371 protein-coding genes, 5 tRNA genes, 1 other RNA gene and 9 pseudogenes (2 of these 386 running past the window's edge) are annotated in these 461373 nt (G+C 65.7%); 164 read left to right on the top strand and 222 right to left on the bottom strand.

All coding sequences use genetic code 11. From position 1 onward, the window contains the following. A protein-coding gene (locus FKV23_RS08395) for an RluA family pseudouridine synthase (protein WP_141623448.1) crosses the window boundary here: on the top strand, positions 1-542 show its 3' portion. The gene continues 457 nt to the left of window position 1, outside the view; 542 of the gene's 999 nt are visible here — the last part of the coding sequence; the start codon falls outside the window, past its left edge; the stop codon is at positions 540-542. Positions 543-606: 64 nt separating this feature from the next. Here the strand turns inward: FKV23_RS08395 and FKV23_RS08390 are convergent, their stop codons facing one another. Together FKV23_RS08390 and FKV23_RS08385 are read right to left on the bottom strand one after the other, a co-directional pair. Next, positions 607-1026 carry an energy transducer TonB gene (locus tag FKV23_RS08390; protein ID WP_141623447.1) on the bottom strand — a complete coding sequence of 140 codons (420 nt, stop codon included), beginning with the start codon at positions 1024-1026 and terminating at the stop codon, positions 607-609. Between the two features lie 41 nt (positions 1027-1067). Then, complete coding sequence (locus FKV23_RS08385) at positions 1068-1409, bottom strand: 4a-hydroxytetrahydrobiopterin dehydratase (RefSeq protein WP_141623446.1); 342 nt, start codon at positions 1407-1409, stop codon at positions 1068-1070. A 128-nt stretch (positions 1410-1537) separates the two neighbouring features. Here FKV23_RS08385 and FKV23_RS08380 point away from each other — a divergent pair, with 128 nt between their 5' ends. Both FKV23_RS08380 and FKV23_RS08375 read left to right on the top strand, forming a co-directional pair. After that, positions 1538-2122 (top strand): NfuA family Fe-S biogenesis protein, encoded by a 585-nt coding sequence (locus tag FKV23_RS08380; RefSeq protein WP_141623445.1) that lies wholly within the window; start codon positions 1538-1540, stop codon positions 2120-2122. 16 nt (positions 2123-2138) lie between these two features. After that, entirely contained in the window at positions 2139-3914 is a 1776-nt protein-coding gene (locus FKV23_RS08375) for a hypothetical protein (protein ID WP_141623444.1), read from the top strand. Between the two features lie 4 nt (positions 3915-3918). On the opposite strand, the gene FKV23_RS08370 is transcribed toward FKV23_RS08375, so the two are convergent. The 3 genes from FKV23_RS08370 to FKV23_RS08360 form a co-directional block, all read right to left on the bottom strand. Further along, positions 3919-4194 carry a DUF4242 domain-containing protein gene (locus FKV23_RS08370; protein ID WP_141623443.1) on the bottom strand — a complete coding sequence of 92 codons (276 nt, stop codon included), beginning with the start codon at positions 4192-4194 and terminating at the stop codon, positions 3919-3921. Positions 4195-4344: 150 nt separating this feature from the next. Continuing rightward, on the bottom strand, positions 4345-4791 hold the full coding sequence (locus FKV23_RS08365) for a c-type cytochrome (RefSeq protein ID WP_141623442.1): 447 nt from the start codon (positions 4789-4791) through the stop codon (positions 4345-4347). Between the two features lie 14 nt (positions 4792-4805). Next, positions 4806-5183, bottom strand: coding sequence for a c-type cytochrome (locus FKV23_RS08360; protein WP_141625117.1), 378 nt, complete (start codon positions 5181-5183; stop codon positions 4806-4808). Positions 5184-5698: 515 nt separating this feature from the next. Between FKV23_RS08360 and FKV23_RS08355 the strand changes: the two genes are divergently transcribed. From FKV23_RS08355 to FKV23_RS08345, 3 genes are read left to right on the top strand one after another with little or no spacing between them, the layout of a single operon-like run. Further along, positions 5699-6877: an efflux RND transporter periplasmic adaptor subunit gene (locus FKV23_RS08355; RefSeq protein ID WP_141623441.1), complete on the top strand. Its 1179-nt coding sequence runs from the start codon at positions 5699-5701 to the stop codon at positions 6875-6877. Between the two features lie 12 nt (positions 6878-6889). Next, positions 6890-10369: an efflux RND transporter permease subunit gene (locus tag FKV23_RS08350; RefSeq protein WP_141623440.1), complete on the top strand. Its 3480-nt coding sequence runs from the start codon at positions 6890-6892 to the stop codon at positions 10367-10369. Beyond that, positions 10366-13458 (top strand): efflux RND transporter permease subunit, encoded by a 3093-nt coding sequence (locus FKV23_RS08345; protein ID WP_141623439.1) that lies wholly within the window; start codon positions 10366-10368, stop codon positions 13456-13458. Before FKV23_RS08350 ends, FKV23_RS08345 begins: the two co-directional genes overlap by 4 nt. 237 nt (positions 13459-13695) lie before the next feature. Here FKV23_RS08345 and FKV23_RS08340 read toward each other — a convergent pair whose 3' ends face one another. The 8 genes from FKV23_RS08340 to ykgO form a co-directional block, all read right to left on the bottom strand. Beyond that, complete coding sequence (locus tag FKV23_RS08340) at positions 13696-14910, bottom strand: TraB/GumN family protein (protein WP_141623438.1); 1215 nt, start codon at positions 14908-14910, stop codon at positions 13696-13698. A 111-nt stretch (positions 14911-15021) separates the two neighbouring features. Then, positions 15022-15897, bottom strand: coding sequence for an alpha/beta hydrolase (locus tag FKV23_RS08335; protein ID WP_141623437.1), 876 nt, complete (start codon positions 15895-15897; stop codon positions 15022-15024). A 90-nt stretch (positions 15898-15987) separates the two neighbouring features. Continuing rightward, the gene (locus FKV23_RS08330; protein WP_141623436.1) at positions 15988-16599 is read right to left on the bottom strand and encodes a TetR/AcrR family transcriptional regulator; all 612 of its coding nucleotides are present in this window, start codon (positions 16597-16599) and stop codon (positions 15988-15990) included. Between the two features lie 62 nt (positions 16600-16661). After that, positions 16662-17216, bottom strand: coding sequence for a GNAT family N-acetyltransferase (locus FKV23_RS08325; RefSeq protein WP_141623435.1), 555 nt, complete (start codon positions 17214-17216; stop codon positions 16662-16664). Between the two features lie 3 nt (positions 17217-17219). Next, the gene (locus FKV23_RS08320; protein ID WP_141623434.1) at positions 17220-18104 is read right to left on the bottom strand and encodes a carbon-nitrogen hydrolase; all 885 of its coding nucleotides are present in this window, start codon (positions 18102-18104) and stop codon (positions 17220-17222) included. Positions 18105-18521: 417 nt separating this feature from the next. After that, on the bottom strand, positions 18522-19556 hold the full coding sequence (locus FKV23_RS08315; protein ID WP_141623433.1) for an agmatine deiminase family protein: 1035 nt from the start codon (positions 19554-19556) through the stop codon (positions 18522-18524). Between the two features lie 55 nt (positions 19557-19611). Beyond that, the gene (locus FKV23_RS08310; protein ID WP_141623432.1) at positions 19612-19944 is read right to left on the bottom strand and encodes a hypothetical protein; all 333 of its coding nucleotides are present in this window, start codon (positions 19942-19944) and stop codon (positions 19612-19614) included. A 168-nt stretch (positions 19945-20112) separates the two neighbouring features. Beyond that, positions 20113-20238, bottom strand: coding sequence for a type B 50S ribosomal protein L36 (gene ykgO, locus FKV23_RS08305; RefSeq protein ID WP_005913193.1), 126 nt, complete (start codon positions 20236-20238; stop codon positions 20113-20115). A 135-nt stretch (positions 20239-20373) separates the two neighbouring features. On the opposite strand from ykgO, the gene cmk reads away from it, so the two are divergent. The 11 genes from cmk to FKV23_RS08250 all read left to right on the top strand — a co-directional run bounded on the left by cmk (position 20374) and on the right by FKV23_RS08250 (position 31885). Then, positions 20374-21075, top strand: coding sequence for a (d)CMP kinase (cmk, locus tag FKV23_RS08300; protein WP_141623431.1), 702 nt, complete (start codon positions 20374-20376; stop codon positions 21073-21075). 269 nt (positions 21076-21344) lie between these two features. Next, positions 21345-23033, top strand: coding sequence for a 30S ribosomal protein S1 (gene rpsA / locus FKV23_RS08295; RefSeq protein ID WP_141623430.1), 1689 nt, complete (start codon positions 21345-21347; stop codon positions 23031-23033). A 173-nt stretch (positions 23034-23206) separates the two neighbouring features. Further along, on the top strand, positions 23207-23512 hold the full coding sequence (locus tag FKV23_RS08290) for an integration host factor subunit beta (protein WP_141623429.1): 306 nt from the start codon (positions 23207-23209) through the stop codon (positions 23510-23512). 114 nt (positions 23513-23626) lie between these two features. After that, complete coding sequence (locus FKV23_RS08285) at positions 23627-23935, top strand: lipopolysaccharide assembly protein LapA domain-containing protein (RefSeq protein WP_141623428.1); 309 nt, start codon at positions 23627-23629, stop codon at positions 23933-23935. Further along, positions 23935-25110, top strand: coding sequence for a lipopolysaccharide assembly protein LapB (gene lapB / locus FKV23_RS08280; protein WP_141625116.1), 1176 nt, complete (start codon positions 23935-23937; stop codon positions 25108-25110). The genes FKV23_RS08285 and lapB overlap by 1 nt, the downstream gene beginning before the upstream one ends. A gap of 7 nt (positions 25111-25117) precedes the next feature. Beyond that, positions 25118-26158 carry an MraY family glycosyltransferase gene (locus tag FKV23_RS08275; RefSeq protein ID WP_141623427.1) on the top strand — a complete coding sequence of 347 codons (1041 nt, stop codon included), beginning with the start codon at positions 25118-25120 and terminating at the stop codon, positions 26156-26158. A gap of 3 nt (positions 26159-26161) precedes the next feature. After that, positions 26162-28075, top strand: coding sequence for a polysaccharide biosynthesis protein (locus FKV23_RS08270; protein ID WP_141623426.1), 1914 nt, complete (start codon positions 26162-26164; stop codon positions 28073-28075). Further along, positions 28075-28989: a UTP--glucose-1-phosphate uridylyltransferase GalU gene (gene galU, locus FKV23_RS08265; RefSeq protein ID WP_141623425.1), complete on the top strand. Its 915-nt coding sequence runs from the start codon at positions 28075-28077 to the stop codon at positions 28987-28989. The genes FKV23_RS08270 and galU overlap by 1 nt, the downstream gene beginning before the upstream one ends. A 128-nt stretch (positions 28990-29117) precedes the next feature. Next, positions 29118-30227, top strand: coding sequence for a class I SAM-dependent methyltransferase (locus FKV23_RS08260; RefSeq protein WP_167285103.1), 1110 nt, complete (start codon positions 29118-29120; stop codon positions 30225-30227). Positions 30228-30284: 57 nt separating this feature from the next. Beyond that, a complete protein-coding gene (locus FKV23_RS08255; RefSeq protein WP_244244138.1) occupies positions 30285-31535 on the top strand; it encodes an NAD(P)/FAD-dependent oxidoreductase in 1251 nt (416 codons plus the stop codon). Further along, positions 31532-31885 (top strand): tRNA-binding protein, encoded by a 354-nt coding sequence (locus tag FKV23_RS08250; protein WP_208543259.1) that lies wholly within the window; start codon positions 31532-31534, stop codon positions 31883-31885. The genes FKV23_RS08255 and FKV23_RS08250 overlap by 4 nt, the downstream gene beginning before the upstream one ends. A 265-nt stretch (positions 31886-32150) precedes the next feature. Here the strand turns inward: FKV23_RS08250 and FKV23_RS08245 are convergent, their stop codons facing one another. From FKV23_RS08245 to FKV23_RS08235, 3 genes are read right to left on the bottom strand one after another with little or no spacing between them, the layout of a single operon-like run. Then, positions 32151-33359, bottom strand: a complete 1209-nt coding sequence (locus tag FKV23_RS08245) for an acetyl-CoA C-acyltransferase (protein ID WP_141623422.1) — start codon at positions 33357-33359, stop codon at positions 32151-32153. Between the two features lie 20 nt (positions 33360-33379). Continuing rightward, positions 33380-35755: a 3-hydroxyacyl-CoA dehydrogenase/enoyl-CoA hydratase family protein gene (locus FKV23_RS08240; protein ID WP_141623421.1), complete on the bottom strand. Its 2376-nt coding sequence runs from the start codon at positions 35753-35755 to the stop codon at positions 33380-33382. A 39-nt stretch (positions 35756-35794) separates the two neighbouring features. Next, positions 35795-36415 carry a TetR/AcrR family transcriptional regulator gene (locus FKV23_RS08235; protein ID WP_141623420.1) on the bottom strand — a complete coding sequence of 207 codons (621 nt, stop codon included), beginning with the start codon at positions 36413-36415 and terminating at the stop codon, positions 35795-35797. 454 nt (positions 36416-36869) lie between these two features. Between FKV23_RS08235 and ndk the strand changes: the two genes are divergently transcribed. From ndk to moeB, 11 genes are all read left to right on the top strand, one after another. Next, positions 36870-37295: a nucleoside-diphosphate kinase gene (gene ndk, locus FKV23_RS08230; protein WP_141623419.1), complete on the top strand. Its 426-nt coding sequence runs from the start codon at positions 36870-36872 to the stop codon at positions 37293-37295. Between the two features lie 41 nt (positions 37296-37336). Next, on the top strand, positions 37337-38599 hold the full coding sequence (gene rlmN / locus FKV23_RS08225) for a 23S rRNA (adenine(2503)-C(2))-methyltransferase RlmN (protein WP_141625114.1): 1263 nt from the start codon (positions 37337-37339) through the stop codon (positions 38597-38599). 61 nt (positions 38600-38660) lie between these two features. After that, positions 38661-39446: a tetratricopeptide repeat protein gene (locus FKV23_RS08220; RefSeq protein WP_141623418.1), complete on the top strand. Its 786-nt coding sequence runs from the start codon at positions 38661-38663 to the stop codon at positions 39444-39446. A gap of 3 nt (positions 39447-39449) precedes the next feature. Then, positions 39450-40127, top strand: coding sequence for a helix-turn-helix domain-containing protein (locus FKV23_RS08215; RefSeq protein WP_341867577.1), 678 nt, complete (start codon positions 39450-39452; stop codon positions 40125-40127). Beyond that, positions 40052-40309 (top strand): DUF4115 domain-containing protein, encoded by a 258-nt coding sequence (locus tag FKV23_RS17700; protein ID WP_341867586.1) that lies wholly within the window; start codon positions 40052-40054, stop codon positions 40307-40309. The genes FKV23_RS08215 and FKV23_RS17700 overlap by 76 nt, the downstream gene beginning before the upstream one ends. A 124-nt stretch (positions 40310-40433) precedes the next feature. After that, a complete protein-coding gene (locus FKV23_RS08210) occupies positions 40434-41063 on the top strand; it encodes a YfgM family protein (RefSeq protein WP_141623417.1) in 630 nt (209 codons plus the stop codon). Between the two features lie 65 nt (positions 41064-41128). Beyond that, a complete protein-coding gene (gene bamB, locus FKV23_RS08205; RefSeq protein ID WP_407067661.1) occupies positions 41129-42301 on the top strand; it encodes an outer membrane protein assembly factor BamB in 1173 nt (390 codons plus the stop codon). Between the two features lie 197 nt (positions 42302-42498). Continuing rightward, on the top strand, positions 42499-43899 hold the full coding sequence (gene der / locus FKV23_RS08200; protein ID WP_141623415.1) for a ribosome biogenesis GTPase Der: 1401 nt from the start codon (positions 42499-42501) through the stop codon (positions 43897-43899). A gap of 132 nt (positions 43900-44031) precedes the next feature. Beyond that, a complete protein-coding gene (gene mobA / locus FKV23_RS08195; RefSeq protein ID WP_244244137.1) occupies positions 44032-44742 on the top strand; it encodes a molybdenum cofactor guanylyltransferase in 711 nt (236 codons plus the stop codon). Then, positions 44735-45949 (top strand): molybdopterin molybdotransferase MoeA, encoded by a 1215-nt coding sequence (locus FKV23_RS08190; protein WP_141623413.1) that lies wholly within the window; start codon positions 44735-44737, stop codon positions 45947-45949. The genes mobA and FKV23_RS08190 overlap by 8 nt, the downstream gene beginning before the upstream one ends. Positions 45950-46062: 113 nt before the next feature. Then, on the top strand, positions 46063-47199 hold the full coding sequence (moeB, locus tag FKV23_RS08185) for a molybdopterin-synthase adenylyltransferase MoeB (protein ID WP_141623412.1): 1137 nt from the start codon (positions 46063-46065) through the stop codon (positions 47197-47199). On the opposite strand, the gene chrA is transcribed toward moeB, so the two are convergent. Next, positions 47184-48587, bottom strand: a complete 1404-nt coding sequence (gene chrA / locus FKV23_RS08180) for a chromate efflux transporter (RefSeq protein ID WP_141623411.1) — start codon at positions 48585-48587, stop codon at positions 47184-47186. The genes moeB and chrA overlap by 16 nt on opposite strands. 228 nt (positions 48588-48815) lie before the next feature. Between chrA and FKV23_RS08175 the strand changes: the two genes are divergently transcribed. Then, entirely contained in the window at positions 48816-49814 is a 999-nt protein-coding gene (locus tag FKV23_RS08175) for a DUF2272 domain-containing protein (protein ID WP_141623410.1), read from the top strand. Here FKV23_RS08175 and FKV23_RS08170 read toward each other — a convergent pair. Next, the gene (locus tag FKV23_RS08170; RefSeq protein ID WP_208543258.1) at positions 49751-50608 is read right to left on the bottom strand and encodes an alpha/beta hydrolase; all 858 of its coding nucleotides are present in this window, start codon (positions 50606-50608) and stop codon (positions 49751-49753) included. The genes FKV23_RS08175 and FKV23_RS08170 overlap by 64 nt on opposite strands. Positions 50609-50613: 5 nt before the next feature. Further along, the gene (locus FKV23_RS08165) at positions 50614-50922 is read right to left on the bottom strand and encodes a DUF1244 domain-containing protein (protein ID WP_141623409.1); all 309 of its coding nucleotides are present in this window, start codon (positions 50920-50922) and stop codon (positions 50614-50616) included. Positions 50923-51022: 100 nt separating this feature from the next. Between FKV23_RS08165 and folD the strand changes: the two genes are divergently transcribed. From folD to tadA, 6 genes are all read left to right on the top strand, one after another. Continuing rightward, positions 51023-51922 carry a bifunctional methylenetetrahydrofolate dehydrogenase/methenyltetrahydrofolate cyclohydrolase FolD gene (gene folD, locus FKV23_RS08160; RefSeq protein WP_141623408.1) on the top strand — a complete coding sequence of 300 codons (900 nt, stop codon included), beginning with the start codon at positions 51023-51025 and terminating at the stop codon, positions 51920-51922. Between the two features lie 114 nt (positions 51923-52036). Next, positions 52037-53494 carry an IMP dehydrogenase gene (gene guaB / locus FKV23_RS08155; protein ID WP_141623407.1) on the top strand — a complete coding sequence of 486 codons (1458 nt, stop codon included), beginning with the start codon at positions 52037-52039 and terminating at the stop codon, positions 53492-53494. Positions 53495-53592: 98 nt separating this feature from the next. After that, positions 53593-55158: a glutamine-hydrolyzing GMP synthase gene (gene guaA, locus FKV23_RS08150; RefSeq protein ID WP_141623406.1), complete on the top strand. Its 1566-nt coding sequence runs from the start codon at positions 53593-53595 to the stop codon at positions 55156-55158. Positions 55159-55290: 132 nt separating this feature from the next. Beyond that, the gene (locus tag FKV23_RS08145) at positions 55291-56307 is read left to right on the top strand and encodes a Vgb family protein (protein ID WP_208543257.1); all 1017 of its coding nucleotides are present in this window, start codon (positions 55291-55293) and stop codon (positions 56305-56307) included. Beyond that, positions 56304-56708 (top strand): c-type cytochrome, encoded by a 405-nt coding sequence (locus tag FKV23_RS08140; RefSeq protein WP_141623405.1) that lies wholly within the window; start codon positions 56304-56306, stop codon positions 56706-56708. The genes FKV23_RS08145 and FKV23_RS08140 overlap by 4 nt, the downstream gene beginning before the upstream one ends. Beyond that, entirely contained in the window at positions 56705-57199 is a 495-nt protein-coding gene (gene tadA / locus FKV23_RS08135; RefSeq protein ID WP_141623404.1) for a tRNA adenosine(34) deaminase TadA, read from the top strand. The genes FKV23_RS08140 and tadA overlap by 4 nt, the downstream gene beginning before the upstream one ends. A 28-nt stretch (positions 57200-57227) precedes the next feature. Here tadA and FKV23_RS08130 read toward each other — a convergent pair whose 3' ends face one another. After that, on the bottom strand, positions 57228-57707 hold the full coding sequence (locus tag FKV23_RS08130) for a DUF2721 domain-containing protein (protein ID WP_141623403.1): 480 nt from the start codon (positions 57705-57707) through the stop codon (positions 57228-57230). An 81-nt stretch (positions 57708-57788) separates the two neighbouring features. Between FKV23_RS08130 and orn the strand changes: the two genes are divergently transcribed. Then, positions 57789-58382 (top strand): oligoribonuclease, encoded by a 594-nt coding sequence (gene orn, locus FKV23_RS08125; RefSeq protein ID WP_141625112.1) that lies wholly within the window; start codon positions 57789-57791, stop codon positions 58380-58382. Between the two features lie 39 nt (positions 58383-58421). Here the strand turns inward: orn and FKV23_RS08120 are convergent, their stop codons facing one another. Together FKV23_RS08120 and ppsA are read right to left on the bottom strand one after the other, a co-directional pair. Continuing rightward, positions 58422-59348: a mechanosensitive ion channel family protein gene (locus FKV23_RS08120; protein ID WP_141623402.1), complete on the bottom strand. Its 927-nt coding sequence runs from the start codon at positions 59346-59348 to the stop codon at positions 58422-58424. A gap of 205 nt (positions 59349-59553) precedes the next feature. Further along, complete coding sequence (gene ppsA / locus FKV23_RS08115) at positions 59554-61926, bottom strand: phosphoenolpyruvate synthase (RefSeq protein WP_141623401.1); 2373 nt, start codon at positions 61924-61926, stop codon at positions 59554-59556. Positions 61927-62094: 168 nt separating this feature from the next. Here ppsA and ppsR point away from each other — a divergent pair, with 168 nt between their 5' ends. The 4 genes from ppsR to FKV23_RS08095 all read left to right on the top strand — a co-directional run bounded on the left by ppsR (position 62095) and on the right by FKV23_RS08095 (position 63803). Then, a complete protein-coding gene (gene ppsR, locus FKV23_RS08110; RefSeq protein WP_141623400.1) occupies positions 62095-62913 on the top strand; it encodes a posphoenolpyruvate synthetase regulatory kinase/phosphorylase PpsR in 819 nt (272 codons plus the stop codon). A 129-nt stretch (positions 62914-63042) separates the two neighbouring features. After that, positions 63043-63528, top strand: a complete 486-nt coding sequence (locus tag FKV23_RS08105; protein ID WP_141623399.1) for a DUF1249 domain-containing protein — start codon at positions 63043-63045, stop codon at positions 63526-63528. A gap of 88 nt (positions 63529-63616) precedes the next feature. Next, a tRNA-Ala gene (locus FKV23_RS08100) sits at positions 63617-63692 on the top strand. A 35-nt stretch (positions 63693-63727) separates the two neighbouring features. Next, positions 63728-63803, top strand: a tRNA-Glu gene (locus FKV23_RS08095). A 139-nt stretch (positions 63804-63942) separates the two neighbouring features. Here FKV23_RS08095 and FKV23_RS08090 read toward each other — a convergent pair. The 5 genes from FKV23_RS08090 to FKV23_RS08070 form a co-directional block, all read right to left on the bottom strand. Then, a complete protein-coding gene (locus FKV23_RS08090; RefSeq protein ID WP_244244136.1) occupies positions 63943-64470 on the bottom strand; it encodes a YybH family protein in 528 nt (175 codons plus the stop codon). Next, positions 64454-65248 (bottom strand): c-type cytochrome, encoded by a 795-nt coding sequence (locus tag FKV23_RS08085; RefSeq protein ID WP_141623398.1) that lies wholly within the window; start codon positions 65246-65248, stop codon positions 64454-64456. Before FKV23_RS08085 ends, FKV23_RS08090 begins: the two co-directional genes overlap by 17 nt. 11 nt (positions 65249-65259) lie before the next feature. Further along, a complete protein-coding gene (locus FKV23_RS08080; RefSeq protein ID WP_244244135.1) occupies positions 65260-66237 on the bottom strand; it encodes a copper resistance protein B in 978 nt (325 codons plus the stop codon). Then, positions 66234-68036: a copper resistance system multicopper oxidase gene (locus tag FKV23_RS08075; RefSeq protein WP_141623397.1), complete on the bottom strand. Its 1803-nt coding sequence runs from the start codon at positions 68034-68036 to the stop codon at positions 66234-66236. The genes FKV23_RS08080 and FKV23_RS08075 overlap by 4 nt, the downstream gene beginning before the upstream one ends. 113 nt (positions 68037-68149) lie before the next feature. Next, positions 68150-68596, bottom strand: a complete 447-nt coding sequence (locus FKV23_RS08070; protein WP_167285100.1) for a CopL family metal-binding regulatory protein — start codon at positions 68594-68596, stop codon at positions 68150-68152. A 91-nt stretch (positions 68597-68687) separates the two neighbouring features. Here FKV23_RS08070 and FKV23_RS08065 point away from each other — a divergent pair, with 91 nt between their 5' ends. Both FKV23_RS08065 and FKV23_RS08060 read left to right on the top strand, forming a co-directional pair. After that, positions 68688-69086 carry a heavy metal-responsive transcriptional regulator gene (locus FKV23_RS08065; protein ID WP_141623395.1) on the top strand — a complete coding sequence of 133 codons (399 nt, stop codon included), beginning with the start codon at positions 68688-68690 and terminating at the stop codon, positions 69084-69086. 155 nt (positions 69087-69241) lie between these two features. Then, positions 69242-71311, top strand: a complete 2070-nt coding sequence (locus tag FKV23_RS08060; RefSeq protein ID WP_141623394.1) for a copper-transporting P-type ATPase — start codon at positions 69242-69244, stop codon at positions 71309-71311. A gap of 16 nt (positions 71312-71327) precedes the next feature. On the opposite strand, the gene FKV23_RS08055 is transcribed toward FKV23_RS08060, so the two are convergent. The 13 genes from FKV23_RS08055 to FKV23_RS07995 form a co-directional block, all read right to left on the bottom strand. Then, complete coding sequence (locus FKV23_RS08055; RefSeq protein ID WP_167285098.1) at positions 71328-72443, bottom strand: Wadjet anti-phage system protein JetD domain-containing protein; 1116 nt, start codon at positions 72441-72443, stop codon at positions 71328-71330. 86 nt (positions 72444-72529) lie between these two features. Next, positions 72530-75949: an SbcC/MukB-like Walker B domain-containing protein gene (locus FKV23_RS08050; RefSeq protein ID WP_141623392.1), complete on the bottom strand. Its 3420-nt coding sequence runs from the start codon at positions 75947-75949 to the stop codon at positions 72530-72532. Beyond that, entirely contained in the window at positions 75936-76598 is a 663-nt protein-coding gene (locus tag FKV23_RS08045) for a DUF4194 domain-containing protein (RefSeq protein WP_141623391.1), read from the bottom strand. The genes FKV23_RS08050 and FKV23_RS08045 overlap by 14 nt, the downstream gene beginning before the upstream one ends. Continuing rightward, positions 76595-78034, bottom strand: a complete 1440-nt coding sequence (locus FKV23_RS08040) for a Wadjet anti-phage system protein JetA family protein (protein ID WP_244244134.1) — start codon at positions 78032-78034, stop codon at positions 76595-76597. The genes FKV23_RS08045 and FKV23_RS08040 overlap by 4 nt, the downstream gene beginning before the upstream one ends. Positions 78035-79091: 1057 nt before the next feature. After that, positions 79092-79865, bottom strand: a complete 774-nt coding sequence (locus FKV23_RS08035; RefSeq protein ID WP_141623390.1) for a hypothetical protein — start codon at positions 79863-79865, stop codon at positions 79092-79094. Between the two features lie 1269 nt (positions 79866-81134). Next, positions 81135-81662 (bottom strand): hypothetical protein, encoded by a 528-nt coding sequence (locus FKV23_RS08030; RefSeq protein WP_141623389.1) that lies wholly within the window; start codon positions 81660-81662, stop codon positions 81135-81137. 60 nt (positions 81663-81722) lie between these two features. Further along, positions 81723-82169 carry a DUF2628 domain-containing protein gene (locus FKV23_RS08025; RefSeq protein WP_141623388.1) on the bottom strand — a complete coding sequence of 149 codons (447 nt, stop codon included), beginning with the start codon at positions 82167-82169 and terminating at the stop codon, positions 81723-81725. Next, positions 82166-83254, bottom strand: a complete 1089-nt coding sequence (locus tag FKV23_RS08020) for a 2OG-Fe(II) oxygenase (protein ID WP_141623387.1) — start codon at positions 83252-83254, stop codon at positions 82166-82168. The genes FKV23_RS08025 and FKV23_RS08020 overlap by 4 nt, the downstream gene beginning before the upstream one ends. Positions 83255-83348: 94 nt before the next feature. Then, on the bottom strand, positions 83349-84770 hold the full coding sequence (locus tag FKV23_RS08015; RefSeq protein WP_141623386.1) for an HlyD family type I secretion periplasmic adaptor subunit: 1422 nt from the start codon (positions 84768-84770) through the stop codon (positions 83349-83351). Beyond that, entirely contained in the window at positions 84767-86929 is a 2163-nt protein-coding gene (locus tag FKV23_RS08010) for a type I secretion system permease/ATPase (RefSeq protein WP_141623385.1), read from the bottom strand. The genes FKV23_RS08015 and FKV23_RS08010 overlap by 4 nt, the downstream gene beginning before the upstream one ends. A 161-nt stretch (positions 86930-87090) precedes the next feature. Further along, positions 87091-89580, bottom strand: coding sequence for a cation-translocating P-type ATPase (locus FKV23_RS08005; RefSeq protein WP_141623384.1), 2490 nt, complete (start codon positions 89578-89580; stop codon positions 87091-87093). Between the two features lie 98 nt (positions 89581-89678). Then, a complete protein-coding gene (locus FKV23_RS08000) occupies positions 89679-91775 on the bottom strand; it encodes an MtrB/PioB family decaheme-associated outer membrane protein (RefSeq protein ID WP_167285095.1) in 2097 nt (698 codons plus the stop codon). Between the two features lie 162 nt (positions 91776-91937). Next, entirely contained in the window at positions 91938-92900 is a 963-nt protein-coding gene (locus FKV23_RS07995; RefSeq protein WP_141623382.1) for a DmsE family decaheme c-type cytochrome, read from the bottom strand. Positions 92901-93018: 118 nt separating this feature from the next. Between FKV23_RS07995 and FKV23_RS07990 the strand changes: the two genes are divergently transcribed. Next, a complete protein-coding gene (locus tag FKV23_RS07990) occupies positions 93019-94395 on the top strand; it encodes a ferredoxin reductase family protein (RefSeq protein WP_141623381.1) in 1377 nt (458 codons plus the stop codon). Between the two features lie 12 nt (positions 94396-94407). Beyond that, positions 94408-94812, top strand: coding sequence for a c-type cytochrome (locus FKV23_RS07985; RefSeq protein ID WP_141623380.1), 405 nt, complete (start codon positions 94408-94410; stop codon positions 94810-94812). A 62-nt stretch (positions 94813-94874) separates the two neighbouring features. Here the strand turns inward: FKV23_RS07985 and FKV23_RS07980 are convergent, their stop codons facing one another. Both FKV23_RS07980 and FKV23_RS07975 read right to left on the bottom strand, forming a co-directional pair. Next, positions 94875-95147 carry a DUF2933 domain-containing protein gene (locus FKV23_RS07980; protein WP_141623379.1) on the bottom strand — a complete coding sequence of 91 codons (273 nt, stop codon included), beginning with the start codon at positions 95145-95147 and terminating at the stop codon, positions 94875-94877. Between the two features lie 52 nt (positions 95148-95199). Further along, positions 95200-97506 carry a heavy metal translocating P-type ATPase gene (locus tag FKV23_RS07975; RefSeq protein WP_208543256.1) on the bottom strand — a complete coding sequence of 769 codons (2307 nt, stop codon included), beginning with the start codon at positions 97504-97506 and terminating at the stop codon, positions 95200-95202. A 322-nt stretch (positions 97507-97828) separates the two neighbouring features. Between FKV23_RS07975 and FKV23_RS07970 the strand changes: the two genes are divergently transcribed. Continuing rightward, complete coding sequence (locus FKV23_RS07970) at positions 97829-98206, top strand: hypothetical protein (RefSeq protein ID WP_141623378.1); 378 nt, start codon at positions 97829-97831, stop codon at positions 98204-98206. Positions 98207-98421: 215 nt separating this feature from the next. On the opposite strand, the gene FKV23_RS07965 is transcribed toward FKV23_RS07970, so the two are convergent. The 8 genes from FKV23_RS07965 to napE form a co-directional block, all read right to left on the bottom strand. Continuing rightward, a complete protein-coding gene (locus tag FKV23_RS07965; RefSeq protein WP_141623377.1) occupies positions 98422-98727 on the bottom strand; it encodes a DUF883 family protein in 306 nt (101 codons plus the stop codon). A 137-nt stretch (positions 98728-98864) separates the two neighbouring features. Next, complete coding sequence (locus FKV23_RS07960; RefSeq protein ID WP_167285093.1) at positions 98865-99713, bottom strand: universal stress protein; 849 nt, start codon at positions 99711-99713, stop codon at positions 98865-98867. 146 nt (positions 99714-99859) lie between these two features. Continuing rightward, positions 99860-100459 carry a cytochrome c3 family protein gene (locus FKV23_RS07955; RefSeq protein WP_141623375.1) on the bottom strand — a complete coding sequence of 200 codons (600 nt, stop codon included), beginning with the start codon at positions 100457-100459 and terminating at the stop codon, positions 99860-99862. Between the two features lies 1 nt (position 100460). Continuing rightward, positions 100461-101081: a nitrate reductase cytochrome c-type subunit gene (locus tag FKV23_RS07950; RefSeq protein WP_244244133.1), complete on the bottom strand. Its 621-nt coding sequence runs from the start codon at positions 101079-101081 to the stop codon at positions 100461-100463. Then, complete coding sequence (gene napA / locus FKV23_RS07945; protein WP_141623374.1) at positions 101078-103570, bottom strand: periplasmic nitrate reductase subunit alpha; 2493 nt, start codon at positions 103568-103570, stop codon at positions 101078-101080. Before napA ends, FKV23_RS07950 begins: the two co-directional genes overlap by 4 nt. Then, entirely contained in the window at positions 103567-103908 is a 342-nt protein-coding gene (locus tag FKV23_RS07940) for a chaperone NapD (protein ID WP_141623373.1), read from the bottom strand. The genes napA and FKV23_RS07940 overlap by 4 nt, the downstream gene beginning before the upstream one ends. Further along, a complete protein-coding gene (gene napF, locus FKV23_RS07935; RefSeq protein ID WP_141623372.1) occupies positions 103908-104408 on the bottom strand; it encodes a ferredoxin-type protein NapF in 501 nt (166 codons plus the stop codon). The genes FKV23_RS07940 and napF overlap by 1 nt, the downstream gene beginning before the upstream one ends. 3 nt (positions 104409-104411) lie before the next feature. Next, positions 104412-104582, bottom strand: a complete 171-nt coding sequence (gene napE, locus FKV23_RS07930; protein WP_141623371.1) for a periplasmic nitrate reductase, NapE protein — start codon at positions 104580-104582, stop codon at positions 104412-104414. A 299-nt stretch (positions 104583-104881) separates the two neighbouring features. On the opposite strand from napE, the gene FKV23_RS07925 reads away from it, so the two are divergent. Continuing rightward, positions 104882-105160, top strand: a complete 279-nt coding sequence (locus FKV23_RS07925) for a hypothetical protein (protein WP_141623370.1) — start codon at positions 104882-104884, stop codon at positions 105158-105160. 24 nt (positions 105161-105184) lie between these two features. On the opposite strand, the gene crcB is transcribed toward FKV23_RS07925, so the two are convergent. Then, the gene (gene crcB / locus FKV23_RS07920) at positions 105185-105583 is read right to left on the bottom strand and encodes a fluoride efflux transporter CrcB (RefSeq protein ID WP_141623369.1); all 399 of its coding nucleotides are present in this window, start codon (positions 105581-105583) and stop codon (positions 105185-105187) included. A gap of 71 nt (positions 105584-105654) precedes the next feature. Continuing rightward, positions 105655-107049 (bottom strand): replication-associated recombination protein A, encoded by a 1395-nt coding sequence (locus FKV23_RS07915; RefSeq protein ID WP_141623368.1) that lies wholly within the window; start codon positions 107047-107049, stop codon positions 105655-105657. A 408-nt stretch (positions 107050-107457) separates the two neighbouring features. On the opposite strand from FKV23_RS07915, the gene FKV23_RS07910 reads away from it, so the two are divergent. Then, complete coding sequence (locus FKV23_RS07910; RefSeq protein WP_141623367.1) at positions 107458-108495, top strand: hypothetical protein; 1038 nt, start codon at positions 107458-107460, stop codon at positions 108493-108495. A 77-nt stretch (positions 108496-108572) separates the two neighbouring features. Here the strand turns inward: FKV23_RS07910 and lolA are convergent, their stop codons facing one another. Beyond that, positions 108573-109193, bottom strand: coding sequence for an outer membrane lipoprotein chaperone LolA (gene lolA / locus FKV23_RS07905; RefSeq protein WP_141623366.1), 621 nt, complete (start codon positions 109191-109193; stop codon positions 108573-108575). An 89-nt stretch (positions 109194-109282) separates the two neighbouring features. Further along, positions 109283-111607 (bottom strand): DNA translocase FtsK, encoded by a 2325-nt coding sequence (locus tag FKV23_RS07900; RefSeq protein WP_244244163.1) that lies wholly within the window; start codon positions 111605-111607, stop codon positions 109283-109285. Between FKV23_RS07900 and FKV23_RS17170 the strand changes: the two genes are divergently transcribed. From FKV23_RS17170 to infA, 5 genes are all read left to right on the top strand, one after another. Further along, positions 111546-111707, top strand: a complete 162-nt coding sequence (locus FKV23_RS17170) for a hypothetical protein (RefSeq protein WP_167285090.1) — start codon at positions 111546-111548, stop codon at positions 111705-111707. The two genes, FKV23_RS07900 and FKV23_RS17170, sit on opposite strands and share 62 nt — an antisense overlap. Before the next feature lie 299 nt (positions 111708-112006). Further along, positions 112007-112960 carry a thioredoxin-disulfide reductase gene (trxB, locus tag FKV23_RS07895; RefSeq protein ID WP_141623364.1) on the top strand — a complete coding sequence of 318 codons (954 nt, stop codon included), beginning with the start codon at positions 112007-112009 and terminating at the stop codon, positions 112958-112960. Positions 112961-112973: 13 nt separating this feature from the next. After that, a complete protein-coding gene (locus tag FKV23_RS07890) occupies positions 112974-114173 on the top strand; it encodes a GNAT family N-acetyltransferase (RefSeq protein WP_141623363.1) in 1200 nt (399 codons plus the stop codon). A gap of 43 nt (positions 114174-114216) precedes the next feature. Beyond that, positions 114217-114981: a leucyl/phenylalanyl-tRNA--protein transferase gene (gene aat / locus FKV23_RS07885; protein ID WP_141623362.1), complete on the top strand. Its 765-nt coding sequence runs from the start codon at positions 114217-114219 to the stop codon at positions 114979-114981. A gap of 184 nt (positions 114982-115165) precedes the next feature. Then, positions 115166-115384, top strand: coding sequence for a translation initiation factor IF-1 (infA, locus tag FKV23_RS07880; RefSeq protein WP_027068842.1), 219 nt, complete (start codon positions 115166-115168; stop codon positions 115382-115384). 67 nt (positions 115385-115451) lie between these two features. Here the strand turns inward: infA and clpA are convergent, their stop codons facing one another. Both clpA and clpS read right to left on the bottom strand, forming a co-directional pair. Then, complete coding sequence (clpA, locus tag FKV23_RS07875) at positions 115452-117737, bottom strand: ATP-dependent Clp protease ATP-binding subunit ClpA (RefSeq protein WP_141623361.1); 2286 nt, start codon at positions 117735-117737, stop codon at positions 115452-115454. 269 nt (positions 117738-118006) lie between these two features. Further along, positions 118007-118327, bottom strand: a complete 321-nt coding sequence (gene clpS / locus FKV23_RS07870; RefSeq protein ID WP_141623360.1) for an ATP-dependent Clp protease adapter ClpS — start codon at positions 118325-118327, stop codon at positions 118007-118009. A gap of 113 nt (positions 118328-118440) precedes the next feature. On the opposite strand from clpS, the gene FKV23_RS07865 reads away from it, so the two are divergent. Genes FKV23_RS07865 through hflD form a run of 4 tightly spaced genes read left to right on the top strand, consistent with a single transcriptional unit; the run spans position 118441 to position 121244 of the window. Further along, the gene (locus FKV23_RS07865) at positions 118441-118902 is read left to right on the top strand and encodes a YbjN domain-containing protein (RefSeq protein WP_167285088.1); all 462 of its coding nucleotides are present in this window, start codon (positions 118441-118443) and stop codon (positions 118900-118902) included. Positions 118903-118945: 43 nt separating this feature from the next. After that, positions 118946-119425, top strand: coding sequence for an NUDIX hydrolase (locus FKV23_RS07860; RefSeq protein WP_141623358.1), 480 nt, complete (start codon positions 118946-118948; stop codon positions 119423-119425). Positions 119426-119463: 38 nt separating this feature from the next. After that, the gene (gene mnmA / locus FKV23_RS07855; protein WP_141623357.1) at positions 119464-120582 is read left to right on the top strand and encodes a tRNA 2-thiouridine(34) synthase MnmA; all 1119 of its coding nucleotides are present in this window, start codon (positions 119464-119466) and stop codon (positions 120580-120582) included. Between the two features lie 38 nt (positions 120583-120620). Beyond that, positions 120621-121244: a high frequency lysogenization protein HflD gene (hflD, locus tag FKV23_RS07850; RefSeq protein ID WP_141623356.1), complete on the top strand. Its 624-nt coding sequence runs from the start codon at positions 120621-120623 to the stop codon at positions 121242-121244. Here hflD and nadE read toward each other — a convergent pair. The 11 genes from nadE to FKV23_RS07795 all read right to left on the bottom strand — a co-directional run bounded on the left by nadE (position 121198) and on the right by FKV23_RS07795 (position 132695). After that, a complete protein-coding gene (gene nadE, locus FKV23_RS07845; protein WP_141623355.1) occupies positions 121198-122268 on the bottom strand; it encodes an NAD(+) synthase in 1071 nt (356 codons plus the stop codon). The two genes, hflD and nadE, sit on opposite strands and share 47 nt — an antisense overlap. 17 nt (positions 122269-122285) lie before the next feature. Then, positions 122286-122567, bottom strand: coding sequence for an acyl carrier protein (locus FKV23_RS07840; RefSeq protein ID WP_208543255.1), 282 nt, complete (start codon positions 122565-122567; stop codon positions 122286-122288). Then, positions 122564-124117, bottom strand: a complete 1554-nt coding sequence (locus FKV23_RS07835; RefSeq protein ID WP_141623354.1) for a class I adenylate-forming enzyme family protein — start codon at positions 124115-124117, stop codon at positions 122564-122566. The genes FKV23_RS07840 and FKV23_RS07835 overlap by 4 nt, the downstream gene beginning before the upstream one ends. Further along, positions 124114-126114: an asparagine synthase (glutamine-hydrolyzing) gene (gene asnB / locus FKV23_RS07830; protein WP_141623353.1), complete on the bottom strand. Its 2001-nt coding sequence runs from the start codon at positions 126112-126114 to the stop codon at positions 124114-124116. The genes FKV23_RS07835 and asnB overlap by 4 nt, the downstream gene beginning before the upstream one ends. A 36-nt stretch (positions 126115-126150) precedes the next feature. Beyond that, positions 126151-126966, bottom strand: a complete 816-nt coding sequence (locus FKV23_RS07825) for a GNAT family N-acetyltransferase (protein WP_141623352.1) — start codon at positions 126964-126966, stop codon at positions 126151-126153. After that, positions 126966-127292, bottom strand: coding sequence for a hypothetical protein (locus FKV23_RS07820; RefSeq protein ID WP_141623351.1), 327 nt, complete (start codon positions 127290-127292; stop codon positions 126966-126968). The genes FKV23_RS07825 and FKV23_RS07820 overlap by 1 nt, the downstream gene beginning before the upstream one ends. Next, positions 127285-127536 carry an acyl carrier protein gene (locus FKV23_RS07815; RefSeq protein WP_141623350.1) on the bottom strand — a complete coding sequence of 84 codons (252 nt, stop codon included), beginning with the start codon at positions 127534-127536 and terminating at the stop codon, positions 127285-127287. Before FKV23_RS07815 ends, FKV23_RS07820 begins: the two co-directional genes overlap by 8 nt. Continuing rightward, positions 127533-128567: a 3-oxoacyl-ACP synthase III family protein gene (locus FKV23_RS07810; protein WP_141623349.1), complete on the bottom strand. Its 1035-nt coding sequence runs from the start codon at positions 128565-128567 to the stop codon at positions 127533-127535. The genes FKV23_RS07815 and FKV23_RS07810 overlap by 4 nt, the downstream gene beginning before the upstream one ends. 772 nt (positions 128568-129339) lie before the next feature. Next, positions 129340-131946 carry a bifunctional aconitate hydratase 2/2-methylisocitrate dehydratase gene (acnB, locus tag FKV23_RS07805; protein ID WP_141623348.1) on the bottom strand — a complete coding sequence of 869 codons (2607 nt, stop codon included), beginning with the start codon at positions 131944-131946 and terminating at the stop codon, positions 129340-129342. Between the two features lie 61 nt (positions 131947-132007). Further along, entirely contained in the window at positions 132008-132433 is a 426-nt protein-coding gene (locus FKV23_RS07800) for a type II toxin-antitoxin system VapC family toxin (RefSeq protein ID WP_141623347.1), read from the bottom strand. A 16-nt stretch (positions 132434-132449) separates the two neighbouring features. Continuing rightward, on the bottom strand, positions 132450-132695 hold the full coding sequence (locus FKV23_RS07795) for an AbrB/MazE/SpoVT family DNA-binding domain-containing protein (protein WP_141623346.1): 246 nt from the start codon (positions 132693-132695) through the stop codon (positions 132450-132452). A gap of 189 nt (positions 132696-132884) precedes the next feature. Here FKV23_RS07795 and acnA point away from each other — a divergent pair, with 189 nt between their 5' ends. Next, entirely contained in the window at positions 132885-135659 is a 2775-nt protein-coding gene (gene acnA / locus FKV23_RS07790; protein WP_141623345.1) for an aconitate hydratase AcnA, read from the top strand. A gap of 90 nt (positions 135660-135749) precedes the next feature. On the opposite strand, the gene FKV23_RS07785 is transcribed toward acnA, so the two are convergent. Next, positions 135750-136196 (bottom strand): nuclear transport factor 2 family protein, encoded by a 447-nt coding sequence (locus FKV23_RS07785; protein ID WP_141623344.1) that lies wholly within the window; start codon positions 136194-136196, stop codon positions 135750-135752. A 207-nt stretch (positions 136197-136403) separates the two neighbouring features. Here FKV23_RS07785 and FKV23_RS07780 point away from each other — a divergent pair, with 207 nt between their 5' ends. Further along, complete coding sequence (locus FKV23_RS07780) at positions 136404-138083, top strand: long-chain fatty acid--CoA ligase (protein ID WP_141623343.1); 1680 nt, start codon at positions 136404-136406, stop codon at positions 138081-138083. A 243-nt stretch (positions 138084-138326) separates the two neighbouring features. Further along, entirely contained in the window at positions 138327-139202 is an 876-nt protein-coding gene (locus FKV23_RS07775; protein WP_141623342.1) for a crotonase/enoyl-CoA hydratase family protein, read from the top strand. Between the two features lie 93 nt (positions 139203-139295). On the opposite strand, the gene FKV23_RS07770 is transcribed toward FKV23_RS07775, so the two are convergent. The 5 genes from FKV23_RS07770 to FKV23_RS07750 all read right to left on the bottom strand — a co-directional run bounded on the left by FKV23_RS07770 (position 139296) and on the right by FKV23_RS07750 (position 146414). Further along, positions 139296-141467, bottom strand: coding sequence for an ATP-binding protein (locus FKV23_RS07770; RefSeq protein ID WP_141623341.1), 2172 nt, complete (start codon positions 141465-141467; stop codon positions 139296-139298). A gap of 17 nt (positions 141468-141484) precedes the next feature. Continuing rightward, positions 141485-142543 carry a two-component system response regulator gene (locus tag FKV23_RS07765; RefSeq protein WP_279633045.1) on the bottom strand — a complete coding sequence of 353 codons (1059 nt, stop codon included), beginning with the start codon at positions 142541-142543 and terminating at the stop codon, positions 141485-141487. 153 nt (positions 142544-142696) lie between these two features. After that, a complete protein-coding gene (gene lysS / locus FKV23_RS07760; protein ID WP_141623339.1) occupies positions 142697-144235 on the bottom strand; it encodes a lysine--tRNA ligase in 1539 nt (512 codons plus the stop codon). Between the two features lie 102 nt (positions 144236-144337). Further along, a protein-coding gene (gene prfB / locus FKV23_RS07755; protein WP_141623338.1) for a peptide chain release factor 2 occupies positions 144338-145466 on the bottom strand; the annotation gives its coding sequence in 2 pieces (ribosomal slippage) (positions 144338-145390 and positions 145392-145466; 1128 coding nt in all). 51 nt (positions 145467-145517) lie between these two features. Continuing rightward, entirely contained in the window at positions 145518-146414 is an 897-nt protein-coding gene (locus FKV23_RS07750) for a LytTR family DNA-binding domain-containing protein (protein ID WP_141623337.1), read from the bottom strand. Positions 146415-146570: 156 nt separating this feature from the next. Between FKV23_RS07750 and FKV23_RS07745 the strand changes: the two genes are divergently transcribed. Continuing rightward, positions 146571-147788 (top strand): acyltransferase family protein, encoded by a 1218-nt coding sequence (locus FKV23_RS07745; RefSeq protein ID WP_141623336.1) that lies wholly within the window; start codon positions 146571-146573, stop codon positions 147786-147788. Between the two features lie 14 nt (positions 147789-147802). Here the strand turns inward: FKV23_RS07745 and recJ are convergent. From recJ to FKV23_RS07715, 6 genes and pseudogenes are all read right to left on the bottom strand, one after another. Beyond that, positions 147803-149532, bottom strand: a pseudogene (gene recJ, locus FKV23_RS07740) (single-stranded-DNA-specific exonuclease RecJ). Then, a complete protein-coding gene (locus FKV23_RS07735; RefSeq protein WP_141625105.1) occupies positions 149529-150491 on the bottom strand; it encodes a phosphoglycerate mutase in 963 nt (320 codons plus the stop codon). The pseudogene recJ and the gene FKV23_RS07735 overlap by 4 nt, the downstream one beginning before the upstream one ends. Before the next feature lie 15 nt (positions 150492-150506). Continuing rightward, positions 150507-150983, bottom strand: a complete 477-nt coding sequence (gene greA / locus FKV23_RS07730) for a transcription elongation factor GreA (RefSeq protein WP_141623335.1) — start codon at positions 150981-150983, stop codon at positions 150507-150509. A 147-nt stretch (positions 150984-151130) separates the two neighbouring features. Next, positions 151131-154379 carry a carbamoyl-phosphate synthase large subunit gene (carB, locus tag FKV23_RS07725; protein ID WP_141623334.1) on the bottom strand — a complete coding sequence of 1083 codons (3249 nt, stop codon included), beginning with the start codon at positions 154377-154379 and terminating at the stop codon, positions 151131-151133. Beyond that, positions 154372-155505, bottom strand: coding sequence for a glutamine-hydrolyzing carbamoyl-phosphate synthase small subunit (gene carA, locus FKV23_RS07720; RefSeq protein ID WP_141623333.1), 1134 nt, complete (start codon positions 155503-155505; stop codon positions 154372-154374). Before carA ends, carB begins: the two co-directional genes overlap by 8 nt. Before the next feature lie 111 nt (positions 155506-155616). Then, positions 155617-156003 (bottom strand): hypothetical protein, encoded by a 387-nt coding sequence (locus tag FKV23_RS07715; protein WP_141623332.1) that lies wholly within the window; start codon positions 156001-156003, stop codon positions 155617-155619. Positions 156004-156116: 113 nt separating this feature from the next. Between FKV23_RS07715 and FKV23_RS17165 the strand changes: the two genes are divergently transcribed. Next, positions 156117-156269 carry a hypothetical protein gene (locus FKV23_RS17165; protein WP_167285085.1) on the top strand — a complete coding sequence of 51 codons (153 nt, stop codon included), beginning with the start codon at positions 156117-156119 and terminating at the stop codon, positions 156267-156269. Positions 156270-156321: 52 nt separating this feature from the next. On the opposite strand, the gene dapB is transcribed toward FKV23_RS17165, so the two are convergent. The 5 genes from dapB to hrcA all read right to left on the bottom strand — a co-directional run bounded on the left by dapB (position 156322) and on the right by hrcA (position 162187). Beyond that, positions 156322-157047, bottom strand: a complete 726-nt coding sequence (gene dapB, locus FKV23_RS07710) for a 4-hydroxy-tetrahydrodipicolinate reductase (protein ID WP_141623331.1) — start codon at positions 157045-157047, stop codon at positions 156322-156324. Between the two features lie 61 nt (positions 157048-157108). Then, positions 157109-158239 carry a molecular chaperone DnaJ gene (gene dnaJ, locus FKV23_RS07705; RefSeq protein WP_141623330.1) on the bottom strand — a complete coding sequence of 377 codons (1131 nt, stop codon included), beginning with the start codon at positions 158237-158239 and terminating at the stop codon, positions 157109-157111. 176 nt (positions 158240-158415) lie between these two features. Next, entirely contained in the window at positions 158416-160341 is a 1926-nt protein-coding gene (gene dnaK, locus FKV23_RS07700) for a molecular chaperone DnaK (RefSeq protein ID WP_141623329.1), read from the bottom strand. A gap of 113 nt (positions 160342-160454) precedes the next feature. Then, the gene (grpE, locus tag FKV23_RS07695) at positions 160455-160991 is read right to left on the bottom strand and encodes a nucleotide exchange factor GrpE (RefSeq protein WP_141623328.1); all 537 of its coding nucleotides are present in this window, start codon (positions 160989-160991) and stop codon (positions 160455-160457) included. 146 nt (positions 160992-161137) lie between these two features. Beyond that, positions 161138-162187, bottom strand: coding sequence for a heat-inducible transcriptional repressor HrcA (hrcA, locus tag FKV23_RS07690; RefSeq protein WP_141623327.1), 1050 nt, complete (start codon positions 162185-162187; stop codon positions 161138-161140). A gap of 129 nt (positions 162188-162316) precedes the next feature. On the opposite strand from hrcA, the gene recN reads away from it, so the two are divergent. Next, positions 162317-163990 carry a DNA repair protein RecN gene (gene recN / locus FKV23_RS07685; RefSeq protein ID WP_141623326.1) on the top strand — a complete coding sequence of 558 codons (1674 nt, stop codon included), beginning with the start codon at positions 162317-162319 and terminating at the stop codon, positions 163988-163990. A 55-nt stretch (positions 163991-164045) separates the two neighbouring features. Here recN and fur read toward each other — a convergent pair whose 3' ends face one another. Continuing rightward, entirely contained in the window at positions 164046-164447 is a 402-nt protein-coding gene (gene fur / locus FKV23_RS07680) for a ferric iron uptake transcriptional regulator (protein WP_141623325.1), read from the bottom strand. A 149-nt stretch (positions 164448-164596) separates the two neighbouring features. Between fur and FKV23_RS07675 the strand changes: the two genes are divergently transcribed. After that, a complete protein-coding gene (locus FKV23_RS07675) occupies positions 164597-165001 on the top strand; it encodes an outer membrane protein assembly factor BamE (RefSeq protein WP_407067660.1) in 405 nt (134 codons plus the stop codon). A 13-nt stretch (positions 165002-165014) separates the two neighbouring features. Here the strand turns inward: FKV23_RS07675 and FKV23_RS07670 are convergent, their stop codons facing one another. Both FKV23_RS07670 and FKV23_RS07665 read right to left on the bottom strand, forming a co-directional pair. Further along, positions 165015-165290, bottom strand: coding sequence for an RnfH family protein (locus tag FKV23_RS07670; protein WP_141623324.1), 276 nt, complete (start codon positions 165288-165290; stop codon positions 165015-165017). Continuing rightward, positions 165287-165715, bottom strand: coding sequence for a type II toxin-antitoxin system RatA family toxin (locus tag FKV23_RS07665; RefSeq protein ID WP_141623323.1), 429 nt, complete (start codon positions 165713-165715; stop codon positions 165287-165289). Before FKV23_RS07665 ends, FKV23_RS07670 begins: the two co-directional genes overlap by 4 nt. A gap of 50 nt (positions 165716-165765) precedes the next feature. Here FKV23_RS07665 and smpB point away from each other — a divergent pair, with 50 nt between their 5' ends. Then, entirely contained in the window at positions 165766-166278 is a 513-nt protein-coding gene (smpB, locus tag FKV23_RS07660; RefSeq protein ID WP_141623322.1) for an SsrA-binding protein SmpB, read from the top strand. Positions 166279-166284: 6 nt separating this feature from the next. On the opposite strand, the gene FKV23_RS07655 is transcribed toward smpB, so the two are convergent. Then, positions 166285-168489: a CHASE domain-containing protein gene (locus FKV23_RS07655; protein ID WP_167285082.1), complete on the bottom strand. Its 2205-nt coding sequence runs from the start codon at positions 168487-168489 to the stop codon at positions 166285-166287. 168 nt (positions 168490-168657) lie between these two features. On the opposite strand from FKV23_RS07655, the gene ssrA reads away from it, so the two are divergent. After that, positions 168658-169012: a transfer-messenger RNA gene (ssrA, locus tag FKV23_RS07650) on the top strand. A gap of 167 nt (positions 169013-169179) precedes the next feature. On the opposite strand, the gene FKV23_RS07645 is transcribed toward ssrA, so the two are convergent. The 5 genes from FKV23_RS07645 to FKV23_RS07625 form a co-directional block, all read right to left on the bottom strand. After that, on the bottom strand, positions 169180-172272 hold the full coding sequence (locus tag FKV23_RS07645; protein WP_208543288.1) for an error-prone DNA polymerase: 3093 nt from the start codon (positions 172270-172272) through the stop codon (positions 169180-169182). Further along, positions 172248-173681 carry a Y-family DNA polymerase gene (locus FKV23_RS07640; RefSeq protein WP_141623319.1) on the bottom strand — a complete coding sequence of 478 codons (1434 nt, stop codon included), beginning with the start codon at positions 173679-173681 and terminating at the stop codon, positions 172248-172250. Before FKV23_RS07640 ends, FKV23_RS07645 begins: the two co-directional genes overlap by 25 nt. 3 nt (positions 173682-173684) lie before the next feature. Further along, on the bottom strand, positions 173685-174299 hold the full coding sequence (imuA, locus tag FKV23_RS07635) for a translesion DNA synthesis-associated protein ImuA (RefSeq protein WP_141623318.1): 615 nt from the start codon (positions 174297-174299) through the stop codon (positions 173685-173687). Position 174300: 1 nt separating this feature from the next. Continuing rightward, on the bottom strand, positions 174301-174909 hold the full coding sequence (gene lexA, locus FKV23_RS07630) for a transcriptional repressor LexA (protein ID WP_208543254.1): 609 nt from the start codon (positions 174907-174909) through the stop codon (positions 174301-174303). Positions 174910-175134: 225 nt separating this feature from the next. Continuing rightward, positions 175135-176166, bottom strand: coding sequence for a glucokinase (locus FKV23_RS07625; protein ID WP_141623316.1), 1032 nt, complete (start codon positions 176164-176166; stop codon positions 175135-175137). Positions 176167-176364: 198 nt separating this feature from the next. Here FKV23_RS07625 and FKV23_RS07620 point away from each other — a divergent pair, with 198 nt between their 5' ends. Continuing rightward, positions 176365-176898, top strand: a complete 534-nt coding sequence (locus FKV23_RS07620) for an MgtC/SapB family protein (RefSeq protein WP_244244129.1) — start codon at positions 176365-176367, stop codon at positions 176896-176898. 98 nt (positions 176899-176996) lie between these two features. Here the strand turns inward: FKV23_RS07620 and FKV23_RS07615 are convergent, their stop codons facing one another. From FKV23_RS07615 to FKV23_RS07575, 9 genes are all read right to left on the bottom strand, one after another. Next, on the bottom strand, positions 176997-177692 hold the full coding sequence (locus FKV23_RS07615; protein WP_141623315.1) for an OmpA family protein: 696 nt from the start codon (positions 177690-177692) through the stop codon (positions 176997-176999). A gap of 187 nt (positions 177693-177879) precedes the next feature. Next, positions 177880-179652 (bottom strand): S8 family serine peptidase, encoded by a 1773-nt coding sequence (locus tag FKV23_RS07610; RefSeq protein ID WP_141623314.1) that lies wholly within the window; start codon positions 179650-179652, stop codon positions 177880-177882. A gap of 172 nt (positions 179653-179824) precedes the next feature. Then, positions 179825-180964 (bottom strand): alanine racemase, encoded by a 1140-nt coding sequence (gene alr, locus FKV23_RS07605; RefSeq protein WP_167285080.1) that lies wholly within the window; start codon positions 180962-180964, stop codon positions 179825-179827. Between the two features lie 75 nt (positions 180965-181039). Beyond that, positions 181040-182476, bottom strand: a complete 1437-nt coding sequence (locus tag FKV23_RS07600; protein ID WP_141623312.1) for a replicative DNA helicase — start codon at positions 182474-182476, stop codon at positions 181040-181042. A 358-nt stretch (positions 182477-182834) separates the two neighbouring features. Then, on the bottom strand, positions 182835-183287 hold the full coding sequence (rplI, locus tag FKV23_RS07595) for a 50S ribosomal protein L9 (protein ID WP_141623311.1): 453 nt from the start codon (positions 183285-183287) through the stop codon (positions 182835-182837). A gap of 154 nt (positions 183288-183441) precedes the next feature. After that, positions 183442-183672 carry a 30S ribosomal protein S18 gene (rpsR, locus tag FKV23_RS07590; protein WP_031372470.1) on the bottom strand — a complete coding sequence of 77 codons (231 nt, stop codon included), beginning with the start codon at positions 183670-183672 and terminating at the stop codon, positions 183442-183444. Between the two features lie 26 nt (positions 183673-183698). Next, positions 183699-184151 carry a 30S ribosomal protein S6 gene (rpsF, locus tag FKV23_RS07585; protein WP_141623310.1) on the bottom strand — a complete coding sequence of 151 codons (453 nt, stop codon included), beginning with the start codon at positions 184149-184151 and terminating at the stop codon, positions 183699-183701. 220 nt (positions 184152-184371) lie between these two features. Beyond that, positions 184372-186171 carry a DUF885 domain-containing protein gene (locus FKV23_RS07580; protein WP_208543253.1) on the bottom strand — a complete coding sequence of 600 codons (1800 nt, stop codon included), beginning with the start codon at positions 186169-186171 and terminating at the stop codon, positions 184372-184374. A 113-nt stretch (positions 186172-186284) separates the two neighbouring features. Continuing rightward, positions 186285-186623, bottom strand: a complete 339-nt coding sequence (locus FKV23_RS07575) for a HesB/IscA family protein (RefSeq protein ID WP_141623309.1) — start codon at positions 186621-186623, stop codon at positions 186285-186287. A 274-nt stretch (positions 186624-186897) separates the two neighbouring features. Between FKV23_RS07575 and asnS the strand changes: the two genes are divergently transcribed. The 15 genes and pseudogenes from asnS to FKV23_RS07500 all read left to right on the top strand — a co-directional run bounded on the left by asnS (position 186898) and on the right by FKV23_RS07500 (position 200415). Then, entirely contained in the window at positions 186898-188298 is a 1401-nt protein-coding gene (asnS, locus tag FKV23_RS07570; protein WP_141623308.1) for an asparagine--tRNA ligase, read from the top strand. A 3-nt stretch (positions 188299-188301) separates the two neighbouring features. Beyond that, complete coding sequence (locus FKV23_RS07565; RefSeq protein WP_141623307.1) at positions 188302-188607, top strand: hypothetical protein; 306 nt, start codon at positions 188302-188304, stop codon at positions 188605-188607. Further along, positions 188604-188909: a hypothetical protein gene (locus tag FKV23_RS07560; RefSeq protein ID WP_141623306.1), complete on the top strand. Its 306-nt coding sequence runs from the start codon at positions 188604-188606 to the stop codon at positions 188907-188909. Before FKV23_RS07565 ends, FKV23_RS07560 begins: the two co-directional genes overlap by 4 nt. Positions 188910-188927: 18 nt before the next feature. After that, positions 188928-189545: pseudogene (locus tag FKV23_RS07555) on the top strand (FMN-binding negative transcriptional regulator); the annotation flags it as partial. A gap of 2 nt (positions 189546-189547) precedes the next feature. Continuing rightward, the gene (locus tag FKV23_RS07550; protein WP_141623304.1) at positions 189548-190336 is read left to right on the top strand and encodes an SDR family oxidoreductase; all 789 of its coding nucleotides are present in this window, start codon (positions 189548-189550) and stop codon (positions 190334-190336) included. Positions 190337-190731: 395 nt separating this feature from the next. Then, the gene (locus FKV23_RS07545; protein ID WP_141623303.1) at positions 190732-192168 is read left to right on the top strand and encodes an aldehyde dehydrogenase; all 1437 of its coding nucleotides are present in this window, start codon (positions 190732-190734) and stop codon (positions 192166-192168) included. Further along, positions 192165-192827, top strand: a complete 663-nt coding sequence (gene can, locus FKV23_RS07540) for a carbonate dehydratase (protein WP_141623302.1) — start codon at positions 192165-192167, stop codon at positions 192825-192827. The genes FKV23_RS07545 and can overlap by 4 nt, the downstream gene beginning before the upstream one ends. Beyond that, positions 192827-193300 (top strand): RidA family protein, encoded by a 474-nt coding sequence (locus FKV23_RS07535; RefSeq protein ID WP_141623301.1) that lies wholly within the window; start codon positions 192827-192829, stop codon positions 193298-193300. The genes can and FKV23_RS07535 overlap by 1 nt, the downstream gene beginning before the upstream one ends. A 2-nt stretch (positions 193301-193302) precedes the next feature. Beyond that, positions 193303-193830 (top strand): 3-hydroxyanthranilate 3,4-dioxygenase, encoded by a 528-nt coding sequence (locus tag FKV23_RS07530; RefSeq protein WP_141623300.1) that lies wholly within the window; start codon positions 193303-193305, stop codon positions 193828-193830. Positions 193831-193844: 14 nt separating this feature from the next. Beyond that, on the top strand, positions 193845-194855 hold the full coding sequence (locus FKV23_RS07525; protein ID WP_141623299.1) for an amidohydrolase family protein: 1011 nt from the start codon (positions 193845-193847) through the stop codon (positions 194853-194855). 54 nt (positions 194856-194909) lie between these two features. Further along, complete coding sequence (gene kynU, locus FKV23_RS07520; RefSeq protein WP_141623298.1) at positions 194910-196187, top strand: kynureninase; 1278 nt, start codon at positions 194910-194912, stop codon at positions 196185-196187. Beyond that, positions 196177-197601 (top strand): FAD-dependent oxidoreductase, encoded by a 1425-nt coding sequence (locus FKV23_RS07515; RefSeq protein WP_141623297.1) that lies wholly within the window; start codon positions 196177-196179, stop codon positions 197599-197601. The genes kynU and FKV23_RS07515 overlap by 11 nt, the downstream gene beginning before the upstream one ends. Positions 197602-197695: 94 nt before the next feature. Further along, entirely contained in the window at positions 197696-199144 is a 1449-nt protein-coding gene (gene sbcB / locus FKV23_RS07510; protein WP_141623296.1) for an exodeoxyribonuclease I, read from the top strand. A gap of 25 nt (positions 199145-199169) precedes the next feature. Further along, positions 199170-199856, top strand: coding sequence for a DUF2461 domain-containing protein (locus FKV23_RS07505; protein ID WP_141623295.1), 687 nt, complete (start codon positions 199170-199172; stop codon positions 199854-199856). 1 nt (position 199857) lies between these two features. Beyond that, entirely contained in the window at positions 199858-200415 is a 558-nt protein-coding gene (locus FKV23_RS07500; protein ID WP_141623294.1) for a DUF2939 domain-containing protein, read from the top strand. A gap of 71 nt (positions 200416-200486) precedes the next feature. Here FKV23_RS07500 and FKV23_RS07495 read toward each other — a convergent pair whose 3' ends face one another. The 4 genes from FKV23_RS07495 to FKV23_RS07480 all read right to left on the bottom strand — a co-directional run bounded on the left by FKV23_RS07495 (position 200487) and on the right by FKV23_RS07480 (position 208945). Further along, on the bottom strand, positions 200487-201395 hold the full coding sequence (locus tag FKV23_RS07495; RefSeq protein WP_141623293.1) for a 5'-nucleotidase: 909 nt from the start codon (positions 201393-201395) through the stop codon (positions 200487-200489). Between the two features lie 141 nt (positions 201396-201536). Further along, positions 201537-202307 carry an NAD kinase gene (locus tag FKV23_RS07490; protein ID WP_141623292.1) on the bottom strand — a complete coding sequence of 257 codons (771 nt, stop codon included), beginning with the start codon at positions 202305-202307 and terminating at the stop codon, positions 201537-201539. A 124-nt stretch (positions 202308-202431) separates the two neighbouring features. Beyond that, complete coding sequence (locus FKV23_RS07485; RefSeq protein WP_141625101.1) at positions 202432-207450, bottom strand: NAD-glutamate dehydrogenase; 5019 nt, start codon at positions 207448-207450, stop codon at positions 202432-202434. A gap of 277 nt (positions 207451-207727) precedes the next feature. After that, complete coding sequence (locus FKV23_RS07480; protein WP_341867584.1) at positions 207728-208945, bottom strand: acyl-CoA dehydrogenase family protein; 1218 nt, start codon at positions 208943-208945, stop codon at positions 207728-207730. Positions 208946-209089: 144 nt separating this feature from the next. Between FKV23_RS07480 and FKV23_RS07475 the strand changes: the two are divergent. The 3 genes and pseudogenes from FKV23_RS07475 (at position 209090) to metH (ending at position 213839) form a co-directional block, all read left to right on the top strand. Beyond that, a pseudogene (locus FKV23_RS07475) lies at positions 209090-210021 on the top strand (ArsR/SmtB family transcription factor). A 4-nt stretch (positions 210022-210025) separates the two neighbouring features. Beyond that, positions 210026-211138 (top strand): homocysteine S-methyltransferase family protein, encoded by a 1113-nt coding sequence (locus tag FKV23_RS07470; protein ID WP_141623290.1) that lies wholly within the window; start codon positions 210026-210028, stop codon positions 211136-211138. A gap of 10 nt (positions 211139-211148) precedes the next feature. Next, entirely contained in the window at positions 211149-213839 is a 2691-nt protein-coding gene (metH, locus tag FKV23_RS07465) for a methionine synthase (protein ID WP_141623289.1), read from the top strand. 280 nt (positions 213840-214119) lie between these two features. On the opposite strand, the gene FKV23_RS07460 is transcribed toward metH, so the two are convergent. From FKV23_RS07460 to FKV23_RS07435, 6 genes are all read right to left on the bottom strand, one after another. After that, a complete protein-coding gene (locus FKV23_RS07460) occupies positions 214120-214728 on the bottom strand; it encodes a DUF2058 domain-containing protein (RefSeq protein ID WP_141623288.1) in 609 nt (202 codons plus the stop codon). A gap of 13 nt (positions 214729-214741) precedes the next feature. Next, positions 214742-214972: a SlyX family protein gene (locus FKV23_RS07455; protein WP_141623287.1), complete on the bottom strand. Its 231-nt coding sequence runs from the start codon at positions 214970-214972 to the stop codon at positions 214742-214744. 20 nt (positions 214973-214992) lie between these two features. Next, on the bottom strand, positions 214993-216339 hold the full coding sequence (locus FKV23_RS07450) for a UDP-glucose dehydrogenase family protein (protein WP_141623286.1): 1347 nt from the start codon (positions 216337-216339) through the stop codon (positions 214993-214995). Between the two features lie 76 nt (positions 216340-216415). Beyond that, entirely contained in the window at positions 216416-217180 is a 765-nt protein-coding gene (locus FKV23_RS07445; protein WP_167285078.1) for an FKBP-type peptidyl-prolyl cis-trans isomerase, read from the bottom strand. 224 nt (positions 217181-217404) lie between these two features. Further along, on the bottom strand, positions 217405-218322 hold the full coding sequence (locus tag FKV23_RS07440) for an FKBP-type peptidyl-prolyl cis-trans isomerase (RefSeq protein WP_141623284.1): 918 nt from the start codon (positions 218320-218322) through the stop codon (positions 217405-217407). Positions 218323-218466: 144 nt separating this feature from the next. Then, on the bottom strand, positions 218467-219018 hold the full coding sequence (locus FKV23_RS07435; RefSeq protein ID WP_407067659.1) for a glutathione peroxidase: 552 nt from the start codon (positions 219016-219018) through the stop codon (positions 218467-218469). Between the two features lie 172 nt (positions 219019-219190). Between FKV23_RS07435 and FKV23_RS07430 the strand changes: the two genes are divergently transcribed. The 6 genes from FKV23_RS07430 to FKV23_RS07405 are packed head-to-tail and all read left to right on the top strand — an operon-like array spanning position 219191 to position 223037. Next, complete coding sequence (locus FKV23_RS07430) at positions 219191-219460, top strand: hypothetical protein (protein WP_141623282.1); 270 nt, start codon at positions 219191-219193, stop codon at positions 219458-219460. Positions 219461-219464: 4 nt separating this feature from the next. After that, on the top strand, positions 219465-219836 hold the full coding sequence (locus FKV23_RS07425) for a GntR family transcriptional regulator (RefSeq protein WP_141623281.1): 372 nt from the start codon (positions 219465-219467) through the stop codon (positions 219834-219836). Continuing rightward, entirely contained in the window at positions 219833-220726 is an 894-nt protein-coding gene (locus tag FKV23_RS07420) for an ABC transporter ATP-binding protein (RefSeq protein ID WP_141623280.1), read from the top strand. The genes FKV23_RS07425 and FKV23_RS07420 overlap by 4 nt, the downstream gene beginning before the upstream one ends. Beyond that, positions 220723-221712, top strand: a complete 990-nt coding sequence (locus tag FKV23_RS07415) for an ABC transporter permease (RefSeq protein WP_141623279.1) — start codon at positions 220723-220725, stop codon at positions 221710-221712. Before FKV23_RS07420 ends, FKV23_RS07415 begins: the two co-directional genes overlap by 4 nt. Before the next feature lie 27 nt (positions 221713-221739). Continuing rightward, a complete protein-coding gene (locus tag FKV23_RS07410; protein WP_141623278.1) occupies positions 221740-222390 on the top strand; it encodes a hypothetical protein in 651 nt (216 codons plus the stop codon). A gap of 14 nt (positions 222391-222404) precedes the next feature. Further along, a complete protein-coding gene (locus FKV23_RS07405) occupies positions 222405-223037 on the top strand; it encodes a DUF2884 family protein (protein WP_167285076.1) in 633 nt (210 codons plus the stop codon). Between the two features lie 36 nt (positions 223038-223073). Here the strand turns inward: FKV23_RS07405 and FKV23_RS07400 are convergent, their stop codons facing one another. Beyond that, positions 223074-224480 (bottom strand): class II fumarate hydratase, encoded by a 1407-nt coding sequence (locus tag FKV23_RS07400; protein ID WP_141623276.1) that lies wholly within the window; start codon positions 224478-224480, stop codon positions 223074-223076. Positions 224481-224606: 126 nt separating this feature from the next. On the opposite strand from FKV23_RS07400, the gene purB reads away from it, so the two are divergent. The 10 genes from purB to FKV23_RS07350 all read left to right on the top strand — a co-directional run bounded on the left by purB (position 224607) and on the right by FKV23_RS07350 (position 236863). Further along, positions 224607-225986 carry an adenylosuccinate lyase gene (gene purB / locus FKV23_RS07395; RefSeq protein ID WP_407067658.1) on the top strand — a complete coding sequence of 460 codons (1380 nt, stop codon included), beginning with the start codon at positions 224607-224609 and terminating at the stop codon, positions 225984-225986. 36 nt (positions 225987-226022) lie between these two features. Next, positions 226023-226421 (top strand): VOC family protein, encoded by a 399-nt coding sequence (locus tag FKV23_RS07390; protein WP_141623275.1) that lies wholly within the window; start codon positions 226023-226025, stop codon positions 226419-226421. An 80-nt stretch (positions 226422-226501) separates the two neighbouring features. Then, positions 226502-227734, top strand: a complete 1233-nt coding sequence (locus FKV23_RS07385) for a cupin domain-containing protein (protein ID WP_141623274.1) — start codon at positions 226502-226504, stop codon at positions 227732-227734. Continuing rightward, positions 227731-228633, top strand: a complete 903-nt coding sequence (locus FKV23_RS07380; RefSeq protein ID WP_141623273.1) for a GNAT family N-acetyltransferase — start codon at positions 227731-227733, stop codon at positions 228631-228633. The genes FKV23_RS07385 and FKV23_RS07380 overlap by 4 nt, the downstream gene beginning before the upstream one ends. A gap of 172 nt (positions 228634-228805) precedes the next feature. Then, on the top strand, positions 228806-231631 hold the full coding sequence (locus FKV23_RS07375) for a 2-oxoglutarate dehydrogenase E1 component (RefSeq protein ID WP_141623272.1): 2826 nt from the start codon (positions 228806-228808) through the stop codon (positions 231629-231631). Beyond that, on the top strand, positions 231615-232910 hold the full coding sequence (gene sucB, locus FKV23_RS07370; RefSeq protein ID WP_407067657.1) for a dihydrolipoyllysine-residue succinyltransferase: 1296 nt from the start codon (positions 231615-231617) through the stop codon (positions 232908-232910). The genes FKV23_RS07375 and sucB overlap by 17 nt, the downstream gene beginning before the upstream one ends. A 145-nt stretch (positions 232911-233055) precedes the next feature. Further along, positions 233056-234498 carry a dihydrolipoyl dehydrogenase gene (lpdA, locus tag FKV23_RS07365; protein ID WP_141623270.1) on the top strand — a complete coding sequence of 481 codons (1443 nt, stop codon included), beginning with the start codon at positions 233056-233058 and terminating at the stop codon, positions 234496-234498. 203 nt (positions 234499-234701) lie between these two features. Further along, a complete protein-coding gene (locus tag FKV23_RS07360) occupies positions 234702-235295 on the top strand; it encodes an LOG family protein (RefSeq protein WP_141623269.1) in 594 nt (197 codons plus the stop codon). A 116-nt stretch (positions 235296-235411) separates the two neighbouring features. After that, entirely contained in the window at positions 235412-236410 is a 999-nt protein-coding gene (locus FKV23_RS07355; protein WP_141623268.1) for a YhdH/YhfP family quinone oxidoreductase, read from the top strand. Positions 236411-236497: 87 nt separating this feature from the next. Then, a complete protein-coding gene (locus tag FKV23_RS07350) occupies positions 236498-236863 on the top strand; it encodes a response regulator (protein WP_141623267.1) in 366 nt (121 codons plus the stop codon). Positions 236864-236959: 96 nt separating this feature from the next. Here FKV23_RS07350 and FKV23_RS07345 read toward each other — a convergent pair whose 3' ends face one another. Together FKV23_RS07345 and FKV23_RS07340 are read right to left on the bottom strand one after the other, a co-directional pair. Then, entirely contained in the window at positions 236960-237862 is a 903-nt protein-coding gene (locus tag FKV23_RS07345; RefSeq protein ID WP_141623266.1) for a DnaJ C-terminal domain-containing protein, read from the bottom strand. Between the two features lie 115 nt (positions 237863-237977). Beyond that, the gene (locus FKV23_RS07340) at positions 237978-238430 is read right to left on the bottom strand and encodes an Hsp20/alpha crystallin family protein (protein ID WP_141623265.1); all 453 of its coding nucleotides are present in this window, start codon (positions 238428-238430) and stop codon (positions 237978-237980) included. A 4152-nt stretch (positions 238431-242582) separates the two neighbouring features. Here FKV23_RS07340 and FKV23_RS07330 point away from each other — a divergent pair. The 14 genes from FKV23_RS07330 (at position 242583) to FKV23_RS07265 (ending at position 263383) form a co-directional block, all read left to right on the top strand. Then, entirely contained in the window at positions 242583-243380 is a 798-nt protein-coding gene (locus FKV23_RS07330; protein ID WP_141623263.1) for a hypothetical protein, read from the top strand. 74 nt (positions 243381-243454) lie between these two features. Beyond that, positions 243455-243778 carry a DUF3658 domain-containing protein gene (locus FKV23_RS07325; protein WP_141623262.1) on the top strand — a complete coding sequence of 108 codons (324 nt, stop codon included), beginning with the start codon at positions 243455-243457 and terminating at the stop codon, positions 243776-243778. Between the two features lie 2930 nt (positions 243779-246708). Continuing rightward, positions 246709-246849 (top strand): hypothetical protein, encoded by a 141-nt coding sequence (locus FKV23_RS17160; protein WP_167285074.1) that lies wholly within the window; start codon positions 246709-246711, stop codon positions 246847-246849. Positions 246850-247930: 1081 nt separating this feature from the next. Next, a complete protein-coding gene (locus FKV23_RS07315; protein ID WP_141623052.1) occupies positions 247931-248383 on the top strand; it encodes a DUF6714 family protein in 453 nt (150 codons plus the stop codon). Positions 248384-248860: 477 nt separating this feature from the next. Beyond that, positions 248861-249127, top strand: coding sequence for a hypothetical protein (locus tag FKV23_RS07310; RefSeq protein WP_141623260.1), 267 nt, complete (start codon positions 248861-248863; stop codon positions 249125-249127). A gap of 54 nt (positions 249128-249181) precedes the next feature. Then, positions 249182-249562, top strand: a complete 381-nt coding sequence (locus FKV23_RS17900) for a DUF7674 family protein (RefSeq protein ID WP_455429706.1) — start codon at positions 249182-249184, stop codon at positions 249560-249562. Positions 249563-251177: 1615 nt separating this feature from the next. Then, positions 251178-251501 (top strand): DUF3658 domain-containing protein, encoded by a 324-nt coding sequence (locus FKV23_RS17790; RefSeq protein ID WP_141623259.1) that lies wholly within the window; start codon positions 251178-251180, stop codon positions 251499-251501. Between the two features lie 71 nt (positions 251502-251572). After that, complete coding sequence (locus FKV23_RS07300; protein WP_141623258.1) at positions 251573-251989, top strand: hypothetical protein; 417 nt, start codon at positions 251573-251575, stop codon at positions 251987-251989. A 552-nt stretch (positions 251990-252541) separates the two neighbouring features. Continuing rightward, positions 252542-252985 (top strand): ankyrin repeat domain-containing protein, encoded by a 444-nt coding sequence (locus FKV23_RS07295; RefSeq protein ID WP_141623257.1) that lies wholly within the window; start codon positions 252542-252544, stop codon positions 252983-252985. 3406 nt (positions 252986-256391) lie between these two features. Then, positions 256392-256790, top strand: coding sequence for an Imm10 family immunity protein (locus FKV23_RS07285; RefSeq protein WP_141623255.1), 399 nt, complete (start codon positions 256392-256394; stop codon positions 256788-256790). 2823 nt (positions 256791-259613) lie between these two features. Then, positions 259614-259916 carry a hypothetical protein gene (locus FKV23_RS07280; protein WP_141623254.1) on the top strand — a complete coding sequence of 101 codons (303 nt, stop codon included), beginning with the start codon at positions 259614-259616 and terminating at the stop codon, positions 259914-259916. 1971 nt (positions 259917-261887) lie between these two features. Further along, positions 261888-262250 (top strand): DUF1801 domain-containing protein, encoded by a 363-nt coding sequence (locus FKV23_RS07275; protein WP_141623253.1) that lies wholly within the window; start codon positions 261888-261890, stop codon positions 262248-262250. 65 nt (positions 262251-262315) lie between these two features. Further along, on the top strand, positions 262316-262762 hold the full coding sequence (locus FKV23_RS07270; RefSeq protein ID WP_167285072.1) for a YfeK family protein: 447 nt from the start codon (positions 262316-262318) through the stop codon (positions 262760-262762). 138 nt (positions 262763-262900) lie between these two features. After that, a complete protein-coding gene (locus tag FKV23_RS07265; protein WP_141623252.1) occupies positions 262901-263383 on the top strand; it encodes a peroxiredoxin in 483 nt (160 codons plus the stop codon). 113 nt (positions 263384-263496) lie between these two features. On the opposite strand, the gene pbpC is transcribed toward FKV23_RS07265, so the two are convergent. From pbpC to FKV23_RS07210, 11 genes and pseudogenes are all read right to left on the bottom strand, one after another. Continuing rightward, the gene (gene pbpC, locus FKV23_RS07260; RefSeq protein ID WP_407067656.1) at positions 263497-265893 is read right to left on the bottom strand and encodes a penicillin-binding protein 1C; all 2397 of its coding nucleotides are present in this window, start codon (positions 265891-265893) and stop codon (positions 263497-263499) included. A gap of 120 nt (positions 265894-266013) precedes the next feature. Continuing rightward, positions 266014-270951: an alpha-2-macroglobulin family protein gene (locus FKV23_RS07255; protein ID WP_141623250.1), complete on the bottom strand. Its 4938-nt coding sequence runs from the start codon at positions 270949-270951 to the stop codon at positions 266014-266016. 165 nt (positions 270952-271116) lie between these two features. Then, positions 271117-273737: pseudogene (gene gyrA / locus FKV23_RS07250) on the bottom strand (DNA gyrase subunit A). A gap of 212 nt (positions 273738-273949) precedes the next feature. Next, positions 273950-275008 (bottom strand): S-methyl-5-thioribose-1-phosphate isomerase, encoded by a 1059-nt coding sequence (gene mtnA / locus FKV23_RS07245; protein ID WP_141623249.1) that lies wholly within the window; start codon positions 275006-275008, stop codon positions 273950-273952. 25 nt (positions 275009-275033) lie between these two features. Beyond that, positions 275034-275813: a DUF3011 domain-containing protein gene (locus FKV23_RS07240; RefSeq protein WP_167285070.1), complete on the bottom strand. Its 780-nt coding sequence runs from the start codon at positions 275811-275813 to the stop codon at positions 275034-275036. Between the two features lie 178 nt (positions 275814-275991). Further along, positions 275992-276960: an EF-P lysine aminoacylase EpmA gene (gene epmA, locus FKV23_RS07235; protein WP_141623247.1), complete on the bottom strand. Its 969-nt coding sequence runs from the start codon at positions 276958-276960 to the stop codon at positions 275992-275994. A gap of 34 nt (positions 276961-276994) precedes the next feature. After that, positions 276995-279358 carry an NAD-dependent DNA ligase LigA gene (gene ligA, locus FKV23_RS07230; RefSeq protein WP_141623246.1) on the bottom strand — a complete coding sequence of 788 codons (2364 nt, stop codon included), beginning with the start codon at positions 279356-279358 and terminating at the stop codon, positions 276995-276997. Positions 279359-279531: 173 nt separating this feature from the next. Beyond that, positions 279532-280269 carry a cell division protein ZipA gene (gene zipA, locus FKV23_RS07225; protein ID WP_141623245.1) on the bottom strand — a complete coding sequence of 246 codons (738 nt, stop codon included), beginning with the start codon at positions 280267-280269 and terminating at the stop codon, positions 279532-279534. 57 nt (positions 280270-280326) lie between these two features. Then, positions 280327-283830: a chromosome segregation protein SMC gene (gene smc / locus FKV23_RS07220; protein ID WP_141623244.1), complete on the bottom strand. Its 3504-nt coding sequence runs from the start codon at positions 283828-283830 to the stop codon at positions 280327-280329. Positions 283831-284042: 212 nt separating this feature from the next. Then, the gene (locus FKV23_RS07215; protein ID WP_244244127.1) at positions 284043-284363 is read right to left on the bottom strand and encodes a BolA family protein; all 321 of its coding nucleotides are present in this window, start codon (positions 284361-284363) and stop codon (positions 284043-284045) included. Continuing rightward, entirely contained in the window at positions 284360-284659 is a 300-nt protein-coding gene (locus FKV23_RS07210) for a YciI family protein (RefSeq protein WP_141623243.1), read from the bottom strand. The genes FKV23_RS07215 and FKV23_RS07210 overlap by 4 nt, the downstream gene beginning before the upstream one ends. A 540-nt stretch (positions 284660-285199) precedes the next feature. On the opposite strand from FKV23_RS07210, the pseudogene FKV23_RS07205 reads away from it, so the two are divergent. From FKV23_RS07205 to FKV23_RS07190, 4 genes and pseudogenes are all read left to right on the top strand, one after another. After that, positions 285200-286065: pseudogene (locus FKV23_RS07205) on the top strand (segregation and condensation protein A). A 52-nt stretch (positions 286066-286117) separates the two neighbouring features. Further along, the gene (gene scpB / locus FKV23_RS07200; protein WP_141623242.1) at positions 286118-287095 is read left to right on the top strand and encodes an SMC-Scp complex subunit ScpB; all 978 of its coding nucleotides are present in this window, start codon (positions 286118-286120) and stop codon (positions 287093-287095) included. After that, positions 287088-288545 (top strand): pseudouridine synthase, encoded by a 1458-nt coding sequence (locus FKV23_RS07195; RefSeq protein WP_141623241.1) that lies wholly within the window; start codon positions 287088-287090, stop codon positions 288543-288545. The genes scpB and FKV23_RS07195 overlap by 8 nt, the downstream gene beginning before the upstream one ends. Positions 288546-288713: 168 nt before the next feature. Then, positions 288714-289811: an NAD(P)/FAD-dependent oxidoreductase gene (locus FKV23_RS07190; protein WP_141623240.1), complete on the top strand. Its 1098-nt coding sequence runs from the start codon at positions 288714-288716 to the stop codon at positions 289809-289811. A gap of 54 nt (positions 289812-289865) precedes the next feature. Here FKV23_RS07190 and FKV23_RS07185 read toward each other — a convergent pair whose 3' ends face one another. The 5 genes from FKV23_RS07185 to FKV23_RS07165 all read right to left on the bottom strand — a co-directional run bounded on the left by FKV23_RS07185 (position 289866) and on the right by FKV23_RS07165 (position 295978). Continuing rightward, entirely contained in the window at positions 289866-290441 is a 576-nt protein-coding gene (locus tag FKV23_RS07185; protein ID WP_141623239.1) for an OmpA family protein, read from the bottom strand. Positions 290442-290688: 247 nt separating this feature from the next. Beyond that, positions 290689-291153, bottom strand: a complete 465-nt coding sequence (locus FKV23_RS07180) for an aminoacyl-tRNA deacylase (protein ID WP_141623238.1) — start codon at positions 291151-291153, stop codon at positions 290689-290691. A gap of 196 nt (positions 291154-291349) precedes the next feature. Then, the gene (locus FKV23_RS07175; protein WP_141623237.1) at positions 291350-292120 is read right to left on the bottom strand and encodes a slipin family protein; all 771 of its coding nucleotides are present in this window, start codon (positions 292118-292120) and stop codon (positions 291350-291352) included. Then, positions 292117-293571, bottom strand: a complete 1455-nt coding sequence (locus FKV23_RS07170; RefSeq protein WP_141623236.1) for an NfeD family protein — start codon at positions 293569-293571, stop codon at positions 292117-292119. Before FKV23_RS07170 ends, FKV23_RS07175 begins: the two co-directional genes overlap by 4 nt. A 118-nt stretch (positions 293572-293689) precedes the next feature. Further along, positions 293690-295978, bottom strand: a complete 2289-nt coding sequence (locus FKV23_RS07165; protein WP_167285067.1) for a hypothetical protein — start codon at positions 295976-295978, stop codon at positions 293690-293692. 175 nt (positions 295979-296153) lie between these two features. On the opposite strand from FKV23_RS07165, the gene FKV23_RS07160 reads away from it, so the two are divergent. Continuing rightward, positions 296154-298208 carry a TonB-dependent receptor gene (locus FKV23_RS07160; protein ID WP_141623234.1) on the top strand — a complete coding sequence of 685 codons (2055 nt, stop codon included), beginning with the start codon at positions 296154-296156 and terminating at the stop codon, positions 298206-298208. Between the two features lie 83 nt (positions 298209-298291). Here the strand turns inward: FKV23_RS07160 and FKV23_RS07155 are convergent, their stop codons facing one another. The 5 genes from FKV23_RS07155 to FKV23_RS07135 form a co-directional block, all read right to left on the bottom strand. Next, positions 298292-299650, bottom strand: a complete 1359-nt coding sequence (locus FKV23_RS07155) for an ABC transporter permease (RefSeq protein ID WP_141623233.1) — start codon at positions 299648-299650, stop codon at positions 298292-298294. 1 nt (position 299651) lies between these two features. After that, on the bottom strand, positions 299652-301073 hold the full coding sequence (locus tag FKV23_RS07150; protein ID WP_244244126.1) for an ABC transporter permease: 1422 nt from the start codon (positions 301071-301073) through the stop codon (positions 299652-299654). Next, positions 301070-301816 (bottom strand): ABC transporter ATP-binding protein, encoded by a 747-nt coding sequence (locus FKV23_RS07145; RefSeq protein ID WP_141623232.1) that lies wholly within the window; start codon positions 301814-301816, stop codon positions 301070-301072. The genes FKV23_RS07150 and FKV23_RS07145 overlap by 4 nt, the downstream gene beginning before the upstream one ends. Before the next feature lie 323 nt (positions 301817-302139). Continuing rightward, positions 302140-302937: an amidohydrolase gene (locus FKV23_RS07140; protein WP_141623231.1), complete on the bottom strand. Its 798-nt coding sequence runs from the start codon at positions 302935-302937 to the stop codon at positions 302140-302142. A gap of 63 nt (positions 302938-303000) precedes the next feature. Then, a complete protein-coding gene (locus tag FKV23_RS07135; protein WP_141623230.1) occupies positions 303001-304149 on the bottom strand; it encodes a pyridoxal phosphate-dependent aminotransferase in 1149 nt (382 codons plus the stop codon). Between the two features lie 116 nt (positions 304150-304265). Here FKV23_RS07135 and FKV23_RS07130 point away from each other — a divergent pair, with 116 nt between their 5' ends. Beyond that, positions 304266-304754 carry a DUF3293 domain-containing protein gene (locus tag FKV23_RS07130; RefSeq protein ID WP_141623229.1) on the top strand — a complete coding sequence of 163 codons (489 nt, stop codon included), beginning with the start codon at positions 304266-304268 and terminating at the stop codon, positions 304752-304754. 62 nt (positions 304755-304816) lie between these two features. Here the strand turns inward: FKV23_RS07130 and FKV23_RS07125 are convergent, their stop codons facing one another. The 9 genes from FKV23_RS07125 to FKV23_RS07085 all read right to left on the bottom strand — a co-directional run bounded on the left by FKV23_RS07125 (position 304817) and on the right by FKV23_RS07085 (position 317504). After that, positions 304817-307606 carry a TonB-dependent receptor plug domain-containing protein gene (locus FKV23_RS07125; protein WP_141623228.1) on the bottom strand — a complete coding sequence of 930 codons (2790 nt, stop codon included), beginning with the start codon at positions 307604-307606 and terminating at the stop codon, positions 304817-304819. 204 nt (positions 307607-307810) lie between these two features. Then, positions 307811-310156 carry a S9 family peptidase gene (locus tag FKV23_RS07120; protein ID WP_407067655.1) on the bottom strand — a complete coding sequence of 782 codons (2346 nt, stop codon included), beginning with the start codon at positions 310154-310156 and terminating at the stop codon, positions 307811-307813. Positions 310157-310164: 8 nt separating this feature from the next. Continuing rightward, positions 310165-311370 (bottom strand): M24 family metallopeptidase, encoded by a 1206-nt coding sequence (locus FKV23_RS07115; protein WP_141623226.1) that lies wholly within the window; start codon positions 311368-311370, stop codon positions 310165-310167. Then, positions 311367-312956, bottom strand: coding sequence for an aldehyde dehydrogenase (NADP(+)) (locus tag FKV23_RS07110; RefSeq protein WP_141623225.1), 1590 nt, complete (start codon positions 312954-312956; stop codon positions 311367-311369). Before FKV23_RS07110 ends, FKV23_RS07115 begins: the two co-directional genes overlap by 4 nt. 1 nt (position 312957) lies before the next feature. After that, positions 312958-313860 carry a dihydrodipicolinate synthase family protein gene (locus FKV23_RS07105; RefSeq protein WP_141623224.1) on the bottom strand — a complete coding sequence of 301 codons (903 nt, stop codon included), beginning with the start codon at positions 313858-313860 and terminating at the stop codon, positions 312958-312960. Then, positions 313860-315185: an NAD(P)/FAD-dependent oxidoreductase gene (locus FKV23_RS07100; protein ID WP_141625097.1), complete on the bottom strand. Its 1326-nt coding sequence runs from the start codon at positions 315183-315185 to the stop codon at positions 313860-313862. The genes FKV23_RS07105 and FKV23_RS07100 overlap by 1 nt, the downstream gene beginning before the upstream one ends. A gap of 11 nt (positions 315186-315196) precedes the next feature. Then, entirely contained in the window at positions 315197-315445 is a 249-nt protein-coding gene (locus FKV23_RS07095; RefSeq protein ID WP_141623223.1) for a 2Fe-2S iron-sulfur cluster-binding protein, read from the bottom strand. Beyond that, the gene (locus FKV23_RS07090) at positions 315442-316554 is read right to left on the bottom strand and encodes an NAD(P)/FAD-dependent oxidoreductase (protein WP_141623222.1); all 1113 of its coding nucleotides are present in this window, start codon (positions 316552-316554) and stop codon (positions 315442-315444) included. The genes FKV23_RS07095 and FKV23_RS07090 overlap by 4 nt, the downstream gene beginning before the upstream one ends. After that, positions 316554-317504 carry a proline racemase family protein gene (locus FKV23_RS07085; RefSeq protein ID WP_141625096.1) on the bottom strand — a complete coding sequence of 317 codons (951 nt, stop codon included), beginning with the start codon at positions 317502-317504 and terminating at the stop codon, positions 316554-316556. Before FKV23_RS07085 ends, FKV23_RS07090 begins: the two co-directional genes overlap by 1 nt. Before the next feature lie 151 nt (positions 317505-317655). On the opposite strand from FKV23_RS07085, the gene FKV23_RS07080 reads away from it, so the two are divergent. From FKV23_RS07080 to FKV23_RS07030, 11 genes and pseudogenes are all read left to right on the top strand, one after another. Continuing rightward, positions 317656-318363, top strand: a complete 708-nt coding sequence (locus FKV23_RS07080) for an AraC family transcriptional regulator (RefSeq protein WP_141623221.1) — start codon at positions 317656-317658, stop codon at positions 318361-318363. A gap of 109 nt (positions 318364-318472) precedes the next feature. Further along, on the top strand, positions 318473-319114 hold the full coding sequence (gene ccmA, locus FKV23_RS07075) for a heme ABC exporter ATP-binding protein CcmA (protein ID WP_141623220.1): 642 nt from the start codon (positions 318473-318475) through the stop codon (positions 319112-319114). Further along, positions 319111-319797 (top strand): heme exporter protein CcmB, encoded by a 687-nt coding sequence (ccmB, locus tag FKV23_RS07070; RefSeq protein WP_141623219.1) that lies wholly within the window; start codon positions 319111-319113, stop codon positions 319795-319797. The genes ccmA and ccmB overlap by 4 nt, the downstream gene beginning before the upstream one ends. A 46-nt stretch (positions 319798-319843) precedes the next feature. Then, a complete protein-coding gene (ccmC, locus tag FKV23_RS07065; protein WP_141623218.1) occupies positions 319844-320626 on the top strand; it encodes a heme ABC transporter permease CcmC in 783 nt (260 codons plus the stop codon). Further along, positions 320623-320808 carry a heme exporter protein CcmD gene (gene ccmD, locus FKV23_RS07060; RefSeq protein WP_141623217.1) on the top strand — a complete coding sequence of 62 codons (186 nt, stop codon included), beginning with the start codon at positions 320623-320625 and terminating at the stop codon, positions 320806-320808. Before ccmC ends, ccmD begins: the two co-directional genes overlap by 4 nt. 12 nt (positions 320809-320820) lie before the next feature. Further along, positions 320821-321303: a cytochrome c maturation protein CcmE gene (ccmE, locus tag FKV23_RS07055; RefSeq protein WP_141623216.1), complete on the top strand. Its 483-nt coding sequence runs from the start codon at positions 320821-320823 to the stop codon at positions 321301-321303. Positions 321304-321406: 103 nt separating this feature from the next. After that, positions 321407-323371: a heme lyase CcmF/NrfE family subunit gene (locus FKV23_RS07050; protein ID WP_141623215.1), complete on the top strand. Its 1965-nt coding sequence runs from the start codon at positions 321407-321409 to the stop codon at positions 323369-323371. After that, positions 323368-323937, top strand: coding sequence for a DsbE family thiol:disulfide interchange protein (locus FKV23_RS07045; protein ID WP_141623214.1), 570 nt, complete (start codon positions 323368-323370; stop codon positions 323935-323937). The genes FKV23_RS07050 and FKV23_RS07045 overlap by 4 nt, the downstream gene beginning before the upstream one ends. Next, positions 323934-324386 (top strand): cytochrome c-type biogenesis protein, encoded by a 453-nt coding sequence (locus FKV23_RS07040; RefSeq protein WP_141623213.1) that lies wholly within the window; start codon positions 323934-323936, stop codon positions 324384-324386. The genes FKV23_RS07045 and FKV23_RS07040 overlap by 4 nt, the downstream gene beginning before the upstream one ends. Further along, positions 324386-325411 (top strand): tetratricopeptide repeat protein, encoded by a 1026-nt coding sequence (locus tag FKV23_RS07035; RefSeq protein ID WP_141623212.1) that lies wholly within the window; start codon positions 324386-324388, stop codon positions 325409-325411. Before FKV23_RS07040 ends, FKV23_RS07035 begins: the two co-directional genes overlap by 1 nt. Before the next feature lie 39 nt (positions 325412-325450). Beyond that, positions 325451-325877, top strand: a pseudogene (locus FKV23_RS07030) (VOC family protein). Between the two features lie 115 nt (positions 325878-325992). Here the strand turns inward: FKV23_RS07030 and FKV23_RS07025 are convergent. Continuing rightward, a tRNA-Leu gene (locus FKV23_RS07025) sits at positions 325993-326079 on the bottom strand. A 290-nt stretch (positions 326080-326369) separates the two neighbouring features. On the opposite strand from FKV23_RS07025, the gene FKV23_RS07020 reads away from it, so the two are divergent. Then, entirely contained in the window at positions 326370-327455 is a 1086-nt protein-coding gene (locus tag FKV23_RS07020; RefSeq protein WP_244244125.1) for an aminopeptidase, read from the top strand. Then, the gene (locus FKV23_RS07015; protein ID WP_141623211.1) at positions 327446-328240 is read left to right on the top strand and encodes an NRDE family protein; all 795 of its coding nucleotides are present in this window, start codon (positions 327446-327448) and stop codon (positions 328238-328240) included. The genes FKV23_RS07020 and FKV23_RS07015 overlap by 10 nt, the downstream gene beginning before the upstream one ends. 71 nt (positions 328241-328311) lie before the next feature. Here the strand turns inward: FKV23_RS07015 and FKV23_RS07010 are convergent, their stop codons facing one another. The 6 genes from FKV23_RS07010 to FKV23_RS06985 all read right to left on the bottom strand — a co-directional run bounded on the left by FKV23_RS07010 (position 328312) and on the right by FKV23_RS06985 (position 334109). Further along, positions 328312-328779, bottom strand: a complete 468-nt coding sequence (locus FKV23_RS07010; RefSeq protein WP_407067654.1) for a hypothetical protein — start codon at positions 328777-328779, stop codon at positions 328312-328314. Beyond that, complete coding sequence (locus FKV23_RS07005; RefSeq protein ID WP_141623210.1) at positions 328749-328952, bottom strand: PspC domain-containing protein; 204 nt, start codon at positions 328950-328952, stop codon at positions 328749-328751. Before FKV23_RS07005 ends, FKV23_RS07010 begins: the two co-directional genes overlap by 31 nt. 90 nt (positions 328953-329042) lie before the next feature. Continuing rightward, entirely contained in the window at positions 329043-330107 is a 1065-nt protein-coding gene (locus tag FKV23_RS07000; protein WP_141625093.1) for a class III poly(R)-hydroxyalkanoic acid synthase subunit PhaC, read from the bottom strand. 16 nt (positions 330108-330123) lie between these two features. Continuing rightward, positions 330124-331176 carry a class III poly(R)-hydroxyalkanoic acid synthase subunit PhaE gene (gene phaE, locus FKV23_RS06995; protein WP_141623209.1) on the bottom strand — a complete coding sequence of 351 codons (1053 nt, stop codon included), beginning with the start codon at positions 331174-331176 and terminating at the stop codon, positions 330124-330126. Positions 331177-331227: 51 nt separating this feature from the next. Continuing rightward, positions 331228-331860, bottom strand: coding sequence for a CDP-alcohol phosphatidyltransferase family protein (locus tag FKV23_RS06990; RefSeq protein WP_141623208.1), 633 nt, complete (start codon positions 331858-331860; stop codon positions 331228-331230). A gap of 425 nt (positions 331861-332285) precedes the next feature. Further along, positions 332286-334109, bottom strand: a complete 1824-nt coding sequence (locus FKV23_RS06985) for a D-(-)-3-hydroxybutyrate oligomer hydrolase (protein ID WP_244244124.1) — start codon at positions 334107-334109, stop codon at positions 332286-332288. A 115-nt stretch (positions 334110-334224) separates the two neighbouring features. Between FKV23_RS06985 and FKV23_RS06980 the strand changes: the two genes are divergently transcribed. Then, positions 334225-334920 carry a response regulator transcription factor gene (locus tag FKV23_RS06980; protein ID WP_141623207.1) on the top strand — a complete coding sequence of 232 codons (696 nt, stop codon included), beginning with the start codon at positions 334225-334227 and terminating at the stop codon, positions 334918-334920. Positions 334921-334987: 67 nt separating this feature from the next. On the opposite strand, the gene FKV23_RS06975 is transcribed toward FKV23_RS06980, so the two are convergent. From FKV23_RS06975 to FKV23_RS06960, 5 genes and pseudogenes are all read right to left on the bottom strand, one after another. After that, positions 334988-347740 (bottom strand): autotransporter-associated beta strand repeat-containing protein, encoded by a 12753-nt coding sequence (locus FKV23_RS06975; protein ID WP_244244123.1) that lies wholly within the window; start codon positions 347738-347740, stop codon positions 334988-334990. Between the two features lie 23 nt (positions 347741-347763). Continuing rightward, positions 347764-347862 (bottom strand): annotated as a pseudogene (locus FKV23_RS17785) (ESPR domain-containing protein); the annotation flags it as partial. A 226-nt stretch (positions 347863-348088) separates the two neighbouring features. Further along, positions 348089-348421 (bottom strand): response regulator, encoded by a 333-nt coding sequence (locus FKV23_RS17495; protein ID WP_244244122.1) that lies wholly within the window; start codon positions 348419-348421, stop codon positions 348089-348091. A gap of 200 nt (positions 348422-348621) precedes the next feature. Further along, positions 348622-350367, bottom strand: a pseudogene (locus FKV23_RS17490) (PAS-domain containing protein); the annotation flags it as partial. A gap of 1298 nt (positions 350368-351665) precedes the next feature. Beyond that, complete coding sequence (locus FKV23_RS06960) at positions 351666-353888, bottom strand: TonB-dependent receptor (RefSeq protein ID WP_141623204.1); 2223 nt, start codon at positions 353886-353888, stop codon at positions 351666-351668. 313 nt (positions 353889-354201) lie between these two features. Between FKV23_RS06960 and FKV23_RS06955 the strand changes: the two genes are divergently transcribed. After that, positions 354202-355608 (top strand): GntP family permease, encoded by a 1407-nt coding sequence (locus FKV23_RS06955; RefSeq protein ID WP_141623203.1) that lies wholly within the window; start codon positions 354202-354204, stop codon positions 355606-355608. 156 nt (positions 355609-355764) lie between these two features. Here the strand turns inward: FKV23_RS06955 and FKV23_RS06950 are convergent, their stop codons facing one another. Continuing rightward, positions 355765-357870 (bottom strand): TonB-dependent receptor family protein, encoded by a 2106-nt coding sequence (locus FKV23_RS06950; protein WP_167285062.1) that lies wholly within the window; start codon positions 357868-357870, stop codon positions 355765-355767. A gap of 266 nt (positions 357871-358136) precedes the next feature. Between FKV23_RS06950 and dinB the strand changes: the two genes are divergently transcribed. Then, positions 358137-359207, top strand: coding sequence for a DNA polymerase IV (dinB, locus tag FKV23_RS06945; protein ID WP_244244160.1), 1071 nt, complete (start codon positions 358137-358139; stop codon positions 359205-359207). A 15-nt stretch (positions 359208-359222) separates the two neighbouring features. On the opposite strand, the gene FKV23_RS06940 is transcribed toward dinB, so the two are convergent. The 6 genes from FKV23_RS06940 to FKV23_RS06915 form a co-directional block, all read right to left on the bottom strand. Continuing rightward, the gene (locus FKV23_RS06940) at positions 359223-360311 is read right to left on the bottom strand and encodes a serine hydrolase domain-containing protein (protein ID WP_141623200.1); all 1089 of its coding nucleotides are present in this window, start codon (positions 360309-360311) and stop codon (positions 359223-359225) included. Between the two features lie 24 nt (positions 360312-360335). Next, positions 360336-361019, bottom strand: a complete 684-nt coding sequence (locus tag FKV23_RS06935) for a M15 family metallopeptidase (protein WP_141625091.1) — start codon at positions 361017-361019, stop codon at positions 360336-360338. Between the two features lie 55 nt (positions 361020-361074). Further along, entirely contained in the window at positions 361075-362655 is a 1581-nt protein-coding gene (locus tag FKV23_RS06930; protein ID WP_141623199.1) for a serine hydrolase, read from the bottom strand. 5 nt (positions 362656-362660) lie between these two features. Further along, complete coding sequence (locus tag FKV23_RS06925; protein WP_244244121.1) at positions 362661-363791, bottom strand: dipeptidase; 1131 nt, start codon at positions 363789-363791, stop codon at positions 362661-362663. 207 nt (positions 363792-363998) lie between these two features. After that, positions 363999-367019 (bottom strand): TonB-dependent receptor, encoded by a 3021-nt coding sequence (locus FKV23_RS06920; RefSeq protein ID WP_141623197.1) that lies wholly within the window; start codon positions 367017-367019, stop codon positions 363999-364001. 48 nt (positions 367020-367067) lie between these two features. Beyond that, a complete protein-coding gene (locus FKV23_RS06915) occupies positions 367068-368480 on the bottom strand; it encodes a transglutaminase-like domain-containing protein (RefSeq protein ID WP_141623196.1) in 1413 nt (470 codons plus the stop codon). Positions 368481-368803: 323 nt separating this feature from the next. Here FKV23_RS06915 and FKV23_RS06910 point away from each other — a divergent pair, with 323 nt between their 5' ends. From FKV23_RS06910 to FKV23_RS06870, 11 genes are all read left to right on the top strand, one after another. Further along, entirely contained in the window at positions 368804-370255 is a 1452-nt protein-coding gene (locus FKV23_RS06910; protein ID WP_141623195.1) for a C40 family peptidase, read from the top strand. Beyond that, positions 370252-371349, top strand: coding sequence for a dipeptide epimerase (locus tag FKV23_RS06905; protein ID WP_141623194.1), 1098 nt, complete (start codon positions 370252-370254; stop codon positions 371347-371349). The genes FKV23_RS06910 and FKV23_RS06905 overlap by 4 nt, the downstream gene beginning before the upstream one ends. Before the next feature lie 50 nt (positions 371350-371399). After that, positions 371400-372248 (top strand): MurR/RpiR family transcriptional regulator, encoded by an 849-nt coding sequence (locus tag FKV23_RS06900; RefSeq protein ID WP_141623193.1) that lies wholly within the window; start codon positions 371400-371402, stop codon positions 372246-372248. Between the two features lie 34 nt (positions 372249-372282). Further along, positions 372283-373113: a L,D-transpeptidase family protein gene (locus tag FKV23_RS06895; protein ID WP_167285059.1), complete on the top strand. Its 831-nt coding sequence runs from the start codon at positions 372283-372285 to the stop codon at positions 373111-373113. Positions 373114-373171: 58 nt separating this feature from the next. Continuing rightward, a complete protein-coding gene (locus FKV23_RS06890) occupies positions 373172-374431 on the top strand; it encodes an APC family permease (RefSeq protein WP_167285393.1) in 1260 nt (419 codons plus the stop codon). A gap of 288 nt (positions 374432-374719) precedes the next feature. Beyond that, positions 374720-375289 carry an HlyD family secretion protein gene (locus tag FKV23_RS06885; protein ID WP_141623190.1) on the top strand — a complete coding sequence of 190 codons (570 nt, stop codon included), beginning with the start codon at positions 374720-374722 and terminating at the stop codon, positions 375287-375289. Further along, a complete protein-coding gene (locus FKV23_RS06880) occupies positions 375286-376008 on the top strand; it encodes an HlyD family efflux transporter periplasmic adaptor subunit (protein ID WP_167285058.1) in 723 nt (240 codons plus the stop codon). Before FKV23_RS06885 ends, FKV23_RS06880 begins: the two co-directional genes overlap by 4 nt. Beyond that, a complete protein-coding gene (locus FKV23_RS06875; RefSeq protein WP_141623188.1) occupies positions 376005-378176 on the top strand; it encodes a peptidase domain-containing ABC transporter in 2172 nt (723 codons plus the stop codon). Before FKV23_RS06880 ends, FKV23_RS06875 begins: the two co-directional genes overlap by 4 nt. 88 nt (positions 378177-378264) lie before the next feature. Then, entirely contained in the window at positions 378265-378426 is a 162-nt protein-coding gene (locus tag FKV23_RS17155; RefSeq protein ID WP_167285055.1) for a hypothetical protein, read from the top strand. A 141-nt stretch (positions 378427-378567) separates the two neighbouring features. Then, entirely contained in the window at positions 378568-378744 is a 177-nt protein-coding gene (locus tag FKV23_RS17150; protein ID WP_167285053.1) for a hypothetical protein, read from the top strand. Positions 378745-378926: 182 nt separating this feature from the next. Next, positions 378927-380045, top strand: a complete 1119-nt coding sequence (locus FKV23_RS06870; RefSeq protein WP_141623187.1) for a hypothetical protein — start codon at positions 378927-378929, stop codon at positions 380043-380045. Positions 380046-380572: 527 nt separating this feature from the next. Here the strand turns inward: FKV23_RS06870 and pnp are convergent. The 7 genes and pseudogenes from pnp to rimP form a co-directional block, all read right to left on the bottom strand. Further along, positions 380573-382681, bottom strand: a complete 2109-nt coding sequence (gene pnp / locus FKV23_RS06865) for a polyribonucleotide nucleotidyltransferase (protein WP_141623186.1) — start codon at positions 382679-382681, stop codon at positions 380573-380575. A 149-nt stretch (positions 382682-382830) separates the two neighbouring features. Next, positions 382831-383091, bottom strand: a complete 261-nt coding sequence (gene rpsO / locus FKV23_RS06860) for a 30S ribosomal protein S15 (RefSeq protein WP_141623185.1) — start codon at positions 383089-383091, stop codon at positions 382831-382833. 287 nt (positions 383092-383378) lie between these two features. Then, the gene (gene truB / locus FKV23_RS06855; protein WP_141623184.1) at positions 383379-384317 is read right to left on the bottom strand and encodes a tRNA pseudouridine(55) synthase TruB; all 939 of its coding nucleotides are present in this window, start codon (positions 384315-384317) and stop codon (positions 383379-383381) included. Between the two features lie 503 nt (positions 384318-384820). Beyond that, complete coding sequence (gene rbfA, locus FKV23_RS06850) at positions 384821-385186, bottom strand: 30S ribosome-binding factor RbfA (RefSeq protein WP_141623183.1); 366 nt, start codon at positions 385184-385186, stop codon at positions 384821-384823. Further along, positions 385183-387800 (bottom strand): annotated as a pseudogene (infB, locus tag FKV23_RS06845) (translation initiation factor IF-2). The gene rbfA and the pseudogene infB overlap by 4 nt, the downstream one beginning before the upstream one ends. A 173-nt stretch (positions 387801-387973) precedes the next feature. Then, positions 387974-389461: a transcription termination factor NusA gene (gene nusA, locus FKV23_RS06840; RefSeq protein ID WP_141623182.1), complete on the bottom strand. Its 1488-nt coding sequence runs from the start codon at positions 389459-389461 to the stop codon at positions 387974-387976. A gap of 132 nt (positions 389462-389593) precedes the next feature. Then, a complete protein-coding gene (gene rimP / locus FKV23_RS06835) occupies positions 389594-390166 on the bottom strand; it encodes a ribosome maturation factor RimP (protein ID WP_141623181.1) in 573 nt (190 codons plus the stop codon). 388 nt (positions 390167-390554) lie between these two features. Here rimP and FKV23_RS06830 point away from each other — a divergent pair, with 388 nt between their 5' ends. After that, positions 390555-391319: a helix-turn-helix domain-containing protein gene (locus FKV23_RS06830; protein WP_167285051.1), complete on the top strand. Its 765-nt coding sequence runs from the start codon at positions 390555-390557 to the stop codon at positions 391317-391319. A gap of 19 nt (positions 391320-391338) precedes the next feature. On the opposite strand, the gene FKV23_RS06825 is transcribed toward FKV23_RS06830, so the two are convergent. The 28 genes from FKV23_RS06825 to tpiA all read right to left on the bottom strand — a co-directional run bounded on the left by FKV23_RS06825 (position 391339) and on the right by tpiA (position 417450). Continuing rightward, entirely contained in the window at positions 391339-392094 is a 756-nt protein-coding gene (locus FKV23_RS06825; protein ID WP_141623179.1) for a sulfite exporter TauE/SafE family protein, read from the bottom strand. Further along, complete coding sequence (ccoS, locus tag FKV23_RS06820; protein ID WP_141623178.1) at positions 392084-392272, bottom strand: cbb3-type cytochrome oxidase assembly protein CcoS; 189 nt, start codon at positions 392270-392272, stop codon at positions 392084-392086. The genes FKV23_RS06825 and ccoS overlap by 11 nt, the downstream gene beginning before the upstream one ends. After that, on the bottom strand, positions 392269-394749 hold the full coding sequence (locus tag FKV23_RS06815) for a heavy metal translocating P-type ATPase (RefSeq protein ID WP_141623177.1): 2481 nt from the start codon (positions 394747-394749) through the stop codon (positions 392269-392271). The genes ccoS and FKV23_RS06815 overlap by 4 nt, the downstream gene beginning before the upstream one ends. Beyond that, positions 394749-395324: a FixH family protein gene (locus FKV23_RS06810; protein ID WP_141623176.1), complete on the bottom strand. Its 576-nt coding sequence runs from the start codon at positions 395322-395324 to the stop codon at positions 394749-394751. Before FKV23_RS06810 ends, FKV23_RS06815 begins: the two co-directional genes overlap by 1 nt. Beyond that, positions 395321-396856 (bottom strand): 4Fe-4S dicluster domain-containing protein, encoded by a 1536-nt coding sequence (locus FKV23_RS06805; protein WP_141623175.1) that lies wholly within the window; start codon positions 396854-396856, stop codon positions 395321-395323. Before FKV23_RS06805 ends, FKV23_RS06810 begins: the two co-directional genes overlap by 4 nt. Before the next feature lie 58 nt (positions 396857-396914). Next, the gene (locus FKV23_RS06800) at positions 396915-397211 is read right to left on the bottom strand and encodes a hypothetical protein (protein WP_141623174.1); all 297 of its coding nucleotides are present in this window, start codon (positions 397209-397211) and stop codon (positions 396915-396917) included. A gap of 4 nt (positions 397212-397215) precedes the next feature. Beyond that, positions 397216-398142, bottom strand: a complete 927-nt coding sequence (gene ccoP / locus FKV23_RS06795) for a cytochrome-c oxidase, cbb3-type subunit III (RefSeq protein ID WP_141623173.1) — start codon at positions 398140-398142, stop codon at positions 397216-397218. Then, positions 398139-398309 (bottom strand): cbb3-type cytochrome oxidase subunit 3, encoded by a 171-nt coding sequence (locus FKV23_RS06790; RefSeq protein WP_141623172.1) that lies wholly within the window; start codon positions 398307-398309, stop codon positions 398139-398141. The genes ccoP and FKV23_RS06790 overlap by 4 nt, the downstream gene beginning before the upstream one ends. A gap of 1 nt (position 398310) precedes the next feature. Next, positions 398311-398928 (bottom strand): cytochrome-c oxidase, cbb3-type subunit II, encoded by a 618-nt coding sequence (gene ccoO, locus FKV23_RS06785; protein ID WP_141623171.1) that lies wholly within the window; start codon positions 398926-398928, stop codon positions 398311-398313. 10 nt (positions 398929-398938) lie between these two features. Then, positions 398939-400420 carry a cytochrome-c oxidase, cbb3-type subunit I gene (gene ccoN, locus FKV23_RS06780; protein WP_141623170.1) on the bottom strand — a complete coding sequence of 494 codons (1482 nt, stop codon included), beginning with the start codon at positions 400418-400420 and terminating at the stop codon, positions 398939-398941. A 250-nt stretch (positions 400421-400670) separates the two neighbouring features. Then, a tRNA-Met gene (locus FKV23_RS06775) sits at positions 400671-400747 on the bottom strand. 94 nt (positions 400748-400841) lie between these two features. Continuing rightward, positions 400842-402284, bottom strand: coding sequence for an NADH-quinone oxidoreductase subunit NuoN (gene nuoN, locus FKV23_RS06770; protein ID WP_407067653.1), 1443 nt, complete (start codon positions 402282-402284; stop codon positions 400842-400844). 32 nt (positions 402285-402316) lie between these two features. Continuing rightward, on the bottom strand, positions 402317-403831 hold the full coding sequence (locus tag FKV23_RS06765; RefSeq protein WP_141625090.1) for an NADH-quinone oxidoreductase subunit M: 1515 nt from the start codon (positions 403829-403831) through the stop codon (positions 402317-402319). A 43-nt stretch (positions 403832-403874) separates the two neighbouring features. Then, positions 403875-405998 carry an NADH-quinone oxidoreductase subunit L gene (nuoL, locus tag FKV23_RS06760; RefSeq protein WP_141623168.1) on the bottom strand — a complete coding sequence of 708 codons (2124 nt, stop codon included), beginning with the start codon at positions 405996-405998 and terminating at the stop codon, positions 403875-403877. A 4-nt stretch (positions 405999-406002) separates the two neighbouring features. Continuing rightward, a complete protein-coding gene (nuoK, locus tag FKV23_RS06755) occupies positions 406003-406335 on the bottom strand; it encodes an NADH-quinone oxidoreductase subunit NuoK (protein WP_141623167.1) in 333 nt (110 codons plus the stop codon). Next, positions 406332-406982, bottom strand: coding sequence for an NADH-quinone oxidoreductase subunit J (locus tag FKV23_RS06750; protein ID WP_141623166.1), 651 nt, complete (start codon positions 406980-406982; stop codon positions 406332-406334). The genes nuoK and FKV23_RS06750 overlap by 4 nt, the downstream gene beginning before the upstream one ends. Positions 406983-406991: 9 nt before the next feature. Beyond that, complete coding sequence (nuoI, locus tag FKV23_RS06745) at positions 406992-407480, bottom strand: NADH-quinone oxidoreductase subunit NuoI (protein ID WP_141623165.1); 489 nt, start codon at positions 407478-407480, stop codon at positions 406992-406994. Between the two features lie 9 nt (positions 407481-407489). Further along, on the bottom strand, positions 407490-408560 hold the full coding sequence (gene nuoH / locus FKV23_RS06740) for an NADH-quinone oxidoreductase subunit NuoH (protein ID WP_407067670.1): 1071 nt from the start codon (positions 408558-408560) through the stop codon (positions 407490-407492). A gap of 20 nt (positions 408561-408580) precedes the next feature. Next, positions 408581-410842 (bottom strand): NADH-quinone oxidoreductase subunit NuoG, encoded by a 2262-nt coding sequence (gene nuoG / locus FKV23_RS06735; protein WP_141623164.1) that lies wholly within the window; start codon positions 410840-410842, stop codon positions 408581-408583. Continuing rightward, on the bottom strand, positions 410839-412203 hold the full coding sequence (nuoF, locus tag FKV23_RS06730) for an NADH-quinone oxidoreductase subunit NuoF (protein ID WP_141623163.1): 1365 nt from the start codon (positions 412201-412203) through the stop codon (positions 410839-410841). Before nuoF ends, nuoG begins: the two co-directional genes overlap by 4 nt. A gap of 10 nt (positions 412204-412213) precedes the next feature. Further along, on the bottom strand, positions 412214-412741 hold the full coding sequence (gene nuoE, locus FKV23_RS06725; protein ID WP_141623162.1) for an NADH-quinone oxidoreductase subunit NuoE: 528 nt from the start codon (positions 412739-412741) through the stop codon (positions 412214-412216). Continuing rightward, complete coding sequence (locus FKV23_RS06720) at positions 412738-414042, bottom strand: NADH-quinone oxidoreductase subunit D (protein ID WP_141623161.1); 1305 nt, start codon at positions 414040-414042, stop codon at positions 412738-412740. The genes nuoE and FKV23_RS06720 overlap by 4 nt, the downstream gene beginning before the upstream one ends. A gap of 5 nt (positions 414043-414047) precedes the next feature. Beyond that, on the bottom strand, positions 414048-414806 hold the full coding sequence (locus FKV23_RS06715) for an NADH-quinone oxidoreductase subunit C (protein WP_141623160.1): 759 nt from the start codon (positions 414804-414806) through the stop codon (positions 414048-414050). Positions 414807-414917: 111 nt separating this feature from the next. Next, positions 414918-415547: a NuoB/complex I 20 kDa subunit family protein gene (locus FKV23_RS06710; protein WP_141623159.1), complete on the bottom strand. Its 630-nt coding sequence runs from the start codon at positions 415545-415547 to the stop codon at positions 414918-414920. Then, a complete protein-coding gene (locus FKV23_RS06705; protein WP_141623158.1) occupies positions 415538-415894 on the bottom strand; it encodes an NADH-quinone oxidoreductase subunit A in 357 nt (118 codons plus the stop codon). Before FKV23_RS06705 ends, FKV23_RS06710 begins: the two co-directional genes overlap by 10 nt. 110 nt (positions 415895-416004) lie before the next feature. Beyond that, positions 416005-416089, bottom strand: a tRNA-Leu gene (locus FKV23_RS06700). A gap of 136 nt (positions 416090-416225) precedes the next feature. Then, on the bottom strand, positions 416226-416648 hold the full coding sequence (gene secG / locus FKV23_RS06695; protein ID WP_141623157.1) for a preprotein translocase subunit SecG: 423 nt from the start codon (positions 416646-416648) through the stop codon (positions 416226-416228). A gap of 49 nt (positions 416649-416697) precedes the next feature. Next, positions 416698-417450 (bottom strand): triose-phosphate isomerase, encoded by a 753-nt coding sequence (tpiA, locus tag FKV23_RS06690; RefSeq protein ID WP_141623156.1) that lies wholly within the window; start codon positions 417448-417450, stop codon positions 416698-416700. 306 nt (positions 417451-417756) lie between these two features. On the opposite strand from tpiA, the gene FKV23_RS06685 reads away from it, so the two are divergent. Further along, on the top strand, positions 417757-418305 hold the full coding sequence (locus FKV23_RS06685; RefSeq protein WP_141623155.1) for a DNA-deoxyinosine glycosylase: 549 nt from the start codon (positions 417757-417759) through the stop codon (positions 418303-418305). Positions 418306-418376: 71 nt separating this feature from the next. Here FKV23_RS06685 and FKV23_RS06680 read toward each other — a convergent pair whose 3' ends face one another. The 12 genes from FKV23_RS06680 to prmB form a co-directional block, all read right to left on the bottom strand. Continuing rightward, positions 418377-419333 (bottom strand): isopenicillin N synthase family dioxygenase, encoded by a 957-nt coding sequence (locus FKV23_RS06680; RefSeq protein ID WP_141623154.1) that lies wholly within the window; start codon positions 419331-419333, stop codon positions 418377-418379. A gap of 125 nt (positions 419334-419458) precedes the next feature. Then, positions 419459-420805 carry a phosphoglucosamine mutase gene (gene glmM / locus FKV23_RS06675; protein ID WP_141623153.1) on the bottom strand — a complete coding sequence of 449 codons (1347 nt, stop codon included), beginning with the start codon at positions 420803-420805 and terminating at the stop codon, positions 419459-419461. A 166-nt stretch (positions 420806-420971) separates the two neighbouring features. After that, positions 420972-421862 carry an acetyl-CoA carboxylase, carboxyltransferase subunit beta gene (gene accD / locus FKV23_RS06670; RefSeq protein ID WP_141623152.1) on the bottom strand — a complete coding sequence of 297 codons (891 nt, stop codon included), beginning with the start codon at positions 421860-421862 and terminating at the stop codon, positions 420972-420974. 224 nt (positions 421863-422086) lie between these two features. Beyond that, complete coding sequence (trpA, locus tag FKV23_RS06665; protein WP_141623151.1) at positions 422087-422902, bottom strand: tryptophan synthase subunit alpha; 816 nt, start codon at positions 422900-422902, stop codon at positions 422087-422089. A gap of 1 nt (position 422903) precedes the next feature. After that, positions 422904-423521, bottom strand: a complete 618-nt coding sequence (locus FKV23_RS06660; protein WP_141623150.1) for a hypothetical protein — start codon at positions 423519-423521, stop codon at positions 422904-422906. Next, positions 423518-424717 (bottom strand): tryptophan synthase subunit beta, encoded by a 1200-nt coding sequence (gene trpB / locus FKV23_RS06655; protein ID WP_141625088.1) that lies wholly within the window; start codon positions 424715-424717, stop codon positions 423518-423520. Before trpB ends, FKV23_RS06660 begins: the two co-directional genes overlap by 4 nt. A 465-nt stretch (positions 424718-425182) precedes the next feature. Beyond that, the gene (locus tag FKV23_RS06650; protein WP_141623149.1) at positions 425183-425815 is read right to left on the bottom strand and encodes a phosphoribosylanthranilate isomerase; all 633 of its coding nucleotides are present in this window, start codon (positions 425813-425815) and stop codon (positions 425183-425185) included. Between the two features lie 50 nt (positions 425816-425865). Further along, positions 425866-426690 (bottom strand): tRNA pseudouridine(38-40) synthase TruA, encoded by an 825-nt coding sequence (gene truA / locus FKV23_RS06645; RefSeq protein WP_141623148.1) that lies wholly within the window; start codon positions 426688-426690, stop codon positions 425866-425868. Further along, the gene (locus FKV23_RS06640; protein ID WP_244244119.1) at positions 426687-428540 is read right to left on the bottom strand and encodes a FimV/HubP family polar landmark protein; all 1854 of its coding nucleotides are present in this window, start codon (positions 428538-428540) and stop codon (positions 426687-426689) included. The genes truA and FKV23_RS06640 overlap by 4 nt, the downstream gene beginning before the upstream one ends. 85 nt (positions 428541-428625) lie before the next feature. After that, on the bottom strand, positions 428626-429645 hold the full coding sequence (locus FKV23_RS06635) for an aspartate-semialdehyde dehydrogenase (protein WP_141623146.1): 1020 nt from the start codon (positions 429643-429645) through the stop codon (positions 428626-428628). A 263-nt stretch (positions 429646-429908) separates the two neighbouring features. After that, positions 429909-431021, bottom strand: coding sequence for a chorismate synthase (gene aroC, locus FKV23_RS06630; protein ID WP_141623145.1), 1113 nt, complete (start codon positions 431019-431021; stop codon positions 429909-429911). Between the two features lie 161 nt (positions 431022-431182). Next, positions 431183-432097 (bottom strand): 50S ribosomal protein L3 N(5)-glutamine methyltransferase, encoded by a 915-nt coding sequence (prmB, locus tag FKV23_RS06625; RefSeq protein ID WP_141625087.1) that lies wholly within the window; start codon positions 432095-432097, stop codon positions 431183-431185. Positions 432098-432236: 139 nt separating this feature from the next. Here prmB and FKV23_RS06620 point away from each other — a divergent pair, with 139 nt between their 5' ends. Both FKV23_RS06620 and asd read left to right on the top strand, forming a co-directional pair. Beyond that, positions 432237-432878: an SCO family protein gene (locus FKV23_RS06620; protein ID WP_141623144.1), complete on the top strand. Its 642-nt coding sequence runs from the start codon at positions 432237-432239 to the stop codon at positions 432876-432878. Further along, positions 432875-433720, top strand: coding sequence for an archaetidylserine decarboxylase (asd, locus tag FKV23_RS06615; protein WP_141623143.1), 846 nt, complete (start codon positions 432875-432877; stop codon positions 433718-433720). The genes FKV23_RS06620 and asd overlap by 4 nt, the downstream gene beginning before the upstream one ends. A gap of 108 nt (positions 433721-433828) precedes the next feature. Here the strand turns inward: asd and FKV23_RS06610 are convergent, their stop codons facing one another. After that, positions 433829-435337: a transglycosylase SLT domain-containing protein gene (locus tag FKV23_RS06610; protein WP_141623142.1), complete on the bottom strand. Its 1509-nt coding sequence runs from the start codon at positions 435335-435337 to the stop codon at positions 433829-433831. Between the two features lie 165 nt (positions 435338-435502). Here FKV23_RS06610 and FKV23_RS06605 point away from each other — a divergent pair, with 165 nt between their 5' ends. From FKV23_RS06605 to greB, 3 genes are all read left to right on the top strand, one after another. After that, positions 435503-437029, top strand: coding sequence for a helicase HerA-like domain-containing protein (locus tag FKV23_RS06605; protein WP_141623141.1), 1527 nt, complete (start codon positions 435503-435505; stop codon positions 437027-437029). A 167-nt stretch (positions 437030-437196) separates the two neighbouring features. Continuing rightward, positions 437197-438744 carry an AbgT family transporter gene (locus tag FKV23_RS06600; RefSeq protein WP_244244118.1) on the top strand — a complete coding sequence of 516 codons (1548 nt, stop codon included), beginning with the start codon at positions 437197-437199 and terminating at the stop codon, positions 438742-438744. 3 nt (positions 438745-438747) lie between these two features. Then, the gene (greB, locus tag FKV23_RS06595) at positions 438748-439263 is read left to right on the top strand and encodes a transcription elongation factor GreB (protein WP_141623140.1); all 516 of its coding nucleotides are present in this window, start codon (positions 438748-438750) and stop codon (positions 439261-439263) included. Positions 439264-439293: 30 nt separating this feature from the next. On the opposite strand, the gene FKV23_RS06590 is transcribed toward greB, so the two are convergent. Then, positions 439294-439842, bottom strand: a complete 549-nt coding sequence (locus FKV23_RS06590) for a hypothetical protein (RefSeq protein ID WP_141623139.1) — start codon at positions 439840-439842, stop codon at positions 439294-439296. 204 nt (positions 439843-440046) lie between these two features. Further along, a complete protein-coding gene (gene rimO, locus FKV23_RS06585; protein ID WP_141623138.1) occupies positions 440047-441399 on the bottom strand; it encodes a 30S ribosomal protein S12 methylthiotransferase RimO in 1353 nt (450 codons plus the stop codon). A 203-nt stretch (positions 441400-441602) separates the two neighbouring features. Here rimO and FKV23_RS06580 point away from each other — a divergent pair, with 203 nt between their 5' ends. The 5 genes from FKV23_RS06580 to FKV23_RS06560 are packed head-to-tail and all read left to right on the top strand — an operon-like array spanning position 441603 to position 445125. After that, entirely contained in the window at positions 441603-442265 is a 663-nt protein-coding gene (locus FKV23_RS06580) for a dienelactone hydrolase family protein (protein ID WP_141623137.1), read from the top strand. After that, positions 442262-442681, top strand: a complete 420-nt coding sequence (locus tag FKV23_RS06575; protein WP_141623136.1) for an HIT domain-containing protein — start codon at positions 442262-442264, stop codon at positions 442679-442681. The genes FKV23_RS06580 and FKV23_RS06575 overlap by 4 nt, the downstream gene beginning before the upstream one ends. Then, on the top strand, positions 442678-443376 hold the full coding sequence (gene pxpB, locus FKV23_RS06570; protein WP_141623135.1) for a 5-oxoprolinase subunit PxpB: 699 nt from the start codon (positions 442678-442680) through the stop codon (positions 443374-443376). Before FKV23_RS06575 ends, pxpB begins: the two co-directional genes overlap by 4 nt. Further along, on the top strand, positions 443373-444341 hold the full coding sequence (locus FKV23_RS06565; protein ID WP_208543250.1) for a 5-oxoprolinase subunit C family protein: 969 nt from the start codon (positions 443373-443375) through the stop codon (positions 444339-444341). The genes pxpB and FKV23_RS06565 overlap by 4 nt, the downstream gene beginning before the upstream one ends. Positions 444342-444366: 25 nt before the next feature. After that, positions 444367-445125 carry a LamB/YcsF family protein gene (locus FKV23_RS06560; RefSeq protein ID WP_141623134.1) on the top strand — a complete coding sequence of 253 codons (759 nt, stop codon included), beginning with the start codon at positions 444367-444369 and terminating at the stop codon, positions 445123-445125. A gap of 58 nt (positions 445126-445183) precedes the next feature. Here FKV23_RS06560 and FKV23_RS06555 read toward each other — a convergent pair whose 3' ends face one another. The 4 genes from FKV23_RS06555 to apbC form a co-directional block, all read right to left on the bottom strand. Further along, on the bottom strand, positions 445184-445699 hold the full coding sequence (locus tag FKV23_RS06555; RefSeq protein WP_141623133.1) for an RDD family protein: 516 nt from the start codon (positions 445697-445699) through the stop codon (positions 445184-445186). A gap of 49 nt (positions 445700-445748) precedes the next feature. Beyond that, on the bottom strand, positions 445749-446318 hold the full coding sequence (gene dcd, locus FKV23_RS06550; RefSeq protein WP_141623132.1) for a dCTP deaminase: 570 nt from the start codon (positions 446316-446318) through the stop codon (positions 445749-445751). A 109-nt stretch (positions 446319-446427) separates the two neighbouring features. Further along, on the bottom strand, positions 446428-447801 hold the full coding sequence (locus FKV23_RS06545) for a S8 family peptidase (RefSeq protein WP_141623131.1): 1374 nt from the start codon (positions 447799-447801) through the stop codon (positions 446428-446430). Between the two features lie 145 nt (positions 447802-447946). After that, on the bottom strand, positions 447947-449002 hold the full coding sequence (gene apbC / locus FKV23_RS06540) for an iron-sulfur cluster carrier protein ApbC (protein WP_407067652.1): 1056 nt from the start codon (positions 449000-449002) through the stop codon (positions 447947-447949). 254 nt (positions 449003-449256) lie between these two features. Here apbC and FKV23_RS06535 point away from each other — a divergent pair, with 254 nt between their 5' ends. The 5 genes from FKV23_RS06535 (at position 449257) to rnfB (ending at position 457503) form a co-directional block, all read left to right on the top strand. Continuing rightward, positions 449257-452139, top strand: coding sequence for a TonB-dependent receptor domain-containing protein (locus FKV23_RS06535; RefSeq protein WP_167285048.1), 2883 nt, complete (start codon positions 449257-449259; stop codon positions 452137-452139). Between the two features lie 155 nt (positions 452140-452294). Further along, positions 452295-454289, top strand: coding sequence for an alpha/beta hydrolase family protein (locus FKV23_RS06530; protein ID WP_141623128.1), 1995 nt, complete (start codon positions 452295-452297; stop codon positions 454287-454289). Between the two features lie 135 nt (positions 454290-454424). Then, positions 454425-454862 (top strand): DUF2147 domain-containing protein, encoded by a 438-nt coding sequence (locus tag FKV23_RS06525; RefSeq protein WP_141623127.1) that lies wholly within the window; start codon positions 454425-454427, stop codon positions 454860-454862. Between the two features lie 172 nt (positions 454863-455034). Further along, positions 455035-457074, top strand: a complete 2040-nt coding sequence (metG, locus tag FKV23_RS06520; protein WP_141623126.1) for a methionine--tRNA ligase — start codon at positions 455035-455037, stop codon at positions 457072-457074. Next, positions 457075-457503, top strand: coding sequence for an Rnf electron transport complex subunit RnfB (gene rnfB / locus FKV23_RS06515; RefSeq protein ID WP_141623125.1), 429 nt, complete (start codon positions 457075-457077; stop codon positions 457501-457503). It begins immediately after the preceding gene. Between the two features lie 7 nt (positions 457504-457510). Here the strand turns inward: rnfB and FKV23_RS06510 are convergent, their stop codons facing one another. The 4 genes in view from FKV23_RS06510 to mutL are tightly spaced (at most 29 nt apart) and all read right to left on the bottom strand, a layout consistent with a single transcriptional unit that may run on beyond the window. Further along, the gene (locus FKV23_RS06510) at positions 457511-457858 is read right to left on the bottom strand and encodes an NIPSNAP family protein (protein ID WP_141623124.1); all 348 of its coding nucleotides are present in this window, start codon (positions 457856-457858) and stop codon (positions 457511-457513) included. A gap of 19 nt (positions 457859-457877) precedes the next feature. Beyond that, positions 457878-458849: a TraB/GumN family protein gene (locus tag FKV23_RS06505; RefSeq protein WP_167285046.1), complete on the bottom strand. Its 972-nt coding sequence runs from the start codon at positions 458847-458849 to the stop codon at positions 457878-457880. 22 nt (positions 458850-458871) lie between these two features. After that, positions 458872-459828, bottom strand: coding sequence for a DUF1684 domain-containing protein (locus FKV23_RS06500; RefSeq protein ID WP_141623122.1), 957 nt, complete (start codon positions 459826-459828; stop codon positions 458872-458874). A 29-nt stretch (positions 459829-459857) separates the two neighbouring features. Next, positions 459858-461373: the 3' portion of a DNA mismatch repair endonuclease MutL gene (mutL, locus tag FKV23_RS06495; RefSeq protein WP_141623121.1), read on the bottom strand. Its footprint extends 299 nt past the window's final position; only the last 1516 of its 1815 coding nucleotides appear in the window; the start codon falls outside the window, past its right edge; it ends in the stop codon at positions 459858-459860.

Genomic DNA, 461373 nt, shown 5'->3' with positions numbered 1-461373 from the left:
GGCTCGATCGCGATACCTCCGGCCTGCTGGTTGTGGCCAAGAAGCGCTCGGCCCTGATCGAACTGCAGGCGTTGTTGCGGGAAGACCCTGCCGTCAAGGGGCAGCGGATCGCCAAGCGTTATCTGACCCTGCTTGCCGGGCGGATGCCGGATGGTGTGATGAGCGTGGACGCGCCATTGCACGTCGGCCTGCGGCAAGGTGGCGAGCGGCACGTGCAGGTGAATCCCGGCGGCAAGCCGTCACTGAGCCATTTCAGCGTGATCGAGCGCCGCGGCGGGCAGTCCTACTGCGAGGTGAGGATCGAGACCGGCCGCACCCACCAGATCCGCGTGCACGCCCAGCACATCGGCCACCCGGTCGCGGGCGACCCGAAATACGGCAATGCCGACATCAATCGGCGCCTGCGCGAACAGGCCGGGTTGAAGCGGATGTTCCTGCACGCCTCGACGCTTGAGTTCGCACTGGACGATGGCAGCACGCCGTACCTGCTCAACGCCCCGTTGCCATCGGAACTGACGGAAGTCCTGGATCGACTCGGCTGAAAAAAGTGCTTGCGGGCCGTTGGCTCGCAAACACCCCGAACGCGCGGTGGCCGAGGCGTGCCTGTCAGAGCTGGTCAGGCGCGCGCGTTTCGCGTTCCAGGCACAGCTCGGACGGCTCTTCGGGCGGAGTGAAACTCATCGGCACCTGGATCGTCTGCGATACCGGCTTGCCGCGATGCGTGGCCGGCTTGAACTCCCACTCGCGCACTGCGGCCTGGGCCGCCTCGTCCAGCGCCGGGACGCCGCTGCTATTGGCGACGAGGATTTCAGTGGCCCGGCCCTCCGGGCCGATGACCACCTGCATCACCACCTGGCCGCCGATGTCGTCGCAGGCCTGTTCCAGCGGATAGTCCGGCGGCGGGGTGCGGACGGCGGCTACCTCGGTCGTGGGCTGATCCGGATCCGCCGGTGGCGGCGGCGCCCGGCAGCCGGTCACCGCAACTGCGGCGATGGATATCAGGACAAGCGTGACTTGCTGTTTCATGATGACCTCCCGATCGTCGGGGGTTCGGGGAAAGTGCGCTGTCAGTCGGCCAGATTGTCGGCCTTGGCCGCGCAGATGAAGTCGTTCTCGCTCAGGCCGCCGACATCGTGGGTGGAGAAACGGACCACGCAGCGGTTGTAGTGCACGCCCAGATCGGGGTGGTGGTCCTCGCGATGGGCGACGAAGGCCAACGCGTTCACGAATGCCATCGTCTCGTAATAATTGTCGAAGTTGAAGGTCTTGGTCAGCGCATGGCTGTTTTCGACCAGTTCCCAGCCGGGCAGTTGCGGCATCAGTTCGCGGATGCTCGCTTCGTTGAGCCGGTGCTCCTTGCCGCGGCGTGGGATGCAGTGGGCCTGGGCGAGGGGGATGAGGTCGTTCATGGCGGGCGGATCCTGTCGGGCGGTTCTCGTGTCCGGGCGGGCGATGCCCGGATGAACGGAGTATGTGCGGATGACGGCCGTGCGGCATGCGCGGCGCCATACGGGGTTTACCCCGCTAGAATAGCCCCATGATCCAGATTTCCGAATCCGCGCAGTCGCATTTCCGCAAGCTGATCGAACGCGAGGCCCTGCCGGGCCTGGGCGTGCGGCTGTCGGCGGTTCGTCCGGGCACGCCGCAGGCTGACGTCCGCCTCGAGTTCGCCGAGCCGGGCGACCTGCACGGCGACGAGTGGGCGGTGGACTGCGAGGGCTTCACCTTGTGGCTGGACGGCTCCAGCACGCGCTATCTCGATGGCGCGCAGATCGATTACGAGATCAGCAACACTGGCGGCCAGTTGCAGATCCGGGCACCGAAGATCAAGGGCGAGGCGCCAGACGGATCGGCCTCACTGGTCGAACGGGTGCGCTGGGTGGTCGAGCAGGAGGTCAATCCGCAGCTCGCCCAGCATCGCGGTCACGTTGCAGTCGAGGAGGTGACTGCCGAAGGCGAGGTGTATCTGCGTTTCGGCGGCGGCTGCCATGGTTGCGGCATGGTCGATGTCACCCTCAAGCAGGGCATCGAAAAGACGTTGATGTCCAAGGTGCATGGAGTGACGGTGGTGCGCGACGCGACCGATCACGAAACCGGCACCGCACCCTACATTTCCCGCTGAGCACGGCGCGGCCGGGATGTTCTCTGCCGCCGATCTGATCCAGGCCGTGCAGCGCAGGCTGCGCCTGACACAATGGCGTCTGAATCCACCAGGCCAGTTTCCGCCCGGATGGGACGAGTGGCTGGCGCGGATGCGCGAGTTGCCCGGCGCAGTCACCGGAGCCACGGCAGAGGCCATGCTGGCCGTGCTGCTGGCCCGCCCGGCGGTCCGGTTGCCATCGCAGCCGATGGCAGAACTGACGCGCTGGCAGGCGTTCACGTCCATCTGGCGCCAGCAATGGCATCCACCCTCACCAGACCAGCGTGGGCTGCGCTGGCTCGCCGGCAGCCTGTCGGCGGTCATCCACATCCTGCTCGGGGTGTTGTTGCTGTGGCTGCTGTTCGCACCGCCTCGCTACGGGTATGCGCCGCCTGAAGGCGAGATGGTGGTCCAGATCGAATATATCGGTGAGGGGACGCCGGACGAAGTCGGCGGCGGCCCTGCGGTCGAGCCCGAGGCAGAACCCGAGGCCTCTCCAATGGATAGCGGGGCGCCGGCCGAGCCGTTACGCCCCGTGGTCGACACGCCGCAGCCGCAGCCGGATGAGGTCCAGCCTCCGGCGATTGAACGTGCCGAAGTCCCGCTGCCTGCAGCGGCGGCGCCGCTCGAGGTGGCGTCAACGGTCACGCCGCCGGATATCCCGATGCCTGAACTCTCCGAACCCGAGATCGAGCAGCCGCTGACGGTCAGTGAACCGGCGCCCGACACCACTGGGGAATTCTTCCTGCCGCCGCCCACCCCGACCGTGGCCGAGCCGGTGCTGGCGGCGCCGGAACTTGAAGCGTCGACAGCCGCGATTCCGAATCGCGACGTGCCGACACCCATGCAGGCGCCGTCGCGACCGGCATTGGACATCCAGGTCCAGGCCACGCCGGCGGCTCCCGAGGTGAGCGCCCGCATGCCCGAGGTGGCGACGCGGGAAATTTCCGCGCCGGTGCGACGTCCGGAGTTGCCGGCGATATCGGCGCCTTCGGTCCAGACCCCGGAGTTGCAGGCGCGCACGACGTTGGCGCGGGAGAGGAGCGTTCCGACGCCGACCCGCGCAGCGGCCAGCGCAACCGAGGCGGGAACGGCGCCCGAATCCGTGGCTGGCGCGGAAACCGCTGCTGCCGGTGAGCGCGCAGAGCCCGCGGCATCCGCGGCGGCGCAGGCCGCTCCCGGCACTGCCGGGGCTCCCTCAACGACCTCCACCGGGCCGGCCACCCGCCCGGGCAGCGGTCCACGCCTCGAGCCTGCGCCGGGTGGATGGCCGTCTCCGGCCCGGAGCGACGACTGGGGCGCATCGACACGCAACGTCCCCGGCGGGCAGCGTGGCGAGGAGCAGGGCATCTATGACAGCGAGGGGCGCGTGCGTCTGGGCGAGCCGCCGGGATCGGCGGCGCCCGGGCAGCCACCGGGCACCTACACCGAGGAGATCGCCGATCTGGATCGCAGCGGCACGTGGCTCAAGCGTCCGCCGATCGGCTACGAGCCGACGTTGTTCGATCGCTACTGGCGCCCGAACGAGAGCCTGCTGGAGGAGTGGGTGCGCCGCGGCGTCCGGGAAATGGAGGTTTCCGTCCCGGGCACCAGCAAGAAGATCCGCTGTGTGGTTTCGCTGTTGCAGTTGGGTGGCGGCTGCGGCATCAGCGACCCGAACCTCAACGAGCAACCGGCCGAGGCACGTCCACCGCCGGATATTCCGTTCAAGCCGGAACTGCAGGAAGACAACGGCAGCGTGAGGCCCGACGAACAGGCCGAAGCGGGCGCCTGAGCGATCAGACTTCCGCCGTGGTCGGGTCGATCGTCGTCGTGACCGCTGAAATCCTGTTGGCGGGGAAGTCGCCCTGCCTGGCGTGCTCGCGGATGCTTTCCTCGTCGGGAGCGATATAGACGCAGTAGACCTTGTCGCCGGTCACGTAGCTATGCAGCCATTGGATCTGCGGTCCCATCGCACCCAGCACCTGGCAGGATCGCTGCGAGATTGCCTGTAGTTCCTGCGGGCTCAATTGGCCGGCTCCCGGGATGTCGCGTTCGATTACGTACTTGGGCATGTCGTTCTCCGGAACGTGTGGCAACCACCACCATTGGAGGAACGCGCGCAGGCATCGCTGGAGGCCATGGGCCCGAAAACAGGAAAGGCCCGCTTGCGGCGGGCCTTTCCTTGTCCTCGTGCCGGTCGCGGCCGGCTTCCCCTACGCCCTTCAGTGCACCTTGTGCAGGTCGCGCAGCTGGCTTTCGCGGGACGCGAAGTAGGCGGACAGATCGGCGATCTGCTGGTCGGTCAAGCCCTTGGCTTGGTTCGACATCAGCGCGTGGTCGCGTTCGCCGCTGCGGTACTGCTGCAGGGCATGGCCAAGGTAGTCGGCGTACTGGCCACCGAGCTTGGGATAGGTGTCGTCGATCGGGGCGTTGCCTTCCGAACCGTGGCAGTCGATGCAGGACTGGCCGGTCGCCTCGCCCTTGACGGCGGCGAGTTCCTCGCCGGGCCCGATGCGACCGGAGGGCAGGCCGGCCGAGGACGAGACCGGAGCGGCATTGGCGCCACCGGCGGTGTGGCCGGCTTCTTCGCCACCGGAACAGGCGGCGACGATGATGACTGCGAGCAGAGCGGCGGCGCTGATCTTGACGGTGTTGGTCTTGTTCGTCATGGGCGTCTGCTCACTCACTTGATGCTGGACAGGAAGGTGGCGATGTCGGCGATGTCCTGGTCGGAGAAGCTCTGCGCCTGAGCCTCCATCGTCGGATGCTTGCGGGTGCCTTTCTGGTACTCGCGCAGCGCGTTGGCCAGGTACTCCTCCGACTGGCCGCCGATCTTGGGCACCTTGTAGCTCGGGTAGGCGTTCTTGTAGCCCGTGATGCCGTGGCAGCCCTGGCAGGTGTAGGTCAGCATGCGACCCTTCTCGGCATCGCCCATCGGGGCAGACGCGGCGGCGGTGGCCTCTGTGGTCGGTGAAGTCCCGGCATCGTCCTCGGCACGGCTGGGCACGAAGGCGATGGCGGTGGCCAGGGCAAGGCTGGCGGCGATCGTCAGCGGTCGCATCATATGTATGTCCGCAATCTCGAATGGCTGGCTGGAATGGCTGGCGGGCGGGCCTGGTGCCGGCTTGGACGCCCGACCCACGCACAAGTCCGCAAGTATAGCCTGCGATCCCGGGTCTGTTTAGTTTTGTCTTGCGCCGCAGCCCGACGGCCGGCCTTGCCTGGTATGCCGTTTATCGAAAGTACGACTTGCGGTACATGCAATTCGCAACCAGACCACGCCATCCTGCATCACTTCCGATGGTCGTGGCCGTTGACGTCGAGCTGGCGATCGGGCCGGTTTTCCTGGAGATGCCCGTGTGCATACCGGAACAACGGGATCCAGGGCGGGTCAGTGATCAGGGATTGACAGGCTCGCCGTGCCGGCAACCGGTGGGGATGGCTGGAGTCACCATGACCTTCGGCGCATGCCTGATTGAGAACTGGTGATATACATATCTACAACACCGGTATGCGCGGAAAACCTCCGTCTGCAGCGCCTCCCCAATGCCTTCCAACCTTTCCAGGACCCCGAACATGTCTTCCCAGTTGCATTCTTCCAGCGTCTCCGGCGCCCGGGCTGTCGTATTGACCCTGGCCTGCCTGCTTGCCCTGTCTGCCTGCAAGGGCGGCAACGGCGAGGCCAAGGCCAGTGACGAGAAGAAAGTCGATGCGGTCCCGGTCGAGGTGGTCGAGGCGACCCACCGATCGATTTCGGCCAGCTACACGGGCACTGCCGCATTGGAGGCACGGGCCGAATCGCAGGTGATCGCCAAGACCTCGGGCGTGGCGCTGGACGTGATGGTGGAGGAGGGCGACCAGGTCCGCGCCGGCCAGCAACTGGTCAGGCTCGATGCCGACCGCGCCCGCCTGCAGGTGGCCCAGACGGCCGCACAGATGTCCAAGTTGCAGAACAGCTTTGCCCGTGCGCAGAAGCTGGCTGCGGAGAACCTGATCAGCGCCAGCGATCATGACCAGCTCAAATACGACCTGGAGAACGCGCGCGCGGCCAACCGCCTGGCCAACCTGGAGTTGTCCTATACCAACGTGACCGCGCCGATTTCGGGCGTGGTCGCTTCGCGTTCGATCAAGCCCGGCAATTTCGTCCAGATCAACACCCCGATCCTGCGCATCGTCGATGTATCGAAGCTGGAAGCGACCCTCAACGTGCCCGAGCGCGAGCTCGCCACGCTCAGGCCGGGGCAGCCGGTGCGTCTGCAGGTCGATGCACTGCCTGGCCAGGTCTTCATCGGCACCGTCGACCGGGTCGCTCCGGTGGTCGACGCCGGCAGCGGCACGTTCCGGGTGATCTGCGCCTTCGAGGGCGGCAGCAACCAGGAGCCGGGTGCGCCGCGGCAAGGTGTGCTGCAGCCGGGCATGTTCGGCCGTATCCGCATCGACCATGACCAGCGGGCCAGCGCGCTGGTGGTGCCACGCAATGCCATCGTCGATGCCGAGGGCGATCCGGCGCTGTTCGTGCTGCGCGACGGCAAGGCCGCGCGCGTGGCGGTCAGGCTGGGCTATGTCGACGGCGAGTGGGTCGAGGTGCTCGAAGGTGTGGAACTGGGCGACCGGGTGGTGACTGCCGGCAAGGGCGCCGTGCGCGAAGGTAGTCAGGTGCAGGTGGTCGGCGGGTCGGGTGCGCGGGAGGTGGAGGCGGTAGCCGACGCCTCGGCGGCGGATGACTCCAAAGACGACACTGCGACGCGGCAATAAGGCGGCCCGGCGATGAACAATGCTTCCACGGAGTCGCGCGGATTCAACCTGGTCGAATTCTCCACCCGCCGACGGGTGACGATCGCGATGGTGACAATCAGCCTGTTGCTGTTCGGCGTGATCTCGCTCGGCAGCCTCAAGGTCAACCTGTTGCCGGATCTGAGCTTCCCGACCCTGACCGTACGCACCGAGTACACCGGCGCCGCGCCGAGCGAGATCGAAACTCTCGTTACAGAGCCGGTCGAGGAGGCCGTGGGCGTGGTCAAGGGACTGCGCAAGCTGAAGTCCGTCTCGCGCACCGGGCAGAGCGACGTGGTGCTCGAGTTCGCGTGGGGCAGCGACATGGACAAGGCCATGCTCGAGGTGCGGGACAAGATCGAGTCCCTGCAGTTGCCGCAGGAGGTCAGGCAGCCGGTGTTGCTGCGCTTCAATCCCACGACCGAGCCGATCATGCGCATCGCGCTCAGTGCGAAGCAGGACGGCGACACGATCCGCCATCTCACCGAGATGCGCCGTTACGCCGACGATGATCTGAAGAAGAAGCTGGAACCGGTCGCCGGAGTGGCCGCGGTGAAGGTCGGTGGCGGTCTGGAGGACGAGATCCAGGTCGACATCGATCAACAGAAACTGGCTCAGCTCAACCTGCCGATCGAGACGGTGATCAACCGCCTCAAACAAGAGAACGTCAACGTCTCCGGCGGCCGTCTGGAGGAGGGTTCGCAGCGCTACCTGGTGCGTACCGTCAACCAGTTCGCCAATGTCGAGGAGATCCGCGACATGCTGGTCGCCGCGCAACGGACAGGCTCCAGCGACGCGGCCAGCGCCGCCGAGCAGATGGCGCGGGTTGCCGCGGCCAGCGGCGATGCCAGTGCGATGGCTGCCGCCGCTTCGGTGCAGAGCGCTTCATCGTCGAACCAGAATGCGATTGCCGGCGGCATGCCGGTGCGGTTGCGCGACGTGGCCACGGTGCGCCAAGGCTACAAGGAGCGTGAAGCGATCATCCGCCTTGCGGGCAAAGAAGCCGTCGAACTGGCGATCTACAAGGAAGGCGATGCCAACACGGTGTCGACCGCCGATGAAGTACAGGCACAGCTGCGACGGATCGAGTCGAACCTGCCGCCCGAGTTCGAGCTGACCGTGATCGAGGACCAGTCGCAGTTCATCCGCAACGCGATCAGCGACGTCAAGGTCGATGCGGTGATCGGCGGCATGCTGGCGATCCTGGTCATCTTCCTGTTCCTGCGCGACGGCTGGAGCACGTTCGTGATTGGCCTGTCGCTGCCGGTCTCGATCGTCACCACGTTCTTTTTCATGGGGCAGATGGATCTGAGCTTGAACGTGATGTCGCTTGGCGGCCTGGCGTTGGCGACCGGACTGGTGGTCGACGATTCGATCGTGGTGCTGGAATCGATAGCCAAGGCGCGAGAGCGCGGGGTGGGCATCCTGCAGGCCGCGATTGCCGGTACCCGCGAAGTCAGCATGGCAGTGGTCGCTTCGACCCTGACCACGATCGCGGTATTCCTGCCGCTGGTGTTCGTCGAAGGCATCGCCGGCCAGCTGTTCCGCGACCAGGCATTGACCGTAGCGCTGGCGATCGGCATCTCGCTGGTGGTGTCGATGACCCTGATCCCGATGCTGAGTTCGCTGAAGGGCCGCGCGCCGATGGGCTTTCCGGAGGAGCCGCCGCACCCGCGCTGGCACCCGAAGTCGAAGCTGCAAAAGCCTGTCGCGGCGACAGGGCGAGGGATCGGCGCGGCGATCCGTGGCGTGCTGTTCGGCCTGGCCTGGGTGTTCGTGCGTGTCTGGCGTGGGGTTGTCGTGGTGATCGGGCCGGTCATGCGCAAGGCCAGCGATATCGCGATGGCGCCGTACGCCGGCGCCGAACGCGGTTACCTGAAGCTGCTCCCGGCCGCGCTGGAGCGGCCAGGCAAGGTGCTGGCGGTCGCTGCGCTGGCGTTCTTCGGGGCGCTGGCCATCGTGCCGATACTCGGTACCGACCTGATCCCGCAACTGGCCCAGGACCGCTTCGAGATGACGGTGAAGCTGCCACCGGGCACTCCACTGCGCGACACCGACGCGCTGGTACAGGAAATCCAGCGCAAGCACAGCGCCGATCCCGGCGTCCGGGCGATGTTCGGTGTGTCCGGCAGCGGAACCCGGCTGGACGCCAATCCGACAGAGAGCGGCGAGAACATCGGCAAGATCAGTATCGTCATGGAAGGCGGTGGCAGCGAGCGGATCGAGGCCGAGGAGACCGAGCGCCTGCGCGAGACCATGCGGGCGCATCCGGGCGCGCAGATCGACTTCAGTCGCCCCGAGTTGTTCAGTTTCTCGACTCCGCTCGAGATCGAGCTGCGCGGCGAGAACCTCGACGTGCTGCAGGAGGCAGGCCGGAAGATGGCGGCACTGCTGCGCAACAACCCGAACTATGCCGACGTCAAATCGACGGTGGAGCAGGGCTTCCCGGAGATCCAGATCCGCTTCGATCAGGAGCGCGCCGGCGCGCTCGGCCTGACCACGCGTGAGATCGCCGACGCGGTGGTGCGCAAGGTGCGCGGCGAGGTCGCGACCCGCTACAGCTTCCGCGATCGCAAGATCGACGTGCTGGTGCGTGCGCAGGAATCGGATCGCGCCTCGGTCGAGGACATCCGCCGCCTGATCGTCAATCCCGGCAGCAATCGGCCGGTGCCTCTGGAGTCGGTGGCCGAAGTGACGGCGACCACCGGTCCGAGCGAGATCCACCGGGCCGACCAGATCCGGGTGGCGGTGGTTTCGGCCAACCTGCGCGGCATCGACCTCGGTACCGCGGTCTCCGAAGTGCGACAGATGGTGGCCGAGAATCCGCTTGCACCCGGCGTGCGCCTGCACATCGGCGGCCAGGGCGAGGAGTTGGCCGAGTCGGTGGCCTCACTTCTGTTCGCGTTCGGATTGGCGATCTTCCTCGTCTACCTGGTGATGGCTTCGCAATTCGAATCCCTGCTGCATCCGTTCGTGATCCTGTTCACCATCCCGCTGGCGATGGTCGGTGCGGTCCTGGCGCTGCTGCTGACCGGCAATACCGTGTCGGTGGTGGTGTTCATCGGCCTGATCCTGCTGGTCGGCCTGGTGACCAAGAACGCGATCATCCTGATCGACAAGGTCAACCAGCTGCGCGAGGCCGGCCTGGCCAAGCGCGAGGCGTTGGTGGAAGGCGCTCGCTCGCGACTGCGCCCGATCACGATGACCACGCTGTGCACGTTGTTCGGCTTCCTGCCGCTGGCGCTGGCCTTCGGCGAGGGAGCGGAAGTGCGTTCGCCGATGGCGATCACGGTGATCGGCGGCCTGGTGGTGTCGACCCTGCTGACCCTGGTGGTGATCCCGGTCGTGTACGACCTGCTCGACCGTCGCGGCGATGCGTACTACCGCGAGCGTGGTGCGCGCGGTCTGCACGTCGGCGCAGCGCTCCCGGCCGATACGCAGGAGCAGCCGCAACCCGGGGAGCAGCCGGCATGACCGTCGCCGAGCTCAGCCTCAAGCGTCCCGTTTCCACGGTGATGCTGTTCGTGTCGATGTTCGCGATCGGCCTGATCGCATCGGTACGGCTGCCGCTGGAAGCGTTGCCGGACGTCTCGGCGCCGTTCCTGTTCGTGCAACTGCCATACGAAGGCTCGACCCCGGAGGAAGTCGAACGTACCGTGCTGCGGCCGGTCGAGGAGGCATTGGCGACCCTCAATGGCGTCAAGCGCATGGGTGGCGGCGCACAGGCCCAAGGGGCCTATCTGTTCATGGAGTTCTCCGACTGGAACAAGGACATCTCGATCACCGCCTCGGAAGCGCGCGAACGTATCGACGCGATCCGCGACGAATTGCCGGACGACTTCAGGCGCTACTTCGTCCACAAGTGGTCGACCAGCGACGAGGCCTTCCTGCGCATCCGCCTGGCGGCCGATGTCGACCTTACCGATGCCTACGACCTGATCGACCGCGAGTTGAAACGGCGCATCGAGCGCGTGCCCGGCGTGGCCCGGGTCGAGATCAGCGGTGCGCCACCGAACGAAATCGAGGTGGCGATCGATCCGGAGCGCCTGACTGCGCACGGCGTCAACCTCAACGATCTCAACACCACCTTGCGCACGGTCAACTTTTCGGTCTCGGCCGGCACCATCGATGACGCCGGCCTGCGCCTGCGGGTGCAGCCGATCGGGGAACTGAGCACGCTGACGCAACTGCGCGACCTGGTCATCAATGACCGTGGCCTGCGCCTGTCCGACATCGCCGACGTGCGCCTGAAATCCGCGCGCATGGATTACGGGCGTCGCCTCGACGGTCGCGCCGCGGTCGGTCTGGACATCTACAAGGAGCGCAATGCCAACCTGGTCGAGGTATCGGGATTGGTGATGGAAACGGTCGAGGACGCCCGTGGATCGCCTGAATTGTCAGGCATCGATCTGAAGGTGATCCAGGACCAGGGCAAGGAAGTCACCGATTCGCTGACCGAACTGGCCGAGGCCGGTGCGATTGGCCTGCTGCTGTCGATCGCGGTGCTGTTCTTCTTCCTGCGCCACTGGCCGTCGACGCTGATGGTGACGCTGGCGATCCCGATCTGCTTCGTGATGACCTTGGGCTTCATGCACTTCGCCGGGGTGACCCTGAACGTGCTGACCCTGATGGGGCTGCTGCTTGCGGTAGGCATGCTGGTCGACAATGCGGTGGTGGTAGTGGAAAGCATCTACCAGGAGCGTGAGCGCATGCCCGGCGAGCCGGTGAAGGCGTCAATCATCGGTACCCGCAACGTGGCCATCGCGCTGTCGGCCGGCACGCTCTGCCACTGCATCGTATTCCTGCCCAATCTGCTCGGCGAGACCAACAACATCAGCATCTTCATGGCCCAGATCGCGATCACCATCTCGGTGTCGCTGCTGGCCTCATGGCTGGTCGCGGTAAGCCTGATCCCGATGCTGTCGGCGCGAATGAAGACCCCGCCCGCGGTGATGAACGAAAAGGGCCTGATCGCCCGCCTGCAACGTCGCTATGCCGGCGTGCTGCGCTGGACCCTGGGACACCGCGGCTGGAGCGTGCTCGGCATCCTGCTGATCGTCGCGGTCAGTGTCGTGCCGATGACGATGACCAAGTTCGACATGTTCGGCGGCGGCGGTGGCAAGGAAACCCAGGTCTGGTACCAGTGGAACGGCGGCTATACCAAGGAACAGATCTCGGATGAGGTGCTGCGCGTCGAACAGTACCTGGAGGCCAATCGCGAGCGCCTGCAGATCAAGCAGATCTATTCCTGGTACAGCGAACAGGGCAACGCGGCCACGATGATCACCTTCGACGATTCGGTCGGGGACATTCGCCCGCTGACCGATTCGATCAGCAAGGAGTTGCCGAAATCCGCACGGGTCAAGGTCGGCATCCGCGGCCAGGGCAATCGGGACGGAGGCAACCAGGGCATCCAGGTGCAGCTGGTCGGCGATTCGACCCAGGTGTTGACCGGTCTGGCCGAGGAGATCGTGCCGATCCTGGCCAGCCGCGAAGAGTTGCGCGATGTGCGGATCGATGGTGGCGACCGGAACAGCGAACTGATCGTCAGAGTCGACCGCGAGCGTGCGGCCGCGTTCGGCTTCAGTGTCGAGGAGGTGTCCACCTTCGTCGGCCTGGCCCTGCGCGGTGCGCAGTTGCGCGAGTTCCGCCGCGGCCAGACCGAGGTGCCGGTATGGGTGCGCTTCGCCGGAGCGGAGAAGTTCGGTACCGAGGACCTGGCCGGCTTCATGGTCCGCGCCGCCGACGGGCGATCGGTGCCATTGCTGGCGATGGTGGATGCGAAGGTGGTGCCGGCGGCCAACCAGATCAGCCGAACCAACCGCCAGACCACGGTGACCATCGCCGCCAACCTGGCCGGCGAGGCGACACCGCCCGATGCGCGCCGCGCGATGGAGGACATCCTCAACACGGTCGCGCTCCCGCCTGGTTATAGCTACTCGTTCGATGGCAGCGCTTTCCAGCGTGACGACGAAGCCGCCAAGCAGATGATGTTCAACACCCTGCTGGCGCTGGTGATGATCTACGTGGTGATGGCGGCGGTGTTCGAGTCGCTGCTGTTCCCGGCCGCGATCATGAGTTGCGTGCTGTTCTCGGTATTCGGCGTGTTCTGGCTGTTCTGGATTACCGGCACCACGTTCAGCATCATGGCCTTCATCGGCATCCTGGTGCTGATGGGCGTGGTGGTGAACAACGGCATCGTGATGGTCGAGCACATCAACAACCTGCGCCGGCGCGGCCTGTCGCGTACCGACGCGCTGGTCGAGGGCAGTCGCGAGCGCCTGCGTCCGATCATGATGACCATGGGTACCGCGATCCTGGCGATGATCCCGATTTCGCTCAGCGACACCGTGGTGCTGGGCGGCGCCGAGTATTCGCCGATGGCACGCGCGGTAGCCGGCGGGCTGGCGTTCTCGACCGTGGTCAGCCTGCTGTTCCTGCCGACGATCTACGCGATCCTCGACGACCTGCGCAACGGAATGGTGCGGATAATCCGGCGGGCGCGAGGAAAGAGTGAGGGCGCCGTGCCAGCGGCGTCAGTTGCGGCGCTGACAGCGGAGTAGGGCTTGGCTGAGGAGGAAGCCGGTGGCTCTGCCTTTGCGGGACACGCGTGAATCCATCCATGGAGCTCTTCCACGACATCCATGTCGCGGACGGTCCCGCAAAGGCAGAGCCACCGGCTTCTGGACAGGTGACCGGCGCTCGGGGAAAAGCCACCCGGAGTCGTTCTCGCTGGAGGTGGAGAAGAACCGTTGTTGAGCTCCCCTCCTATTTGGGGTCGAGGAGCTGGAGCGAGGGCATTATTCAGCCAGCTTGCCGAAAATCCTGAAGCCCGCCAGCCACGTTCCCAGGCTGCTGCCGAGGTTGGTCAACAGGAAGGTCAGCACTACCCGCGTGACGCGATTGCGGTACCAGCCGCGCAGGGTCTGGGCGTCGTCGCGCAGCGACAGGAAGTCGCCGTAGGCCGGCTTGCGCATGTGGGTTTCCACCAATGCGGCGAAGGCGCCGGTCGGGATGCTGAGGCGGAACGGCTTGAACGGTGCCACCACGATCGCGGTGAGGATGCTCAGCGGGTGGCTGCCGGCGAGCAGGCAACCCAGTCCAGCGAGGCCGCCGGTGTACAGCGCCCACAGTCCGATGAGTCCGGCGCCCATTTCGAAGCCGCCGCGCCAGAAGCCGACGCCGATGCCGGCCAGGATCACCGTCAGCAGGGCGAGCGTGAACCACGGGATGCTGCGCTTGGCGTGGACGTGTTCGAGCGATTCGCGCAGCGTGGCAGGGGCGGCTGTCTCCTCGGCCAGGTGTCGTGCAAGCCCAGCCAGATGCCCGGCGCCGACCACCGCCAGCACTTCGCGCGCATCGCCAGCAGTCTCGCGCAGGCGCGCGGCCATGTAGCGGTCGCGCTCGGTGATCACGGTTTCGTACAGGGCCGGGTTATCGCCGGCGAATTCGCTGAAGCTGGCCTCCAGCATGTCGCCCTGCTTGAGCTTCTCGATTTCGTCCTCACCGACTTCATCGGAGGCGAACAGGCCGATCGCAAGCCCGGCCATCAGCTTGGCCTTGCCGAAGAAGCCGAGTTTCTTCGAGGCGCGCTTGAAGGTCAGCCCGACCTCGCGGTCGATCAGATGCACCGGCAGCTCGCGTTCGCGGGCATCGAGCACCGCGCGCTTGAGTTCGGCCCCGGGCTCGATGCCGAGCTGCTCGGCCAGGCGGCGCTGGTAGGCGGCCAGGGCGAGATTGGCGGCGAACAGGGCGACACGGCCATTGCGGATCACCTGCACCAAGTCGAGTTTCGCCAGCGCGTCCGGATCGCTCAGTGATTGCAGGCGCTGGGCATCGAGTTCGACCGCCACCGCGTCGAAGCCACCACCGGCGATGGCATCCCGCACCGCTTCGACGCTGGCCTGCGAGACATGGGCGGTCCCGAGCAGGGTATAGCGCACACCGTCGCGTTCGACGATCTCATGCGGTTGGCTGCGCCAGTCGATCGGCGTGGCAGGGTTGGTTTGGGTCATGCTCGGCGGTCTTCATGGTGGCGGGCCCGAATGCCCTGATCTGGGGACCATGATGCGCGAGACAAGCCCGGACCGACAGCTCAAGTCTTTGAACAGGCCATCGAACCTCCCTCAGGCGTACCCGAACGGCAGGTCCGGCGACGACACCACGCGCTCGCCGACGACTCGTCCCTGGATGAAAGCGATGCCGGATGCGATCACATCCGCATCGTCGAGGATGCGGCGGTGGCCCAATCCGTCCGTGCTCAACAATCGTGCGTCTGACCAATAGCGCGCATAGCGCTCACCTTCGGCCCAGGGAACCTCGCGGTCGCGCAGATCGTGGACGACCAGGGCGGGCGTGGCCAGTCGTGGCACTACCGCATGGGCTTGCATCTCATCGAAGCGGATCCCGAGGTGGGCTTCGAACTGCGCCAGCATGCGACGCCATGCATGCCGGGCCAGTCCGATCATGCGCGCGAAGCGGAGGCTGGCATCGACGGGATCCGCCGCCGGCGCGATCAGCACCGCGCGGCCTGCCTGCAGGCCGGCATCGAGCGCGAGCATCGTCGCCGCGCCGCCGAGCGAGTGGCCGATGACCGCGACCGCGGGGCCGAAATGCCTGCCCACGGCCAGCAGGTGATCGCGGAACACCGGCAGGTTCGCCGTATGCCCCGGGCTGCGTCCGTGTGCGAACTGATCGAATGCCACCAGGGCGTAGCCGGCATTCCGCAATGCAGGCAGCCAGCTCGCGATCCGGGTGCCATGACTGGACCAGCCGTGGGCGAACAGCACATACGGCTGCCGGGCCGGGTCACCCCAGACGTAGGCGGCGATGGCGTGGTCATCGACGCCGATTTCGGCCCGTTGCGCGGCATGCTCCGATGCCTCGCGGGCGCGCCGCCGCGAACTGCCCATCGGCGTGCAGAACAGCCGGCCGGCCCGTTGTGCGGTGGCCGCCGGTGCCAACCAGCTGCCGGCCATGAAACCCAGCCGGATTGTCATCATCTGAAGTTTAGATCGAACGGTCGTGCTAATTTTGTGCGGCTTACGTGGCATGGCATCACCTTGCGGGGGAGGGAGGGGTGAATCAGCAGCTCAGGAAGCGGGCAGGGCGTAACTGGCCAGAAGCCCGGTCAGCCCCTTTCGACCGCGTGCGGCTGCAGCGGTGTATCCGAACAGGCCGGCGTCGTGGTGCACGCCCAAGGCGAGGCAGAACAGTTCGAAAGCGAGCTGGTCCCGGTCCGTGGAAGGTGCCAGGCCACCGGTTTCGATGGCTAGATCGATGGCCCGTGCCAGCTCCTGCCTCCAGCGCTGCTGGTGCTGGATCATACGGTCGCGCAACGGGCCGGGCCGATCGTCGTACTCGCTGACGGCCGATACCAGCAGGCAGCCGCCCTCGTTCTGGCGGACCCAGTCGAACCAGGCTTCCATGATGGCCTGCAGGCGCCCAAGCCCGCGCGGTGCGGACAGGGCAGGCAGCAGCACCGCATTGACGAAGCGCTCGCCGGCATCGTCCAGCACGGCCAGCTGGAGGTCTTCGCGCGAGCCGAAATGGGCGAACACGCCGCTCTTCGACATCCCGACCGCCTGCGCGATCGTGCCGATCGACAGGCTTTCCATGCCGCCCACGCAGGCGATGGCGTAGGCCTGGTCGATGATCGCCTCGCGGGTCGCGGAGCCTTTGCGGGTCGCCGTGAGTACATTCATGCGACAAAATTAGCACGCTCGTTCGAAAATAGAACGACCGTTCGTCGGTTCCGTGGAGGCGGTCAGTCCGGCCAGTCCAGCGCAGGACCGGGCGGAGCGCTGGTATCGCCATCACCCAGCGCTCTCTGCATCTGCACGGTATCCAGCCATCGGCCGTGCTTGCGACCAAGCCCGTGGAATACGCCGACGACGCGAAAGCCCAGCCGTTCATGCAGTGTCATCGATGCAGCATTGCTGGCGTCGCCAATCACCGAAACCATCTGCCGGAAGCCGAGTGCGGTGCAGTCGTCGATCAGCCGCTGCATCAGCGCATGTCCGATGCCGCGCCCCTGGAAGTCCGGGTGCACGTAGACGGTGTTCTCGACTGTCCATTGATAGCCAATGCGGCCCCGGTACGGGCTGGCATAGGCATAGCCGGCGAAGCTCCCGTCGAACTCGGCGACGAGGTACGGAAAACGATGCCGGGCCAGGTGTTCCCAACGGCGCTGCATTTCGGCGGCGTCGGGCACGTCGTATTCGTAGGTGGCGAAACCGTGGCGGACTTCATCTGCATACAGCATGGTGATCGCCGGGATATCGGCGACGGCGGCGGCACGCAGCACCATTCCGGCCGTCATGGCTCAGTCGCGATAGCGCTTGAGCAGGTCGCCGTAGGCGTCGATGCGGCGGTCGCGCAGGAACGGCCAGATCCGGCGCACGTGCTCGCTGCGCTGCATGTCGACCTCGGCCATCAGGATCGTCGGTTCGCCGCCGGCCTCGGCGAGGAATTCGCCCTGCGGGCCGAGCACGTGGCTGTTGCCCCAGAAGTCGATGCCTGACGCCCCGAGCGGGGAGGGCTCATGGCCGACCCGGTTGCAACTCAGTACCGGCAAGCCGTTGGCGACCGCGTGGCCGCGGTGACTCAGGATCCAGGCATCACGCTGGCGGGTCTTCTCGTCCTGCGCGTCGTCCGGGTCCCAGCCAATCGCGGTCGGGTACAGCAGCAGTTCGGCGCCGGCCAAGGCCATCAACCGCGCGCCTTCCGGGTACCACTGGTCCCAGCACACCAGCACGCCGAGACGGCCCACCGAGGTGTCGATCGGCTCGAATCCGATGTCGCCGGGCGTGAAGTAGAACTTCTCGTAGAAACCCGGATCGTCCGGGATGTGCATCTTGCGGTACTTGCCGGCGATCGAGCCGTCGGCGTCGAACACCACCGCGGTGTTGTGGTACAGCCCGGCTGCGCGCTTCTCGAACAGCGAGCTCACCAGTACCACGCCATGCTGTTTCGCCAGCCGGCCAAGGCGCTCGGTGCTCGGGCCGGGAATGGTCTCGGCGAGGTCGAATTCGTCGACCGATTCGTGCTGGCAGAAATACGGGCCGTTGTGCAGTTCCTGCAGCAGCACCAGCTTTGCGCCGCCCGCTGCCGCTTCGCCCACGCGTTGCTCGATGACGGCGAGGTTTTCCTCGGTGCCGCCGTGGTTCTTTTCCTGGATCAGGGCAACAGGCAGGGTTCGGGTGTTCATGGTGTGATTGTAGAGTGGAGTAGCCCCCTTGGTAGGGGGCGATTCGTGTCGGAGTCACGAATGGGGATTGGAAGAGCGGAATCAGGGCCCGAAGTCTGCGCAGCCAACTTCGGGTTCTTCTCCCAAGTGAGGGGGAGCTCGCCTTCAGCGAAGGTGTGGACGCTCCGCTTGCGTTCGATCGCCGGTTTTCGCCGCTATCTGGCGCTCCCCGGGAGTCTGCTTTCAGGACCATCAGTCATGTCGGAACGCCGGGGGCGAAGGCCCTTGGGTGCGAAATCAAGGAGGAGGCGCCGGCCCTGGCCGGTGCCGGGGGCATTCGCATCCAAGGGCCTTCGCCCCCGGCGCCCCGGTCATCCAACAGCCCCGGCGCTTTACCCTCGATTGGGCGAAGAACCAAACTTTGGGGGACTTCAGGCGTCAGCCCAGAAGTCCGTGCGGCAATTGCATCGTGATGCAGTGCAGGCTGCCGTTCTGCCAGATCAGCGGCCGGCACGGGACCTGCACGATCTCGCGATCAGTGAATGCCTCGGCCAGTACGGCGGCGGCCTTGTCGTCGGCAGGATCTCCATAGGCCGGCATCAGCACCGCGCCGTTGATGATCAGGAAGTTGGCGTAGCTGGCAGCAAGGCGGCGCCCATCATCGATCACCGGCCGCGCCCACGGCAACGGAAACAGGCGGTAGGGCTTGCCGTCCTTCGTGCGCAGCGCGGCCAGTTCCTCGCCCATCGCCTTGAGTTCGTCGAAGTGGCTGTCGGTTTCGTCGTCGCAGGCCTGATAGACGATCGCATCCGGGCCGGCAAAGCGGGCGAGGGTGTCGACATGGGCGTCGGTGTCGTCGCCTTCCAGATAGCCGTGGTCGAGCCAGAGCACGCGATCCTGGTTCAACCAGGTCGCCAGCTTTCTGCTCAACTCATCGCGATTGGCCTCAGGATGGCGTTCGTGCAGGCATTGCCAGGTGGTCAGCAAGGTGCCATCACCGTCGGTCTCGATGGCGCCTCCTTCAAGCGAAAAATCAATGACTTGATGGCTGCTGTTGACAAATAACTTAAGCTTTTCAAGCTCGCTGACCAAGGCGTCATCACGGCTGGCCTCGAACTTGCCGCCCCAGCCGGTGAAGCGAAAGTCCAGCAGCTTGAGATGCCCGGCCCCGGACACAAGAGTCACCGGGCCGGAATCGCGCAGCCAGGTGTCGTCATAGCCCACCTCGACGAAGCGGACGCGCTCCATGTCGACGCGATTGGAGCGCAGGCGCATCTCGGCGTAGGTCTCCACGTCCGCGTCGGCCACGCAGATCACCACCGGCTGGAAGCGGGTGATCGCCGCAACCAGCGCGATATAGGTTTCCTCGACCTCTCCGAGGCGCTCGGCCCAGTCGGTACCGGCATGCGGCCAGGCGATAAGAATGGCGGACTGGGGTTCCCACTCCGCCGGAAAACGCAATCCGGAAGACATCAGGAAGGCTGCTCCAGCAGGAACGAAGCCTGGGTTTCTTCCCTGAATCCCGGCATCAGTTTATCGGTGTCTTCGGGCCAATCTCGTCCGCGCTGGCCTGGTGGACCACGCTGTTGATGACCCGGCTCTTCTCGAAGTAGACAGTGAACTCCGGATAGACCCAGCGGTTGATGGTCGGCCACTGTCTTTTCTGTCCGCCCCGCGGATCCATGCGTTGCGACGGCGCGCCAAACTTCGCTTCCACCTGCGCCATGGTCATGCCGCGGGTCGGCAGGTTGGCGGTGGCGGTGTTCTGCACGCGCTCGATCAGCAGGGTGTCGGCCGATGCGACACCTGCCAGGGTCAACAGCAAAGGAAGGACGAGCAGGGAGGTGCGGAAGTGCTTCATCGTGGTATCGCCTTGCTTGGGATGCGCGATTGTAGGCACAGACAGTCCCGGTTCAGCAGCAATCGCGTCACGGAATGGCAAAAGCAGGGCCTGCCGCTTCGAACGGCTGCAACAGAAAGGCCGCCTCGCGGCGGCCTCTGGTCTACAACCTGCCGGTCGAGCTGGCGATCAGCGCTGGCGCGCCTTGAAACGCGGGTTCGACTTGCAGATCACGAAGACCTTGCCGCGACGGCGGACGACTTTGCAGTCGCGGTGACGGGTCTTCGCCGACTTCAGGGAGGACAGGACCTTCATGACAGAGCCTCGGCAATTGGTGTGGAATGAACGAAGCCGCCGATTATAGCGGGCTATTTCCAGGAAGATCAAGCCGTTATCTCGCTCGGGGTTCCGGCTCCCCATCTGCGCGCCGCTCCCGTTCATAATGGCCGCATGAATACCGACCCCCGGCCCTCCGCCGCTCCTGATTTCTCTGCTCCGGTCCTTGCCATCGACGGTCCCTCCGGTTCCGGCAAGGGCACCATCAGCCGCCTGGTCGCCCAGCGCCTGGGCTGGCACTACCTGGATTCCGGTGCGCTGTACCGTGCCGTCGGCGTGGCCGCCGGCTGGGCCGACCTGGACCTGGACGATCATGGCGCGCTGGTGCGCTGCACCTTTGATACCGAGGTCGGCTTCCGGGACGATGGGCGGGGCGAACTGCGGGTGCTGGTCAACGGCACCGATGCCACCGACGAGTTGCGTACCGAAACCGCTGGCGCCGCGGCTTCGGCGATCGCCGCGATCCCCGAGGTCAGGGCCGCGCTGAAGGATCGTCAGCGCCGTTTCCGCCAGCTACCGGGCCTGGTCGCGGACGGGCGCGATATGGGAACGGTGATCTTCCCTGACGCCCGGTTCAAGGTGTTTTTGACGGCCAGCGCCGAGGAGCGGGCGCAGAGACGCTATAAGCAGTTGAATGACAAGGGGGTTTCGGTTACATTGGATGGTCTGCTAAGGGAGATTCTCGCCCGTGACGCCCGCGACGCCCAGCGCGCGGTGGCGCCGTTGAGGCCGGCCGAAGACGCCGTCCACATCGATACCACCGGTGTTGGCATCGAAGACGTCGTCGAGCGGGTGCTGGAAATCGTGAATCCGTAACCTCAGATTGCGCCTGTTTCCTTCCTCCTTCAACGGGAAGTCCGCAGGAAGATGGGTTCCCGGTCGGTTCCTTGGAACATCCCGAAGCAGAAAAACCCCGTCGCGGGCTTCGCCACTGAAGTCCATGGCGGATCCATCCATCCAACACATGGCGCAGCAACACCACGCCATATCTTGAAAAGAGTGGGCCGGACGCATCCGAGTGCCTCCGCGAGCTTGTCATCAAGCCGGCACGCATCCGACCCGTGTGTTCAACCGAGTATCCAACAATGACCGAATCATTTGCAGAACTGTTCGAGCAGAGCCAGCAGAACCTGGCGAAGCTGAAGCCCGGCGCCATCGTCACCGGTACCGTCGTCGAGGTCCGTGGCGACGTGGTCGTGATCAATGCCGGCCTCAAGTCCGAAGGCATCGTGCCGATCGAACAGTTCCGTAACGACGCCGGCGAGATCGACGTTGCCGAAGGCGACGAGGTCAAGGTCGCCCTCGACTCGATCGAGAACGGCTTCGGCGAAACCGTGCTGTCGCGCGAGAAGGCCAAGCGCGCGATGGTGTGGGACGAGCTCGAGCAGGCGCTCGAGAACAACGAGACCATCACCGGCCGCATCAGCGGCAAGGTCAAGGGCGGCTTCACTGTCGACATCAAGGACGTGCGCGGCTTCCTGCCGGGCTCGCTGGTCGACGTCCGTCCGGTCCGCGACTCCGCGTACCTGGAAGGCAAGGAGCTGGAGTTCAAGCTCATCAAGCTGGACCGCAAGCGCAACAACATCGTCGTCTCCCGCCGCGCGGTGGTCGAGAGCGAGTACAGCGTCGAGCGCGAGCAGCTGATGGAGAAGCTGGTCGAGGGCGCCGTCCTGAAGGGCGTCGTCAAGAACCTCACCGATTACGGTGCATTCGTCGACCTCGGCGGCATCGACGGCCTGCTGCACATCACCGACATGGCCTGGAAGCGCGTGCGCCATCCGTCCGAGGTGGTGGAAGTCGGCCAGGAGCTGGAAGTGCGCGTGCTCAAGTACGACCGCGAGCGCAACCGCGTCAGCCTGGGCCTCAAGCAGCTGGGCGAGGATCCGTGGGACAACATCGCCCGCCGTTACCCGTCGCAGACCCGCGTGTTCGGCAAGGTCTCCAACGTCACCGATTACGGCGCGTTCGTCGAGATCGAGCCGGGCGTCGAGGGCCTGGTGCACGTGTCCGAGATGGACTGGACCAACAAGAACGTCAACCCGTCGAAGATGGTGCAGGTCGGCGACGAGGTCGAGGTCATGGTCCTGGACGTCGACGAGGAGCGTCGCCGCATCTCGCTGGGCATGAAGCAGGTCAGCAACAACCCGTGGGAGACCTTCGCCGTCATCCACAAGAAGGGCGACAAGGTCGAGGGCCAGATCAAGTCGATCACCGACTTCGGCATCTTCATCGGCCTGGACGGCGGCATCGACGGCCTGGTCCACCTGTCCGACATCAGCTGGAACACCACCGGCGAGGACGTGGTCCGCAACTTCAAGAAGGGCGACACCCTGGAAGCCGTCGTGCTGGCGGTCGACCCGGAGCGCGAGCGCATCAGCCTCGGCCTGAAGCAGCTTGAGCAGGATCCGCTGGGCCAGTTCATGGCATCCAACGCCAAGGGCTCGATGCTTTCGGGCACCGTGAAGGAAGTCGACGCCAAGGGCGCCGTGATCGAGCTGGCCGATGGCGTGGAAGGCTATATCGCCGCCCGCGACATCGCCGCCGAGCGCGTCGACGACGCCGGCAAGCACCTCAAGGTCGGCGATCCGATCGAGGCGCGCTTCATCGGCATGGATCGCAAGGGCCGCGTGATGCAGCTGTCGATCAAGGCTAAGGATGCAGCGGAGATGCAGGAGGCCGTGGCCGACTACAACCGTTCCAATGCCGACGCCGCCAGCGGCACCACCAAGCTGGGTGCGCTGCTGCGCGAACAGCTGGGCAACAAGTCCGAGTGATCCGCAGTGCCCCGGGAACCTCCCGGGGCACTGCAGCAAGGCTGTACCCAAGGCGGCCCGGTCATTGGCCGGGCCGCCTTGTTTTTCCAAGGTGTAGGCTGGGTAGGGGTGCCCGCTCGGGGAATCCGGTGTCCGTCTCTTCCGGCAGTCAAATGCGAGTGGCCGTATTGTCCATGACCAAATCCGAACTGATCGAGATCCTGTCCCAGCGCCAGGCCCACCTGAAAGGCGACGATGTCGACCTGGCGGTAAAAGCGCTTCTGGAGATGATGAGCGGTTCGCTGGCCAATGGCGATCGGATCGAGGTCCGCGGCTTCGGCAGTTTCTCGCTGCATTACAGGCCGCCGCGGATGGGGCGCAACCCCAAGACCGGTGAGTCGGTGGCACTTCCCGGCAAGCACGTCCCGCACTTCAAGCCCGGCAAGGAACTGCGTGAACGCGTAAGCGACGTGATACCGACCGGCGACAACGCCAGCTGAGTGCGGGCACCCATATGCGTGCATTGCCCGCGTGCCTTCACGCCATCTTCTTCTGAACCCATACGGACCTCGGCTAAGCTTAGGCGCCGTATCCGTTGATCGACAGAGGCCGACATGCGCTTGATCCGCCTGTTCATCGCCATTGCCTGCCTGATGGCGGGGGCCATCGTCGGGGCCTTGAACCGTGGCCCGGTCACGGTCGACTTTGCAGTTGCCCAGGTGGGGACGACCCTGGGTGTGGTCCTGCTGGTCTCGCTGCTGGCAGGGGTGTTGCTTGGCGGTCTGGCGATCACCGCCGGCATCGTACTGCCGCTGCGCAAACGTCTGGCGCGCGCCGAAAAGCAGCTTGCGACCGACAGGCATCATGTTGAACCGACGCTCTCTGGCGGCGAAGCCGGCCACGAGGACGGGTACACCGGATGATGGATTTCGTCAGCGAATGGTTCTGGTTCTTCCTGCTTCTGCCGATTGCAGCCCTCAGTGGCTGGGTGGTCGGTCGGCGTGGCGGTCAGCGCCATAGCGATACCCAGGTAAGCCGACTGTCGACGACTTACTTCCGTGGCCTGAACTACCTGCTCAACGAGCAGCCGGACAAGGCGATCGAGCTGTTCCTGCACATCGCCGAGTTGGACAAGGACACTTTCGAAACCCAGGTCGCGCTGGGGCATCTGTTCCGCCGCCGCGGCGAGGTCGACCGTGCGATCCGCCTCCATCAGGCGCTTGTGCAGCGCCCCGGCCTCAGTGACCAGCAGAAGGTGCAGGCGCTGTTGGCACTGGGCGAGGATTACATGCGTTCGGGCCTGCTCGACCGCGCTGAAACCGTATTCAGCGACCTGGTCGCGCTCGATCGCGCGCCGCTGGCGTTGCGCCATCTGATCGGCATTTACCAATCCGAACGCGATTGGGACAAGGCGATCGAGAATGCCCGGCGTTACGAGGACGCCACTGGCGAGCCGATGGGCAAGCTGATCGCCCAGTTCGAGTGCGAGCTGGCAAACCGCCAACTTTCCAGCGGTGATGCTGCTACTGCTCGCGCCGCAGTGGCCCGTGCCTACGAAGCCGACGCCAATTCTGTAAGGGCCGGAATGATCGAGGGCCGGATCGAGGTCGAGGCCGGCAACGATGCGGCGGCGATCCGAGCCTTCGAGCGCGTTGCCCGCAGCGATCCGGATTACCTGCCGGAAGTGCTGCCTGCGCTGTTGGCCTGTTACGAGCGCACCGGCGAGAGCACCGGTGCGCGGGCATTCCTGTCCGAGATGTGTGAACACTACCGCGGCATCGCCCCGGTGCTGGCGCTGACCCACATGATCGAAGCCCAGGACGGCGTGCCGGCGGCACGTGCCTGGCTGGCCCAGCAGCTCAAGGACCGGCCATCGGTGCGCGGCGAGGCGGCCCTGATCGACCTGACCTTGGCCGAGGGCGCCGACCCGCTGGCGACCCTGAATGACCTCAAGCACATCACCGACCAGTTGCTGGTCCGCAACCCGAGCTATCGCTGCGGCCGATGCGGCTTCGGCGCACGCAGCCATCACTGGCAATGTCCGAGTTGCAAGGAGTGGGGCTCGGTGAAACCGCTATTGAATTACGCCGTGGTGTGACTCCGGCGTGGCCTCCTGGGGAGTACTTTTTTTTCTGATCGGGCTGGCCGGCACCTGGCTGGCGCGCCGCTACGCGGTCGCCCGCAGCCTGCTCGACGAGCCGGGCGAGCGTCGCAGCCACCAGGTGGCGACGCCGCGCGGAGGCGGTGCCGCCATCGTCGTGGCCATGCTGATCGCGTGGGGCATGCTGCTGGCTGGTTGGGGTTCGCCGTTGGAGGCAGGAGAGGGTGCCCTGCTGTCCGTGTTCGCCTCCGGCCTGCTGCTGGTGGCGGCTGTCGGTTGGATCGATGACCACCGGCCGTTGTCGCCGGCATTGCGACTGCTCGTCCATATCCTCGCCAGCACCATGTTCGCGGCAGCGCTCCATGTCATGGGAGCGGGGGGCTGGCTGGTCGTGATCGGCTTCATCGCGCCGCTGGTGTTGACCAACATCTGGAATTTCATGGACGGGATCAACGGTCTTGCCGCGAGCCAGGCGTTGCTGCTGGCGGCCGTATTGATGCTGTGGCTGGATGGGGCCTGGAGTTTCGTGGCGTTGGCACTGATGGCCGCGGTGGCCGGCTTCTTCCCTTTCAACTTCCCCAACGCCCGGATATTCATGGGCGATGTCGGCAGTGGTGCGATCGGGTACGCGATCGGCGCGCTGTGTGCCGTGCTCATGCTGCAACGCCCGTTGGCGCCGGACCGGCCGGATGCGACCTTGATCCTGCTGCCATTGGCTCCGTTCCTGGTGGATGCAGGCCTGACTCTGTTCCGACGAGTGCTGCGTGGCGAGCGCTGGTGGACCGCGCACGTCCAGCACGCCTACCAGGCCTGTGCTCGACGCCTCGGCCATGCTCCGGTCACGCTGGGGTATGCCTGTGTCACCGTGGCAGGAGCGGTGCTGGCTTGGTGCGCCCTGGGCAGGTCCCCTTCCTTCATCGCCTCTTCCATATTGGCGTGGTATATGTCCGCGGCGATTTTATGGGTCTGGTTGCAGCGCAACATGCGGGAAACGCAGGGCGCACCTGGAAATGGCGCCGACCCGTCCAACAAGGAGAACGGATAACTCATGACTTCCTGGCGGGATCGATTCAGCGCCATCACACCGCGCGTAGCAGTGGTCACGCACGACCTGGCGATGGTGTGGCTGGTCTGGCAGGGGCTGCATCGGCTCCGTTTCGGTATTCTTCCGAATCCGCCGGAAATGCCGCTGTGGTCGACCGAGATCGCGTTGGTGCTGCTGGCCCAGGGGCTGGTGTTCTGGCAGGTCGGCCTCTACCGCGGTCTGTGGCGGTTTGCCAGCGTTCCCGACCTGTGGAACATCTTCAAGGCTTGTGCATTGGGCCTGCTGACCATTGCGCTGGGTTTGTTCCTTTACAACCGTCTCGATCTGGTTTCACGCACGGTTCTGGTCCTGTATCCACTCAGCCTGATGGCCTTGCTTGGCGCGCCGAGGCTGTTGTACCGGGCCTGGAAGGACAGTGCGAGCGAGCGTACCAATGCGGCCTCGGTGAGGATCCTGATCCTGGGCGCGGGCCATGCCGGTGAGGCACTGGTCCGCGACCTGCGCCGCTTCGGTACCTACCAGCCGGTGGGCTTCCTCGACGATGCCGTGCGCATGCGCGGCACCAAGGTGCAGGGCGTGCCGGTGCTGGGCCGGGTCAGCGATGTCGCCGAGATCGCCCGCGAAACTGCGGCCAAACTGCTGGTGATCGCGATGCCGTCGGCCGATGCCATCGCCATGCAGCGGGTGGTGATCGCCTGCGAGCGCACCGGACTGCCGTTCCGGATGGTGCCGCGCCTGGCCGATGTGCTGGAGGGGCGCTCGCTGCCGGGTGAGCTGAAGGAAGTCGCGATCGAGGATCTGCTCGGCCGCAAGCCGGTGCTGCCGGACTGGAAGGCGATCCGCCACTGGCTGGGTGGCCGCTCGGTCCTGGTTACCGGCGCCGGTGGCTCGATCGGCTCCGAGCTCTGCCACCAGTGCGCCCGGCATGGTGCCCGCCGCATTGCCCTGGTCGAGATCGACGAGCTGGCCCTGACCACTACCGAGGCGGCACTCAGGCGCGACTTCCCGGACCTCGAATACATCCAGGTCCTTGGTGACTGCGGCGACCCCGCGGTGATGGAGCATGCGCTGCGGCTGGCTGAACCCGAGGCGGTCTTCCATGCCGCCGCCTACAAGCAGGTGCCGCTGCTGGAGCGGCAGCTGCGCGAAGCGGTGCGCAACAACGTACTGTCGACCACGACCGTGGCGAAGGCCTGCCGTGAGGCCGATGTCGGCACCTTCGTGCTGATCTCGACCGACAAGGCAGTGGACCCGGTCAACGTGCTTGGCGCGACCAAGCGCCTGGCCGAAATGGTCTGCCAGTCTCTGGCCAGCGAGCGCTCGACCCGGTTCGTTACTGTCCGCTTCGGCAACGTACTCGATTCGGCCGGCAGCGTGGTGCCGTTGTTCCGCGAACAGATCCGCAAGGGCGGGCCGGTGACCGTCACCGATCCCGAGGTGACCCGCTACTTCATGACCATTCCCGAGGCCTGCCAGTTGATCCTGCAGGCTTCGGCAATCGGCACCCATGAGGCGGTCTACACCCTCGACATGGGCGAACCGGTGCCGATACGCCTGCTGGCCGACCAGATGATCAGGCTGGCGGGCAAGCAGCCGGGACGGGACATCGCCATCGTCTACACCGGTCTGCGTCCTGGCGAAAAGCTGCACGAGACGCTGTTCCACGCCGACGAGCGATATCGCCCGACGGGGCATCCGAAGATTCTGCAGGCCGCTCCGCGCAGCGTGATCGTGGGCGAGATCGAATCGGCAATCCAGGCCCTGCAGGCGGCGTCCGCAAAGTACGATTGCGATGCGCTTGCTACCCTGTTGCGGACGGCCGTACCCGAATTCCAGCCCGAAGGCGCCGCAGAAGCGGAGCCGGGCGGCTCGAACACGGTGGTCGCGTTTCCCGCTCGCAGCGCCAGGAAGGTTTGATGTCCCAAGAACAGAAGTACCCTCGTATCCGTAAGGCCGTTTTTCCCGTTGCGGGACTCGGCACCCGCTTTCTCCCGGCCACCAAGACCGTTCCCAAGGAAATGCTGCCGGTGATCGACCGGCCGCTGATCCAGTACGCCGTCGACGAAGCCATCGAGGCTGGTTGCGACACCCTGGTGTTCATCACCAACCGCTACAAGCATGCGGTGGCGGACTACTTCGACAAGGCCTACGAGCTCGAACAGAAGCTTGAGAAGGCCGGTAAGCAGGAACAGCTCGAACTGGTCCGGCACGTGCTGCCAAAGGGTGTGCGGGCGGTGTTCGTGACCCAGACGGAGGCCAAGGGGCTGGGCCATGCGGTGTTGTGCGCAAAAGCCGTCGTCGGCAACGAACCGTTCGCGGTGCTGTTGCCCGATGACCTGATCTGGAACCGTGGCCCGGGCGCCCTTTGCCAGATGGCCGACGCCGCCCAAGCCTCGGGGGCCAGCACAATCGCCGTGCAGAACGTCCCGCGCGAGCAGACCGGCAGCTACGGCATCGTCGCCACCGACGACTTCGCCGATCGCGAGGGTCGGATAAGCGCGATGGTCGAGAAGCCCCGTCCCGAGGATGCGCCGAGCACGCTGGCCGTGGTCGGTCGCTACGTGCTCACCCCTCGGATCTTCGGCCTGCTCGAGTCCACCGCGCCGGGTGCCGGCGGCGAGATCCAGCTGACCGACGCGATTTCATCGCTCCTGGCCGAGGAGACGGTCAACGCCTATCGCTTCCGTGGCACCCGTTTCGATTGCGGTACCCATCTTGGCCTGATCGAGGCCACGATCCGCTACGCTCTGGACCACGAGAAACTCAGTGAAGCCGCTGCGCGGATGATGCAAAGCGCGCTGGACGAGTTGGGCGTCCACGAGAACGCCTGAAGCCGCCCGGGATATTTCCCGGCAGAAGGTTTGCGGAGTATTCTGGGCGGCCAGTACGGGGCCTGTTTCGACACCGGTCTCAAGTCGACGGGTTAATGGGCGTATGGCACAGGGGGGGGCTGCCATTTATGACCACTGATCGCGTTGTACCCGGCTTCGTCTACAGGCATCGATACCTTGCGAAGCAGCTATTGGCTTTCATCAACAGGCATGCTCCGGCTTTCCTTTCCAGGAAGCTGTCTTCGATTGCGGGAAAGGTGTCTTTCAGGGTCGTCCCGGAATATCAGGGTGAGACTTTGCCGCCAATCTTCCACTACTGGTCCAGGCGCAATGTAGCTCCGCTGCTGGCGAGGTTCGGGTACGACTCTCCGGACGGGCTGTACTTCAGCGAAATCAGGAAATGGGCCGACTCTTCCGGTTCGGACGAGGTGTCGATTGCCAGCTTCGGTTCCGGCGCAGGGGCACTGGAGCTTGATCTGCTGGCCCGGCTCAAGGCCGTTGGGGTGAATGCGAATATTCTCTGCATCGACTTCAACCGACATCTGAAGGAGAGAGCCGAAAAAGCGGCTACCGAGCGGGGGCTGAACGGGAATTTCAGGTTCCTGGTGGCCGACTGCAACAGCGTCGGAGCGAGTGTTGTCGGGCGACACCAGATCATCATCGTCAATCAGTTCTTCCACCATGTCGAGAACATGGAGGGCTTCTGCTCAATGCTTCGCCAGGTCCTCGAACCCGGTGGAGCCGCCCTGACTTGCGACGTGGTCGGGCGCAACGGCCATGCCTTGTGGCCCAGCGTGAGCGAGCGGGTCCAGGCTGTCTGGGAAAAACTGAGTCCTGACCGACAGTTCGATCGTTATTTTTCCGCAAGGAAGAGACGCTACATCTCTGTCGATCATTCGGCGTATTCCAACGAAGGGATCAGAGCGCAGGATGTTGTCTGTGAGTTGGTCAAGCACTTTGATTTCGAATTGTTCCTGACCTACGGCGGAGCCGTGATGCCTTTCGTGGAGAGAAGGGTCGGCTTCAATTTCGACCCTGAAAACAGCGACGATCGCGCATTCATCGATCAAGTTGCCGATGCCGACAACGCGGCCATCGACAGCGGCGTGTATCCTGCGTCCAACATGATCGCAGTGCTTCGCCATGCCGGGATGGGTGGGGCCATGAAACATTTCCCGATTGATCCGTCCATGCACATCAAGGCGACGCGATCCGAACTTGCGAGGACACTCGCATGACGAATGCTCGGTGACATTGCCGATAGCTGGTACCGGGCGAGCCTGGGGAGCGAGCCCGTGTCCCGGCCGGTATTGTCCGGTCGCACTGATGCTCGGGTTTGCGTCGTTGGCGGCGGGTTTGCCGGTCTCAATACAGGGCTGGGTCTGGCCGAGCGTGGTGTCGACGATGTCGTCCTGCTCGATGCGCGGGAGATCGGCTTTGGTGCGTCCGGACGCAATGGCGGGTTCGTGTTTGGAGGCTATTCCCGTGACGAAGCCGCGCTGTTGCGGGATCTCGGCCCGGAGCGGGCGCGCGAGTTGTATGCCGGCACCACCGCGGCTGTCGGGCAGATTCGCGAGCGGATCCGTCGACATGCCATCGATTGCGACGCCGTTGATGGTGGCGTGATCTGGGCCAACTGGTTCCGCGACCCACAGCCACTGCGGGAACGGCAACGCTTGCTGGCCGAGACGTACGGAGTCGAGTGGCAGTGGCTTACAAGGGAGCGGTTGCGCGAGCGGTTGTTGACGGATCGCTACCACGCCGGATTGTTCGAGCCGCATGCCTTCCATTTCCACCCGCTGAAGTACGCTCAGGGCATCGCTCGTGTGGCTGCTTCATCCGGCGTGCGCATCCATGAGCGGAGTCCGGCGATCGGGTTATCGAGAGACGGGGCAGGGTGGGTGGTCAGGACGCCCGATGGCGAGGTGCGGGCCGAGACGGTGGTGCTTGCCTGCGGCGGTTACCTGGCCGGTCTGGTCGGGCGGGTTGATGCTGGCGTTCTGCCGATCGCGACCTACGTGATGGTCACCGAGCCGTTGGGCGATCGGTTGGATGATGCGATGCGGACAAATGCAGCGGTTTACGATACCCGGTTCGCGTTCGACTACTACCGGGCCCTGCCGGATACCCGACTGCTCTGGGGCGGACGGGTCTCGATCCTCGACCGCCCTCCGGAAGCGGTGAAACGGCTGCTGTACCGCGACCTGTTGAAGGTGTTCCCGCAACTTGGAGGAGTCCGCATCGACCATGCCTGGTCCGGCCTGATGAGCTACGCACGTCACCAGATGCCGCAAATCGGCCGGATCGACGAGGGATTATGGTTGGCGCAGGCCTTCGGCGGTCATGGCGTGGCGCCGACCACGCATGCCGGTGAAGTGGTGGCGAGCGCAATCGCCGAAGGTGATGAGCGTTGGAAGATGTTCGCCGACTACGGGCTGGTATCGGCAATGAAGCCGGCAGGCCTCATCGGCGCGCAACTGAGCTACTGGTGGGCCGAGGCCCGGGATGCATGGAAAGACTGGATGGAAAGGCTGGGCGGACGATGAGCAACGACTCCAAGGCGATGCCGACGATTGAATGGGAGGATTTCACCCGGGTGGCGCTGTGCGCAGGTACCGTGGTCAAGGTCGAGGAATTCCCCGAGGCGCGCAAGCCGGCCTGGAAGTTGTGGGTGGACTTCGGTCCGCACGGCATGCGCAAGACCAGTGCCCAGGTCCGGGCACTCTATGAAGCCGATGACCTGGTTGGCCGGCAGATTGTCGGGGTGATCAATTTCGCGCCCAAGCAGGTTGGACCGTTCATGTCGGAGTTCCTGCTGACGGGCTTCCCGACCGATGAGGGTGTGGTGGTCACCACGGTCGAGCGGCCGGTGCCGAACGGAACGCGGATGGCTTGAGAAACTTGGGTTCTTGTCCCGAGTGAGGGGGGACCCCACCTTCAGGAAGGTGTGGGCGCTGCCGCTTACGCTCGATCTCCGGGTTTAGTCGCTACCTGGCTGTCCCGCCGCGACCTGCCGGCCACGTCGGATCGCGCGGCTATGCTGGAACGCGAAGCCGGCGCCCCAGTCATCCAATAGTTCCGGCGCTTTCCCTTCGACTGGGCGAAGAACCAAACAAAAGGCACCTCAAGGGTGCCTTTTGTTCCTGCAGATATGAGGATGATCAAAGCGCTTCGAAAATCCCCGCCGCGCCCATCCCGGTGCCGATGCACATCGTCACCATGCCGTACTTCTGCTGGCGGCGACGCAGGCCGTGCAGGATCGTCGCGGTGCGGATCGCGCCAGTCGCGCCTAGCGGGTGGCCGAGCGCGATCGCACCGCCGAGCGGGTTGACCTTCGACACATCCAGCTCGCAATCGCGGATCACCGCCAGCGCCTGCGCGGCGAAAGCCTCATTGAGCTCGATCCAGTCCAATTGGTCCCTGGACAGGCCGGCCTGTTTCAATGCCTTCGGGATTGCCGCGATCGGACCGATGCCCATCACTTCCGGCCGCACACCGGCGACCGAGAAGCTGACGAAGCGGGCGAGGGGCGTCAGGCCGTAATCCTTTACTGCCTGCGCCGAGGCCAGCAGCACCGCGCCGGCGCCGTCGCTCATCTGCGAACTGTTGCCGGCGGTCACGCTGCCGCCGAACTGGCCGTTGCGGAACACAGGACGGAGTTTGGCCAAGCCTTCGATCGAACTGTCGGGGCGGGGGCCTTCGTCGGTATCGACCAGTCTCTTCTTCAGCTGGATGGCGTTGCCGGCCAGATCCGGGACATGCGAGAGCACCTCGTACGGACTGATCTCGTCCTTGAATTCGCCAGCCTGGATCGCGGCGATCGCCTTCTGGTGCGAGGTGAGGGCGAATGCGTCCTGCTGCTCGCGCGAGACCTTCCATTCCTCGGCGACCTTCTCGGCGGTGATGCCCATGCCGTAGGCGATCGCGATGTTCTCATCCCGGGCGAATACCTCCGGGCTCAGCGCCACCTTGTTGCCCATCATCGGCACCATGCTCATGCTCTCGGTGCCGCCGGCCAGCATCAGGTCGGCATTGCCGAGGCGGATCTCGTTCGCGGCAAGTGCCACGGCCTGCAGGCCCGAGGAGCAGAAGCGGTTGATCGTCTGTGCTGCCACCGTGTTCGGCAGGCCGGCCAGCAGCACGCCGATGCGCGCCACGTTCATGCCTTGCTCGCCCTCGGGCATCGCGCAGCCGATGATGGCGTCGTCGATGCGGTTGACGTCGATGCCCGGCGCCTGCGCGACCACGCTGCGCAGCACGTGGGCGAGCATCTCGTCGGGACGGGTGTTGCGGAACACGCCGCGCGGGGCCTTGCCGACCGGGGTGCGGGTGGCGGCGACGATGTAGGCGTCTTGTACTTGTCTGGTCATGTCTTTGTCCTCGTCGTCGCTTAGTTGCGGAGCGGCTTGCCGGTCTTGAGCATGTGCGCGATGCGCTCCTGGGTCTTGGGCATCTGCGCCAGCGCGACGAAGTGCTCGCGCTCCAGGCGGATCAGCCAGTCCTCGTCGACCAGCGAGTCCTTGTCGACCTCGCCACCACAGATCACGGTGGCGATGCGGCTGGCGATCTCGTAGTCGTGCGGTGATATGAAACGGCCTTCCAGCATGTTGACCAGCAGCATCTTGAAGGTGGCGATGCCGACATCGCCGGCGACGCGGATGTTGCGGGCAGGCAGGGGCGGGCGGTAGCCGCTCTCGGCCAATGCCAGCGCCTGCGCCTTGGCCACGTGCAATAGTTCGAATGCGTTGAACACGACGGTGTCGCCGTCGCGCGCCAGCTTCAACTCCTTGGCCTCGACAGCGGAAGTCGCGACCTTGGCCATCGCCACGCTCTCGAACGCGGTTTTCAGTTCGGCGAAGACGTCGCCGGTCGCACCGGCCTTGTCGGAGGCGCGCACGGCGAGCTCCTTCAGGCCGCCACCGGCCGGCAGCAGGCCGACGCCAGCCTCGACCAGGCCGATGTAGCTCTCCAGCGCGAATACGGTGTGTGCGGCATGCATCTGGAACTCGCAGCCGCCACCCAGCGCCAGCCCACGCACTGCGGCCACCACCGGCACCAGCGAGTACTTGATCCGCTGGCTGGTGGCCTGGAAGTTGGCGACCATCGCTTCGAAGCCTTTGAGGTCGCCGGCCTGCAGCAGGCCCAGTGCACCGGACAGGTCGGCACCGGCCGAGAACGGTTCCTTCGGCTGCCAGATCACCAGGCCGCGGAAGTCGCGTTCGGCGATGCCGATGGCTTCCTGGATGCCGTTGAGCACGTGGTCGTTGACCGTGTGCATCTTGGTCTTGAAGCTGAGCACGGCGATGTCGTCACCCTCGTCGGCCCACAGTCGCACACCGTCATTCTCGAACACGGTGTGGCCCTGCGGGAACGATTCGCCGAGCAACGGATCAGGGAAGCGCTGGCGCGCGTAGACCGGGTTGGATGAGCGCGGCACCTTGTCGTTGCGGGCCGGACTGTAGCTGCCCTCGCTGGTGTGCACGCCCTCGCGGCCGTCGAACACCCAATCGGGCAGGGCGGCAGTGCTCATCGCCTTGCCGGCCACGATGTCCTCGGCGATCCACTCGGCGACCTGCTTCCAGCCGGCGGCCTGCCAGCTCTCGAACGGCCCCATAGACCAGCCGTAACCCCAGCGCATTGCCAAATCGACATCGCGCGCGGTGTCGGCGATCGACTCAAGGTGGCAGGCGCTGTAGTGGAAGGTGTCGCGGAAACAGGCCCACAGGAACTTCGCCTGCGGATGCTGGCTGGCGCGCAGGGCGGCGAACTTCTTCGCTGGATTGCGCTCCTTGAGCAGCGTGGCGACGTCGGCATCAAGCTCGCTGGTCGAAGCGCGGTAGTCCTGCGCCTTCAGGTCGAGGACCAGGATGTCCTTGCCCTTCTTGGTGTAAACGCCGGCGCGGGTCTTCTGGCCCAGCGCGCCCTTCTCGATCAGCGCGGCCAGCCACTTCGGCGTCTTGAAGTACTTGTGCCACGGATCGTCGGGCAGGGTGTCGGCCATGGTCTTGATGACATGGGCCATGGTGTCGAGGCCGACCACGTCCGCGGTGCGGTAGGTCGCCGACTTCGGCCGCCCGATCAGCGGGCCGGTCAGCGCGTCGACGGTGTCGAAGCCGAGGCCGAACTGTTCGGTGTGATGCATCGCCGCAAGCATCGAGAACACGCCGATGCGGTTGCCAATGAAGTTCGGCGTGTCCTTGGCGACCACCACGCCCTTGCCGAGGGTCGTGGTCAGGAAGGTTTCCAGTCCCTCCAGCACCGCCTTGTCGGTGGTGCGTGCCGGAATCAGCTCGGCCAGGTGCATGTAGCGCGGCGGGTTGAAGAAGTGCACGCCGCAGAAGCGGTGGCGCAGTTGCTCGGGCAGCACGTCGGCCAATGCGTTGATGCCCAGTCCCGAGGTGTTGCTGGCCAGCACCGCGTGGTCGGCGACGAACGGGGCGATCTTGCGATACAGATCCTGTTTCCAGTCCATTCGCTCGGCGATCGCCTCGATGACGATGTCGCAATCCTTCAGCAATTCCAGCCCGTCGTCGTAATTGGCCGGAATGATGCGGGCGGCGAGGCCCTTTCCTGCCAGTGGGGCGGGGCTGAGCTTGCCGAGGTTGGCGATGGCCCGGGTGACGACGCCATTCGGGTCGCCTTCCTTGGCAGGAAGGTCGAACAGCACGGTGTCGACGCCGGCATTGGTCAGGTGGGCGGCGATCTGCGCCCCCATGACGCCCGCGCCAAGCACAGCGGCACGACGCACAAGCAGTTTATTAGACATATCCATCAAGTCCTTGTTAAAAAAGGAAAAACTGCGGACTCAGCTCTTGAAGCCGGCCGCGGCGAAAAGGATCAGCTCACGGGCAGCCCGCTCACGATGCGCCGCCTCGGTGACACCGGCGGGACGCTTGATCAGGCCGAAGTCGGCCATCGCGTAGGTCAGCGCGCCGGCCAGGAAGTCCAGGCGCCAGTACAACTCTTCCTTGCTCAGTCCCGGTACCGCCGCCGCAATCGCCTTGGCGAATTCGCGCAGCACGTGGCCGTAATGGTCGGACAGGAACTTGCGCAGGCTGTCGTTCTTCTCGGCATAGGCACGCGCCACGACACGGACGAACGCGCCGCCACCGTGCTTGTCCTGGGCCAGGGCCAGGGCGGGCTCGACGAAGGCCGCCAGGATCGGCTCAAGCTCGCCGGGGCACTGTTCGAGGGCGGTTTTCAGCGCCGCAAGCCGTTGCGCGCTCATGTCGTCCATGCGTCGACGGAATACCTCGTTGACGAGGTTCTCCTTGCTGCCGAAGTGGTAGTTGACCGCGGCGATATTGACCGAAGCGCGGCTGGTGACCTGGCGCAGGGAGGTGCCGGTGAAGCCGAACTGGGCGAACAGTTCCTCGGCCGCGCCAAGGATGCGGTCCTTGGTGGAGAAGTGGGCGGTGGCCGCCATGGGGCTGGGTCTCTGAAGGACGGGGGCGTGTAAATCAAACGCTTGTTTGATGCTAGGCCGGAACCGGGGCCCCGTCAATGGAGCATCGGAGCATCTACCCGGGACTGGATTCGGCTGCCCAGGCACACGAACTCCGCTCGAGCAGCTCGCCCCGCTGGAACCGCCCCGCGACCACGATGAGCGCCGATCATGCAGGGCGTGTTGGTGTCGGGGCCCCGATCAGGGCTCTCCTGACTGAAGGCTCCCTGACGGCGACCGCACACATTGGCAACGGGTCGATGACAACGGCGTCATGGATTCGTTAGAATCTCCACAGCCATGTCGGCTAAACCCGTGCCACTGCACGGGTTTTTCTGTTACTCTCGGGCACTCACCCAGGATGGCCGCCGCCGACCCGTCAGGTCCGCGGTGGGTGTCCGGCGACGAGTGGTCCGCCTGACCGGAGACACCCCAAATGGCGCTGGAGCGCACCCTGTCCATCATCAAGCCCGATGCTGTTGCCAAGAACGTCATCGGCGAGATCTACACCCGCTTCGAGAAGGCCGGCCTCAAGGTCGCCGCCGCAAAGATGAAGCACCTCTCGCGCGCCGAGGCCGAAGGTTTCTATGCCGTGCACCGCGAGCGTCCGTTCTTCAACGCGCTGGTCGAGTTCATGATCTCCGGTCCGGTGATGATCCAGGCCCTTGAAGGCGAGGGCGCGGTGCTGAAGAACCGCGAGCTGATGGGCGCCACCAACCCGAAGGAAGCCGCGCCGGGCACGATCCGCGCCGACTTCGCCGACAGCATCGACGCCAACGCCGTGCACGGCTCCGACAGCCTGGAGAACGCCGCGATCGAGATCGCGTACTTCTTCCCGGCCACCGACGTCTTTGCACGCTGAGCTTCCGCACATCAGAGCAATACCCGACGCATCCGATGAACATGCAGCACGACAATTCGCACGACGCCGGCCGCCCCTCCGGGGACGCCGTGCCCGTTGAAGCGCTGCCGACATCGCCGTCGAAGGCGGCAGCCGTTGTAGCCGACGGCCGCCGCAACATCTTCGATCTCGACCGCACCTCGCTCGAGGATTTCTTCGAGCAGGAGCTGGGCGAGAAGCGCTTCCGCGCGCACCAGGTGATGAAGTGGATCCACCACCGCCATGTCACCGAATTCACCGACATGACCGACCTCGGCAAGGTTCTGCGCGCCAAGCTCGAGGAGCGCGCGGTGATCCACGCGCCACAGGTCCTGTTCGACAAGGCATCCACCGACGGCACCCACAAATGGCTGCTCGGCATGGATGCGAAGAATGCGATCGAGACGGTCTACATTCCCGACAAGGGCCGTGGCACCTTGTGCGTGTCCTCGCAGGTCGGCTGCGCGCTCAACTGCCAGTTCTGCTCCACCGCCACCCAGGGGTTCAACCGCAACCTGTCGACTGCCGAAATCATCGGCCAGGTCTGGGTTGCCGCCCGCCACCTCGGCAACGTGCCGCATCAGCAGCGCAGGCTGACCAACGTGGTGATGATGGGCATGGGCGAGCCGCTGGCGAACTTCGACAACGTCGTGCGCGCGATGAGCATCATGCGCGACGACCTCGGCTACGGTCTGGCCAACAAGCGGGTGACCCTGTCGACCGCCGGCATGGTGCCAATGATCGACCGCCTTGGCGAGGAGAGCGACGTGTCGCTGGCGGTTTCGTTGCATGCCGCCAACGACGAGCTGCGCACCGAGCTGGTGCCGCTCAACAGGAAATATCCGATCGCCGAGCTGATGGACGCCTGCGTGCGCTATGCGCTGCGCAAGCGCGGGACATCGGTGACCTTCGAATACACGCTGATGAAGGGCGTCAACGACCAGCCTGAGCATGCGCGTGAACTGGTCCGGCTGATGCGCGAGTTCGACCGTCGCGTGCAGATGAAGGATGCGGCCAAGGTCAACCTGATTCCGTTCAACCCGTTCCCGGGCACGCGATTCGAGCGTCCCGACGACGTGGCGATCCGCGCGTTCCAGAAGCAGCTCAACAATGCCGGCATGATCGCACCGGTGCGTCGCACGCGTGGCGACGACATCGACGCCGCCTGCGGCCAGTTGAAAGGGCAGGTCACCGACCGTACCCGCCGCCAGGCGGCCTTCCGCGAGCAGCTCAGGAAAACCGGTCTCCACACGACAGGCCCGGGGGCAGGCGATGCCGCGGCGTGATGCCCGTCCGCATGCCCTGTCCCGGTGGCCCGTGGCCGCCGTTCGTTCGCTACTGCTGTGCATGCTCGCCCTGGTTGTCCTGGCTGCCAGCGGCTGCAACCGGCTGACCTTCGTCAAGCCGGATATGGATCGACGCGACTTCACCCGCACCGCGCCGACCTACGAGGTCAGCGACAGTGGCAAGGGCAGTCGTTCGGCGAGTGCTGCGATCCTGGTGCGGGAAGGGCGGAGGGCGCTGTTCGATGGCAAGCTCGACGAAGCCGGGAGTGCCGCCCGCAGCGCGCTCAGGCAGGATGACAGCTCTTCCGGTGCGCACTCCCTGATGGCCATGGTCCTGGATCGCCGTGGACAGCCTGCGCAGGCCGGCGAGCATTATCGGCGTGCGGCCGAGCTCATGCCCCGGGGCGCCCAGTTCAATGATTACGGAATCTGGCTGTGCGGACAGGAGCGTACCCAGGAGGCGCTGGAGGCGTTCAACCGCGCCCTGGCCGATCGTACATATTCGACGCCGTCCTTTGCCCTGGCCAATGCCGGCGCCTGTGCCGACCGGGCCGGCCTGAACGAGCAGGCGGGGCAGTACCTGCGGGCCGCGCTACAGGCCGATCCCGAGAATCCAGGCGCCTTGGCGGCGATGGCCGAACGCGAATTCCGGGCCGGGAATGCTTTCACGGCGAGGGCCTTTGCCCAGCGCAGATTGGCTGCAGCACCAGCGGATCCGCAAGTGTTGGTGCTTGCGTCACAAATTGAGCTTCAACTCGGCGACAAGGAAGCGGCTGATCGCTATGTTCAACAGTTAAGGGCGGAGTTTCCGGGTTTTCCGGGCTCCGAGAACGGGGGAAAGCGGTAGACAATGATCCAGCCAGACCCAATCAAAGCGGGTTCAGAGCGCAGCTGTGGCCAGCGTCTGAAGAAAGCCCGCCTCAAGGCCGGCCTGTCCCGGGAGGACGTGGCCCACAGGTTGAAGATGCCGGCGCGAGTCGTCGAGGCGCTCGAAACCGACCATTGGGAAGTGCTTGGTGCGCCGGTCTTCGTGCGCGGGCAGTTGAAGAGTTATGCCCGCCTGCTGAAACTGGACATGGATGTCGACGGCTGCCTGGACGAGGCCAACCTTCCACCGGTGGCACCACCGGAACTGATCAGTCATAGCCACGTGCCCCATTATCGACGGGTACTTGAACAGGCGACCCGCAACGCGGTGTACATCGTGATGACCGCGGCCATCGCACTGCCGGTATGGTGGGCGACACGCGATCACCTCAGACCTTCGTCGTCTCCGACAGTGCAGTCGCTGGAGGTGCCCGAAGGCCTGTCACCGGTCCTGGGCAGCGAGTCCAATGACGGGGAGTCGGGTACCGGGGCCTCGGCCATGGTTCCACGCCGTTCGCAGCGCACCCCGGTGGTGGCGTCGATGACCCGCGCAGCGCCGAACCGGCATCGAGGCCGACCGCCAGCCTGTCGATATCGTTCAACGACGAAAGCTGGCTCGAGGTCTTCGATACGGAGGGCAAGCCGCTTGAGAAGGGCCTGATCGCCGCTGGAGAACGGCGCAGCTACGAGCCCGGGCAGGTGAGCCGGGTGACGCTCGGCAACGTCTCGGCGGTCGAGGTCAGCCAGCGCGGAGAGTCCGTCGACCTGTCTGCGTTCAGCAAGTCCAACGTCGCGCGCTTTACGCTATCCTCTGACGGTTCCGTGGTGCCGCCCGCCGAGTGATCGGCCGCGGCCATGCCGCGGATTGGAATCCACACCCGGCTTCCGGACCTGTCCATGCATACCGCGTCTGGCGCGTTGTGCCGGACGTTCCGGCATGGAAGCCCCCGGCACAGCGACTTGATCAATGGCAATAGACGAAATTCTCGACGAACACGAACAGAGTGAGCGCGTCCTCCAATGGCTCCGTGACAACGGCGTCGGCCTGATCGGTGGCATTGCCCTCGGGCTTGCCGCCATAGGCGGATGGAAGTGGTGGGGTATCCACCAGCAGCAGGTGAAAATCGAGGAGGCCGACCGCTACAGCATCGCGGTCGATGCCATCGACGCCAACGCCCCGAATGCCGCCGAGCTCGCCGCCGGCCTGCAGCCGGGATTGCTGTCGACCCTGGCAGGCCTGGAACTGGCCCAGTCCCAGGTCGGTGCCGGCGAGACCGAGGCGGCCATCGCGACCTTGAAAGGGTTGGGTAGCGACGATCCCGCGCTCGCTGCGGTCATCAATCAACGCCTGGCGCGCCTGCAGATAGAAGCCGGCGAGGCCGAGGCCGCATTGGCGCTGCTGGCGGATGCCGATTCGGCCGGCGCGCTGGAAATCCGAGGCGATGCCGAGTTTGCGCTCGGGCGGCACGATGAAGCGCGCGCATCCTATGAAAAGGCTCTCGCGCAGATGGATGTCGGCTCGCCATTGCGACGCATGCTCGAACTCAAACTGACCGAAGTCGGCGGCACGCCCGACGAAGCCGAGGCCGAGGCCTGATGAAGTCCATCCCCATGATCTCCATTCGCCGCGCCATGAAAGCGCTCTCCCCAAACGTATGCTCCGTGCGGACGCGCGATGTGCTGCGCGGCACGGCTGCCCTGATGTGCATCGTGGCACTGACAGGTTGCACCACCGTCAAGGGTTGGTTCGGCGGCAAGAAGGCCAAGCCGAACGAGCCGGCGGCACTGGTCGAGTTCGCGCCCAGCCAGACGGTGGACAGGCTGTGGTCGACCCGGGTCGGCAAGGGTGAGGGCCGCAGCGGTGTCCGCCAGGGGCCGGTCGTCGCCGACGGGCGCATCTATGCCGCCGCCGTGTCGGGCGGCGTCACCGCTCTGGATCTGCAGAGCGGACGCAAGCTGTGGACCCACGAAAGCAAGCTGCGCCTGAGTGGCGGTCCCGGGGTTGGCGGTGACCTGGTCGTGGTCGGCAGCCTCGATGGCGAAGTCATCGCCCTGGATGCCGAGACCGGTGCCGAGCGCTGGCAGGCCAAAGTGCCCAACGAGGTCATCGCCGCACCGGCAGTCGGTCCGGGCCTGGTGTTCGTGCGTTCCAACGACAACCGGGTGACCGCCTTCGACGCCGCCAGCGGCCAGCGCCGCTGGTTCTGGAGCCACGATGTGCCACCGCTGAGCGTACGTGGCAACGATGCGCCGCTGGTGGGGCCGGGGCTGATCTTCGTGGGCAATGACGACGGCACCCTGACGGCACTGTCCGCGAACGACGGCAATCCCTTGTGGGAAGTCCCGGTGGGTCAGCCCGAGGGACGCACAGAACTCGATCGCATGGCCGATGTCGATGGCACCCCGGTGCTCGATGGCCAGGTCATCTTCGCCACCAGCTTCAAGGGCAGCACGCTCGCGATCGACGGTCCCAGCGGGCGCCCGATGTGGGCTGCCGAGTATGGCGGCCCGGGCCGGATCGGCGTGAGCCACGATCGCCTGGTGGTATCGGACGCGACGGGCAACGTCCATGGGCTGGACAAGGGCACCGGTTCGGCGATGTGGAGCCAGCCGGCTCTGGCCCTCCGCAAGCTGACCGCGCCGGCAGTGCAGGGTGACTACGCCGTGGTCGGCGACTTCGAGGGCTACCTGCACTGGATGAAGCTCGACAACGGCGAATTCGCCGCCCGCGTGCGTGCTGGTCGCAAGGCCCTGCGCGCCGCCCCGGTGGTTGCCGACGGCATCCTGCTGGTGCAGAACATCGATGGCGACCTGAGCGCCTATCGGCTGCAATAGGTCTTCGTCCGCGGCCAGGCTGCCGTGGAACTCCGACCAGGGGACGGCCGGCGTATCGCCGGCCGTTTCCCTTTTCCTGTCCGGGTCGGCATCATCGCTGCCACGGCAAGGCGCCGGCGATGCTGCCGTTCCCGGCTCCCGGTGCCTGTCTTCCGCCCCATGCCTTTCCCGCCCCATTTCCAACCGGCTGTACACCCATGCTCCCTCTCGTCGCCCTCGTAGGCCGCCCGAACGTCGGCAAGTCGACGCTGTTCAACGTGTTGACCCGTACGCGCGACGCGCTGGTGCATGACCAGCCGGGGGTGACCCGCGATCGCCACTACGGCGTATGCCGCCCCGAGGGACGCCGGCATTTCGCCGTGGTCGATACCGGTGGCATCGCCGGCGAGGACGAAGGACTGGTCGGTGCGACCGCCCGCCAGGCACGTGCCGCGGCGGAGGAGGCCGATCTGGTGCTGTTCGTGGTCGATGGCCGCGAGGGCGCCTCGGCGCTGGATGACGAGATCCTGGCCTGGCTGCGCAAGGCGGCCAGGCCAACCCTGCTGGTGGTCAACAAGACCGACGGTCTCGACTCGGAGGCTGCGCTCAACGAGTTCGCCCGCTATGGCTTCGCCGACGCGATCGACGTGTCCTCGGCCCACCGCCGCGGCATCGACGAGCTGATCGACGAGGTGCTGGAACGGTTGCCGGAAGAGGGCACTCGCGTCGAGCTCGACGACGATCCCGACCGCATTCGCCTGGCCTTCATTGGCCGTCCGAACGTCGGCAAGTCGACCCTGGTCAACCGCCTGCTCGGCGAAGAGCGGATGATCGCTTCCGATGTGCCGGGCACCACCCGCGATTCGGTCGCCATCGACATGGAGCGCGATGGCCGCCGGTATCGTCTGGTCGACACCGCCGGTGTGCGCCGCAAGTCCAGGGTCGACGAGGTGGTCGAGAAGTTCTCGATCATCAAGACCCTGCAGGCGATCGAACAATGCCAGGTCGCGGTGATCATGCTCGATGCTTCCGAGGGCGTCACCGACCAGGATGCGACGGTGCTGGCGCTGGCCCTGGATGCCGGCCGCGCCCTGGTCGTCGCGGTGAACAAGTGGGATGGGCTGACCGACTACCAGCGCGAGCAGGCCGAGGCGATGCTGTCGCGCAAGCTGGGATTCGTCGACTGGGCCGAGGCGGTGCGGATCAGCGCCCTGCACGGTTCCGGCCTGCGCGAGCTGTTCCGTGCCGTGCATCGCGCGCATGCTTCCGCGACCCGCGAGTTCGGCACCACCGAGGTCAACAAGGCACTGGAGATCGCCTACGCCAGCAACCCGCCGCCCAGCGTGCGCGGCCATGTCGCCAAACTGCGCTTTGCCCATCCTGCCGGCACCAATCCGCCGAGTTTCGTTGTCCACGGCACCCGCCTGCGGACCCTGAACGACACCTACAAGCGTTATCTCGAGAATTTCTTCCGCAAGCGTTTCAAGCTGGTCGGCACGCCGGTGCGGTTTGTATTCAAGGAAACCAGCAACCCGTACGAAGGCAGGAAGAACGTGCTGACCGATCGCCAGGTCGCCAAGAAGCGACGGATGATCCGGCACGTCAAGCGCGGGAAGTGAGGCGGCGGCATTCGCGTTCTGCGCGCATGTCGTGTCGCTGGCTTCCAGCGGTGTCCAGGGCATGGACAAAACAGGGCGACGCGCAGGCCCAGTCCGCGCGCCGCCCCGGTCTCCCTGACGAGGAGGCGGCCAGTGTCGACGACCGACGTCGCAAAGCTTGAGACTGCAGGCCTGCGATACAGTGGCCGCGTACACTCCGACACGATGAAGCCGCCTGAATCATCCACATCCCGTCCCACGCTCGGCATCCTCGCCGGCGGTCGGGCAAGCCGGCTCGCTGGCCGCGACAAGGCCTGGCTCGAACGCGATGGCGTGCCACAGGTCGTGCGCTGGCAGCGGCGATTCGCCGACGAAGTCGCCGCGGTACTGGTCAGTGCCAACATCACGCTGTCGAACAGCAGGTCGTCGAACAGCGCGCTATCGAACAGCATGCTCGACCGCTACCGCCAGGCCGGCCTGGATGCCGTAGCCGACCGTCACGATGGCGACCTCGGCCCGCTGGCCGGACTCGATGCCCTGGCCGCCGCCTGCAGGACCCCGTGGCTGCTGACGATCCCGGTCGACCTGGTCGGCGTCAATGAATGCCTGTTGCCCACGCTGGAGAGCATGGGCACCGCCAACGGCGCCTTCGCGGTCGACGACGACGGTCCACAGCCGCTGGTCGCGCTGTGGCGGGTCGAGGCATTGCGACCGCTGGTGGCCGATGCCATCAGGGAAGGCGACTTCGCGGTGCATCGTCTGCAGCTCCGCCTGGGCATGGCCGCGGTTCGGCTCGAGGGCGTACGCTTCGGCAACCTCAACACACCTGAAGACCTGGCCGCGGCTGGCATCGACCATGAGTGAATTCCCGACCGGCGTCCTGTTTGACGATGCCCTTGCGATCGTCCGCGAGGTCGCACGGCGGCATCGACTGGACACTGAAATCGTGCCGCTGTCGCGCGCGCACGGCCGCGTGCTTTCCGAAGAGGTGATCGCGCCGCTGTCGCTGCCACCGTTCGACAACAGCGCGATGGACGGCTTCGCTCTGCGCCATGCCGATCTGCAGGGCGACGAGACTGCGCTGCAGCTGGCCGGTGAGCAGTTCGCCGGCATCGCAACGGGGCAGGCCGTCGGCCCCGGCGAATGCCTGCGGATCACCACAGGTGCGCCGATGCCGTCAGGCACCGATACCGTCGTGATCAGGGAGAACGCGCGGGTCGAGGGCGACCGTGTGGCCGTCCCCGGCCATACCCCGGCGGGCGCCAACGTCCGCCGCGCCGGAGAGGACGTACGCGAGGGCGACACCGTGCTGCATGCAGGCGAAGTGCTGACCCCGGCTCGGGTTTCGCTGGCCGCCTCGCTCGGGCTGGCGACGCTGCCCGTCTCGCGGCGCCCGACCGTGGCCGTGTTCACCAGCGGCGACGAGCTGGTCGAACCCGGCATGCCGTTGGCGCCGGGACAGATCTACGACAGCAACCGCGAACTGCTGATGGGCCTGTTGCGTGCCGAAGGCCTTGAGCCGACCGCCTGGCCGCGTCTGCCCGATGATCCGCGCGCGGTCGAGATCGCCTTGCGCGACGCGGGTTGCGCCTTCGATCTGGTCATCACCTGCGGCGCGGTATCGGCGGGCGAGAAGGACCATATCCCGGCCGTGCTGCAGCGGTTTGGCGAGGTGCATTTCTGGAAGGTGCGGATCAAGCCGGGCATGCCGGTGCTGTTCGGCAGCCTCGACCAGAGCCGGTTTCTCGGCCTGCCGGGCAATCCAGTATCGGTGCTCGCGACCTGGCTGGCGCTGGGCAGGGTACTGGCCGATGGCCTGCAGGGGAGGACTGAACCGCGCCCGGTGCTGCGCGCACGGTTGGCGGCGCCGATCGACAAACCCCATGCCCGCCGGGAATTCATGCGTGCGCGGCTCGAATGCGGCGAGGACGGCGGTCTGTCGGCGGTGCCGAACCCGGCCACCGGCTCGCACCGACTGCGTGCCGCGGCGGATTCCAACGCCCTGATCGTGATTCCCGACGGGCCGCAGACGTTGGCCGCCGGCACGGTGGTCGAGGTGCTGCAGCTGTAGCGTGGACGGAAAGTGTGTTGGGGAAGCCCGCGGCCTTGGCATTGTGGGCTTCCGGATAGGTGGGCGGCGCCTGCATCCGGGCGGCGCGACGCGATTGGCGCGATAATCCCCGCATGGACATCGAACGCATTCCCCCGGCCGAAGCCCTGCGCCGCCAACGCGACGGTGGCGTTCTGATCGACGTACGCGCGGCGCACGAGCGTGCGACCGGATTCGCCGAGGGCGCGCGCGGCATCACGAAGGATGAACTCGAGGCCGATCCCGCCGCCGCGCTGCCCGACCGCGACGTACCCGTGATGCTGATCTGCCAGATGGGCGGCCGCTCGCTGAAGGCGGCCGAAGCGTTGTGCGCGGCCGGCTACGTACGGGTGGCCTCGGTCGAGGGCGGCACCGAGCGCTGGATCGCCGACGGTCTGCCGACCGAGCGCCCCGCAGGCGACCATGACTTCTACGACCGTTACTCCCGCCATCTGCGCCTGCCCGAGGTCGGCGAGGTCGGGCAGAAGCGGCTGCAGGAAGCGCGCATCGCGATGGTCGGTGCCGGTGGGCTCGGCTCGCCGGCCGCCTACTACCTGGCCGCGGCCGGCATCGGCACCCTGGTGCTGGCCGACGACGACGTGGTCGACCGCAGCAACCTGCAACGACAGATCCTGCATACCGACGACCGGGTCGGCGTGGCCAAGGTCGAGTCGGCACGCATCGCACTGTCGGCGCTCAACCCGAGGGTGGACATCCAGGCCTTCCCGGAGCGCATCACCGCCGCCAACGTCGAGCGCCTGATCGCCGATGCCGACGTGGTCATCGACGGCGCCGACAACTTCCCCGCACGCTACCTGCTCAACGATGCCTGCGTGAAGCTCGGCAAGCCACTGGTCTATGGCGCGGTGCATCGCTTCGAGGGCCAGGTGAGCGTGTTCGACGCCGGCCGCCTGCGCGGCGAGGCGCCGTGCTACCGCTGCCTGTTCCCCGAACCGCCACCACCCGAGGCCGCGCCCAACTGCGCCGAGGCCGGCGTGCTCGGTGTCCTGCCCGGGGTGATCGGGCTGCTGCAGGCGACCGAGGCGATCAAGCTGATCCTCGACCTGGGAGAGCCGTTGCGCGGGAGGCTGCTGCACTTCGATGCGTTGTCGATGCGCTTCCGCGAGACCCGGCTGGGCCCGGACCCGGACTGCTTGGTCTGCGCGCCGGGCCGGGATTTTCCGGGCTACATCGACTACGCCCGCTTCTGCTCCGCTCAGAGCAATCCGTAAAGAATCCCGGCCAACGAGCAGGCGGCGAGCAACGGCAGGATGCCGGCCTTGAAGCGGAACACCGCGAGCATCGCGGCGAATGCAAGGAGGAGGGCAGGGATGCTGGCGGTGGCGAGTACCGGCACGTTGATCGTCATCCCGAGCCCCTGCATCACCCGCACCTCGCCAAACAGGACGTGCATGGCGAACCAGAGCGCCAGGTTCAGGATCACCCCGACCACGGCCGCCGTGATCGCGGCCAACGCGGCCGACAGGGCCTTGTTGCTGCGCAACGTTTCGACGAAAGGGGCGCCGAGGAAGATCCACAGGAAGCAGGGGGTGAAGGTCACCCAGGTGGTCAGCAGACCACCGAGCGTGCCGGCCAGAAGCGGATGGAGCGGGCCGGGGGCGCGGAACGCACCGATGAAGCCGACGAACTGGGTGACCATGATCAGCGGCCCGGGCGTGGTTTCCGCCATGCCGAGGCCGTCCAGCATTTCGCCCGGCTGCAGCCAGCCATAGCCCTCGACGGCCTGCTGCGCGACATAGGCGAGCACGGCATAGGCACCGCCGAAGGTGACCACCGCCATCTTGGAGAAGAACACCGCGATATCGGCGAACACGTTGCCAGGGCCGAGCCACAGCAACAGGCCAAGCACGGGCACCAGCCACAGCAGCAGGAACGTGCCGCCGATCTTCAGCGACCAGGCCAGCGGCGGCCGTGCATGGGCAGGGACGTTCTCGCCCAGCACCGTGTCCACGTCGGCAACCTGGTGGTCGCCGACCTTGCCGTGGCCGTTTCCGCCCAGGAACGCCGCCAGCCCGGCACGGGCACCGACATAACCCAGCGCCGCGGCGGTAAGAACGACCAGCGGGAACGGAAGCTGGAAGGCGAACAGCGCGATGAAGGCCATCGCGGCGATCCCCACCATCACACTGTTCTTCAATGCCCGCCGGCCGACCCGGATCACGGCCTCAAGCACGATGGCGAGCACGGCGGCCTTGAGGCCGAAGAACAGCGACTGGACCACGCTGGCATTGCCAAAGATTGCGTAGATCCAGCTCAGCGCCATGATCGCGATGATCCCGGGCAGGACGAACAGCGTGCCGGCGACGAGCCCGCCCCGGGTCCTGTGCATGAGCCAGCCGATGTAGACGGCAAGCTGCTGGGCTTCGGGGCCGGGCAGCAGCATGCAGTAGTTGAGCGCATGCAGGAACCGGTTTTCGCCAAGCCAGCGTTTCTCCTCGACGAGGATGCGATGCATCATCGCGATCTGCCCGGCGGGGCCGCCGAAGCTCAGCAGTGCGATGCGTGCCCAGACCCGGACCGCTTCCCGGAAAGGGATTTCACGTGTGGCAGAACCGGATCCCTGGGCTGGACCGGGCAGGATCGCAGGTGTCTCGCTCATCGTGGGTTCCCGGTCGATTCCGCAAGGATTCTACGCAAGCTGACGCGGCCCGGAGCTGGCAATGTCATCGGTCCGAGTATCTTCAAGGTCCCGGACCGGGCATTGGTACGCAGCCCGCCGCAGAACTGGCGCGATCCCGACCGGACGCAGCGTCTGCACTCACCGCGCGGCGACATCGGTTCTGGAAGGATGATCCGGACTTCGTGATTCGACCTTCGGGAGTGTTGCATGAGGGAGCGGGGCCTGGTCTGGCTGTTGGCAATGATCGTCGGACCGCTGGCATGGATCGGGACGGCGACTGCCGGAGGCTGCGACGGCGCCGACCCGCTGCAGGCCAGAGACCTTCCTTCCCGCATCGCTGCCGTGGCCTGCCGGGAAAGCCGCCTCTGGTACGAGCCCTTCATCGACATCGATGGGCGCCTGGTCAGCTTTACCGTGGCCGAGATGGAGACCGACCGCCTCAGCGATGGCGTCACCCCAGCCTGGAAGAGGGTGGTCGACTACTGGCGCGGCAGCGGCCTGCTGGGCGCGGTTGCGCAGCGGCCCGGTGCAAGCACCTGCGAGTACGCCACCAATGACAGCTACGCCTCTCCCAACTGCCGCGGCTTCCTGATCGACACGCCATGGTCGGCGGCGTTCGTCTCCTACGTGATGGTGCAGTCGGGGGTGCCTGGTTTCAGGCCGTCGCCGAGCCATGTCGATTTCGTACGCGACGCCTGGCGCAATCCCGAAAGCAGCCCTTTCACTCTGGTCGACCCGGCTGCCACTCCGCCCGCGAACGGCGATCTGTTGTGCATGGTCCGCACCCGGGCCGGGCTGGAGGGCCTGTCCGGATTGGTGGCCTGGCTGGGATCGAACCCCGGCGCTGCATTGCCGATGCATTGCGATGTCGTCGTCGATGCCAACGGCAGCGGCAACGGCCGCGCCTACCTGGTCGGTGGCAATGTCCTCCAGGGCGTGACCCTGCGCATGCTGCCGGTCAATCGCGCCGGACGCTTCTGGAACCTGCCACAAGCACGCAATACCGGCTGTCGTCCTGGCAATCCCCAGGCCTGCAGTTTCAACAACCAGAACTGGGTGGCCCTGCTCAAGCTCAAGCCGGGGCTGTCGATGCTGGCGCAGCCGCCGACTCCGGCCCTTCAGGAGACGCAGGAATGCTGCGTCTACTGCGTGGTCGGCGGTGGAGTTCCGCGCTGCCCTGCGGATGCATCGCCGCCGTCGCCATGACCCCGGCCATCGCTTCCGCCTCGCATGAATGCCGCCAACGCCTCGCCATAGGACGGATACATATCGATATCGTTATGGCCGGCCTCGGGCACCATCACCACTTCCGAACGGGCAGCCGGCAGCGCATCGATCAGGCGTCGGGTGCTCGAAGCCGGGATCACCCGGTCGCGTCCGGCCTGGATGACCAGCACCGGTCCCTCGAAAGCCGTCAGACGGGTGGCCGAATCGTAACGATCGCGCGCCAGCAAGCGCACCGGTAACCAGGGATAGTGGTGCTGCCCGACGCCGGCCAGACTGTCGAACGGCGTGACCAGCGCCAGACGCCCGACCGGGCGCTGCGAGGCCAGGTGAGCGGCGACGCCGCTGCCGAGGCTGCGCCCGACCACGTCGATCCCCTTGTGCTGTCCGCTCACGTGGTCGTGCAACGCCACCGCGTCGGAAGACAGCGGGACTTCGCCGGGCTGGCCCTGGCTGGCACCGTAGCCGCGATACGCCACCAGGTACACCGTATGGTCCGGAAACCAACGGGCGAAGGCCTCGCGGTTGTGCTGGATCGCCTCGGCATTGCCGCCGAAGTAGAGCAGGGCACGCGGCTGGCCCGGGTTGACCACCCAGCCCCGCAGCGTGATGCCCTCGTTGTCGAAAGCGAAGTCGGTCTGGCCGGCCTCCACCCGGGTCGCGGCCGGGAAGTACACGAAGTCGCGCTGGCGCATGAACATCAACGTACACAAGCCCAGCCACGCCAGCAGGAGCAGGCCGGCGATGGTCAGCAATGCACGCACCGGACCGGGCATGGCTCTCAGCCGTGGGCCTTGCGTGCGGCCTCGAACGCGGCCAGCTGCTCGGGCGTGGCGTCCTTCTGGTGCTCCGCCTTCCATTCGGCGAACGGCATGCCGTAGACGATCTCGCGGGCCTCGTCCTTCGTCATCGTGATTCCGCGCGTCTCGGCGGCCTCGCGGTACCAATCCGACAGGCAGTTGCGGCAGAAGCCGGCGAGGATCATCAGGTCGATGTTCTGCACGTCGGGGCGTTCTTTCAGCAGGTGGTCGCGCAGGCGGCGGAACACAGCGGCTTCGAGGTGTAGGGTTTCGTGGTCGATCTCGTTCATGGTGGAGGCATCCTGTGCGGCCGGCCGCGGCGGATGGATGCTCTGGCCGGATGGGGGATAATGCGCCGCTACAACTCTAAATGAAGCTCCCGGACCCCGCATGACCGATCACGCCGCCGCCCGATCCGCCCCCGAGCAGACCGGAAAAGCAAGGATCCTCGATGGCAAGCGTATCGCCGAGGACCTGCTCGACTCCCTCAAGGCACAGGTGGACGCGCGGGTCGCGGCCGGCAAGTCCCGCCCGGGATTGGCGGTGGTGCTGGTGGGCAACGACCCGGCTTCGGCGGTCTATGTGCGCAACAAGCGCCGGGCGGCCGAGAAGGTCGGCATCCGTGCGATCGACTTCGACCTGCCGGCCGGCGCCAGCGACGAGCAGCTGCTGGCTCTGATCGACCAGCTGAATGCCGATCCCGACGTCCACGGCATCCTGGTCCAGTTGCCGCTGCCGGATCGCCGCGACCCGACCGCACTGATCCATCGGATCAGTCCAGCCAAGGATGTCGACGGCTTCCACCCCGAGAACGTCGGCCATCTGGCCCTGCGCCAGTTCGGCCTGCGGCCGTGCACGCCGCGCGGCATCACCACGTTGCTGGCCTATACCGACCGTCCGGTACGCGGGCAGAGCGCGACGATCGTGGGCGTCTCCAACCATGTTGGCCGGCCGATGGCGCTGGAGTTGCTGATCGCCGGCTGCACGGTGACCAGCTGTCACAAGTTCACCCCGCCGGACGTACTGGAAGCCTCGGTCCGCAACGCCGACATTCTGGTGGTGGCGGTGGGCCGCCCGGGCCTGGTCCCGGGCGAGTGGGTCAAGCCGGGCGCGGTGGTCATCGACGTCGGCATCAACCGGCTCGAGGACGGCCGCCTGGTCGGCGACGTCGGTTTCGACGAGGCGGCGCGGCGGGCCAGCTGGATCACCCCGGTGCCGGGCGGGGTCGGGCCGATGACGGTCGCCACGTTGATGCAGAACACGCTGGAGGCAGCCGAAGCCGCCGGATAGGGCTGGAGCACCTGAACCGTCCTGTCCGCGGAACACGAAATCCCGCTTCTGGAGCGAGCGCCAGCGGCTCCGGACAGGTTACAATGGCGCGCTTCATCCTCCCCGGGCCCGCCCATGCTGCGCATCCAGGCTGAAGCGCTTACCTACGACGACGTCTCGCTCGTTCCGGCGCACTCCTCCGTCCTGCCCAAGGACGTGTCGCTCACCACCCGCTTCACCCGCGATCTCGACATCCGCCTGCCGATCCTGTCGGCGGCGATGGACACGGTCAGCGAGGCCCGCCTCGCGATCGCGATGGCCCAGCTGGGCGGGATCAGCATCATCCACAAGAACATGGGTGCCGAGGCGCAGGCCGCGCAGGTCGCCCGGGTCAAGAAGTTCGAAGCCGGGGTGATCAAGGAGCCGTTCACGGTCAGGCCGGAAACCACCATCGGCGAAGTGCTCAAGCTGACCCGGGCCCGCAACATCTCCGGCGTGCCGGTGGTCGACGGCGGCCAGCTGGTCGGCATCGTTACCAGCCGCGACATGCGCTTCGAGAAGAAGCTCGACGATCCGGTCCGCCACATCATGACCAAGAAGGACCGCCTGGTGACGGTGGCCGAGGGCGCTTCCGACGAGGAGGTGCTGGACCTGCTGCACAGGCACCGCATCGAGAAGGTGCTGGTGGTCAACGACGGTTTCGAGCTGCGCGGCCTGATCACGGTCAAGGACATCCAGAAGAAGCGCGACAACCCCAATGCCGCCTACGACAGCAGCGAGCGCCTGCTGGTCGGCGCCGCGGTCGGTGTCGGCGGCGATACCGAGGCCCGGATCGAGGCACTGGCCGCCGCTGGCGTGGACGTGGTGGTGGTCGACACCGCCCACGGCCATTCGCAGGGCGTGCTCGAGCGCGTGCAATGGGTCAAGAAGAACTTCCCGCAGTTGCAGGTGATTGGCGGCAACATCGTCACCGGCGACGCTGCGCTGGCGCTGATGGATCACGGTGCGGACGCGGTCAAGGTCGGCGTCGGCCCGGGCTCGATCTGCACCACCCGCATCGTCGCCGGCGTCGGCGTGCCGCAGGTCACCGCGATCGACATGGTCGCCGAGGCACTGCAGGACCGCATCCCGCTGGTCGCCGACGGCGGCATCCGCTATTCGGGCGACATCGGCAAGGCGATCGCCGCCGGTGCATCGAGCGTGATGATCGGCGGCCTGTTTGCCGGCACCGAGGAGGCGCCGGGCGAGGTCGAGTTGTTCCAGGGCCGCAGCTACAAGAGCTACCGCGGCATGGGCAGCCTGGGTGCGATGGAGAAGGGGTCGAAGGATCGCTACTTCCAGGACGCATCGGACGCCGACAAGCTCGTCCCCGAAGGCATCGAAGGCCGTGTGCCGTATCGCGGCCCGCTCGGCAATGTCGTCCACCAGCTCGCCGGCGGCCTGCGCGCCACGATGGGCTACGTCGGCTGCGCAACCATCGAGGAGATGCGCAAGAAGCCCAGTTTCGTGCGCGTGACCAACGCCGGCAGCCGCGAAAGCCATGTCCACGACGTGCAGATCACGAAAGAGCCGCCGAACTATCGGGCCGGCTGAAAACAGGAGTGAGGGAATAGAAGTGAGAAACGAGTGAAAGCCCTCGTTCCGCTTGTCCACCTCTCACTTCTCACTCCTAACAACTCACCTCCAGCCTCATGGCCGACATCCATTCCGACAAGATTCTCATCCTCGACTTCGGCGCGCAGTACACGCAGCTGATCGCCCGCCGCATCCGCGAGATCGGCGTCTACTGCGAGATCTGGGCCTGGGACCACGACCCGGCCGAGATCGCTGCCTGGGGCGCGAAGGGCATCATCCTGTCCGGCGGGCCGGAATCGACCACGGAAGAGGGCGCGCCGAAGGCGCCGCAGGAAGTCTTCGACGCCGGCCTGCCGATCCTCGGCATCTGCTACGGCATGCAGACCCTGGCCGCGCAGCTGGGCGGTGAAACCGAAGCCGCCGACGCACGCGAGTTCGGCCACGCCGAGGTGCAACTGGTCGCCCACGACGCGCTGCTGGGTGGGCTCAGCGACCACCCCGGCGAGTCCCGCATCGATGTCTGGATGAGCCACGGCGACCACGTCGCCAAGGCGCCGCCCGGCTGGACCGTCACCGCGACCACCGACCGCATCCCGGTCGCGGCGATGGCGCTGGAGGACAAGCGTTGGTACGGCGTGCAGTTCCACCCCGAGGTCACCCACACCAAGCAGGGCACGACGCTGCTGCGTCGCTTCGTCGCCGAGATCTGCGGCTGCCAGACGCTGTGGACGGCCGCGCACATCATCGAGGACCAGATCGCCCGCGTGCGCGAGCAGGTTGGCGACGACGAGGTGATCCTCGGCCTGTCGGGCGGCGTCGACTCATCCGTGGTTGCGGCGCTGCTGCACAAGGCGATCGGCGAACAGCTGACCTGCGTGTTCGTCGACACTGGCCTGCTGCGCTGGAACGAGGGCGACCAGGTGATGGCGATGTTCGCCGAGCACATGGGCGTCAAGGTGATCCGCGTCGATGCCGCCGACCGCTACTTCAAGGCGCTCGAGGGCGTGGCCGACCCGGAAGCCAAGCGCAAGATCATCGGCAACCTGTTCGTCGAGATCTTCGACGAGGAATCCTCGAAGCTGCGCAATGCCAGGTGGCTGGCGCAGGGCACGATCTACCCGGACGTAATCGAATCGGCCGGCAGCAAGACCGGCAAGGCCCACGTCATCAAGAGCCACCACAACGTCGGCGGCCTGCCCGAGCACATGAAGCTGGGCCTGGTCGAGCCGCTGCGCGAACTGTTCAAGGACGAGGTGCGTCGTCTCGGCGTCGAACTTGGCCTGCCCGAGCCGATGGTCTACCGGCATCCGTTCCCGGGCCCGGGCCTGGGCGTGCGGATCCTCGGTGAGGTCAAGCGCGAGTACGCCGAGCTGCTGGCGAAGGCCGACCACATCTTCATCGAGGAACTGCGCCGGGCAGACCTGTACGACAAGACCAGCCAGGCCTTCGCGGTGTTCCTGCCGGTCAAGTCGGTCGGCGTGGTCGGCGACGCCCGCGCCTACGAGTGGGTGATCGCCCTGCGCGCGGTCGAAACCATCGACTTCATGACCGCACACTGGGCGCACCTGCCGTACGACTTTCTTGGCAGGGTTTCAAATAGAATTATCAATGAGTTACGCGGAATTTCTCGCGTTGTTTATGACATCAGTGGAAAGCCGCCGGCGACCATCGAGTGGGAGTGATGTCGGCATCATCCTTGATTGCGGCGTAACCGCCGCCGCGCGTGTCCGTGCCCGATGGCACGAAGCCTGAAGGTGCGAGGTGGCAAACTGTTTCTGTGCCGATCCGGCGCGCAAGATCCGGAGAAGACGCAGATGAACTGGCGGAAGTTCACACGCACTGGCTGCGGACTGTTTGCCGCGGCCGTGGCTTTGATGTTGGCCCAGGCATCGCTCGTGGCCGGAGAGGTCACCACGCAGGCATATCAGGTGTCCAAAGGGGCCCGTGCCCACGATGTTGCCGCCGATCCGGCCGCCGACGGGCCGGTCTGGTACACCGCCCAGCGCCAGGGCGCGCTCGGCAAGCTGGATCCGAAGACCGGCGACTGGGAGCACATCCCGTTGGGCGAAGGCTCCGCGCCGCATGGCGTGGTCGTCGGCCCTGACGGCGCGCCCTGGGTCACCGACAGCGGCCTCAATGCGATCGTCCGTGTCGATCCGCGAACCCACGAGGTCAAGACCTGGCCGCTGCCGGAAGAGCGCGGCTACACCAATCTCAACACGTTGACCTTCGACGGTCGCGGCAAGGTCTGGTTCACTGGCCAGAACGGCATCTACGGCCGCGTCGACCCCGACAGTGGCGAAGTCACGGTCCGGGAAGCGCCGAAAGGGCGTGGCCCGTACGGCATCGCGACCACGCCCTCAGGCGAGGTCTATTACGCGTCGCTCGCCGGCAGCCACATCGCCCACATCGACCAGGACACCGGCGAGGCCACGGTCATCGAGCCGCCCACTGCAGGGCAGGGCGCACGGCGGGTCTGGTCCGACAGCCAGGGCAGGATCTGGGTCAGCGAATGGAACTCGGGCCAGCTCAGCCGCTTCACCCCGTCCGCCGACAACCCCGCTGCGGGCGAATGGAAGGCGTGGAAGCTGCCCGGTGACGACCCCAAGGCCTACTCGGTCTACGTCGACGAGACCGACAAGGTCTGGGTGACCGACTTCGGTGCCAACGCGGTATTGCGGTTCGATCCTGAAAGCGGACGTTTCGAGAGCTTCCCCAGCGACCGCGAGAACGCCAACGTGCGGCAGATGCTGGGCCGCAAGGGAGAGGCCTGGGCGCCGGAGTCAGGCACCGACCGGCTGATTGTGTTCCGCTACGGCAGCGGCGAATGAAGCCTGCGCAGGCGGGGGCAGTGCTGCTGTTGTCCGCATGCGCGGGTCTGGGCCAAGCAGGCGAAGGCGCCCCGGTCCGCGGTGAGCCTGCCCGCGGTGAGCGTGTCTTCCAGCAATGCTACGCCTGCCATTCCGTGCAACCGGGCGAAGACGGCCTGCCCGGACCGAACCTGGCCGGCGTGGTCGGCCGCGGCGCCGGTCGCGCCGACTTCGACTATTCGCCGGCGCTGCGCGCGGCAGCGATCGGCGGGCTGGTCTGGACACGCGAGGAGCTGGATGCTTTCCTGCGCGATCCCGAAGCCCGCCTGCCGGGCAACACGATGGGCTACGTCGGCCTGCGCGACAGGCAGATGCGCGCCGACGTGATCGCCTGGCTTGCCGCCCACACGGATACCCCATGAGTCTTCCCGTCGACACCATGCCACCTTCAAATGACGAGTGCTGGATGCGCCATGCACTTGCGCTGGCCACGCGTGCGGAGCGCGAGGACGATGAGATCCCGGTCGGCGCGGTGCTGGTCTCGGCCGATGGCGATGTTCTGGGCGAAGGCTGGAACCGCAACATCACCGAGCACGACCCGACCGCTCATGCCGAGATCGTGGCGATGCGCCAGGCCGGCATGCGACTGGGCAACCATCGCCTGCTCGGCGCGACCCTGTACGTGACCCTGGAACCCTGCGCGATGTGCGCGATGGCGATGATCCACGCCCGCATCGCGCGGGTCGTCTACGGTGCCAGCGACCCCAAGACCGGTGCCGCCGGCAGCGTATTCGACCTGCTCGCCGACCCGCGCCACAACCACCGCGTGGAAGTGCAGGGTGGGGTGCTGGGCGAAGAAGCCGGCGCACGCCTGACTGCCTATTTCCGTACCAAACGGGCGCGGAAGCCGTGAGCTGACGGTCCGGGCGCAAAAAAGCTGGCTAGCGTCCGACCAGGCGCCGTTCGTTCGCGCGCTTGTGGCCATGATCCATCTCCTCGTTGACCACGCGCACCGCCAGCGAGGACTCGTAGCCGAGCAGGATGCTGGCCGCCAGCATCATCACCACGCCCAGCGCGGCCAGGACCGTCGGCGCGGACACGAAGCGGTAGCCGAGGAAAGCATCGGCGGCAACGGTCAGGCTGGTACCTACAAAGCAGCTGATCGCCAGGTACAGCAGTTGACTGCCGTGCAGGGTGATCCTGCTGCGGCGGCGCTGCATCAGGATCAACTGCTCGATGCGTGCACGCTCGTCGTCGTTGCTCACGGTCTCCAGTTCGACCAGCAGCGCCCGGGCGCGGTCGATGACGCGGGCAAGGCGGTTGTTGGCCGACATCAGCAGCGAGGCCGTCGCGGTCAGGAAGAACGCGGGCGCCAGCATCGCGGTCAGGATGGCGTAGTGCGTAGCGACGTCATTGAGCATTAGCGGTCCGCCGGCGGTTGGATGCGGCTATCATGCCGCGATGCGCCGACAACGGCGAGTGGATGGAAGGACTTCATGGCGATGACACCGGGGGCGACGACAACTCGGGCGATCCCATCAGGGAAGGGCGACCGGCTAATCTGGATCGACCTTGAAATGACCGGGCTGGACACCGACAACGATTCGATCCTCGAGATCGCGACCGTGGTGACCGACGCCAGTCTCGAAGTGCTTGCCGTGGGCCCGGAACTGGCCATTCACCATCCGCTCGACCGCCTTCAGGCCATGGACGAATGGAACCGCCGCCAGCACGGCGGATCCGGGCTCTGGCAGCGGGTGCTGGACAGTACCGTCGACATGGCCGAAGCCGAGGCCCGGACCCTGGCGTTCCTGCGCGAATGGGTATCGGCCGGTGCCTCGCCGATGTGCGGTAATTCGATATGCCAGGACCGTCGCTTCCTGCACCGGCTGATGCCGCAGGTCGAGCGGCATTTCCACTATCGCAACCTCGATGTCAGCACGATCAAGGAACTGGCCCGGCGCTGGGCACCGGAGATTCTGGCTGGCGTACAGAAACAGGCCCGTCACACCGCCCTGAGCGACGTACACGATTCGATCGCCGAGCTGCGCCATTACAGGCAGCATATGGGAGCATTCGCAGCAGGCCGATCCTGAGCGGCACGCTGCACCAGGGTAGGGCCAGGCAGCGCCCGCCTATTCCGGATCGACCGAAGGCTGATGGTCGGGGCTGTCCAGACTCACCGACGAGGCCTGTGCCTGCGACAACGCTTTCTGCTCGGCTCCCGGCTTGGGCGTGTGGTGATACATGTGGACATCGCGCTGCGGGAACGGGATGGTGATGCCGGCGGCATCGAAGCCCTTCTTGATCCGCTCGGTCAGCTCGCACTTGGTCACGAAGAAGTCGATATTCGCGACATGGCAACGGATACCGAGGTTGATGCTGTTTTCGGCGAGGGCATAGACCAGCACGTCGGGCGGCGGGTCGGCCAGTACACGCTCGTCGGAATGCATCGCCTCCAGTGCGATGCTGCGGGCGACGTCGATGTCGTCCCCGTAGCCGATGCCGATGACCAGTTCGATGCGACGCATCACATCCGGGGTGAGGTTGACGATCGGGTCGGCGGTGATCAGGCTGTTGGGCAGCACGATGATCTGGTTGTCGGCACCGCGCAGGCGGGTCTGGAAAATGCTGACCTCCTCGACCTTGCCTGTCTGGTTGGCGATCGTCACCACGTCGCCGACCCGGAACGGTTTCAGCGATACCAGCATCACGCCCGATGCGACGTTGGACAGCGAGTCCTTCAATGCCAGGCCGATGGCCAGCCCGGCGGCACCCAGCACGGCGATCATCGATGTGGGCGCAACCCCGAAGACCCCCTGGAGCAAGGCCAGCAGCAGCACGATCAGCAGGCCGATGTAGACAACCTTGCGCATGAACTGGATGCCGATCGGGTCCATCGATGCGCGGGTCATGGCGCGCACCGATGCGCTGGTCAGCCATCGGGCGATGCGCAGCCCGACGACGAACACCACGACAGCGATCAGGAGCTCGATGCCGATATCGATGCCCTGGGCAAGCCACGTCTGGGTCAGCGTTTCACTGGAGGCGTCATTGGCCATCTCGATTCTCTCCGTTGCCGTGCAGGATTCCCCTGGCACGCGCTTGTGGTGCTGTGTACTCGTGGTTGTTGCTGCATATACGAAGCCCCGCTTGAGCGGGGCTTCGTGGCTTGCAGGAACTGAAGGATAGCGGTGGCGGTGTTAGCACGCCGTCACCAGCCATGCCCCTGTCGCATGCTCTTGTTCACAGTTTCCCGATTACGGCTCAGCCAGCCTTGGCCTTGGCCAGTTTCAGCCAGGTGTCGACCACGGTGTCGGGGTTCAACGAGACCGAATCGATGCCTTGCTCCATCAGCCACTGGGCGAGGTCAGGGTGGTCGCTCGGGCCCTGTCCGCAGATGCCGACGTACTTGCCTTTGGCCTTGGCGGTCGCAATCGCCATCGACAGCAGCTTCTTGACCGCCGGGTCGCGTTCGTCGAACAGGTGCGCGACGAGCGCCGAGTCTCGATCCAGGCCCAGGGTCAGCTGGGTCAGATCGTTGGAGCCGATCGAGAAGCCGTCGAATATCTCCAGGAACTCCTCGGCCATCAGTGCGTTCGAGGGCAGCTCGCACATCATGATGATCTTCAACCCGTCCTTGCCCTGTTCAAGACCGTTGGCCTTCAGCACCTCGACCACCTTGCGACCTTCGTCCAGCGTGCGCACGAACGGGATCATCACCCAGCAGTTGGTCAGCCCCATCTGCTCGCGCACCTTCAACACCGCACGGCATTCCAGCGAGAACGCCTCGGCGAAGGCCGGATCGACGTAGCGGCTGGCGCCGCGGTAGCCGATCATCGGGTTCTCTTCGTGCGGCTCGTAGCGGCCGCCGCCGATCAGGTTGGCGTATTCGTTCGACTTGAAGTCGGACAGGCGCACGATCACCGGGTTGGGCGCGAACGACGCGGTGATGGTGGCGATGCCCTCGGCCAGGCGGTCGACGTAGAAGTCGACCGGGCTGCCGTAGCCGGCGATGCGCTCATCGATCTTCTTCTTCGTTTCCGCGTCCTGCCTGTCGTACTCGAGCAGGGCCTTGGGATGCACGCCGATATGGCTGGCGATGATCATCTCCAGCCGCGCCAGGCCGACGCCGGCGTTGGGCAGCATCGCGAAGTCGAACGCGCGCTCGGGGTTGGCGACGTTCATCATCACCTTCAGCGGTGCCGGCGGCATGTGCTCGAGGTCGGCGGTGTGGCGCTCGAAGGGCAGGGCACCGTCGTAGATGAAGCCGGTGTCGCCTTCGGCACAGCTGATGGTGACGATCTGCCCATCCTGGATGGTGTCCAGGGCATTGCCGGTGCCGACCACGGCCGGTACGCCGAGTTCGCGCGCGATGATCGCCGCATGGCAGGTGCGGCCGCCGCGGTTGGTGACGATCGCTGCCGAGCGCTTCATCACCGGCTCCCAGTCCGGGTCGGTCATGTCGGCGACCAGCACGTCGCCGGGCTGCACACGGCTCATGTCGTCGAGCGAACGGACCACGCGCGCGGTGCCGCTGCCGATCTTCTGGCCGATCGCGCGGCCCTCGCAGACCACCGGGCCACGCTCGCCGAGCTGGAAGCGTTCGATCTGGGTCGCCTTGGCACGCGACTTCACCGTTTCCGGGCGGGCCTGGACGATGAAGAGTTTGCCGCTGACGCCATCCTTCGCCCACTCGACGTCCATCGGACGGTCGTAGTGCTTCTCGATGACCAGCGCCTGCCTGGCCAACTCGTGCACGTCCTCGTCGCTGATCGAGAACGTGTTGCGCAATTCGGCCGGGGTGTCCTCGGTACGCACGCGTTCGCCGGGGGTGTCGGAGTAGACCATGCGCAACTGCTTGGCGCCGATCGCGCGGCGCAGGATCGCCGGCTTGCCCTGGGCGAGGGTGGGCTTGTAGACGTAGAACTCATCCGGGTTCACCGCGCCCTGCACGACCATCTCGCCAAGGCCGTAGCTTGAGGTGATGAACACCACGTCGCGGAAACCGGACTCGGTATCGAGGGTAAACAGCACGCCGGAGGCGCCAACGTCCGAGCGCACCATCAGCTGCACGCCGGCGGACAGGAACACGTCCTCGTGCTTGAAGCCATGGTGGACGCGATAGGCGATCGCACGGTCGTTGTAGAGGCTGGCGAAGACTTCCTTGACCTTCAGGACGACATCGTCCTCGCCGGTCACGTTGAGGAAGGTCTCCTGCTGGCCGGCGAAGGAGGCGTCCGGCAGGTCCTCGGCGGTGGCCGAGGAACGCACCGCAACGGCGACATCTCCTCCGCCGTTCTCGCTGCACAGCTTGCGGTAGGCGCCGCGGATCTCCCTGTCGAGTTCGGGTTGCAGCGGCGCCTCGATGACCCAGCCGCGGATCTCGGTACCGGCAGCGGTCAGCGCGGCGACGTCCTCGACATCGAGCGTGGCCAGGCGATCGAAGATGCGCTGGTGCAGGTCGTTGTGGGCGATGAAGGCCTGGAAAGCCTCCGCCGTGGTCGCATACCCGCCCGGAACCGATACGCCGAGGTTGGCCAGGTTGCCGATCATCTCGCCAAGCGAGGAATTCTTGCCGCCGACGCGGGCGAGGTCGGACAGGCGCAGCTCGTGCAGCCAGAGGATGTTCTCGTTCAAGGCAGGGGGCTCCAGGTACGGCGGAACGGCGGGGCAGGGGGCGTGCAAGGGCGTCCGGGGCACATGTCCCGCGGACAAGCCGCTATGATCGCCTTTGCGCCGAATGCTTACAAGGTTGATTTGGCGGTGTTTTTGGTGTCCACGGCAACCATTGGCAAGGGGTCCCGCATGGGTCTGCGACCTGTTTTCTATGTTTCGGACGGTACCGGCATCACCGCCGAGACCATCGGCCATACCCTCCTGACCCAGTTCCAGGAGACCCGTTTTGTCAGTGAGCGGATCTCTTTCGTCGACAGCGTGGAACGGGCCAGGGAGGCCGCTGTGCGCATCCGCAAGGCCGCCGAAGTGCATGGCGTCAGGCCGGTCGTCATCAATTCCAGTATCGACGCCGCGATCAGCGAGGTGCTGGCAGAGAGCGGCGCATTGTTGCTGGACGTGTTCGCTCCGTTCATCGAACCGTTGGAGCAGGAGTTCGGTGAGGCCCGCCAGCACGCGGTCGGGCGCGCGCATGGCCTGGTCAACTTCGAGACCTATCACAGCCGCATCAATGCGATGAACTACGCATTGACCCATGACGATGGCGCCAGCATCAACTATGAAGAGGCCGACCTGATCCTGGTCGCGGTATCCCGTGCCGGCAAGACTCCGACTTGTGTATACCTCGCCCTGCATTACGGCGTGCGTGCGGCCAATTACCCGCTGACCGAGGAAGACCTGGAGCATGACCGCCTGCCGCCGCGGCTGCGGCCGTATCGCGACAAGCTGTTCGGGTTGACCATCGATCCGGTCCGGCTGCAGCAGATACGCCAGGAGCGGCGCCCGGACTCCCGCTACGCAAAGTTCGAGACCTGCAAGCGCGAGGTTGTGGCGGCGGAAATGATGTTCCGCGCCGAGCGCATCCCGACGCTCAGCACGACCCATACCTCGATCGAGGAAATCGCGAGCAAGGTGATGTCGACGCTGGGGATCCGCCGCGAGATGTTCTGAATTCGCCGCGCCGGCAAAGACCGGCAATGGAGCGTCCGGGCGGACGGGGCGGGGAACCCTTACGGTATGCCGGCCCGGGCGGGGCGTCAACGCTGCCGGAACCTGCGTCGCGCGTGTAGCATCGCCTGCATGACCTCACTGACAGTCACCGCTGAACATATCCCCCGGCTCAACCGCTTCGGTTGGCTGATGGGGCTGTATGCGGAGAACCACGCGCGCTTCCAGCGCCTGTTCTCGCCGGCGTCGCTGGCCGTGGGACGGCACCATTCGCGCGTCGGCGACGGCCTGGACCTGCGCCTGGACGTGATCGAACAGCATCGATACACCACCGAGCTGCGACTCACCTACGCGATGCCCGATCCGCTCACCGGCGAGCCCGATCCCTCGGCCTATCTCCGGGTCTACCACGACGCCCGTCAGCTCGAGGCCACGCACTGCTACATCGGCCGCCGATGGCAGGACGTGATCGGCCTGTATCCGCCTCCGGCCGAACTGATCGGGCACCGGATGCGAATGAACACCTTCCTCGGCAAGTGGCTGGAGTACCTGGCCGGGCGAGGCCACGGCGTCGCCACCCTGAAGGGACCGCAGGCCGTTTCGAAAGAGGCGATCTGAATGGTTTCAAAGGATGGCGAAAAACCTTCTTCCGAGGTCTTGACGACTTCGCAAACGGTCCCTAAGATGGCCGTCTTTCCAGCGCAGTGGGGCCATAGCTCAGCTGGGAGAGCGCTACAATGGCATTGTAGAGGTCGGCGGTTCGATCCCGCCTGGCTCCACCAACTTTCTGGAAAGAGCAGTACACACCGCAACACCTGTCCCCATCGTCTAGAGGCCTAGGACACAACCCTTTCACGGTTGCGACCGGGGTTCGAATCCCCGTGGGGACGCCATCTTCCGCACAAGGCCCGCTTCGGCGGGCCTTGTGCTTTCTGCGTGTTTGACGGGATTGCGAGAGCGCTTCGGTGCGAGTTCCGGAGGCGGCCCTCCCAGGCCGCCCGGCAAGCTGTTCTTCGACCGCGCTGCAAACGCTCAGCGTTTGGGCTTCGAGGACCAGTGGATGTGCACGATGCGCCAGCCCTGCGGGGTGTGCTTGAGCACCATGGTTTCGGTGCTGGACAAGGCCATCGCCTTGCCGTCCTTGCTTGCGTGCAGTTCGCTTTCGGTGCCGATCCAGGCGAGGTCGCCTTCGGCGCGGGCGGTGCGGCGGAGCACCTGGACATGGGCGTCCTTGAGGAAGGCGGCGTCATGAATCGCATGGCCCGCCAGATACTCGTCGCGGGAGTGTTCGGCGCCGCCGCTCTCGAGGATCAGGACATCGTCCGCGAGCAGGGCCCCAGCGCCTTGCAGGTCGCCGGACCTGAGCGCGGTCGAGAATCGTTCGACGACATCAAGTGCGGGCTTTGCCTGATCCGCGACCGTGCTGTCGGCCGTTGCCGGGTGCGCGTCGTTGTGGGCGAGGGCATGAGCAGGCAGGGCGCACAGGGCGAGCAGGCCCAGGAACATCAGTGATCGATGAATCATTGGCTGCAGGTATCCGTTGTCAGTGATGGTGATCATGGTGGTCGTGTCCGACCTCGGTGGTTTCCGGCTCTGGTTTTGGCTCAGGCTCCGGCGGCGTTGTCTCGCTGGTCGAAGCTGGCGCGGCCGGAGCATGGACATGCGACTTGCCGTCGGCGTGGACATGGGTTTTTCCCGTCTCCGGTACAGGCCTGTCCTGCACCGGCGGTTCATGGGCGTGATGGTCGGTGCCGGCTTCGTTTTCATCGTGCGCGTCGTGGGCGTGCGAATGCCCGCCCGTTTCGCCACCGCCGTGCGAGTGCCCGTCGCTGCCGGCAACCAGCGCGGTATAGGCGGCGTTGTCGAGTCCGGGCAGTTCCTGCAGGAATGCGGCCATGTTCCAGATGTATTCGTCGTCCATGCTCGTGCCCCACGCGGGCATGCCGCTGGCCTTGATGCCGTGCTTGATGACCCAGAAGGCCTTCGCCGGATCGACGTGCTGCCTTGTCAGGTCGGGGGGCTGCGGATACAGCCCCTTGCTCAACTCGGTTTCCGTCATCCCGGGCTTGAGATGGCAGCCGGTACACATGGCGTCGTAGTTGCCGGAGCCCTGGCGGATGCGGGCCGGGTCGTCCAGGTCCGCCGGTACCTGCAGATCGGCCGTGCGTGCGGCAATGGAGCGTTCGCGCGCCGTTTCGAGCAGGGCATGCACCGGTCGCGAATGAGGAACATCGGCGGCCACGTCGTACTTGCCGGAATAGACGACCGCCAGGCCGCCGATGGCGAGCAGGCCGATGGTGATGCCGGTGGTGAGGAGGGTCTTGCCAATCGCATTCATGATCAATCTCCTCAGAACCAGATGCGGATGCCCGCGACGGCACGGGTGTCGTTGGTGCTTTCCGCGTGGCTGCGACGGATGTCGGCCGTGTTGCCCCACGCACGTTCGCGAACGACGCCGATGTAGGGCGCGAAGCGGCGGCTTATTTCGTAGCGCAGGCGCATGCCGAACTCGGTGCGGCTGAGGCCGGAGCCGACCTCCCGCGTCGGATCGTCCTTGCCGTTGAATTCGACTTCGACCACCGGTTGCAGGATCAACCGGTTGGTCAGCAGCACGTCGTACTCGGCCTCCAGTGCGAGGCGGCTGTGCCCGGATTCAGCCAGGTAGGCGGTGGCCGAGATTTCGAACATGTAGGGCGCCAGTCCCTGGATGCCGAATGCAGCGGCTGTGCGTGACGGGCCGGGGCGGGTCTCGTGCCGGATGCCTGTGACCACATCCCACCAGGGCGAGATGCTGCGGCCGTAGAGCAGTTCGATGTCGGCCGATTCTGTGCGCCCGCCCTCGCGCTCGCCTTCGCTGCGCAGCCACAACCGGTTGATGTCGCCACCGGCCCAGCCGGTGACCTCCCAGGCCTGGCCGTCGATGCCGTCGCCACGGGTGGCTTCGAGCCGGTCGAACAGGAGGAAGGTGTTGAACGACGACGCGTGCTCCATGCTGTGGCCGATGTCGGGGAAAGCGGCGGCGCGATCGGCATCGGTCACCGGCGGGATCGGTTCGCGAGGCTGCCCGGCCGGTGTCGCATGGCCCATGGCGGCATGGTCGGCATGCTGCATGGTGGCGTGGTCGTGCTGGTTGTGGTCGTGGTGGCCGTCCGCCGCCGCCTGCTTGGGAGGCTCATGTCCCGCATGCGGATCGGACTGCGAAGAGGACTTCGCCTCTTCCGGAGCGTGGTGGCCGTGATGACCATGGTGTTGCGCCTGAGCCGTACTCGCCAACGCCATCTGCAACGCGAGAACGAGAGCCGCGCTTTTCGTCGGCATGGCTTTCATGCGGATTCCTCCACCCGGACTTCGCGCATCATTCCGGCTTCCATGTGGTAGAGCAGGTGGCAGTGGTAGGCCCAGCGTCCGAGCGCGTCGGCACGCACGCGGTAACTGCGTCTGGTGCCCGGCGGCATGTCGACGGTGTGCTTGCGGACCATGAAGTTGCCGTCCTCGTCCTCGACGTCGCTCCACAGTCCGTGCAGGTGGATCGGGTGCGTCATCATGGTGTCGTTGACCAGCACGATGCGCATGCGCTCGCCGTAGTTGAGCCGCAACGGTTCGGCATCCATGAATTTCTGGCCATCGAACGACCAGGCGAACTTCTCCATGTGGCCGGTCAGGTGCAGCTCGATCTCACGCGAGGGCTCGCGTCCATCCGGGTCGTCGAACGCGCTGCGAAGGTCGGCGTAGGTCAGCACACGACGGCCGTTGTCGCGCAGGCCGATGCCGGGATCGTCGAGTCTCGGGGCCGGCGTCATCGTCTGCATGTCGATCAGCGGGTTGCCTTGCTCGCTGGCCGGGTGGGATTGCATGGCCGTACTGCTGCCGTGCCCGCCATGCCCCATGTGCGCGCCGCAACCGCCCTCCATGCCTTTCATGCTCGCGCCGCAGCTGCCTTCCATGCCTTTCATCGATGACATGTCGTGGCCGCCGTGCCCCATGTCGTCCATGGTCAGCAGCGGGCGCGGGTCGTTGGCGGGCACCGGTGCGTCCAGGCCGACATGGGTGGCGAGGGTGCCGCGGGCATGCCCGGTACGGCCCATGTCCTGGGCGAAGATCGTGTATGCATCCTGGCCGGACGGTTCGACGATCACGTCATAGGTCTCGGCCACGGCGATGCGGAACTCGTCGACGCTGACCGGGTGCACCGGCTGTCCGTCGGCGGCGACCACGGTCATCTTCAGGCCCGGGATGCGGATGTCGAAATAGGTCATTGCCGAGCCGTTGATGAAGCGCAGCAGTACCTTCTCGCCGGGTTTGAACAGGCCGGTCCAGTTGCTGTCCGGCGCCTGGCCGTTCATCAGGTAGGTGTAGGTGTGGCCGTTGACGTCCGAGATGTCGGTCGGCGTCATCCGCATTTCGCCCCAGGCCTTGCGGTCTCGCAGGGTCGCGGCAAGGCCGTCGCGTCGCGCGTCGCGGATGAAATCGCCGACGGTCGGCTTGTAGTAGTTGTCGTACTCGGCGTACTTCTTGAGTCGACGGAACAGCGCCGCCGGCTCCATGTCGGTCCAGTCCGACAGCAGCACGACGTGTTCGCGGTCGAAACGATAGGGCAGGGGGCGGTCGTGCGCCGGGTCGATGATGATTGCGCCGTACAGGCCGGCCTGCTCCTGGAACAGCGAATGGCTGTGGTACCAGTAGGTGCCGGACTGGCGGACCTTGAAGCGGTATTGCCAGGTCTCGCCCGGATGGATGCCCTCGAAACTCAGGCCCGGTACGCCGTCCATGTTCGCTGGCAGCAACAGGCCGTGCCAGTGGATCGAGGTCATCGCGTCGCGCAGGCGGTTGGCGACGCGCAGGGTCACCGTATCGCCCTCGCGCCAGCGCAGGATCGGCGCCGGCAGGCTGCCGTTGACGGTGATCGCAGTGCGCGCGCGACCGGTGAGGTTGACGGGGGAGGGGGCGATGGCGAGGTCGAAATCGGCGCCGGTCAGGGTCTGCGGGCCGCGCGCGGAAGCGGCCGCGCCGGGCAAGCGCCAGAGACCGAGCGCACCGGCGGCGCCAAGTGCCAGTGTCGATGTAACAAAGCGTCTGCGACCGGCATCGGGTGCCGGTTGCGCGACGCGCGGAATACGCGAATGCATGGATGAACTCCGGTAGCTGAGTGCGACCCGGCAGGCCGCTGAAGGCGCAAGGCCCTGGGTGCGGTCCGGGTATTGAAGCGGGCATGGGGACGCGATGCGGCCCCAGCGGCACGTCAGCAGATTGGAGGCCGGTTGAGTCTGGACAGGCGGGTGTCGGCGATCGCGGACAGGACGGGCTCGTCACCTGCGGATGATGGAAGCGGCCAGGAGAGGCCACGGAACCCGGGGGCGATGGTGAACGCCTGGATGCATTCACATTGGCAGGCATCGCCCGCGCAGCAGCCTTCGTCAGGCTGTGGCTCCTCGGCCATGGCATCCATGCCGCCACAGCCTTCGTGTGAGTCGGCTGCCGTTGTGGCCATCTCATGGGCTGCGCCGGCGCCGGTCATCGCGAACCCATGCTTCGGCGCCGCCCACGCGTTCATACCGATCGCGAGGATCAGCAACAGGCGCAACAGGTGGGAAGTCAGCGACATCGCAAAGCGGACGATGGAACGGGCGGGGCAATAGGGTCGCGCCGCGGGGGCAAAGATGCAAGATCGAGGGGCGGCGCGCGCCATGCCCCATTCAACTTCCCGTGACATCGGCTTGACTCTGGACCATGGTCCAGACCCTAGACTCGCCGCGAGCATTGAACCAGCAGGATTTCACATGAAGATTGGAGAGCTATCAAGGCGCGTCGCACTCGGCATCGATACGATCCGCTACTACGAACGACAGGACCTGCTGCCGGCGCCGCACCGGCTGGCATCCGGCTACCGCGACTACTCGGACGATGACGTCGCCCGATTGCGGTTCATCCGACGGGCCAAGGCGCTGGGCTTCACCCTGGTCGAGATCCGCGAGCTGCTGGCCCTGTCCGGACGCCATGAGGACGACATGGGCACCCTGAAAGCCGCCGCCACGGCGAAGCTGGATGACGTCGAGCGGCGCTTGGCCGAACTGACGCGCATGCGTGACGGATTGCGGAAACTGGTCGACGCATGCCCCGGGCACGGTGCGTTGCAGCAATGCCCGATCCTTGGTGCCCTTGCGGGAGATGACGCATGAGCATGCAGGCCAACGACCGGAATTCCCACCGCGCCAATCATGCCGCTGCAAATGACGATGGAAGCGGGGAGCATGCGTGCTGTCACGGGGCGGGGAAGCCGGATCAAACCAAGAACATCGATCAAGCGCCTCCAGGCACGATCTACACCTGCCCGATGCATCCCGAAGTGCGGCAGGTCGGCCCGGGCACCTGTCCGAAATGCGGCATGGCGCTGGAACCGGAGATGCCGACGGCCGACGAGGAAGACAATCCGGAGCTGCATGATTTCAGCCGACGATTCTGGTGGACGTTGCCGCTGACCCTGGCCGTGCTGGTACTGGCCATGTTCGGGCAGCACATTGCTTTCATCACCGTGGATGTCCGCACCTGGCTGGAACTGGCGTTGAGCGCTCCGGTCGTGCTGTGGGCGGGCTGGCCCTTCTTCGTACGCTGCGTGCAGTCGGTCCGCAACCGCAGTCCCAACATGTGGACGCTGATCGGCATCGGCGTATCGGCGGCGTTCGGCTACAGCGTCGTCGCCACCGCCGCGCCGGAAATCTTTCCGGCGTCGTTCCATGAACACGGGCGTATCGGGGTCTACTTTGAAGCGGCCGCGGTGATCGTGTCGCTGACGCTGCTCGGGCAGTTGCTGGAACTGCGTGCACGTTCGAAGACGTCGGCCGCGATCAGGGCGCTGCTCGGGCTGTCGCCGAAGACAGCGCGGCGGATATTCGACGATGGCCAGGAGGAGGATGTGCCGCTGGATGAGGTCAAGGCCGGCGACAGGTTGCGGGTACGTCCCGGCGAGAAGGTTCCGGTCGACGGCACCGTGCTCGAAGGGCGCTCTTCGGTCGACGAGTCGATGCTGACCGGCGAGCCGGTCCCGGTGGAGAAAGGTGTCGATGCGAAGGTCATCGGTGCGACGATGAACGGTACCGGCAGCCTGGTCATCCGTGCCGACGAGGTTGGCGGCAACACGGTGCTGGCGCAGATCGTGCAGCTGGTGGCGCAGGCCCAGCGCTCACGCGCGCCGATGCAACGGATGGCCGACAAGGTCGCGTTCTGGTTCGTGCTGGCGGTACTGGCGGTGGCGCTGGCCAGTTTTGTCGTCTGGGGGTTGTTCGGCCCGGAACCGGCATGGACATTCGCGATCCTCAATGCGGTATCGGTGTTGATCATTGCCTGTCCCTGTGCGCTCGGACTGGCTACGCCGATGTCGGTCATGGTCGCTACCGGCCGCGCCGCCAACGTCGGCGTGCTGTTCCGAGATGCCGAGGCGATCGAACGGTTCCGCCGGATCGACACCCTGGTCGTCGACAAGACCGGCACGCTGACCGAAGGCCGGCCGGCCTTCCACGATGCCATCGGCGCAGGCGACTTCGATTCCGACGAGGTGCTGCGGATCGCGGCCAGCCTCGACCAGGGCAGCGAACACCCGCTGGCAGCTGCGATCGTCACCGAGGCGCGCGAACGTGGCATGTCGCTTGAATCCGCGGGCGATTTCGAATCGCTGACCGGTATCGGCGTGCGTGGACGGATCGGCGGTCGCGAAGTCGCACTCGGCAACACCGCACTGATGTCGGAGTTGAGTATCGATCCGTCATCGCTCCGCGATGAAGCCGAACGCATGCGCGGCGAGGGCGCCAGCGTCATGTTCCTGGCGGTCGATGCCGGGCTGGCAGGACTGGTCGCGGTGGCCGATCCGGTCAAACCGTCGGCCGGACCTGCAGTCCAGGCGTTGCAAGCCGCTGGTATCCATATCGTGATGGCCACCGGCGACGGCGAGACGACGGCGCGTGCCGTGGCCGGCGCGCTGGGCATCGAGCACTTCCACGGAGAAATGCGGCCCGAGGGCAAGGCCGACCTGATCGGGCGCTTGAAACGTGAAGGACGCCAGGTCGCCATGGCGGGCGATGGCATCAACGACGCGCCTGCGCTGGCTGCGGCCGATGTCGGCATCGCCATGGGCACCGGTACCGACGTGGCGATGTCCAGCGCCCAGGTGACCCTGGTCAAGGGCGACCTGCGCGGCATCCTGCGTGCGCGGAAGATTTCCGGCGCCACCGTCCGCAACATGCGCCAGAACCTGGGATTCGCGTTCCTCTACAACGCCATCGGCGTACCGATTGCCGCCGGCGTGCTGTACCCGGTGTTCGGCCTGCTGCTGAGCCCGATGATCGCCGCGCTGGCGATGAGCCTGTCGTCGGTGTCGGTGGTGGGGAACGCGTTGCGGCTGCGGCGTTGAGGCGCGCGGCCTGGGCTCAGGCCATCGGGAACACCGGGGCCAGGGCCTCCTGCTCCAGTTCGAGTGGATCGAGTTCCAGTCCGGACGCCAGTGATGCCCAGCCAGCGCGTCGTGCCCAGTGCTGCATCCTGCGCAATGTTGCGGGAGTGGGCGGAGTGCAGCCTTCCGGCCTCGTGGCCAGGTCGGAAGGCGACATCAGCCAGGGAAGGAGCGGGCGGCCCGCATCGGCGGCGACCGAAGCCAGGCTCGCTGCGATCCGGAAACCACCCTCATCGATATCGCCCCAATGCAGTACGGCTGTACCGGTGGGCAGTGCACGAAGGATCCGGCCATACAGTGCCCGCCAGGCGGGCGAGGGCATGCCTGCGGTATAGATCAGCAGGCCATCCGCATGCCCGGGTAGCGATACCGCGGCTGCCGCATCGTGGAAGCTGGCGAGGTTCTCGATGGTGAGCACGTAGCGCGCACGGGCGGCAACGGTTTCCACCGCTTCTATCGGCAGCCCCAGATAAGGCCTGACCAGGGGCAGGGTGGCGGGCGTTGCCTCGCCCCGCAGTACGACCGTGCCGACGCCGGAAACCAGCATCGGTTGCGGTGCGCGACGCAGGCCCAGTGAGGCCCACACCTCCTCCCTGGACAGTCCGGAGGGAGCCAGATCGCCGGCCAGCAACAGATCCAGCCAAGGCGTCAGGCGTTCGAGCCGCTTGCTGTCGTCGAACAGGCGGATGCTCTCGCGGCGCAGGAGGCGCTCATCGCGCTCCTCGTGGATGCGGTCGCCGGCAACGGTTGTCGCGTCGAACAGGTCGCGTGCGGCTTCGGGCCCGCTGCCACGGACCTTGCGTCCCAGCCGCCACGCTTCGAGCACGGAGGCGACGATTGGCCAGTCGCCCGTCGCGGTGTCGAGCATGGCTGCCGCTTCGCCAACGCGATCGCTCAGCAAGCGGATGCCCAGATGCGCCGCCAGCCGGTCGAGATCCGCCAGGCGCAGCCGGAGCAGGCGTTCCTCGCCGAAGCGCGCCCGCTCGACCTCGATAGCACCCTCGCGTTCGGCCAGTGCGATCCGGGCATGGAAGGCTTCGCGAGCTTCAAGCGATTCCAGTCTGCCGTACTCCGGGCAGGAGGCCGGTGTCATTGCAAGGGCTGCCCGCTCGCCGCCTCCCTTGGATCTCGCGCGCTCACCACGTCTCAACAGGCGGATGAGCGTCTGCTCGGCGGGCGTCATGTGGCGGCCTGTTCGGCGGTGACGCGGGCGACCTCCTCGTCGAGCAGGTGCGGGTGGACGAGGAACTGGTCGCTGGCCAGCAGTTCGCGTCCGCGCTCCTCCACGCCGACCCTTTCGACCTGCAGGTGCGGGCCGTCGCGGAACAGTTCGATGTAGCTGTCCAGCACGCCCGACAGGGTGCCCTGGGCGGTGTCGGGCGCGGCCAGGATCAGCTGCAAGCCAAGCGAACGCAGGTAGTTGGTCGTCGCGCGCGCGTTCTGGGCGTCGATCTTGTCGCCGAACTCGTCCAGCATGATGACGCCGATCCCGCCCAACTGACCTTCTCCCTTGCCATAGGCCGCGGCCAGCGCGGCACCGGCGATCACGTACAGTGGCGCGCGGTGTTCGCCGCCGGATCCGGAACGCATGCGCTCGCTGAGCGTGCCGATCACTCTGTCCTCCTGCTTGATGACCACCTCGAAATTGAAGAAGCGACGATAGTCGTCGAGCGGGGAAGGCGTGCCGGCCCCCTTTGCAACGTCGCCCTCGATGATTTCGCGGAACGCCGCGGGCACCTCGCCGGCAGTGCCGAACAGCGTGTCGGTTTCGCCTACCTCGGCAGCCTTGCCGATGAAGCGGTGCAGGTCGCGGAACTCGGGCGCGACCTCGTATCTGAACTCGTAACGCTCGTTGTTGGAGAACGCCGGGCTGCGGCGCAGGGTGCGGTTGAGCGTATTGATCTGCTGCCGGAGCCGGGTGAAGTTGTCGTACAGGGCCGAGGCGACGTTGGCCCGGAAGGTGTCCACCGCGGTGTGATAGGCCTCCTCAGCGGCACTCTGGTGCTGCACCAGTTCGGTGCCTTTCAGGTAGGCGATCTCGCCCTGCAGCAACTCGTTGGCACGACGCCATTCGTCCGCGGCCATGTCCAGCTCGACGGCGTGGTCTTTGGCGTATTGCTGCAGACGGCTCCATGCTTCCGGATTGAGGCGTTCGAGCTGCTTCTCGCTGTCGTGGGCGCGCGCCTGGCAGCGCTCGACACGCTCGGACAGGCCCGGAAGTTTTTCGTCGAGGTCCTCGCGCTGCTGTTCGACCAGGTTGGGGTCGACGTCGGGATGGCCGAAGGCTTCGCTGGCCTCGCGGGCCAGGGTCTCGCCCTGCGCCTGCAACGCTTCCAGCAACCGCGTGGCGGCACCGCACTTGTCCTCGGCGATGCCTTCCTCGCGCACCAGTTGCTCGACCTGCGCATCAAGGCTGTCGCGCAGCCGTTCGGCGTCGCGTACCTGCTCGCTCAGCCGGATCAGGTCGGGATCCTCGTGCGCGGCACGGCTTTCCTGCAGTGCGCGATAGCGGGCTTCGGCCTCGCGATGCTGCAGCAACAGAGCATGCGCGGCGTCGGCCACTTCATCGGCGCTGCCGATGCGGCCCAGTCCCGTGCTGCAGGCGTGGACGGGGCGCCATTGCGCTTCCAGCTCGCGGATCCGGACTTCATCGGCTTCCAGTTCCTCGCGCAGCAGGCGGGCGCGCTCGCGATTGCCGGAGCTGCCGATCTTCAGCTCACCGGCTGATGGCAGGCGCAACCGCTCGACACCGCCACCCTTGGCGACCAGGCCGTCCTGGCTGAGCCCGTGGCGTGCACGCACGACTTCGGTATCGGTATCGATACAGCGCAGGTCGCCCAACTGCCGACGCAGGTAGGCGAGGGCATCGGCATTGTCGCTATCGAGCAGGGCGGCCACCTGTCCGTCTTGGGGCTCGGCAGTATTGCGCCGTGCATGACTGGCCAGGGCCAGCTTCACGCCGTATACGCCCTGCAGGCGGCGGTACAGGGCGACGGCCTGCTCTTCGTGTTCGGCCGGCACCAGAAGCGCCTCGACATGGCTGCGCAGATACGCTTCGATGGCGCGCTGCCACGACGGCTCGGTCACCCGTACCAGGTCGCAGACCGGCTTCACTGCAATGCCGGCATCCTGCAGATGGCCGATCAGGCGCATCACGTCGGGCCGCAATTCGGCCTTGCCGGCATGAAGGCGGGTCAGGTTCAGGCGGGTGGACTCGGCACGCTGCTTCGCCTGCTCGAGCGCGTTGTGGCGTTCGCGCTCATGCGCTTCCACTGCGGAGAAGAAGGGCGCCGCATGCTCGATGGCAGTACGCAGCGTGGCGTGCAGTTCATCCGGCGAGGCCGCGATCGCGGCATCACCGGCAAGTACGGCCAGTTGCTGGAAGAGTGTTTGCCACGGTTCGATGGCCAGCGCCAGCAGGTTCGCATCCACGGCCGGCAATCCCAGCCGGCCGACCGCCTGCAACTGATCGCGCACATAGCCGGCCTCGCGCATCAGCGTCCTCTTCAGCTGCGCAAGCTGGTCCTGATACGGGCGCGCCATCTGCTCGAAGGAAGCCTGCTCGCCGTAGCCGCGGGTGCCCTGCAGGCGCTTGCCGGCTTCTTCCGCGGCCAGACGCGCGGTTTCGCGGTCGCTGCGGGCCTGGGCGAGGGCGCGCCGCTTCTCGCGCAGGGTGGAGCCGGCAGTTTCCAGGGCCTGTTCGGCGGCATCCACCGTTTCCGAATGCAGGTCGCGGCGATACTCGGCTCCCAGTGCCCGGCAGGAGGCGGCACGGACGGCCTGCTGCGCGATCCTTCGATAGTGCTGTTCGACGTCTTCGGCCTGGGCGATGCGCCGGGCCACCTGTTCGATCTTCTCCTTGATCTGGCGGAAGCCGTCGAGCAGGGCGCGGAAGCGAGAGATCTCGGTGGGCCGCTCTTCGGCGACCAGCGTGCGCACGAACAGGTCCACGTCATGAACGCGCTGCAGGTTGAGGGCGTTCTGGAAGGCCTTGCGGTATGCCGTCGCATCGAGGAACGCGGTCGGGCCTGGCCGCAACCGGTGCAGCATGTCCTTGACGAAGCGGTCGCCTGCCGGGTGCAGCTCGGCTCTCGTGCCGGCCGCCTTGCAACGCTGCGTGATCAGCGCCTGGAAGCGCGACCATTCCAGAGGCAGCTGGTCTCCGCCAACGACCTCGAGATGGTCCTCCAGCGTCAGCGCGACCCGGGGCAGCAGATAACGGCCATGCACGCGATGGTCCGGTTCGGCCTGCGAGGCGCCGAGCGCAATGCCTGCCGTCAGCTCATCGCCGCTGTCCTTGTTGCGGAATACCAGACTGATGTAGGTGGTGGCCGTGCGCCTTGCGTGGCCATCGTCTCCGCTGCGATAGACACCGAGGCAGTAGTCGCGGATGGTACGCGCGCGATGACTGCCTCCGGCCTGGGCGTTGAAACGGATCTGGTTGCGGTCGCCGCCGAGCATCACGATCTGCAGGGCATCGAGCAGCGCGCTCTTGCCTGCACCGTTCGGAGCGATGACCGCGGTGGTCAGGTCCAGCTCCAGCGTTTCGGCCTGGAACAGGAAGAACTGGACCAGATGGACGCGTTCAAGCTGGTACATCGCCGACCTCCTGCTGGGCGTCTTCGACTTCCATCCGGTCTGGATCGCCGGCGTCCTCGCCATCATCGTCGCGATTGTGCTGGTCGAGCCGTTGCAGCCATTGCGCGCCGATGATCTCGACTATGGCCGGCCGCACCAGTATCCGGAACGGTTGCGGATCGTCGGGCTCGCAGTCTTCGGTCCGGCACAGCGACCAGCGCCTGAGCGCACGCAGCAGAATGCGCAGGGCACCGATCTCGGGCATCTGCCGACCGGTCAGCACCGGGTAGGCTTCCTGCAGTTCGGGCAGTTCGACGATCACGTCGCCATCCTCTTCCACCATTCCCTGCCGCATCGCTTCGTCGTAGCGCTGGCGCAGCACGAGCACCAGCAGGGTTTCGTCCAGGGTCACTGCCACGCCTTCGGCATGCGAGGGCAGGGCGACGACATAGCGGTAATGCGCGTTGCGCTCCAGACGGATGCCGAGCGGCTCCAGCGCGGCGCTGAAATCGTCGTACCAGCTCTCGACAAGATGGTAGGCGGTGCGCGAGCGCCGGTCCGAGCTGTACAGGACCTGCTCGGTCACCAGCCGGTAGGCGGCGCGTTCGAAATCCTGCGGGGTGTGGACGCCATTGGTGAGCTGGCTCAACGTGGCCCAGGAGCGTTTCATGCGGCCTTCCTTGTCCGGTGCAGGACGAAACGGGGAGAGTGCAGGTGATCGTTGCGGATGCGTTCACCGTCGACCAGTTCGATACGGAAGCCGCACAGCATCCGGTGCAGTGGATCGTCGCGCCGCAATCCTCCGGCACGATGGCTGCGCAGCGCCAGCGTGACCAGGGTCTGGTAGGCACGGAAGTCCTCGATGCTGTCGACCCGCAATGACTGGGAGTCGAGGCGGACGGAACTGTCCCAATGCCGGTCCAGATAGCGGACCAGGTCTTCGGGCAACACCAGCCGAACCCGCTTCATCTGTCGCAGCAGGTTGAGCCGGGCGATCTGTTCGGGCGTTGGCGGTGCGGTGCTGTTGGCCGTGCGCGGAATCGGCTGCGGACGCCGGACAGGCGGCCGCAGGCGGCGTTCTTCCAACAAGTGACCCGGTGCCACCGGCAGGCGCAACGCCTCCCCAGGCGCGGACAGCACGCCACGGCAGGCCCGGCGCAGCAGCTTGTCCAGCCGGTCCGGAGTGCGCAGACGGTAGTCCAGGAAGGCCAGTGCTCGGCGGTTGGCCTGGCGGATGTCATCGTCGAGCCTCTGCAGATACTCGTCGATGCGGTCGATCTCCTGCAGCCTGCGTAGGTTGCGCAGCAGGCGTTGCTCGGCACGCACGCTGTCGCCGCCCGTGGTGCGTTCGCTGTACCACTGGATCATGCTGCCGCGCAGCGACGAGTGTTCGATCTCGCGTGCCATCGTCAGGATCGAAGTGCGGCGGGCGAGGGGATGGTCATCCTTGTGCAGGTCCGCATAGTCGCCGACGAAAAGCTTTCCGACATAGCGTTCGAACAGCTGCCGGGCGAAGGAGGCCGTACTTTCGGCCCTGCTCAACTCCGGCATCAGATCGCGTACCTGCACGCTGATGGCGGCAACGTTGGACAACAGCTGGCGGGCCTGCAGCGCGGCCTCGTCCAGCATGTCGCCACCGGCCTTGCCTTCGACGACCTGAAGCAACTGCAATTCGATCGAACGGATCTTCGCACTCAGGAAGGTCGGTCCACGCTCGGTAAACTCGACCAGCGTCGCAATGAACTGTGATACGACTGGTGTCATCGACACCATCTCTCGCGCGCCGATCCGCTCCTGGCGCAGCCAGCCCGCATCGCGGAACCGGTCGTACAGGTTGGCCGCCCGCATGGCCAGTGGCGTATCCGGCGTCACGCCGTCTTCGTCTTCCCACGGGTCGTCGGTCAGCAGATAGCGCTCGATCGCGGACGTGATCTCACGCCGTTGCAGGCCGATGCTGGGCGGCATCGGCGCGTCCGGCCCGAAGAACTCCTCGAACAGCCGGCACAACAGATGCCAGTGGTGATGACGGTTGGGAGACGCCAGTGGCCCGAACAGACCGTCCGGCAACACGGTGAAAAGCGGTGGCGTTGAAGTGCTCTCGATCAAGAATCGGACCTGCGGAGAACCCGGGAAGGAACTCGCCGGGACATGCCCGGCGGAAGCGGGAAGGATAGCCTTGCGCGGGATCATCCGCCGAGACCGGAAGCGGTCCTGATGGCCGGAGACTGAACATATTTTACATAATTTACATAATATGCATTATGCGAAGTATTCGCCGATTGTGGCGGATGCTGTGGGTAGGAATTTTCCGACCCGCCCTTGCGGCCTGATCCAACAGCAATACGCACTGGGGACCGATACGGTCCCCGGTCCGTTTCAGGGGGCGGATTCCATGGATGACCTACTGCTAAGGCCGCCGTGCTGGACACCGGGCCGAACACTGTGCCGCGCAGCTGCATCGCCGCGTGATCTACAACAACCACACGCGCCCGGCTGGTGTCGCCCCATGGCGACTGGGTGCCGCCGCACTTGCTCGATAGGTGGCTCTGGCGGCATGGCCGCATGTTCACCGACTGAGGTAACCTCATCGCGGCCACGGAGGCCGCAGGGGGAACCATGCCAGAACCAACCTTTAACCCAGCCGAAGCCGAACGGCTGGAATTCCGAAGTCGTAGCGTCACCCAATCAACCTCGTCAACGAGCACCCCGCACATCTGGTGGCAAATCGCCCTGGGCGTGTTCCTCGGCATGCTGCTGCATTCGATTGTGGTCGGCGCGTACCTTCGCGTTCAATCCAACAGAGCGTTAGCCGAACTGCAGGCCGAAACACAACGCATAGAGACTCAGATGCGTCAAAGCTTGCCAGTCGCAGCACCAGTGCCCCAACGCCCCGCCCGTGCCAAACCTGCCCCACTACGGCCCGGCGAAAAGTGCATGCAGGGTCGCCGAATGAAGCGCCTCGAAAATGGATGGGAGCAGCTGAAAGAGCCCTGCTAAAAGCGGGTCATCAGGGGGCGGGACGGGCTTGTTGGCGATGCCCAGGTCTCCGTAGCCGCATCATTGTTGTCTATTAGTTGTCTATGAGTTTATGAAGCTCTTCGTACTGCTCTGCGCTGATGGTTGTTTCCGTGGTTCCAAGGGACATGCCGTATGACCTCCGTGATCATTCTTTCGGTAGCATGAAAGACTCGATTGACTCCTTGATGCTGGAGTTTATCTCTCTGATGAATGGCGCATGCTTAGCTGGTATTTTGTATCGAATCTCGTAGCCAGGTTTAAAATCTGCACCTACCTGAGCCAAACCTTTGGCGGACGCAAAATTCAGAACCTCACCCTTCTCGAATACTGCGGTTGCATAAAGCTCTCGTTCGACAGCAATATGAACCCATGTGCTTGCATTGCTTAGTTTGCTTTGATACACGTCAACTCCGTCCCCGATGACGGCGATCTTTTCCCCAGCCCTTTCCTGAAAGGCCAACTCGTATATACTCGAAAATTCCAGATGCCCCCCGACCGGCCTTATAAGCACACTGTCTCGAGTCTGCATGGATAGTGCCGGGTCAAACCTCATGAAAGATACTCTGAGCGATTCCCCGGACATCCAGTTGCTTGTTGTTACAGAGGCGTAGACCCCTTCAGGGAAAGACCATCGCTGAGCAAAGCACGCCCTATCGGCATCGTAACGATATCTGGACAGAACGGCCTCCACCTCATCTTTGGAGTGAATTCCTTTTTCTATAATGCGATTCTTAAGGCCGAGTGACATCACGCATGTTTCCATTTCCTTGTTCGCTTTCTTGAGTTCTCGCGCATCATCACAGGCAGTCACGATAATCGGAATGGCCACGAAGCATGAAAGGAGGCGAACTAAGTTGATTCCCCTACTCCGCCCTGCCGGCCTGGGAGCTTCGAAAATTCCAACACGGGCTCGCATCATTCACCTACTCCTTTGTTCCCGGCACTGATAGACGATCCTAATTAGCGCCATGTTCAGCCAAGCCGAGTCCCGTGAGATCGACCCTTCGAAGCTGGACATCTTTGCTGGACCACGTGCTGTAGTACGCCGGCAAGGTCGGGGCTTGCATGCAACCAGCTTTCTCCATCGCCTGCGACTGTGACATCAGGGAGCAGTCCCATCTCATCCGCGCTCTGCCTTCAAAAGTGTCTTTTTAGGCTTGAATCGTAGGCCGCATTCGAAAAGCTTGCTTAAACGTCAGTAAAACAGTCATTCCTGGACTCTCTCTGATATTGAAACGATCGCTATGCCGTCAATTCTATTACCGAAAGGGTCAGATAATTCACGTGAGCCAGCCCCGTCTCCTTGCATAAAACATTTGAAGGTAGGGCGCGACTGGGTCCGAGGATGGCAAATCCACTTGACCCCGCGCTCATATATAACATCATCGCCAGGTATGTTTAATAGATGCTCAGCGCCATCTCTACTGTTAACCTGAAGTGCTAATAGCTTCCAACTACACACGCCAAGCCCCCAGTAATCAGATGGCGTGATCTTATCGCTGAATATCCGCAGGTGTATCGATTTTCCAGAGGGGCCTACAAGAGAATTAGTTTCAAGACGCGCTCGATGTTGAACCCTGAGGCCGCCGACGGCCGCTCCACGATCTATGGGGCGCATTCCCTGTTATTGGATATGACGTACTGCGCTTCAACTATCGCTCCATGCAAGATCGCCTCGCTAGCCTCAACAGTAATCTTGTATTCTTCCGTCGGCGCTGGATTTATTTCGTATTCCGGAGGCTCAGGATTTCCGTGCTTTGCGCAGCCAGCAAGCCATACGACTCCGACAATCAGGGTCAACCAAACGCCAGGACAAGAAAACGGTGCCAGAGACACTTTCGTGAATCGTCTCATCGCACACTCTCCCTGGTCTGCTTACGCGGCCGAGGCGCAGGATGTACATCCGCGAACCTTTTCCGTTTGGCTTCCATTTTAGCACGGAAACGGTCCGCGCCCAGGCCGAACTGCAGTTGCACAGGGTGTGATTGCGGCGTGTTTGTAGCGCCCAAGGCTGCCTGCATGATGTGGCGCTCGATCCATGTGGCACTGTCTTGCATCATTTCTCAATCCTTTTGTCTCTGACGCTTATCGAGCATTGAATATCGACCACTCCCTGACATTAGGGAGCTGTCCCATCCTATGTCAGGAATTCCCGCGCTCAGCTTTCAGAAAGTGTCTCTGGAGCCGTCTATCCTCGCGCCGCCGCCTCTTTCCATATGCGCCTCTTTAATTCCACTATGCACAGGCAGGACATTGCTCCAAACACACTGCCGCCGAAGAAAAATACGAAATAAAAGATCCCTGCTGACACTCTATTCATAGAGATTGCATCGATAAATATGCGCATCCTTATCAGGCGCGGGTGCGGAGTCGCATCGTTAATTCCTTCGATTGGAACGTAGATTCCACATGCGGCCATAGCAATGCCAACAATAAAAAAGGCGACGAGCCACTTTTCATTTGCATTAATCGGAATTGTTCTTGATTTTCGAATGAAGTGAGCTAAAGAAATCGCAAATATGACGGGGCACGCCAAGGCAATAGTTCCGACATAGCCGGGCAGGTATGACAGGTCTCCGTTGATCAACGCGAGCGTCTTCATGGTCTTACCTTCCGTTACACGAGCGACCATGTCGGCAACAGCTTCCGGCCCAACCCCTAGCACAGACAAAGTTAAACACATGACCAAATAGATCTTTAAGGAGGCAGTCACCATGTCTTTATCGTTGGAACTCATCATTTAAATCGCCCACGCAGCTAGAAAGAAGGAAAATCACTACACCCAAGAGGCTTTCCCCAGCACGACCTTTGCGTAATAACCGGCATTCGCCCTCATCGAGAAAATGATGCTCAAGGTGGAGCCAATACCACGCATGAGTTTGCCAAGCCCCATCATTTCAAGCAGCAAAGCCAAGGCTATAACAAGCAATACATACACAATCGCCTGACGCCAAAGCCCCTTGATGACGAGATAAATCGGGCCGAAGAGAAACGCGAGAACGTTGAACCCAGCCGAAAGGCGTTCACGAGCGGTTAGGTTGCGGCGATTCGGAAAGTCCGGACCGCCGGCCTTCTCGATCAGCCTGAGTTTTCTTTTCCAGCTATCGGACACATTCAGTTCCGAGATTCTGTCGAGGTGTGGTTGCGGCATGGCAACGGCTCTGGGGGCGGCTGGCGCCACGGGTGGCAGGGACGATCCGTAGGAGTTGTATGGGTCGCTCATGGGGTCTCCAACTGCATACTTCGACTATTGCTCGCTCGCACCGCAGCGGCTTGTTCGTCATACAAAAATGGCAAGAAGGCATAACGCTTACCGCGCGTCACCGGCGTGGCCTCATGTAGCAATGAGCACGAGAAAGCCAGCGCCCCACCCGTTGGTGGTCGGTACATCTGCCAGCCGAACTCGGGAAAACGCAGTACCCCGCCCTCGTATTCGCCCGCATTGAGATTGATCGATACGGCAAAGCGCCGATGGGCCGTGCCGCGCGTGGTGTTGTCGCGATGGGCACGGAAGTGACCGCTGTTCTGCTCGTCGTAGCAGGCGACGATGTAGCGCTCGATCCGTGTGGCCCGGTACTGGAAAGCCTTCTCGATCTCCGGCAGCAAGCGGTCATGGATGCGATGCATGCACACCTGGCGCAGGGTCTCGTCCTCGATCGTCCGGTCACATCGACGCTTGTGGCGCGCGTCGTGCACCAGCACGGTCTGGCCGTCGATATCCCGCATGAACCCGGACGGCTCGCCGCCCCGCTCCTCGTAGTATTGGATCAGCGTCCGGCATAGCCCGGGCTCGAATATGCGCGGTACGATCAACACCGGAGCGGGCACATCGACCAACTGCTCGGCCTGCAACGGCGGCAGCGCGCCCAGTGCCTGCATGACTTGTTCGACCATGCGCTCGGGCGATCCGGCAATCTGGACGGCCGCCGCCACCCGGAGGCGTTCATCCAATACGAAGCAGGTCGGGCGATAGCGGTTTCCGCATCCGGTGCCGCCCGTCACACCGTACAGTCGACTGACAGCCTGGTCGAAATCCCAGAACAGGTGGAAGCCCGGAAGATGCTCCTGGATCCGGCCCGAGCGCTCATCCTCCGGATCGACGCTCACACCGAAGAAGGCGCAATCCCGGTCATCAAACCGCTCACGGCAGGCCAGTAACGTTTCAAGTACCCGATGTGCCCCTATATCGGCGGCCGAGCCGAAGAAGAACAACACGATCCTGCGTCCGGCTGCAGTGTCAAAACTGAAATTCGGATTGACCGGCGAGCGTGCCTTGAACCAGGGGGCGGGTTCTCCCGGACGCGGCATGCGCCGGGAGTCGGACGTCTGACAAGGCCCTCCGGGGCTCGCTACGGCAGGTACCGACTCTTGTTGGTCCGATCGTATCGATTCGCTCATCGGATCAGCGCTCCCGGAAGGTTTCGGATGCATGCCGCCGCAGCGGGCTCAGGATGTAGTCGATAACCCGCCGCTTGCCGGTCTTGATCTCCACGCTCAGGCTCATGCCTGCGGTCAGTTGCACCGGCACGCCGTTGATCGTCAATTGCGTGCTGTCCAGCTTGACCCGGGCCGGAAATACCAAGCCCATGTGCTCATCCTGCGCAGCATCGTGCGACACGCTTTCGACCGTGCCGACGAGATAGCCGTAGCGGGTGAAGGGAAAGCTCTCGACTTTGACGGTCACCGACTGGCCCGGGCGGACAAAGCCGATGTCTTTGTTAAGGATGGTGGCCTCGACTTCCAGCCCCTCCTCACTGGGTACCACGGCCAGCAGCGGTTGTGCCGGGGTCACCACGCCGCCGACTGTATGCACGACCAGTTGCTGCACCGTGCCGTCCACCGGGGCACGCAGTTCCATCAGACGGTCACGCTGACCGGTTTTGCTGACCTCCGGGCTCAGTTGCGCCACCTGCTCGTTGGCCTGGCGCAGGCCATCGAGGGCCTGTTGTCGTGTGTCGGTGATCAGGAGGCGCAACTCTTCCTGCGCCGCGCTGAGGGCCGAACGCACTTCCTGCATGCGGTTGCGCTGGGTGGCGAGATCGCGCTCGGCCGCGATCCGCTCTTGCTCGCGCAGGAGGTACTCATGGCGGCCCACATACTTGCCTTCCAGCAACTGGGCATAGTCCTCAGCTCGGGTCCGGGCGATGCGGGCGGTTTCGTCCAATGGGGCAAGGGTGGCTTGAAGGGTCTGTAACTCGGCCCGGCGCTGGGCAATTGCGGCGCTCAGCCCCTGCTTGCGGGCCTGGTAGGCCTCGAACTGGCTGGTGACGAGCGCCAGTTCGGCTTCCTGCCGCGTCGCCGGAAGGTCCGGCGCATCGGCCAATTCCGGTGGCTGCCCGGCGTCAATTGCACCGGCAAATGCCGACAGACGCAGGGCCGCCAACCGTGCGTTGATCAATGACTCGCTGGCCTGTGTGTATTCGGCCCCGGTGGCGGTGGCGTCGAGCTCGATCAGCACCTGGCCCTGCTTCACCGCTTCGCCGTCCTGCACGAGGATGCGGCGAACCACGGCGGTTTCGGCCGGCTGCACCACCTTGGTCCTGGAACTGACCACGGTCTTGCCCGGTGCTACCGCCACAATATCCAGATGGCCCAGGATCGCCCACAGCAGGGCCGTGCAGAAGAACGCGATAATGACCCGCATCGTCCAGCGCGGCAGAGGCGATACCGGGGTATCGATCAACTCCAGATGGGCTGGCAGGAAGGCCAATTCATCCGGTGTGCGCTTGACGGGCTCCAGCTGGTGGCGGACCGACCAGGCGGACTTGAACACCCCGACGTAGCGGGAGACGAAATCTCCCACTCCCTGGAAGACATGTTTCATGCCGGCCCCTGCTGCAATCGATGGAGGTGGGCATAGTGGCCGTCCGGCCGGTCGACCAGCTCGGCATGGGTGCCGCACTCGACGATTCGCCCTTTCTCGACAACGACGATGCGATTGGCCTGCCGGACCGTGGACAGCCGGTGGGCGATGATCAACACCGTGCGTCCACGGCAGATCGCCCGCATGTTGGCCATGACGGCATGTTCGGACTCGTAGTCGAGCGCACTGGTGGCCTCGTCGAAGATCAGGATGCGCGGGTCGGTGATCAGGGCGCGGGCAATGGCGATGCGCTGGCGCTGGCCGCCGGACAGGCCGGTACCGTGCTCGCCCACCCGTGTGTCGTAGCCCTCGGGCAACTCGACGATGAAGTCATGCGCACCGGCCAGTTTGGCGGCGTGGATCACCCGCTCCAGCGGCATGCCCGGATCGGTCAGGGCGATGTTCTCGCGGATGCTGCGGTTGAACAGGAAATTTTCCTGCAGCACCACGCCCAGTTGGCGGCGAAGCCAGGCCGGATCGGCCAGAGCCAGGTCATGGCCGTCAATCAGGACCCTGCCCCGCTCCGGGGTGTAGAGCCGCTGGACCAGTTTGGTCAGCGTGCTCTTGCCAGATCCGGAGCGACCGACGATGCCGATGACCTCACCGGGACGGATGTCCAGGTTGATGTCGGAAAGGACTTCGGCCGTGTCAGGGCGATAGCGGAACGAAACCCGCTCGAAGGTCACCTGTCCCTGGATCGGCGGCAATGCCAAGCGGCTGCCAGGCTGCTCGGTACGGGTGTTGAGAATGTCGCCTAACCTCTCAACGGAGATGCCAACTTGCTGGAAGTCCTGCCAAAGCTGGGCTAGACGGACAATCGGCGCCGCCACCTGACCAGCCAGCATGTTGAAGGCAATCAACTGGCCCAACGACAGTTCGCCCTGGATGACCAAGCGTGCGCCCCAGACCAGAATCGCCACGCTGACCAGCTTTTGTACCAACTGCACGCCCTGCTGCCCCAAGGTCGCCACCTTTGTCACGCCAAAGCCGGCGCTCACGTACCCGGCCAACTGGTTGTCCCAGGTGCGGGTCATCCGGGGATCCATCGCCATGGCTTTGACAGTGCCGATGCCGCTGACCGTTTCGACCAGGAAGGCTTGGTTATCGGCACCGCGGGCGAATTTCTCGTTCAGACGCTTGCGCAGGACCGGCGTGACGCCAGCCGAGATCAGCGCATAGACTGGCAGCGAAAGCACCACGATCAGGGTCAACCAGCCGCTGTACCAGAACATCACCGCGAGAAAGACCCCGGTGAACAACAGGTCCAGCACCGAAGTCAGCGCTTGGCCGGTGAGAAAGCTGCGGATGTTCTCCAGCTCACGGACACGGGCAATGGTGTCGCCCACCCGGCGGGATTCGAAATAGGCCAGTGGCAGCGCGAGCACGTGCCGGAACAGGCGTGCGCCCAACTCCACGTCGATCTTGCTGGTGGTATGGGCGAACACGTAGGTGCGCAGCCCGGTCATCACGACATCGAACACCGCCATCGAAATCAGGCCGATGGCGATGACGTGCAGCGTCGTCATGGCGTGGTGCACCAGCACCTTGTCCATGACCACCTGGTAGAACAACGGCGTGACCAGCGCGAACAGCTGGATGAAGAAAGAGACGATGAAAACTTCCAGCAGCAGCTTGCGGTACTTGACCACTGCCGGGATGAACCAGCTGAAGTCGAACTTCGCCAGTTCGCCAAGCACCGAGGCACGGGAAGCGATCTGCAATAGGCGGCCAGCATAGCGGCTCTCGAATTCATCGAGCGAGACGGCTCGCGGCCGCTTCTCTGCCAGATCGTGGATCACGACCTGGTCACCACTGACCTTTGCAACGATGAAGGCATCGCCCTCGGGCACAAGGGCCATGGCTGGCAGGCTGGCCATCCCGATGCGGGATGCGGGCTGGGAGACGACCTTGGCCTTCAGGCCGAGCTTCTTGGCGGCCAACAGCAACGCAGTCTCGTCGAAAGGCTCGCCGTTGCGCCCGGACTCATGCGCCAGCTGCGCAGCATCAGCAGATACGCCATGGAACTGCGCAAGCAGAACCAGTCCCTTCAGGGCCAAGTCTGGCTGGCCATTAGCAGGACCGCCTTCCACCACGGAAAGGGCCGCACTTCCCCCTGTCATTGGCACATTCCCTGTTGGTGGCCTTCCTCGCCCCTCCCAGCCATAAAGCATCCCCCGTGCTGGCGCGGGAAGTCAAGTAGAAATGATAGGCATTTCCTAGCATCCAGCATGGCCCCAGGACCGGCCATCTGAGCCCCCGCCCACCTGCCGGGATCCGGCATTCAGTCGCGCGTCGCCTCCCCTGCTCCACCTGCTTCACTTGCACCGAAGTGTCGCCGCAATCCGAGGCAGATCGCCCCGACCACGGTCGTGACCAGTGTCGCCAGTGCGTATCCACTCGCACCGGGGGAAGTGAGATGCAGCGGCCCGGCCAGCATCGGTACCTCCATCAGCACCACCGCGGAAGCCGTGGTAAGCGCGAGCGAGATCCAGCCCGGCCGATGACGGAGGCCGCCCAGGCCCAGCGCCGCGCCGGCCGAAACCGCCAGCAGCATCGGTAGTGCCAGGCTGCGCGCAGCGACCGCATCGGCATCGCTGCCCAGGCTCATGACGAAACCCGCCCCGGCCATGACGGTCGTCAGTGCTCCCGTGGCAGCGATGACGGACCAGGCCGCAGCGGAGAAGAACCGCACCCGCGGCTGCGGCGGCTGCCGGCGCAGGCGGCCGCCACCTGCCGCCTGCTGGAACACGAGCATTGCGGTCGGGTGGATCACCAACTCCAGCCACACGATATGTGTGGGCAGATAGGGCAAGGGATAGCCCGCGAACGGCAGCAGCGCCGCTGTCAGTACCAGCGGAATGTGGACGAGCAGCAGGTAGGCGAAGCACAGGCGCAGGTTCGCGAACACCTGGCGTCCCTCCGCTATTGCCGCAACGACGGTGCGGAAGTTGTCGTCCAGAAGTACGATCGAGGCGGCCTCTCGGGCCGGACGGGTGCCCCGCTCGCCCATCGCTATGCCGATATCGGCCCCTTTCAGTGCAGGTACGTCGTTGACCCCGTCGCCAGTCACCGCGACCACTTCGCCGGACCGTCGCAACGCCGTCACCAGCGCCAGCTTCTGCAGCGGCAGGCAACGCGCTACCACGTCGAACGGGACACCCGCCCCTTGCACCGGTGGACTCGCCAACCACGTATCGAGTCCGTCGCCTTCGATCACGCGCGGCCTCCCCTCCCCCAGCCCGACCTCGGCGGCGATCGCAGCGGCCGCACCAGGATGGTCGCCGGTGACCATGATCACCTGGATGCCGGCATCGCGCGCTTCCGCGACGGCATCGGCCACACCGGCACGCAGGGGATCTTCAAAGGCGAGCAGGCCCAGCATCTCGAAGTCCCGATCCGGTTCGACTCCGTTCCAGGCGTCGAGCCGGCGGCGCGCGCACGCAATGACCTTGTGGCCCGTCCCGGCCAGTTCCCGCGCCCGATCCAGCCAGCGCTCGCGATCCGCAGCACGCATCGCACATATGTCGAGCACGGTTTCCGGGGCACCCTTCACGACTGCGTTCGGCGCACCACTCCCATCGCGCACGATGGCGGTTTCGCGGCGGCGATCCTCGGTGAACGGAAACGTTGCGATGAACTCCCGCGGTGGCGGCTTTGTCTTCTCCAGTATTTCCAGATCCATCGGGTCGCTGCTGCCATGGCGCGAAGCGAGCGCGGCCGTCGCCATCAACTCCGCCGCGGACACGGATGTATCGGGTTCCACATGCCGGAGTTGCAGATTGCCTTCGGTCAGGGTGCCGGTCTTGTCCGTGCAGATGCAGGTGACCCGGCCGATGTCCTCGACCACCACCGCGCGCCGCACCAGCGCCTGCCGCCGAGCAAGGCGATATACGCCGACCGCGAGGAAGAATGCCAGCGCCACCGGAAACTCCTCGGGCAACGCCGCCACCGCCAGGGTGACCGCACTCAACAGGGCGTCGAGCAGGCCATGTCCCTGTGCGTAGCGGGTCGCCGCCAGCCCCAGGCACAGCACCACTGCCGCCACCAGCAGCACGGTCACGAGTGACGCTACTGCCCGCTGCAACGGCGTGCGTTCGCGCGCTCCGGCTCGGGCCGAGCGGACCAGCTCGCCGTACAGCGTGTCGGCGCCGGTGTTCATGACCAGCATCCGGCCCTGCCCGGCCAGCACCCGCGTACCGGCCGCTCCCCAGTGCGCATGGGCCACCGCGCCATGACGGTCGGCCAGGTCGATGGCATGCTTGCAGGCCGGCAGCGATTCGCCCGTCAGCGCGGACTCGTCGAGTTGCAATGCCTCCGCCCGTACGATCACGCCATCGGCCGGCAACGGCTGACCTTCGTCGAGTACGACCAGGTCGCCCGGCACCAGCGACGTGCTGGCGACCTGGCAGACCTCGCCGTCGCGCACCACGCGGGCGTGGGTCGTCAGTCGTCCGGCCAGGCCCTCGCGACTGGCCCGGGTGCGGCGATGCAGGTACAGGTCCATTCCTGCGATCGGCAGCAGGGCCAGCCCAAGTACAGCCGCCTCCAGGCCATCGCCCAGTACCGCGAACAGTATTGCCGCCGCGATCAGGAACCAGATCATCGGATCGCGCACGGTGTCGCGCACCGAATCCCTCCATCCGCTGACGACTTCGCCGAGGATGTCGTTGGCACCGAAGCGTTGCAGCCGCTCGACTGCCTGCGCTCCGCTCAGGCCTTCCGGGGTGGCCCGCAGAAGGTCCTGTCTGTCCGGAGTCAGCGGATGCCGCACCAGCGTTCCCTCCACAAAGCGTATCGGCCGTCCGGTAGCGGCATCGTTACGACACCGCACATGCGTAATTTGTCCGCGGTGTCCACGGCAGCTGCCGATCAGAAGCGCCAGTGCATCGACATCATCACCGCGTCGGCGCGATAGTCCGGACTCTGTTCGCCCAACAGGATCACACCGGCCAGGGTATCCGGCCCGACACCATCGAATGCCCAGTCGGTGCTGCGGAACGATTCCATGCCGTAGCGCAGGCGCAGGTTCACATGGTCGCGCAGACGGATATCGGCGAGGAGATCGAGCCGCTGCAGGCGGGCGACGGTCTCCGGCAACGGCCCCACTTCCAGTGCCGCGCCGGCAGTGACATCGGCTGCTCCCGTGCTGCGGACGTGACTGTAGTCGGCCCGCAGCTTCAGGCGACCTTCGAACAGTTCACGAGAGATGCCGAAGCCGATGCTGTCGGCCCTGTCGCGGTGCTGTGCGAACCAGTCGCGATCGGGATCGGCGGCCTCGTCGAGCCGGGCGCCGCCGCCGCGGAAGCTGTGTCCCGCCTGGTCGAACGAGAACCGTGCGCGTTCGGCATAGCCATGCAGGGACCAACCCGACATCGATGCGTAGTCGACACCAAGACCGACGTTGTCGATCCGGCTGCGCCGCAAGCCGAGCTCGGAGCGTCGGTAGTCGTCGTGGGTACTTCCGTACTCCAGGCCAATGCTCAGTGCCGCGGTGGGCGTGAGCGTGGCGAACAGCTGGACTTGTCGGCGGTCGCGGTCGGCCAGGTGGTACTGGCGCAGGGCTGGAAGATTCTCGAATCCTCCAGCCACGGTTTCGACATAGGCCTGCGAGTGGCTGGCGAGAAAGGCCCGGTTGCCGACATAGGTCGAACCCGAACGTCGGCTGCCGTCGACACGGACACCGCCGGCGAACATCTCGCCGAAGTGGCTGCGCAGCGCAAACTTGAGGCGGGTTTCATCGCTGTCCGCGCGTGACGACCAGGTCCGGTCGGTCTGCCTGTGTTCGAAACCCAGACCAAGATCGAACCGGCGTGTCGGACGGTAGCCCGTGTCGGCACTCAGCGTTTGCTCGCGGATGCCATAAGGCAGGTTGTAGCGGCGTTGCCCGCTGGCCGGGGTGGCGTTCTGCTGCTGCGAATCGCCGCCGATGACGACGTACTCGTCGCTGGCGGTCTTGTTGTCGCGGTCGTCGAGGCGATACGTCGCGCTCCATCGCCAGTGCGGATGTGGCCGTCCCGACAGGCGCAGGTGCGCCACGGTGGTGTCGATCCTGCCATCCAGCGAGGCGCGCGGCAGTGGTTGGGTGATCTCTGCTGCCAGCACCGGGTCGATCGTGTACGGCAGGAATGGTTGGTCCTGGGTCATGCGGCCGAACGCGAGATCGGCATTGATCTGAAACGCGGCCGAACGACTGTAGGCGCCTGCCAGGCTGAACTGCTGGAAGCGGTTGTCCGGCGCCGGCTGCGCCTGTCCGAAACCGCTTGGGTGACTTGCCGATGGCGCCCAGCCGGCGACGCCGGCGAACGGGTTCTGCCATCGCAGTGTGGAGTGTCCGTTGTCGAACTGCGAAAGATGATGGCCGATGCGCAACTGCAGGCGTTCGCCGGCATAGCTCAGGGTGGTGTCGGCCTGCCGCGTCAGGTGGTCGATGGACTCGGGCAGGACGATGGCGCGGGCGTTGCCGCCAGTACTGCCGATGACGCCGCCGAAGCCGCGCCTGCCCTGGCGGGATTCATGCCGATAGCGGGTTTCGATGCGCCAGTTGCGTGGCATCGCGAACGCCAGGCCCACCATGCGCTGCCGGCGGATGGATTCGAGGTCCACCTCTCCCAGCTCGGGCAGGCGCAGCCCCGGCATGTCGACGGTACTGGTTCCGGCCACCCAGTCCGGAGGCAGGCGAGCACCGTCGCTGCCCTGCTCCAACAGCGGCGTCCAGCCACTGACCCGGGGCGAAGCCAGGCGCCGCGCTTCCGCTTCGATATTGAAACGCCCCTGCTCGCCTCCGCCGACGGCCAGGGTATGCGTCGCCAATCCCAGATCTCTGCCGCGCAGGAACCAGTACTCGGCGCCATCTGCACCCGGATGAAGTCGGCGACAGGCATCGATGTCGAGCGCCGCGAACATGCCGCCGCCCTCCCCTGCATAGCGTCCGAACCTGAAATCGTCGCTGCCGAGATGGCCGAACATCAGCTCCGTCTCATGGCAATACGCTTCCCCGCCCGTGGGCGTCTCCTGCGCCATGGCGCCTGTCGCCAGCAGGAACGGACACGCGACGAGCGGCAACCATTGTTGCGGTCGTCGCCTCAGTCGGAGAATCCTGCCCATGTCCCGTGTCCGCCCATCGATGGGTCAGCGCGTGAAGCCGGCGCCTGATGGATGGTTCGACCCATGCACCTGGCTGTGGCAATTCATGCAGTTGCGGCCGAGCATCGAACTCGACCCCGATGGCAGCGCCTCACCGGGCAGGCCGGTGCCGCTGAGCGCGGCGCTGGGGTGGAACTGCGCCATGTGGCATTGCTGGCACAGCCACGGGCCGCGCTGGCGCAGCAGCGAGGCCTGCACCGAGCCGTGCGGACGATGGCAGAGCAGGCAGTCCTCGCGCACCGGTGGATGCTCCCAGAGGAACGGCCCGCGCAGATCGGCGTGGCACTGGTAGCAGGTTTCGTTGACCGTGCCCCGGGTGAGCAGGGACGGACCGCTGGAGCCATGCACCGCATGGCAGTCGCTGCAGGCCATGCGCTCATCGTGCAGCGGGTGATGGGACGGTCGCAGCGATTCGGTCCGCACCGAACGGTGGCAGCCATAGCAGGTCTGCGACTGTGCGGTTGCGTCCTGCATCGGATCCGTGCCGGTGTGTGCGCGGTGACAGGTCGCGCAGGCCAGCCCCTCATGGTCGTGCGTACTGCCCTGCCAATGCATGCCGGCACCGCTGCGATGGCAATCCAGGCAGGTCGCGTTCTGCGCTTCGGCGGGCGTTGTCGAGGCCGCACCGAACACCTTGTCCGGGGGCGCCCGCCGGCTGCCGCGCTCGGGTCGCTGCATATGCGCCAGGCTCGGCCCATGGCAGGTGGCGCAGCCGTGTTCGGCAAATCCACTGTGGGGGTCCGCCGCCACCGCGTGCGGCGTGCCGAGGATGGGGGTGACCGCCGGCTCGTCGTGGCAGGACAGGCAGGTCTCGGCAGCTGGCGGCAGTGCGGCAGGTTGCGCCTCGGACGCGGCTCCCGCCGAGGGCGACATCAGCGTCGAGACCCCAAGGACTCCTGCGATGCCCAGGACAAGGAGGGTAATGAGATCCAGTCTCGTCTTCCGCATGATGGCCTCTGCTCCCCCCAAAGGAACTCCGCATCTCAGGGATTCCTGGCACCGACGTTATCGGTCCGTCCGTGCACAGTCATTGACTTCGATCAATAATGTCTCCGCAGCCCAGCCGATGATCAGAACACATCGTCGCCGGAGACTCGCCATCAAACCGATCGCTGCCAGCCCGCTGGGCAGGTGGATACAGCCAGGCACCTGGATCGCCCTGTACCTGGCCCTGATCGCCCTGCCCCTGCTCGTCCTGCTGCTCGGGGACCGTCCCGGCGGCGGCGGGTTCGGGTGGGATTTCGCCCTCGCCCTTGGCTACGCAGGCCTGGCCATGATGGCGGTGCAGTTCGCGCTGACCGCCCGCTTCAAGCGCGCCACCGCACCCTTCGGCATCGACATCATCTACTACTTCCACCGTTATCTGGCGGTGATCGCCTTCATGCTGCTCCTGTTGCATGCGGCCCTCCTGGTTGCGATCCGTCCGGAGGCTGTCGGCAGCATCGACCCGCGCGAGGCGCCGGCATACATGACCCTGGGCTGGCTCGCGATGCTTGCGTTCGTATCGATCATGGTTACCTCACTGCTGCGCAAGCAGCTCCGCATCGACTACGACGTCTGGCGCCGCATGCACACGGTCCTGGCCGTGCTGGGCATCGCATTCGCGCTGCTGCACATCCTGGGTTCGGCCAGCTACCTGCTGACGCCGTTCAAACGCGGGCTATGGATTACGCTGGCGCTGTCCGCCATCGCCCTGGTCGTCCATGTCCGCGTGATCCGTCCGTGGTGGCTGCAGCGGCACCCCTGGCGGGTCACCGAGATCCGTCAGGAGCGGGGACGCAGTTGGACCGTGGCTGTCGAACCGCAGCATGCAGCGGCTTTCCATTACGAGCCGGGGCAATTTTCCTGGCTGAGCCTGCGTGCCTCACCGTTGGCAATGCGCGAGCATCCTTTTTCGTTCTCCTCCAGCCCTACCCGGCCGGGGCGCCTCGAGTTCACCATCAAGGCGCTGGGCGACTTCACCGCGACCATCGGCGACCTCCAGCCCGGTATGGCCGCGTGGGTGGACGGTCCCTATGGCGCCTTCGGAGTCGACAGACATCCGGACGCGACCGGGCACGTGTTCATCGCCGGCGGTGTGGGCATCGCGCCGATCGTCAGCATGTTGCGGGCACTCGCCGACCGCGGAGATACCCGCCCACTATGGCTGTTCTACGGCAACCGTCGCTGGGAGCGCATCGTGTTCCGGGAAGAACTCGATGTTATGGCCGGACACCTGGACCTGCATGTCGTGCACGTGCTGGGCGAACCGCCGGATGGATGGACCGGAGAGCGCGGCTTCATCACCCGCGAGGTCCTGGCACGCCATCTTCCGGCCGGACGGCACGGGTTCCATTACTTCATCTGTGGGCCGAAACCGATGATCCAGCTTGCCGAACGCAGCCTGCGTTCGCTGGATGTTCCGGCTACGCGGATGCACTCGGAAATATTCGACCTGGCTTGAAGGAGAATCATCATGCGTAAACGTCTGGCAAGAACCCTCGCCGTGCTCTCGGGCATCATGGTTGTAGTCCTGTCGGCCACCTTCGCGGCCGTGATGAATCCATCCGTCGGCGACGATGCCGGGGGCGCCCCGACCGCGGCGGGCGCCGGTAAACAGGCACAGATCGCCCGCGGGCGCGAACTGTTCCGCGAGGAAGATTGCGTACGCTGCCATTCGATCGGTGGCGTGGGCGGTCGCCGCAGTCCCCTGGATGACATCGCCAGGCACATGGACGCCGCAGAGATGCGAGACTGGATTCTCGGCACCGATGCCGTCCGCGACGGACTGTCGCCGTCTGCCCTGAACGCAAAACGCGTCTACCGCTCATTGCCGCCGGAGGATATCGACGCCCTGATCGTCTACCTGCAGAGCCTCTAACGCAACGCTGAGAAGCTACGCCTGCTGCAGGGCGTTGCATACGACCGTTCCTTCGCAAGAAGTCACAAGCGTTTGCCCGTCTCTTTTCGTCCCTCTTCCAGGCCGCGCCGATAAGCCTCTTCCGCATCATGGTGCTGCTCTCCGCCTTGGCTGTGCCCGCCATGGCCCTTGTGCATGAAGAGATGCATCAGCGGGCACAGCAGGATGATCAGGACGGGGAGATACGGGAGGACGTGAGCAGCGTGCTCCACAAAGAGAAAATAGAGCGCCGCGCCAATGAGTATGAGCGTTGCCAGGCCGTGAAGGCTTGTCCAGTATCCGGGCTTGGTGGCCATGTGGGTTTCTCCTGTGCCGGCTGCCGCGGCAGCGTTATCGAGTCGAAACAGATCATTTGTCCACGTTCAGCTTCAGCCGTTTGAGACGGAGGGAGTTGCCGATCACGGACAGGGAACTGGCAGTCATGGCGATCACACCGATCATGGGATGCAGCAGGCCAGCGGCAGCGATGGGAATGGCGGCCACGTTGTAGAACCAGGCCCAGAACAGGTTTTCCACGATCTTGCGGAAGGTGCCACGGGACAGGCGGATAGCTTCGACCACCTTGGTCAACTCACCCCCCACCAGGGTGACGTCAGCCGCCTCGATGGCGACATCGGCTCCGGCGCCGATGGCGATGCCGACGTTGGCCTGTTTCAGGGCCGGCGCGTCGTTGATGCCGTCGCCTACCATGGCCACCTGCTGGCCATGCATTTCCTGCAGCTTCCTGATGGCTTCGACCTTGCCTTCCGGCAGGACCCCCGCCAGCACCTCATCGATACCTACCTGATTGGCGACATGGCGTGCCGTGCGCTCGTTGTCGCCGGTGATCATGATCGTGTGAATATCCAACTCATGAAGGGCGGCGATGGCGGCTTTCGACTCGTCCTTGATGGTGTCGGCGACAGCGACGATACCGGCGGCACGACCGTCGGCAGCGACGAGCATCGCGGTCTTGCCTTCGTTCTCCAGTCTGACCAGAGCGTCTTCAAGCTCCTCCAGTTCGATTCCCTCTTCATCGAGGAGGCGGCGACTGCCGACGTGGACAAGTCTGCTATTCACGCGGCCTTCCACGCCGCGGGCGGTAACCGCCTTGAAATGGCTGACGGTGGGTATGTCCAGCTCTCTCTGCCGGGCGCCATTGACGATGGCCTGTCCCAGCGGGTGTTCCGAGCCGACTTCCACCGAAGCCGCGTACATCAGGACGTCGTCCTCGGCGAACCCGCCGACGGCGATGACGTCGGTAAGGGAGGGCTCTCCCCTGGTGATGGTGCCGGTCTTGTCCAACACCACGACCTTTATGTCTTTCAGGGACTGAATCGCTTCACCCGAGCGGATCAGCACCCCGGTCTCGGCGCCCAGCCCCGATCCCACCATGATGGCGGTCGGCGTGGCGAGCCCAAGGGCGCACGGACAGGCGATCACCAGCACCGCTACGGCGGACAGGAGGCCCAGCATCAACGGCGACAACTCCGGGTCCACCCATGGCAGAAAGCCGGCGCCCCAGTAGAGAACCGGCCTCAGCGAATCGGCAAACAGCAGCCATGTAACCAGGCTTGCCAAACTGATCAGGATCACCGCCGGAACGAACCTGGCAGTCACCTTGTCCGCGAATTCCTGGATCGGCACCTTTGAGCCTTGGGCCTGTTCCACCAGCCGGACAACCTGGGACAGGAAAGTGTCGGCGCCCACCCGGGTGGCGCGCACTTGCAGCATGCCTTCCTTGTTGATGGTGGCGCCGATCACCGCATCGCCCGGACCTTTCTCCACCGGCACGGACTCGCCCGTGGCGATGGATTCATCCAGGTGACTGCTGCCCGCGACGATTTCGCCATCGGTGGGCACCTTGGCGCCAGGGCGCACCACCATGATGTCGTCCACTTGAAGTTGTGCGACCGGCACTTCGGTTTCCCGCCCGTCCCGCAACACGGATGCGGTCTTTGCGCCCAGTTTGAGCAGCTTCTTGATCGCCTGCGATGCGCGGCCCTTGGCCCGGGTCTCCAGATAACGCCCCAGCATGTGGAAGCTCATGATGGTGGCGGCCATTTCGATGAACGAGGTCATGGGGTAGACGAAGCCCGCCAACCCGATCAGGTAGGGAGGCAGGCTGCCCATGGAGATGAGCACATCCATGTTGGCGGTACGGTTGGCAAGGGATCGCCAGGACGAGCGGTGGGTGGCCCAACCACCCCGCATGAACACCACGGGAAATGCGAGCAGGGCCACCAGGGCCAGGTACCCCGGCACCGGCACCCAGAACATGTGCACCATCATCAGCGCCATGATCAGGGTGGTGGGTATGGCGGCAAACCACAGGCGCTGCCAGGCCTGGTCGAGATAGCGTTCTTCTACGGCTTCATCCCCGTCCGTGCCGGCGTGCGCCGGGTATTCGCCGACTCTGGCCACTTCGTAGCCTGCCCGCTCGATGGCATTCCGGATGTCGCCATCACCAAGCCGGCCCGAATCGAACTCAACCGTGACGTGGTGGTTGGCGACATTGGTGTTGAGGCTGAAGATGCCCGGTAGCCGCTCAACGGAGGTGGCAATCAGCCCGGCACAATGGTCGCTGCCCATTCCAGGCACCAGCAATTGCAGGGATCGACGCTCCCCGGATGGATCGATGGGGTGCGATGGCAGGGTGTCTTCCGGCTTGTCCATTGCAGTTGCCTCAGCTTGCTTGGTGCCTGGCGGCCGCTCTGGGGAGCCTGTGTCGTCAAGCGCCGATCCTTGATGGGTCGCGTCGAAGACCTGTCTGGCTTGGGAGCCTGAAAAGACCGGTCGTCTTACGCTGGGGTCGGCGATCATGTTGGACGCAAACCCTGGTAGCGACTTGACCTGCGTCAAGCTCCATCGAGTCGAAATTGCCGATGAGTGGCTGAGGCCGCTTCCCTTGCCTGAATGTGGCTTTGCTGATCCAGATCAATACGGCGATTGATCGATCGATCACGCTGGTTGGCACAACTCTTCGAGGAGCATGACAATGGCTGAGTTTCTCGGCGATCTGACTGTACTCGCTTCCATCACATTGGCTGTGTGGGGCTTGCTACTTATCCGACGCGGGCGTACCGAGTCGAGCTCGCTGGTCCTGTCGGCAGGCGTGCTTGCATTGGTGGTTGGAATCGGGACCGCTCTTTGTTCCGGCTATTACATGGTCAAGTACATGCAACAGGGCGATTTCGATCGCGCCTATCCGGCGCACCTCATTGGCCAGAATCCAATGATGGAATCAGGGATGGAGATGCGTCATCGTGGTATGGACGGCATGGGCGAGCACCCTGCGTCCAAAGTACGGAAGAACATGCAACCGGCTCAGACTGAAGCGGTCGATGAAGAGCATGACGATGAAGGGCATCGATAGACAGGAGCCCGCATCGGGCGTCGCGGTGCCTGACACGCGACAAAATTCCATCGCGAAAAGGCTATAAGGCGCGAATGACGCGACGATGCCCGCAAGCAATGGGAGAAGGCGAACAGGGAGCCTATGGAAGGCTCCCATCGATGTACTTCAGCGGCCTGCAGCCACGCTCAGATCCTGCCTGGCGGCCGCGGTCCACGGGATGGCCATGAAACGTTTCAACGCCGCCTTCGAGTCAGTACACCTAGTGCGATCACCAGAGCCGCCAGGCTTCCAACCACAACCCACGGGTGGTTGTGCACGTAATCTCGCGTGTGCTTTCCCGCAGCCCGTGCGCGGTCGATCGCACCGTGCTCGAGTTCAGCCAGTTGTGAGCTGACTTTTCGCAGCCGGCGACCTGTACTCAGTTTCAGCTCGTCGAACTGCTCTCCGCCAGCGCCGGCCATGTTCTGCACGGTTCGCTCGACATCGTCGACGATTTTGCGCAGGTCGCGGCGCATGCGATTGGTATTTAGTTGATGCATGAGTGTATCTCCCGTTCGAGGCTCGGCTTTCTCCGGTACCTGTCATCACCTGAAGTCGGACGAAGCCGTCATTCCATTGGTCCTTGACACTCCAACCCGAGCGGGATGGGCCTTCCTGACCCGAAGAGGACCGAACCTCAATGCGAGAAGAACACCGGAAGATGCGCGAACTGCAGCAGCTGACGGGTCGTTCCACCGAGCATCCATTCACGGAAACGCGAACCACCATATCCGCCTGCAACCAACAGCTCGGCATCGGATTCATTGCAGTGTCGCAGCAGTGCCGTAGCCACTGGATCACCGTGCTGCTGTTTGACCACAACACGCACCTTGAGGTCATGCCGGGCCAGGTGCGTTGCAATATCCGCACCTGGCTGCTCTCCATCCTCGCTACGTTCCTCCGGCCCGCTCTCTATCTCCAGCACATCCACCGTTTGAGCGGTGCGCAACAGCGGCATCGCCGCATGCAGGGCATTCGTCGCTTCCCGTGTGGGTCGCCATGCCACCACGATATGCCGTGGTGGCATCTTCAGGCGACAGCTGGGCGGAACAACCAGCACCGGCCGTCCTGATTCAAGCAGCATCGTGCTGAAGAAGGCGTGGACGGAGGGGCTCCCGCCAGTTCCATCCTCGGCAGACGTCATCACGACGAGATCGGCATAGCGTGCGTGCAGTAACGCTTTACGCTGCGAATTGGGTACCAGTGTCTCCACCAGGCGCAACTCCGATGAGACCGCTTCCCGGTTGAGACGCTCGCGCAACTGCGCAGCCTGGGCTTCCGCCATGGCACGTGCCTCGGTGTGGACCCGCTGCATCGACGAAGCGTCCAGGGTCATTCCCCAGGCTCCGTATGCCGGAGACGGAAGATAGATTGTCCCCACCACGGTGAGATGCGCCTGTGTGTAGTCGGCCAGGATCAGCGCCGCATCCAACGCGTTGGCGTCACCGGGCGTGTCGGTGAGGGGAAGTACCAGATCCTTGATCATGTCCATGGCATCCGGTGATGGCTGTAATGCCCATTACGCACCATTACCACAGACGCCTGTTGACCTGTGTCAATTAATACTGAATCTGTCGGTTGCAGCCTTCTGCCCTGCGTCTGTCATAAACGATCGACGACGCCTTGGAAGCATTACCCCTGAGGGATGTCCCGCATGTCAGGCAACTGGTGAGCGACGCCCTTGTGGCAGTCGATGCAGGTTTTCTCGCCGCTGCCGAGCCAGCGCTGGTGGATCTGTGCCGACCGCGGCGCCTGCCGGGTCAGGTCCATCGAATCGTAGTCGTGACAGTTTCGGCATTCCAGCGAATCGTTGGCTTTCAGCCGTGCCCATTCGTGACTGGCGAGGACCAGGCGCTCATCGAGGAACTTCTCGCGAGTATTGATGGTGCCGAACACCTTCCCCCAGACCTCTTTCGAAGCCTGCATCTTGCGCGCAATCTTGTCGGTCCAGTCGTGCGGAACGTGGCAATCCGGGCAGGTCGCGCGCACACCGGAACGGTTGTTGTAGTGGATGGTGGTCTTCAACTCCTCGAAGACGTTGTCGCGCATTTCATGGCAACCGGTACAGAAGCTTTCGGTGTTGGTCGCTTCCAGCGCCGTGTTGAATCCACCCCAGAAGATGATCCCGGCGATGAACCCGCCCAGGGTCAGGAAACCGAGGCTGTAGTGCCGGCTCGGTTTGCGCAGGGTCTTCCAGAGTTCGAGAAACCTGTGCTTTGCCCGCGTCCACATGTCAGTTCGCCTGTCCGCGTCTGGCCTGTTCGTCGGCCAGCACTGTGTCGATGTCACGGAAGCCGTTCGCCACCAGCGGTCTGGCATCTGTCTGCACCACGTGGCACTGGCTGCAGAAGTAGCGTCGCGGCGAAATGGTCGCGAGGAACTGGTCGTCGCGGTCCATGTAGTGGGTCACGCTGACCGGCGGAGCCTGGAAGTCGGCCGCGTTGGAACGCGCGTGGCACAGCATGCAACGGTTGGTATTGACGGTGACCTGGTAGTTGTCGATCGCATGCGGGATGGTCGGCGGCTGCATCGGATAGGCACGTTCGCGCTTGATGTCGACGTTCTGTACCCGCGCCATCGGCGGCGGGATGCCCTCCTCGTCCACCGGTATGCCACGTCGGATCGCGTCGATCTGACCGGTCTGCGGCAACGTGTGGACGGGCTCCGCGGCCGGGATGCCTGCATGGGGCCGAGGCGCCTGCCTTTCTGACCGGAACAGCAGAACGATCACGATGCCGAGCAGTACCGCCACCGCTCCACCGAGGATCACGACCAGGGTCCGGCTGTCGACCGCGCCCCGCTGCCCTGCCCTTCGACCTATGCCCCTGATGTTCATCGGCGAGCCTGCGTTCATGCCGCCACCACCTTGACCGCGCATTTCTTGTAGTCGGTCTGCTTCGAGATCGGATCGGTCGCATCCAGGGTGACCTTGTTGATCAGCTGGCCGGCATCGAACCACGGCACGAACACCATCCCGCGCGGCATCCGGTTGCGGCCGCGGGTCTCGACGCGGGTACGCATGTCGCCACGGCGGGAGACGACGCGCACCTCGTCGCCACGCTTGAGCCCGCGTTCGCGAGCATCGTCCGGGTGCATGAACGCCACCGCCGCGGGAAACGAACTGTAGAGCTCGGGCACCCGCATGGTCATAGAGCCGGAGTGCCAGTGTTCCAGCACCCGGCCGGTGACCAGCCACATGTCGTACTCCTCGTCCGGCGATTCGGCCGGTGGCTCGTAGGGCAGCGCCCAGATCACCGCGCGGCCGTCCTTGTTGCCGTAGAACTGGAAGCCGGTGCCCTTCTCCACGTATGGATCGGCGCCCTCGCGGTAGCGCCACAGGGTTTCCTTGCCATCGACCACCGGCCAGCGCAGGCCGCGCGTCGCGTGGTACATGTCGAACGGCGCGAGGTCATGAGCGTGTCCGCGTCCGAACTCCGCGTACTCCTCGAACAGGCCCTTCTGTGGATAGAAACCGAACAGCCCGGCCTCGTCGTTGGCATAGCCCTCGGCGATGTCTTCGACCGGGAACGCGTCGACCTTGCCGTTGCGGAACAGAACATCGAACAGGCTCCTGCCACGGAACTCGGGGTTCGCGGCAAGAATCTCCTCCGGCCAAGTCTCGTCGGTGGTGAAACGCCTGGAGAACTCCATCAACTGCCACAGGTCCGAGCGTGCCTCGCCGGGTGCCTTGACCAGCTGGTGCCAGAAGTGGGTGCGACGTTCGGCATTTCCGTAGGCGCCTTCCTTCTCCACCCACATCGCCGCCGGCAGGATCAGGTCGGCGGCCTGGGCGGTAACCGTCGGGTAGGCATCGGAGACGACGATGAAGTTGTCCGGGTTGCGATAGCCGGGCCAGGTTTCCTCGCGCAGGTTGGCCGCGGCCTGCATGTTGTTGTTGACCATCACCCAGTATGCGTTGAGCGTGCCGTCGCGCAGCGCACGGTTCTGCGCCACCGCATGCAGGCCCGGTTTGTTCTGGATGATCCCGTGTGGAACCTTCCAGATCTCCTCGGCATGCCTGCGGTGTTCCGGATTGGTCACTTCCATGTCGGCCGGCAGCCGGTGCGAGAACGTTCCCACCTCGCGTGCGGTGCCACAGGCCGAGGGCTGGCCGGTCAGCGAGAACGGGCTGTTGCCCGGGGTCGATATCTTCCCGGTCAGCAGATGGATGTTGTAGACCATGTTGTTGCACCACACTCCGCGCGTGTGCTGGTTGAAGCCCATGGTCCAGAACGAAGTGACCTTGATGTCCGGATCGGCATACAGCTCGGCCAGTTTCTGCAGCCAGCCGCGCTCCACTCCGGTCATTTCCACCGCGCGTTCCAGCGTGTACGGCGCGACAAACGCCGCGAACTCGTCGAAGGTGATGGGCGTGCCGCCTCCAGGATCGCTGGCGTTCTTCGCCCCGGTCTCCAGCGGATGATCCGGGCGCAGGCCGTAGCCGATATCGTCGTTGCCGCGCTTGAAACTGGCGTGCTTGTCGACGAAGTCCCGGTCGACGCGCCCGCTCCTGATGATGTGATTGGCGATGTAGTTGAGGATGACCAGATCGCTTTGCGGCTTGAACACGATCGGGATATCGGCCAGCTCGAAGCTGCGATGCTCGAAGGTCGACAGCACCGCAACCTTCACGTGCGGGTGCGACAGCCGGCGGTCGGTGACCCGGGTCCACAGGATCGGGTGCATCTCGGCCATGTTCGAGCCCCACAGCACGAAGGCATCGGCCGCCTCGATGTCGTCGTAGCAGCCCATTGGCTCGTCCATGCCGAAGGTGCGCATGAAGCCGACCGCTGCCGAGGCCATGCAATGCCGTGCATTCGGGTCGAGGTTGTTGCTGCGGAATCCGGCCTTCATCAGCTTGTTGGCCGCGTAACCCTCCCAGATCGTCCACTGGCCGGAGCCGAACATGCCGACCGCCGTCGGCCCCTTTTCCTTCAGCGTGCGCTTGAACTGTTGGGCCATCACATCGAAGGCCTCGTCCCACGACACCGGGGTGAACTCTCCGTCCTTCGCGTAGGCGCCGTCCTTCTTGCGCAGCATTGGCCGGGTCAGGCGGTCGGCGCCGTACATGATCTTGGACAGGAAGTAGCCCTTGATGCAGTTGATGCCTCGATTGACCTCGGCATGCACGTCGCCGTGGGTGGCGACCACACGGCCATCCTTCACTGCGACATTGACGCCACAGCCGGTGCCGCAGAAGCGGCATGGCGCCTTGTCCCACTTGAGCTTGACCTGGTCGCCTTCCAGCAACACGTTCTGGGCGCCGGTCGTGGCCGGCAGGCCAGCCGCGGCGGCGGCCGTGGCGATCGCCGTATTGCGGATGAACTCGCGGCGGGTGGTCATGGCTCCGTTCCTCCGACAGGCGCAGGCGATGGGTATTCCTGGATGCGTGCGTCGAGATCCGCACGCGGTTCGACATGGTGATAGACGAGGGATACGTTGATGACACCGGAGATCGCGCGCAGGGCTTCGATGCCGTCCATCAGGGCGCGTGAATGGGATGATTCGCACAACACGATGCTGCGGGTCGCGTCGCCGTCGAAGCGCTCGAGCCCCGGGAGCCGGGCAATGCCGGCATCCAGTTCCCCGCTCGCATCGGCCCGGTGCTGGACGATGAAACTGGCGACATGCCATTCGTCCCCTGGCGCCGCTGTGTCGGCTATGGTTTGCGCATTTCTCATCAAGCCCTCCCCGCCTCTGGCAGCAGTTCCATGGCGTCCACAGGACAGCTGTTCACGCAGGCCCCGCAGCCGGTGCAACGGGCGGTATCGACGGCCGGCGTGGATACCGGAAGCGCGGGTCGAAAAGCGATCGCCCGCTCCGGACAGGCGTCGGCGCAGCTGGCGCAGACCACACCCTGCCGGGCCAGACATCCGGCGTCGACATGCGCACGAAGCGACCATGCCGGCGCACCGGCATGCCGGGCAATCGCACCGGTCCTGCAACTGTCGACGCACTCACCGCAGAAGGTACATTCGCCCCGATGAGGATCGAATGCCGGATACCCGCCATCCGCTCGCACCAGTACCTGCTGCGGGCAACGCTCCACGCAGGCATTGCAGCCGGTGCAGGTATCGATGAAGGCCGTCTCGCCCAGTGCCCATGGCGGACGCAGCGGCGCTGGTTCGCCTGGACGGCCGAGCAGAAGACGCCTGCGGGCAGGATCGTGTGCGGCCGGCATCGTTCAATGTCCCGTCGGTGGTCCATTGAAGATCTGCCAGATCCAGACCAGGAAACCGTATCCGGCCACGAACAGCACCGCCAGCAGCGGGAACAACACTACGGTCAGCAACAGGAACACCGTGCGCTCCCGTGCTTTGCTGGCCTCGCTTATCGCGTCGGCTGGCTCGCCCATCACGTACTCCCCGGGGAATGGTTACTGGACCACCGCACTCACGAGGCGACGCTAGCATGCGCCAGGTCATGAAGGTGTCGATGCCACCGCAGCTGGGCAACTTCAGAAAATCGCGGCACCGGTCGCCCCGTCCCCGAGCGTGTTCCGGCTAGTATTGCGGATTGGCGCGTAAGCGCATGTCGGGTTGGGGAGCCATGGAGCCACGCTGCATTTCATTGAAGAAGTTTGCCCTGGCCGGGGCCGTTGTCCTGCTGGCGGGAGTGGCCGGTTGTTCGGCGACGACCCCGGAACCCGGGTCCATGCCCGTTGTCGAGGCCGAAGCTACGCAGGTGGATCCGGCATCCATCGGGCAAGTGGAGGCAGCGTCGGCTCAACCGCAGGAATTGACCCGGGCCGAACGCGAGGCGGCGCTCAACGAGATCCGCCGCAAGAGCGCGGCTGCCGCGGAGGCCGAACGGGCCCAGCGCGAAGCATTCGAGCGCGAACGCGAACGGAAAGCCCCGGCCGGCGCAAAATGCATCGAAGGGGTCCTGTACGGCAAGCAGGGCAACGAGTGGCAGGAACTCGGAACCTGCTGAGGCCTCCTTCAGCCCCTCAACAGCTCAACCCCTCAACAGCATGGCGACGCGCGCCCCGCCCCAGACCAGCAGTAGCCCGCAGGCCAGGGTCAGGCCGAGGTAGAGCAGCAACAGCGGCGTGCGATCGGAACGAGCGAACAGCAGGCACTCGAGCATCAATGCCGAATACGTGGTCAGTCCGCCCATGAGGCCGACGATCAGGAAGGCCTTCCAGTACAGGCCCGCCGGGCCGCGATCCTCCAGCCAGATGGCAAGGAAGCCGGCCGCGAACGAGCCGATCAGGTTGACCGCGAACGTCCCCCACGGGAAGCCACTGCCAAGCTGGCGAAGCAGTACACCGCCCAGCCAGTAGCGTCCGGCTGCGCCCAGCGCGCCGCCGCACATCACCAGCAGCAGCTGATACCACCAGATAGAAGGGTGCATTGCGCATTCCTTTTTAATTCAATAGCATGATGGACAAATAGAGAGATTACATGAGCATCCTCTGCTTGCCCTCATTCCCCACCAGGCTTCCGCCGCGCGTCCGTCCTCACCTGCCGTAACCGGTCCAGCTTCGCCTTCAGTTTGATCTCCATGCCCCGCTCCACCGGCTGGTAATAGACGCGCTCGCCCATCGCATTCGGGAAACCGGTCTGGTCCAGGGCGACGCCGCCTTCGGCATCGTGGTCGTACTGGTAGCCCTTGGCGTAACCCAGCGACTTCATCAGTTTCGTCGGCGCGTTGCGCAGGTGCATGGGCACCTCCTGGGTGCCGTACTCCGCTACATCCCTGCGTGCCGCCTTGTAGGCGGCATAGGCCGCATTCGACTTGGCCGTGCTGGCCAGATAGATCACCAGCTGCGCCAGCGCCAGTTCCCCCTCCGGGCTGCCGAGACGGTCGTAGGCATCCCAGGCATCGGTCGCCATCTGAAGAGCGCGGGGATCGGCCAGGCCGATGTCCTCCACCGCCATCCGGGTCAGCCGGCGCGCGAGGTAGATCGGGTCGCAGCCGCCGTCGAGCATGCGTGCCAGCCAGTACAGCGCGGCATCGGGGTTGGAGCTGCGTACGGATTTGTGCAGGGCCGAGATCTGGTCGTAGAACTGCTCGCCACCCTTGTCGAAACGGCGGGTGCGATCGGCCAGCACCTGCAGCAGGGTCTGCTCGGTGATCTCGCCGCCCTCGTCGGCGGCCAGTTCGGCGGCAATCTCGAGCAGGGTCAGGGCGCGGCGCACGTCGCCATCGGCGGCACGGGCAATCTCGGCCAGGCACTCGTCGCTGATGCTGACCTTCGATCCGCCCTCCCCCTGCCCGCCCAGGCCGCGCGACTCGTCGGCCAGCGCATGCCGCAGGGTGACGATGATGTCATCTGGCGCCACTGCTTCCAGTACATGCACGCGGCAGCGCGACAGCAGCGCGGAGTTCAGTTCGAACGATGGATTCTCGGTCGTCGCGCCGACGAACACGATGGTGCCGCGTTCGATATGCGGCAGGAATGCATCCTGCTGGGTCTTGTTGAATCGATGGACCTCGTCGACGAACAACACCGTGCGGCGGCCTTCGGCGAAGCGGTGCGCGGCTTCGGCCAGCACCTGGCGCACCTCGGGCAAGCCCGACAGCACCGCCGAGATCGCCCGGAATTCGGCATCGGCGTACCTGGCCAGCAACAGCGCGAGCGTGGTCTTTCCGCAGCCCGGCGGGCCCCACAGCACCATCGAGTGCACGTGACCGCCCTCGACCGCCCGCCGCAGCGCGCTGCCTTCGGCCAGCAGCCGGCGTTGACCGACCATCTCATCGAAAGTCACCGGACGCATGCGCTCGGCCAGCGGGCGCATGGCGTCGCGGTTGACATCAAGCAGGTCGGGGTGTCGGTAGGGGGTACGGAAGCGCGGCGGACCAAATCGGCGATTCATCAAGCGGGACCGGGCACCACGATACCAAGCCGGCCTCGCATCGGGTGAGACGCCCCTGCACCAACGGTCTGGCAGGACGCACGAGTCCGCGCCGCCGGACTGGAACGGCGGTCGCTTTCCCGCATTGGCTGCCATGGTCCTGAAAGGGTTCTGCGATTTCCATCACGTTCACCCCCGGGGTTGCCATGGGTGAATCCGCGAACGGTTGACGCATCGGCTTTCGAACATGACGGGCGTGCCTGTCCGCAGTGGGCCGTCGCCGCTGCTGCCAATCCGGGAATCAGTCGCGCAGTACAGGCGATCCAGTGGTGGGAGTGCTGGATCAAGGGGGGCCATGCCAGGTCCATCCGGTATCGGAAAGGCCGATGCCGCGGACATAGACGTTCCACGACACAAGGAGTGTTCCTCATGAAATCGATCGTCAAGTCTTCCGCTCTCGCAGTCGCCATTCTCGCCGCCATCTGTTCCGCTGGCGCCCTTTCCGCATCACCCGGCAATGACAGGAACCAGTACGCGGAAGGCATTTATTCCGACTTCGCCCTGGCCTCGGACCATGAGGTGGTATTCGAAACCAGGACGCTGGCCAGAGGGCCGGCGAAGAAGCTGGAAGGCCTGCCGTTCGCCGACCTGATCGGCGAGCCGCACTACCGTCTGGAATTCGAGGAGACCCGTTCCAGCAATATCGTTGCTCCGACCCTGGCACCGCTTTCCGGGCCCGTCGACCGGACCGAGCTGGACGGAGGAGTTGAAGGCTTCGACGTGGTCGGGCTTCCAGTCGACAAGGCCAGCTATCGTCTGCTTTCGGTGCGGGTCACTGCGAACGGACAGTCCAATGAGCACCGGGCCCTGGAGTTCTGCTGGAACTCGCTGGGTCACTGCGTGGTCTACGACCCGCAGATCGAATTCCTGGATTCGGTCGTCAACAACTACCGTCAGGCCAAGGCCGAGGGGTACGGCCCGCGAATCCATGAGCAGCCGGTCCATGAACAGCCAGTGGCGGCCGGTGACGGGGTCGGCATACAGGCGGTGTGCCGCCTGGCCAGCAACAGGAACATCATCGGTCGTTCCCTGACCTGGAGTTCGCGCACGGTCACGTACAAGAACGTCTACGGCATGACCATGGTCCAGAAAACGCTCGGTGGCCAGCAGGTCGGTATCACCTGCAATTCGAGCTGCTATCCGGCGATGTACGGTTACAGCAACGCCTCAAGCGGCTACGGCAACCTCGGTTACAGCGTCAACTGCGGCAGGAAGCACGCAACCGGTACGAGCGGACGCAAAGGCAAGGCGGTTTCCGAGACCAAGTGCGCGCACAAGCTCACTGGTTCGGCAAAAGCCGAGGTTACCGTCAAGGGAACGGGTTCGGGCATCTATCTCGCGTGGGATACCAATGGCGGCGTCGACGGCCAGGGTGGGTCGCTGACCGACACCTGCGGCTACTTCTGAGCCGCTCCCCTGCCCTGCAAACGGATCGGCCCGGGCATGCCCGGGCCGATCATCGAGGCGGGTTGTGCGCGGCCGGTTCAGCCCTCGCCGATGACATCGGTCCCCGGCGGCGGGGTGAAGCTGAAAGTGCCCCTGGCGAAACTCGGGTTGCGGATCCACGGACTGAACTCGATCTCGGTGCGCTGGCCGAGCGCATCGACCACGTCCATCTTCGCCAGCGCGCCACTGCGGAAGCCGAGACGAGCCGAGCTGAAGCTGGCATCGCCTTCGGTCTTCGGGGCCAGGGTCAGCCATGACAGGCCGTCGGCCTCGCCCTCCTCGACGACGTTGTACTGGGCATCCAGGCGCGCAGGGTCGATCAGTGCAGCCAGCGGATTGTTCTGCTCCTCGACACCCTGCGGCTTGCGGGTCACCTGTTCGAGGTCGGGGTCATGGATCCACACCGTCTTGCCGTCGGCCACGATCAACTGCGGGTACGGGGTCAGGTACTCCCAGCGGAACTGGCGCGGTGCCGACACCGCCACGGTACCGCTGGAGGTTTCCTTCAGCCTGCCGTTGGCATCGAAGACCTTCTGGGTGAATTCGCCGTCCAGGCCTTTCAGGCCCGCGGTGAAGCTCTTGAAGTCGTCACGGGCACCGGCTATGGCCGTGGAGGCGAACATGACGGCCGCCAGTGCGAAGAGATGGGTCAGGCGCATGGGGTACCTCTACCGGAGGATGCGTATCGCGATGTTCGAAGTGTGCCGCAGGCCGGATGAACACGAAGCGAGTCGACAGTTCTTCACTGTCATTTGGGCGGCGGTGGCGCCAACACCTGGCGGTCGCCGTTGTGTTCGGGCGGGGTGACGACGCCGGCGGCTTCCATTGCCTCTATCAACCGGGCGGCGCGGTTGTAGCCGATCTTCAACCGCCGCTGTACGCCCGAGATCGAGGCCCGGCGGGTCTCGGTGACGATCTGCACGGCCTGGTCGTAGAGCGGGTCGGATTCATCACCGCCGCCCCCCGATTCCGGCAGGCCGGTCGCACCGACCAGTACGCCGTCGCCCATCGTCTGGACTTCGTCGAGCACGCCCTCGATGTAGTCCGGGCCACCGCCGGACTGCTTGAGGTGTTCGACCACGCGGTGCACCTCATCGTCCGACACGAACGCGCCATGCACACGTTCGGGCATCGCCGTGCCCGGTGGCAGGTACAGCATGTCGCCGTTGCCGAGCAGGGTTTCGGCGCCGGACTGGTCGAGGATGGTGCGCGAGTCGATCTTGCTCGACACCTGGAACGCGATCCGGGTCGGGATGTTGGCCTTGATCAGGCCGGTGATGACATCCACCGACGGGCGCTGGGTGGCGAGGATCAGGTGGATGCCGGCGGCGCGCGCCTTCTGCGCCAGTCGCGCGATCAGCTCCTCGACCTTCTTGCCGACGATCATCATCATGTCGGCGAATTCGTCGATGAAGACGACGATGTACGGCAGCGGCTCCAGCGCCGGCGGGGCTTCCTCGATCTCCGGGTTCGGTTTGAACAGCGGGTCCATCAACGGCTGCCCCGCGTCCTGTGCGTCGCGGACCTTCTTGTTGAAGCCGGCCAGGTTGCGTACGCCGACCGCCGACATGAGCTTGTAGCGACGCTCCATCTCGGCCACGCACCAGCGCAGGCCGTTGGCGGCCTCCTTCATGTCGGTGACCACCGGCGCCAGCAGGTGCGGAATGCCCTCGTAGACACTCAATTCGAGCATCTTCGGGTCGATCATCAGCATCTTCAGGTCCTTCGAAGATGCCTTGTAGAGCAGGCTCAACACCATTGCGTTGACCGCGACCGACTTGCCCGAGCCGGTGGTGCCGGCAACCAGCAGGTGCGGCATGCGCGCCAGGTCGGCCACCGTCGGCCGACCGGCGATGTCCTTGCCCAGTGCGAGGGTCAGCGGACTGGCGGCCTTGTCGTATTCCTTCGAGCGCAGCAGCTCGGACAGGAAGATCATCTCGCGCGAGGTGTTCGGGATCTCCAGGCCGATCACCGACTTGCCCGGAATCACGTCGACCACGCGCACCGACTTGACCGACAGGCCGCGGGCGATGTCCTTGTCCAGCGAACTGATCTGGCTGACCTTCACGCCCGGCGCCGGCTCGATCTCGAAACGGGTGATCACCGGCCCCGGGTAGGCACCGACCACCTGGGTGTCGATGCGGAAGTCCTTGAGCTTGAACTCGATCTGCCGCGACAGCGTCTCCAGGGTCTGTTCGTCGTAGCCCTTCGGTTGCGGCTTCGGATCGTCCAGCAGGGCCAGCGGCGGGATGCCGGAGCCATCGCCGACATGGAACAGCGGGATCTGCTGTTCGCGCTTGGCGCGATCGCTCTTCTCCACCACCGGCGCCGGTGGCGGCTCGATCTTCACCGGTGCGCGCCTGGCACGCAGTTCGGTGTCGACCTTGCGGACTTCCTCGCGTTCCTCGCGCAGGGCCCGGGTCTGCTGCCATTGGCTGGCCTGCTGGCTGCCGCGGCGGAACAACTGCGACAGCGTCGGGCCCAGCGCCAGCACCCACTGTCCGATCCGATCCATCACCGCCAGCCACGAGATTCCGGTGGCGAGCGTCACCGACACCAGCACCAACGCGAGCAGGAACAGATTGCCGCCGACTGCGCCAAAGCCACTGAGCAGCGAATTGCCGACCAGCCGGCCGAGGATGCCGCCTGCGCCAGCCGAGAACTCCGGCACGACGCCCATTCGCAGGTGCAGGAAGCCTGTCGAGGACACCAGGAAACCGACGATGCCAACCAGCCTCAGCGCCGGGCCGAGGTCGGCTTGTCCGTCGCCATCGCTGTCCATGCCGAACAGCGCGATCCATGCGATCGCACCCAGCATCAGCGGCAACAGGAACGCCACGTAGCCGGTCAGGTACAGCAGCACGTCGGCGATCCACGCCCCGACCTGCCCGCCCGAATTGTGCAACGGCGCGGTAACGCTGCCGGACTGCGACCAGCCGGGATCCTCGGGCGAATAAGTGAACAGACTGACCAGCAGGTAGAGCAGGAATGGCGCAATCAGGATCAGCGCGATGTCGCGCATCAGCCTTTGCCGGCGCGGCGACGGCTCGCGACCCGCATTGTCGGGCCTGATCTTCTTGCGGCTTGCTTTCGCTGTGGACGCCACCGTGATGTTCTGCCTTAACTCGATTCCGTTAGTCTTTGAAGATACAGCAATTTTGCAGTTCGGGTAAGGCAAGACCGTGGCCGCGGAGCCCTTTGCCTTCAATGCCCCGGGTGCGCTCCGCTTACCCGGGCTGCCCGTGTCGTTTACAGAGGCACCGACCAACTCTCCAGAAGGCGGCGGGCATGGGTTTGCGTGACCTTCCGAAACATGGATGTTTCGGAAGAGCCCCCATGGACGGGTTCACGGCGTGTCACGCAACCCCATGCCCGCCGCCTTCCCTCATCGGAACGCTGCATCGCGAACCGTGTCTTGTTTTGCCCGGATGCCGCCTCCAAGCTATGCACCTCATTCGCCGTGATTATATCCATGACCCCTCCCAAGCACGCCCGCCTCGTCATCCTCGGTTCCGGCCCCGCCGGCTGGACCTCGGCCGTCTACGCGGCCCGCGCCAATCTGAAGCCGGTCGTCATCACCGGCCTGCAGATGGGCGGCCAACTGATGACCACCACCGAGGTCGACAACTGGCCGGGCGATGCCCACGGGCTCATGGGCCCGGACCTTATGACGCGCATGCAGGCCCATGCCGAGCGCTTCGACACAGAGGTGGTGTTCGACCACGTCCACACCGCGGACCTGTCCACGCGTCCGTTCAAGCTGGTCGGCGACAACGGCGAGTACACCTGCGACGCACTGATCATTTCCACCGGGGCGACCGCCAAGTATCTCGGGCTGGAATCGGAAGAGGCGTTCAAGGGCCGTGGCGTCTCCGCCTGCGCGACCTGCGACGGCTTCTTCTACAAGGACCAGGACGTGGCGGTGATCGGCGGCGGCAATACCGCGGTCGAGGAGGCCCTGTACCTGTCCAACATCGCCCGCAAGGTCTACCTGGTCCATCGCCGCGACACCCTGCGTGCGGAGAAGATCATGCAGGACAAACTGTTTGCCAAGATCCAGGCCGGCAAGATCGAGCCGGTCTGGCACCACGTCGTCGACGAGGTGCTCGGCAACGATGCCGGTGTGACCGGCCTGCGGGTGAAGTCGGTGCAGGACGGCTCGACTCGTGACCTCGACATCCATGGTCTGTTCGTCGCCATCGGCCACACTCCGAACACCGGTCTGTTCGAAGGCCAGCTGGACATGAAGAACGGTTACATCACCATCCGGACCGGCCTGTCCGGCGAAGCCACCGCGACCAGTGTCCCGGGCGTGTTCGCCGCAGGGGACGTCGCCGACCAGGTCTACCGCCAGGCGATCACCTCGGCCGGCTTCGGCTGCATGGCTGCGCTGGACGCCGAGAAGTTCCTGGATAAAAGCGAGTAACCGCGGCGAGGCAATGCCCACCGCACGCATCCTAGATTCACTGGCGCTGGTCGAAGCCGGGCAATGGGATGCGTTGCACGATGGCCGCAACCCTTTCGTCAGCCATGCCTTCCTCGCCGGGCTCGAGCGGCATGGCTGCCTGCGCGGGGAATGGGGCTGGACGCCGCGGCATCTGACCCTGTGGGACGGCCGCACCCTGGTCGCCGCCGCTCCAGGCTATCTCAAGCACAACTCGCACGGCGAATTCGTGTTCGACCATGCCTGGGCTCATGCCTGGGACCGGTATGGGCTCGATCGGCGGGAGGGCCTCGGACATTCCGCCACCACAGGCTATTACCCGAAATGGTTGTGCGCGGTGCCCTACTCGCCGGTAACCGGGCCGCGGCTGCTGGCCTCGGATGACGCTGGACGCCAGGCCCTGGTCTCGGCAATGGTGGAACTTGCAGCCGCCGACGGCCTGTCTTCGGCCCACGTCAACTTCATGCCCGAGGCGGAATTGGCGGTTTTTGGCGGTGACTGGCTGGCGCGCCTGGACGTGCAGTACCACTGGCGCAATGACGCCGGCTGGCGCGACTTCGACGACTTCCTCGGCGCCTTCGACCACAAACACCGCAAGAACATCCGCCAGGAGCGCAGCAAGGTCGCCCGTGCCGGTGTGACCTTCCGTACCGTGCATGGCGATGAGGCCAGCGCGACCGACCTCGCGACGATCCATGGCTTCTACCTGCAGACCTTCGCCGAATACGGCAACCACCCGGCCCTGACTCTGCCCTTCCTGCAGCACCTCGCGAAGGCCATGCCACGCCAGCTGGTGCTGGTGTTTGCCGAGCTGGACGGCTGCTGCATCGCCGGTGCGCTGTATCTGCGTGGTGGAGACACCTTGTACGGGCGCTACTGGGGAAGCTATGGCATGCCTGATGGGAGCCGGCTGTCGGGCCTACACTTCGAGACCTGCTACTACCAGGGCATCGAATACTGTCTACGCGAAGGGCTGACCCGCTTCGAACCCGGCGCCCAGGGCGAGCACAAGCTGGCGCGCGGTTTCCTGCCCAGCTTCGTCCACAGCCGGCACTGGGTTGCGCATCCGCAGTTCCGCGACGCGCTGCGCGACTGGTGCCGGACCGAAGCCGACGCCGTGCGCCGTTACGCCCGCACCCTGTCCGGCCGTTCGCCGTTCCGCGAATATCCGCAGGAGCCGCTCAGGCCTCAGTGAAGTGTTGCCAGCTCCTGCACGCGCCGGCTCCTACAATATGGGAATGAGTCAGCATCCGTTCCTGCTGCCGGCCGATCCAGGCGCGCCGTTCCCGCCAGCAGAGCGGGCCCTGCGCCAGCCGGACGGTTTGCTCGCGATCGGCGGCGACCTGTCCCTGCCGCGCCTGCTCAACGCCTATCGCCACGGCATTTTCCCGTGGTACTCCGGCGGCCAGCCGATCCTGTGGTGGTCGCCCGACCCGCGCACCGTGTTCCGCACCGACGGCGTGAGGCTACCGTCGCGGTTCCGGCGCACCTTACGGAAGTCCGGGTGGACCGTGCGCGCCGACCATGATTTCGAGGCGGTCATCCGTACCTGCGCCCACATTCCTCGTGAAGGCCAACAAGGCACCTGGATCACCGATGCGATGGTCGAGGCCTACCTCGAGCTGCACCGCCACGGCCATGCCCATTCGATCGAGGTCGTGGATGACAGCATGGCCGATGGAGGCCGCCTGGTCGGCGGGCTCTACGGCGTGGCGATCGGGCGGATGTTCTTCGGCGAGAGCATGTTCAGTGCCGAGTCCGGCGGCTCCAAGGTCGCTCTCGCCGCCCTCGCCCACCGGTTGCACGACTGGGGCTGGCCCCTGTTCGATGCACAGGTCGAAAACGATCACCTGCTCAGCCTCGGCGCGGTGCTGCTGTCCCGCCCCGAATTCCTGTCGGCAATCGCCGTCCTTGTCGACCTCGACTCCCCGGCCGGCCATTGGCGCGAGCGATTCGGCACCTTGCCGGCAAGCACCCTGGCCGACGTACGGCCGTCCGGCTGATCCAGGGTTTGTTCAAAGTCTCCACGTATGGCCCACAGCCCCAGCCCTTCGGGCGGCTCCGCAGCTGCGATTAACACTTTCTTTGCGTAAAAGCCATTGCCGTGGCAAAATGCCCGGCTTGTCAGTCGCTTTGGGCTTCGGCCTTTCGCGACACATCCCACTACCTGCAACTACTAGAGAGCACATGGCCAAAGACGACGTGATCGAGTTCGAGGGCACGGTATCGGAAACCCTTCCGAACACCATGTTCCGCGTGCGCCTCGAAAACGGGCACGAGATCATTGCCCACATCTCCGGCCGCATGCGCAAGCACTACATCCGCATCCTGACCGGCGACCGCGTGAAGGTGGAAATGACGCCCTACGACCTGACCAAGGGCCGCATCACCTATCGCATGAAGTAAAGCATGTAACTTATTGATGAAAAAGGCGGCCATTGGCCGCCTTTTTCGTGTCCGCGTGATCTCGGACTCAGGTGACCGAGGCCGGCAGGAGCTTTTCCGGTTCGGGCTGGACGTCGATGACCAGCTCGCCGTCCTTGACGTCGATCATGACCCGGCCACCGCCGATCAGCTTGCCGAACAGCAATTCGTCGGCCAGTGGGCGCTTGATCCGGTCCTGGATCACCCGGGTCATCGGCCGCGCTCCCATCAGCGGGTCGAAACCGTGCTGGGCCAGCCAGTCGCGCGCGGTTGGCGTGGTGGTCAGGCTGACCTGCTTTTCGTGCAACTGGGTTTCCAGCTCGATCAGGAACTTGTCGACCACCCGCAGGATGTGCTCCATCGCCAGCGGCTGGAACTGCACCACCGCATCGAGCCGGTTGCGGAATTCCGGGCTGAAGCTCTTGCGGATGACCTCCATCGCGTCGGTCGAGTGGTCCTGGTGGGTGAAGCCGATGCTGCGCCGCGCCGCCTGGGCGGCACCGGCATTGGTCGTCATCACCACGATCACGTTGCGGAAGTTCGCCTCGCGGCCGTTGGTGTCGGTCAGCACCCCGCGGTCCATGACCTGCAGCAGGATGTTGAAGATGTCCGGGTGCGCCTTTTCGATTTCGTCGAGCAGCAGCACGCAGTGCGGCGTCTTGACGATCTTCTCGGTCAGCAGGCCGCCCTGGTCGAAGCCGACATAGCCCGGCGGTGCGCCGATCAGGCGACTGACCGAATGCGGCTCCATGTACTCGGACATGTCGAAGCGGACCAGTTCGATGCCCAGTTGCAGGGCCAGCTGGCGGGTCACCTCGGTCTTGCCGACACCGGTCGGGCCGGCGAACAGGAAGTTGCCGATCGGCTTGTCCGGGTTGCCCAGGCCCGAGCGGGCCAGCTTGATCGCCGATGTCAGGGTGTCGATAGCCGGGCCCTGGCCGAAGATCACCATCTTCAGGTTGCGCTCGAGGTTCCTGAGCACGTCCTTGTCGGTCGCACTGACCTGTTTGGCCGGGATGCGCGCCATCTTGGCGACGATCAGCTCGATGTCGTCGACGTCGATCAGTTCGTGCCGCTCGTTTTCCGGCAGCAGCCGCTGGCGGGCGCCGGCCTCGTCGATCACGTCGATGGCCTTGTCCGGCAGCAGGCGGTCGCCGATGTGCTTGACCGACAGCTCCACTGCCGCTTGCAGGGCGTCGTCCGTATAACGCACGTCGTGGTGTTCCTGATAGCGGTTGCGCAGGCCCTTGAGAATCTCGAACGCCTCGCCGATGGTCGGCTCGACAATGTCGATCTTCTGGAAGCGCCGTGCCAGCGCCCGGTCCTTCTCGAAGATGCCGCGGTACTCCTGGAACGTGGTCGAACCGATGCAGCGCAACTCGCCCGAGGCGAGTGCAGGCTTGATCAGGTTGCTCGCATCCATGGTGCCGCCGCTGGCCGAGCCGGCGCCGATGATGGTGTGGATCTCATCGATGAAGAGGATCGCGTTGGGCAGCTTGCGGACCTGCGCCAGCACCGCCTTCAGCCGCTTCTCGAAATCGCCGCGGTACTTGGTCCCGGCGACCAGCGCGCCCAGGTCCAGCGCATAGATCACCGCGTCGGCCAGCACCTCGGGCACCTGGCCCTCGTGGATGCGCAGGGCCAGGCCTTCGGCGATCGCGGTCTTGCCCACGCCGGCCTCGCCGACATAGAGCGGGTTGTTCTTGCGTCGGCGGCACAGCACCTGGATGGTCCGCTCGACCTCCTCGGCGCGACCCACCAGTGGATCGATCCGGCCTTCCCCGGCCATCCGGTTGAGATTGGAGGCGAATTCCTCCAGCGGGTCGGACTTGCCCTCCGCCTCGCCTTCGGCCGGGCGGATCTCACCCTCGGCGGCGCCCTCTCCTTCGCCCTCGCCGGTCTCGTGGCGGGCGATGCCGTGGGAGATGTAGTTGACGACGTCGAGCCGGGAAATGTCCTGCTGGCCGAGGTAGTAGACCGCGTGCGAGTCCTTCTCGCCGAAGATCGCCACCAGCACGTTGGCGCCGGTAACCTCCTTCTTGCCGGACGACTGCACGTGGTAGACGGCGCGCTGGAGTACGCGCTGGAAGCCGAGGGTGGGCTGGGTATCGCGGTCGATGTCGTCGGGGAGGACCGAGACCGAGGTCGAGATGGCCTGTTCCAGGTCGCCGCGCAGGCGATGGAAGTCGGTCCCACAGGCCTTGAGCACGCCCTCTGCCGACGGGTTGTCGAGCAGGGCGAGCAACAGGTGTTCGACCGTCATGTACTCGTGCCGCGCCTCGCGGGCGCGCTTGTAGCACTGGCCGATGCTGTACTCGAGATCCTTGCTGAACATGTGGGTGATCTCCTGAAAACTACTGCTGTACGGCGGACTGCGCTCCTGTATGGGGGCGCCCGTACAAGGTTTCCACCGGATCAGCATCGGTCGGATCGTTGCCTATCCGGAACGCTGCATCCCCTCGGTGGTCCTCCTGGACAAGACTAACCTGATCCTTGCCCTTGGACCGGGCCAGCCGTGCTGGGTTCAATGCACGCGATGGACTCGGTTCAGACGGCCTGCGCTTCCTTCCCTCCCTACCAGACAAGACGTGTTTGACACATCTTTTAGGCCTTTTCCATGGTGCACAGCAAGGGGTGCTGGTTGAGCCGCGAGTACTCGTTCACCTGCGCCACCTTCGACTCTGCCACTTCGCGGGTGAACACCCCGCACACCCCCCTGCCCCGCGTGTGGACGTGGAGCATGATCTGGGTGGCCTTCTCGATGTTCATCGGGAAAAAGCGCATCAGCACCTCGACCACGAAGTCCATCGGCGTGTAGTCGTCGTTCAGAAGCAGCACCGAATACAGTGGCGGTCGCGCCACGGCGGGCTTGTCGGCTTCCACCAGGGCGCCGTGGCTGTGTTCGTGGTCGGTCTGTTTGGCCATGTCCGGATTATAAGTGCCTCCCCGTGGCGATGAACGCCGACGACATCGACGATGGACGCTGACGGGCCGCAATCGGCACAATGCGGTTTTCCTGTTGGAACAAGGTGCATGCGATGCGAGGAATGCTGGCGTTGATGGGAATGTTGCTGTTCTGCGGCCCGGCCGTGGCCGAAGAGACCACGGTCGCCGGCCAGCTCGACGCGCTCGGATACGAGTATGAAGTCGACGACGACGGCGATTACCGGCTGGTATTCGAGGTTGACGAGCAGCGCACCCAGCTGGTGTTCGTGCTTTCCGGCACCGAGACATACGGCAGCCATGAGGTCCGAGAGGTCTGGGCGCCCGCCTACCGCGCCGTGGATGACGGCTTCCCGGTCGAGGTGGCCAACCGGCTGCTGGCGGCCAGCCATGAGAACAAGCTCGGCGCCTGGGTCAAACAGGACGGGCTGGCTGTGTATGTGGTCAAGCTCCCGGCCGGGGCCTCCAGCGCGCAACTCAGTGACGCGATGGAATACGCCGCCAACGTGGCCGATCGCATGGAGGCCGCCCTCAGCGACGGTGAGGACGAGTTCTGACCGTCTCCGTGAGTTCCCCGCGACGCATGCCTGAAGGTGTCGAATGACTTATCGCGAAGGCCGATTCTGGCAACCCGACGTGACCGTCGCCACCGTGGTGGCCGATGGCGGGCGTCTGCTCATGGTCGAGGAGATGGTGGCCGGAAAGCGGGTGCTGAACCAGCCTGCCGGGCATCTCGAGCCCGACGAGACCCTGCTGGAAGCCGCCCTGCGCGAAACCCTCGAGGAAACCGGCTGGGACGTCCGTCTGACTGCCTTTGTCGGTGCCTACCAGTGGAAGTCGCCACCTACCGGCGATGGTCGTGGCGGGCGTCATTACCTGCGCTTCGCGTTCGCTGCCGAGCCGCTGCGGCACGATCCGGCGCGGCAGCTCGACGAAGGCATCATCCAGCCGCTCTGGCTGTCCCCGGCCGAGCTGCAGGCGCGCCAGGCGCAACACCGCAGTCCGCTGGTCTGGCAGGCTGTGGCCGACTTCCTGGCCGGTCGCCGGCACCCGCTGGAGCTGACCCAGGCACTGGCATGAGTCCATCGGCATGAGCACATCGAGATGAGCACATCGGTATGAGCCCGGCACGCATCATCGTCGGCATGTCCGGAGGAGTGGACTCTTCCGTCGCGGCGCTGCGCCTGCGCAACGCCGGTGAGTCCATCGCCGGGCTGTTCATGCAGAACTGGGCCGACGACGGCAGCAGCGACTGCAGGGCCGAAGACGACCGTCGCGATGCGGTCGCGGTCTGCGGCCGGCTTGGCATCCCGATCCATTTCCGCGACTTTTCCGGCGAATACTGGGCCGGGGTGTTCGAGCATTTCCTCGCCGAGTACGCGGCCGGCCGCACGCCGAATCCGGACGTGCTTTGCAATCGCGAGATCAAGTTCAAGCATTTCCTCGACGCTGCCCACGAACTGGGCGCGGAGAAGATCGCCACCGGCCACTATGCCCGAGTCGTATATGAAGATGGCCGCCACCGCCTGCTGCGCGGTGTCGACCGCGGCAAGGACCAGAGTTACTTCCTGCACCAGCTCGGCCAGAAGCAGCTCGCGGCCACCCTGTTTCCGCTCGGCGACCTGCCCAAGGCGGAGGTGCGCACGATCGCCCGCGATGCCGACCTGCCTACCCACGCCAAGAAGGATTCCACCGGCATCTGCTTCATCGGCGAGCGCGATTTCCGCGAGTTCCTGTCGCGCTACCTGCCGGCCCGCCCCGGCGAGATCACCACCCCGGACGGCCGCCATGTCGGCGAGCACCCGGGCGTGTTCTATTTCACCCTGGGCCAGCGCGAAGGCCTGAACATCGGGGGCGTGCGCGGCTTCGAACCGGCGCCGTGGTACGTGGTCGGCAAGGACGTGGCCGGCAACGTTCTCTACGTCGATCAGGGGGCGGATACGCCTTGGCTGCGCTCGACGCGTTTGTGGACCGAGACCGCGCACTGGATCGCCGGCGCACCACCCGCCACCCGTTTCAGCTGTACCGCACAGGTCCGCTACCGACAGGCCGATCAGGCCTGCGCGGTCGAGGTGCAGGACGATGGCAGTCTCGCCGTGTCGTTCGCCGGGCCGCAGCGGGCGGTCACCCCCGGCCAGTCGCTGGTCCTTTACGATGGCGACGAATGCCTCGGCGGTGCGGTGATCGCCACGACCGATGCGCCACTTGAACAGCGGGCCCGTGCCGACGCGGCCTGATTCGCCTGAATCAACGCCTCATTGAAATCTTCCAATCCATGACCGAAACCCGATCCAACTCGATATCCGACCGTGTCCTGGCCCTGGCCGGCCTGCTGCAGGCACTTGCGCAGGTGCGGCGAATCGCCGACACCGGCCAGGCCAATGCCGAAATCCTGACCACCTCGCTGGACTCGGTGTTCCGGATCGATGCGGCCTCGCCCTCCGATGTCTATGGCGGGGCATCGGCGTTGCGGCCGGGACTGACGCTGTTGCGCGACTATTTCGCCAACCGCCTGCCAGACCCGCAGTTGCCGCGGCTGGCACTGGCGGTGCTGCAGCTCGAACGCCGCTTCGTCCAGGACGAGGCGATGGCGGGCCGGGTCCACGAAGGCATCCTCGCCCACGCCGGCGCCGCCCGCGACCAGGGCAGCACCCATCCCGACGTCATGATTGCCCTCGGCGACCTCTACGCCGAGACCCTGAGCCATCTGCGCCCGCGCGTACTGGTCCAGGGCAATCCGCACTACCTCGGCCAGGCCACGGTGGTCGCCGAGGTCCGCGCGGTGTTGCTGGCCGCGGTCCGTTCGGCGGTGCTGTGGCGCCAGCTCGGTGGCAGCTTCTGGGACTTCGCGTTTAGCCGCAAGGCGATGCTGGACGCGGCGAACGGGCTGTTGCGCTGAGGCCCGGCGCATCCGGGTTCCCGTCCGTCTCGACACCGCTTCCCTCCAATCGCGCCGGCGCGGCATGCAGGTAGGCTGCCGCGCGACGCTTGGCGCGAATATCGGCATACACGGCCCGGGCCCGTTCGGGCGTGATGTCCAGTGCCGTCGCCAGCTCTTCGGCGGAGCATTGGTGATCATGCGCCCATAGCGCCAGGTCCATTTGTGCGTACGGTAATGCGAAGTAGAACTCGTCCTGCCCCTGCGGCAGGCTGTAGGTGTCGGTGGTCGGCACGGCGGCGCAGATTTCCCCCGGCAGGCCCAGGTGGCGCGCCATCGCGTACACCTGGGTCTTGTACAGGTGCGCGATCGGCTTGAGGTCGGCCGAGCCATCGCCGTTCTTGACGAAGAAGCCCTGGTCGTATTCCAGCCGGTTGGGCGTGCCGACCACGGCATGGTTCATGCGGTCGGCATGGTGGTATTCCAGCGTCTTGCGCACACGCTGCTTGTGGTTGGTGGCCGCGACGATCCGCAGGTAGGCCTGCAACGGCAGGCGCGCCTCGCGCATCTCGCCATCGGGCGACTGCACCACCAGGCGGTAGAAGTTGATGCCGCCCTCGAGGCCGCCGTGCAGGACGATCTTGCTCTTCCAGTCCTGTCCGTAGTCGGGAAAGACTTCGCGGATGGCCGCGTCGCGCTCGGCATAGCAGCCCAACGCCTCCAGCGCCGGCGCGATGTCGTGCAGCCGCCAGTCGATGCCGAGGTGCGCGGCCAGTTGCCGCCCCAGGCGGGTCGACTCGCCGCTGGAGTCGCGCTCGGGCAGCAGCAGGCCCAGCACGCGCTCCGCGCCGACGGCCTCGACCGCCAGGGCCGCGCAGACCGAACTGTCGATGCCGCCGGACATCGCCACGACCAGGCCCCGGCGGCGCATGCCACGCAGGCTCCTTTGCATCCACCCGGCGATGCGCCCGGCTTCCGCGGCCAGGTCCAGCTCGAGGACGTGCGGCCCCAGGATGTTCGACCCTGGCGCGCGCGACCTCGACATGTTCGGCCCCGGCATGCTCATGCGGCCAGCTTGCGAAGCACGAACTGCTCGACGGCCACGAGGGAATCCAGGTTGTCCGGCATCATCTCCATGTCTTCCACCTTGATGCCGTAGGTCTCCTCCAGGAACTGGACCAGTTCCAGGAAGCCGGTGGAATCCAGCAGCTGGGCGTCCATGAAGGAAGCGTCGTCGGCATAGGCCTCCTCGTTGCCCATCAGGAAGTTGTCCAGGATGTACTGGCGCACGGTGGCCCTGATGTCCTGCACGGGGTTGTCCATGGAAACGGCGGTAAGGTTCATCTGAGGTCCTGTCGAGTGGGCTTCCCGTTAGCAGTACGTGGCAAGCCGTCCACAAAGGCCACGTGCTTGGGTGCCATGTAGCTCTCCAGGCGGGCCAGGCAGTGACGGATGATGTCGCGCTCCTTCAGGCCCGCGCCGGGCTCGGCCACCACCCAGGCCTTGATCGCCTGCCCCAGCAGCGGGTCCGCAACGCCGTCCACCAGGCATTCGCGCACGCCGGGTATGCACACGATGGCCCGCTCGACCTCCAGCGGGCTGACTTTCTCTCCGCGGGTCTTGATGATGTCGTCCTGGCGCGAGAGGAAGTACAGCCAGCCGTCGGCGTCGCTGCGGAACAGGTCGCCGGTGCACATGGCAGGTCTTCCGCTTTCGGGATCGACGAAAAGCTTCCCGGCGGTGCGTTGCGGGTCGTCCCAGTAGCCCTGCATCAGGTGCGCGCCCTGCACCACCAGCTCGCCGGTCGCGCCCCACGGCAGCCGCCTGCCCTCGGCATCAACCAGCCAACAGGCCTGGCCGGGAATGCCACGGCCCACGCTGTCCGGGCGGCGGTCCAGCTCCTCCGGAGGCAGGTAGCTGATCCGCGTGCATTCGGTCTGGCCGTACATCAGGTACAGCCGCGCCTGCGGCAGGCACTGCCGGACCTGCCGCAGCAGTGGCAGCGGCATCGGCGACGATGCACAGGTCATCAGCCGCAGCGCCGACAGGTCCGGATACGCAAGATCGCGCATCTCCATCAGTATCGCGAACATGGTCGGCACCGCGGGGAATACCGTGGCCCGTTCGCGTGCCATCGTCGCCAATGCCTGGGCCGGGAACGCGAACGACCGCTCCAGCACCAGGGTCGCTCCGGTGGTCAACGCCAGCAGGAGCTGGGTCAGCCCGTAGTTGAAGCTCAGCGGCAGCGCACTGAAGATTACGTCGTCGTGGCCGATGCCCAGGTAACCGGCGATGCAATCGGTCGCGACGGACAGGTTGCGATGGCTCAGCATCACGCCCTTCGGCTGGCCGGTGGTGCCGGAGGTGTGGCTGATGAAGGCCAGGTCGTCGGGGCCGACGGGATGGTCGGGCAGCGACGACGTCGGCTCGCTGCCGACATCCGGCCACGCGGTCTCGACGGCATGCTCGACGGCATGTTCGCCGACAGGGCCCGGGTACCCGCGATCCCCGTGCACCCACACGTGCCGCACGCCTGAGGCCTCGCACGCGGGGCGCCACGCCGCCGACAGCGAGGCTTGGGTCAGCAGCATCGCGGCGCCGGTGCGCGCCAGAACAAAGCCCAGCTTGTCCGCCCTTGTCTGCGGGTTGACCGGCATACAGACGGCTCCCAGCCGCAGCAACGCCCACAACGCCGTCACCATCTCCACCCCGTTGTCGAGATACAGCGCGACGCGCTGCCCCGGCGCGACCCCGGCTTCGCGCAATCTGGCCGCCAGCCGCCGGCTGTGCGCGGACAGGGTGGCGAAGTCCAGACGCCGTCCGTTGCTGACCAGGGCCGTCCTGCCGGGGTGGCGGGACGCAGTGGCGTCGAAGCGTTCGTGCAGCCCGTTCATGGCGCGCGTCCCGCCTGCACGAACCCGGCCTGCACGAGTCCGGCCTCCGCAAACCCGGCCCCCATGAATTGTTCGTGCAGCAGCAGCGTGGACAGGATGCCGACGAAGGCCATGTTGTCAGGAAAGCCGATCGCGCGGCCGCGGCGACACTTCTCCAGCAGATGTCCGACCGCCGCCACGTCGAACAGCCCGCTGGCCGCCAGCCGTTCGGGCCGCAACGCCTCGGCCACCCATCGCAATGGCTGGCCGCCGGAGAAGAAGCACGCGCTGTCCGGGGCCCGATAGGGCTGCTTGTGACGCTCGAGCACGGCGCGGGGCAGCTCGTGCCGCATTGCGTGCCGCAACAGGTGCTTTTCGCGCAGGCCATGCAGCTTGTAGCGGGCCGGCAGCCGGTTGGCGAACTCGATGACGCGGTGATCCAGGAACGGGTACCGCCCCTCCACCGAATGCGCCATGCTCATGCGGTCGCCCTGTGAGGACAACAGGTAGCCGGGCAGCAGCGTCGCCGCTTCCACGTACTGGTCGCGTGCCAGGGGCTTCCATGACTCGATGTCGTCCGGGAGCCCCGACGCCAGGGTATGCAGAGGATTCCAGGCCCGCAATTGCTCGCGCAGGTCCGGATGCAGGAAGCGCAACACGCGCTGGGTGCTGCGCACGCGGGTCAGGTGCGCGAACCAGGGCTGGTGGCGCTGGTCGTGCCCTTCCTGGAAGAACCGCCGGGCAAAGTCGGGAGATCGCACCGGCGAATGCTCGAGCCAGGGATACAGCCGCTCCAGCAAGCGGCCGCGCCAGCGGCTGTCGGGACGGACGGACATGAAGCGGCGCAACCTGGCTTCCTTGAACAGGTCGTAGCCGGCGAACACCTCGTCGGCCCCTTCGCCGGTCAGGGCCACTCTGTAACCGGACTGGTGCACATGCCCGGCCAGCAGCATCAATGGAACCGGCGCGGTACGCACCAGCGGCGATTCGGCGTGCCAGACCGTGCGCGCGAACGCCGTCGCGATGTCGTCATGCGACACCTGCACTTCGCTGTGCTCGGTGCCAAGCGCCCGGACCATCTGCTGCTGGTGCGGGCGTTCGTCAAACTCGGCGTCGGCAGCCTCCCCATTTGAGAACCCCAACGAGAAAGTACGCAACGGCGTGTCGGTATGGCCTTTGACCAGGGCCGCGATGCATGCCGAATCCAGACCGCCGCTCAGGTAGGCACCCACCGGCACGTCGGCGCGGAGTTGCAGGCGCACGGCGTCCACCAGCAGCGCGTGCAGCTCCTCGGCGCACTCGTCTTCGCTGCGCAGCGACAGGTCCGGCAGCGGCTGCCATTGCCAGTAGCGCTGCATGACGGGCGTCAGCGCGGAATCACGCAGGTCGATGCTGAGCCGGTGTCCCGGAGGCAGTTGTTGGATGCCGCCAAATACCGTACGTGCGCCGAGCGTGCCCCAGAAACTGAAGATCTCTCCCAGCGCCTGCAGGTCCAGGCCGCGCTGCACATGGGGGCATGCGAACAGCGCCTTGGCCTCGGATGCGAACGCCAGACCCCTGGCGGAATGGTGGTAATACAGCGGGCGGATGCCGACCCGGTCGCGCGCCAGCACCACTCGCCTGCGACGCATGTCGTGCAGCGCGATGGCGAACTGGCCGTTGAGGTGATCGACGAAATCGTCTCCGTAGCGATCGTACAGGTGCACGATCACCTCGGTGTCCGAACGGGTGTAGAAGCGGTGGCCCAGGCGCTGCAGCGACGTCCGCAGCTCGACGTGATTGAAGATCTCGCCGTTGAGGACTACCCAAACGCTGCGATCGGGGTTGTGGATCGGCTGCCAGCCGCCGTCGGGGTCGATGATGGACAGCCGGGCGTGCGCCAACCCCACCTGCCCGTCCACCCGCATGCGGTTGCCGTCTGGTCCCCGGTGCCGCAAGGTCGCGATCATCGCGGCCAATTCCGGTTCCATCGGTGGGCGTTCACCGGGCGCTGCGATCAGGCCGGCTATCCCGCACATGGCCATGCGCTCCCGATACGCTCGCCACCGTTGCGCTCAGAAGTATCCATCGCTGTCGAAGCTCAGGTCGGTGAGGTGCCAGGCACTGGCCTGTTCCATGCCCGGCAAGGGCAATGTTGCGAGCAGCCCCATCAGAAGACGCGCATCCGCCCTCCCGCGCAGGAAGCCCTGGCTCTTGAACACCGTGGCGGAACGTGGTGCGAGTGCGGTGGTATAGACCTTGCTGCAACCCTGCCGCTGCGCCGCGTTGACCACATGTCGAAGCAAGGCGGTCAGCGCGGCCGTCTCGGAACCCGCAGCCAGTTTCCAGTCGATGATGTGCAGTGCATCGCCCGCGTTGCTGCCGCTTTGCGTGCGCCGCGCCGCAAGATAGCCGATGCACCTGTCGTCCTGGTGTGCCAGGTACAGCCGGTAGCGTGCGCGCGGGTTCCCGAACAGCCGCCACTGCAATTGCTCTGCCGATGGCACGACGCAGGCCATGCGATCGGGCAGCGCGGCATGCAAGGGCTCAAGCCAACCGGAATCGACCGAAGCCGCCTCCTCCACCTGGATGCCGACCGGCGCACGCGGGGCGAACACGCTGTTGCGCAGCTTCCAGCCGGCATTCACCGCCATGCCTGCCACCGCCGACGCCTGCATCGGGAAACCGCGCCGGCGCAGGAACATGCCTGCATCCAGCGGCAGGACACAGTAGCTCCGGGGCGGCAGTGGCGCGAACAGCCGCCTGACCAGTCCGATCGACTGCGCATTGGCCCCCACCGCGAGAGTGACGGGGGCCTGGCGGAACATTGCCTGGTTCATCCATGCCCCACCGCCAGCTCCTTCCAGACCGGGCGCCAATTGCAGGTCCATCAGCAATTGTCCGCGATGCAGCTTGCCCCATAGCGGATCGGTTGCACTTCGGTGCCGATCCCGGCCAGCACCGGCCCGGCGTCCATGCGCAGGATCCACAACCGGCCGTGCGGATGCGACTGTGCATCCAGACCGTAACGCCAGCGCACGTAGGCCGCGTCGTCCCAGCCCCGGCGCTGGCGGAATGCCAGCACCGCCGGCATATCCTCGACACGCGCCGGCCGGAAGGCCTGCAGCAGCTCTTCCGACGAACAGCCCAACGCACGTGCGAACAATCGGGTCGTTACCTCGAACGCCGGCGCCCGGGGCAGAGCGATGCTATCCATCCAGCACACCGTTGGCACGCAGGTAATCCAGCACATCACGGACATGGCGCATCGAGCGCGACTCGTTGGCCGTCAGCTGCAGGCCGAAGCGTTCGTCCAGCTCGGCCATCAGCATCAGGGAACCCATCGAATCCCAGCCACCCACGTCGTCGCGCGGCATGTCCGGCGCCAGTGGGACGGGCTCCGCGAAGGCATCGGCCAGCATCTGCAGGGCTTCGTCGGTCGACAGGCGGATCGCGTTCATGCCGCCGCCTCCAGCGCCGGGTAATGTCCGTGAAGCAGGACGATGTCGGCGGGCAGTGTCAGCACGGCACTCCCCCACGACAGCCCCACGCCGTAACCCACCAGCATCACCGTGCGTGCCGCGGCCTTGCGCGGCGCATGCCGCGTCAGCGTGACCGCCACCGAAGGGCCGCCGCAGTTCGCGCAGTCCTCGATGGTCATTGGCACCCGCTCCTCGGGCAGGCCGCATTTCCTGGCCAGGTGTTTCACGATGAAACGGTTGGACTGGTGGAAAACGTACTGGTCGATTTCGTCGGCCTGCCGACCGGCAAAGTCCAGCGCTTCCCGGATCAGTGGCGGCACGCGCTTGATCGTGAAGTTGAAGATCGCCGCTCCGTCCATCTCCAGATGCAGGTGGCGCGCATCGTGTGGCGTCCGGTCGCGGAAGCCGCCGCCGCGGATGATCAATCCTTCGTATCCTCCGCCATCGGTATGCAGGCAGAAGCTGGCTTCGCCCGCGTCGCTGGTTTCCAGCGCGGTCGCGGAGCCGGCGTCGCCGAACAGCAGGCGGGTGGCATGGTCGTCCGGATCGGCGAATCGGCTTGGCGTCTCTCCATGCAGCATCAGGATGCGGCGATGCCCGCCGGCCTTCAGCATCGCGGCGGCGATGTACAGGCCATAGGGGTAGCCGGAACATCCCATGCCCACGTCGAAGGCCACGCAGTCGTCCGGCAGCATCAAGCGTTCATGCAGCAGGCAGGCCGTGGACGGCAGGAAGTAATCGGGCGATTGCGTGACGAAAATCAGTCCGGTCACGCTCTCCGGCGCCCATCCCAGTTCCGACAGCAGCCTTTCGGCGGCATGCAGGCACAGGTCCGATGCGGTCACACCCGGCTCGACCACGTGGCGGTATCGCACGCCCGCCATCGAAACCACCTTTCGAACTTCATCGCCACCGAAACGGTCGGCTTCGCCAAGGTTGTCGATGCGAAGCTCCGGCAGGCAGGTACTCACCCCGGCCACGTGGAATCCTTCGATACGTATCTGCGCCAAGTTGCGATGCTCCCGTTACTGGTCGTGCTCCTCGAGTCCTCGACACGGGAGTGCCCGGCTGCGCCGGCGCCATCCCCCGTTCCCACGCGTTGTTCAACGCTGGCGCCGGCAGAAAACGGACAAAAAGTGGTTCCATCGCACACCCAACGCCATCCGTGTCCAGCTCAGGAGACCCCGCAAAGAGAGTTCTTCTCCCCCCTCGGGGATGGCGGCTTCGGGTGGCTTTTCCCCAAGCGCCGGCCACGTGTCCAGAAGCCGGTGGCTCTGCCTTTGCGGGACCGTCCGCGACATGGATGTCGCGGAAGAGCTCCATGGATGGATTCACGCGTGTCCCGCAAAGGCAGAGCCACCGGCTTCCGCGCAGGCGTTCCCGCACTAGAGCCAAAAAAGATTGTTCTCCTGATCGGGGCAAGCGCCGGATCTGTTGGATGACTGGAGCGCTGGGGGCGAAGGCCCTTGGGTGTGAAATCAAGGAGGAGGTGCCGGCCAAGGCCGGCGCCGGGGGACATTCATACCCAAGGGCCTTCGCCCCCGGCGTTCGGACATGACCGGTGGTTCCAGAAGCGAAATCCCAGGGAGGACATTCGTCGTCAAGGCCGGCAGGTCGCGTCGGGACAGCCAGACAGCGGCGAGAACCGGCGATCGAACGCAAGCGGCAGCGTCCACGCCTTCGCTGAAGGCGCGCTCCCCTCACTTGGGAGAAGAACCATAAAAAAACCAAGCCCGGCCGGGGCCGGGCTTGGTTCTATAGCGGCGAGGGAGCTGGAGCGGATCAGGCGCCGACGGTGTCGGCCACGTCCCTGTACTCCTCGATCTGGTCGAAGTTCATGTAGCGGTAGATCTCGTCACCCTTGTCGTTGATCACGCCGATGTCGGCCAGGTACTCCTCACGGGTCGGAATGCGGCCAAGACGCGAGCAGATCGCGGCCAGCTCGGCCGAACCGAGATAGACGTTGGCACCTCGGCCGAGGCGATTGGGGAAGTTGCGGGTGCTGGTGGACATCACCGTGGCGCCCTCGCGAACCTGGGCCTGGTTGCCCATGCACAGCGAACAGCCCGGCATCTCCATGCGCGCACCGGCTGCGCCGAAGGTGCCGTAGTGGCCTTCCTTGGTCAGTTCGGCCGCGTCCATCTTGGTCGGCGGCGCGACCCACAGGCGGGTCGGGATGTCGCGCTTGCCTTCCAGCAGTTTGGCCGCAGCACGGAAGTGACCGATGTTGGTCATGCACGAGCCGATGAAGACCTCGTCGATCTTGTCTCCGGCGACATCGGACAGGGTCTTGGCGTCGTCCGGGTCGTTCGGGCAGCACACGATCGGCTCGACGATCTGGTCGAGGTCGATCTCGATGGTCGCGGCGTACTCGGCGTCGGCGTCCGGCTCCAGCAACTGTGGGTCGGCCAGCCAGGCTTCCATCTTCTCGATCCGGCGCTGCAGCGAGCGGGCGTCCTTGTAGCCCTCGGCGATCATCCACTTCAACAGCGCGATGTTGCTGTTGAGGTATTCGATGATCGGGGCCTTGTCGAGCTTGACCGTGCAACCGGCGGCCGAGCGCTCGGCCGAGGCATCGGCCAGCTCGAAAGCCTGCTCGATCTTGAGATCCGGCAGGCCCTCGATCTCGAGAATGCGACCGGAGAAGATGTTCTTCTTGCCCTGCTTCTCGACCGTCAGCAAGCCCTGCCTGATCGCGTACAGCGGGATCGCATGCACCAGGTCACGCAGGGTGACGCCCGGTTGCAACTTGCCCTTGAAACGCACCAGCACCGACTCAGGCATGTCCAGCGGCATCACGCCAGTAGCGGCGGCGAACGCGACCAGGCCCGAACCGGCCGGGAACGAGATGCCGATCGGGAAGCGGGTATGACTGTCGCCGCCGGTGCCGACGGTGTCGGGCAGCAGCATGCGGTTGAGCCAGCTGTGGATGATGCCGTCGCCCGGACGCAGCGAGATGCCGCCGCGGTTGGAGATGAACTCCGGCAGGGTGTGGTGGGTCTTGACGTCGACCGGCTTGGGGTAGGCCGCGGTGTGGCAGAACGACTGCATGACAAGGTCGGCAGAGAAGCCGAGGCAGGCCAGGTCCTTGAGCTCGTCGCGGGTCATCGGGCCGGTGGTGTCCTGCGAACCGACTGAGGTCATGCGCGGCTCGCAGTAGGTGCCCGGGCGGATGCCCTGCCCCTCCGGAAGTCCACAGGCGCGGCCGACCATCTTCTGCGCCAGGGTGAAGCCCTTGCCGCTGTCTTCCGGGTTGACCGGCAGGCGGAACAGGGTCGATGGCTCCAGCCCCAGCGCCTCGCGCGCCCTGGCGGTCAGGCCGCGGCCGACGATCAGCGGGATACGGCCGCCGGCGCGGACCTCGTCCAGCAGCACTTCGGACTTGAGCGCGAACTCGGCGATCACCTCGCCGTCCTTCAGCGCCTTGCCCTCGTACGGGCGCAGCTCGATGACGTCGCCCATTTCCATCTTCGACACGTCGAGTTCGATCGGCAACGCGCCGGCGTCTTCCATGGTGTTGTAGAAGATCGGCGCGATCTTGCTGCCCAGGCAAACACCGCCGAAGCGCTTGTTCGGGACGAACGGGATGTCCTCCCCGGTCCACCACAGCACCGAGTTGGTCGCCGACTTGCGGCTCGAACCGGTACCGACCACGTCGCCGACGTAGGCGACCAGGTGGCCCTTGGCCTTGAGGTCGGCGATGGCCTGGATCGGGCCACGCTTGCCGTCCTCCTCCGGCTCGAACGGAGCGCCGTCGCGCCTGTTCTTCAGCATCGCCAGCGCGTGCATCGGGATGTCGGGGCGGGTGGTCGCGTCCGGGGCCGGCGACAGGTCGTCGGTGTTGGTCTCGCCCGGCACCTTGAACACGGTGATGGTCAGGCTCTCCGGCACTTCGGGACGGCTGGTGAACCACTCCGCGTCGGCCCAGCTCTGCAGCACGGCCTTCGCGTTCGCATTGCCCTTGTCCGCCTTCTCCTTCACGTCGTGGAATGCGTCGAACACCAGCAGGGTCTTCTTCAACGCCTCGGCGGCGATCGCGCCGAGCTCGGCGTCATCAAGCAGTTCGACCAGCGGGAGGATGTTGTAGCCGCCCAGCATGGTGCCGAGCAGTTCGGTCGCACGTGCGCGGCTGATCAGCGCGTTCTGCTCGCTGCCATGGGCGACCGCGGCCAGGTAGGAGGCCTTGACCTTGGCCGCATCGTCGACGCCGGCCGGGACGCGGTTGACCAGCAGATCGAGCAGGAACTCGCTTTCGGAAGCCGCGCCCTCACCGGTCGGCGGGTTCTTGAGAAGCTCGATGAGCTCGGCAGTCTGCTCCGCGGTCAGCGGCAGCGGGGGAATGCCGAGGGCGGCGCGTTCGTCGGCGTGGTGGCGGTAGGCTTCCAGCATGGGGTTCTCCGGGGAAGTTCAGAGGGAGGCAGTTCGGATCGAGGGGTTCGAATCGGTGAAATCAGGAAACGGCAGGCACGATCACCTTCAGTCCCTTGAAGTAATCGCGGAAAAAGCCGGAGTCGCGGGTGATCAGGGCGCTGCATTGGAGCATCGCGTGCGCGCCGACGATGAAGTCAGGCACCGTGCGCGGCGACGCGACCGCCAGGCCGCGCTTGCGACGACGCTCGTTGTAGCGCCGCTGCATCTCGCCGGCACGGATCGCGGAACGACGCTCCACCGGCAGAAAACTCATGCCCATTTCCTCGACCACGTCCATGATGTCGGCACCGTGGCCCAGGCCGGCGGTGATCTCGCTGACGACCACGTCGCAGAGCACCACGGGACCGCGGGCCAGAGCCTCGCGCACGCAGCCCTCGGCGGCGTCGGCCATGGCCTCGTCGTCGCCCAGCAGGTCGATGAGCACCGAAGTGTCGATGGCGATCATGGGCGGCGGATCCGCATCAGGCATCCGTCGGATCGCCGGGGGCTCGCCCGCGCAGCTCGCGCATCACATCATCGGTACTGACGCCGGCGGGCAGCTTGAAGCGCCCGCGGGCACGCGAGATCGCGTCATCGACATTCTTGCGCAGGATGATGCGGCTGCCATCGAGCTCGACCTTCAGCGTGGTGCCCTTGGTCAGCCCCAGGGCGTCGCGCACGGCCTTGGGCAGGGTGATCTGCCCGCGTTCGGCAACAGTGGCTTCCATCTTTTTCGCTCTCGGTCGGTAGGCATGAATAATACATACTTTTCCATGCATACTCAATCCGTCATACTGGTCCCGTTGCACGCGCTTCCCTGCAGGAATCCCGCCGGGCGCGCGATCTTAACGGGCAGCCCGGATAATTGCCCGGACTGATGTACGAAGTCCGCCAGCCACACGCCAACGGAGTCCCCCATGTCCGCAGACACCTTCTCGACCCGCCGCACCCTGTCCGTCAACGGCCGCGAGCTGGGCTATTTCAGCCTGCCGGCTCTGGGTGAACACTTCGACATCGGGCACCTGCCCTACTCGATGAAAATCCTGCTGGAGAACCTGCTCCGCCACGAAGACGGGGGCCTGACCGTCGGTCCGGAGCACATCGAGGCGGTGGCGAAGTGGGACGCGGGCAAGGAGCCGGACACCGAGATCGCCTTCATGCCCGCCCGCGTGGTGCTGCAGGACTTTACCGGCGTGCCCTGCGTGGTCGACTTCGCCGCCATGCGCGACGCGGTCTACAAGCTCGGCGGCAAGGCCAGCCAGATCAATCCGCAGATCCCGTCCGAGCTGGTCATCGACCACTCCATCCAGGTCGACGTGTTCGGCCGTGCCGACGCGCTGGACCTCAACGGCAAGATCGAGTTCGAGCGCAACAAGGAGCGCTACAGCTTCCTGCGCTGGGGCCAGAAGGCGTTCGAGAACTTCAAGGTGGTGCCGCCGAACACCGGCATCGTCCACCAGGTAAACCTGGAGAATCTGGCCCGGGTGGTGATGGAGCGCGTCGTGCCTGACGAAAGCGGCGACGGTGAGCTGCTCGCCTTCCCCGACACCGTGTTCGGCACCGACAGCCATACCACCATGATCAACGGCATCGGCGTGCTGGGCTGGGGCGTCGGCGGCATCGAAGCCGAAGCAGCGATGCTCGGCCAGCCATCGTCGATGCTGATTCCGCAGGTCGTGGGCTTCAAGCTCACCGGCCGACTGCCGGAAGGCGCCACCGCCACCGACCTGGTGCTTACGGTCACCCAGATGCTGCGGTCGCTGGGCGTGGTCGGCAAGTTCGTCGAATTCTTCGGCGACGGCCTGCAGTACCTGCCGCTGGCCGACCGTGCCACCATCGCCAACATGGCGCCCGAGTACGGCGCGACCTGTGGCATTTTCCCGATCGACACCGAGGCGCTGACCTACCTGCGCCTGTCCGGCCGCAGCGAGGAGCAGATAGCGCTGGTGGAGGCCTATGCACGAGCCCAGGGGTTGTGGCATGAGCCGGGCGTACCGGAGGCGACCTACTCGGCCACGCTGGAGCTGGATCTGGGCGAGGTGAAGCCGTCGCTGGCCGGGCCGAAACGCCCCCAGGACCGAGTCCTGCTCAGCGACATGCAGACCAATTTCCGCGAAAACCTGACCGGACTGATCGCCAACCGCTCGCCTCACAATGGCGAGAACCGGATGGACGCCGAGGGCGGCCACCAGCACCAGGCCGACCACCTCGCCGCTCCGCCAGTCTCGCGCATCACCATCCGCGACGAAGAGGCCGAGCTGCGCGACGGTTCGGTGGTGATCGCCGCGATCACCTCCTGCACCAACACCTCCAACCCGGCGGTGATGCTCGGCTCCGGTCTGCTCGCACGCAACGCAGTCAAGCTCGGACTCAAGGCCAAGCCCTGGGTCAAGACCTCGCTCGGGCCGGGTTCGCTGGTGGTGACCGACTACCTGAAGAAGGCCGGCGTGCTCGACGACCTGGAGAAGCTCGGCTTCTACCTGGTCGGCTACGGCTGCACGACCTGCATCGGCAACTCCGGCCCGTTGCCGGACGAAGTATCCAAGGGCATTGCCGAGAACGACCTGGCCGTCGCCTCGGTACTCTCTGGCAACCGCAACTTCGAAGGCCGCGTGCACCCCGAGGTGAAGATGAACTATCTCGCCTCGCCGCCGCTGGTGGTCGCCTACGCGATCGCAGGCACCGTCAACATCGACCTGATCAACGACCCGATCGGCCATGACAGCGATGGCAACGACGTCTACCTGCGCGACATCTGGCCGACCAACAAGGAGATCGGCGACATGATCGCGGCCACCGTCGGCCCCGAGCTGTTCGCTCAGAACTACGCCGACGTGTTCAAGGGCGGCGATCGCTGGAATGCCATTGCTTCGCCCGACGGCGAGTCGTTCGAATGGGACACAGCCTCGACTTACATCAAGAACCCGCCCTACTTCGACGGCATGACCATGGACGTCGGCACGATCGACGACATCACCGGCGCCCGGGTGCTTGGCCTGTTCGGGGACTCGATCACCACCGACCACATCTCCCCGGCCGGCAACATCAAGAAGGATTCACCCGCAGGCCGGTTCCTGATTTCCCGCGGAGTGCAACCGGCCGACTTCAACAGCTATGGCAGCCGCCGCGGCAACGACGACGTGATGGTGCGCGGCACCTTCGCCAACATCCGGATCAAGAACCTGATGCTCGGCGGCGAGGAAGGCGGCAACACGTTGTATTTCTCCGACGGCGCCGAGCCGCAGAAGATGGCCATCTACGACGCGGCGATGAAGTACAAGACCGACGGCGTGCCGCTGGTGGTGCTGGCCGGCAGGGAATACGGCACCGGCTCCTCGCGCGACTGGGCGGCCAAGGGCACCAACCTGCTGGGTGTGAAAGCGGTGATCGCCGAGAGTTTCGAGCGCATCCACCGCTCCAACCTGGTCGGCATGGGCGTGCTGCCGCTGCAATTCCGGAATGGCGACAGTATCCGGTCGCTCGGCCTGGAGGGCAGCGAGACGATCAGCGTCAGCGGCCTCGATAACGGCGCCTCGAAGACCGTCACCGTCACCGCCCGCAAGGCCGATGGCAGCGAGAAGACCTTCAAGGTCGACGTACTGCTGCTGACGCCGAAGGAAGTCGAGTACTTCCTGCACGGCGGCATTCTGCACTACGTGTTGCGGCAACTCGCTTCGAAAGGAAAAGCCTGAGCGCGCCCCGCTTCCTGTGAGCCCTTTCCCGAGGGGAAGGGCCGGCGATGGACAAGCCAGCACCTTCATCGGTCCATTTCAGCAGGGTGGCTACCGCCCGTCTTCCCAGCGAATGCTGGTCAGCACCCACTTGTCGCCATCCAGCCGCCAGCCACTTTCGACCTCGTAGACCCGCACCGCATCCGGCAGCACGCGCCCTTGCCCGCCGGTCAGCATCGCTTCCACGCGGACGGTCGCGTGCCGGTCGTTGATCGACACATCGGCAGGACCGAGGGTGACTCCGACATTCCTGTAGCGCAGGAACATCAGCCGGGCCGTCCGCGCGGCGCCCTCGCCGTCCATGCCATCCGGACCGATGAAATCATCGGCAAGCCGGTTGTCGAGACTCCTCGCGTCGCGCGACTCGATCGCCTGCCGAAGCTCGTCGATGGCGGCACGCAGTGCCTGTTCGGGAGGCTGCCGCGAGCAGCCCGGCAGTGCCAGGGTGAGACATAGCAGACCGCCTGCGAACCAGAACCACAGTCGATTTCCGATCATTCCAGGAGCTCCCGGCGGCGGCTCAGGCTATTCGATCCGGACGCGAATACGCAGCAAGCACGCCATGCTCTGCGACAGCGATCAAATGCTGCACTCAACCTTGCCACCCCTTTGGGCCTATGCTCCAATCCTGACACCGTACGCCTACGCACGCACGCCAAGCCGCCTGCGACGCAAGGCTCCATGACCAAGAACCCGGGGGGTTGTATGACTGCAGAGCGTCCGTGGCTGAAACAGTATCCAGAAGGCGTCCCGGCGACGATCGACGTCGACGAGTTTCCCTCCGTCGTTTCCGTCCTCGAGAACGCGATCAGTCATTTCAGCCAGCGCCCGGCGTTTTCCAATCTCGGCAAGAGCATGACCTATGCCGAGATCGACGAGGCCAGCCGCCATTTTGCCGCCTACCTGCTGGGCGAGCTCAAGCTCAAGAAGGGCGACCGGGTGGCGATCATGCTGCCCAACTGCCTGCAGTATCCGATCGCGACCTTCGGCGTGCTGCGCGCCGGCCTGACCGTGGTCAACACCAACCCGATGTACACCGCCCGCGAGCTGCGGCACCAACTGACGGACTCGGGCGCGAAAGCGATCCTGGTGCTCGACAACTTCGCCCATACCGTGCAGGAAGTGCTCCCCGACACCCAGGTCCAGCAGGTCGTCACCACCGGTCTGGGCGACATGCTCGGCTTCCCGAAGGGGGCGATCGTCAACTTCGTGCTCAAGTACATCAAGAAGATGGTGCCCGACTACAACATCCCGGGCGCGATCCGCTTCAAGGCTACTTTGTCGCTGGGCGCGAAACACGCCTTGCCCGAGAGCAGCATTACCCCCGACGACATCGCCTTTCTGCAGTACACCGGCGGCACCACCGGCGTGGCCAAGGGTGCGATGCTGACCCACCGCAACATGGTCGCCAACATGCAGCAGGCGGCGACCTGGGTCGGTACCGGGGTCAAGCCCGGCGAGGAAGTCATCATCACCGCGCTGCCGCTGTACCACATCTTCGCATTGACGGCGAACGGTCTGGTATTCATGAAGTTCGGCGGTCTCAACCATCTGATCACCAATCCGCGCGACATGCCCGGCTTCGTCAAGGAGCTGAAGAGCGTGCGCTTCACCGCGATCACCGGCGTCAACACCCTGTTCAACGGCCTGCTCAACACACCCGGCTTCGATGAGATCGACTTCTCGGCCCTGCACCTGACCCTGGGTGGCGGCATGGCCGTGCAGCGCTCCGTTGCCGACCGCTGGAAGCAGGCCACCGGCTGCACCCTGGTCGAGGCCTATGGCCTGACCGAGACCTCGCCTGCGGCCTGCATCAATCCAATGGACCTGAAGGATTACAACGGCGCGATCGGCCTGCCGATCCCGTCCACCGATGCCTGCATCAAGGACGAGGACGGCCGGATCCTCCCGGTCGGCGAGGTCGGCGAACTGTGCATCAAGGGTCCGCAGGTGATGAAGGGCTACTGGCAGCGCCCGGAAGAAACCGCCGCGGCCATCGATGCCGACGGCTGGCTGCACACTGGCGACATGGCGCGGATGGACGAGCAGGGCTATTTCTATATCGTCGACCGCAAGAAGGACATGATCCTGGTGTCCGGCTTCAACGTATACCCGAACGAGGTCGAGGACGTGATCGCGATGATGCCGGGCGTACTGGAAGTCGCCGCGGTCGGCGTGCCGGACGAGAAGTCCGGTGAGATCGTCAAGGTCGTGATCGTGAAGAAGGACCCCGATCTCACCGAGGACCAGGTCAAGGCCCACGCCCGCGAGCATCTGACCGGCTACAAGCACCCGCGCATCGTCGAGTTCCGGACCGAACTTCCCAAGACCAACGTGGGCAAGATCCTGCGCCGGGAGCTGCGCGACGAGGTTCCTCGCGCCTGATCCGGCCAAAGCCCATCCTGTCCCTTCATCTGCGCCCGCATGGCTTCTCATGCGGGCTTTTTTCATTTCCCTGCCCGGCAGGCCATCTGCCGTCCGGGTGCCTATTCAGCAGAACCGGTGCCCCACTGGCACGCGCGCCCGATTACAGGCATAGAATCGACCCGTCGGACGCATTTCTCCATCACCTTCTGCCGTCCTGTTCAACGCGACCGGCCGGGACGGCTCCTGCACGGAGGTTCCGCCATGTCTGCTGTCCACCCCTTCTCCCGGCCCAATGCCGGTCCGACCCTGCGTGTAATCGAGGAACCCCAGCGCGATGTGCACTGGTGCTTCATGCACGCCGATACCCTGCCGGGCCATCGCGCCTGCTTCACGCCTGCACTGGTGGACGACATCCTCGACTATCAGCGCAGCCTCGGGCTGAAACTGCAAGCGGCCCGTACCCACGGCAACACGAGCCTGCCGCATGTCGTTCTGGCGTCCGACAGCCATGCCTTCAACCTCGGTGGCGACCTGGAGCTGTTCTGTCGGTTGATCCGCGCACGTGACCGCCAGGGGCTGTTGAATTACGCCAGCCAGTGCGTGCGCGGCGTATATGCCTTCCATGTCGGCCTGAACGCCGGCGCGCACAGCATTGCCCTGGTCCAGGGCGACGCACTGGGCGGTGGATTCGAGGCGGCGCTGAGCTGCCACACCATCGTCGCCGAGGAAGATGCGCTGATGGGGCTGCCGGAAGTGCTCTTCGACCTGTTCCCGGGCATGGGAGCCTATTCGTTCCTGTGCAAGCGGATCCCGCCGCATCAGGCCGAGAAGCTCATGCTTGAAGGCAATGTGTACACCAGCCAGCAGATGCACCAGATGGGGCTGGTCGACGTGCTGGTACCTCGTGGCGAAGGCGTGGCGGCGGTAGAGGACGTGATCCGCGCCAATCGTCGCATCTCGCACGCCCGCGCGGCGATGCATCGGGTCCGACAACTTGCCCAGCCGGTAACGCTGGACGAGCTGATGCGCATCACCGAAACCTGGGTGGATACCGCGCTTCAACTTGGCGACAAGTCGTTGCGGACCATGGACCGGCTGGTCCGGGCACAAGTCCGGCGGGGCAAGGCGGCGGCCTGATCGGCGCCGCTGGCGTCGGCAGGGGATCAGGCCCGGTACTGTTACCGGGCCGTTCGCCCTGCCCGGCTTTGCCATGGCGCCGACGACAGGATTTCAGGACTTGTCAGGGTGCGCGCCATCACGCCTATCCGCTTTCCGCTTGCGCGCTTCGAGCAGTTCGCGCCCCTGCCCCAATTGCTGGCCCATTTCCTCGTAGCGCCTCCGCCACTCACGCCCAAGCTGCCAGTCCGGCAGGCGCATCACCTCGCCGCTTAGGGCGGACAGCTTGATCAATCCCAGGTTGCTGGCCACACCCTTCAGCGCATGCGCGTGGTCGCGTACTGCCTCCCAGCGCTCGCCTTCACCCGCTGCCTCGATGCCTCGCAGGCAGCCGTCCGCGTCACGAAGGCACTGGGTGATGAACTCGCGTTCGAACCCTTCGCCCATCCCCAGCGCACCGAGCTCATCGAGTACCGAGGCGTCGAACACGCTGTCCGACGGCGGCAAAGTATCGCGCAGAGCCAGCATCGGCGACGCCTGATCGTCATCGCCACCGGCGATGCCGGCCAGCGTATCCAGAAGTCGCGACGTCACTGCCGGCTTGGACAGGAAGGCCCGCGCGCCGGCCTCCTCGCAGGCACGGATCGACTCGGGGGTGACATCGGCGCTGAGAATCAGCACCGGCGTTTGCGACCCGCCACCGGCCGCCATCACCCGCATCTGGCGCAGAAGGTCCAAGCCGCTGAGCCCCGGCATGTGCAGGTCGGTAATGATCGCATCGAAATCAGTCTCGGCGATTGCATCGAGCACCTCCTCACCGCCGCCAACGGTAAAGACTTTGTGCCCGGCCTTCTCCAGCAGCCGCTGCAGCACGTTGCGATTGGCCGCATGGTCGTCGGCGACCAGGATGGAGAGGCTGCGGACCCGGGCCCGATGACGCAGGAAGGGATCGCTGAAGGCAATGACGTTGCCGGCATGGCCATGCGCGTCAGGGTCCGTATCGACCGACGGCACGTGCTGGACCAGCGTCCTCGGCAAGACAAACGGCAACTCGACCCAGAACCGGCTTCCCTGCCGCTCGGTGCTCTCGAAGCCGATGCTGCCCCCCATCGCTTCGGTGAGGCCTTTGGCGATGGTGGTGCCCAGGCCGGTTCCCCCGTATCGCCGCGCCAGCCCGACGTCAGCCTGCTCGAAGGCTTCGAACAGACGCTGCCGGGTCGCTTCCGGGATGCCGATTCCGGTATCGCTGATGTTGAAACGCAGCCGCGCCCAGTCCCGGTCGCTGTGCACACGTAGGATTTCCAGCCGAACATGGCCCTGGTCGGTGAACTTGACCGCGTTGCCGACCAGGTTGAGCAGAACCTGGCGCAAGTGCCCGGCATCGCCGCACAGCCGGGTCGGCACCTCGGGGGCGACCGAGACTTCGTAGCGCAACTTCTTGGCCTTCGCCTGGGGTTGCAGGATCAGCCCGACGTTGTCGACCACTTCCTGGAGCAGGAACTCACTCTGATCCAGCTTGATCTTCCCGGCCTCGATAGCGGAGATGTCCAGGACGTCCTCGACCAGTGCCAACAGGCTGCGGGTAGAGGCCTGGATGGTATCCACGCATTCGCGCTGCTCGGCGTCCAGACGCGTGGTCGCGAGCAGTTCCGACATGCCAGCCAGGCCGTTGAGCGGGGTGCGGAATTCATGGCTCATGTTGGCCAGGAAGCGGCTTTTGGCTTCATTTGCCCGACGCGCCTCGTCGACAGCGCGGGTCAACGCCTGCAGCAACGAATCGAAGTACAGCGGCACCGCACAAAGGCCCAGCAACAATCCCCAGGACAGATAAGGGTTGGCGCGCCAATAGGGCGAGATCAGGATCACCGCCAGGAATGAAGTGCAGGCCAGCGCGGTGGCGATACGCAGATAGTGATGGCCATAGCGCATGCCGTTGCCGATCGTGACCCACAACAAGACGGCATACAGCGGCGCGGTCGGCTCCCCTTCGGCACACATTATCGTGCCCATCGCCGCATAGTCGGCCAGCATGCCGATCCAGCGGCGCGCATGCGAAACGCCGGGGCGCCACAAGATCGCCGCCAGCAATCCCAGCGCCACCGCAAGTTCGCCGACCAGGATCAGCCAGGTCAGCGGCAGTGTGTCGCCAGTGCCGAGATGGATGTGACGCCAGCCGAGGTAAGTGATGAACAGCGCGGTGATGGCGATGCGCACCAGATTCTGCGCGTGCTCGCTGTCCGGCCGGTTGGCCAGGCGGTCCTTGAAGGCGGCGAGCAGTCCGGTCATGGCTGTCGGAACGGGTATCAGGGCAGCCCGGGGCGCACCGAGCCAGCGGCATAGCGCTTGCAGATGTCGTCAAGACGGGACCTGCTGCGCATCAGCGCATCGACGCAGGTCGGGTCGAACAGGCGGCCACGCTCGGCGACGAGGTATTCCAGAGCGATGTCGATCCCCCACGGCTCCTTGTAGGGTCGCGGCGAGATCAACGCATCGAACACGTCGGCCACCGCCACGATCCGGGCCTCGATCGGAATCTCGTCGCCGACCTGGCCGTCGGGGTAGCCGCTGCCGTCGTAGCGCTCGTGGTGACGCAGGGCGATCGTGGCGGCGGTCTGGATGAAGCGGTTGTGGCTGCCGCTGAGCAGCTCATGGCCGATCACCGGGTGCCGGCGCATGATCTGGACCTCGTCCTGGGTCAATGGACCGGGCTTGAGCAGCACTGCGTCGGGGATCGCGATCTTGCCGATGTCGTGCAGAGGCGCCGCCATCTCGATCATCCGCACCTCGTCCTCGAACATCCCGAGCTGCTCGGCGATCAGGCCGGCCACGTGCGACATGCGCTCCAGATAGACGCTGGTGCCGCGGTCTCGGTACTCGATCGCACGGGCGAGCCGTTGCAAGGTTTCGCGTTCGCGCTCCTCGACTTCGTGCATGCTCGAGAGCAGACGCTGTTCCAGCGAGAGGGCGCGTTGCTTCACGCTCTCGGACTGTTGGCGCAGTTGCAGCAGGTTGCGGCAGCGGGCCCGGAGCTCGCGCGGGCGAACCGGCTTGACCAGGAAGTCGATCACCCCGGCATCGAGCGCGGCCTGCCGGACCGGCTCATCGCCAACCACGGTGACCAGGATGATCGGGATGTCGCGGTGCAGCGGGCGGCGACGGAAGCGACGGGCAAACTCCAGTCCGTCGATTCCGGGCATGCGGTAGTCGAGCAGCAGCAGGTCCGGGTGATTGCTCTCACACCAGGCCAGTCCGCTCTCGGCCTCACCGAAGTCATGCACGCTCAGTTCTGGCGCGATGTCCTCGATGATATGGCGCAGCATTGTGCGCGCCGAAGTCTGGTCGTCCACGATGACTACATTCACACTCGCACCTGTATGCAAGCTCACCTTTCGGCGGGTCCTGACGGGAGCATACCCCGGGTTCACCCGATCTGGCAGCCCGGACTGAACCGGACCCTTCCGCGGATCGGGCCGCATACATGCAAACGGGCCGGACGGCCCGTTCAGGACGCCCGATCAGCCGGCCTGATCGGAGCGGGAATGCTCGGGCCGCATGTACGGGAACAGCAGCACGTCGCGGATAGATGAAGCGCCCGTCATCAACATGACCAGGCGATCGATGCCCACCCCAAGACCTCCGGTTGGCGGCAGGCCCACCTCGAGCGCACGGATGTAGTCTGCATCGAAGTGCATGGCCTCGTCGTCGCCGCCCTCCTTGGCCTGGACCTGGGCACGGAAACGCTCGACCTGATCCTCCGGATCGTTCAGCTCGGAGAAGCCATTGGCCAATTCCTTGCCGTGGACGAACAGCTCGAAGCGGTCGGTGATGCCCGGCTCGCTGTCGCTCTCGCGGGCCAATGGCGAGACCTCGACCGGGTAATGGGTGATGAAGGTCGGCTGTTCCAGCTGGCCCTCGACCGTCTTCTCGAAGATCTCCAGCAGCAGTTTGCCCCAGCCATAGGCCGGCTTGACCGGGATCTTCAGCCGCTCGCAATGACGGGCCAGTGCCTCGCGGTCACGGCAGTCGGCTTCGCTGATATCCGGATTCTTCTCGCGCACGGCCTCGTCCAGGCGCCAGCGGCGGAAGGCCGGCCCGACGTCGATGCGGGCTCCGTCCCACTCCATCACGGTGGTGTCGAGCACCTCGACGGCGACGTCGCGGATCATGTTTTCGGTCAGGTCCATGACCTCGTTGTAGGTGGCGTAGGCCTCGTACAGTTCGAGCATGGTGAACTCGGGGTTGTGCCGGGTCGACACGCCCTCGTTGCGGAAATTGCGGTTGATCTCGTAGACCCGCTCCAGTCCACCCACGACCAGGCGCTTGAGGTACAACTCCGGCGCCACGCGCAGGAACAGTTCCAGATCCAGCGCGTTGTGGTGGGTGACGAACGGGCGCGCGGTCGCGCCGCCGGGGATGTAATGCATCATCGGCGTCTCGACCTCGAGGAAGCGACGCTCGTCCAGCCACGCGCGAATCGCGCGGATGATGCGCGAACGCTTGACGAACACCTCGCGCGCCTCGGGCGAGACGATCAGGTCGACGTAGCGCTGGCGATAACGCTGTTCGACATCGGCCAGGCCGTGGAACTTGTCCGGCAACGGGCGCAACGACTTGGTCAGCAGGCGCAGTTCGGTGGCCTTGACCGACAGCTCACCGGTGCGGGTACGGGTCAGCCTGCCACCCGCAGCGACGATGTCGCCCACGTCCCAGCCCTTGAACGCGTTATAGGTGTCGCCGAGCGCGTTGGCCTGCAGGAACAACTGGATCCGGCCCGATTCGTCCTGGATCTGCACGAAACTGGCCTTGCCCATCACCCGCTTGAGCAGGATGCGGCCGGCGATCGCGACCTGCCTGCCCTCGCCTTCCAGCGTCTCGGCGGTCCACTTCTCCGTATCGGCGTAGGCAGCCTGCAGGTCGCCTGCGTAGTCGGCACGACGGAAGTCGTTCGGGAACGCCACGCCTTGCCCGCGCAGCGCGGCCAGTTTGGCCCGGCGCTCGGCGATCAGGAAATTCTCGTCGGCGTGCGGCTGGGTGTCGGGCGTCTTGTCGGTCATGTAGCGAGTCGAGAGTGAAGAGGAGTGAGGAACGAGTAAAAGCGGTCAGGGGATGGCGAGGAGAACGGAGTTTCTACACATTTCTCACGCCTTCCCACTGGCCTAAACAGCGTCGGAACGTTTCGAGCCGGCATCCAGGCCGGCCTTGAGCGCGGCCTCGACGAACTCGCCGATGTCGCCGTCGAGCACCTTCTGGGTATCGCTGCGCTCGACGCCGGTGCGCAGGTCCTTGATCCGGCTCTGGTCGAGCACGTAGTTGCGGATCTGGCTGCCCCAGCCGATGTCGGACTTGGTCGCCTCGACCGCGTCGCGCTCGGCGTTGCGTTTCTGTATCTCGAGTTCGTACAGCTTGGCTGCCAGCATCTTCATCGCGGTATCGCGGTTCTGGTGCTGGCTGCGGCCGTTCTGGCAGGCCACCACGATCCCGGTGGGCACGTGAGTGATACGCACCGCCGATTCGGTCTTGTTGACGTGCTGGCCACCGGCTCCGGAGGAGCGGTAGACATCGGTCTTGAGGTCGGCCGGATTGATCTCGATGTCGATGTTGTCGTCGACCTCTGGAGACACGAATACCGAGGTAAAGCTGGTGTGGCGGCGATTGTCGGAGTCGAACGGCGACTTGCGCACCAGCCGGTGCACGCCGGTCTCGGTCTTCAGCCAGCCGTAGGCGAAGTCGCCCTCGACGCGGAACGTCGCCGACTTGATGCCGGCCACTTCGCCGCCGGACACCTCCATCAGCTCGGCCTTCCAGCCGCGCGATTCGGCCCAGCGCAGGTACATGCGCAACAGCATCTCGGCCCAGTCCTGCGCCTCGGTGCCGCCGGCCCCGGCCTGGATGTCGACGAAGGCCGCGGCGCTGTCCATCTTGCCGCTGAACATGCGCTGGAACTCGAGCTGCTCGACGTCCCGCTCGAAACCGTCGACGTCGGCGACCACCGCCTGCGCGGTGTCCTCGTCGTCCTCCATCTCGGCCAACTCCAGCAACTCGAGCGCGCCGGCCAGGCCTTCGGTCAGGCGGCGGCTGCCGAGCACGATCTTCTCCAGCGACGCCCGTTCGCGGCCCAGAGCCTGGGCACGTTCGGCATCGTTCCAGATATCGGGATTTTCCAGCTCCCGGTTTACTTCCTCGAGACGTTCGACCTTGCTGTCGTAGTCAAAGATACCCCCGTAGCGAGACCAGCCGTTCCTGCAGGTCGGCGATGCGCTGGCGGATGGGGTTCAGTTCGATCATGGCTGTGGGAGTTGGTGCGAAACGGCCGCAAATTCTAGCAGCAAGGCGCACTCAGGCGCCCGCCGTCGCGTTTTCGCCCCCTACCCGCTCCCGCAGGTCGGTCCGGTAACGGCGGCTGCAGGGCAAGGCGGTGGCGTCCTTCAGGTGGATGCGGGCATCGCCGGTGTCCAGCGGTTCGATGGAGGCCACCTGGTCCAGGTTGACGATGTAGCTGCGGTGGATACGGGCAAAGCGGCTGGGATCCAGCTTGCCCTCGATGCCGGCGATGGTGCTGCGCAGCGGGTAGTCGTGTCCGCGCACGCGCAGGTTGACGTAGTTGCCGGCGGCCTGCATCCACTCGATGTCGTTGGCGGCCACCAGGAACTCGCGGCCCAGCTTGCGCACCAGGAAGCGCTCCGGCCGCTCCAGTGGCTCCACCGGCGGCCCCTCGTCCGGTGCGTCCAGCAGGCTGGCCTCGCCCTGCCAGCGGCGCAGCAGCATCCGGTAGCCCTCCATGGTCACGACGATATAGACAAAGCTGCGGATGTCCTTCAGGTACTCGTAGAACAGCTCGCGTGGCCATGGGCCGAAGTCATAAACCATGCCTTGGGTCCGGTAGGCGACGATGCGCAACGCCACCATGCCCAGCACGTGCACCAGACAGACCGCCACGCTGGCCCCGACATAACCGGCCAGTTGCCGCCGCCAGTTCCCCCATTGGAATGGGAACCTGCGCGTGTACCAGGCGATGACCGGTAGCAGTACCAGCAACCACATCAGGCCACTGCTGGCCTCCCAGACCACCGGCTCCCACGCCGGGATGGATGAACCACCACGACGGAAATCCATCACCGTGGTGATGCTGTTGCCGACGCAGTTGGCACCGATCATCGCCACCCAGAAGCCGATCTCGACCCAGCGCTTCCATGGCAGGTAGCGTTCGTAGCTCATCGAATCGGGGCGGGTCATGCGCGCATTCTAAGCCTTGAGCCTTCTCCGCCCATCCCGATTCGTCCCCAGCTTCCGCGATTCGTCCCCATCCCACGGCGCACCGTCCCTTCGCAATGGGCGTTTGGGAGTCGCTGCGCCAGCCTGTGCGGACACACTGTCGAGGGAGACGATTCGATGCAACGCCGCCATGATCTGGACTGGGTCCGCGTCTGCGCCTTCGGGCTGCTGGTGCTGTACCACGTGGGCATGTACTACGTCAGTTGGGACTGGCACGTGAAAAGCCCCGACGCCGGGACGGCACTGGAGCCGTTCATGATGCTCAGCTCGCCATGGCGACTGTCGCTGCTGTTCCTGATCTCCGGGGTGGCCACCGCCTTCCTGCTGGGCAAGGCGCAGCGGGCGGCGACCGCGACGGGCAGCAAGCTGCGCTTCCTCGGCGGGCGCTCGTGGCGGCTGCTGCCGCCGTTGATCTTCGGAATGCTGGTGATCGTGCCGCCGCAGTCCTACTACCAGTTGGTGGAACAGCTGCCGGGCGGCTATCACGAAGGCTACCTGGCCTTCTACGGGCGCTACCTGAGCGCCTACCAGGGCTTCTGCGGGGCCGACGGCGGCTGCCTGATCCTGCCGACCTGGAACCACCTGTGGTTCGTCGCCTACCTGTGGGTCTACACGGTCGCGCTGTGGCTGCTCTGGAAAGCGGCGCCGCGTCTGCTGGAGGCGGCCACCGGGCCGTTGAGCCGGGCGCTGACGGGCGCCGGCATCCTGCTGTGGCCAGTCCTGTTCTTCGCTGCGGCACGGGTGGCATTGATCGGGATTTTCGATGTCACCCACGCCCTGGTCGACGACTGGTACAACCATGTCCAGTACTTCGGCATCTTCCTGCTCGGCTTCCTGATCGCACGCGGTGACGGCGTCTGGGTCGCGATGCAGCGATTCCGCTGGATCGCCCTCGTGCTCTGGCTGTGCAGCTGGTGGGCGATCACGGCCTACTTCGGTCATTTCGTCGACGTTGCGCCTCCACACGGGTTGCGCCTGCTGATGCGGGCCGCATGGGGTCTCAACCAATGGTGCGCCATCGTCGCGATCCTGGGGTTTGCCGGCCGCCTGGCGCCCGGAGACAGCCCGGCACTGCGCTACCTGGCACAGGCGGTGTTTCCGGTCTACATCCTCCACCAGACGGTCATCGTGGTGCTGGCCCATCACTTCAAGGCGTTCGCCCTGCCCCCGCTGGCCGAGGGTCCGTTGCTGGTCGTGCTGACGCTGGGCCTGTGCTTCGCCGGGTACGAACTTGTCCGCCGCGTCGGTTGGCTGCGGCCGCTGTTCGGGCTGAAGCCACGGCCAAGCGGAGCGACCGTCGGGACATCGAATGGCATGGCCACGGAAGAACGCTGAGGGCTGAGGGCAGTCTAGGCCGCCTGCCAGTGCCGCAGTACCAATTGGATGCCGCGTCGATCCTGCCAGTCGTCGGTGTCCAGCTGGTAGGCCGCATGGATGCGGGCCGGTGGCGGCTGCTCGTTCCAGCCATTGAAATGGATCGCGCCGATCGGCTGCGCGCGCCCGGTTGCTCTCAGTGAGAACTTCAGGTGACGCTCCCCACCACACGCCAGTCGAGCACGTCGAACTCCCCGTCGAACAGCGGTTCCGGAAAGCCCTGCCCCCATGGACCGCCGTCGCGCAGGGCCTCGGCATTGGAGCGGGTGAACTCGTCGGCGGCGAGGGCGCCGTCGCTGAGCACTTCGGCCTGCAGCAGTTCCGGCCCGAGCGTGACTCCGGCCACTGACTCGAAGGCGTCGCGGAATGCCTCGAAACGCGCCAAAGGCAACGACAGCCCGGCTGCCATCGCATGGCCGCCAAAACGCTCGATCAGACCGGGGTGGCGCGCGGCGACATCGGCCAGTGCGTCGCGGATGTGGAAGCCGGGGATCGAACGCGCCGAGCCTCGCAGTGAATCGCTGCCAGGCTCGGACGGCGCGAACGCAATCGCCGGGCGATGCAGACGCTCCTTGAGCTTCGAGGCAACCAGGCCGACCACCCCGGGATGCCACTCCGGATCGTGCAGGCACACCGTGAGTGGCATCTTGCCGTCGAGCGATACCCGAGCCAGCGCCGCCTCGGCCTCGTCGGTCATCTGCTGCTGGACCGCGCGGCGCTCGCCATTGATCTCGTTGAGCGTTTCGGCGATGTCGCGAGCCTGGCCCGGGTCGTCGGTCAGCAGGCATTCGATGCCCAGCGCCATGTCCTCCAACCGCCCGGCAGCATTGAGTCGCGGGGCGACCGCGTAACCGATATCGGCAGCACTGAGACGCTGCGCGCAGCGCCCGGAAACCTCGATCAACGCCTGCAACCCGGCACAACCTTGCCCTGCACGCAGGCGGCGCAGGCCGGCCGCGACCAGGGCACGGTTGTTGGCGTCCAAGGGCACCAGGTCGGCTACGGTGCCGACCGCGACCAGATCCAGCAAGGTCGTCAGATCCGGTCCGTTGCCTCCAGATGCATCGTCAAAAGCGCCCTGTGCGCGCAGCCGGCTGCGCAACGCGATCAGGACGTAGAACATCACCCCGACTCCAGCCAGGACCTTGCTTGGAAATGCATCGCCCGGCTGGTTCGGATCGACGACCACATCGGCTGGCGGCAGGCGATCGCCCGGCAGGTGATGGTCGGTGACCAGCACCTGCCAGCCTCGGGCCTTGGCCGCCTCGATGCCGGCATGGCAGGCGATGCCGTGGTCGACGGTGACCAGCAGATCGGGTTGCAGGTCGGCAAGCTCCTCCACCAGTGCCGGTGACAGCCCGTAGCCGTGCACCATGCGGTTCGGCACCGCGTGCGAGACCCGGCAGGCGCCGAGCATGCGCAATCCGCGCACGCCGACCGCGCAGGCGGTGGCGCCGTCGCAGTCGAAGTCGCCGACCACGACGACATGACGGTCGCTGGCGATCGCGTCGGCCAGCAATGCAGCGGCGGCGTCCAGTCCGAGCAGGCCGTCCGGCGGCAGCAGGCTGGCCAGTCGCGGCCGTGCCTGCGCATCGGTCAGCGCACCGCGGGCTGCGTATACCCGTCGCAGCAACGCGGGTACGGTATCGGACCAGTCACCGGGTTGTCCGATCGCCCGGCGGCGCAGAGTGATCCCGGACTTCATTCGGCCAACCGCGGTCGTGGACGGCGCCAGAACCGCAAGCGCTGGCGACGACGAAACACGAACCCGCGGCCATCCACGGCATCAAGGACGAGCTCGTCCAAGCCGCCGGCCGCCAGCTGTTCGAGCAACGGTTCGAGCCAGTCGCGCTGCAGCACGGCCAAGTCGCGACTGTCACGCAGGTCGATGACGATGTCGCGATCGGCCAGGCCGTCCGGGCAGCGTGCCGGCAACGGTTGCGCCTCGGCTCCGGCCAGTCGCGCGAATGCGGCCAGACTGTCGTCGTCACTGCAGACGATGCCGGCGATGCAGTGGACGTGATCGGGCAACACTCCACCACCCCAGAACCACAGGCTGTTGACCGTCGCCAGGCCGGCGGCGGCGCGTTCGCCGTTGCGGGGATGATTGTGCAGTACGACCTGGGCCTCGCTGAGCAGGGCCCGCCAACGACGGGCTCCGCGGTCGTCGCCACCCGATTCAGACAGGTGTGACCCGGGCAGGTGATCGAACAGTTCGTCGCCGAGAGCCTCCTCGGGTGAGCTGAATGCAGGCAGCCGGGCCTGCATTGGCAGGCGCAAGTACCAACGCGACGGTGTCGGCGCATCGATCGGACAGCCGAAGTCACCGAACAGGGGGCGCAACGCGGGCATGAAGGCAGCCACGTCCTGCGCGGTCAGGTGCAGGCCGGAGCCATGCGCAAGCAGTCGCGCCCCATTGATGTCGGGTTGGACGTGGGCCGGGTCGGCGCGCAGCCACGTTGCACCGGCGCCATCGCCAGCATCCATCTGGCGGGTCGCGGCAGCAGCGGGCCAGCCTCGTGGCAGCACATCGAAAATCCGTGTGTGCTGGGAGCCGTCGAACTGGATCAGGTCGGCGCGGCCAAAGGCGCGCGCAACCGCCTCGCCCAAGCGCTGGCCGCCGAAGCGTCCGGGATCAGGCAGCAGCAGCCTGGCTCGGGCCAAGATCCCGGCCATGACTCAGGCGGCGTAGCTGACCGAAACGATCTCGTACTCGCTGGTCCCGCCGGGGGCTTCGATGGTGACGCTGTCGCCCTCGTGCTTGCCGATCAGGGCTCGCGCGACCGGTGAGGAAATCGCGATCATGCCGTGCTTGATGTCGGCCTCCAGATCACCCACGATCTGGTAGCGGCGCTGCTCATCGGTCTCGACGTCGGCCAGTTCGACGGTGGCGCCGAACACGATTCGCGTACCGGCATTGAGCGAAGCCACGTCGATGACCTGGGCATGCGACAGCTCAGACTCGAGCTGCTGGATGCGGCCCTCGATGAAGCCCTGCTGCTCGCGGGCCGCGTGGTACTCCGCGTTCTCCTTGAGGTCGCCATGGGCGCGTGCTTCGGCGATCGCGTTGATCACCGCCGGCCGCTTGACCGACTTGAGTTCTTCCAGCTCGGCGCGCAGACGCTGCGCGCCTTTCACCGTGATCGGTGCTCTCATGGGTACATCCTTTGGTTCGTTCGGGGCAACAAAAAAACAAGGCGGTGGAAACGGGTCCCACCACCTCGCGGCCGTGTGCTGAAAGGCTAGCAGGATGGGACGCGGGCTGGAACCCGGCCCCCCGCCCGGGCTACAACGGAAGGGGCGTCAGGCCCCGTTCACTTCGGCGTGCAGTTCCTGCAGCGACCAGACCGGGCCGGTCTCACGGAACTCCAGCGAGTTCACCAGCGCCCGCGCGCCCGACACCGTGGTCGAGTAGGTCACCCGCTGCTGCAGCGCCTCGCGGCGGATCGAGAACGAGTCGTTGATCGCCTGCCGCCCCTCGGTGGTGTTGACGATGTAGACGATCTCGCCGTTCTTGATCAGATCGACGATATGCGGGCGGCCCTCGATGACCTTGTTGATCGCCTCGCATTCCAGCCCGTTCGCGGTCAGGAAGGCATGGGTGCCCGAGGTCGCGACCAGCGCATAACCGCGCTTGACGAGGTCCTGCGCCACCGGCAGCACGCGCTGCTTGTCCGGATCGCGGACCGAGATGAACACCTTGCCCTCCGTCGGCAGCGCGCGGATGCCGCCGGCTTCCTGGGCACGCGCCATCGCCGCGCCGAAGCTGCGACCGACACCCATGACCTCGCCGGTGGAACGCATTTCCGGGCCGAGGATCGGATCGACGCCCTGGAACTTGGCGAACGGGAAGATCGCCTCCTTGACCGAGAAGTACTCCGGCACGACTTCCACGGTCGCGTCCTGCTCCGCCAGGGATTTGCCGACCATGCAGCGGGCGGCGATCTTGGCCAGCGGCAGGCCGGTCGCCTTGGACACGAACGGCACGGTGCGCGAGGCGCGCGGGTTGACCTCGATCAGGTAGATCGTCTCCTCGCCCTGCCCGTCGAAGGTGATCGCGAACTGGGTGTTCATCAGGCCGACGACCTTGAGCGCCTTGGCCAGAGCGACCACCTGTTCGCGCAGCTTGTCCTGCACGGCCTTCAACAGCGAGTACGGCGGCAGCGAGCAGGACGAATCGCCCGAATGCACGCCGGCTTCCTCGATGTGCTCCATCACGCCGCCGATCAGCACGTTGCCCTGGCTGTCGGCGATCACGTCGACGTCGACCTCGACCGCGTTGTCGAGGAAGCGGTCGAGCAGCACCGGCGAATCGTTCGACACCTTGACCGCGTCGCGGATGTAGCGGGTCAGGTCGGCATCGGAGTACACGATTTCCATCGCGCGGCCGCCGAGCACGTAGCTCGGGCGCACCACCAGCGGGTACCCGATCTGCGAGGCCAGCAGCAGTGCCTCCTCCGGGTTGCGCGCGGTGCGGTTGATCGGTTGCGCCAGCTTCAGTTCCTCGACCAGCTTCTGGAAACGCTCGCGATCCTCGGCCAGGTCGATGCTGTCGGGGCTGGTGCCGATGATCGGCACACCGGCGGCTTCCAGTGCACGCGCCAGCTTCAGCGGGGTCTGGCCGCCGTACTGCACGATCACGCCCTTGGGTTTCTCCAGGTCGGCGATCTCGAGCACGTCCTCGAGCGTCAGCGGCTCGAAGTACAGCCGGTCGGAGGTGTCGTAGTCGGTCGACACGGTCTCCGGGTTGCAGTTGACCATGATGGTCTCGTAGCCGTCCTCACGCAGGGCCAGTGCGGCGTGCACGCAGCAGTAGTCGAACTCGATGCCCTGCCCGATCCGGTTCGGGCCGCCGCCCAGGACGATGATCTTGTCACGGTCGGTCGGCGCGGCCTCGCACTCGTCCTCGTAGGTCGAATACATGTAGGCGGTGGTGGTCGCGAACTCGGCCGCGCAGGAATCCACGCGCTTGTAGACCGGACGCACACCGAAGGCATGGCGCAGCGTCCGCACCGCGGCCTCGTCGGTGCCGGTCAGCTCGGCAAGGCGCGCGTCGGAGAAGCCCATGCGCTTGAGCGCGCGCATGCGCTTGACGTCGAGCGCGGACAGCCCCGCTTCTGCGACCTCGGCTTCGGTCGCGATGATCTCCTCGATCTGGTCGAGGAACCACGGATCGACGAAGGACAGCGCATGCACGTCCTCCACGCTCATGCCGGCGCGGAAGGCGTCGCCGATGTAGAACATGCGCTCCGGACCCGGCTCCTTGACCTCGCGGCGCAGGGTCGCCAGGTCGGACTCGCTGGACAGGTCCAGGCCGGTCGGGTCGAGGCCGACCTTGCCGGTCTCCAGCCCGCGCAACGCCTTCTGCAGCGATTCCTGGAAGGTGCGGCCCATCGCCATCACCTCGCCCACCGATTTCATCTGGGTGGTCAGCCGCGCATCGGCCTGCGGGAACTTCTCGAAGGCGAAGCGCGGGATCTTGGTGACGACGTAATCGATGGTCGGCTCGAACGAGGCCGGGGTCGCGCCGCCGGTGATCTCGTTGCGCAGCTCGTCGAGGGTGTAGCCAACCGCGAGCTTGGCCGCGACCTTGGCGATCGGGAAGCCGGTGGCCTTCGACGCCAGCGCCGAGGAGCGCGACACACGCGGGTTCATCTCGATCACCACGACGCGGCCGTTCTTCGCGTTGATGCCGAACTGCACGTTCGAACCGCCGGTATCGACGCCGATCTTGCGCAGCACCGCGATCGAGGCATCGCGCAGACGCTGGTACTCCTTGTCGGTCAGGGTCTGCGCCGGGGCGACGGTGATCGAGTCGCCGGTATGCACGCCCATCGCGTCGAAGTTCTCGATCGAACACACGATGATGCAGTTGTCCGCCCTGTCGCGGACGACCTCCATCTCGAATTCCTTCCAGCCCAGTACCGACTCCTCGATCAGCACCTCGGTGGTCGGCGACAATTCGAGGCCGCGCTTGACGATCTCCTCGAACTCCTCCTTGTTGTAGGCGATGCCGCCGCCGCTGCCGCCGAGGGTGAAGCTCGGGCGGATGATGGTCGGGTAGCCGACGGTGGTCTGGATCTCGACCGCCTGCTCGAAGGTCTTGGCGACCGCGGCACGCGGGCACTCCAGCCCGATCTCGTCCATCGCCACGCGGAACAGCTCGCGGTCCTCGGCCATGCGGATCGCATCGCGCGAGGCACCGATCAGCTCGACGCCGTGCTTCTCCAGCACGCCGTTGTCGGCCAGGTCCAGCGCGCAGTTGAGCGCGGTCTGCCCGCCCATGGTCGGCAGCAGCGCATCGGGCTTTTCCTTGGCGATGATCTTCTCGACCGTCTGCCAGTTGATCGGCTCGATGTAGACGGCGTCGGCCATCTCCGGGTCGGTCATGATCGTGGCCGGGTTGCTGTTGACCAGCACCACCCGGTAGCCCTCGTCGCGCAGGGCCTTGCACGCCTGCGCGCCGGAGTAGTCGAACTCGCAGGCCTGGCCGATCACGATCGGACCGGCGCCGATGATCAGGATGGTCTTGATGTCGGTGCGCTTAGGCATGGGTGTTGGCCTCCATGAGCGCAACGAAACGATCGAAAAGGGGGGCCACGTCGTGCGGGCCGGGGCTGGCTTCCGGATGGCCCTGGAAACTGAAGGCAGGCGCGTCGGTCAGCTCGATGCCCTGGTTGGAGCCGTCGAACAGCGAACGGTGGGTCACGCGCACGTTGCCCGGCAGGGTCGACTCGTCGATCGCGAAGCCATGGTTCTGCGAGGTGATCATCACACGCTGGCTGTCGAGGTCCTGCACGGGATGGTTGGCACCGTGATGACCGAACTTCATCTTCATCGTGGCAGCGCCAGCGGCCAGGCCCAGCAGCTGGTGGCCGAGGCAGATGCCGAAGGTGGGGATTCTGGCGGCGACGAACTCGCGAATCGCGGCGATCGCGTAGTCGCAGGGTTCCGGGTCGCCGGGGCCGTTGGACAGGAACACGCCGTCGGGCTTGAGCGCCATGACTTCGGCGGCCGGCGTCTTCGCCGGCACCACGGTCAGTTCACAGCCGCGTTCGGCGAGCATGCGCAGGATGTTGTGCTTCACGCCAAAGTCGTAGGCGACGACCTTGAAGCGCGGCGCGGCGCTCACGAAGAGGTTCTGGTCGAGATCGAGCTGGCCATCGGTCCACGCGTAGCGTTCGGCGGTGGTGACTTCCTTCGCCAGGTCCATGCCCTTGAGGCCCGGGAACTTGCGGGCGGCCTCGATCGCCTTGTCGGCATCGATGCCCTCCCCGGCCATGAGCGCACCGGACTGGGCGCCCGTGTCGCGCAGCAGACGGGTCAGCTTGCGGGTGTCGATGCCGGCGATGCCGACGATGCCGCGCGCCGCCAGCCACTCCGGCAGCGCGACCTGGCTGCGCCAGTTGCTCGGCCTGCGCGGCACGTCACGGACGATCAGGCCGGCGGCCCAGGCCTGGCGGGCCTCGTCGTCCTGTTCGGTGCAACCGGTGTTGCCGATGTGGGGATAGGTCAGGGTCACCAGCTGACGCGCGTAGGACGGGTCGGTCAGGATTTCCTGGTAGCCCGTCATCGCGGTGTTGAACACCACTTCGCCGACCGAAAGGCCGGGCGCGCCTGCGGAAACGCCCTCGAACACGGTGCCGTCTTCGAGAGCGAGGATTGCGGATTGGGTCACGGGGGTCGCCTTGAATGCCTAAGGGTGCTGACCCGGCCCGGGCTCGCGCAACCGTGAAAGCAGGCTGCAGCAAAGCGCGGACGCGGTGCGGGACCGGTCCGGTTCGGGGGTTCAGGCGAGCGAGAATTGTACCGGCCACCATGCCAAAAGGAAACGGTCCGGCATGCTTGCACCTGCCCCGCCGCCCTTCACACCCATGTGGCATTGTTGTGGCGGCGGATTTCTGATATCCCGGAACACGGGGAGGCAAGCGCCCGGTGGCCTTGCTGGAACGGGGGGTGAACGATGAACGCAGACACGGTGTTCAGCAAGACTCGCGCGGGACTGCAGGAAATCGAAAATCGTGCATTGCGGCTCGATATCCGACACCGTTCCTTGCTGATCATGCTCGATGGCAAGCGCAGCGTTGCCGATGTGCAATCGACGATGGGGCTTGGCGAAGCACTGGTCTCCATGCTCGAACACCTGCTCCGGCTCGGCCTGATCGACGGCAGCCAAGGGGCCGGCACCAGCACGCAGGCGACGGCGCCCCCTCCACCTTCCACCGCACCCGGGACTGGCAGGCCCGCCGCCAGGCGGCGGTTCATGCGGTCAACGATTTCCTGGGCCCGATGGGCGATGCCCTGGCCATGAGCCTGGAAGACCTGAACACGCCCGAGGACTTGCCGCAACTGCTCGAACTCGCCTGCAGCACGATCAAGGACGTCCGCGGCAAGCAGACGGCGGAGCGCTTCCGCCAGGTCGTGGGGCTGGCCGGAAGCTGATTCTGCCAAGCCTGGAGGCTATGGCCACTACCGCACGGTCGGGGACAGGCCCCTAGTCGAACAGCAGCCCGCGCATCCCGTAGAGGCCCGGCTCGCGCCCGGCCAGCCGCCACGCCGCCTGCAGGGCCCCTCGCGCGAAGATGTCGCGGCTGGTCGCGCGGTGGACCAGCTCAACCCGCTCGCCCAGGCCGGTGAACTGGACCATGTGCTCGCCGACGATGTCGCCCGCGCGCAGCGCCGCATAGCGCGGCGCGGCTCCCCCGGCCTGTGCGCATTCGCCCAGGGTCAGCGCGGTACCGGACGGCGCATCCTTCTTGTGCACGTGATGGGACTCGACGATGTCGCAATCCCAGCCCGGCAGTGCCGCCGCTGCGCGCTCGACCAGCTCGTTCAACACCGCCACGCCGAGGCTGAAGTTGGATGCCCACAGCACCGGGATGCGCCGGGCGGCTTCGTCCAGCGCCTTGCGCTGGGCCTCGTCGAGGCCGGTGGTGCCGGAAACCAGTGCACGGCCACGCGATACGCACAGAGCCAGGATCACATCGAAGCCCTGCGGCAGGCTGAAATCGATGGCGACATCGAATTCGGGCAGACCACCCAACTCGGACACGGCAAAGTGCGGGACACCATCGATCACACGCTGGGCAGGCTTGGAGCGCGCCACCGCCGCGACCACCGACAGGTCTTCGTGCTCGTCGGCCAGGCGCAGCAGGGCCTGGCCCATGCGACCGGAGGCGCCGTGGACCAGCAGGCGGACTGGATGCTGTGATTCGATCATCTGCGCAGGCTAGCGGCAGCCCCGCGATGCGACAAGCCGGCATGGTGCATGCCGGCATCGATCAGGAGGTCATCCGGTCCCAGAAACCCTTGACGCCGTCGAGGAAGGTCGCCGACCTCGGTGAATGGCGGCGCGCGCTCTCGCCCGAGAAGGTGGCCTCGAATTTTTCCATCAGCTCGCGCTGCTCGGTCGTGAGGTTGACCGGCGTCTCGACCACGACGCGGCAGTACAGGTCGCCTTCGCTGCGGCTGCGCACCGACTTGACGCCCTTGCCACGCAGGCGGAACAGCTTGCCGCTCTGGGTTTCGGCCGGCAGCCGGATCTCGGCGTCGCCGTTGAGCGTCGGTACCCGGACGATATCGCCCAGCGCCGCCTGCGAAATGCGGATCGGCACTTCGCAGTGCAGGTCGTCGCCATCGCGCTGGAAGATCTCGTGCTCCCTGACCCGGACCTCGACATACAGGTCGCCGGGCGGCACGCCGGTCGGACCGGCCTCGCCCTCGCCCGCCAGGCGGATGCGGTCGCCGGTATCGACGCCGGCCGGGATCTTCACCTGCAGGGTCTTGTTGCGCTCCACCCGCCCCTGCCCGTGGCAGTCGCCGCAGGGATTGGCGATGGTCTGGCCACGGCCGCCGCAATGGGGACAAGCCTGCTGCATCGAAAAGATGCCGCGCTGGAAACGGACCTGGCCGCGCCCGCCGCAGGTCGCGCAGGTTTCGATCTTGCCGTCGATCGAACCGCTGCCACTGCAGGTGTCGCAGGCATCCAGGGTGGGGATTTCGATCTGCCGCTCGACGCCACACACCGCTTCTTCCAGCGACAGCTCCATCACGTAGCCGATGTCGGCGCCGCGACGCGGTCCGCGCGGGCCCGCACCACCACCGAAGATGTTGCCGAAAATGTCGCCGAAGATGTCGCCCATGTCGGCGTAGCCGGCCCCGGCACCTCCACCGCCGCCCATGCCGTGCTCGAAGGCCGCGTGGCCGTGCTGGTCGTAGGCGCGGCGCTTGTTGGCGTCGGACAGGACTTCGTAGGCCTCCTTGCACTCCTTGAAGGCGGCCTCGGCCGCGGCATCGCCCGGATTGCGGTCCGGGTGGTGCTTCATCGCACAGCGACGATAGGCCTTCTTCAACTCATCGTCGGAGGCGTTGCGGGCGACGCCCAGGATTTCGTAGTAATCGCGTTTGCTCATGAATCGGCAGGGTCACCCGGAGATGGCGCGGTTTCCTCCCCCCTCTGGGAGAAGGTGCCCGGAGGGCGGATGAGGGTCTGGCGAAGCCGCCGGCGCTTGAATGCCTGCGACTTCGCAGAACCCTCACTCCAACCCCTCTCCCACGGGAAGAGGGGCTTTTGAAGTCGCTTGATCGCTTACTTCTTCTCGTCTTCCTTGACCTCGGTGAACTCGGCGTCGACCACGTCGTCGGCCTGGCTGGCGGTGGCGCCGCCTGCATCGGCCGTGGCACCGGCGTCGCCCGGCTGGGCCTGGGCGGCCGCGAACAACGCCTGTGCCGCTTCCTCCAGCGCCTTCGACTTGGCCTCGATCTGGGCCTTGTCGTCGCCCTTCATCGCGGTCTCGACCTCGGCGATGGCGGCCTCGGCCCGGGCGATCGCCTCGCCCGGCAGCTTGTCGCCATGCTCCTTGATCGTGTTGCGGGCCGCGTGGATCAGGCCGTCGGCCTGGTTGCGGGCCTGCACTAGTTCGTGGAACTTCTGGTCCTCTTCGCGGTTGGCTTCCGCGTCGGCGACCATCTTCGCGATCTCGTCCTCGGACAGGCCCGAACCGGCCTTGATCTCGACCTTCTGCTCCTTGCCGGTCTTCTTGTCCTTGGCGGTCACGTGGACGATGCCGTTGGCGTCGATGTCGAACGACACCTCGATCTGAGGCATGCCGCGCGGCGCGGTGTCGATGCCGGTCAGGTCGAAGCGGGCCAGCGACTTGTTGTAGCGGGCCTGCTCGCGCTCGCCCTGCAGCACGTGCACGGTAACGGCGGACTGGTTGTCCTCGGCGGTGGAGAACGTCTGCGAAGCCTTGGTCGGCACCGTGGTGTTCTTCTCGATGATCTTGGTGAACACGCCGCCCAGGGTCTCGATGCCCAGGCTCAGCGGAGTCACGTCGAGCAGCAGCACGTCCTTGACGTCGCCGGCCAGCACGCCGCCCTGGATCGCGGCGCCCAGCGCCACGGCCTCGTCGGGGTTGACGTCCTTGCGCGGCTCCTTGCCGAAGAAGTCGGCCACGGCCTGCTGGACCTTCGGCATGCGGGTCTGGCCACCGACCAGGATCACCTCGGAGACGTCGCTGGCGCGCAGGCCGGCGTCGTTGAGCGCGGTGCGGCACGGCTCGATGGTCTTCTTGACCAGGTCCTCGACCAGCGATTCCAGCTTGGCCCGGGTCAGCTTGATGTTGAGGTGCTTCGGACCGGAAGCGTCGGCGGTCACGTACGGCAGGTTGACCTCGGTCTGCTGGCTCGACGACAGCTCGATCTTGGCACGCTCGGCCGCGTCCTTCAGGCGCTGCAGGGCCAGCGGATCCTTGCGCAGGTCGATGCCCTGGTCCTTGTTGAACTCGTCGACCAGGTAATCGATGACGCGCTTGTCGAAGTCCTCGCCGCCGAGGAAGGTGTCGCCGTTGGTGGCCAGCACCTCGACCTGCATCTCCCCGTCGACCGAGGCGATCTCGATTATCGACACGTCGAAGGTGCCGCCGCCGAGATCGTAGACCGCGACCTTGCGGTCGCCGCCCTTCTTGTCCATGCCGTAGGCCAGCGCGGCCGCGGTCGGCTCGTTGATGATGCGCTTGACGTCGAGGCCTGCGATCTTGCCGGCATCCTTGGTGGCCTGGCGCTGGCTGTCGTTGAAGTACGCCGGCACGGTGATGACCGCTTCGGTGACGGACTCGCCCAGGTAGGCCTCGGCGGTCTTCTTCATCTTGGCCAGCACTTCGGCCGAAATCTGCTGCGGCGCCATCTTCTTGCCGTCGACGGCCTGCACCCAGGCGTCGCCGTTGTCGTGCTGGACGATGCCGTAGGGGACCAGGTCGATGTCCTTCTGCACTTCGGCGTCGGTGAACTTGCGGCCGATCAGGCGCTTCACCGCGTAGAAGGTGTTCTTGGGGTTGGTGACGGCCTGGCGCTTGGCCGAGGCGCCGACCAGGACCTCGTTGTCCTTGGTATAGGCGACGATCGACGGAGTCGTGCGATCGCCTTCGGCATTCTCGATGACGCGGGCCTTGCCGCCCTCCATGATCGCCACGCACGAATTGGTCGTGCCAAGGTCGATACCGATGATCTTGCCCATGGTGGTGTTCCTCTCGTATCTCTGGATTCAGGGGCGCCTGCGACGCCGATGTCTGCTATCTGGGGTTTACTCCCTTCCCTTCAAGGGGAAGGACGCGGGTGTGGCCACGGTTTTCAGTCGTGTCTGGCCACCACCACCAGTGCCGGGCGCAACAGACGGTCGTTGAGCAGCCAGCCCTTCTGGTAGACCTGCACCACGTGGCCAGGGGGATGCCCGGCGCTCTCGACCATGCTCATGGCCTGGTGGTGGTCCGGATTGAACGGCTGACCTGCCGGGTCCACGGCCATCAGGCCATTGTCGCCGGCGACCTTGAGCAGTTGCTTCAGGGTCAGCTCCATGCCTTCGCGCAGATGGGCGGCGGTGTCGCTCTCCACCTTCAGGCCGGCTTCGAGGCTGTCGATCACCGGCAGCAACTCGCCGAGCAGGCGCTCATTGGCGAACTTGCGGGCGGTGTCGAGCTCGCGGGCCATGCGTTTGCGCTGGTTGTCCAGCTCGGCGTGCTCGCGCAGTACCTCTTCGCGAAGCGCGGCCAGTTCGGCCTGGGCGGCTTCAAGCTCGATGCTGAGCCGGTCCCGCTCATCGTTGTCGACGGCCGTAGCGGCCGTGCCCTGTGTGTTCTCGTTCTCGTCCTGCTGTGATGCTGTGGTCATGGGGTTGGCTCTGTCCCTGCGCTCGGGTGCAAATGGAGGCGATGGCGGGCGTGACGCCCGCGACAGGGCCAGCAATGGGGACGGGGATGCCGGATTCAACCCGTCGGACGGTCAGGGGCCGGCTGGGGGGAGCTCGAGCACGAGTGTCAGCTCTCGGCCTTCAAGGCATCGCCAAGCACGTCGGCCGCGGCCTGGACCACCGGGATCACCCGCTCGTAGGCCATGCGGCTCGGGCCGATCACGCCGAGTACGCCCAGCACCTGCCCGGCTGCGCCGTAGGGCGCGGTCACCAGCGACATGCCCTCCAGTGGCGCCAGGCCGGTTTCCTCGCCGATGAAGATGCGTACACCCGGCGCCTGGATGGTCCGTTCGAGCAGCTGCAGGATCTCGCGCTTGCGGGCGAAGGCCTCGAACAGTTCTCGCAGGCGGTCGAGGTCGGCGAGGTCCTGTACCCCCATCAGCCGGGTCTGTCCGGCCAGCACCATGTCGTCCTGGCCCGGCACCAGCACCTGCTCGGCCAGCTCCATCGAACTCGCCAGCAGGCTTTCCATCTCGCTGCGGGCGGTCTTGAGCTCGCGGAGCAGGGTCCGGCGGATGTCGCTCATCGCACGCCCCGCGAACTGACTGTTCAGGTAGTTGGCGACCTGCTCCAGTTCGCCGGCGTCGAACGGCCGCCGGGTCTGGATGATCCGGTTCTGCACCTCGTTGTCGGCGAACACCAGGATCGCCAGCACCCGCTGGGCGTCGAGCGGCACGAAGTCGATGCGCCGGAACGCGAACTGTTCGCGCCGTGGCAGACTGACCACGCCGACGAAATGGGTCATCGCCGAGAGCAGCTCGGAGGCGTTGCCGAGCAGGGCCTGGGTACCCGATCCGGCCGGCAGCTCGCCGCGCAGGCGGGCGAGTTCCCCTTCCGGCAGCGGTCTGAGCTGCAGCAGCGAGTCCACGAACAACCGGTAGCCCTGCGCGGTCGGTATCCGCCCTGCGGAAGTGTGCGGAGCACTGAGCAGGCCCGCCTCCTCCAGGTCGGAAAGAATGTTGCGGATCGTCGCCGGACTGACCGCCAACCCGGAGTGGCGGGCCAGGGTCTGCGAACCGACCGGTTCGCCATCGCGGATGTAGCGGCCTATCAAGGTTCGCAGCAGGTGCCGCGCCCGCGGATCGAGGTCGTCGGTATGGGCGTGGCTTCGGGACATGCTGTCGGTATAAGCGGCCGGAGGGGCGGACGCAAGGCTCGAGCGGTTCCGGCCGCCAATTCTCGGTTCGTGAGCCGGGCTGCCCTCAGGCTGACAACCGACTGCCGACAACCATTAAACTCCCCGCCCATGCTGACCCATCTGTCCATCAAGCATTTCGCCGTGGTCGACCATGCCGAACTCGAATTCGGCCCGGGCATGACCGTGATCTCGGGCGAAACCGGCGCCGGCAAGTCGCTGCTGGTGGATGCACTGGGCCTGGTTTCGGGCATGCGTGCCGACAGCGGCGTGGTCCGGCACGGCGCCGGCCGGGCCGAACTGGCGGCCGAATTCAGCCTGGAAGACGCGCCCCAGGCACGGACATGGCTGCATGACAACGAGTTGGACGAGGACGACGGCGGAGCGTGCCAGATCCGCCGGGTGATCCGCGCCGATGGCGGCTCCCGCGCCTGGATCAACGGCCGCCCGGCTACCGTAGGACAACTGCTCGAGTTGTCCGGCCTGCTGGTCGAGATCCACGGTCAGCATGAACAGCAGGCCCTGCTCACCCGCACCAGCCAGCTCGCCCTGCTCGACGCCTTCGGGCGTACCGGGGAAGAACGCCAGGCCGTGGCCGCGGCCGCGCGACACTGGAGTGCGCTGCTCGACGAACGCGAGGCGCTGTCTTCCCAAGGCGATGTCTCCGACCGCATCGAATGGCTGGAACACCAGTTCGCCGAACTCGAGCGTGAAACGCTGGAACCGGCTGCGATCGAGCAACTGGGCACCGATCACCGCCGCCACGCCCACGCCGCCGACCTGATTGCCACCTGCGACGGCGCCCTCGCCCAGCTTGGCGGCGACGAGATGCCTTCGCTGTCCGGCACCCTGCAACAGGTCCGCGGCCAGCTCCAGCGCATGCAGGAACACGAACCGCGGCTGGGCGAGGTCGACGGCATGCTCGACGCCGCCGCAATCCAGATCGACGAAGCGCTGACCCTGCTAGACCGCATCCGCAGCGACCTCGACATCGACCCCGACGCCTTCGAAGCCGCCGAACAACGGCTTGGCCGCCTGCACGAACTGGCCCGCAAACACCGGGTCACGCCGGATCAGTTGCTGGCCCGGCGCGAGGCCCTCGCCGAGGAACTGGTCGGCCTGCGCGGCGCCGGCGAACGCCTGCAGATGCTCGATACCGAGATCGACAATGCGCGGCAGGCCTGGCGCCAGGCCGCCGATGCACTCGGTGCGCGCCGGCGCGAAGCCGCGGGCAGGCTGTCGACCGACACCACTGCACTGATTGCCGAGCTGGGCATGGGCGGTGGACGCTTCGAGATCGCCATCGAGCCGATCGACGACGACCGCCCCGATCCGCAGGGCGGCGAGCGCATCGAATTCCTGGTGGCCGCCAATCCCGGCCAGCCGGCACGTCCTCTGCGCAAGGTCGCCTCCGGCGGCGAACTGTCGCGCGTATCGCTGGCGATCGAAGTCGCCACCCTGGGGCTGGATGCGGTACCGACGATGGTCTTCGACGAGGTCGACTCCGGCATCGGCGGCGCAGTCGCCGACATCGTCGGCCGCAAACTGCGCACCCTCGGCGAACGGCGACAGGTGCTGTGCGTGACCCACCTGCCCCAGGTCGCGGCCCAGGGCCACGCCCACTACCGGGTCAGCAAGGCCTCAGCCGACGGCATCACCCAGAGCGAAGTGCGGCAGCTGGATGCCGGCGAGCGCCGGGAGGAACTGGCGCGCATGCTCGGCGGCGCCGAGCTGACCCGCGAGGCACGCGCGGCAGCGAAGCGGCTGCTGGCCGACGTCGGCTGAGGGCTGTGCAAGAACGCCCCCGGGGTGCGACTACGCTGTGGTCGCGGCCGCCGACTTATTTTTTCTTGCGGACGTACAACACCAGCGAGTGTTCTTCGATCTCGTAGCCGTGCTTGGCAGCGACCCTGCGTTGCAGCTCTTCGATCTCCTCGCTTTCGAACTCGATGATCTTGCCGGTGTCGATGTCGACCATGTGGTCGTGGTGCTGACCCCGGTCGAGTTCGTAGACCGACTGGCCGGCCTCGAAGTTGTGCTTGAGCACCAGCCCCGCGGACTCGAACTGGGTGAGTACGCGGTAGACCGTGGCCAGGCCGATGTCCTCGCCCTTGGCGATCAGCTGGCGATAGATGTCCTCGGCGGTCATGTGCCGGGGCTTGGCATGCTCGAGCAACTCAAGGATCCGCATCCGCGGGTGGGTGACCTTGAGACCGACGTTGCGCAGTTCTTGGGATTCCATGGGGGCTCCGGGCTGGACTGTCGCGGAAGCAGGCCACAGGACAAGCTGTCCCGGCCGGGCAAACGTTGGATGAACGCCTGTCCATCGCCGCCGCGTCACGATGGCTTCAGTGTATCATCGGGCCGTTATCCGTCTGCAGTGATCAACTGATGCGCAAGCCCCTGTTCGTGCTCCTGGTTTCCGTCGCCCTTGTCTCGACAACTACCGCCTGTGGCGTGGTGTACCGTCAGCCGATCTACCAGGGCAACCTGCTTCAACCTTCCGCCGTCGAGCAACTGCAGGCCGGCATGGACAAGCAGCAGGTACTGGCGCTGCTGGGCACTCCGTCTATCCGCGACCCGTTCAATGAAGACCGCTGGGATTACACCGCCAGCCAGCGCGTCGGCCGTGCCGCCCGCACCGAATTCAAGAACCTGACCCTGCACTTCGACGGCAACACCCTTGCCCGCTGGGAAGGCGACTACTTCCCGAAGCAGGACGAAGAACTGGCCACCAGCTCGGTCCGGCAGTTCGGCCCCAACCTGGCCAAGGAAAAGAACAAGCGCGGTCGCTGAATCGCCGCTTTCCTCAGCGCTGAGGCTGTTTCTTCAGCGGGCGCGCCTCGGCGCGCCGGCGCCGGGCTTCCTTGGGGTCGAGTTGCAACGGCCTCAGTATCTCCAGCCGATCTCCATCGCGCAGCACTGTATCCAGCCCCACCAGCCGTCCGTGCACTGCGCAACCACCCGGCTCCGGGACCTGCCAGCCAGCGGCCTCCAGTGCATCGCCGACACGCGCGCCCTCGGGCAGGTCGATCGCCTGCCGCTCGAAGCGGTGCGGCCAGGCCCTCACCAGTTCGATGTTCACAGGCCCAGATCCGCGACGCGGATGAAATCGTTGACCATGCGGTCGGCCAGGCCCTGGAAGCCCAGCGTGAAGGCCGGGGTCAGCAGTTTCATCGAAGGCTCGAAGTCCAGCGTAAGCGAAACCTTGCAGGCCGACTCGTCGAGAGCATGGAACTGCCAGCGTCCACTCAGGCGCCGGAACGGGCCATCGACCAGTTTCATGTCGATGTGGTGCGGCGGCGACAGCGTGTTCTCGGTGGTGAACCAGGTGCTCAGGGCGCCGAGGCCCAGATCGAGCCGCGCCACCAGCCGCTCGTCGTCAACGGCGATGATCTCGGCCGCCCTGCACCAATCGAAGCGATGCGGATAGGTCGCCACGTCGTTGACCAGGTCGAACATTCGGCGGGCGGAGTGTTCGACCAGGGCAGAGCGGTTGATGATGGGCATGGGTCGTCGTGATGCCTGCTATTCCCCCCGCAATCAGGGACAATATCGCGATGGCAAAGAAATCGAGCAGCAAGGGCGGCAAGGATAAAGGAAAGGGCGGTGCCAGCGGCACCATCGCCCTGAACAAGCGCGCCCGTCACGAATACCATCTGGAGGAACGCTTCGAGGCCGGCCTCGCCCTGCAGGGCTGGGAACTCAAGTCGATCCGTGCCGGCCGGGCCAATATCGGCGAAAGCTACGCGGTGATCCGCTCCGGCGAAATGTTCCTGTTCGGCTCCCAGATCACGCCGCTGATCTCAGCCTCGACCCACGTCGTCGCCGAGGAGCGGCGCACCCGCAAGCTGCTGCTGCACCGTCGCGAGATCGATACCTTGATCGGCCGGGTCGAACGCGATGGCTACACCCTCATCCCGACCGCCCTCTACTGGAAGGGCAACAAGGTCAAGGCCGAGCTGGCGCTGGCCAAGGGCAAGCAGCAGCACGACAAGCGTGCCGCCAGCAAGGAGCGTGACTGGGCGATCGAGAAGCAGCGGGTGATGCGCCAGCACAATCGCGACGCGTAGTTTCGGCTATGCCCGCCTCCCGGGATTTGCTGCACCACCGCCATCAGGCGCATCGTCGGGCGGCTCCAGCGGCAGGGTGAACCAGAAGGTCGCTCCCTCCCCTGCCCGGCCCTCGGCCCGGATCGAACCGCCATGGCGCTCGACGATTCGCCTGACCGATGCAAGGCCGATGCCGTGCCCGGCGAACTCGTCCTGCCCGTGCAGGCGCTGGAATGGCCGGAACAGCTTGTCGACATATTGCTGCGAGAACCCCGCGCCGTTGTCGCGGACGAAAAAGCCGGGCGTGCCATCCGGTCCTGGCCCCTGTCCGAATTCGATGTGTGGCCGTTCGCGGCCGGCACTGAACTTGACCGCATTGCCAAGCAGGTTCGAGAGCAGGTTGTGCAGCAGCGACACGTCACCCCAAGCTGTCAGGCCCGGTTCGATATCGACCTGCAAGCCGGGCAGCTCCTCGGCCGCCTTCAGCTCATCGACGACCTCACGTGCCAACTGGCTGAGATCGACGCTCTCCGGGTTCAGCGCAACCCGGCTCAGCCGCGACATGGCCAGAAGCGCGTCGATCAGGCCCGCCATACGCGCCGTCGCCGCGCGCACCCGGTCCAGGTAGTCACGACCAGCAGCGTCCAGATTGCCGCCGTAGCGTTCGGCCAGCACCCGGCTGAAACCATCGATCGCCCTCAGCGGCGCCCGCAGGTCGTGCGAGATGCTGTAGGCGAAGGATTCCAGCTCCTGGTTGGCCTGACTGAGCTCGCGCGTACGCATCGCCACCCGCGCCTCGAGAGTCCGGTTGAGCGCATGCACCCGCGCCTCGGCCATGATCCGCTCGGTCACATCCTCGACCTGGGCCAGCCCGCGCACATCCTGACCGATGTTGCCCGGTATCCGCGAACAGCTGAGCTGTGCATGACGCGGCAGATCGCCAGCGCGGTGCAGACGCCGGGTCAAACGTTGTACTGAATTGACATCGCCATCTTCATGGGTCAGCCATTCCTTCAGGTCCGGGCCTTCGTCCTCGAACAATGATTCGAAATGCACTCCGGCCAGGCTGTCCGGATCCAGGCCGACGATTCGGCCCAGCGCGGGGTTGGCCTCGACGATGCAGCCCTCGCTGTCGAGCAGGGCCTTGCCGATCGCCGAATACTGCATCGAAGTGCGGAAGCGCTCCTCGCTGCGGCGGAAGTCCTCGGTCATTCGCCGGGCGATCTTGCGCGCGCGCCGTTGCGTGCGCACCAGTGTCCATACGATGGCCGACAGCAGCACCGACGCAAGGATCCCGAGTGCCAGCACGAGATGCAGGTTCCGCAACTGCGGAATCGCCTGGGCCGCGGGGTGCGATTCGAACGCCATCCGCCAACGACGGCCAAACTGCTCCAGGACCACCTCGTGTTCGAATGCCGCCGGCGCCCCATCCTGCTCCCCGCTGTCGCCGGCGGCGTATATCGGGATCGGCTCGCCATCGGTGACGTCTTCGACCAGGATCCGCCGCACAGTCGGGTCGCCGCGCAATGTGCCCGCGGTGAAATGGTCGACGTAGAACGGCGCATAGACCCAGCCCCGCATCGTTTCGCGCCGGACCGCCGGACTGCGCGGCACGGTACCCGTACGGTAGATCGGCACGAACAGCAGAAGTCCGGCCGGCGCTTCGGCCGGATCGCCCAGCAGCCGGACTGGTCCAGACATGCGAGTGGTGCCGGTTTCCATCGCCTCGGTCATCGCCTGATGCCGGGTCGGATCGGCATACATGTCGTAGCCGATCGCGGCCACGTTGAGCGGTGTGCGGGGCTCCAGATAGAGCACCGGGCCGTAGTGCCGCCGTACGCCGCGAGGAAACACATCCAGCATGCCGTGACCGGCATCGCGCCATTCCAGTTGCAGTCCCGGCAGGCGCGAATGCGGCACATAGGCGACGTAGCCGAGCCCGAGCATCGAGGGGAAGCGGTTGCCCAGCCCCATGCCCTCGGCATAGGCCCGCCACTGCGCCGGCGTTGGCCGATCGACACTGGCGAACAGCGCCGCCCCGCCCTTGAGCATGATCTCGTAGTTTTCGAGCCGGGAACCGACCACGGCAGCCACGTCGAGGGTATTGCGTATGAACTCGGCCTCGGCCGCCCTCGCCTCCTTGACACGTGCGTATTCCCACGCCCCGAAGGTGACCAGCAGGGAGAACACCAGTACGCACGCCGCAAGAGCGTGCCCACGTCGCAGCGACAATGGGTTGTCGTCAATGTCGGCGAGCTGCGTGCTGGATCCTGTCACCCGCGCAGGATACCGCGCCGTCGCACCCATCCATACATGAACCATGTGCCGACTGACCGGGCACCCCCCATTGCCATGCCGCCCCCCGCCCCTATACTGGTCGTGTTCGGCGTTTCACGCCCCGGGGGTGCACTGGCTTCGACGGGGGTCGCGAAATCGCCTGGCGCATGTCGAGGGGGTAGCTTTCCTCGTTAATCCAGCTGCAAAACTCATAGTTGCCAACGACGACAACTACGCACTGGCCGCTTAAGGCCTAAGCCCCGAAACCGCTTGTGTCCGTGCTCGCGATGTAGGGTCATTATCACGGAATCGCCGGGAGTGGCTGCCTGTCAGCACTCGGTTAACCCAAAACAGGCTGGTCCGCCGATGCGCTTTGTGCGCCGTGCTGTCGGTAGACGAGACTTAACGGAGCACTAAACATGTAGTGCCGGGGATGGAGTGCCTTCGGACGGCGGTTCGATTCCGCCCACCTCCACCAATGCAGGGTCTGAAGAAGACCCATACAGGCCGAAATCCCTCTTGAAAGCAGGGGTTTCGGCCTTTTCTTTGTCCGATGCGGTACGTCTGGGCATCGTCCCCTTGTACGACCACGTTCGGTCGAGATTGAAGACCCGGTAGTGTTGTCTTCCGTCCAGGCACTTGGGCCTAATGGAAATCCCGGCTCCGCACGTCGAGACTACTCAGCAGCGGCGTCAGGTCGTGCAACTGCCTTGCAATGAGATGGCGCACGCCGTTCTCGGCCTCCAGCTTGCCCTCGACCATCAGCAGCCGCGACTCCAGGAACGGCCGCCGCTGGCGGTCCGCCACCTGCCGCCAGACCACCACGTTGATCATGCCGTGCTCATCCTCCAGGGTGACGAAGGTGACGCCGCTGGCGGTCTGCGGGCGTTGCCGGCCGACCACCAGGCCGGCCGCGACGATGTTGCGCCCCGACGGGATCGCCGGGAGCTCCTTCGAGCTGCGGCACCGCCGCGCGCGCAGCTGCGCGCGCAGCAGCGCCATCGGATGCCGCCCCAGCGTGGTGCCAAGCGTGGCGTAGTCGGCATGCAGGTCCTCCCCCACCGTCGGCAACGGCAGCGCGGCTTGCCGTTCGCGTGGCTGCGTGTCCACCCCCAGCAGGGGGCGTCGTTCCTCCACCCCGGCCACCGCCCAGCGCGCACGGTGGCGGTGCCCCGCCAGCCCGCGCAGCGCGCCCGCGTCGGCCAGCAGTTCACGTGCACGGGCACTGATCACGGCGCGCTCGCACAAGTCGGCGACGTCGAAAAATGGGCCGGCCGCCCTCGCCCGCTCGATCCGCACCGCATCGTCCTCGTTGAGTCCCCTCGCCATGCGCAGGCCCATGCGCAACGCAAACTCTCCGCGTTTATCCGGTTCCAGCGTGCAGTCCCAATCGCTGTAGCGTACGTCCACCGGCCGCACCTCCACGCCATGCCGCCGCACGTCCTGCAACAGCTGGTCGGAGCTATAGAACCCCATCGGCTGGCTGTTGATCAGCGCGCAGGTGAAGGCCGCCGGATAGTGGTGCTTGAGCCAGCAGCTGGCATAGGTCAGCAGCGCGAAGCTGGCCGCATGCGACTCGGGAAAACCGTAACTGCCGAAGCCCTTGATCTGCTCGAAGATGCGCGCGGCGAATTCAGCCGAGTAGCCGCGCGCCAGCATGCCGTCCGTCAACTTCTCGCGATGGTGTTCCAGCCCGCCGTGGCGCTTCCACGCTGCCATCGAGCGACGCAGGTCGTCCGATTCGCCGGGCGTGTAGCCGGCCGCGACCACCGCCAGTTCCATCACCTGTTCCTGGAACAGCGGCACGCCCAGGGTGCGTTCGAACACCTTGCGCAGCGCCTCGGAAGGATAGGTCACCGGTTCCTCGCCGGTGCGCCGCCGCAGGTAGGGATGCACCATGTCGCCCTGGATCGGGCCCGGCCGCACGATCGCCACCTCGATCACCAGGTCGTAGAATCTGCGCGGCCGCAGCCGCGGCAGCATCGCCATCTGCGCCCGCGACTCGATCTGGAACACGCCGATGGTGTCGGCGCGGCAGATCATGTCGTAGGTGGCCTGATCCTCTGCCGGAATCGTCGCCAGCGCGAGATCGCGGCCGTGATGGATCCGCAGCAGGTCGAGGCAGCGGCGCAATGCGCTGAGCATTCCCAGCGCGAGGATGTCGACCTTGAGCAGCCCGACCGCATCGAGATCGTCCTTGTCCCATTGCACGACGGTACGGCCTTCCATGGTCGCGTTCTCCACCGGCACCAGCGTGTGCAGCGGCTGCTCGGAGATCACGAACCCGCCCGGATGCTGCGACAGGTGACGCGGGAAGCCGATCAGCTCGGCGGTCAGCGCCAGCACCCGGCGGATGACGGGACTGTCGGGATCGAAGCCCTGCTCGCGCAGCCGTTCGGCCGACGGCAGCGTGTCGCTCCAGCGACCGATGCAGCCGGCCAGCGCATCGACCTGGTCGGGCGGCAGGCCCAGCGCCTTGGCGACGTCACGCACCGCGCCGGCGCCGTGGTACGTGCTGGCCACCGCCGTGAGCGCGGCGCGATGACGGCCATAGCGCTCGAATATGTACTGGATGACCTCTTCCCGCCGTTCATGCTCGAAGTCGACGTCGATGTCCGGCGGCTCGTCGCGCTCCCTGGACACGAAGCGCTCGAACAGCATGCCGATGCGGTCGGGATCGATCTCGGTGACGCCGAGCACGTAGCAGACCACCGAGTTGGCCGCCGAGCCGCGCCCCTGGCAGAGGATGTGCCGGCTGCGGGCGAAGCGCACGATGTCGTGCACGGTCAGGAAGTAGCTCTCGTAGCCAAGCTCGGCGATCAGCGCCAGCTCCTTCTCGGCCAGGTCCCGCGCCTTTTGCGGGATTCCGTCCGGCCAGCGCCAGCGCAAGCCCTGCTCGGTCAGTTCGCGCAACCAGGACGTGGCCGTGTGCCCGGTCGGCACCAGTTCGTGCGGATACTGATAGCGCAGTTGCGCGAGGTCGAAACTGCAGCGCCGCGCGATGCGCACGCTCTCGGCCAGCAGCGCCGGCGGATACAGCTCGGCCAGGGTCCGCCGCGGGCGCAGGTGCCGCTCGCCGTTGGGAAACAGCCGCATCCCCGCCTCGGCCACCGTCGTGCGGTGCCGGATCGCCGTCATGGCATCCTGCAATGCGCGACGACCGCGCGCATGCATGTGCACGTCGCCCGCGGCGACCAGCGGCAGGTCCAGCGCCACGCCCAGCGCATGCAGCGCGGCGAGCCTGTCCGCGTCGCGCTGGCCGCGATGCAGTTCCACCGCGATCCACAGCCGGCCGGGAAACAGTGACTTCAACCAGCGGCCGTCCTGTTCGCTTGCCGGGTCCGCCGGAACCCACAGCGCAAGCAGGCCGTCCGTGCCTTCTGCAAAGTCCTCGCGCAGCAGGCGGTACTGGCCCTTCGGCACGCGCCGCCGCGCCGCTGTGACCAGCCGGCACAACACCTGATAGCCGGCCAGGTCCTCGACCAGCAGCACCAGCTTCGGACCGCCGTCGACCTGCACCTCGCTGCCGACGATCAACGGAAGATCCACCGCCTTCGCGGCCTGCCAGGCGCGCACGATCCCGGCCAGCGTGCACTCGTCGGTGATTGCCAACGCCGCGTAGCCATGCCGCTTCGCGCGCTCGAACAGCTCGCGGGCGCTGGACGCTCCGCGCTGGAACGAGAAGTTCGACAGGCAATGCAGCTCGGCGTAGCTCATGCGAACCAACCGTGCAGCCAGTAGCCACCCTCGGCGCCCACCGGCCGGTAGACCCAGGCGCGCTGGCCCGTCTGCAGTCGCGCGACGTAATAGTCCCGGCGGATGTCGAAGCCATCCCACCAGCCCGACTCGATGCGCTCGGCGTCACCCTCGAGGCGCGGCGCCGCTCCGCGCAAGGGGATCGGCTTCGCCAGCAGCCAGCCGGGACGCAGCGACATGGCCGCCGGCAATGGAGCGGGCGACGATCGTTTCGGTTGCGGCGCCGGGCCGACGCGCCAGGCCTGCTCCGGACGATGGTCCTCGTGTGCGCACAGCCCGTGCACCGCGTTCTCGCCGAGCCGCGCGCGCAGCCGTTCGCGCAGCTGTTCCCACGGCATCGCCTGCTGCGGCCGCTCGTCGAACAGCTCCCGGTGCGCGGGCACGAACGCCGGCAGCTGGTCGGCGACCAGCACGATCGCGCGCACCGGCGCGGGCGTTTGCGCCTGTTCCAGTCGGCCGCGCGCGAGCTCGAACAGCAGCGCGGCATCGCGCTCGGGGGCCAACAATCCAACCGGCACCACCGTGTCCGCGCGCCCTTCGTGCTCCAGGTGCAGCGCGAACCGCTGCACGCCGCCGTCCCGGCCGGCGAGGAATGCGGCCAGGTCCGCGGTCAATCGCCTCAAGGGGAACAGCAACGCCTGCGAGGACTCGACCTCGTAGCCGAGCTCGATGCGCATGGCGAACCGGTCCGGTGGCCGGTACCAGTCCAGCACGGTGTCGCACTCGCCCATCAGCGCATCCAGGTGCCGCAGCACCTCGGCCGGGAAGCGTCGCGCGATGCCGTCGCGCGGCAACGCCAGCACCTGCCGCAGCGTGCGCAGGCCCATGCGCTGGAACGCGGTCGCCACCTCCGGCGCGAAGCCGGCGCGCTGCACCGGCAGTTGCCCAAGCGCATGCCGCATCGGCTCGAGACCGGCGACCGCGAGACCGTCGTGCGCGTTGGCCAGCGCGCGTGCTGCCACCGGGTTCGGCGCGGCGACGATGCGGTGCCGGAAGCCGAGCAGCGCCAGCTCTTCCCGCAGCCGCGCCTCGAACCGCGGCCACGGACCGAACAGGCCCAGGCTGCCCTGGATCTCGAGGAGGAGCGCGTGTGGATGCTGCGTACTGACCTGCGAACTGAAGCGATACGCCCACGCCGCCAGGAACCGGTGCCAGCGCGCTTCATCGTCCGGATCATGCTCGACCGTCGCGAACCCGCGCGCGAGCGCCTGCGCCGCGGTCAACGCCATGCCCCGGCGCAGGCCGAGCGCGCGTGCGGCGGGATTGAGCGCGTGCAGCACGCGCCGCTGCTGCGAACCGGCGACCATCGCCAGCGGCGCATCGGGCTGCGCGCAACGCCGCAACACGCCGTCCAGCGCGAGCTGCGGCAACAGGATGCAGGCCCAGCGCACCGCTCACCCCGCCAGCGGGATCGGCCGTGGCGGCGCCAGTCCGCCGCGGCACTTGAGCACGCGCAGCTGCGCGGGCCGGACGTCGATGGCGATGCGCAGCGCGGCCGGTGACGGATTGCGTGCGGCCGAAAGCGGCCGGGTCGCGAACGCCAGGGCCTGGCCGCTCTCCGCCGCGACCTGCAGCCGGCGCAAGGCCCGGTCGTCGGCCTTCAATGGCCAGCACAGCACCGCGCCGCAGCTGCCCGAGCGCAGGCACTGCTCGGTGGCCCACAACGCATCGCGCGGCGAGGACGCCTCGATCATCTGCACCTGCCGCAGTTCGACCCCTGCCGCCTGCCATGCCGGCGCGAACGGCACGTAGGGCGGCGCGACCAGCACGATGCGCTCGCCGGCCTGCGACAGCCGCGCCAGCACCGGCCAGAGCAATTGCAGCTCGCCGATGCCGTCGACCGGGATCAACAACTCCGTCAGCGCCGCCTCGGGCCAGCCGCCGGTCGGCAGGACCGCATCCAGCGCCGCGAGACCGGTCGGCCGCGAACTCGGCGGCAACGCCGCCGGTCGGCCCTTCCACACGCGCCGCTGGTGCAACAACGCATCGATCGCGACCACCGCGCCCATGTCATCCCCGCCGGACCAGGCCGCAGAACACGCCCTCGATCGCGAAGTCCTGCCCGGGCTCCACTTCGATCGGCGCATAGGCCGGATTGCGCGGCAGCAGGCGCAGGGCATCGGCCGAACGCGACAGCCGCTTGATCGTCAGTTCGCCGTCGAGCCGCGCGACGACCACCTGCCCGTCGCGGGCCTCGGGCGTGCGCTTCACCCCGACCAGGTCGCCATCGAGAATGCCGTCCTCGATCATCGAGTCACCCTGCACCCGCAGCAGGTAGTCGGGGGCCGAGGAAAACAGCCGCGTGTCCAGGGTCAGGATGTCGGCCAGCCCCGCATCGGCCCCGATCGGCGCGCCCGCCGCCACCCGGCCCAGCACCGGCACCCGCAGCAGGTCGGACCGCGCCCGCATCCCGGCCGGCCGGATCCCCCGCGCCTGCCCGGCCGTGACCTCGACCAGTCCGGCCTCGGCCAGCGCCAGCACGTGCTTGCGCGCCGCGCCGCGCGTCGCCAAGCCACAGGCGGTGGCGATTTCGGCCAAGGACGGCGGCTGGCCAAGGCCGGCCACCCGGTCGCGGATGAACGACAGAACGGCGGCACGACGGGGACTGAGGTTTGACATGGGGTACATTTGTACCCCATTTTGGTTTTGCAAAGCTAGGCCCATCCTGTTCAGGGCGTCATGACAGAGGACTTCGCTTCGGTGCCGTCCCGGCTTGACCTGCTTGATCTGCCGGCCGGCCGGGGAGACCACTGTGGCGGTGATCGTCTTCCAGACTCTCGTTAAGCCGTTCGGGATGGCGTTCTACGGCTACCGCGCCATCTGTTCGGGCAACCCTCGGGCCAATCAGGCCGCGCCAGCCTGCGCGATGTACCAGGACGCGGCGCCCTGCAACCCGAGCTGGCCGTGTTCGACCAGGCGAACCGGAACGGACTTGAGCACTTCCCGCATCACGCCCTTGTCGACGAAGCGTTCGGCGAAATCGCTGGCGAGCAGCAGGTCGGTAATCTGGGTGGGAATGCCGCCGGCGAGGTAGACGGCATTGGCACCGAAGGTCAACGCAAGGTCACCGGCGACGCTGCCGAGAACGTTGCAGAACATCGCCACCGCCTCGACTGCCTGCGGGTCCTCGCCCTGCTGCGCGGCCCGGGTGATTGCAGACGGGCTGGCTAGGCGCTCGTCAACGCCGTCGAGCACGCACAGCGCCTGGTAGGCGTTGAGCAGTCCCGGGCCGGACAGCAGACGCTCGTTGCCGACATGGCTCCAGCGCTGCAGGAACACTTCCAACACGGCCAGTTCACGCGGCGTACGAACCGAGAGCGCGGCGTGGCCTGCCTCGGTCGGCACCACCACAGGAGGCCGTCCGGGCACCCGAACGGCTGCGCCAAAGCCGGTTCCCGGACCGATCACCAGCGCCGATCCGGGCGGGGTCGTCGTGTCCGGACCACTGATCAGGCGGGCGGAGCCAGGGTCGATGCTCGGCACCGCCCAGGCCATGGCCTCGAAATCATTGATCAGGCGCAGTCCATTCAGTCCGGCTCCGGAAACTGTCCCGCTGACCGACACCGACCACGGCAGGTTGGCATGGACGAGGGTATCGCCGACCAGCAGCCCTGCGATCGCGACCGCGGCGTCGGGATGGGCTCCGATCCCGGCCTCGTCGATGAACGCACGCAGGATTGAAGCCAGATCCGGATAGTCCGCACAGGCATAGCGGCGGTAGTGCACCAGCTGCATCGAGGAGGGCACCGCGATCGGCTCGACCAACGCCACACGGGCGTGGGTGCCACCGACATCGGCCGCGATCAGGGGCCGCGGGTCGACAGCCGGAAGCGCCTCCGGACGCCCGGAGGCTTCGTAACGCCCCTTCAACCCCATTGCCCCCGCCGAGGCGCGCGCGCATCGACACAGAGCTGCCAGGACGTCGGGAATCGGCATGGAGTGGACCACGCCGAGGCGTCGGCCCCTTGGGGATGAACAATGCTACGTCCGGTACGCATCAGCTTCAGGCCTTGCACTCGACAACTCTGGAGAGTTCGCCATAGTAACGCCAGTGGCATGGAATGGCCCGGACACGTGCTCGATTCCGGCAGCCTCCGGCAGTCGACGTTCGCCGTCCGACCCGATTTGACCTCGCCTGCACACCTGCAACCGCAGGCTGTCGAGATGGATTTGATGTCGCAGGCCATCGCGTTGGGCAACGCCGGCATCGCAATGGTGCTCGGCGGGCTCATCGGCTATGAGCGTGAACTGAAAAATCGCCCGGCCGGCTTCCGTACCCACATGCTGGTGGCCGGTGCGGCCGCCTTGTTGCTCGGTGTGGGCCGGCTGATTCTTGACAGCGGTACGTTCACGGCGCCGGGGGAAACCCTGCAGATCGATCCGTTGAGGCTGATCGAGGCTGTCGTGGCGGGCGTTGCGTTCATCGGCGCCGGCACCATCTTCGCCCGACGTTCGGATGGCGCCATCGCCGGCATCACGACCGCCGCATCCTTGTTGATGGTCGCGGTGATCGGAGTGGTCTGCGGCCTGGGCTTCCATCTGCTCGGCGTTACAGCCACCTTGTTGACGCTGGTGGTGTTGACGATCCTCAAGGTCCTGGAGCGCTGACCGCCTGGAATCCATGCTCGGCTGTCGAATACGACACGGGCCGCGGATGCGGCCCGTGTCCTTCCATCCATCCCGGCAATCCTCTTCCCGGGGTGTCCTCAGGAACGTATCGGCACCAGGGTGATTTCTACCCGACGGTTCTGTGCTCGTCCGGCATCGGTGTCGTTGCTGGCAACCGGGCGGGTCGCGCCGGCGCCAATCAGGATGAAGCGGTCACGCATCAGCCCCTTGGACATCAGGTAGTTGCCGACCGAGGCCGCACGGCGCTCGGACAATTGCTGGTTGTAGGAGGCGCTGCCGACACTGTCGGTATGACCGGCCACCTCGACGATGGTCTGGTCGTACTGGGAAAGGGTGCGGGCGACGTCGTCAAGCACCGGGTAGAAAGCCGGCTTGAGATCGAACTTGTCGAAGTCGAAGGTGATGTTGCTGGGCATGTTCAGGGTGATGTTGTCGCCCTGGCGCACCACGTCGACGCCGGTACCCTGCATCTGCTCGCGCAACGCACGTTCCTGGCGGTCCTGGTAGTTGCCGATCGCGCCTCCGGCAAGGCCGCCGATGCCGGCGCCCACGAGTGCACGCTGGCGGCGCTCGGTAGCGTCGTCGCCGCTGAGCAGACCGGCGGCAACACCGGCCAGGGCACCGATCAGCGCGCCTTTCTGGGTCTTGCTCATGCCAGAGCCTTGCTGCTGGCCATAGCCATCATTGCCGTAGCCGCCTCCGGTCGTGGCGCAACCCGCCACCATGGCGGTGACGGCGGCAGCCATAAGAGCGGTACGAATGTGCTTCTTCATGATCTCAACCTCGCAGGGTGACCTGGTGTGCAGGGGTATCCAAGCTAATCATTCCGGCGTCTGGAATGGGTGACGGGTGCACACTCCCATTCAGCTTCCAGCAGGCCCTGCCGCTCGCATTGCGGGGCACACAAACGAAGGGCCGGGTTGCCCCGGCCCTTCGAGCATCCATCAACGGCTGTTTGTATCAGTAGCTGACAGTGATGGTGGCCGTACAGGTCGAAGTACCGGCTTCGCAGATACTGTAGGTCAAGCTGCCGCCACCCCGGCGACCGGTATTGTCGGTGTAGCTGCTGCCTCCGGTGGTGGCGACCTTGCTGCCGTCACGGAAGACATCGAAGCTGCCGGCCGAAGAGCCCGACCAGCTCAGGTCGACATGGACCACGCCCTTGACCTTGTACGAGCTGCCGCTCACGGTGAAGTTCGGATCCGGATCCGGATCCGGGTCGGGATCGGTACCGCCACCGCCGTTCTGCAGCTCGTCGAGCGCGGCCTTGGCCTGGACCAGGCCCCAGCCGTAGGAGTTGTCGCGTCCGGCCGTACCAAGGTCCTCGGCGGTGACCGCCAGCGCCTCGCGGACTTCCTGGTTGGTCCAGGTCGGATTGGCGCTCCAGACCAGCGCTGCGACGCCGGCCACGTGCGGGGTAGCCATCGAAGTGCCGTCGTAGAACGCGTAGCCGTTGCCCTGGTTGTCCGGGATCGTGTTGACGGTGGCCGACGAACCCAGCTTGTTGGCCACCAGATACTGGCCATCCTCCTGGGTCATGCTGACCGCCGGAATCGCGGGACCGGCGCTGCCGAGGGTGCCGCTGAAGCCGCCCGGGGCGTTGTTGTAGATCACCACCGCGGCTGCGCCACCGTTGTAGGCGTTGTTGACCTTGTCGGCGAAGCTGATGTCGCCGCGCTCGCACAACACGGCCTTGCCAGCCCAGCTGCCGGAACTGGTGCACAGCCCGCCATTGACCAGCGCCCCGCTGGCCTGTCCCTGGTAGGTGTACTCCAGCGACGAGACGATGTAGGACGAGCCATCGACCGAAGCGGTCGCCGACACGTGCGGCACCGTGCTCAGCACGCTCACGCCGGGCGCCGCCAGTTCGACCTGGTTGGTGCGCTGCGAGAAGCTGGCGTGCTGCTTGTTGCTGTCGACCGCCGCGACCGAGACGACACTGTCGTACGAAGCCGGATAGCTGTGGCTGGTGTTGCCGGCGTTGCCGGCCGCAGCGATGCTCAGCACGCCGTTGTCGTACAGGTTCTGGAACGCGTTCCGCTCGGTGGTGCTGCTGAAGCTGCCACCCAGGCTCATGTTGATGACCTTGGCACCCGCGTTGGCACAGCGGTTGGCCGCGTCGACCAGGGTCGAACTGTAGCTCCAGCCGCACGAAGCACCGTCGAACACCTTGACGATGTACAGCGAGATGTTGCCGGTATTGACGCCGACCACACCCGCGTTGTTGTCGGCCGCGGCAATGGTGCCCGCCACGTGCGAGCCATGGCCGCAGGTGTCGGTGTTCCAGCCGCTCGGGTAGCCACCGGCGAGGTTGACGCCCTGGAAGTCTTCATGCGCGGCATGGATGCCGGAGTCGATCACGCAGACGGTGACGCCATCGCCGGTGACACCGTCCGCCCAGACCTGGGGCGCCTGCACCATGCCGATGCCATAGGGCTGGGTCTGGGCCATCGAATAGCGAGGAACATCCTGCTCCACCAGCTCCACGTGCGGGTTGTTGCGGATGCCCTGCAATGCACTCGGCGGCAGCGTGACTGCCGTTGCTCCGTCGAACGTGTGATGGATCTTGCCGCCGGCGACCTGCAACGCCCTGTTGACCTGCGCCTTGCTGTCGGGCTTGAACTTGACCCATACCCGGTTCTGATCCGGCCCGTCCGCCGCCTGACCCGTGCCCGCGGCAAACACCAGACCGATGCCCAGCCCGATGGCCAAGGCGAGACTGTTGTGCTTCATCTACCACCCCAAGATGTGAATTGATGTCCCCCCTGCCATTGAGCCCCTGTCACCCAATGTCCCGTGGACAATAGCAGACCGTGCCGAAAGTCATGCTGCGTTGCAGCATGTCCATTCTGAACGCCTGCTACAGAAAGTCAGCGGGGCACGGCCGGGCCGTCGGACAGGGCTATCAATCCCGCAACAGGCCACCGACGTATCGGCGCGGAATCCGCTCATTGAGGCCCACCAGGACCTCATACGGGCTCTCTCCACCCTGCTCCGCCACGGTCTCGACACTGATGGCCTCGCCTCTCTGCTCGCCGATCAGGACCACCTCGTCCTCGTTCCAGGCACTGTGCCGGCCTATGTCGATCATGAACTGGTCCATGCACACCCGGCCTACGATCGGGTGGCGCTGCCCGTGGATGAGCACTTCACCTCGCGAGGACAGTGCCCGCGGATAACCGTCGCCATAGCCGATCGGCACGGTCACCACTCGGGTATCGTGCTCCGCCGTCCAGGTCGCGCCGTAGCTGACCGGGTTGCCGGCCTTGACCACCTTGAAGTAGACCACCTTCGAAACCAGCGACATCACCGGCTCGACTGCGATGCTGCGTTTCGAGGCCGAGCCCGGCAGCACGCCGTACAACGCGATCCCGGGCCGGACCATGTCCAGCCAGGTGTCCGGGAAGTGCAGCACGCCACCGGAGTTGGCGAGGTGGCGGGTTGGCATCGGCGCGCCGAGGCGTTCGAAATGCGCGCAGGCTTCCTGGAAGCGTTCCAGTTGCCGTGCGGTCATCGGCGAATCGGGATCGTCGGCGCAGGCCAGGTGCGAATAGATGCCCTTGAGCACGCACCAGCGCGAGGCGCAGGCGGCCTCGATGAGCGGCCCGCACGAATAGCTGTGCACGCCGATGCGCTCCATGCCGGTATCGATCTTGAGATGGATCGCCGCCCGACGCCCCATCGCCTGAGCCGTGGCTTCGACCTGTCGCAGCTTGTCGAGGGAGGAGACGGTGATCTCCAGATCGTGCTCGATGAACTGCGCGACCTGCGGGCCGAAGATACCGCCGAGCACCAGCACCGGCACGGTCACTCCCGCGCGGCGCAGGGCAATGCCCTCCTCCACGAAGGCCACCCCGAGCCGCTCCACCCCCACCGTCTGCAGGTGCCGCGCCACCGGCACCAGGCCGTGGCCATAGGCATTGGCCTTGACGATCGCCATCACCGGCACGCCGACGCGGGCGCGGATGAGGTGCAGGTTCGACGCAAGTCGGCCGAGATCGACCACGATGCGGGTCGGCCTGTCGTTGGCGGCGGGGGACATCATGCTTTCACTCGGCTGCATGGCGTGGGCGCACCGGAAGAATCGCGGAGCGACCATTCTATGCGCGCATGCGCCGGGCTATTCGAAGCTGCCGATCGAATCGTGGGCGAGATTGTCGAAGCGGGTGTATTCGCCGAAGAACTTCAGCTTCACCGCCCCGGTGGGGCCGCTTCGCTGCTTGCCGATGATGACTTCGGCGAGGCCCTTGTCCGGCGAGTTTTCCTTGTTGTAGTAGTCGTCGCGGTAGATGAAGACGATCATGTCCGCATCCTGCTCGATCGCGCCGGACTCGCGCAGGTCGGCCATCACCGGGCGCTTGTCGGTGCGCGTTTCCAGCGAGCGGTTGAGCTGGCTGAGCGCGATCACCGGTACTTCGAGCTCCTTGGCCAGCCCCTTCAGCGAACGCGATATCTCGGAAATCTCGGTGGCGCGGTTCTCGTTGTTGCCGGGCACCGACATCAGCTGCAGGTAATCGATCACGATCAGTCCGAGGCCATGCTCGCGCTTGAGCCGGCGCGCCTTGGCGGCGAGCTTGGTCGGCGACAGCCCGGGCTCGTCGTCGATGAATATCTTGACCTCGCGCAACTGGCGGATCGCGCTGGTGACGCGGCTCCAGTCCTCGTCCTCGAGCTGGCCGGTGCGCAGCCGCTGGGCGTTGACCCGGCCTACCGAGGAAATCAGGCGCATCGCCAGCTGGCTGGACGACATTTCCATCGAGAAGATGGCCACCGGCTGTTTGCTGCGGAACGCCGCGTATTCGGCCATGTTCAGGGCCAGTGTGGTCTTGCCCATCGCCGGGCGCGCGGCCAGGATGATCAGGTCGGTCTTCTGCAGGCCGGCGGTGAGTTCGTCGAACTCGGTATAGCCGGTCGGCAGGCCGGTGATCGCGCCGCCGTTGGCGTAGCGGGTCTGCAGTTCGTCGAAGGCCGCGGTCAGCGCCTGGTGGACGCTGGTGAAGTCGTTCTTGCCCTCGCTGCTGGCCTGGGCGATCGCCAGCACCTGGCGCTCGGCCTCGTCCAGGATCTCGCTGCTGTCACGGCCTTCGGGCTGGTAACCGTCATTGACGATGCCGGTACCGACATCGATCAGCTGGCGCAGGATCGCCTTGTCGCGGACGATTTCGGCATAGGCGCGGATGTTGGCCGCCGACGGCGTGGTGCTGGCCAGTTCGATCAGGTAGGCGCCGCCGGCAACCTGCTCGCCCAGGCCCATCGACTCGAACCACTCGCCGAGGGTCACCGCGTCGTAGGGCTTGGCCTTTCGTGCCAATTCGCTGATCGCGCGGAAGATCAACTGATGGTCGCGACGGTAGAAGTCCGTCTCGGTGATGTGATCGGCGACGCGGTCCCAGGCCTCCGGCGCCAGCATCAGGCCACCTAGCACCGCCTGTTCGGCCTCGACCGACTGCGGCGGCAGCCGCAATTGGTCGACCCGCTGTTCGGCCCGTGAATCGAAGCGCTTGTCGCCGCGTCCATCCCCTCGCGAGTCGCCACGAAAACCGGGTCGTGCATTCATGTCGTCAGCGAACTCCTGGCGGATGCGTGCGCCGACGGGATCCGGCGCGAAGGATCTGGTACGGGTTGGGCATCCTAGCCCCGGAGGCGTCCCATCGGTTGCATACAGATCGGTGGCAAGCCTGTGGGAAGCCTGTGGATATCCGGGTATGGCGCGGGGACAAGTCCGGTGCTTTGCCCGTGGTAGCGTATCAGCGTCTCAAACGTTGCGACTGCTACTTTCATTGGCGCATGCGCCAATGAAGCTCGCGAAGTTTGCATTGCACACTTCGGGCTGAAGGCAACGGCTTGTTCGACCTTGCCTTCAACGAAAGCGGGCGCCCGAAGGCGCCCGCCGGTGGAACATTGGCAGGCCGCGATCAGGCGGCTTCCGGCTCCACGACCACCTTCACGGTGACGTCGATATCCGCGTGCAGGTGCACCACGATTTCGTACTCACCGACGTGGCGGATGGCACCCTCGCCCATCACCACTTCGGACTTCTCGACCGGGGTGCCGAGCTTGGTCAGCGCCTCGGCGATGTCGCGGTTGGTGATCGAGCCGTACAGCTTGCCCTCGGTGGCGGCATTGGCACGGATCGTCACGCTGGCGCCCTCGAGCTTGCCCTGACGGGTCACGGCATCGTCGTGGATGGCCTTGGCCTTGGCTTCGTACTCGGCGCGACGCGCCTCGAACTCGGCCAGGTTGGACTCAGTAGCCGGCACGGCCTTGCCCTGCGGGACCAGGTAGTTGCGGCCGTAGCCCGGCTTGACATCGACTTTGTCGCCGAGCTTGCCGAGGTTCTGCACGTTCTGCAGGAGGATCAGTTGCATGGTGTGTGTCCTGTTTCGTTAGCGGGCCGGGAGGCCCGCAGCGGGTTGCGCTGTCCGAAAGGGGCTGGACGGGAACAGCGTTCCCTTACCCCTGCCCTCTCCCACTGGCGGGAGAGGGGGAAGAAGTGTCCGCCCGGCAGGCGGACAGCTTCACTCAAGCGTTGTGGTTGTCGGTGTACGGGATCAACGCGAGGAAACGGGCGCGCTTGACGGCCGTTGCCAGCTGACGCTGGTACTTCGACTTGGTACCGGTGACACGGCTCGGCACGATCTTGCCGGTCTCGGTCAGGTACTGGCGCAGGGTATTGAGATCCTTGTAATCGATCTCCTTGACACCCTCGGCGGTGAATTTGCAGAACTTGCGGCGGCGGAAGAACTTGGACATGGGTGCGCTGCTCCTGGGATTCGTGGTCAGGCGGCTTCGGCGTTGTCGCCGGCTTCGGCGTCGGCTTCGCTCTTGTCGCCGTCACCGTCGCTGTTGTCGTTGCTGTCGTCGTCACGGCGACGGCGCTCGGAACGCTCGGGCTTGTCGCTCTTCTCGTCCTTGAATTTCATGATCAACGACTGCTCGGTGTCCGCCTCGTCACGCTTCATGACCAGGTGGCGCAGCACCGCGTCGTTGAAGCGGAAACCGTCGACCAGCTCGTTCAGCACGGCCTGGTTGCACTCGATGTTGAGCAGCACGTAGTGGGCCTTGACCAGGTTCTGGATCGGGTAGGCCAGCTGACGACGGCCCCAGTCCTCCAGGCGGTGAATCTGGCCCTCGCCAGCCTCGATCAGCGACTTGTAGCGCTCGATCATGGCCGGAACCTGCTCGCTCTGGTCCGGATGGACCAGGAACACGACTTCGTAATGACGCATTATTTTTTACCTTGTGGATGATGTCCGGCTCGATTTCGAGCCTGACCGGGTCAGCCCCCCGCGCCTGCCCGGATCGACCAGGCGGATGCGATGGAGCAAGGGCTCCCTCAAAACACAGTCCGAGGGAGCCGGCAATTATCGCAGCATCAATGACTTGAAGGCAACTCCGGACAGGATCGCCCGGCCCGGCCATCCGCGGCCGGGCGTTCACCAGCGCGCAAACCTATGGTTTGCGAGCGCGCTGGCTCACCCACGCGTGGATATGCCGCTCCAGGGTGTCCAGCGGCACCGAGCCGGTTTCCAGCACGGCATCGTTGAAATCGCGCAGGTCGAAATCGTCGCCCAGTTCACTCGATGCCATCTCACGAAGTTCCGAGATCCTTATTTGGCCGATCTTGTAGGCCAACGCCTGCCCCGGCCAGGCGATGTAGCGGTCGATCTCGTTGGTCACGTCCTGCAGGGTCTTGGGGGCATTGTCCATGAAGTAGTCGATCGCCTGCTGGCGGCTCCAGCCCTTGCTGTGCATGCCGGTGTCGACCACCAGCCGGACCGCGCGCCACATGTCGTAGGCGAGTTGGCCCATGCGGTCGTAGGGATCGTCGTACAGGCCCATGTCATAACCCAGGCGCTCGGCGTACAGCGCCCAGCCTTCGCCGTAGGCGGTGAAGTAGCCGACCCGGCGGAACATCGGCGTGTCCGGCAGCTCCTGCCCGCGGGCGAACTGGAAATGGTGACCCGGCACGGCCTCGTGCAGGCTCAGCGCCATCATTTCCCACTTGGGCCGCACTTCGGGCTTGTACAGGTTCACGTAGTAATAGCCGGCGCGGGAGCCGTCGACCGCACCGGGCTGGTAGTAGGCCGTGGTGGTGTCCGGAGCGATGTTGTCCGGAATCGGGCGTACCCCGTACGGCAGCCGCGGAATGGTGCGGAACACCTTGACCAGTTCCGGATCGATTCGTTTTGAAATCGCCAGGTAATGGGTGAACAGCTCTTCCGGCGTCTTGTGGAAGAACTTCGGATCGGTACGCAGGTGGGTGAAGAAATCGGCCAGTGAGCCTTCGAAACCGACCTCGTCCTTGATCTTCTCCATCTCGGCACGGATACGCGCCACTTCCTTCACGCCGATCTCGTGGATCTCATCGGCAGGCAGGTCGGTGGTAGTGAATTGCCGGGCAACGAAGTCGTAATAGGCTTTGCCGTCCGGCAGGTCGGTGGCGGCGATGCTGTCGCTGCAACCGGGCAGGTATTCGTCGCGGAAGAAGACGGCGAAATCGCGGTAGGCCGGCACCACCCGCTCGCGGATGACCGCCTCGGCCCGAGCCTTCAGCTCGACCTGCTCCGCCGCCGGAATGCCTTCGGGCATGCGGGTGAACGGCTTGTAGAACGGGCTGGCGGCCGGGTCATCGACGACCTGGGCGTCGATCTGGCCGGGGATGCGCGACATCACCGCTTTCGGTGGCGTGTTGCCGGCCTTCAGGCCCTCGCGCATCAACACCGTGTTCTGCTCGACCAGGGCCGACACGCCTTCCAGACGGCTGATCCAGTCCTGGTAGTCCTTCGCGGTCCTGAACGGCAGGACCTCGGCAATGTTCTCGGCGTTCTGCACCCCACCGCGCTGGTTCAACGGGCGCTGCCACTCGTTGAATTTCTGCCGTTCGACCGCACGCTCGGCCTGCCACAGAAACACGTCGTGGCTGAGCCTGTCGCCGGCCGACAACGCCTCGCGATCGATGGCTTTGATGCGTTCGAGCACGTCCCGGGCATGGGTCTGGCGGCGCTCGATCGCTTCAAGGCTCTGGTCGGTCCAGCGATCGTTGTAACGGGTGTCGCCGCGATAGCTGGCGGTTTCCGGATGCTCGCGCAGGCCGTACTCCCATTCCTCGTCGAACAGTTGGTGGAGCGCAGTGGCGGCAGTGTTGCGGGTCTCGCCAGCGGGCGTGGACGCCGTTTGCGACGACGGTTGCGGCGAACAGGCGGCCAGGACCACCGCGATGGCGACGGGCAGCAACAAGTTACGGATCACGGCGCTCTCCGGGGTCAAAGCCCGGAGTCTAGCCCGGCCCGAACACCGCCCTCCATATCCGGGGCCCGATACGTCAGGCGCGCGGCTTTGCGGATCCTGCTCTTTGCGGGCGTTCAGTCAGCCGTGGCTTCGGTGGTGAAGCTCTCACCGCAACCGCAAGCCTCGGCCACGTTCGGGTTGTGGAACAGGAACTGCTCGCCGAGGCGCTGCTTGACGACATCGATGCGGGTGCCGTCGACCAGCGGCAGGCTGGTCAGGTCTACGTAGATGCGCACGCCGTCCTGCTCGAAGACGGTGTCGCCGGGACGCTCGTCGCGGGCCAGGTCGGCCACGTGCTGCCAGCCCGAGCAGCCGGTCCGGGTCACGCCAAAGCGCAGGCCGAGCGCATCGGGGCTCTCGGCAAGATAACGCTGGACGCGGGCCAGGGCGGCGGGGGCAAGGGTGACGGGCATTGGTTACTCCATTCGATTCCGGATCGTCGTCCCCGCGGAAGCGGGAACCGGCGTCTTGTTCGATCTGCGATTTGAAGGCGCCGGGTTCCCGCCTTCGCAGGAACGACGGATTCTTGACCTGTTCAATTATAGGCCCGCGAGGCTGAGCCCAGGCTGGGCAGGCGGAATTCACCGTTGCACGACTCCCATGCGCGGGCACGGAGCCGGTAAACTCTCCTGCTCCCCATATCGGCCCGACGCGGCAAGGATTCAAGAGCATGGCGGTGTGCAGCCCATGACGGTCATCAGTGTGCAACAGGCCCTGGCGGGCAAGGTTCCGGCCGGCGGCGAGGTCACCGTACGTGGTTGGGTGCGGACCCGGCGCGATTCCAAGGCCGGGCTGAGCTTCGTCAATGTCAGCGACGGCTCGTGCTTCGCCCCGATCCAGGTGGTGGCGCCCAGTTCGCTCGACAACTACGAATCAGAGGTCAGGCACCTCAGCGCAGGCTGCTCGGTCATCGCGCGCGGCGAGCTGGTGCAGTCGCAGGGCAAGGGGCAGGCTTTCGAGATCCAGGCCAGCTCGGTCGAGGTGGTCGGCTGGGTCGAGGATCCGGAGACCTATCCGATCCAGCCCAAGCCCCACTCGCTGGAGTTCCTGCGCGAAGTCGCGCACCTGCGTCCACGCACCAACCTGTTCGGCGCGGTGACCCGCATCCGCCACTGCCTGGCCCAGGCCGTGCACCGCTTCTTCCACGAGAACGGCTACTACTGGATCAACACGCCGATCGTGACCACCTCCGACGCCGAGGGCGCCGGCCAGATGTTCCGCGTCTCGACGCTGGACATGGCCAACCTGCCCCGCGACGACAAGGGCGAGGTGGACTTTTCCCGAGATTTCTTCGGTCGCGAGGCCTTCCTGACCGTGTCCGGCCAGCTCAACGTCGAGGGCTACTGCCTGGCACTGAGCAAGGTCTACACCTTCGGCCCGACCTTCCGCGCCGAGAACAGCCACACCACCCGTCACCTCGCAGAGTTCTGGATGGTCGAGCCGGAGATCGCCTTCGCCGACCTGATGGAGAACGCGCGGATCGCCGAGGAATTCCTCAAGTACCTGTTCCGCGCCGTGCTCGACGAGCGTGCCGACGACATGGCCTTCATCGCCGAGCGCGTGCAGAAGGACGCGATCTCCCGGCTGGAATCGTTCATCAACGCACCGTTCGAGCGCATCGACTACACCGATGCAGTGGCGCTGCTGCAGAAGTCGGGGCAGAAGTTCGAGTTCCCGGTCGAATGGGGCCTGGACCTGCAGACCGAGCACGAGCGCTGGCTGACCGAGGAGCATGTCGGCCGCCCGGTGGTCGTCACCAACTACCCGGAGCACATCAAGGCGTTCTACATGCGCCTGAACGACGATGGCAAAACCGTCGCCGCGATGGACGTGCTGGCCCCTGGCATCGGCGAGATCATCGGCGGCAGCCAGCGCGAGGAGCGGCTGGACGTGCTCGACGCGCGAATGGCCCAGTTCGGGCTCGACACTGAGCACTATGGCTGGTACCGCGACTTCCGCCGCTACGGCACCATCCCGCACGCCGGTTTCGGCCTCGGCTTCGAGCGGCTGGTGGTCTACGTCTGCGGCCTGTCCAACATCCGCGACGCGATCCCCTACCCGCGCGCGCCGGGCCATGCGGAGTTCTAGGGAATGATCCTGTTCTTCGCCCTCTGCTTCATCGGTGTCGCCATCGCCGGCGCGACCGCATTCGTGATCTTCTGGCCGCTGTCGCTGGTGCACATCCGCGATCGCCATCCAGAAATGCGCGAGCAGCTCGGCCCGGGCGCCTTCATCAGTCCGCCCGCATTGGGCTGGCTGCTGCGCGGCGGTTATTCGGTTGCCGGCGACCGCAACCTCAATGGACTCGCGACGCCGGCCCGGCTCGCACTGATGACCATCATCACTGCGCTGCTGATGTCCGGTGGGCTGTGGCTGCTTTCGGGGGCGGTGGCATGACCGATGTACGCACTGAATGGTGGTTGGCCACCCTCGGCCGCACGGTGATCTGGGCACGGATGTGCGTGCGCGAGGCCGGCACCGCCGAAGTCTTCGACAGCGACGGCAACACCCTGACCTACGACAGCGAGGACAGCGCCCGCGCTGCGCTGATGGACGCCGAATTCGTCGCCCTCGACGGCCTGGACGAAGACGACGCCGAGACCCGCGGCTTCCTGATCGATGAGCTGGTCCCACCGCAGGCCGAGGACGATGCCCGGCTGCGCGGGTTGATGGTGCAGCAGTTCCCGGAACCACACTGAAGCCACAATGTACCTGCCCGAGCCTTCGCCGAGACCGACCTGGCCGCACTCGACCGGCTCGCCGGGGCCAACGGCTTCATCACCCTGATCACCGTCCGCGACGGCGTGCCGACCGTCAGCCACCTGCCAGTGCTGTACCAGCGCGAAGGCGAGCGTGTGACCCTGACCGGACATTGGGCACGCCCGAACCCCCAGGCCGGCCACGCCGGCCCGGCGCTTGCGATCTTCCACGGACCTCATGCCTATGTGTCGCCGGGCTGGTACCCCGACAAGGAGGAAGCCGCGCGCGTGCCGACCTGGAATTACGCGGTCGCCCACCTGCACGGCGCGCTGGAAACCTTCACCGACGAGGACGCGCTGGCCGATCTGGTGGACCGCCTCAGTCGTCTCCACGAGGGCCGTATCGGCAGCGACTGGCGTTTCGAGCCCGGACGCGACGATCACCGCCGCCAGCTGCGCGGCATCATTGGCTTCCGGCTCCATGCCGACGAGATCCGGCTCAAGCTCAAGCTCAACCAGAACCATCCGGTCGCGAACCGGGCCGCGGTAATCGCCGGCCTCGAGCGGCAGCCGGGTGACGACAACCATGCGGTCGCCATGTTGATGCGCGAGCGCATGACTGCGGAAGGAAACTGACCATGAACATCGACCTCAGCGGCAAGCACGCCCTCGTCTGCGGCGCCAGCCAGGGCATCGGCCTGGCCACGGCACGCACGCTCGCGGGTCTGGGTGCGAATGTGACCCTGCTGGCCCGACGCGAAAACGTGCTGGTGGGCCTGATCGGTGAACTGCCCTGCTCCCACCCCGGCCAGTACCACAGCCGGATCGCGGTCGACGCAGCCGACACCGACACGCTCAAAGCGAAGGTCGAGGCGCTGGTCGCGATCAAGCCGGTGCATATCCTCGTCAACAACAGCGGTGGTCCGCCGCCGGGCACGGTGCATGGCGCCGATGTCGCCGCGTTCGAGGCCGCCTGGCGCCAGCACCTGATCGCCAACCACGTCCTCGCCGAGACGGTGATCCCGGGCATGGAGCGCGACGGTTACGGACGCATCGTCAACATCATCTCGACCTCGGTGAAGGAACCGCTGGCCGGGCTGGGCGTGTCCAACACCACCCGCTGGGCGGTGGCGAGCTGGGCCAAGACCCTGGCCACCGAGCTGGCGCCGCAGGGCATCACCGTCAACAACGTGCTGCCCGGCTCGACCGAGACTCCGCGCATCGAGCAGATCATCCAGGCCACCGCCGCCAAGACCGGCCGCAGCCGTGACGAGGTGTTCGCCGACATGGTCGCGGCAATCCCGATGCGCCGTTTCGCCAAGCCCGAGGAAACCGCGGCCGCGGTCGCCTTCCTGTGCTCGCCGGCGGCGGCCTACATCACCGGCATCAACCTGCCGGTGGACGGGGGGCGGACGAAGTCGCTGTAGACCTCTGGTTCTTCTCCCAAGTGCGGAGGTCTGTGCGGAGAAGCCGGTGGCCATGGGTTTGCGGGACACGCCGTGAACCCATCCATGGGGGCTCATCCGAAACATCCATGTTTCGGAAGGTCCCGCAAACCCATGGCCACCAGCTTCTGGACACGTGGCCGCCGCTTCGAAAACAAACCATCTGAAGTCGCGCGACCCATTACGTTCGCGAAAGGCGACGATCGATCAGATGGGGGTACGGAGAGTGGGCACGATGGCCCACGGCCCGATTTTGAGGCAGGACGCCGATACGAGGGCGGAGCAACCCCCATCCCGGCGGATGGCGACTCCTCCCGAAGTCGCACCCCGGAAATGGGAGAAGAACCAAATCTTTATCCCGCTGCTAAGCTATCTAGATGCGCTTCCGCCACTTCATCGCCGGTGAATTCCGCGAGCCTGTGTCCGGGCGATGGCTGGAGGTTTTCGACCCCGCTTGCGGGCAGCCCTACGCCGAAGTCGCGGCCGGCAATGCGGCCGATGTCGAAGCCGCTATTGCGGCTGCCAGGGTCGCCTTCCCCGTCTGGGCCGGCATGCCGAACAGCACCCGCGCCCGCTGGCTGGAGAAGCTCGCCGACGCATTGGAATCGAAACTCGAGGACTTCGCCCACGCCGAGTCGCGTAATGGCGGCAAGCCGATCCGGCTCGCCCGCGATGTCGAGATCCCGCGCGCGGTCGCCAACCTGCGCTTCTTCGCCCATGCCGCGACCCAGTTCGCGAGCGAATCGCACCACGGCGAAGCCGGGCTGAACTACACCCTGCGCCAGCCGCTGGGGCCGGTGGCGGCGATCTCGCCGTGGAACCTGCCGTTGTACCTGTTCACCTGGAAGATCGCCCCGGCGCTGGCAGCCGGCAATACCGTGGTCGCGAAACCGTCCGAAATCACGCCCGCAACGGCGACGATGCTGGGCGAGCTGGCCGCGGAGATCGGTCTGCCGAAGGGTGTGCTGAACATCGTTCACGGCATGGGCCCGGACGTCGGCGAGCCGCTGGTGTCGCACCCGGACATCCACGCGGTCTCGTTCACCGGCAGCACCGCGGTCGGCCGCCGCATCGCCGGGACCACCGGGCCGCAGCTGAAGAAGGTATCGCTTGAGCTCGGCGGCAAGAACCCGACCCTGGTATTTGCCGACAGCGACTGGCAGGACCAGCTCGACACGATCGTGCGCTCGGCGTTCCAGAACAGCGGCCAGATCTGCCTGTGCGGATCGCGGCTGCTGGTCGAGCGGCGCATCTACCATGCCTTCCGCGATGCGCTGGTCGAGCATGCGCTGGCCCTGCGCATCGGCGACCCGATCGACCCCGACACGCAGATGGGCCCGCTGGTCTCGCAGATGCATTTCGACAAGGTCGTGGCCGCCCTGCAGCGCGCCCGCGACGAGGGCGGCCATGTGCTGTGTGGCGGACAGGCACTCGACCGCCCGGGCTGGTTCGTCGCGCCAACCGTGATCGACGGCCTCGGCCCGGACTGCGCGACCAACCGCGAGGAAATCTTCGGCCCGGTCGTGACCCTGCAACCGTTCGACGACGAAGCCGAGGCGCTCGCCCTCGCCAACGCAACCGACTACGGACTCGCCGCCTCGGTCTGGACCCGCGACCTCGACCGAGCCCACCGTTTCGCGTCGCACCTGCGGGCCGGCATCATCTGGATCAACAGCTGGCTGATGCGCGACCTGCGCACGCCGTTCGGCGGCATGGGCGCATCGGGACTGGGCCGGGAAGGCGGTTTCGAAGCCATGCGATTCTTCACCGATGCCCGCAACGTGGGCATCCAACTGGGACATTGGAACAGATGAGTTCATTGCACGAGCTGATCGCCCGCAACCGCGAATGGTCCGAACGCATCAATGCCGAGGACCCGGGTTTCTTCGAACGGCTGTCGAAGCAGCAGGCACCGCAGTTCCTCTGGATCGGCTGCTCCGATTCACGGGTGCCGGCCAACCAGATCATCGACATGGCGCCGGGCGAGGTGTTCGTCCACCGCAACATCGCCAACGTGGTCGTGCACACCGACCTCAACTGCCTGTCGGTGATCCAGTTCGCCGTGGACGTACTCAAGGTCCGCCGCATTCTCGTCGTCGGCCACTATGGTTGCGGCGGCGTGCATGCTGCCCTGCATGGCACCCGTGTCGGGCTGGCCGACAACTGGCTGCGTCATGTCGTCGACGTGGCCGAAAAGCACGAACAGTGCCTGCACGAAGTCGGCAACACGGAACTGCAACACGATCGCCTGTGCGAACTCAACGTACTCGAACAGGTCACCAATGTCTGCGAGACCACCATTGTCCGCGATGCGTGGGCGCGCGGGCAGGACCTGTCCGTTCACGGCTGGGTCTACACCCTGCGCGACGGCCGCGTGCACGACCTCGGGATCGATGTCGATTCGCGCGATGTGCTCGCACCGCGCTACGCCGAAGCCCTGGCCCGGATCCAGGTCGATCGGGAGGACCGCTGATGGGCGAGGATGAGGTCTTCAGCACCCAGAGCGCTCCGCCACCGGTCGGACGCTATCCGCACGCACGTCGCGTCGGCGAGTTGCTGTTCCTGTCCGGCATCGGCCCGCGCGACCTGGCCGGCGATGCCGTGCCCGGCAATATCCACGATGCCGATGGCCGCCTGATCGGTCACGATATCGAGCTGCAGACGCGCTCGGTGTTCGCCAACGTGCGGGCGGTGCTCGAAGCCAGCGGCGCGTGCTGGGAGGACCTGGTCGACGTAACCGTCTACCTGACCGACATGGCACGCGACTTCAAGGCCTACAACGCGGTCTGGGCCGAGTATTTTCCCGACGTGGACAGGGCGCCGTGCCGGACCACGCTCGGGATCAGCGCGCTGCCAACGCCGATTGCGATCGAGCTCAAGTGCGTGGCCCGGATACCGTCCCCGCAGCCCGGCCCTCTCCCGCTCGCGGGAAAGGGGGAGGAATGACCATGCTCCCTGCCCCGATCAATTTTCATGCCTGGATCGAGGAGCACCGCCACCTGCTCAAGCCACCGGTCGGCAACAAATGCATCGAGGACGGCGACTTCATCGTGATGGTGGTCGGCGGCCCGAACCAGCGCACCGACTACCACTGGGACGAGGGCCCGGAGTGGTTCTACCAGCTCGAAGGCGAGATGGTGCTGAAGGTCCAGGAGGACGGAAAGGTCCGCGACATCCCGATCCGCGCCGGTGAGATCTTCCTGCTGCCGCCCCGCGTGCCGCATTCGCCGCAGCGGATGCCGGACTCGGTCGGCCTGGTCATCGAACGCAAGCGTTTGCCGCATGAGCAGGACGGCCTGCTCTGGTACTGCGAGCGCTGCAACGAAAAGCTGTACGAGGAGTACTTCCACCTGCAGGACATCGAGCAGGACTTCCCGCCCGTGTTCGACCGTTTCTACCGCTCCGACGAGCACCGCACCTGCAGGGCCTGCGGACACCTCAATCCGCGCCCGGTCCGCTACGACGCGCAGGCCTGAGCACGGATGCCGCGATGCTGAAGATCGACACCCACGCCCACTACCTGCCGCGCGACTGGCCGGACCTGGTCAAGAAATACGGCGACAATCGGTTCCCGGTGGTCCACCACACCGATGACGGCCGCCATCGCATCTACAAGGACGGCAGGTTCTTCCGCGAGATCTGGTCCAAGACCTGGGATCCGGAGGAGCGGATGGCCGACTATGCGCGCTTCGGCGTGCAGGTGCAGGTGCTGAGCACGGTGCCGGTGATGTTCAGCTACTGGGCCAAGCCGCACCAGGCGCTGGAGCTGCACCAGTCGCTCAATGATCATATGGCTCGCGCCTGCCACGACCTTCCGCGCCACTATGCCGGCATCGGCACGGTGCCGATGCAGTCGCCGCGACTGGCGATCCAGGAGCTGGAACGCTGCATGGACCAGCTCGGCCTGCAGGGCGTGCAGATCGGCAGCCATATCAACGATTGGAATCTCGATGCTCCGGAGCTGTTCCCGTTCTTCGAGGCCGCCGCCGAGCTCGGCGCGGCGATCCTGGTGCACCCATGGGACATGATGGGCACCGAAAGCATGCCCAAGTACTGGTTGCCGTGGCTGGTCGGGATGCCGGCCGAGCAGTCGCGCGCGGCCTGCTGCCTGGTCTTCGGCGGAGTGCTGGAACGGCTGCCGAAGCTGAAGGTCTGCCTGGCCCACGGCGGCGGCGCGTTCCCCTATACCATCGGACGCATCGAACACGGCTTCAACATGCGCCCGGACCTGGTCGCGACCGACAACCCGCGCAACCCGCGCGACTACCTGTCGCAGTTCTATTTCGATTCCTGGGTCGCCGATCCACGCGCGCTGCGCTACCTGCTCGACACCTGCGGCGTGTCGCAGGTGATGCTCGGCACCGACTACCCGTTCCCGCTCGGTGAGCAGGAACCCGGTGCCGGCATCGCCTCGCTGGACCTGCCCGGGGACGAACAGGCCCGCCTCTACCATGGCACCGCGCTGGAATGGCTCGGATTGCCGAAGTCCCGTTTTGAATAACCCTGAAGTCAGAATGGATCCCGGCTTTCGCCGGGATGACGATCAAGAGCCCAAATGACCAATCCTTTCTCGCTCGACCACGCCCTCGCCCTCGACGCCGCCGATCCGTTGCCGACCCAGCGCGACCGGTTCCTGATCCCGCGCCATGGCGACGGCGAGCAGGCCTATTTCGTCGGCAATTCGCTCGGCCTGCAGCCCCGTGATGCGCGCCATCACGTCGAGGAGGTGCTCGACACCTGGGCCCGGCTTGCGGTCGAAGGCCATTTCACCGGTGAGTCGCAATGGATGACCTACCACGCGCTGGTCCGCACCCAGCTCGGCCGGCTGGTCGGCGCCAGGCCCGATGAAGTGGTGGCGATGAACACCCTGACCGTCAACCTGCACCTGATGATGGTCAGCTTCTATCGCCCTACCGCCGAGCGGCCGGCGATCCTGATCGAGGCCGGCGCGTTCCCATCCGACCGTCATGCGGTCGTCTCGCAGATCCGTTTCCACGGCTTCGATCCCGAAACCGATCTGATCGAGCTTGGGCCGGACGAGGCCAACGGCACGATCTCGATGGCCGCGATCGAGCGCGCGATCGAACAACACGGCCATCGCCTTGCGCTGGTGCTGTGGCCCGGCGTGCAGTACCGGACCGGGCAAGCCTTCGACCTGCAAGCAATCGCGCAACTCACACATGCCAGAGGCATTACCTGCGGCTTCGACCTCGCCCATGCGGTCGGCAACCTGGAACTGTCGTTGCACGACAGCGGCGCCGACTTCGCGGTCTGGTGCCACTACAAGTACCTCAACAGCGGGCCGGGCGCGGTCGCCGGTTGCTTCGTCCACGAGCGCCATGCATCCAATCCCGATCTGCCGCGCTTCGCGGGCTGGTGGGGACATGAACCTTCCACCCGCTTCCTGATGGGACCGGACTTCGTTCCCAGCCACGGCGCCGAGGGCTGGCAGCTGAGCAACCCGCCGATCCTCGGCATCGCCCCGTTGCGTGCCTCGCTGGAGTTGTTCGATGGCGTCGGCATGGGCGCCCTGCGTGCGAAGTCGCTGCGGCTGACCGGTTATCTCGAATCCCTGATCCGCGAACGCCTGTCCGACACCTTGCACATCGTGACGCCAGCCGAACCGGAGCGCCGCGGCTGCCAGCTTTCGCTGCGGGTGATCGGCGGCCGCGACCGTGGCCGCGCCCTGTTCGACTACCTGGCCGGGAACGGCGTGCTCGGCGACTGGCGCGAACCGGACGTGATCCGGATCTCGCCGGCGCCGCTGTACAACACCCATGCCGACATCCTGCGATTCGCCCGTACCGTGGAGGCCTGGCGCGATGCCACTTGACGATCCCGCCCGTGTGGAGCGGCGCATCACCGTGATCGGCGCCGGCCTGGCCGGCGCGCTGTTCGCGACCCTGCTCGCGCAGCGCGGCTGGTCCGTCGATGTGTACGAGAAACGCGGCGATCCGCGCGTGCGGGGTTACGAGGGCGGGCGATCGATCAACCTCGCCCTTGCCGAACGCGGCCGCCATGCCCTGCGCCTGGCCGGTGCCGACGAGGCGGTAATGGCCCAGGCAGTGATGATGCGTGGCCGCATGGTCCATTTCGAGGACGGCCGGGTCAGCCTGCAGCGCTACGGCAAGAACGACAGCGAGGTGATCTGGTCGGTCCACCGCGGCGAACTGAACATCGTGCTGCTCGATATCGCCGAACGCGCCGGCGTGCGTTTGCATTTCCATCGCTCGCTGGAAAGCGTCGACTTCGACGCTCGTATCGCGCACTACATCGACGAGCGCGACGACAGTCGCCACCACGTCCCGTTCGAATCGCTGGTCGGCGCCGACGGGGCCGGTTCGACGTTGCGCTTCGCGATGTCGGGAGAGATCGAGCTCGGCGAGCGCAGCGACTTCCTCGATCATTCCTACAAGGAACTGGAGATCCCGCCAGCCGACGACGGCGGTTTCCGCATCGATCCCAACGCCCTGCATATCTGGCCGCGCGGCCGCTACATGTGCATCGCGCTGCCCAACGACGAACGCACCTTCACGGTCACATTGTTCCTGCCGAACGAGGACGTGCCGAACGAGGCCCGGCCGATCGATGGCCGACCGGGCGACCACGGCCCGAGCTTCGCCAGCGTCCGCACCGGCACCGATGCACGCGCCCTGTTCGAGCGCGACTTCCCCGATGCACTGCCGTTGATGCCGCAGCTGGAACAGGATTTCGAGAACAACCCGACCGGCATCCTCGGCACCCTGTACCTGGACAGCTGGCAGCTCGACGACCGCGCCGTGCTGCTCGGCGACGCCGCACATGCGATGGTGCCGTTCCACGGCCAGGGCATGAACTGCGCGTTCGAGGATTGCGTGGCCCTGGCCGAACACCTCGACAGCACCGCCAATCGTGCCGCTGCCTTCGCCGCCTTCGAGGCCGAGCGCCTGCCGAACTCGCGCGCGATCCAGGCGATGGCGCTGGAAAACTACCTGGAAATGCGCGACCGCGTCGACGACGACGACTATCTGTTGCAACGCGCCCTTGAACAGACACTGGCCGACCGGCACCCGACCCGGTTCATGCCGCGCTACTCGATGGTCAGCTTCCATCGCATCCCTTACGCAATGGCGTTCGAGCGCGGCAGGCTGCAGCGTGAACTGCTGGTCGAGCTGACCCGCGGCCACGATTCACTGGATACCCTGGACTGGAACGTGGTCGATGCGCTTGTGCTGGCGCGTCTTGAACCGCTTCCGCGCGACGATTGACTCCTGTAGCCCGGGCAAGGCGAAGCCGCACCCGGGACACACGCAACCCCGGGTGCGGCTTCGCCTTGCCCGGGCTACAAGGGATGACTCCCCCATGCCCGCCAGCTTCCTGTTCTACGACCTCGAAACCTTCGGCAAGGACCCACGGACCAGCCGGATCGCCCAGTTCGCCGCGATCCGCACCGATGCCGACCTCAACGAGATCGAAGAACCGATCAGTTTCTTCGTCAAGCCCGCCAACGACCTGCTGCCCTCGCCCGCGGCCACCCTGGTCACCGGCATCACTCCACAGCACGCCATGCAGGAAGGGGTGGTCGAAGCCGAAGCATTCGCTCTGATCTTCGAGGCGATGTCGCGGCCGGAAACCTGCAGCCTCGGCTACAACTCCCTGAAGTTCGATGACGAGTTCGTCCGCCACGGCCTGTTCCGCAACTTCCATGACGCCTACGAGCGCGAGTGGCGTGGTGGCAATTCACGCTGGGACCTGCTCGATGTGCTGCGGCTGGCGCATGCGCTGCGCCCCGACGGGCTGGCCTGGCCGAAGCGCGACGACGGCGCCACCTCGTTCAAGCTCGAACACCTGGCCGATGCCAATGGTGTGCGTGAAGGCGATGCCCACGAGGCGCTGTCCGACGTGCGTGCGCTGATCGGGCTGGCCCGCCTGCTCAAGACCGCCCAGCCACGCTTCTGGGACTACGCCCTGCGCCTGCGCGACAAGCGTTTCGCCGGCAGCCTGCTCGACACGGTGGCGATGACGCCGGTGCTGCATGTCTCTCAGCGCTATCCGGCCAGCCGGATGTGCGCGGCGCCGGTGGCGCCGGTGGCGCGGCACCCGCGCATCGACAACCGGGTGATCGTGTTCGATCTCGACCAGGACCCGTCACGACTGCTCGAACTCGACGCCGCCGACATCGCCGACCGCCTCTACACCCCGACCGCCGACCTGCCCGAGGGCGAGGAACGGATCGCGCTCAAGGAAGTCCACCTCAACCGTTGCCCGTCACTGGTCGCATGGTCGCACCTGCGGCCGGCCGAGTTCGAACGCCTCGGCATCGACCGCGAGCTGGCCGAATCACGGGCGAGGATACTGTGCGAGGCCGGCCCTGCCCTGGCCGAGAAGCTCCGCCAGGTGTACGACGACGGTCGCGATCGGTCGCCGTCCGATGTCGACGCCTCGCTCTATGATGGCTTCATCGGCGACGGCGACAAGCGGCTGTTCCGCGATGTCCGCAGCACGCCGCCTGAAGCGCTGGGCGCAGCCACGTTCGCGTTCCGCGACGCGCGCCTGCCGGAGCTGCTGTTCCGCTACCGTGCCCGCAACTGGCCGCAGACGCTTTCGGCCAGCGAGCAGTCACGCTGGAACGAATACCGCAGGCGCCGCCTGCACGGAGACGAAGGCCTTGCCGAGTATGGCTTTGCGCGTTTCTCCGCGGAAATCGCTAACCTGCGCCTGCAACATGCCGGCGACGGCGCGCGCCAGGGCCTCCTCGACCAGCTCGAAGCCTGGGGCCGCGATCTGCAAGCCGACCTCGACCTGACCTGACATAGTCCACAGCACTGACTTTCCAATGCCCGCCTACTTCAGCGAAGCCAGTTTCAGGTTCCTCCGCGACCTCGCCCGCCACAACGAGCGTGCGTGGTTCCAGGCCAACAAGGACCGCTACGAGGAGCACGTACGCGAACCGTTCCGCAAGCTTCTGGTCGACCTTCAGCCGGCACTGACCGAGGTCAGTCCGCACTACCGTGCCGACCCGAAGACCGTCGGCGGCTCGCTGTTCCGCATCCATCGCGACACCCGTTTCAGCAACAACAAGGCGCCGTACAAGACCTGGCAGGGCGCGCGGCTGTTCCACGAACGCAACCGCCAGGTGCAGGCGCCGAGCTGGTATATCCATTTGCAACCGGGCAACTGCTTCATCGCCGCCGGTGTCTGGCACCCGGAGCCGGACAACCTGCGCCGGATCCGGCACTTCATCCTCGACAACCCTGGCAGCTGGGCACTGGCAACCCGGGACAAGGCTTTCCGGCGCCGCTATGCGCTCGACGAAAGCGAGATGCTGACCCGCATCCCACGCGGTTTCCCGTCCGAGTTCGAACACGCCGACGATCTGCGTCGCAAGAATTTCGTCGCCCTCCGCAACATCGACGACGCCACCATGACCGGCCCGCGGCTGCGTTCGGTACTGGAGCGCGATCTGAGCGGGATGTCCGGCTTCGTCGACTACCTCTGCGCGGCACTGGACCTGGAGTTTTGAGATGAAGAGGCTCCTGCCCCTGCTGATTCCGCTCTTCGTCCTGTTGCTGGTCTACCTGGTTTCCCCCCTGCCTGCCGTACAGGGCATCCGCAAGGCATTGCGCGCGGAAGACGGGGCGGCCCTCGCACGGCATGTGGACTTTCCGGCACTGCAGGCCAACCTGCGGGCCCAGACCGAGGACTACATCGCCCGTCAGGCCGCCCCCGGGATGCGCGACAATCCGTTCGGCGCGTTCGCGCTCGCGGTTGCCGGCCGCATGGCCGGGGGGCTGGCCGAAACCGCGGCCACGCCCGAAGGCGTGCGCATGCTGATGGCCGGCCGTGTGATGTGGCGCAAGGGAACCGCGTCGGGACTGGAGCTGGACAAGCCGCTGACCACCCGGCCGCCGGAGGATCCATTCAGAGATGCCCGCTACCGGCTCGAGTCACACGACCGCTTCAGTGCTCAACTGCCGAACGACGGCGGCATGCCAGTCGAGGTCGTACTGTACCGGCAAGGCCTGAAGTGGAAGGTCGGGGAGATCAATCTCGGCACGCAGGGGCCGGTGCAGCAACCGTAGCAGCGGCCTTGGCCGCGATTCGGACGCACGGGGAAACATGACCGCGGCCACGGCCGCTCCAGCAGAAAGCATCAACTGCGATTGGCGATGCCGTGCGGTACGTGCCCGGCCGCGACCAGGCCGCGCGCCGACTCGATGTTGTGCTCCGAGTCGTCGAAGAAGATGTCGGCGCCGAAAGCTTCGAGAAACGGCCCCTTGTCGCGTCCGCCCAGGAACAGCGCCTCGTCGAGACGGATGCCCCACTCACGCAGTGTCCGGATCACCCGCTCGTGGGCGGGAATGGAACGCGCGGTGACCAGGGCGGTGCGGATGGGCGCACTCTGGCCAACCGGAAACGCGGCCTGCAGCCGGTGCAGGGCATCGAGGAAGCCTCGAAACGGTCCGCCCGACAATGGCTCGCCGGCCTTGGCCCGCTCGTGCGCGGCGAACGCGGCCAGACCGCCCTCGCGCGAGACCCGCTCGCCCTCGTCGTCGAAGATCACCGCATCGCCATCGAAGGCAATGCGCAACTGGTCGTGCCGCTGCTGTGGCGCGCACGCTGGCAGCAGGGTCGCGGCAGCGACACCGGCCAGCAGCGCACTGCGCACGTCTTCGGCATGGGTCGACAGGAACAGGTCGGCACCGAACGGCTTGATGTAGGGAAATGGCGGCGCGCCGTTGCTGAAAGCGGCACGCCTGATCGACAGGCCGTGGTGTTCGATCGAGTTGAAGATGCGCAGGCCGGTATCGGCCGAATTGCGCGAGATCAGGATCACCTCGACCCGGGGCGCCTCCGGCGGTGCCCCTTCGTTGAGGCCGAGCAGCTTGCGCACCAGCGGAAAGGCAATGCCGGGCGACAGCAGGTCGTCCTCGTGCTCGCGCTGGTACTCGGCATAGGCGTCGATGCCCTCGGCCTCGAACAGGGTGTGGCTATCCTCGAGGTCGAACAGGGTGCGCGATGAAATCGCGACGATCAGCGGGTCGGCATTGGCGTCGGGCATGGGCCTATTGTGCCCCGCCCCGGTCTCAAAGGGTGCGACTTTGGCATACAGCCCGGACGGGGCGACGCCGAGCCCGGACAGGGCTGCTTGGAACCCCGGGCGCGCTCCGCTCACCCGGCTACTTGCTACCTCTCGGCGAATTCAGCTGGAGAACTGCTCGGCCAGCATCCTCTCCTCGAGGTTGTGCTCGGGATCGAACAGCAGGGTGACGGTACGGTCGCGGGACTCGCGGATGGTCACTTCGACCACGTCACGGACCTCGTGCGAATCGGCGGTGGCGCTGACCGGACGCTTGTACGGATCCAGCACGCGGAAACGGACCTCGGTATCGGCCTTGAGCACCGCTCCGCGCCAGCGCCGCGGCCGGAATGCGGCGATCGGGGTCAGGGCGATGACGTTGCTGCCCAACGGCAGGATCGGCCCGTGCGCGGAGAAGTTGTAGGCGGTGCTGCCGGCCGCGGTGGCGACCAGCACGCCGTCGCTGATCAGCTCGTCGAGCCGGACCTCACCGTTGAGCTCGATGCTCAGATGCGCTGCCTGGCGGGTCTGTCGCAGCAGCGAAACCTCGTTGTAGGCCAGCGATCCGACACTGGCCCCGGATTCGGTCACCACCACCATTTCCAGCGGTCGCAGCACCGCTGGCTCGGCAGCATGCAGGCGTTGCAGCAAACCGTCGGTGCGGAAGTGGTTCATCAAGAACCCGACCGTACCCAGCTTCATGCCATACACGGGTTTGCCAAGGGCCGCATGCCGGTGCAGGGTCTGCAGCATGAAACCGTCGCCGCCGAGGGCGACCAGAATGTCGGCCGATTCCGGGTCGTGCCGGCCATGCTCCCGGACCAGTTCCTCGAGCGCCTCGCGGGCATCCTCGGCAGGGCTGGCGAAGAAGGCGATACGGGGCGATGCTGTCATCGGTTGCTCCTCATGGCGTGCAGCGAGGATAACCCGGGGCGCGGCTGTTGCCGGCCCTCATCTTCACTCCGACCCTTCTCCCGCTGGCGGAAGAAGGGTCTTCAAAGCCCTCGCCGATCGCCCGCTACCCCGCGGTGCCGGCGATCTGTGCCAGTCGCCGCACGGCGACCGACACAGTGGCGTAATCGACGGACTTCTGGTTGGTCAGCTCCAGCAGCATGGTCTGGGTAAAACGCAGGGCCGAGTCGTCGCGGTTGAGCCAGGCATCGACCTTGGCCTGTGCCGAACGCTTGCCGCCCGTCGACAGGATCTGCCCGACCAGTGCCCGCTGCTGCACGCTCAGGTCATCGCGCAGGGCGCCCCTCGCCAGTGCCTGCCAACGGCCATCGACCTGCAGCGCATCGATCTGGTCGTACAGCCAGGGCATGTGCAGGGCCGCACCGAGCGCGAAATAGGCACAGGCCACTTCGGCCGGCGGCAAGCGGCGGGCATGAGCGATCTCGACGATGTCGCAACCGAACTCGAGCAACGGCAGCGCGGCCAGCTGCGCGCCAAGTGCGGCAGGGAAGCCCTTGGCCTTCCACTCGGCCTTGCGTACCTCGAAAGCTTCGCGGCGCACGTCCGACATCGCCTCCGGCAGCGCTGCCTCGACCGCCTTCAGGCCGGTGCCGTAGCGGGCCATCGCCTCGGTGATCTCGGGAATCGCACCCGGCCGCGACAGCAGCCAGCGAGACATCACCCTCAACAGGTGCCAGATCACCTTGAGCGCGTCGATCTGCGCCGACTCCGGCAGCTTGCCGTCGAGCGCGTCGATCTGCGCCCACAGCGCACGCGCATCGATCGCTTCCCGGCTGATCGTGTAGGCCTTGGCGACTTCGGCGGCGCTGCGGCCGGTGTCCTCGGTCATGCGCAGCGTGAACGTCGCGCCCATGCGGTTGACCATCGAATTGGTCACCGCGGTGGCGATGATCTCGCGCTTCAGCCGGTGCTCTTCCATCGACGCGGCGTACTTCTTCTGCAACGGCTGGGGGAAGTAACGCACCAGTTCCTTCGACAGGTACGGATCCTCGGGGATGTCGGAATCCAGCAGTTCCTGATAGATCACCAGTTTGGCGTAGGACAGCAGCACCGACAGTTCGGGCCGGGTCAGGCCTTGCCCGCGCGCCTTGCGCTCGGCCAGCTCGGCGTCGCTGGGCAGGAACTCGATCTGGCGGTCGAGCAATCCCTGCTGCTCCAGGGTGCGGATGAAATGCTGCTTGGAGCCCAGGCGTGGAACGCTCATCCGCTCCATCAGGCTGATCGCCTGGTTCTGACGGTAGTTGTCGACCAGCACCAACTGTTCGACCTCGTCGGTCATCGCCGCCAGCAATTTGTTGCGTGCCGGCACGGTCAGCTTCTTCGCCTGCACTTCGCCGTTGAGCAGGATCTTGATGTTGACCTCGTGGTCGGAGGTGTCCACGCCGGCGGAGTTGTCGATGAAGTCGGTGTTGAGCAGCACGCCATGTTGCGCGGCCTCGATGCGTCCCAGCTGGGTCAGACCGAGGTTGCCGCCCTCGCCCACTACCTTGCAGCGCAGGTCGCGGCCGTTCACGCGCAAGGCATTGTTGGCGCGATCGCCGACATCGGTGTTCGATTCGCTTACCGCCTTCACATAGGTGCCGATGCCACCGTTCCAGAGCAGGTCGACCGGTGCCCGCAGGATCGCGCTCATCAGCTCGTTCGGACTCAGCGCGTCGATGTCACCTTCGATGCCCAGCGCCTCGCGTGCCGGCTTCGACAAGGGGATCGACTTGGCCGTGCGCGCGTACACGCCGCCGCCCTTGCTGATCAGCGAATTGTCGTAGTCCTCCCAGCTCGAGCGCGGCAGCTTGAACATGCGCTGTCGCTCCTTGTAGCTGGTTGCCGCATCCGGATCCGGATCGATGAAGATGTGGCGATGGTCGAACGCGGCCACCAGCCGGATGTGCTTCGACAACAGCATGCCGTTGCCGAACACGTCGCCGGACATATCGCCGATGCCGACCGCGGTGAAGTCCTGCTTCTGGCTGTCGTGGCCAAGCGCGCGGAAGTGCCGCTTGACCGACTCCCAAGCGCCTTTGGCGGTGATGCCCATGCCCTTGTGGTCATAGCCGACCGAGCCGCCGGAGGCGAACGCATCGTCGAGCCAGTAGCCGTGCTCGCGGGCGATGCCATTGGCGATGTCCGAGAACGTCGCGGTGCCCTTGTCGGCGGCCACGACCAGGTACGGGTCGTCCTGGTCGTGGCGCACCACGTTGACCGGCGGCACGACCTTGCCGTCGACCAGGTTGTCGGTGATGTCGAGCAGGCCGTTGATGAACATCTTGTAACAGGCCACTCCCTCGGCCCACACGGCGTCGCGATCACCGCTCGCTGGCGGGCGCTTGCTGATGAAGCCGCCCTTGGAACCGACCGGCACGATCACCGTGTTCTTCACCATCTGCGCCTTGACCAGGCCCAGCACCTCGGTGCGGAAGTCCTCGCGACGATCCGACCAGCGCAGGCCGCCTCGCGCGACCGGGCCGAAGCGCAGATGTATGCCCTCCACCCGCGGCCCGTAGACGAAGATCTCGCGGTACGGACGCGGCTTCGGCAGGTCGGGCACCTTTTCCGAATCGAACTTGAAGCTGACGTAACCGTTCTCCGCACCGCCGACGCCGCCCTGGTAGTAGCTGGTGCGCAGGGTCGCCTCGATCACACCCATGTAGCTGCGCAGGATGCGGTCCTCGTCGAGGCTGGAGACGCGGTCCAGCAGCGCCTTGAGCGCCTTGCGGGTCGCCTCGCCCTGGCGCTCACGCTTGTTGCTACGGGCCGCGAGCACGGGCTCCAGCACCGCCAGGGTGGCTGCATCGCCATTGGCCAGGCGTTGCAACTGATTGCGCAGCGCGTCCACGCCGGCATTGATCTCGGCCTTGTCCTCTTTCCCGGTTCCCGGGTGGAAGCGGGCCTCGAACAGTTCGACCATCAGCCGCGCCAGCAGTGGATAGCGGACAAAGGTCTGTTCGACGTAGCTCTGCGAGAAAGGCACCCCGACCTGCAGCAGGTACTTGCAGTAGGCGCGCAGCATGCCGACCTGGCGCCAGGTCAGGTCGGCGGCGAGGATCAGCCGGTTGAATCCGTCGTTCTCGGCATCGCCGTACCAGATGTGGGCGAAGGCTTCCTCGAAGCGCCGGTTCGTGTGGCCGACGTCGATGTTTCCGGCATCGATATCAACGCTCGCCGCCTCGACCTCGAAGTCCTGGATGTACAGCGTCTCGTCGTCGATGACGATGCGGAACGGATGCTCGGCGATCACCCGTAGGCCCATGTTCTCCATCATCGGCAGAGCGTCCGACAGCGGAATGTCGTTGCCCTGGCGGTAGAACTTGAAGCGCAGTCCGCCCGGACCCTCGTGCAGGCGGCACAGGTTCAACCGCAAATCCTCGGGGCCGGCCAGCGCGGCAAGATGCTCGACGTCGTCTGCAGCCGCTTCCGCACCGGAATGCTGGATGTAACCGGCCGGCAGTGCGCGACCGAAACGGCTGGCGATGTCGAGGCCCTTCTGCTCGCCGTGACGACGGATCAATGCATCGCGCAGGTCGTCTTGCCAGTTGCGGACGATCGCCGCCAGCTCGCCCTCGATCGCGGCGTGGTCGATCTCGATCGCCTCGCCCGAGCGCGGGCGCACGATCAGATGCAGCTGCGCCAGCGGCGACTCGCTCAGCTGCACGTTGGTGTCGATGTGTTCGCCGTTAAGCACCCGCTTGAGCATGGCCTCGATGCGGTGGCGGATCTCGGTGTTGAAACGATCGCGGGGGATATAGGCCAGACCGGAAAAATAGCGACCGTAGCGGTCGCGGCGCAGGAACAGCTTGCTGCGCACGCGCTCCTGCAGCCCGAGAATGGCCATCGCCGTCTGCAACAGTTCGTCGCCGCTGGCCTGGAACAGCTCGTCGCGCGGCATGGTCTCGAGGATGTGCCGCAGCGCCTTGCCGTTGTGGCTGTCCGGAGCCAGGCCTGAGCGCTTCATCACGTAATCGTGCCGATCACGCACCAACGGAATGTCCCATGGCCGGGAGGTGTAAGCGCTGGAGGTGTACAGGCCGAGGAAACGCTGCTCACGGACCGGCCTGCCCTCGGCGTCGAAATCGAGGACGCCGATGTAATCCATATAGCCCGGCCGGTGCACGGTAGCGCGGGCATTGGTCTTGGTCAGGATCAGCGCATCGACCGCACCGGACTGCGGCATGTAATGCGCAGCGAGCGAAGTCAGCAGACGCGGCTTGCCGACATCCGCGGCCCGCAGCAGACCCAGCCCGCTACCCTTCACCGCTCGCAGCACGCCCTCACCCTTCTGCCTCACCACCTCGTATTCGCGGTAACCGAGCAGGGTGAAGTGGTTGTTGGCAGCCCAGCGCAGGAACTCCTGCGCCTCGCGCCGGCCCGACTTGCTGACCGGCGAAGCCCGCTGCGGAAGTTCCTCGGCGATCTCGATCATCCTGTCGCGCATCGCCCGCCAGTCGCTGACGATGGCGCGGACGTCGCCCAGAACCGACTGCATCGACTGTTCGATTGCCGGCATCGCGTCGGCGGTCTGGCGATCGATCTCGAGGTGCATCAAGGATTCGGCCTTGCCGCCTCCCACCGACAGCAACCGGCCGGTGCGGTCGCGCTGTATCGTCACCACAGGGTGGCCAAGTACGTGCACGCCGATACCAAGCTCGGCCAGGCGCATCGTGATCGAATCGACCAGGAACGGCATGTCGTCGTTGACGATCTGCAGCACGGTGTGCGGCGAGTCCCAGCCCTGCTTGTCCAGGCTCGGGTTGAACAAGCGGACCAGCGCCTTGCCGGGCTTGCGCACGCGCGCGAATTCAAGGAAGTCGCTCGCCAGCGCTGCCCAGCCCTTTGCGCTGTGCTGCAGTATCTCGTCATCTCCCATGCGCACGTAGAACGCGTTGACGAAGGCCTCGGCCTCCGGGTGGCGGCTCTTGGGCAGACGCTTGCGCATCGCTGCAATGATAGGCGCCAGCGAGACGGAATCGCCGGCACGCACGGCGGTGCGACGGCCGCTCGCGGGGCTTCGTTTGTCGGAGCTTTTGGAGGTCTGCGGCGACTTCTTCGCGGCGGTCTTGGGCGTGCTCATAGAAGCGGGGCTCATGGAAATGAGAGGTCCATTGCAGTGAGGCCCACGCTTTCGCGCAGGCCATGGAAGTGGGTTCGGATGTGGTTGTGGGGGTCGGGGATATTCCACCCTTTCGGGCGTGAACGCGAACTGATGCCGCCCCCTGGATGTACGCCATGCTCAATGCGCGCCCGTACGGATTCCCCATACGCTGCCAACACGCTCGACGTCGCGGCTGGTACCGGGCAGGCGTTCATGATCGGGCGCCAGGGCCTGTCGATAGCTCTTGAAACGGACTCTAGCGCAGCCCGGTCTCGTGGCGGGCAATGACCAGGCGCTGGATCTCGCTGGTGCCCTCGTAGATCTCGGTGATCTTGGCATCGCGGAAGTAGCGCTCCAGTGGCATCTCCTTCGAGTAGCCCATTCCGCCATGGATCTGCACCGCCTGGTGGGTGATCCACATCGCCGCTTCGGAGGCGGTCAACTTGGCGACTGCGGCCTCGGTAGTGAAACGGCCGCCATTGCGTTCGGTCTCGCCCTTGGTCCAGGCCGCGCGCAGGGTCAGCAGCAGGGCCGCATCGAGTTTGCACTTCATGTCGGCAATCTTGGCCTGGGTCATCTGGAACGCGCCGATCGGCTGGCCGAAGGCCTTGCGCTCCTTCACGTACTCGAGGGTCTTCTCGTAGGCCGCGCGGGCAAGGCCAATCGCCTGGCTGGCGATGCCGATGCGACCGGCGTCGAGCACGCCCATGGCGATCTTGAACCCATGACCCTCGTCGCCCAGCACATCCTCTGCACGAGCGACATAGTCGGTGAACTCGATCTCGCAGGTCGCCGAGGCGCGGATGCCGAGCTTGGGCTCGGTCTTGCCGCGGTGGAAGCCTTCGCGCTGGGTGTCGACCATGAAGGCGGTGATGCCGCGCGCGCCCTTGTCCGGGTCGGTCATCGCGAACAGCACGATGTAACGCGCCACCGGGCCGGAGGTGATCCAGCTCTTCTTGCCGTTGATGACGAAGCTGCCGTCGGCCTGCTTGACCGCCTTGCAGCGCATCGCGGTGGCGTCGGAGCCGGATTGCGGCTCGGTCAGTGCGAACGCACCGATTTCCTTGCCCTCGGCGATCGCACGTACATAGGTCTGCTTCTGCTCTTCGGTGCCGAACTTCAGGATGCCGTTGCAGAACAGCGAGTTGTTGACCGACATGATGGTCGAATGGGCGGCGTCGCCAGCGGCGATTTCGACCATCGCCAGCACGTAGCTGATCGGGTCCATGCCGGCGCCACCGTACTCGGCCGGCACCTCGATGCCCATCAGGCCGTTCTCGCCCAGGGTGCGGATGTTCTCCAGCGGGAATTCACCGGTCTGGTCGTGATGCTCCGCGCTCGGTGCGATCTTCTCCTGGGCGATGCGCCTCGCCACGTCCTGGATCATCAACTGCTCTTCGGTAAAGCCAAAATCCACGTCGCACCTCGACTGAGTCTGAACTGGGTGTCTGAACTGGTTACAGAAACAACCAATTGTAGCTCCCGGCCGCGCATAACCCCAGCTTTGGCACGACACCGGATGAAATCCGGGCTTGACCCGCCAGCCCTGTGGAATCAGACTTATCTCTGTATCGCGATGATTTGATGAATCATCCATCCGAACCCACCAGGAGCCCCAATGGATCTCGAAGGCTGGTCGTCACGGCTGAAGGTGTTCGCCGATGCCACCCGCGTGCGCCTGCTCGCGCTGCTTGAGAGCGAGGAACTGACCGTCGCCGAGCTGTCGGCGGTCACCCGGCTCGCCCAGCCGCGGGTCTCGACCCACCTCGCCCGGCTGAAGGAAGCCGGGCTGGTTCGCGACCGCCGCTCCGGCGTCTCCGCCTACTATCGTTTCGAGGAAAGCGCGCTCGATCCCGCCCAGCTGGCTCTCTGGCAGACCCTGCGCTCGGGCAGCGACGATCCGCTGCTGCGCCAGGATGCGGAACGCCTGCCCGGGGTTCTCGCCAATCGCGCCGCCGACCAGAACTGGGCCGATTCGGTCGCCGGCGACATGGAGCGCCATTACTCGCCCGGTCGCACCTGGGAAGCGCTGGCCCGTTCGGCATTGCCGCTGCTGGAGCCCGGCGACGTGCTCGACATCGCCTCCGGAGACGGCGTGCTGGCCGAGCTGATGGCTCCGCATGCCAACCGCTACGTCTGCCTTGATGCCAGCAGCAAGGTCGTCAACGCCGCGACCGAACGCCTGCGCCGGCTCGGCAACGTCGACGTGCGCGAAGGCGACATGCACGCACTGCCATTCGACGACGGCAGCTTCGACCTGGTCGTACTGATGCATGCGCTGACCTATGCCGACAAGCCCGCCCAGGCCGTCGCCGAAGCCAGCCGCGTGCTGCGCCCGGGTGGCCGCCTGCTCCTGACCAGCCTGGCCCGTCATGAGCACCGCTCGGTGGTCGAGGCCTACGGGCATGTCAACCTCGGCTTCACCCCCGCGAACTGCAGCGCTACGTCGGCAAGGCCAAGCTGGACCTGGGCAGCTGCGACACCGTCACCCGCGAACGCAGACCACCGCATTTCGAGGTGATCGCGCTGATCGCGCACAAGCCGGAATGAAACGATGAATACCCTCCCCTGGCTCAACCCGTCCCGTGCCGAAGCGCTGCAGCAGGCGCTGGCCGAGCGCATCCTGATCATCGACGGCGCAATGGGCACGATGATCCAGCAGCACGGTCTGGATGAGGCCGACTATCGCGGCGAGCGCTTTGCCGACGGCTTCGACCGCGAGCGCCCTGCCGTCGAACATTCCGATACGGAGCACGCCCACGGCCCGGATTGCGGTTGCGGCTCCGACCAGCGCGGCAACAACGACCTGCTCAGCCTGACCCGCCCGGACATCATCCGCGGCATCCACGCCGAGTACCTCGCTGCCGGCGCCGATCTGGTCGAAACCAACACCTTCAACTCGACCACGATCTCGCTGGCCGACTACGGCCTGCAGCACATCGCCCGCGAGCTCAACGAAACCGGCGCCCGCCTCGCCCGTGAGGCCTGTGACGCCGCCGAGGCGGAGACGCCGGCGAAACCGCGCTTCGTCGTCGGCGTGCTCGGCCCGACCAGCCGCACCGCCTCGCTGAGTCCGGACGTCAACCGCCCCGGCTTCCGCGCTATCAGCTTCGATGAACTGCGCGTGGCCTATCGCGAGGCCGCCGACGGCCTGATCGATGGCGGCGCCGACATCTTGATGGTCGAGACGGTGTTCGACACCCTCAATGCCAAGGCCGCGCTGTTCGCGATCGAGGAGGCCTTCGACGCGCGTGGCGCACGGCTGCCGGTGATGGTGTCGGGCACGATCACCGATGCCTCCGGGCGCACCCTGTCCGGGCAGACCGCCGAGGCGTTCTGGTACTCGGTCCGGCATGCGCAACCGCTGGCGATCGGCCTGAATTGCGCACTCGGGGCGAAGGACCTGCGCGTCCACGTCGACGTACTGGCCCAGGTCGCCGACGCCCATATCAGCACCCATCCCAATGCAGGCCTGCCCAACGCGTTCGGCGGCTACGACGAAACGCCGGAGGACATGGCCGCCGTGCTCGGCGAGTTCGCCAATGCCGGCCTGCTCAACCTGGTCGGCGGCTGCTGCGGCACCACGCCGGCTCACATCGCCGCGATCGCCGAGGCCGTACGCGAGGTTCCTCCACGCACGCTGCCCGACCTCGCAGACGCAGCCTGATCGACCACGAATGACGACTCCCCTGCCACGTCAGACCCGGTTGTCCGGCCTCGAGCCGCTGCAGATCACGCCGGAATCGAACTTCATCAACGTCGGCGAGCGCACCAACGTCACCGGCAGCGCCAGGTTCCGCAAGCTGATCAAGGAGGATCGCTACGACGAAGCGGTCGAGGTCGCCCGGCAACAGGTCGACAGTGGCGCCCAGGTCATCGACGTCAACATGGACGAGGGCCTGCTGGACTCCGAGCAGGCGATGGTGACCTACCTCAACCTGATCGCCGCCGAACCCGACATCGCGCGGATACCGGTGATGGTCGACAGCTCCAAGTGGAGCGTGATCGAGGCCGGGCTGAAATGCCTGCAGGGCAAGGGCATCGTCAATTCGATCTCGATGAAGGAAGGCGAGGCCGAATTCCTGCGCCAGGCCCGACTGGTGCGCCGCTACGGCGCCGCCGTGGTGGTGATGGCCTTCGACGAGGACGGCCAGGCCGACACCGTCGAGCGCAAGGTCGATATCTGCTCGCGCGCCTACAAGCTGCTGACCGAAGAGATCGGCTTCCCGCCCGAAGACATCGTCTTCGACCCCAACGTGTTCGCGATCGCCACCGGCATCGAGGAGCATGACGACTACGCGGTGGCCTTCATCGAGGCCACCCGCGAACTCAAGCGCCGGTTCCCGCTCAGCCACATCTCCGGCGGCGTGTCGAACGTGTCGTTCTCGTTCCGCGGCAACGAGCCGGTGCGGCAGGCGATCCACGTGGTGTTCCTCTACCACGCGATCCGCGCGGGCATGGACATGGGCATCGTCAATGCCGGCGCGATGCCGCTGTACGACGACCTCGACCCGGATCTGCGCGAACGCGTCGAGGACGTGGTGCTCAATCGCCGCAAGGACGGCACCGAGCGCCTGCTGGAGATCGCAGACAGGTACAAAGGCAAAAAGGGCGAGAAGAAGGTCGAGGACAAGGCCTGGCGCGAGAAGCCGGTGCGCGAGCGCCTGAGCCATTCGCTGGTGCACGGCATCGACCAGTACATCGAGACCGACACCGAGGAGGCCCGGGCCGAAGCCACGCGGCCGCTGGACGTGATCGAAGGCCCGTTGATGGACGGCATGAACGTGGTCGGCGACCTGTTCGGCGCCGGCAAGATGTTCCTGCCGCAGGTGGTGAAGTCGGCGCGGGTGATGAAAAAGGCCGTCGCCTGGCTACTGCCCTACATCGAGGCGGAAAAGCTGCGCACCGGCGATGTCGGCAAAACGAACGGCAAGATCGTGATGGCGACGGTCAAGGGCGATGTGCACGATATCGGCAAGAACATCGTCGGCGTGGTGCTGGCCTGCAACAACTTCGAGGTCGTCGACCTCGGGGTGATGGTGCCCGCACAGACCATCCTCGATCGTGCCAGAGCCGAGAACGCGGACCTGATCGGATTGTCGGGCCTGATCACGCCGTCGCTAGAGGAGATGAGCCATGTCGCCCGCGAACTGTCGCGGCAGGGCTTCGAGATGCCCCTGCTGATCGGCGGTGCGACCACGTCGCGCGCTCACACCGCACTGAAGATCCACCCGCACTACACCGCACCGACGGTGTGGGTGAAGGATGCCTCGCGCGCAGTCGGCGTAGCGCAGTCGCTGATCAGCCCCGAGTTGCGTGGCCCATTCGTCGCCGCCAATGATGCCGACTACGCCGAGATCCGCGAACGCCACAAGAACCGCGGTGACGGCAAGCGGCTGGTGTCGCTGGACAAGGCACGCGCGCAGCGCTTCGATGGCGACTGGGATGGCTACACACCCCCTGCCCCGCTCCAGCCCGGCCTGCATGTACTGGACGACTATCCGCTCGACGAACTGGTCGACTACATCGACTGGACGCCGTTCTTCAACACCTGGGAACTGGCCGGCAGGTACCCGGCGATCCTCACCGACGAGGTCGTCGGCACGCAGGCCAGCGAGCTGTATCGCGACGCACGATCGATGCTCAAGCGCATCGTCCAGGAAAAGTGGCTGACCGCCAGGGCGGTGTTCGGGATCTGGCCTGCGAATTCGGAAGGAGACGACGTGATCGTTTCCACCGAGGGCCATGCCACCACCCTGCACTTCCTCCGCCAGCAGGCCGACAAGCCGGTCGAACGCCCCGACTTCTGCCTCGCCGACTTCATCGCACCCAAGGACAGCGGGAAACGGGATTGGATCGGCGCGTTCGCGGTTACCGCCGGGATCGGCATCGAGGAGCACGTCGCCCGCTTCGAGGCCGACCACGACGACTACAACGCGATCCTGCTCAAGGCCCTGGCCGACCGCCTCGCCGAGGCCCTCGCCGAGCGCCTGCACGAGCGCGTGCGCAGGGAGTTCTGGGGCTACGCGGCAGACGAGTCTCTCGACAACGACGCCCTGATTGCGGAAAAGTACGCCGGCATCCGCCCGGCTCCGGGTTACCCGGCCTGCCCCGAGCACAGCGAGAAGGCGACCCTGTTCGCGATGCTCGATGCGGAAAACAACGCAGGCGTGCGCCTGACAGAGAGCTTCGCCATGTACCCGGCCGCAGCGGTGTCCGGGTACTACTTCAGCCACCCGCGCAGCCAGTACTTCGTGGTCGGACGGGTGTCGAAAGAACAGGCCGCGGACTACGCGCGTCGCAAGGGCGTCAGCCTCGAACAGGCCGAACGCTGGCTGGCGTCGAACCTCGACTACGACCCGGAATAAGGGTGCCAGTAAACGTCTCGCGAGGCCGCAGTCGGGCATGCCGTTGCAGGACACGCCGTAAACCCATCCATGGGGGCTCGGATGCGGCATCCATGCCGCATACGGTCCTGCAACGGCATGCCCGACTGCGGCTGGAGAGTTCGCTGAGAACAAAACCCGTAGCCCGGGTAAGCCCGCAGGGCGCACCCGGGGTCAGCAGCCCATCAACCCGGGTGCGGCCTTTGGCCTTACCCGGGCTACGACAATGCTCGGGATGACAGTCAGATGATTGCCGTCTGGATCACCAGACCAGATCGTCAGGCACCTGGTACTTCGGATCGGAGTACGGATCATCCCCTGCCGGTGCGTTCGGATCGACCTTCAGTGCGATCGCCGGGGGGAAAATCGCTTCGGCCTGCACCAGCAACTCGGCTGTGACCAATAGATAGCGGCCGTCCTGCTGCACCAGGCCAAGCTCGCCGGCATTGAGCGCCTTGAGCTGCTCGGTGGTCACGTAGACGCGCTTGATCTTGCCGCCGTACTCGAAATGGCGGGCGATGTCGGCCTCGTCGCTGTTGAGCGACTTGCCCTTGATCAGCTCGGCCAGCCGGGCCCGCGCCTCGCGGCGCTTGCGCGCTTCTTCCTGCTTCGCCTTCTCGGCAGCGATGCGCTCGTCCTTCTCGCGCTGGGCGCGGATCGCATAGGCCTTGGCCAAGTCGATGTCCTCGCGCGAGCGCGGCTTGCCGCCTGTGCCACCGGACTTCCCGGAATTTCTGCCGAACGTGCCTCCACTCCGCCCGGATTTCGCGGGTTTCCCACCCTGCTTCGGTTTGCCGGCAAGCTTCGGCTTGTTTGCAGGTGCGGACTTGAAACCGAGTCCAAGCAGCTGGTCGCGAAGGCTGTCACTCATCTCGTATGGGTCGTCAGTAGTGCGGAGGGGGCGGTTCGCCGGCCAGATCGCCGGTCACCGGACCGGAGGAAAGCGCAAGCCGCAGCTGCCGCAGCTCTTCCAGCGCACGGTGCAGCAGCAGCGTATTGCGGGCCTCCTCGTCGCGGGCCGAGGCCAGCGCGTCGCTGAGTTCATTGATGGCATGCTCCTGGAACGCGATCCGCGACTCCAGTTCCGCCAAGCGTTGTTCATGATCGGGTTGCATCGTCTACAGACTGTTCCGGTTCAACCGTTGCGGACCGAACGGCCACGACCGATACCGTAGTACGCAATGCCCGCGGTCTCGACCTCATCGGGATGATAAAGGTTGCGGCCGTCGAAGATGACCCGGTCGGCCAGCGTCTGCCGCAAGCGCTCGAAATCCGGGCTGCGGAACGGTTTCCATTCGGTCACCACCGCCAGCGCATCGGCGCCGGCCAGGGCCTCGGAGGCACCTTCGCACAGCACCAGGTCGTCGCGTTCGCCGAAGATGCGCCGAGTCTCTCCGAGCGCTTCCGGATCGTGGGCCCGTACCATTGCACCCGCTTCCCAGAGCTGGGCCAGCAGGCGCCGGCTCGACGCTTCACGCATATCGTCGGTATTGGGCTTGAAGGCCAGTCCCCAAACCGCGACGGTCTTGCCTCGCAAGGCCTCGACGCCGCCGTAGTGGCGCACCATCAACTCGAACAGGTGGCCCTTCTGGTGGTAATTGACCGCTTCAACCGCATCCAGCAGCCTCGGTTCGACGCCATGCTGCTGGGCGATCCGCGCCAGCGCCTGCACATCCTTGGGAAAACACGAACCGCCATAGCCTGCACCCGGGTAGATGAAGTGCCAGCCGATACGCGGATCCGAACCGATGCCCTGTCGCACCATCTCGACGTCGGCACCGACCTGCTCGGCGATGTTGGCGATCTCGTTCATGAAACTGATCTTGGCGGCCAGCATCGCGTTGGCCGCGTACTTGGTCAGTTCGGCCGAGCGCACATCCATCACCACGATGCGGTCATGGTTGCGGTTGAACGGCGCGTACAGCCGCTTGAGCTTTTCGACCGCATCGGGGTCGCTGGCGCCGATCACGATGCGATCCGGACGCATGCAGTCGTTGACCGCATCGCCCTCCTTCAGGAACTCGGGGTTCGAGGCAACTTCAAAAGCGATGTCCGCGCCACGGGCCGCCAGCTCGGCCGCGATCGCCTCGCGCACCTTGTCGGCCGTACCCACCGGCACCGTCGACTTGTCGACCACGACCAGCGGACGCGTCATGTGCCGGCCGATCGTGCGCGCGACTTCGAGCACGTACTTCAGATCGGCGCTGCCGTCCTCGTCCGGTGGCGTGCCGACGGCAATGAACACGATATCGCCGTGCCCCATCGCCACCGGCGCATCGGTGGTGAAATGCAGGCGTCCGGCGGCATGGTTGGCCTTGACCATCGGCTCCAGGCCAGGCTCGTAGATCGGAATCACGCCATTGTTCAAGCCGTCGACCTTGGCCTGGTCGACGTCGACGCAGATCACGTCATGGCCAACATCGGCCAGGCAGGTGCCGGTGACGAGACCGACATAGCCGGTTCCGAAAATGGTTACGTGCATATTGGTTCCTGTTGCGGAAGTCGCGAAAGTCCGCCGCGGGCGAGCTTACACCGCATCGATTACGGTATCGCTTGAATCAACGGTCGGCGGGCGGTGCCTCGATGCCGAGCAGTTCCACCTCGAATACGAGGGTGGCGTTGGGAGCGATCGGGCCGCCGGGCGTACCCATTTCGCCATAGCCAAGCTCGGAGGGAATCCAGAGCCGGTACTTGCTGCCGACCGGCATCAGGGTCAGGCCTTCACTCCAGCCCGGCACGACCTGTTCCAGCGGAAACACCACCGGTTCGCCGCGCGCGGTCGAGTCGTCGAAGACGGTGCCATCGAGCAGCGTACCGGTGTAGTGGACACGCACCGTGTCGTCGGCCTTCGGCCTGGGCCCATCGCCTTCGCTGATGACTTCGTACTGCAGGCCCGACTCGGTGGTCGTGATGCCTTCCTTGCTGCCGTTCTCGGCCAGGAACTTCCGGCCCTCTTCGGCATTGTCGGATGCGATGCGATCGGTCACACGCTGACCCAGCTGCTCGGCCACCTGGGCCGCCTGTTCATCGGTCATCAACATCGGCTTGCCGGCGAGGCTGTCGCGGATCGCCATGAACAGCGCGTCGGCATCGATCTCTTCCTGGACCGGCTCCAGCGTACGGGCCACTTCCATGCCGATCATGTAACCGGCCTGGGCCTTGCTGCCCTTCAGCCCCTCGATGTCCAGCGCTTCGCCATCCGCGGTCTGGGTCGCGGCATCGGCGGAGGCGTCGTCACCGCCGGAAGGGGTGCAGGCCGCCAGGGCCAGCCCCAAGGTGGTGGCGGCCATCGCCGCGGACAGGGTGCGGACAGAGAAGGACATGGTCGGAGAATCTCCAGAATAAAGAGTGAAATCGCAGCATCGCGATTGGCGAGCATCGCACGATCCGGATGAACATCGGGCCGACAGCCCACCGTGATGTGCTCCAGTGCGCATTCCGGCAACAGGACAAGGCTGCCTGCTCCGGCATCCAGCGTTCAGGACAACAGAAGCCGGCTGTGCGGACAGCCGGCTTCGATGTCATGCCGGACCCGACTGCAGAAAACTTACAGGATGGCCTGCAGTTCAACCTCGAACACGAGCGTGGCATTCGGGCCGATCACGCCGCCCGGTGCGCCCCGTGCACCATAGGCCAGATCGCCGGGAATCCAGAACTTGTACTTGCTGCCGACCGGCATCAGGGCCAACCCCTCGGTCCAGCCCGCGATGACCTGGCCCAGGCCGAATTCGGCCGGCTGGCCGCGGTCGTAGGAGCTGTCGAACACGGTACCGTCGAGCAGCGTGCCCTTGTAGTTGACGCGCACGGTATCGGTCGATTTCGGACGCGGTCCCGATCCCTGGCGCAATACCATGTATTGCAGCCCGGACGCGGTGGCGATCACGCCCTTCTCGCCTTTGTTGGCCGCCAGGAAAGCTTCGCCTTCGGTCTTGTTGGCCTCGCCCTGCGCAACGGCCTTCTCCCTCAACCGCCCGGAAAAGGCCTCGCGGGTGGCGACGAGCTGATCGTCGTCCATGAGCAGATCCTGGCTGGAGACGACCGCGCGTACCGCCTGCACCAGCAGCGGCAGATCGAGTTCATCCTTGATTGGCGTCAGCGAACGGCCGATATCGGCACCGACCAGATATGCCGCCTTGTCCTTGGCGATCTCCGGAATCTCCATACCCTCGGGGGCCTGGCCGGCACGCGCCGCCGAGCGCAGCATCATCGCCTGACCGACAGCCGGCGCCTCGGTTTCCCCGATCAGCGGCTTGCCGCCATCGAAGGCATTGCGGATCGCACGTTCAAGGGACGGGAAATCGAGATCCTGCCCGATCGGCTCGATCGAACGGCCGATATCGACGCCCACCATGTAGCTGGTCCTGTCGCGATCGGTGGTCAAGGCGGTCTTGTCCTGCGCATGTGCAGCCATGGCCACTACGGCGGAAATCAGCAGCGCGGCGGTGCCACGCATCAAAGCCTTCATTGCAAACCTGCTCCTGTATGAGTTCTAGGGCGTCTCATGATCCGCCGCCAGCGCGCCGGACCGGACGATCATTGTCGCGATGCCACAGGCTCCCCGCAAATGCCCGGAATCCGTCCGCGGGTGCGCAGAGCCGGGGCGGGATGCCTATTTCGTCCCGCTGCCCGGTCGCGGCGCAGCCAGCGCCCGCTCGATGGCCGCCACCAGCTCCGGATCGTCCGGCACCGTCCGGCTGCCGTAGCTGGCGATCAGCCTGCCATCGCGGTCAAGCAGATACTTGTGGAAGTTCCACTTGGGCGCCTCGCCGGCGGCTGCAGCCAGTTCGCGGTACAGCGGCGTGGCCTCATCGCCGATCACGTGCACCTTCTGGAACATCGGAAACTTCACTCCATAGGTCAGGGTGCAGAACTCCTGGATCTGCGCCTCGTCCTCGAACTCCTGCTCGCGGAAGTCCCCGGAGGGAAAACCGAGTACGGCGAACCCGCGCTCTTTGTAGTTTGCATGCAGGGCCTCAAGCCCTTCGAATTGCGGAGTGAACCCGCATTTGCTGGCGGTGTTGACCACCAGCACCACATCGCCGCCGTAGGTCGCGGCCAGATCCACCGGGGTCTTGCCGGCCAGCGGGCGGTAGCTGTGTCCCAGCAGCCCCTGGCCATCCGCAGCGGTAGCAATTGCTGCCACCAGCAGAAACGAAGCCATGAAAAGCTTTGATATCAAATGCTTATGAAGCATAAGTCCCTCGCATGGACAAGCACCTGCGGACAGTATGACTTCAGTTGGGGGAACTTGCTGCCCGAATGGGTTGACGGCCCGTGTTCTGGTGTTATAGTTGCATACAACACCGGTTTACTGACGAGCAGGACGGCCCCCCATGAACCGCAAGCTCCGCAACAGCCTCACCGCCCTCACGACCTGCAGCCTGGCTTTTGTCCTGGCCCTGGTCGGCACAAGCCCGCTGATTCGCGCCACCGATTCCCAGTCCACGGCCCCGGCCATGCTGCCCTACCCCGTTTCAGGTGAGGCCACGGGTGCACGCCGCCACATGACCCCCGAACAGGCCGCCCAACCGACGACCCGCCGCCCGCGCGACAACCGCAAGCCGCTGGTCATGCCCTACTTCTCTTTTGCACCGCGAGGCTGAGCGTATGTCCGCCATCCAATGGAGCGACGGCGCTCCGATCTACCGCCAGCTGAAGGAACGCGTCATCGCAAAGATGCTCGATGGCGAACTCAAGCCCGGCGATGCCCTGCCTTCGGTCAGGCAGGTCGCTGCCGAGTATCAGCTCAATCCCATCACCGTCTCGCGCGCCTACCAGGAACTGGCGGACGAGGCCCTCATCGAGAAACGCAGGGGACTTGGTATGTTCGTCACCGAAGAAGCCGCACGGAAACTGCTCCTCAGCGAGCGCGAACGCTTCCTCAAGGAAGAGTGGCCGTTGGTCCTGGAACGCATCACACGGCTCGGCCTGAGTGCCGAGGATCTGTTCGCTGGCAGCGACAAGGGAGGCAAGCAATGAACGCCTCCACCGTTGTCAAGGCCAACAACCTGCGCAAGGCCTACAAGAACAAGCTCGCGCTGGACGGCACCACATTCGAAATTCCGGCCGGCCGTATCGTCGGTCTGATTGGCCCCAACGGAGCCGGCAAGACCACCGCGCTCAAGGCGATGCTCGGGCTGATCCCGTTCGAGGGCTCACTGAACGTGCTGGGGCTGGACCCGCGCAGCCAGCGCGACGAGCTGATGCGCGATGTCTGCTTCATCGCCGACGTGGCAGTGCTGCCGCGCTGGATGAAAGTCAAGGAGGCGATCGAGTTCGTGTCCGGGGTGCACCCGCGCTTCGACCGGGCCCGTTGCGAACGTTTCCTGCAGGGGACGCAGCTCAAACCCGACATGCGCGTGCGCGAAATGTCCAAGGGCATGATCGTGCAGCTGCACCTGGCCCTGGTGATGGCGATCGACGCCCGCCTGCTGGTACTCGACGAGCCGACGCTCGGTCTCGACATCCTCTACCGCAAACAGTTCTACCAGCGTCTGCTGGAGGACTATTTCGACGAACAGAAGACCATCATCGTCACCACCCATCAGGTCGAGGAGATCGAACACATCCTCACCGACGTGATGTTCATCCGTGACGGAAAAATCCTGCTGGAAAGCGGGATGGAAGAACTCGGCGACCGCTTCACGGAAGTGCTGGTCGATGCCGACAAGGCCGACGAGGCCCGTCGGCTGGAACCGATCGACGAGCGCGCGCTGCCCTTCGGCAAGACCGTGATGCTCTACGACAGCAGGTTGTCCGATGGCACGCCTTCCGGCGTGACAGCCGAACGCCTGGCCGCCTTCGGCGAGACCCGGACGCCGGGCCTGGCAGACCTGTTCGTCGCCACCATGAAGGGGACCTACGCATGAACGCCGCAACTGAAAGCCGCAACCTGCCCGCCACGCCCCACCCGACCCACAAGTTCAAGCTGCTGCTCAAGCGCGAGCTTTGGGAACACCGCGGCGGATTCTTCTGGGCTCCGGTGATCGTCGGAGCCATCGCGATCGTGTTCGCACTTATCGCGGCCGTTGCCGGCACCGTTCTCGGACCGGGCCTTAACGACGTGCGGATCGACGGCCACGAGATCGATGAGGTTGCCCGCATCACAGGCGCGATCGGTGACGGCACCCTGCTGGGCGGCATCGGCCTGGCCATGATCGTGCTCACTTTCGTGGTCTTTTTCTACGCACTGGGCTCGCTGTACGACGACCGTCGCGATCGCAGCATCCTGTTCTGGAAATCGCTGCCCATTTCGGACAGCCAGATGGTCCTGTCCAAGGTGGCCTGGGCACTGCTGCTGGCTCCTTTGCTTGCGGTCGTCATCGGTATCGCCACCGGCCTGGCATTGTGGGTAATCACCGCACTGACGACCTCGATCAACGGGCTGCCCGGCAGCGCCGGAATCTTCCTCAACTCGCATCCGTTCAGGGTCATCGGCAACGTCCTGGCCATGTGGCCGGTACAGATGGCCTGGGCCCTGCCAACCATCGGCTGGCTGATGCTCTGCTCGGCATGGGCGCGCAGCAAACCTTTCCTGTGGGCGGTCATCGTGCCGGTGCTGACCTGCGCGCTGGTGAGCTTCATGGACATCTTCCCGGGCGTCTCCATCCGGCACGACGTCCTCTGGTACGTGGTCGCCTATCGCGGGCTGATGAGCCTGATCCCCGGGAGCTTCGCCCCTATCCTCGACGTATCGGCACGCGGCATCGACGGCCCCGGCGACGTGGCCAACGTGATCGATGCGACGGCCAGCTGGCAGGCATTCGCCACCATCGACATGTGGATCGGCGTCGCCATCGGAGCAGCCATGATCTATGCCGCCATCCGCCTGCGCCGCTGGCGCGAAGAAGGCTGAGCCCCCGACCCGCACGAGACGAATGCCATGAACATTCCCCGCATTCTTCCCCTCGTCCTGTGCCTGCTGCTGCCGCTGGCAGCGCAGGCCAGCGACGGCAAGCCCTCCGGCATCGCAGAGGAGGTCCGCCAGGAGCTGGCCGACGCGCGCAAGGAAGTCCAGACCGAGCTTGCCGAGGCCCGCCGGGAACTGGAAACCGAGAACCTGCGCGTGGACAACAGCTTCCAGTTCGGCCAATCCGGCAAGCAACGCACCGACCTGCCGCGTGCGGAGATCACGCCGGACGGCGACTTCCTGATCCAGGGCCAGCCGCAGGTCATCACCACGGCCCAGCGAGAGGAACTGCTTGCATACCGCGGCCTGGTGGTAGGCATTGCGCAATCCGGCATCGACATCGGCCAGCGCAGTGCTGAAGCGGTGATCGACGCCATGGACAGGTCGTGGGTCGGCCTGGTGTTCAGCGCCATGACGGGCAGCCTGGAGCGACGCATCGAACGCAGCGTCAAGACCCTGGTCGAGCCGATGGTGCAGGAGATCTGCCTGCAATTGCCGGCGATGATGCAGTCACAGCAACGGCTCGCCGCCGGCCTGCCACAATTCCAACCCTATGCCACCCTGGAAGCGGATGACGTCGAGGACTGCGAGAACCAGATCCGCCACGAATTCGCGACCCGCTGATCCGGAGACCCGCCGTGAACAAATCCTTCGTCATCACCCTGCTCTGCGTTCTGCCGCTGCTCGGCGCCTGCGGCCAGAAACACGACGATGCGCAGCCCACCGCTGAAGCCGAGAAGAAGTCGTTCCTCAGCAAGGCGATCAGTTCGGCCGCCACCAAGGCCAGCGGGGAAGTCCGGAAAAAACTGCGAGAGGAAGACATCGAACTGGGCAGCAAGGATCGCAACGCGCCCAAGGCAAAGATCACCCCGCAGGGCGACCTGGTGATCGATGGCCGGACGATCGACATCGACGACACCCAGCGTGCCATGTTGCTGGAATATCGCGACCAGATCGCCACAGTCGCCGAAGCCGGGGCCGAAGTCGGCCTGATCGCGGCCGAAGCCGCCGGCGACGCGGTGGGCGCGGCGATCAAAGGCATCTTCAGCGGCAACTCGGACGATGTCGAAAAGAAGATCGAAGCGGACGTGGAAGCCCGCATCAAGGAACCGCTGCAGCGCCTCTGCGGCACCCTGCCGCCGCTGCTGGAAACCCAGCAGGCCCTGGCCGAATCGATCCCCGAGTTCGCCCCCTACCGAAAAATGGATCAAAGCGACATCGACGACTGCATGAAGGAAGACGGGATGCGCGGAGTGCGGATCGACATCTGATCCGCACCATCGACGTTCCTGCGTCAGCCGCCCGCATCAGCTGCCCTGTATGCCTCCCCGGGTCAGCGCGGCGGGATCAAGCAGCCGCCGCAGTTCCTTCTCGTCCATCCCGGTCGCCTCCACCGCCACCTCCAGAACAGGCCTGCCTTCGCGGTAGGCCTGTTTTGCGATGGCCGCGGCCTTTTCATAGCCGATCACAGGGTTGAGCGCGGTGACCAGGATCGGGTTGCGGCCCAGCGCCTCGCGCACGCGTTCGGGTCGTGGCTTCAGGCCGGCGACCGCATCGTCGGCGAGCAGGCGCATCGTGATGCCGAGCAGGCGGATCGAATCGAGCAGGTTGGCCGCGATCAGCGGCAGCATCACGTTGAGCTGGAAGTTGCCGCTCTGCCCGGCGACGGTGATCGCGGTGTGGTGGCCCATCACCTGCGCGCAGACCATGCAGGCCGCTTCCGGGATCACCGGGTTGACCTTGCCCGGCATGATCGAACTGCCAGGCTGCAGCGCCGGCAGTTCGATCTCGCCCAGGCCCGCCAGCGGCCCGGAATTCATCCAGCGCAGATCATTCGAGATCTTCATCAGCGCGACCGCCAGCGCATTGAGCTGGCCGGACAGCTCGACCGCATCGTCCTGCGAGGCGATGCCCTCGAACTTGTTCGCGGCCGGTTCGAACCGGGTTCCGGCCAGCGTGGACAGCGCCTTCGCCATCGCCTTGCCGAAACGCGGGTCGGCGTTGATGCCCGTACCGATCGCGGTGCCGCCGATCGGCAGTCGGCGCAGACGCTTGAGCGCATCCTCGATCCGTTCCTGCGCCGAGGCCAACTGCGCGGCCCAGGCGCCGAATTCCTGGGCGAAGGTCAGCGGCATCGCATCCATCAGGTGGGTGCGGCCGGTCTTGGTCAGCTTCCCGAGCGACCGGCCACGCCGCTCGATGATCCTGCGCAGATGCCTGAGTGCCGGTAGCAGGTGCTCGACGGTGGCGAGCTGGGCGGAAACCCGGATCGCGGTCGGAATCACGTCGTTCGAGCTCTGCCCGAGGTTGACGTGGTCGTTGGGGTGGACCTTCGCTCGTCCCGCGCGCGATGCCAGCGTGGCGATGACCTCGTTGGCATTCATGTTGCACGAGGTGCCGGAACCGGTCTGGAAGACGTCGACCGGAAAATGGGCATCGTGCCCGCCGGCCGCCACTTCCAGCGCGGCCTTGCGGATCGAACGGGAAGCGCCCTTGCCGAGCAGACCGAAGCCGCCGTTGATCTCTGCCGCAGCCGCTTTGACCAGGCCCATCGCGCGGATGAATTCGCGCGGCATGCGCTGCCCCGAGACCGGGAAGTTCTGCACGGCACGCTGGGTCTGGGCGCCCCACAGGGCCTCGGCGGGTACCTGCAGTTCGCCCATGCTGTCGTGCTCGATACGGAAGTCCTCGATGCGGGAATTCTTGTTGGCCATGGTGTGCTTCCGGGGAGATTGACTCCGGCGAGCTTACCGCCGCGGCCGCCACAGCCGCGTCAACCGGCCCAGGCCCGGCAGTCGCTGTAGAATGGCCAGCTGACTTCCCTCCCCGTCATTCCCCACATGTCCAGCATCGTTGAAACCCAGCTCGTCGCCCTGTCCCCGCTCGATGGCCGCTATGCCGGCAAGGTCGACGCGCTGCGTCCGATCTTCTCCGAATACGGCCTGATCAAGGCGCGGATCAAGGTCGAGGTCGAGTGGCTGCTGGCGCTGGCCGAGGAACCCGGCATTGGCGAACTGAAGCCGTTCTCCCAGGCCGCTGTCGCGCGCCTGCGCGCGCTGGCCGACGGTCTGTCGGTCGCCGACGCGGCCCGGGTCAAGGAGATCGAGCGCACCACCAACCACGACGTCAAGGCGGTCGAGTACTTCATCAAGGAGCGCCTGCGCGACGATGCAGAGCTGGGCCCGGCGCTGGAGTTCGTCCACTTCGCCTGCACCAGCGAGGACATCAACAACCTCAGCTACGCACTGATGCTCAACGAAGCGCGCCAGCACGTATTCCTGCCCAGGCTCGACGAATTGATCCAGAAACTGCGCACGATGGCGCACGAACATGCCGCGTTGCCGATGCTTTCGCGTACCCACGGCCAGACCGCCTCCCCGACCACCGTCGGCAAGGAAATCGCCAATGTCGTCGCCCGCCTGCTGCGCCAGGGCGAGACCCTGGCCGCCGCGCGCATGCCGGGCAAGATCAACGGTGCGGTCGGCAACTACAACGCCCATGTCGTTGCCTACCCCATGGTCGACTGGCCGGCGTTCTGCGAGCGCTTCGTCCACTCGCTGGGCCTGAACTGGCAGCCCTACACCACCCAGATCGAACCGCACGACGGCATCGCCGAGCTGTGCGACGCGGCCAAGCGCATCGACACCATCTGCATCGACCTGTCGCGCGACATCTGGGGCTATATCTCGCTGGGCTACTTCAAGCAGGCGGTGAAAGCAGGCGAGGTCGGCAGCTCGACCATGCCGCACAAAGTCAACCCGATCGACTTCGAGAACGCGGAGGGCAACTTCGGCATCGCCAGCGCGCTGTTCGAGCATTTCGCCGCCAAGCTGCCGATCAGCCGCTGGCAGCGCGACCTGACCGACTCCACCACCCTGCGCGCGCTGGGTACCGCCTTCGGCCACGCACTGATCGGCTTCGACGCTCTGTTGCGCGGCCTGAACAAGCTCAGCGCCAACCCGGAGCGACTGGCCGAGGACCTCGATGCGGCCTGGGAGGTGCTGGCCGAAGCCGTGCAGACAGTGATGCGCCGCCATGGCCTGCCCAACCCGTACGAACAGCTCAAGGCGCTGACCCGTGGCCAGGACGGCATCAACGCCGCCTCGATGCGCGTCTTCATCGAGGGCCTGGACCTGCCGGCCGAGACCAGACAGACCCTGCTCGACATGACCCCGGGCAGCTACACCGGCCTGGCCGAACGGCTGGCGCGGGAGATCTGAACGGCAGAGCCTGGCGTCTAGACACGAGGCATCGCGATGAACCTGCTGTTGAACATAGACGTCCCGGATATCAGTGCCGCGGAAGCGTTCTACACCGCGGCCTTCGGCCTGAACCCGGGCCGGCGTTTCGGCGAGGGCTGCGTTGAACTGCTTGGTGCGACCGCAGCTATCTACCTGCTGCAGAAAGCCGAAGGCAGCCGCGGTGCCGCCGGCAGCCGGCGCGACTACGCCCGCCACTGGACGCCGCTGCACTGCGACGTGATCGTCAACGACCTCGACACAGCCCTCGACAAGGCCTTGGCGGCCGGCGCGGTGCAGGAAGGCGACACCCGAGAAGCCGACTGGGGCCGCATTGTCACCCTCGCCGACCCGTTTGGTCACGGTTGGTGCCTGCTGCAATTTCTTGGACGCGGCTACGACGAGATCGCGACATGAGCAAGTCCCGTGAAAAGGCAGCCAAGACGGCCGCCACAAAGAAGCGAGTTCCTTCCCCCGCCAGCAAGCGGAAGCAGGACATGCCACCCGTCGAAATCGATGCCAGCGCCCTGCCCCCGCTCGGCATGCCACCGGCCGACTTCCTGCGCGACTACTGGCAGAAGCGCCCGCTGCTGATCCGCAACGCCTTTCCCGGCTTCGTCTCGCCGATCGAGCCGGAGGACCTGGCCGGGCTGGCCTGCGAAGAGATGGCACTGTCGCGGATCGTCAGCCACGATCGCGATCGAGATCACTGGCGGCTGCGCACCGGCCCGTTCCGCGAAGACGAATTCCCCGGCATGCCGCACCAGGACTGGACCCTGCTGGTGCAGGACGTGGACAAGTGGGACGCCGACGTCGCCGCCCTGCTCGACTGCTTCGACTTCCTGCCACGCTGGCGCATCGACGACATCATGGTCTCGTTCGCCGCACCTGGCGGCTCGGTCGGTGCCCATGTCGACCAATACGACGTTTTCCTGCTGCAGGCCCAGGGTCGCCGGCGCTGGCAGATCGACGCCTCCGAGAGTCCATCGCTTACGTTCCGCCGCGATGTCGAACTCAAGCTGCTGCAGCGTTTCTCTCCGACCCACGACTGGGTACTCGGTCCCGGCGACATGCTTTACCTGCCGCCCGGCGTACCGCACCACGGTGTCGCCGAGGATGCCTGCCTGACCTTCTCGGTCGGCATGCGCGCGCCGTCGGCGGCGGAACTGCTTGGCGACTTCGTCGACACCCTCGCCGCCGAAGCCGATGAGGCCTTGCGCTATCGCGATCCCGACCTCGAACCGCCACGCGATCCGGCCGAGATCGACGTTGCGGCCATGAACCGCGCGGTCGAGGCGCTCAACATGCTGCGCATGAACGATCCCGAGCGCCTCGGCGATTGGTTCGGCCGCTTCATCACCCTCTATCGCAGTTCCGGCGAAGTGATTGCCGGCGAGAACGGACGCTCGCGAATCGAGATCGAATGGGATCTCCAGCACGGCGCCCGCCTCGTCCGCCATCCGTGGTCGCGCATGGCCTGGCGCAAGGGCGGGCGCGGCTCGCGCCTGTATGTCAACGGCCATGCCATCGCTCTACCCGCCAGGGCCGCAGCCCGGGTCGCCAACAGCCGCGTGCTCGATGGCGACGACTATGCCGCGCTTGGCCAGGCCGGACAGGACTGCGTATTCGAGTTGTACCGGACCGGCCATTACCACCTGCAAATGGATGCGGACGGGGACGACGGCGGCAACGGCGCGACATGGTGGCCGGAAGACGGGAGCGGACAATGAGCCACCCCGACTTCGTCGTCGAAGCGGTGGAGTACGCCGCTGCCCTGCCCGACCTGCGCGCAGTCCGCGAAACGGTGTTCGTGCGGGAACAGGGCGTGCCGGCCGGGATCGAGCTCGACGCCCTCGACCCGCTCTGCGACCACGTTCTCGCCCGCGACACCGAAGGCCGGCCGATCGGCACCGGCCGGCTGACTCCGGAACACCGGATCGGCCGAATGGCGGTGGTGCCCGACTGGCGTGGCCGCGGTGTCGGCGATGCCCTGCTGGACGCCCTGATCGAACGCGCCCGCGCCCACCGCTGGCGCACGATCGCGCTGCACGCCCAGGTCGATGCGATCGGGTTCTACCTCCGCCACGGCTTCCTGCCCGAAGGTAAGCAGTTCGAGGAGGCCGGCATCCAGCACCAGGGCATGGTCCGGATGGTCGACGGCCCTAACCCCGTCGCCGACCGCGAGGCGGCGCTGGCCGCCATGCTCGGACTGGTGTCCACCGCCCGCCGCGAACTGCTCATCTACAGCCGCGAGCTGGACCCGGGGCTGCTCGACCAGCCGGAATTGATGACCGCCTTCCGTCATTTCGCCATTTCGGGCGGTGAACTGCGGATCCTGTTGCAAAACCCCGGTCCGGCACAGCGTGCCGCCGCGCCGCTGATCGGGCTGGCCCAGCGGTTGCCGTCCTCGATCGGCTTCCGCATCGTCGAAGAACCCGTTGATCGCGACTTTGCCGGCGCCTATGCAGTGAACGACCGCGGCGGCTGGTACTACCGCAACCTCGGCCACCGGTTCGAAGGCGAAACCCGCCTCGATGCTCCCGGCCGCGCCCGTCAGTTGCGCGCCCTGTTCCAGGAAACATGGGAGCGCGCCCGTCCTGGCGTCGAGTTCCGGGCACTCGGACTCTGACCCGCGGATGACCGCGCGACCGAATCTGTGGCCAGTCGACATTCAATTGGACATTGGTGGTGGCCGTCGCCCCCCCGGCTGCCGTTATAATTCCGCGTCTTGGCCCCGTTAAGCCGCTTTGCGCATCCAGCGCGGGCCGCCCCCTTTCCCCTCGAGTATCCCGACCAGCATCGTGGACAGCCTTCTGAAGCAGTTTGCCCAGTCGTCGCAGCTCGGCGCCAACGCCGCCTACATCGAAGACCTGTACGAGCAGTATCTGGTCGATCCCGACAGCGTCGGATCCAAGTGGAAAGCCTATTTCGACGGATTCAAGGGCCGTGAGGCCGGCGACCTGCCCCATTCGGCCGTCCTCGACAGCATTGCCGTCGCCGCCCGCAAGGCCTCGGCCGGCCAGGCCGGGACGGGCACGGGCGACGAGCGCGAACGCTCTGTCGGCCGCCTGATTACCGCCTATCGCTCGCGCGGCCACCTTGCCGCCGACACCGATCCGCTGGGCATGGCCGAGAAGCTGGTCGCGCCCGACCTCGACCTGCCATTCCACCGGCTGACCCAGTCCGACCTTTCGGCCGAGTTCAGCACCGGCGGCGTCGCCGGGCACGAGCGGATGAAGCTCGGCGAGCTGCTCAAGCGCCTCAAGGCCACCTACACCGGTCCGATCGGCGCCGAGTTCATGCACATCTCCGACGCCGAACAGCGCCGCTGGGTGTACGAGCGGCTGGAGAAGGCCGGCGGCCAGTACGGTCGCACGCCCGAGGAAAAGAAGCGCATTCTCGAACGCCTGACCGCAGCCGAAGGTCTGGAGCGCTACCTGGGCACCAAGTACGTCGGCCAGAAGCGCTTCTCGATCGAAGGCGGCGATGCGCTGATCCCGCTGATGGACAACCTGATCCACCGTTCTGGCGCCAACGGCGTGCACGACGTGGTGATCGGCATGGCCCACCGCGGCCGCCTCAACGTGCTGGTCAACACCCTCGGCAAGCCCGCCCGCCAGTTGTTCGACGAGTTCGAGGGCAAGTTCGAGCACCAGCAGGAAGACCGCGCCCACACCGGCGACGTGAAGTACCACATGGGCTTCTCCGCCGACATCGCCACCCCGAGCGGCCCGGTCCACCTGGCGCTGGCGTTCAACCCCTCGCACTTGGAGATCGTCGACCCGGTGGTCGCTGGCAGCGTACGCTCGCGCCAGGATCGCCGCGGCGACATCGGGCGCGGCCAGGTGCTGCCGGTGCTGATGCACGGCGACGCCGCGTTCGCCGGCCAGGGTGTGGTGATGGAACTGTTCCAGATGTCGCAGGCACGCGGTTTCGCGGTCGGCGGCACGGTGCACATCGTCATCAACAACCAGGTCGGCTTCACCACCAGCGACCGCCAGGATGCGCGCTCCACCCTGTACTGCACCGATGTTGCCAAGATGGTCGGCGCGCCGATCCTGCATGTGAACGGCGACGACCCGGAAGCGGTGGTGTTCTGCGCCGAGCTGGCGCTGGACTTCCGTAACCAGTTCGGCAGGGACGTGGTCATCGACCTGGTCTGCTATCGCCGCCACGGCCACAACGAGGCCGACGAGCCCGCGGCGACCCAGCCGTTGATGTACCAGAAGATCCGCAAGCACCCGACCCCGCGTGCGATCTACGCCGACAGGCTGGCCGCGGAGGGCTCGTTGTCGGCCGACGCGGCCCAGGCCATGGTCGATGCATACCGCGATCGCCTCGACGCCGGCGAGATCACCACCGAACTGGCCGAGCCGCAGTCCGACGAGTTCACCATCGACTGGCCAAGCTTCCTCAAGGGCAAGCTCGGCGATCCGGTCGACACCACCTTCGATGGCAAGAAGCTGCGCGAGCTGGCCGGGGTGATCAACGAGATCCCGGATACGGTCAAGCTGCACCCGCGCGTGGCCAAGATCTACGACGATCGCCGCAAGATGGCCGCCGGCAAGCAGCCGGGCGACTGGGGTTTCGCCGAGAACCTGGCCTACGCGACCCTGCTCGACGAGGGCTACCGCCTGCGCCTGGTCGGCCAGGACTGCGGCCGCGGCACCTTCTTCCACCGCCACGCGATCCTGCATGAGCAGACCACGGACGAATACGTCCTGCCGCTGCGTCGGCTGGTCAAGAACCCGTCCGACGTCACCATCATCGACTCGCTGCTCAGCGAGGAAGCGGTGATGGGCTTCGAATACGGCTACTCGACCACCGATCCGATGACGCTGGACATCTGGGAAGCCCAGTTCGGCGACTTCGCCAACGGCGCCCAGGTCGTGATCGACCAGTTCATCGTGTCCGGCGAAGCCAAGTGGGGCCGCCTGTGCGGGCTGGCCCTGTTCCTGCCGCACGGCTACGAGGGTCAGGGGCCCGAGCACAGCTCGGCACGACTGGAGCGCTTCCTCCAGCTGTGCGCGCTGGACAACATGATCGTCTGCACGCCGACCACGCCGGCGCAGGCCTACCACATGATCCGCCGACAGATGCGCATGACCACGCGCAAGCCGTTGGTGGTGATGACGCCGAAGTCGCTGCTGCGCCACAAGCTCGCGGTGTCGACACTGGACGAGTTGGCCAAGGGCGAATTCCAGCACCTGATCCCCGACGCCAGCGCCGACCCGAAGAAGGTCAAGCGCGTCGTGGTCTGCGGCGGCAAGGTCTATTACGACCTGCTCGAACAGGCGCAGAAGGACAAGCTCACTGACGTCGCGCTCGTTCGTATCGAGCAGCTCTACCCGTTCCCCCGCGAACTGCTGTCGGCCGAGCTCAAGCGTTTCTCCAAGGCCGTGGATGTCGTGTGGTGCCAGGAGGAGCCGCAGAACCAGGGCGCGTGGTACCAGATCCGCCACCACCTGACCCACTGCCTGCAAGGCAAGCAGACGCTGCATTACGCCGGTCGCCTGCGTTCTCCGTCGCCGGCCGCCGGTCACTACGCAGATCACGTGGCCGAGCAGAACCAGCTGGTGGCCGATGCGCTGACCAACCCTCTCCAGGGCGATGCGAGTCCCGAGTGACCGCCCGCCTTCCCTCGCCCTCCGACACTTCATTCAAGCAATCCAGGATGCCCACCCCATGAGCACCGAGATCAAAGTTCCGGTACTGCCCGAGTCCGTCTCCGACGCCACCATCGCCAGCTGGCACAAGAAGCCGGGCGACTCGGTCAAGCGCGACGAGAACCTGGTGGACCTCGAGACCGACAAGGTCGTGCTCGAAGTACCGTCGCCGGTCGATGGCGTGCTGAAAGAGATCAAGTTCAACGAAGGCGACACGGTCACCAGCGAGCAGATCCTGGGACTGGTCGAGGCCGGTGCGGTCGCCGACGCGCCGAAAGAGCAGAGCGAGACGGCCGAAAAGGAGGCCAGGAAGCAGGAGGCCGACACCAAGCCGATCCAGCCGAAGGCGGAAGCCGCCAAAGCCGAGACGCCAAAGCCGGCCGGCAAGACCGACGACCTGCCGCCTGGCGCACGCTTCACCGCAGTCAGCCAGGGCATCGACCCGGCCAATGTCGAAGGCAGCGGCCGTCGCGGCGCGGTGACCAAGGAAGACCTGCTGAACTATGCCCGCAGCGGTGGCGTCGGCCAGGCCGGCGGCGCACGTCCGGAAGAGCGCGTGGCGATGACCCGCATGCGCAAGCGCATCGCCGAGCGTCTGATGCAGTCGAAGGAATCGATCGCGATGCTGACCTCGTTCAACGAGGTCAACCTGGGCAAGGTCATGGCCATGCGCAAGCAGCTCGGCGAGGCCTTCCAGAAGGAGCACGGCATCAAGCTCGGCTTCATGAGCTTCTTCGCCAAGGCCGCCGCCAACGCGCTGCAGCGCTACCCGGTCATCAATGCCTCGGTCGACGGCGACGACATCATCTACCACGGTTACGCCGACATCTCGATCGCGGTATCGACCGACAAGGGCCTGGTCACCCCGGTCCTGCGCAACGTCGAGCGCATGGGCTTCGCCGAAGTCGAACAGGGCATCGCCGACTACGCCGCCAAGGCCCGTGACGGCAAGCTGGCCCTGGAAGACCTGCAGGGCGGCACCTTCACCATCACCAACGGCGGCACCTTCGGTTCGCTGATGTCGACCCCGATCGTCAATCCGCCGCAATCGGCCATCCTCGGCATGCACGCGATCAAGGAACGCGCCATCGTCGAGAACGGCCAGGTCGTCGCCGCGCCGATGATGTACATCGCGCTGAGCTACGACCACCGCATCATCGACGGCAAGGACGCGGTGCTGTTCCTGGTCGACATCAAGAACCAGCTCGAGAACCCGCACCGCATGCTGCTGGGCATGTAATGGCGTTCTCCCCCTCTCCCGCCTGCGGGAGAGGGCCGGGGTGAGGGCCATGCCGTTTGAAAGCGTGTCGCCCGCCCCACCCTCATCCGGCGCTCCGCGCCACCTTCTCCCGCCAGCGGGAGAAGGGACAGCCTAGGACAGAAGAATGAGCGAACAGCAGAACTTCGACGTAGTCGTCATCGGCGCCGGCCCGGCCGGTTACCACGCCGCCATCCGCGCCGCCCAGCTCGGCCTCAAGACCGCGTGCATCGATGCCGCGCTCGGCAAGGACGGCAAGCCCGCCCTCGGCGGCACCTGCCTGCGCGTGGGCTGCATTCCGTCGAAGGCGCTGCTCGATTCCTCGCGGCAGTTCTGGAACATGGGCCACCTGTTCGGCGACCACGGCATCAGCTTCAAGGACGCGAAGATCGACGTCGCGGCGATGGTCGGCCGCAAGGACAAGATCGTGAAGCAGTTCACCGGCGGCATCGAGATGCTGTTCAAGGCGAACAAGATCAAGCCGTTCTTCGGCTTCGGCACCCTGCACAAGGGCAACATCGTCAAGGTCAAGCAGCACGACGGCTCCGAAGTCGAGCTCAAGGGCACCAACGTGATCATCGCGGCCGGCTCGGACTCGATCGAACTGCCGTTCGCCAAGTTCGACGGCGACACCATCGTCGACAACGTCGGCGCGCTGGACTTCACCGAGGTGCCGAAGCGCCTGGGCGTGATCGGCGCCGGCGTGATCGGCCTGGAACTGGGCAGCGTGTGGAAACGCCTCGGCGCCGAGGTCACGATCCTCGAAGCGCTGCCCGACTTCCTCGCCGCCGCCGATGCCGAGGTTGCCAAGACCGCCGCCCGCGAGTTCAAGAAGCAGGGCCTGGACATCCAGCTCGGCGCCAAGGTCAGCAAGGCCGAAGTCAAGGGCAAGGGCAAGAAAAAGGAAGTTCACCTCACCTACACCGACGCCAAGGGCGAGCAGACCCTGGTGGTCGACAAACTGCTGGTCGCCGTGGGTCGCCGCGCCGCGACCCGGAACCTGCTTGCCGACGACACCGGGGTGAAGCTCACCGACCGCGGCCTGGTCGAGGTCGACGAGCACTGCCATACCGGCGTCGATGGCGTGTGGGCAGTCGGCGACTGCGTGCGCGGCCCGATGCTGGCGCACAAGGGCTTCGAGGAGGGCATCGCGGTGGCCGAGCTGATCGCCGGCCTGCCCGGCCACGTCAACTTCGACACCATTCCGTGGGTCATCTACACCGAGCCGGAGATCGCCTGGGTCGGCAAGACCGAACAGCAGCTCAAGGAAGAAGGCGTGCCGTACAAGGCGGGCAGCTTCCCGTTCGCGGCGATCGGCCGTGCGGTGGCGATGGGCGAGCCGGCCGGCTTCGTCAAGGTCATCGCCCATGCCGAGACCGATCGCGTGCTCGGCATGCACCTGGTCGGCGTCGGCGTGTCCGAACTGGTCCACGAAGGCGTGCTGACGATGGAGTTCAAGGGATCTGCCGACGACCTCGCCCGCATCTGCCACGCACACCCGACCCTGTCGGAGGCGATCCACGACGCGGCGATGGCGGTGGACAAGCGCGCCATCCATAAGGCCAACTAACGTTGGCCTTATGGATGCACGAAGTTTGCGGTGCAAACTTCGTGATCCGATCATGCCGCCAACCCCGCCCTTCCGCGCTTGCGGCGCGGACCGCCCCCAACTTGGGGGCTAGGGCCAAAACTGACTTCGACATGCGCCGGACTTGTTCCGGCGTCGTGCTTTCCGGCTTTTACTCTTTCGCGTTCATCCTTCACTATTCACCGATGAAAAGCGTCTGCGTCTACTGCGGTTCCAACACCGGCTCCCGTCAGACTTACAACGAGCGTGCCATCGCGCTCGGTACGCGGCTGGCGAAAGACGGCCTCGCCCTGGTCTACGGTGGCGGCAACGTCGGCCTGATGGGTACGATCGCGGATGCAGTGCTCGAGGCCGGTGGCGAAGTGATTGGCGTGATCCCGGAACAGCTGGTCGGGTGGGAAGTCGCGCACAAGGGCGTGACCCGGCTCGAGGTCGTCGCCAACATGCACGAACGCAAGGCGCGCATGTTCGACCTCGCCGACGGCTTCGTCGCCCTGCCCGGCGGCTTCGGCACGCTGGACGAGATGTTCGAGATGCTGACCTGGCGCCAGCTCGGTATCGGCAACAAGCCCTGTGCCTTCCTCGATGTCGACGGGTTTTACGCCCCGCTGGTCGCGATGATCGACCGCATGGTCGAGGAGCGCTTCCTCCATCCCGACCAGCGCGCCGACCTCTGGCATGGCGACGACATCGGCGCGATGCTCGACTGGATGCAACACTACACCCCGGCCCATGCCGACAAGTGGATGGACGAGAAGCGACGCAAGTCGCTGCGCTAGTCTTGGCGTAGCCCGGGCGGGCCCCATGCTTTCAAAGGCGGCGGGGCGCCCAGGGATCCACAGCCGCCCCGGATGCGGCCTTCGGCCTTATCCGGGCTACAGGAGGAATCACAACGATGTCGGTCCCCGCCACTTTCAACGCCTTCCGCATCCACAACGACGACGCGGGCTACCGCAGCGGCATCGAGCAGGTGTCGCTCGACGATCTGGCACCCGGTGAAGTCGTCATACGGACTGCGTATTCCTCGGTCAACTTCAAGGACGCGCTGGCCGGCACCGGCAAGGGCAAGATCCTGCGCCGGTTCCCGTTGGTCGGCGGCATCGACGTCGCCGGCCACGTGGTCGCCTCGACCGACCCGACATTCAAGGAAGGCGACAAGGTGCTGGTGACCGGCTGCGGCCTGAGCGAGACCCGCGACGGTGGCTACTCCGAATATGCCCGGCTGGAAGCGAAGTGGGCGATCCCGCTGCCTGCCGGCCTGACCCTGCGCGAGAGCATGATCCTCGGTACCGCCGGCTTCACCGCCGCGCTCGCCCTGCTGCGCATGACCGAGAACCGGCAGACGCCCGACCTGGGCCCACTCGCGGTGACCGGGGCCACCGGCGGCGTCGGTTCGCTCGCTCTCGATATCTTCAGCCGCGCCGGCTTCGAGGTGCATGCGGTCAGCGGCAAGGCCGGCCAGGCCGACTACCTCAAGTCGATCGGCGCCAGCGAGGTGCTCGGCCGCGACGCGCTGGCCACAGGCCGCCCCATGGAGTCCGTCCGCTTCGGCGGCGGCCTCGACAACGTCGGCGGCCCGATGCTGACCAGCCTGCTGGCCCAGACAGCGCCCTACGGCAATGTCGCAAGCGCCGGCCTGGCCGCCTCGCACGTGCTCGACGCAACGGTCATGCCCTTCATCATCCGCGGCGTCTCGCTGCTGGGCGTGGCCTCGGCCGGGACCGCGCGCGACATCCGCGAAACCGTCTGGCAGCACCTGGCCAACGACTGGAAACCCCGCCACCTGGATCGCATCTGCACCCGGGAGGTCGCCCTGGATGGCCTCCCCGAGGTGTTCGACACCATACTCGGGGGCGGCTCGTTCGGCCGCACCCTGGTCACGTTCGAAAGCTGAGACCGGTTCCGTGAACTGGGTGGGGCTACCCGCTTGCGGCGCCACCGCCCGTCGTTACAATCGGGTTCACGTTTCCGGGGGACCAACATGGCGCGCATCCTGATCGTCGACGACTCACCTTCGCAGCTGATGGGCATCCGGCGCATCGTCGAGAAACTCGGCCACAACGCCCTCACCGCTGAAGATGGCGCCGCTGGCGTGGAAACCGCCAAACGCGAACTACCCGACCTGGTGCTGATGGACGTGGTGATGCCGAACCTCAACGGTTTCCAGGCCACCCGTTCGATCTGCCGCGACGAGACCACCAAGCACATCCCGGTGGTGCTGGTGACCACCAAGGACCAGGACACCGACCGCGTCTGGGGCATGCGCCAGGGCGCCAAGGCATACATCACCAAGCCGTTCACCGAGAGCGATCTCGCCGAGGTGCTCGGGCAACTGTTGCCGGCCTGAAGGGCAGGCACCAGTGAAGAGAAGTGAGAAACGAGGTAAAAGCATCGAGCCGGCGCTTTTTACTCTTTTCTCACTTCTCTTCGCTCTTTTCTGCTTTTAGGCCCGCCGCCAGCCGTCGCCGAAGGCATCTCGCAGAGCGGCGTAGGCCTCCTGCTGCGCATCGCTGTCCGGCCTTGGCGCCAGCACCTCGAGTTCGACGATCTGGTCGCCCTGCTGCGCACCCGGCAGACCACGGCCACGCAGGCGCAGTTTGCGACCGGCGTCGGAACCGGGCGGAATCTTCACTTCCACCCGCCCGCCAAGGGTCGGTACGCTCAGGGTCGCTCCCAGCGCGGCCTCCCATGGCGCCAGCGGCAGGACATGGATCACGTTGCGGCCATCGACCTCGAACTGAGGGTGCGCGGCATATTCAATCTCGAGCAGCAGGTCGCCATGCTCGCCCTGCCTGGCGAGGCGGATCACCTGCCCCTCGCGGATGCCCTTGGGCACGCGCACATCAAGCATCCTGCCCTTGACCGAGATCCGCACGCTGCCGCCGTCGTACACCGATTCCAGCGGTACCGCCAACTTTGCGCGAGTGTCTCCGCGCGGCGGGGCACCCGGTCCATGCGAGCCCGGGCCGCCGAACCCGCCACCGCGCCGCCCATGCCCGAACAGACTCTCGAAGAAGTCGCTGAAGCCGCCTCCAGCTCCACCGCCAGCGAATATCTCCTCGAAATCGACACCGCCATGCCCGCCACCGAAGCCGCCAGGCGGAGGCTGGACCTCATCGCCCGGCCGGTAACCGCGCGCACGAAGCTGGTCGTAGGCCTGGCGTTTTTCCGGATCGCGCAGCGCCTCATAGGCTTCGTTGACGGCCTTGAACTTCTCCTCGGCTTCCGGCTCCTTGCTCACGTCCGGGTGATACTTGCGCGCCAGCCGGCGATACGCGGTCTTGATTTCCGCATCGCCAGCGCTCGGCTCGACCCCAAGGGTCTGGTAGTAATCCTTGAACTGCATCCGGAACTCCAGTCAGAAGAAAGGCGGCGAAAACCGCCTGCCCGCCCAAAAGAAAAGCGGGCCACGGCCGGCGGGGCCGCCGCCAGCCGTGGCAATCACGCCACCACCGTGGACTTCAACCGGGCCTGCCCACCTGGATCCGGCGCGGCGTGGTCTCGGGCCTCTTGGGGATGACGATTTCCAGCACCCCATTGCGGCCGGTGGCGGAGATCCCTCCGGGATCGGCGCTGTCCGGCAACGCGAACCGGCGATGGAACGTGCCATGGTAACGCTCGATGCGAGAGAAGCGTTCGGTTTCGGTGGCGCTCTCGCTCCTGCGCTCACCCTTGATGGTGAGCATACCCTTGTCCATCTGCACCTCGATCTCGTCCGGATCGATGCCGGGCAGGTCGGCATGCAGCACGAAACGGTCAGCCTCTTCCTTGACATCCACGCGCGGCACCCACTGGCTGGTCACCACCGCGGATTCATCAGTGTCATTGTTCTCGAAGAAGCGGTCGAAGACCTGCTTGATCTCTTCCTGAAAAGCGCCAGGGGTCGGCCACTGGCGGTAGCGCACAATATTCATGTCGATACTCCAGCTATATGTCTAAGGGGTCGTTGCCACGACAGGCGGGCCGGAAGTGTCCCGGCCGCCATGCCAGCGAAGTAGGTCCTGGCTTGCAATTTTCAAGCCCCCGGTCGCCCCCCCTCCCCGCGTCCCGCACCGGAAAACCCTCGTCTTCGGCAAGACACAGCGCCAGCCCCGGATACCGCTCCACATATGGGGTGATACGTATTAGCACCCCGTTAACGGGATACTTGCCCTCCACTGCCCGGCACTGAGGTCCGCTCCGGATCCCGGATCGCCTTGTGCCGTGGGAGCGGCCGCCACTTGACCTGCACGGAAGGCTTCAGCACGATCCGGGTATCACCCCACTTTTGGGGTCCACTAGTAAGTTAGGCCACTGATGATGGTTACGAGCGACCCTCAGCATCGGTTCTTTGGCACTCATCTATCCGAGTGGCTCCCTCTCATACCAAATGAGTTGCAACGAGACGCTGTTGGGCTTTGGGAGATCGCGCCTGTCCTCATCCACGACTTCGGTTTAGCCGGCGCTGATCTTGAGCGCTCGCTGCGGGTTGCAGTGCGTGGTCTGCTCGCGGCTGGTGCGTTGCCGGTTCAGGGCTCCACATCCCGTGGTGACTGGGTTTTGCGCAAAGACCTCATCGCTCCCGGCGAGGCAGGAGTAGATTGTGTCGTACAGTATTGGCAAGCATTGGGTCGGGAGCCGAATGTTGGGGATTTATGGTTTGCCCTTCCATCGGCAGTGGCCTAACAATTCATTCAAGCCGACGCCGCTTCGCGGCGCGGCTTAATTCAAGCGTTAGGTGCCACATGAGACTCCTCCTGCTAGTCATTACGTTGTTCTTCTCCTTGCCAGCTTCACCCGCCCCGGGACAGGCACTAGCAGACAGCGACCTGATCGGCACCTGGTCTGCGACAACTCCTGTCACGGAATCTGAGCAGACGGAAGTATCCTTTCAAGAAGATGGTAGTGTCGTCTTGATCAGGGAGTTTTCAGCTTCTCCCAAGCAACGCCTAGTCGCATCACCATCTCATGTGCATAAAGTTGGCGACATACTTCTGATTAGCTTCAGCCATGACAACGCCCTTAGGTACAAGCTTGTTCTATCTGGCTGGAAGCTCAGACACACAAAAGTGATCTTCGGAACACTTTTTATGTACAGCGATAACGTGGTGTTCAATGGCCTTCCGGTCTCGTTTGCACGCTCCGCAGGTGGCACCTAACAAGTCGTTCAAGCCGAACCCGCTTCGGATTAGCTTGCACCCGGGTGGTTCCGCGTTAACATCGGCTTCGGAACCGGCCCGGGGCGGGTCGGCTTAACTCTGGTGTTAGGCCCCGTTCGGTGGCATTTGCGGCCGCACCACTCCAGCAGGTTTGCCACAGCTGATCCTTCTCCCCACTTCGGTCACTTGGTCGGCCCGCATGGAGTAGCCTCTCGGCGTGGGGTTCCCAGCAATGCCCCGGCTACTTCGGGCACTGGGCAAGACCCACTCCTCTCGTGTTCCCATCGGTGTTACCTTTCCGGCTCAACGGCCAGTCTTCGGGTATCCGGCGGCCGCTGCCCACGGGCTCCGGAGAACGTAACGGGGCCTAACAAATCATTGCAGCCGAAGTCGCTTCGCGACTCGGCTGAATTCTGGTGTTAGGCGTGGGTATGCAGCTTTCATAATTGCGCTCCCACTAACGAGCCGCCCTGCCCCGGTCAGGCATTCCCCCGCGTCAAAAGCCGCCTTCGGTTGTTCCTTGCTGCGCCGCCGCGGCCATTGTGCCGCTCGGCCTCCGGGACAGTTGGCCAAGCCCAGACGGGCGGCACAGGGATCGGTCAAGCTCGGGTTTGGGGGCGGCGCTCCTGGCTTCGGTCAATCGGGTCCGGGCCACCAACTGTTGTCGACCTTCGTTGGGTTTGATCGGCGGGCTCACTGCTTCGTGCACGGGTACGGTTCCACTTCGCCGCCTTTCACCGTGCGCCTAACAGGTCGTTCAAGCCGAACCCGCTTCGGATCAGCTTGCACCCGGGTGGTTCCGCGTTAACATCGGCTTCGGAACCGGCCCGGAGCGGGTCGGCTTAACTCTGGTGTTAGGCGCTGTAAAAGCAGTTTGCGTTGCTGGCTTCACTGCTCCGCTCCGCCGTCCGCGCTGCGCACGGCTCCGCTGCCAACTTCGTCGGGCTACAAGCCACAACCTTCGTGCTTTCACCGCCGCCCGCTTCGCGCGCGGCTGCGCTGGCGGTGTCGGACACAGCCTCGGATACGTTGTCGGCCGCGCTCACACGTGGTTGCGGGCAGGTTTCTGGCTTCGGACGCGGGCCAAGCTTGCGGCCAGGCTCTCGGTAAAGCGCCGCTTCGGGCAGCGCCCAGCGGACAGGTCGTCGGGCGCGCACGGTTGCCCAGGCTTCGGACACGTTCAAAGCAGCAGTTGCCAACCCCGGGGCATTCTGGGGTAACCTCAGCGCCTAACAATTCATTCAAGCCGAAGTTGCTTCGCAACTCGGCTTAATTCAGGCGTTAGGCCCGCGCCAGGAATCTTGGTTACGTGACAGCTCTCTTCGACAGAATTTCAGATGAGCGTATGGCCGTGATTGTTGCGGTGCTTGCTCTCGCTGCATTTGTGCTCTTCTACGTCGCCTTATGCCTTGTTGCACTCCATCGTCCTGACTGGCTTCCGAGCAGTTCCATTCTCCACGCATCTTTCGTTGGACCTCCGCATTGGCTGGTCTGGGGCACTGGCGTGCGCTCGATGTTCTGGGGCTCCACGCTTGCAATAGCAGCCTTCGCCGTTGTTGGCGCTATCTTCCGTCCGCTTCTACTACCTTGCGCAGGCCTTTGCTTTCTGATCTGGTTGGGTTCAGGATTCTTGTCGGTGGCCATGTCTGTCTAGACAGGCGGGGCCTAACAATTCATTCAAGCCGACGCCGCTTCGCGGCGCGGCTTAATTCAGGCGTTAGGCCCCATGACAAAACGACGTCTCGACACCCATGAGGAATGTCTCCGCGCTTTTAGTCTCTCGTTACGGCGGGAGATTAAGGAGAATCTGGCATTCTGGAGCCGGACCAACCCAGAGGCTGCGGAGGCGCGAGCAGCAGCTTTCGCATTGGTCATTGGCACCTTCAAGACCCAGCTAGACCAGCACTCAATTCCACTTGTGGATGTAGGGCTGGCCGATTATGAGTTACCTCGTCTCAAAGCTAGTGGGCCTAGCTCCTCGGCTGGGCCCTAACAATTCATTCAAGCCGAAGCCGCTTCGCGGCTCGGCTTAATTCAGGCGTTAGGCGCTGTAAAAGCAGTTTGCGTTGCTGGCTTCACTGCTCTGCTCCGCCGTCCGCGCTGCGCACGGCTCCGCTGCTAGCTTCATCGGGCTACAAGCCACAATCTTCGTGCTTTCACCGCCGCCCGCTTCGCGCGCGGCTGCGCTGGCGGTGTCGGACACAGCCTCGGACACATTGTCGGGCGCGCTCACACGTGGTCGCGGGCAGGCTTCCGGCTTCGGACGCAGGCCAAGCTTGCGGCCGGGCTGTCGGTAAAGCTCCACTTCGGGCGGCGCACAGCGGACAGGTCATCGGGCGCGCACTGTTGCCCAGGTTTCGGACGCCTTCAAAGCGGCAGTTGCCAGCCCCGGGGCATTCTGGGGTAACCTCAGCGCCTAACAATTCATTCAAGCCGAAGTTGCTTCGCAACTCGGCTTAATTCAGGCGTTAGGCGTGGGCATGCCGCTTTCAAAATTGCGCTCCCACTGCCGAGCCGCCCTGCCCGGTCAGGCATTCCCTCGCGTCAAAAGCCGCCTTCGGCTGTTCCCTGCTGCGCCGCCGCGGCCATTGTGCCGCTCCGCTTCCGGGACAGTTGGTCAAGCCCAGACGGGCGGCACAGGGATCGGTCAAACTCGGGTTTGGGGGCGGCGCTCCTGGCTTCGGTCAATTGGGTCCATGCCACCGACTGCTGTCGGCCTTCTTTGGGTTTGATCGGCGGGCTCACTGCTGCGCGTACGGGTACGATTCCACTTCGCCGCCTTTCACCGTGCGCCTAACAAGTCGTTCAAGCCGAACCCGCTTCGGATCAGCTTGCACCCGGGTGGTTCCGCGTTAACATCGGCTTCGGAACCGGCCCGTAGCGGGTCGGCTTAACTCTGGCGTTAGCTTTCTTCTCGGGATTTCACGCATGCCCAGCAAAGAATTTCTAGAGCAGTATCCGCTCTACAGAAAGTTCATCTGCTCAGTGCCAGACACGACAGATGAGCTTCCAAAACCGCGCATCAACATGCTCTGTCCCCGTTGCGATTCCGAGCAGACCTTTCGACAGACCAACGAGTACCACGAGACGCTTCCATATCTAAATTTTCCTACCAAAGGAAGAGTCTTTCGTGCTGTATTCCTTTGCTCACACTGCGACGACTACGAGCGCCACTTCTTCATCGCGATCGATGGTCACCTGAAATGGTTGATGAAAGTAGGCCAACACCCGTCTTGGGAGATCCAAGGCGATCCAAATATTGAGAAATTGCTCGGAACGCACTCTGGTTTCTACAGAAAAGGGCTAGTTTGCGAGTCTCAGGGATACGGCATCGGTGCATTCGGCTACTATCGACGCATCGTTGAGGAAGTAATTGACGAGCTTCTAAGTGAGATTTCAGGCCTTCTGTCGGGAGACGAGCTCACTCGCTTCAGCTCGGCGCTCGATAGAACGCGTGCCACGATTGTTACGCAGGAGAAAATTGAGCTCGTCAAGGATCTTCTGCCAGGCATCTTACGACCCGACGGAATGAACCCCTTGTCGGTTTTGCACTCTTCGCTGAGCGAAGGTCTTCACGCGGAATCTGATGACGTGTGTTTGGAACAGGCAGCGATCGTTCGGCAGATATTGGTCTACTTGGTCAATCAGGTCGCCGCTAGTAAGGCAACCTCCCGAGAGTTTACTGATTCGATGCGAAGGCTCATGGAGAAAAAATCGGCCAAGTAAGCTAACAATTCATTCAAGCCGACGCCGCTTCACGGCGCGGCTTAATTCAGGTGTTAGGCCTCACAAGGAACGTCATGACAACTTCAGAAGATCATGAGTTTGCTGATCCACCGCCGGATGCCGAAGCGCTCAAGCTGATCGCAGCTCTTCGGCCGGAGCAAGTTCAAGCAATCGACGCGGCCGTAATGCGTGCTGCGGGGCGTAATTGGCGGAAGGTTGCTTTTGTCGTTGGCACGGCCATGGGCACCCTTCCTGAGCTGGCTCCTGGCATCTCTGACGTCTTCTATACTCAACGCGTTATCTCACTAGTGTCTCAAGGCCGGCTAGAGTCCCAAGGCGACCTTTCTCGCATGCGCTACAGTGAGGTTCGCATTCCAAGACAGGCCGGTGAGGCCTAACAGTTCGTTCAAGCCGATGCCGCTTCGCGGCACGGCTTAACTCAGTCGTTAGCGCCCATGTCAGACATAAACTTCCGCCTGCTAGTTCTTCTTCATCTTGTGCTAGTAGCTGCCAGTGTCGGAGCCATGTTCCTACCTGACGGTTACTCACAGGAGCTTGCGGACGCATTCGCAGCTGAACCTGGCGGCTGGCTGGCCGACAATAGTTGGCTGTCGTTAGGCGCAGTTGCCACCTTAGTTCTCTCTTGGCTGGTTGGCATCGCCGGCTTACTCATGTTCAAGAGTTGGGGCCGCACCCTCTCCCTCTACTCCACAATTGGTGAGTACCTTGTCTATCCTTTTCTTGGGCCCTCGGTTTCCTCAGCCCTAGAGAGCACGTTCCTGGAGACATCAATCCTCGTATGGGGTGCGGTGTTGGCTTTGGCGTACTTCTCACCTGTTAGTGATCGGTTTGGGCGCTAACAATTCATTCAAGCCGAAGCCGCTTCGCGGCTCGGCTTAATTCAGGCGTTAGCTGCCATGGAGGCAATGATGCGACTCGTCGTTACAGCAGCACTAGTGCTAGCCGCGTTTCCCGTTGCCGCCAGTAGCACGATGTGTATGTTCTACTCGCCGCCGGGGGCTCCCATACCGGACCTTGAGTTCTTAGGTTACGAAGAGCTCGGAGGAATACTCATTCCCGGCAAGGGTGGCCCCCGGAGCCTCCCGGCGAAGTCTTACAGAGTGCCGGAGTTGGATCAGCACGCCAGACGCATCCATCTCATCTATACAAATCCAGGTGATCCTTCCCTCCCACCGAGTTTCACACTCAAAGGTGAAGATCGGCATACGCGGCTGACCGTTCTGGGAAGCACCTACATAGGCGAACTCGCATGCGGTCAGTGGTAACGTCGCTGGCAGCTAACAATTCGTTCAAGCCGAACCCGCTTCGGATCAGCTTGCACCCGGATGGTTCCGCGTTAACATCGGCTTCGGAACCGGCCCGGGCGGGTCGGCTTAACTCAGGCGTTAGCGCCCTATGGTAGTCAGTCGTAGCCGAGCCATTCTTTCGGGAAGCGCCGCCATTGCTGCGGTTATCGCCATTCAGGCGTTCAATAGCTTTGCCTGTTACAGCCATGACTTCTCGTCTTTCTTGGCTGCCCTCGGCATCTTCCTGCTCATCCCCTTGCTGCCCGCGATCATCTCGCTGGCAACAGCCAACCCGTTGAGGGCCCTAGGTGCCTGTCTTCTTTTTGTGCCCTGGCTCCTTCTGGCCTACTACACTGATTGTGCTCGCCCATATACTGGCGGTGGGGCGTCAATGATCTATGTCGCAGTGATTCTTTGGGGTACTCCGTGTTCAATCGTTGGGGCACTTGTTACTGGCCCCATCATGCGAGCGCTTGGTGTTTCTGTTGCCGGGCGCTAACAATTCATTCAAGCCGAAGCCGCTTCGCGGCTCGGCTTAATTCAAGCGTTAGGCGGTATGAGACACATCCTGATCGCTCTAGCAATTGTGGCCGCACTGCCTAGCTGCGCCGAACAATCTTGTGATCTATGCGGCCGCTGGCGTTCAAACGCAGAGCGCACTCTTCCGGAGATGGAGAAAAGCTCGAACCTGTCCGACAAGCAGCGCCAACTCTTTCGCAACAACTTCTACGGTCAGTTGGTTGTTGAGACACGGGAGAAGGATTCGCGGTCCTACTTCCCGACCAATCCCCTGAGAGCGTAGCTTGGGAGCCTTGGCAACTGGTTTCCCGCTCAGGCAATCTATTGACAGTCAGGCACTCCCTGGGCGGTGATACCGTCGTGCGCGAGATCCAGCTTGACGGAGATTGCTACCGGGTGAGTCAGCCAAATCTCGGGTTCGGCGAGTGGTTTTGTAGAGAGCCATAGGTGGTCGTGGTGCCGCCTAACAATTCATTCAAGCCGAACCCGTTTCGCGGGTCGGCTTAATTCAGGCGTTAGGCCCCACATGAAGCATGTCGCGCAGTTAGCCATTGCCATCTTTGCTGTAGCTCTGGCCGCCTGGGCTGCTCTCGTATTCCTAGAGGGAGACGCTTGCGCCGACGCTGGCAGGAGCTTCCACAGCGCGACAATGCAATGCCTGGTTGCTCCCGGCCAAAGCCATACCCCTTTGGTTTCGCGTTCGCATTGGCCTTTTTGGGCCTTCTATATCGCAGTAACAACCTTTACAGCAGTCGTAATCTACGCGCTAGCATCTGGTCTGGCATCAGGTCTTCGCTCACTGTGGGTGGATATCATTCGTGGGCGTGGGGCCTAACAGTTCGTTCAAGCCGAACCCGCTTCGGATCAGCTTGCACCCGGGTGGTTCCGCGTTAACATCGGCTTCGGAACCGGCCCGTAGCGGGTCGGCTTAACTCTGGCGTTAGGCGTCACATCATGCCCTCCTGGCATCGAGCCACTCTTTCACTGCTCATCCTCATCGGGCTGATTGTCGCGGCACCGGGCATCGTTTATCTCGCCGGGCTCGTCAAAGTTCATGGCCGCCCTACTCCAGCCAATCCAGCCTCCTTCAGCTAAGAGGCAATTGCCGCCGCATGGCGCCAGTGCGGGGAGAGCTTGCCGGTTACAGTGCAGACCACAAGCCCGTGGACGTTCACCGGCAAGTTCCTATTCAGCGACCCGCATCAAACAACTCCCGGGCAGCGTGCTGCGTGGCGCATAGCCGGTGCCCACAATGTAGCTCACCCTGTTGGCAGCAACCTTTGGTGGCACACGTCTGGTGCAGCACTCACTATCTGGGTCACCCGCCATTGGTCCGCCGAACAAATTGGCGCGACCCTCGTGCGGGACAACCTATGCAAGTGACGCCTAACAGTTCGTTCAAGCCGAACCCGTATCGGGGCACCGCCTGGGTGCTTTTCCGCTACGCTAGCACGCAGTCGCCGCCCCGCTACGGGTCGGCTTAACTCTGGCGTTAGGCCCGCATGTCCAGCGACCCATTATTTGATTCTTTAGAAGCCGTTCGAGATGAGGCAACGCTTCTGCGCTTCGTCGAGGCGCTCGCGGCTGACCGGAAAGCGGCGGATCGACTGTCGGCCACTTTGGATGGGCACCAGGCCGAATGAGCCAACCAAACAATTGCGGAGTTCTTGCTTGCTGCTAAAGCGTGGGTTGAAAGTTCAGAGTTTGGTGTGCGGCCCGGGCCAAAGCCCGCAAATCCGTGGCATCTATTCGCAATGTTCTTATGGGCTGGGCGCGGCTACGAGTAGCGCGCCTAACAATTCATTCAAGCCGAAGTTGCTTCGCAACTCGGCTTAATTCAGGCGTTAGGCCCCACATGGAGTTAACTTGTGGCCACAGCAATTATTGTCGTGTGCGCTCTGATCTTTGCGCTTTTCTATCCGTTAGTCGTGCCGTGGCGCAAGCCCAGCCTCTATGTTTGGCTAATTGTCTGGTTTGGCTCCTGGCTCTCATTCTTCTATCTCTCCCAACTTGAGTCGGCCGACTACAGCAAGGGACAAGATTCCACATTCGTGGGAATGTTTATTGCGTTTCTTACAATCGGCAGTCTTATTCGAGCCATTAGTCGTGGCATTGCGCTGCGGGTTCGTAGGCGCAAAGAGCAGCAACTCAGGTCTCTAGCCGGTGGGACCTAACAATTCGTTCAAGCCGAACCCGCTTCGTGGCTTCGGCCAACCTGTCGTCTCTGCCAGCGCGTCGTGCTCCCACCGTTCGCGCTGCGGGTCGGCTTAACTCAGGCGTTAGGCGTGGGCATGCCGCTTTCATAATTGCGCTCCCACTAACGAGCCGCCCTGCCCCGGTCAGGCATTCCCTCCCATCAAAAGCCTCCTTTGGTTGTTCCTTGCTGCGCCGCCACGGCCATTGTGCCGCTCGGCCTCCGGGACAGTTGGCCAAGCCCAGACGGGCGGCACAGGGATCGGTCAAACCTCGGGTTTGGGGGCGGCGCTCCTGGCTTCGGTCAATCGGGTCCGGGCCACCAACTGTTGTCGGCCTTCGTTGGGTTTGATCGGCGGGCTCACTGCTTCGTGCACGGGTACGATTCCACTTCGCCGCCTTTCACCGTGCGCCTAACAGGTCGTTCAAGCCGAACCCGCTTCGGATTAGCTTGCACCCGGATGGTTCCTCGTTAACATCGGCTTCGGAACCGGCCCGGGGCGGGTCGGCTTAACTCTGGCGTTAGGTGCCATGGAAAGCATCGTCGCGAATTTGAACAAAAGTTTTGGCGACCTTCCTGCCAGTCCACCCATGTCGCTCCGAGGTGGAAATTCCCTTGATGACTATCAGGCGGCTCCAGCCTTTGACCCGGAGCTGGACAGGATCACACCTGAGTATCTAGAGACCTACTTCTGGGGCATCTCGTACTTAGACACTCAGTCCTGGCGTTTCTACCTGCCTCATTTGCTGGGCTACGCCCTAAAAAATACCGCCAACCCCCATTCCAATGCTACGGATTCCTTTCTGTCTTCGCTCCGACCACCTGACCGCGATCCACCTCGCTTCGGATCTCTCACTGTCGCTGAGGAGCAAGTGGTTGTGGCAGTCCTCGACAAGCTCGCTTTCTCAGATCAGTCCGTATGGCAAGAATCAGCTCAAGTTGCACTCGAGGAATACTGGGCGCCAGGAGCCACCTACCGGTGAGCTGGCTGGCACCTAACAATTCGTTCAAGCCGAAGTTGCTTCGCAACTCGGCTTAACTCTGGCGTTATGCGTGGGGCGGCGATTTCAAAATTGCGCCGCCGTCGCCGCACTGCCCCGCCATTCCAGCTGTCACTGGCGCTTCGCAAAGCCTGCTTCTACCGGATCCGTGTTGCACCGCCGGCGGTCTTGGCGCCGCTGCAGTACAGAGTTGTTCGGCTACCGGGTCGGCGGCGCGGTTCATTGCCACGGTCAGTTCACCGGCTCACGGATCAACGGCGCCCAGGCTTCGGTCAGTCAAGCGCTGGCCTCGATTTCCTACCGGCCTTCGGGACAGTAATGGTAGGCTCCCGGTCATGGTCGCGTCGGGGACAGTGGCGGCTTCGCTCAATGTCCGTGGCGCATAACAAATCGTTCAAGCCGATGCCGTTTCACGGCACGGCTTAACTCAATCGTTAGGCCCAACAAGAGCATCCGTACATGCTTGACAGAATTCTCCTCGGCGAAAGTCCTACGGCAGTCTTCCGCGCGCTGATCGCGCAGAACCCTGCATTGTCAAATATCGACCTCGCGGACATGCTGTCAGACGAGTTCCCAATGCTAACTGGTGAAGCGATGCAACTTACATGGCACTGGAAGGCGCCCGGCAAGAGCCAAGGCCTGAGCGATAGCGATCTAGACGCCGGCTTGATGAATCAATTTGCCGCGGCTGGATATCGCCTTTCTGCTTCAGACGGCGAGGCCTAACAATTCATTCAAGCCGAACTTGCTTCGCAAGTCGGCTTAATTCAGGCGTTAGCAGTGGCCGAACTACCCGACTATCTTGAGGAAGAGCAGCTATTGCTGGCAGTGCGGACGCACTTTCCGGGCGAGGCTTCGGACACAGATGCATGGACCCAAGAGTGCAGCTTAGAGGGCCCATTCTCCTGGCTCGAGTCATTTGCAGATAGGACAACTGAGGCCATCTTCGCTAAAGACTCGGCTCGAGTCGCCGCGCACACCCAATTCTTCGCGCATCAGTATTTGCATGGCTCGGAAGTAATACGCAATTTTATCGACGTCTACTATGCTGAGCCGCTCATGTGGAACGCCAATCAGGAGCAGAAGTGTTGGGCATGGGACCACATAGCGGCACCAGTCCGCTCGTTGTATGAGGGCATGTGGGGATCTCCCCACTGCTAACAATTCATTCAAGCCGAAGCCGCTTCGCGGCTCGGCTTAATTCAGGCGTTAGGCGCTGTAAAAGCAGTTTGCGTTGCTGGCTTCGCTGCCCCGCTCCGCCGTCCGCGCTGCGCACGGCTCCGCTGCTAGCGTTTCCAGGTCACTAGCCACAACCATCGTGCTTTCACCGCCGCCCGATTCGCGCGCGGCTGGGTTCGCCGCGTCGGACACAGCTTCGGACACGCTGCCAGGCGCGCTCACACGGGGTCGCGGGCAGTCTGTCGGCTTCGGACGTAGGCCAAGCTCGCGGCCGGGCTGTCGGTAAAGCCCCCGCTTCGGGCAGCATCCAGCGGATACGTCGTCGGGCGCGCACGGTTGCCCAGGCTTCGGACACGTTCAAAGCGGCAGTTGCCAGCCCCGGGGCATTCTGGGGTAACCTCAGCGCCTAACAATTCATTCAAGCCGAAGTTGCTTCGCAACTCGGCTTAATTCAGGCGTTAGGCCGCCGGGGAACCATGCGCAATCTGAAACAAGTACTTCTTATCGCGTTCTCTTCTGGCTGGGTCGCACCTATATGGTTGGCCATATGGCTATTCGCCGACTTCTGGCAAGTTGAGGGCTGGCCGCGCCTGCTCGAGCAACAGCCTGGGAACTCCTTTGAGTGGTTTGGCTATATCAAGAACTGCCTCAATCTCGGCTTTGCTAGGCTGGCCGCTGTAATTGCATACTGGTCATGGGTTGGCTCATCAGCGCTCAAGCGCGGACGGTCGGCCTAACAATTCATTCAAGCCGACGCCGCTTCGCGGCGCGGCTTAATTCAGGTGTTAGGCGTGGGCATGCAGCTTTCAAAATTGCGTCCCCACTGCTAACTCTCCCTGCCCGGCCAAGCATTCCCTCGCGTCAAAAGCCGCCTTCGGTTGTTCCTTGCTGCGCCGCCACGGCCATTGCGCCGCTCGGCCTCCGGGACAGTGGGCCAAGCCCAAATGGGCGGCGCAGGGATTGGTCAAACTCGGGTCCGGGGGCGGCGCTCACGGCTTCGGTCAATAAGGTCCGGGCTATCGTGTGCTGTCGGCCTTCGGTTGGGTTTGATCGGCGGGCTCACTGTTACGCATACGGGTACAACCTCACTTCGCCGCCTTTCACCGTGCGCCTAACAGGTCGTTCAAGCCGAACCCGCTTCGGATCAGCTTGCACCCGGGTGGTTCCGCGTTAACATCGGCTTCGGAACCGGCCCGGGGCGGGTCGGCTTAACTCTGGCGTTAGGCGGCATGGTCAAGTTTCCTTGCAGTTTCTGCGGAGCAACAACAGATTCCTCACGGGACTTAGTGCGCATGCCTCGTGACAATCCAAAGTGGTGGCATGTCAGCCAGACGACCTCTGAGTACAAGTGTCCTAGCTGTGGCGCTCTCTGTACACTCGCGCTTCGGCCGCGCGGTGTGTTTGCTTACATCCTGGCGGCTCCAGCCCTTGTCGTAGCTGCAATGTTGTATGCACCAGAATCAGCAGCACCTCTTGGCGGGTGGTTAGAGCGCGTGGCGTACAAGCCCATCGTCGTCATGCCGCCTAACAATTCATTCAAGCCGAAGCCGCTTCGCGGCTCGGCTTAATTCAGGCGTTAGGCCTCACAAGGAACGTCATGACAACTTCAGAAGATCATGAGTTTTCTGATCCACCGCCGGATGCCGAAGCGCTCAAGCTGATCGCAGCTCTTCGGCCGGAGCAAGTTCAAGCAATCGACGCGGCCGTAATGCGTGCTGCGGGGCGTAATTGGCGGAAGGTTGCTTTTGTCGTTGGCACGGCCATGGGCACCCTTCCTGAGCTGGCTCCTGGCATCCCTGACGTCTTCTATACTCAACGCGTTATCTCACTAGTGTCTCAAGGCCGGCTAGAGTCCCAAGGCGACCTTTCTCGCATGCGCTACAGTGAGGTTCGCATTCCAAGACAGGCCGGTGAGGCCTAACAGTTCGTTCAAGCCGATGCCGCTTCGCGGCACGGCTTAACTCAGTCGTTAGCTGCTAAAAGGACAGTCCTGTGAGCTTCCACATGGTGAGACTTCCAATTTCTCTCACACTTGCCCTTGTTGCCACTGCATCCAGCATCGTCGCTGCAGCGCAGGACACTGGCAAAAAACCATACATCTTCGACATGTATGACCAATTTGTCATATCCAATGCCGCCGCCAAAGCTTGCAGCCCACCAGATACTCAATCCAAAGCTCGTCATGACGCCAACTTCGCCACTGTAACAACTCATGTTCGGCGCATACTCATGTCAGATCATTACAAAAAGTCACCCGCGGAGATAGACAAACTTCTCGCTGGCCGAAAGGTGCTTCTGGACAAAGAGGTCTCTGAAAAAATTGCGCAAATAGGCTGCAACAACACGGATGTCCAGACGATAACACGGCGTTACAAAGCCCAAGTTGACTGGCAACCGCCACGCAGCTAACAACTCATTCAAGCCGAACCCGCTTCGGATCATCTTGCAGCCGGGCCGTTCCGCGTTAACATCGGCTTCGGAACCGGCCCAAGGCGGGTCGGCTTAACTCAAGCGTTAGGCGCTGTAAAAGCTGTTTGCGTTGCTGGCTTCGCTGCCCCGCTCCGCCGTCCGCGCTGCGCACGGCTCCGCTGCTAGCGTTTCCAGGTCACTAGCCACAACCATCGTGCTTTCACCACCGCCCGCTTCGCGCGCGGCTGGGTTCGCCGCGTCGGACACAGCTTCGGACACGCTGCCAGGCGCGCTCACACGGGGTCGCGGGCAGTCTGTCGGCTTCGGACGTAGGCCAAGCTCGCGGCCGGGCTGTCGGTAAAGCCCCCGCTTCGGGCAGCATCCAGCGGATACGTCGTCGGGCGCGCACGGTTGCCCTGGCTTCGGACACGTTCAAAGCGGCAGTTGCCAGCCCCGGGGCATTCTGGGGTAACCTCAGCGCCTAACAATTCATTCAAGCCGAAGTTGCTTCGCAACTCGGCTTAATTCAGGCGTTAGGCCTTTGCCCACCATATGAGCAACCTCACTGCAGCAGACGGCCATGCGGAGTCCCCACTTCATGCAGCAGCATGGGCTGGCGATCTTCCGGAGGTAGAGCGACTAGTCGCCGCGGGTGCCGACGTGAACTGGCAAGATTCTATTGGCGAGAGCGCATTATTCGGTGCTGTGGGCCATGCGCGCATGGGCGTCGTGCGATTCTTACTTGCTCATGGCGCAGATACTCGTTTAGCCAACCAGGACGGTTGGTCGCCACTCCACTGGGCCGCGAGCCACGGCGGCATCGAAATGATTGATTTGCTGATTTCACAAGGTGCAGACCCTCTCCAAGCGGACAAATCGGGGCGTCTGCCCATAGATGTGGCGCGGCAATATGGTAAAGGCGATCGAGTGGCCTGCCTAAAACGTTACGGGCCTAACAATTCGTTCAAGCCGAAACCGCTTCGCGGTTCGGCTTAACTCAGGTGTTAGGGGCCAATGACACGACCCTCGACCTCAAAGCAATTGGCTATGGCCTTGCAATCTTCCTTGCAGGGACCTTCCTCATTAGCATGGCATCTAGTGCAGTAGCCACCACAGGTGCAGCGCCGAATAGCGGACTATTCGGAATCGCGATACAACTGACAAGCAGTCTGATCCCGCCATTGCCGGCTACGTCTCTGCTACAACTCATCCCGGAAGCCCATTGTGAATGGGACTATTGGTGGCGGGTTTGGGGGCGTCATCTCACTAATTCCCGCTTCTCTACTCTCGCATCTAGACCCAACTTCTTCATTTGCGTTCCTTGGGGGTTACGTTATGACTGCAGCACTTGGAGCCATCATTGGCAAATATCGGCGTAGCAAGGTTGGCCCCTAACAATTCGTTCAAGCCGAACCCGCTTCGGATTAGCTTGCACCCGGGCGGTTCCACGCTAACATCGGCTTCGGAACCGGCCCGGGGCGGGTCGGCTTAACTCTGGCGTTAGGCACCATGAGACACATTCTTGCAGTCTTGATAGCACTAAATGCACTGCCTGCCGTAGCTGCAGACGCGTGTCACGCGCCATTGCTCGGTACGTTGAAAGCGCGAGTGACAGAGCGCTTCCCGCTTTTCCGTTTGCCCGCTGTGACTGACAATCCTGCGGATGAGGTTGCATGGAGTAAAGAACAGAGCGGGAATGAATGCTTGGGCACCGCAACGGCCGACTTTGACGGTGACGGTGCCAATGACTGGCTTCTCGGACTGACGGCCAAAGAGGGTACAGGCGCGTTGGTGGTAGTCGCCCTCGCTCGCGCCGAGAAATGGGAGTTGCACAAGCTTTCCGCGCGGCCGGAAGGCCGTTCCCGGCTCTACGTCAGCGCGGAGGACCCAGGCACATATGACAACTTGTTTGACGGGCCGTACGAGCCGGGAGAGGTTAGTAGTTTTGTTTGCCCGCACTCGGTGGCAGTATTCGGCGCAACTCAGTCGTCCGGCGTAGCCTACTGCTTCAAAGCTGGTGAGTGGCAGCACGCTTGGATATCCGACTGATGCTGCCTAACAATTCGTTCAAGCCGAAGCCGCTTCGCGGCTCGGCTTAACTCAGGCGTTAGACCTCGGTGCAAGAACCAAGCGCCTGACGCCCTAGGACGGACTTTTGTTTGCAACGTCGTTGATAAGATATTTTGCCTTGGGGAGAACTTATGCAAATCTGGAAACGCCCGCTGACTGAGTCGCTCCTTATTGGTTCCGTGCTTGCTCTAGCGAGCATTTTAGTTGCACAAAGACAAATTTTTCCGCTTCTGGATTGGATTGGACCGGCCTTCTATCTCCCGGTCCATGTAGCATCCATACTCTCCGGCAACTCGCAAGAGCCCCCGCCCTGGTTGTTCCATACTGTCCTAGTCATTCAGTGCGTCTTGTTGGTCTTCCTAGTCGGGTGGCTTTTCGGGCGCTATCGCAATCGACCGGCCAAGGTCTAACAATTCATTCAAGCCGACGCCGCTTCGCGGCGCGGCTTAATTCAGGCGTTAGGCGCGCTCTGGATAGGCTCATGATCATCCCCAGGAGAGGCAGATGGGCTGGATAGTTCTCAGCATCTTCGTAGTCCTGGTTCACCTCGTCGCTATCATCAGTGGGCGTCGAACTGATACGAGACGGCATCGAACAGCCTTCATCTCAGGAATTCTCGGCCTTTTCAGCTTCCCCTTGTCATCTATTTCGGAGCCAAGAGCTTCTGCATCGCAGGCATGTGTAGACATGTGGATTACACTGGCCTGTATGTCGCTATAGCAGCTTTCATTGCCCTGGCCTTGCTATCGGTTGCTTCCGTTGTAGCTATATATGTCCGTCGTTCACGCGCCTAACAATTCGTTCAAGCCGAACCCGTATCGGGGCACCGCCTGGGTGCTTTTCCGCTACGCTAGCACCCAGTCGCCGCCCCGCCACGGGTCGGCTTAACTCTGGCGTTAGGCCGCTATGAAAGTTCTGTTGCGAGCACTTGCCCTACTTCTAGCCACGATCGTGGCCTTTGCTGCCTATTCGTACGCACAGCATTTCACTCGCACACTTGTCTTCGGTAGCCATCTTCCCCGGAGCTACGTGGACATGATTTCTTGCGCCTTGGTCGGGGCTGTTGCGGCTTCAATCATCGTCTCGGCTCCACTTTCCGCTGCCTTCCGTAAAAAAGCATGGCTGGCTGCCGCTGTCGTCTCATTGCCCGTACTCACATTACGGATCAATGAGCTCATAACGTACGCGGGTCCACTTGACTCTCAGGTTAGGGTCATGGCCGTCGTGGAGGCATCCAGCTACCTTGCCTTTCTGGTGCTTGGCTCACTGTACCTGTCGCGGATCTGGCCGCGGCCTAACAATTCGTTCAAGCCGAACCCGTATCGGGGCACCGGCTAGGTGCTTTTACGCTACGCTAGCACCTATCCGCCGCCCCGCCACGGGTCGGCTTAACTCTGGCGTTAGGCCCCTTGTTGAGCAGAATCGCTAGCTTTGTAGATAGCAGACTCATTCGGTGCGCCTTCGTGGCCGTGCTAGTTGTCGCATGCGTCTTGCTTGGGCCACTGGCAGCATTACTTGTCGCTGTCGGGCCGCGAGAGCCTGCGCTTATGACATTGGGACTCGCCGGTCTTGCTGGCCTTGTAGGTGCATGTGTCCGCCTTTGGCTTGGTCCGCGCTTCTTCCACGCATCTCGCCGCTCTAGATTCGTAGTAACAAGTTTCCTGGCCCTCGGTTCGGGCGCAGCCATACTTGCTGCGTTCGCTCTTCCTTGGCACATTTATCTCGCTACTCTTATGCCAATAGTCGCGGTGTTGGGTATAGTGCTTCTCGCAGGCTCCATCAGGCCGGGGCCTAACAATTCATTCAAGCCGAAGTTGCTTCGCAACTCGGCTTAATTCAGGCGTTAGGCGGCAGGAAAACATGATGGCTCGTCTAGGCATTCCTTTCCTCAGCCATATCTTTCTTTCACTTGGCTGACACGTATGCGTACCCTTCGGCATCACTGGGTTTACCCTCGGCTCCTCCCGATAACCATGCACGGATCTTCCTAAATGGCCCAATGCCGCCACTGCCATGAAAACCCTGCCCATCCTGGTGCCGTGAACTGGTTGGCCTGCATATTCTTCCTGCTCGGCCTCAACTTCACAGCACGTGATTCCTACTGCCTAGACTGTGCTGGCGGTATCAACTTCATCACATTGGCAGCTCTGGTCGCTGCGACAGCTATTGGCTTCATCATGGTAGTGGCATTGTCGTAGGCGATCTGCCGCCTAACAAGTCGTTCAAGCCGAACCCGCTTCGGATCAGCTTGCACCCGGGTGGTTCCGCGTTAACATCGGCTTCGGAACCGGCCCCGGGGCGGGTCGGCTTAACTCTGGCGTTAGGCATCGGAATGGGTACTTTCGCGTTTGAAGCCAAAAGCGTAGCTATTGAGCAGCCCGTCGGCGAGTTCCACTTGGTTGGCTTCGCCGATAGTGAGTTCAACACCAATATCTATCTCATGCTTCAGCGCGCCCTCGAGTTTGACGATCAGGACGTTGAGCTGGGCATGGACACTTACCACGTTGAGTGGTGTGGCCAAGAGTCCTCTGGGTACGGTGGTATCTCGCAGTTCGTGCTAAAGACAAACTGCGCCGAGATCACGTTTTCCCCAAATACAGCAGAGACACTGGATGGATTGGTGCGCCTTTTCATATCCTTCCAGCTATCACCTTCCGAGCACTTAGCACTGCGGGCGGCGCTGACCAGCATCTTTGAGGGCAGCGGCTGCCTGGTCGTAGCCGGTGCCTAACAATTCATTCAAGCCGAAACCGCTTCGCGGTTCGGCTTAATTCAGGCGTTAGGCGCTGTAAAATCGGTTTCGTTGCTGGCTTCACTGCTCTGCTCCGCCGTCCGCGCTGCGCACGGCTCCGCTGCTAGCTTCATCGGGCTACAAGCCACAATCTTCGTGCTTTCACCGCCGCCCGCTTCGCGCGCGGCTGCGCTGGCGGTGTCGGACACAGCCTCGGACACGTTGTCGGGCACGCTCACACGGGGTCGCGGGCAGGCTTCCGGCTTCGGACGCAGGCCAAGCTTGCGGCCGGGCTGTCGGTAAAGCCCCACTTCGGGCGGCGCACAGCGGACAGGTCATCGGGCGCGAACTGTTGCCCAGGTTTCGGGCGCCTTCAAAGCGGCAGTTGCCAGCCCCGGGGCATTCTGGGGTAACCTCAGCGCCTAACAATTCATTCAAGCCGAAGTTGCTTCGCAACTCGGCTTAATTCGGGCGTTAGGGCGCTATGGGACATTCATTTCAGCGTTGGGATGGCAATCCGGAACTCACGGACTACTTGGATAGCGTCACTTTTACTTCCTTCTCTGACACTTCCACAGTTCTGCTACTCGTTGGCATCGGCGGCTCACCGGTCCTAAAGATCACATTTCCCCATACCCAGGCTATCTCCGCACATGAGGAAACAACGCATTGGCTCATAGACGACCCCGACGCGGAACTGCCTCAGCTCAAGCATGGCGGTGTATACCCTATGCTCATTGTTCGAGACTCAACATGGGCAGAAAGCTTCTCGGAACTGAGGCGTGGAATGAGGGATGAGCCTCCCACCCATTACCTCATAGTGACCCTCAACAACTACGTAGATGTTCTCAGCTACGCAGAACCGCTTGTCGAGCGTGAAAGTCCAGAAGCGTGGGAGCGGCTGTTTGGCAGAGTCGCGCCCTAACAATTCATTCAAGCCGAACCCGCTTCGCGGGTCGGCTTAATTCAGGCGTTAGGCGCCACACGAGATACCCATGCGCGTTGTAGCAAAAGCCCTCGGCATTGTCTTGTCTGCGCTTGGTCTTGGCTTCTGTCTCCTCGCCTTGCTCGCTCTTGCTGATCCTCAAGGTGCACAACTCGCCAATGACGCGGATCCATTTGGTGCACCTCCCTCAGTCGCGGAGATGTTGCTGCATTTGGCAGCGGGTATCGTTGCACTTGGCGTCGGGTGCTGGCTCAGCTTACGCCGCAAGGCTCAGTAGGCGTCATTGTCACCGCCAAGTTCTCGCCGTCTGCTAGCGCACACGGCTGCATTGTCGACCCTCAGCTCGTCTGGCTGCTCAACCCGCCCGCTACGCGCGCGGCTCGGGATAGCGTCAGGCACAGGGTGCGGCAACGACTTGCGGATTAGGCTAGAGTGGCGCCTAACAATTCGTTCAAGCCGAACGACCTTCGCTACATCAACCACATGGCAGGTAAAGCATGCCATGTGGTTGCCTCCGCTACGGTCGTCGGCTTAACTCTGGTGTTAGACCGGTGTATGAGATTTGTAAGGATTATTCAAGCACCACCAGGCGAAGCGCCCGAGAACGTTCGAGCTGCTTGGGTAGGCCTGACCTTGCCGCTCGCTGAGATCAATGCTCCGCAACCTCACACTTGGGTAGCCCAGGGCGTCACAACAAACCCTCGTAGTCCTATCCATCGCCTAAAGACCTTCCTGCGCATCCCGGTCAAAGAGGAGGTGTGGGAGGGCTACATCATTGAGGTAATACCTGCCGTAGCCATTCTTCATGGCTCAGATCCCTTGGCAGCAGCATGGTGGCGGCGCCACACACCCCACCTGCTACAGAATGGCGAGACCTTCGTATTTCCAGTGACCTGCTGCGAGGAAACATCTCGTGTACCGGCCTAACAATTCATTCAAGCCGACGCCGCTTCGCGGCGCGGCTTAATTCAGGCGTTAGGCCGCCGGGGAACCATGCGCAATCTGAAACAAGCACTTCTTATCGCGTTCTCTTCTGGCTGGGTCGCACCTATATGGTTGGCCATATGGCTATTCGCCGACTTCTGGCAAGTTGAGGGCTGGCCGCGCCTGCTCGAGCAACAGCCTGGGAACTCCTTTGAGTGGTTTGGCTATATCAAGAACTGCCTCAATCTCGGCTTTGCTTGGCTGGCCGCTGTAATTGCATACTGGTCATGGGTTGGCACATCAGCGCTCAAGCGCGGACGGTCGGCCTAACAATTCATTCAAGCCGACGCCGCTTCGCGGCGCGGCTTAATTCAGGTGTTAGGCGCCAATCAAGCTCAACCGTGGTTCGTACGGCGCCGCAGTGGCTACGCCATCCGCTGCGCGCATGGCTCCGCCCCGATTGGTGTCGGCAAGCAGGCCACAACCATCGGCCCAGTCCGCCACGCGCTACGCGCGTGGCTGGGTGCTCGCGCAGCTTCAACAAACATCGGCTGCGTTGACCTTCCAATGCCGGCACGGCCTGGTCGTCCCGCCCTCGGCCATGATCGGCACCTCAACGTCCCCGCCCGCCATGTTCCGCGGGCGCCTCTCGGAACATTCGTGCACCCAGACGGGTGTCCTCGTGAATGCGGTCTTTTCGGGGTGGGGCTTTGTGCACTTTCAGCCAAAGGCACGCTATTCTCAGCGCATCTGGCTCAAGGCCATGCGGTCTGGGTCAGCGGCAAGGCGTCAAACAGTTCGGTTGGCGCCTAACAATTCGTTCAAGCCGAACTACCTTCGCTACACCAATCACATGGCAGGTAAAGCATGCCATGTGATTGGCTCCGCTACGGTAGTCGGCTTAACTCTGGCGTTAGGCGTCTGAGTTAAGCACGCGGCAGCTGAGGTATTCAATGATATTTGCCGAGCTTCAGTACGAGCAGTCCTACTATGAAGTGCACGAGCCGTTGGTAGCGCTGCTCGGTCGCCACTTTCCAAACGTCGAGTCTGGGTTGCAAGGCGATTCTTATGCTTGGGTACTCGACAACGGACAGAAAGTCGCAGTGGACACTTTCACCTCAATGCATCATCAGGTTAAGAGCCAAAAACCTTCCTCTCTCGTCAACCAAGTGCTTACAGTATTAGCTCGCCAGTATCAGTTACGGATCCTCGATCCGCCCAAGTTTGAGGCGCATGAGGGTCCGGAGCATCCTTGATTCCAGTAGGCTTGCAAAGCGGCGGCAACCGGGCTCTCCTGGTCAGGTGCCTAACAATTCATTCAAGCCGAAGTTGCTTCGCAACTCGGCTTAATTCAGGTGTTAGGCGTGGGCATGCCGCTTTCATAATTGCGCTCCCACTAACGAGCCGCCCTGCCCCGGTCAGGCATTCCCTCCCATCAAAAGCCTCCTTTGGTTGTTCCTTGCTGCGCCGCCACGGCCATTGTGCCGCTCGGCCTCCGGGACAGTTGGCCAAGCCCAGACGGGCGGCACAGGGATCGGTCAAACCTCGGTTTTGGGGGCGGCGCTCCTGGCTTCGGTCAATCGGGTCCGGGCCACCAACTGTTGTCGGCCTTCGTTGGGTTTGATCAGCGGGCTCACTGCTTCGTGCACGGGTACGATTCCACTTCGCCGCCTTTCACCGTGCGCCTAACAGGTCGTTCAAGCCGAACCCGCTTCGGATTAGCTTGCACCCGGATGGTTCCTCGTTAACATCGGCTTCGGAACCGGCCCGGGGCGGGTCGGCTTAACTCTGGCGTTAGGCGTACATGGATAGCAACGAACTGATCTTCCAGAGTTTGTCAGCACTTCACGCGGTTGGAGGCTACCTTCTCGTCGCGGTCGCTTCGAACGAGAGAGTCCAAGAGCAGTGTCTGTATCAAGGCAGGAACCCACTGGTCGGAGACATCCAAAAATACTTGGTGCTAATTGGAGCTTGGTGCCTGATCGCAGGCGGTATTATCGGAGTTGGACTCTTTGTGATTGAGGCTCCACGAGCTGCTATAACTCTCGTTTGGATTTCTCTCGCACTTTTTCTTGCTACATCCGTGGTGGACTTAATTGCGCAAAAACGGTGGCCGCATCTCTGCAAGTCCTGCACAATCAATTTTATGGTGCGCTTTGCTGCTGCACTTGCACTCACACTTACGTTTTACCGCAATGCGTACGCCTAACAGTTCGTTCAAGCCGAACCCGTATCGGGCCACCGCGTGCGTGCTTTTACGCTACGCTAGCACGCAGTCGCCGTCCCGCTACGGGTCGGCTTAACTCAGGCGTTAGCTTGCTTATGAAACTTCGGATCGTCGTTGCCACTATTGCTTGGTTGCTGTCACTTCCAGGCATGCTCTTTCATCTTCTAATTGCAACTTCTCAGCTGGGTGCGGTGCTCGCATTGCCTATCTCAAACTCATCCACTCCAAGTGCGGATATTTGGATTTCTATAACGTTCCCAATAAGCACCCTAGCTTGGCCCATTCTTGCCTGGATGACCCTCAAGTGGGCTGGAAACCAACCCACGCATTTTCTGGTCCCCGTCATTGGAACCATACTTGCACTGGCGTGGCTTACTCCGATTCCTCAAGCTTCTATATTTCTGTCACTCGTGGCGCTGGCAACTGTTCTCGCAGTTTACTTGGTTGCATGGCACTTGCGGCGCTGGCGGCAAGCTAACAATTCATTCAAGCCGAACCCGCTTCGCGGGTCGGCTTAATTCAGGCGTTAGACCGCATGGAAAGGTCTCCGTGAACTGGAAGAGAATCATTGGATGGTCGCTAGTCGCAGTAGTCGGGACTTACGCGGCATCGCTCCTTTTCGGCGTCATTACCGGCGTCGTTATTGCGCACTCCGACACGGATCCGGAAACTATCGATCAGATCGTAAGAATCAGCTGGATTACTCGGCGCATCGCAATAGCGCTCGTACTGATAGCTTGTTACTGGCGACTTGGCGCGGGCGCTGCGCATAGGCGCGTCGCCCACATCGTTGCGGCCCTTCTAATCATCCGGGCTGCAGATCTAGCCATCTCGCTACTTCTCGGCGCGGAGGTCATGGCTGTCATGCAGCCCCACGAGCATCTATGGGCACTTTTCTATGCGTTAGTCGGGTACATGCTTGTCCGGCTGCGGCCTAACAATTCATTCAAGCCGAAGCCGCTTCGCGGCTCGGCTTAGTTCAGGCGTTAGGCATCACATCATGGCCACGAAGTCCGTCCAAGAGCTCCTAGATGACGTTCGCCTTCTAGGCGACGAGCAACTCTCTTTAGTTGAGTCTGTTCGCAAACTCGTCAAAAAGATCATTCCCTCCGTGACCGAGGAGATCAAGTACGGTGGCATCCTCTTTGCTTCTGGCGTGCAATTTTGCGGCGTCTTTGCCTACAAGCAGCATGTCTCGGTTGAGTTTGGTAGCGGCGCCAAGATCACAGACGCTCTCGGCTACCTGGAGGGCGGCGGCAAGGGACGGCGGCATATCAAGCTGCACTCGGCAAAGGACATCAAAGCTAAAGAGCTGGCCCACTACCTTCCGCTGGCTTTGGAGGCAGCGAGGAGTGATGCCTAACAATTCATTCAAGCCGACGCCGCTTCGCGGCGCGGCTTAACTTAGGCATTAGCACCCTTATCGAAATGAGATCGATCCTGTTACTCCTACTGGCATTCCTATCTGGCATTGCGGCAGCTCAGCAGTCGCCGCCGCCGATAGTTAGCCGTGAGATAGAGCAGCTCTTTGTTGCGCTCAGTCAATCCGACTGCCAGTTCTACCGGAATGGCTCGTGGCATGAGGCAGCCGAAGCTACTGCTCATCTTCGTCGCAAGTATGCGTACCTTCTCAGGAAGGGCCTGGTTTCTTCAGCCGAAGCATTCATTGATCGTGCCGCGTCCAAGAGCAGCACGTCCGGCAAGCCGTACTTGGTTAGGTGCGGTAACGCCACATCCATTCAGAGCCAGGAGTGGTTCACGGGCAAGTTGCGGGAACTGCGGACTCGTCGCACGGGCGCTAGCAGTTCGTTCAAGCCGACGCTGCTTCGCGGCGCTGTAATGACCCACCAGTTCCCGCACAGCTCACGCGGTTGATGTAGCGGCATAGGCCGTATCCGGGGTCGTCATCTTCTGGGCCTGGCGTGGCCACTCGCGATCGTAGAACCTGATCCAATCGCCGATACGGAATCCGGCTCCACGCCCTACACTATCGCTCCCACACGGAGATTCCCCATGAGCATTCAGATCGGCGACACCCTTCCCGACATCCAATTGCAGAAGGTCGGTATCGACGGCATCGAGCCCGTCGACGCAGCCAGCCTGTTCGCTGGAAAGAATGTGGTGCTGTTCGCGGTGCCCGGTGCGTTCACGCCAACCTGTTCGGAGCAGCATCTGCCCGGCTTCGTCGAGCATTTCGAGGCATTCAGGGCCAAGGGGATCGAGATCGCCTGCCTGTCGGTCAACGATCCGTTCGTGATGCAGGCCTGGGCGCAGATGCAGCAGGTTCCGGCCGGGCTGCACATGCTGGCCGACGGCAATGGCGATTTCACCCGGGCGCTGGGACTGGAGCTGGATGCCACCGGTTATGGCATGGGCCTGCGCGCCAAGCGCTTCGCTCTGTATGCCGAGGATGGCGTGGTGAAACAGTTGCACGTGGAGGCGCCGGGCGAGTTCCGGGTGTCGGCGGCCGGGTACGTGCTGGAACAGTTGGCGTAACCGCTCCGCTACCGAACCGGTAGCCCGGGTACGCGGAACGCAGCCGGGCTACGATGCGCAGATTCCCGGGTGCGGCCTTCGGCCTTACCCGGGCTACTTGGTTATGAACGACGCTACGGCATCACACGGAAATCAATGCTGGCCCAGGCGCCGGTGTCGGCCAATGCGGTCAGGGTATGGGTGCCGGCACGGCTGAAGTCGTGTTCGAAGCGGCCGCTGCCCTGCGATTCGCCAATCAGGCGGCCATCGAGCAGCCAGCGGATGCGGGCCTCGCTGCCGACCGCGCGCACGAACAGGCGCAGTTCACGCTTGCCGCCAGGCGGCACGGCCAGGGTCGTGCGATCGTTGATGCCTTCGATGCGCAACGCTTCCCCGCCCTCGCGGCCATCGGCCACGCAATCGGCAGCCAACGGCGGCAAACGCGAGGCCTCGCGCTGGGCACGGGTCAGCCAGGGCGAAGCCAGCGCCGGCCAACGGGCCACCTGGGCAGGTTTGCGGACATGCGGCCGGCTGCATTCGGCCGACAATCGCTCGCCGGTCCGGGCATCGACCTCGAAGCGGGCGATACCCGCATTCCATAGCCGTGCTCCGCGCTCGGCGAAGGTCGGCGGCAACATGTCTTTCAGGGCCCAGGCCTCACGACGCTGCTGGCACAGCGCAGGCGCGTTGGAGTCCGGAGGCAGGCCAAGCGGCCAGCAGATATCTATCTGCACCACTTCGGCAGGCGTAGGCGAAGCCGCGGCATCGCCACGCCGGGCCGGCAGCGTGTTGATCACCTCGAACAGCAGCGGCAAGGCGGTGATCGCACCGTACTGTCCTGGCAGGGGTGTGCCGTCCGGACGCCCGACCCAGACGCCGACCGTATAGCTGCGCGTGCTGCCCAGCGCCCAGGCATCGCGGAAGCCGAAACTTGTGCCGGTCTTCCAGGCGACACGCGCGCGGCCGCTGGCGTCGAAACTGTCGGTGGTGCCAGGACGCGGATTGTTTTCGAGTATCTCGCGCACGATCCACGCCGCACCCGGCGATAGCAGCCGGCGTTCGGCAACAGGATCCTCGGGCCGGTAGCGGACCCGCCCCGCCAGCCCATCGCGATTGAGCGCGGCATAGGTGCCGACCAGGTCCTCCAGCCGGGCACCGGTACCGCCGAGGATCATCGCGAGGTTCGGACTCGCACCGCGCGGCCACTGCAGTTCGATGCCGGCATGGGCCAGGCGTGCGGAAAAGCGTGTCGGGCCGACACGATCCAGCACGTCGACTGCCGGCACGTTGAGCGAAAGCCGCAACGCAGTCGCCACGCCGACCGGCCCGTTGAAGGCAGCATCGAAATTGCCGGGGCGGTAGTCGCCGAATGCCTGCGGTGCATCGACCAGCAGGCTTTCGGAATGGATCAGGCCGTCGTCGATCGCCAGCCCGTAGAGGAACGGCTTGAGGGTCGACCCCGGCGAACGCCAGGCCCGCACCATGTCGACATGGCCGAGCCGTGCGGCATCGCCGAACTCGACCGAACCGACATAGGCACGCGCTTCCATGGTCGCGTTGTCGATCACCAGCAACGCGGCGGAAGTGCGTTCGGGCAGATCGGAGAAATAACGGGCAACGCGATCTTCCAGGGTGCGCTGCAGGTCGATATCCAGTGTCGTATCGATCTGGCGCTCATGGCGGTAGGCATGGCGCAGGCGCCGGGCCAGCAGCGCGGCATGCCGGGGTGGCTCCAGCGAGCGCGACACCACGGTCTCGATGCGGGCGTCATCGACCTCGGCCCGACTCCAGGTGCCAAGCGTGGCCATGCGTTCGAGCACCTTGTCGCGCGAGATTTGTGCCACTTCGGGTTCGCGGTCCGGGCGCAACCGGCTCGGCGCCTGCGGCAGCACCGCCAGCAACGCCGCTTCGGCATGGGACAGGTGCGAGGACGACTTGCCAAGGTAGGCCCAACTCGCGGCCTCGACGCCCTCGATAGTGCCGCCGAACGGCGCGTGGTTGAGGTAAAGCGTGAGGATCTGGCGCTTGGACAGGCGCGCTTCGAGCTGCAATGCACGCAGAATCTGCCGGGTTTTCGCCCACGGTGTGCGGCTGCCGCCTGCCGGCGGGTCGAGGATCCGCGCGACCTGCATGGTCAGGGTTGAACCGCCCGACACCACCCGCCCATGCCGCAGCCATTGCCATCCCGCGCGCAGCAGCGACACCGGATTGAATCCGGGATGGCGATTGAACCAGCGATCCTCATAGCCGAGCAGCGCGTCGATGTAGAGCGGCGAGACCTCCTCGACCTCGACCGGATAGCGCCAGATGCCCTCGCTGTCGGCAAATGCGCGCAATGGCGTGCCATCGGCGGCGACCACGACCGCACCGGTGTCGCGCCCATCCGGCAACGGCAGCGGAAACGCAAGATCGAGCAGCATCGCCACGATCAGCAGCAGCAATGCGGCGAAAGTGGCTTTCAGACAACGACGACGCCAACGGGAGAGCCCGGTCGTGGCGAGTGTTCCGGTGGAGGGTGTTTTGATGGTCATGTGCTGCTGCAGGCGTTCGATCGACGCCTCCTCCCTCCTCGACATCAAAGGGAGAATCCCGGCTCCCCCTGCCTGCTGTACGGGCAGAAGGAGCCGTGAGGGTCATGCGACTTCGCGCGCCTAGCCACCTCCGCCCGGCGGCACCACGGTCACCGTCGCCGGTGCTGCCCGGCCGATACCGCGCAGGTCCGGACGGTACATGTCCTCGACCAGCGGCGGCGGCACGGTGTAGGTGCCAGGTGTGACCGCGCGGACCATGTAGAACACTCGGGCGGTACGGGCGCGGTCGAGCTTGAGCGCGGCGACGTAACGGTCGTCGCGGAACTCTTCATGGCGGACCTCGGCAGCACGCTCGCGGTCGCTGAGGGTGATGCCGTCGATCACCACATCCGCCAGTTGCTTCGAATCGGCCAGGTTGAAGTTCTCGATCTCGAGCCCGGCCGGCAGCAGGTCGGTCAGCAGCGCGTCGGGCATCGCCTGATCGGCGACGACGCTGACCGCCGCGATCAGCACGTCGCCCTCCTCCAGCGCACCGCCACTCCACGGCTTGCCGTCGGGCGTGTACCAGCGGCGGGTGACCTTGATCGCCGACTCGTCCGGTGCCGGCGCGGCCCGCGGTACGCCGGCAACCTCGAAGGTGGCGTACAGCGGCGTCTTTCCTTCGGGGGTGAAGCCGACACCGGCCAGCAGCGCCTCATGGTTGAAGTCGCGACTCACGAAGCGAGTGGTCGCGACCGCGCTGGTCTCATCGCCGACCGCCCATTCGCCGGAGATGCGGTTGCTCTGGTCGGCCATCAACGCCTTGCCGAGGCGTGCCAGTGCGACCTGCTCCTGCGTGCTCAACCACAACCAGCCGCCCCTGCGACGGGCATCGATCTCGCGACCGATGTCGAGCGCACGGGCGTCATTGCCCGGCGTCGCGAGGTCATGCTTGTGCACCAGCGCGATCATCAGCGCCTCGTCGCGGACACTGCTGCCGTAGTCGCCGAGATAGAAGCTGCGGCGCGGTACCGAGCCCTTCTCGAAGCCTTCGGCGATCGCCTTCGCGCCACGGGCTTTGTCGCCCTGCAGCGACAGCGCGAGGCCCAGGTGCACCAACGGCAGGCCGGTCAGGCTCTTGTCGCGGTTGTTGTCATGCAGTGCCCGCAACGTGCCCAGCGGTGCGCGGTTGACCCGTGCCAGCGCGTAACCGGCGTAGGCCTGGTAGGCGAACTTGAGATGATCGCGGCGGTCGTAGCCGAAGAACGGCGGGCCGCCCGACAGCAGGTCCTCGCCCAGCACCTTGAGCGCCTTCTGCAGCATCGCATCGGGCACGTCGAAGCCGGCATCGCGCGCATCGAGCAGGAACTCGACGATGTATGGTGTGATCAGCGGATTGACGTAGTCGCCGCTGCCCCACATCGAGAAGTGCCCGGAACTGATCTGCATGCCGGCCAGGCGCGCGAATGCGCCTTCCATCCGGTTGCGCCGCGTGGTCGCGTCCAGGCCCTGGATGCCGAGCATGCGTGCAGTGCCCTCGTCCAGCTCCAGCGCCGCATACCCCTTGCTGGTGGTCTGCTCGGCACAGCCGTACGGGTACTTGAGCGCCCCCTCCAGCGCACTGGCGAACGGGATCGGCGGCAGTGCGCTGACCGACAGCCGGGCATTGACCGACCCCATCATCAGCCCGGCCGAAAGATCGGGCGGCAAACGCACCGTCGCGAGTTCATCCAGCACCCGGGTGCTGGCACGCAGCACCGAAGGCCACGCCGCACGCACCGGCAGGTCATGCTTGCGGTCGACCTTGTAGCCGTTGCCGTCCACACGGATGCGGACCTGGGCCACTTCGTAGCCTTCCCGCGCGGTCAGCGGGAAATCGAGCGTGGTCTTGCCTTCGGACTTCAACTCGACGCTGCGGCTGCCGTTGCCGATGGCGACCGGACCAATGCCGTCGACCTGTACCCTGAAGGTACCGGGCTTGCCGGTGAAGTTCTGCACGTCGAGGGTGACCTGACTGCGATCGCCCGGCGCCAGCACGCGCGGGATGCTGGCCTCGGCCAGCACCGGCGCGCGCACCACTGTCTCGCGGGCGTGGCTGCCGTAATGGCCGCCGGAGAATACCAGCGCCGACACCCGCAGGGTGCCGTTGAAGTCCGGCACTGGAAGCTTGATACGAGCATTGCCTTGCCCGTCGAGCTTGACCGGGCCGGCAAACAGGTCGACCGTCAGCACCCGCGCGGTCGGCCGGCGCGCCTGGGCCAGCGGTTGCAGCGCCATGTCGCCACCGAAGCGCAGACGCGCCACGCTGCCATCGAAGCTTTCGATCACCCGGCCGTAGACGTCGTAGGCATCCACGCCAAGCCGGCGCTGGGCGAAGAAATGCGCCGATGCGTCCGGCACCGGGAAACGGGTGATGTTGAGGATGCCGACATCGACCGCCGACAGCGTCACCCAGGCATCCTTCCCGGCCAGCTGCGGCACGCTCACCGTGACCGGCAGATCCCGTTCCGGTCGCATCAGCTCGGGCGAAACCAGGCCGACCGCGACCTTGCGCTCCTTGCGGTCCATCGGCACATGGGCCACGCCGACGGCACGCGCCGGCGTAACCTTGCTCGGCGCACTGCCGCCACGGAACACCAGCGCAGTCACGTAGACGTCGTGACGTTCCCAGTCTTCGGTGACCGGGATGTCGATGGTAGTACCGGCCTTCACGTCGATGCCCTTCACGAACAGCATGCGATCGCTTTCGACCATCACCAGGCCCTTGCCCTCGTGCGGCGGGGTCAGGGTGGCGCGCAGGGTGTCGCCGGCGCGGTAGCCGGTCTTGTCGAGCGAGAGCTTGACCTTGTCAGGACGCGCATCGAGGCCACGGTTGTCGTCGCTCCAGCTCCAGCCGGCAGTGAACGGGTAGCGCGTGGTCAGCTGTGTGGCCGGGTCGAACACGTCGACACGGTACTCACCCCACTCCACGTCGAAGTCGATCCGCTGCGGCGATTCGCCGAGGGCAACCTCGCGGGTCTGGACGTCCTCGAAGCGACGGGTGAAATCGTAATCCCAGCCACGCTCGTCATCATGGCTCCAGAAATAGGTGCGTCGCTCGCGCACAAGAGTGACCCGCAGATCCTTGCCGGGACGCGGCTGGCCATCGGCGCCGACGCGGGTCAGCTCGAAGCCGGCCTTGGCATTGGCGTCGGTGCCGTCCTTGTCGTCGAATAGCGGGCGCACGCCGACCAGCGCCTCGGCCGGCCACAGCACACGCTTGAGATTGCGGTTGACGCTGCGGCCACCGGTCTCGAACAGGCTGCCCGACACGATCGCGGCGATCGGCGTGGTCGGCTTGGCCTCCGCGGGCAACGGAATGTCTTTTTCGAAGGTGCCGTCGGCGCCGAGTTCGGTATCGACAACCTCCTTCGCCTCGCGCGGCAGCGACACGGTCGGGTCGCCGAAGAACCAGCCGGGCATGCCATCGAGCGGGTGCTGCTCCACCGCCACCGCAAGCTTGGCTGTGAAGCGATTGCCGGCCGCGGACGCGCCATACAGATAGGCACCGGTCGCCTTGAGCCTGAACGGTTCGCCGGGTTTGAGGGTCTTCTGCGGGCTGTCGAGATCGAGCTTCATCCGTTCGGGCAGGAATTCCTCGATCCGCAGGGTCATTCCCTGCACCGCCTCCTTGCTGGCCGGGTCGCTGCGGAACTCGATCTTCCAGCGACCGGTCGCGGCATCGGACGGAATGATCTGCTCATGGCGGACATAGCCCTGCGCATCGGGTTCGAGTGCGGTTTCGATCAGGGTCTTGCCGTCGGGCTGCACGTAGCGCACGTATAGTGGCTGCCGCGCCTTGTCCGCGTCGGCCAGTGGCTTGCCGTCCTGGTCGCGCAGCAATGCGGACACCCGCACCGTCTCGCCGGGCCGGTACAGATCGCGACCGGACCAGGCGAATACGTCGAACCAGGCCTGCACGCGCCCGGCGACGGCGAATTCCGACAGGTCCAACGCCGGCTGATTGAACGGCAGCATCGACACATCGCCGCCACGCCCGGCGATCAGCACGTGGTCGGCCACCATCTTGTAGTCGAGCATGGCATTGCCATGGCGGTCGGTTTCGCCCTTGAATACCGGCTCGCCGCGACCGTTGAGGATGCGCAGGTCGACACTGCCGACCGGCGCCCCGTTGGCCAGCGAAGCGACATGCACGAACAGCTTGTCCTTGTACGCGCGAGCGTGAAGACCCAGGTCGCTGACGGTGAAGAACGCGGTCTCGTACTGGTCGCTGAACCGGCCCACGCGCCGCATCACCGCGAAATACAGGCCCGGTTCCTGCAGTTCCTTGATTTCCTGCAACGGCAGATGGGTCAGCACGCGCTCGTTGGGCTTGCCGCCGAGCACGAAGCGGTTGGCGTAGACGGACTCGGCCAGCTTCCCGAGTGGCGTGTTGCTGCCATAGTCGGCGTCCAGACTCCAGCCACTGCGGCGCCCACCGCGCTGGTATTCGCTGAAGAACTGCGGCAACGACTTCTCGTGCACGCGCAGGAACTCGACATCCACCTCGTCCACGTTGACCGACACCACCGGCAAGCCACGGCTCTCGCGCGCCGGCAGCACGCTGCCCTGCGAGGCGAAGCCGACCACGGGGTCGAGCGGACCAGTAGAGACAGTCCTCTCGATCTCCTGGCCCAGACGGTCGCCATCTGCAGCGGTCAAGCCAGCCTTGATCGTGATCTTGTAGTCCTTGCCGGCCTCGACATGAGGGAAACGCAGCACTTTGCCGCCGTCATCCAGCACCCAACTGCCGGACACCGTCGCCCCCTTGTCGCTGGCGACCGCGATCAGCTCGTCGAAGTCCTGTGCCCCGACCAGCGGCTGGCTGAATTCGAGTGCGATGGCAAGCTGCCCGTCATGCTGGTCCGGATAGGCCGAGGCAAGGGCGAAGCCCTCGATCGCCGCCACCTGCACCTCGATCGCCTTACCGCTGGCGGCTGGCAACTGGCCGTCCGTATTGCGTCCGCAGGCAGGCAGCAGCAGAACGATACAGAGCAGCGCGAAGACTGCCGGCAATGCGCGAAGACATCTGGTTCCCATCGTCGGACTCCCCTTTGATTCCTTTCCTGAGTGGAGGCAAGTATAGACCTGCATTGCGCCCGGGCACCGTACCGCCCCGGTGAAAATACAGTTGCTTTCCGACAACGGAGCCCGAAAGAAAAACGCCGCCCGGAGGCGGCGTTTTCATGGCAGGTCCGCTCAGGCTCAGACGGCCGGATCGGCTTCGGCATCGGGGGCGCTGGAGGGAACTTCCGCCGTAATCGCCGGGCTGCCCTCCCCATCCAGTTCCTCGTCGCCGTCGAGCGAGACGTCCAGCCGCTCGACCACCTGCAGGCTCTCGCCCGCGGACAGCCGCATCAAGGTCACACCCTGGGTGTTGCGGCTGACCTGCGAGATCTCCGCAGCGCGGGTCCGCACCAGAGTGCCGCCGTCGGAAATCAGCAGAACGTCGTGCTGCTCGCTGAGCTGCACCGCGCCGACCAGCTTGCCGTTTCGCTCGGTGGTCTTGAGTGCGATCACGCCCTGGATGCCACGGCCCTTGCACGGGTACTCATCGACCGGGGTGCGCTTGCCGTAGCCTCGCTCGCTGGCGGTCAGGACATCGCCATCGCCGTCGACCACGATCAGGCTGACGACCTCCTCGCCCTCGGCCAGCCGCATGCCGCGCACGCCGGTGGCGGTGCGGCCCATCGAGCGGACCTCGTCCTCGGCGAAGCGCACCGCCTTGCCGTTGCTCGCGAACAGCATGACGTCACGGGCTCCATCGGTCATCGCCACTCCGACCAGGGCATCGCCCTCATCGAGGTTGATCGCGATCTTGCCGCGCTGCAGGCGATAGGCGTATTCGGTCAGCGGAGTCTTCTTGACCGTGCCATTGCGGGTGGCGAAGAACACATAGCGGTCCTCGTCGTATTCGCGCACCGGCATCACCGCCTGCACGCGCTCACCCTCCACCAGGGGATCCAGTTGATGATCGGACGGCCGCGCGCATTCGGACCGGCGTCGGGCAGCTGGTGCACCGGCAGCCAGAACACGCGACCAGCGCTGGTGAAGGTCAACAGGGTGTCGTGTGTATTCACCAGCCACAACTGGTCGATGAAGTCTTCGTCCTTGGTCGACGCCGCGCTGCGTCCGCGGCCACCGCGCTTCTGCGAGCGATACGTCGTCACCGGCTGCCGTTTGGCGTAGCCCGAATGGGACAGGGTCACCACCACGTCTTCCGGCGCGATCAGGTCGAGGATGTCGAGATCCTCCTCGCTTTGCCGGATCTCGCTGCGGCGCGCATCGCCGAACTCTTCCTTGACGTTGCGCAGCTCGGTGCGGATGACCTCCATCAGCACCTCGGGATCCTCGAGGATCTCGATCAGGCCGCGGATGGTCTCCAGCAGCTGCTTGTATTCCTCGGTCAGCTTCTCCTGCTCCAGGCCGGTCAGGCGATGCAGGCGCATCTCCAGGATCTGCTGGGCCTGGGTTTCGGTGAGCTGGTACTTTCCATCGACCAGGCCGACACCGGCCGGCAGGTCCTCCGGACGCGAGGCCTCGGCACCGGCGGCGGCCAGCAGCGTGCCGACCAGACCGGGCTCCCAGGTACGGGCGAGCATGCGATCGCGCGCCTCGTTCGGGTTGGCCGAGGTCTTGATCAGCTCGATCATCTCGTCGATGTTGGCGAGCGCGACGGTCAGGCCTTCCAGCACATGGGCGCGCTGGCGGGCCTTGCGCAGCTCGAAGATGGTGCGCCGGGTCACCACCTCGCGGCGGTGGCGCACGAACACTTCCAGCAGGTCCTTCAGGTTCAGCAGCTGCGGGCGGCCGTCGACGATCGCCACCATGTTGATGCCGAACACCGACTCCATCTGGGTCTGCTGGTACAGGTTGTTCAGCACCACCTCGGCGGAGTCGCCGCGCTTGACCTCGATATAGATGCGCATGCCGTCCTTGTCGGACTCGTCGCGCAGCTCCGAAATGCCCTCGAGCTTCTTTTCCTTGACCAGCTCGGCGATCTTCTCGATCAGCCGCGCCTTGTTGACCTGGTACGGGATCTCGGTGACGACGATGGCCTCGCGGCCGTTGTCGGCCACCTCGACCTCGGCGCGCGCGCGCATGCGCACCCGGCCACGGCCGGTGCGATAGGCGGTCATGATCCCGGCGGTGCCGTTGATGATGCCCGCGGTCGGGAAGTCCGGACCGGGGATGTATTCCATCAACCCGTCGATATCGATTTCCGGGTTGTCGATCAGGGCGATGGTGGCGTCGACCACTTCCGACATGTTGTGCGGCGGGATGTTGGTCGCCATGCCGACCGCGATGCCTGCCGAACCGTTGACCAGCAGGTTCGGTACCCGCGTCGGCAGGACCGTCGGCTCCAGTTCCTTCTCGTCGTAATTGGGCTGGTAGTCGACGGTTTCCTTGTCGATGTCGGCCAGCAGCTCGTGGCTGAGCTTCGACATCCGCGCCTCGGTGTAACGCATGGCCGCGGCGTTGTCGCCATCGATCGAACCGAAGTTGCCCTGCCCGTCGATCAGCATGTAGCGCAACGAGAACGGCTGCGCCATGCGAACCAGGGTGTCGTACACCGCCGAGTCGCCGTGCGGGTGGTACTTACCGATCACGTCACCGACGACGCGCGCGGACTTGTAATAGGGCTTGTTGCTGTGCGCGCCGAGCTCGTTCATCGCGTACAGGACGCGTCGGTGCACCGGCTTGAGTCCGTCCCGGGCGTCGGGGAGTGCACGTCCCACGATCACGCTCATTGCGTAATCGAGGTAGCTGCGACGCATCTCGTCTTCGAGATTGACCGGGATGATTTCCTTGGCGAGTTCGGCCATCAGGGTTCCGTGTTGGGCGGTGGATCAGGTACCCGGGAACGCCCTCGGACAGGCCGCCATGGCGGTGCCCGGGACGACGCGCGCGGGCGCCATCAAAAAGACGTGAAATATTACCACGAAGACGGGTTTCACGCACGCTCGCGCATGCCTTAATTTCAGGCAGAAACAATGACTTGCGGTTCGGCGCGGGGGTCGCACCGCCGCACGTGGCCTCAGTGGCCGAAGGCCGCGCGCATGGCGGCCGCGTCGGGGCGCTCGATCACGCCCTTCTCGGTCACGATCGCATCGATCAGCGCATGCGGGGTGACGTCGAACACCGGGTTCCAGGCTTCGATATCGGGCGCGGCGGTACGCACCCCGCCGATCGCGAACATCTCGCCCGGGTCGCGCTCCTCGATCTCGATCCCGTCGCCGGACGGGGTATCCATGTCGACCGTCGAGGACGGTGCCACCACCATGAACTTCGCCCCGTGGTGGCGGGCGGCGATGGCGAGCTGGTAGGTGCCGATCTTGTTGGCGGTGTCGCCGTTGGCGCAGATCCGGTCGGCGCCGACGATCACCCACTGCACCGCCCCACCCTTCATCAGGTGCGCCGCTGCGGCATCGGCAACCAGGGTCGGGGCGATGCCGTCCTGCTGCAGCTCCCATGACGTCAGCCGCGCACCCTGCAGCCACGGCCGGGTCTCACCGGCGTAGACCTTGCCGATCAGGCCCAGGGCCACGCCGGCGCGGATCACGCCCAGCGCAGTGCCAAAACCGGCGGTGGCCAACGAGCCGGTATTGCAATGGGTCATCACCCCGCTGCCGGGCGCGATCAGCGCCGCGCCCAGCGCGCCCATGTGGCGGTTGGCGGCCAGGTCTTCATCGGCGATGTTCTGCGCCTCGCGTTCAAGCCGCTCGCGCCAATCGCTGCCGCTGCCATCCAGCGCACGCCGCATGCGCGCCAGCGCCCAGGCCAGGTTGACCGCGGTCGGGCGGGCGGCGTTGAGGCGCTGCATTGCGGGTTCGAGTTTCGAGGCGGCTTCGGCGCCGTCGGCGGCATCGACCCCCCTCGCCGCCAGCACCACTCCCCAGGCCGCGGAGATGCCGATCGCCGGCGCACCTCGCACGGTCAGGGCGCGGATTGCGTCGGCGACCGCATCGCTGTCCTCGCAGCGCACGTATTCCACCTGGAATGGCAGCTTGCGCTGGTCCAGCAGTTCAAGGGCGTCTCCGGTCCAGCGGATCGGGCGGACGCGGTCGTAGCGGTCGAAATCGATGTCCTGGCTCATCGGGCCAGTTTACCGGGCGGACATGTCAGCGGACGCTGAATTCCCCGCGACAACCGCCGCTGACCCAGATCCCGCTGCGGTCCCAGCCCCAGCTGGTGCCGCGGATGCAGGCCGAACGCGACAACTGGCGGATCAGGACCACCTCGTTGCGTACCTGCACATTGCAGCGGCGCTGGCGGTCGTCCCTGGATTCACAGCGGACGGTCTGCGAGTGACCGGGGTCGGGACGATGCCCACCGCCACTGCCTCGACCGGTGGCGAACTCCGCGCGGCATCCGTTGGAAACCCAGATCGAGTCCCGATCATGACCCCAGGTCCGATCCTGGGTGCAGGGTTTGGACGACAGCTGGCGGACCAGCTGTACGCCGCCCCGGGTATTGGCCGCGCAACGCCGGACGCGGTTGTCGTTCGACTCGCAGCGCACCAGTCCGGAGCCCTGACCGTAGCCCGGCCGATCGCCACCGTAGCCGGCCACGAACTCGCCCCGACAGCCATTGGTCACCCAGACGCCATCGCGATCGACGCCCCAGGTACGCCCCTGGATGCATGGGGAGTCTGAAAGCCGGCGTACAAGGCGCACGCCACCGGACGTATCGACCCTGCAGCGGCGGGTACGGTTGTCGCTCGATTCGCAACGGAAAGTGCGGTCGTAGCCACTGCCGGGATAGCCCCCCGGATAAGATGGATAACCACCCCCGGGATAGGGATGGCCGCTGCCGGGATAGCCGGCACCGCCGCCATACATCGGGTCGTAGATGCAACCGGCGACCATCATCACGGCCACGGTGGCAAGGGCACGCTTCATCACACGCGTCATGGCAACCATCACTCCCCTCCTCTGACCTGGCAATGCCGTCCGGACATACAGCTACGTTACCCCTTCCAGCTGAATCCACACGTGCTGCCCTCGACTGAACGCGAACGCGTCCTGAACGACCGCACCATAGCAAGACCACTTGAAAAAAATCGCTATCCGGGACCATTCAAGCCCGCGGAAACGCAAACGCCAGCACATCGGCAATCCGGTCGGTGGCCAGCATGGCCATCAGCAGCCGGTCCACGCCCAGGGCGACGCCTGCACAGTCCGGAAAGCCGGACCCCAGCGCGGCCAGCAGGTGTCCGTCGATCGGAGGAGCTGTCTGTTCGCGCTGCCCGCGCACCGCCTGGTCCCGCTCGAAACGGCGCCTTTGCTCACCTGCATCGGCGAGTTCGTGGTAACCATTGGCCAGTTCCAGTGGCCCCAGGTACAGCTCGAAGCGTTCGGCTACGGGTGGGTCATCCTCACGCACCCGCGCCAGCGCGCATTGCGAAGCCGGATAGTCCACGACGGCCAGCAACTGGTCGACCGGGAATGCCGGCTGCAGGCGATGGGTCATCAGCAGGTCCAGCCAGTCATCACGTGTCAGGCCTTCGGGGTCGATGTGCGCATCGCCGAGGGCATCGCGCAGCATCTCGATGCTGGAGGAGGAGGGGTCGATACCCAGACGCTGTCGGTACAGTTCGTGGTAGCCGATCTGCTCAAACTCCGCGCCGCGGCCGACCAGGAACAGAGCCGCCTGCACCAGCTCGGCGGTCTCGGTCAACAACCGGCGATGATCCCAGCCTGTGCGGTACCACTCGAGCATCGTGAACTCGGGGTTGTGGCGGCCTCCGGCCTCGCCATCGCGGAACACCCGGCCCAGCTCGTAGCAGTCGCCGAAGCCGGCCGCGACCAGGCGCTTGAGCGGGAACTCCGGCGAAGTGCGCAGCCAGCGCGTGCGTGGCGCACCGTCGGTACGGCCACTGAACTCCAACGAGAACGACGCGATGTTCGGATCGGTGTTACCGGCCAGTGACATCACTGGCGTTTCGACCTCGACGACGTCGCGCTCGGCGAAGAACGCACGGATCAATGCGTTGAGTTTCGCGCGCAGGCGCAGGGCATCGAACGAGGCCGACGGCTGCCAGCTCATTGCGTAAGCGCCCTGCCGGAGGTCCCGCGAGTTTTCATTCATGCCCTGCCAGGAATGCCAGCAGCTTCGCCTCGTCCCAGACTTCGACGCCGAGTTGTTCGGCCTTGGCCAGCTTGGAGCCGGCCGCTTCGCCGGCGACGACGAAACTGGTCTTCTTCGACACGCTTCCGGAGGCCTTGGCGCCGAGCGCCTCCAGCCTGGACTTGGCCTCGTCGCGGGTCATCGCCGACAGCGTGCCGGTGAGCACCACGGTCTGGCCGTCGAGCGGGCCAGCGACGGTTTCGGCCGCTTCGGGAACAAGCCGATCGAGTTCGGTCAATGCTTCGCCACATGCCGACAGCAACCGCGCATGCGCATCGTCGGCCAGCCATTCCACCAGCGCGCGCGCCGAATCGGCCGGCAGGCCGGCGGTGACGAAGGCATGCTCCGGCGCATCGAGCACGGCGTCCGCGCTGGCGAACGCCGCGGCCAGCTGCCCGGCGCGCAAGGCAGTGACCTTGGGGATCTCGAGGTCGGCCAGCACGGTCGCAAGATCGAGGCCGCCGCGCAGTTTCGCGTCCGGCGGATGGGTGTCCGAGATGCGCACGCCGCGCTCGAGCAGCTCGTCGATGACCTTCTGGTTGCCGGGCTGATCGAAGAAATGACCGATGCTGCGCGCAACCTCGCCGCCGATGTCCGGCACGCGCTTGAACAGCGGCCACGGCAGCCGGCGGATCAACTGCAGGTCGCCGAACCACGCGGCCAACGCCTTGGCCGTGCTCTCGCCGACATGCTGGATGCCGAGTGCGAACAGGAAACGCTCCAGGGTGGTTTCGCGGCTGTGGTCGATCGCCTCGAGCAGGTTGTCGGCCCATCGGGTCGCAATCTTGCCGCCTTTGACCGTCTCGGGGGTGGTGCCGTCGCGCTCGTCGGCGCGGCGCTTCATTTCCAGCAGGTCGTTGAGCGTCAATTTGTATAGATCGGCGATGCTGTCGATATAGCCCAGGTCCGACAACTCCTCGATATAACGCTCGCCAAGCCCCTCGATGTCCATCGCCCGGCGCGAAGCGAAATGGCGCAACGCCTCCTTGCGCTGGGCCGCGCAGGTCAGGCCACCGGAGCAGCGGTACACCACCCCACCCTCGTCGCGGACCAGTTCCGACCCGCACACCGGGCAGCATTCCGGCATCGCCCACGGTTGCACATCGGGCGCGCGCATGCCGGGCACTACCCGCACCACCTCCGGGATCACGTCGCCAGCTCGGCGGACGATCACGGTGTCGCCGAGGCGCACGTCCAGCCGCGCGATCTGGTCGGCGTTGTGCAGGGTCGCGTTGGTCACCACCACGCCGGCCACCTGCACCGGTTGCAGGCGCGCGACCGGGGTGGCGGCGCCGGTGCGGCCAATCTGGATGTCGATGCCTTCCAGCACCGTGGACTGCTCCTGCGCCGGGAACTTGTGCGCGATCGCCCAGCGTGGTGCGCGCGAAACGAAGCCCATCTCGCGCTGGCCGGCGTAGTCATCGAGCTTGTAGACCACGCCGTCGATGTCGTACGGCAACGAGTTGCGTGCCTCGCCCATGCGGCGGTAGTACCCGAGCAGGCCATCGAGGCCGGTCACCACCGTGCTCTGGCTGCTTACCGGGAAGCCCCACTCGCGCAGACGCGCCAGGGTGGCGGAATGGGTGTCGGGCAGTTCGCCGCCCTCGACCGCACCGACGCCATAGGCGTAGAACGCCAGCGGCCGGCGCGCTGTGATGCGTGGATCGAGCTGGCGCAACGAGCCGGCGGCACCATTGCGCGGATTGGCCAGCACCTTGTCGCCCTTGCCCTTGTCGGCGTTCTTCATGGCGCGCTCGTTCCAGGCCTTGAATCCGGCCAGCGGCATGTAGACCTCGCCGCGGACCTCCAGCACGTCCGGCCAGCCCTCGCCGCGCAGCGCCAACGGAATCGCCTTGACCGTGCGCAGGTTGGCGGTGACATCCTCGCCGGTCGCGCCATCGCCACGGGTCGCTCCCTGCTTGAGGCGGCCATGCTCGTAGCGCAGGCTGATCGCCAGGCCGTCGAGCTTGGGCTCGACCGAGAACACCGGTGCCTCGCGGCCGATACGCTCGTCGATGCGGCGGACGAAGTCGGCCACCTCCTCGTCGCTGAACGCATTGCCCAGCGACAGCATCGGGATCGCGTGGCGCACCTCGGCGAACGCGGACGAAGCCGCGTGTCCTACCCGCTGGGTCGGTGAATCCGGACTGGCCAGTTCGGGATGCGCGTCTTCCAGTGCCTCCAGCTCGCGCATCAGCACGTCGTACTCGGCATCCGGGATCGCCGGATCGTCGAGCACGTGGTAACGGTAGTTGGCGTCCTCGATCCGGCGACGCAGTTCGGCGATGCGTTGTTCTGGGTTCGTCATGTCTGACATGAAGCATTTTGACGCGGATTACACGGATTCGCGCGGATCAATCAAAGCGGATCGATCAAACCCGAGAAAATGGTACGGACACCGGCAGTTTCCGCAGCCCGGACAAGGCCATGGGCCGCCTCCGGGCTTCCCGGGTGCGCTCCGCTTACCCGGGCTACGACTCTACGACTTGTTCACCACCGTCCAGGCTTGCTCAGCGGCGGCGCTTCGCGCTGGCGGTCGTAGGCGCGCAGTTCGTCGCGGATGTGGGCGATGCGCTGGCGGCCGAGCGCATTGCGCTGTTCGTCGAGCACCACGCCATCGAGCAACTCGGCCATGCGCTGGGCGGTCGGCAGCATCGCTTCCCATGCATCGAGCGCCGCCACCGGCGCTGGCAGGGTCAGGAAAAAGGCGATCGCCGGTGTTTCCAGCGACTGGATGTCGGCCATGTCGAAGTTGCCGGGCTTCATGATGTTGGCGACGCTGAACATCGGCCCGCGCTCGGGATGATGTTCGACCAGACGATGGAACACGCCCATGTAACCGTAGACCAGGCCGGCCTTCTCCGCCGCGACGACGATGTCGGGACCATGAAGCTTCTGCCCGGCACGGGCGGCAAGATAGAGGGTGACGATCTTGTCGAACTCCTCGCTGGTGCGACGCCCCAGTTCGCTGCCGCCCGAAGCGCCCTCCTCGGCGAACAGGGCGCCCTGGCTGACGGACTCCCCGCCCGCGTCGTCGCGACCGTCTTCTCCGCCGGCGGCCAGCGATTCGCTGAACGTCGGTTCGCGACGACCTGAATCGTCGCGCGGCTCGCGCGGGCGGCGGGTGCCCTGCCCCGGCCTGCCCGGGCGGCCAAAGAAATAGATCGCCGCGATCAGGATCAGGCCGGCGACGAGTATGCCGATACGCAACAGCCAGACTTCAGACATCGGTTGAGCTCCTTGCGTGGGCGGGGCGGATGGAGCCGATGGCGTTGCCTGCAGGCATCACGCAGCACCGGCCAGGCGCGCGGCCTCGGCCAGGTCGACCGACACCAGCCGGCTGACGCCCGGCTCGCGCATGGTCACGCCCGACAGCTGCATCGCGGCCTCCATCGTTGCCTTGTTGTGGGTCACGAACAGGAACTGTACCTGCTCGCTCATCTCGCTGACCATCTGCGCCAGGCGGCCGACGTTGGCCTCGTCCAGTGGCGCGTCGACCTCGTCGAGCAGGCAGAACGGTGCCGGATTGAGGCGGAAGATCGCGAACACCAGCGCCACCGCGGTCATCGCCTTCTCGCCGCCGGACAGCAACGAGATGTTGGACACCCGCTTGCCGGGCGGGCGCGCCATGATCGTCACGCCGGTGTCGAGCAGATCCTCGCCGGTCAGTTCCAGATAGGCGTGACCGCCACCGAACAGGCGCGGGTACAACTCTTGCACACTGGAGTTGACCCGGTCGAAGGTGTCCTTGAAGCGGCCGCGGGTCTCACGGTCGATCTTGCGGATCGCCTCCTCCAGCGTATCCAGCGCGGCGCTCAGGTCGGCGTCCTGGGCGTCGAGGTACTCCTTGCGCTGCAGGGCCTCGGCATGTTCGGCGATCGCGGCCAGGTTGACCGGCTCGAGCCGGCGCAGGCGCGCATCGATGTCGGCGACGGTCTTTCCCCACACAGACGGGTCGGCATCCTCGACCAGGCCGTTGGCGACATCCTCCAGTGCGAAGCCTGCCTCGGTCACCGCCTCCACCAACTGCTCGGCCTTGAGCAGCAGGGCCTGCTGGTCGAGCCGGCGCTGGCCGATCGCCTCGCGCTGCTGCAGGGCCTGTTCGTCGCGCTGCTGACGAATCTGCTCGAAGCGGCGCAGGTCGGCGTCGATGCCGTCGACCGTGGTGCGGGCCTGGGTCAATGCCTGTTCGCTCTGCACACGCTGCTCGAGCGCGACCTGGCGCTGCTGGTCGAGCTCGTCGACCGGCGAATCGCCCTCGACCAGTTGCGCGGTCAATTCTTCCAGCCGATTGTCGAGCTGGCCGCGCTGGCCGCCCATGCGGTCGAGCGCCTGGGTCAGCGAAGCGATCTGGGTCTTCTGCGCCTCCAGGGTCAACGCCAGTGCGTGCGCGGCGTCGCGGGACTCGCGCGCGAGCATGCGGGCCTGGTCGCGGGCCTCGAACAGGCGGCTGCGCTCGGCATCGAGCTGTTGGCGGGCATCCTCCAGCTCGGTCATCTTCATGACCGCCTCTTCCTGACGCATGCGCGCCTCGCGCGACTGCTCGCGGCTGGCCTCGCCGGCCTCGGCGAGCTGCGCAAGTTCGGCGTCGATCTTCTCGATCCGCCCGCGTGCGGAATCCAGCCGACCCTGCTGGCTCTGCAGTTGGCCGGCCAGCTCGGACACGTTGCGGTGCGCCATGTACAGGGTGCGCTGGGCGTCCTCGCGCTGCTGCTCGGCGGCCAGCGCGCGATCGCGCAACTGCACCAGCAACGACTCGAGCTCATGCTCGCGCGCCTGCAGGGTCTCGATCTCTTCGCGCAGCGACTGGATCTCGCGCTCGCGCAGCAGCGCGCCCTGCCTGGCCGCACCGGAACGCAACACCCGCACCCAGCCGGCACCGAGGCGCTCGCCGTTGCGGGTGATGATCGACTCACCCTCGCCCAGCATCGGCAGCATTGCGCGTGCCGCAGCCAGATCCTCGGCGGCGTGCAGACGGGCCAGGATGCGGCGCACCGCGATCGGGCCACGCACCTTCGACGCCAGCGAGGTCGGGGCGAAATCGACCGCGTCGTTCTTCGGCTCGACCAGTGCCAGCCGGCCTTCGCCAAGCTCGCCGATCGCGTCGATCAGGGTTTCCGGGGACTCGACCAGCACGCCCTCGATCAACTGGCCGAGCGCGCTTTCCACCGCGTTTTCCCAGCCCGCCTCGACCTGCAGGCTCTCGCCGACACGAGTGGACGAATCCAGCCCGCGGGCGCGCAGCCAGTCCAGCGCCGCGCCCTGCTCCTGGCCGAGCGCGGCATGCTGCAGGGCCTCCAGCGACGACAGCCGGCCGCGTGCCGACTGGGCCTGCTTGCGCACCTCGGCCAGTTCGGTCTGGGTGGTGCGCTGCTGTTCCTGGGTCTCGCCCAGGGCCGACTTGCGGGTTTCCAGCTCCTCGGTCAGCGAGTCCAGCGACAGCTTCTTCGCCTCGTGCTGCTCGGTCAGTCCGCTGAATGCCTCGGCAAGCGCTGTCAGGTCGAGGCCGTTGCGTTCGCTGGCCAGAGCTTCACGGCGACGCTCGGCGTCCAGCGCCTGGCGGTCGAGGTGCTCGATGCGGGTGCGTTCGACGTCGGCGGCGCGGACCGCCTCGGACTGGGCGCGGGTGTGCTCGTCCCAGCGCTGCTGCCAGTCGGCGAGCTTCGCTTCGGCCTCGCGCAGGGCGTCCTGGCGGGCGGTGTCCTCCTCGCGCAGCTGCTCCAGGCGCGGTTCGGCCTCGGACACCGAGGCCATCAGCACGTCGAGCTGGGACTGGTCCTGGCCGATGTGCTGGCTCAGTTCGGCCAGTGCCGACTGCGCCTCGTCGCGCGCCTTCTGCAGGCGTGAGGCCATTTCCTTCTGGTGCTGGATCTGCTGCTCGATCCTGGCCAACGCGCCGCTGACCTCGTAACTCGCGGCCTGTGCCTTCCCCAGCGCCTCGGCAGCCTCCTCGCGGCGCACCCGGCCGGTCTCAATCTCGCGCTCGGCCTCGCGCTGCTCGGCAATCAACTGCTGCAGGCGGGTTTCCTGCTGGGCCAGCTTCTCGCGCTGGGCCTGCAGTTTATGGTCCAGCGCACGATGCTCGAGCGCCTTCCACTCGGCATCCTTGACCTTGCGCTCGGCCTGCAGCGCCTGGTACTGCTCGGCCTGGCGGGCCTGGCGCTTGAGGTGTTCGAGCTGCTTGCCGACTTCATCGCGCAGGTCGCTGAGGCGGTCGAGGTTCTCACGAGTATGGCGGATGCGGTTCTCGGTCTCGCGGCGGCGCTCCTTGTACTTGGAGATGCCGGCGGCTTCCTCCAGATACACGCGCAACTCCTCGGGCCTGGCCTCGATGATGTTGCTGATCATTCCCTGCTCGATGATCGAGTAGCTGCGCGGGCCCAGACCGGTGCCGAGGAACAGGTCGGTGATGTCGCGGCGGCGGCACTTGGCGCCGTTGAGGTAGTACTGGCTCTGGCCGTCGCGGCTGACCACGCGCTTGACCGAGATCTCGTCATAGGCGCCGTACTCGCCGGTGATGGTGCGGTCGGCGTTGTCGAAGATCAGCTCGACCATCGCCTGCGACACCGGCTTGCGCGCCGAGGAGCCGGCAAAAATCACGTCGGTCAGCGAGTCGCCGCGCAGACGGCTGGCCGAGCTTTCGCCCATTACCCAGCGCACCGCATCGATGATGTTTGACTTGCCGCAGCCGTTGGGACCAACGACACCGGTCATGTTGGTCGGCAGGTGCAGGGTGGTCGGGTCGACGAAGGATTTGAAACCGGACAGCTTGATCGTGGACAGACGCATTCGGCGAAAGGGCCTCTGGCGGGTGGCGGGCACCGCGCCCACAAATGACAAAATGGATTAATTATTCCGCTTAAATCATTGATTGATATAAGCTCAACGCGACCCGAGAGTCGCGCCACATCGCGAGTATAACGGCCCGTGGAACCTCGTGCCGAGGCCGCGCGGCAAGGCCCTTGACCGGCGGCAGTTCGGGACGTGGAGCCGATTCCCGATCAACTCCCCACCCCTGCCTCGGCCGGCGTGCGGGCGCGGATCGACAGCGCGTGGATGTCGGTTTCCATCAGCCCGCCGAGCGCGGCATAGATCGCCCGATGACGCGCAACCGGACTCTTGCCAGCGAAGATTTCACTGACGATGTCGACGCTGAAATGGCCGCGGCCGTCGCGCGCACCGGCATGGCCGGCGTGGCGGTGACTGTCGTCGGTGATCTCCAGCGCTACTGGCGACAACACGGCCTCGAGCGCATCGCGGATCGCCGCCACCCGCTGTTCGCGCGGCAACGAACCGGGCATGACCGGCGGCAGCGGCTTCATGGCAGCACCCGCTTGAATGGCCGCACATCGACCCGGTCGTAGACGTCGGCGGCCACGTAGGGATCGGCATCGGCCCAGCTGCGGGCCGCCTCCAGCGACTCGAACTCGGCCACCACCAGACTGCCGCTGAAGCCTGCCGGCCCTGGATCCTCGGCATCGATGGCCGGGCACGGCCCCGCCAGCAGCAGCCGCCCCTGGTCGCGCAACGCGGTCAGCCGCGCCAGATGCGCCGCACGCGCCGCCAGGCGCCGCTCCAGCACACCTTCCCCATCATGCCCTTCGATCACATACCACATTGGATCCGCTCCCCCGGCCGCCGCATCCGGCGCTGAACGGCATTCTATCCCCGCTGGACACACCTGCCGCCAACCCGTACCCTAACCATCAGTTGCCAGAGGCCGGAACGCAGCGGCCCGCCACGACAGGCTCCCCACGCCGTCGTCATGCATCGCACCCCCGGTGCACCGCTGCCCCACGCCGGCCCGGACCCGCTACGTTTCCTGCACCACTCCGCCACCTTGGGCGGTGCGGTCCGCATGCAGCGTACGGGCACCGCAGAGGGATTTTCGTTGTAGTCCGTCAACGTCCGGCTGGCGATCCAGCTGTTCGTCCACGGGCGTATCTGAAGCCACTTCTGAAGCTGTTTTCCCGCACGTATCGCACAGGTGGGGACGCCCGGACCGCATGGCCCCAGGAGGGGCCAGCCACGCATGACAAACCCGATCGCGCCAGAAGCGATCGAGCCTGCCGAAGCCCCCCAGCCTTCCGAGGGGCAACCCACCCAGGCCCGACCCGCCGAAGCCGTCCACAATCCGACGCATCCACAGCAGCAGGAAATGCGGCTGGCAGTGGTGCACGGCCAGCCGGTGCTGCAGATCCCGCAGGACCTGTACATCCCGCCGGACGCGCTGGAAGTCATCCTCGAAGCCTTCGAGGGCCCGCTCGACCTGTTGCTGTACCTGATCCGCCGGCAGAACCTGGACATCCTCGACATCCCGGTCGCCGAGATCACCCGTCAGTACGTCGACTACATCCAGGCCATGCACGAAATGCGTTTCGAGCTGGCCGCCGAGTACCTGGTCATGGCCGCGATCCTGGCCGAGATCAAGTCGCGGATGCTGCTGCCGCGGCCGCCGGCCGAGGAAGGCGAAGAAGAGGATCCGCGTGCCGAACTGGTCCGTCGGCTACAGGAATACGAGCGGTTCAAGAAGGCCGCCGAGGACCTGGATACCCTGCCCCGGCAGGACCGCGACACGGTGCCGGTGGCGGTGGAAGTGCCGGACCGCGCCGCGATCCGCCTGCCCCGCCGGTGGACCTGCGCGAGATGCTGCTGGCGCTGCATGACGTGTTCAAGCGCGCCGAGCTGTACAGCCAGCATGCGATCAAGCGCGACGCGCTCAACGTCCGCCAGCGGATGGGCGAACTGCTGGAGCGCCTGAACGATGGCCAGTTCCATCGGTTCGAACAGTTGTTCACCGTCGAGGAAGGCAAGCTCGGCGTGGTGGTGACCTTCCTCGGCCTGCTGACCCTGGCCAAGGAACAGCTGATCGAGATCGTGCAGGAACATGTCGACCACCACGCTCGCCAGGGCGAACGCGTGCCTCTGGCCCCGATCTACGTGAAATCGCTGGCGGTGCTGGACGACCCCAGCCAGATCGAACTGAGCAGCGAGTTCGACGACGACGACCACGCCCCCGCGTGAGCCGCCAGCGTCTCCCCTAACCAGCCGAACCCGACCAAGACCGAACGATCGCATGGATCAAACTCTCATCACTCGGATCGTGGAGGCCGCCCTGCTGGCGGCCCACCAGCCACTGACGCTGGCGCAACTGCACGCGCTGTTCCCCGAGGACCAGCCGGCACCGAACGGCAGCGTCGAACAGGCGATCGAGGCCCTGCAGGCCGGCTGCGCCGAGCGCGGCATCGAACTGGTCGAGCTGGCCTCGGGCTTCCGCTACCAGGTGAAGAACGACGTGCATCCGTGGGTCGCGCGGCTGTGGACCGAGCGCCAGACCCGCTACACCCGCGCTACCCTCGAGACGCTGGCGCTGATCGCCTACCGCCAGCCGATCACCCGCGGCGAGATCGAGCAGGTCCGCGGCGTGGCGGTCAACAGCAACATCATCAGGGCGCTGGAAGAACGCGAGTGGATCCGTGTGGTCGGCCACCGCGACGTGCCCGGCAAGCCGGCGCTGTTCGGCACCACAAAGACCTTCCTCGACTACTTCGGCCTCAAGCGCCTGGATGAACTGCCGCCGCTGTCGGAGTTGAAGGAGATCGGCGAGCTGGAGCCGGAGCTGATGTTCGAGGGCGGCAGCAAGGACAAGCCCCCCACGGCCGAGGGCGGAGCAATCGCTGCCGGTGGCATTGCCAGCGATACCGACGACCGCGTCGACGGCGAAACCGGAGAAGCCGCCAACGATCCGGCCGATACCGACGTGGCCGACATCGAAGAGATCAATGGCGACAGTGTCGATTCCGCGGGCACCGAACTCGACGGCGACCAGCAGACGACCGACAACCCGCCTGATGAAGGCGAACCCGAAGCCGCGCCGGGGGAGCGCGTGGCGGACGAGAACGAGCAAGACAACGCCGGGATGAAGTCAGAGTCGATTTCCTCTGATGACCTTTCGGCCACACCGGAAACGGATGAGGAAATTGACTCCGACCCCGTTTTCACCGAATCCGAGGCCGCCTCCAACGAGGACGCGCCGGAGCAGAGAAATGACTGAACCCAAGAGCCGCAAGCTCACCCTGAAACGCAACACCGAGGGCGGTAACGAAGCGCCCCGCCTTGAAGAACGCCTGCACAAGGTCCTGGCCCAGGCCGGCCTGGGTTCGCGTCGCGCGCTGGAACAGCGCATCGCCGACGGCCTGGTCAAGGTCAACGGCGAGGTTGCCCGGACCGGCATGTCGATCAAGGGCAGCGACAAGGTCGAGATCGACGGGCGTCAATTCGTCGCCAGCGCGCTGACCGAGCCGGCCCGCGTGCTGATGTACAACAAGCCCGAAGGCGAAGTGACCACCCGCGAGGACCCGGAAGGGCGCCCGACCATCTTCGAGGCCCTGCCCGCGCTCAAGGGCGCGCGCTGGATCACGATCGGCCGCCTCGACATCAACACCACCGGCTTGCTGCTGCTCACCACCGACGGCGAGCTGGCCAACGCGATGATGCATCCCTCCTACGAGGTCGAGCGCGAATACGTTTGCCGCGTGCGCGCACCGGAAGGACAGGAGCATGTCGCCGACAACATCCCCGACCGCCTGCGCCGAGGCGTCGCCCTGGATGATGGCCCGGCGAAGTTCGACGAGGTCGAGCGCATCGGCGGCACCGACTCGCACGACTGGTTCCGGGTGGTCGTCAAGGAAGGCCGCAACCGCGAAGTGCGGCGGCTGTGGGAGTCGCAGGGCTGCCAGGTGAGTCGCCTCAAGCGCATCCGCTATGGCAAGGTGGGCCTGCCGCGCGAACTGCTGCGCGGCCAGTCGCAGGAACTGCCGACCGACAAGGTCGAGGCGCTGCGCAAGGAACTGGGACTGGAGGACGGCGCGCCGTCGGCCCTGACTCTGCAACCTGTGATCGGCCAGCGCAAGGCGGCCAAGTCGACGATCAACCTCAGCGGCAGCGATCGTTCGCAGGGCTACGTCGGCGGCCCGAGCCGTGCCGACGAAGGCCGTGAGCTGCGTCGGTTCGACCATGTCCGCGAGGATCGTGGAGGGCGTGGCCGTGGCGGCCCGAAGCGCCATGGCGGCCTGACCGTCAGCGGCGAGGCTGCCGCCAAGCAGTCGCAGAAGCCGTTCAAGCAGCGCAAGCAGAAGGGCGCGAAGCTGCCCGAGGGCAGCCCGGCCGCATTCCGCACCTGGTACGTTCCCGAAGGCGTCGAGACCGGTCCGAGCGGCCATCGCAATCCCGATGGCAAGAAGAAGTTCGGCGGCAAGCCCCGCCCCGGTGGCGCCAAGCCGCAGGGCAAGCCGCAGCGTGCGGCACGCCCACATGGCCAGCCGAGCGGAGGCGTGCACTTCCCGTCCGACCACGCCGGCGGCGGCCACAGCCCCTACGGCGACAAGCCTCGCGGGCCGCGCCCCGGCGGCAGTCGCCCGGGCGGGCGACCCGGCGGCCGTCCCGGTGGACCTCGACCAGGGGGACCGCGCGGCGGCGGACGCGGTACTCCGCGCGGCAGCTGACCCATAGAGTTCTGCCGACAGGGGCGCCAACTGGCGCCCCTGTCGCATTTGACGGCGCGCCCCCCGCTCAAGAGTTCCTGCCGCTTCGCCTCCACTTCACACAGGCACCATCCTGCCCTCGCCTGCGCATCCCAGACTCCGGCACTGCACAGCCTGCCGGAGTCGCCGATGCCCCCGATTGCTCGTCCCGAATACGACCTGGTGGTTGCCGGCGCCAGTTTTGCTGGCGTCGCCTGCGCGCTGGCCGCCGCGCAATCCGGCCTGCGTGTGGCCGTTCTGGAGCGCAAGCGCGATCCCGGGGAAAAACTACACACCACCGGCATCATCGTGAAGGAAGCGGCTGAGCAGACCCTGCTCAACCAGTTGCCGGCCCGGCTGACCCGCCGCATCGAGCAGGTGCGGCTGTACGCGCCGAGCCTGAAGCAGGTCGCGCTGGCCGCACCCGGCTATTACTTCCTGACCACCGACACACCCGAGGTCATGCGCTGGCTGGCCGGGCAACTGCATCGGCACGATATCGACCTGCGGCTCGGCTCCGCATTCACCGGTGCCACCCGTGAAGCCGGCGGCTGGCAGATCAAGGGGCTCGGTCATGCACGCTATCTGGTCGGGGCCGACGGTGCGCGTTCACGGGTCGCAGCCAGCACCGGACTCGGACAGGTACGACAGTTCCTGTACGGCATCGAGTACGAATTCCCGGGCGCCTGCCTGCAACGGCCCGATGCCCTGCACTGCTTCATCAGCAAACGCTATGCACCCGGTTACATCGGCTGGATCGCTCAGAGCCCGACCGGCATCCAGGCCGGACTCGCGTTGCGGCACGATCCGACGCGGGCGCGGGTGCCCGACATTGCCGGTTTCCTGCTGCGGGTCGGCGAAGCCGGCGGCCTCCCCCGCCACCTGAAACCGGGCACCACCCGTGCCGGACTGATCCCATGCAGCGGCCCGGTCTGGCCGATGGCCGACGACGGCGTGATGCTGACCGGCGACGCCGCCGGCATCGTCTCCCCGGTCACGGCCGGCGGCATCCACTCGGCCTGGGAGCACGGCTGGTCCACCGGCCGTGCGATCGCCGCCCACGTTCGCGGTACCGGCCCGCGACCCGAGCCGGTCTCGATTGCCGCCGCGCCCCGTTTCCGCGCCAAGCGCGCCCTGCGCTGGGCCTACGACCACCTGCAGTTCGACTGGCCCTTCGATCTGTTCATGCATTCGCCTCCGCTGCGTTGGGCGGCAGAGCAGGTCTACTTCCACAAGCGCGGAAGCTGAAACGACGAAGGGCGCCATCCGGCGCCCTTCGCAATGCATCCCTGCCCAATGATGCTACATGACGCTGGCGGTCTTCGGTCCTGCGTAGTCGACTACCAAGGCGATACGGCGGTTGTCCTGGCCTTCGACACCGGTCGCGCCTGGACGGACCTGGCGATTCTCGTCCTCGCCGTAGCTGACCGCTCGCACCTGTTCAGCGGGCAGACCGGCGACATCGACCAGATAGTCGCGGGCGGCATCGGCACGGCGCTGGCCAAGCTTCTTGTTGTAGGCCGGGGAACCGGACGGATCAGTGAAACCTTCGATCGTTATCAGTGCACCGCTGTGGCTGTTGCGGATCGCATTGGCGAAATCGTCGAGCAATGGACGGGCGTCTTCGCTCAGGGTCGCATCGTCGACCGCGAAGTAGGCGGCGGTGTCGACGCGGGTACGGCCCGCGACCTGGGTGACCAGGGCGTCGTGCTTGTCGGACAGGGCCTGGATCTGCGCTTCGAGACGGGCATCGGCCGCACGCAGGTCGGCGACGGTCGCGTCGAATTCGTCACGCTTCACGTACTGGCTGCAGCCGGCCAGCACGGCACTGGCCAGGGTAACGGCCAGGACGGCCTTGGGGGACAGGGGCATTGCCATTTCGGGTTCTCCTTCATATTCATGTCTGGCGCACTGCGACATGCAGGCATGCCGCACGGGGGATACGCCGTCGATGAACCTAGGCCAGCATGCGTATCCCGCGGATGAACCAGGGAAGCACGCGCGCCCGGAATACCGGAAATCGTGACGAAAGCCGCAGCCCTCCCTCGCGCGAATGCCTTATTCGCACGCGTGGCGGATGCCGATCTGCATTGCACGGACCGGCATCACACGGGCCTGGCGCCCTTCAATGCCGTGTCATCGATGCCAGGTGCGGATGCACGAGGCGCTCGAAGTCGTTCCAGTCGACCCACATCAGTTCACGGTGATTGCCGGCGTTGAAGGCGATCCGCTGGTCACCGGCAAGGCTGTCGGCGACGTACACATCCATCCCGTACAGGTTGCCGAATGGCGGCATTGCGCCGACCTCGCATTCGGGGAAGCGGTCGCGGAACTCGGACTCGCTGGCCAACCGGGCCTCACTGGCGCCGGCCGCCTCGCGCAACCGGTCGATATCGAGCCATTCGTTGGCCGGCAGCACCGCCATCGCCAGCTTGTCGTCGAGTCGGACCATGACAGTCTTGGCCATCGAGTGGCTGTCGATATGGGCCCGGGCCGCGGTTTCCTGCGCGGTGAAGGCATGCGGATGGGTCACCGTGTCGAAATGCACATGCTGGTCTTTCAGGAAATCCTGCAAACGTTGCGATGTCATGGCTTGTTACCTCGTCTGGGGCCCGCCGCAACCGCAGAGCGGCCAGCGGGAATGCCGTCACGCCGGCGACAGCGGGAGTCCAGTCCCTTGGAGGGAAAGTCCATGGGCCTCCGTCTTCGCGGAGATGACAATCAGGAAGCGTTCCCAGTCTAGGCCGGCCGGCACGCGACGGACTGCCGCACGTCGGCCGACTGCCTCAGCCTCCGCCCGGCCCGCCCGATACACGCTTCGTGATGGCCTCGACGATGTCGACCGGCAACGGAAACACGATCGTCGAGCTTTTCTCGCCAGCGATCTCGGTCAGGGTCTGCAGGTAGCGGAGTTGGATAGCACGGGGGTCCCCGCCCAGGATCCGGCCGGCTTCGACCAGTTTCTCTGCCGCCTGCTGCTCGCCCATGGCGTGGATGACCTTGGCCCGGCGCACGCGCTCGGCCTCGGCCTGGCGGGCAATGGCGCGGACCATGACTTCGTTGATGTCGACATGCTTGATTTCGACGTTGGCGACCTTGACACCCCAGGCGTCGCTCTGCGAGTCGAGAATGGCGCGGATGTCGTCATTCAGCTTCTCGCGCTCGGCCAGCATCTCGTCGAGGTCGTGCTGGCCCAGCACCGAACGCAGTGTGGTCTGGGCGAGCTGACTGATGGCCTCGTAGTAGTGCTCGACGTTGATGATCGCTTTCTCCGGGTCGACCACGCGGAAATACACCACCGCGTTGACCTGCACCGAGACGTTGTCCTTGGAGATCAGATCCTGCGCCGGCACGTCCATCACGATCGTGCGCAGATCCACGCGGACCATTTGCTGGACCACCGGTATCAGGATGATCAGGCCCGGCCCCTTGACCTTCCAGAAGCGGCCGAGCTGGAACACCACGCCGCGCTCGTATTCGCGCAGAACCTTGATCGCGCTTGCCAGCACCACGGCCAAGATCAGCAGTACCGGGAAGTAGAAAATTAGTTGGTTCATGTCGCACCCTCCTTTGATGGTGCAGGCGACGCCTCGGGTGCCACCTGCAGGACCAGCCCGTCTAACGAGACCACGCGCAGTTCCTGTCCGCGGGAAATCCGCACTTCCGACCGCGCCTGCCATACCTCTCCGTGGAAGCGGACGGTGCCCTTTTCTCCCTGGCCGAAATCCTCCAGCGCCAGCGCCCGCGCTCCATGCATTTCCTCGATGCCGGTCGTCACCGGCCGTGTCCGGGCCCGGGCCGCCAGCCAGATCACGCCCATGAACATCAATCCGCTGGCCGCGCCGACGCCGAGGATCAACTGCCCCGGCACGCCGAAACCAGGCACCTCGGTATCGAACAGGATCAGCGAGCCGGCGATCAGCGCGACCAGGCCGCCGATGCCGAGTGCCCCGAAACTGGGCATCGCGACCTCCACCGCGATCAGCGCCACTCCCAGCACGATCAAAGCCACCCCGGCGTAGTTCACCGGCAATACCTGAAGTGCGTACAGCGCCAGCAACAGACAGATCGCGCCGACCACGCCGGGCACGATGGCACCGGGGCTGTAGCCCTCGAAGATCAGGCCGTACAGACCGATCAGCAGCAGCAGGTAAGCCACGCTGGGCTCGGTCAGCACCGCCAGGAACTTGAACCGCCAGTCGGGTTCGACCGTCGTCACCGCCGCGCCGCGGGTCTGCAGCGTGATTTCGCCATCGCGCATCTTGACCGTGCGACCATCGGCTTCGGCCAGCAGCTGGGACAGGTCACTGGCGATGATCTCGATCACCTGCTGCTTGTAGGCCTGCCCGGCGGACAGGGTCGCGGCATCGCGTACCGCAGCCTCGGCGAAGTCCACGTTGCGGCCGCGCAACTCGGCCAGGCTGCGTAGATAAGCGACGGCGTCGTTGACGCTTTTGCGGCTCATCGCGCTGCCATCGTCGGCGGGTTGCTGGTCATCCCCCTTGCCGTCCGCGCCCTCCCCTTCCTCCGCGTCCTTCGGCTGACTCCCGGGTTGCCGGCCCGGTGCCGGCGCGCCGCCCGGAGCACCCATCGCTACCGGCGTCGCCGCGCCCAAAGCGGTGGCCGGCGCCATCGCGGCGAGGTGGCAGGCATAGAGAATGTAGGTGCCGGCACTGGCGGCGCGCGCGCCTTCGGGCGCAACCCAGCCGATCACCGGCACATCGGAAGCAAGGATGGCCTGGTTGATGTCGCGGGTGGCCGCATCCAGCCCACCCGGGGTGTCGATACGCAGGACCACTGCGGCGGCCCCCTCTTCACTGGCCCGCTTGAGGCCGCGGCGGAGGTAGTCGCGCGTGGCCGGGCCGATGCCGCCCTTGATGTCGAGCAGGAGGACTTCGCCGCTGCCGGGCGCGTCCTTCGCATCGTCCGCACCCGCCTGTTGCGCCGACATCGTCGGCGCGAGCAGCAGCCCCAGGGCCAGCAGCAATGCGCGCGCGTAACCGTTCATGACGTCCGCCAACGGGGCCGGATGGGCCCTTCAGACGGATTCAGTTAAGCGCACAGGACGTCAAGATGGCGGCAAGGCCTCCGGGGCCGGGGCCGCGGATGGCGCCCGCACCACGCGCCTACCGCAACAGTGACGGCTGGGCGTCGTACCACTGCCGCGCACGCACCAGGTGGAGCTCGCTCCGGGTGTCATCGAGATCGACCGCCATGCCCAGCACGCCCCAGCGTGCGTAGAGGTTGCCGCGCCGTTGCCGGCCCTGCAGCCGCAGACGGGCTCGCACGTCGAAACGGTCGTTGTCGGCAACGAGGTTGTCGAGGATCAGGATGTCGTCGCGCCACTGCACGTCGCCGGTGACCCTGGCCTCGCCGGCATCGACCAGGCGCGGCACCCACTTCGGATAGTCTGCGCGCTGCGAATAAAGCGCGAGCAGGAAGCCCACGTCCTTCATCGCGATCCGGGCATGGCCGTTGATGTCGACCTCGGTCGCACCGTCCTTGTCCTTTTGCGCGCTCCCCTTTTTCGCCCGAGCTTCGCCCGGTAACCGCCAATCGAGCCGGGCCCGATCCAGGTCGACACGCGCCCACCAACCCCGCCGGGTCCGGCCATCCGGTTCGACCAGGCTGATGTTGTCCAGTCGTATCTGCGAACCGTCGATGTTGAAGCGACCGTCTTCGAGATCGGCGCGCCGCAGGCGGGTGTTGACGTCGATGTTGCCGCGTAATGCCATCCCGGCGGCGTGCAGACGGGTGTCGCGGCCACGCACGCGCAACCAGCCGCGCCCGATCGCCCCGGCCCCGTCCAGACTCAGGTCGCCACTGAGCAGGCCGCGGCCACCTTCGAAGCGCAGTTGCGACCTGGGCAGGTAGCGGTTGTAGACGCGCAGGTCGGGGACATCGGCATCACTGAAACGCAGGCGGGCACGCAGCGCCTCGCCCGCGCGGACCGCGCCGTCGTCCTGCTCCAGCAGGCTGCGGTCGAGGCCATGCACGGCCTCGATTTCCAGCCGCAGGTCGCGGCCCTCGACATAGCGGGCGCCGCGACCGGCATCGGCGATGATCGCAAAGCGTTCCAGCCGGAGGTCGAGCCGCGGCCGGATGCCGCCCTTGTCGCCCTCCCCGGCGGGCTGCAATACACCTTCCGCGCGGGCACGGCCCTGCATCCGGTTGCCCATCACGTCGGCGACCACGTCGATGCCGGGCACCTCGATCCGGCTGCCGGCGACAGGCTCGCCATCGACCAGCCTGACATCGGCATCGATGCGCCCCGCACCGTCCAGCACCAGCCAGGGCGCGTCTGCGAAGTAGCGACCGATCCATTTCAGGGAATCGAACTGCCAGCGTCCGACCAGGTGCCCGGAACTGCGCGGCAGCAGGGTCCTGGGATCGTCCAGCGGAATCGCGTTGCCCGCCAGCACCAGGTCGGCATCCAGCGCCAGCGTGTCACCGTTGGACGTGAGGTGGTCCGGCAGGCTGGCGCGCAGGTGGATGTCGTGGTCGACCTCCAAGCCGAATACCAATGAGTCATCGTTCTTCGAATCGCTACCGGGCAGAGGCGATGTCCAGTCCAGCTGGCTCCCCGCTGCCAGTTCGCCACGCTGCCATCCGATCCGCCCGCGCGCATGGCCCATCGCTCCGTCCGCGGCCGGATGCAAGCGGATTCGCTCGTCGCCGGCCTCCTCCAGGCGCAACGCCGTGGTGCGTCCATCGAAATCGAGTTCGGCCACGGTCACCAACAGCTTGTGGATGCCACTGGCCTGCTCGCGGGTGTGGCTGTCCATCGCGAAACGCGCGGACAAGGTATCGAGCTCAAGCAGGGTGTCGCCAGCCTGGGTCACGCGGGCGCCGTCGAAGCGCGCGGTCGAGGTCGTGATCTCCATCGGACCGCCATGCATCTGCTTGCTGAAGCCGAACTCGGCGTGGCCGGTTCCCTCCAGCGTCAGCTCCTGGAGTCGCCCGGCGCGGACGCTGCCGCTGGTGATGCGGTCGAAGCGCACCACCCAACCGCCCTGCCGAGCGGGCGATGGCGCCATCGGCTCGGCTCCGCGGTCGATGTCGATCTCGATGCCCTCGGCCCGTACCGAAGCGAAGCGCAATTCCTTGCGAAACAACGCGAGCAGGGCGAGCCGTCCGTGCGCACGATCACCGCGAATCTTCCACAGCGTGGTGCCGGTATGGCCGCCGACATCCAGGTTCCAGGCCATCACTTGGCCCGGCCATACGGTCAGTGCGGACTGCCATTGCACTTGTACGCGCTCGGGCTTCCGATTGATTGCCCACGGGCCCACCGGGGTATTCAGGAACAGGTTGCCGAGCAGCAGATAGGCGAGCCATGCCGCCGCCAGCACGAGCAGGGTGCGATGCAGCGCCTTGCGCCACGCAGGGCGGGTGGAAACAGCGGTTCGGGTCAAGGAGGCAGACATCGGCCGAGGATAGCCGAGCGCGGCATGTCGACAGTTTTGCAATGTTATAATGTAACACTCGCTGCAATGACCCGTGTGCCCCGGTCGGCGCTTCGCGCTCGACCATGGGGCGATGACAGCATCCGGAAATATCGCCGGATGCCGCGCCAGAACAGGAAGATAGATGAGAAAGAAGCTGTTGACGTCAGCGGTGCTGGCGATACTTTTTGCCACGAATGGCCCTGCACAATCCCAATCCGGCGATTCCGCCATCACCCTGGGCAAGGTGGAGGTGCGAAGCGCCTCCAACGGGCCGTTGCTGGCCAACAACGTGCTGACCTCCGTCGATGTCATGGGCGGGGACAAGGTCGAAGACAAGAACGTCATGAACAGCTGGGAGCTGCTTGGACAGATGCCGGGCATCCAGCTCACCGAAACCCGCCAGGGCGCCGAGTCCGGCAAGGCGACGTTCCGCGCGTTCAACGGCGAGGGCTACATCAACGGCATCAAGACCCTGATCGACGGCATCCCGAGCAACGTCAACAGCGGTAACCAGCGCTTCATCGACATGATCTTTCCGCTGGAAATCGATTACATCGAAGTAGTGCGCGGCACCAACGATCCGCGCTACGGGCTGCACAACATCGGCGGCAACATCAACTTCGCCACGCGCCAGGGCGGGAACTACCTGGACGGCCGCCTGAGCTATGGAAGCTTCAACACGCGCGAAGCCCAGTTGGCGGCCGGCAAGGAAACCGGAAGCATCGCCCAGAACTATTTCATGGGCGTGCAGGCATCGGATGGCCATCGCGATCATGCCGATTCCAGCAAGTACACGCTGGCGGGCAAGTGGTTCTACACCGACGAAGCCGAAACCCTGAAGGCGGGACTGGTGGCTCGCGCATACCACCACGAAGCCGACGAGCCCGGATTCCTGACGGCCGAGGAGCTGGCCGCGGACAGGAAGCAATCGCCGGAAAAGAACGCCAACGATGGCGACGACCGCGACATGTGGCATCTCGGAGCGCACCTGGACAAGAGGCTTGCCGACGGTCTGAGCCTGAGCGCCAAGCTTTACGTCAATCGCTACGAAGACGACAGGACGGTGACCTTCACTCGCTATCCCGAGGGCAACGCGCCCCGTCAGCGTCGCCAGTGGGACGAAAAACAGACCGGCATGCTGAGCAGCCTCACCTGGGTGGCCACGGAATCCGTAACCATGGAGGCGGGCGTGAACTTCGAGCATCAGGACAACGCCTACCGGCGCTACCGCTACGATTTCAGCATTCCCACCGACTTCAGTGCCGCTCCCGCCCGGATCCAGAACGATGACCGCTACACGCTGGAGAATGTCGGCGCCTACGTGCAGGCGGTCTTCAATCCCGCCGAATCGTTGAAGATCGTGCCGGCCTTCCGGGTCGACAAGTTCTCCGGCAGTACCCATCTTCCCGCCGACGTGCGGGCGTCCCTGCAGTCGTACGGATGGATCAAGCAGCCCAAGCTGAGCGTGGTCTACGCGGTCGCACCTGCCGCCAACCTCTACGCCAACTGGGGCAGGACATTCCAGGTCCTGACCGGCTCCACCGCACCGGCCTACCTCACCGAAGGCCAAGCCGCGTACCGCCCATCGATCAACACCGGTACCGAAATCGGCATCAAGCTCAGTCCGGTTGCGGGAACCGAGGCACGCATCGCGGCCTGGCGACAGGACGCCACCGATGAAGTGGCCAACATGCCCAGCACCGGGACCACGGTGGGCCTGGGCCAGACCCGCCGGCAGGGGTTGGACATGCAGATCGCTTCCCGGGTGGGCGAACGCTGGACGCTGTGGGCATCGTATGCATTGCAGGAAGCGAAGGTCGTCAGTGCGTTCACCGGAGCCGGCGACTCGCTCGCGGGCAAGGAAGTTTTTTCCACACCGCGCTACATCAGCAACCTGGGCATCGACTACCAGCTGGACGAGCGCTGGAAGCTGGGGATGCAAGGCCGGATGCAGGGCGGCTACTACATCGACGAGCTCAACGAGCAGGGCAAGTACGGCGGCTTCAAGGTCCTGGACGCAAGCGCGCGCTACACGCTGTCCGACCGCTTCAGCATCGACCTGCAGCTCAGGAATCTGGCCGACCGCAAGTACGAGTACGTCTGGTACGACAACTTCTTCTGGGGCGGCGACGACCAGCCGATGTTCTCCCCGGCGCCCGGACGTTCGGCCTACGTTTCCTTCAACATGAAGTTGTAGGAAATTACTGGCAGCAAGGGTAGCTTCATGTCCTGCAAGCGCGGCGTCGCGACTCTGTCCGACGCCGCGCCATCCGCCCGATCCTACTCGACCTTCCGCAACAGACGATTCGCGCACAGCGCGGCCAGCATCGCCAGCACGAGCAACACGACCAGCGACTGGCGATCGGCCAGGCCTGATGCCGGAGCCGGAGTGAAGCCCGGCATCGCGTCGACATCCTTCGTCCGGAACGGGACCTCGTTGAACAGGTACGGATAGAAGTAGCGCCTGAGCGCGGCATGGAAAGCGACAATCTGCTCGCGGTAGCGCAGTTGGGCTTCGAGGTCGGTGTTGGCCAGGCGCTGCATCGTTACCTGCACCGCGATGCCGGGCATCAGCCAGCCGGCACGCTCGGCCCAGCGCTGGCGTGCCCGCAAGCTGGCTTCGTACTCGGCCACCTGTGGGACAACGGCATCGTCGCCGGCCTGATGCATCGCGTAGTACCACTTCCAGTGGAAACGCACGGTCACCGGCGGCGTGCCTCGCCATTCCGGATGCGTGTTGAAGAATCGCTCGAAGGTGACGTCCTTGGGCTCGTCCCACCCGGCGTGCACCAGCTGGCGCTGAGCGAGCATCAGATCGACGCCGCGTCCTGCCGGCACCGCCTGGTTGATCAGCGTGTTCGCGGCGGTCGGCAGCAGCAGCGTCAGGCCGAGCCAGACGGCGAACATCGCCATCGCGCCATTGGCCGAGCTGCGGACACGGGCCGCAAGGAAGGCAAACAGCCCGAACCAGAACGCGGTGTACAGCATCGCAACGACAGCCACCGCAGTCGCCTGCACCAGCTGCACACCGGCGACCATGCAGCCGACGGCGAACGGCAGCAGCACCGACACGAGCACCAGGCCATAGCGGAGCAGCAGGCGCCGTCGCCACAGTCGTACCGGCGCACTCGCCGTGGCGAGCACCAGGCCCAGGCGGCCAGCCTCGCGTTCGCCACTGACGAGATCATGCACCAATGCGATCGCGACCAGGGGCAGCAGGTAGACCAATACGAAGGCGAAGTCGAACGTGCCGGCGAGTGCCATCTCCGGATTGGCCGTGTCCGACTCGTAGAGCTGTGCCTGCAATCCAAGCAACCTCACACGCAGGAGGTAGGGTTGCACGTCGCGTTGGCCGAGCGCGGCGAAGGCGAGCGGCGCCGGTGGATCCCAGGTCGGATGAAAGGTGTAGTAGCCGACCTGGCCCGCATCGCCCTCCTCGCCTGCGTACTGCCGGGCGACCAGTGCCTGCTCGGCGCGCTGGGCGGCGACGGAGCGCTCGATCGCATCGCGCTGGGACTCGACCGTGCGCAACCCAGCCATGACGGCGAGCGCCGCGATCGCCGCGAGCAGCACCAAGGACACGAGTGCGAGTCGCGAACGCAGCACAAGCGCGAGCTCTGTGTGGAGAACGTTCGTCATCTCACAGCACTCCCAGGCGACGTCCGCGCCAGGCCAGCAAGCCGGCGAGCAGGACCGACCACATCGCGAGAACGGCGAAGGCGCGAACGGCGCGGGTGGGATCGCCGCCGCTCGACGGCTCGGGGTGGAACTCCGGGAGCGTCTTCCAGTTCTCGTGAGAGATGCGATGGTTCCTGTCGTTCTCGTACTCCACTTCTTCCGCATGCATCCTGTTGAGCTCCTGGATCAGGCGGTAGCGATAGCGCTCGGCCTCGACAAGAAAGCCCTGATAGGCGACGAGGTCGGTACCTGCCAGAGCCATCGACGCCTGCCGCACGGCAATCACCGGGCTCAGCCAGGCGAAGCCCGCCACCTGTGCCGACTGTGCACGCTCGATCGCGAAGCCGTGCGCCGCGTGGCGGTCGTATATCTCGCTGGTCAGGCGCTCGCCCTCGGCACTGACAAGGCCTGCGTAGTTCACCGGCAGGTCCTCGATGCGCGCGACGCCATGGCGCTCGAGCACCTTGCGCTTGAAGTCGGCGTAGTACGGGTCGTCGGGATTGTGGCTGTCGCCGACGGCGAGCGCGTCGCGATGCACGGCGATGTCCATCTCGATCCGCGTGGGCAGCGGATTCCCGGCCTGCGCGAGCACCGGCGCGGTGCGCGGCAGCATCATCACGCTGGCGATCCACAGGCCGACCAGCAGCAGCAGCGCATTGCGGCTCGAGCCCGCCCAGGTGGACACAAGCACCGCAAGACCCACCCACACCGCTAGATACAGGCCGTAGACCAGCACGAGCGTCGTGACTGCCAGGCTGCTGGCCGTGCCCACTGCAACCCCCAGGGCCAGCACCAGCACGGCAGGCAGGGCGACCATCGCGGCCGCGCCGGCGAGCGCAAGCCATTTGCCCAGCAGCAGCGAGGCCGGAGCGACACCCTGCGCGAGCATCAGCCGCAGGTTGCCCCGCTCGCGTTCGCGTGCCACCGAGGCGAACCCGAGAAAGAGCAGCAGCAGAGGCACCAGCGTCTGCAGCACGAAAGCGGGTGTGAGCTGACCGAAGCGCAGAAGCAGCGACGACTGGCGTGCTTCGGCGAACACCGTGCTGTTCTGCCGATGACCTTCGACGAACAACATGTTGCCGGTAAACGCGTCGACCCCGGGGTCGAAGAATGCCAGCGCCGGCAGAGGACGGAACACGAAGTGCCCGTAGTGCACCATGCGGTGCGGATGGCGGTCGGGTTGCGCGTCAAACTGGTCGTCGACGAGAGCCTGATAGTGCGCACGCGTGGAGGCGAGCGTCTCGCGCTGCTCATGGCTCACCCAGGCGGCGGTCACCAACAGCGCGAAGGTGAGCAGGCCGGCAGCCAGTGCGACACGGTTGCGCAGCATCAGCCGCCATTCCTCAAGCGCGATGCGCCAGGCGATGCGCGGCTGCAGGGTCACGCCGCCACCCCGAGTGCATAACGGCGGTGGAGCGCGGCGACATCGTAGCGTTCCGGCCCTTCGGCCGGCATCTCCGTGTCGATACGGCCGTTGGCGAGGAAACCGATGCGATCGGCGACATCGGCCGCACCCAGAAGGTCGTGCGTGACCATCAGGATCGCAACGCCTTCGCCGTTAAGCTCCTGCAGCAGACGGCTGAAGTCGGTGGTAGCGCCAGGGTCGAGGCCCGACGTCGGCTCGTCGAGCAACAGCACCGGCGTGCGCCGCGCGATCGCCAGCGCGATCGCGACCTTCTGCCGCATGCCCTTCGAGAAGCCACCGACGCGCCGGTCCCACGCCGCCTCTGGCAGCGCCGCACGTCGAAGCGCTGGATCGATCACCTCACGACCGCGAGGCGCTTCGGCCAGTGCGAGAAAGTAGTCGACGTTCTCGCGCGCCGACAGGTGCTCGTAGAGCGCGACGCTCTCAGGCACGTAGGCGAGATGCCGGCGCGCCTGCGCCGGGGCCGAGCCTACATCGACGCCACACACGCGGATCGCACCCGCGGACGGGCGGTCGAAGCCCAGAATGAGGCGCAACGCGGTGGACTTGCCGGCGCCATTGCCGCCGAGCAGGGCATACGTCTCCCCAGGCTGCATACGCAGGTCGAGGCCACGCAATACCGGCTGCGTGCCGTAGGCGTATTCGACACCCTCGCAGACGAGCGCATCGGTGGGGGATTCGGCAATGGAAGTCTTGGGCATGGGTATCGGAAGCGGATCTGCAGGCCTGGCATGGACAAGTACGGGCCGCGCCCGCCGTTGCAAACAGCAGGCTCACCGACCATCGTAGAAACAGTAATGTTATAACATTACTCAGCGAGAGCGCATTGACGTATTCAGCCCAAATGTATTCAGCCCAATCGGCGGATACTCAGCGCGCCGCGATCCATGCAACTACCCCGCTGGGCGGTCGAAGCGTCGACCGGTCATCAGACTCATGGGGCCCGGCTGGAGGCGGCCGATCTGGGTTTCCAGTGGACGGCTGGGTGGCCGGATCAGGGTTTTCCTCCCACGGCCCTGCCAGTTCAGACCAGCTCGAAGCGGTCGCCGTCCAGCATCGCCGGGAATCGCCCGCGATGCGCCTGCAGTTCGTCCGCCAGCAGCGTCGTGGTGGCGACCACTTCCTCGTCGGTGCATTCGCTGACCGGATGGCCGAGGAAATCGATCACCGCGCTGTCACCCGAATAGTGGATGCCGTTGCCGTCGGTGCCGACCCGGTTGAGACCGGCGACGTAGCACAGGTTCTCGATCGCCCTCGCCCGCAACAGGGTCTTCCACGGATACGCGCGCGCGGCCGGCCAGTTGGCGACGAACAGCAACAGGTCGTAGTCGAGCTGGCCTTCGCGTTCGACGTTGTAGCGATTGCGCGCGAACACCGGGAAGCGCAGGTCGTAGCAGACCTGCGGGCAGATCCGCCAGCCCTTCCACTCCACCGTCAGCCGCTCGCGGCCGGCGGCGTAGCGCTCGTGCTCGTTGGCGTACCGGAACAGGTGACGCTTGTCGTAATGCTGCACGCTGCCGTCCGGGGTCACGAACAGCATCCGGTTGAACACATGACCATCGACGCGCAACTGCACGCTTCCGGTGACCGCCGCGTCGATGCTGGCGGCCTGTTCGCGCATCCACGCCACGGTCGGGCCGTCCATGTCTTCGGCACGCTCGATCGCATCGTTGGAAAAACCGCTGGTGAAGGTTTCCGGGAGCAGCACCAGATCGGTGATGCCGCGCAGCGACGCGACCAGCCCGCCGTAGTACCCGCGGTTGGCCTCGGGGTCATGCCAGCGGGTGTCGCCCTGGACGAGTGAGATGCGGAGGTTGTTCATGGATTGGGCTCGTTGTGCTCCCTCCCCTACTCTCCGGGGAGGGTCGGAAGGTGAGAAAAACAGTCAGAGTTTCAGCAGACGTGCGATCGCCTCGTCCAGTGTCGCCTCGTTCTTGGCGAAACACAGCCGCGCCAGGCGCTGGCCGGCCGGCGGGGTTTCGTAGAACGGCGACAACGGGATCGCGGCAACACCGTGCTCGGTAGTGAGCCAACGGCAGAACGCGGCATCGTCGAGATCGCTGACATCCGAATAATCGACCAGCTGGAAGTATCCGCCCGGCACCGGCAACGGCTTGAGTTTGGTAGTCAGCAACTGCTCGCGGAAGCGATCGCGCTTGGCCTGGTAGAACGCGCCCAGCTGTTCGTAATGTTCCGGCTCGGCGCGGATCATTGCAGCGAACGCGGACTGCGCCGGGGCGAAGGTGCAGAAGGTATTGTACTGGTGGACCTTGCGGAATTCGGCGGTCATGGCCGGCGGCGCGACACAGTAGCCGACCTTCCAGCCGGTACAGTGGTAAGTCTTGCCGAAGCTGGAAATGACCAGAGCACGTTCGCGCAGCTCCTTGTGGCGCAGGATCGATTCGTGGCGGGCGCCGTCGAACACGATATGTTCGTAGACCTCGTCCGAGAGCAGGAAGATGCCGGTGCCGCGCAGCAGCGCGGTGAGCTGGGCGATGTCGTCCTGCCCCAGCATCGCCCCGGACGGGTTGTGCGGGGTGTTGATCATCAGCAGCCGGGTACGCGGGCTGATCGCCGCGCTGACCTTTTCCCAGTCGGGTGCGAACGTGACCGGATCGAGCGGTACGTGCACGGCGACGCCACCGGCCAGGTCGATCGCCGGCTCGTAGCAGTCGTAACAGGGGTCGAGCACGATCACTTCGTCGCCGGGCCGCACCAGCGCATGGACGGCATCGAAGATCGCCTCGCTGGCGCCGGAAGTGACAGTGATCTCGGCATTCACGTCGGGCCGATGGCCATAGCAGCGCTCGGACTTCTCCGCGATCGCCTCACGCAGCTGCGGCAGGCCATGCGCAGGCGCGTACTGGTTGAAACCGTCGCGCATCGCCCGGTCCAGCTCGTCGATCAGCCGCTCCGGCACCGCGAAGTCGGGAAAGCCCTGCCCAAGATTGACGGCCCGGTGCTCGGCAGCGAGCTGGGACATCACGGTGAAGATGGTGGTACCGACCTTGGGCAGCTTGGTTTCGGGGGTCATCGGCGGGAAATTCGGGTGCGGGGCAACAGAGTTTACGGAAACTGTGACCATCCCGAAGTCAAACCGGGGGATATCCTCCATTGCACATCGGCCCGCGGCCCGCGAAACTCCCCCCCATGCGCGAACTGCACGTCGTCGACGCCGGCGAACTGGCCGCGGCCTATGCCGCCGCTCACTATGCGGTCGTCCTCGACGGCGACGCAATCGGCCTGCAGGTCGGCGAGCCGGCCGGCGACCTCGAGGCCTACTGGACGGCCCGCAGCTACGCCTTCATCACCGCCTGGAACCCGGCCTCACGGCCGCTGTCGGAAGCCGCCAACAATCTGGCCGACAGCCGCCTGGTGGCCCGGCTGCAAGCCCTTGGACTCGTCTTCCACCCGGCCTGGGCCAGCGACCACGCCCGCGAATGGCGCGAATCCGGCTGGCTGGTCGGCGACATCGACCCCGCTCAACTCGATACCCTGGCGATCGAATTCGGCCAGGCCGGCGTGTTGTACTGGGAGCACGGCAAGCCGGTGCGGCTGCGGATGACACTGCGCCGTCCTGGCGACTGCCCGGGCCTCGCGTTCGTGGACTGGATTGAACTGGCCACGGCCGACCGATAGGGCCTGAATCCCTCCAGGCCCGTTCCCCACCGCTTGCGGCGATGCCGTTCTCCAACAGCCGGCTACAGGCGGTAACCGATGGTGAAGAAGTATTCGGCCCCCACCGGGTTGTACTTGCGGATGTCGGCGTAGGGCCACCACTTCTCCGACGGGTGCTGATGCGGCTTGCGGTCCAGCGCGTTGACCACGTTCAGGCCCAGTGACAGGGCGTCGGTCACGCGGTACTCCAGCGACAGGTTGACGGTGGTCCAGGGGCGATACCGCTCGTACTCGTCCGCCCAGCGCACCGGCGAGGAGCCCAGCCGGTTGACGTGGACATGGGCGGCCAGGGCCTGTCCGCTCCAGCCCAGGGTCAGGCTGCTGCGGGTGCGGAATTCGGTGTTCCACTGCTTGTCGCGGATGTCCTCGACCTCGTCCTCGGGCAGGTATCGGCTGAGGGTCTTGAAGATGTGGGTGTAGGCAAAGCGGGCGGTGAAGTGGCCGTAGCGCTCGGTCGGGATGCTGGAATGCCAGACCACGTCCACGCCGTCCTGGCGCCGCAAGCCGGCGTTGAACGGGCTGGTGATGACCGAGGCGACGGTGTCGTTGGGTCCGCCCCGGGTCACCCGGGCCAACATGGCCTGGCACTTGGGCGAATTCGGGTCGACATCCTGCCCCTGCTCGTCGTAGCCGAGCGTGCACTCGGCGAAGTAGCGCAGCACGGGATCGGCGCCGATCAGGCCGATCTGGTCTTCCAGCTGGATACGGAAGTAGTCGGCGGTAAAGGAATGGTTCTCGCCGACCTGCGCGACCATGCCCAGGCTGTTGTTGTAGCCCCGCTCTTCGCGCAGCGAGGGATCGCCCTCGGAGTACTGGCGGATGGAGCCGGTGCCGTACAACTCGCCACAGCCCTGCCAGCTCTGTCCGCGTTCCAGGCCTTCCTCGCGTACGCAGCGCAGGTAGTCCACGCCGGAGGTGAACGAAGAGCTGCGCTCGGCGAACATCACGTGCATGTCGGGGGCACGGAACGAGGTGGCGCGCGAGAGCCGGAACATCAGCGCATCGATCGGACGCCAGCTCAGGCCCATCTGGTAGGTGAAGGCGCCACCGACGTCGGAGGCATCGTCGTAGTAGTCGTAGCGGGCCGCCAGCTTGGCATCCCACTGCCCGAAGCCCGATCCGGCAGCAGCCAGCGGGATCGCGAACTCGGTGCCCAGCGCGTAGTGATTGCGACTGCCCTGCCCACGGATGCCGCTCCAGCCCCAGATCTCGCCATCGACGGTGGGCTGGTCGGTGATGAAGCGGTAGCTGTCGCGGTTGGCCTCGAGCACGACGGCGAAATCGAGCGCGCCGGCCGGCAGGTTGAGCAACGTGCCGGTCAGGTCGGCGCTGAGCGATTGCGCGCTGGAGCGGCCATCGCCGATGGAATGATGCAAGACGCTATGGAACATGTCGGGCGTGAGCGTGCCGAGGAAATCCAGCCCGGTCGGCAAGTAGTCCGCATCCAACTGGTCGCTGCCCACGCGCACCCAGCGGCTGCCCGCCCAGGGCTGGATCCAGTCGCTGCCCTTCTCGCCAAACAGCAGGCCGAGCATGGCCTGATCGTTGAAGCGGCCCACCGTGTCGCGGTAGCGATAGCGGCCGTAGTTGTAGTTGAGGCTGTAGTCGTAGTCGCCGAGTTGGCCGCGCAGGCCGGCCGAGAGTATCTGGTTGGTTTCCTCGAACTCCTGCTGGCTGGTCGGCACTTCGTGGTCGCGGAACGAGCGCCAGACGTGGCGCCAGCCAAGCGTCTGCGGGGCGTCGGAACCGACATCGTCGACCACCTGGTAATCGACGCCGTAACCGTAACGATAGAGACCGGCATCGGCCTTCGAACGGGTCGCCAGCAGATTGGCGTACAGCTCGTGGTCCTCCATGCGATGGACGAGGTTGGCGAAGCCAAACACGCGGTCGCGGCCGTTGCGGACGGTGTAGGTACCAAAGACGTTGTCACCGCAGTACTCGGAGTCTCCCGGGCCGGCCCATCCGGGGCGCACTGCCTCGTAACCGACCGGATCGCAGCGGTCGGCGATATCCAGGATGTCCCAGCCGGCGGCCCGATCCCAGTACGACATGACCTGGGAAAGCTCGCGATAGTCCGGATCGGGCGACTTGCCCGGGTGCGCGAACCAGCTGCGCTGGTCGCCGTGGATCGGGCGCCGCCGGTCCCACTCCAGGCCGTAGGTGAGGCTGGTGTCGTTGCGGTCGAAACCGGACACCAGAGACAACCGGTCCGAGCGGCCGCCACCGTGGGCGGTATCGCCGTAGCGGTAGTTGAAATGCGTGCCGTCGACACGCTCCTTGAGGATGATGTTGACCACGCCGGCCACGGCGTCGGAACCGTAGATGGCGGAGGCACCGCTGCTGAGGATCTCCACGCGCTCCACCGCAGTGGTCGGGATCATCGCCAGGTTGACGACATTGCCCGACACCGTGCCCGCCGGCTTGGGCAGGACCGGGATGCGGCGGCCGTTGAGCAGCACCAGGGTGTAACCGGGACCGAAACCACGCAGGTTGAGCGCCTGCGCGTTGGCATTGAAATTGTTGGTGATCTCCTCGCCAATGAAGATCCCGGTGTTCATGTTGAGATTGGTGAGGGTGTCGTAGAGGTTGGCGAAACCCTGCTGCCGAAGATCCTCGGCGGAGAGGACCATGACCGGTTCGATGCCTTCCAGTTCCGTCCGCTTGATGCGGGAACCGGTGACTTCAAGCCGTTGAAGGGTGACGGCTTCCTCCGCTTCCGGGGCGGTTTCGGCCTGTGCCGCGGCGGTCATGGAAAGCAAGCCCAGGCAGACGGCATGGGCCAGTTTGCAACGTGTACGAAATGCTTTCACCACACTCTCCTGCGTTGTCGTTGCTGCGGATTCGCCGGCCGGTTCACCGGCGTCGATGCAATGCGCAAAGGCGTGACCGATGGTCCCGCCGCAGGAGTCGGCGTCGATAGCATGGAATGCGTGCAGGCAGTGCGGAATTCAGCACAGTCGCTCGGCACAGTCGCGAAGTACGGTGCACGGCCCCGCCGTGCACGCTTCACTTCGTCACAGCGACGCCGGGCGATTCCAGTCCGGCGTCGGCTGTCCCAGCAGATGGCGCACGAAGAAATCGAGCTGCCGACGCTGCACATACGAGATCGGTCCATCCGAGCGTCCGACCGAATGCCCTTCGCCCGGAAGCACCAGCAGTTCGAAATCCTTGCCGGCACGGATCAATGCATCGGCTACTTGGTAAGTAGACGCCGGATCGACGTTCTCGTCCTGCTCACCGAGGATCATCAGCAACCGGCCCTGCAGCCGGTGCGCGTTGTCCACGCCGGAGGCGCGGGCGTAGCTCTCGTCGACGGGCCAGCCCATCCACTGTTCGTTCCAGCTGATCTTGTCCATCCGGTTGTCGTAGCAACCGTTGTAGGCCACGGCCACGGTGTAGAAATCCGGATGGAACAGCAGCGCCCCCAGCGCGCTCTGCCCACCGGCGGAAGCGCCGTAGATGCCGACGCCGCGCGAGAGGTCGTAGGACGGATCGCGCGCGGCCTGCGCGCGATGCCAGGCGATGCGGTCGGGAAAGCCGGAGTCGCCCAGGTTCTTCCAGGCCACGTCGTGGAAGGCCTTGGAGCGGTTCATCGTACCCATGCCGTCGATCTGCACGACGATGAAGCCGAGGTCGGCCAAGGCCTGCATGCCGATGGCCTTGTCGCCACTGGAATGGCGTCCGAACGGCCAGAAGGTCTTGGGCACGAACGAGTCGTGCGGGCCGGCATAGATGCTCTCGATCACCGGATAGCGGCGCGCCGGGTCGTAGTCGGTGGGACGCACGATCAGGCCGTGGATCGGCGTGCGCCCGTCGCGACCAGGGGCGACGAACGTTTCCGGATAACGGAACCCGGCCGCCTCCAGCGCGCCGATGTCGCCACGCTCCAGCTCGGCGATCAGGCGCCCGTCACGGGCATCGCGCAGTTCGCTGACGGTGGGGTGGTTCACCCGCGACCATGTGTCCACGTAGTAGCGCTGGTCCGGCGACAGGCTGACCTCATGCCAAGCCCCGGCCGGGGTCATGTGGTGCAGGTTGCGCCCGCTGAAATCGACGCGGTAGACATGTTGGAGGTAGGGATCGCCGAGCTCGCGCCCGCTGGCGACGAACCAGACCTCGCGGCGCTCCTCGTCCACGTGCAGCACGCGGCGCACCACCCATTCGCCACGGGTGAGCTGGCGTGCACGGCCGTTGCTGCCGTCGAACAGGTACAGATGGTTCCAGCCATCGCGCTCGGACATCCACACGATCTCGCGGCCGTGATTGCCCACGTCGTGGAAGAAGCTGCGGTGCCACCAGTCGTTGACGAAGGTGGAGCTGCTCTCCTCGATCGCCACCCGTGTCGCACCGCTGTCGGCCTCGATCTCGATCAACCGCACGCGCTGGTGGCCGCGCTCGACGTAGCGGAAAGCCAGGGTCCGGCCGTCCTCGCGGAAATACAGCGGCGAGAGGCGGAACGCGTTGGGGAAATGCCCGGTCGGCACCGTGACCTGCCGTCCGGACCCGGCCTCGAAGATCATCGGCCGCTCGATATCGACCGGGTCGCCGGGCTTGGGATAGAGCTGGGTATGCACGCGCGCGTGGACCTGATCGCGCGGCGCACTCTCCACCCGCCGCACCTCGCGCCGATGGCCCGGGCGAACGCGGTACAGGGCCAGGCGCCGGGAGTCCGGCGACCAGACCAGGGTTTCCGGATCGTAAAAGTCGCCCGGCGAGCCATCTCGGCTGAGCACACGGACCTCGCCGCTGGCCACCTCGCGCAGGGCCAGGTTGTCGCCCTGCGCGAAGGCCTCGTAACGGCCGTCGGGCGAGCGGCGTGGGGTGTTGTCGGCCGGCACCGAGAGATCGCGCACGACACCGAAGGCGCGGGGGCGCGGGTTCGTGCCATTGCCCGGCACGACGGCGCAGGCGTTGTTCTCGCCGAGGCCACAACGCAGCGCGCGTCCCTCGACCCAGACCCGGATCGCCGCACCGTCCTCGATAAACTCGAAGTCTTCGAACGGCAGGCGCTTTGCGTCGTACGTCTTCCCGGTCGCGACACCCAGCGCGGTGGCCAACCGGTCATGATCGAACGCCGGCCTGGCTTCGGTCGCCCCGACATGACGGACCACGAACTCGAAGCCGCCGAGCGCCGTGCGCCGGTACTGGAAACGCTCGGCATCGATCCAGCGCGCAGGGAAGGCGACGCCCTGGGTCAGGTGCATCCATTGTTCGCGCAGATCGAGGGAGCGCTGGTGGGCGGCCGCGTCGGGCGCGATGGCAGTCGCGTTGCCAGCCGCAAGAACAACGGCGAGCAGCAAGCCGATGCCGGCACTCCACCTTCGCCGAAACGAATCAGAAAACCCAACATCCATCCGCATTTCCCTCCTCAATCCGCAAACGGCCGGTCGATCGCCGGCGATGGCGGCGTGAACCAGCGCGCGCCGTCCCCGGTGACATGGAAGTGATCCTCCAGCCGCACGCCGAAGCGGCCGGGCACCACGATCATCGGTTCGTTGCTGCAGCACATTCCCGGCGCCAGCGCGGTGGCGTTGCCGCGCACCAGGTACGGCGCCTCGTGCACGCTCATGCCGCAACCGTGGCCAGTGCGGTGCGGCAGGCCCGGCAATCGGTAGTCCGGTCCCAGGCCGCCGGCTTCGAGCACCGCACGGGCGGCGGTGTCGACCGATTCGCAGGAAACACCCGGGCGCACCGCCTCGAACGCCGCCGCCTGCGCGGCCTGCTCCAGGTCCCAGATCCGCCGTTGCTCGTCATCGGCATGGCCGAAGATCCAGGTGCGGGTGATGTCGGACTGGTAGCCCTGCACGCTGCAGCCGGTGTCGATCAATACCAGCTCGCCCTCGCGCAGATGCTGCACACCGGGAATGCCGTGCGGAAACGCGGTGGCATGGCCGTACTGGACGATGCAGAAGGTGGAACCGTTGTCGGCACCCAGCGCGCGGTGTGCGCCGTCGATGAAACGCATCAGCTCGTCGGTGCCGAGACCCTCGCGCGCGAGCCCCGCGGCCAGGCGATGCACGTACAGGGTCATGTCGCAGGCCTGCTGCATCAGCGCCAGCTCGGCCGGCGACTTGCACATGCGACAGCCATCGACGATGGCGGTGGCATCGATCACGTTGGCCGCACCGAAGTGGCGGCCCAGACCGACGGCAATCGCCCAGGACGCGGCCGGATCCAGCGCCAGCGTGCCCGCGCGGCGTTCGCGCAGGGTGCGCACGACCAGCGCGTACGGGTCCTCGTGTTCCTCCCACAGCCGCTTTTCGACCGGGATTTCCAGCACCGCGTCGAGTGAGCCCTCCTCGAAGGCCGGGCAAATCAGCACCGGATCGCCGGTCAGCGTCAGCAGCATCGCCACCAGACGCTCGCTGGTGCCCCAGGGCACGCCGGCGAAATAACGCAGCGAGGTGCCGGCACTGATCAGCAGCGCATCGGCGCCTTGCGCACGCAGCAGGCGACGCGCTTCTTCCTGGCGCCGCTGGTATTCCTCAGGCTGGATCGGCTGAGCGCGGTTCGGCCAGGGCGCGAGTCGTGCCCTCGCCTGCTCCAGCGTCAGGCCGCCGATCTGCCCACTCATGTCTCGCCTCCGACATCGGCGGTGGTCCAGTGGCCGTCGATCAGGCGCTGCACGCCACCGAGGTTGCGGTCGCGCAGCTCCGGCGGCAGCAGCGCGTCGGGCACGCCGTCGTAGCAGTGCAGCGCGGCGAAGCGGCGGATGGCGGCCGGCATGCCCACCGCGGTGAAGCCGGGGTGGCCGGTGCTCGGGAACGGCCCGCCGTGCTGCTGGGCCGGGCTGACCGCCACGCCGGTCGGCATGCAACTGTTGACCAGGCGCCCGACGCGCGCGCGCAGCAGCGGCGCCAGCGCTTGCCATACCGCGTCGTCGGCGCCGTCGCCAGACCGGTAGATCGCGGCGCTCAGGTTGCCTTCAAAGGCACCGGCCACGGCCAGTGCCTGATCGAGGTCGGCGGTCCGCACCAGCAGGCTGGCCGGGCCGAAGGCCTCGGTCTGCAGGGCCGCGGGGGCACGCAGGAAATCGCTCGCTTCCACCGCGAGCAGGGTCGGGGCATAGCGATAACCGCCCTCGCCCGTCTGGCCGCCGCAGAGCAGTTGCGCACCGGCCTCGCACAGCGTCGCCACGGCCTGTTGCAGGCCGTCGAGCACCGGGCGCGAGAACAGAACCATCGGCGCCGCTGCGGCGAAATGCTGGCGCGCGCGCTCGACGAAGGCATCGCCCGCCGCGCCATGCGGCACCACCACGATGCCGGGATTGGTGCAGAACTGGCCGCTGCCGAGCGTGCAGGATGCGAAGAACTCCTGCGCCAGCGCCTCGCCCCGCTCGGCCAGCGCGCCCGGCAGCAGGAACACCGGGTTGAGGCTGGAGAGTTCGGCATAAAAGAGAACACCGACGGCATCGGCGGCCGCCTTCAGCGCCAGACCGGCGGGCCGGCTGCCGGTGAAACCGATCGCGCCCAGGCGAGCATCGCCAGCCAGGCGCTGGCCAAGCGCGTGGTCGAAGTGGTAGAGCAACTGCACGGCCGCCTCCGGCAACCCGGCTTCGCCCAGCGCCCGGTGCGCCAACTGTGCCAGGCGCAGGCTGGTGGCCGGATGCGAGGGATGGGCCTTGGCGATGACCGGATTACGCGCGGCGATGGCCGAGGCGAAATCGCTGCCGGCCACGGCATTGAAGGCGAAGGGAAAGTTGTTGGGTCCGAACACCAGCACCGGCTTCGACAGCGGTGCCAGGTGCGAGCGAAGACCGGCCTGGGTGTCGATCACCGGCTGGGCCCAACCATAAGCGCGCACCGCCTGTGCCGCCTGGCGCAGCTGCCCGCTGGTGCGCGGCAGCTCCACGCCGCGCAGTCGGGTCGGCGCCGGCAGCGCGGTTTCCGCGTGGGCCAGCGCGACCAGGGTGTCGGCGTCGGCTTCCAGCGCATCGGCATAGGCGTCGAGAAAGTCGGCGATCCGGGCCGGTTCGGCCGCAGCCAGTGCAGCGGCGGCCTCGCTGGCGGCGGCCAGCGCGGCTTCGAGGTCGGCCGCGCCGCTGACCGGGAACTCCGGGCCGATCGCCTCACCGGACGTCGGGTCCACGGCGCGGAAGGACCCGCCTGCATCCCGGCTGGGCTGCCAGCGGCCGGCGAGCAACAGCGGTTCGACGTTCATATCAACGCCCTCGGGTGGCGATGGCCTGGTCGATGACCTGCAGTGCTTCCTCGCGCTCGGCGCCTGCCAGCAGCAGACGCGGCGCGCGCACGCGCTCGCTGCCCAGCCCGGCCTGCGCCTGCATCAGTTTGATGAGCTGCACGAACTTGGGCACGGTGTCCATGCGCAGCAGCGGCAGCGACCATTCGTACAACTCGCGGGCCGCGGCATAGCCACCGTCGCGGGCCTGCTCGAACAGCCGCACCGACTCTTCCGGGAAGGCATTGACCACGCCGGCGATCCAGCCCTCCGCACCCATGGCCAGGCCCTCGACGATGAGGTCGTCCATGCCCACCAGCAGCACCAGGCGCTCGCCCAGCACTTCCTTGAGGGCGGCGAAGCGGCGGATATCGCCGGAGGATTCCTTGACCGCCTGCAGGTTGGGGAACTCGCCGGCCAGCTCGGCGATCTGGCGCGGCGTGAAGTCGGTCCGGTAGGCCACCGGGTTGTTGTAGAAGATCACCGGCAGGTCGGTGGCGCCGATCACCGCGCGCATGTGCGCGCCCATCTCGCGCCAGTCGGTGGAGTAGACGTAGGGCGGCAGCGCCATCAGGCCGCCGCAGCCGCAGGCCTTGGCCGCGCGCGCCAGCTCCACCGCCTCGCGCGTGGACAGCGCGGCGATGCCCGGCACCACCGGCACGCGTCCGTCTACCGCTGCGACCAGGGTGTCCAGGATCGCGAGCTTCGCGTCGAAGGTGAGCGTGGCGCCCTCGCCCAGCGAACCCAGCGGCACGATGGCGGTGCTGCCGGCATCGACCAGGGCCTTGGCGTGTTTGGCGAGGAAGTCGTGATCCACCTCGCCCTCAGCGGTGAACGGGGTGGTGATGGCCGGCAGCACGCCGCGCCAGAAGGAAGCGTTGTTCATCAGGTTCTACCTTGGGTTTCTGGTGTGGAAAGAGTGGCCAACGCCGCAAGGCGGGCCGGAAACAGTGGCGGCCTCACGCCGCCGACGGAGCCGTTCGTGGGCCAGGACAGCCCCAGTTCGCGCAGCGCCGTGCCGCAGATGCGGCCCTGGCAGGCGCCCATGCCGCAGCGGGTGAGCAGCTTGGCCTCGCGCATGCTTGCAAGCCCCTGCAATGCGCCCAGGGGGACGTCTTCGCAGCGGCACACCGGGGTGTCCGCAGTCGCCAAATCCAGAACGCGTGCATCAAGCGCGAAATGCCGGTGCAGATGTTCGGCAAAGGCGCGCGCGTGCCGTCGGCGCAGTCGCAGCACACGCGCCGCTTCGGGTTTGCCGGCCGCGAGGTGCCCGGCCATCGCACCCTCGACCAGGGCGCAGTCACGCCCGCCGATGCCGCAAGCCTCGCCGGCGGCGAACACGTTGCCGAGGCTGGTCCGCAGGTCGGCATCGACGGCCACCTGCGGATGCGGTCCGGGATACTCCAGCCGGCAGCCCATCAGCTGCGCCAGCTCGGTGTTGGGTACCAGGCCGTAGCCGACGGCGAGCTGGTCACAGGCGACGCGGGTGCGTCCGGCCGCCCCCTCGATCTCGACTTCGCGCAACCGGTCGTCGCCATGTGCGGCGACCACCACGCTGCCCGCGCGATAGGGCACGCCGAGCAGACGCAGGCTCAATGCCGCGGCCTGGATCAGCTTGCCCGGCCAGCGCGGCAGACCGGCGGCGAAGCGGCGCAGGTCGTCGAAAGCCGCCTGTTCGTGGATGCCCAGCACCCGCGCGCCATGCCGGCGCAGCGTGGCCGACGCCGCAAGCAGCAGCGGACCGCTGCCGGCCACCAGCACCGACTTGCCGCGCAGCGGCCAGCCCTGCTTGGCCAGCGCCTGCGCACCACCGGCACCGGTCACGCCCGGCAGGGTCCAGCCGGGAAACGGCAGCAGCAGCTCGCGCGCGCCGGTGGCCAGCACCAGTTGCCGGTAGTGGAGATGCCGTGCTCCCTGTGGTCCATCGGCCAGCAGGCAGTCCGGCTGCACCGAAACGATCTCGGTGCGCTCCAGCCAGTCGATGCCCTGCCCGCGCAGTGCGGCCAGCGCGCGGCGCGCGGCGGCGGGCACGCCGAAACGCACGTCATCCCGCCAGACCTGGCCGCCGGCACGGAGCTGCGCATCGACCAGGCCGACGCGCACCCCGTGCGAGGCAGCCGCGCGTGCCGCGGCCAGGCCGGCCGGACCGGCGCCGACTACGAGCACGTCGTAATCCGGCACGTCGTAATCCGGCACGTCGTAATGGCGCATCTTCTCCGTCGTCACGGCCCGGTCTCCACGTGCATGCCTTCACAGGCCGGGGTCATGCAGGCCCGCAACTGGGCCACGCCGTCGATGCGGACCCGGCATTCGAAGCACACGCCCATGCCGCACACGGGCGCGCGCGGGGTGCCCGCGGGTGAGCGCCGGAACACGTTCTCCGCCTGTGCCACCGCAGCGGCCACACTGGCGCCCGCCGCCACCGCCACCGACTGTCCGTTCACCGTCAGCCACACCGTCGCCGGATTCATGCCGCCATTCCTTGCAGGACCCGGTCCGGCAGGTAGGGCGCGGGATCCAGCAGCGGCGGACGCCCGAGCAGGCTGTCGATCAGCAGGCGTGCGCTGCCCAGCGCCGTGGTCACGCCCAATCCTTCGTGCCCGGCCGCCACCCACACGCCGGGGCGACCTGGGACCGGTCCCAGGTAGGGCAACCCGTCCGGAGTGGCAGGGCGAAAGCCGGTCCAGGCGCGGATGGCGCGCAGTTCGCGCAGCGCCGGCAGGAAGGTGAAGGCGCGCTGCAGCATCGCAGCCAGCGTCGCGAGAGACACCGCCGGATCCTCGACATCGAACTCGCGCGAGGAGCCGATCAGCAGCTGCCCGGTCGGACGCGGCTGGAGATTGAAGGCCACTGCGGTGCCGGCATCGGCATGCGCGGTGTCGGAATAGCCCATCTCGACCAGCTGATGGCGGATCAGTGGCGGGTAGCGGTCGGTGATGACCAGATGGCCCTTGCGCGGGCGCAACGGCAGCTCCGGCAGCAGCTGCGGCAGCGCCACTCCAGTCGCGACCAGCACCGGGCCGGAGAGCTTCTCTCCATCGTCCAGGCGCACACCGTCGGCAAGCAGCTCGCGCACCCGCCGCCCGCTGTACAACCGCGCGCCGGCCCGGCAGGCGGCGTCCACCAGCCAGCGCGCCACCCGCGGCGGATACACCACGGCCTCGCGCCCGACCTGCATGCCGCCGGCCAGGCCCGGGGCCAGTTGGGGCTCCAGCCGGCAAAGCTCGCGCGCATCGACGAATTCGGCATGAATCCCCACCTCGGCCAAGCGTGCGATCCGCTTCGGCACTGCGGCCAGCTCGGCCTCGTCGCGGGCGATCCACAGGGTGCCGCAGCGGCTGAATTCGGCATCGGCCAGCGTGGCAAAGCGCTCCCACAGGCGCAGCGACGCGGCCGCCAGCACCAGTTCGGCCGGCGCATCGTCCAAAGCCACCAGATGCCCCATGCCCGCCGCCGTGGTGCCGCCGCCGACCGGCCCCGGCTCCACCACCGCCACCCGCAGCCCCGCCTCGGCCGCGGCCTCGGCACAGGCCGCGCCGACGATGCCGGCACCGGCCACGATGAGGTCGAAGCAGTCCATCAGGCCGCCGTTCCGCCGTCGATACCCCAGGCAAAGGGATCGGCCGGATCGATCAGCAGCTGCGCCCGCGCGGTGATGTGCGCGGTGCCGGCGATGCGCGGCAGGATGCCGCGTCCGCGGCGCTGGTAGCTGGCCTCGAAGGCGGTGCCCAGGATGCCTTGCTGCACCCAGACCTCGCCCTCGGCCAGCTTGCCGTCGGCGGCCAGGCAGGCCAGCTTGGCGCTGGTGCCGGTGCCACAGGGCGAGCGGTCGTAGGCCAGCCCCGGGCACAGCACGAAGTTGCGCGCCTGTCCGCTGCCATCCGGAGCGATGCCGTTGACCTCGATGTGGTCGATCGGGTTGCCGTTCTCGCCGGCAAGGCCGTCGCGCTCCAGTGCCCGTCGAATGCTTTCGGTGTAGGCGCTCAGCTGGCGCTGATTGGACAGGGTCAAGGCGCAGGGCGACTGTGCGGTGATGAAGAACCAGTTGCCGCCCCAGGCGATGTCGCCACGCACCATGCCATGGCCTGGCACCGCGACCTCGACGTCGGCCCGCCAGCGGTAGCTCTCGACGTTCTCGACCGAGACCCGGCCGTCCCCGTCCAGCTCTGCATCCACCGTGCCCACCGGCGTCTGGATGCGGTGCCGGCCCGGTCCGATCCGCCCCAGCTCGGCCAGGGTACGCACCACGCCGATGGTGCCGTGCCCGCACATGCCCAGGGTGCCGACGTTGTTGAAGAAGATCACGCCGGTACAGGCCTGCGGATCGGTCGGCGGCAGCAGCAGCGCACCCACCAGCACGTCCGAGCCGCGCGGCTCGCAGGCGATGGCGCGGCGCCAGGCGTCGTACTCGCGGCCGAAGCGTTCGCGGCACTGCGCCAGGTCGCCGCCGCCCAGGTCGGGGAAGCCGGCCACCACGACCCGGGTCGGTTCGCCGGCGGTATGGGAATCGATGATGTCGATCGCGTGCATGTTTTCCATGCTCGCACCCGCCCTTTGGCGGGAATAGCGCCGGAATCGCCCCCCTGATGCGGGATTCGGCACAAACCGTCAACGGCGCCGAATCTGCCGCTAGGCTAGGATCGGCGCAATCCGGTTGGCGAACCTCATGTTGTCGAACCCCATGGACCCAGTCCTGCCCGCACTGGAAGTACAGGCCCTGTTCGACGTCCTGGCCGATACCGTGTTCTTCATCAAGGACCGCGAAGGCCGCTACACGCACTGCAACCACACCCTGATGCGCAGGCTTGGACGCAAACGTCGCGACGACGTGATCGGCCGCTCCGCCACCGAGGTCTTCCCGCCGCCGCTGGGCGCCACCTACCACTCGCAGGATCGCCGGGTGTTGCGCGGCGAAACGATCAGTGACCAGCTCGAAGTCCACCTCTACCCCAACCGCCGCCCCGGTTGGTGCCTGACACTCAAGCGCCCGCTCCTTGTCCATGGCCGGATCAGCGGCCTGATCGGCGTCTCGCGCGACCTGGGCCGGCCCGACAGCCGCCACGCCGCCTATGGCCAGCTGGAGAAGGTGATGGCGCACATGCAGGCCCACCTCGACCGCAACCTGCGCATCCCCGCACTCGCCGAACTGGCCGGCGTGTCCGTGGCGCAACTCGAGCGCCAGTTCCGCCACGTATTCCAGGTGACCCCGCAGCAGCACCTCATCAAGCTGCGGATCGAACTGGCCATGCGGCTGCTGCACGGCGAGGACAGCATCGCCAGCATCGGACAGCAGTGCGGCTTCAGCGACCAGAGCGCGTTTGCGCGGCAGTTCAAGGCCACCGTCGGCATGACCCCGCGCGAGTATCGCAACCTGAAGAGTTGCCTTTGAGCGCACGGCCAACGGCTCATGCCGAGGGAAACTTTCGCAAGCTCCGGACGACGCCCCGACCCGCGTAGAATGTCGGCTCCGCGGCCGCATGGCCGTCCGCGCTGATCCGATGAGCCGACCCGTCTCTTCCTCCACATTGCTCGAAGTCCACAACCTGGGGTTCTCGCGCAACGAGCTGCCGGTGTTCGGACCGCTGGACTTCAGCGTTTCGGCCGGCGAAGCGTTGCTGGTGCAGGGAGACAACGGCTCCGGCAAGACCACCCTTCTGCGGGTGCTGGCCGGGTTGCTACGCGCCGACAGCGGCGAGATCGCGATCGGGGGGCAGCCCGCCGAACCGTTGCGCCGGGCCCGCGCGATCGCCTACCTCGGCCATCTGCCGGGACTGAAGGCCGACCTCAGCGTGCTGGAGAACCTGCACCACCTGTGCGGCCTGCATGGGCAGCGCGACACCCAGTCGATCGAAAGCGCCCTGGCCGTGGTCGGCCTGTCCGGCTACGAGGACGCCCTCGCCCGCCAGCTCTCGGCCGGACAGAAGAAGCGGCTGTCGCTGGCCCGGTTGTGGTTGTCGCCAGCGCCGCTATGGCTGATGGACGAACCCTACGCCAACCTCGACCTGGAGGGCATCGAGCTGGTCAACCGCATGGTTCGCGCGCATCTGGACGACGGCGGTGCCTCGCTGGTCACCACTCATGGCGCCTATGCCGCGCCGCCTGTACGGACCCGGTTGCTCGAACTCGGGAAGGCCGCATGAGCGCCGCACCCACCCTGTTCACAACCGCTCGTGCGCTGGTCGCCCGCGACCTGCAGCTGGTCTGGAGGCGCCGGGGCGACGCCCTGCAACCGGCCCTGTTCGCGCTGCTGATGGTGGTGCTGTTCGCGCTGGCGCTGGGCAACGAGCCCAATACTCTTGCCGAGGTGGCCCCGGCGGTGCTGTGGCTGGCGGTGCTGCTGGCGGGGCTGCTGTCACTGGACAGCCTGTTCCGCGGCGACGCCGAGGACGGCTCGCTGGAACAGTGGATGCTGGCACCCGTGCCGCTGGCCTGGCTGGTCGGTGTGCGCACGTTCATGCACTGGGCCACCACCGCGCTGCCGTTGCTGATCGCCGCGCCGGTGCTGGGCGAGATGTTGCACCTGCCCCACGACCAGTTGCCGGTGCTGATGGGATCGCTGGCACTGGGCACGCCGTTGCTGAGTCTGGTCGGCGCGGTGGTCGCCGCACTGACGATCGGGATGAGGCGCTCCGGTATACTTGTCGCCCTGTTGGCATTGCCCCTGTACGTGCCCATTCTGGTGTTCGGCGCGGGCAGTGTCACCGCCGCCGCCCAGGGACACGATGTCGTGGGCGCGATGCTGCTGCTGGCCGCGGGACTGGTCCTGGCGGTGGTGCTGGCGCCGATCGCCGCTGCCGCCGCCATCCGCATCGCCTTGAGTTGAGCCCCTCACCCCGGCCCTCTCCCGCAAGCGGGAGAGGGAGAAGCAAATGAGCCCAATCATCCTCTGGTTCCATAAACTCGGATCGCCGCCCTACTTCGACCGCTTCGCCGCGCGTTGGGCGCCGTGGAGCTACGGCATCGGCCTGTTGCTGATGGCGGTGGGTCTGTACGGCGGCCTGTTCATGGCGCCGGCCGACTACCAGCAGGGCGACAGCTTCCGCATCCTCTACATCCACGTGCCGGCCGCATGGATGAGCATGGCGGTGTTCGCGGCGATGGCCTTCTACGCCGCCATCGCGCTGATCTGGCGAATCAAGCTGTGCGAGATCCTGGCGATGGCCTGCGCGCCGATCGGCGCCGGCTTCACCTTCATCACCCTCGCCACCGGTTCGATCTGGGGCAAGCCGATGTGGGGCACGTGGTGGGACTGGGATCCGCGCCTGACCACCGAGCTGGTGTTGTTGTTCATGTATCTGGGGGTGATCGGCCTCTACCACGCCATCGACGACCGCCGCGCCGCCGCCCGTGCCGCCGGACTGCTGGCGATCGTCGGCGTGGTGCTGCTGCCGGTGATCCGCTACTCGGTGGTGTGGTGGAACTCGCTGCACCAGGGCCAGACGATCCGCCTGTTCGGCGAATCGAGCATGGATTCGAGCATGATGTGGCCGTTGTGGTGGGTGGTGATCGGCACCAAGTTCTGGTTCCTCGGCTCACTGCTGGCCCGCGCGCGTGCCGACAACCTGCGCCGCGAGGCCGACAAGGCCTGGGTCGGCGCGCTTGCCACGAGCGCCCCCCCAACGCATTCACCCATCGCCGGGGACCACAGATGAGCTATCTCGGCTACGTGGTCGCCGCCTACGCGGTATTCGTGCTGGTGATGGTCTGGGATTGGCTGTCGCCGCAGCTGCAGCTCCGCCGCGAACTGCGTCGCGTCCGGCTGCGTGCCGCCCGTCGGACCGCGCACGCGCAGCGCGAGGCAAGCCGCGCACCCTCCGAAGAACTGACCCGCTGAGTCCATCAAGAAATGAATCCAACACGCCGCCGCCGACTGATCTGGGTACTGGCCCTGGTCGCCGCCGCCGCCATTGCCGCGGCACTGGTGGCCATGGCCCTGCAACGCAACATCGCCTACCTGTATACGCCTGGCGAGATCATCAGCGGCGAGGCCGGCGAGCGTGTCAGTTCCGGCGAGACCCGTTTCCGCCTTGGCGGCATGGTGGCCAAGGGATCGTTCAATCGCCCAGAGGGCTCGCTGGAAGCCAACTTCCGCGTCACCGACGGCGATGCCGAAATGGAGGTCCGCTACAGCGGCATCCTCCCGGACCTGTTCCGCGAGGACCAGGCGGTAGTCGCCACCGGCCGCATGCAAGGCGATACCTTCGTCGCCGAGGAGATCCTCGCCAAGCACGACGAGACCTACATGCCGAAGGAAGTCGCCGACAAGATGGGCAAGGCGCACGAGAAGCATGATGTGCCGGCACAACCCGCCACAGGAAAGTCACCTTGAACTCCGATATCGTCATTCCCGCGAAAGCGGGAATCTCGCTTCCCGGAACGAATGCCAAGAGACGAGATTCCCGCTTTCGCGGGAATGACGGATTCTGATCCTCATGCTCCCCGAACTCGCCCAAGTCGCCCTGATCCTCGCCCTGCTGGTCGCCGCCCTGCAAACCGCCCTGCCCCTGCTCGGCGCGCATCGGGGACTACCCGCATGGATGGCGATCGCACGGCCGGCTGCCTACGCGCAGCTGGTGCTGGTCGCGATTGCGTACGCGATCCTGACCCACGCTTTCATCATCGGCGACTTCTCGGTCGCCTATGTCCAGCAGCACAGCAACAGCCTGCTGCCACTGGGCTACCGCATCACCGCGGTGTGGGGTTCGCACGAGGGCTCGCTGCTGCTGTGGGTGCTGGTGATCGCGCTATGGTCCGCGGCAGTGGCACTGTTCTCCAGGCGCCTGCCGGACACCGTGATCGCCCGCGTACTCGGGGTGATGGGCATCGTCGCACTCGGCTTCCTCGCTTTCCTGATCTTCACCAGCAATCCGTTCACGCGCTTGCTGCCGGCGGCGGCCGAGGGCCACGACCTCAACCCGCTGCTGCAGGATCCGGGCATGGCGATCCACCCGCCGATGCTCTACATGGGCTATGTCGGCTTCGCGGTGTCGTTCGCGTTCTCGGTCGCGGCGCTGATCGACGGCAAGGTGGATGCGCGCTGGCTGCGCTGGACACGGCCGTGGACCAACATCGCCTGGGCATTCCTGACCTTCGGCATCGCGCTGGGCAGCTGGTGGGCCTACTACGAGCTGGGCTGGGGCGGCTGGTGGTTCTGGGATCCGGTCGAGAACGCCAGCTTCATGCCCTGGCTGGCCGGCGCCGCGCTGATCCATTCGCAGGCGGTGACCGAGAAGCGCGGCAGCTTCCGCAGCTGGACGTTGCTGCTGGCCATCGCCACGTTCTCGCTGTCGCTGCTGGGCGCGTTCCTGGTCCGCTCGGGTGTGCTGACCAGCGTGCATTCGTTCGCCGCCGACCCGGCGCGCGGCGTGTTCATCCTCGTGTTCCTCGCCATCGTCATCGGCGGCTCGCTGCTGCTGTATGCGCTGCGCGCGCCGTCGACCGCCGAAGATGACCGCCCTGCCGATGGCAAACCTTTCGCCGCCAGTTCGCGCGAAACCCTGCTGCTGCTCAACAACCTACTGCTGGCGACCGCCTGCGCGATGGTCCTGCTCGGCACCCTGTATCCGCTGCTGGCCGACGCGCTGGACATGGGCAAGATCTCGGTCGGCCCGCCCTATTTCGCGCTGATGTTCATGCTGCTGATGGCGCCGCTGGTGCTGCTGCTGCCATTCGGCCCGCTGACCCGATGGCAGCGCGAGCAGGCCGGCAGACCGCTGGCGATGCTGGCGCCATGGTTCGGGCTGGCGCTGGTGATGGGGGCGATCGCATTCTTCACCGCACCGCAGGGGCAGTGGAAGGTCGCCGCAGGCATCGCCGGCGCAGCCTGGGTCGGCTTCGGCACCCTGCGTTTCGTCTGGGCACGGTTCAAGGCCAGCGGCCGGCTGACCGCCGAGATGGCCGGCATGGCGCTGGCGCACTTCGGCGTCGCCATATTCCTGGTCGGCGCACTGCTGACCGAGGGCCTGAGCACCCAGCGCGAAGTCGCAGTGACGCCGGGGGAATCGGTCGAGCTGGGCGGCTACCGCTTCCGCTTCGACAAGGTCGAACGCGTGCCTGGTCCGAACTACATGTCCGACCACGGCACCGTCACCGTGTTCGAGGGCGAGGGCCCGGCTGAGCGCCGTCTCGGCGTGCTGCATCCGGAAAAGCGCACCTACCTCAGTGGCGGTCAGGTAATGACGGAATCGGCAATCCAGCGCGGTTTCACCCGCGATCTGTATGTTGCGCTCGGCGAACCGCTCGGCGGCGGCAGCTGGGCGCTGCGGGCGCACGTCAAACCCTTCGTGCGCTGGATCTGGGCCGGTGCGCTGCTGATGATGCTGGGCGGTCTGGTCACCGCTGCCGACCGACGATTCCGGACCATGCCGTCAGCCCGCCAGATGGAGAACTCCGCATGACCGGTACCCCGAGTCCGTCCCGCTCGATCCTGCGCTGGCTGCCGCTGGGCCTGGTCGCATTGCTGGGCGCCCTGCTCGCCGCCGGCGTCTGGCTCAGTCGCGATCCGGGCCGCGAAAAACTGCCCTCGCCGCTGATCGGCAAGCCGGCACCGGAATTCGCCTTGCCCGTCCTGCACGAGGCCGGCCGGCTGGTCTCCTCCGACGACCTGCGCGGCGCGCCGTACCTGCTCAACGTCTGGGGCAGCTGGTGCCCCGAATGCCGGGTCGAGCACCCGGTGCTGACCCGCTTCGCCGAAACCAAGCGCGTACGCGTGATCGGCTACAACTGGAAGGATGAACACGCCGACGCACTGCGCTGGCTCGAGCAGTTCGGCAATCCGTACTGGCTGGTGCTGGTCGACTACGACGGCAGGCACGCGATCGACTGGGGCATCTACGGCGCCCCGGAAACCTTTCTCGTCGACGGCGACGGCATCATCCGCTGGAAGCATGTCGGCGCGGTGACCGACGCGGTGATCCGCGATGAACTGGTGCCATTGCTGGACCGGATCGAGAGGGCGCAATGAGAGTCATCCTTGCCTCCGTCCTTGCCCTGCTCCTGTCATTGTCATCGGTGGCCGTTCCCGCCCTGGCACAGTCCAACCCCAACCCCGCCCCGCTCGAGTTCCGCGACCCCGCCGAGGAACAGCGCTTCCACGACCTCGTCCTCGAACTGCGCTGCGTGATGTGCCAGAACCAGTCGCTGGCCGACTCCAACGCGCAGATCGCCGTCGACCTGCGCCGCGAAGTGCTCGAGCTCATTCGCCAGGGCAAGAACGACGCTGAGGTCAAGGAATTCCTGGTCGCCCGCTACGGCGAGTTCGTGCTCTACCGCCCGCAGGTGAAATCGCACACCTGGCTGCTGTGGTTCGGTCCCGCGCTGGTACTGCTGGCCGGCGCGATCGGAATCACCATCATCGTCCGCCGCCGCTCCGGCAACGCGCCGGTGCCGCCTGACGATTCGCAGGAGTGGTAATGACCGCCACCGTCGCCCTCTTCATCACTCTTGCCACGGTGCTGACCGTGCTCGCGCTTGGCTATGTGTTGCGCCCGTTGTGGAAGGATGCACGTGTTGCCGGCGCCGCCCTCACCATCGCACTGCTCGTGCTGTCCGGCACCCTGTATTTCGTACTCGGTACCCCGGACGCGCTCGACCCCGCGCGCCGCGCCGCCCCGGAAACCCTCGACGACGCCATCGCCCAGCTCGAAGCCCGGCTCGCGGAAAACCCCGACCAGCCCGAGGGCTGGCGCCTGCTTGGCAACACCTGGATCACCCTCGGCGAGGGCGAACGCGCCGAACAGGCCTATCGCAAGGCACTGGAGCTGGTACCGGACGACCCCGGGCTGCTGACCGAACTGGTCGAAGCCCGTGCCATGACCACGCCCGGCCGTCGGATCGACGACGAAAGCATCGCCCTGCTCGACCGCGCCCTCGAACAGGATCCCATGCACCAGCGCGCCCGCTGGTTCCTCGGCATCGCCCACCGCCAGGCCGAACAGCCGGCCGAGGCGGTGAAGGCCTGGGAGCCCCTGCTTGGCGTGGTCGAGGCCGCTACCGCCGCGGCCCTGCGCGAACAGATCAACCTTGCCCGCGCCGACGCCGGCATGGAGCCACTGCCGGAAGCCCCGATTGAAGCCCCGACTGCAGCCGATCAGACCGGCATCACCATCGCGGTATCCCTCGACCCCGAACTCGGCCTGCGATTGCCGCCCGGCGCCACCCTGTTCGTCATCGCCCGCCAGCCCGACGGCCCGCCGATGCCGGTCGCGGTGAAGAAACTGCCCGTCACCCAGTTCCCGATCATCATCACCCTCGGCGACGGCGACGGCCCGATGCCGACGATGAAGCTCTCCCAACTCGACACCGTCGAACTCGTCGCCCGTATTTCCGCCAGCGGCAATGCCACCCCGGCGAGCGGGGATTTCACCTCCGAGACCACCCGGGTGACAAATGGTGAGGGCGTGAAGGCTGCGCTTTTGATCGACCGCGTCGCACCGTAGCCGCTGCGCGGCCGGTCCCCGCACCGGAGCCGGTATCCCATGAAACAATCGCTCGGCCTCGTTTCGCTCGTCGTCCGCGACTATGACGAAGCCATCGAATTCTTTGTCGGCACGCTCGGCTTCAGGCTCGTCGAGGATACGTTCGTACCCGAGCAATCCAAGCGATGGGTGGTCGTCTCTCCTCCGGGCGCATCTGAATGTCAGCTCCTGCTTGCACGTGCCTCGAATTCCGGATCAGGAGAGCCGCATTGGCAGCCAGACCGACGGCCGGGTATTCCTTTTCCTCTACACCGACAACTTCTGGCGGGACTACGAGGCCTACAGGTCGAAGGGCGTGACATTCGTCCGCGCGCCGCGGGACGAGCCCTACGGGACCGTTGCCGTATTCCTCGATCTCTACGGCAACATGTGGGATCTGCTGCAGCCCACGCAATCGCACCTCATACACCGCAGTGGCGACGCCTGACAAAACCATGCATCGCCATGCATCCGCGCATCGGGAACGCCCCGGCACGCAGGCATGAAAAAACCCGCCGAAGCGGGCTTCCTGTCTGCGGCACGCACTCTGCCGCTACTGCACATGGTGCCGGAGGTGGGACTCGAACCCACACGCTTTTAAGGGCGGCGGATTTTGAATCCGCTGCGTCTACCGATTCCGCCACTCCGGCGCGGCCGGGCAGTATAGCCGAGTGAATGCGGCACGGGAATGTGTTTGGGCCACCGGAGGTCGGGCAATGAGAAGACCCGGTCTTCCAAGTCTCCGTCGCTTGGTCGGCCGGGCCTTCTTGGCCGGGCGAGTTGCGCAGGCTTGTGCGTGTGTCGTGCTTGCCTGTCACCATCCCGTCCGGTGGAATGATGCTATGCCGCTCCGCCCTGACTGTCGTTACATGGATGTGAATGAACAGGTGCCGCCCGTCGGCCCGAGAAATCCCGCCTGTCACCCGATGCCCTCACGCCCGTGTTCCCACGCCTGCCCCGCTCCACCGCTTTGCTGACCCTGTCGATGCTGGTCCTGCTGCTGGCCGGCTGCCGGACGCTGGGCTACTACGCCCATGTCAGCCACGGGCAACTGGCCCTGATGGCCAGGCGCGAGCCGATCGAGCTCCTGATCGCGGATCCGGTTACCGAGCCGGCCTTGCGCGCACAGCTGGCCGAGCTGCGCGAGGCACGCGTGTTCGCCTCCGAGCGGCTGGGGCTGCCGCGCAACCGCAGCTATACCCGCTATGTCGCCCTGGACGCGCCCTACGTAACCTGGAACGTGTTCGCCGCGCCGGAGTTCTCGGTGGAGGCATTGACGCATTGCTTCCCGGTCGCCGGCTGCGTGGCCTATCGCGGCTATTTCGACCCGGACAAGGCGAAACGGGAAGCCGAGCGGCTGCGGGCGCGTGGTTACCAGACCTGGATCGGTGGTGCGGAGGCCTATTCCACCCTCGGCTGGTTCGCCGACCCGGTACTGAGCACCATGATCGGCACGAACAGCGACGACACCATCGGCTTGCTGTTCCACGAGTTGGCGCACCAGTGGCTGTACGTGCGCGACGACACCGCCTTCAACGAATCGCTGGCGACCTTTGTCGCGCGGAAAGGCCTGGCGGAGTGGCGACAAACGCGTGCTGAGCCACCGCCGGACCGGGAACGGGACGCGCACGAACGGGCCTTCACCGAGCGTGCGCTGGAACTGCGCGAAACGCTGGCCTCGATCTACCGGCGCCCGATTACCCACGAGGCGATGCGAACCGAACGCGAGGCGGCGATCGCAACGTTCCGCGCGTGGCATGCCGAGGCCCGGCGGACGCGCTGGCCCGACGATCCACGCTTCGACCGCTGGGTCTCGGAGCCGATCAACAACGCCAAACTGGTGCCGCTGGGGCTGTACGACGGCTGGGTGCCGGCGTTCGAGGCGTTGTTCCGGCAGGTGGATGGGGACTGGGAGGCGTTCCGCGCCGGGGTCGAGGCGTTGGCGAGGCGGCCGAAGGCCGAGCGGGACAAGGTGCTGGAGGAAGTGACGGAGGAAAACTCACTTACCATTCCCGCATGTGCCTGATCGCCCTGGCCTGGAAGGCCCACCCCCGCTACCGGCTGGCGCTGATCGCCAACCGCGATGAATTCCACCAGCGGCCGTCCGCCGCCGCAGGCTGGAATCCCGAGTTGCCGGATGTCTACGGCGGCCGCGACCTGGTGCAGGGTGGCGGCTGGCTGATGGTGTCGACACGGCGGCGACTGGCGGCTGTCACCAACGTCCGTGCCGGCCCGGCCGCGTCACCGGCACCGCGCTCGCGCGGCGCGCTGGTGCGCGGATTTGCCGACAGCACCGCGTCGACGGACGACTGGCTGGACGCATTGGCCACGGAGGCGCCGGACCATGGCCGCTTCAACCTGTTGGCCTGGGACGGCGACACGTTGGGTTTTGCCAGCAACCACCCGGCGTTCACGCGGGCGACGGTCGCGCCGGGACTGCATGCGATGTCGAACGGCGCCTTCGATGCATCCTGGCCGAAGAGCGGGCACGCGACGCGGGCGCTGCAGGAATGGCTGGATACGCCGGCGGCAATGGATCGCGAGCGCGACGACATCGCCAGCCTGGCGCCACTGCTGGCGGCGCTGGCCGAGACCACGCCGGCACCGGACGCGGAGCTGCCGGATACAGGCGTCGGACTGGAACTGGAGCGGATGCTTTCGCCTGCCTTCGTGATCGGCGAGCACTACGGCACCCGCTGCAGCACGGTGGTGCTGGTGGAGGATGCATGCATCACTTTCTTCGAGCGTCGGTTCGGGCCGGAGGGCGTGGTGCTTGGGGAAGGATCGGAAGTGATCGGCACGACCCGGTAGCAGTGGCGGGAGCCGCTTTTCACTCCCGCTTCTGCACGATCGCGGCTCACGCCGCGCCTGCGGGTGGAGGGTCAGGCCCACGGCCACCAGCCGCGGCCGGTCAGGGCATAGCGGTCGGCGGCGCGCTCGAAGCGGTTGCGGACGCTGATGCCGCCGCAGAGCAGGTACAGCGGCAGGAACAACGGGCCGAGCGCCATGTACTGGTAGACGTGGGCGCGCTCGTGGTCGCCGAGCCGGATCGCGGGCTCTTCGCAATGGCCGGCCCGATGGGCGTAGGTCAGGCAGGAGATATCGAGATCGTCACCGGTGTGCAGAATCACGTTGCCGAAGGTGATCGCCCCGCCCGGCCCCCATGGCCAGGCGTGGAAGACCAGAGCGCGTTCATCCCGGCGCAGGCGGGCACGCGCACCGAAGGCGATGCCGACGGTGCCGGCCAACAATCCGACCAGGCTGTTGGGCAGGGTCCAGACCAGCCCAAGCGCAAACAACAACGTGCGCAGGTCGGGCCTCAGTCGGTTTCTTCCGGCATCAGCAGCCACAGGATCAGGTACACGATGATGCCCGGGAAGGCGGCGGATGCGATCGAGACGATCACGTAGAGGATGCGCAGCAGGGTCGCATTCCAGCCGAACCGGTGCGCGATACCGCCCACAACGCCCGCGATCATGCGGTCATGACGTGATCGCGTGAATGGTCGCGAGGTCTCGCTCATGACGGAAATGCTCCGGAACGGTAATGGGTCGAGTCTTGTCCAGCCGCCGTGATGGCTGCGTTGTGGCCTGCCCCCGCGTCCATCCCGCCGTCAGCGAACATGCAACCAATCGTGGATGCTCTGCGGCACCTCGCGCTGGGCACGGCTGGACACATAGATGCCGATGTGGCCGCCACGGAAGGAGTGCTCGGTGTAGTCGTCGGTACCGACCAGACCGCCGAGCGCCTGCGAGGCTGCGGGCGGAACCAGGTGGTCCTGCTGGGCGAAGATGTTGAATACCGGCATGGTGATGCGCGCCAGATCGACCAGCCGGTCGCCGATACGGATGTCGCCGCGCACGAAGCCGTTGCCCTGGTAGAACATCTTGATGAACTGGCGGAAGGCCTCGCCGGCGAGGTCGGGCGAATCGAAGATCCATTTCTCCATGCGCAGGAAGTCCTCGACCGCCTGTTTGTTGTCGAGGATGTCGACCAGTCCGACGTACTTCTGCACGAACAGCCGCCACGGCTTCAGGGTGAGGTAGCACCAGTTCATCAGATCGGCCGGAACGTTGCCGACAGTCTCGACGAACTGGTCGACATCGATGTTGCGGGTCCAGTGCGAGAGCATGTTGTCGTCGGTATGGAAATCCACCGGAGTCACCATGGTGACCAGATTGCGCACCTTGTCCGGATTCAACGCGGCATAGCACAACGAGAACGCGCCGCCCTGGCAGATGCCGAGCAGGTTGATCGCCTCCTGCCCGCTGGATTCGCGCAGATGATCGACCGCGTCACCGAGGAAGCGCTGGATGTAATCCTCCAGTTCCAGATAGCGGTCGGAACGATCCGGATAGCCCCAGTCGAGGATGTAGACGTCCTCGCCGCGTTCGAGCAGGCCGCGCACGATCGATTTGTCGGTCTGCAGGTCGGTCATGTACGGCCGATTGACCAGTGCATAGGCGATCAGCAGCGGCACTTGCGAGGTCGGTTCGCGCTCGCCACGGAAGCGGTACAACACCACCCGGCCGTCGCGCCAGACCTCCTCCTTCGAGGTCGCACCGTAGTTGACGTCCTCGACCTGGCGCAGGGTTTCCAGTCCGGCGCGCAGTTTGGTCTGCAGCGCCATCGCCTCCTTGGCCAGCGACTCGGCGGTGAACTTGAGTGGCGCGTTGATATCGATGCGACCCATGTCAGCGAGCCCCCTTCTTCGCGGCGGCCTTCTTCGTCGCAGCCTTCTTCGTCGCAACCTTCTTTGCCCGGGCTTTCTTCGCAGCCGGCTTTTCCGGGGCCGGCTTTTCTGAAGCCGGCTTTTCTGAAGCCTGTTCCGAGGCCACCTGCCCGATTCGCTCACGCAGGCGCCGCAACTCGCGCTCCAGCTCGACGATCTTGCGATGGGCGGAGTCGATCTCGGTGCGCGAAGGCATGCCGAACAGGCCGGCTGTCAGTTCCACCTCGTGTTGCAGGGCCGCGCGAAGGCGCATCTGCGCGTTGACCATCTCGCCGAAGTCCTCGCGGTAGCGCGGCGACATCGCCACTTCGGCGTAGGCGTCCTCGGCTGCATCGATCCAGAGGTCGAACAGCGCGCGTGCGGACGTCAGTTGGCGGCCGGGCTCGGCGTGTTCCTCCAGCCTGCGTTCGAAATGTGCGAAGGCACGCTGGCTGGCCTCGGACATCAGCGTCTGGCAGGCCTGGCTGCGCTGCTGGTAGTCGATGTGGAGCTGGGCGATGCGCTGCCAACGCTCCTGATGCTCGCGGGCGAAACCGAACGCAGGCATGCCGAGCCAGCTGCGCCCCTCGCCCTGCAGGGCGGAAATGAACGGCGCAGCCTGCTGCAACCATTGGTCGAAGCCTTGCAGCCCGTGCCCGCCCATGCCGGCGAACACATCGTCGAACGGATTGGCGTTGCCACCCCCAAGCATCTTCTTCCAGGCCTCGACGACCTCGGATACGGCCGGGTTCTGACCGGCAAATCCGGCGGCGAGTTGCTGGATGCGGCCGAACCAGTCGCGTGCCTGGCGGTCGAAACGACCGACCGCGGCGTTGACGTCGGACTGGCCGCCGCCTGCGGCGAGCCGGGACCACCAATTGATCGCTTCGTCCCAGCCGGGCATCTCCGGCGTAGCGGATGCGGACGGTGCCGCGAACGGCCCGGGCGCGGCGCCGGCACGCATCATCTCGCCCCACTGGTTCCAGTACTGCCGCGCGAGCGACTCGAAGTCACCGCCGAACGGGTTGTTTGCCATGATCCCTCCTTCTCCGGCCGATCATAGCAATGGCATGTTCAATCGACGTGCTCAAGGCTTGGGGATGCGCAGGGTCTTGCTGATCATCAGCGAGCCGGACACGGCGAACATCAGCACCAAGGGATGCAGTTGCCACGGGCCAAGCTGGATCGAACCGAACCAGATATCCGGACCGGTCGCCCCCTGCCAGGCTGCCACCGCAAGCACGATCACCAGCACCAGGCTGGTCGGGATCGGGGTCCCCTCGAAATGGCTGACCTTGTCGTCATCGCCGGCAAGCTGCTCGGCGGTGACGTTGTAGCGGGCCAGCCGGCTGACCCCGCAGCCGACGAAGTAGCTCAGCACCAGCCAGTCCCAGCCACCCTGCAGGCCGCAGGCCCAGGCCAGCGCGACGGGGGCGACACCGAAGGAAATCACGTCCGCCAGCGAGTCGAGTTCGCGGCCGAGGGTGGAGGACGATTTGCGCCAGCGCGCAATGCGACCGTCGAGTGCGTCGAAGATGAAGGCCAGCGGGATCAGCGCCATCCCCACCATCAGGTCGCGCAGCTCGTTGCTCTGCAGGTAGCGCATCGCAGCGAAAACCGCGCCGGTGCCGCAGACCGCATTGCCAAGAGTGAACCAGTCGGCGAGGTGGAACTCGCGCAGCATCGAGAAGTGGCGCGGTCTGGGACGCGGATCGGACATGGTCTGCCCTGCGGGTGGAAGGAGCGCCAGCGTGCCAAGGCGATGAGCGGGAGGCAACTGCATCGCCCCATTTTTCGCTTCTTCGCCCCCGGCGTTCCGGCATGACCGATGGTCCCAAGAGCCGAATCCCGAGGATGACCGCCTTCGCGTTCCAGCGTAACCGCGCGATCCGACGGGATCTGCCGGTCTTGACGGCGAAATCAAGGAGGAGGCCGCCGCCACGGGCGGCGGCCGGGGGACATTCGCCGTCAAGGCCGGCAGGTCGCGTCGGGACAGCCAGGTCGCGGCGAGAACCGGCGATCGAACACAAACGGCAGTGTCCACGCCTTCGCTGAAAGCGAACTCCCCCTCACTAGGGAGAAGAACCTTTTTTCCGCCGTGGATGACCGCGAGGAGTTATCACGGAATCGCCAGATGGCCGGCAGTCAACGGCTGCCCCCACGCGGCGTGGTTTCGATCACCGCATCGGCCGGCAGTGGCGCGCCATTGTCCAGATGGGCTTCGACCCGGTCCAGCGCCTCGTACACGTAAGGCAGCAGCGGCAGGTAGCGGGCGGCGTAGTCCGGCAGACCGAGGAAGGCATCGAAGTGCTGGGCATTGCGGACCTGCCAGAAACGCACGTCGCGGCCGGCCGCTTTCGCCATCGCCACATAGGGCTGGCTGCTGAAAGCCATCGGCACCAGGCCGTCGTCGGTGCCGTGGACCACGACCACCGGCAGGCCCGCACGCGGCGGCGCGGCGCGGACTTCGGCCACGCCTGCGCGGACGCGGTGAGCGGCGTCTCCTTCGCCGGTCCATAGCGCACGCAGGCATTGCAGGCCGCCGAAGGTCGGATCCGGCACGGCCGTCGGCATTTCGACGATGCCGACCCCGGCACCGGGCGGGATGCCGCTGCCGTCGGCCCACCAGGTTGCGCGTTCGGCATCGGAGGAAGCACGCGGTGAGAAAGGCTCGTTGAGCACGGCGAAACCGAAGCCGCAGGGATGCTGGCCGACGCCGTAACGGCCATACGCGGACGCGTAGGTGACCGCGATCGCACGCCACAGGTCGAAGCCGGACGACAACGCCCCGGCCTTCAACGCCTCGTCGCTCCAGCCGCTGGCATTGAGCCGGCGGTGGGCATCGACGACCCACGCAGCGGCATCGTCTCCCTCGACCAGGCCCGCCATGCGCAGTCGGCTACAACGCCCCAGTGACGCCGCCGAACCCGCTGCCGCCGGCAGTGGCGCCAGCGTCTGGTCGAGCAGCGCGCACGGCATCAGCAGTGCGGCCTCGGTGGTGTAGTCGTACAGGCTGCGGCCACCTTCGGCGTCGATGTTCGGCTCGCCCGCGACGACTGCATCGAGCCAGTCCCCCTCCAGCTCGGCGGCACGAAGGACCGCACCGCCACCATTGGAAATGCCGACTGCGATGATCCGGGTGTTGTCGAAAGTAAACGGCGCCTCACCCGGACGCGCTTTGTCCAGTGCGTGCAGGGCGAACTCGGCCGCCTGCCGTACATGGAGACCCCAGTCGGCCTCGGGGTTGTCCTGCGAGTGGGCATGCTTGACCGCAACGCCGCGCGCCGTCGCCTCACCGGCCGGGGCGTCGGGTGCGAACGCGAGTGCGGCCTCGCCTGCCGTGGCAACGGTGCCGTCGGCCGCAATGCCCTTCCCCGCATCGAGATCGAAATAATCGGTACCCGCGCCCTTGTCCGTGTAGGCGACCGCGCATCCCTTCGGCAGGCCCCAGGCGCCCGCCACCGCGATCGCGCCATAGATGCCGCGCGAGCCCGATGAAGCCGTCACCACCACGCAACGCTTGCCGGTATCGAAATCATCGGGGACCTGCACCAGCAGCCGGTGCGGCTGGCGCGCTCCATCGATCCGCGCGAAGGCGCTGAACTCGCGTCCGGGCACATCGGCCGTGCTGCCATACAGGTCGCCGTAACCGCCGCCAGGGACGAGATCGGCGATGCCACGCCAGTTGCTCCAGATCGCACGGCGACGCAGTTCAGAGAGTGTAGGACGAGCGGCATCGGCGAAGGCCGGCGGTGCCATCACGCGCAGGCCGTCGAGGCCGAGGCCGGCGGTCAGCAGGTCGTCGTCGTCGTGATGGAAGGTCTCAAGTTCGGCGCTGAATGCAGTGGTGATGGCCGCCATCGACATCTCCTGGTCGGAAGATCGCGTGCTGGTGGTGCACGCGACCAGCGTCAATGCCGCGGCCAGGCCCGAAGCCCGGGCGACAAGGGCGAGTGTTGGCGTATTCATGCCCCACAGCCTAGCAAGACCCGCCGTCCGGCCCATCGTACGTTGGTACGACCGTCCGCACCGCACGATTTCCGTGCCTGCCTGATAGGCTGGCACCGCTACCGAGCCTGCCCCGATGTCGAATCTGCTCATCGCCGACGACCACCCACTGTTCCGCGCCGCTTTGCGCCAGGCCGCGGCCGACGCCGTGCCCGACGCCACGGTCCGCGAGGCCGATACGCTGGAGGCGGTGCTGGCAGCGCTCGACGACGCACCCGACACCGACCTGGTCCTGCTCGACCTGCACATGCCCGGCAACCATGGCCTGGCCGGACTGGCGGCGATCCGCGCCCAGCACCCGGGCGTGGCGGTGGTGGTGGTCTCGGCCAACGACGACCCGCGGGTGGTCCGCCGCGCGCTCGACCACGGCGCCGCCGGCTACCTGCCCAAGAGCGCCGGCCTGGACGAACTGCGCGACGCAATCCGCGCAGTGCTCGCCTGCGAACAATGGCTGCCGCCCGCGTTGCGCGCCGCCGTCGCCCGCACCGAAAGCGCGCGCGCCGACGCCGACCTCGCCGCCCGCCTCGCCAGCCTGTCGCCGCAACAGTTCCGGGTGTTGACCCTGGTCGCGCAGGGCCTGCTCAACAAGCAGATCGCCGACCGCCTGGACGTGCAGGAACGCACGGTCAAGGCTCATCTGTCGGCGATCTTCGAGCGGCTGGGCGTGCGCAACCGTACCCAGGCCGGGGTGGTGCTGCGTGAACTGGAACTCAGCGACCCGAGCCGGCACCTGCCGGACAAGGCGGACGCCCGAAAAAACCCCTCCCCCTGATTGGGCCGCCCGAGAGTCCCGGAGACCCGTTGGTTCGAGTCCAGTGAAGGTGAGGGGTCGTCGCGACTCACCACCTCGCCCGTATGCCGATATAGGCCCCGCGCTGCTCGTAGTCGGTCCCGTCCAGTTCCCGGCCAATCGACAGCACGCCGAAGGCGCTCAGGCGCTGGTTGATCGTCGCTTCCAGCCCCAGGTCCAGCGTCGCCGACGTGCCCAGGTCGTGGTTCGGGAAGGCCAGCCCATTGTCCAGCGCCCCCGGCGTCGCCAGGGTCACGCTGTTCTCGTTCTCGCCCATCACCCGCTGCACGCCCAGCGTCGCCCACGGCCGGATCACTGCGCCGTTGCCACGTTCGATCGTCTTCTCCACCCGCAGCGCCGCCCGCGCCGTGCTGACCAGGTCGTCATCGAACATCACCTGCTTGCCCGACGCATCCACCTTGCCGCCCCAGCTCACCGCGCTGACCTCCACCTGCACCTGCGGCTCCAGCAACCAGCCGTCATTCAACTGATAGCGGTGGCCCGCGCGCGTGCTCAGGGTCAGGGTGTTGCCGGTGATGCGCTCGCTGAACCCGTCAGGGGTGCGGATGTCCGCGTGCGGCAGTTGCCCGGTCAGGACGAAGTTGACATACCCGCCCCTGTCCCAGGTGTGGCTCAGGTACATGCCGCCGACCGCGGTGTCGATGTCGACATTGGCGATCCCCGACCCGGGCAGGTCGGTGGAGTTGACCCCCGTGGTCCAGTAGTTGCCGTGGCGGTAGCCCAGGAACAGGCCGCCGCGCAGGGTCCGGCCCTCGCGATCGAAAGCGCTGTCGACGCCCACGTACAGGCCGACGTTTTCACCTGAAACCTCGAAGCCCGGGTTCGCGCCCAGGTCCAGGTCGCTGTAGGTCACCGCCGTCCAGACCCCGCGGCAATCGTCGATCACCCCGGTCCCGGCCCGCTCCACCGGCCATTCGGGCCGGATGCCGCACTCCGGCAGCTCGCCGCCGCGCACACCGGCCAGGCGCTGGTGGATCAGGCGGTCGCTGTCCTGTGCGGCCAGCAGCGCCAGGCTCGGCAGCACGCCGTAGGCCGGCACTTCCGGCAACACGCCCGCTTCGGCGCTCAGGTACCAGTTGCGGTCCTCTTCCTGGCCGAAGCTCCACGGCAGGATGCTGCCGTCCAGGCGCACGAAGCTGCCGCCCTCGGCCGGGGCGAACCCGCCGGCCGTGCCCAGGTCGTCGTTCGGACTGGCGATCACCAGGATCGACGCCAGGCCGCCACCGGTGAATTCGCTGCCGTCGCTCTCGAACCGCACGAACGTGGTGCCGCGCACGTCGCCGTCGATGTCCAGCCCACCGGCACTCAGGGTGCCGGGCGAAACGGTCAGTTGCAGTGCACCGTCGAGGCCGGTGTAGCTGCCGCCGATCGCCAGGCGGTTGCCACCGACCTGGATCAGGCCGGCGTTCTCGACGTTGCCGGCCAGTGCGGCGCCGGCGTTGGCGATCCACTGCGAGGTGGGGTCGATGAACAGCGTGCCGCCGGCCAGATCGAAGGCGCGGCCCTGGGTCAGGGTCGTGTTGTCCAGCAGTTCCACCCGCTGCCACTGGCTGACCACGGCCAGGTTTCCATCACTCAGGTCCTGCGTGCTGAAGCGCAGCAGGTTGTCGCCGGCACCGCCGTCGATCGCGGTCAGGCCGCTGATGTCACCGCCGATGAAGTGCGCGGTGTCGTTGCCGCCGCCGAACGCCAGTGCACCGTTCACGGTGCCGCGCGAAGTGAAGGTGTCGTCGCCGTCGGTGCCGGTGTAGCTGCCGGCGATGTCCAGCGTCGCGCCGGCCGCGACCGTCGTGTGCTGCGCCGCCACGCGGCCGGCTTCGGCCACATGCAAGGTGCCGCCTTCGACGTTGACCGCGATGAAGTCGGACGATGCCGGACCGTTGACGTTGAGCACGCCGGCGTTGGTCTTGGTCAGCACCTCGAACTCCTGCACCGCGCCCAGGTCGGCCCGGGTCGCGATGTCGGCGTTGAGCGTGTCGGTGCCGGCGCCGCCAGCCACGGTCCCGATGACGACCGTGTCGTCGTGGATGATGAAGGTGTCATCGCCATCGCCCAGGGTCAGCACGCCGTCACCGGTATCCAGGGTCCCGGCCACATCCAGCACATCCGCGCCGTCGCCCAGGTCGCCGCTGGCGACCAGCCGGCCGCCCGCGCCCACCGTGACCGTGTTGGTCCCGGCACTGCCGGTCAGCGTCGCCGCCGCACCGCCACCGCCGTCCAGCGTCCCGGTCACGTTCAGCACCGTGTCGTCGCTCATCGCCACGATCGGTGTGCCCAGTTGCCCGGCCACCGTCAGCGTGCCGCCCTCGATCGCGGTGTCGCCGGTGAACTGGCCGCTGCCCACCAGGATCGCCTCGCCGCTGTTCTCCTTCACCAGGTGCTCGAAGTTGACGATCATGTCGAGGTCGTACTCGTGGCTGATCGTGTTGTTGATGATCACCCAGTCGCTGCCCTCTTCGGGCACGTTGCCGTCGATCACCGTTTCCAGCACCGCGCCGTCGAGCAGCACCAGGGTGTCGTCGCCCGCGCACAGGTCCACGGTGCCGCTGCCGCGGATGGTGCCGGCCACGGTCAGGGTGTCGTTGCCGTCGCCGCAGCCGTACGCGCCATCGACGTTGAGCACCGCGCCGCTGGCGACGAAGGTGTCCAGGGTGCCGCCGGTGGGGGCGATCACGCTGCCGTCAGGGCCTATGTACAGGGTGCCTTCATTGACGTTCACGGTGTTGAAGTCCGACACCCCCGGACCGTTGACGTTGAGCACGCCCACGCCGGTCTTGTCCAGCACCTGGAAGTTGGTCACCGCCCCCAGGTCGGCGCTGGTATGGATGTTGGTGTTGAAGGTGTTGGTGCCTGTGCCACCGTCCACGGTCCCGATGAGGGTCGTGCCATCGTGGATGATGAAGGTGTCATCGCCACCACCCAGCGACAGCACCCCGCCCTGCGTGTCCAGCACACCGACGACATCCAGCACATCGTTGCCCTCACCCAGGTCGCCATGGGCCAGCGCACTGCCGTTGATCACCAGGGTCTTGTCCCCGGCACCGCCGACAATCTCTGCCGCGCTGCCGGCGGGGCCTTGCAGCTGGCCGTCCACGGTCAGGGTGGTGCCGCCGGCCATCCCGATCACCGGCGTGGTCAGGCGGTCGGCCACCACCAGCGCGCCGCCGTTGAGCTCGGTGCTGTCGCTGTAGTCGTGCACGCCGAACAGGGTGGCAGTGCCGCCGTTGTTCTTCTGCAGGGTCTCGAAGCCGGTGATGCTGCCGGCCCCGAAGGCCAAGTCGCCGCTGTTGTTGAGCACCACCGTGTCGTTGCCGGCGCCGCCGGCCAAAGCACCGCTGTAGCCGGCGAAGTCGGCGCCGTCGTTGAGGGTCAGGGTGTCGTCGCCGTCGCCCAGGCCGATCGGGCCGCTGCCGGTCACCGCACCGGCCACGGTCATCGTGTCGTCGCCGTCGGAGCCGGCGTAGTTGCCGTCGACATTGAACACGGTACCGGCCGCGATGTTGGTGGTGACCACGCCGCTGATGTCGCCCTGCGGCCCGATGTCCAGGGTGCCGCCGTCCAGGTTGACCGTGGTGAAGTCGGACTGGGCCGGGCCGGCCACGATCAGGGTGCCGGTGTTGGTCTTGTTCAAGGTCTCGAAGTTGATCGCACCGCCCAGGGTCGCCGTGCCGGCGATGTCGGTGACCAGGGTGTCGTCGCCATCGCCGCCGTCCACCGGCCCGGCCAGGCCGGACAGGTCGGCACCGTCCTGGATGACCAGGGTGTCGTTGCCGTCGAGCATGTTGATGTCGCTCAGGCCGCTGACCGTACCGGCCACGGTGAAGACATCGTCATCCTCGGTGAACAGGAAGTTGCCGTCGATATTGAGAGTCGCGCCGCTGGCCACGGTCGCGTCCCGCACGCCCGCGATCTCGCCGTCGACACCAATGTCGAGCAGGCCGCCGAGCACATTGACGGTGGAGAACTCGGACTCGGCCGGACCGTCCACGTGCAAGGTGCCGGTGTTGGTCTTGGTCAGGGTCTCGAAGTTGATCGCACCGCCCAGGGTCGCCTCGCCGGCCAGGTCGGCCACGAAGGTGTCGTTGCCCGCGCCACCGTCCACCGGGGTGGCCAGGCCGGACAGGTCCGCGCCGTCCTGGATGGTGAAGGTGTCGTCGCCGTCGCCCAGGTCGATCGTGCCGTTGCCGGTCACGGTGCCGGCCACGGTGAACGTGTCGTCGCCGCCGGTACCCGTGTAAGTGCCGTCCACGTTGAGGGTCGCGCCACTGAAGATCGTGGTGTCCTGCGCCTGGATGCCGCCGGCGGCGGCCACGTTCAGGGTGCCCTCCTGCACATTCACGGTCTCGAACTCCGATACCGCGGGGCCATTGACATTGAGTACGCCCACGCCGGTCTTGCTCAGCACCTCGAAGTTCACCAGCGCGCCCAGATCGGCGCTGGTGTTGATGTTCGGGTTGAAGGTGTCGGTGCCGGCACCGCCGTCCACGATGCCGATGATGTTGGTGCCGTCGTGGATGGTCAGGGTGTCGTCGCCCGCGCCGAGCGAGAAGACACCGCCGCCGGTGTCCAGCACGCCGGCAACATCCAGCACGTCCTCGCCGTCGCCCAGGTCGCCGCTGGCGATCAGCACCGCGCCCTGGGCGATGTTCACCGTGTTGCTGCCGGCGGAGCCCTGGATGTCCATCGGCACCGGCGCCATGGCACTGCCGGCCGCAAAGCCCTCGACGTTGAAGACGGTGTCATCGCCCATCGCCACGGTCGGCGTGAACAGCGCGCCGTCCACGGTCAGCGTACCCGCGTTCAACTCGGTGCCGCCGCTGAACTCGTGGACACCGGTCAGGGTCGCCTCGCCGGTGTTGTCCTTCTGTAGCACCTCGAAGTTGGCGACCTGGCCCGCGTCCAGGGTGAAGTCGTTGGCGTTGTTGAGCACCACGCGATCGTCGCCAGCGTCACCGTCGATCGGGTTGGCCAGCCCGCTGAGGTCGGCGCCGTCGTTGAGCACCAGCACGTCATCGCCGCCGCACAGGTTGATCGTGCCGCTGCCAGAGACTGTGCCTGATACGTCCATCGTGTCGGCCTGGTCGCCACAGCCGAACTCGCCGTCCACGTTCAAGGTCGCGCCCGCGGCCACCCGCGTGTCCAGCGACTCGCCCGGCGTGGCCACGATGCTCGCGCCGGCGTGCACGTCCAGCGTGCCCTCCAGCACCTCCACCTGCTGCAGGTCGGTCGCGCCCGGACCGGTGATGTTCAGTACACCGGTGCCGGTCTTGGTCACCCCCTCGAAGTTCACCAGCGCGCCCAGATCGGCGCTGGTGTTGATGTTGTAGGTGCGGGTGTCGAAGCCGTCACCGCCGTCCACGGTGCCGATCACCACCGTGCCGTCGTGCACGATGAAGTTGTCGTCGCCATCGCCCAGGAAGAAGGTGCCGCCGCCCAGGTCCAGGGTGCCGGACACGTCCAGGGTGTCGGTGCCGGCGCCGAGGACGAAGTCGCCGCCCAGGGTGTCCATCAGCCCCTCAACAACCACGGCGTTGTCGCCATCGCCCAGGTCGCCGCTGGCCCACAGGGTGCCGCTCGGGCCCACGTTGAGGGTGTTGGCTCCGGCGCTGCCGGTGATGATCGTCGGGTCCACGGGACCGGCGCCGAGGGTGCCGTCCACATTCAACGTGGTGTCGTCGGCCATGGCCACGGTCGGAGTTTCCAGATTCCCGGCCACGCTCAGCGTGCCCTCGTTGATCGTGGTCCCGCCGACGAAACTCTGGCTGCCGGTCATCGTGGCTTCGCCCGCGTTGTCCTTCTGCAGGAACTCGAACCCGCTGGTGTTGCCGCCATCGAATGTCAGATCCTGGGCGTTGTTGAGCACCAGGGTGTCATCGCTGCCGGCACCGCCGTCGATGGCGTTGGCCAGCACGGCCCCGTCGTTCAGGGTCAGGGTATCGGCGCCGTCGCCCAGGTCGATCGTGCCAGTGCCGGACACGGTGCCGGACACCTCGAAGGTGTCGTCAAAGTCGCTGGCGGTGTAGCTGCCGTCCACGTTCAGGGTCGCACCGCTGGCCACCACGGTGTCCAGGGTCTCGCCCGGCGGCGCCACCACGCTGCCGCCGGCGGTGACGTCCACAGTGCCTTCGAGCACCTCGACGGTATGGAAATCCGAGTCCAGCAGGCCGTTGATGTTGAGCACGCCGGTGCCGGTCTTGCTCAGGACCTGGAAGCTCTGCACCGCCCCCAGGTCGGCGACGGTGTTGATATTGGTGTTGAAGGTGTTGGTGCCGCCGCCGCCGTCCACGGTGCCGATGATGTTGGTGCCATCGTGGATGGTCAGGGTGTCGTCGCCGTCGCCCAGCTCGAAGACCAGGCCACCGGTATCCAGGGTACCGGCCACATCCAGTATGTCGTTGCCGTCGCCGAGGTTGCCGTTGGCGATCAGGGTGCCACCGGCGCCCACGGTGACGGTGTTGTCGCCGGCGCTGCCATTGATCAGCGCGGGGCCGCCAAAGCCCGCTTCCAGTGTGCCGTCCACATTCAGCACGGTATCGTCCGCCATGTCGACGGTGGGGGTCTCCAGGTCGCCGGCGATGGTGAGGGTGCCCTCGTTGAGGTCGGTACCGCCGCTGAAACTCTGGCTGCCGGTCATGGTGGCTTCGCCCGCATTGTCCTTCTGCAGGAACTCGAAGCCGGCGGTCTGGCCGCCGTCGAAGGCCAGCGCGTTGGCGTTGTCCAGGATCAGGGTGTCGTTGCTGCCGCCGCCGGCGTCCACGCCGGTGCCCTCGATCACGGCGCCGTCCTGGAGGGTCAGGGTGTCGTCGCCGTCGCCCAGGTTCAGGGTGCCGGCGCCGGTGTCCAGGAGGCCGGCCAGGGTCACGCTATCGTTGCCGTCGCCCAGGTCTCCAGCGGCGAGCAGGGCGCCGCCGTTGCCCACGTTGATGACCTGGTCGCCCGCGCTGCCAGTGATGGTGGTCTGGGTCTCGCCGGCACCCTGCACCAGGCCGTCCACGTTCAGGGTGGTGTCGTTGTCCATGGACAGGGTGGGCGTGATCAGGGCGCCGTCCACGGTCAGGGTGCCGTCCTCGATCTGGGTGCCCGTATCGAAGTCGTGGTCGCCGGTGAGGGTCAGTTCACCGGTGTTCTGCTTGGTCAGGATGTTGAAGGTGTCGATCTCGCCGCCGTCCAGGACGAAGCCGAGGACGGTGTTGACCACCAATGTGTCGGTGCCGCTGCCGCCGGAAGCGTTCACACCGGCCCCCAGCATCTGCGCGCCGTCGTTGAGGATCAGGGTGTCGTCGCCATCGCCCAAGGCCAGGGTGCCTGTGCCCGTGTCCAGGGTGCCGGTCAGATCGATGGTGTCGTTACCGTCGCCCAGGTCGCCATTGGCCAGCAGGGTGCCGCCCGCGCCGACGGTAATCGTCTGGTCCCCGGCATCGCCGGTGATCACAGTCTGGGTGGGGCCATCCGCCTGCACCGTGCCGTTCACGCTTAGCTCGGAGGTGCCGGTCATGTCGACGGTGGGGGTTTCCAGACCGCCGTCCACCTGCAGGGTGCCATTCTCAATAGTGGTGGCGCCTATCGCATTGTCCAGAGAGGTCAATATGCTGGTGCCGGAACCGATCTGCGCCAAGGTGCCCGGACCGCTCAAAGTGCCGTCGAAGGTGAAGGTGTCGCTGCGGTTCAGGGACAGGGTGGAGGTGGGGTTGGCCACGATCACGTCGCCGGCGCCGGCGTTGCCAGTGGTGCCGCCGTTGCCGATGATCAGGTTGCCGTCGTTGATCACCGTGTTGCCGGTGAAGGTGTTGTTGCCGGTGAGAATCCAGGTGCCGGAATCGTTCTTGGCCAAGGTGGTGGCGCCGGTGCCGTTGTCGCCGATGGCGCCGCCGAAGGTGTTGTCGCCGGTGTTGGTGCCGCCCAGCGCCATGGTGCGCGCTGTGTCGGTGCCGCTCAGGCCCACCGCGCCGGTGTTGGTGAACTGCAGGGCGCCGGTGCCGGAGGACTCGATAAAGGACACGCCGGGGGCGAGGGTGAACTGGCGGTCGCTGGAGTCACCGGCGCCGGTGTAGCGCAGGGTGGACTCATTGCCGATCACCAGGTTGGCGGGGTCGGAGCTGGCGGCGCCGATGCTGCTGGCCATGCCGCCGTCCGCGAACTCGTTGACCTCAAGGATGCCGCCATCGATGGTGGTGACGCCGGTGTAGCTGCTGGTGGCGCTGGTCAGGCGCCAGAGGCCGTTGCCGGTCTTGGTCAACGAAGTGGCGCCGGTGCCGTTGTCGTTCAGCTGCGCGGAAAAGATATTGGTGCCGGTATTGTTGCCGGTAAGGGTCAGGGTGCGCGCGGTGTCGGTGCCGGCCAGGGTCACCGGGCCCGCAAAACTGAAATCGATGGCGCCGCTGCCGTTGGAGCCGATGGTGCCGCCACTGGTGCCGAGGGTGAACTCGCGATTGGTGCTGCCGCCGCTGCCGACGTAGTTCAGGGTGCCGTTGATCACCAGGTTGGCGGGGTCGCTGGTGGAGGCGCCGATGGAGCTGTTGAGGCCGCCGTCCTCCAGGCAGGTGACTTGCAGGGTGCCGGCATTGATGGTGGTGGTGCCGGTGTAGTCGCTGTTGCAGCCGCTGAGCGCCTGAAGCGTGTTGCCGTTCTTGACCAGGTTGCCGGTGCCGGTGATGGCCCCGGCGTAGGTGCGGTTGTCGACGGTGTTCAGGGTCAGCGTGGCGCTGCCCAGGTCGATGTTGCCGCCATTGGCGCCGCCGCCGATCAGCGAGGTCACCACCGTATCGAAGCTGTCCAGGTCCAGCAGCACGCCGGCGGTGTTGTTCAGGATCATATGGCCTTGGGGACCAAAGGCGTTGGTTGCCGCTGCGCGCAGCACGCCGCCGGCCACGGTGGTGTTGCCGGTATAGGTATTGGTGCCGGACAGCACCAGGGTACCGGCGCCGCTCTTGCTCAGCGAGCCACCGCCGATGGCATCCCCCTCGAACTCCAGGGTGGTGGCGGCTTCGGTCACCTGGATGCCACCGGCTCCCAGCAACTGGAAGCCGCGATCGATGGCGATGCTGCCGCCGGTGTAGATCAGCGTGCCGCCGTTGAACTGCAGGTTGGTGGAGCCGGCGCTGGAGGCGCCGATGCCGCTGGCCAGGCCGCCGTCGAGCAGGCAGTCGGTGCGGAGGTTGGCCTGCAGATTGGTGACACCGGTGTAGGTGTGGTTGCAGCCGTTAAAGGTCTGGGTGCCGCCGTTGGTGCGCCAGATTCCGCCGGTGCCGCTGATTACGCCCGAATAGTCGCCGTTGCCACCGACGATGCGCAGGGTGGCGGAGCCGAGGGTGACGTTGCCGCCATTGGCGCCGCCGCCGTTCAGGGGGCCGATCATGTTGTCGAAGCCGTCCAGGTCCAGGGTGACGCCGGCCACGTCGGCCAGGGTGGTCGGTTGGCCGGTGAAGCCGCCGAAGGCCTGGGTGGAGCCGGCGCGCAGCACGCCACCGTTGACGGTGTTGCCACCGGTGTAGGTGTTGGTGCCGGACAATATCAGGGTGCCGTCGCCCTCCTTGGTCAGGGAATTGTTGGTGCCAACGATGTTGCCGCTGACGGTCAATTCGGTAGCCGCATTGGTGACGTCGATGGTGCCGTCGTTGGGGCCCAGGGTCGTACCGCGATCGGTGCTGGCGGTGCCACCCGTGTAGCGCAGGCCGCCGCCGTCCAATACCAGGTTGGCGGGGTCGCTGCTGGATTGGCCGATGGGGCTCACCACGCCGCCATTGGGCAGGGTATCTACCGAGATGAATCCACCGGTGACGGTAGTGATGCCCACATAGTCGTTGTTGGGGTTGGCCAGGGTCAGGGTGCCGGGCCCGCTTTTGGTGAAGCTGGCGTCGTCGGGGCTGGTGACCAGGCCGCTGAAGGTGAGGTTGGCGTTGGGATCGGTGACTTCCAGCTCGACGCCGAGGATGGCGCCGGAGGTGCTGAAGGTGAAGCCGCGGTCGCTACTGTCGCCGGTGCCGGTGTACTGGAGCTTGCTGCCCTGCAGTACCAGGTTGGCCGGGTCGGTGGAGGCGGCGCCGATACTGCTGGCAACGCCGGCGTTGGCGACACTGGTGATCGCCAGGGTGCCCTCGGCGATCACCGTGGGCCCGGTATAGGTGCTGGCAGTGCTGCCCAGTGTCACTAAACCTTCGCCGGATTTGAAAAAGCCCAAGTTGTTGCCGTTGTCCACTATCTGCGAATCGATGGTGAAGTTGCCGGTGCTGTTCTGCTGGATGGAGAGCGAATCGCCTGTGCCGCTGCCGCCGGTCATCATGCCGCCTTGAATCAGCTGGTCGTTATTCAACACCGAGGGCGAGACGATGATGGGGGCATCCACGCCCAGGGTCTCCCCGGGGTTCACGGTCACGGTGGTGGCCACCGGCTGGGTGTACTGCAGGCCGCCCAATTGCACGCTGCCGGTCACCGTGCCGAAAAAGCCGTCCGTATCGCCGTCGTTGTCGGAAATGACCTGGCCGCTCATCCACAGGGAGGCGTCGTCCTGGTCGGTGTAGTCGGATTCCTCGAAGGCCAGCACCAAGCCGCCCTCCACCTTGGCGTATTCGGTGCCGTTGACAATGGCCCAGGCCAGGAACATGTCCCCGTTGCTGGTGGTGATGCTGCCGCTGTCCGGCAGCTCGAAGTTCAACAGGCCGCCGGTGCGGGTAATGGCACCCAGGTTGAGGGTGGTGCTGCCGCCGGTGCCGGAACTGATGTCGATGGCGTTGATGCCGGCGGTGACGTTGAGGCCGTCGAAGGTCTGGGTGTTGCTCTCGCCATCGGCGCCGATCACGTTGAGGGTGCCGCCGCTCATGTTCAGGGTGGAGCCGCTGCCGATGATATTGCTGGTGGGCCCGCCGGCACCGCTGAAGTCCAGGTTCAGGGCGCCGCCGCCGATGGTGGTGTCGCCGGTGTAGCTGCTGGCGCCGGTCAAGGTCTGCTCGCTGCCGCCCAGCTTGGTCAGGCCACCAGTGCCAATGATGCTGCCGGCGTAGCTTGCACTGGTGCCTTCATCGGCCTCCAGGGTCAGGGTGGCGCTGCCCAGATCCAGGGTGCCGCCGCTGCCGTTCAGGGTGGGGAAGTTGAAGGAGATATCGTTGAAATCCAGCACGCCGCCGTTGATCTCGATATTGTCCGAGGCGCCGAAGGCATCGGTGGTGCCGGCGCGCAGCACGCCGCCGTCGACGATGGTGTTGCCGGTATAGGTGTTGGCGCCGTTCAGCACCCAGGTGGCGTCGCCGACGCTCCTCAGGTTGCCGGCGCCGGCGATGACGCCGGAGTAGACGTTGTCGGCGCCGGTAAAGCTGCCGCCGAGGCTGGCGGTGTTGCCGATCGCCATGGTCCCGCTCAGGGTGAGGGCGCCCGTGCCGTCATTGCTCAGGGTGCCGTTGCTGAGCGACCAGTTGCGGTTGCTGCTGTCCCCGCTGCCGGTGTAGCTCAGGGTGCCACTATTTATGGCGATGTTGGCCGACACTCCCCCCGTCCCCAGCGAGCTGGCCATACCGTAATTGGCAAGAGTGCCGACCAGCACCTGCCCTTCGCCAGCAATCGTGATGTTGCCGCTATAAGTATTGTTGTCACCCAGCGTCACGGTCTGCCCGGCGGCGGCATTGAAAAAGAGATGAGAACCGCTGATCACACCCAGCAATTCCAGGTCCGCCGTCGTCGCGTTGAAATGGGCTGGCTGGTTTTGCGACCCCGAAGCCACCGCAATATTTCCAGTTAGCGTCAGGGTGCCGGTGCCGCTATTGACGAGAAACGGCGCACTGCTAAAGCTCTGGAAAGTCCAATTGCGGTTGGAGGTATCGCCGTCGCCTACGTAGCTGACGACCCGGGTCCCGGGGTTCCCGGCCGTCACGGCGATGGTGCCATCGGCAACCGTGGTGGGCGCCCCCAGTGAACTGGTCTCGCCCAGGTTGCCTATTGAGGTAAAGGAGGCACTACTGACAAAACTTGTCTTGCCGGTGTAGTCATTGCCCTCATTATCCAGAAGCATGTTCGAAGCGACAGAAATGCCGCCCGTGCCGGTGAAAAAGTTGCTGCCGAGCCCGGCTCCGCTAACGGTGACCTGCCCCACGCCGGTCAGATTGACGATGCGGTTGTCCAGGTTGCCGCCGGTGTCTCCGGCGTTCAACGTGGTGCTGGCGGCCATATTGAGCATATTGCCGACGTCGCCCAGGGCGGTGTCGCCGCTGACAAACAGCGCGCCGCTGTTGACGTTGATATCGCCGACGAAGGTGTTGGCGGCATTCAACGTAAGCCGGCCGCCGTTGATTTCGATCCCGCCATTGAAGGTGTTGCTGGCATTCAGGGTCAGGATGCCGCCACCGGCCTTGATCAGCCCGCTGGTGCTGTTGACCACCGAATTGATGGTGACAGTCCCGGCATTGGTGATCGTGGGGTCCGTGCCGTCGAGTGTCAGCGTACTGCCGTTGAGCACCCAGCCATTGCCGCTCACAAAATTGAGGTTATGGACGGTGATCGGCTCGCCCAGCGTGATGGTGCCGACGGTGCCGCCGAAGAAGGCGTCGTCCAGGGCGCCGTTGTTCCAGGCGCTGTAGGGGCCGCTCACACCGTCATTGTTGGGGCTCCAGAAAGGATCGGTGGTGCTCCAGATACCTGTGCCGCCGAAACCGATGGCGGTGTTGTTGGAATCCCACCACCGGTCCGCGGCGATCGCAGGCACATACACCACGCCCCACAGAACCACCAGAATCCCCATGCGCAGCGGCCAGGCTGTCGCTGGCGGCGACCCCTCGACCGCATCACGATCAAGCACGACATCGGTGGCACGCCTCCGCTTGTCGACACCCCCGCCCTTCCCCGATGCGAGGCCAGCTCGGAAACGACGACCCAGGCGCGTTGCGCCTGGGACCAGATGACGCGGAATACATGGTTCATACCAGTCCCCTGTTTGATGTGGACGTGGCTGCCGTACGGACCGCAACCAAGTCGGTACTGCCCCGATGCGATCGTCGGACCGTCAATGTGCATGCGATGTGATAGTTGCCGGCTGGCATCGCCACGCTTGTATGGCCGTCAGCGCTCAACACGGCGCCATGGATGATTTCCACCCGGACTTCGCGTACAGCCCGGGACAGAGCTCCGGTACTCGCGCCACGTCTCGCTAGAAGGCCCTAGGGGGAGCCCCTGTTCCTACCGCCGCCAGCAGGCGGTCCAGCACCGACTTCAGCGCCAATGGCTTGAGTGGCTTGGCGATCAGCGACAGGCCGGCTTCATGCACGGCGCGGCGAACAGTCCCACCGCGGTCGGCGCTGAGGATCAGGGTCGGCCGCGCACCATGGCGATCGGCCAGTCTCCCGGCAAGCGCGACGCCGGTATCGCCGTCGTCGAGGTGGTAGTCGAACAGCCACAGCGACACAGGCGCCGCCTCAAGGACCATGGCCGCTTCTTTGCCGTCGCGCGCGGTGGCCACCCCATAGCCCCAGCCATCGAGCACGCCTGCGAGCGCCGCCAGCGCCTGCGGGTCGTTGTCGACCACCAGCACCGGCAGGCCTTGCCCTGTCCCGCTTGAAGGTGCGTCGGCAACCGCGACAGGACCGGCGACACGCGGCACCCGCACGCCGAACGCCGTGCCACACCCGGCACGCTGCGCAGACTGATCGGCACGTGCAGCAGCTGGGCGATACGGTCGGCGATCGACAACCCGAGACCCAGTCCCTGCCCCGGCGCGTCGTCGCCACGGCGGAACTCGTCGAAGATCACCTGCTGCTGCGCGGCCTCGATCCCGGGACCGGTGTCGTGCACTTCGACGCGCAGGCCATTGAGGTCGCGGCGCACGCCCAGCAGCACGCTGCCGGTCGCGGTGTAACGTACTGCGTTGGCGAGGAAGTTCTGCAGTACCCGCCGCAGCAGCTGCGGGTCGCTGTGCACCCAGGCGTTGCAGGCCACGAACCGGAAACGCAGGTCGCGTGCGGCGGCGATCGCACCGAACTCCGAGGCCAGCGGCTCCAGCACTTCGGCCAACGGAAAGTCGCGCGGCTGCGGCACCAGTCCGCCGGCTTCCAGCCTCGACATGTCGAGCAGCCCGGTGAGCAGGTCGCCGGTGGAATCGAGTGCGCCGCTGATCTGGCGCACGGTCTCGCGCTGGCCTGGCGCGACCTGTGGCTCCAGCGCGTCGGTGAACAGCTGTGCGGCGTGCAGCGGCTGCATCAGGTCGTGGCCGATCGCGGCAAGGAAGCGGCTCTTGGCCTCGTTGGCTCGCTCGGCCTCGCGCTTGGCGGCTTCCAGGTCGGTGGTGCGTTCGGCCACGCGCTGTTCGAGCGTTTCCTTGGCCTGGATCAGGCCGGCCTCGGCGCGACGGAACTCGGTGACATCGGTGAAGGTGGCTACGAAACCGCCACCCGGCATCGGATTGCCGCGGATCTCGACGATGCTGCCGTCGGGCAGCACACGTTCACTGAGGTGCTCGGTGCCGGCACGCATGTAGGCCAGCCGGCGTCCAAGCGCACGCTCGATGTCACCGTCTGGCGGCACCTGCTTCATCGCCCATCGGGCCAGGTCGGCGATGGCCGGCCGACCTGGAGCAGCTCTTCGGGAAAGCCGAACAGCTCAGCGTAGCGGCGGTTCCACGCCACCAGGCGCAGGTCGGCATCGACCACGCTGATGCCCTGGCTCATGTTCTGCAGCGCCGCCTCCAGCAAGCGCTGGTTGAAGCGCAGGTCGGCCGAGGCTTCGCCGACGATCTGGGCGACGGTGTCGAAGCCGCTTCCGGCATCGCGGCGCGCGGCGTCGAGCAGGACCCGCGCCGAGGCCGATCCGAGCACCGCCGCCAGCTCGCGCTCGACGGCATCCTCGACCCGCGCCGGTACCACGCGCTCGGCCGGTACGTCGTGCAACAGTTGCGCAACGCGCTCGCGGGACAGAAAGCGCAGGCTCGCCTCGCGCAGTGCGCGGGCATCCAGTCCGCGCCGCACCGAGCGCGGCGCCTCGCGGCGCAGCAGCGCGGCGAGCACCGTCACCAGAGCCCCTGCAAACAGGCTCGCTCCGACCGCGCGACCGAGCCGGCTCCAGCCGGTCAATCCGAACAGGCCATCCGGCGCCAGCCACTGCCAGCCAAACGGCCCCACCGCCAACCAGTCCGGCGCCAGCCCGCGTGCGGAAAGGAACATCGGCACCAGCAGTACCCAGGCCCAGACCGCGAAGCCCGCCAGTACGCCGGCTGTCGCCGCGCGCGGCGGCGTTTGCGGACGCCAGACCGCGAACGCCAGTGCCGGACTCAATGTCGCCAACGCCGAGAACGACACCGCACCGACATCGGCCAGTGCGTCGTTGCCGGCCACCAGCCGGCTGTAACCCCAGGCCAGCAGCATGATCACCACGATGCCGGCCCGGCGCAGCCCCAACACCCGGCCACGCAGATCGCTGCCGTCGTTGCGCGACCATGCTCCGCGCAGCAGACCTGGCGCGAACCAGTGGTTGCCGATCATCAGGCTCAGGGTCAGCGTGCTGACCACGACCATGCCGGTGGCCGCGCTGAGGCCGCCGAGAAACGCCAGCAGCGCCAAGCCGTCATGGCCTTGCGACAAGGGCAGCGCCAGCACGTACAGGTCCGACGGCACCGCGCCCCCCAGCAACGCGCCGCCGGCTTTTGCCAGCGGCAGCACCGGCAGCGCGATCAGCACCAGGTACAGCGGAAACAACCAGCGTGCGGTGGACACGTCGCGCTCGTTGCGGCACTCGACCACGCCGATGTGGAACTGGTGCGGCAGGATGAACATCGCCAGCGCCCCCAGCAGCACCAGCGGCACGAAACCGCCACCGGCGGGCGGCAGGGCTTCGACTGGCATGGTCGTCACCGCGGGCAGCTCCTTCAACCCGAACCAGACGAACACGCCGATCGCCAGCATCGCCACCAGCTTGAACAGCGACTCGAACGCCATCGCCAGCACCAGTCCGCGGTTGTGCTCGGCCGCACTGGCCCGGCGGGTGCCGAACAGCATCGCGAACAGCGCCATCGCCAGCGCCACGTACAGCGCGCTGTCCTGCCAGGCAGGCAGCGCACCGGCGTCGGCTGCAGGCACGACCATTGCGCGCGCGGTCAGCATCTGGAAGCTCATCGCCACCGCCTTGAGTTGCAGGGCGATGTACGGCACCAGCCCGAGTGCGGCAACCAGGGTCACGGTGGCGGCCAGCCACGCATCCTTGCCCAGCCGGGTGGCGATCAGGTCGGCCAGCGAAGTCGCGTTGGTCTCGCGAGCCAGCCGCACCAGCCGCACCAGGAACCCCACCGCCAGCGCGTAGAACAGGATCGCGCCGAGGAAGGTCGGCGGCAGCGGCCAACCATAGCGCGCGGCCTGGGTCACCGTGCCGTAGAACGTCCACGAAGTGCAATGCACCGCCAGCGACAGCGCGTAGACGTGGTGCCAGTGACGGGCCCAGGCGGTGGGCCGGCGCTCGGCGTACAACGCGGCGCCGAACATCAACGCAAGCCAGACCAGGCTGGCCAGCGCGACGGCGGTCAGGCTCAGCATGGGAAGGTTGGACGCGGCATCGGCGCAGGATAGCGCAGCAGTGTTGGGGCTTTACTCCTGCTGAGGGAGGGAGCGTGGCCTCAGAAGTTGTAACGGGTATTCAACCAGCATGTAGCCCGGGTAAGGCGAAGCCGCACCCGGGGATATCAGCATCATGTCCCGGGTGCGGCTTCGCCTTGCCCGGGCTACGAAATGTGCTGCTCCTGCAAATCAGAAGTCGTACCGGGCAGTCAGCCAGTACTCGCGCGGCGGGCCATAGAAACCGGTCAGCACCCCGAGCACGCCGATGTTGTAGCCGGTGGTGCGGTATTCCTCGTCGAGCAGGTTCTTGCCCTGCAGGGCGAAGCTCCAGTTGTCGTTCATGCGCCAGTTGACGCCGGCATCGAGCAGGCCGTAGCCGGGCTGCCTGATCTCCTCCGACAGGTCGGTGGTCGGGTAGACCTCGCTCTGGTAGCTGTAGCCGACACGTGCGGAGAAATCGCCGCCGTTGGCCAACGGCATCTGGTACTCGACGTTTACCGCACCGGAGAACTCGGGCGCGTTGGTGAACTTCTGGCTGTCGGCGACATCGACGCCACTGGTGATGAACTCGTCGTACTTGGTATCCAGCCAGGCAAGGTTGCCGGTGATCGCCCAGTGCGGGTTCGGCAGCCACTGGTACTCGACTTCGACACCGTTGGCCGTGCCTTTGCCGGCATTGGTGAAATCGCCGAAGAAGGCATCGTCGACGCCATCGCCATCCGAGTCGTAGGCAGTGAAGACCGACAACTGGATGTCCTTGTAGCGATTGTGGAACGCGGCCAGGTTCAGGAACAGGGTCTGGTCGAGGAAGGCCATCTTGCTGCCGATCTCGTAGCTGTCGACGACCTCGTCATCGAACGGTTCGGCCGAACGCGGCACCGCCGTGGCATTGGCGCGGATATTGAAGCCACCCGACTTGAAGCCCCGCGACGCCGAACCGTAGACCATGATGTCCGGGGTGACCTGGAAATCGAGCGCGACCTTCGGCGAGGTGTTCTTGAAACTGACCGTCTTGTCGAAGTCGGAAACGGTCGCGATCGGCGTAGTGTACGTCCCGTCGCTGTAGGAACGATTGAGCACGATCGCACGCTTGTCCTCGTCGGTGTAGCGCGCGCCGACGTCGAGGCTCAGGCGATCAGTCAGGTCGAAGGTCCAATCGGCGTAGAGGGCGATGCTCTCGGTAAGGACCTTGCCCTGGGTGTCGCCGAACAGGGCGCCGATGAAGTTGTTGAGCACCTGGCCGCCGGCCTCGCCGTCGAACAGGTACACGCCCATCACGCCGCGTGCGCGGCCGCCGGCGTCGTAGTTGAGCTGGGCCTCGTTGCTGACCTGCTCGTCGCTGTAGAAGGCCTTGACGTCGACGATGGGGGCGGTGGTCAGGTCGAAATCGATGTTGGTCTCGGTATCGGACTCGCGCTTGGCGATCACGTACTTGAATGACCAGTCGTCGTTGATGCGCCAGTTCATGGTGGCCGAGACGCCCTTCATCTCGGTGTCGTTGACGTTGGGCATGCCATTGCGGACGTCGTAGCGGCTATCGAGCGGCGGAAACTCGCCGTACTGCGGGAACAGTGCTGCATTGAACGGGTTGGGCGCGAGCATCTTCGCGCCGCGCACGCCGGAGCGGTCATCCATCCAGTCGTAGGCGAACTGGAAGTTGAGGTCTTCATCGACATAGGCGCCGAGCTGTGCGCGCAGTGCCAGAACTTCCTTGTCGCTGACTTTCTGGCCGGTGACCTGGTTCCTGCCGTAGCCGTCGCTGTTGAGGCTGGCGACCGAGATACGGCCGCGCAACACGTCATTGGACGCGATGGAACCGCCGACGGCCGCCTTGACGTCGAGCTTGCCGTGGTTGCCGGCGGTGACCGATGCGAACCCGTCAAGCCCGGTCGGCAGGCCGCGCGAGATGTACTTGATCGCACCGCCGATGGTGTTCTTGCCGTACAGGGTGCCCTGCGGACCGCGCAGCACCTCGACGCGCTCGACATCGAACACGTCGAGCAAGGCGCCTTGCGGACGGGCAATGTAGACGTCGTCCAGGTAGATGCCCACGCCCGGATCCACGCCCCACAGCGGGTCGGACTGGCCGATGCCGCGGATGTAGGCGGTGACCGTGCTGCTGGAACCGCGTGCGGCGTAGACGGTGAGGTTCGGCACCTGCGCACCGAGGTCGGACAGATCCTCGACGGCCAGCTTGTCCAGCGCGTCGGCGGTGAAAGCGGTCACCGCGACCGGCACTTCCTGCAGGGTTTCCTCGCGCTTGCGGGCAGTGACCGTGACCGCGTCGAGCGTGGTCGAGGCCTGCGTGGCAGGCGGTTGTCCGCCCTGCGCCGCGGCACCGTCCTGTGCCCATGCGCCGGGCGCAAGCAACGCGCAGGCGATGGCAATGCTCAGGTGTGTGTGCTTGGTCATGTGTTCCGCTCCTCCCCATCGTGTGGTCGCCCGCCGGCCATGCCGGAAGCGGGATGTGTTCGACGGGCCCTCCCCGCCATGCCAGCAAGCCTAGGTGGGGGACCGGGCGGGGGCATCTGTACCTTCGGACAATGCCGATAGACACCCAACGGGCCGAGACTGCAGCGAAACCGGGATCCTGTCATCCCCGCGAAGGCGGGGATCCATGGACTTCGCCTTCCATGTGATCAACGTCCATGGATTCCCGCCTGCGCGGGAACGACGATTCTGGTCACAGCGGCAACCGCCGCCCTCCTTTCTACCGAGGACCGCAATGTCATTCCTGATCGTGCTGGCTGCACTGTGCTTCCTGATGTTCGTCGCCTACCGCGGCTACAGCGTGATCCTGTTCGCGCCGGTGGCGGCGATGGGCGCGGTGCTGCTGACCGACCCGTCGCTGGTCGCGCCGATGTTCACCGGACTGTTCATGGACAAGATGGTGGGCTTCATCAAGTTGTACTTCCCGGTGTTCCTGCTCGGCGCGATCTTCGGCAAGGTGATCGAACTGTCCGGCTTCTCCAGGTCGATAGTGAAGGCGACGATTCGGGTCGTCGGCGCGAAGCGGGCGATGCTGTCCATCGTCATGGTCTGCGCGCTGCTGACCTATGGCGGGGTGTCGCTGTTCGTGGCGGTGTTCGCGGTGTATCCATTCGCCGCCGAGTTGTTCCGCCAGAGCGACATTCCCAAACGGCTGATCCCGGGCACGATCGCCCTGGGTGCGTTCACCTTCACCATGTGCGCGTTGCCGGGCTCGCCGCAGATCCAGAACATCATCCCTACCGCGTTCTTCGGTACCGACGCCTGGGCCGCACCGCTGCTCGGTACGCTTGGCGGCGTGTTCGTGCTGGCCGTCGGCATGCTTTACCTGGAGTGGCGCCGCCGCGTCGCCGCAAGGGCCGGTGAGGGCTACGGCGACCCCGCCACCCTGCTCAACGAGCCGGCGCCGTTCAGCGGCGGCAAGCTGCCCTACCCACTGGTCGCGCTGCTGCCGCTGGTGCTGGTCGGCGTCAGCAACAAGCTGTTCACCCTGTGGATCCCGAAGTTCTACGGCGACAGCCACAGTTTCGTGCCGGCGGTGATCGGCCAGGCCGCGCCGGTGGTGCAGGAAACCTCGAGGATCGCCGCGATCTGGGCCGTGGAAGGTGCGCTGCTGGTCGGCATCCTGTGCGTGCTGGCGTTCGCATGGAAGCCGGTCGCCGCCCGGTTTGCCGAGGGCAGCAAGGCCGCCGTCGGCGGCGCCCTGCTGGCCGGCATGAATACCGCTTCCGAGTACGGGTTCGGCGCGGTCATCGCCGCCCTGCCCGGCTTCCTGGTCGTCGCCAATGCGCTGTCGTCGGTGCCCGACCCGCTGGTCAACGAGGCGATCACGGTGACCTCGCTGGCCGGCATCACCGGTTCGGCATCCGGCGGCATGAGCATCGCCCTGGCGGCGATGGCCGATACCTTCGTCGCCAATGCCAACGCCGCGGGCATCCCGATGGAAGTGCTGCACCGCGTCGCCTCGATGGCCTCGGGCGGCATGGACACCTTGCCGCACAACGGCGCGGTGATCACCCTGCTCGCGGTCACCGGCCTGAGCCACCGCCAGAGCTACAAGGACATCTTCGCGGTGACCACGATCATCATGACCGTTGCGGTGTTCCTGGTCATCGGGCTGTATTACGCGACCGGGCTGGTGTAGCCCCCCGGATCTGCCGCCGCCGGACAAGGGCCGCTTCGGATCCGGTATCCGTAGCCCGGGTAAGGCGCAGCCGCACCCGGGGTTTTCCGCAACGGGAGCCCCGGGTGCGGCTGCGCCTTACCCGGGCTACTTCATGCTCTCCGGGCTACAGCAGGATCAATGCATCTGCCAGCCAAGCCCAAGCGTGAACGTGCGTCCCGGTCCGGGCTCGAAGAAGCGGCCGTTGCCCTCGTTGACGATCACCGAACCGATGTAGTCGCGATCGAACAGATTGTCGATGCGGGCGAAGCCGTGCCATCCGCCGCTGGCCTGCCAGTCGAAACGCAGCGCCAGCCTCGCCTGGCCGGGTGCACTGTCGCTGTTGAGGTCGTCGACCGGCACCGCGGCGGCGACATGGGCTTCCATCGCCGCGCCGAGGCGGTCGTCCGCGCGCCGCCAGGCCAGTTCGCCGAAACCCGACGCGCGTGCAATGCCCGGGACCCGGTTGCCGGCGGGCACGGTACGCGTCTCGGCGTCGGTTCCACGAACGATCGCGTAGCTGAAGTCGCGGATGAAGCGCGCATCCACCCAGTTGCCGACCAGGGCATACGACCAGTGGCCGCCGAAGTCCCCGGCCAGGCTCAGTTCGACCCCGTTGCGACGGGTACGCCCGGCGTTGGCGAAGCTGGCACGCCCGCCCTGACTCTGCGCAGGCACGATCTCGTCCTCGCCTTCCACGCGGTATGCGGTGGCGGTGGCCTCGTGCCCGGCAACGCGCCAGCGCAGGCCCAGCTCGCCCGAGTGGTAGCGGGCCGGCACCAGCGCGGTGTTGAACCCGGCGCTGCCATCGGGCCGATAGGCGAGTTCAGTGACCGTGGGAGTCTCGAATCCACGACCGAAGCTGGCAAAGACCTCGCCATTGAAGGTCTCGTCATCCGATCCCCCGCCGGCGAACGCGCGCGATGCGCCCAGCGATAACGCATGCTCGCGATAGTCCAGGCGCCCGCTGTCGTCGCCATTGCCGGGCGCCACGTAGTGGTCGACCGATACGAAATCCATCCACGCCAGCCGCGCACCGCCCAGCACGGTCCAGTCGCCGGCGAAGCGACGGTCCGCGATCGCGTACACCTCGCGCGTCTCGATCCTGTTGTCCTCGTCGCGGCGCGGACGGCCACGCACACCGCGCACGACCTCGCCATCGGGCGCAACCACGAAGTTCTCGTAGCCCTCGCGCGCCTCGTCCAGGCGCGAAACCTCGACACCGACCGCCAACGACGTCGCCTGCCAGCGCCAGCGATGCCCCGCATCGAAGCCGTACGAGCGGCGCGCCACGTCGATGACGCCACCGCCACTGCCCGGAGCCTGCTGCGCGCCCTCGGGGATTGCGAGGAACTGGACGATGTCGCGATCGATCGCATGGCCGCCCACCCAACTGCCGCCAGCGGTGGTATCGCGCTCCCAACGCAGGCCGAACTGGTGGTTGTCGATCTTCTTGCGGGTATTGAACAGCAACGCGGCGGGAGCGGTAGCGTGTGGATCGAGCTCCCAGTCCTCGCGGGTCAGGCCGAGCGGATCCTCAGTCCAGGGCTGGACCAGGCTGTTGGCGACCAGGCGCAGGCGCTGGTCCGTGCGCGGCATCCATTCGGCAACGACCTCCCCCTGCATGCGCTCGGCCGCGCTATGCGGACGGTAGCCATCGCTATCGAACCGGCTGCCGCCGACGCGCCAGCGCAGGGTCTGGTCGCCGCCACCGGCCCGCGCCGCAAGTCGCCAGCTATCGTTGTCGTCCATCCATGCTTCGACACCCGTCCTCGGATCGAGCGAGAGGTCGGTATGGCCGACGATCACGCCCCCGGCCGCGTTGCCGTACTGCAACGCCAGCGGTCCGCGCAGGATCTCGATGCGGTCGAGGCTGCCGAGCGGGAAGGTGGCCGCCTGCCCCTGCCCGTCCGCGGCGGTCGCCGGGATACCGTCGACCAGCAACCGCAGTCCGCGCACGCCGAAAGTGGAGCGCGCACCGAAACCGCGACTCTGGATCTGCAAGTCCTGCGCGTAATTGTGGCGGTCGAGTACGGCGATACCCGGCACCCGCGCCAGCGGCTCGGCCAGGCTGACCTGCTGCTGGCCGCGATGCAGCGCTTCACCTTCGACCACGGTCACCGCGCCCGGAAACGCCGACAAGGGTCGAGTCTCGCCGAGCACCCGGACCGTATCGAGAGTGGCCGCGTCATCGACGGACTGTGCCTGCAACGACAACGGAAGTCCGGAAACGGAAGCGAGCATCAACGTGAGGTGGGTCGGCGAAAACCTGTCCAAAGTGCCATCCTGAATTTGGGTGACTCGATATGAGCGCATTCCGGCCCCGATTGCCACAGCCATTCAGTCCACTTCCCTGTACAGACAAGCCCGCTGTGACGCCCATATCGGTTGTCGATGGCTCGGGTCGCACGGGGTAGTCGTCCGGCGTACACATGAATTAGTATTTTAACTAACTCCATCTGTACTGCCCCGCCTTGTCCACTCCGCTCCGCAAGATCGTGCATGTCGACATGGACGCGTTCTACGCCTCGGTGGAACAGCGCGACGACCCGTCGCTGCGCGGTCAGCCGGTGGTGGTGGCCTGGCGTGGCGCGCGTTCGGTGGTCTGCGCGGCCAGCTACGAGGCACGAAAGTTCGGCGTGCGCTCGGCGATGCCGGCGCTGCGCGCGGAGCGGCTGTGCCCGCAGGCGGTGTTCGTGCCGCCGGACTTCACCCGCTACAAGGCGGTGTCGCGGCAGGTGCGGGAGATATTCGCCCGCCACACCGACCTGATCGAACCGCTGTCGCTGGACGAGGCCTATCTCGACGTCACCGAGACCCGCACCGGCATGCCGTCGGCCACCGCGACCGCGGAAGCGATCCGCACCGCGATCCGCGAGGAAACCGGGCTGACCGCCTCGGCCGGCGTGGCGCCGAACAAGTTCCTGGCCAAGATCGCCTCGGACTGGCGCAAGCCTGACGGCCAGTTCGTACTGCGCCCGCGCGATGTGGAGGCGTTCCTGGTGCCGCTGCCGGTCGGCCGCCTGCCCGGGGTCGGCAAGGTGACCGAAAAGAAACTCGACGCGCTTGGCATCGCCACCGTCGGCGACCTGCGAGGCCTCGGCCCGGAGCGGCTGGAGGCGATGTTCGGCCGCTGGGGGACACGTCTGCACGAACTCTCGCTCGGCATCGACCACAACCCGGTGCAACCCGAGCGCCCGACCATGCAAGTCTCGTCCGAGGACACCTTTCCCGAAGACCTGCCGCTGGATGCGCTGGAACCGCACATCCGCCGCCTTTCCGAAAAGACCTGGGCCGGTTACTGCCGCGAGCGCACGCGCGACCCGCACCGTGTCGCCCGCACCGTGGTACTGAAACTCAAGACCGCCGACTTCCGTACCCTGACCCGCAGCCTGACCCTGCCGGTGCTGCCGGACAACGCGCAGGCATTGGCGGACGTGGCCTGCGAACTGCGCGGACGGGTCGATCTGCCGGACAGCGTCCTCTACCGGCTGGTCGGCGTCGGCCTGTCGGGGTTCACCGAGGTCGATGCGGCGGCGCAGAGCGACCTGTTCGGCCTCGACGCGATGCAGCTTTCGTGAGGGCACGCACCCCCATCAGCCGCCGCCATCAGCACCGGACAGCTCGGCGATCCGCAGCGCGGTTTCATGCGGTTCCGGATCGTTGCGGTTGCTGAGCAGGATCACGGTCAGCCGCCGCTGCGGGTAGCGGATCAGCACGTTGCGAAAGCCAATACTCTCGCCTGAATGCCACAGGCTGTCGCCGGTGATCCGCCAGCCGAAGCCGTAGGCGATGCCGGGATCATCGGTTGGCGTTGCCGCGGCAAAGGCCAGTTCGCGCGAGGCATCGCTCAACAGGCGGTCGTCATGCAGCGCCGCGTCCCAGCGTGCGAGGTCGTCGATCGACGAGTAGATGCCGCCATCGCCGAGCACCGCACTGGTCAGGCTCTGGTCGGTGCGAGTCCAGCCGCCATCCTCCTCGCTGTAGCCATAGGCACGGTGCGGTACGTCCGGCCCTTCCTCCACGTAGGCCAGGGTGCCGTCCATGCCCAGCGGGTCGAAGATGCGTTCATGCAGGAACTGCTGGAAGCTCATCCCGGACGCCCGTTCCACGATCAACGCCAGCAGCGCGTAGCCGCTGTTGCTGTAGCGGTAGTCCGTGCCGGGCGCGAAGTAGGTGTGGTCCTGCCCCTCCAGCAGCGCAAGCACGTCGACATCGCGAAGCTGCGAATCGAGACCGGCCGGCATCACGTCCTCGTAATCGACCAGGCCCGAGGTGTGGGTCAGCAGGTGGCGGATGGTCACCTCGTCGGCCGCGGCAGGCAGGCCCGGCAGCCATTGCTTCACCGGATCGTCCAGCCCGATGCGGCCGTCCTCGGCCAGCAACAGCACCGCCGCCGAGGTGAACTGCTTGGTGATCGACGCCAGGCGGAAGTTCGTCGACGGGGTGACGGCGCGGCCGGTCTCCAGTTCGGCCAGGCCATAACCGCGACGGATGACCGGCTCGCCGCCGCGCATGACCAGCAGCGCGGCCCCGGGCACGTCGCCCTGGTAGCGCGCCATCAGCGCGTCAACCTGTTCCGCCATCCCGGGATCGGGTGCGGCATCGGCGGCGGGATCCTGGCCGTTCCTTGCACACGCCCCCAGCCACAGCACGATTGCAAGGGCATACCAGGCTGCACGCATCGTCAGGCTCCTCCTGTGTTTCGACTACTCCACCGGCACGTCGTGGTAGATGTCCGGTGAAGGCTCCGGCTGGAAGGTGTAATGCCACCACTCCATTGGATAGTTGCGGAAACCGTGGCGTTCCATCGCTTCGCGCAGCCGCTGGCGGTTGTCGCGCTGCGCCGGTGTGATGTCGGGCGAATCCGTGTTTGCCAACGGATCGAAGAAATCGAACGGCGTGCCCATGTCGAGCGGCCGGCAGTCATCGCCATCGCAGTCGAGCAGGGTCAGGTCGACCGTCGCCCCGCGGCTGTGCCCGGACAGCGGCGCGATGTATTCGCCACGCAACGCCGCCTTGTCGAGATTCGGGTAGTACGCGGGCTTGGTGGACGTGTCGCCATCGTCCGCGACCCAGCGCATGAAGTGGCGCACGGCCCGCACAGGCCGGTAGCAGTCGAAGATGCGCAGGCGCAGGCCCTGCATCCTCAAATTCCGTTCGACATCGTGCAATGCATCGGCGACCGGTCCGAGCAGGTAGCAGCGTGGTGCCCGATAGCCCTCCACCGGGGTGCCGGTGAAGTTGTCGGGGCCGGCATAGTGGATATCGAGGTCGACATCGGGAACCCGCTCGCGGATGTCGACCAGGCCGGCCTGTGCAGGCGTGGCGGCATCGGAGAACACCGGCGACGGCTTCACGCCAGGGGAACGACACGCCGCGGTCGTGGCCATTACCGCGGCGAACAGCAGGGTCACCGCGACTGTCGCAGGGAATCCCCGCCGGGACTCAGCCACAACCACCGACCCGGACGAAATCCAGGTCCTCGTAGTCGGAACTGAAATCACCGTCCGGATCCACCTTGGCCATCGTCATCCGCGCCGACCGTCCCGGTCCCGGAGGCTTGAAGTCGACCCAGGGCTCCAGGTCGACGGTGCTGTCGTCCCACTCGACCAGGTGCCGTTCGCGCACCCGCATCAAGCGTCCGGACAGTCGCGGTGATTTGGACGAAACGAAGCGGACGTCGTCGTCCTGCCTGCACAGCCTGACTTCGCCGAACCAGGGATCGCGCCAGGTGCCGAGGTAGGCCTGCAGGTCGAGCACCCGCGCCGGCTTGCGCGATGACGTATCGGGTACCCGCGACGCACCGGCACCGGAACGGTCGCTTTCCAGCAATCCTGCGTAATGAGCGACATCGACCGTCTCATCGCGCCGGGTGAAATACTTGAGCAGAGTGGAGGTCAGCACGGTGCGCGCGGCACTGCCATTGCCATTGATCATCACCACGAAACCGGAACGTCGGTCCGGCAGCAGCATCAGTACCGAGTACATGCCAGACAGCGTGCCGGTGTGCGACACCGTCCATTCGCCGTCGACATCGGCCAACCGCCAACCATAGCCGTAAGCGCGGATATGGGTGCCGTCCCACTCGCGGCTGCGGCGCGGCAACGGCAGGATCGTGTGCGGCGTCCACATCGCCTCGCGCTGCTTCGACGACAACCAGCGAAGCTGCTCGCGCGTCGGCACCAGCCAGTTGCGCCCCCAGGCCAGCATGTCGTCCAGGCTGCAGCGGACCCCGCCGGCCGCGGCCGAGGTGATCGCCGGCACCGTTTCGCCGTCGACACGGATGGCGACATTGCCTTCGTCCGTGCGCATGTGCGGCTGGGCGACGCTGCCGGCCTCATCGCGCGACCATTCGCCGACCCGACAATCGGACAGTCCCAGCGGCTCGAACAGTTCGCTTCGCACCAGCGATTCGTAGTCCTTGCCACCGACCGCTGCTGCGACCTCGCCGGCGACGACGTAAAGCAGGTTGTCGTAGGCATACCCGGAGCGGAAGCTGCGCTCGGGCTTGAGATGGGCCAGCCCGGCAATGATGTCGTCGCGGTCGAAGTGGTTGGGCTCGGGCCACAGCATCAGGTCGCCCGCGCCTTCCGGCAGGCCGCTGTTGTGGATCAACAGATCGCGCACCTGCATCTCCCGGGTCACCCACGGGTCATGCATGCGGAACTGCGGCAGGTGCTTCACCACCGGGTCGTCCCAGCGCAGCTTGCCGGCATCGACCTGGCGCGCCAGCACCGCGGCAGTCATCGCCTTGCTGTTGGACGCGATCTTGAACAGCGTGGCCGGCGTGACCGGATCCCCGGAACCGGCCACGGTCTCGCCACTCGCTCGGGCATAGGTGACTTCACCGTCCTCGATCACGCCCATCGCCATGCCGGGCAGCCCATAGCGTTCCATCGCATCGTCGAAAATGCGGTCGAGAACGGCCTGGTCGCGTGACTCGGCGGCAGTCTTGGCGGCGATGGCCTCGAATGCGACACCACCCGTCAGGACGGCTACCCACGCGGCAGCGACGAGAAAGCGCATGCCCTTCATTGGTCGCGCAGCTCCGCCGCGACCGCCTCCACCTCGCGCCAAACCCGCAACAGGTTGCCGCTTGTGATCTTCGCCACGTCCTTCCTGCTGAAGCCGCGCCTGCGCAGGCCTTCGACCACGTTCTGCGTTTCCGAGGCATCCCGCCAGCCGACAACGCCACCGCCGCCGTCGAAGTCCGAAGCCAGGCCGACATGATCGATACCGGCCACCTGGGCGATGTGCTCGACATGGTCGAGGTAGTCGTCGAGCGTGGCCGGCGGGTACTGCAGATCGATGAGCTTGAGCCCCTCGACGTAATCCGGCAGTTCTCCATGGACATCATGGTCGAACGCATCCGCGCCGGCCGCCCGGGCCACGTCCGCCTCCAGCGCCTTGATGGCCTCCGAACGCGCCGGATCATGCTTCACGTACGCGTCCAGAGCGACCACCTGGATCACCCCGCCCTTCTCCGCGATGCCGCGCAGCAGGTCGTCGGTGAGGTTGCGCGGATGATCCGCCAGCGCACGTGCCGCCGAGTGCGAAGCGATGATCGGTGCCCGCGAGAAAGCAAGCACGTCGCGTACGCAGGCATCGGACGAGTGCGACACATCGACCATGATCCCTAACCGGTTGGCCCGCTGCACCACCGCGCGCCCGAAGCCCGTCAGTCCGCTTGCATCGTCCGGGTCATCGCCCAGCTCCGGCATCGCGCCGGAACTGGTGCACAGGGCGTTGTGGCCGAAATGGGTCAGTCCGAGGTAACGGGCGCCGCGCTCGAACGCCCGGTCGACATTGGCCAGGCTGCGCCCGAGCGAATAGCCGTTCTCGATCCCGATCATCGCCGACAGCCGGCCCGCCGCCCTGTTCGCCACCACTGCGTCAGGCGTGGTCGCCAGCGCGATCCGCTCCGGGTAGATTTCGACCATCTTGTGGATGGCGGAATACTTGCGGTCGGCCTCGGCGACGGCTTCGGCATAGCCTTCCGCGGTCCTCGGACCCTGCCCCGTGTAGATGATGAAGAAAGCCGCATCCAGCCCTCCCCGCTCCATCTTGCCGAGATCGACCTGCAATTCGGTGTCAGTACCGCTATCGAAACGCGGCTCGACCATGTAGGTGCTCGGAATGTCGACGTGGGTGTCAAGGAACAATGGCCGGTCCGCGGCAAAAGCTCCTGCCACTGTCGTAGACGTTCCAACATAGGCAATGCACGCAAGACATGCGAGCGCAAGAAAACGGGGACGATCAAGAACTACAGGCATTCGCCCTCTCCGGCCAGGCTGATAGCCCGACATCCTAGTATGGAGACTGCATGGCCGTCGCCCCGGGGTGCCGGGACGACGACCTTCTTGCGCCCGTCAGAAGTTCCAGGTCACGACCAGTTGCGCGTAGCGCGGCGACTGCCAGCGGGTGCCGGTGCCATGGAGCTCCCGCACCTCACCCGGGCCGCGCTCGTAGCGCTGGCGGACGTTGATGACTTCCTGCTCGTTGAGCAGGTTGAAGACAGAGAAACGTACCTTCAGGTCGACATCCTCCACCGGCAGGGTCCATGTGACGTTGGCCCCGAGGTTGTAGGTCCAGGGCAGACGTCCGGCGGCGCCGCGCGGCGAGTACTCGTACACCCGCTCATTGACAGGCCCGCTGCAGTTCTGCACGCAGTGCCAGAACGATCCTCCACCGGAACCTTCGGTCACAAAGCTGCCGGCACCGGTGGTGTCGTTTGGCCATGTCACGCCGAACGCCGTGATCGGGCCACCGGATTGTGCGGTCAGGGACGCGCCGAACAGCCACTGGTCATTCAACGCATAGCTGCCGCGCACTTTGAACTGATGCCGGCGATCGTTGAACAGCGGACCGTAATCCTGGTTGTTGGCCGGGTGATCCCAATGCTGGACCATGCCGGTATCACCGTAGTTGGTATCTGAGTTGACCGGGCCTTCATGGTTGCCATCGGACTTGGACCACAGATAGGACGCGTTGAACCCCCACTTGCCATCCCAGGCGCGATCGATCTGGAACTCCAGCGCCTTATAGGTACGCTTGGGCTCGGAGTAGCCGACCACCTCACCGCTACCGCCTTTGATGTAACCATCGCGCGATGTGTCGATGGTGATCCAGCCTTCGGTTTCACAACCGATGCTTGCGTCACCCCAGATGGTGAGCGGCTTGCCCGGGTTGGCGATCGGCCACAGGTTGAATCCCACAGGTCCGCATGGCGTGTGATTGATGCGGACGTCATCGAGCGCATTCTTCATTCTGCGATAGGTGGCGTTGACGCCCCACGACCAGGCTTGGCTGAGGGCTGACTGGAAGCCCAAAATCGCCTCATCCTGATAAACCGCGTCGAGATCGCGATCGACGCTCTGGCGCAGATCGCCTGCGCTGATGTTGTACGAATCGTCCACACCACCGATCTGCGCGCCAATGATCGGCTCCATATACGAAGCGCCTGTCACCGGATTGACCTGCTCGCGCCAGCCGTCGAGCGCGTAGAACGTACGCTCGTCGATGAGACCGCCTGCAAAGGTGTAGTTGATGTTGTTCGTCACCGGCAGGTAGTAGCGTCCCAGGTTGCCGAACAGCTTGGTCATGCCATCGCCCTTCATGTCCCAGGAAAATCCGACGCGCGGCGAGATCAGGTTGTCCAGCTTGATGAAGCTGTCTCCGCTGGCGGTCTTGTTGTCGAAATTGTCGACGCGGACACCCAGGGTGAGCAGCAGGTTGGGGGTGACGTTCCAAAGGTCCTCGATGTACCAGGCATTGGCGGTGGTTTCGAAAGTACCGCCATCGATCCGCCGGCGCGCCATCAGGATGGCGTCAACCCCCGCCGGCACCGTGGCGCCGTTGTCCAGCGGATCTCCTTCGGACACGCCAAACGCGGTGTAACGGTTGCCGTTACCCGGGTAGAAGGTGGTCCGCTCGGTGGTCATCACCTCACGATCCACACCAAATCGCAGCATGTGGTCGCCCAGGGTCCATTCGAAATCCAGTCGCGCCACTTCACGCTCGTCATCGTGCGAAACCACCGTTGACGTACCCGGATAGCAGCCGACCGTCGGCTGACCCATCGCCTCATAGACGTTGCGGTAGGAGCTGTCAATCGTCACCTGCTCGCACAACGCATCGGCAGGTGAGCGGGAATAGCTCTTGGACTGATTGATGCCGTACATGGCTTTGGCGGTGAAGTTCTCGCCAAAGCGGCCGGTGTACGTGAGCGCTCCGTTGTCGCCGCCACTGGAAACCGTCCTTGTTCCGGTCAGATCACCGAGTTCGGCACGGTCCCAATCGTAGGCATAGACGCTATAGCCCGCCTCCCCTTCGTCGGAGAAGGCGAGAAACTCGAACTGATGATTGTCGCTCAGATTCCAGTCCAGCTTGGCGCCCCAGAACCCGTTATCCGAGTCGCCGTCCGTCCATGTGCTGCCCGAGTTGTTCGTATTCTTGGTTCTGTTGTCACGCTGTTCGTACATGGCGAACAGGAACAGCTTGTCCCTGATCAACGGGCCCGATGCCCAGACATTGGCCTTGGTGAAACTCTGCCTGTCCCTGCTGGCCCGGTAGTGTTGGGTCCCGTTGGAATCCTCGAACTGATGGTCGTCCGCGCTCGCCCGGAAAGCATTCGGCTCGAAGGTCACCTCCACGCCACCCTTGAGTTCATTGCTGCCCGAACGGGTCACCGCGTTGATCACGCCACCGGTACTGCGGCCGAACTCGACCGAATAGCCACCGGTCTTGACCTGGAACTCACGGTAGAAAGCAAACGGTGCGCTCGAATAGCTCTGCCGCCGATAGAAGTCGGTGACGTTGAGGCCATTGATGAAAACCGAGTTCTCCGCGACCGATGAACCGCCAAAGGAGATACCGCCAAATGAAGAGTTTCCGCCAATTACGCCTGGCGCCAGCATCGCCACCGACCCGAGGCTCTGCTCCACCGGTAGACGCGCGATCTCCTCGCGCGTGACATTGGTCGCCACTTCGGTCGAGTACACGTCGACCCGATTGACCACACGGGAACCGTATACCTGCACTGAGTCCAGATTGATCACGCCGCCATCGGCACCGAGGTTGACGGTCGTGGTACCACCCAGGGGGACACTGACCGCCACTGGCTGCCCCACCTGCTGGCCATCGCGCACGACCTGCAGGCTGTAATCGCCAACCGGCAGCCGGGTGAGGCGATACAGTCCATCCGAGCCGGCGGTTACCGTATGACGTTGGCCGGTAGCCTCGTTGATCAACATGACCTGGTCGCCGGAACTGGCACGGCCCGCGACCGCGCCGGTGGCGCTCTGCGCCAACACCGCGCCCGGTGCCATCGAAGCCAGCCCGATCCCCATTGCCACGCATAGCGCCGTTTTCCGCAAAGCCTTGCCGTACATAGTCGTTTTCCCCGAGCGTTGATGTGGTTGAGGTTCGTGGCGTCCCTGCTATCTCGCGCCGTCATTGCCTTTCAGGACTTGCGCGCTGAAGGCGTAGTCCCATTGGTCGAAGTAGAGGTTGCCCCCCTGCCACTCCACTTCGCCGCGTTGTGAATCCACGGTCTCCGACCGGAAATGCTGCTTGGGCGGGAAGAATTCCCGTGAGTAGTCGTCGTTGAATGCGATGCGATAGGCGTCGAGGCCACCGAGATAGAACCAGCGCAGCGATTCGTCGTCGCTGTCCAGCAGGCCGGTGTTCACGTCCATCGGCACCCAGCCATACGGGGCCAGGTACAGCCAGCCCCAGTCGTGCAGGTTGTCGTAGTCGTCATCGGAATAGACCATCCCCGATTGCCAGCGCGCGGGGATGCCGTTGAGCCGCAGCAGCGTCATCAGCAGCAGGGTCTGCTGGCCGCAATCGGCGTGCGCGGCCTTGAGCGCATGTTCGCTGATGTTGGAAATGGTCGAGTACTCGCGCGCCGAGCCCCACGGGATCCGGTCGACCGCGGCGAACAGCCTGCGCGCGATGCGCCAGGGATCGGTCTCGTCGCCGACCACCTGTTGCGAGAAACGGCGGATGTCGTCGCTGAAGACGATGTGCGGCGGGCGCTCGGCGAGGAATTCGGCCAGCCCGGGTTGGTCCGGCGTCGCAGCGACCCGGGCCGGGTCGATGTCGTGGTACTGCGCATGCACGGTCAGTTCGTACTCGACCGAGAACACGGTCGGCTCGCCGGCAACCGCCGGTTGCTCCATGTAGACCGTGCGCTGCAGCGCCGATTCCGGGGCCAGTACGTGCCCGGCCGGTACCGTCGCCAGCAAGCGGATGTCCTCCTGCTGTCCGGGAATGGCGCGCGGGTACGGAATCCATGCCTTCAGCACCTCGCCGGCCGGCACTGCATCGGCATCGACGGTCAGCGACTGGCGGGCACGGATCCGGCGCGGGGCGACGGAAACGCTGTCCGAGGCCAGTGCGGCATCACGCACCTCCGCATGGTGCGGCGCAAGCTGCTCCATCGGTCCGTAGCGGCGGACCGGACCGGGATCGGCCCGTCGTGCCGCCGCCTCGGCATTGACCCGGAACAGGTTGGGCACGGCCCGGGCGAAGTAGCGTCGCTCGCCATCGATGACCATATGTTCCAGCGCTCCGGACGCCTCCCAGGCCGTACACTCGCCAGCCCCAAGATCGGGAATCCGTTTACGCAACTGGGCCCGCAACTGGTCCCCGTCGAGCGGGAAGTCGAGGCGGATGCGACGCATCCGCTCGCGCTCGAAGGCCAGTGCCCGGCGGGTCGCAGCGGCATGATCGGCGACATCCAGCTCCGTCGCGATGCGAGCCTCGGCCTCGCCGAATCGTCCGGCATCGACCAGTGCCACCACTTCACGTACGGTGTCGTCGGAGTTCGCGGAAGCAGGCCGGAGCATGGACAACCCGTTCACGAGAACCAGTACGGCCACCACCACCGGCCAGGCCGCACGACGCGCGCCGACGGCAGGCCTCGACCGGGGTCGCCCGCCATTCCACTCGTCAATGAACCAGCCAATCGCCACGACACTGCCCCTGCCGGGTGAGCATGTCTCCGGTGTAACACGACCGACACCCTCGGTCAATAATTTATTCCTGTTTGATCAAATTTAAGAAACAAGTATTCTCGTGCGACGCGGGCACGGCTGCCAGCCGGTCCGCCACGTCGGGCCGGAGGGCGTCACATCCTGCCCCCGGAGCCGGCAGACCAGAGGTGCAAGCCATGCAAGCACGCGCGTTCCGACCCCATCCTTCGGGCTTCCTGCCCCGGCTTTTCGTGCTGGCCGTACTGGCTGTTGCGATGGCCGTTGCGAACCCGGCGGCTGCGTTCGAATCGCCGACGCCCCGCCCCTCGGCAGCCGGTTCCGATTCCGGTTCCGGTCTGCCGGGAGTGGAAGCGCATCACCTTGACCCGGCACTCTGGACCCGCCTGTTGCCGCAACCCGACCGGGAGGTGCTGGATCGCGACGCGATCGAGCGGATCAACGAACGACTTTTCGCCGAGGACGGCTCGGTCCACAGGCTCGACGCGTTCCCTTCCCGGCTGGCACGTGACGAGGCGGCCAAGTGGATCCGCGAGCTGTCATCGCCGCCCGAACGGGTCTTGTATACCGCCGACGGTCGAACGTTCGATGGCATCGACACACTCGAATCGAATCTGGCATTGGAACGGCTTCCGGCAACCGTCGACGTCCGCCATGGTCTGGTCGTCCACCGCGCCGACATGCGCACCTGGCCGACCGCGACCCGGGTATTCGGCAGCCCGGACGACACCGACATCGACCGTTTCCAGGAAACCGCACTGTTTCCGGGCACGCCACTGGCGATCCTGCATGAAAGCCGCGACGGCGAGTGGTGGTTCGCGGTCAGCCCGCGCTACGCGGCCTGGATACGCAAGCAGCATGTCGCGGTCGGCACGCGCGACGAGGTGCTCGGCTACGGCCGCAAGGCCCCCTACCTGGTGGTGACCGGTGCCACCGCGCGCACCGTGTACACCCCGGAGGTTCCGCAAGTCTCCGAGCTGCAGCTGGACATGGGCGTGCGCATTCCGCTGCTCGCCGACTGGCCCGCCGACCGTCCGGTCAATGGCCAGCACCCCTACACCGCTCACGTGATCGAGCTGCCGATCCGCGATGATCGCGGCCGGCTGCGCTTCGCGCCGGCGCTGCTGCCGCGCAACCAGGACATCGCCACCGATTACCTGCCGCTCACCCAGGCCAACCTGCTGCGGCAGAGCTTCAAGTTCCTCGGCGAGCGTTATGGCTGGGGGCATTCGTACAACGCCCGCGACTGCAGCGGATTCGTGTCCGAGGTCTACCGTTCGTTCGGCCTCCAGCTGCCGCGCAATACCAGTGCCCAGGGCGTCAGCCCGGTCTACAACACCGTGCGTTTCGACGAGGACGACGACCGCGAGGCCAGGCTCGCGGTACTGCGCACGCTGCAACCGGGCGATCTGGTCTACATTCCAGGCCACGTGATGATGGTGATCGGCCAGTACGAGGGCGAGCCCTACGTGATCCACGACGTTACAGGCGTCAGTTACCGGGAACCGGACGGCACGCTGCGCCGGGTCCAGCTCAATGCGGTGTCGGTGACGCCGCTGGAGCCGTTGCAGGCCGGCGAGACGGCCACGATCGTCGACCGCATCTACAGCATCCAGAGAATCAGACCGTGAAAATCACCGACATCCGGATCGGCATGCTGCGCGTGCCGCTCAAGACCCCGTTCAAGACCGCGTTGCGCACCGTCGATACGGTCGAGGACATCGTGGTGATGATCCATACCGACAGCGGCCACGTCGGCTACGGTGAGGCCGCCGCCACCGCGGTGATCACCGGCGACACCCACGGCTCGATGATCGAGGCGATCCGCACCTGCATCCGTCCGCGCCTGGTCGGCGCCGACATCGCCGACCTCAACCGCAACACCTGCGTCGTGCAGACCGCGCTGGAACGCAACTTCAGCGCCAAGGCCGCGGTCGAGATCGCCCTGTACGACCTGTTCGGCCAGCTCTACGGCGCCCCGCTCTACAAGCTGCTCGGCGGCGGCGACCCGGTCATCACCACCGACATCACCATCAGCGTCGACTACATCGACAAGATGGTCGCCGATTCGCTGGGTGCGGTGGAGCGCGGCTTCGAATCGCTGAAGATCAAGGTCGGCAAGGACATCGGCGTCGACATCGAGCGGGTCAAGGCGATCCACGCCGCGGTCGAGGGCCGCGCCCTGCTCCGCCTCGATGCCAACCAGGGCTGGACCGCCAAACAGGCGGTCTACGCGATGCAGGCGCTGGAAGACGCAGGCGTGCGGCTCGAACTGCTGGAGCAGCCGGTCAAGGCGCAGGACATCCAGGGACTGAAGTACGTCACCGACCGCGTGCACACGCCGGTGATGGCCGACGAGAGCGTGTTCGGCCCGACCGAGGTCATCGACCTGATCAAGATGCACGCCGCCGACATCATCAACATCAAGCTGATGAAGACCGGTGGCCTGTCCAACGCGATCCGCATCGCCGACATCGCCGCGTTGTACGGAGTGGAATGCATGATCGGCTGCATGATCGAGACCAGCATCAGCGTCGCCGCGGCAGTGCATCTGGCGGTGGCCAAGGCCGACGTGATCACCAAGGTCGACCTCGACGGCCCGTCGCTGTGCCAATATGACCCGGTCGATGGCGGGGTGATCTTCAACGAATCCGAAATCTCGATCATCGACGCTCCGGGCCTGGGCATTCGCGAGGTCCGCGGGCTGGAGATGCTGCCCGGATGAGGGCCGCCACGGCCCCGTCCCCGCAGCGCATCAAGGGTATGCTTCCGGACATGTCGCCCCTGCTCAAGATCCGCGCCGAACGCGACCAGATGTCGGCGATCGAACGCCGCATCGCGGATTTCCTGCTCGACAACGCCCATCTGCTGCGCGACTACTCGTCGCAGCAGTTGGCCAGCGCGCTCGGGATCAGCCAGTCCAGCGTGGTCAAGTTCAGCCAGAAGCTCGGTTTCAAGGGCTACCCGGACCTGAAGTTCAGCATCGGCGAGGCCCTCGCACGCGAGGGCGCCGGCGAACCGCAGGCGCCCGACCGCGAGCCGGATGTCGAACCCCATCTGGCCCTCGCCGAATCGCTGTGGTGTGCCAAGGCGCAGGCCGAGCAGGAAACCCGCCTGATCAACCCGGTCGAGCAGGTCGACGCCATCGTGCAGGCGATCTGCGGCGCCGAGCGTGTCTTCATCTGCGGCCTCGGCCAGGACGGCATCCACGCACGCGGATTGGGCCTGCGCCTGTCGCTGATCGGCATCGCCACCGTCGAGCATGCCGACCCGGTGCTGATGGCGGCCAGCGTCTGCTCGGCCGGCCCGCGCGACGTGCTGATCGTGTTCTCCGAGCACGGCAAGCAACCGGAGCTGTGCCATATCAGCCGCCAGTTCCGCGAGCGGCGCGGCAGGATCATCTCGGTCACCCGCCACAGCGCCAATCCGCTACGAGCGAGCGCGGACGCCGCATTGCTGGTCTCGGCCCACGACGAACGCACCCACGTCGAACCGCTGCTGTACCAGGCCGCCCTGCAGCACATGCTCGACCTGATCCTGGTGCTGGTCGGCCAGCACTCATCCGAATACGCCGCGCACTATCGCAGCAGCCTGGAACATATCCAGCAGATGCTGGACCCCTGACGCCCATCTCCGAGGTTCCGCCGTGCCGCCCGCCATGCACCTTTCCGCCAGCCTTCCGCACGAACGCATCCGGCGTGGTTTCACTGCGCTCCTGCTTGTGGGTATTGCCACGGCCTGCACCTCGACCGCCCCCCGAACCGGGATCCCCCGGCCCTGGGACAGCGCCCGCCAGATGATCGTCGTGACCACGGCCGACTGGGATGCCAGTGAAGGGCAGTTGCGACGCTTCGAGCGCACGGACGCGGACTGGCACCCGCTCGGCCCGGTCCAGCCGGTACAGGTCGGACGCAGCGGCAGTGCCTGGGGACTGGGACTGCATCCCGATCCGCAGGCCGACACCGGCGCCCCGATCAAGCGCGAAGGCGACGGCCGCAGTCCGGCCGGCGTGTTCGCCATCGGCGAAGCCTTCGGCTACGCCGAGCGTATCGACACCGCGCTCGACTACCTGCCGATGCAGGCATCGCACTACTGCATCGACGTGCCCGGCTCGCCGCTGTACAACCGCATCGTCGATACCGGCGAAGTCGGCGCCGCCGCGGCGGAAGGCTCGACCGAACCGATGCGTCGCGACATCCACGCCGACGGCGACCATCGCTACGCACAGGGTTTCGTGATCCGGCATAACCCGGCCCATCAAAGTCCTGCAGGCAGCTGCATCTTCGCCCACGTCTGGAAAGCGCCCGACGTACCGACCGCCGGCTGCACCGCCATGTCCGCCGACGAAATGAGTGCGCTGCTGGGCTGGCTGAGAACGGATGCCCGCCCGGTATTCGTGCTGCTGCCCGATGCCGAATACGCCCGCCTGCAGGCAGACTGGCGTCTGCCCCCGATCACCGACGCCCAGGACATCCTGCATGACCGATAAGATCGCCGGCCGCGACACCGCAGCCATCGACCGGAGCGCCATCGACAGCAGCACCGGCATGGTGCGAGCGGTCGGCCGCTGGCAGATCGTCGGGTTGTCGATCAACGACGTGATCGGCAGCGGCATCTACCTGCTGCCGGCCGCCACCGCCGCCCTGCTCGGCCCGGCCAGCCTGTGGGCGGTGCTGCTGGCGGGATTGGCGGTCGGTCTGCTGGTGCTGTGCTACGCGCAGGCCGGCAGCTACTACGACCAGCCTGGCGGCAGCTACCTGTACGCGCGCGACGCGTTCGGCAGCTTCATCGGCTTCGAGGTCGGCTGGATGACCTGGCTGACCCGCGTCGCCGCCGCCGCAGCACTCAGCAACGGCCTCGCGCTCGCGATCTCGCATTTCTGGCCGGCAGCGAAGGATGGCTGGGGCTGGACGATGATCGTGGCCGGCTCGCTGTTGGCCCTGGCCGCGATCAACATCGTCGGCGTGCGCGCGGCGGCCCGCACCGGCGTTGCCCTGGTGCTGATCAAGCTGGTGCCGCTGCTGTTCTTCATCGGCGTCGGCGTGTTCTTCGTGGACTGGTCGCGTGCGATCGATATCGGCGCACCGCTGATGGGCCACCTCGGCGAAGGCGCACTGCTGCTGCTGTTCGCCTACGCCGGCTTCGAGAACACTCCGGCCGCGGCCGGCGAGTACCGCAATCCGCGGCGCGACGTACCGTTCGCGCTGGTGACGATGATCGTCATCGTTACCCTGATCTATCTGGGTGTGCAGGTCGTCGCACAGGGCACCTTGCCGGGGCTGGCCGGCTCCGAAACCCCGCTGGCCGATGCCGCGCGGACCTTCGGCGGCCCCGCCGCCGCGCTGTTGCTGACCGTGGGCGCGGCGGTGTCGATCCTGGGCAGCAACAGCAACACGATGCTGTTCGGCCCGCGCTACCTGTACGCGCTGTCCGCCGACGGCTACGGCCCGGCGTCGTTGTCGCGGATCCATCCGCGCTTCCGTACCCCGGCCGTCGCAGTCGTCGTCACCACCGTACTGGCGCTGGCGCTGGCGCTGACCGGGTCGTTCGTGCAATTGGCCCTGCTGTCGGCGGTAGCACGGCTGTGCACCTACATCGGAACCTCGGCTTCGCTGCTGGTGCTGCAGCCGCGCTACGGCGACCGGCCCGAAGCCCTCCGCCTCCCCGGCGGGCGCCTGATCCCGCTCGCCGCCCTGCTGCTTTCGCTGGCCCTGGTCGCCAGTGCCGGCACCAGGAACCTGATCGCCGCCGGCATCGCGGTGGCCGTGGGCGCAGTGATCTACCTGCTGCGGCGGAAAGCCTCGTGAACATCAGGAAAGCTCGAAATGCTTCCTGTGCCGACAGCGCCTGCGCCGTGTGCCATGCCCTCATCGGTACGTTCGTCACACCTTGAAGGAGAACCCTTCGGAATAGGGGCGTACAGAGTCAAGAACATCGTCTGAAGGGGCCCCGTTGCAACCCTTTGCGACCCGGCAACTCGCCTATGATGATGCGCTCGTCCATTCCCGGATCCCGATGACCGGCCGTCACGCAGACATCGCTACGCATTCCCGGCACATGCAACGCACGCCGACGCACGCAGGCGCGAGGTGGCGGTGACCGGAGATCTGTTTCGGCGCGAAGCCCTGGAAGCGCGCAAGCAGGACTGGCTCGGCAGCGTGCACCTGTCGACCACGCGCCTGGGCTGGGCGATGGCGATCCTGGCCGGCACCCTGATCCTTGCGGTGGTACTCATCGTGGCGTTCGGCGGTTACACCCGCAAGGCCCCTGCACAAGGGCGGCTGGTGCCCATCGGCGGCCTGCCGGACGTGGCCGCAGTGGCTCCAGGCGTGGTGACGCGACTGCTGGTAACCGAAGGGGAAACGGTGGCCGCAGGCCAGCCGCTGGTCGAGATTTCACCGGACATCGATGTCCCGAACCAGGCGGGGCGGTCGGCGAACGCATCGCCACCGAACTCGAACAGCGGCGGCAGCGCCTGCAGCAGGACCTGGAAGACCTGGAAACCTCGCAGCGTCAGCAGGCTGTCGCATTGCGGCAGCGTATCCAGGCTCAGCAACGGCGCCTGGCCTCGGCCGAAACCGAGCTGGCACTCCGGCGCCGACAGGTCGCCGCGGCGGAACGCACGCTGGAGCGCATCAAACCCTTGCATGAACAGCGCATCGTGAGCGACGTGCAGGTGCAGCAGTACCAGGACCAGGCGCTGAACGCTCAGGCGCAACTGGAACTGACGATCCGAAACCGCCTGGATGCCGAAACCGCGCTCGCCGAAGCGCGCGAAAGGCACGAGGCATTGCCGCTGGAAACCGCCGCGCTACGCAGCAACATCGAGGGCGCACTGGCCGAAATCGCGCAGTCTGCGGCGCGCAATCTGGCACAGCGGGCCGTTGTGATCCGGGCCCCCGAGGCGGGCGTGGCCTCTGGCCTTGCGGTCGACCGCGGCCATGCGGTGCGCGAAAGCCAACGGCTGCTGTCGATCGTTCCGGCCCAGGCGCAACTGCAAGCGGAACTATGGGCGCCGTCGCACGCTGTCGGCACGATCGCACCCGGCAACCGGGTTGCGATGCGCTACCACGCCTTCCCCTACCAGACCTTTGGCCAACAGTACGGGCGCATCGTCGAAATAGCCGCCAGCCCGCTTTCGGCCGACGAAGTGCGCGCGCGGACCGGCATCGACCCGGGCGCACCCGCCTTCCGCGTACTGGTCGCGCTGCAGCGTCAGCAAATCGACGGCAGCGGCGGCGCCTTGCCGCTGCGCGCCGGCATGTCCCTGGACGCCGACCTGCTGCTGGAGCGCCGTCGCCTGTACCAGTTGCTGTTCGCGCCGCTCGGCGCGCTCCGGGCTGTGCCGCCGGCCGAGCCCCCACCGCAGGAGCAAACGCCATGAGCCCGGCATCCGGCTTCGGCGGTGCACACATGTCCGGGCGCCTGCCGGTGATCCAGCAGAACGAGATCGCCGAATGTGGGCTGGCCTGCCTGGCGATGATCGCGCGCTACCACGGGCACGACGTCGATCTCGCCGGGCTGCGGCGGCGCTTTCCGGTTTCGCTCAAGGGCGCCAGTCTGTCGCGCCTGATCACGGTCGCCGGACACCTCGGCTTCGACGCGCGCCCGTTGCGGGCCGAGCTCGAGCACCTGTCCGATCTGCGGCTGCCGTGCATCCTGCACTGGAACCTCAACCACTTCGTCGTTCTCAAGCGCATCCATCGCGGCAAGGCGGAGATCCACGACCCGGCGCGCGGGGCGGTGACCATGCCGCTGGAAGAATTCGGCCGCCACTTCACCGGCGTGGTGCTCGAGCTTGTACCCGCGGCCGGCTTTGCACCGGTCAGGGAACGGCAGCGCATCACGCTGCGCGGCCTGATCGGGCAGGTCCACGGGGTGCGTCGGGCGGCAACGCAGATCCTGCTCCTGGCGCTGGCGCTGGAAGTCTTTACCCTCGCCCTGCCGCTGGCGCTGCAGTGGGTGATCGACCTGGTGCTGGTCTCGGCCGACCTCGATCTGCTGACCCTGATCGGTATCGGCTTCCTGGCCGTGGTGGTATTCCAGTCGGCGATCGCGATGATGCGCGGCTGGATCGTGGCCGAACTCGGTGCCTCGCTCAGCGCGCAATGGATCGGCAACCTGTTCGGCCACCTGCTGCGACTGCCGCTGGACTACTTCGAGAAGCGCAGTGTCGGCGGCGTGCTGTCGCGCTTCATCTCGGTGCAGTCCATCCAGCAGACGGTGACCGGCAGCTTCGTCGAAGCGATCCTCGACGGCCTGACCGTGGCGCTGGTACTGGCATTGCTGGCGATCTACAGCGGCCCGCTGACACTACTGGTACTCGCTGCCTTCGCGCTCTACGCCGCGCTGCGCTGGATCAGCTACCGCAAACTGCAGCAACTCAAGGAAGAGCAGCTGGTTCACCTCGGCCGGCAGCAGAGTCAGATGATCGAGTCGATCGAGGGCGTACAGACGATCAAGCTCGCCAACAAGCAGGGCGAGCGCCGCGCGCGGGTCGCCAACGCCACCATCGAGGTGGCCAACCGCGAGGCGGCGATCAACCGGGTGACCGCCACCTTCTCGGCGCTGTCGCGGCTGATCTTCGGCACGCAACGCATCCTGCTGATCTGGATCGGCGCCTGGCTGGTGCTGCGCGGACAGTTCACCGCCGGCATGCTGGTGGTGTTCGTGGCCTACGCCGAGCTGTTCGCCACCCGCGGCGGCAGCCTGATCGACAAGCTGGTGGAGTTCCGCCTGCTCGGCATGCACGGCGCGCGCATCGCCGATATCGCGCTGGAGCCGCCGGAGGCACATGCAGCCAGCACCTACGCCGGGCCGCCACCGGAACCGCGGATCGAGGTAGAGAACATCAGCTTCCGTTATGCGGAGGACGACCCATGGGTGCTGCGCGACTGTACGTTCACGATCGAGGCTGGCGAGTGCGTAGCCATCGTCGGGCCGTCCGGCTGCGGCAAGACCACGCTGGCCAAGATTCTGCTCGGGCTGCTGCGTCCCGATGCGGGCACGATCCGCATCGGCGGCATCGACATCGAACGCTTCGGCCTGTCCGCCTATCGCGATCTGCTCGGCGCGGTGATGCAGGAGGACGCGCTGTTTGCCGGCTCGATCGCCGACAACATCTCGTTCTTCGACAGCGACGCCTCCATGGAGGCGATCGAGGACGCGGCCCGCGCCGCGCAGATCCACGACGACATCGTGGCAATGCCGATGGGCTACGAATCGCTGGTCGGCGACATGGGATCGTCGCTGTCCGGGGGACAAAAACAGCGGGTGTTGCTCGCGCGCGCGCTGTTCCGCAAGCCCGCGATCCTGCTGCTGGATGAGGCCACCAGCCACCTCGACGTGCAGCGCGAGCGCGAGATAAACCACAACATCTCCTCGCTTCCGATGACGCGGATCGTGATCGCGCACCGCCCGGAGACGATCCGCAGCGCCGATCGGGTCATTGCCCTGCGGAACGGCCGCATCGAGCTGTCCGATGAAGATCGTGAACAGATCGCAACGCGAAAACCATCCGCAGCCGCGGGCCCCGAACTAAGACGCCAATAACAGTTCTGCGCGACCAATTCGCTAGCATCGGGCATTACGCCGAATCCGGAACGGCGAGACGATTTCCGGACCATCATCGGAGACATCGATGAAACAACAGCACGAAAAGGAAGTCCGCCCGTTCGCCCGCGCAGCTGCGCGCGAGTTGACCGAGGAAGAGATCGCAGCCATTGCAGGGGGCGCTCCCGGCAATACGCATGCAACCGGCCCCAACGGAGACGACCCCGCCGATCCGGGCACCAACGTCTGATTCTGCCCAGCGTTTCCCTCCGGCTCGACTGCAGCGAACCGGTCAGGGACTGACAGGAAACGCGTTCACTGGAAGCCGCGCGTTTCCTGCTTCACCTCCACCGGCTTCCCGCATGAACCAGAATGCCAACAGGAGAATTCCATGAAGCAGCGTTCCGACACCTTCACCGCTCATGACACCGACACCGCGCGTCCGTTTGCACGCCAGGTGGCGCGTGAACTTACTGCCGCCGAGATCGAGGCGGTAGCAGGTGGCAAACCCGATACCACGCACGCCACCGGGCCCAACGGCGACGATCCTGCCGATCCCGGCATCTGATCCGGACAGCCCTGCACGAGCAACACTCCGGTGCAAGACCCTGTCCGGCTCTTGGGAAACGGACACGGCTCGCCACCTCACGACTGTTGAACGATGCGCGCCCCGCAACCGCGGGGCGCGCGCTCGTACGCCTCTGGCATCCCGCATGCCTCTCCACCCTTCCGACCCGACACCTCTGATCCATGGCAGATCGACATCCACTGATTCTTTCGGGCCTCGCCCATGACGTCCATGCCGCCGCGGTCGTCTGGGGCCTGCAGAGGCACGGCCTGACGCCGCTCTGGATCCGCTCCTGGGCGGACCCCGCGATGCCGCCTCTGTCGCTGCACTGCGACCCGCAGTCCGGCGTTCGCGCCAGCGGTGGTCCCGCGGACGCCGAGATTGGCAGCGTCTGGTTCCGCAGGCCACGCAACCCCGACGTGTTCCCGCATGCGCATGAGGCGGATCTGCCGTTCCTCCGCAACGAGTGGGGGCGATTCACCAACAACATTCATGCCTTGGCCGCCAAGTTTACGGATGCCCTCTGGGTCAACCATCCCGCAGCGGCGATCGATGCCGAGAACAAGCTCGTTCAGCTGCATGCCGCCAAGCGCGTGGGCCTCCCGTTCCCCGCCACGCTGATGTCTTCGGATCCTGTCGAGATCAGGCGCTTCGTCGGCGCACACCGCCGCGTCGTGTACAAACCATTCCAGACACACACCTGGCAGGACAGCGCCAGCGGCAAGATGTTCAGCACCTATGCGCGCATCGTCGACGCGGACATGCTGCACGACGATGCCAGCCTCCGCCAATGCCCTGGCATCTACCAGCAGGTGGTGGACAAGCACCACGATGTACGGGTGACGATCATCGGCGATCACGCCTTCCCGATCCGTCTCGACACGCCAGCACAGGGCGATTTCGTCGACTGGCGGATCGGCTCACTCGCCGAGACCATGCGAGCCCGGCCGGCGGAGCTGCCGTCGGGGTTTCTTGACATGTTGCATCGCCTGATGCGCGAGCTCGGCATCGTCTTCGGTTGCGTCGATCTGGCGATCGATGGCGACGGCAATCCACACTTCCTGGAAGTCAACCAGGCAGGCCAGTTCCTGTTTCTCGAGCAGGCCGCTCCCACGATGCCGATCCTGCGCGCGATGTGCGCACTGCTGGCGCAAGGCCGCGGCGACTATTCGATCGACGCGATGTCCGACGTTTCCTATGCCGGCTACCTGGCCAGCGACGAGCACGGCGCATGGTGGGAAACCGTGCGCGACGGCATCAAGGGACCGGCCGGCGCGATTCCAGGCGTCAGTGTCGAGTAGCCGAACCACGGCGCTCGCTTCCGGCCGGAACAGCAGACACTGCACACACTAATAAGGCTCTTCGTCCAATCGAGGGAAAGCGCCAGGTCTGTTGGATGACCGGGGCGCCGGGGGCGAAGGCCCTTGGATGCGAATGTCCCCCGGCGCCGGCCAAGGCCGACGCCTCCTCCTTGATTTCGCACCCAAGGGCCTTCGTCCCCGGCGTTCCGACATGACCGGTGGTTCCAGAAGCGCACTCCCAGGGAAGGTCTGCTTCACGTTCCAGTGTGGCCGCGCGACCCGACGTGGCCTGCCGGCCTTGACGGCGAAATCAAGGAGGAGGCCGCTGCCATCGGCGGCGGCCGGGGGACATTCGCCGTCAAGGCCGGCAGGTCGCGTCGGGACAGCCAGGTAGCGGCGAGAGCCAGCGATCGAACGCAAGCCACGCCTTCGCTTAAGGGTGAGCTCCCGCTCTCTCTTAGGAGAAGCCCCAAACAAAAAGCGGGCCGAGGCCCGCTTTCTGCTGTTGTTGCGATGAAACCAGGGAATTACTCGGCGGTGACGCCTTCGCCTTCCTCGACGGCCTTCATCGACAGGCGGATACGGCCCTGCTTGTCGACTTCCAGCACCTTGACCTTGACCACGTCGCCTTCCTTGAGCTTGTCGCCCACCTTCTCGACGCGCTCGTTGGAGATCTGCGAGACGTGCACCAGGCCATCCTTGCCCGGCAGGATGGTCACGAACGCACCGAAGTCCATGATCTTGGCGACCTTGCCTTCGTAGATGCGGCCCGGCTCGACGTCCGAGGTGATCTGCTCGATGCGCGACTTGGCGGCCTGCGCAGCGGCGGCGTTGACCGACGCGATGACGATGGTGCCGTCGTCCTGGATGTCGATCTGGGTGCCGGTTTCCTTGGTGATCGCCTGGATGGTCGAACCGCCCTTGCCGATCACCTCGCGGATCTTGTCCGGATGGATCTTCAGGGTCAGCAGGCGCGGCGCGAACTCGCTCAGCTCGTCGCGCGGCGTGGTCAGCGCATGCGCCATCTCGCCGAGGATGTGCAGGCGACCGGCCTTGGCCTGGGCCAGCGCGGTCTTCATGATCTCCTCGGTGATGCCCTGGATCTTGATGTCCATCTGCAGGGCGGTCACGCCGTTCTCGGTGCCGGCGACCTTGAAGTCCATGTCGCCGAGGTGGTCCTCGTCGCCCAGGATGTCGGACAGCACGACGAAGTCGTCGCCTTCCTTCACCAGGCCCATCGCGATGCCCGCGACCGGTGCCTTGATCGGCACGCCCGCGTCCATCAGTGCCAGCGACGAACCGCAGACCGACGCCATCGACGAGGAGCCGTTCGACTCGGTGATCTCCGAGACGATGCGGATGGTGTACGGGAACTCCTCCATCGACGGCATCACCGCCAGCACACCGCGCTTGGCGAGGCGGCCATGGCCGATCTCGCGGCGCTTCGGGCCCATCATGCGGCCGGCTTCACCGACCGAGTACGGCGGGAAGTTGTAGTGGAACAGGAAGTGTTCCTTGTACTCGCCGGACACGGCGTCGATGACCTGGCCGTCGCGCGCAGTGCCGAGGGTGGCGACCACGATCGCCTGGGTCTCGCCGCGGGTGAACAGCGCCGAGCCGTGGGTACGCGGCAGCACGCTGACCTTGGAGCTGATCGGGCGCACGGTGTCGAGCGCGCGGCCGTCGATGCGGACCTTGGTGCTCAGCACGGCGCCGCGCATGGTCTGGTACTCGAGCTCGCCGAATTCCTTGGAGATGTCGCCGGCGTTCCAGCCATTGGCCTCGATCTGCAACTCCAGTCCCGCCAGGACGTCCTTCTTCAGCGCCGAGATGGCGTCACGACGCTCCAGCTTGTCGCGGATCTGGAAGGCCTCGGAGAGACGGTTGCCGACGGCGGCCTTCAGCGCGGCGATCATCGCCTCGTCCTTGGCCGGCGGCTGCCAGTCCCACTTCGGCCTGCCGGCCTCGGCGACCAGCTCGTTGATCGCCTGGATGGCGGTCTGCATCTGCTGGTGGCCGAACATCACCGCGCCGAGCATCACGTCCTCGGACAGGCCCTTGGCTTCGGATTCGACCATCAACACGGCCTGCTCGGTACCGGCGACGACCAGCTCGAGCTCGGAATCGGCCAACTCGCTCGCGGTCGGGTTCAGCAGATACTGGCCGTTCTTGTAGCCGACCTTGGCCGCGCCGATCGGTCCCTGGAACGGGGCGCCGGTCAGGGCCATCGCCGCCGAAGCGCCGATCAGGGCCGGGATGTCGCCATCGATCTCGGGATTCAGCGACATCACCGTGGCGATGATCTGGACCTCGTTCTTGAAGTCTTCCGGGAACAGCGGGCGGATCGGACGGTCGATCAGGCGGGAGATCAGGGTTTCCTTCTCCGTGGCACGGCCTTCGCGCTTGAAGAAGCCGCCCGGGATGCGGCCGCCGGCGTAGAACTTCTCCTGGTAGTCGACGGTGAGCGGGAAGAAGTCCTGGCCCTCGCGCGCGGTCTTGTTCGCGACCGCGGAGACCAGCAGCACGGTGTCGTCCATCTTGACGATGACGGCGCCGCCGGCCTGGCGGGCGATCTCGCCGGTTTCCAGCGTCACCTGGTGGTTGCCGTACTGGAAGGTCTTGGTGATTTTTGCCACGTTGGTTTCCTGTCGATTTTCGTTGCGATCCGTGCGAGGCCCCTGCCCCGTCCGGTTGGCTGCAGGATGGCAGCCCTGCGGGTCGTGTCCGTTTCGCACGACCCACAAAAACAAACCGCGGCGCTAGAGCGCCGCGGCGGGTATCTGGATCAGCGACGCAGGCCGAGCTTCTCGATCAACGCCTTGTAACGCTCGTTGTCCTTGCGCTTGAGATAGTCGAGCAGGCTGCGACGACGGTTGACCATCATCAACAGGCCACGACGGCTGTGGTGGTCCTGCTTGTGCTGCTTGAAGTGCCCGGTAAGCAGTTCGATGCGGGCGGTCAGCAGCGCGACCTGGACTTCCGGAGAGCCGGTGTCGTTGGTGCCGCGGGCGTGTTCCTGGATGACTTTCTGGGTATCGATGGACATGGGTTGCCTCTTTGACGCGCGGCCCGCAGAAACACGTCCGGAGCGATGAAGCGGGGTGGCAATGACGGAGCATTGCCGCTCAGCAGCATCGTGCCGGCGTACCGCCTGGCCCGCCGTTGTGGTCGAAATATATGTGGAGTGCTTCGGAAAGCGGCGGAATTGTAACAGTCCGACCGGGGGATTGCGACCCGGAAACCGCCCTCCCGTCGGCTCCGGAACAGCCTGTTCAGGCTGATCCCGGGCTACCGGCCATTGCCGCGGCCAGCCGGGTTGCCGACTTCATGTCCTCAACTGCCCGCGACCGCCCAGCGGAACAACCGCTGCGGTTCGACCTGGCCATCGTCGCCCAGGCGTCCGATGCCGAGACAGCGCCGGGCGGAGTCAAAGATCGCGACCGGGCTGCCGGACGCCGCGGCCGGTACTTCGGTCACCGGTCGGGCCGGCTGGCCATGCCCGATCCGGCGGCAGCCATCGGCGTCGAGAGTTGCTTCAGGAAACCCGACCAATCCTGTCTCCAGCGGCAGCAGGCAGGCATCGAGGGCCGCCTCGCCCTCCCCGGCCCTCTCCTTCAACTCATCCAGTGTGAACATCCGCGGCTTGTTGAACGGCTCGATCCAGAGTCGGCGCAGGGTGGCGACATGGGCGCCGCAACCCAGTGTTTCGCCGAGGTCGCGGACCAGGCTGCGGACATAGGTGCCGGAACCGCATTCGACATGCAGACGCAACGCCAGACCATCGCGTTCGAGCAACTCGAAACGATGCACGACAACGTCGCGCACAGGCGCTTCGATCGATTCTCCGCGCCGGGCCCTGGCGTACAGCGGCTCTCCACCCTGTTTGAGCGCCGAATAGATCGGCGCACGCTGATGGAGCGGTCCGCGCAGCCCTGCCAGCGCAGCCTCCAGCGTGGCATCGTCGAAATCCGGCACCGGACGCTCGAGCAGCGGCGCGCCATCGGCATCGTCGCTGTCGGTGGTGAGGCCGAGCACCGCAGTGGTCTCGTAGGCCTTGCGCGCGCCCAGCAGCAGGCCGGCAATCTTGGTCGCCTCACCGAAGCACAGTGGCAACAGGCCGGTCGCAAGCGGATCGAGGCTGCCGGTATGGCCGCCCTTGGCGGCGCGAAACAGATGACGGGCCTGCTGCAGGGCCTGGTTGGAACTCAGCCCGGACGGCTTGTCGAGCAGCAGGATGCCATCGAGCTGGCGGAAGGATATTTTCTTCGACATCAACTATAGGAGCGGCCTTGACCGCGATTGGCATGACCAAACAAAGAATACCGAACGGAGAACCCAGCCCCCTGAGTCAGGGGGCGATTCGCGCCACAGGCGCGAATGGGGGTGTGGAAGCGCATTGACGGGGCCCGAAATCCGCATGGCGGATTTTGGGGTTAACCAAGCAGAGCTTGGTGAACGTCCCCCCTGAGTCAGGGGGCGATTCGCGCCACAGGTGCGAATGGGGGTGTGGAAGCGCATTGACGGGGCCCGAAATCCGCATGGCGGATCTTGGGGTTTACCAAGCGGAGCTTGGTGAACGTCCTCCCCTGAGTCAGGGGGCGATTCGCGCCACAGGTGCGAATGGGGTGTGGAAGCGCATTGATGGGGCCCGAAATCCGCATGGCGGATTTTGGGGTTTACCAAGCGGAGCTTGGTGAACGTCCCCCCTGAGTCAGGGAGCGATTCGTGCCGCATGGGGGTGTGGCAGTGCCCGGGAATCGCGCCCAGGGGCGCTCCTACGATTGGTCGGAATCGTCGCTCGGCGGCTGCAGGTCGCGCAGCAGCTTGTCGATGCGTTCGCCGCGGTCGACCGAGTCGTCGTAGTGGAAATGCAGTTCGGGGACATGGCGCAGTTTCATCGCACGCCCCAGCTTGTAGCGGATCTCGCGCGCGAGCTCGCGCAGCGCCTTGACCGCTTCGGTCGAGCGCTCTTCCTGCAATGCGGTGACGAACACCTTGGCATGGGCAAGATCGCGGGTGACCTCCACGTCTGACACGCTGACCGACGGCAGGCCGTGCTCACGTACGGCCTCGCGCACCAGCGTGCCCAGCTCGCGACGGAGCTGGGCGGATACGCGGTCGGAGCGGTGGAAGGTCTTCACAGCGTCCTCGCCACCTCGATGCGCTCGAAGCACTCGATCTGGTCGCCCGGCTTGACGTCGTTGTATTCCTTGACGCCGATGCCGCACTCGGTGCCGTTGCGCACTTCGTCGACGTTCTCCTTGAAGCGGCGCAGCGATTCCAGTTCGCCCTCGAACACCACGGTGTTGTCGCGCAGCACGCGGATCGGCTTGGAGCGCTTGACCACGCCCTCCACCACCATGCAACCGGCGACCGCGCCGAACTTGGAGCTGCGGAACACGTCGCGGACCTCGGCGATGCCGATGATCTCCTCGCGGATCTCCACGCCGAGCAGACCCGATGCCACCTGCTTCACCTGGTCGATCACGTCATAGATGATCGAGAAGTAACGCAGGTCGACGCCGTGGGTCTCGATGACCTTGCGCGCCGAGGCATCGGCACGGACGTTGAAGCCGATGATGGTCGCCTTCGACGTGGCCGCCAGGGTCGCGTCGGACTCGGTGATGCCGCCGACACCGCCGCCGATCACGTTGATGCGGATGTCCTCGGTCGACAGCGCCGTCAATGCCTCGCGCAGCGCCTGCACCGAACCTTGCACGTCGGCCTTCACGACCAGGTTCAGGGTCAGCTGGCCTTCACCGCTGCCCATCTGGGCAAGGATGTCCTCCATCCGGTTGCCGGCCTGGGCAACCAGGCGCGATTCGCGGCGCTTGGTGTCGCGCTGCTGGGCGACCTCCTTGGCCAGGCGCTCGTCATCGACCACCACGAAGTCGTCACCCGCGTCCGGCACGCCGGACAGGCCGAGTACCTGGACCGGGATCGATGGCGTGGCCTTGTCGACCTGTGAGCCGGTTTCGTCGAACAACGCACGCACACGACCGTACTGCACGCCGCAGACAAGGTAATCGCCCTTCTCGAGTGCGCCCTGCTGGACCAGTACGGTCGCGACCGGGCCGCGGCCCTTGTCGAGCGAGGACTCGATCACCACGCCGTTGGCGCGCCCTTCTGCGACAGCCTTGAGTTCGAGCACTTCGGCCTGCAGCGAGATGGCGTCAAGCAACGCGTCGATGTTGTCGCCGGTCTTGGCCGACAGCTCGACGAACTGGACGTCGCCGCCGAACTCCTCGGCCACGACTTCCTGCCCCATCAACTCGGTCTTGACCCGGGTCGGGTCGGCGTCGGGCTTGTCGATCTTGTTGATCGCCACCACCAACGGCACACCGGCTGCCCTGGCATGCTGGACGGCCTCGATGGTCTGCGGCTTGACGCCGTCGTCGGCGGCCACGACCAGCACCACGATGTCGGTCAGCTTGGCACCGCGGGCACGCATCGACGAGAACGCCGCATGGCCCGGGGTGTCGAGGAAGCTGATGACGCCCTTGTCGGTCTCGACATGGTATGCACCGATGTGCTGGGTGATGCCGCCGGCTTCGCCGGTTGCGACCTTGGTACGGCGGATATAGTCGAGCAGCGAGGTCTTGCCGTGATCGACATGGCCCATGATGGTGACCACCGGCGGGCGCTGGGTGGTCTCGCCCTGCGCCTTGTCGACGTGGGCCAGCAGTGCCTCCTCGGCATCGTCGCCGGTCTCGCGGACTGCCTTGTGGCCGAGCTCCTCGGTCACCAGCACCGCGGTGTCGTGATCGATGCTCTGGGTGATGGTGGCCATCACACCCATCTTGAACAGGGTCTTGACCACCTCACCGCCCTTCAGCGCAAGCTTCTGTGCCAGTTCGGCCACGGTGATGGTTTCGCCGATGGCGACTTCACGCACGACCGGGGCGGTCGGCTTGGAGAAGCCGTGCGGGCCGGCGCCGGCGCGAGCCTGCTCGGCCTGGCGGCGCGACTTCGGCTTGCCACGGGCACTGCTGCGACGCGCGCGCTCGGAAGCGCTCAGGTGCATCTGCCCGGCAAAACGCTTGGCCCCTTCGGCATCGCCAGCAACGGGATGGCCGCGACCCTTGCGGTGGCCGGCTGAGCGGTCGTCCTCGCGCGGCGGAGCCTTCGGATGGCCGTGCCCACCTGCCTTGTGCTGCGCGGCCTCCGGCTCGGGGCTGGGACGGGCGCTGGGGCGGGGGGAGAGGCAGCCGCTTGCTCGGCCTTGCGGCGCTCTTCCTCTGCGGCAGCAGCCTCCTCGGCCTCGCGCTGGGCGCGCTCGGCATCCTCGACGCGGCGGCGGTCGGCCTCGGCCAGGCGCTGCTGTTCGTCCAGGTTGCGCTGGCGCGACTCCTCGAGCTTGCGCAGGATCTCGGCGCGCTCGGTATCACCATTGGCCTCGGCGGCATCGGCTGCCTTGGCGGCATCGGTCGGCGCTTCGGCCGGACGCACCAGGGTGACCTTCTTGCGCACCACCACGTCCACCGTGGAGCGGCTCTTGCCGCCGCCTACGGTCAGTTCCTGCTTGCGGCTGCGGCTGAGGGTGATCTTCTTCGGCGACGCCCCGCCCTCGGCGGACTTTTCGTCCTTGCCGTGGGTGCGACGCAGAAAGCCGAGCAGCTTGACCTTTTCGGTACTGGTCACGACCTGGTCGGGGTCGCTGAACGCCATGCCGGCCTCGGCCAGCTGTTCCAGCAACTTCTCGACCGGCGTGTTCACCAGTTCGGCCAGCTTGCGGATGGTGGTTTGTTGCGACATTCGGTTTCCGTGTCTTGTGGCGCGGGACAGGCCCCGCGCAGGGTGTCGCCATTCTAGTCCCGCATCGCAGCCGGGCAACCCGGCGCCATGCATGGCCTGAATGGCCCGTCCGCAATCGCGGCATGGCCGCGGCTGCGATACCGGCCCCATTCACGGAGCCGGTGTTCAGGCACTCATTCGAACCAGTGCTTGCGCGCTTCCATGATCAGCGCGGCGGCACGTGCTTCGTCGATGCCCTCGATGTCGGTGATTTCGTCGGTTGCCATGTCGGCGAGGTCGTCGCGGGTGACCACGCCACGGGCGGCCAGCGCGAACGCGGTCGCCTCGTCCATGCCATCCACCTCCAGCAGGTCGGCGGCCGGCTGGTGCTCGTCGAGCTCCTCCTCTGCGGCCAGCGCCTCGTTGAGCAGCGCGTCGCGCGCTCTTGCACGAAGCTCCTCGACGATATCCTCATCGAAGCCTTCCACCGCCAGCAGTTCGCCGACCGGCACGTAGGCGATTTCCTCGACGGTGGTGAAGCCTTCCGCGACCAGGATGCCGGCGATCTCCTCGTCGACCTCGATCTTTTCCTGGAACAGTTCGCGCGCGGCGTTCTGCTCGGCCTCGGACTTGGCGGTGACCTGGTCCTGGGTCATCACGTTGAGCTGCCAGCCGGTCAGGCGGCTGGCCAGACGCACGTTCTGACCGCCCTTGCCGATCGCCTGGGCGAGCCGGTCCTCGGCCACGGCCAGGTCCATCGAATGCTTTTCCTCGTCGACGATGATCGACTGCACCTCGGCCGGCGCCATCGCATTGATGACGAACTGGGCCGGGTTGTCCGACCACAGCACGATGTCGACCCGCTCGCCGTTGAGCTCGTTGCTCACCGCCTGCACACGCGAACCACGCATGCCGATGCAGGCGCCGATCGGATCGGTGCGGTTGTCGTGGGCGAGCACGGCGATCTTGGCGCGGTCGCCCGGATCGCGGGCGCAGGCCTTGATCGACACCAGCCCCTGGCCGACTTCCGGCACCTCGAGCTTGAACAGCTCCATCATGAATTCGGGCGCGGCACGGCTGATGAACAGCTGCGGGCCACGCGGCTCGGTACGCACGTCGTAGAGGTAGCCACGGACGCGATCGCCGGCACGCAGCACGTCGCGCGGGATGCCCTTGTCCTTCTGGATGATCGCCTCGGCATTGCCGCCCAGGTCGACATAGATGCTTCCACGCTCCACGCGCTTGACGATGCCGGTGACCAGCTCGCCGATGCGGTCCTTCCATTCGTCCACGACCTGCTGGCGCTCGGCCTCGCGCACGCGTTGCACGATCACCTGCTTGGCCGCCTGGGCAGCGATGCGGCCGAAGTCCGGGTTCTCGATCTGCTCCTCGATGTAGTCGCCGACCTCGACGCCCTCGGCCTCGTCGACCGCATCCATCAGGCGGATCTGCCGGTCAGGCGACTCCATGACCACGTCATCGGCCACGACTTCCCAGCGGCGGAAGGTCTCGTAGTTGCCATCCTTGTGGTCGATGGCCACGCGGACCAGCACGTCCTGCTCGTGATAGCGCTTCTTCGCCGCCGACGCCAGCGCGGCCTCGATCGCATCGAAGATGACCTCACGCGGCACGCCCTTTTCATTGGCGACCGCGTCGACGACCAGCAACAGATCCTTGCTCATTCGGATATACCCTGAAAACTTGTAGTTATTCGACTTCGGACACGGGAACGCATGCCCCATGTCCCCCGCCGGCCCCTTCCAAGGCCGGCCGCGCCCTCGACTCAAGGGCGCTGCGGAAACGGCTTCGACATCTCACCCGCCATCTCCTGTCTGCTTCGTACTTCCAGGACGACCGGCCGGCTTCTTGCCCGGCTTCGACGGGGCCAGTCCCAACGCGGCCCAGTCCGGGACCAGGCGCGCCTTCTCGATATTGTCGATGGCAACGGTAAAGTCGCCGCCATCGACATTGAAGGTGACGCCGCCATCGGCGACCGCACCGATCCTGCCACGCAGGCGGCGCCGGCCCTCCTGCGGGAGCTTCAGCACGACCTTGGCCTCTTCGCCCTGAAAGCGCTGGTAGTGCGCCGCGGTGAACAGCGGGCGGTCCAGCCCGGGCGAAGACACTTCCAGCGTGTAGTTGCCGCTGATCGGATCCTCGACATCGAGCTGGGCGGAGACCTCGCGGCTGACCGCCTCGCACTCGTCGATACCGACCGCGCGCACGTCCTCGCCTTCGGCGGCACTCTCGCCCTCGGGCACGTCGATATAAAGGCGCAGCACCGCGCTACCGGGCGCCGGCAGGTATTCCACGCCCAGCAGCTCGACTCCGAGCGAGGCCACTGTCGGGGCCAGCAAAGCTGAGATTTCGGCTGCCTTGTCCATCAACGCGTTCGACCTCTGTGCGACTTCGACTTGCCTATTGCATTCCGGGTTGCCCCGGAAACAGCAAAGGGCCCGAATGGGCCCCTTGTCCGGCACTGCTGGATTTCGGTGTGGCCGCGCAAGCAGCGCGCGATCACAAAGCCCAGGCCTTGACCCAAAAAGAAAGCCTCTTCCGAGGCTCGCTTCCGATTCCGCGCATGGCGCAGACCCGGAGGTCGAAGCTGGCGGCAGAACCGGATCGATGCAAGCATCTGCGTCCCACCAAGCTCCCGAATTGTAGGGGGAGTCCCGGTCACGCGCAAGCTCGGGTCCACTGAAGCCGCGCAGGCCCCGGCAGAAGAGGTTGGCCAGAAGGCCGGCGCACGCCGGCGACATGCGAGAATACATGGCCATGAACACCCCCACCCCGCTCGACCTGGGCCGTCTGCGTCATAGCTGTGCACATTGCTCGCTCCAGCAGCTATGTCTTCCGGCCGGCATCGATGCCGCAGCACTGCAGCAGCTCGAACGCATCGTCCGGCGGTCGCGGCCGGTCCAGCGCGGAGAACGGTTGTATCGTGTCGGCACCCCGCTCGGTGCCGTGTTCGTCGCCAGCAGCGGTGCGTTCAAGACTGTCGGCCTGAACGAGTCCGGCGAGGAGACCCTGCTGGGTTTTCACCTGCCAGGCGAGCTGATCGGCCTGGACGGACTCGGCGAGGGTGCGCATCGGTGCGAAGCCGAGGCCTTGGTCGACGCCCAGGTCTGCGAAGTGCCGCTGGATCAGCTCAGTGCGGTGGCGATGCAGTTGCCGAGCCTGCACCGGCAACTGTTGCGCGTGATCGGCCAGGGCGTCGACCGCGACCACGATCACACCAGCCTGCTGGTACGGCGCCAGGCCAGCGAGCGGATCGCGCTGTTCATGCAGGGGCTGGGCCAGCGCTACGCCCAGATCGGCCAGGACGGGCATCGGTTCAGGCTGCCGATGAGCCGGGAGGATATCGCCCGCTACCTCGGCCTGGCGCTCGAGACCGTCAGCCGTGGGCTGGGCCGCCTGCAGGACGACGGCGTGATCGCGGTGCATGGGCGGCAGATCCAGATCCTTGACCCTGACGAACTGGCCAGGCTGGCCCAGGGTGAAGAGGACTGCGAGCCGGCACGGCAGCGCCGCCGCGGCTGACCACCCGGCCTGAGCCCAGTCAACCTGGCAGGCTGCCGCAGCCCAGCACCGACAACAATGCGTGCAGGGCCGGCACCCGCACCAACCACGGCGCGGCCAGCGTCAGCACCCCGGCCATCAACACCAGTCCGGCCGCGATCCTTCGCCAACGCGGATCCTGCAGGCGCTTTCCCAGCCGGACTCCCGACCAGGTCAAGGGCAGCATGACCGGCAAGGTGCCGAGCCCGAAAGCCGCCATCGTCAAGGCCCCGTTGACTGCATCCGCCTGCAGCCAGGCCGCGACCAGCAACGTGGTGCTGAGCCCGCACGGCAGCCATCCCCACAACATGCCCAGGCCGAGCCGCCTGGCCCGGGTGTCGGCCGGCAGCAGGTGCCGCTGCAATGGCCGCAGCAGCTGCCAGAAGCGCTGACCGCCACGGCCGAGAAAAGCGAGTCGGCCGCTTTGATCGAGCAGGCGCAGCGCGACCAGCACCAGTACCGCCCCGACCAGCATGCGCAGGCCGGTGGCCAGGCCCTCCATGTGTACGGCCTGCACGATGCCACGACCGACGCCACCGGCAATGGCGCCGGCCAGCACGTAGCCGGCGACCCGGCCCAGGTTGCTGTCCAGCGCCGTCTGCCAGGACACCCACGTCCGACGGCCCTGCCCCGCGCCGGCCGGCAATGCCATCGCGGAGAAGCCGGTCGCGATGCCACCGCACATCGCCGCGCAATGCACGCCGCCGAGCAGGCCTGTCAGCAACGCCGCTCCGAGGGTGAGCCAGTCAATCGGCATCTTCGGGTGGCTCCTTTCCACCTCCGGGCGGCAGCGGTCCGGGCTCGTCGCGCAGGATGTCCAGCGCCGGGGCATCGAGGTCATCGAACTGGCCGCGACGCACCGCCCATACGAACATGGCGATCGCCGCGGCCAGCAGCACCAGGCTCAACGGGATGAGCAGAAGCAGGATGTTCATGCCGGTGCCTTCCTTCCCGCGAAGGACTGTGGATCCGCCCGGTGTCGCTGCCGGAGCAGGCGCAGAGCGTTGACCGTGACCAGCAGCGAGGACAACGCCATGCCCAGTGCCGCCAGCCACGGTGTCACCAGCCCGCTCGCGGCCAGTGGCAGTGCAAGTACGTTGTAGCCCAGCGCCCAGGCAAGGTTCTGGCGGATGAGGGTCCGCGTGCGACGCGCCAGCCCGATCGCCTGCGGGATCCGCGACAGCGACGGACTGGTCACCACGAAGTCGGCTGCACGCTGGGCCAATGCCGCGCCGTCGGCCATCGCCAGTGAGACGTCCGCACCGGCCAGCACCGGCGCGTCGTTGAGGCCATCGCCAACCATCGCGACGATGCGCCCCTCCGCCTGCAGTTCGTGTACATGGGCGAGCTTCTGCTCCGGCGTCTGTCGCGCGCGGAACGCGTCGATGCCGAGCTGTTCCGCGAACCGGGCAACCGTGCCGTCGGCATCGCCGCTGCAGATTTCGATTCCGACCCCCTGCCCTCGCAGCGCGTCGATCGCGACCGCGGCATCGACACGCGGTGTTTCCCGCACCTCGAACCGTGCAAAAGCCTGCTCGCCATCGCCCAGCCACAGCGCGCCGTCGTCATGTCCACGACACGCGAAACCCGCCCGTCCCAACCGCCACTCACGTTCGTCGACCCGGCCGACGATGCCGGCACCGGGCTCGAACCGCGAATCGACGGCGCGCGGCGCGTCGACGACGTGCGCGAACGCGCGCGCCAATGGATGCCGGCTGTCCCGTTCCAGCGCAGCAGCGATCCGCAGGGCACCAGCAATGTCCAAGCCGCCATATACCTGCACATTCCCCAGCGTCGGCTGGCCATCGCCGAGCGTGCCGGTCTTGTCGAACACGATGTGGTCGACGCGTGCGAGTACGGCCAGGGCGTCGCCGCGCAGGCCGAGCACGCCGATCCGCGCCAGCGCGCCGTGCGCGGTGGTCAACGCCGCCGGCACCGCCAGCGACAGCGCGCAGGGGCAACTGACCACCAGCACCGCGAGGGTCACCTCGAGCGCACGCGCGGGCTCATGCACATGCCACCACGCATACACGCCCGCGGCCACGACCAGCAGTACCGCCACGAATACGCTGGCGATGCGCTCGGTGACCTGCGCCAGCCGCGGGCGCTCGGCCTGGGCACGATCGACCAGTTGCGCGAGCTGCGACAGGCGGGTGTCGCTGCCGGTACGGGTCAGGCGCATCCGCGCCGGCCGCTCGTGGCAATGGCTGCCGGCCAGGACCGTGTCGCCGGCACGGCGTGCCACCGGCTCCGACTCCCCGGTGAGCAGGGCTTCGTCGAAGGCCGAGGCATGGTCGAGCAGGACGCCATCGGCTGGCACCGCCTCGCCCGGAGCGACCCGGACCACGTCGCCAGGCGCGAGCTCGGCCAGCGGCACCTGCTCGATTCTCTGCCCGTCACCGGCCCCGGCGCATTCCCGCGTGGCCAATGCGGGACGGGCACGGGCCAGCGCATCGATCTGGGCGCTGGCGATGCCGCGCGCGCGCTGCTCGAGCATGCGCGCGACCAGCAGCAGGAACACGAACATCACCGCGGCGTCGTACCAGACATGCACGCCGCCACGGAAGGTTTCCAGCACGCTGGCGAAATACGCAAGCAGGGTGGAGCCACCGATCAGGGTATCCATGCCGAGCCGTCGGCCGCGCAGCTCGCGCCACATGCCTTCCAGGAACGGCCAGCCGGCATAGAACACCACCGGTGTCGAGACCAGCATGGTCAACCAGCGGAAGAAGTCGCGCGTCGCGACCGGCATGGTCTGGTGCACGTCGAGATACAGCGCCTCGGCCAGCATCATCGCCTGTATCGCGCCGAGCCCGGCCACGCCCAGGCGCAGCAGCCAGCGCCGGTTCTCGCGACGACGCGCCTGTTCGCGCGCCTCGCCGGTCGCGAGCCATGGCCGATAACCGAGCGCGGCCAGCCGCGTCATCAACGACGACAGCGCGATGCGGTCCGGATCCCAGCCCAGCCGGATACGCCCGGTCACCGCGTTGGCAGTGATGTCGAGCACACCGGGTTCACGGCGCAGGGCGCGGTCGATCAGCCAGGCACAGGCTGCGCAGCGCATCGCGTCGGTCAGCACGGTGATCTCGCGCCCCCCCTCCACGGCGCGGCTGTGCTCGGCCAGCACCACGTCGCGATCGAAAGCCGCATAGTCTGCGGACACGCCGCCGACCCGACCCGCCGGCGCCTGGCGGAGCCGGTAGTAATCCTCCAATGCGGCGCCGGTGATCCATTGCGCGGCCGCAGCGCAGCCCGCACAGCAGAAAGCGCGTGCCTGGCCGGCAATGGCTTCGTTCACCGCATCGGCAGGCAGCGGCTCGCCGCAGTGGAAGCAGCATTGTCCGGCCACGCCATTGGCGCTGGACTCGCCGGCGCGGTCGTCGACATGCGATTGGAGGATGGCGACACCCATCAGGATGGATTCTCCGGCAGCGCCGGGCCGAGGCGTACCGCGTTCCGGGTCGCCGGCAGGCGTCCGTGCAGGCGCCAGGAACCATCCGGCGGTGTCAGCTGGAGCAACCAGTCGTGGCCGAGGTCCAGCGGGTCTTCGAGTTCGATGCGCCAGCCCAGTTCCGTCGGTTGCAGTTGCAGGCGCAGGTCCTGCCCGGCATCGGTCGGATGCGACACCAGCAGCGTCAGCGGCTGCTCATGGTTGCCGTCGCCGGCTTTCGCGCCGCCGGAAGAATTGGCACCGGCCGGACCCGCAATGGTCGTGCCCTGCCCCCACTCGCCGGTCGCGGGCAGGAGCAGCACCTGCCCGCCGTCGACCTGCAGCACCGCCGACAGCTTCAGCTCTCGCGCCCGTGCATCAGGCCCCAGCGAAATGGTCTGGATCTGCGCGGTACGCTGGACCGGATCGATCACCGCGTCGTCACCACCGCTGCGGATCGCGATGACGAGCATGGTGATGCCAACGACGACCGCCAGCGCCGGCAGCGCGATCACCAGCCAGACCATGGGTTCACGAAGGGGATGGCGTCTGATCATTCGATTGGCCCGAAGAAACTGGATTCGACATGCTGACGGAGACTTCCGTCCATGGACTCGACCACGAACACGACTGCGTGGCGTCCGCGCAGGCCCTGTTCCGCCGACAACACCAGCGGGATGCTCGACACCTCTTCAGCGCCGACTTCGATGACGGCAGGGGCGCCGGACAGAACGATGCCTTCCGGCACCTGCACGGCGAGGCCGTAGCGCTGCGGATCGAGCGTCTTGTTGACGAGCTTGAGCGTGTAGCCGTTCTCGATCCGGCCATCGCCCGCCTCGCGATACAGCGTATTGCGATCGCGCAGCACCTCGGCGATCAGCGGGCTCCGGTTACCCACGCCCCAGGCCCATGCCATGCACAGGACAAGCAGCAGTGAACCGTACACCAGCATCCGCGGACGCAGCACCCGGGTCGGTTTGCCATCGATCGCGTTCTGGGTCGAATAGCGGATCAGCCCGTGCGGATAACCCATCTTGTCCATGACCCGATCACAGGCGTCGATGCAGGCGCCGCAGGCGATGCACTCGTACTGCAGGCCGTTGCGGATGTCGATGCCGGTCGGGCATACCTGCACGCACAGGGTGCAATCGATGCAGTCGCCCAGCGCTTCGGGTGCGAACTTCGGCAGCGGTTCGGCCTTCAGCCCCTCGTCGACGATCGAGGTGGTGCCGGCCGCCTGCACCTTCTGGGCGCCATGGGCGGCCCGGAACACGTAATCGGTGGCGGTTGCCATGTCGAGCAGTCCGCGCACGCGCTCGAGCACGCTGGCCAACCCGCGACGACGCGGACCGCGCGGTTCGCCGCGCATCGGATCGTAGGCGATAAGCAGGGTGTTGCGGTCGAACATCGCGCTCTGGAAACGCGCGTACGGACACATGTACTTGCAGACCTGCTCGCGCAGGAAGCCGGCATTGCCCCAGGTGGCCAGCGCGTAGAACAGTACCCAGAACACCTCCCAGCCGCCCCAGCGAAATGGCGCCCGCGCGCCCAGATCGAGGATCGGGGTGAAGAAGCCGACGAAGGTGAAGCCGGTCCACAGCGCAAACACCAGCCACAGCATGTGCTTGCCGCCCTTGCGCAGCAGCTTTTCGCCGCTCCATGGTGCGGCATCGAGCTTCATGCGCTGGTGGCGGTCCCCCTCGGTCCAGCGCTCCATCCACAGGAACACTTCGGTCCATACCGTTTGCGGACAGGCATAGCCGCACCACAATCGTCCGGCCAGCGCGGTAAAGAAGAACAGCGCCATGCCGGCGATGACCAGCAGAAGTGCCAGGAAGACGAAATCTTGTGGCCAGAAGTTCAGCCCGAACACGTAGAACTTTCGCGCTGGCAGGTCGAACAGCACCGCCTGGCGTCCATCCCAGCGCAACCACGGGAACAGATAGAACATGCCCAGCAGCACGAATACCGCCGTCTTGCGCAGGCTCTGGAAGCGGCCTTCGACGTCGCGGGGATAGACCTTGCGCTCGCTGACGTACAACGCATTGCCGCCGTCGTCGAGGACTTCGATGTCGATGACCTTTTTCATGGATTCCCGCCTTCGCGGGAATGACTGGGCAGGCGCTTCCGATGTTTCATGATCACCTTCAATCCCGCCGCAATGGCCGGTTGAAGCGACCCGGGGGACGCAGGAGGATCCAGGTGAAGAGGCTGGAAGCCGCAGTCGCCAGCCAGAACATGAAGAAGCCCAGGGTGTAACCGAGCGGGCGCGTCATCGGCAGACCGGGAAAACTCATGTCGCGCAGCTCGATCGGATCGACGTGGGCGAAGAACACCATCGTGCAGATGCCGGCTGTGAAGAAGCTCGGCCACAGGATGGCACCGATCCGCTGCGCCAGCGGGCGCGGCGGATGGTCGAGACGGGGGCTGGTGAAATCCGGCACGCGTTTACTCCGTGACCGCGCCGTCCGGCGGATGCGACAACGACCAGACATAAGCCGCCACCAGGCGCGAGCGGGTCTCGCCCAGCAGCTCGCGATGCGGCGGCATCACGCCATGGCGGCCGTTGGCGATGGATTCGTACAGGCTTGCCTTGCTGTTGCCGTACAGCCAGTAGTCGTCGGTCAGATCCGGTGCGCCGAGATCCTGGTTGCCCTTGCCATCGGCTCCGTGACAGGCGATGCAGACACCCTCGTACAGGCTCTTGCCCTGCGCGGCCATGTAGTTGTTTTCAACCCCTGCAGGATTGGGCAGCGAGCGCACGTAGGCGACCACGTAGTCGACCGCGTTGTCGCCCTTCATCCCGGCCAGCACCATGCCCCACGGCGTCATCACGCCTTCGCGGCCGTCGAGCACGCTATCGAGGATGCGCTCGGGCGAGCCTCCCCAGTGCCAGACGCCGTCGGTCAGGTCGGGATAACCGATCGCGCCCTTGCCCGAAGAGCCGTGACAGGTCGCGCAGGTGTTGCCGAAGATCGAGCGCCCCAGTTCGAGCGCGACCGGGTCGCGTGCGATCACGTCGATCGGTTGGCCGGCATAGGGACGGAATGTCTCCTCCAGACGTGCATCGAACTTCTCCTTCTGCAGTCCGTGCTCACCTGCCGACGTCCATCGGCTGATGCCCGCAAACGCACCCAGCCCCGGATACCAGATCAGGTAACCGATCGAAAACACGATGGTCAGATAGAACAGGTTGATCCACCACTTCGGCATCGGCTTGTTGTACTCGGTGAGATCGTCGTCCCACACATGGCTGGTGTCGGTCGGTGCCGGGTCGCCCGGGCGCCGTCGGCCGGTCCACCAGATCAGCCAGACGCAGCCGAGCACATTCAGCACGATCAGTGCGATCACGAACCATGACCAGCCGGCGCTCATGGCTTCATCTCCGGGGGAAGCACACTGTCGGCAAGCGCGGGCTCATCCTGCTCCAGCGGAAGCAGTGCGGCCGCCTCGAAGTCCTGCCTGCGCTTCGGGCTCCACGCCCACAACCAGCCAGCAGCGAACAGCGCCAGCAGCAGTACGGAAACGATTCCTGAAATCATCTCAATTTCCTCCCCTTGGCGCATGCCGGCCCAGGCCCTGCAGGTAGGCCACCAGCGCATCGAGCTCGGTCTTGCCGGCAACGTTCTGGCGTGCGCCCGCGATCTCCTCGTCGGTGTAGGGATCGCCGATGAATTGCAGGGCGCGCATCTTCTTCTCGACCAGCTCGCCATCGACCCTGGCCTTCTCCAGCCACGGGAAGCCGGGCATGTTGGATTCGGGCACCACGTCGCGCGGATTGATCAGGTGCACGCGATGCCAGTCGTCGGGATAGCGGCCGCCGACCCGGGCCAGGTCCGGCCCGGTGCGCTTGCTGCCCCACTGGAATGGACGGTCGTAGACCGACTCGCCGGCCAGTGAGTAGTGGCCGTAACGCTCGGTCTCGAAGCGCAGGGTCCGGACCATCTGCGAGTGGCAGTTGTAGCAACCCTCACGGACATACACGTCGCGACCGACCAGTTCGAGCGCCGGATACGGTTTCACCCCTGGCAGGGGCTCGATCGCCTCGGCCTGGTACATCAGCGGCACGATCTCGGCCAGGCCGCCGAACGACACGGCCACCGCGATCAACACCGCCATCAGGCCGACATTGGTTTCGACTTTCTCGTGGGAATGGCTCATGCGTATGTCCTCAGGCGGCGGCTTCGGCGCGATCTGGCTGCAGCGCCGGCTGCAGCACCGGGATCGACAGCCGGGCCGGCGCGCGTTGCCAGGTCCTGAGCACGTTCCAACCCATCAGCAGCATGCCGGCCACCACCAGCACGCCGCCGGCCAGGCGCCCCAGGTAGTACGGATAGGTCGCGTTGAGCGCCTCGACGAAGGTGTAGGTCAACGTGCCGTCATCGTTGGTGGCGCGCCACATCAGCCCTTGCATCACGCCGGCAATCCACATCGATGCGATGTAGAACACCACGCCGATGGTATGGATCCAGAAATGCAGATCGATGGCCCGGGTCGAATACATCTCCTTCTGCCCGAGCAGGCGCGGCAACATCGCATACAGCGAACCGATGCTGATCATCGCGACCCAGCCCAGCGCGCCGGCATGCACGTGGCCGACGGTCCAGTCGGTGTAATGCGACAGCGAGTTGACTGTCTTGATCGACATCATCGGCCCCTCGAAGGTGGCGATCATGTAGAAACTGACGGCGACGATAAGGAACTTGAGAATCGGGTCGGTGCGCAGCTTGTGCCAGGCGCCGGACAGGGTCATGACACCGTTGATCGCACCGCCCCAGCTCGGCGCCAGCAGGATCAGCGAGAACACCATGCCGACCGACTGCACCCAGTCGGGCAGCGCGGTGTAATGCAGGTGGTGCGGTCCGGCCCACATGTACACCGCGATCAGCGCCCAGAAGTGCACGATCGACAGCCGGTAGGAGTAGATCGGCCTCTGTGCCTGCTTGGGCACGTAGTAGTACATCATCCCGAGGAAGCCGGCGGTCAGGAAGAAGCCGACCGCGTTGTGGCCGTACCACCACTGCACCATCGCATCGACCGCGCCGGTGTACAGCGAATACGACTTGCCCAGAGTCACCGGCATCGCCAGGCTGTTGACGATGTGCAGCAGCGCCACGGCGATGATGAAGGCACCGTAGAACCAGTTGGCGACGTAGATATGCCTGACCCGGCGCTTGGCGATCGTTCCGAAGAACACCACCGCGTAGGCCACCCATACGAGGGTGATCAGGATGTCGATCGGCCATTCCAGTTCGGCGTATTCCTTGCCCTGGGTCAGGCCCATCGGCAGGGTTATCGCGGCGGCGACGATGACCGCCTGCCAGCCCCAGAACACGAATGCCGCCAGCCGGTCGGAAAACAACCGCACGTGGCAGGTCCGTTGAACCACATGCAGGCTGGTCGCCATCAGCGCGCTGCCGCCAAACGCGAAGATCACCGCATTGGTATGCAGCGGTCGCAGGCGGCCATAGTTGAGCCAGGGGATGTCGAAGTTGAGTGCCGGCCAGGACAGCTGCGCGGCGATGAACACCCCCACGGCCATGCCGACGATGCCCCAGACCACGGTCATCGCCGCGAACTGGCGCACTACCTTGTCGTTGTAGGTATCGGCCAGAGCCTGGGCGCCGGGCACTGGCCTGTCGAGTGTCTGCATGTGAATCCCTTGAGCTTGGTCGGGCCAAGGGAATTCTAGGAAGCCCGCTACAGGGGCCACTTGACCTGGATCAATTCAGGCCGTGCCGGTGCGTGCGGTGGCTGCCCCGGCAGAGCCGATTTCATTCCGGGACGGCGCAATCCGCGTTACGGGTGACCATCAACTTGCCCTTCTTCAGCCACCCGCAACCATCCACAACAAAAAACGGCGGCCTCGTTTCCGGGGCCGCCGTTTTCGCTGATGCTCAAATTGGTAGCGGGGGCAGGATTTGAACCTGCGACCTTCGGGTTATGAGCCCGACGAGCTGCCAGACTGCTCCACCCCGCATCAGGCCGCCTATTATAGCAGTGAAACGTCTATCCGCAAGCCCTGTTTCACGCCGAACAATTCACTCTGAACAAGAAGAAAGCCGGGACAGGCTTCAGCCACCGATCATGGCTTTCTGGCACCAAGCCATGATCGGGCTCCAGGCCAGGCCCAGCGCCAGCAGCGCCAGCGCATTGACGCCAAACACCACGCGCAGTGGCCGACCCGCTTCGATTGCCTGTGCCCGCCCTTCCGGCACATCGAAGTACATCGCCTTGATCACGCGCAGGTAGTAGAACGCGCCGATTACCGCGAACACCACGCCGACGATCGCCAGCCACATCAGGCCGCCATCGAGCGCGGCACGCAGCACCGCCAGCTTGGCCCAGAAGCCGAGGAACGGCGGCACGCCGGCCAGCGAGGCCATGATGCAGAGAACCAGACCTGCCAACCACGGGCTGCGTGCGTTCAGGCCCTTGAAATCGTCGATCTGGTCGGCCTCGAACCCACGACGCGACAACACCACGATCGCACCGAAGGCTGCGGCCGACATCAGCGCATAGCTGATCGCATAGAACATCGCTGCCGTGAAGCCTTGGGCACCGCCCGCAGCGAAACCGATGAACATGAAGCCGACATGCGAGACGGTCGAGTACGCGAGCAGACGCTTGAAGTTGCCCTGCACCAGCGCACCGAGGTTGCCCAACACCAGCGACAACACCGCCAGACCGGCGAGCATGATCCGCCAATGGTCATCCAACGGGCCGGCTGCGGTTTCCAGCAGACGGTAGGTCATGCCGAACGCCGCCAGCTTGGGCGCCGAACCGATGAAAAGGGTGATCGGGGTCGGCGCACCCTGGTAGACATCCGGCAGCCACATGTGGAACGGCGCGGCACCGAACTTGAACGCAACGCCCGCGACCATGAACACCACGCCGGTGACCAGCATCGTCGACGGTCCGACCTCACGGGCGGCGACAGCGATCGACTCCAGGTCGAGCGTGCCGGTGGCGCCATAGATCAGCGACATGCCGTACAGCAGCAGACCCGAAGCCAGCGAACCCAGTACGAAGTACTTGATGCCGGACTCCGAACCCAGGGGGCTGTCGCGGTCGGTCACGACCAGCGCATAGGAGCACAGCGACAGCATTTCCAAGCCGACGTAGACCATCACCAGCGAGTTCGACGACACCAGCAGCATCATGCCGAGAGTCGCGAACAGCATCAGCACCGTCACCTCACCCTTGTACAGATCGCGCACGCGCAGGTACTGCCAGCTGTAGACCATCGCCAGCGTCGAGACGACCAGGATCGCCACCTTGAGCACGTCGGCGGTGGTGTCGCGCAGGAACATGCTGCTGAGCACTTCGCCCTGGCCACCGACACCGCTGGCGATCATCACGGCCACCACGACCAGCAGCGCCATGCCGAACAGGTGGGTCAGCACGCGGCGGCTCTCGCCGATGAACAGGTCGAACATCAGCAGCGCGAAAGCACCGGACACCAGCACCAGTTCGGGCAGCAGCGGCAGCAGGTCGGCGGCGGTACGTACAGGCATGATCATGAGTTCTTAATCCTCGACCTCAAACCTCAAAGCTTCGACATGGCGATCTGGGTCGCCAGGTTCGCGATCGACGGCTCCATCAGGTCCGTCAGCGGCTTTGGCCACAGGCCCAGCAGCAGCACACCGGCAGCGAACACGCCGAGCACGAAGCCCTCGCGTGCGTTGATGTCCTTCAGCTCGGCGACATGAGCATTGCCGACCTCGCCCCAGATGGTGCGCTTGACCAGCCACAGGGTGTAGGCGGCACCGATGACCAGGGTGGTCGCGGCGGCGAAGGCGATCAACGGATGCTTCTGGAAGCTGGCCAGGATCACCATGAATTCGCCGACGAAGCCCGACGTCCCCGGCAGGCCCGCGTTGGCCATCGCGAACAGCACCACGAAGACCGCGAACCACGGCATCACGTTCACCACGCCGCCGTAGTCCTTGATCATGCGGCTGTGCATGCGGTCGTAGAGCACGCCGACGCAGGTGAACATCGCGCCTGAGACGAAGCCGTGGCTGATCATCTGCACCATCGCGCCCTGCAGGCCGAGACGGGCGGCGTCGGAGTTGCCATGGTCGCGCATCAGCGCAAACGCGATGAAGATGCCGATGGTGACGAAGCCCATGTGCGAGATCGACGAATACGCGATCAGCTTCTTCATGTCGTCCTGGGCCAACGCGACCAGGCCGACGTAGATCACCGCAATCAGGCTCAGCACGATCACCAGCCACGCCCACTCGGTGCCTGCGTCCGGCACGATCGGCAGGGTGAAACGCAGGAAACCGTAGCCGCCGATCTTCAGCATGATCGCCGCCAGCACTACCGAACCAGCGGTCGGCGCTTCGACGTGTGCATCCGGCAGCCAGGTGTGGACCGGGAACATCGGCACCTTGACCGCGAACGCTGCAAGGAAGGCGAAGAACAGCCACATCTGCTCGGTCGCGTCGAGCTGCAACTGGTACATGTCGGCCAGCTGCCAGCTGCCACCCTTCAGGTACAGGTAGATCAGGCCGATCAGCATGAATACCGAACCGAGGAAGGTGTACAGGAAGAACTTCACCGAGGCGTATACCCGGCGCGGACCGCCCCAGACACCGATGATGATGAACATCGGGATCAGCATGGCTTCGAAGAAGACGTAGAACAGCATCGCGTCGAGCGCGCTGAACACGCCGACCATCAGGCCTTCGAGGATCAGGAACGCGGCGTAGTACTGGCTGACGCGCTTGTCGACCGAACCCCAGGCGCTGATCAGCACCAGCAACGAAGTCAGTGTGGTCAGACCGATCAATGCAACCGAGATGCCATCGGCACCGATGGCGTACTGGATGTCGTAGGCCGGGATCCAGGCATGACGCTCGACGAACTGCATCGCCGGGCTGGCCATGTCGAAACCGGCAAACAGGAACACGCTCGCGGCAAGCGTCAGCGCGGCGATGGCGGTCGCGAACCAGCGTGCCGCGTTGGCGCGCCCGTTACCGAACGCAAGAGTCAGCAGACCGCCGATGATCGGCAGCCAGATCACCAGACTCAACAAGGGGAAGTTGCTGTTCACAAACAGGCCGTTCAAGGGCTCGGGGGTCACGTCGCGGTCCTTGTCAGGTCAGGGCCCGGATGAGCACGGCCAGCAATACAATCAGGCCGACGATCATCGCGAAAGCGTAGTGGTAGAGGTAACCGGATTGCAGGCGGCGGGCGATGTTCGCCACCAGGTCAACGACCCGGGCGCTGCCGTTGACCGCCACGCCATCGATCAGCTTGCTGTCGATCATGCGCGAGACCTTGCCCAGCATCACGCCGCCACCGGCAAAACCGTCGATCCAGAGCCTGTCGAAGCCGTACTTCTCCTCGAGCACGCGCACCGGCAGCGCGAACAGCTTGCGCGCCTTGTCCGGCAGTTCGGGCTTGAGCAGGTACATCACCGTCGCCAGGGCGAAACCGGCGAAGGCGAGCCAGAACGCAGGCGCCTGGAAGCCATGCAGGGCGAACGCAACCGGGCCATGCCACAGTTGCTCGCCAAGCAGAGTCACCGTATCGCGCGCCGCGGCGAGGTCGATCGCACCGGCGAAGAACGGCAGTTGCCTGTCATGGCCCGCCCAGTCGGTACCGAACAGCATCGGACCGGCAGTGAAGAAACCGATCAGGATCGACGGGATCGCCAGCAGGACCAGCGGAACGGTCACGACCCAGGGAGACTCGTGCGGAGTGTGCGCGTGGCCTCCATGGCCGTGCTCGTCATGCGCCCCATGCTCGTGCGACAGCGCCTCCTCGTGCTCGGTCGAATCCGCTTCCGGCGCAACGTAGTGATCCGGCACCGGGTCGTGGAAACGTTCCTTGCCATGGAAGGTCAGGTACAGCAGGCGGAAGCTGTAGAACGCGGTCACGAAGGCGCCGAGCAGTACCGCCCAGTAGGCGTAGCTCGCGACCCAGCCACCTTGGGCGGCAGCATGGCCGGCCGCCTCGATGATGGTGTCCTTCGAGTAGAAGCCACTGAAGAACGGCGTGCCGACCAGGGCCAGGGTGCCGATCAGCATGGTCCAGTAGGTGATCGGCATGTACTTCCTGAGGCCGCCCATCCGGCGCATGTCCTGCTCATGGTGCATGCCGATGATCACCGAGCCGGCACCGAGGAACAGCAGCGCCTTGAAGAAGGCGTGGGTCATCAGGTGGAACACGCCGGCGCTGTAGGCCGACACGCCGAGCGCGACGGTCATGTAGCCCAGCTGCGACAGGGTCGAGTACGCGACCACGCGCTTGATGTCGTTCTGCACGATGCCGATCAGGCCGGTGAAGAAGGCCGTCGTCGCACCGATGAACAGCACGAACTGCAGTGCGGTCTCGCTCAGCTCGAACAGCGGCGACATGCGCGCGACCATGAAGATGCCCGCAGTCACCATCGTCGCGGCATGGATCAACGCCGAGATCGGGGTCGGGCCTTCCATCGAATCAGGCAGCCACACGTGCAACGGCACCTGCGCCGACTTGCCCATCGCGCCGATGAACAGGCAGATGCAGATTACCGTGGCGATTTCCCACTCATGGCCGGCAATGATGCTGATGGTCCGGTCGCCGAGCATGTCCGGTGCGTTGGCGAATACCACCGAGTAATCCAGCGAACCGAACACCCACAAGATGGCAGCGATGCCGAGCAGGAAACCGAAGTCGCCGACACGATTGACCAGGAACGCCTTGAGGTTGGCGAACACCGCGGTCGGACGCTTGAACCAGAAGCCGATCAGCAGGTACGACACCAGGCCCACCGCTTCCCAGCCGAAGAACAGCTGCAGGAAGTTGTTGCTCATCACCAGCATGAGCATCGAGAAGGTGAACAGCGAGATATAGCTGAAGAAACGCTGGTAGCCCGGGTCCTCTTCCATGTAACCGATGGTGTAGATGTGCACCAGCAGCGACACGAAGGTGACCACCACCATCATCATCGCGGTCAGCTTGTCGACCATGAAGCCGACGTGGGCCGAGTAGTTGCCGATCTCGAAGAAGGTGTAGACGTTCTCGTTGAACGGCGCCGCGCCCTGCCCTGCCAGTTGCCACAACACGTGGCCGGACAGCAGGCAGCTGGCCGCAACGCCGAGGATGGTGATCCAGTGCGAGCCGGCGCGCCCGACCTGACGGCCGAACAGGCCGGCGACAATCGAGCCCAACAGCGGCGCCAGCACAATGGCCAGCAGCACCGACTTGGAAATGACGACTTCCGTACCCGGCATTGGATCAGCCCTTCATGGTGTCGATCTCGGCGACGTTGATCGTGCGCCGGTTGCGGAACAGCGTGACGAGGATTGCCAGGCCGATGGCGGCCTCGGCCGCGGCCACGGTCAGGATGAAGAACACGAATACCTGACCGGACGCGTCGCCCAGCTGACGTGAGAACGTGATGAAGTTGATGTTCACTGCCAACAGCATCAGCTCGATGCACATCAGCAGCACGATCACGTTCTTGCGGTTGAGGAAGATGCCGGCAACGCTGATGCAGAACAGCACCGCGCCCAGGGTCAGGAAGTGGCCCGGAGTCAGGCCGGTCAGCAGACTGGTCGCGAAGTTCATGCCTTGCCCTCCTCACTGCCGGTGGCGTCGTCCGTGGCGACCGGTGCGGGACGCACTGCATCCATCCGGACCATGCGGACCCGGTCGCTCGCACGTACGCGCGACTGCTCGCCGGGGTTCTGGTGCTTCACGCCATCGCGGCGGCGCAGGGTCAGCATGACCGCCGCGATCACCGCCACGGTCAGGATCACCGCCGCGATCTCGAACGGCAGCAGGTACTCGACGAACAGCGTCCGCGCCAGCCATTCCGTGTTGGACAGCCCCTCGAGCTCGGCGGGATTGGCCGCCAGTGGCACTTCGGTCATCGCCTTGACACCGATCAGCATCAGCATCTCGACCAGCATTACCACCGCGACCACCAGGCCGACCGGCAAATAGCGTACGAAGCCCTCGCGCAATGGCGCTACGTCGATGTCGAGCATCATCACCACGAACAGGAACAGCACCATCACCGCGCCGACGTAGACCAGTATCAGCGCCACGCCGAGGAACTCGGCACCGGCGATGATCCACACGCAGGCCACCGAGAAGAAGGTCAGCACCAGCGACAGCGCCGCGTGCACCGGGTTCTTCATCGTGATCACGGCGATGCCGGACAGCGTGGCCGCGATGGCGAAGACGAAGAATGCGATCGTTACAAGGTCCATGGGCATTCCTCAGCGGAACGGCGCGTCGGCGGCGCGGCGCTCGGCGATCTCGGCTTCGAGGCGGTCACCGATCGCCAGCAGCTGCGGCTTGGTGACGATGTTCTGTCCGCGTTGATCGAAGTGGTATTCGTGGATGTGGGTTTCGACGATCGAGTCCACCGGGCACGACTCCTCGCAAAAGCCGCAGAAGATGCACTTGAACAGGTCGATGTCGTAGCGCGTGGTGCGACGGGTGCCATCCTCGCGCTTGTCCGAATCGATGGTGATCGCCAGCGCCGGGCACACGGCCTCGCAGAGCTTGCACGCAATGCAGCGCTCTTCGCCGTTCGGATAGCGGCGCAGTGCATGGATGCCGCGGAAGCGAGGCGACTGCGGCGTCTTCTCCATCGGGTACATCAGGGTGTACTTCGGCCGCCACAGATACTTGAAGGTAAGCCAGAGTCCCTGCGCCAGCTCGAGGAGCAGCAGGCTCTTGAAGTAGGAAACGATCTTGTTCATGCCTCTGCCTTATTGCCCCGGCTCGAACACGCCGTAGTACGCCATCAGCGCGACGACAACGATCCACGCGATCGTGATCGGAATGAACACCTTCCAGCCCAGCCGCATGATCTGATCGAAGCGGTAGCGCGGGAACGAAGCGCGGAACCAGATGAAGCAGCTGGCGAAGAAGAACACCTTGGCGAACAGCCACCACCAGCCATCGACCGACAGCAGCGGGATGTCCCAGCCCTGGAACGGACTCAACCACCCGCCAACGAAGAAGATCGAGGCCAGGAAGCTGATCAGGATCATGTTCGCGTACTCGGCGAGGAAGAACAGCGCGAACGCCGACCCCGAGTACTCGACCATGTGACCGGCGACAATCTCCGATTCGCCTTCGACGACGTCGAACGGTGCGCGGTTGGTCTCGGCGACACCGGAGATGAAGTAGACGACGAACAGCGGCAGCAACGGCAGCCAGAACCATTCGAACAGGCCGGCGTTGCCGGACTGCGCCATCACGATCTCGCTGAGGTTGAGGCTGCCGGCGGCGACCATCACGCCGACCATGGCAAAGCCCATCGCGATCTCGTACGACACCACCTGCGCAGCGGCGCGCATCGCGCCGATGAAGGCGTACTTCGAGTTCGATGCCCAACCGGCGAGAATGATGCCGTACACGCCAAGCGAGGTCATCGCCAGCAGGTACAACAGTCCAGCGTTGGCATTCGACAGCACCACCTGTGCATCGAACGGCACCACGGCCCAGGCCGCGAATGCCGGCGCCAGTGCCAACAGCGGCGCCAGCTTGTACAGGAAGGGCTCGGCGCGGGTCGGCTGGATGACCTCCTTGAACAGCAGCTTGAACACGTCGGCGAACGCCTGCAGCACGCCCATGCCGACATACATCGGTCCGTGGCGGACATGCATCCAGCCGATCAGCTTGCGCTCCCAGACCACATAGAAGGCGACGGTAATGATCACCGGCATCATGATCGCGAGGATCTTCAGCACGATCCAGACCGCCGCTCCGGCATTGCCGAACGAGACCAGCCACTCATGCACGGGATCGATGAAGGTGGCAAGAAAGCTGCCCAACATGACCATGTTCTCCATGCTCAGGCCCTCCCCGCACCGACACGGCCGGTACCGAGCGGCGCGGTCGCGCCATAGCCGGTTTCGATCCAGACCGAGCCGCGGGCGACACGATCGTCGACCACGACCGGCAGCGTGGCGGTGCCGGCATTGGCGGTGAACTTGCCGATCGAGCCGTCTTCCAGGCCGGTCGCGGCGGCATCGTCCGGATGCAGAATCGCGCGCGGGCCGACATTGAGCGGATGGCTCTGCAGTGCGGCCGCGCGTCGCACCACCGCGTCGCTGCGGTAGATCGCCGGGCTGGCGACGACTTCAAGACCCTCCCCCTGCAGGTACGGTGCAAGGCCGGCAATCGGGGTGATGTCACGCTTGGCGATATCTTCGCGCAGGCCATCCAGATCGGTGAAGTCGAATCCCGGTACCTGCAGCGCACCACCGAGGGCGCGCAGCACGCGCCAGCCTGCACGCGCCTCGCCCGGCAGCTTGCCGGCAGCCTGGGTCAGCTGTTCGCGGCCGTCGAGGCTGGTCAGGGTCGCCTCGATTTCCGGCAACGCGCCGATCGGCAGGATCACATCGGCTACCTCCCGGGTGGACTGGCAGGCGAAGTGGCTGAGCGCAACGACCTTGGCCGCACCCAGCGCCTTCATCGCGCTGCCCGTGGCGGCAAAATCGAGCCCTGGCTCGATACCGTGGATGAGATAGGCCTGGCGCGGCTCCAACAGCATCGAACGCGCATCGCGTGAAGTCGGCAGCACTCCGTAGTCGGCCAGGCCGATGGCATTCGCGCCCTGCGGGATGCGGCACAGGTGGGCGCCGGTCGCCTCGGCCAGGAGCTTTGCCGCCTTGCGGATCGCGGCGGCATGCAGACCATTCTCGGCGACCGCACCAACGATGATTGCAGCGCGTGTGGCGTCCTGTAGCGCAGCGCGCAGGCCGGCATCCTCCAGCACCGAAGCCAGTTGCGACGGCGGAACGATCTTGCGGTCGGCCACGTCGAACGTGAAGTCGAAGTCGACCGGATTGACCACCACGATCTTGGCGCCGTTTCGCCAGGCCTTGCGCACACGCTGGTGCACCAGCGGCAGTTCGTGACGCAGGTTGGAGCCTACGATCACGATCAACTCGGAAGATTCGATGTCGGTCACCGGCATGGCGAAGATTTCGGCCACCGCAGCATCGGTCAGATCGGTCTGGCCGATGCGGTGGTCGAGGTTGCCGGTACCCAGCGCCTCGGCCAGGCGGGCCAGCAACGCGCCCTCCTCGTTCGAGCTCGCCGGATGCACGAGGATGCCGAGCTCGTCGCCGGCGTTCTCGCGCAGGATCGCCGCGGCACGCGCCATCGCAACATCCCACGATGCTTCCTGCCACTCGCCGTTACTGTCCTTGACCATCGGCACGGTCGCGCGATCGGCTGCGTACAGGCCCTGATGCGAATAGCGGTCACGGTCCGACAGCCAGCATTCGTTGACGGCGTCGTTGTCGCGCGGTACCGCACGCAGCACGCTGCCGCGGCGCACGTGCAGGTACAGATTGCTGCCCAGCGCATCGTGATAGCCGAGCGACTCGCGCGCGGTCAGCTCCCACGGACGGGCCTTGAACTGGAACACCTTGTTGGTCAGCGCGCCGACCGGGCAAACGTCGATCACGTTGCCTGACAGTTCGGTGGTCAGCGGCTTGCCATCGTAGGTGCCGATCTGCAGATTCTCGCCGCGACTCATGCCGCCCAGCTCGTAGGTGCCGGCGATCTCCGCGGTGAAGCGCACGCAGCGGGTGCACTGGATGCAGCGGGTCATCTCGGTCGCGACCAGCGGCCCCATGTCCTCGTCCGGCACCACCCGCTTGCGCTCGGAGAAGCGGCTGACCGAACGGCCATAACCCATCGACAGGTCCTGCAACTCGCATTCGCCGCCCTGGTCGCAGATCGGGCAGTCCAGCGGGTGATTGACCAGCAGGAACTCCATTACGTTGCGCTGCGAGTTCAGCGCCTTCTCGCTGCGGGTGAACACTTTCATGCCGTCGGCGACCGGGGTCGCGCAGGCCGGCAACGGCTTCGGCGACGCACGGCCACCCATCTCCGCCTCGACCAGGCACATGCGGCAGTTGGCCGCGATCGACAGTTTGTCGTGGTAGCAGAAGCGCGGGATCGGGATGCCGGCCTTGTCGGCAGCCTGGATGATCATCGAGCCCTTCGGCGCGAACATCTCGACGCCGTCGATTTCGATGGCGACGTGTCCATCCGGCACGACAGCAGGCGGCACGTTGGGGTTGGCTGGCTGCGCACTCATGCCGCTGCCTCCTTCGGCACCACCGTACCCGCAGCCTGGTCGTCGACCAGGAAACGCTTGTTCACGATCGCGTACTCGAACTCGTCCCAGTAGTGGCGCAGGAAGCCCTGCACCGGCCACGCGGCGGCCTCGCCGAACGCGCAGATGGTGTGACCCTCGATCTGGCCGGCGGCCGAACGCAGCATCTCGAGATCGGCCAGAGTGGCCTGTTTCTCGACGATGCGGGTCAGCATGCGGTACATCCAGCCGGTGCCCTCGCGGCACGGCGTGCACTGCCCGCAGCTTTCCTTGAAGTAGAACCGCGCGATGCGCTGGCAGGCGCGGACCATGCAGGCGGTATCGTCCATCACGATGACCGCGCCCGAGCCGAGGCCGGAACCGGCCTTCTGGATTGCGTCATAGTCCATCGTCAGACCCATCATCGTCTCGCCCGGCAACACGGGCATCGACGAACCGCCCGGGATCACCGCCTTGATCGTGCGGCCCGGGCGCATGCCACCAGCCATCTCCAGCAGCTCGGCGAACGGAGTGCCGAGGCGGATCTCGTAGTTGCCCGGACGGGCGACATGGCCCGACACCGAGAACACCTTGGCGCCACCGTTGTTCGGCTTGCCGAGATTGAGGAACCATTCCGGGCCGTTGCGGATGATCGCCGGCACCGAGGCATAGGTCTCGGTGTTGTTGATCGTGGTCGGCTTGCCGAACAGGCCGAAGTTGGCCGGGAACGGCGGCTTGTAGCGCGGCTGTCCCTTCTTGCCCTCCAGCGACTCCATCAGCGCGGTTTCCTCGCCGCAGATGTAGGCGCCGGCACCGAGCGCGCCGTAGATGTCGATGTCCACACCGCTGCCGAGCACGTTCTTGCCCAGCCAGCCGTGCTCGTAGGCTTCCTTCAGCGCCTGCTCGAAGTGTTCGAACGGCTCATGATGGAACTCGCCGCGCAGGTAGTTGTAGGCCACGGTCGAGCCGGTCGCGTAGCAGGCGATCGCCATGCCCTCGACCACCGCATGCGGGTTGTAGCGCAGGATGTCGCGGTCCTTGGCGGTGCCCGGCTCGGACTCGTCCGAGTTGCACAGGATGTACTTCTGGGTTTCGCTGCCCTTGGGCATGAAGCTCCACTTCAGGCCGGTCGGGAAGCCCGCGCCGCCGCGGCCGCGCAGGCCGGACAGCTTGACCATCTCGATCACGTCGGCCGGCGGGATTTTCTCGCTCAGGATCTTGCGCAGGGCCGCATAACCGCCGGTCTTGAGGTAGTTCTCGTACGACCACGGGGTGTCGTAGTGCAGCGTCGTGTAGACGACGCTGTGCTCCTGCGGAGCGGGACCCACGGGTCCGTAGCCCTTGGAATAGTCGTGATGCGCCATCGCGTCCGCCTTACTCCAGTCCGTCCAGCAGCTCGTCGACCTTCGCGGTGTCGAGCTTCTCGTGATAATGGCCGTTGATCACGACCACAGGGGCACCGCAGCATGCAGCCACGCATTCCTCCTCCCGCTTGAGAAACACGCGGCCATCGGAGGTCGACTCGCCGAGCTTGCAGCCCAGCTTCTTCTCGGCGTGCTTCACCAGATCCTCGGCACCATTGAGCCAGCAGCTGATGTTGGTGCAGAAGGCGACATTGTTGCGGCCGACCTTCTCGGTCTCGAACATCGAATAGAACGACGCGACCTCATAGGCCCATACCGGCGGCAGGTCCAGATACCTGGCCACGGCCGCAATCAGCTCATCGCTCAGCCAGCCGCCGTTCTGCTCCTGCGCCGCATGCAGGCCCTGCAGCACGGCCGAGCGTTTGCGATCCGGCGGGAACTTGGTCAGCCAGTGGTCGATGTGGGCGCGGGTCTTGTCGCTGAGGGCGACCTGCGGATCCACGTTCCGGCAGGCTTCGAAATTTCCTGTCGCTTTCATCGGTCAATCTCACCGAACACGATGTCATAGGTACCGATCATCGCCACCACGTCGGCCAGCATGTGGCCCTTGACGATCTCGTCCATCGACGAGAGGTGGGCGAAGCCGGGCGCGCGCAGCTTGACGCGGAACGGTTTGTTGGCACCGTCTGACACCAGGTAGCAGCCGAACTCGCCCTTGGGCGCCTCGACCGCGGCATAGGTTTCCCCGGCCGGCACGCAATAGCCTTCCGAGAACAGCTTGAAGTGGTGGATCAGCGCTTCCATGTCGTCCTTCATGTCCTCGCGGCTGGGCGGAGCGACCTTGAAGTTGTCGACGATCACCGGGCCGGGGTTGGCCTTCAGCCACTTCACGCACTGCTTGATGATGCGGGTCGACTCGCGCATTTCAGCGACGCGCACCAGGTAGCGGTCGTAGCAGTCGCCATTGACGCCGACCGGGATGTCGAAGTCGACCTCGGCGTACTTCGCGTACGGCTGCTTCTTGCGCAGATCCCATGCGATGCCGGAGCCGCGGATCATCGGCCCGGTCATGCCCCAGGCCAGCGCCTGCTCGGGCGAAACCACGCCGACGCCGACGGTACGCTGCTTCCAGATGCGATTGTCGGTCAGCAACGTCTCGTACTCGTCGACGCGCTTCGGGAAGTCGTCCGCGAACGCGTCGAGGTAGTCCAGCATCGAGCCTTCGCGCCATTCGTTGAAGCGCTTGAGCTTGCCGCCCTTGCGCCACGGCGACTCCTTGTAGCGCGGCATCCGGTCCGGCAGATCGCGATAGACGCCGCCCGGGCGGTAGTAGGTCGCGTGCATGCGCGCGCCCGACACCGCCTCGTAGCAGTCCATCAGTTCCTCGCGCTCGCGGAACGCGTACAGGAACACCGCCATCGCACCGAGGTCGAGCGCGTTGGACCCGACCCACATCAGGTGGTTCAGGATGCGGGTGATCTCGTCGAACATCGTGCGGATGTACTGCGCACGCTCCGGCGCCTCGATTCCCATCAGGGTTTCGATCGCACGCACATAGGCGTGCTCGTTGCACATCATCGACACGTAGTCGAGCCGATCCATGTAACCGATCGACTGGTTGAACGGCTTGGATTCGGCCAGCTTCTCGGTACCGCGATGGAGCAGGCCGACATGCGGATCGGCGCGCTGCACGACCTCGCCGTCCATCTCCAGGATCAGGCGCAACACACCGTGCGCGGCCGGGTGCTGCGGGCCGAAGTTGAGCGTGTAGTTGCGGATCTCGGCGCCCCTGCCGAGGCCGGAGGTATTATTGGGAGCACTCTCGTTGGCAGCTGGCACGGCGTTCACTTCTTCACCTCTGCATGCCTTTCAGCAGCACGCTGCGCGGCCTCGCCCCTGGCAGTCAGGTAGCGGGCATCGTCGCGGATCACGCGGGCCACACCGACGCGCGGCTCGATCGATACCGGCTGGTAGATCACGCGCTTCTTCTCGGCGTCGTAGCGGACCTCGACGTTGCCGATCAGCGGGAAATCCTTGCGGAACGGATGACCGACGAAACCGTAGTCGGTCAGGATGCGGCGCAGGTCCGGGTGGCCCTCGAAGATGATGCCGTAAAGATCGAATGCCTCGCGCTCGAACCAGTTCGCGCCCGCCCACACCGACGTGAGCGAAGCCACCACCGGCAGGTCGTCGTTCTCGGCGAAAGTGCGCAGGCGCAGGCGCCGGTTGTGCTGCACCGACAGCAGGTGGGCGACGGCGGCGAAGCGGCGCGCCGGCACGGCGGCGGCGCCATTGGGCTGCTCGCCCCAGGCGAAGCGGCCCGCGCTCTTGCCATCCACGCCGCGCGAGAAGCCTTCCGACGACACGTCGGTGTCCCATTCGTCGCTGCCGTAGCTCAGGTAGTCGACGCCGCTGACGTCGACCAGTTGTTCGAAACCGAACTCGTCGCGCAGCGCTTTCGCGGCCTCCAGCCACACATCAGCTGGGACGTCGAGGCTGACCTCGCCACGAGGCTCGGCCACAGCGATCTCGACGCCTGGATAGCCCTCCCCCGAAAAACGGGCGCGCAGGCGCTCGACGAAACTGGCAATCGTCGTATCCATGTCAGCGCACGCCCTGTTGAGAGCCGGCCAGGCACTTCCCGGCAGTCTGCGTCAGGTCAGTTCGCTCGCAGTGCTGCGGCATCGTTCGGTCCTGTATCGACATACACTCCCTCACTCATTCTTGCCGTGCACGTGACCAGCCTCCTGCGCAGCCCACCGGGAGGCGCCCGGCTGGCTGTTGTCGCCGAAGTTGGTGCCGCGACGGATCTTCTTCTGCAACTGCAGGATGCCGTAGACCAGCGCCTCGGCGGTCGGCGGGCAGCCCGGCACGTAGACATCGACCGGGACGATCCGGTCGCAACCGCGCACCACCGAATAGGAGTAGTGGTAGTAGCCGCCGCCGTTGGCGCAGCTGCCCATCGAGATCACCCATTTCGGATCGGGCATCTGGTCGTAGACCTTGCGCAACGCAGGCGCCATCTTGTTGACCAGGGTGCCGGCCACGATCATCACGTCGGACTGGCGCGGCGACGGGCGGAACACCACGCCATAGCGGTCCAGGTCCAGGCGCGCGGCGCCGGCGTGCATCATTTCCACCGCGCAGCAGGCCAGGCCGAAGGTCATCGGCCACATCGAGCCGGTGCGGGCCCAGTTCCACAGCACGTCGAGGCTGGTGGTGACGTAGCCCTGCTGCATGACCGGGTTCTGGTCCTCAGGCAGCAGGATGTCGTCCAGTCGCCCTTCCGGCAGCGGGTTGTTGGCGAAATCGGCGACCTTCTGGATGGTCTGGATCACTCCCATTCCAGGGCCCCCTTCTTCCAAACGTAGATGAAGCCGAGCAGCAGCATGCCGGCGAACAGGCCCATCTCGATCAGGCCGACGATGCCCAGGTCGCGGAAGACCGTGGCCCAGGGCACGATGAAGATGATTTCCAGGTCGAAGACGATGAACTGGATGGCAATCAGGTAGTAGCGCACGTCGAACTGCATGCGCGCGTCCTCGAACGCCTCGAAGCCGCACTCGTAGGGCGAGAGCTTCTCGGCGCTCGGGCGCCTGGGCCCGAGGACGTGACCAACGATGAGAAGGGCGACGCCAATGCCGCTGGCGACGATCAGGAACAACAGGGTCGGCAGGTATTCGGCCAGCACGGTGTTCTCTCGGCTATGGCTGCGCGAACGCGGCCTGGCTCGGCGCCGCAGCGCCGCCGCGCCTTCCCTCCGGACGCGCCCTGCACGGCCGCGGGAAGACTCGAAATGAATGGTGCCCAAGGGGGGACTCGAACCCCCACGACCTAAGTCGCTACCACCTCAAGGTAGTGCGTCTACCAATTCCGCCACCTGGGCTTAGATGTCTTCCTGACTTGGCAGCCGTGCATATCGACCGACCGCCTGCTAATTATGACCGATCACGAGACCGATCGTCGCCCTGCCTTCCGTGCCGGACGTCAAACTGGACTGATGCGGCAAGGCCGCTCCGCTGTCAGCCTTCCCCGTCCGGGGTGGCTTCAGCAGCCTCGCCCTCGACCTCGGGGGCGACCGGAACCGCAGAGTCTCCGGAAGTCGGCGCCTCGGCCTCGGGTGCGGCCGGCACGGCAGAGTCGGCCCGCGGCGCAGCCGGGATCTCCGACATCAGCCCGAGATCGGCATCCACGGCTTCGGTTTCGACCCGCGCACCCTGGGTGGCCTGCCAGGCCATGAAGAAGGTGATCACGAAGAACATCACCGCCAGCCACTTGGTGGCCTTGGTCAGGAAGCTGGCCGAGCCGCGCGCGCCGAAAACGGTCGCCGAGGCACCGCCACCGAAGCCGGAACCGGCCTGGGCGCCCGTGCCACGCTGCATCAGGATGAGCGCGATCATGGCGATCGCGACCAGCACGAAGATGACGTTGAGAATCAACAGCATCGATCAGGGACTCTTGAAATTCATGGACGGCCGGAAAACCGACCTGTCCTCAGGGTGCCGCCGCTTCCGCGATGGCGATGAAATCGGCGGCAGCCAGCGAGGCCCCGCCGATCAGGCCGCCATCGACGTCGGGCTGGGTAAACAGCGCGGCGGCATTGTCGGCCTTGACGCTTCCGCCGTAAAGAATCGGAAGCGAGCCCGCAATTCTAGCATCGTGTTCCGCGATTTCGCTACGGATGAACGCATGAACCTGCTGCGCCAGCTCCGGGGTGGCGGTCTTGCCGGTGCCAATCGCCCAGACCGGCTCGTAGGCGACCACCGCGCCGTCGAAGACCTGGGCGCCACCCGATTCGAATAGAGGAGCGAGTTGCTCCCGCAGGCGCGCCTCGGTCCGGTCGGCTTCGCGTTCAGCCAGGGTTTCGCCGACGCACAGGATCGGCGTCACGCCGGCGGCCTTGGCGGCCATGAACTTGCGCGCCACCAGGGCGCTGTCCTCGGCGTGGTACTGGCGGCGCTCGGAATGGCCCACCAGGGTGTAGCGGGCGCCGACATCGGCCAGCATCGCCGCGCAGACTTCGCCGGTGTAGGCACCCTTTTCGTTGGAACTGACGTCCTGGGCGCCGAACTCCAGTCCCTTGCCCGCATACTTGGCAACCAGCTCACCCAGATAGGGGAACGGCGGCAGGATGATGCGTTCGACGCCGGCCGGTGTCCCGGCGGCGACCACGGCGTCCAGAAGGGAAGCGGCGAACTTGCGGTCACCGTGCAGTTTCCAGTTCCCGGCAACGATTCTGCGGCGCATGTCGGCTCCATCTGTCATGGGGCGCGCATTCTAACGCAGACGGTTATGTCGCGGAGGAAGCCGGCGGGTCGGTTGGGTGGACTGGGACGCTGGGGCGTAGGCCCTTGGGTGCGAAATCAAGGAGGAGGCCGCCGCGGCGGCCGGGGGACATTCGCCGTCAAGGCCGGCAGGTCACGTCGGGACAGCCAGGTAGCGGGAGAACCGGCGGTCGAACGCAAGCAGCAGCGTCCACGCCCTCGCCAAAGGCGAACTCCTCCTCACCCGCAAGCAAAACCTTGCAAAAGCGGTGTGGCCTAGAATCCTGATGTGCGAACCCGAGCCCCCACATCGCTCCTCCAAGGCCTCACGCCAATAGCCAATCCGGATGCGAAGGTTCTGATCCTGGGCAGCATGCCCGGCGCCGCGTCCTTGGTGGCCGGGCAGTACTACGCGCATCCGCAGAATCGCTTCTGGCCGTTCATGGGCGAACTGGTCGGTGCGCTGCCATCCCTGACCTACCCCGAGAGGGTTGCAAGGCTGGCCGGCGCCGGCATCGCGGTCTGGGACGTAATCGGCCGCTGCCGGCGCGAGGGCAGCCTCGACAGCGCGATCCGCGACGTCGAGGTCAACGACTTCACGGGGTTCCTCACCACGCACATGTCCGTGCGGACGCTGCTGTTCAACGGCATCAAGGCCGAGGCCACCTTCGCCCGGCTGGTTATGCCAACACTGCATGAGCATGGCCTCGCCGGACGGCTGCGCTATCGGCGGCTACCGTCGACCAGTCCGGCCAATGCCTCACAACCGGCGACGATGAAGCTGGCCGCCTGGCGCGAAGCATTGGCGGAGGCCAGGGTTGTCCCCGCTCACCCGTAGTGCCCGGCGGGCACCCTGCAGATGGAACGGAGTCGCTCCACCGAGTCAGGGCATGGCCCGGGAATCGCCTCCTACTTGAGCTTGATCTCGCGCAGCCGCTCTTCGAGATAGCCCTGTGCGGTGATCGGCTCGGGATAGCGGGCGGGATTGTCCGCGGTGACGCAGGACGGCAGCACGTCAATCAGGAAATCCGGGTTCGGGTGCAGGAAGAATGGCGTCGAATAACGCGGCTGGCGGGCCGTCTCACCTTTCGGGTTGACCACGCGATGGGTGGTCGACGGATACACGTGGTTGGTCAGTCGCTGCAGCATGTCGCCGATGTTGACGACGATGGTATCGGCGTCGGCGGTGAACGCGACCCACTCGCCCTTGCGCGAAAGTACTTCCAGGCCTGCCGCGCTGGCGCCGACCAGCAGGGTGATCAGGTTGATGTCCTCGTGCGCGCCGGCACGTACGTTGGGGATGTCGTCGGCGGTGATCGGCGGGTAGTGGATCGGGCGCAGGATCGAGTTGCCCGAATCGGTTTTGTCGCGAAACCAGTCCTCCGGCAGCCCGATGTGCAGGGCCAGCGCACCGAGCACCGTGCTGCCGAGATCGTCCAGCGCCTGGTACAGGCCATAGGCCTGCTCGCGGAAGCCCTCGATCTCTTCCGGCCAAAGGTTCGGCGGCATCACGTCGCGGTACTTCGAATCGTCCGGGATCTCGCGGCCGACGTGCCAGAACTCCTTGAGGTCGTGATGCTTGGAATCCTTGGCGGTCTCGACGCCGAACGGGGTATAACCACGCGCGCCGCCACTGCCAGGCACGTGGTACTTCATCTTCACGGCCTCGGGCAGGGCGAAGAACTTCTGGAAGACGTCATAGGCTCCCTGGGTACGGTCGTCGCCGATGCCGTGGCCACGGATGCCGGCGAAGCCCCACTCCCGGTATGCGTCGCCCAGCTCGGCTACGAAGGCGTCGCGGTCGGCCGGCGAGGAAGGATCGGTGAATCGGCGGATGTCGAGGGTCGGGATTCGTGATTGGCTCATCGTGGCAAATGAATTGATTTGGTGTCGCGAGAGTGTGCGCTATTGCGGGAGTGGCAGTTTGACCCGGCTCAAATGGCTCGGTTCAGATGACCCGGTTCAAGCCGCCCCGGTTGGACCGGTCGGCTTCAGCCGGCCGCCGCACGGACCGCAGCGGACAGCGCATCGAGGGTGACCTGCATCAATCCGGCATCGTCGGCCTCCACCGTGACCCGGACCACCGGCTCGGTGCCGGATGGACGCAGGAACGCGCGCCCTCGCCCCTGCACCGCAGCCTGGGCCTCGGCCAGCGCAGCCTTCACCGTGGCGGCCTCCGCCGGCCTGGCATCGCCGTTGTAGCGCACGTTGACGGTCTTCTGCGGCACCTTGGTCAGCCCGGCCAGCGCTTCGCCAAGGCGGACACCGCGTCGCCGCAGCACTTCCAGCGCCTGCAGCGCGCTGACGATGCCGTCACCGGTGCTGGTGCGGTCCAGGCACAGCAGGTGGCCGGAGGTCTCGCCGCCGAGGATGCCGCCGTGGGCGACCAGTTGCTGGTGGACGTAACGGTCGCCGACGCTGGCGCGGATGAAGCCGATCCCGCGCTGCTCGAACGCCTGTTCCAGGCCGTAGTTGGTCATCAGCGTGCCGACCACCGGTCCCTGCAGGCGACCGTTCTCGCGCCAGTCGGTGGCAAGCAGGAACAGCAGGTCGTCGCCATCGCGAACATTGCCGTGCTCGTCGACCAGCAGCACCCGGTCGCCGTCGCCGTCGAAGGCGATGCCCAGATCGGCGCCACGCGCCTTGACCTCGGCCGCGAGGGTTTCGGGATGGGTCGAACCGACGCCATCGTTGATGTTGGTGCCATCGGGATCGACGCCGATCGCATCGACCCGCGCGCCCAGCTCGCGGAACACCAGCGGGCCGATCTGGTAGGTCGCGCCGTGGGCGCAATCCATCACGATGTGCATGCCCTTGAGGTCGAAACCGCGCGGGATGGAGTTCTTGCACGCCTCGACGTAGCGGCCGACCGCGTCGCGGGTGCGCACGGCCTTGCCAAGCTGGTCGGATTCGACGGTGCGGAACGGCAGATCAAGCGCGGCCTCGATCGCCAGCTCGGTGGCATCGTCGAGCTTCTCGCCGCTGGCGGAGAAGAACTTGATGCCGTTGTCGTGGTGCGGGTTGTGCGAAGCCGAAATGACGATGCCGCCGTCGGCACGCAGCGAACGGGTCAGATGGGCAACGGCCGGGGTCGGCATCGGCCCCATCAGCTGCACGTCGACGCCGGCGGCGACCAGACCGGCCTCCAGCGCGGCCTCGAACATGTAGTTGGAGATGCGGGTGTCCTTGCCGATCACCACCGACGGCTTGTGCCCCTCGGCGTTCTGCTTGAGCGCATGGCCGTAGGCGTTGCCGAGCCGGAGCACGAAGTCGGCCGAGATCGCGCCCTCGCCGACCCGGCCGCGGATGCCGTCGGTGCCGAAGTAACGGCGGCTCATGCAGATACCTCCGCATGAACGACGTTACGCGGCACAGGGATGTGCCGCCCGTGCGCCTGCGCTACGGCGCAGGTGAGACGGCGACAAGACCGGGCTTTGCCCGGCCTTGCCGGTTCGGCAGCCTGCCAGGATGACAGGTCGCCGAAAACAGTAATGCTGCGGCGGCTCATGCGGCAGCCTCGACGTCGTCCTCCGGCACAGGCTGCTTCATCAGCAGTGCCAGCAACTGGGCCAGACGATCACGCAACTCGCGACGGTCGCAGATCTGGTCGATCGCGCCGTGTTCGAGCAGGAACTCGGAACGCTGGAAGCCTTCCGGCAGCTTTTCGCGCACGGTCTGCTCGATCACGCGCGGGCCGGCGAAACCGATCAGCGCCTTCGGCTCTGCGATGTTGATGTCGCCCAGCATGGCGAAAGAAGCCGACACACCGCCGAAGGTCGGGTGGGTCAGAACCGAGATGAAAGGCAGCCCCTTCGCGCGCAGACGGGCCAGGGCCGCCGAGGTCTTGGCCATCTGCATCAGCGAGAACAGGCTTTCCTGCATGCGCGCTCCGCCGGTCGCGGCGAAGCATACGAACGGACAGCCCTGTTCGGCCGCCGCTTCTGCCGCCAGCGCGAAGCGCTCGCCGACCACCGAACCCATCGAGCCGCCCATGTAGGCGAAATCCATCGCACAGGCGACCAGCGGGCGCTGCTTGAGGGTGCCGGACATCGCCACCATCGCGTCACGCTCGCCGGTGGAACGCTGGGCGGACTTGATGCGGTCGGAGTACTTCTTCTGGTCCTTGAAGTGCAGTACGTCGGTCGGCCCGAGTTCGGCACCGATCTCGCCGGTGCTGCCGGCATCGAACAGGGCCTTCAAGCGGACCCGGGCCCGGATCGACATGTGGTGGCCGCACTTGGGGCAGACCTCCAGGTTTTCCTCCAGCTCGGGCCGGTACAACACGGCTCCACACTGGTCGCACTTCTCCCACAACCCCTCAGGGACGCTACGCCGCTTGGCGTTGCCGGATTCGGTGCGGATGCCGGACGGCATGAGTTTCTTGAGCCAGGACATGCGTTGGTACTTCCCGTTCAGCCACAAGGAGGACCGGAGCAGACCCGGCCGAGCGGGGGAGTTTACCAAGCAGGGCCCGGTAAACCCCAAAAGCTGCTGCACAGGTACTTCCGGGTACCGTCAATGCGACCAGGAGGTTCCCATGCAGCTCCTGCAGCCCGGGCAAGGCGCCAGCCGCACCCGGGGAGCCTCGTGCCCCCCGGAAAGCCCCGGGTGCGCTGCGCTTAGCCGGGCTCCACGCTTCGGCGATCCAGCGCCTCGCGCAGCGGGGCGAGAAAGGCCTGGGCTGCGGCGGCAGGATCGGTGGCATCCGCGAGGGCTGCGACCAGGGCGCTGCCGACGACCACGCCATCGGCTTCCTGCGCCATGGCGGCGGCACTGGCGGCGTCCTTGATCCCGAATCCGGCTACCACCGGTACCCGGCTGCGGGCGCGGATCGCGTGCAGGCGGTCGTTGGCGGCACCGGTATCGAGACGATCGGCGCCGGTCACGCCGGCGTAACTGACGTAATACAGATACCCCTGCCCTTCGGCGCAGAGTTGCTCGATACGCGCGGCCGAGGTCGTCGGCGAGGCCAGCAACACCAGCGCCAGCCCGTGGACGTCGAAGCCGGCTCGGAAGTCCGCCGCCTCCTCCGGCGGCAGATCGACCAGCAGCACGCCATCGACGCCGGCTCCGGTAGCCTCGCTGGCGAACGGCTCCGCACCGCGGATCTCGACCGGATTCAGGTAGCCCATCAGCACCACCGGAGTCTCGTCATCACGCCGGCGGAACTCGCGCACCGCCTCCAGCACCCACGACAGGCCGGCGCCACGTGCGATCGCGCGTTCCGAGCTGCGCTGGATGGTGGGCCCGTCGGCCATCGGGTCGGAGAACGGCACGCCCAGCTCGATCACGTCGGCACCGGCTTCCACCAGCGCGTGCATGACCGGAACCGTCGCCTCCAGCGACGGATCGCCGGCGGTGATGAAGGGGATCAGCGCCTTGCGACCTTGCGTCTGCAGGCCCTGGAAACACGCTTGGAGTCGGGACAGGGACATCTCAGGCACATCCTTCGATCAGTTGGATTTCTTCGCCGTTGCCCCAGTACATGAGCGCGACCTTGCCTTCCGACATCTCCAGGCGCAGTCCCAGCGCGGTGCCGGGCTGGCGCCAGGTCAGGTACTCGCCCTGGTCGCCGTCGTAGGCATGCGGGCTGGAAGTGGGCGGGCTGGGGAACAGGCCCATCACCTCGGCCCGGGTCATGCCGATGCGCAGCCCGAACGGGCCGGCCTGGGCCAGCGGCTGTCCCGGATCGGTGCCACCCAGGTCGAAGCGGGCAACCTTGTCATCGATGACCATCATTGAGATCGAGGCCGGCAGCGGGCCGCCGTCGTAGTACTCGCACCCCTCGCCGATCACCTCGGTCATGCCGTGGGACTCCCATTCGCCCAGGCCTTTCAGCTCGTCGAACGCCTGACCGATGCGCACGCCGGCGACCTCGCCCAGCGTCACCGCGACCGTCGGCTCGGCCGGGACGGCCGGCGTAGCGGTGGTCCGGGCGGCTTCGTTCTTGTGCATGGCAGTGCTGGCCTGGCCGGCCGCGTCGGCGGCCTTGTCGCAGGCGGCCAGGCCCAGGGCCAGCAACAGCACGCCGCCGCGGAACATCGCCGCGCTCACAGCGACAGCCCCTCGCGCGCGGCGATGGTGTGCACGTCCTTGTCGCCACGGCCGGACAGATTGCACAGCACCAGCGCGTCTTCCGGCAGCTCGCGGGCCAGCTTGATCGCCTGCGCGATCGCATGGCTGGACTCGAGCGCCGGCAGGATGCCCTCGGTGCGGGTGAGCTGGTGGAAGGCGGCCAGTGCCTCGGCATCGGTCACGCCGACGTACTCGGCGCGGCCGGTGTCCTTGAGGAAGGCATGCTCGGGGCCGACGCCGGGGTAATCGAGGCCGGCCGAAATCGAATGGGTCTCGATGATCTGCCCATCGTCGTCGCACAGTACGTAGGTGCGGTTGCCATGCAGCACACCAGGACGTCCGGCGGCCAGCGAAGCGGCGTGGCGCGGGGTGTCGATGCCGTCGCCCGCGGCCTCGGCGCCGACCAGGCGTACGTCGCGGTCGTTGAGGAAGGCGTGGAAGACACCGATCGCGTTGCTGCCGCCACCGACGCAGGCGGTGACCGCATCGGGCAGGCGGCCATGCTCGGCCAGCATCTGCGCCCTCGCCTCGCGCCCGACCACGGCGTTGAAGTCGCGGACCATGCGCGGGTACGGGTCGGGGCCGGCGACGGTGCCGATGATGTAGAAGGTGTCGGCGACGTTGGTGACCCAGTCGCGCATCGCCTCGTTGAGCGCGTCCTTGAGCGTGGCCGAGCCACTGGACACCGGCACCACCTTCGCCCCGAGCAGGGTCATCCGGTAGACGTTGATCTTCTGCCGCTCGATGTCGGTTGCGCCCATGTAGACCACGCATTCCAGGCCCAGACGCGCGGCCACGGTGGCGCTGGCGACGCCGTGCTGGCCGGCACCGGTCTCGGCGATGATCCGGGTCTTGCCCATGCGGCTGGCGAGCAGGGCCTGGCCGATGGTGTTGTTGATCTTGTGCGCGCCGGTGTGGTTGAGGTCCTCGCGCTTGAGCAGGATGCGCGCGCCGCCGACCTCGCGGCTGAGTCGTTCGGCGAAATAGATCGGGCTGGGCCGGCCGACGTAGTGCGCGAGGTCGTTCTCGAAGGCCTCGATGAAGGCCGGATCGACCCGCGCCGCGTCATAGGCCGCGGCCAGTTCCTGCAGCGGGCCGATCAGGGTCTCGGCGACGAAGCGGCCGCCGAAGCGACCGAAGTGGCCGTTGACGTCGGGATACTGGGTGTAATCGATTGCCGCGCCGGGCGCGGCAGGGGGATTGGATGTAGCCAAGGGCGTTCTCCGGAACCGAAGTGACACCCGCGAACAAGGTTCGCGGACAGCGGTGCTGGGTCCGGGCCGGTTATCGAACGGCAGCCGCAGGGACACGGCGCCAGCGGCGAAGCGAGCGGCCAAACGGAGCGGGCGGGCGACGGTTGTTCATGGCTGTCCAGGATCGTACATGGAACCCCGAAGGACTTCGAGGCCACCTGTGCACCTTCGAACAAGCCCAAGTTCGTCACCCCGGCCAAAGAGGACCTCGAATAACCCCGCCATGCCTGCGAAAGCGGCCTCCAGGGACCTGCAATCCATCGAAAAGCAAAGTCCATGGATGCCCGCCTTCGCGGGCATGACGATCAAAAGCAGGTTTTTCGAGGTGTACCAAGGCAACGCCGAGTGAATCGAAGCCCGTCATGCCGGCGCTCGTGCTTTACAGCATTACGGGCCGGCGGCATCCGCGCGCCTGACCGCTTCGACGAAGGCGCGCATCTTGGTCGCATCCTTCTCGCCCGGTGCGCTTTCGATGCCACTGGAGACATCCATCCCCCACGGCCGCGCGGTATGGATCGCGGAAGCCACGTTGCCGGCATCCAGCCCACCCGCGAGCAGGAACGGACGATCCAGCGCGGCCGGCAACCGGGTCCAGTCGAAACACTTGCCGCTGCCGCCAGGCTCGCCGGCGGCATGGCCGTCGAACAGGAAGGCCGCGGCACCGGGAAAATCGCCGAGCCGGGCCAGCGCGCCCTGCGGATCACCGCCCATCGCGATCGCCTTCCAGTATGGCGGGCCGAAGCCGGCGCAGAACGCATCCGGCTCCGCACCGTGGAACTGCAGGATGTCGGGACGGACCGCTTCGACCACGGCACCGACCTCGTCGGCCGGGTTGTCCATCATCAGCGCGACCGCGGCGATGTCGCCGGGAATCCGCGCACGCAACCCGGCCGCCCGATCCAGCGAAAGCCGGCGTGGGCTTCGGGAAGCGAACACCAGGCCGATGCAGTCGACGCCGAGTTCGACTGCGAGGTCGAGGTCTTCGGGCCGGGTCAGGCCGCAGAACTTGATCCGGGTCATGAGGCTAGTTGTCAGTCGCGCAGGATGGGTGGAGCGCAGCGAAACCCATCCTACAAGCAGACCTCGGCCGGCAACCCCCACTCGGCCGGATACTTCGGCCCGAGGAACATCAATCCCGACGCCGGCGCGGTCGGCCCGGCGACGGTGCGGTCGCGGCCGGCCAGCAGTTCGGCGATCCACGCCTCGGGTTGCTCGCCGCGCCCCACCACCAGCAGGCTGCCGACGATGTTGCGGACCTGATGGTGCAGGAAGGCATTGGCCTGGACCTCGATGTCGACGATCTCGCCGTCTCGGCGGACGCTGATCTCGTGCAAGTTGCGACGTGCGTGAGGGGCCTGGCAATGGACGGTGCGGAAGGCGGAAAAGTCGTGCTCACCGACCAGCGCCTGTGCGGCGCGGTGCATGGCTTCGGCGTCGAGTGGACGGCGTTCCCAGCCCAGGTATTCGCGCATCAGCGCCGGCCGGACCGGGCGGTTGACCAGCCGGTAGCGGTAACGGCGCGCGCGGGCCGAAAAACGGGCGTGAAAGTCCGCCGCCACCGGCACGCACCAGCGCACGCAGACCGATGGCGGCAGGCGCGTGGTCGTGCCCAGTACCCAGCCGCGCGGGTCGCGCTCGACCGGGCTGTCGAAATGGATGACCTGGGCGCGGGCATGCACGCCGGCATCGGTGCGGCCGGCACAGACCGTTTCGATCCGCGTCCCGGCCACAAAGGACAGAGCCTCCTCGACCGCGGCCTGGATGGTCGGCTCGCTGCGCCGCTCCTCCTCGCCGGGCTTGGTCAGCCTCTGCCAGCCGGAAAACGCACTGCCGTCGTATTCGATCGCCATCGCCAGGCGGCGATCATCCCGCGCCGGCCCATGTCGTTCGCTCATTCCAGCTCGCGCAGCATCTGCATGGCCTGCTGACGGGCGGCCAGGTCGCCGTGCAGGCGTACCTCGGCCAGCAACTGGCGGGCGCTGTCGTGGTCGCCAAGAGCGATATAGGCACGGGCCAGTTCGAGGCGTTCGTTGCCGCCACCACCGCTGTCGCTGCCAGCAGCTTCTGTGGCGGTGACTTCGGCCAGGGTCCGGTCGGCGGGTCCATGCCAGGCCGGGGACGATGCGACGGCAGGCTGCTGCCAGGTCGCGGCGGGTTCGAACTCCATGCCCTCGTCCGCTCCGTCGGCTCCGTCGGCTTCGACCGCTGGCGCCGCCGCATCTTCGACCACGACAGGAGCCTCGGGGATGGCGGCACCGGCGAGTTCGGGTTCGGGCGTGACTTCAGTCTCACCCTCGCCGGCTGCTGCAGCCGTGGCGCCGCTCGTCGCAAAACCGGCCGCCAGCGACGCGCGGCGATCGCTATCGGGCGCGCGGAACACCGGCTTCGGCTTGCGCTGGCGCAACGCCCAGCCACCGGCCAGAGCGGCCAGCAACAGGCCGAAGCCGCCGAAGAACCACGGCAGGACCGAGGCCTCCGCCTCCTGCGGCGACTGTGCGAGCCGCTGCTGCACCTCGGCCAGCTCGCTGTCCTTGAGCTCGATCAGCTTCTGCTGCTGTTCCTGCAGCGTCTCCAGCTCGGCAACGCGAGCCTTCATTTCTTCCAGTTCGGCCTCGCGGGCGGCCAGGTTCTCCTGCGCCTGCATGTCCTGTCGAAGCATGTTTCCCTCACCTCCGGCGCTGATGCCGGACTGGTTGCCCGCACTGGTGGCATCGCTGGCACCAGGGGGGACGATCTCGAGCCGGGCGTCGGCCACGGCGGGGCCGGTGGACGAGCCATCGACGGAAGCACCATCGGCAGATGCGGCAGCCCCGATCCGACCGGCCTCGGCAGGCTGCGGGACCGCAGCCACCGGCTGCCGCCACTGGCGGGTCTGCTCGCGGACCAGGGCATTGACCTCGGCGCGGTCGAGCGCGCCGATGGTATCCGCACCCGGAATCCGCAGCACCGCACCGGCCTTGAGCCGGTGGATGTTGCCGTCGATGAAGGCCTCGGGATTGGCCTGCAGCAGCGCGATCATGCGCTGGTTGAGGCTGAACCCGCGCGCGCCCGGCATGCTGGCGGCGATGGCGGACAGGGTATCGCCACCGGCGACCTGGTAGCTGTCGCCTTCTACCCGTCGCGCTGGGCGCGCGGTGGCGATCGGACGCGGTACGGGCGCCGGCTCGGCCGTGATGAGCCGTGCCTCGGGCTCCGGAGAGACCGAAATCTCCGCCACCATCGGCTCGGATGCGCTTTCATCCGTTTCCGGCGCCGGCTCCACGGCGGTGGCCAGCGGTTCGCGCTCGATGATGTTGGAGGGCGCGGCCTGTGGCGCCTCGATCGGCGGCTGCACCGGGGCGGCCACGGTACGCGGCGCGTCCAGCAGGGCCGAATACTCGCGTACCAGCCTTCCCTGTCCCCAGTCGACCTCGACCAGGAAGGTGAGCGCGGCCTGGTTCACCGGCTCGCTGCTGGTGACCCGGACCACCGGATTGCCGGCATTGTCCAGCCCGACCATGAAGCGCAGGCCTGACACCACACCCTGCGGCGGCTGCAGGCCGACGCGGGCGAAGGTCTCCGGCGAGGCCAGCCGCGCCTGCAGGCGTTCCAGTTCGCCCGGATCGCTGGAAATGATCGGGATTTCGGCCAGCAACGGCTGGTCGAGGCTCGACCGCACCACGATCTCGCCCAGGCCCAGCGCGCTGGCCGCGCCGCTGGCCACCGCCAGCGCCAATGCCAATGCACAACGTACGAACTGCTTCACCAACGTACCTGTCATGAGTCCCCGACCCGCGACTGTAGCCGCCGTCGCCACTGCCATGCAATGCGACGACGGCTCGCAGTGGCCGTCAGACCGGTTCCGCAGCCACCAGTTCAGCCAGCTGCACCGCGTTCAGGGCGGCACCCTTGCGGATGTTGTCGGACACGATCCACAGGTTCAGGCCGCGCGGGTGCGACAGATCCTCGCGGATGCGGCCGACGTAGACCGCGTCGTTGCCGGAGGCATGGGTGACCGGGGTCGGATAGCCGCCGGCCTTGCGCTCGTCGACCACCTCGACGCCCGGCGCCGAAGCCAGCAGCTCGCGTGCCTGCTCCGGGGTGATCTTCGCGGCGGTCTCGATCGCGACCGCCTCGGAGTGGCCGTAGAACACCGGTACCCGCACCGCGGTCGGGTTCACCAGAATCGAGTCGTCGCCGAGGATCTTGCGGGTCTCCCAGACCAGCTTCATCTCCTCCTTGGTGAAGCCGTTGTCCTGGAAGTCGTCGATGTGGGGAATCAGGTTGAACGCGATCTGCACCGGGAAACGCTTCGGCTCCGGGTCCTGGAAGTTCAGCAGCGCGCCGGTCTGGCGGCCGAGTTCCTCCATCGCCGCTCGGCCGCCACCGGACACCGACTGATAGGTGGCGACATTGATGCGCTCGATCTTCGAATGCCGATGCAGCGGCGCCAGCGCGACCAGCATCTGCATGGTCGAGCAATTGGGGTTGGCGATGATCCCGCGCGGACGGTTGGCCACCTGCTCCGGGTTGACCTCGGACACCACCAGCGGCACGTCGTCGTCGTAGCGGAACGCCGAGGAGTTGTCGATCACCACCGCGCCGGCGGCGGCGAACTTCGGCGCGTACTCCTTCGACACGCTGCCGCCGGCCGAGAACAGCGCGATGTCGACACCGGCGGGGTCGAACGTCGCCAGATCCTGGACGATGTACTCCTCGCCGCGGTACTCGATGGTGCCGCCGGCCGAGCGCTCGCTGGCCAGCACGTGCAGTTGCCCGACCGGGAACTTCCGCTCGGCCAGGATGGAAAGCATGGTCTCGCCGACCGCACCGGTGGCGCCGACGACGGCGACGTTGAATCTCTTGCTCATTGTGTGGGGTTCCTGAAAATCGGGTCGGGGCAACGCTGAACGAATCAAACTCGTCATCCCGGGAAAAGCCGGGGTCCAATCTTCTCAGGCGCTTGTCGGAAGGCTGCACCCCGGCGCGATCAGCCTTTCGGCTGCTGTAGAGCACCGGCGCCAGGGTGACGACCTTCTTGGCGTTGCCTTGATCCGCGTGAATCCGTGGCTGGAAATGAATACTGAAGACGGCGGCACAGTCTGGCGCATCATGCGCCTTCGGCGACTGGCCGCTATCGTTTTTTCGCCGGCGCCTCGGCCGGGATCCGTGGCGACATTTCGCCGACATCGCCGCACTGGGCGCGGTGACGCAGCGCCTGGTCCATCAGCACCAGGGCGACCATCGCCTCGCAGATCGGGATCGCGCGGATGCCGACGCAGGGATCGTGACGGCCGGTGGTGACCACCTCGACCACGTTGCCATGGATGTCGAGCCCGTCGACCGGCAGGCGCAGGCTCGAGGTCGGCTTGAACGCGACAGAGCAGCGCACGGCCTGCCCGCTGCTGATGCCGCCGAGCACGCCGCCAGCATGGTTGGACAGGAAGCCTTCCGGCGCCATCTCGTCGCGATGCACGCTGCCCGTCTGCGCGACCGAAGCGAAACCGTCGCCGATCTCCACGCCCTTGACCGCGTTGATGCTCATCAGCGCCGCGGCCAGTTCGCCGTCGAGCTTGCCGTAGACCGGCTCGCCCCAGCCCGGCGGAACGCCTTCGGCGATGACGTCCACGCGCGCGCCGACCGAGTCGCCGGACTTGCGCAGCGCGTCCATATAAGCCTCGAGTTCCGGCACCTGCGCGGCATGCGGCCAGAAGAACGGGTTGTCCTCGACCGCCGACAGGTCGAAGCCGGCCGGGGCGACCTCCCCGAGCTGCGACAGCCAGCCCTGGATGCGGATGCCATGGCGCCCGGCCAGCCACTTGCGGGCGATCACGCCAGCGGCGACACGCATCGTGGTCTCGCGCGCCGAGGAACGGCCGCCGCCACGCGGGTCGCGGATACCGTACTTCTGCCAGTAGGTGTAGTCGGCATGGCCAGGACGGAACTGTTCGGCGATGCGGCCGTAGTCCTTGCTGCGCGCGTCGGTATTGCGGATCAGCAGGCCGATCGGGGTGCCGGTGGTGACGCCTTCATATACGCCGGAGAGAATTTCGATCTCGTCGGCCTCGCGCCGCGCCGAGGTGTGGCGGGTCTTGCCTGTGGCACGGCGGTCGAGGTCGTGGCGGAAGTCCTCCGGTGCCAGCGCCAGCCCCGGCGGACAGCCGTCGACCACGCAGCCGATCGCCGGCCCGTGGCTCTCGCCAAAGGTGGTAACCGTCAATAGCTTGCCGAAGCTGTTACTGGACACGGGGTCGCATCATCGAGGACGAGGAAAGAACGGAACTCTAGCAATGCCAACTGGTTGCTGCTGGAACAAGTCGTTCGTAACACGTAGCCGGGGTAAGCGGAGCGCGCCCGGGGCCAGACATCGGCCATCCCGGGTGCGGCTTCGCCTTACCCGGGCTACATTCAGTTTCGTGCATCGGCCAGGGCCTTGATGCGTTCGCGATGCTCGACCAGATCGGCACGCTCGACCACGAAGATGCCCATCTGCCCGACCTTGAACTCGATCCAGGCCATCGGCACCTCGGGCAACAATTGCGCCAGAGCACGTTCTGCCTCGCCGACTTCGCAGATCAGCAGGCCGTGCTCGCTGAGGTGGTCGGGGGCGTCGCGCATGATCTTCAGCGCGAGGTCGAGACCATCGTCGCCGGCGCGCAGTCCGAGTTCGGGCTCGTGCGCATACTCGGGCGGCAGCGCGTCGGTTTCGTCGTGGGTGACGTAGGGCGGATTGGTGACGATCAGGTCGTAGACCTCGCCATCCAGCGAACCGAACAGGTCCGACTTGCGGAACTCGACGTTGTCGGCATGCAGGCGCGCCTTGTTCTCGGCCGCCAGCGCGAGCGCGTCGTCGCTGATGTCGATGCCGTGCACCTCCCAGTCCGGGTGGTAGTGACCGGTGGCGATCGCGATGCAGCCCGAGCCGGTGCACAGGTCGAGTGCGCGACGGACCTCGCGGCCGCCGAGCCAGGGCTCGAAGCCGGCCTCGATCAGCTCGGCGATCGGCGAGCGCGGCACCAGCGCGCGCGGGTCGGACTTGAAGCTGAGCCCCGCGAACCAGGCCTCGCCGGTCAGGTAGGCGGCCGGGATGCGCTCGCGGATGCGGCGCTCGAACAACGCCAGCACCTTCGCCTTCTCCTGCGTGGTCACCCGCGACTGCCCATAGACCGGGCTCAGGTCGTGAGGCATGTGCAGCGCGTGCAGCACCAGCTGGGTCGCCTCGTCGAGCGCGTTGTCGTAGCTGTGGCCGAAGGTCAGCCCGGCTTCGGCGAACAGGCTGCCGCCGTGGCGAATCAGGTCGATGATGGAGACCTGCTCGAACATGGCTTCTTTGAAGCTGGCGGCGGTCAGGGGGCCTGCGGTCATGGATGCGGATTCGCGAAGATCGGTACGGCCGGCGATTATAGCGGCCGGAAGCGCCCGGGCCCGGTATCATGGCGCGGCATCCAGATCGCGATCCGTCATGTTCAACCGGACCACCGTTTATATCCTCATCGCCGCGTTCGCCGCGGCCCTCGGCCTGTGGGCCGCCAGCCATTTCTTCGAGCCCGACGAACGCGAACCGGAACTGCAGGTCGTACGCCTGTTCCAGCCGGCGCGCGCCCTGCCCGCCTTCGAGCTCACCCGCTCCGACGGCAGCACGCTCGAACGCGGGGACCTGCAGGGCCACTGGACCCTGGTGTTCCTCGGCTTCACCCACTGCCCGGACATCTGCCCGACCACCCTGGCCGAGCTGTCGCGTGCACAGAAGGAATGGGAAGCGATTCCCGAGGCAAGCCGCCCGCAGGTGCTGTTCGTATCGGTCGATCCCGAGCGCGACACCCCGGAACTGATCGGCCGCTACGCCCACGCCTTCCACAAGGACACCCTCGCCGCAACCGGCAGCCTGCCGGCACTGGAAGCCTTCGCCAGTTCGCTGAGCATGGTGTTCGCCAAGGTCCCGCCGCCGGAAGGCGTGCCGGAGAACCAGTACTCGATCGACCACAGCGCAACGATCGCGGTGCTCAACCCGCAGGGTCACATGGCCGGCCTGGTCCGGCCGCCGCTGGAACCGGCGAAGATCGCCGCCGACATGGCGGCGCTGAGCGGGGCTGCGATTCCATGAGCCTGGTCACCGCGCTGACCTGGGCGCTGCCGCACCGCCTGTTGTCCTCCGCCGCACGAACACTGGCCTATTCCGACAACCCACGCATCAAGCAGTGGCTGATCGACACGGTGACGCGGAAATTCGGCGTCGATCTGAACGAGGCGGCCGAGTCCGACCCGACCGTCTACCCGACCTTCAACAGCTTCTTCACCCGCGCGCTGAAGCCGGGCGCACGCGAGCCGGATCCGGACCCCGATGCCCTGCTGATGCCCGCCGACGGCCGCATCAGCCAGTGCGGCACGATCGAGGCCGACGGCCGCATCTTCCAGGCCAAGGGACAATCGTTCAGCGCCGCCGAACTGCTGGCCGACGCGGATGCTGCGGCCGCTTTCCACGGTGGCACTTTCGCGACCGTCTACCTGTCGCCGAAGGATTACCACCGCGTCCACATGCCGTGGACCGGCACCTTGCGCGAGACCGTGCATGTCCCCGGCCGCCTGTTCAGCGTCGGTCCGGCCGCGGTACGCAACGTGCCACGCCTGTTTGCCCGCAACGAACGGCTGGTCTGTCATTTCGACACCGACTTCGGACCGATGGCGGTAGTGATGGTCGGCGCGCTGCTGGTCTCCGGCGTGGAGACGGTCTGGAGCGGCGTCGAGATCCCGGCCTATGCCGACAAGGTGACCCGCAAGGACCAGCGCAACCAACGCATCCGCCTGCAGCGCTTCGCCGAGATGGCCCGCTTCAACTACGGCTCGACCGTGATCGTGCTGCTGCCACCGGGCACGGCCGAACTGGCCCCCGGGCTGGGTGCGGAGTCACCGGTGCGACTTGGCCAGGCGCTGGCGTTGCGGACTTGATGCAGCCCGGGCAAGCCCGCAGAGCGCACCCGGGATGGGCGGCCAACGAACCCGGGCGCGCTCCGCTTACCCGTGGGCTACCGGAGCACGACGACGCTCCCGTGCGGTTCAGCCGCGGCAGCCTTCCAGTTTGATCTGCTGGCCCGGCTTGATGATGTAGCTCGGTGGACGGATGCCGTTGGCGCGGGCCAGCTCACGGGTCCCGCAGGAAAACCTGCGCGCGATCGAGCTCAGGGTCTCGCCACGCTGGACCCTGTGCATACGCAGGCGTTTCGCGGCCGGAGCGGCGGCCCGGGCCGGAGCAACCGGCGTCGCCGGGCCGGAGCGGACGATGGCGCGGTCGGGGTCGCTGAGCACCAGGGTGCGGGCGAGCTCGGCGCGGGCACCGCGGGTGCACCAGCGGTTGTACAGGCCGACCATGCGATGGGTGACGTTGAGCGTGGTGCCCGCCGGGAGTCGACTGTCGGCCTCATAACGCGGGTTGAGGTTACGCAGCACCCGCATGTAGCCGTCGCGGGTACCGCCGTTGCCGAGGCAGATGGTCAGCTCGTAGATCGAGGCCGGCTGCGAGAGAGTCAATGCTGCCGGATGCGCATCGACCTTCGGAAATTCGATGCCGTACTGTTTGGGGTGCAGGAACAGCCAGGCCGCGGCGATCACCATCGGAACGTAGTCGCGGGTCTCGGCCGGGAACTGGTTGTAGACCGACTCGTCCCAGAAATCCTTGCCGCCGTTGGCCTCGTAGACCCGCTTGGCGCGGCCCTCGCCGCCGTTGTAGGCGGCCAGCGCCAACTCGATGTTGCTGTTGAGCTCGCGCATGCGTTCGTTGAGGTAGCGCACGCTGGCCTCGGCGGAGGCATAGGGGTCGAAACGGGTGTCGAAACCGGTGCCGTCAGGACCGAGGCCGAAGCGCTGGCCGGTGGCGTACATGAACTGCATCGGTCCGGCCGCGCCGGCGCGCGAACGCGAATGCACGCGGCCGTTCGATTCCTTGGCCATGATCCCGAACAGCAGCGCCTCCGGCAGACCGGCCCGCTCGTAGTGCGGCCACATCAGGTGGCGCATGTACTGGTAGTTCTCGTAACTGTTCATCAGCGACGGGCGCATGTCGGTCAGCCAACGGCGGATGCCGGCCTGCACCGCAGGGTTGTACTTGACCATTTCGTCGAAGCGATGGCGCGGGTCGTCGAGCAGTGCGGCGGCTTGTGCCGCTTCCGGCACGTCGGCGGCCAGCGGATCGGTTTCGCCCTCGGCGAGTTCCCGGTGATCCGGGTCGGCGTCGGCCGGGTCGAGGTCCTCGGCGTACGGATCGCGGGCGTCGGCATTGAGCTTGAGCAGGCGCTTGTAGCTGGCCAGCAGGGTCGTGGGCGAGCAGCCGCGCTGCCCGGCGCAGTCCGCCATCACGTCCTCCATGTCCTCCAGCGCCTGGTCGGCCTGCGCCACCCCCTCCGGGTCGGCATTGCCCACCATCACCATCGCTTCGCGATATCGCGCTTCGGCCGCGTCCATCCGCTGGTTGATCTGGTCGATGGCGGCCTGGTCGCGGCGCGACTGCGCATCCGCGCCGCCGGAGGCCAGCAGCGTGGCCAGGGAAACGGACAGCACGACAGGAAGCATGCGACGGGGCGCCGGTCGCGAGGTGGAGCAACCGGCAGTACGGGCAATGAAAGGCATCGAGGAGAAAATGTGGCAGGACGAAGCCGCAGAGTATCGTCTGCACGCGCGCCCGTACAACCGCCGTCGCGCGGTCTAGAATCCCCGGACACCTGAATGGAGCTGGACATGGATCCGATCCTCATCGGCAAGGCCATCACCACCGTAGATGGACTACCGGAAAGCCTTGGACATGTGGTGCTGCAGCCGCACCTGGGCAATCGCCACGGACTGGTCGCAGGCGCCACCGGCACCGGCAAGTCGGTCACTCTGATGGTGCTGGCCGAGGGCTTTTCGCGAATCGGCGTGCCGGTGTTCATGGCCGATGTGAAGGGCGATATCGCCGGTCTCGCGGTGCCCGGCACCGCGAACGAAAAGCTGCAGGAGCGGATCGAGAGGATCGGCATCGACGGCTATACCAACGAAGGCAGCCCGACCGTGTTTTGGGACCTGTTCGGCCAGCTCGGCCACCCGGTACGAACCACGGTCAGCCAGATGGGCCCGACCCTGTTGGGCCGCATCCTCGAACTCAACGACACCCAGTCGGGCGTGCTCGATATCGTGTTCAAGCTCGCCGACGACCGCGGCCTGCTGCTACTCGACCTGGACGACCTGCGTGCCCTGCTCAACCTTGCCGCCGAGGAGCGCAAGGAAATCTCGACCCGGTACGGCCTGGTCAGCACCCAGTCGATCGGCGCCATCCAGCGCGCGCTGCTGCGGCTTGAGGGCGATGGCGCCAATCTGTTCTTCGGCGAGCCGGCACTGGAACTGGCCGACCTGATGCGGACCACCCACGACGGTCGCGGGATGATCAATCTTCTTGCCGCCGACAGGTTGATCCTCAAGCCGCGCCTGTACTCCAGCTTCCTGCTGTGGCTGCTGTCGGAGCTGTTCGAGCAGTTGCCGGAAGTCGGCGACCTCGACAAGCCGAAGCTGGTGTTCTTCTTCGACGAGGCCCACCTGCTGTTCAAGGATGCTCCGCCCGCGCTGCGGCAACGCGTCGAGCAGGTGGTGCGCATCATCCGCTCCAAGGGCGTGGGCGTGTACTTCTGCTCGCAATTCCCCGACGACGTGCCGAATGAGATCCTCGGTCAGCTTGGCAATCGCGTGCAGCACGCACTGCGCGCCTTCACCCCGCGCGACCAGAAGGCGGTCAAGACCGCGGCCCAGACCTTCGTAGCCAATCCGGCACTGGATGTGAGCGAGACGATCTCCAGGCTCGGTACCGGCGAGGCGCTGGTCTCGACCCTGCAGGACAAGGGCATTCCGATGCCGGTCGAACACACCCTGATCTGCCCACCGCGCTGCCGGATGGGCGCGATCACCGACGCCGAGCGCGCCCAGGTGCGTGCCGGCAGCCCGGTCGGGATGAAGTACGACACGCCGGTCAACCGCGAGTCCGCCGCCGAGATGCTGGCCGCGCACGCCAAGGCCATGGCGGAAAAGGCGGATGCGCCACCGGCGCGTACCCGCGAACAGGATGATGCCGGCAATGGCGGCTTCGGCCAGGCGATCAAGGACGCGGTATTCGGCACCAAGCGGCGGCAAGGCATGGTCGAAACAATGGCCAAGCAGACCGCACGCACCGTCGGCAGCCGGATCGGCCAGCAGATCGTGCGCGGTGTGCTTGGCGGGCTGCTGGGCAGCAAACGCTGAACAGGGACACCCGGAGCCCGACGCGCAGGGCCGAGGCCGGGCGATGCTGCGGGCGCACAGCGGCCGGAGGCAGGGCTGGGGTATAGTCGCGCGCTTTGCGGTGGTGGAACGGCCTGCCTTCCGCCACCGCGACAACCCGCAATACGCCCTACGAAAACGCAGTCCGCATGATGACCCAAGACGCACCGAAACCCGCCAAGCGTTCAGCGATCGACCGCTTCCTCAACATCGTCGAGAAGGGCGGCAACGCGCTGCCGCATCCGGTCACCCTGTTCGCGATCATGGCCGTGGCGGTCGTCGTGCTGTCCTGGATCGCCTCCCAGTTCTCGCTGGCGGTCGCCCACCCGGTGTCCGGCGAGGAGATCCGGCCGGTCAACCTGATGACCGTCGAAGGCCTGCACCGGATCATGGACGGGCTGATCACCAACTTCACCGGCTTCGCCCCGCTCGGCACCGTGCTGGTGGCGCTGATCGGCATCGGCGTGGCCGAGCACAGCGGCCTGATCGGTGCCGCTCTGCGCCTGCTGGTGCTGTCGGCACCGCGGCGGCTGTTGACCTTCGTGGTGGTGTTCGCCGGGATCATGTCGAACATGGCCGCCGAAATCGGCTATGTGCTGCTGGTGCCGCTGTCCGGGCTGATCTTCATTGCCGCCGGCCGCCATCCGATCCTCGGTATGGCCGCAGCCTTCGCCGGCGTGTCGGGCGGCTATTCGGCCAACCTGCTGTTGGGCACCATCGATCCGCTGCTGGCCGGCCTGTCGCAGGAGGCGGCGCGGATCATCGACCCCGACTATACGGTCAACCCGGCCGCCAACTGGTGGTTCATGATCGCCTCGACCCCGTTGATCGCCCTGCTCGGCACCGTGGTCACCGAAAAGGTGGTGGCCAAGCGTTTCCCCGCACCTCCAGAGAGCGCTGGCGACGGCGAACAGATCGATCGCATGCACCCGGAGGAAAAGCGCGGACTGCTGTTCGCCGCATTGGCGACGCTGGCACTGACCGCGTTGGTGCTGCTCGGTACGGTGCCGGCCGACGGCTTCCTGCGCGGCCCGGACGGCGACCTGCTCAAATCGCCGTTCCTGCGCGGCGTGGTCGCGCTGATCTTCACCTACGGCGTGGTCACCGGCATCGCCTACGGCATCGGCGCCCGCACCATCCGCAGCGACGCCGATGTGATCCGTGGCATGAGCAAGTCGATGGAGACCCTGGCCACCTACCTGGTGCTGACCTTCTTCGCCGCGCAGTTCGTCGCTTTCTTCAACTGGACCCAGCTGGGGCTGATCTTCGCGGTGGAGGGCGCGACCTTCCTCAAGGCGGTCGATCTGCCGGCAGTGCCGCTGTTCATCGCCTTCATCCTGCTGACCGCGTTGGCCAACCTGTTCATGGGCTCGGCCTCGGCCAAGTGGGCGCTGATGGCCCCGGTGTTCGTGCCGATGTTCATGCTGCTGGGCTACTCGCCGGAGCTGACCCAGATCGGCTACCGCATCGGCGACTCGGTGACCAACATCATCTCGCCGATGATGAGCTACTTCGCCCTGATCATCGCCTTCCTGCAGCGCTACGAGCCGAAGGCCGGCATCGGTACCGTGGTGGCGACGATGTTGCCGTACTCGATCGCATTCCTTATCGGCTGGACCGTGCTGTTCACCATATGGATGCTGGCTGGCTGGCCGATCGGCCCGGATGCGCCGCTGAACTACATTCCGGCGGGTTGATACATGTCGCGCTGGCGCCCGCCTCCGCCCCGGTCGACGGCAATCATCACCCGAGCCGGTTTCGAGCGCCTGCGCACCGAGCTGGACGAGTTGTGGCGGGTGAAGCGACCGGAGGTCGTCCGGGCACTGGCCGCGGCTGCGGCCGAGGGCGACCGTTCCGAGAACGCGGAATACACCTACCGCAAGAAGCAGCTCGGCGAAATCGATCGAAGGGTGCGCTACCTGAGCAAGCGGCTGCCCGCCCTGAAGGTAGTCGATACCCTGCCTGCCGACCCTGAAGCAGTGTTCTTCGGCGCCGTCGTCGAGATCGAGAACCTCGACAGCGGTGAATGCCGGCGCTACCGCATCGTCGGCCCTGATGAGACAGACGCCGGACTTGGCTGGATCAGCATCGACTCGCCGCTGGCACGGGCGATGCTCAAGAAGCGCTGCGACGACGAGTTCGAGGCGCAGCTGCCAGGCGGCATCGCCAGGTACGTAATCGCCGGCGTCGAATACCCCGGCAGCCGCGAGCGCTGACACGGCCGCCGGCATGCACTTAACGACGCACTATTGGGCGCCAGCCACGGGATGATCCGGCAATGGCCCGAAGCGCGCCGCGGCAAGCGCGTAGGTCAAACCGAGTACGCCACCGGACACCAGGTGGATCAGTGCCGACACCCAGTGCCTCATTTCGATGAACCACGGGAACAGATAGGTGAAGCCGTAGTAGTTCACCCCGTACAGCACCAGGCCGAAGACGGCGCCCAGCACGGTATCGGTGGCCAACGAACGCCCCTTGGCGATGAGCGCGAACACCAGCGCGTAGATCAGCGACAACAGGAAGTGGACCACCACCGCGGCACTGACCGCACTGCTGTCGAAGGTATCCGGCGGCGGCAGCACGACGTGGCCCATGGTGATCGCGGCGATCATCCGCATCGGCACCCAACTGCTCAAACCCATGAGCAACGGTGTCAGGATCAGTTCCAGCGCAAGGAACACGATGCCGGCCGCGACGGCAGCGCAGGCCACGGCCTTCATCGAGATGTGCGCACCAGGCACGGTCAAGTGGAGCCTGTGGTCGCGCTTGTCGAAATGGTCGAAGGTGGTAGGCATGACCCCTCCTCGCACAACGCATGCGTCCGACCCTGCACCATTGCCGGGTCGTGAAAACCGGCAGTTGCGCTGCGATCATCACAACATGACCGCCGTTACAGCCCTGTAGAGGCGAACGACCGTCTGTCGGAACAACTCGCAACCGCGATGTCCGGTGGGGATGACTGTGGGGCGGGCATGCCGGTGACGGCCCGATGCGATCCGTCAGCCCTCGAACGCGACCTCGCCGTACAGGTCGTGCTCGTCGCTGCCCATGATCTCGACGTCGACGAACTCGCCCGGCTTCAGACCGGCCTCGAAGCCGTTCTGGATCTGCACCAGGCCGTCGATCTCCGGCGCGTCGGCCATCGAGCGGGCGATGGCCAGCTCGCCGTCGAGCGCGTCGACGATGCAGCGCTGGGTGGTGCCGACCTTGGCCTCCAGCCTGGCAGTGGAAATATCGGCCTGCAGTTCCATGAACCGTGCCAGCCGCTCCTGCTTGAGTTCTTCCGGCACCGGATCCGGCAGCGCGTTGGCCTTGGCGCCCTCAACCGGCGAGTAGGCGAACGCACCGACGCGATCGAGCTGGGCCTCCTCGAGGAAGTCCAGCAACTGCTCGAACTCCTCGTCGGTCTCGCCCGGGAAGCCGACGATGAAGGTGCTGCGGATGGTCAGTTCCGGGCAGATGGCGCGCCAGCGCTGGATGCGCTCGAGCGTCTTGTCGACAGCCCCCGGGCGCTTCATCAGCTTGAGGATGCGCGGGCTGGCGTGCTGGAACGGGATGTCGAGATACGGCAGCAGTTTCCCGTCCGCCATCAGCGGGATGATGTCGTCGACGTGCGGATACGGGTAGACATAGTGCAGGCGGGTCCACAGGCCGAGTTCGGCCAGGCCTTCGCACAGCGCCTTCATCCGGGTCTGGTACGCCTTGCCGTGCCACTCGCGCTCGGCGTACTTGAGGTCGACGCCGTAAGCCGAGGTGTCCTGCGAGATCACCAGCAACTCCTTGACCCCGCCCATCGCCAGTTTCTCGGCCTCGCGCAGCACCTGATCGACCGGGCGGCTGACGAGGTCGCCGCGCATCGAGGGGATGATGCAGAAGCTGCAGCGATGGTTGCAGCCCTCGGAAATCTTCAGGTAGGCGTAATGCTTCGGCGTGAGCTTGATGCCGATGTCGTCCTCGGTCGATCCGCGCCGCGGCATGAGGCTGGTGAACGGATCGTGCTTCGGCGGCAGCGCCTTGTGCACCGCCCCCATCACGCTGCCGTAGTCCTGCGGGCCGCTGATCGAGAGCACGCCCGGATGGGCCTCGCGGATCACCTCCTCGCGCTTGCCCAGGCAGCCGGTGACGATGACCTTGCCGTTCTCGGCCATCGCCTCGCCGATCGCATCCAGCGACTCGGCCACGGCGGAGTCGATGAAGCCGCAGGTGTTGACCACCACCACGTCGGCATCGTCGTAGCTGGGCACGAGGTCGTACCCCTCGGCCTTCAATTGGGTGAGGATGCGTTCTGAATCAACAAGGGCCTTCGGACAGCCGAGGCTGACGAAGCCGACTTTGGGATTGGCGATGGGCATGGATACTCTGAAGCTCGGGAACCAGTCGTCCGAGCGCGACGAGGAATCTGCTTTCCGGCCGCGTCCTGCCACAAAGGCTCAAAGCAGATCCCTCGCCGCGCTCGGGATGACGGGGCGGGGCGCAGATTATACCGCCGGCGCTAGAATCAATTCCGAACGACCGCGCCCCGGCCGGCCCATGGACCTGAACAGGGAGACGCCCCATGCCCCACTGGATCGATCTGGAAACCCCGCACGGCCCGGTCAGTGCCTGGCGTGCCGATCCGGTCGGCATCCCGCGCGGGGGGCTGGTGCTGCTGCAGGAGATCTTCGGCGTCAACAGCCATATCCGCTCGGTCGCCGGGCGCTTTGCCGATGCCGGCTACACGGTGGTGGCGCCCGCGCTGTACGACCCGGTCGAACGCGGCGTCGAGCTGGGCTACGGGGCGGATGACGCGGCACGTGGAGTGGAGTTGCGCAACGCGCTCGGCTTCGAGCGCGCCGTCGACATCGCCGCCGAGGCCGCCGACCTGCTGCAGAGCGAAGGCCAGCGTACCGGTGCGGTCGGCTTCTGCTGGGGCGGCAGCGTGGCGTTCCTCGCCAACACACGGCTCGGGCTGCCTGCGGTCAGCTACTACGGTGCGCGCACCCTGCCCTTCCTCGGCGAGCCGTTGCGGGCGCCGATGATGTTCCACTTCGGCGAGCACGACGCCAGCATCCCGCCGGAAGCGATCCAGGCGCACCGCGACAGGCAGCCGACCGCGCGCATCCACGTATACGACGCCGGCCACGGCTTCAACTGCGACCAGCGCACCGACTTCTCGCCAACCGCCGCCGCCGAAGCCTGGCCGCGCACCCTTGCCTTCTTCGAGGACGGCCTGCGATGAACACAGGTTCCAACTGGCACCTGCACCCGCAGCTTGCCGATGACACCCACCCTGTGGCCCACCTGAAACTCAGCGAACTGCGGCTGATGGACGACGCCAACCACCCCTGGCTGATCCTGGTGCCGCGGGTACCGGATGCGATCGAACTGGTCGACCTCGAACCGGCCCAGCGGGCCGCATTAAGCAGCGAAATCGATGCCGCCAGCCGCCTGCTGCTGCAACTGTTCAAGCCCGACAAGCTCAACGTGGCTGCGCTCGGCAACCTGGTACCTCAGCTGCACGTGCATGTGATCGCCCGTTTCCACAACGACATCGCCTGGCCACGGCCGGTGTGGGGTTCGGCCACCGCCAAGCCCTACACCCCGGAGGCACTGGTCGAGCGCATCACCCGCCTGCGCGGCACACTTGGTGAGTGACCACCCTGCCCCATATCGAACCCCTCGCCGACAATGCCTGGCTGATCGAGCTGGGCACCGGCATCGACGACGCCACCCTCCGGCACGTGCACGCCCTGGCTGCCCGCCTGCAACTGGCCAGGCCCGGCTGGCTGCTCGACCTGGTCCCGGCCTACGCCAGCCTGGGGGTGTTCTTCGATCCTGCACGAGCCGCGCCTGACGCGGTGCATGACTGGTTGCGCGAACAGTTGCAGGCCGAGGCCGGCGGTGGGCGCTCCATGACAACGGCCGAGACAATCGAGATTCCCGTCGCCTACGGCGGCGAGTATGGCCCCGACCTCATCGACGCTGCCCTCGAACTCGGACTTGATCCCGACACGCTGGTCTCGCGGCACGCCAGCGGCGATTACACCGTCGCGATGATCGGCTTCGCCCCGGGCTTCCCGTATCTCGCCGGCCTTGATCCGGCGCTGGCCCTGCCTAGGCTTGAGACGCCGCGCACCTGCGTGCCCGCCGGCACGGTCGCCATCGGCGGTGTGCAGACCGGCATCTATCCGCGTGAAAGTCCGGGCGGCTGGCGCCTCCTCGGCCGCACCCCGTTGCAGCTTTTCGACGCCGGCCGCGAACCGCCGGTCCCGCTGCAACCCGGCGACCGGGTACGGTTCGTGCCGATCGACACCGACCGGTTCGAACGGCTGCTTCGGAGCGACAGGTGAGCGCTCCCCACATCAAGGTCATCGCGCCGGGCCCGCTGACCACGCTGCAGGACGCCGGCCGCCATGGTTGGCGCCATGTCGGCGTGGCCCATGCCGGCGCACTCGATCCGGATTCCGCCGCGCTCGCCAACCGGCTGGTCGGCAATACCGGCAATGAGGCCGTTCTCGAATACACCCTGACCGGGCCGACGCTCGCCTTCGATTCGCCGCTACGGATCGCCCTGTGCGGCGCGCTGACCGATGCGCTGCACGTCGCCGTCGATGGCACCCGCACCGCGGTCGGCCATGGCCGTCCGGTCGAACTGCCGCCGGGACAGTTGCGGATCGGCCGGCTCCGGCTCGGCATTCGCGGCTGGCTGGCGGTGGCCAGCGGTTTCGATGTCCCCGAAGTGCTCGGCAGCCGCAGCACCGACCTGCGCGGCGGCTTCGGTGGACTCGATGGGCGGGCACTGGCACGCGGCGATGCACTGGTGCTACGCGCACCATCCGGGGTGGCCGCCGAAGTGCCTTCGCAACCTGCCTGGTGGGTCGAGTTCGACGACCCGCTGCCGGCCGAAACGCTGATCCGCTACCTGCCCTCGTCGCATCCGGCCGCAATGCGACTCGACGCCAGCCACTGGCAAGTCGACCCGCGCAGCAACCGCCAGGGCCTGCGCCTGCACGGCCACGCGCTGGAGGTGGCGCCGGGCGACATCATCTCGGCCGCGGTCGCACCGGGTACGATCCAGCTGCCCCCTGATGGCCGGCCCATCGTGCTGCTGGCCGACGCCCAGACCACCGGCGGCTACCCGCGACTTGGCCATGTCGCCGCCGTCGACATGCCGCGACTGGCCCAGCTTGCACCGGGCATGCCGCTGCGCTGGCAGGCGGTCGATGCCCACCAGTCGCGTGCGCTGTGGCAGGCGCGGCGCGCGCAATGGCGTCGATTGATGTGCCTGCTCGACGAGCGGCTTAGTACCCTGTAACCATCCACACCACTCGCGAGCCCTCGTGCCACGTATCGACTTCAACTGCGACCTCGGCGAAAACTGCGGCGATGACGCCGCGATCATCCCGCTGATCAGCTCGGCCAGCATCGCCTGCGGCGGCCACGCCGGCGACGACGACACCATGCGCCGCACGCTGCGGCTATGCCGCGAGCATGGCGTCGCCGCCGGCGCGCATCCGGGCTTCGTCGACCGCGAACATTTCGGCCGCCGCGAGATGGCGGTAACGCCCGGCCATGTCACCCTGCTGGTGACCGCGCAACTGCGCCGGCTGGCCCGCATCGCCACGGATGAAGGCATGCGGCTGGCCTTCGTCAAACCGCACGGCGCGCTCTACAACATGGCCGCACGCGATGCGGACATCGCCGGGGCGATCGCCGAGGCGGTGGCCGGGTTCGATCCGTCGCTGATCGTGTACGGTCTGTCCGGCTCGACACTCACCGAGGTCGCGCGGGACAACGGCCTGAGCGTCGCCCACGAGGTGTTCGCCGAGCGCGGCTACGGTGCCGACGGCCGACTGCTCCCGCGCGGGGTGCCGGGAGCGGTGCTGGAGACCGTCGAGGCTGCGGTCGCGCAGGCACGCGCGCTGGCTACCACCGGCACGCTGGAACTGGCTGGTGGCGATACGCTGAAGCTGCAAGCCGACACTCTCTGCCTGCACGGCGACCGGCCCGACGCCGCCGCGTTCGCAGGTGCGCTGCGCGAAGCGCTGGAGGCGGACGGCATCACCATCGCCCCTCCACCTTCTCCGCAAGAGGGCTGAAAACAAAAGCCCCGCGCCGAGGCGAGGGGCTTATCGTACGGACCGGATCGGAACCGGTTCAGTTGGCCTTGACCACCTTGGTGCCGGCGACCAGGTCGTGGCCACAGCGGCGGTCCTCACGGAAGATCAGCAGCACGTTGACCAGGCCGATCAGCCAGCCCACGAACGGCAGGCTGCTGACGACCTGGACCGGCAGGTAGCGCTTGCCGATCAGCTGGCCGATGCCGGGCTGGCTGCCGTCGAGATTGGCGATGCGGACCCCGACCAGGCGTTTGCCCCAGGTCTGGGCAGTTGCGTTCAGCGGGTAGTACTGGACCGCCACAAACACGGCAAAGCCGATCACGACCCACATCAGCTGGGAAACGAAGGATGGCTGCTCACCGCTGGCCGCCGCAACCATGACCTGGCTGAAGTAACCGCCGATCCACATTATCGGCAGCATCACCGCCAGCATGATCAGACCGTCGATGATCGCGGCGCCGAGCCGCTCGCCGCGACCGGCAAGGTTATCCAGCGAAAGTGCATCGGCGACGTCCGCCTGCGGGCTCTGGTATGGATTGTTGTCTTGCTGCATGTCCCCCTCCTGTTCCTTGGTTGCAATAGCTGCCGTGGTGAATGGTCTCTCAGGTTCGCGGCAGGGTGACCCCGGTCTGCCCCTGATACTTGCCGCCGCGATCCCTGTACGAAGTTTCGCAGACTTCGTCGGATTGGAAAAACAGCATCTGCGCGACGCCCTCGTTGGCGTAGATGCGCGCGGGCAGCGGCGTGGTGTTGCTGAACTCCAGCGTGACGTGCCCCTCCCATTCCGGCTCCAGCGGGGTCACGTTGACGATGATCCCGCAGCGGGCATAAGTGCTCTTGCCCAGACACACCACCAGGGTATCGCGTGGGATGCGGAAGTATTCGACGGTCCGTGCCAGCGCAAAGCTGTTGGGCGGGATGATGCAGACATCGCTTTCGATGTCGACGAAGCTGCCGCTGTCGAAATGCTTGGGGTCGACAATGGTCGAGTTGATGTTGGTGAACACCTTGAACTCGCGCGAGCATCGCACGTCGTAACCGTAGCTGGAGGTGCCGTAGCTGACGATCCGGTGGCCGTCGGCCGCCGTCTTGACCTGGCCCGGCTCGAACGGCTCGATCATGCCGTGCTGCTCGGCCATGCGACGGATCCAGCGGTCGGACTTGATGCTCATGCGGTGGGGCTCATCCAGATCTGTGGAAAGGGCGATTCTAACGGCACCGGGGCACAAAAAACGAAGGCCCGGCTGGGCCGGGCCTTCGGATGACGCCGTCGTGGAAGGTTCAGAACCCGCTGACGTTCAGACGACCATTGCTGACCACCTTGCCCTGGCAGGAAGCGGTGGTCACCGCAGAGCCCATGATTCCGGCCTTGACATCGGCCGCGCTGGCGCCCGGATGCGACGACTTGTACAGCGCCGCTGCGCCGGCCACGTGCGGGGTGGCCATCGAGGTGCCGCTGTAGCTGGCATAGCCCGAGACCACCTGCCCCTGCTGGCGCCTTGGCACGGTGGAGTAGATGGCCGAACCCGGCGCGCAGATGTCCACCGTGTTCGCGCCGTAGCTGGAGAACGAGCTCATCGCGCCGCTGCTGGTGATCGAGGCCACCGCGACGATGTTGCTGTTCGGATATTCGGCCGGATAGCAGTTCTGGCTGCTGTCGCAGTCGTAGCTGCTGTTGCCGGCCGCGGCGATGAACAGGATGTTGGCCTGGTTGGCGCGCTCGATCGCGTCCTGCAACGCCTGCGAGAAGCCGCCGCCGCCCCAGGAGTTGTTGGTCGCCACCAGATTCAGGCCATGGCGGGTCTTCATGTCGGTCATGTAGTCGACCGCTTTGACCGCATTGGCGGTGGTGCCGCCGCGCTTGCCAAGGAACTTGGCGCCGAACAGCTTGACCGACCAGCACACGCCGGCCACGCCCGTGCCATTGCCGCCGACACCGCCGATGGTACCGGCCACGTGGGTGCCGTGATCATCATCGACGCCGTCAAACACGCTGTTGTCGCCGCCGTCAAAGTCCCAGCCATAGACGTCGTCGACATAGCCGTTGCCATCGTCATCGATCCCATTGCCGGGAATCTCTCCCGGGTTGACCCCGGCATTCGCGGCAAGGTCATCGTGGGTGTACATGTAGCCTTCATCGATGATGCCGACCCAGACATCCCCACAAGAGGTGTGCCCCTTCGCCCAGGCCTCGCCGGCCCGCGAACCGTACTGGTTGGCCGGACTGGTGGCATCGCCATACATGCCCCACAGCGAGCCGTTGGTGTAGTACGGATCGTTGGAGGTGGCGGAGTGCTGGTAGACCCAGTTCGGCTCGGCGTACTCGATGGCCGGATGACGATTCAGCGCGACCAGGGTCGAGGCGAAATCACGCCCACCCCCCAGCCGCAGCAGCGCGAGTTCGCCCTGTTTGCCATTGCCCCGGCTCAGGGTTTCGAGCTTCTGCGCGCCCAGCTTGCCTGGCAACGCGGCCTGCTGGTCGAGGCTGGTGCCGTCGCGGAACTTGACCAGCAGTTCGCCAGGTACGTGCGGGGTGCCGGCGTTCAGCCCCTTCATCACCAGATCGAGACGACCGCCGGCAACGGCGGTGGAGGACAAGCCCAGCGAAACCAGAACCGCGCCGGTCAGTGCGGCGCGACGAAAGGTACGACTCATGTAGCTCTCCCGGAAATGTGAACGTGATGTGACCCTCGGGATCACTTCCGGGTTTTGTCATCGGGACAGAGGGGCGTCTATCCGGGAAAACCCCCACAGATGGCCGATCCGGTTCCACTTCGACATGATGCCGCTTAGGCGGCCGCTACTCCCCGAGCAGAGAGGCGGCGATCGGCACCGCCGCGCGCGGCCGCTTCGCCAGTTCCGCGGCCAGCGCCCGTGCCGCCGCCCGATAGGCCCGTGCCGCGGCCGAGTCGGGCGCTGCGGCCACGATCGGAGTTCCTGCATCACCCTGCTCGCGGATGCTCACGTCCAATGGCAGGCTGCCCAGCAGCGGCACGCCGTACTGCGCGGCCATCCGCTCGCCTCCACCGCTGCCGAACACATGCTCGGCGTGGCCGCAGTTCGAGCAGACGTGCACGGCCATGTTCTCGACCAGTCCCAGCACCGGGACCTCGACCTTTTCGAACATCTTCAATGCCTTGCGCGCATCGAGGGTGGCGATCTCCTGCGGGGTGGTGACAATTACCGCACCCGCGACAGGAATCTTCTGCGACAGGGTCAGCTGGATGTCGCCGGTCCCGGGCGGCAGGTCGACGATCAGGTAGTCCAGGGCCTCCCCGTCACCCCAGCGGGTCTGCTCCAGCAACTGGGTCAACGCCGAGGTCGCCATCGGTCCGCGCCAGATCATCGGCGTGTCCTGTTCGACCAGCAGACCGATCGACATCGCCTCCACCCCGTGCGCCCGCATCGGCTCGATCGTCTTGCCGTCGGGACTGTCGGGCCGCCCGGACAATCCGAGCATGGCGGGGATGCTCGGCCCGTAGATATCGGCATCGAGCACCCCGACCCGCGCCCCCTCGGCCGCCAGCGCCAGCGCCAGGTTGACCGCCGTGGTCGACTTGCCGACCCCCCCCTTGCCGGAACCGATCGCGATGATGTTGCGGATGTTCGGGAGCGGGGAGAGGTTGGGCTGTACCGCGTGGGCGTCGATCCGCTGCTGCAGCACCAGCTTGGCCAGCGTCAGTCCTTGCTCCTCCAGCACGGCTACGACGGCTTCCCTCAACGAGACCTCCAATCCAGCTGCAGGTATGCCGAGAGTGATCTCGACCGCCGCGCGCCCTTCCTGCTCCACGACTCTGACCCGGGCGCCTGTCTGTTCAAGTGGAACGTCCAGCCCGGGTAGGGTGATGGACTGCAATCGGAGTTGAAGGTTCTGGGGCACGGAATGACCTCTGGGTGCAAGGAAATGGCATGAAACGACAGGCTCAGCAAAGCTGGCGGGCGTAGAAGAATGTGGAATCCGCGTTAATGCCATGTTAAGTTCAGGCTCATCAACGGAACTGATGAGCAATAGGGGATCGGCTCGGACGCCCAAAAGAACTCAAGCAGAAATACAGCCTTAGTTGGGGGATCACCATGGTAGTGAAAAGTCGTAGGCTGCTGCGCAGCCGTTTGAGCACCGCCCTGTTCGCTGCAATGTTGCTGCCGGTCGCAACCGGCGCATTTGCGCAGGAGGAGCGCGAGGACTCTCAGGAACAAGAACAAACCTCCACCACCCAGACCACGGACATCGACAAGGTCGTTGTCGTAGGCTCCCGCATCTCGCGCGCTCAGATAGAAAGCGCCGCGCCCGTAACTGTCTTGACTCGTGCGGATATCGAGCGTGAAGGTTATCAGACCGTTGCGGATGTGCTGCAGGTGCTATCGCAAAACACGGCCAGTTCGTTCACCGGCGACTTGGGTGTGACCGGATTCAGCCCAAATGCCATGGTGGTGAACCTGCGTAATCTCGGCCCGGGGTACACCCTGGTCTTGTTGGACGGCAAGCGCCCTGCCCAGTACCCTCAGCCGTACAACCGTGACAACAATGTGGTCAACGTCAAGGCACTGCCTTCATCGCTGATCGAGCGTGTCGAAGTACTGGCGGGCGGAGCCTCAGCAATCTACGGCTCGGATGCTGTCGCCGGCGTCGTCAACATCGTGACCCGGAAAAACTTCGAGGGCAATGAAATCCGCGCCACGGTGGGTACTACCTCCAATGGCGGTGGTGACAGCGTCAGTCTGGAATATGCCGGCGGCAGGTCCGCTGAGCGCTGGCACACGACATTCGGTTTCCAGTACTCCGCGAACGAACCCGTATTCGCGAGCCAGCGCGATTGGCTGTCGGACACCCGCCAGAACCCTTATGGCCTGGTCGTGAACCCTTCGCTCTCACTTGTCGCCATCGACGCACTCGGTGTCGTGGTAGCCCCCAACCACAACGCTATCTACCCAGGCGAGGACGTCTGCGATCAGTTCGGCTACCGTACGGTCACCACTGCCGCACGCGGCCTGTATTGCGGCTCTCATACTCAGGTCGGATCGCGCTCGATCTGGAACAAGGGACGCTCCTACTCCGGCTATGGCAACGCCACATTCGATGCCACAGATGACATCCAACTGTTCGGTTCAGCCACGTATTACACCAGCGATGGAAAATCCAGCTCTGGCACCGAATTTTGGGGTACGGCGGGTGACCAGTTCAATCAGACAGCCGCTGGCGGGCAAACCCCGTTCTTCTACGATCCGAATATTGGCACGATCCTCCAGCTCCAGCGTGTCTTCAACCCCTTCGAACTGGGTGGCAGCGAAGCGGCCAGCACGCTGTATGACGAGACCACATGGAGCGTCCAGGGCGGCCTGCGTGGTGACATCGCTGATCGATTCGACTGGGAGGCCTCGGCCGCCTACTCTCGTTACGATTACACTGCAGACCGCCCTCGCCTGCTCTCGAAGGCTGTGCATGAGTACTTCCTCGGCGAGCAGCTCGGGCTGGATCCGTTCTTCGGTTTCTATCCCGTCTACGAACTGGACCTGGATCGCTGGTCAACTCCACTGACACCTGAGCAATACAGAGCAATCTCGACTCGCGTCATCAATGAGGGCAAGACCACTTCTTCCTCGGTCGATTTCACCCTCACCGGCGATCTGTGGGAAATGCCTGCCGGCCCCGTCGGTTTCGCGGGCATCATCGAAGCAGTTCGCCAGACCACCGATCTGCGCAGCGACCCCCGCCTCGACGTAACCCGGCCGCTCGACGAGAACACCGTCTACAACCTGGTCAGTTCCGGACGCACTAGTGGCGAGCGTGACCGCTATGCCGTCGGCGCCGAGTTCCGGGTGCCAATTACCAGCATGCTGACCGCGCAACTGGCCGGCCGCTACGACAAGTACGATGACATCACCAGCGTGGATGATGCCTTCACCTACAACCTTGGCCTTGAATTCCGGCCGTTCGAATCCTTGTTGCTTCGTGGCACAGTCGCGACCAGCTTCAAGGCCCCGGACATGCAGTTGGTGTTCGCAGAAGGCGCTGCATCGTTCTCAAGCGTACTGGACGAGTACTCCTGCCGCTCCGGAACCGGACCAGGCGAAGGGCAGGGGCCACGTACGCGCGCAGAATGCAACCAATCTGGCGACCCCACCATCTACCAAACCCAGACCCGAATCGCCGGCAACCCCTTGCTGGAGGAGGAAGAAAGCAAATCCTACACGGTGGGTTTTGTCTGGGACATCATCGACGGCCTTTCATTTACTGCGGACTACTACCGGATCAAGCTTGAAAACGCTGCGTCCCAACTCGGCAATGATTTCATCCTGCAAGCCGAAGCCGCCTGTCGACTGGGCAGCTGGAGCAGCAGTGCACCGCGCCCCGATCTCAGCGATGAATTCTGCAGCAACATCGAGTCCTTCGTAACCCGCCTACAGGCTCCCGGGACACCGGGCGATGGCCGACTGCAAAGCATCAACTCGGCCTACATCAACACCGCAATCCAGGACACCAGCGGGATCGATGCCTCATTCCGGTTCAACCATGTAACCGACCGGATGGGCACTTTCTTCGCCAATGCAGAGTACACCCTGGTCCTGACCAACAAGTACGCCCAGTTCGATTTTGAGCCTGTGACCGATTACAGGGACCTGCCGCCTACGTTCTTCAACCCCGAGCGTAGCCGTGCCCGCTGGTCAGCTGGGTGGTCCAAGGATGACTGGCGATTCACATGGGCGGGAACACGGTTTGGCTCAGCCTGGGGCGACCAAGAGGAAAATGGCTGTCTGACAGGCGACAATGAACATGTCTGCTATTCGCGTCGCCTCAAGCCCTATATCCGGCACAACCTCTCGGTCGAGAAGAAGTTCGGCGCAAACCTGGTGACCCAGCTTTCGGTACTCAACGTACTGGACAACCAATTCCGCGAAGACCCAGGCAACACGGCCTATCCCTATTACAACCCATGGCTCGGTGCTGATCCGCTTGGACGCCGTTTCCACTTCAGCATCAACTACAAGTTCTGATTCCCGCTTTGGAGATAGATTGTGTTGCGAGCCCGGCATGTCCGGGCTCGTTTTTTCCTGGATCTGTCAAAAAAAGCTTCCATTGCCACATTTGTGATCACCGACACAGCCATGATTTCACATCGTAAGAAGCCAGATGTAATCGGGGGGACCTCATGATTCGGATCTTGCAAAAAGCAACCATCATTCTTGCAGCCCTGCTTGCTTTACCCGGACATTCCACGACATATTCGATCGAGGACTTCGTCAGGCACGCAACGTTTACCGACGCAAAGATATCGCCGAATGGCGAGTACCTGGCCGTTACAGTCGAGCGTGGCGACCAGGACGTGTTGACAGTACTGCGCACTGAAGACCTGAAACTACTGAAAATCAACCAGCTCCCTGACAAGAAGAGCGTTGGCCAGTTCTACTGGGCAGGACCGGACCGGCTAATCTTCAACGCAGTCCGCAAGATCGGCGGATACGCGCAACCGTTCATGCTTGGTGAATGGTATGCAGTCAATGCCGATGGCTCACGGCCACAACCCGTTATTTTTTACGGAACCCGTGACGCCACACAGCGCAATAAAACCGTGCACAACGAGTCCTTCTCGATACTGAACACCATGAAGGACGACAGCAGGAATGTGCTCATGCTGGCCTTATACCCCCGTTCTTCCGAAGGAGCCGGGTCCCAGGTCGTCATGGTTGACACCTTCACAGGCAGACGCACCACTCTTGCTCGAGCGCCCAAGGAAAATTGCAGCATCGCCCTTGATCATGACAAGCAGCCACGATTTGCCGTGTGCTCATCCAGCCAAGGTGAAGACGGAGAATATGACCAGCATACTGAGCTGTACCGTCTCGATGGCAGAAGCTGGACCTTGGTAAATGCTTCTGAATCCGATGGCAAACACTTACGTGTCATCCGCACCACGACAAACGGAACGGTCTACGCAATGGAAAGTGACGACCAATCCCCTGGAGCGATCGGCACGCTGGATATCGAAAGTGGGAACTTCACCCAACTTCACCAAGATCCGGTGGCCGACATCACCCGCTCCATCTGGTCATCGGATGATCAGACATTGATTGGCGTGGTCACGGAAGCGGGGGCACCAAATGTCACCCTGATCGATGAATCACACCGTGACGCTCAGTTGCTCGCCTCCTTGGCAGCCGCATTCCCGGGCCAGATGGTGAATTTTTCTAGTTATACGCAGGATGGCAGCAAGATCACCATCTCCGTATACAGCGACAGCAATCCGGGCGAACTGTACCTGTACGACCGAGAAACCGGCAAGGCCAGTTTCTTGATGCAGAGCCGTCCCCAGCTGGACAAGGAAGACATGGCTTCTGTCGAGCCATTCACTTTTACAGCCCGGGATGGGAAGCTCATCCACGGCTATCTGACGATTCCGAACGGCTCCAATGGCAGGAACCTGCCTTTGATCGTCAACCCACATGGCGGCCCGATTGGTCCGCGCGACCATTGGGGCTTCAACTCGGAAGCACAGCTATTCGCCAGCCGAGGCTATGCTGTGCTTCAGGTCAACTTCCGCGGCTCAGGCGGGTATGGCAGAGGCTTCGAGGACGCTGGACACATGCAGTGGGGACAAGGCATCCAGAACGACATCATCGACGCGACGAACTGGGCGATCCAACAGGGCCATGCCGACAAGGACCGTATCTGTATTTATGGCGGCAGCTTCGGTGGCTATTCGTCCCTGATGGCGCCCATCCGTGCACCCGGACTGTTCAAGTGCGCGTTCGGCTACGTCGGCGTGTACGACATCGACATGATGTTCAAGCGAGGCGATATACCGCAGCGCGAATCGGGCCTGCGCTTCCTGCGCCGCACCCATGGCACGGACAGCAAGATGTGGGCCGAAAATTCCCCAGCACGACGCGCAGGTGAGGTCGGGATTCCGGTCTACCTGGCGGCCGGAGCGCGCGATGTACGCACCCCGCCTGAACAGACCGAGCTGATGAACAAAGCACTGATCGAAGCAGGTAATCCACCGGAAGGCATGATCATCCAGTCGGGCGAAATGCACGGCTTCTACGATGTGGACAACCGAGTCAACCTATATACCGAGATGTTGGCGTTCTTCGGCCGGCACATCGGTGGCAGGGCCACGTCCAGCGCACCGTCTAAAGCTGAGTGACCGAATAGGGGCCACTGCCCACATCCTGTCGATGAGACGGCGGCCCTCCTTCCATACGCCCCCGGATGCGGTATAAAGAGGCAGATCGAGAAACCGGCCGGCGCCATCGCCGGCACGCCATTCCTGGGAGGGAACATGCGCACAAAACTGCTTCAGATCCCGGTTGCCGCGCTGCTGCTGGCACTGTCGTCCGGCGCCAGCGCCGCCGAAGCCACTGGCCGTTGGAAAACCATCGATGACCAGACCGGACAAGCCAAGTCGATCGTCGAGATCACCCGCTCCAGCAGCGGCATCTACACTGGACGGATCACCGAGTTGCTCAACCCGAGCCGGCCCAATCCGACCTGCGACAAGTGCAAGGACGACCGCAAGAACCAGCCGATCACAGGGATGGAAATCATCCGCGGGATGAAGGCCGACAACGCGACCGAGTTCAGCGGCGGCACCATCCTCAAGCCTGACGAGGGCAAGGTCTACAAGTCGAAGATGGAGCTGATCGAGGGCGGCAGCAAGCTCAAGGTTTCCGGCTGTGTCGCCTTCATCTGCAAGTCGCAGGTCTGGGTCCGGCAGTAACCCCCTCCCGACCGCACCAAGGCCCGGTTCCACCGGGCCTTTTCTTTTTCCGGTCTCCGCGCGCTGTGCATCTCCAGTCCGGATTCCACTCCAGCTCCCGCTCCGGGCCGTGGCCACGCGGGCACTCATGCGATAATCCCGCCCTTTCCCGCAAGCATCTCCGCCAGCCCCCATGTCCCGCGAGTTCGTCGTCACCTGCGCCCTGCCCTATGCCAATGGCCACCTGCACCTGGGCCACCTGGTCGGTTACATCCAGGGCGACATCTGGTCGCGCGCGCAGCGCCTGGCCGGCCACACCGCGCACTTCGTCTGCGCTGACGACACCCACGGTACGCCGATCATGCTGGCCGCGGAAAAAGCCGGGAAGACGCCGGAAGATTTCATCGCCGGCATCCAGGCCAGCCACGAGCGCGACTTCGCCGCATTCGGAGTCGCCTTCGACCACTACGACTCGACCCACTCGGCTCGCAACAGGACGCTGGTACAGGCGATCTACCGCAAGCTGGAAGCGGCCGGCCATATCGGCCGGCGCTCGGTGGCACAGCTGTACGACCCCGAGAAGGGCATGTTCCTGCCCGATCGCTACGTCAAGGGCATCTGCCCGAACTGCGGCACGCCGGACCAGTACGGCGACAACTGCGAGAACTGCGGCGCGACCTACGCACCCACCGACCTGAAGGAACCGCGTTCGGTGCTCAGCGGCGCGACGCCGGAACTGCGCGAATCCGAACACTTCTTCTTCGAGGTCGGCCGGTTCGAGGCCTTCCTGCGCGAATGGATGGCCGACGACGTCGCCCTGCCCGGGGTCAAGGCCAAGCTGATGGAGTGGCTGGACGCCGATGGCGGCCTGCGCGCCTGGGACATCTCCCGCGACGCGCCCTACTTCGGCTTCGAGATTCCCGGCCATCCTGGCAAGTATCTGTACGTCTGGCTGGACGCCCCGATCGGCTACCTGTCGAGCTTCCAGGCCCTGTGCGAGCAGCGCGGGCTGGACTTCGAAAGCTACCTGTCGCCGGACAGCCCGGCCGAACTGCATCACTTCATCGGCAAGGACATCGTCAACTTCCATGGCCTGTTCTGGCCGGCGGTGCTGCACGGCAGCGGCCATCGCGCGCCGACGAGACTGCACGTCAACGGCTACCTGACCGTCGACGGCGCCAAGATGTCGAAGTCGCGCGGCACCTTCGTGATGGCGCGTACCTACCTCGATGTAGGCCTCGACCCCGAAGCCCTGCGCTACTACTACGCGGCCAAGACCAGCGGCGGCGTCGACGACATCGACCTGAACCTCTCCGACTTCATCGCCCGGGTGAACTCCGACCTGGTCGGCAAGTTCGCCAACCTCGCCAGCCGTTGCGCGGGCTTCATCGGCAAACGCTTCGACGGCCAGCTCGCGACCGCATTGCCGGAGCCGGCGATGTACGCCCGTTTCGTCGAGCAACTGCAGCCGATCGCCGCCGCCTACGCCCGCAACGAAGCGGCGACCGCATTGCGGTTGACGATGGCACTGGCCGACGAGGCCAACAAGTACATCGACGAACACAAGCCGTGGGTGCTGGCCAAGCAAGAGGGCATGGATGCCGAACTGCACGCCGTCTGCACCCAGGCACTGAACCTGTTCCGCGTGCTCAACACCGCGCTCAAGCCGGTGCTGCCGCGCGTGACCGGAGAAGCCGAAGCCTTCCTCGCCGCGCCGGTCGCGCACTGGGACGAGGTGAAGTCCCCGCTGCTCGGCCACCGCATCGCCGGCTACACCCCGCTGTTCACCCGTATCGACCCGAAACTGATCGACGCCATGACCGAAGCTTCCAGGGACTCCCTCAAACCCGCCACCGACACCGTGCCCGCCAAGGCCACGAGCGGAACCACCGACGCCCCCACGACGATCAAGATCGATGACTTCGCGAAGCTCGACCTGCGCATCGGCAAGGTGCTGGCGTGCGAATTCGTGGAAGGCTCGGACAAGCTGCTGCGTTTCGAGCTCGACGCCGGTGAGCTGGGCAAGCGCCAGATCTTCTCCGGCATCCGCGCCAGCTATGCTGAGCCGGACAAGCTGGTCGGCCGCAGCGTGGTGTTCATCGCCAATCTCGCCCCACGCAAGATGCGCTTCGGCCTCAGCGAGGGGATGATCCTGTCGGCCGGCTTCGACGGCGGCACGCTGGCCCTGCTCGACGTCGACGACGGCGCCCAGCCGGGAATGCCGGTGCGCTGAATGGACCGCGCCGAACGCCTCGACCGTATCCTGCCGCAGACCCAGTGTCGGCAGTGCGGTTTCGACGGCTGTCGGCCCTATGCCGAGGCAATGGCGAAGGGCGAGGCGGACATCGACCGTTGCCCGCCCGGCGGCGATGCCGGCGCCCGCGCGCTGGCCTGCGTGCTCGGCGTGCCGGCGAAGCCTTTCGACCGCCGCCGCGGCCAGCACCACGCCACGCCGCCGGTCGCGTTGATCGTCGAGGCCGACTGCATCGGCTGCACCAAGTGCATCCAGGCCTGCCCGGTCGACGCGATCATCGGTGCCAGCAAGCTGATGCACACCGTGACCGAACCGCTGTGCACCGGTTGTGAGTTGTGCGTGCCGGCCTGCCCGGTCGACTGCATCGTGTTAGTGGATGCCTGCCCGAGCGGACAGCCGGCGAACTGATCGGATGTCAGAGCGCGGCGCCGCGAGCGTCGCGCAGAAGCGCTATCGCGTCGTTGTCCAGCCACATCACGGCATTCGCATCGGACTCGATCAAGGCAACGATCGCCTCGCGCGGCCCTTCGCGCCAGGCGGCGGAGCCGTAGAACGCCGCCTGCGACGCCTCCAGGTCCGCCTGGTCCTTGTACGCGCGCATCAGGTAATACGCATCCGGATCGTGCAGCGACTGACCGAAAGCAACGACATCGATACCCCAGTCGGCGTGCAGCGGGGCGCTCCGCTCTGAGACGAGGCGGTGGAAATCACCGCCGGCGCCGGGCTTCAGCTTGTAGGAGCGGATTTCGAGCAGACGGTTCATGGGCATCCTGCCTCGTTCGTCATTCACCCATCCCCTGCTCACACGCCGAACAGATCCGTTCCACTCCATAACCGGCGTCGCGCAGCCCCTCGACCAGACCGTCTTCGCCGAGCAGGTGCATGGCACCGACCACGACCAGCACGTCATCGCTGTCGGATTCGTCGAGCATCGCCCGCAACTGCGGCAGCCAGGCCTGGTTGCGCTCGACGTTGATCATCCGGTACGACTCCGGTGTCTTTTCCTTCATTTCGTCGATGGCCACCTGCTGCAGCGTCGCGGCGTCGCCGCTACGCCAGGCCTCGTGCAGTTTCGTGAGCTGCTCGGCCAGCGCGGCCGGGTCATCGACCAGCTCGACCAGGCTGGCCACCTGCTCGTCCATCGGCGTGCCGTCGAGCACTGCCACCTGTCGTTCGATGCTTTCAAGGCCGATCGACGGTTTTCCGGCTGCTTTCGCACGCTTCATGAAATGCTGGTCCAGCCCATGGGCGCCGCTGAAGCCCATGGGCTGCGCCATGCCCAGCACCAGTGTCAGGTTCACGAACCACGGTTCGAAGGTCTCGAACGCAGCGGCCGGCATCCCGGCCTGGTCCAGCATCGCGACCAGCTTCGCGTGGGCCTCGGGCGGCACCACATCGCTCAGCCTGCGACCATCCGCGTAGGCCGCCGCCTGCAGGAACAAGGTTGCGTTGGCGGGATCGTCGACCTGCTCCGGCGGCACCTCGAATGCCAGGCGCTCGGCATCCTCGAAGGCAACCTCGATGTCCTCCGACAACGGATGGTCATCGGCCTTGAGCAGGTGGAACGAGCCCAGCAGGTAGACCGAGTTGTCCTCGTCCGACACCTTCCACAACAGCGGCACCGGCGATGCAGGCGCCTCTATCTCTGCCTCCACGGCCTGCATTCCCACGCCCCCGCCGACAGGTCCGTCCGCGGCAGCCGGGACGATCCCGGACACGTACAGCGCGGCCAGCAGGACAAGGGATTGGGGCATGCGCATGTGGATTCCTTTCGGGTCAGTTGGTGGAGAAGCTGTAGGCCTTCTCGCCGGCAGTGATGGCCAGGTCGAGGCGGTTCTCGTGCGGCGGCAGCGGACATGTCGCGAACGCGGTGAACGCACAAGGCGGGTTGTAGGCCTGGTTGAAGTCGAGCGTCACCCGTCCCTGGGGGTCGGGCTTGGCCGCGTAGAGGTAACGGCCGGCGCCATAGCTGTCGTGCCCGCTGGTACGGTCGGCCAGGATCAGGAACAGCTGTTCACCGCCCTCGTCCAGCGCTTCCAGGCGGTAGGTCTGGCCGCCACGCTCGAACTCGACCACGCCGGGATTGGACATCTCGTCGGTGGTGCCGACCAGGTTGACGATCGGCAGCGTCTTGCCTCGCGGATGGGCAATGAAGCGCCCCGGGATCCGCCACGAGCCGTCGACCGGCCAGTAGTCGATGCCCTTGAAGCCGGTACGGGTCGCTGCATCGGCGTGCCTCACCCGCAGCGCATGACGATTGCCACGCTTGAGCACCATCGCCTGCCCCCTGTCCTCGTCGAAGCCGATCACGCTTGCGCCTTCGGCATCGTCGTCGGCACGAAGCATCACCTCACCGGTCATCAGGGGCTCGCCATCCAGGGTCAACTCGACTCCCTGTTCCGGCACGAAGCGCAACCGGCCCTGGCGGGTCAGTTCGAGCATGCCCAGATGTTCCGGCCCGACCGCCAGGCGGATGCCATTGCGGGCGCCGCTGCCGAGGTAGTGCGCGCCGGTGTCGATCCAGTGCAAGCCGACCAGGGTGGTCCAACCATCGGGCGCGGTCAGCCGTGCCGCACGCTGCGAACGCCAGCGCTGCTGTTCGGCGACGAACGCCGGGTCGGCCACACCGGCGTCCACACCTGCCGCATCACTCCCGGTCGTGCCGGAACCGCCACATCCACCCGTCATCATGCTCATTGCCAATACCCCGGCCATCATCCACTTGTTCATCATCCCCTCGACTCCCCGTCTTCGCAGACGCGTCAGCGTCCTCGCAGAAACCACTTGTCGATCTCGGGCAGACTGAAGCGCGCCCAGGTCGGACGCCCATGATTGCATTGGCCGGAACGTTCGGTGGCTTCCATTTCCCGCAACAGGGCATTCATCTCGGGCAGAGTGAGACGGCGGTTGGCACGGACCGCGCCATGGCAGGCCATGGTGGACAGCAGCTCGTCGCGCGCCGCCGCCACCCGCCTGGATTCGCCATGTTCGCGCAGGTCGGCCAGCACGTCGCGCAGCAACGCCTCGACGTCGCCGTGTGCGAGCAGCGCCGGCACGCTGCGCAGGGTGAGCGACTGCGGGCCGCTGCGGGTGACCTCGAAACCCAGCTCGGCCAGGGTCGCCGCCTCGCGCTCGGCCACGTCGGCCTCGCGCTCGGACACCGCCAGCGTGGCCGGCACCAGCAACGGCTGGGTGCGCAGGCCCTCGCCGTCGTGCGCGGCCTTGAGCTTCTCGTAGCCGATACGCTCGTGGGCGGCATGCATGTCGACCACGATCAGGCCTTCGACGCTTTCGGCCAGGATGTAGATGCCGTGCAGTTGCGCGAGCGCGTAGCCGAGCGGCGGCAGGGTGGCGTCGTCGCTGGCCGGCAACGGTTGCGACAGCGGCATCGCCGGTGCTGCGGTCGATGCCGCGCCATTGCCATAGAGCGCGGCGTAGCCTGCGCGTGCCTCCGCTACCTGCAGGCCAAGCGGCGACTGCGGCATGTAGCCGGTATTGGAGGCATGGCCGGACGAGATGCCGCTGGAAAGCGCAGTGGCCGCGTGGTCGCCGGCCGGCATGCCCGTGCCGGTCTGGATGCCGGCGCGGGTATCGGCCAGCGCCTCGTGCAGGGTCCGGTAGACGAAATCGTGGATCAGGCGAGCATCGCGGAACCGCACCTCGTGCTTGGCCGGATGCACGTTGACATCGACCCGGCGCGGATCGAGTTCGAGGAACAGCACATAGGCCGGATGCCGGCCGTGGAACAGCACGTCGGAATATGCCTGCCTGACCGCATGGGCGACGCTGCGATCGCGCACCGCCCGGCCGTTGACGAACAGGTATTGCTGGTCGGTGCTGGCGCGATTGTAGGCCGGCTGCGCGATCCAGCCGTGCAGGCGCAGGCCGGCAGCGGCGTGGTCGACGCGCAGGGCATTGCGCGCGAACTCCTCGCCCAGGGCTTCGTGCAGCCGGGTGCCGGAGAGCAGATCCCCCTCGCCCTTCCAGCGCCGCGACGGTTTGCCGTTGTGGGTCACGCGCAGCTCGACATCCGGTCGCGCCAGCGCGAGCTGGCGCAGCCACTCCTCGATGTGGCCGAGTTCGGTGCGCTCGGCGCGCAGGAACTTGCGCCGCGCCGGCACGTTGAAGAACAGGTCGCGTACCTCGACCGTGGTGCCCTGCGGATGCGGTTTGGGCGTGATCTCGCCGACCCGGCCACCATCGACCTCGAGCACGCTGCCATGGCCGGCATCGGCCCGGCGGCTGGACAGGGAGAAACGGCTGACCGATGCGATCGAC

It is taken from the genome of Lysobacter alkalisoli (genome assembly GCF_006547045.1).
Lineage (GTDB): Bacteria > Pseudomonadota > Gammaproteobacteria > Xanthomonadales > Xanthomonadaceae > Marilutibacter > Marilutibacter alkalisoli.
The sequence above is the reverse complement of the archived record's forward strand: the minus strand, read 5'-3'. Positions and strand labels throughout refer to the sequence as shown.

Coding starts and splice junctions, on each gene's coding strand:
- FKV23_RS17155 (WP_167285055.1), top strand. CDS start 378,265: ATGAAACAACAGCACGAAAAGGAAGTCCGCCCGTTCGCCCGCGCAGCT.
- accD (WP_141623152.1), bottom strand. CDS start 421,862: ATGTCCTGGCTCAAGAAACTCATGCCGTCCGGCATCCGCACCGAATCC.
- FKV23_RS08045 (WP_141623391.1), bottom strand. CDS start 76,598: ATGAAACGCTCCTGGGCCACGTTGAGCCAGCTCACCAATGGCGTCCAC.
- greB (WP_141623140.1), top strand. CDS start 438,748: ATGTCGCGCTGGCGCCCGCCTCCGCCCCGGTCGACGGCAATCATCACC.
- FKV23_RS06555 (WP_141623133.1), bottom strand. CDS start 445,699: ATGCAGCAAGACAACAATCCATACCAGAGCCCGCAGGCGGACGTCGCC.
- der (WP_141623415.1), top strand. CDS start 42,499: ATGCTCCCTCTCGTCGCCCTCGTAGGCCGCCCGAACGTCGGCAAGTCG.
- FKV23_RS08050 (WP_141623392.1), bottom strand. CDS start 75,949: ATGTACCAGCTTGAACGCGTCCATCTGGTCCAGTTCTTCCTGTTCCAG.
- FKV23_RS06810 (WP_141623176.1), bottom strand. CDS start 395,324: ATGATCAGACGCCATCCCCTTCGTGAACCCATGGTCTGGCTGGTGATC.
- folD (WP_141623408.1), top strand. CDS start 51,023: ATGACCGATCACGCCGCCGCCCGATCCGCCCCCGAGCAGACCGGAAAA.
- FKV23_RS07420 (WP_141623280.1), top strand. CDS start 219,833: ATGAACGCCTCCACCGTTGTCAAGGCCAACAACCTGCGCAAGGCCTAC.
- ccoS (WP_141623178.1), bottom strand. CDS start 392,272: ATGAACATCCTGCTTCTGCTCATCCCGTTGAGCCTGGTGCTGCTGGCC.
- ccmA (WP_141623220.1), top strand. CDS start 318,473: ATGAGCCGACCCGTCTCTTCCTCCACATTGCTCGAAGTCCACAACCTG.
- FKV23_RS06915 (WP_141623196.1), bottom strand. CDS start 368,480: ATGCTCCGGCCTGCTTCCGCGAACTCCGACGACACCGTACGTGAAGTG.
- acnB (WP_141623348.1), bottom strand. CDS start 131,946: ATGCTGGAAGCCTACCGCCACCACGCCGACGAACGCGCCGCCCTCGGC.
- sucB (WP_407067657.1), top strand. CDS start 231,615: ATGCGAGTCCCGAGTGACCGCCCGCCTTCCCTCGCCCTCCGACACTTC.
- FKV23_RS07675 (WP_407067660.1), top strand. CDS start 164,597: ATGCGCAAGCCCCTGTTCGTGCTCCTGGTTTCCGTCGCCCTTGTCTCG.
- mtnA (WP_141623249.1), bottom strand. CDS start 275,008: ATGAGCCAGGACATCGATTTCGACCGCTACGACCGCGTCCGCCCGATC.
- imuA (WP_141623318.1), bottom strand. CDS start 174,299: ATGGGCGCGGTGGTCGCGATCGATGCGTTGTTGCACCAGCGGCGCGTG.
- epmA (WP_141623247.1), bottom strand. CDS start 276,960: ATGAGCTGGCAGCCGTCGGCCTCGTTCGATGCCCTGCGCCTGCGCGCG.
- FKV23_RS06960 (WP_141623204.1), bottom strand. CDS start 353,888: ATGACCAAGCACACACACCTGAGCATTGCCATCGCCTGCGCGTTGCTT.
- nuoL (WP_141623168.1), bottom strand. CDS start 405,998: ATGCCGGGTACGGAAGTCGTCATTTCCAAGTCGGTGCTGCTGGCCATT.
- FKV23_RS07800 (WP_141623347.1), bottom strand. CDS start 132,433: ATGATCGCCATCGACACTTCGGTGCTCATCGACCTGCTGGGCGACGAC.
- FKV23_RS07625 (WP_141623316.1), bottom strand. CDS start 176,166: ATGGGGTTGAAGGGGCGTTACGAAGCCTCCGGGCGTCCGGAGGCGCTT.
- FKV23_RS08330 (WP_141623436.1), bottom strand. CDS start 16,599: ATGAATGTACTCACGGCGACCCGCAAAGGCTCCGCGACCCGCGAGGCG.
- FKV23_RS08065 (WP_141623395.1), top strand. CDS start 68,688: ATGAAGATTGGAGAGCTATCAAGGCGCGTCGCACTCGGCATCGATACG.
- FKV23_RS07775 (WP_141623342.1), top strand. CDS start 138,327: ATGTCTGCTGTCCACCCCTTCTCCCGGCCCAATGCCGGTCCGACCCTG.
- alr (WP_167285080.1), bottom strand. CDS start 180,964: ATGATGTCCCCCGCCGCCAACGACAGGCCGACCCGCATCGTGGTCGAT.
- FKV23_RS07970 (WP_141623378.1), top strand. CDS start 97,829: ATGGCTGAGTTTCTCGGCGATCTGACTGTACTCGCTTCCATCACATTG.
- FKV23_RS07600 (WP_141623312.1), bottom strand. CDS start 182,476: ATGAATGCACGACCCGGTTTTCGTGGCGACTCGCGAGGGGATGGACGC.
- rnfB (WP_141623125.1), top strand. CDS start 457,075: ATGGACCGCGCCGAACGCCTCGACCGTATCCTGCCGCAGACCCAGTGT.
- crcB (WP_141623369.1), bottom strand. CDS start 105,583: ATGCACCCTTCTATCTGGTGGTATCAGCTGCTGCTGGTGATGTGCGGC.
- FKV23_RS07780 (WP_141623343.1), top strand. CDS start 136,404: ATGACTGCAGAGCGTCCGTGGCTGAAACAGTATCCAGAAGGCGTCCCG.
- nuoF (WP_141623163.1), bottom strand. CDS start 412,203: ATGGCGCATCACGACTATTCCAAGGGCTACGGACCCGTGGGTCCCGCT.
- FKV23_RS08165 (WP_141623409.1), bottom strand. CDS start 50,922: ATGAACGAGATCGACCACGAAACCCTACACCTCGAAGCCGCTGTGTTC.
- FKV23_RS07840 (WP_208543255.1), bottom strand. CDS start 122,567: ATGAACCTTACCGCCGTTTCCATGGACAACCCCGTGCAGGACATCAGG.
- FKV23_RS07495 (WP_141623293.1), bottom strand. CDS start 201,395: ATGCCCGACGCCAATGCCGACCCGCTGATCGTCGCGATTTCATCGCGC.
- galU (WP_141623425.1), top strand. CDS start 28,075: ATGTCCCAAGAACAGAAGTACCCTCGTATCCGTAAGGCCGTTTTTCCC.
- FKV23_RS08310 (WP_141623432.1), bottom strand. CDS start 19,944: ATGAAGCACTTCCGCACCTCCCTGCTCGTCCTTCCTTTGCTGTTGACC.
- FKV23_RS06815 (WP_141623177.1), bottom strand. CDS start 394,749: ATGGGTGTCGCCATCCTCCAATCGCATGTCGACGACCGCGCCGGCGAG.
- napA (WP_141623374.1), bottom strand. CDS start 103,570: ATGACCACCCGCCGCGAGTTCATCCGCAATACGGCGATCGCCACGGCC.
- FKV23_RS08285 (WP_141623428.1), top strand. CDS start 23,627: ATGCGCTTGATCCGCCTGTTCATCGCCATTGCCTGCCTGATGGCGGGG.
- FKV23_RS08140 (WP_141623405.1), top strand. CDS start 56,304: ATGAAGCCTGCGCAGGCGGGGGCAGTGCTGCTGTTGTCCGCATGCGCG.
- FKV23_RS07455 (WP_141623287.1), bottom strand. CDS start 214,972: ATGCAACCCGATCATGAACAACGCTTGGCGGAACTGGAGTCGCGGATC.
- FKV23_RS08070 (WP_167285100.1), bottom strand. CDS start 68,596: ATGGCGCGCGCCGCCCCTCGATCTTGCATCTTTGCCCCCGCGGCGCGA.
- FKV23_RS07050 (WP_141623215.1), top strand. CDS start 321,407: ATGCTCCCCGAACTCGCCCAAGTCGCCCTGATCCTCGCCCTGCTGGTC.
- sbcB (WP_141623296.1), top strand. CDS start 197,696: ATGCCCGCCAGCTTCCTGTTCTACGACCTCGAAACCTTCGGCAAGGAC.
- FKV23_RS08245 (WP_141623422.1), bottom strand. CDS start 33,359: ATGACCAGACAAGTACAAGACGCCTACATCGTCGCCGCCACCCGCACC.
- grpE (WP_141623328.1), bottom strand. CDS start 160,991: ATGACCACAGCATCACAGCAGGACGAGAACGAGAACACACAGGGCACG.
- FKV23_RS07140 (WP_141623231.1), bottom strand. CDS start 302,937: ATGAACAACCTCCGCATCTCACTCGTCCAGGGCGACACCCGCTGGCAT.
- FKV23_RS07350 (WP_141623267.1), top strand. CDS start 236,498: ATGGCGCGCATCCTGATCGTCGACGACTCACCTTCGCAGCTGATGGGC.
- FKV23_RS08365 (WP_141623442.1), bottom strand. CDS start 4,791: ATGACGAACAAGACCAACACCGTCAAGATCAGCGCCGCCGCTCTGCTC.
- FKV23_RS07005 (WP_141623210.1), bottom strand. CDS start 328,952: ATGAGCGAGACCTCGCGACCATTCACGCGATCACGTCATGACCGCATG.
- FKV23_RS17165 (WP_167285085.1), top strand. CDS start 156,117: ATGGGCGATGCCCTGGCCATGAGCCTGGAAGACCTGAACACGCCCGAG.
- FKV23_RS07035 (WP_141623212.1), top strand. CDS start 324,386: ATGACCGCCACCGTCGCCCTCTTCATCACTCTTGCCACGGTGCTGACC.
- FKV23_RS08315 (WP_141623433.1), bottom strand. CDS start 19,556: ATGTCTTCCGGATTGCGTTTTCCGGCGGAGTGGGAACCCCAGTCCGCC.
- FKV23_RS07415 (WP_141623279.1), top strand. CDS start 220,723: ATGAACGCCGCAACTGAAAGCCGCAACCTGCCCGCCACGCCCCACCCG.
- FKV23_RS08190 (WP_141623413.1), top strand. CDS start 44,735: ATGAGTGAATTCCCGACCGGCGTCCTGTTTGACGATGCCCTTGCGATC.
- FKV23_RS07390 (WP_141623275.1), top strand. CDS start 226,023: ATGAACCTGCTGTTGAACATAGACGTCCCGGATATCAGTGCCGCGGAA.
- FKV23_RS08010 (WP_141623385.1), bottom strand. CDS start 86,929: ATGACAGGGGGAAGTGCGGCCCTTTCCGTGGTGGAAGGCGGTCCTGCT.
- ykgO (WP_005913193.1), bottom strand. CDS start 20,238: ATGAAGGTCCTGTCCTCCCTGAAGTCGGCGAAGACCCGTCACCGCGAC.
- FKV23_RS06950 (WP_167285062.1), bottom strand. CDS start 357,870: ATGCTCGCTTCCGTTTCCGGACTTCCGTTGTCGTTGCAGGCACAGTCC.
- FKV23_RS08340 (WP_141623438.1), bottom strand. CDS start 14,910: ATGACCCAAACCAACCCTGCCACGCCGATCGACTGGCGCAGCCAACCG.
- ccmC (WP_141623218.1), top strand. CDS start 319,844: ATGAGCCCAATCATCCTCTGGTTCCATAAACTCGGATCGCCGCCCTAC.
- FKV23_RS08380 (WP_141623445.1), top strand. CDS start 1,538: ATGATCCAGATTTCCGAATCCGCGCAGTCGCATTTCCGCAAGCTGATC.
- dnaJ (WP_141623330.1), bottom strand. CDS start 158,239: ATGAGCAAACGCGATTACTACGAAATCCTGGGCGTCGCCCGCAACGCC.
- rpsA (WP_141623430.1), top strand. CDS start 21,345: ATGACCGAATCATTTGCAGAACTGTTCGAGCAGAGCCAGCAGAACCTG.
- FKV23_RS07135 (WP_141623230.1), bottom strand. CDS start 304,149: ATGACCCCCGAAACCAAGCTGCCCAAGGTCGGTACCACCATCTTCACC.
- FKV23_RS08085 (WP_141623398.1), bottom strand. CDS start 65,248: ATGAATGCGATTGGCAAGACCCTCCTCACCACCGGCATCACCATCGGC.
- FKV23_RS07185 (WP_141623239.1), bottom strand. CDS start 290,441: ATGGCAATGCCCCTGTCCCCCAAGGCCGTCCTGGCCGTTACCCTGGCC.
- FKV23_RS08015 (WP_141623386.1), bottom strand. CDS start 84,770: ATGAAACATGTCTTCCAGGGAGTGGGAGATTTCGTCTCCCGCTACGTC.
- FKV23_RS07240 (WP_167285070.1), bottom strand. CDS start 275,813: ATGAAGCGTGCCCTTGCCACCGTGGCCGTGATGATGGTCGCCGGTTGC.
- FKV23_RS07325 (WP_141623262.1), top strand. CDS start 243,455: ATGACAACTTCAGAAGATCATGAGTTTGCTGATCCACCGCCGGATGCC.
- FKV23_RS07100 (WP_141625097.1), bottom strand. CDS start 315,185: ATGCGCCATTACGACGTGCCGGATTACGACGTGCCGGATTACGACGTG.
- FKV23_RS06955 (WP_141623203.1), top strand. CDS start 354,202: ATGTCATTCCTGATCGTGCTGGCTGCACTGTGCTTCCTGATGTTCGTC.
- FKV23_RS06635 (WP_141623146.1), bottom strand. CDS start 429,645: ATGAGCAAGAGATTCAACGTCGCCGTCGTCGGCGCCACCGGTGCGGTC.
- FKV23_RS08170 (WP_208543258.1), bottom strand. CDS start 50,608: ATGCCCGGTCCGGTGCGTGCATTGCTGACCATCGCCGGCCTGCTCCTG.
- FKV23_RS07515 (WP_141623297.1), top strand. CDS start 196,177: ATGCCACTTGACGATCCCGCCCGTGTGGAGCGGCGCATCACCGTGATC.
- acnA (WP_141623345.1), top strand. CDS start 132,885: ATGTCCGCAGACACCTTCTCGACCCGCCGCACCCTGTCCGTCAACGGC.
- FKV23_RS17170 (WP_167285090.1), top strand. CDS start 111,546: ATGTCGCGCATCAGCCTTTGCCGGCGCGGCGACGGCTCGCGACCCGCA.
- FKV23_RS07835 (WP_141623354.1), bottom strand. CDS start 124,117: ATGAACGGGCTGCACGAACGCTTCGACGCCACTGCGTCCCGCCACCCC.
- FKV23_RS17790 (WP_141623259.1), top strand. CDS start 251,178: ATGACAACTTCAGAAGATCATGAGTTTTCTGATCCACCGCCGGATGCC.
- FKV23_RS06870 (WP_141623187.1), top strand. CDS start 378,927: ATGGCAGATCGACATCCACTGATTCTTTCGGGCCTCGCCCATGACGTC.
- clpA (WP_141623361.1), bottom strand. CDS start 117,737: ATGTTCAGCAAGGATCTCGAGTACAGCATCGGCCAGTGCTACAAGCGC.
- FKV23_RS07955 (WP_141623375.1), bottom strand. CDS start 100,459: ATGTGGACGCGGGCAAAGCACAGGTTTCTCGAACTCTGGAAGACCCTG.
- FKV23_RS08105 (WP_141623399.1), top strand. CDS start 63,043: ATGACCTCACTGACAGTCACCGCTGAACATATCCCCCGGCTCAACCGC.
- FKV23_RS06940 (WP_141623200.1), bottom strand. CDS start 360,311: ATGCGTGCAGCCTGGTATGCCCTTGCAATCGTGCTGTGGCTGGGGGCG.
- FKV23_RS06920 (WP_141623197.1), bottom strand. CDS start 367,019: ATGTACGGCAAGGCTTTGCGGAAAACGGCGCTATGCGTGGCAATGGGG.
- hrcA (WP_141623327.1), bottom strand. CDS start 162,187: ATGTCCCGAAGCCACGCCCATACCGACGACCTCGATCCGCGGGCGCGG.
- FKV23_RS07180 (WP_141623238.1), bottom strand. CDS start 291,153: ATGACATCGCAACGTTTGCAGGATTTCCTGAAAGACCAGCATGTGCAT.
- FKV23_RS07210 (WP_141623243.1), bottom strand. CDS start 284,659: ATGTGGTATGTGATCGAAGGGCATGATGGGGAAGGTGTGCTGGAGCGG.
- FKV23_RS06580 (WP_141623137.1), top strand. CDS start 441,603: ATGCCCCACTGGATCGATCTGGAAACCCCGCACGGCCCGGTCAGTGCC.
- FKV23_RS07825 (WP_141623352.1), bottom strand. CDS start 126,966: ATGGACCTGCAATTGGCGCCCGGTCTGGAAGGAGCTGGCGGTGGGGCA.
- FKV23_RS07995 (WP_141623382.1), bottom strand. CDS start 92,900: ATGCGGAAGACGAGACTGGATCTCATTACCCTCCTTGTCCTGGGCATC.
- FKV23_RS07910 (WP_141623367.1), top strand. CDS start 107,458: ATGAAATCGATCGTCAAGTCTTCCGCTCTCGCAGTCGCCATTCTCGCC.
- FKV23_RS07355 (WP_141623268.1), top strand. CDS start 235,412: ATGTCGGTCCCCGCCACTTTCAACGCCTTCCGCATCCACAACGACGAC.
- FKV23_RS07990 (WP_141623381.1), top strand. CDS start 93,019: ATGATCAGAACACATCGTCGCCGGAGACTCGCCATCAAACCGATCGCT.
- FKV23_RS07665 (WP_141623323.1), bottom strand. CDS start 165,715: ATGCCCATCATCAACCGCTCTGCCCTGGTCGAACACTCCGCCCGCCGA.
- napF (WP_141623372.1), bottom strand. CDS start 104,408: ATGCCGGCCGCACACGATCCTGCCCGCAGGCGTCTTCTGCTCGGCCGT.
- FKV23_RS08210 (WP_141623417.1), top strand. CDS start 40,434: ATGGCAATAGACGAAATTCTCGACGAACACGAACAGAGTGAGCGCGTC.
- FKV23_RS07500 (WP_141623294.1), top strand. CDS start 199,858: ATGAAGAGGCTCCTGCCCCTGCTGATTCCGCTCTTCGTCCTGTTGCTG.
- FKV23_RS06545 (WP_141623131.1), bottom strand. CDS start 447,801: ATGAGTCGTACCTTTCGTCGCGCCGCACTGACCGGCGCGGTTCTGGTT.
- FKV23_RS07085 (WP_141625096.1), bottom strand. CDS start 317,504: ATGCACGCGATCGACATCATCGATTCCCATACCGCCGGCGAACCGACC.
- ccoN (WP_141623170.1), bottom strand. CDS start 400,420: ATGCAGACACTCGACAGGCCAGTGCCCGGCGCCCAGGCTCTGGCCGAT.
- rimO (WP_141623138.1), bottom strand. CDS start 441,399: ATGCCCATCGCCAATCCCAAAGTCGGCTTCGTCAGCCTCGGCTGTCCG.
- FKV23_RS06825 (WP_141623179.1), bottom strand. CDS start 392,094: ATGCCGATTGACTGGCTCACCCTCGGAGCGGCGTTGCTGACAGGCCTG.
- FKV23_RS07265 (WP_141623252.1), top strand. CDS start 262,901: ATGAGCATTCAGATCGGCGACACCCTTCCCGACATCCAATTGCAGAAG.
- lolA (WP_141623366.1), bottom strand. CDS start 109,193: ATGCGCCTGACCCATCTCTTCGCACTGGCGGCCGTCATGTTCGCCTCC.
- FKV23_RS07820 (WP_141623351.1), bottom strand. CDS start 127,292: ATGGATAGCATCGCTCTGCCCCGGGCGCCGGCGTTCGAGGTAACGACC.
- FKV23_RS07865 (WP_167285088.1), top strand. CDS start 118,441: ATGCGAGGAATGCTGGCGTTGATGGGAATGTTGCTGTTCTGCGGCCCG.
- FKV23_RS06935 (WP_141625091.1), bottom strand. CDS start 361,019: ATGGCCACGACCGCGGCGTGTCGTTCCCCTGGCGTGAAGCCGTCGCCG.
- FKV23_RS06750 (WP_141623166.1), bottom strand. CDS start 406,982: ATGGACCTTGTAACGATCGCATTCTTCGTCTTCGCCATCGCGGCCACG.
- FKV23_RS07545 (WP_141623303.1), top strand. CDS start 190,732: ATGCGCTTCCGCCACTTCATCGCCGGTGAATTCCGCGAGCCTGTGTCC.
- FKV23_RS07980 (WP_141623379.1), bottom strand. CDS start 95,147: ATGGCCACCAAGCCCGGATACTGGACAAGCCTTCACGGCCTGGCAACG.
- trpA (WP_141623151.1), bottom strand. CDS start 422,902: ATGTCCCTGTCCCGACTCCAAGCGTGTTTCCAGGGCCTGCAGACGCAA.
- truA (WP_141623148.1), bottom strand. CDS start 426,690: ATGAGCGAACGACATGGGCCGGCGCGGGATGATCGCCGCCTGGCGATG.
- FKV23_RS07560 (WP_141623306.1), top strand. CDS start 188,604: ATGACCGATGTACGCACTGAATGGTGGTTGGCCACCCTCGGCCGCACG.
- FKV23_RS08025 (WP_141623388.1), bottom strand. CDS start 82,169: ATGAGCGACCCATACAACTCCTACGGATCGTCCCTGCCACCCGTGGCG.
- FKV23_RS07160 (WP_141623234.1), top strand. CDS start 296,154: ATGAGAAAGAAGCTGTTGACGTCAGCGGTGCTGGCGATACTTTTTGCC.
- FKV23_RS07330 (WP_141623263.1), top strand. CDS start 242,583: ATGCCCAGCAAAGAATTTCTAGAGCAGTATCCGCTCTACAGAAAGTTC.
- FKV23_RS07090 (WP_141623222.1), bottom strand. CDS start 316,554: ATGGACTGCTTCGACCTCATCGTGGCCGGTGCCGGCATCGTCGGCGCG.
- FKV23_RS08360 (WP_141625117.1), bottom strand. CDS start 5,183: ATGCGACCGCTGACGATCGCCGCCAGCCTTGCCCTGGCCACCGCCATC.
- ccoO (WP_141623171.1), bottom strand. CDS start 398,928: ATGAGCCATTCCCACGAGAAAGTCGAAACCAATGTCGGCCTGATGGCG.
- FKV23_RS07120 (WP_407067655.1), bottom strand. CDS start 310,156: ATGCGGATGGATGTTGGGTTTTCTGATTCGTTTCGGCGAAGGTGGAGT.
- FKV23_RS07490 (WP_141623292.1), bottom strand. CDS start 202,307: ATGACAGCATCGCCCCGTATCGCCTTCTTCGCCAGCCCTGCCGAGGAT.
- phaE (WP_141623209.1), bottom strand. CDS start 331,176: ATGGCAAACAACCCGTTCGGCGGTGACTTCGAGTCGCTCGCGCGGCAG.
- FKV23_RS07745 (WP_141623336.1), top strand. CDS start 146,571: ATGCAACGCCGCCATGATCTGGACTGGGTCCGCGTCTGCGCCTTCGGG.
- FKV23_RS07385 (WP_141623274.1), top strand. CDS start 226,502: ATGCCACCCGTCGAAATCGATGCCAGCGCCCTGCCCCCGCTCGGCATG.
- FKV23_RS06510 (WP_141623124.1), bottom strand. CDS start 457,858: ATGAACCGTCTGCTCGAAATCCGCTCCTACAAGCTGAAGCCCGGCGCC.
- nuoE (WP_141623162.1), bottom strand. CDS start 412,741: ATGAAAGCGACAGGAAATTTCGAAGCCTGCCGGAACGTGGATCCGCAG.
- FKV23_RS07410 (WP_141623278.1), top strand. CDS start 221,740: ATGAACATTCCCCGCATTCTTCCCCTCGTCCTGTGCCTGCTGCTGCCG.
- FKV23_RS08375 (WP_141623444.1), top strand. CDS start 2,139: ATGTTCTCTGCCGCCGATCTGATCCAGGCCGTGCAGCGCAGGCTGCGC.
- ccmB (WP_141623219.1), top strand. CDS start 319,111: ATGAGCGCCGCACCCACCCTGTTCACAACCGCTCGTGCGCTGGTCGCC.
- FKV23_RS07925 (WP_141623370.1), top strand. CDS start 104,882: ATGCCCGTTGTCGAGGCCGAAGCTACGCAGGTGGATCCGGCATCCATC.
- FKV23_RS08060 (WP_141623394.1), top strand. CDS start 69,242: ATGCATCCCGAAGTGCGGCAGGTCGGCCCGGGCACCTGTCCGAAATGC.
- FKV23_RS07450 (WP_141623286.1), bottom strand. CDS start 216,339: ATGCACGTAACCATTTTCGGAACCGGCTATGTCGGTCTCGTCACCGGC.
- FKV23_RS07275 (WP_141623253.1), top strand. CDS start 261,888: ATGGCCACGAAGTCCGTCCAAGAGCTCCTAGATGACGTTCGCCTTCTA.
- FKV23_RS06875 (WP_141623188.1), top strand. CDS start 376,005: ATGAGCCCGGCATCCGGCTTCGGCGGTGCACACATGTCCGGGCGCCTG.
- FKV23_RS08055 (WP_167285098.1), bottom strand. CDS start 72,443: ATGACACCGGCCTCCTGCCCGGAGTACGGCAGACTGGAATCGCTTGAA.
- aat (WP_141623362.1), top strand. CDS start 114,217: ATGAGTCAGCATCCGTTCCTGCTGCCGGCCGATCCAGGCGCGCCGTTC.
- trxB (WP_141623364.1), top strand. CDS start 112,007: ATGACCCCTCCCAAGCACGCCCGCCTCGTCATCCTCGGTTCCGGCCCC.
- rpsR (WP_031372470.1), bottom strand. CDS start 183,672: ATGTCCAAGTTCTTCCGCCGCCGCAAGTTCTGCAAATTCACCGCCGAG.
- kynU (WP_141623298.1), top strand. CDS start 194,910: ATGACCAATCCTTTCTCGCTCGACCACGCCCTCGCCCTCGACGCCGCC.
- FKV23_RS06990 (WP_141623208.1), bottom strand. CDS start 331,860: ATGTCCGATCCGCGTCCCAGACCGCGCCACTTCTCGATGCTGCGCGAG.
- FKV23_RS07190 (WP_141623240.1), top strand. CDS start 288,714: ATGCCCCCGATTGCTCGTCCCGAATACGACCTGGTGGTTGCCGGCGCC.
- FKV23_RS08350 (WP_141623440.1), top strand. CDS start 6,890: ATGAACAATGCTTCCACGGAGTCGCGCGGATTCAACCTGGTCGAATTC.
- FKV23_RS06710 (WP_141623159.1), bottom strand. CDS start 415,547: ATGGGAGTGATCCAGACCATCCAGAAGGTCGCCGATTTCGCCAACAAC.
- FKV23_RS07795 (WP_141623346.1), bottom strand. CDS start 132,695: ATGGAAGCCACTGTTGCCGAACGCGGGCAGATCACCCTGCCCAAGGCC.
- asnS (WP_141623308.1), top strand. CDS start 186,898: ATGACGGTCATCAGTGTGCAACAGGCCCTGGCGGGCAAGGTTCCGGCC.
- FKV23_RS07040 (WP_141623213.1), top strand. CDS start 323,934: ATGAGAGTCATCCTTGCCTCCGTCCTTGCCCTGCTCCTGTCATTGTCA.
- FKV23_RS07145 (WP_141623232.1), bottom strand. CDS start 301,816: ATGCCCAAGACTTCCATTGCCGAATCCCCCACCGATGCGCTCGTCTGC.
- FKV23_RS07195 (WP_141623241.1), top strand. CDS start 287,088: ATGACTGAACCCAAGAGCCGCAAGCTCACCCTGAAACGCAACACCGAG.
- FKV23_RS06525 (WP_141623127.1), top strand. CDS start 454,425: ATGCGCACAAAACTGCTTCAGATCCCGGTTGCCGCGCTGCTGCTGGCA.
- FKV23_RS07170 (WP_141623236.1), bottom strand. CDS start 293,571: ATGAACGGTTACGCGCGCGCATTGCTGCTGGCCCTGGGGCTGCTGCTC.
- FKV23_RS06805 (WP_141623175.1), bottom strand. CDS start 396,856: ATGAAAAAGGTCATCGACATCGAAGTCCTCGACGACGGCGGCAATGCG.
- metH (WP_141623289.1), top strand. CDS start 211,149: ATGACGACTCCCCTGCCACGTCAGACCCGGTTGTCCGGCCTCGAGCCG.
- FKV23_RS17150 (WP_167285053.1), top strand. CDS start 378,568: ATGAAGCAGCGTTCCGACACCTTCACCGCTCATGACACCGACACCGCG.
- lpdA (WP_141623270.1), top strand. CDS start 233,056: ATGAGCGAACAGCAGAACTTCGACGTAGTCGTCATCGGCGCCGGCCCG.
- FKV23_RS07985 (WP_141623380.1), top strand. CDS start 94,408: ATGCGTAAACGTCTGGCAAGAACCCTCGCCGTGCTCTCGGGCATCATG.
- glmM (WP_141623153.1), bottom strand. CDS start 420,805: ATGAGCCGCCGTTACTTCGGCACCGACGGCATCCGCGGCCGGGTCGGC.
- FKV23_RS08120 (WP_141623402.1), bottom strand. CDS start 59,348: ATGGCCAATGACGCCTCCAGTGAAACGCTGACCCAGACGTGGCTTGCC.
- FKV23_RS08220 (WP_141623418.1), top strand. CDS start 38,661: ATGCTCGCCCTGGTTGTCCTGGCTGCCAGCGGCTGCAACCGGCTGACC.
- metG (WP_141623126.1), top strand. CDS start 455,035: ATGTCCCGCGAGTTCGTCGTCACCTGCGCCCTGCCCTATGCCAATGGC.
- recN (WP_141623326.1), top strand. CDS start 162,317: ATGCTGACCCATCTGTCCATCAAGCATTTCGCCGTGGTCGACCATGCC.
- truB (WP_141623184.1), bottom strand. CDS start 384,317: ATGTCGAAGAAAATATCCTTCCGCCAGCTCGATGGCATCCTGCTGCTC.
- FKV23_RS08215 (WP_341867577.1), top strand. CDS start 39,450: ATGATCCAGCCAGACCCAATCAAAGCGGGTTCAGAGCGCAGCTGTGGC.
- dcd (WP_141623132.1), bottom strand. CDS start 446,318: ATGAGCATCAAGTCCGACCGCTGGATCCGTCGCATGGCCGAGCAGCAC.
- infA (WP_027068842.1), top strand. CDS start 115,166: ATGGCCAAAGACGACGTGATCGAGTTCGAGGGCACGGTATCGGAAACC.
- ndk (WP_141623419.1), top strand. CDS start 36,870: ATGGCGCTGGAGCGCACCCTGTCCATCATCAAGCCCGATGCTGTTGCC.
- FKV23_RS06895 (WP_167285059.1), top strand. CDS start 372,283: ATGCACCTTTCCGCCAGCCTTCCGCACGAACGCATCCGGCGTGGTTTC.
- FKV23_RS07310 (WP_141623260.1), top strand. CDS start 248,861: ATGCTTGACAGAATTCTCCTCGGCGAAAGTCCTACGGCAGTCTTCCGC.
- FKV23_RS06900 (WP_141623193.1), top strand. CDS start 371,400: ATGTCGCCCCTGCTCAAGATCCGCGCCGAACGCGACCAGATGTCGGCG.
- FKV23_RS07940 (WP_141623373.1), bottom strand. CDS start 103,908: ATGAGAAATGCGCAAACCATAGCCGACACAGCGGCGCCAGGGGACGAA.
- FKV23_RS07215 (WP_244244127.1), bottom strand. CDS start 284,363: ATGAAGCCGCTGCCGCCGGTCATGCCCGGTTCGTTGCCGCGCGAACAG.
- nadE (WP_141623355.1), bottom strand. CDS start 122,268: ATGTCGAGGTCGCGCGCGCCAGGGTCGAACATCCTGGGGCCGCACGTC.
- FKV23_RS08325 (WP_141623435.1), bottom strand. CDS start 17,216: ATGACGGCCGGAATGGTGCTGCGTGCCGCCGCCGTCGCCGATATCCCG.
- FKV23_RS06985 (WP_244244124.1), bottom strand. CDS start 334,109: ATGAATACGCCAACACTCGCCCTTGTCGCCCGGGCTTCGGGCCTGGCC.
- FKV23_RS08250 (WP_208543259.1), top strand. CDS start 31,532: ATGAGCAACGACTCCAAGGCGATGCCGACGATTGAATGGGAGGATTTC.
- FKV23_RS07080 (WP_141623221.1), top strand. CDS start 317,656: ATGGACCCAGTCCTGCCCGCACTGGAAGTACAGGCCCTGTTCGACGTC.
- FKV23_RS06715 (WP_141623160.1), bottom strand. CDS start 414,806: ATGGATACGACGATTGCCAGTTTCGTCGAGCGCCTGCGCGCCCGTTTT.
- FKV23_RS07915 (WP_141623368.1), bottom strand. CDS start 107,049: ATGAATCGCCGATTTGGTCCGCCGCGCTTCCGTACCCCCTACCGACAC.
- FKV23_RS07575 (WP_141623309.1), bottom strand. CDS start 186,623: ATGCCCGTCACCCTTGCCCCCGCCGCCCTGGCCCGCGTCCAGCGTTAT.
- FKV23_RS07015 (WP_141623211.1), top strand. CDS start 327,446: ATGTGCCTGATCGCCCTGGCCTGGAAGGCCCACCCCCGCTACCGGCTG.
- FKV23_RS08335 (WP_141623437.1), bottom strand. CDS start 15,897: ATGATGACAATCCGGCTGGGTTTCATGGCCGGCAGCTGGTTGGCACCG.
- greA (WP_141623335.1), bottom strand. CDS start 150,983: ATGAGAGCACCGATCACGGTGAAAGGCGCGCAGCGTCTGCGCGCCGAG.
- FKV23_RS08240 (WP_141623421.1), bottom strand. CDS start 35,755: ATGTCTAATAAACTGCTTGTGCGTCGTGCCGCTGTGCTTGGCGCGGGC.
- FKV23_RS08270 (WP_141623426.1), top strand. CDS start 26,162: ATGACTTCCTGGCGGGATCGATTCAGCGCCATCACACCGCGCGTAGCA.
- FKV23_RS07785 (WP_141623344.1), bottom strand. CDS start 136,196: ATGATCGGAAATCGACTGTGGTTCTGGTTCGCAGGCGGTCTGCTATGT.
- FKV23_RS07295 (WP_141623257.1), top strand. CDS start 252,542: ATGAGCAACCTCACTGCAGCAGACGGCCATGCGGAGTCCCCACTTCAT.
- FKV23_RS07285 (WP_141623255.1), top strand. CDS start 256,392: ATGGGTACTTTCGCGTTTGAAGCCAAAAGCGTAGCTATTGAGCAGCCC.
- guaB (WP_141623407.1), top strand. CDS start 52,037: ATGCTGCGCATCCAGGCTGAAGCGCTTACCTACGACGACGTCTCGCTC.
- prmB (WP_141625087.1), bottom strand. CDS start 432,097: ATGTTCGAGCAGGTCTCCATCATCGACCTGATTCGCCACGGCGGCAGC.
- carB (WP_141623334.1), bottom strand. CDS start 154,379: ATGCCTAAGCGCACCGACATCAAGACCATCCTGATCATCGGCGCCGGT.
- FKV23_RS06590 (WP_141623139.1), bottom strand. CDS start 439,842: ATGCCTACCACCTTCGACCATTTCGACAAGCGCGACCACAGGCTCCAC.
- FKV23_RS07470 (WP_141623290.1), top strand. CDS start 210,026: ATGAATACCCTCCCCTGGCTCAACCCGTCCCGTGCCGAAGCGCTGCAG.
- zipA (WP_141623245.1), bottom strand. CDS start 280,269: ATGTCTGAAGTCTGGCTGTTGCGTATCGGCATACTCGTCGCCGGCCTG.
- ligA (WP_141623246.1), bottom strand. CDS start 279,358: ATGTCAGACATGACGAACCCAGAACAACGCATCGCCGAACTGCGTCGC.
- dapB (WP_141623331.1), bottom strand. CDS start 157,047: ATGATCGAATCACAGCATCCAGTCCGCCTGCTGGTCCACGGCGCCTCC.
- FKV23_RS07280 (WP_141623254.1), top strand. CDS start 259,614: ATGATATTTGCCGAGCTTCAGTACGAGCAGTCCTACTATGAAGTGCAC.
- hflD (WP_141623356.1), top strand. CDS start 120,621: ATGACCGAAACCCGATCCAACTCGATATCCGACCGTGTCCTGGCCCTG.
- orn (WP_141625112.1), top strand. CDS start 57,789: ATGACACCGGGGGCGACGACAACTCGGGCGATCCCATCAGGGAAGGGC.
- FKV23_RS07505 (WP_141623295.1), top strand. CDS start 199,170: ATGCCCGCCTACTTCAGCGAAGCCAGTTTCAGGTTCCTCCGCGACCTC.
- FKV23_RS06930 (WP_141623199.1), bottom strand. CDS start 362,655: ATGCGCTTTCTCGTCGCTGCCGCGTGGGTAGCCGTCCTGACGGGTGGT.
- FKV23_RS08075 (WP_141623397.1), bottom strand. CDS start 68,036: ATGCATTCGCGTATTCCGCGCGTCGCGCAACCGGCACCCGATGCCGGT.
- FKV23_RS07175 (WP_141623237.1), bottom strand. CDS start 292,120: ATGAACCAACTAATTTTCTACTTCCCGGTACTGCTGATCTTGGCCGTG.
- FKV23_RS07425 (WP_141623281.1), top strand. CDS start 219,465: ATGTCCGCCATCCAATGGAGCGACGGCGCTCCGATCTACCGCCAGCTG.
- FKV23_RS07110 (WP_141623225.1), bottom strand. CDS start 312,956: ATGAACGTCGAACCGCTGTTGCTCGCCGGCCGCTGGCAGCCCAGCCGG.
- FKV23_RS07400 (WP_141623276.1), bottom strand. CDS start 224,480: ATGGCCAACAAGAATTCCCGCATCGAGGACTTCCGTATCGAGCACGAC.
- FKV23_RS07255 (WP_141623250.1), bottom strand. CDS start 270,951: ATGGGAACCAGATGTCTTCGCGCATTGCCGGCAGTCTTCGCGCTGCTC.
- FKV23_RS08320 (WP_141623434.1), bottom strand. CDS start 18,104: ATGAACACCCGAACCCTGCCTGTTGCCCTGATCCAGGAAAAGAACCAC.
- nuoI (WP_141623165.1), bottom strand. CDS start 407,480: ATGAACAAGATCGTTTCCTACTTCAAGAGCCTGCTGCTCCTCGAGCTG.
- FKV23_RS07525 (WP_141623299.1), top strand. CDS start 193,845: ATGCTGAAGATCGACACCCACGCCCACTACCTGCCGCGCGACTGGCCG.
- dinB (WP_244244160.1), top strand. CDS start 358,137: ATGGACGCGTTCTACGCCTCGGTGGAACAGCGCGACGACCCGTCGCTG.
- FKV23_RS06650 (WP_141623149.1), bottom strand. CDS start 425,815: ATGACCCGGATCAAGTTCTGCGGCCTGACCCGGCCCGAAGACCTCGAC.
- FKV23_RS07440 (WP_141623284.1), bottom strand. CDS start 218,322: ATGAAGGCTTTGATGCGTGGCACCGCCGCGCTGCTGATTTCCGCCGTA.
- FKV23_RS08370 (WP_141623443.1), bottom strand. CDS start 4,194: ATGCCCAAGTACGTAATCGAACGCGACATCCCGGGAGCCGGCCAATTG.
- ppsR (WP_141623400.1), top strand. CDS start 62,095: ATGGGTCTGCGACCTGTTTTCTATGTTTCGGACGGTACCGGCATCACC.
- tpiA (WP_141623156.1), bottom strand. CDS start 417,450: ATGCGCCGCAGAATCGTTGCCGGGAACTGGAAACTGCACGGTGACCGC.
- rpsO (WP_141623185.1), bottom strand. CDS start 383,091: ATGTCCATCGATACCCAGAAAGTCATCCAGGAACACGCCCGCGGCACC.
- FKV23_RS07615 (WP_141623315.1), bottom strand. CDS start 177,692: ATGAAGAAGCACATTCGTACCGCTCTTATGGCTGCCGCCGTCACCGCC.
- FKV23_RS07535 (WP_141623301.1), top strand. CDS start 192,827: ATGGGCGAGGATGAGGTCTTCAGCACCCAGAGCGCTCCGCCACCGGTC.
- FKV23_RS08145 (WP_208543257.1), top strand. CDS start 55,291: ATGAACTGGCGGAAGTTCACACGCACTGGCTGCGGACTGTTTGCCGCG.
- nuoN (WP_407067653.1), bottom strand. CDS start 402,284: ATGCCTGTACGTACCGCCGCCGACCTGCTGCCGCTGCTGCCCGAACTG.
- FKV23_RS07340 (WP_141623265.1), bottom strand. CDS start 238,430: ATGAATATTGTGCGCTACCGCCAGTGGCCGACCCCTGGCGCTTTTCAG.
- FKV23_RS08080 (WP_244244135.1), bottom strand. CDS start 66,237: ATGAAAGCCATGCCGACGAAAAGCGCGGCTCTCGTTCTCGCGTTGCAG.
- FKV23_RS07460 (WP_141623288.1), bottom strand. CDS start 214,728: ATGAGTGACAGCCTTCGCGACCAGCTGCTTGGACTCGGTTTCAAGTCC.
- FKV23_RS07045 (WP_141623214.1), top strand. CDS start 323,368: ATGACCGGTACCCCGAGTCCGTCCCGCTCGATCCTGCGCTGGCTGCCG.
- FKV23_RS17160 (WP_167285074.1), top strand. CDS start 246,709: ATGTCCAGCGACCCATTATTTGATTCTTTAGAAGCCGTTCGAGATGAG.
- nusA (WP_141623182.1), bottom strand. CDS start 389,461: ATGAGCAAGGATCTGTTGCTGGTCGTCGACGCGGTCGCCAATGAAAAG.
- FKV23_RS06500 (WP_141623122.1), bottom strand. CDS start 459,828: ATGATGAACAAGTGGATGATGGCCGGGGTATTGGCAATGAGCATGATG.
- FKV23_RS07485 (WP_141625101.1), bottom strand. CDS start 207,450: ATGAGCACGCCCAAGACCGCCGCGAAGAAGTCGCCGCAGACCTCCAAA.
- FKV23_RS06910 (WP_141623195.1), top strand. CDS start 368,804: ATGCAAGCACGCGCGTTCCGACCCCATCCTTCGGGCTTCCTGCCCCGG.
- FKV23_RS07750 (WP_141623337.1), bottom strand. CDS start 146,414: ATGACCCGCCCCGATTCGATGAGCTACGAACGCTACCTGCCATGGAAG.
- can (WP_141623302.1), top strand. CDS start 192,165: ATGAGTTCATTGCACGAGCTGATCGCCCGCAACCGCGAATGGTCCGAA.
- FKV23_RS07770 (WP_141623341.1), bottom strand. CDS start 141,467: ATGACCGGACTGCTCGCCGCCTTCAAGGACCGCCTGGCCAACCGGCCG.
- tadA (WP_141623404.1), top strand. CDS start 56,705: ATGAGTCTTCCCGTCGACACCATGCCACCTTCAAATGACGAGTGCTGG.
- FKV23_RS07610 (WP_141623314.1), bottom strand. CDS start 179,652: ATGAAGCACAACAGTCTCGCCTTGGCCATCGGGCTGGGCATCGGTCTG.
- FKV23_RS06605 (WP_141623141.1), top strand. CDS start 435,503: ATGGATCCGATCCTCATCGGCAAGGCCATCACCACCGTAGATGGACTA.
- lapB (WP_141625116.1), top strand. CDS start 23,935: ATGGATTTCGTCAGCGAATGGTTCTGGTTCTTCCTGCTTCTGCCGATT.
- FKV23_RS08090 (WP_244244136.1), bottom strand. CDS start 64,470: ATGATCACCATCACTGACAACGGATACCTGCAGCCAATGATTCATCGA.
- clpS (WP_141623360.1), bottom strand. CDS start 118,327: ATGGCCAAACAGACCGACCACGAACACAGCCACGGCGCCCTGGTGGAA.
- rplI (WP_141623311.1), bottom strand. CDS start 183,287: ATGCAACTGATCCTCCTGCAGAACGTGCAGAACCTCGGCAAGCTCGGC.
- FKV23_RS07890 (WP_141623363.1), top strand. CDS start 112,974: ATGCCCACCGCACGCATCCTAGATTCACTGGCGCTGGTCGAAGCCGGG.
- FKV23_RS06505 (WP_167285046.1), bottom strand. CDS start 458,849: ATGCCCCAATCCCTTGTCCTGCTGGCCGCGCTGTACGTGTCCGGGATC.
- FKV23_RS08355 (WP_141623441.1), top strand. CDS start 5,699: ATGTCTTCCCAGTTGCATTCTTCCAGCGTCTCCGGCGCCCGGGCTGTC.
- pbpC (WP_407067656.1), bottom strand. CDS start 265,893: ATGACCATCAAAACACCCTCCACCGGAACACTCGCCACGACCGGGCTC.
- purB (WP_407067658.1), top strand. CDS start 224,607: ATGTCCAGCATCGTTGAAACCCAGCTCGTCGCCCTGTCCCCGCTCGAT.
- FKV23_RS07445 (WP_167285078.1), bottom strand. CDS start 217,180: ATGTCCTTCTCTGTCCGCACCCTGTCCGCGGCGATGGCCGCCACCACC.
- FKV23_RS07095 (WP_141623223.1), bottom strand. CDS start 315,445: ATGAATCCGGCGACGGTGTGGCTGACGGTGAACGGACAGTCGGTGGCG.
- lysS (WP_141623339.1), bottom strand. CDS start 144,235: ATGACCGACAAGACGCCCGACACCCAGCCGCACGCCGACGAGAATTTC.
- FKV23_RS08345 (WP_141623439.1), top strand. CDS start 10,366: ATGACCGTCGCCGAGCTCAGCCTCAAGCGTCCCGTTTCCACGGTGATG.
- FKV23_RS06530 (WP_141623128.1), top strand. CDS start 452,295: ATGATTCGGATCTTGCAAAAAGCAACCATCATTCTTGCAGCCCTGCTT.
- FKV23_RS06620 (WP_141623144.1), top strand. CDS start 432,237: ATGTTCAACCGGACCACCGTTTATATCCTCATCGCCGCGTTCGCCGCG.
- FKV23_RS08235 (WP_141623420.1), bottom strand. CDS start 36,415: ATGGCGGCCACCGCCCACTTCTCCACCAAGGACCGCATCCTTGGCGCG.
- FKV23_RS08130 (WP_141623403.1), bottom strand. CDS start 57,707: ATGCTCAATGACGTCGCTACGCACTACGCCATCCTGACCGCGATGCTG.
- ccmE (WP_141623216.1), top strand. CDS start 320,821: ATGAATCCAACACGCCGCCGCCGACTGATCTGGGTACTGGCCCTGGTC.
- FKV23_RS07860 (WP_141623358.1), top strand. CDS start 118,946: ATGACTTATCGCGAAGGCCGATTCTGGCAACCCGACGTGACCGTCGCC.
- FKV23_RS06680 (WP_141623154.1), bottom strand. CDS start 419,333: ATGAGCCAATCACGAATCCCGACCCTCGACATCCGCCGATTCACCGAT.
- FKV23_RS07435 (WP_407067659.1), bottom strand. CDS start 219,018: ATGGCTTCGTTTCTGCTGGTGGCAGCAATTGCTACCGCTGCGGATGGC.
- FKV23_RS07975 (WP_208543256.1), bottom strand. CDS start 97,506: ATGGACAAGCCGGAAGACACCCTGCCATCGCACCCCATCGATCCATCC.
- smc (WP_141623244.1), bottom strand. CDS start 283,830: ATGCGTCTGTCCACGATCAAGCTGTCCGGTTTCAAATCCTTCGTCGAC.
- smpB (WP_141623322.1), top strand. CDS start 165,766: ATGGCAAAGAAATCGAGCAGCAAGGGCGGCAAGGATAAAGGAAAGGGC.
- FKV23_RS07430 (WP_141623282.1), top strand. CDS start 219,191: ATGAACCGCAAGCTCCGCAACAGCCTCACCGCCCTCACGACCTGCAGC.
- FKV23_RS07315 (WP_141623052.1), top strand. CDS start 247,931: ATGGAAAGCATCGTCGCGAATTTGAACAAAAGTTTTGGCGACCTTCCT.
- FKV23_RS06830 (WP_167285051.1), top strand. CDS start 390,555: ATGAACACCCCCACCCCGCTCGACCTGGGCCGTCTGCGTCATAGCTGT.
- FKV23_RS06610 (WP_141623142.1), bottom strand. CDS start 435,337: ATGCTTCCTGTCGTGCTGTCCGTTTCCCTGGCCACGCTGCTGGCCTCC.
- ccoP (WP_141623173.1), bottom strand. CDS start 398,142: ATGAGCGCCGGCTGGTCATGGTTCGTGATCGCACTGATCGTGCTGAAT.
- FKV23_RS07360 (WP_141623269.1), top strand. CDS start 234,702: ATGAAAAGCGTCTGCGTCTACTGCGGTTCCAACACCGGCTCCCGTCAG.
- FKV23_RS07960 (WP_167285093.1), bottom strand. CDS start 99,713: ATGATCAAGGATCTGGTACTTCCCCTCACCGACACGCCCGGTGACGCC.
- mnmA (WP_141623357.1), top strand. CDS start 119,464: ATGAGCCCGGCACGCATCATCGTCGGCATGTCCGGAGGAGTGGACTCT.
- FKV23_RS07115 (WP_141623226.1), bottom strand. CDS start 311,370: ATGAGTGGGCAGATCGGCGGCCTGACGCTGGAGCAGGCGAGGGCACGA.
- nuoG (WP_141623164.1), bottom strand. CDS start 410,842: ATGAGTGCGCAGCCAGCCAACCCCAACGTGCCGCCTGCTGTCGTGCCG.
- napE (WP_141623371.1), bottom strand. CDS start 104,582: ATGGGCGAGCCAGCCGACGCGATAAGCGAGGCCAGCAAAGCACGGGAG.
- FKV23_RS08290 (WP_141623429.1), top strand. CDS start 23,207: ATGACCAAATCCGAACTGATCGAGATCCTGTCCCAGCGCCAGGCCCAC.
- FKV23_RS07270 (WP_167285072.1), top strand. CDS start 262,316: ATGAGATCGATCCTGTTACTCCTACTGGCATTCCTATCTGGCATTGCG.
- FKV23_RS08260 (WP_167285103.1), top strand. CDS start 29,118: ATGACCACTGATCGCGTTGTACCCGGCTTCGTCTACAGGCATCGATAC.
- FKV23_RS08030 (WP_141623389.1), bottom strand. CDS start 81,662: ATGGTGACTGCCTCCTTAAAGATCTATTTGGTCATGTGTTTAACTTTG.
- FKV23_RS08000 (WP_167285095.1), bottom strand. CDS start 91,775: ATGTTCGGCCATCTCGGCAGCGACGATTTCAGGTTCGGACGCTATGCA.
- cmk (WP_141623431.1), top strand. CDS start 20,374: ATGAATACCGACCCCCGGCCCTCCGCCGCTCCTGATTTCTCTGCTCCG.
- moeB (WP_141623412.1), top strand. CDS start 46,063: ATGGACATCGAACGCATTCCCCCGGCCGAAGCCCTGCGCCGCCAACGC.
- asd (WP_141623143.1), top strand. CDS start 432,875: ATGAGCCTGGTCACCGCGCTGACCTGGGCGCTGCCGCACCGCCTGTTG.
- FKV23_RS07130 (WP_141623229.1), top strand. CDS start 304,266: ATGCGCGAACTGCACGTCGTCGACGCCGGCGAACTGGCCGCGGCCTAT.
- FKV23_RS07155 (WP_141623233.1), bottom strand. CDS start 299,650: ATGACGAACGTTCTCCACACAGAGCTCGCGCTTGTGCTGCGTTCGCGA.
- FKV23_RS08020 (WP_141623387.1), bottom strand. CDS start 83,254: ATGCCGCGTCCGGGAGAACCCGCCCCCTGGTTCAAGGCACGCTCGCCG.
- guaA (WP_141623406.1), top strand. CDS start 53,593: ATGGCCGACATCCATTCCGACAAGATTCTCATCCTCGACTTCGGCGCG.
- FKV23_RS07345 (WP_141623266.1), bottom strand. CDS start 237,862: ATGCAGTTCAAGGATTACTACCAGACCCTTGGGGTCGAGCCGAGCGCT.
- FKV23_RS07530 (WP_141623300.1), top strand. CDS start 193,303: ATGCTCCCTGCCCCGATCAATTTTCATGCCTGGATCGAGGAGCACCGC.
- FKV23_RS06890 (WP_167285393.1), top strand. CDS start 373,172: ATGGTGCGAGCGGTCGGCCGCTGGCAGATCGTCGGGTTGTCGATCAAC.
- rlmN (WP_141625114.1), top strand. CDS start 37,337: ATGCAGCACGACAATTCGCACGACGCCGGCCGCCCCTCCGGGGACGCC.
- FKV23_RS08390 (WP_141623447.1), bottom strand. CDS start 1,026: ATGAAACAGCAAGTCACGCTTGTCCTGATATCCATCGCCGCAGTTGCG.
- FKV23_RS08035 (WP_141623390.1), bottom strand. CDS start 79,865: ATGATGCGAGCCCGTGTTGGAATTTTCGAAGCTCCCAGGCCGGCAGGG.
- chrA (WP_141623411.1), bottom strand. CDS start 48,587: ATGAGCGAGACACCTGCGATCCTGCCCGGTCCAGCCCAGGGATCCGGT.
- fur (WP_141623325.1), bottom strand. CDS start 164,447: ATGGAATCCCAAGAACTGCGCAACGTCGGTCTCAAGGTCACCCACCCG.
- secG (WP_141623157.1), bottom strand. CDS start 416,648: ATGCTGTTGATTCTCAACGTCATCTTCGTGCTGGTCGCGATCGCCATG.
- FKV23_RS08175 (WP_141623410.1), top strand. CDS start 48,816: ATGAGGGAGCGGGGCCTGGTCTGGCTGTTGGCAATGATCGTCGGACCG.
- FKV23_RS07965 (WP_141623377.1), bottom strand. CDS start 98,727: ATGCATCAACTAAATACCAATCGCATGCGCCGCGACCTGCGCAAAATC.
- FKV23_RS06790 (WP_141623172.1), bottom strand. CDS start 398,309: ATGATTTCAGGAATCGTTTCCGTACTGCTGCTGGCGCTGTTCGCTGCT.
- nuoK (WP_141623167.1), bottom strand. CDS start 406,335: ATGAACTTCGCGACCAGTCTGCTGACCGGCCTGACTCCGGGCCACTTC.
- asnB (WP_141623353.1), bottom strand. CDS start 126,114: ATGTGCGGGATAGCCGGCCTGATCGCAGCGCCCGGTGAACGCCCACCG.
- FKV23_RS06980 (WP_141623207.1), top strand. CDS start 334,225: ATGTCGAATCTGCTCATCGCCGACGACCACCCACTGTTCCGCGCCGCT.
- lexA (WP_208543254.1), bottom strand. CDS start 174,909: ATGTCAAACCTCAGTCCCCGTCGTGCCGCCGTTCTGTCGTTCATCCGC.
- ccmD (WP_141623217.1), top strand. CDS start 320,623: ATGAGCTATCTCGGCTACGTGGTCGCCGCCTACGCGGTATTCGTGCTG.
- FKV23_RS08385 (WP_141623446.1), bottom strand. CDS start 1,409: ATGAACGACCTCATCCCCCTCGCCCAGGCCCACTGCATCCCACGCCGC.
- FKV23_RS07950 (WP_244244133.1), bottom strand. CDS start 101,081: ATGAACGCAGGCTCGCCGATGAACATCAGGGGCATAGGTCGAAGGGCA.
- FKV23_RS06600 (WP_244244118.1), top strand. CDS start 437,197: ATGATGACCCAAGACGCACCGAAACCCGCCAAGCGTTCAGCGATCGAC.
- FKV23_RS06575 (WP_141623136.1), top strand. CDS start 442,262: ATGAACACAGGTTCCAACTGGCACCTGCACCCGCAGCTTGCCGATGAC.
- FKV23_RS07565 (WP_141623307.1), top strand. CDS start 188,302: ATGATCCTGTTCTTCGCCCTCTGCTTCATCGGTGTCGCCATCGCCGGC.
- scpB (WP_141623242.1), top strand. CDS start 286,118: ATGGATCAAACTCTCATCACTCGGATCGTGGAGGCCGCCCTGCTGGCG.
- FKV23_RS07380 (WP_141623273.1), top strand. CDS start 227,731: ATGAGCCACCCCGACTTCGTCGTCGAAGCGGTGGAGTACGCCGCTGCC.
- dnaK (WP_141623329.1), bottom strand. CDS start 160,341: ATGGGCAAGATCATCGGTATCGACCTTGGCACGACCAATTCGTGCGTG.
- FKV23_RS07105 (WP_141623224.1), bottom strand. CDS start 313,860: ATGAACAACGCTTCCTTCTGGCGCGGCGTGCTGCCGGCCATCACCACC.
- FKV23_RS07815 (WP_141623350.1), bottom strand. CDS start 127,536: ATGAACGCGATCCGCCTGTCGACCGACGAAGCCCTGCAGATGCTGGCC.
- FKV23_RS07550 (WP_141623304.1), top strand. CDS start 189,548: ATGAACATCGACCTCAGCGGCAAGCACGCCCTCGTCTGCGGCGCCAGC.